At 53.6% G+C, this 461,373-nt stretch carries 385 protein-coding genes, 5 tRNA genes, 3 pseudogenes and 1 riboswitch (2 of these 394 only partly in view); of the genes and pseudogenes, 251 read left to right on the forward strand and 142 right to left on the reverse strand.

The genetic code is table 11. The features are described from left to right. From WJU22_RS05195 to WJU22_RS05225, 7 genes are all read left to right on the forward strand, one after another. Positions 1-1,152 carry the 3' portion of an arylsulfatase gene (locus tag WJU22_RS05195; protein ID WP_341842200.1) on the forward strand. It extends 264 nt beyond the left edge of the window, so only the last 1,152 of its 1,416 coding nucleotides appear in the window; its start codon lies off the left edge, out of view; its stop codon occupies positions 1,150-1,152. A gap of 178 nt (positions 1,153-1,330) precedes the next feature. Continuing rightward, the gene (locus WJU22_RS05200; protein ID WP_341842201.1) at positions 1,331-1,930 is read left to right on the forward strand and encodes an RNA polymerase sigma-70 factor; all 600 of its coding nucleotides are present in this window, start codon (positions 1,331-1,333) and stop codon (positions 1,928-1,930) included. A gap of 80 nt (positions 1,931-2,010) precedes the next feature. After that, positions 2,011-3,108 carry a FecR family protein gene (locus WJU22_RS05205; RefSeq protein ID WP_341842202.1) on the forward strand — a complete coding sequence of 366 codons (1,098 nt, stop codon included), beginning with the start codon at positions 2,011-2,013 and terminating at the stop codon, positions 3,106-3,108. Between the two features lie 360 nt (positions 3,109-3,468). Then, a complete protein-coding gene (locus WJU22_RS05210; RefSeq protein WP_341842203.1) occupies positions 3,469-6,888 on the forward strand; it encodes a TonB-dependent receptor in 3,420 nt (1,139 codons plus the stop codon). An 18-nt stretch (positions 6,889-6,906) separates the two neighbouring features. After that, positions 6,907-8,685 (forward strand): RagB/SusD family nutrient uptake outer membrane protein, encoded by a 1,779-nt coding sequence (locus WJU22_RS05215; RefSeq protein ID WP_341842204.1) that lies wholly within the window; start codon positions 6,907-6,909, stop codon positions 8,683-8,685. Positions 8,686-8,937: 252 nt separating this feature from the next. Continuing rightward, on the forward strand, positions 8,938-10,344 hold the full coding sequence (gene lpdA, locus WJU22_RS05220; RefSeq protein WP_341842205.1) for a dihydrolipoyl dehydrogenase: 1,407 nt from the start codon (positions 8,938-8,940) through the stop codon (positions 10,342-10,344). A gap of 23 nt (positions 10,345-10,367) precedes the next feature. Further along, positions 10,368-10,853, forward strand: coding sequence for a heme-binding domain-containing protein (locus tag WJU22_RS05225; protein ID WP_341842206.1), 486 nt, complete (start codon positions 10,368-10,370; stop codon positions 10,851-10,853). A 56-nt stretch (positions 10,854-10,909) separates the two neighbouring features. Here the strand turns inward: WJU22_RS05225 and WJU22_RS05230 are convergent, their stop codons facing one another. Beyond that, positions 10,910-11,977 carry a mechanosensitive ion channel family protein gene (locus WJU22_RS05230; protein ID WP_341842207.1) on the reverse strand — a complete coding sequence of 356 codons (1,068 nt, stop codon included), beginning with the start codon at positions 11,975-11,977 and terminating at the stop codon, positions 10,910-10,912. Between the two features lie 227 nt (positions 11,978-12,204). On the opposite strand from WJU22_RS05230, the gene WJU22_RS05235 reads away from it, so the two are divergent. The 4 genes from WJU22_RS05235 (at position 12,205) to WJU22_RS05250 (ending at position 14,218) form a co-directional block, all read left to right on the forward strand. Continuing rightward, positions 12,205-12,660, forward strand: coding sequence for a hypothetical protein (locus WJU22_RS05235; RefSeq protein WP_341842208.1), 456 nt, complete (start codon positions 12,205-12,207; stop codon positions 12,658-12,660). Positions 12,661-12,818: 158 nt separating this feature from the next. Next, a complete protein-coding gene (locus WJU22_RS05240; RefSeq protein WP_341842209.1) occupies positions 12,819-13,379 on the forward strand; it encodes a hypothetical protein in 561 nt (186 codons plus the stop codon). A 3-nt stretch (positions 13,380-13,382) separates the two neighbouring features. Further along, positions 13,383-13,589 (forward strand): hypothetical protein, encoded by a 207-nt coding sequence (locus tag WJU22_RS05245; protein WP_341842210.1) that lies wholly within the window; start codon positions 13,383-13,385, stop codon positions 13,587-13,589. Between the two features lie 8 nt (positions 13,590-13,597). Beyond that, positions 13,598-14,218, forward strand: coding sequence for a hypothetical protein (locus WJU22_RS05250; RefSeq protein ID WP_341842211.1), 621 nt, complete (start codon positions 13,598-13,600; stop codon positions 14,216-14,218). Positions 14,219-14,409: 191 nt separating this feature from the next. Here the strand turns inward: WJU22_RS05250 and WJU22_RS05255 are convergent, their stop codons facing one another. Further along, the gene (locus WJU22_RS05255) at positions 14,410-14,781 is read right to left on the reverse strand and encodes a hypothetical protein (RefSeq protein ID WP_341842212.1); all 372 of its coding nucleotides are present in this window, start codon (positions 14,779-14,781) and stop codon (positions 14,410-14,412) included. Between the two features lie 85 nt (positions 14,782-14,866). Continuing rightward, complete coding sequence (locus WJU22_RS05260) at positions 14,867-15,931, reverse strand: CHC2 zinc finger domain-containing protein (protein ID WP_341842213.1); 1,065 nt, start codon at positions 15,929-15,931, stop codon at positions 14,867-14,869. A 159-nt stretch (positions 15,932-16,090) separates the two neighbouring features. On the opposite strand from WJU22_RS05260, the gene WJU22_RS05265 reads away from it, so the two are divergent. Continuing rightward, a complete protein-coding gene (locus tag WJU22_RS05265; RefSeq protein ID WP_341842214.1) occupies positions 16,091-16,804 on the forward strand; it encodes a GNAT family protein in 714 nt (237 codons plus the stop codon). Positions 16,805-17,320: 516 nt separating this feature from the next. Here WJU22_RS05265 and WJU22_RS05270 read toward each other — a convergent pair. The 5 genes from WJU22_RS05270 to WJU22_RS05290 form a co-directional block, all read right to left on the reverse strand. Continuing rightward, positions 17,321-19,000, reverse strand: coding sequence for a KGGVGR-motif variant AAA ATPase (locus WJU22_RS05270; RefSeq protein ID WP_341842215.1), 1,680 nt, complete (start codon positions 18,998-19,000; stop codon positions 17,321-17,323). A 6-nt stretch (positions 19,001-19,006) separates the two neighbouring features. Then, positions 19,007-19,519, reverse strand: a complete 513-nt coding sequence (locus WJU22_RS05275) for a hypothetical protein (protein ID WP_341842216.1) — start codon at positions 19,517-19,519, stop codon at positions 19,007-19,009. A 6-nt stretch (positions 19,520-19,525) separates the two neighbouring features. Then, positions 19,526-19,882, reverse strand: a complete 357-nt coding sequence (locus tag WJU22_RS05280) for a type II toxin-antitoxin system HigB family toxin (RefSeq protein ID WP_341842217.1) — start codon at positions 19,880-19,882, stop codon at positions 19,526-19,528. Positions 19,883-20,069: 187 nt separating this feature from the next. Next, positions 20,070-21,299, reverse strand: a complete 1,230-nt coding sequence (locus WJU22_RS05285) for a site-specific integrase (RefSeq protein WP_341842218.1) — start codon at positions 21,297-21,299, stop codon at positions 20,070-20,072. Between the two features lie 265 nt (positions 21,300-21,564). Next, positions 21,565-21,638, reverse strand: a tRNA-Ile gene (locus WJU22_RS05290). A gap of 130 nt (positions 21,639-21,768) precedes the next feature. Between WJU22_RS05290 and WJU22_RS05295 the strand changes: the two genes are divergently transcribed. Next, positions 21,769-22,392 (forward strand): HAD family phosphatase, encoded by a 624-nt coding sequence (locus WJU22_RS05295; protein WP_341842219.1) that lies wholly within the window; start codon positions 21,769-21,771, stop codon positions 22,390-22,392. Positions 22,393-22,395: 3 nt separating this feature from the next. Here the strand turns inward: WJU22_RS05295 and WJU22_RS05300 are convergent, their stop codons facing one another. Genes WJU22_RS05300 through WJU22_RS05310 form a run of 3 tightly spaced genes read right to left on the reverse strand, consistent with a single transcriptional unit; the run spans position 22,396 to position 23,361 of the window. After that, on the reverse strand, positions 22,396-22,668 hold the full coding sequence (locus WJU22_RS05300) for a DUF4834 family protein (protein WP_341842220.1): 273 nt from the start codon (positions 22,666-22,668) through the stop codon (positions 22,396-22,398). A gap of 50 nt (positions 22,669-22,718) precedes the next feature. Beyond that, positions 22,719-23,084 carry a TM2 domain-containing protein gene (locus tag WJU22_RS05305; protein WP_126245992.1) on the reverse strand — a complete coding sequence of 122 codons (366 nt, stop codon included), beginning with the start codon at positions 23,082-23,084 and terminating at the stop codon, positions 22,719-22,721. Further along, positions 23,077-23,361, reverse strand: a complete 285-nt coding sequence (locus WJU22_RS05310) for a DUF2752 domain-containing protein (RefSeq protein ID WP_341842221.1) — start codon at positions 23,359-23,361, stop codon at positions 23,077-23,079. The genes WJU22_RS05305 and WJU22_RS05310 overlap by 8 nt, the downstream gene beginning before the upstream one ends. Before the next feature lie 175 nt (positions 23,362-23,536). Here WJU22_RS05310 and rimP point away from each other — a divergent pair, with 175 nt between their 5' ends. The 7 genes from rimP to WJU22_RS05345 all read left to right on the forward strand — a co-directional run bounded on the left by rimP (position 23,537) and on the right by WJU22_RS05345 (position 34,758). Beyond that, complete coding sequence (rimP, locus tag WJU22_RS05315) at positions 23,537-24,001, forward strand: ribosome maturation factor (protein ID WP_341842222.1); 465 nt, start codon at positions 23,537-23,539, stop codon at positions 23,999-24,001. 13 nt (positions 24,002-24,014) lie between these two features. After that, complete coding sequence (nusA, locus tag WJU22_RS05320) at positions 24,015-25,262, forward strand: transcription termination factor NusA (RefSeq protein ID WP_341842223.1); 1,248 nt, start codon at positions 24,015-24,017, stop codon at positions 25,260-25,262. A 128-nt stretch (positions 25,263-25,390) separates the two neighbouring features. Further along, positions 25,391-28,783: a translation initiation factor IF-2 gene (gene infB / locus WJU22_RS05325; RefSeq protein ID WP_341842224.1), complete on the forward strand. Its 3,393-nt coding sequence runs from the start codon at positions 25,391-25,393 to the stop codon at positions 28,781-28,783. A 118-nt stretch (positions 28,784-28,901) separates the two neighbouring features. Continuing rightward, a complete protein-coding gene (locus WJU22_RS05330; protein WP_341842225.1) occupies positions 28,902-30,296 on the forward strand; it encodes a peptidylprolyl isomerase in 1,395 nt (464 codons plus the stop codon). Positions 30,297-30,605: 309 nt separating this feature from the next. Continuing rightward, on the forward strand, positions 30,606-32,333 hold the full coding sequence (locus WJU22_RS05335; RefSeq protein WP_341842226.1) for an amidophosphoribosyltransferase: 1,728 nt from the start codon (positions 30,606-30,608) through the stop codon (positions 32,331-32,333). A gap of 188 nt (positions 32,334-32,521) precedes the next feature. Next, a complete protein-coding gene (locus WJU22_RS05340; protein ID WP_126245985.1) occupies positions 32,522-33,025 on the forward strand; it encodes a SixA phosphatase family protein in 504 nt (167 codons plus the stop codon). 212 nt (positions 33,026-33,237) lie between these two features. Further along, positions 33,238-34,758: a serine hydrolase gene (locus tag WJU22_RS05345; protein WP_341842227.1), complete on the forward strand. Its 1,521-nt coding sequence runs from the start codon at positions 33,238-33,240 to the stop codon at positions 34,756-34,758. Here WJU22_RS05345 and WJU22_RS05350 read toward each other — a convergent pair. Continuing rightward, the gene (locus tag WJU22_RS05350; protein ID WP_341842228.1) at positions 34,755-35,141 is read right to left on the reverse strand and encodes an acyl-CoA thioesterase; all 387 of its coding nucleotides are present in this window, start codon (positions 35,139-35,141) and stop codon (positions 34,755-34,757) included. The genes WJU22_RS05345 and WJU22_RS05350 overlap by 4 nt on opposite strands. After that, on the reverse strand, positions 35,138-36,040 hold the full coding sequence (locus tag WJU22_RS05355) for an S-adenosyl-l-methionine hydroxide adenosyltransferase family protein (protein ID WP_341842229.1): 903 nt from the start codon (positions 36,038-36,040) through the stop codon (positions 35,138-35,140). The genes WJU22_RS05350 and WJU22_RS05355 overlap by 4 nt, the downstream gene beginning before the upstream one ends. 634 nt (positions 36,041-36,674) lie before the next feature. On the opposite strand from WJU22_RS05355, the gene WJU22_RS05360 reads away from it, so the two are divergent. After that, positions 36,675-37,133 (forward strand): hypothetical protein, encoded by a 459-nt coding sequence (locus WJU22_RS05360; protein ID WP_341842230.1) that lies wholly within the window; start codon positions 36,675-36,677, stop codon positions 37,131-37,133. A gap of 3 nt (positions 37,134-37,136) precedes the next feature. On the opposite strand, the gene WJU22_RS05365 is transcribed toward WJU22_RS05360, so the two are convergent. Beyond that, positions 37,137-37,772, reverse strand: a complete 636-nt coding sequence (locus WJU22_RS05365) for a MarC family protein (RefSeq protein WP_341842231.1) — start codon at positions 37,770-37,772, stop codon at positions 37,137-37,139. Then, a complete protein-coding gene (locus tag WJU22_RS05370; protein WP_341842232.1) occupies positions 37,769-39,091 on the reverse strand; it encodes an APC family permease in 1,323 nt (440 codons plus the stop codon). The genes WJU22_RS05365 and WJU22_RS05370 overlap by 4 nt, the downstream gene beginning before the upstream one ends. A 127-nt stretch (positions 39,092-39,218) precedes the next feature. Here WJU22_RS05370 and aspA point away from each other — a divergent pair, with 127 nt between their 5' ends. The 5 genes from aspA to WJU22_RS05395 all read left to right on the forward strand — a co-directional run bounded on the left by aspA (position 39,219) and on the right by WJU22_RS05395 (position 44,886). Further along, positions 39,219-40,625 (forward strand): aspartate ammonia-lyase, encoded by a 1,407-nt coding sequence (gene aspA, locus WJU22_RS05375; RefSeq protein ID WP_341842233.1) that lies wholly within the window; start codon positions 39,219-39,221, stop codon positions 40,623-40,625. Between the two features lie 14 nt (positions 40,626-40,639). Beyond that, positions 40,640-41,701, forward strand: a complete 1,062-nt coding sequence (locus WJU22_RS05380) for a type II asparaginase (RefSeq protein WP_341842234.1) — start codon at positions 40,640-40,642, stop codon at positions 41,699-41,701. A 37-nt stretch (positions 41,702-41,738) separates the two neighbouring features. Then, positions 41,739-43,079, forward strand: a complete 1,341-nt coding sequence (locus WJU22_RS05385; protein ID WP_341842235.1) for an anaerobic C4-dicarboxylate transporter — start codon at positions 41,739-41,741, stop codon at positions 43,077-43,079. A 19-nt stretch (positions 43,080-43,098) separates the two neighbouring features. Continuing rightward, entirely contained in the window at positions 43,099-44,292 is a 1,194-nt protein-coding gene (locus WJU22_RS05390) for a porin (RefSeq protein ID WP_341842236.1), read from the forward strand. 105 nt (positions 44,293-44,397) lie between these two features. Further along, positions 44,398-44,886, forward strand: a complete 489-nt coding sequence (locus WJU22_RS05395) for a VOC family protein (RefSeq protein WP_341842237.1) — start codon at positions 44,398-44,400, stop codon at positions 44,884-44,886. On the opposite strand, the gene WJU22_RS05400 is transcribed toward WJU22_RS05395, so the two are convergent. Genes WJU22_RS05400 through WJU22_RS05410 form a run of 3 tightly spaced genes read right to left on the reverse strand, consistent with a single transcriptional unit; the run spans position 44,887 to position 47,233 of the window. Beyond that, positions 44,887-45,345, reverse strand: coding sequence for a low affinity iron permease family protein (locus WJU22_RS05400; protein ID WP_341842238.1), 459 nt, complete (start codon positions 45,343-45,345; stop codon positions 44,887-44,889). It abuts the gene before it with no gap. Between the two features lie 4 nt (positions 45,346-45,349). After that, positions 45,350-46,810, reverse strand: coding sequence for a sigma-54 dependent transcriptional regulator (locus WJU22_RS05405; RefSeq protein ID WP_341842239.1), 1,461 nt, complete (start codon positions 46,808-46,810; stop codon positions 45,350-45,352). Between the two features lie 39 nt (positions 46,811-46,849). Continuing rightward, positions 46,850-47,233 carry a response regulator gene (locus WJU22_RS05410; protein WP_341842240.1) on the reverse strand — a complete coding sequence of 128 codons (384 nt, stop codon included), beginning with the start codon at positions 47,231-47,233 and terminating at the stop codon, positions 46,850-46,852. A gap of 276 nt (positions 47,234-47,509) precedes the next feature. On the opposite strand from WJU22_RS05410, the gene WJU22_RS05415 reads away from it, so the two are divergent. After that, the gene (locus tag WJU22_RS05415; RefSeq protein ID WP_341842241.1) at positions 47,510-47,695 is read left to right on the forward strand and encodes a CsbD family protein; all 186 of its coding nucleotides are present in this window, start codon (positions 47,510-47,512) and stop codon (positions 47,693-47,695) included. Positions 47,696-47,982: 287 nt separating this feature from the next. On the opposite strand, the gene WJU22_RS05420 is transcribed toward WJU22_RS05415, so the two are convergent. Beyond that, positions 47,983-48,444: a PA2169 family four-helix-bundle protein gene (locus WJU22_RS05420; protein WP_341842242.1), complete on the reverse strand. Its 462-nt coding sequence runs from the start codon at positions 48,442-48,444 to the stop codon at positions 47,983-47,985. 236 nt (positions 48,445-48,680) lie between these two features. On the opposite strand from WJU22_RS05420, the gene WJU22_RS05425 reads away from it, so the two are divergent. The 3 genes from WJU22_RS05425 (at position 48,681) to WJU22_RS05435 (ending at position 49,831) form a co-directional block, all read left to right on the forward strand. Then, positions 48,681-48,833, forward strand: a complete 153-nt coding sequence (locus tag WJU22_RS05425; protein WP_109695608.1) for a lmo0937 family membrane protein — start codon at positions 48,681-48,683, stop codon at positions 48,831-48,833. Positions 48,834-48,917: 84 nt separating this feature from the next. Continuing rightward, positions 48,918-49,697, forward strand: coding sequence for a DUF6528 family protein (locus WJU22_RS05430; protein WP_341842243.1), 780 nt, complete (start codon positions 48,918-48,920; stop codon positions 49,695-49,697). Then, the gene (locus WJU22_RS05435) at positions 49,694-49,831 is read left to right on the forward strand and encodes a hypothetical protein (protein WP_341842244.1); all 138 of its coding nucleotides are present in this window, start codon (positions 49,694-49,696) and stop codon (positions 49,829-49,831) included. Before WJU22_RS05430 ends, WJU22_RS05435 begins: the two co-directional genes overlap by 4 nt. Before the next feature lie 4 nt (positions 49,832-49,835). Here the strand turns inward: WJU22_RS05435 and WJU22_RS05440 are convergent, their stop codons facing one another. The 3 genes from WJU22_RS05440 to WJU22_RS05450 are packed head-to-tail and all read right to left on the reverse strand — an operon-like array spanning position 49,836 to position 52,728. Further along, positions 49,836-50,321, reverse strand: coding sequence for a sensor histidine kinase (locus WJU22_RS05440; RefSeq protein WP_341842245.1), 486 nt, complete (start codon positions 50,319-50,321; stop codon positions 49,836-49,838). After that, on the reverse strand, positions 50,318-51,271 hold the full coding sequence (locus WJU22_RS05445) for a PAS domain S-box protein (RefSeq protein ID WP_341842246.1): 954 nt from the start codon (positions 51,269-51,271) through the stop codon (positions 50,318-50,320). Before WJU22_RS05445 ends, WJU22_RS05440 begins: the two co-directional genes overlap by 4 nt. A gap of 47 nt (positions 51,272-51,318) precedes the next feature. Next, positions 51,319-52,728: a sensor histidine kinase gene (locus WJU22_RS05450; RefSeq protein ID WP_341842247.1), complete on the reverse strand. Its 1,410-nt coding sequence runs from the start codon at positions 52,726-52,728 to the stop codon at positions 51,319-51,321. 288 nt (positions 52,729-53,016) lie between these two features. Here WJU22_RS05450 and WJU22_RS05455 point away from each other — a divergent pair, with 288 nt between their 5' ends. The 4 genes from WJU22_RS05455 (at position 53,017) to WJU22_RS05470 (ending at position 55,984) form a co-directional block, all read left to right on the forward strand. Beyond that, complete coding sequence (locus WJU22_RS05455) at positions 53,017-53,397, forward strand: hypothetical protein (RefSeq protein ID WP_341842248.1); 381 nt, start codon at positions 53,017-53,019, stop codon at positions 53,395-53,397. Positions 53,398-53,418: 21 nt separating this feature from the next. Further along, entirely contained in the window at positions 53,419-54,039 is a 621-nt protein-coding gene (locus WJU22_RS05460; protein WP_341842249.1) for a ferritin-like domain-containing protein, read from the forward strand. Between the two features lie 66 nt (positions 54,040-54,105). Continuing rightward, complete coding sequence (locus WJU22_RS05465; RefSeq protein WP_341842250.1) at positions 54,106-54,972, forward strand: SDR family oxidoreductase; 867 nt, start codon at positions 54,106-54,108, stop codon at positions 54,970-54,972. After that, positions 54,947-55,984, forward strand: a complete 1,038-nt coding sequence (locus tag WJU22_RS05470) for a DNA topoisomerase IB (RefSeq protein WP_341842251.1) — start codon at positions 54,947-54,949, stop codon at positions 55,982-55,984. Before WJU22_RS05465 ends, WJU22_RS05470 begins: the two co-directional genes overlap by 26 nt. 37 nt (positions 55,985-56,021) lie before the next feature. On the opposite strand, the gene WJU22_RS05475 is transcribed toward WJU22_RS05470, so the two are convergent. Continuing rightward, positions 56,022-56,390 (reverse strand): hypothetical protein, encoded by a 369-nt coding sequence (locus WJU22_RS05475; RefSeq protein ID WP_341842252.1) that lies wholly within the window; start codon positions 56,388-56,390, stop codon positions 56,022-56,024. Between the two features lie 228 nt (positions 56,391-56,618). On the opposite strand from WJU22_RS05475, the gene WJU22_RS05480 reads away from it, so the two are divergent. The 14 genes from WJU22_RS05480 (at position 56,619) to WJU22_RS05540 (ending at position 71,194) form a co-directional block, all read left to right on the forward strand. Then, a complete protein-coding gene (locus tag WJU22_RS05480) occupies positions 56,619-57,392 on the forward strand; it encodes a Ku protein (RefSeq protein WP_341842253.1) in 774 nt (257 codons plus the stop codon). Next, entirely contained in the window at positions 57,389-58,183 is a 795-nt protein-coding gene (locus tag WJU22_RS05485) for a DNA polymerase ligase N-terminal domain-containing protein (RefSeq protein ID WP_341842254.1), read from the forward strand. Before WJU22_RS05480 ends, WJU22_RS05485 begins: the two co-directional genes overlap by 4 nt. A 4-nt stretch (positions 58,184-58,187) precedes the next feature. Beyond that, positions 58,188-60,095 carry a DNA ligase D gene (gene ligD, locus WJU22_RS05490; protein ID WP_341842255.1) on the forward strand — a complete coding sequence of 636 codons (1,908 nt, stop codon included), beginning with the start codon at positions 58,188-58,190 and terminating at the stop codon, positions 60,093-60,095. A gap of 128 nt (positions 60,096-60,223) precedes the next feature. Next, positions 60,224-60,718, forward strand: coding sequence for a hypothetical protein (locus WJU22_RS05495; protein ID WP_341842256.1), 495 nt, complete (start codon positions 60,224-60,226; stop codon positions 60,716-60,718). A gap of 81 nt (positions 60,719-60,799) precedes the next feature. Beyond that, complete coding sequence (locus WJU22_RS05500; protein ID WP_341842257.1) at positions 60,800-62,137, forward strand: sigma-54 dependent transcriptional regulator; 1,338 nt, start codon at positions 60,800-60,802, stop codon at positions 62,135-62,137. Positions 62,138-62,291: 154 nt separating this feature from the next. Continuing rightward, positions 62,292-62,627: a DUF7674 family protein gene (locus WJU22_RS05505; protein WP_341842258.1), complete on the forward strand. Its 336-nt coding sequence runs from the start codon at positions 62,292-62,294 to the stop codon at positions 62,625-62,627. A 92-nt stretch (positions 62,628-62,719) separates the two neighbouring features. Further along, positions 62,720-62,797, forward strand: coding sequence for a potassium-transporting ATPase subunit F (locus WJU22_RS27245; RefSeq protein WP_425165453.1), 78 nt, complete (start codon positions 62,720-62,722; stop codon positions 62,795-62,797). 13 nt (positions 62,798-62,810) lie between these two features. Next, on the forward strand, positions 62,811-64,526 hold the full coding sequence (kdpA, locus tag WJU22_RS05510; protein WP_341842259.1) for a potassium-transporting ATPase subunit KdpA: 1,716 nt from the start codon (positions 62,811-62,813) through the stop codon (positions 64,524-64,526). Positions 64,527-64,547: 21 nt separating this feature from the next. Continuing rightward, complete coding sequence (kdpB, locus tag WJU22_RS05515; protein WP_341842260.1) at positions 64,548-66,596, forward strand: potassium-transporting ATPase subunit KdpB; 2,049 nt, start codon at positions 64,548-64,550, stop codon at positions 66,594-66,596. A gap of 12 nt (positions 66,597-66,608) precedes the next feature. After that, complete coding sequence (locus tag WJU22_RS05520) at positions 66,609-67,172, forward strand: K(+)-transporting ATPase subunit C (protein WP_341842261.1); 564 nt, start codon at positions 66,609-66,611, stop codon at positions 67,170-67,172. A 115-nt stretch (positions 67,173-67,287) separates the two neighbouring features. Then, on the forward strand, positions 67,288-68,364 hold the full coding sequence (locus WJU22_RS05525) for a porin (RefSeq protein ID WP_341842262.1): 1,077 nt from the start codon (positions 67,288-67,290) through the stop codon (positions 68,362-68,364). A 39-nt stretch (positions 68,365-68,403) separates the two neighbouring features. Next, a complete protein-coding gene (locus WJU22_RS05530; RefSeq protein ID WP_341842263.1) occupies positions 68,404-69,507 on the forward strand; it encodes a sensor protein KdpD in 1,104 nt (367 codons plus the stop codon). A gap of 35 nt (positions 69,508-69,542) precedes the next feature. Next, positions 69,543-69,755 carry a hypothetical protein gene (locus WJU22_RS05535; RefSeq protein ID WP_341842264.1) on the forward strand — a complete coding sequence of 71 codons (213 nt, stop codon included), beginning with the start codon at positions 69,543-69,545 and terminating at the stop codon, positions 69,753-69,755. Next, positions 69,752-71,194 (forward strand): sensor histidine kinase, encoded by a 1,443-nt coding sequence (locus tag WJU22_RS05540; RefSeq protein WP_341842265.1) that lies wholly within the window; start codon positions 69,752-69,754, stop codon positions 71,192-71,194. Before WJU22_RS05535 ends, WJU22_RS05540 begins: the two co-directional genes overlap by 4 nt. Here WJU22_RS05540 and WJU22_RS05545 read toward each other — a convergent pair. Then, positions 71,175-74,144 carry a PAS domain S-box protein gene (locus tag WJU22_RS05545; RefSeq protein ID WP_341842266.1) on the reverse strand — a complete coding sequence of 990 codons (2,970 nt, stop codon included), beginning with the start codon at positions 74,142-74,144 and terminating at the stop codon, positions 71,175-71,177. The two genes, WJU22_RS05540 and WJU22_RS05545, sit on opposite strands and share 20 nt — an antisense overlap. 247 nt (positions 74,145-74,391) lie before the next feature. On the opposite strand from WJU22_RS05545, the gene WJU22_RS05550 reads away from it, so the two are divergent. Further along, positions 74,392-75,084, forward strand: coding sequence for a porin family protein (locus WJU22_RS05550; RefSeq protein ID WP_341842267.1), 693 nt, complete (start codon positions 74,392-74,394; stop codon positions 75,082-75,084). Between the two features lie 238 nt (positions 75,085-75,322). On the opposite strand, the gene WJU22_RS05555 is transcribed toward WJU22_RS05550, so the two are convergent. Beyond that, a complete protein-coding gene (locus WJU22_RS05555) occupies positions 75,323-76,108 on the reverse strand; it encodes an enoyl-CoA hydratase-related protein (protein ID WP_341842268.1) in 786 nt (261 codons plus the stop codon). Between the two features lie 64 nt (positions 76,109-76,172). Continuing rightward, entirely contained in the window at positions 76,173-78,134 is a 1,962-nt protein-coding gene (locus WJU22_RS05560; protein ID WP_341842269.1) for a S9 family peptidase, read from the reverse strand. A gap of 149 nt (positions 78,135-78,283) precedes the next feature. Between WJU22_RS05560 and hflX the strand changes: the two genes are divergently transcribed. Further along, positions 78,284-79,474, forward strand: coding sequence for a GTPase HflX (gene hflX, locus WJU22_RS05565; RefSeq protein ID WP_341842270.1), 1,191 nt, complete (start codon positions 78,284-78,286; stop codon positions 79,472-79,474). After that, on the forward strand, positions 79,474-79,818 hold the full coding sequence (locus WJU22_RS05570; RefSeq protein WP_341842271.1) for a Rieske (2Fe-2S) protein: 345 nt from the start codon (positions 79,474-79,476) through the stop codon (positions 79,816-79,818). Before hflX ends, WJU22_RS05570 begins: the two co-directional genes overlap by 1 nt. Before the next feature lie 227 nt (positions 79,819-80,045). On the opposite strand, the gene WJU22_RS05575 is transcribed toward WJU22_RS05570, so the two are convergent. Then, positions 80,046-82,193: an alpha-L-fucosidase gene (locus WJU22_RS05575; RefSeq protein WP_341842272.1), complete on the reverse strand. Its 2,148-nt coding sequence runs from the start codon at positions 82,191-82,193 to the stop codon at positions 80,046-80,048. A gap of 47 nt (positions 82,194-82,240) precedes the next feature. On the opposite strand from WJU22_RS05575, the gene WJU22_RS05580 reads away from it, so the two are divergent. From WJU22_RS05580 to WJU22_RS05590, 3 genes are all read left to right on the forward strand, one after another. Then, positions 82,241-83,593, forward strand: a complete 1,353-nt coding sequence (locus WJU22_RS05580) for an SDR family NAD(P)-dependent oxidoreductase (protein WP_341842273.1) — start codon at positions 82,241-82,243, stop codon at positions 83,591-83,593. Between the two features lie 148 nt (positions 83,594-83,741). Continuing rightward, positions 83,742-84,167, forward strand: coding sequence for a DUF4265 domain-containing protein (locus WJU22_RS05585; RefSeq protein ID WP_341842274.1), 426 nt, complete (start codon positions 83,742-83,744; stop codon positions 84,165-84,167). Positions 84,168-84,337: 170 nt separating this feature from the next. Then, positions 84,338-85,783, forward strand: coding sequence for a capsule assembly Wzi family protein (locus WJU22_RS05590; RefSeq protein WP_341842275.1), 1,446 nt, complete (start codon positions 84,338-84,340; stop codon positions 85,781-85,783). Here the strand turns inward: WJU22_RS05590 and WJU22_RS05595 are convergent. Together WJU22_RS05595 and WJU22_RS05600 are read right to left on the reverse strand one after the other, a co-directional pair. Continuing rightward, positions 85,780-86,154: a response regulator gene (locus WJU22_RS05595; RefSeq protein WP_341842276.1), complete on the reverse strand. Its 375-nt coding sequence runs from the start codon at positions 86,152-86,154 to the stop codon at positions 85,780-85,782. The genes WJU22_RS05590 and WJU22_RS05595 overlap by 4 nt on opposite strands. Positions 86,155-86,188: 34 nt before the next feature. After that, positions 86,189-87,265, reverse strand: coding sequence for a HAMP domain-containing sensor histidine kinase (locus tag WJU22_RS05600; protein WP_341842277.1), 1,077 nt, complete (start codon positions 87,263-87,265; stop codon positions 86,189-86,191). A gap of 376 nt (positions 87,266-87,641) precedes the next feature. Here WJU22_RS05600 and WJU22_RS05605 point away from each other — a divergent pair, with 376 nt between their 5' ends. From WJU22_RS05605 to WJU22_RS05700, 20 genes and pseudogenes are all read left to right on the forward strand, one after another. Beyond that, positions 87,642-88,274 carry a response regulator transcription factor gene (locus tag WJU22_RS05605; protein ID WP_126245941.1) on the forward strand — a complete coding sequence of 211 codons (633 nt, stop codon included), beginning with the start codon at positions 87,642-87,644 and terminating at the stop codon, positions 88,272-88,274. 156 nt (positions 88,275-88,430) lie between these two features. Next, entirely contained in the window at positions 88,431-89,234 is an 804-nt protein-coding gene (locus WJU22_RS05610) for a polysaccharide biosynthesis/export family protein (protein ID WP_341842278.1), read from the forward strand. 81 nt (positions 89,235-89,315) lie between these two features. Further along, positions 89,316-91,667 carry a GumC family protein gene (locus WJU22_RS05615; RefSeq protein WP_341842279.1) on the forward strand — a complete coding sequence of 784 codons (2,352 nt, stop codon included), beginning with the start codon at positions 89,316-89,318 and terminating at the stop codon, positions 91,665-91,667. Positions 91,668-91,867: 200 nt separating this feature from the next. Continuing rightward, a complete protein-coding gene (locus tag WJU22_RS05620) occupies positions 91,868-92,341 on the forward strand; it encodes a transcription termination/antitermination NusG family protein (protein WP_341843756.1) in 474 nt (157 codons plus the stop codon). Beyond that, on the forward strand, positions 92,334-93,374 hold the full coding sequence (locus tag WJU22_RS05625; protein ID WP_341842280.1) for a mannose-1-phosphate guanylyltransferase: 1,041 nt from the start codon (positions 92,334-92,336) through the stop codon (positions 93,372-93,374). Before WJU22_RS05620 ends, WJU22_RS05625 begins: the two co-directional genes overlap by 8 nt. Before the next feature lie 13 nt (positions 93,375-93,387). Beyond that, positions 93,388-94,341: a GDP-L-fucose synthase gene (gene fcl / locus WJU22_RS05630; protein WP_341842281.1), complete on the forward strand. Its 954-nt coding sequence runs from the start codon at positions 93,388-93,390 to the stop codon at positions 94,339-94,341. Positions 94,342-94,353: 12 nt separating this feature from the next. Continuing rightward, positions 94,354-95,688: a UDP-glucose/GDP-mannose dehydrogenase family protein gene (locus WJU22_RS05635; protein ID WP_341842282.1), complete on the forward strand. Its 1,335-nt coding sequence runs from the start codon at positions 94,354-94,356 to the stop codon at positions 95,686-95,688. Next, positions 95,685-96,782 (forward strand): GDP-mannose 4,6-dehydratase, encoded by a 1,098-nt coding sequence (gene gmd, locus WJU22_RS05640; RefSeq protein ID WP_341842283.1) that lies wholly within the window; start codon positions 95,685-95,687, stop codon positions 96,780-96,782. The genes WJU22_RS05635 and gmd (WJU22_RS05640) overlap by 4 nt, the downstream gene beginning before the upstream one ends. A 1,567-nt stretch (positions 96,783-98,349) precedes the next feature. Then, on the forward strand, positions 98,350-99,489 hold the full coding sequence (locus WJU22_RS05645; RefSeq protein ID WP_341842284.1) for a glycosyltransferase family 4 protein: 1,140 nt from the start codon (positions 98,350-98,352) through the stop codon (positions 99,487-99,489). Continuing rightward, positions 99,479-100,708, forward strand: coding sequence for a hypothetical protein (locus WJU22_RS05650; RefSeq protein WP_341842285.1), 1,230 nt, complete (start codon positions 99,479-99,481; stop codon positions 100,706-100,708). Before WJU22_RS05645 ends, WJU22_RS05650 begins: the two co-directional genes overlap by 11 nt. A gap of 3 nt (positions 100,709-100,711) precedes the next feature. Continuing rightward, entirely contained in the window at positions 100,712-101,638 is a 927-nt protein-coding gene (locus tag WJU22_RS05655; protein WP_341842286.1) for a hypothetical protein, read from the forward strand. A gap of 436 nt (positions 101,639-102,074) precedes the next feature. Further along, positions 102,075-102,239 (forward strand): annotated as a pseudogene (locus WJU22_RS27250) (DapH/DapD/GlmU-related protein); the annotation flags it as partial. Next, complete coding sequence (locus tag WJU22_RS05665) at positions 102,239-103,024, forward strand: glycosyltransferase family 2 protein (protein WP_341842288.1); 786 nt, start codon at positions 102,239-102,241, stop codon at positions 103,022-103,024. The pseudogene WJU22_RS27250 and the gene WJU22_RS05665, both read left to right, overlap by 1 nt. A 7-nt stretch (positions 103,025-103,031) precedes the next feature. After that, a complete protein-coding gene (locus WJU22_RS05670; RefSeq protein WP_341842289.1) occupies positions 103,032-104,195 on the forward strand; it encodes an XrtY-associated glycosyltransferase XYAG1 in 1,164 nt (387 codons plus the stop codon). Beyond that, entirely contained in the window at positions 104,192-105,097 is a 906-nt protein-coding gene (locus WJU22_RS05675) for a glycosyltransferase family 2 protein (RefSeq protein WP_341842290.1), read from the forward strand. The genes WJU22_RS05670 and WJU22_RS05675 overlap by 4 nt, the downstream gene beginning before the upstream one ends. Continuing rightward, on the forward strand, positions 105,075-105,650 hold the full coding sequence (locus tag WJU22_RS05680; RefSeq protein ID WP_341842291.1) for a WcaF family extracellular polysaccharide biosynthesis acetyltransferase: 576 nt from the start codon (positions 105,075-105,077) through the stop codon (positions 105,648-105,650). Before WJU22_RS05675 ends, WJU22_RS05680 begins: the two co-directional genes overlap by 23 nt. A 6-nt stretch (positions 105,651-105,656) precedes the next feature. Further along, positions 105,657-106,892: a WcaI family glycosyltransferase gene (locus WJU22_RS05685; protein ID WP_341842292.1), complete on the forward strand. Its 1,236-nt coding sequence runs from the start codon at positions 105,657-105,659 to the stop codon at positions 106,890-106,892. Between the two features lie 2 nt (positions 106,893-106,894). Then, positions 106,895-108,280, forward strand: a complete 1,386-nt coding sequence (locus WJU22_RS05690; RefSeq protein WP_341842293.1) for an undecaprenyl-phosphate glucose phosphotransferase — start codon at positions 106,895-106,897, stop codon at positions 108,278-108,280. Further along, positions 108,270-108,971: a tyrosine-protein phosphatase gene (locus WJU22_RS05695; protein ID WP_341842294.1), complete on the forward strand. Its 702-nt coding sequence runs from the start codon at positions 108,270-108,272 to the stop codon at positions 108,969-108,971. The genes WJU22_RS05690 and WJU22_RS05695 overlap by 11 nt, the downstream gene beginning before the upstream one ends. Before the next feature lie 129 nt (positions 108,972-109,100). Then, on the forward strand, positions 109,101-109,736 hold the full coding sequence (locus WJU22_RS05700; RefSeq protein ID WP_341842295.1) for a hypothetical protein: 636 nt from the start codon (positions 109,101-109,103) through the stop codon (positions 109,734-109,736). 90 nt (positions 109,737-109,826) lie between these two features. On the opposite strand, the gene WJU22_RS05705 is transcribed toward WJU22_RS05700, so the two are convergent. After that, complete coding sequence (locus tag WJU22_RS05705; protein ID WP_341842296.1) at positions 109,827-110,507, reverse strand: Crp/Fnr family transcriptional regulator; 681 nt, start codon at positions 110,505-110,507, stop codon at positions 109,827-109,829. 1 nt (position 110,508) lies between these two features. After that, positions 110,509-111,303, reverse strand: coding sequence for a uroporphyrinogen-III C-methyltransferase (gene cobA, locus WJU22_RS05710; protein WP_341842297.1), 795 nt, complete (start codon positions 111,301-111,303; stop codon positions 110,509-110,511). A gap of 200 nt (positions 111,304-111,503) precedes the next feature. Between cobA and nirB the strand changes: the two genes are divergently transcribed. From nirB to WJU22_RS05730, 4 genes are all read left to right on the forward strand, one after another. Beyond that, positions 111,504-113,996, forward strand: a complete 2,493-nt coding sequence (nirB, locus tag WJU22_RS05715) for a nitrite reductase large subunit NirB (protein WP_341842298.1) — start codon at positions 111,504-111,506, stop codon at positions 113,994-113,996. 24 nt (positions 113,997-114,020) lie between these two features. Further along, positions 114,021-114,404: a nitrite reductase small subunit NirD gene (gene nirD / locus WJU22_RS05720; RefSeq protein ID WP_341842299.1), complete on the forward strand. Its 384-nt coding sequence runs from the start codon at positions 114,021-114,023 to the stop codon at positions 114,402-114,404. Positions 114,405-114,480: 76 nt separating this feature from the next. Further along, on the forward strand, positions 114,481-115,824 hold the full coding sequence (locus WJU22_RS05725; protein ID WP_341842300.1) for an alginate export family protein: 1,344 nt from the start codon (positions 114,481-114,483) through the stop codon (positions 115,822-115,824). A 27-nt stretch (positions 115,825-115,851) separates the two neighbouring features. Next, complete coding sequence (locus tag WJU22_RS05730; protein WP_341842301.1) at positions 115,852-116,715, forward strand: formate/nitrite transporter family protein; 864 nt, start codon at positions 115,852-115,854, stop codon at positions 116,713-116,715. Here WJU22_RS05730 and WJU22_RS05735 read toward each other — a convergent pair whose 3' ends face one another. Beyond that, positions 116,716-118,860: a TonB-dependent receptor gene (locus WJU22_RS05735; protein ID WP_341842302.1), complete on the reverse strand. Its 2,145-nt coding sequence runs from the start codon at positions 118,858-118,860 to the stop codon at positions 116,716-116,718. Between the two features lie 228 nt (positions 118,861-119,088). Here WJU22_RS05735 and WJU22_RS05740 point away from each other — a divergent pair, with 228 nt between their 5' ends. Next, the gene (locus WJU22_RS05740; protein WP_341842303.1) at positions 119,089-120,066 is read left to right on the forward strand and encodes an AraC family transcriptional regulator; all 978 of its coding nucleotides are present in this window, start codon (positions 119,089-119,091) and stop codon (positions 120,064-120,066) included. An 82-nt stretch (positions 120,067-120,148) separates the two neighbouring features. Here the strand turns inward: WJU22_RS05740 and WJU22_RS05745 are convergent, their stop codons facing one another. Further along, positions 120,149-120,271, reverse strand: coding sequence for an alanyl-tRNA synthetase (locus WJU22_RS05745; protein WP_341838629.1), 123 nt, complete (start codon positions 120,269-120,271; stop codon positions 120,149-120,151). Between the two features lie 6 nt (positions 120,272-120,277). Then, positions 120,278-120,607, reverse strand: coding sequence for an antibiotic biosynthesis monooxygenase (locus WJU22_RS05750; RefSeq protein WP_341842304.1), 330 nt, complete (start codon positions 120,605-120,607; stop codon positions 120,278-120,280). A gap of 169 nt (positions 120,608-120,776) precedes the next feature. Here WJU22_RS05750 and WJU22_RS05755 point away from each other — a divergent pair, with 169 nt between their 5' ends. From WJU22_RS05755 to WJU22_RS05810, 12 genes are all read left to right on the forward strand, one after another. Beyond that, positions 120,777-121,466 (forward strand): HmuY family protein, encoded by a 690-nt coding sequence (locus WJU22_RS05755; RefSeq protein ID WP_341842305.1) that lies wholly within the window; start codon positions 120,777-120,779, stop codon positions 121,464-121,466. Between the two features lie 7 nt (positions 121,467-121,473). Next, positions 121,474-122,244 (forward strand): HmuY family protein, encoded by a 771-nt coding sequence (locus WJU22_RS05760; RefSeq protein ID WP_341842306.1) that lies wholly within the window; start codon positions 121,474-121,476, stop codon positions 122,242-122,244. After that, complete coding sequence (locus tag WJU22_RS05765) at positions 122,241-122,966, forward strand: hypothetical protein (protein ID WP_341842307.1); 726 nt, start codon at positions 122,241-122,243, stop codon at positions 122,964-122,966. The genes WJU22_RS05760 and WJU22_RS05765 overlap by 4 nt, the downstream gene beginning before the upstream one ends. A 2-nt stretch (positions 122,967-122,968) precedes the next feature. After that, positions 122,969-123,976 carry a hypothetical protein gene (locus WJU22_RS05770; protein ID WP_341842308.1) on the forward strand — a complete coding sequence of 336 codons (1,008 nt, stop codon included), beginning with the start codon at positions 122,969-122,971 and terminating at the stop codon, positions 123,974-123,976. Positions 123,977-124,028: 52 nt separating this feature from the next. Beyond that, positions 124,029-124,742 carry a hypothetical protein gene (locus WJU22_RS05775; protein WP_341842309.1) on the forward strand — a complete coding sequence of 238 codons (714 nt, stop codon included), beginning with the start codon at positions 124,029-124,031 and terminating at the stop codon, positions 124,740-124,742. A 204-nt stretch (positions 124,743-124,946) separates the two neighbouring features. Beyond that, a complete protein-coding gene (locus tag WJU22_RS05780; protein WP_341842310.1) occupies positions 124,947-125,381 on the forward strand; it encodes a DNA mismatch endonuclease Vsr in 435 nt (144 codons plus the stop codon). A 20-nt stretch (positions 125,382-125,401) separates the two neighbouring features. Continuing rightward, complete coding sequence (locus WJU22_RS05785) at positions 125,402-126,964, forward strand: DNA (cytosine-5-)-methyltransferase (RefSeq protein WP_341842311.1); 1,563 nt, start codon at positions 125,402-125,404, stop codon at positions 126,962-126,964. Further along, entirely contained in the window at positions 126,961-128,547 is a 1,587-nt protein-coding gene (locus WJU22_RS05790) for an ATP-binding protein (protein WP_341842312.1), read from the forward strand. The genes WJU22_RS05785 and WJU22_RS05790 overlap by 4 nt, the downstream gene beginning before the upstream one ends. A 30-nt stretch (positions 128,548-128,577) precedes the next feature. Then, positions 128,578-128,913: a hypothetical protein gene (locus WJU22_RS05795; protein ID WP_341842313.1), complete on the forward strand. Its 336-nt coding sequence runs from the start codon at positions 128,578-128,580 to the stop codon at positions 128,911-128,913. Then, complete coding sequence (locus tag WJU22_RS05800) at positions 128,910-131,201, forward strand: Z1 domain-containing protein (protein ID WP_341842314.1); 2,292 nt, start codon at positions 128,910-128,912, stop codon at positions 131,199-131,201. The genes WJU22_RS05795 and WJU22_RS05800 overlap by 4 nt, the downstream gene beginning before the upstream one ends. Further along, the gene (locus WJU22_RS05805; protein ID WP_341842315.1) at positions 131,201-132,205 is read left to right on the forward strand and encodes a PD-(D/E)XK motif protein; all 1,005 of its coding nucleotides are present in this window, start codon (positions 131,201-131,203) and stop codon (positions 132,203-132,205) included. Before WJU22_RS05800 ends, WJU22_RS05805 begins: the two co-directional genes overlap by 1 nt. 302 nt (positions 132,206-132,507) lie before the next feature. Continuing rightward, positions 132,508-133,314 carry an SGNH/GDSL hydrolase family protein gene (locus WJU22_RS05810; protein WP_341842316.1) on the forward strand — a complete coding sequence of 269 codons (807 nt, stop codon included), beginning with the start codon at positions 132,508-132,510 and terminating at the stop codon, positions 133,312-133,314. Positions 133,315-133,505: 191 nt separating this feature from the next. Here the strand turns inward: WJU22_RS05810 and WJU22_RS05815 are convergent, their stop codons facing one another. Both WJU22_RS05815 and WJU22_RS05820 read right to left on the reverse strand, forming a co-directional pair. Further along, positions 133,506-134,594: a glycosyltransferase family 1 protein gene (locus WJU22_RS05815; RefSeq protein ID WP_341842317.1), complete on the reverse strand. Its 1,089-nt coding sequence runs from the start codon at positions 134,592-134,594 to the stop codon at positions 133,506-133,508. A gap of 9 nt (positions 134,595-134,603) precedes the next feature. Continuing rightward, positions 134,604-135,356, reverse strand: coding sequence for a glycosyltransferase family 2 protein (locus WJU22_RS05820; protein ID WP_341842318.1), 753 nt, complete (start codon positions 135,354-135,356; stop codon positions 134,604-134,606). Between the two features lie 336 nt (positions 135,357-135,692). Between WJU22_RS05820 and WJU22_RS05825 the strand changes: the two genes are divergently transcribed. From WJU22_RS05825 to WJU22_RS05860, 8 genes are all read left to right on the forward strand, one after another. Next, complete coding sequence (locus tag WJU22_RS05825; RefSeq protein ID WP_341842319.1) at positions 135,693-136,439, forward strand: DeoR/GlpR family DNA-binding transcription regulator; 747 nt, start codon at positions 135,693-135,695, stop codon at positions 136,437-136,439. Positions 136,440-136,654: 215 nt separating this feature from the next. Next, positions 136,655-139,723, forward strand: coding sequence for a SusC/RagA family TonB-linked outer membrane protein (locus WJU22_RS05830; protein ID WP_341842320.1), 3,069 nt, complete (start codon positions 136,655-136,657; stop codon positions 139,721-139,723). Positions 139,724-139,741: 18 nt separating this feature from the next. Beyond that, positions 139,742-141,085 carry a RagB/SusD family nutrient uptake outer membrane protein gene (locus tag WJU22_RS05835; protein ID WP_341842321.1) on the forward strand — a complete coding sequence of 448 codons (1,344 nt, stop codon included), beginning with the start codon at positions 139,742-139,744 and terminating at the stop codon, positions 141,083-141,085. Positions 141,086-141,274: 189 nt separating this feature from the next. Further along, on the forward strand, positions 141,275-141,463 hold the full coding sequence (locus WJU22_RS05840) for a helix-turn-helix transcriptional regulator (protein WP_341842322.1): 189 nt from the start codon (positions 141,275-141,277) through the stop codon (positions 141,461-141,463). After that, the gene (locus WJU22_RS05845; protein ID WP_341842323.1) at positions 141,463-143,010 is read left to right on the forward strand and encodes a type I restriction-modification system subunit M; all 1,548 of its coding nucleotides are present in this window, start codon (positions 141,463-141,465) and stop codon (positions 143,008-143,010) included. Before WJU22_RS05840 ends, WJU22_RS05845 begins: the two co-directional genes overlap by 1 nt. Then, positions 143,007-144,188, forward strand: a complete 1,182-nt coding sequence (locus WJU22_RS05850) for a restriction endonuclease subunit S (RefSeq protein ID WP_341842324.1) — start codon at positions 143,007-143,009, stop codon at positions 144,186-144,188. Before WJU22_RS05845 ends, WJU22_RS05850 begins: the two co-directional genes overlap by 4 nt. Before the next feature lies 1 nt (position 144,189). After that, on the forward strand, positions 144,190-145,401 hold the full coding sequence (locus WJU22_RS05855) for an AAA family ATPase (RefSeq protein ID WP_341842325.1): 1,212 nt from the start codon (positions 144,190-144,192) through the stop codon (positions 145,399-145,401). After that, positions 145,388-148,495, forward strand: a complete 3,108-nt coding sequence (locus WJU22_RS05860) for a type I restriction endonuclease subunit R (RefSeq protein WP_341842326.1) — start codon at positions 145,388-145,390, stop codon at positions 148,493-148,495. Before WJU22_RS05855 ends, WJU22_RS05860 begins: the two co-directional genes overlap by 14 nt. Before the next feature lie 183 nt (positions 148,496-148,678). Here WJU22_RS05860 and WJU22_RS05865 read toward each other — a convergent pair. Next, positions 148,679-148,752 (reverse strand) — tRNA-Asn (locus WJU22_RS05865). Positions 148,753-148,868: 116 nt separating this feature from the next. Here WJU22_RS05865 and WJU22_RS05870 point away from each other — a divergent pair. The 4 genes from WJU22_RS05870 to WJU22_RS05885 all read left to right on the forward strand — a co-directional run bounded on the left by WJU22_RS05870 (position 148,869) and on the right by WJU22_RS05885 (position 157,748). Beyond that, positions 148,869-150,461 (forward strand): DUF6377 domain-containing protein, encoded by a 1,593-nt coding sequence (locus WJU22_RS05870; protein ID WP_341842327.1) that lies wholly within the window; start codon positions 148,869-148,871, stop codon positions 150,459-150,461. A 224-nt stretch (positions 150,462-150,685) separates the two neighbouring features. After that, positions 150,686-153,637, forward strand: a complete 2,952-nt coding sequence (locus WJU22_RS05875) for a SusC/RagA family TonB-linked outer membrane protein (RefSeq protein WP_341842328.1) — start codon at positions 150,686-150,688, stop codon at positions 153,635-153,637. A 30-nt stretch (positions 153,638-153,667) separates the two neighbouring features. Next, a complete protein-coding gene (locus tag WJU22_RS05880; RefSeq protein ID WP_341842329.1) occupies positions 153,668-155,218 on the forward strand; it encodes a RagB/SusD family nutrient uptake outer membrane protein in 1,551 nt (516 codons plus the stop codon). A gap of 88 nt (positions 155,219-155,306) precedes the next feature. Then, positions 155,307-157,748: a TIM-barrel domain-containing protein gene (locus WJU22_RS05885; protein WP_341842330.1), complete on the forward strand. Its 2,442-nt coding sequence runs from the start codon at positions 155,307-155,309 to the stop codon at positions 157,746-157,748. Positions 157,749-158,225: 477 nt separating this feature from the next. Here WJU22_RS05885 and WJU22_RS05890 read toward each other — a convergent pair. Together WJU22_RS05890 and WJU22_RS05895 are read right to left on the reverse strand one after the other, a co-directional pair. After that, positions 158,226-158,295, reverse strand: a tRNA-Gln gene (locus tag WJU22_RS05890). A 97-nt stretch (positions 158,296-158,392) separates the two neighbouring features. Continuing rightward, a tRNA-His gene (locus WJU22_RS05895) sits at positions 158,393-158,463 on the reverse strand. Positions 158,464-158,939: 476 nt separating this feature from the next. On the opposite strand from WJU22_RS05895, the gene WJU22_RS05900 reads away from it, so the two are divergent. After that, the gene (locus tag WJU22_RS05900) at positions 158,940-160,112 is read left to right on the forward strand and encodes a helix-turn-helix domain-containing protein (RefSeq protein WP_341842331.1); all 1,173 of its coding nucleotides are present in this window, start codon (positions 158,940-158,942) and stop codon (positions 160,110-160,112) included. A 19-nt stretch (positions 160,113-160,131) separates the two neighbouring features. Next, a complete protein-coding gene (locus WJU22_RS05905; RefSeq protein ID WP_341842332.1) occupies positions 160,132-161,538 on the forward strand; it encodes a S41 family peptidase in 1,407 nt (468 codons plus the stop codon). A gap of 67 nt (positions 161,539-161,605) precedes the next feature. On the opposite strand, the gene WJU22_RS05910 is transcribed toward WJU22_RS05905, so the two are convergent. Beyond that, a complete protein-coding gene (locus tag WJU22_RS05910) occupies positions 161,606-162,025 on the reverse strand; it encodes a LytTR family DNA-binding domain-containing protein (protein ID WP_341842333.1) in 420 nt (139 codons plus the stop codon). Between the two features lie 163 nt (positions 162,026-162,188). Between WJU22_RS05910 and WJU22_RS05915 the strand changes: the two genes are divergently transcribed. The 3 genes from WJU22_RS05915 to WJU22_RS05925 all read left to right on the forward strand — a co-directional run bounded on the left by WJU22_RS05915 (position 162,189) and on the right by WJU22_RS05925 (position 165,381). Continuing rightward, entirely contained in the window at positions 162,189-162,593 is a 405-nt protein-coding gene (locus WJU22_RS05915; protein ID WP_341842334.1) for a hypothetical protein, read from the forward strand. A gap of 251 nt (positions 162,594-162,844) precedes the next feature. Beyond that, positions 162,845-163,477: a murein L,D-transpeptidase catalytic domain family protein gene (locus WJU22_RS05920; RefSeq protein WP_341842335.1), complete on the forward strand. Its 633-nt coding sequence runs from the start codon at positions 162,845-162,847 to the stop codon at positions 163,475-163,477. Positions 163,478-163,527: 50 nt separating this feature from the next. Continuing rightward, positions 163,528-165,381: a glycoside hydrolase family 9 protein gene (locus WJU22_RS05925; protein WP_341842336.1), complete on the forward strand. Its 1,854-nt coding sequence runs from the start codon at positions 163,528-163,530 to the stop codon at positions 165,379-165,381. Here the strand turns inward: WJU22_RS05925 and WJU22_RS05930 are convergent. Further along, positions 165,344-165,895, reverse strand: a complete 552-nt coding sequence (locus WJU22_RS05930; RefSeq protein WP_341842337.1) for an RNA polymerase sigma-70 factor — start codon at positions 165,893-165,895, stop codon at positions 165,344-165,346. The genes WJU22_RS05925 and WJU22_RS05930 overlap by 38 nt on opposite strands. 183 nt (positions 165,896-166,078) lie before the next feature. Here WJU22_RS05930 and WJU22_RS05935 point away from each other — a divergent pair, with 183 nt between their 5' ends. The 5 genes from WJU22_RS05935 to nagA all read left to right on the forward strand — a co-directional run bounded on the left by WJU22_RS05935 (position 166,079) and on the right by nagA (position 173,770). Next, entirely contained in the window at positions 166,079-166,363 is a 285-nt protein-coding gene (locus WJU22_RS05935; protein ID WP_341842338.1) for a hypothetical protein, read from the forward strand. Then, a complete protein-coding gene (locus tag WJU22_RS05940; protein ID WP_341842339.1) occupies positions 166,360-167,082 on the forward strand; it encodes a FecR family protein in 723 nt (240 codons plus the stop codon). Before WJU22_RS05935 ends, WJU22_RS05940 begins: the two co-directional genes overlap by 4 nt. Before the next feature lie 274 nt (positions 167,083-167,356). After that, on the forward strand, positions 167,357-170,896 hold the full coding sequence (locus WJU22_RS05945) for a TonB-dependent receptor (protein WP_341842340.1): 3,540 nt from the start codon (positions 167,357-167,359) through the stop codon (positions 170,894-170,896). 20 nt (positions 170,897-170,916) lie between these two features. After that, on the forward strand, positions 170,917-172,656 hold the full coding sequence (locus WJU22_RS05950; RefSeq protein WP_341842341.1) for a RagB/SusD family nutrient uptake outer membrane protein: 1,740 nt from the start codon (positions 170,917-170,919) through the stop codon (positions 172,654-172,656). A gap of 13 nt (positions 172,657-172,669) precedes the next feature. Then, positions 172,670-173,770, forward strand: coding sequence for an N-acetylglucosamine-6-phosphate deacetylase (gene nagA / locus WJU22_RS05955; RefSeq protein ID WP_341842342.1), 1,101 nt, complete (start codon positions 172,670-172,672; stop codon positions 173,768-173,770). Positions 173,771-173,881: 111 nt separating this feature from the next. Here the strand turns inward: nagA and WJU22_RS05960 are convergent, their stop codons facing one another. Together WJU22_RS05960 and WJU22_RS05965 are read right to left on the reverse strand one after the other, a co-directional pair. Next, positions 173,882-174,436, reverse strand: coding sequence for a hypothetical protein (locus WJU22_RS05960; RefSeq protein WP_341842343.1), 555 nt, complete (start codon positions 174,434-174,436; stop codon positions 173,882-173,884). 58 nt (positions 174,437-174,494) lie between these two features. Then, a complete protein-coding gene (locus WJU22_RS05965; protein ID WP_341842344.1) occupies positions 174,495-175,166 on the reverse strand; it encodes a hypothetical protein in 672 nt (223 codons plus the stop codon). 597 nt (positions 175,167-175,763) lie between these two features. Between WJU22_RS05965 and WJU22_RS05970 the strand changes: the two genes are divergently transcribed. Next, positions 175,764-176,237, forward strand: a complete 474-nt coding sequence (locus tag WJU22_RS05970; protein ID WP_341842345.1) for a hypothetical protein — start codon at positions 175,764-175,766, stop codon at positions 176,235-176,237. A 22-nt stretch (positions 176,238-176,259) separates the two neighbouring features. Here the strand turns inward: WJU22_RS05970 and WJU22_RS05975 are convergent, their stop codons facing one another. Both WJU22_RS05975 and WJU22_RS05980 read right to left on the reverse strand, forming a co-directional pair. Next, a complete protein-coding gene (locus tag WJU22_RS05975; protein WP_341842346.1) occupies positions 176,260-176,847 on the reverse strand; it encodes a sigma-70 family RNA polymerase sigma factor in 588 nt (195 codons plus the stop codon). Positions 176,848-176,906: 59 nt separating this feature from the next. Further along, on the reverse strand, positions 176,907-177,695 hold the full coding sequence (locus WJU22_RS05980; RefSeq protein WP_341842347.1) for an RDD family protein: 789 nt from the start codon (positions 177,693-177,695) through the stop codon (positions 176,907-176,909). A gap of 57 nt (positions 177,696-177,752) precedes the next feature. Here WJU22_RS05980 and WJU22_RS05985 point away from each other — a divergent pair, with 57 nt between their 5' ends. Genes WJU22_RS05985 through WJU22_RS06005 form a run of 5 tightly spaced genes read left to right on the forward strand, consistent with a single transcriptional unit; the run spans position 177,753 to position 183,205 of the window. Next, positions 177,753-178,739, forward strand: a complete 987-nt coding sequence (locus WJU22_RS05985; RefSeq protein WP_341842348.1) for a stage II sporulation protein M — start codon at positions 177,753-177,755, stop codon at positions 178,737-178,739. Then, entirely contained in the window at positions 178,736-179,620 is an 885-nt protein-coding gene (locus WJU22_RS05990; protein ID WP_341842349.1) for a DUF4129 domain-containing protein, read from the forward strand. Before WJU22_RS05985 ends, WJU22_RS05990 begins: the two co-directional genes overlap by 4 nt. A gap of 5 nt (positions 179,621-179,625) precedes the next feature. After that, positions 179,626-180,876: a DUF4350 domain-containing protein gene (locus tag WJU22_RS05995; RefSeq protein ID WP_341842350.1), complete on the forward strand. Its 1,251-nt coding sequence runs from the start codon at positions 179,626-179,628 to the stop codon at positions 180,874-180,876. Continuing rightward, a complete protein-coding gene (locus WJU22_RS06000) occupies positions 180,876-181,856 on the forward strand; it encodes a MoxR family ATPase (RefSeq protein ID WP_341842351.1) in 981 nt (326 codons plus the stop codon). The genes WJU22_RS05995 and WJU22_RS06000 overlap by 1 nt, the downstream gene beginning before the upstream one ends. Before the next feature lie 8 nt (positions 181,857-181,864). Then, on the forward strand, positions 181,865-183,205 hold the full coding sequence (locus WJU22_RS06005; RefSeq protein WP_341842352.1) for a DUF58 domain-containing protein: 1,341 nt from the start codon (positions 181,865-181,867) through the stop codon (positions 183,203-183,205). Positions 183,206-183,272: 67 nt separating this feature from the next. On the opposite strand, the gene WJU22_RS06010 is transcribed toward WJU22_RS06005, so the two are convergent. Continuing rightward, complete coding sequence (locus tag WJU22_RS06010; RefSeq protein WP_341842353.1) at positions 183,273-185,975, reverse strand: outer membrane beta-barrel protein; 2,703 nt, start codon at positions 185,973-185,975, stop codon at positions 183,273-183,275. A gap of 276 nt (positions 185,976-186,251) precedes the next feature. Next, positions 186,252-187,007, reverse strand: a complete 756-nt coding sequence (locus tag WJU22_RS06015) for an SDR family NAD(P)-dependent oxidoreductase (protein WP_341842354.1) — start codon at positions 187,005-187,007, stop codon at positions 186,252-186,254. Between the two features lie 245 nt (positions 187,008-187,252). Here WJU22_RS06015 and WJU22_RS06020 point away from each other — a divergent pair, with 245 nt between their 5' ends. Further along, complete coding sequence (locus tag WJU22_RS06020; protein ID WP_341842355.1) at positions 187,253-188,713, forward strand: OmpA family protein; 1,461 nt, start codon at positions 187,253-187,255, stop codon at positions 188,711-188,713. A 78-nt stretch (positions 188,714-188,791) separates the two neighbouring features. Here WJU22_RS06020 and WJU22_RS06025 read toward each other — a convergent pair whose 3' ends face one another. From WJU22_RS06025 to WJU22_RS06035, 3 genes are read right to left on the reverse strand one after another with little or no spacing between them, the layout of a single operon-like run. Next, positions 188,792-189,265: a DNA starvation/stationary phase protection protein gene (locus tag WJU22_RS06025; RefSeq protein WP_341842356.1), complete on the reverse strand. Its 474-nt coding sequence runs from the start codon at positions 189,263-189,265 to the stop codon at positions 188,792-188,794. 32 nt (positions 189,266-189,297) lie between these two features. Continuing rightward, on the reverse strand, positions 189,298-190,206 hold the full coding sequence (locus tag WJU22_RS06030) for a transglutaminase domain-containing protein (protein ID WP_341842357.1): 909 nt from the start codon (positions 190,204-190,206) through the stop codon (positions 189,298-189,300). Between the two features lie 47 nt (positions 190,207-190,253). Continuing rightward, positions 190,254-192,824 carry a hypothetical protein gene (locus tag WJU22_RS06035; protein WP_341842358.1) on the reverse strand — a complete coding sequence of 857 codons (2,571 nt, stop codon included), beginning with the start codon at positions 192,822-192,824 and terminating at the stop codon, positions 190,254-190,256. A 710-nt stretch (positions 192,825-193,534) separates the two neighbouring features. On the opposite strand from WJU22_RS06035, the gene WJU22_RS06040 reads away from it, so the two are divergent. The 3 genes from WJU22_RS06040 (at position 193,535) to WJU22_RS06050 (ending at position 212,476) form a co-directional block, all read left to right on the forward strand. After that, on the forward strand, positions 193,535-209,332 hold the full coding sequence (locus WJU22_RS06040; protein ID WP_341842359.1) for a gliding motility-associated C-terminal domain-containing protein: 15,798 nt from the start codon (positions 193,535-193,537) through the stop codon (positions 209,330-209,332). Positions 209,333-209,428: 96 nt separating this feature from the next. Then, entirely contained in the window at positions 209,429-210,439 is a 1,011-nt protein-coding gene (locus tag WJU22_RS06045; RefSeq protein WP_341842360.1) for a PorP/SprF family type IX secretion system membrane protein, read from the forward strand. 66 nt (positions 210,440-210,505) lie between these two features. Continuing rightward, the gene (locus tag WJU22_RS06050) at positions 210,506-212,476 is read left to right on the forward strand and encodes an OmpA family protein (RefSeq protein ID WP_341842361.1); all 1,971 of its coding nucleotides are present in this window, start codon (positions 210,506-210,508) and stop codon (positions 212,474-212,476) included. A gap of 184 nt (positions 212,477-212,660) precedes the next feature. Here WJU22_RS06050 and WJU22_RS06055 read toward each other — a convergent pair whose 3' ends face one another. After that, entirely contained in the window at positions 212,661-213,161 is a 501-nt protein-coding gene (locus WJU22_RS06055; RefSeq protein WP_341842362.1) for a hypothetical protein, read from the reverse strand. A 222-nt stretch (positions 213,162-213,383) separates the two neighbouring features. Between WJU22_RS06055 and WJU22_RS06060 the strand changes: the two genes are divergently transcribed. Beyond that, positions 213,384-214,307, forward strand: coding sequence for a PfkB family carbohydrate kinase (locus WJU22_RS06060; RefSeq protein ID WP_126245852.1), 924 nt, complete (start codon positions 213,384-213,386; stop codon positions 214,305-214,307). A gap of 73 nt (positions 214,308-214,380) precedes the next feature. Here the strand turns inward: WJU22_RS06060 and WJU22_RS06065 are convergent, their stop codons facing one another. After that, the gene (locus WJU22_RS06065) at positions 214,381-215,178 is read right to left on the reverse strand and encodes a S1/P1 nuclease (protein WP_341842363.1); all 798 of its coding nucleotides are present in this window, start codon (positions 215,176-215,178) and stop codon (positions 214,381-214,383) included. 91 nt (positions 215,179-215,269) lie between these two features. On the opposite strand from WJU22_RS06065, the gene uvrB reads away from it, so the two are divergent. The 4 genes from uvrB to WJU22_RS06085 all read left to right on the forward strand — a co-directional run bounded on the left by uvrB (position 215,270) and on the right by WJU22_RS06085 (position 221,221). Continuing rightward, positions 215,270-217,318 (forward strand): excinuclease ABC subunit UvrB, encoded by a 2,049-nt coding sequence (gene uvrB / locus WJU22_RS06070; protein ID WP_341842364.1) that lies wholly within the window; start codon positions 215,270-215,272, stop codon positions 217,316-217,318. 415 nt (positions 217,319-217,733) lie between these two features. Then, a complete protein-coding gene (locus tag WJU22_RS06075) occupies positions 217,734-219,128 on the forward strand; it encodes an ammonium transporter (protein ID WP_341842365.1) in 1,395 nt (464 codons plus the stop codon). Between the two features lie 206 nt (positions 219,129-219,334). Then, complete coding sequence (locus tag WJU22_RS06080; RefSeq protein WP_341842366.1) at positions 219,335-220,384, forward strand: porin; 1,050 nt, start codon at positions 219,335-219,337, stop codon at positions 220,382-220,384. A gap of 174 nt (positions 220,385-220,558) precedes the next feature. Then, entirely contained in the window at positions 220,559-221,221 is a 663-nt protein-coding gene (locus WJU22_RS06085) for a DUF2461 domain-containing protein (RefSeq protein WP_341842367.1), read from the forward strand. Between the two features lie 94 nt (positions 221,222-221,315). Here the strand turns inward: WJU22_RS06085 and WJU22_RS06090 are convergent, their stop codons facing one another. Both WJU22_RS06090 and WJU22_RS06095 read right to left on the reverse strand, forming a co-directional pair. Beyond that, on the reverse strand, positions 221,316-221,567 hold the full coding sequence (locus WJU22_RS06090; RefSeq protein WP_341842368.1) for a hypothetical protein: 252 nt from the start codon (positions 221,565-221,567) through the stop codon (positions 221,316-221,318). A gap of 479 nt (positions 221,568-222,046) precedes the next feature. After that, positions 222,047-223,036: an aspartate-semialdehyde dehydrogenase gene (locus tag WJU22_RS06095; protein WP_341842369.1), complete on the reverse strand. Its 990-nt coding sequence runs from the start codon at positions 223,034-223,036 to the stop codon at positions 222,047-222,049. Between the two features lie 99 nt (positions 223,037-223,135). Between WJU22_RS06095 and WJU22_RS06100 the strand changes: the two genes are divergently transcribed. From WJU22_RS06100 to WJU22_RS06115, 4 genes and pseudogenes are all read left to right on the forward strand, one after another. Next, on the forward strand, positions 223,136-224,806 hold the full coding sequence (locus WJU22_RS06100; protein ID WP_341842370.1) for a lamin tail domain-containing protein: 1,671 nt from the start codon (positions 223,136-223,138) through the stop codon (positions 224,804-224,806). A gap of 91 nt (positions 224,807-224,897) precedes the next feature. Further along, positions 224,898-224,984, forward strand: a pseudogene (locus tag WJU22_RS06105) (hypothetical protein); the annotation flags it as partial. A 57-nt stretch (positions 224,985-225,041) separates the two neighbouring features. Then, positions 225,042-225,533, forward strand: coding sequence for a hypothetical protein (locus tag WJU22_RS06110; RefSeq protein ID WP_341843757.1), 492 nt, complete (start codon positions 225,042-225,044; stop codon positions 225,531-225,533). Between the two features lie 131 nt (positions 225,534-225,664). Next, the gene (locus WJU22_RS06115; RefSeq protein WP_341842371.1) at positions 225,665-227,389 is read left to right on the forward strand and encodes a M3 family oligoendopeptidase; all 1,725 of its coding nucleotides are present in this window, start codon (positions 225,665-225,667) and stop codon (positions 227,387-227,389) included. A gap of 65 nt (positions 227,390-227,454) precedes the next feature. On the opposite strand, the gene WJU22_RS06120 is transcribed toward WJU22_RS06115, so the two are convergent. From WJU22_RS06120 to WJU22_RS06140, 5 genes are all read right to left on the reverse strand, one after another. Continuing rightward, entirely contained in the window at positions 227,455-227,883 is a 429-nt protein-coding gene (locus WJU22_RS06120) for a Fur family transcriptional regulator (protein WP_126245841.1), read from the reverse strand. 11 nt (positions 227,884-227,894) lie between these two features. Next, positions 227,895-228,521, reverse strand: coding sequence for an SCO family protein (locus WJU22_RS06125; protein WP_341842372.1), 627 nt, complete (start codon positions 228,519-228,521; stop codon positions 227,895-227,897). Between the two features lie 68 nt (positions 228,522-228,589). After that, on the reverse strand, positions 228,590-229,159 hold the full coding sequence (locus WJU22_RS06130) for a hypothetical protein (protein ID WP_341842373.1): 570 nt from the start codon (positions 229,157-229,159) through the stop codon (positions 228,590-228,592). Beyond that, on the reverse strand, positions 229,152-230,564 hold the full coding sequence (locus WJU22_RS06135; RefSeq protein WP_341842374.1) for an ABC transporter permease: 1,413 nt from the start codon (positions 230,562-230,564) through the stop codon (positions 229,152-229,154). Before WJU22_RS06135 ends, WJU22_RS06130 begins: the two co-directional genes overlap by 8 nt. Then, entirely contained in the window at positions 230,561-231,202 is a 642-nt protein-coding gene (locus WJU22_RS06140; RefSeq protein ID WP_341842375.1) for an ABC transporter ATP-binding protein, read from the reverse strand. Before WJU22_RS06140 ends, WJU22_RS06135 begins: the two co-directional genes overlap by 4 nt. 168 nt (positions 231,203-231,370) lie before the next feature. On the opposite strand from WJU22_RS06140, the gene WJU22_RS06145 reads away from it, so the two are divergent. The 3 genes from WJU22_RS06145 (at position 231,371) to WJU22_RS06155 (ending at position 236,230) form a co-directional block, all read left to right on the forward strand. Next, entirely contained in the window at positions 231,371-231,766 is a 396-nt protein-coding gene (locus WJU22_RS06145; RefSeq protein ID WP_341842376.1) for a MerC domain-containing protein, read from the forward strand. Between the two features lie 803 nt (positions 231,767-232,569). Beyond that, positions 232,570-233,802: a GTP-binding protein gene (locus WJU22_RS06150; RefSeq protein ID WP_341842377.1), complete on the forward strand. Its 1,233-nt coding sequence runs from the start codon at positions 232,570-232,572 to the stop codon at positions 233,800-233,802. A gap of 178 nt (positions 233,803-233,980) precedes the next feature. Further along, complete coding sequence (locus tag WJU22_RS06155; protein WP_341842378.1) at positions 233,981-236,230, forward strand: TonB-dependent receptor; 2,250 nt, start codon at positions 233,981-233,983, stop codon at positions 236,228-236,230. On the opposite strand, the gene WJU22_RS06160 is transcribed toward WJU22_RS06155, so the two are convergent. Next, complete coding sequence (locus WJU22_RS06160) at positions 236,231-236,884, reverse strand: hypothetical protein (protein WP_341842379.1); 654 nt, start codon at positions 236,882-236,884, stop codon at positions 236,231-236,233. Positions 236,885-236,935: 51 nt separating this feature from the next. Then, positions 236,936-237,499 carry a phosphoribosylglycinamide formyltransferase gene (gene purN / locus WJU22_RS06165; RefSeq protein ID WP_341842380.1) on the reverse strand — a complete coding sequence of 188 codons (564 nt, stop codon included), beginning with the start codon at positions 237,497-237,499 and terminating at the stop codon, positions 236,936-236,938. 679 nt (positions 237,500-238,178) lie between these two features. Between purN and WJU22_RS06170 the strand changes: the two genes are divergently transcribed. From WJU22_RS06170 to WJU22_RS06240, 15 genes and pseudogenes are all read left to right on the forward strand, one after another. Further along, positions 238,179-239,306: a cytochrome C gene (locus WJU22_RS06170; protein WP_341842381.1), complete on the forward strand. Its 1,128-nt coding sequence runs from the start codon at positions 238,179-238,181 to the stop codon at positions 239,304-239,306. 64 nt (positions 239,307-239,370) lie between these two features. Next, complete coding sequence (locus WJU22_RS06175) at positions 239,371-242,478, forward strand: TAT-variant-translocated molybdopterin oxidoreductase (RefSeq protein ID WP_341842382.1); 3,108 nt, start codon at positions 239,371-239,373, stop codon at positions 242,476-242,478. Positions 242,479-242,599: 121 nt separating this feature from the next. Continuing rightward, positions 242,600-244,036 (forward strand): NrfD/PsrC family molybdoenzyme membrane anchor subunit, encoded by a 1,437-nt coding sequence (gene nrfD / locus WJU22_RS06180; protein WP_126245832.1) that lies wholly within the window; start codon positions 242,600-242,602, stop codon positions 244,034-244,036. A gap of 41 nt (positions 244,037-244,077) precedes the next feature. Next, positions 244,078-244,650, forward strand: coding sequence for a DUF3341 domain-containing protein (locus tag WJU22_RS06185; RefSeq protein ID WP_341842383.1), 573 nt, complete (start codon positions 244,078-244,080; stop codon positions 244,648-244,650). A gap of 107 nt (positions 244,651-244,757) precedes the next feature. After that, on the forward strand, positions 244,758-245,399 hold the full coding sequence (locus WJU22_RS06190; protein ID WP_341842384.1) for a cytochrome c: 642 nt from the start codon (positions 244,758-244,760) through the stop codon (positions 245,397-245,399). Between the two features lie 46 nt (positions 245,400-245,445). Then, a complete protein-coding gene (locus WJU22_RS06195) occupies positions 245,446-246,645 on the forward strand; it encodes a quinol:cytochrome C oxidoreductase (RefSeq protein ID WP_341842385.1) in 1,200 nt (399 codons plus the stop codon). A gap of 65 nt (positions 246,646-246,710) precedes the next feature. Then, the gene (locus WJU22_RS06200) at positions 246,711-247,751 is read left to right on the forward strand and encodes a cytochrome c oxidase subunit II (protein ID WP_341842386.1); all 1,041 of its coding nucleotides are present in this window, start codon (positions 246,711-246,713) and stop codon (positions 247,749-247,751) included. A 97-nt stretch (positions 247,752-247,848) separates the two neighbouring features. Then, a pseudogene (locus tag WJU22_RS06205) lies at positions 247,849-249,682 on the forward strand (cytochrome c oxidase subunit I). Positions 249,683-249,767: 85 nt separating this feature from the next. After that, the gene (cyoE, locus tag WJU22_RS06210; RefSeq protein WP_341842387.1) at positions 249,768-250,649 is read left to right on the forward strand and encodes a heme o synthase; all 882 of its coding nucleotides are present in this window, start codon (positions 249,768-249,770) and stop codon (positions 250,647-250,649) included. Positions 250,650-250,653: 4 nt separating this feature from the next. Then, on the forward strand, positions 250,654-251,217 hold the full coding sequence (locus WJU22_RS06215; protein WP_126245825.1) for a cytochrome c oxidase subunit 3: 564 nt from the start codon (positions 250,654-250,656) through the stop codon (positions 251,215-251,217). Positions 251,218-251,271: 54 nt separating this feature from the next. Next, on the forward strand, positions 251,272-251,949 hold the full coding sequence (locus tag WJU22_RS06220; protein WP_341842388.1) for a cytochrome c oxidase subunit 3: 678 nt from the start codon (positions 251,272-251,274) through the stop codon (positions 251,947-251,949). Between the two features lie 56 nt (positions 251,950-252,005). Next, positions 252,006-252,398 carry a cytochrome C oxidase subunit IV family protein gene (locus WJU22_RS06225; protein WP_341842389.1) on the forward strand — a complete coding sequence of 131 codons (393 nt, stop codon included), beginning with the start codon at positions 252,006-252,008 and terminating at the stop codon, positions 252,396-252,398. A gap of 169 nt (positions 252,399-252,567) precedes the next feature. After that, positions 252,568-253,215 (forward strand): SCO family protein, encoded by a 648-nt coding sequence (locus WJU22_RS06230; protein WP_341842390.1) that lies wholly within the window; start codon positions 252,568-252,570, stop codon positions 253,213-253,215. 15 nt (positions 253,216-253,230) lie between these two features. Then, the gene (locus WJU22_RS06235) at positions 253,231-253,797 is read left to right on the forward strand and encodes a DUF420 domain-containing protein (protein ID WP_341842391.1); all 567 of its coding nucleotides are present in this window, start codon (positions 253,231-253,233) and stop codon (positions 253,795-253,797) included. Positions 253,798-253,847: 50 nt separating this feature from the next. Continuing rightward, entirely contained in the window at positions 253,848-254,063 is a 216-nt protein-coding gene (locus WJU22_RS06240) for a hypothetical protein (protein ID WP_341842392.1), read from the forward strand. Positions 254,064-254,072: 9 nt separating this feature from the next. On the opposite strand, the gene WJU22_RS06245 is transcribed toward WJU22_RS06240, so the two are convergent. From WJU22_RS06245 to meaB, 3 genes are all read right to left on the reverse strand, one after another. Next, on the reverse strand, positions 254,073-254,684 hold the full coding sequence (locus WJU22_RS06245) for a MarR family winged helix-turn-helix transcriptional regulator (RefSeq protein ID WP_341842393.1): 612 nt from the start codon (positions 254,682-254,684) through the stop codon (positions 254,073-254,075). A gap of 423 nt (positions 254,685-255,107) precedes the next feature. After that, the gene (locus WJU22_RS06250) at positions 255,108-255,434 is read right to left on the reverse strand and encodes a DMT family transporter (protein WP_126245819.1); all 327 of its coding nucleotides are present in this window, start codon (positions 255,432-255,434) and stop codon (positions 255,108-255,110) included. 175 nt (positions 255,435-255,609) lie between these two features. Further along, positions 255,610-256,509, reverse strand: coding sequence for a methylmalonyl Co-A mutase-associated GTPase MeaB (meaB, locus tag WJU22_RS06255; protein ID WP_341842394.1), 900 nt, complete (start codon positions 256,507-256,509; stop codon positions 255,610-255,612). A 134-nt stretch (positions 256,510-256,643) separates the two neighbouring features. Here meaB and WJU22_RS06260 point away from each other — a divergent pair, with 134 nt between their 5' ends. From WJU22_RS06260 to WJU22_RS06285, 6 genes are all read left to right on the forward strand, one after another. Continuing rightward, positions 256,644-257,279: an LON peptidase substrate-binding domain-containing protein gene (locus WJU22_RS06260; protein WP_341842395.1), complete on the forward strand. Its 636-nt coding sequence runs from the start codon at positions 256,644-256,646 to the stop codon at positions 257,277-257,279. A gap of 9 nt (positions 257,280-257,288) precedes the next feature. Next, the gene (locus tag WJU22_RS06265; protein WP_341842396.1) at positions 257,289-257,978 is read left to right on the forward strand and encodes a type III pantothenate kinase; all 690 of its coding nucleotides are present in this window, start codon (positions 257,289-257,291) and stop codon (positions 257,976-257,978) included. Between the two features lie 186 nt (positions 257,979-258,164). Then, a complete protein-coding gene (locus WJU22_RS06270) occupies positions 258,165-259,322 on the forward strand; it encodes a hypothetical protein (RefSeq protein WP_341842397.1) in 1,158 nt (385 codons plus the stop codon). 4 nt (positions 259,323-259,326) lie between these two features. Next, the gene (lptC, locus tag WJU22_RS06275; RefSeq protein WP_341842398.1) at positions 259,327-259,881 is read left to right on the forward strand and encodes an LPS export ABC transporter periplasmic protein LptC; all 555 of its coding nucleotides are present in this window, start codon (positions 259,327-259,329) and stop codon (positions 259,879-259,881) included. Between the two features lie 200 nt (positions 259,882-260,081). After that, the gene (locus WJU22_RS06280) at positions 260,082-261,071 is read left to right on the forward strand and encodes an aldo/keto reductase (protein WP_341842399.1); all 990 of its coding nucleotides are present in this window, start codon (positions 260,082-260,084) and stop codon (positions 261,069-261,071) included. Positions 261,072-261,320: 249 nt separating this feature from the next. Then, positions 261,321-261,659 carry a tRNA-binding protein gene (locus WJU22_RS06285; protein WP_341842400.1) on the forward strand — a complete coding sequence of 113 codons (339 nt, stop codon included), beginning with the start codon at positions 261,321-261,323 and terminating at the stop codon, positions 261,657-261,659. 642 nt (positions 261,660-262,301) lie between these two features. Here WJU22_RS06285 and WJU22_RS06290 read toward each other — a convergent pair. From WJU22_RS06290 to lysS, 3 genes are all read right to left on the reverse strand, one after another. Continuing rightward, complete coding sequence (locus WJU22_RS06290) at positions 262,302-264,428, reverse strand: S9 family peptidase (RefSeq protein WP_341842401.1); 2,127 nt, start codon at positions 264,426-264,428, stop codon at positions 262,302-262,304. 230 nt (positions 264,429-264,658) lie between these two features. Continuing rightward, entirely contained in the window at positions 264,659-265,039 is a 381-nt protein-coding gene (locus WJU22_RS06295) for a hypothetical protein (protein WP_341842402.1), read from the reverse strand. 148 nt (positions 265,040-265,187) lie between these two features. Beyond that, positions 265,188-266,726 (reverse strand): lysine--tRNA ligase, encoded by a 1,539-nt coding sequence (lysS, locus tag WJU22_RS06300; RefSeq protein ID WP_341842403.1) that lies wholly within the window; start codon positions 266,724-266,726, stop codon positions 265,188-265,190. Between the two features lie 198 nt (positions 266,727-266,924). Between lysS and WJU22_RS06305 the strand changes: the two genes are divergently transcribed. Together WJU22_RS06305 and WJU22_RS06310 are read left to right on the forward strand one after the other, a co-directional pair. Next, complete coding sequence (locus WJU22_RS06305) at positions 266,925-267,752, forward strand: universal stress protein (RefSeq protein ID WP_341842404.1); 828 nt, start codon at positions 266,925-266,927, stop codon at positions 267,750-267,752. A gap of 24 nt (positions 267,753-267,776) precedes the next feature. After that, a complete protein-coding gene (locus tag WJU22_RS06310; RefSeq protein ID WP_341842405.1) occupies positions 267,777-268,514 on the forward strand; it encodes a DUF4197 domain-containing protein in 738 nt (245 codons plus the stop codon). Between the two features lie 73 nt (positions 268,515-268,587). On the opposite strand, the gene WJU22_RS06315 is transcribed toward WJU22_RS06310, so the two are convergent. Together WJU22_RS06315 and WJU22_RS06320 are read right to left on the reverse strand one after the other, a co-directional pair. Further along, positions 268,588-269,475, reverse strand: a complete 888-nt coding sequence (locus WJU22_RS06315; RefSeq protein WP_341842406.1) for a flavin reductase family protein — start codon at positions 269,473-269,475, stop codon at positions 268,588-268,590. Between the two features lie 9 nt (positions 269,476-269,484). Further along, positions 269,485-270,501 carry a fumarylacetoacetate hydrolase family protein gene (locus WJU22_RS06320; protein ID WP_341842407.1) on the reverse strand — a complete coding sequence of 339 codons (1,017 nt, stop codon included), beginning with the start codon at positions 270,499-270,501 and terminating at the stop codon, positions 269,485-269,487. 56 nt (positions 270,502-270,557) lie between these two features. Here WJU22_RS06320 and WJU22_RS06325 point away from each other — a divergent pair, with 56 nt between their 5' ends. The 3 genes from WJU22_RS06325 to WJU22_RS06335 all read left to right on the forward strand — a co-directional run bounded on the left by WJU22_RS06325 (position 270,558) and on the right by WJU22_RS06335 (position 273,220). Continuing rightward, the gene (locus WJU22_RS06325; protein WP_341842408.1) at positions 270,558-271,904 is read left to right on the forward strand and encodes a serine hydrolase; all 1,347 of its coding nucleotides are present in this window, start codon (positions 270,558-270,560) and stop codon (positions 271,902-271,904) included. Then, positions 271,850-272,491, forward strand: a complete 642-nt coding sequence (locus WJU22_RS06330; protein WP_341842409.1) for a polysaccharide deacetylase family protein — start codon at positions 271,850-271,852, stop codon at positions 272,489-272,491. Before WJU22_RS06325 ends, WJU22_RS06330 begins: the two co-directional genes overlap by 55 nt. A 66-nt stretch (positions 272,492-272,557) precedes the next feature. Next, on the forward strand, positions 272,558-273,220 hold the full coding sequence (locus WJU22_RS06335; RefSeq protein WP_341842410.1) for a sterol desaturase family protein: 663 nt from the start codon (positions 272,558-272,560) through the stop codon (positions 273,218-273,220). Between the two features lie 64 nt (positions 273,221-273,284). On the opposite strand, the gene WJU22_RS06340 is transcribed toward WJU22_RS06335, so the two are convergent. The 6 genes from WJU22_RS06340 to WJU22_RS06365 form a co-directional block, all read right to left on the reverse strand. After that, positions 273,285-273,620, reverse strand: coding sequence for a hypothetical protein (locus tag WJU22_RS06340; protein WP_341842411.1), 336 nt, complete (start codon positions 273,618-273,620; stop codon positions 273,285-273,287). Beyond that, positions 273,620-274,558 carry a DUF6263 family protein gene (locus WJU22_RS06345; protein WP_341842412.1) on the reverse strand — a complete coding sequence of 313 codons (939 nt, stop codon included), beginning with the start codon at positions 274,556-274,558 and terminating at the stop codon, positions 273,620-273,622. Before WJU22_RS06345 ends, WJU22_RS06340 begins: the two co-directional genes overlap by 1 nt. Positions 274,559-274,573: 15 nt before the next feature. After that, complete coding sequence (locus WJU22_RS06350; protein ID WP_341842413.1) at positions 274,574-275,353, reverse strand: TIGR02757 family protein; 780 nt, start codon at positions 275,351-275,353, stop codon at positions 274,574-274,576. A 92-nt stretch (positions 275,354-275,445) separates the two neighbouring features. After that, a complete protein-coding gene (locus WJU22_RS06355; protein ID WP_341842414.1) occupies positions 275,446-276,585 on the reverse strand; it encodes a cystathionine gamma-synthase in 1,140 nt (379 codons plus the stop codon). Between the two features lie 380 nt (positions 276,586-276,965). Then, positions 276,966-277,595: a DUF2911 domain-containing protein gene (locus WJU22_RS06360; protein WP_341842415.1), complete on the reverse strand. Its 630-nt coding sequence runs from the start codon at positions 277,593-277,595 to the stop codon at positions 276,966-276,968. Positions 277,596-277,649: 54 nt separating this feature from the next. Then, entirely contained in the window at positions 277,650-278,240 is a 591-nt protein-coding gene (locus tag WJU22_RS06365; RefSeq protein WP_341842416.1) for an ACP phosphodiesterase, read from the reverse strand. Positions 278,241-278,657: 417 nt separating this feature from the next. Here WJU22_RS06365 and WJU22_RS06370 point away from each other — a divergent pair, with 417 nt between their 5' ends. The 6 genes from WJU22_RS06370 (at position 278,658) to WJU22_RS06395 (ending at position 283,006) form a co-directional block, all read left to right on the forward strand. Next, entirely contained in the window at positions 278,658-279,101 is a 444-nt protein-coding gene (locus WJU22_RS06370) for a hypothetical protein (protein ID WP_341842417.1), read from the forward strand. A 174-nt stretch (positions 279,102-279,275) separates the two neighbouring features. Continuing rightward, positions 279,276-280,250, forward strand: a complete 975-nt coding sequence (locus WJU22_RS06375) for a deoxyhypusine synthase family protein (protein ID WP_341842418.1) — start codon at positions 279,276-279,278, stop codon at positions 280,248-280,250. 284 nt (positions 280,251-280,534) lie between these two features. Continuing rightward, on the forward strand, positions 280,535-281,143 hold the full coding sequence (locus WJU22_RS06380) for a TetR/AcrR family transcriptional regulator (RefSeq protein WP_341842419.1): 609 nt from the start codon (positions 280,535-280,537) through the stop codon (positions 281,141-281,143). A gap of 133 nt (positions 281,144-281,276) precedes the next feature. Further along, positions 281,277-281,891 carry an outer membrane beta-barrel protein gene (locus WJU22_RS06385; protein WP_341842420.1) on the forward strand — a complete coding sequence of 205 codons (615 nt, stop codon included), beginning with the start codon at positions 281,277-281,279 and terminating at the stop codon, positions 281,889-281,891. Between the two features lie 127 nt (positions 281,892-282,018). Beyond that, entirely contained in the window at positions 282,019-282,198 is a 180-nt protein-coding gene (locus WJU22_RS06390; RefSeq protein WP_341842421.1) for a hypothetical protein, read from the forward strand. Positions 282,199-282,556: 358 nt separating this feature from the next. Then, the gene (locus WJU22_RS06395) at positions 282,557-283,006 is read left to right on the forward strand and encodes a hypothetical protein (protein WP_341842422.1); all 450 of its coding nucleotides are present in this window, start codon (positions 282,557-282,559) and stop codon (positions 283,004-283,006) included. Positions 283,007-283,078: 72 nt separating this feature from the next. Here the strand turns inward: WJU22_RS06395 and rho are convergent, their stop codons facing one another. After that, positions 283,079-284,800, reverse strand: coding sequence for a transcription termination factor Rho (gene rho / locus WJU22_RS06400; protein WP_341842423.1), 1,722 nt, complete (start codon positions 284,798-284,800; stop codon positions 283,079-283,081). Between the two features lie 361 nt (positions 284,801-285,161). On the opposite strand from rho, the gene asnS reads away from it, so the two are divergent. The 4 genes from asnS (at position 285,162) to WJU22_RS06420 (ending at position 288,673) form a co-directional block, all read left to right on the forward strand. Next, a complete protein-coding gene (gene asnS / locus WJU22_RS06405) occupies positions 285,162-286,598 on the forward strand; it encodes an asparagine--tRNA ligase (RefSeq protein ID WP_341842424.1) in 1,437 nt (478 codons plus the stop codon). Between the two features lie 186 nt (positions 286,599-286,784). Beyond that, complete coding sequence (locus tag WJU22_RS06410) at positions 286,785-287,306, forward strand: biopolymer transporter ExbD (RefSeq protein ID WP_341842425.1); 522 nt, start codon at positions 286,785-286,787, stop codon at positions 287,304-287,306. A 54-nt stretch (positions 287,307-287,360) separates the two neighbouring features. Then, positions 287,361-288,317, forward strand: coding sequence for an isopenicillin N synthase family dioxygenase (locus tag WJU22_RS06415; RefSeq protein ID WP_341842426.1), 957 nt, complete (start codon positions 287,361-287,363; stop codon positions 288,315-288,317). A 161-nt stretch (positions 288,318-288,478) separates the two neighbouring features. Beyond that, positions 288,479-288,673, forward strand: coding sequence for a hypothetical protein (locus WJU22_RS06420; protein WP_341842427.1), 195 nt, complete (start codon positions 288,479-288,481; stop codon positions 288,671-288,673). Here the strand turns inward: WJU22_RS06420 and WJU22_RS06425 are convergent. Then, positions 288,670-289,716 carry an alpha/beta hydrolase gene (locus WJU22_RS06425; protein ID WP_341842428.1) on the reverse strand — a complete coding sequence of 349 codons (1,047 nt, stop codon included), beginning with the start codon at positions 289,714-289,716 and terminating at the stop codon, positions 288,670-288,672. The two genes, WJU22_RS06420 and WJU22_RS06425, sit on opposite strands and share 4 nt — an antisense overlap. 191 nt (positions 289,717-289,907) lie before the next feature. On the opposite strand from WJU22_RS06425, the gene chrA reads away from it, so the two are divergent. Then, the gene (chrA, locus tag WJU22_RS06430; RefSeq protein WP_341842429.1) at positions 289,908-291,077 is read left to right on the forward strand and encodes a chromate efflux transporter; all 1,170 of its coding nucleotides are present in this window, start codon (positions 289,908-289,910) and stop codon (positions 291,075-291,077) included. Here chrA and WJU22_RS06435 read toward each other — a convergent pair whose 3' ends face one another. Genes WJU22_RS06435 through trmB form a run of 7 tightly spaced genes read right to left on the reverse strand, consistent with a single transcriptional unit; the run spans position 291,078 to position 295,905 of the window. After that, positions 291,078-291,830, reverse strand: coding sequence for a LytR/AlgR family response regulator transcription factor (locus WJU22_RS06435; RefSeq protein WP_341842430.1), 753 nt, complete (start codon positions 291,828-291,830; stop codon positions 291,078-291,080). It abuts the gene before it with no gap. A gap of 24 nt (positions 291,831-291,854) precedes the next feature. Further along, positions 291,855-293,636, reverse strand: a complete 1,782-nt coding sequence (locus WJU22_RS06440) for a histidine kinase (RefSeq protein WP_341842431.1) — start codon at positions 293,634-293,636, stop codon at positions 291,855-291,857. Between the two features lie 29 nt (positions 293,637-293,665). After that, on the reverse strand, positions 293,666-293,893 hold the full coding sequence (locus WJU22_RS06445; RefSeq protein WP_341842432.1) for a hypothetical protein: 228 nt from the start codon (positions 293,891-293,893) through the stop codon (positions 293,666-293,668). Between the two features lie 36 nt (positions 293,894-293,929). Next, on the reverse strand, positions 293,930-294,169 hold the full coding sequence (locus WJU22_RS06450; RefSeq protein ID WP_341842433.1) for a 4a-hydroxytetrahydrobiopterin dehydratase: 240 nt from the start codon (positions 294,167-294,169) through the stop codon (positions 293,930-293,932). A 40-nt stretch (positions 294,170-294,209) separates the two neighbouring features. Next, positions 294,210-294,653 (reverse strand): IPExxxVDY family protein, encoded by a 444-nt coding sequence (locus WJU22_RS06455; protein WP_341842434.1) that lies wholly within the window; start codon positions 294,651-294,653, stop codon positions 294,210-294,212. A gap of 30 nt (positions 294,654-294,683) precedes the next feature. Further along, a complete protein-coding gene (locus tag WJU22_RS06460) occupies positions 294,684-295,226 on the reverse strand; it encodes an MGMT family protein (RefSeq protein ID WP_341842435.1) in 543 nt (180 codons plus the stop codon). Further along, a complete protein-coding gene (gene trmB / locus WJU22_RS06465; protein ID WP_341842436.1) occupies positions 295,198-295,905 on the reverse strand; it encodes a tRNA (guanosine(46)-N7)-methyltransferase TrmB in 708 nt (235 codons plus the stop codon). Before trmB ends, WJU22_RS06460 begins: the two co-directional genes overlap by 29 nt. A gap of 463 nt (positions 295,906-296,368) precedes the next feature. Between trmB and WJU22_RS06470 the strand changes: the two genes are divergently transcribed. From WJU22_RS06470 to WJU22_RS06480, 3 genes are all read left to right on the forward strand, one after another. Next, positions 296,369-296,836 (forward strand): Lrp/AsnC ligand binding domain-containing protein, encoded by a 468-nt coding sequence (locus tag WJU22_RS06470; protein ID WP_126245778.1) that lies wholly within the window; start codon positions 296,369-296,371, stop codon positions 296,834-296,836. Positions 296,837-297,011: 175 nt separating this feature from the next. Then, positions 297,012-297,539, forward strand: a complete 528-nt coding sequence (locus WJU22_RS06475) for a hypothetical protein (protein WP_341842437.1) — start codon at positions 297,012-297,014, stop codon at positions 297,537-297,539. After that, a complete protein-coding gene (locus WJU22_RS06480; RefSeq protein ID WP_341842438.1) occupies positions 297,493-298,329 on the forward strand; it encodes a Fic family protein in 837 nt (278 codons plus the stop codon). The genes WJU22_RS06475 and WJU22_RS06480 overlap by 47 nt, the downstream gene beginning before the upstream one ends. A gap of 31 nt (positions 298,330-298,360) precedes the next feature. On the opposite strand, the gene WJU22_RS06485 is transcribed toward WJU22_RS06480, so the two are convergent. Continuing rightward, positions 298,361-299,401: a tryptophan 2,3-dioxygenase gene (locus WJU22_RS06485; protein ID WP_126245777.1), complete on the reverse strand. Its 1,041-nt coding sequence runs from the start codon at positions 299,399-299,401 to the stop codon at positions 298,361-298,363. A 118-nt stretch (positions 299,402-299,519) separates the two neighbouring features. Further along, positions 299,520-300,305, reverse strand: a complete 786-nt coding sequence (locus WJU22_RS06490; protein ID WP_341842439.1) for an SDR family oxidoreductase — start codon at positions 300,303-300,305, stop codon at positions 299,520-299,522. 172 nt (positions 300,306-300,477) lie between these two features. On the opposite strand from WJU22_RS06490, the gene WJU22_RS06495 reads away from it, so the two are divergent. The 12 genes from WJU22_RS06495 to WJU22_RS06550 all read left to right on the forward strand — a co-directional run bounded on the left by WJU22_RS06495 (position 300,478) and on the right by WJU22_RS06550 (position 313,544). Then, positions 300,478-301,185, forward strand: coding sequence for a DUF4290 domain-containing protein (locus WJU22_RS06495; RefSeq protein ID WP_341842440.1), 708 nt, complete (start codon positions 300,478-300,480; stop codon positions 301,183-301,185). After that, complete coding sequence (gene murA, locus WJU22_RS06500; RefSeq protein ID WP_341842441.1) at positions 301,182-302,495, forward strand: UDP-N-acetylglucosamine 1-carboxyvinyltransferase; 1,314 nt, start codon at positions 301,182-301,184, stop codon at positions 302,493-302,495. Before WJU22_RS06495 ends, murA begins: the two co-directional genes overlap by 4 nt. A gap of 5 nt (positions 302,496-302,500) precedes the next feature. Beyond that, complete coding sequence (gene gmk / locus WJU22_RS06505; protein WP_341842442.1) at positions 302,501-303,070, forward strand: guanylate kinase; 570 nt, start codon at positions 302,501-302,503, stop codon at positions 303,068-303,070. A gap of 53 nt (positions 303,071-303,123) precedes the next feature. Beyond that, entirely contained in the window at positions 303,124-304,395 is a 1,272-nt protein-coding gene (locus WJU22_RS06510; RefSeq protein ID WP_341842443.1) for a hemolysin family protein, read from the forward strand. A gap of 617 nt (positions 304,396-305,012) precedes the next feature. Next, positions 305,013-305,858, forward strand: coding sequence for a twin-arginine translocase subunit TatC (gene tatC, locus WJU22_RS06515; protein WP_341842444.1), 846 nt, complete (start codon positions 305,013-305,015; stop codon positions 305,856-305,858). Positions 305,859-305,908: 50 nt separating this feature from the next. Next, the gene (gene rpiB, locus WJU22_RS06520) at positions 305,909-306,367 is read left to right on the forward strand and encodes a ribose 5-phosphate isomerase B (RefSeq protein ID WP_341842445.1); all 459 of its coding nucleotides are present in this window, start codon (positions 305,909-305,911) and stop codon (positions 306,365-306,367) included. 126 nt (positions 306,368-306,493) lie between these two features. Continuing rightward, the gene (locus WJU22_RS06525) at positions 306,494-307,417 is read left to right on the forward strand and encodes a hypothetical protein (protein WP_341842446.1); all 924 of its coding nucleotides are present in this window, start codon (positions 306,494-306,496) and stop codon (positions 307,415-307,417) included. Then, positions 307,368-308,006: a M28 family peptidase gene (locus WJU22_RS06530; RefSeq protein WP_341842447.1), complete on the forward strand. Its 639-nt coding sequence runs from the start codon at positions 307,368-307,370 to the stop codon at positions 308,004-308,006. Before WJU22_RS06525 ends, WJU22_RS06530 begins: the two co-directional genes overlap by 50 nt. Positions 308,007-308,121: 115 nt before the next feature. Continuing rightward, entirely contained in the window at positions 308,122-310,461 is a 2,340-nt protein-coding gene (locus WJU22_RS06535; RefSeq protein WP_341842448.1) for an ATP-dependent helicase, read from the forward strand. 59 nt (positions 310,462-310,520) lie between these two features. After that, positions 310,521-310,982 carry a regulatory protein RecX gene (locus WJU22_RS06540; RefSeq protein WP_341842449.1) on the forward strand — a complete coding sequence of 154 codons (462 nt, stop codon included), beginning with the start codon at positions 310,521-310,523 and terminating at the stop codon, positions 310,980-310,982. A gap of 73 nt (positions 310,983-311,055) precedes the next feature. Further along, entirely contained in the window at positions 311,056-311,847 is a 792-nt protein-coding gene (locus WJU22_RS06545) for an amidohydrolase (protein WP_341842450.1), read from the forward strand. Between the two features lie 35 nt (positions 311,848-311,882). Next, positions 311,883-313,544, forward strand: a complete 1,662-nt coding sequence (locus WJU22_RS06550) for an ArnT family glycosyltransferase (RefSeq protein ID WP_341842451.1) — start codon at positions 311,883-311,885, stop codon at positions 313,542-313,544. A 61-nt stretch (positions 313,545-313,605) separates the two neighbouring features. Here the strand turns inward: WJU22_RS06550 and thiL are convergent, their stop codons facing one another. Next, positions 313,606-314,634, reverse strand: a complete 1,029-nt coding sequence (gene thiL, locus WJU22_RS06555; RefSeq protein ID WP_126245765.1) for a thiamine-phosphate kinase — start codon at positions 314,632-314,634, stop codon at positions 313,606-313,608. Positions 314,635-314,637: 3 nt separating this feature from the next. Next, positions 314,638-315,411, reverse strand: coding sequence for an inositol monophosphatase family protein (locus WJU22_RS06560; RefSeq protein WP_341842452.1), 774 nt, complete (start codon positions 315,409-315,411; stop codon positions 314,638-314,640). Between the two features lie 195 nt (positions 315,412-315,606). On the opposite strand from WJU22_RS06560, the gene WJU22_RS06565 reads away from it, so the two are divergent. Both WJU22_RS06565 and WJU22_RS06570 read left to right on the forward strand, forming a co-directional pair. After that, a complete protein-coding gene (locus WJU22_RS06565) occupies positions 315,607-317,040 on the forward strand; it encodes a GH3 family domain-containing protein (RefSeq protein WP_341842453.1) in 1,434 nt (477 codons plus the stop codon). A 14-nt stretch (positions 317,041-317,054) separates the two neighbouring features. Next, positions 317,055-317,744: a LysE family translocator gene (locus tag WJU22_RS06570; protein ID WP_341842454.1), complete on the forward strand. Its 690-nt coding sequence runs from the start codon at positions 317,055-317,057 to the stop codon at positions 317,742-317,744. Between the two features lie 326 nt (positions 317,745-318,070). On the opposite strand, the gene WJU22_RS06575 is transcribed toward WJU22_RS06570, so the two are convergent. From WJU22_RS06575 to WJU22_RS06595, 5 genes are all read right to left on the reverse strand, one after another. Further along, positions 318,071-318,508 carry a DUF6934 family protein gene (locus tag WJU22_RS06575; protein WP_341842455.1) on the reverse strand — a complete coding sequence of 146 codons (438 nt, stop codon included), beginning with the start codon at positions 318,506-318,508 and terminating at the stop codon, positions 318,071-318,073. A gap of 213 nt (positions 318,509-318,721) precedes the next feature. Further along, positions 318,722-319,759 (reverse strand): 2-oxoacid:ferredoxin oxidoreductase subunit beta, encoded by a 1,038-nt coding sequence (locus tag WJU22_RS06580; RefSeq protein WP_341842456.1) that lies wholly within the window; start codon positions 319,757-319,759, stop codon positions 318,722-318,724. Between the two features lie 32 nt (positions 319,760-319,791). Next, positions 319,792-320,136 (reverse strand): carboxymuconolactone decarboxylase family protein, encoded by a 345-nt coding sequence (locus WJU22_RS06585; protein ID WP_341842457.1) that lies wholly within the window; start codon positions 320,134-320,136, stop codon positions 319,792-319,794. Positions 320,137-320,515: 379 nt separating this feature from the next. Beyond that, on the reverse strand, positions 320,516-322,102 hold the full coding sequence (locus WJU22_RS06590) for an N-acetylmuramoyl-L-alanine amidase (RefSeq protein ID WP_341842458.1): 1,587 nt from the start codon (positions 322,100-322,102) through the stop codon (positions 320,516-320,518). Between the two features lie 266 nt (positions 322,103-322,368). Beyond that, positions 322,369-324,162, reverse strand: a complete 1,794-nt coding sequence (locus tag WJU22_RS06595; protein ID WP_341842459.1) for an acyl-CoA dehydrogenase family protein — start codon at positions 324,160-324,162, stop codon at positions 322,369-322,371. A 106-nt stretch (positions 324,163-324,268) separates the two neighbouring features. On the opposite strand from WJU22_RS06595, the gene WJU22_RS06600 reads away from it, so the two are divergent. Together WJU22_RS06600 and WJU22_RS06605 are read left to right on the forward strand one after the other, a co-directional pair. Then, positions 324,269-325,075: an alpha/beta hydrolase gene (locus WJU22_RS06600; protein WP_341842460.1), complete on the forward strand. Its 807-nt coding sequence runs from the start codon at positions 324,269-324,271 to the stop codon at positions 325,073-325,075. A gap of 3 nt (positions 325,076-325,078) precedes the next feature. Next, positions 325,079-326,224 (forward strand): glycosyltransferase, encoded by a 1,146-nt coding sequence (locus tag WJU22_RS06605; RefSeq protein ID WP_341842461.1) that lies wholly within the window; start codon positions 325,079-325,081, stop codon positions 326,222-326,224. A 22-nt stretch (positions 326,225-326,246) separates the two neighbouring features. Here the strand turns inward: WJU22_RS06605 and WJU22_RS06610 are convergent, their stop codons facing one another. After that, a complete protein-coding gene (locus WJU22_RS06610) occupies positions 326,247-327,239 on the reverse strand; it encodes a terpene synthase family protein (protein ID WP_341842462.1) in 993 nt (330 codons plus the stop codon). 393 nt (positions 327,240-327,632) lie between these two features. On the opposite strand from WJU22_RS06610, the gene WJU22_RS06615 reads away from it, so the two are divergent. From WJU22_RS06615 to WJU22_RS06720, 22 genes are all read left to right on the forward strand, one after another. After that, positions 327,633-328,763: an ABC transporter permease gene (locus WJU22_RS06615; protein ID WP_341842463.1), complete on the forward strand. Its 1,131-nt coding sequence runs from the start codon at positions 327,633-327,635 to the stop codon at positions 328,761-328,763. A gap of 134 nt (positions 328,764-328,897) precedes the next feature. Beyond that, positions 328,898-329,242 carry a hypothetical protein gene (locus WJU22_RS06620; protein WP_341842464.1) on the forward strand — a complete coding sequence of 115 codons (345 nt, stop codon included), beginning with the start codon at positions 328,898-328,900 and terminating at the stop codon, positions 329,240-329,242. A gap of 87 nt (positions 329,243-329,329) precedes the next feature. Continuing rightward, positions 329,330-330,400, forward strand: a complete 1,071-nt coding sequence (locus WJU22_RS06625; protein WP_341842465.1) for a glycosyltransferase — start codon at positions 329,330-329,332, stop codon at positions 330,398-330,400. A gap of 49 nt (positions 330,401-330,449) precedes the next feature. Then, positions 330,450-330,797: a gliding motility protein GldC gene (gldC, locus tag WJU22_RS06630; protein WP_126245751.1), complete on the forward strand. Its 348-nt coding sequence runs from the start codon at positions 330,450-330,452 to the stop codon at positions 330,795-330,797. Between the two features lie 10 nt (positions 330,798-330,807). Further along, positions 330,808-331,260 (forward strand): GatB/YqeY domain-containing protein, encoded by a 453-nt coding sequence (locus tag WJU22_RS06635; protein WP_341842466.1) that lies wholly within the window; start codon positions 330,808-330,810, stop codon positions 331,258-331,260. Positions 331,261-331,266: 6 nt separating this feature from the next. Beyond that, a complete protein-coding gene (locus tag WJU22_RS06640) occupies positions 331,267-331,812 on the forward strand; it encodes a CvpA family protein (protein ID WP_341842467.1) in 546 nt (181 codons plus the stop codon). A 65-nt stretch (positions 331,813-331,877) separates the two neighbouring features. Then, a complete protein-coding gene (locus tag WJU22_RS06645) occupies positions 331,878-332,657 on the forward strand; it encodes an alpha/beta hydrolase (RefSeq protein WP_341842468.1) in 780 nt (259 codons plus the stop codon). Positions 332,658-332,771: 114 nt separating this feature from the next. Continuing rightward, positions 332,772-333,434 carry a CBS domain-containing protein gene (locus WJU22_RS06650; protein WP_341842469.1) on the forward strand — a complete coding sequence of 221 codons (663 nt, stop codon included), beginning with the start codon at positions 332,772-332,774 and terminating at the stop codon, positions 333,432-333,434. Positions 333,435-333,453: 19 nt separating this feature from the next. Beyond that, positions 333,454-334,893 carry a POTRA domain-containing protein gene (locus WJU22_RS06655; RefSeq protein WP_341842470.1) on the forward strand — a complete coding sequence of 480 codons (1,440 nt, stop codon included), beginning with the start codon at positions 333,454-333,456 and terminating at the stop codon, positions 334,891-334,893. A 1-nt stretch (position 334,894) separates the two neighbouring features. Continuing rightward, positions 334,895-335,785 carry an NAD kinase gene (locus tag WJU22_RS06660; protein WP_341842471.1) on the forward strand — a complete coding sequence of 297 codons (891 nt, stop codon included), beginning with the start codon at positions 334,895-334,897 and terminating at the stop codon, positions 335,783-335,785. Positions 335,786-335,918: 133 nt separating this feature from the next. Next, positions 335,919-336,707 carry a DUF6089 family protein gene (locus WJU22_RS06665; protein WP_341842472.1) on the forward strand — a complete coding sequence of 263 codons (789 nt, stop codon included), beginning with the start codon at positions 335,919-335,921 and terminating at the stop codon, positions 336,705-336,707. Positions 336,708-336,846: 139 nt separating this feature from the next. Beyond that, complete coding sequence (locus WJU22_RS06670) at positions 336,847-337,608, forward strand: isoprenyl transferase (protein WP_126245743.1); 762 nt, start codon at positions 336,847-336,849, stop codon at positions 337,606-337,608. A gap of 43 nt (positions 337,609-337,651) precedes the next feature. Continuing rightward, entirely contained in the window at positions 337,652-340,330 is a 2,679-nt protein-coding gene (locus WJU22_RS06675; protein WP_341842473.1) for a BamA/OMP85 family outer membrane protein, read from the forward strand. A 53-nt stretch (positions 340,331-340,383) separates the two neighbouring features. Further along, positions 340,384-340,899: an OmpH family outer membrane protein gene (locus WJU22_RS06680; RefSeq protein ID WP_341842474.1), complete on the forward strand. Its 516-nt coding sequence runs from the start codon at positions 340,384-340,386 to the stop codon at positions 340,897-340,899. A gap of 69 nt (positions 340,900-340,968) precedes the next feature. Next, positions 340,969-341,505, forward strand: coding sequence for an OmpH family outer membrane protein (locus tag WJU22_RS06685; RefSeq protein ID WP_341842475.1), 537 nt, complete (start codon positions 340,969-340,971; stop codon positions 341,503-341,505). A 312-nt stretch (positions 341,506-341,817) separates the two neighbouring features. Next, a complete protein-coding gene (gene rpmH / locus WJU22_RS06690; protein WP_012788729.1) occupies positions 341,818-341,973 on the forward strand; it encodes a 50S ribosomal protein L34 in 156 nt (51 codons plus the stop codon). Between the two features lie 71 nt (positions 341,974-342,044). Further along, complete coding sequence (locus WJU22_RS06695) at positions 342,045-342,398, forward strand: ribonuclease P protein component (RefSeq protein ID WP_126245739.1); 354 nt, start codon at positions 342,045-342,047, stop codon at positions 342,396-342,398. Continuing rightward, complete coding sequence (yidD, locus tag WJU22_RS06700) at positions 342,395-342,625, forward strand: membrane protein insertion efficiency factor YidD (RefSeq protein WP_126245738.1); 231 nt, start codon at positions 342,395-342,397, stop codon at positions 342,623-342,625. Before WJU22_RS06695 ends, yidD begins: the two co-directional genes overlap by 4 nt. Positions 342,626-342,673: 48 nt before the next feature. After that, positions 342,674-344,308 (forward strand): S41 family peptidase, encoded by a 1,635-nt coding sequence (locus WJU22_RS06705; protein WP_341842476.1) that lies wholly within the window; start codon positions 342,674-342,676, stop codon positions 344,306-344,308. Between the two features lie 106 nt (positions 344,309-344,414). After that, positions 344,415-345,224 (forward strand): endonuclease/exonuclease/phosphatase family protein, encoded by an 810-nt coding sequence (locus tag WJU22_RS06710; protein ID WP_341842477.1) that lies wholly within the window; start codon positions 344,415-344,417, stop codon positions 345,222-345,224. Positions 345,225-345,310: 86 nt separating this feature from the next. After that, complete coding sequence (locus WJU22_RS06715; RefSeq protein WP_341842478.1) at positions 345,311-346,699, forward strand: Gfo/Idh/MocA family oxidoreductase; 1,389 nt, start codon at positions 345,311-345,313, stop codon at positions 346,697-346,699. 12 nt (positions 346,700-346,711) lie between these two features. Next, positions 346,712-347,491, forward strand: a complete 780-nt coding sequence (locus WJU22_RS06720; RefSeq protein ID WP_341842479.1) for a DUF1080 domain-containing protein — start codon at positions 346,712-346,714, stop codon at positions 347,489-347,491. A gap of 68 nt (positions 347,492-347,559) precedes the next feature. Here WJU22_RS06720 and WJU22_RS06725 read toward each other — a convergent pair whose 3' ends face one another. Beyond that, on the reverse strand, positions 347,560-348,156 hold the full coding sequence (locus WJU22_RS06725) for a superoxide dismutase (RefSeq protein ID WP_341842480.1): 597 nt from the start codon (positions 348,154-348,156) through the stop codon (positions 347,560-347,562). Positions 348,157-348,425: 269 nt separating this feature from the next. Here WJU22_RS06725 and WJU22_RS06730 point away from each other — a divergent pair, with 269 nt between their 5' ends. The 3 genes from WJU22_RS06730 to WJU22_RS06740 all read left to right on the forward strand — a co-directional run bounded on the left by WJU22_RS06730 (position 348,426) and on the right by WJU22_RS06740 (position 350,672). Continuing rightward, positions 348,426-349,118 carry a LuxR C-terminal-related transcriptional regulator gene (locus WJU22_RS06730; RefSeq protein WP_341842481.1) on the forward strand — a complete coding sequence of 231 codons (693 nt, stop codon included), beginning with the start codon at positions 348,426-348,428 and terminating at the stop codon, positions 349,116-349,118. A 218-nt stretch (positions 349,119-349,336) separates the two neighbouring features. Further along, a complete protein-coding gene (locus WJU22_RS06735) occupies positions 349,337-349,546 on the forward strand; it encodes a hypothetical protein (protein WP_126245731.1) in 210 nt (69 codons plus the stop codon). A gap of 181 nt (positions 349,547-349,727) precedes the next feature. Then, complete coding sequence (locus WJU22_RS06740; RefSeq protein WP_341842482.1) at positions 349,728-350,672, forward strand: SPFH domain-containing protein; 945 nt, start codon at positions 349,728-349,730, stop codon at positions 350,670-350,672. Between the two features lie 277 nt (positions 350,673-350,949). On the opposite strand, the gene WJU22_RS06745 is transcribed toward WJU22_RS06740, so the two are convergent. Both WJU22_RS06745 and ligA read right to left on the reverse strand, forming a co-directional pair. Then, positions 350,950-351,390: a nucleoside deaminase gene (locus tag WJU22_RS06745; protein ID WP_126245729.1), complete on the reverse strand. Its 441-nt coding sequence runs from the start codon at positions 351,388-351,390 to the stop codon at positions 350,950-350,952. After that, on the reverse strand, positions 351,387-353,477 hold the full coding sequence (gene ligA / locus WJU22_RS06750; RefSeq protein WP_341842483.1) for an NAD-dependent DNA ligase LigA: 2,091 nt from the start codon (positions 353,475-353,477) through the stop codon (positions 351,387-351,389). Before ligA ends, WJU22_RS06745 begins: the two co-directional genes overlap by 4 nt. Positions 353,478-353,549: 72 nt before the next feature. Here ligA and WJU22_RS06755 point away from each other — a divergent pair, with 72 nt between their 5' ends. The 10 genes from WJU22_RS06755 (at position 353,550) to WJU22_RS06800 (ending at position 370,929) form a co-directional block, all read left to right on the forward strand. Further along, positions 353,550-355,184, forward strand: coding sequence for an amidohydrolase (locus WJU22_RS06755; RefSeq protein WP_341842484.1), 1,635 nt, complete (start codon positions 353,550-353,552; stop codon positions 355,182-355,184). 39 nt (positions 355,185-355,223) lie between these two features. Next, on the forward strand, positions 355,224-355,928 hold the full coding sequence (locus WJU22_RS06760) for an NUDIX hydrolase (protein WP_341842485.1): 705 nt from the start codon (positions 355,224-355,226) through the stop codon (positions 355,926-355,928). A 624-nt stretch (positions 355,929-356,552) separates the two neighbouring features. Continuing rightward, a complete protein-coding gene (locus tag WJU22_RS06765; RefSeq protein ID WP_341842486.1) occupies positions 356,553-359,897 on the forward strand; it encodes a methylmalonyl-CoA mutase family protein in 3,345 nt (1,114 codons plus the stop codon). A gap of 102 nt (positions 359,898-359,999) precedes the next feature. After that, entirely contained in the window at positions 360,000-361,781 is a 1,782-nt protein-coding gene (locus tag WJU22_RS06770; protein ID WP_341842487.1) for a MutS-related protein, read from the forward strand. Between the two features lie 51 nt (positions 361,782-361,832). Beyond that, positions 361,833-362,915: a PA0069 family radical SAM protein gene (locus WJU22_RS06775; protein WP_341842488.1), complete on the forward strand. Its 1,083-nt coding sequence runs from the start codon at positions 361,833-361,835 to the stop codon at positions 362,913-362,915. Between the two features lie 375 nt (positions 362,916-363,290). Continuing rightward, entirely contained in the window at positions 363,291-365,201 is a 1,911-nt protein-coding gene (locus WJU22_RS06780; protein ID WP_341842489.1) for a transglutaminase domain-containing protein, read from the forward strand. Between the two features lie 183 nt (positions 365,202-365,384). Next, positions 365,385-367,427: a hypothetical protein gene (locus WJU22_RS06785; RefSeq protein ID WP_341842490.1), complete on the forward strand. Its 2,043-nt coding sequence runs from the start codon at positions 365,385-365,387 to the stop codon at positions 367,425-367,427. A 524-nt stretch (positions 367,428-367,951) separates the two neighbouring features. After that, complete coding sequence (locus tag WJU22_RS06790; RefSeq protein ID WP_341842491.1) at positions 367,952-368,518, forward strand: DinB family protein; 567 nt, start codon at positions 367,952-367,954, stop codon at positions 368,516-368,518. 166 nt (positions 368,519-368,684) lie between these two features. After that, complete coding sequence (locus WJU22_RS06795; protein WP_341842492.1) at positions 368,685-369,428, forward strand: hypothetical protein; 744 nt, start codon at positions 368,685-368,687, stop codon at positions 369,426-369,428. A gap of 91 nt (positions 369,429-369,519) precedes the next feature. After that, entirely contained in the window at positions 369,520-370,929 is a 1,410-nt protein-coding gene (locus WJU22_RS06800) for an RtcB family protein (RefSeq protein WP_341842493.1), read from the forward strand. A 79-nt stretch (positions 370,930-371,008) separates the two neighbouring features. Here WJU22_RS06800 and fcl (WJU22_RS06805) read toward each other — a convergent pair whose 3' ends face one another. The 7 genes from fcl (WJU22_RS06805) to WJU22_RS06835 all read right to left on the reverse strand — a co-directional run bounded on the left by fcl (WJU22_RS06805) (position 371,009) and on the right by WJU22_RS06835 (position 378,591). Continuing rightward, a complete protein-coding gene (fcl, locus tag WJU22_RS06805) occupies positions 371,009-371,938 on the reverse strand; it encodes a GDP-L-fucose synthase (RefSeq protein WP_341842494.1) in 930 nt (309 codons plus the stop codon). A gap of 3 nt (positions 371,939-371,941) precedes the next feature. Further along, positions 371,942-373,054, reverse strand: coding sequence for a GDP-mannose 4,6-dehydratase (gmd, locus tag WJU22_RS06810; RefSeq protein WP_341842495.1), 1,113 nt, complete (start codon positions 373,052-373,054; stop codon positions 371,942-371,944). A 109-nt stretch (positions 373,055-373,163) separates the two neighbouring features. Next, positions 373,164-374,297 carry an acyltransferase family protein gene (locus WJU22_RS06815; RefSeq protein ID WP_341842496.1) on the reverse strand — a complete coding sequence of 378 codons (1,134 nt, stop codon included), beginning with the start codon at positions 374,295-374,297 and terminating at the stop codon, positions 373,164-373,166. A 66-nt stretch (positions 374,298-374,363) separates the two neighbouring features. Beyond that, a complete protein-coding gene (locus WJU22_RS06820) occupies positions 374,364-374,870 on the reverse strand; it encodes a hypothetical protein (RefSeq protein ID WP_341842497.1) in 507 nt (168 codons plus the stop codon). 61 nt (positions 374,871-374,931) lie between these two features. Further along, positions 374,932-376,260, reverse strand: coding sequence for an ABC-F family ATP-binding cassette domain-containing protein (locus tag WJU22_RS06825; protein ID WP_341842498.1), 1,329 nt, complete (start codon positions 376,258-376,260; stop codon positions 374,932-374,934). 652 nt (positions 376,261-376,912) lie between these two features. Next, on the reverse strand, positions 376,913-378,154 hold the full coding sequence (locus tag WJU22_RS06830) for a hypothetical protein (protein WP_341842499.1): 1,242 nt from the start codon (positions 378,152-378,154) through the stop codon (positions 376,913-376,915). Beyond that, positions 378,151-378,591: a hypothetical protein gene (locus WJU22_RS06835; RefSeq protein ID WP_341842500.1), complete on the reverse strand. Its 441-nt coding sequence runs from the start codon at positions 378,589-378,591 to the stop codon at positions 378,151-378,153. Before WJU22_RS06835 ends, WJU22_RS06830 begins: the two co-directional genes overlap by 4 nt. Before the next feature lie 123 nt (positions 378,592-378,714). On the opposite strand from WJU22_RS06835, the gene WJU22_RS06840 reads away from it, so the two are divergent. From WJU22_RS06840 to WJU22_RS06855, 4 genes are all read left to right on the forward strand, one after another. Then, entirely contained in the window at positions 378,715-379,032 is a 318-nt protein-coding gene (locus tag WJU22_RS06840) for an acyltransferase family protein (protein WP_341842501.1), read from the forward strand. A 41-nt stretch (positions 379,033-379,073) separates the two neighbouring features. Then, on the forward strand, positions 379,074-379,904 hold the full coding sequence (locus tag WJU22_RS06845; RefSeq protein WP_341842502.1) for an acyltransferase: 831 nt from the start codon (positions 379,074-379,076) through the stop codon (positions 379,902-379,904). Next, entirely contained in the window at positions 379,885-381,087 is a 1,203-nt protein-coding gene (locus tag WJU22_RS06850) for a glycosyltransferase (protein WP_341842503.1), read from the forward strand. The genes WJU22_RS06845 and WJU22_RS06850 overlap by 20 nt, the downstream gene beginning before the upstream one ends. An 81-nt stretch (positions 381,088-381,168) precedes the next feature. Beyond that, positions 381,169-382,221: a right-handed parallel beta-helix repeat-containing protein gene (locus tag WJU22_RS06855; protein ID WP_341842504.1), complete on the forward strand. Its 1,053-nt coding sequence runs from the start codon at positions 381,169-381,171 to the stop codon at positions 382,219-382,221. Positions 382,222-382,235: 14 nt separating this feature from the next. Here WJU22_RS06855 and asnB read toward each other — a convergent pair whose 3' ends face one another. From asnB to WJU22_RS06920, 13 genes are all read right to left on the reverse strand, one after another. Beyond that, entirely contained in the window at positions 382,236-384,104 is a 1,869-nt protein-coding gene (gene asnB / locus WJU22_RS06860; RefSeq protein ID WP_341842505.1) for an asparagine synthase (glutamine-hydrolyzing), read from the reverse strand. Between the two features lie 3 nt (positions 384,105-384,107). After that, on the reverse strand, positions 384,108-385,151 hold the full coding sequence (locus tag WJU22_RS06865) for a glycosyltransferase (protein WP_341842506.1): 1,044 nt from the start codon (positions 385,149-385,151) through the stop codon (positions 384,108-384,110). Continuing rightward, positions 385,148-386,260, reverse strand: a complete 1,113-nt coding sequence (locus tag WJU22_RS06870) for a glycosyltransferase family 4 protein (protein WP_341842507.1) — start codon at positions 386,258-386,260, stop codon at positions 385,148-385,150. The genes WJU22_RS06865 and WJU22_RS06870 overlap by 4 nt, the downstream gene beginning before the upstream one ends. Next, positions 386,241-387,506, reverse strand: coding sequence for a hypothetical protein (locus tag WJU22_RS06875; protein ID WP_341842508.1), 1,266 nt, complete (start codon positions 387,504-387,506; stop codon positions 386,241-386,243). The genes WJU22_RS06870 and WJU22_RS06875 overlap by 20 nt, the downstream gene beginning before the upstream one ends. Further along, positions 387,503-387,871 carry a hypothetical protein gene (locus WJU22_RS06880; RefSeq protein ID WP_341842509.1) on the reverse strand — a complete coding sequence of 123 codons (369 nt, stop codon included), beginning with the start codon at positions 387,869-387,871 and terminating at the stop codon, positions 387,503-387,505. The genes WJU22_RS06875 and WJU22_RS06880 overlap by 4 nt, the downstream gene beginning before the upstream one ends. A 2-nt stretch (positions 387,872-387,873) precedes the next feature. Continuing rightward, entirely contained in the window at positions 387,874-388,752 is an 879-nt protein-coding gene (locus WJU22_RS06885; protein ID WP_341842510.1) for an oligosaccharide flippase family protein, read from the reverse strand. Beyond that, on the reverse strand, positions 388,752-389,621 hold the full coding sequence (locus WJU22_RS06890) for a glycosyltransferase family A protein (protein ID WP_341842511.1): 870 nt from the start codon (positions 389,619-389,621) through the stop codon (positions 388,752-388,754). Before WJU22_RS06890 ends, WJU22_RS06885 begins: the two co-directional genes overlap by 1 nt. A gap of 48 nt (positions 389,622-389,669) precedes the next feature. Beyond that, the gene (locus WJU22_RS06895; RefSeq protein ID WP_341842512.1) at positions 389,670-390,323 is read right to left on the reverse strand and encodes a formyltransferase family protein; all 654 of its coding nucleotides are present in this window, start codon (positions 390,321-390,323) and stop codon (positions 389,670-389,672) included. A gap of 52 nt (positions 390,324-390,375) precedes the next feature. Next, complete coding sequence (locus WJU22_RS06900) at positions 390,376-391,464, reverse strand: DegT/DnrJ/EryC1/StrS family aminotransferase (RefSeq protein WP_341842513.1); 1,089 nt, start codon at positions 391,462-391,464, stop codon at positions 390,376-390,378. Between the two features lie 2 nt (positions 391,465-391,466). After that, a complete protein-coding gene (locus WJU22_RS06905; RefSeq protein WP_341842514.1) occupies positions 391,467-392,447 on the reverse strand; it encodes an SDR family oxidoreductase in 981 nt (326 codons plus the stop codon). Positions 392,448-392,470: 23 nt separating this feature from the next. Then, positions 392,471-393,742, reverse strand: a complete 1,272-nt coding sequence (tviB, locus tag WJU22_RS06910) for a Vi polysaccharide biosynthesis UDP-N-acetylglucosamine C-6 dehydrogenase TviB (RefSeq protein WP_341842515.1) — start codon at positions 393,740-393,742, stop codon at positions 392,471-392,473. 36 nt (positions 393,743-393,778) lie between these two features. Continuing rightward, positions 393,779-394,855, reverse strand: a complete 1,077-nt coding sequence (locus WJU22_RS06915; RefSeq protein WP_341842516.1) for a hypothetical protein — start codon at positions 394,853-394,855, stop codon at positions 393,779-393,781. A 77-nt stretch (positions 394,856-394,932) separates the two neighbouring features. Further along, complete coding sequence (locus WJU22_RS06920; RefSeq protein ID WP_341842517.1) at positions 394,933-397,350, reverse strand: SLBB domain-containing protein; 2,418 nt, start codon at positions 397,348-397,350, stop codon at positions 394,933-394,935. A gap of 453 nt (positions 397,351-397,803) precedes the next feature. On the opposite strand from WJU22_RS06920, the gene WJU22_RS06925 reads away from it, so the two are divergent. Beyond that, positions 397,804-398,304: an RNA polymerase sigma factor gene (locus WJU22_RS06925; RefSeq protein ID WP_126245698.1), complete on the forward strand. Its 501-nt coding sequence runs from the start codon at positions 397,804-397,806 to the stop codon at positions 398,302-398,304. Between the two features lie 336 nt (positions 398,305-398,640). Further along, positions 398,641-399,171, forward strand: a complete 531-nt coding sequence (gene idi / locus WJU22_RS06930; protein WP_341842518.1) for an isopentenyl-diphosphate Delta-isomerase — start codon at positions 398,641-398,643, stop codon at positions 399,169-399,171. Here idi and WJU22_RS06935 read toward each other — a convergent pair. The 6 genes from WJU22_RS06935 to WJU22_RS06960 all read right to left on the reverse strand — a co-directional run bounded on the left by WJU22_RS06935 (position 399,146) and on the right by WJU22_RS06960 (position 405,114). Then, positions 399,146-399,871 carry a carboxypeptidase-like regulatory domain-containing protein gene (locus WJU22_RS06935; protein ID WP_341842519.1) on the reverse strand — a complete coding sequence of 242 codons (726 nt, stop codon included), beginning with the start codon at positions 399,869-399,871 and terminating at the stop codon, positions 399,146-399,148. The genes idi and WJU22_RS06935 overlap by 26 nt on opposite strands. 51 nt (positions 399,872-399,922) lie before the next feature. Beyond that, the gene (locus WJU22_RS06940) at positions 399,923-400,435 is read right to left on the reverse strand and encodes a YdeI/OmpD-associated family protein (protein WP_341842520.1); all 513 of its coding nucleotides are present in this window, start codon (positions 400,433-400,435) and stop codon (positions 399,923-399,925) included. A gap of 24 nt (positions 400,436-400,459) precedes the next feature. Further along, entirely contained in the window at positions 400,460-400,891 is a 432-nt protein-coding gene (locus WJU22_RS06945) for a hypothetical protein (RefSeq protein ID WP_341842521.1), read from the reverse strand. 153 nt (positions 400,892-401,044) lie between these two features. After that, positions 401,045-402,805 carry a helix-turn-helix domain-containing protein gene (locus tag WJU22_RS06950; RefSeq protein WP_341842522.1) on the reverse strand — a complete coding sequence of 587 codons (1,761 nt, stop codon included), beginning with the start codon at positions 402,803-402,805 and terminating at the stop codon, positions 401,045-401,047. A gap of 162 nt (positions 402,806-402,967) precedes the next feature. Continuing rightward, on the reverse strand, positions 402,968-404,659 hold the full coding sequence (locus WJU22_RS06955) for a Na+/H+ antiporter (protein WP_341842523.1): 1,692 nt from the start codon (positions 404,657-404,659) through the stop codon (positions 402,968-402,970). Further along, entirely contained in the window at positions 404,554-405,114 is a 561-nt protein-coding gene (locus WJU22_RS06960) for a flavin reductase family protein (protein WP_341842524.1), read from the reverse strand. Before WJU22_RS06960 ends, WJU22_RS06955 begins: the two co-directional genes overlap by 106 nt. A gap of 777 nt (positions 405,115-405,891) precedes the next feature. Between WJU22_RS06960 and WJU22_RS06965 the strand changes: the two genes are divergently transcribed. The 3 genes from WJU22_RS06965 (at position 405,892) to WJU22_RS06975 (ending at position 411,489) form a co-directional block, all read left to right on the forward strand. Further along, the gene (locus WJU22_RS06965) at positions 405,892-409,143 is read left to right on the forward strand and encodes a TonB-dependent receptor (protein WP_341842525.1); all 3,252 of its coding nucleotides are present in this window, start codon (positions 405,892-405,894) and stop codon (positions 409,141-409,143) included. Between the two features lie 17 nt (positions 409,144-409,160). Beyond that, on the forward strand, positions 409,161-410,864 hold the full coding sequence (locus tag WJU22_RS06970; RefSeq protein WP_341842526.1) for a RagB/SusD family nutrient uptake outer membrane protein: 1,704 nt from the start codon (positions 409,161-409,163) through the stop codon (positions 410,862-410,864). A gap of 100 nt (positions 410,865-410,964) precedes the next feature. After that, on the forward strand, positions 410,965-411,489 hold the full coding sequence (locus tag WJU22_RS06975; protein WP_341842527.1) for a DUF3237 domain-containing protein: 525 nt from the start codon (positions 410,965-410,967) through the stop codon (positions 411,487-411,489). A gap of 174 nt (positions 411,490-411,663) precedes the next feature. On the opposite strand, the gene WJU22_RS06980 is transcribed toward WJU22_RS06975, so the two are convergent. The 3 genes from WJU22_RS06980 to WJU22_RS06990 form a co-directional block, all read right to left on the reverse strand. Continuing rightward, entirely contained in the window at positions 411,664-412,146 is a 483-nt protein-coding gene (locus WJU22_RS06980; protein ID WP_341842528.1) for an RDD family protein, read from the reverse strand. A gap of 135 nt (positions 412,147-412,281) precedes the next feature. After that, positions 412,282-412,356, reverse strand: a tRNA-Arg gene (locus tag WJU22_RS06985). A 54-nt stretch (positions 412,357-412,410) separates the two neighbouring features. Then, positions 412,411-412,980, reverse strand: a complete 570-nt coding sequence (locus tag WJU22_RS06990; protein ID WP_341842529.1) for a MarC family protein — start codon at positions 412,978-412,980, stop codon at positions 412,411-412,413. A gap of 108 nt (positions 412,981-413,088) precedes the next feature. Between WJU22_RS06990 and WJU22_RS06995 the strand changes: the two genes are divergently transcribed. The 3 genes from WJU22_RS06995 to phnY all read left to right on the forward strand — a co-directional run bounded on the left by WJU22_RS06995 (position 413,089) and on the right by phnY (position 416,467). Next, complete coding sequence (locus WJU22_RS06995) at positions 413,089-413,673, forward strand: helix-turn-helix domain-containing protein (protein ID WP_126245686.1); 585 nt, start codon at positions 413,089-413,091, stop codon at positions 413,671-413,673. 98 nt (positions 413,674-413,771) lie between these two features. Next, a complete protein-coding gene (phnA, locus tag WJU22_RS07000; RefSeq protein WP_341842530.1) occupies positions 413,772-415,016 on the forward strand; it encodes a phosphonoacetate hydrolase in 1,245 nt (414 codons plus the stop codon). A gap of 8 nt (positions 415,017-415,024) precedes the next feature. Then, positions 415,025-416,467 (forward strand): phosphonoacetaldehyde dehydrogenase, encoded by a 1,443-nt coding sequence (phnY, locus tag WJU22_RS07005; RefSeq protein WP_341842531.1) that lies wholly within the window; start codon positions 415,025-415,027, stop codon positions 416,465-416,467. A gap of 126 nt (positions 416,468-416,593) precedes the next feature. Here the strand turns inward: phnY and WJU22_RS07010 are convergent, their stop codons facing one another. Both WJU22_RS07010 and WJU22_RS07015 read right to left on the reverse strand, forming a co-directional pair. Next, positions 416,594-417,700: a 2-aminoethylphosphonate--pyruvate transaminase gene (locus tag WJU22_RS07010; RefSeq protein WP_341842532.1), complete on the reverse strand. Its 1,107-nt coding sequence runs from the start codon at positions 417,698-417,700 to the stop codon at positions 416,594-416,596. Next, positions 417,697-419,028 carry a DUF5690 family protein gene (locus tag WJU22_RS07015; RefSeq protein ID WP_341842533.1) on the reverse strand — a complete coding sequence of 444 codons (1,332 nt, stop codon included), beginning with the start codon at positions 419,026-419,028 and terminating at the stop codon, positions 417,697-417,699. Before WJU22_RS07015 ends, WJU22_RS07010 begins: the two co-directional genes overlap by 4 nt. 308 nt (positions 419,029-419,336) lie before the next feature. Between WJU22_RS07015 and WJU22_RS07020 the strand changes: the two genes are divergently transcribed. Both WJU22_RS07020 and WJU22_RS07025 read left to right on the forward strand, forming a co-directional pair. After that, entirely contained in the window at positions 419,337-422,465 is a 3,129-nt protein-coding gene (locus WJU22_RS07020) for a SusC/RagA family TonB-linked outer membrane protein (protein WP_341842534.1), read from the forward strand. An 18-nt stretch (positions 422,466-422,483) separates the two neighbouring features. Further along, a complete protein-coding gene (locus WJU22_RS07025; RefSeq protein WP_341842535.1) occupies positions 422,484-423,992 on the forward strand; it encodes a SusD/RagB family nutrient-binding outer membrane lipoprotein in 1,509 nt (502 codons plus the stop codon). A gap of 46 nt (positions 423,993-424,038) precedes the next feature. Here WJU22_RS07025 and WJU22_RS07030 read toward each other — a convergent pair whose 3' ends face one another. The 3 genes from WJU22_RS07030 to WJU22_RS07040 form a co-directional block, all read right to left on the reverse strand. After that, complete coding sequence (locus tag WJU22_RS07030; RefSeq protein ID WP_341842536.1) at positions 424,039-424,974, reverse strand: ABC transporter substrate-binding protein; 936 nt, start codon at positions 424,972-424,974, stop codon at positions 424,039-424,041. 63 nt (positions 424,975-425,037) lie between these two features. Further along, positions 425,038-425,634, reverse strand: a complete 597-nt coding sequence (locus WJU22_RS07035) for a DUF6580 family putative transport protein (RefSeq protein ID WP_341842537.1) — start codon at positions 425,632-425,634, stop codon at positions 425,038-425,040. Positions 425,635-425,649: 15 nt separating this feature from the next. Next, positions 425,650-427,542 carry a TonB-dependent receptor plug domain-containing protein gene (locus WJU22_RS07040; RefSeq protein WP_341842538.1) on the reverse strand — a complete coding sequence of 631 codons (1,893 nt, stop codon included), beginning with the start codon at positions 427,540-427,542 and terminating at the stop codon, positions 425,650-425,652. Between the two features lie 106 nt (positions 427,543-427,648). After that, positions 427,649-427,854, reverse strand: a riboswitch (cobalamin riboswitch). Positions 427,855-427,901: 47 nt separating this feature from the next. Here WJU22_RS07040 and WJU22_RS07045 point away from each other — a divergent pair. Further along, positions 427,902-429,227 carry an APC family permease gene (locus WJU22_RS07045; protein ID WP_341842539.1) on the forward strand — a complete coding sequence of 442 codons (1,326 nt, stop codon included), beginning with the start codon at positions 427,902-427,904 and terminating at the stop codon, positions 429,225-429,227. A 17-nt stretch (positions 429,228-429,244) separates the two neighbouring features. Further along, complete coding sequence (locus WJU22_RS07050) at positions 429,245-430,408, forward strand: PLP-dependent aspartate aminotransferase family protein (protein WP_341842540.1); 1,164 nt, start codon at positions 429,245-429,247, stop codon at positions 430,406-430,408. Between the two features lie 68 nt (positions 430,409-430,476). Here WJU22_RS07050 and WJU22_RS07055 read toward each other — a convergent pair whose 3' ends face one another. Genes WJU22_RS07055 through WJU22_RS07070 form a run of 4 tightly spaced genes read right to left on the reverse strand, consistent with a single transcriptional unit; the run spans position 430,477 to position 436,888 of the window. After that, positions 430,477-431,472, reverse strand: a complete 996-nt coding sequence (locus WJU22_RS07055) for a DUF5007 domain-containing protein (RefSeq protein WP_341842541.1) — start codon at positions 431,470-431,472, stop codon at positions 430,477-430,479. A gap of 9 nt (positions 431,473-431,481) precedes the next feature. After that, positions 431,482-432,159: a fasciclin domain-containing protein gene (locus WJU22_RS07060; protein WP_341842542.1), complete on the reverse strand. Its 678-nt coding sequence runs from the start codon at positions 432,157-432,159 to the stop codon at positions 431,482-431,484. Between the two features lie 23 nt (positions 432,160-432,182). Next, positions 432,183-433,709, reverse strand: a complete 1,527-nt coding sequence (locus WJU22_RS07065; RefSeq protein ID WP_341842543.1) for a RagB/SusD family nutrient uptake outer membrane protein — start codon at positions 433,707-433,709, stop codon at positions 432,183-432,185. Positions 433,710-433,732: 23 nt separating this feature from the next. Beyond that, positions 433,733-436,888 (reverse strand): SusC/RagA family TonB-linked outer membrane protein, encoded by a 3,156-nt coding sequence (locus WJU22_RS07070; RefSeq protein WP_341842544.1) that lies wholly within the window; start codon positions 436,886-436,888, stop codon positions 433,733-433,735. Between the two features lie 954 nt (positions 436,889-437,842). Here WJU22_RS07070 and WJU22_RS07075 point away from each other — a divergent pair. Together WJU22_RS07075 and WJU22_RS07080 are read left to right on the forward strand one after the other, a co-directional pair. After that, positions 437,843-441,787: a hypothetical protein gene (locus tag WJU22_RS07075; protein WP_341842545.1), complete on the forward strand. Its 3,945-nt coding sequence runs from the start codon at positions 437,843-437,845 to the stop codon at positions 441,785-441,787. Positions 441,788-441,842: 55 nt separating this feature from the next. Next, positions 441,843-446,177 (forward strand): DUF6443 domain-containing protein, encoded by a 4,335-nt coding sequence (locus tag WJU22_RS07080; protein ID WP_341842546.1) that lies wholly within the window; start codon positions 441,843-441,845, stop codon positions 446,175-446,177. A gap of 524 nt (positions 446,178-446,701) precedes the next feature. Here WJU22_RS07080 and WJU22_RS07085 read toward each other — a convergent pair. The 5 genes from WJU22_RS07085 to WJU22_RS07105 all read right to left on the reverse strand — a co-directional run bounded on the left by WJU22_RS07085 (position 446,702) and on the right by WJU22_RS07105 (position 450,512). Further along, on the reverse strand, positions 446,702-447,352 hold the full coding sequence (locus tag WJU22_RS07085) for a tetratricopeptide repeat protein (RefSeq protein ID WP_126245672.1): 651 nt from the start codon (positions 447,350-447,352) through the stop codon (positions 446,702-446,704). A gap of 100 nt (positions 447,353-447,452) precedes the next feature. Next, positions 447,453-447,956 (reverse strand): hypothetical protein, encoded by a 504-nt coding sequence (locus WJU22_RS07090; RefSeq protein WP_341842547.1) that lies wholly within the window; start codon positions 447,954-447,956, stop codon positions 447,453-447,455. 126 nt (positions 447,957-448,082) lie between these two features. Further along, complete coding sequence (locus tag WJU22_RS07095) at positions 448,083-448,874, reverse strand: hypothetical protein (protein WP_341842548.1); 792 nt, start codon at positions 448,872-448,874, stop codon at positions 448,083-448,085. A 129-nt stretch (positions 448,875-449,003) separates the two neighbouring features. Then, the gene (locus WJU22_RS07100; protein WP_341842549.1) at positions 449,004-449,636 is read right to left on the reverse strand and encodes a response regulator transcription factor; all 633 of its coding nucleotides are present in this window, start codon (positions 449,634-449,636) and stop codon (positions 449,004-449,006) included. A gap of 69 nt (positions 449,637-449,705) precedes the next feature. Beyond that, positions 449,706-450,512: a sensor histidine kinase gene (locus tag WJU22_RS07105; protein WP_341842550.1), complete on the reverse strand. Its 807-nt coding sequence runs from the start codon at positions 450,510-450,512 to the stop codon at positions 449,706-449,708. A gap of 418 nt (positions 450,513-450,930) precedes the next feature. Between WJU22_RS07105 and WJU22_RS07110 the strand changes: the two genes are divergently transcribed. Further along, the gene (locus WJU22_RS07110) at positions 450,931-452,142 is read left to right on the forward strand and encodes a PepSY-associated TM helix domain-containing protein (protein ID WP_341842551.1); all 1,212 of its coding nucleotides are present in this window, start codon (positions 450,931-450,933) and stop codon (positions 452,140-452,142) included. A gap of 61 nt (positions 452,143-452,203) precedes the next feature. Here the strand turns inward: WJU22_RS07110 and WJU22_RS07115 are convergent, their stop codons facing one another. Continuing rightward, positions 452,204-452,542, reverse strand: a complete 339-nt coding sequence (locus tag WJU22_RS07115; RefSeq protein WP_341842552.1) for a hypothetical protein — start codon at positions 452,540-452,542, stop codon at positions 452,204-452,206. Between the two features lie 88 nt (positions 452,543-452,630). Here WJU22_RS07115 and WJU22_RS07120 point away from each other — a divergent pair, with 88 nt between their 5' ends. The 4 genes from WJU22_RS07120 to WJU22_RS07135 all read left to right on the forward strand — a co-directional run bounded on the left by WJU22_RS07120 (position 452,631) and on the right by WJU22_RS07135 (position 459,349). After that, a complete protein-coding gene (locus tag WJU22_RS07120) occupies positions 452,631-453,218 on the forward strand; it encodes a sigma-70 family RNA polymerase sigma factor (RefSeq protein ID WP_341842553.1) in 588 nt (195 codons plus the stop codon). Positions 453,219-453,368: 150 nt separating this feature from the next. Then, the gene (locus tag WJU22_RS07125; RefSeq protein WP_341842554.1) at positions 453,369-454,166 is read left to right on the forward strand and encodes a FecR family protein; all 798 of its coding nucleotides are present in this window, start codon (positions 453,369-453,371) and stop codon (positions 454,164-454,166) included. A gap of 119 nt (positions 454,167-454,285) precedes the next feature. Then, positions 454,286-457,798 carry a TonB-dependent receptor gene (locus WJU22_RS07130; RefSeq protein ID WP_341842555.1) on the forward strand — a complete coding sequence of 1,171 codons (3,513 nt, stop codon included), beginning with the start codon at positions 454,286-454,288 and terminating at the stop codon, positions 457,796-457,798. An 18-nt stretch (positions 457,799-457,816) separates the two neighbouring features. Then, complete coding sequence (locus tag WJU22_RS07135; RefSeq protein WP_341842556.1) at positions 457,817-459,349, forward strand: RagB/SusD family nutrient uptake outer membrane protein; 1,533 nt, start codon at positions 457,817-457,819, stop codon at positions 459,347-459,349. Positions 459,350-459,998: 649 nt separating this feature from the next. Here WJU22_RS07135 and WJU22_RS07140 read toward each other — a convergent pair. Then, complete coding sequence (locus WJU22_RS07140) at positions 459,999-460,355, reverse strand: hypothetical protein (protein ID WP_341842557.1); 357 nt, start codon at positions 460,353-460,355, stop codon at positions 459,999-460,001. Positions 460,356-460,362: 7 nt separating this feature from the next. Here WJU22_RS07140 and WJU22_RS07145 point away from each other — a divergent pair, with 7 nt between their 5' ends. Continuing rightward, complete coding sequence (locus WJU22_RS07145; RefSeq protein ID WP_341842558.1) at positions 460,363-460,683, forward strand: hypothetical protein; 321 nt, start codon at positions 460,363-460,365, stop codon at positions 460,681-460,683. 254 nt (positions 460,684-460,937) lie between these two features. Further along, positions 460,938-461,373: the start of a DUF1553 domain-containing protein gene (locus WJU22_RS07150; RefSeq protein WP_341842559.1), read on the forward strand. It continues 2,264 nt past the right edge of the window; the window shows 436 of its 2,700 coding nt (coding positions 1-436); the start codon lies at positions 460,938-460,940; its stop codon lies beyond the right edge, outside the window.

A 461,373-nucleotide genomic window follows, 5' to 3' on the forward strand; every position in this document is an offset into this window, starting at 1 on the left:
TACGTTCGCGGCAACAAGGAAATCGAACCGGAAGGCCAGGAGCCCCTGGCAGATACGGTCCAGAGCATGGCCACGCTCCTGCAGCAGGCCGGCTATGTGACAGGCGCCTTCGGGAAATGGGGCCTCGGCATGGTAGGCACCACCGGCGCGCCAGACCGCAAAGGGTTCGATAAATTTTATGGTTACAATTGCCAGCGGCAGTCGCACCGATACTACCCCACCCACCTGTGGGACAACGATAAAAAAGTAGTGCTCGAAGGGAACGACCTCACGAAGAAAGTCCACTACGCACCGGAGCTGATCCAGCAGCAGGCGCTGGCTTTCATCGACGAAAATAAAAATAAACCATTCTTCCTGTTCATCCCGGTGGTATTGCCGCACGCGGAGCTGCAGGGGCCGGAAGACGAGTGGTTTAAAATGTACGACGGCAAATTCGAGGAAACACCGCACAAAGGGAACGGTTACGGGTCCGGTGCCACCATTGCCGGGTACGCATCGGTGGAAAAGCCCCACGCTACATACGCGGGCATGGTGTCGCGGATGGATGCTTATGTGGGACAGGTGATCGCGAAACTGACCGAGCTGCAACTCATCGACAACACCATTATTATTTTTACGAGCGATAACGGTGCGCATACCGAAGGCGGCGCCGATCCCGCATTTTTCAACAGCAACGGCGGCCTGCGCGGCACCAAGCGCGACCTGTACGAAGGCGGCATCAAAACGCCCTTCATCGTACAATGGAAAGGCACCGTGAAACCCGGCTCCACTTCCGCCCACATCGGCGCTTTCTGGGATGTGATGCCTACGTTCGTGGACATTACCGGCGCCCCGGCGCCGAGGTTCACAGACGGCATTTCGTTCCTGCCTGCGCTGAAAGGCAAAGGCCGCCAACCGAAGCACGATTACCTGTACTGGGAATTCCATGAAGGCGGAGGCCGCCAGGCCGTGCGCATGGGCAAATGGAAAGGAATAAAGCTCCAGGTGAAGAAAGATCCCAACGCGCCGATAGCGCTTTACGATCTCGAAAAAGACCCTGCGGAGAAAAACGATATCGCCGCGCAACACCCGGACATCGTCCGGAAAATCGGGGAGAAAATCAACGAAGCACATGTTGAATCACCCATTTTTCCGCTGCTGACGGGAAAATAACGAGATAAGCCCCGGCCGCCCGAAACCCGCTGTGGACAGGGCGCCCGGGGTTCTTATCTAGTAGTTTTGCTAAAATAGCAACATTATATGTGAAGATACGCGCAGTATGCAATCCGCTTAATTCTGTAATATTATGCCGCGTACGTAGTACTCATTTAACCAATCGAAATCGGTAGCAGTGGACAATAACATGTTATGGATCAACCAGGATCTGGAGCTGTTGCGCCAGGTAGCGGAGGGGGATGAACATGCATTCACGACCTTGTACCACCGTTACGAAGCACACATTTTACAGGTAGCCAATCTGTATGTAAAAGACCGCGACGCCGCGCGCGAAATCGTACAGGACGTTTTCCGCAAATTGTGGGAAAACCGCGACAAGCTCGCCGAAGTCCGCGACATGCGGAATTACCTTTTCATCATCGCCCGCAATCTTATTTTCAACCAGTTCAAAAAATCGGCGCAGGAAACCGCCGCACAAAAGGAATTGCTCTATAACGCCGATCTTTCCACCGGCGGCGCAGATTTCCGCGTCCTCAACCGCGATTGTGAGCGCATCCTCCATACCGCCATCAACAGTCTGCCTCCGCAACGCAAACGCATTTACCAGCTCGCCCGCGAAAAAGGGATGAGTTATGAAGAAATCGCGCACGAACTGCGGATTTCCAGATTCACGGTGAAGAACCACATGGCCCAGGCACTCCAGTCTATCCGCCTGTACCTCCTCCAGCACCTGCACACCCTCGCCGCCGCCATCGGCCTCTTGATGGGGTGGTAAAAAAATTTTTTTCGCGGAATAGTCCGACCCCTTCTTTCAACTGTCTTTATCCCAAAGGCGCAAAAGTCAAGTCCACGCAAATGACCGAACCCGAATTTTTGAAACTGCTTTCCCGGTATAAAAACGGCCGGCTTTCTCCCCGCGAGGAAGCTGAATTCGCCGAAGCCGCCGCTTCCGGCCAGTTCGACGAGCTGGTGCAGCACGATGTGCTCAGGGCTTTATCGCGCCCGCCCGCTTCCCGCAACGGGATCGTGCGGATGCTGGGTGCCTGGCGGTATAAAGCCGCCGCGGTAGCGGTCCTCATCGGCGGCATTTCGACTTTCTTCGCCATGAAACTGCTGAAAAGCGAAGGCGCCGGCCGGCCAAGCGCAACGACCGTGGCCGAAGTGTTGCCCGGCACCAATAAGGCCATGCTCACCCTGGCCGACGGCTCCGTCATAGAACTCGACAGCACGGGTGCCGTGACGATCCCCCGCCAGGGAAGCGCCAGTATCAGCGCGGCCGGCGGACAATTGAGTTACGATGCCAATTCCATCAAGGCGGCGCCGGCTTTCAATACCCTGCGCACACCGCGCGGCGGACAGTTCAAAGTGATCTTGTCAGACGGTACGAAAGTCTGGATGAACGCCGAATCCTCCCTCACCTATCCTACCACATTCAGCGACGATTTCCGCGAAGTGGAGCTGACCGGCGAGGCATTTTTCGAAGTGGAGAAAGACGCCATGCGCCCGTTCCGCGTGAAAGCCAGCGAGGCTATGGTAGATGTGTTGGGGACGAGCTTCAACGTCATGGCCTATCCCGAAGAAAAATCGGTAGACGCCACCCTGGTGCAGGGCGCGGTGATCGTGAAAGGCAATGGCGGGGCGAAACGGCTGCTGCCGGGAGAACAGGCCGTGGTGGCCGGCGGCGCAACGCCGGAAGTGAGCGAGGTAGATGTAGAAGAAGTGCTGGCCTGGAAGAACGGGCTTTTCATCTTCCAGGATGCAGACCTGAAATCGGTCATGCGCCAGCTGGCCCGGTGGTACGATGTGGAAATCGAATACCAGGGCCGCCCGTCAGACATGAAACTAAATGGAGCAGTATACAGGAATTACAGTTTGTCGCAAGTATTGACAGTACTGAAAGCCACAGGATTACAGTTTAAAATTGAGGCCAGGAAATTGATCATCATCACCTAAAGCACAGCAACATCCGGGATTAGCATGAGCCGCCGTGGGTAAACCATACCACGGAAAGGAAAAACTATTACTTACAAACAGGAACAACACCAGGCAACTGCGGGCAACGCCCGCGGAAGGGAGATTTATTTCATCAACAAAAACAAATCCACATGAAAACGTAATGTACACGTCCCTGCCCGAAACAAAAAAGCCGGAGGTGCTGGTAACACCCCCGACCCTGATTGCCGGGCATTACCTAAATCATCATTAGCTGCGATTCATTAAACAACACCCAAACACTGCAAAATTATGCATTTGTACTTGAATGGTCATGCGCCGGATGGTCCGGGGCGTGCCGCAACCAAAATCTGGAAGGTTATGAAGATGACCGCTTTTTTGCTCCTTATCGGATTCTTACACGTCAGCGGCGAGGCATTGCCGCAGAATATCACGCTGGTCATGAACAAGGCGCCGCTGCGAAAGGTGTTCAAGGAAATCCGCAAGCAGAGCGGGCACCTGTTCCTGTACGACGACAAGCTGATCAACGCCGGCCAGAAAGCAGACGTATGGCTGAACAACGTTCCCCTGAAACAGGCGCTGGAGCAGATTTTTGAAAATACCGACCTCGAATTCGAGATCGTGGAAAAGAATATCGTGCTGCGCCGCCAGCCGCTGCCCGTACTCCGCTACTTCCCCGCGGCAGACACTTCCGTGGTACCCGAAGTGACCGGCAAGGTGACCGATGAAAAGGGCGAGCCCCTCATCGGCACCACCGTGATCGTGAAAGGATCGAAACAGGGCGGCGTGGCAGACGTGAACGGCGTGTTCCGGCTGCGCAACGTGCAGAAAGACGCGGTGCTGGAGTTCCGGTTTACCGGGTACGCCAACCGCGAAGTGAGGCTGGACGGGCGAAGCGCCCTTTCCATTACCATGGACATCGACAACAGTAAGCTGGAAGAAGTGGTGGTAGTGGGATACGGCGCCCAGAAGAAAGCGAACCTCACCGGCGCGGTAGACCAGGTGAGCGGGAAAGACATGGAAGACCGGCCCGTTACCCGCATCTCCCAGGCGCTCCAGGGCATGGTGGGCAACCTCAACATCACGTCCACCTCCGCCGGCGGCGCTCCCAACGCCACGCAAAACATCAACATCCGCGGCTACACGGGCATGGGCACCACCGGCGCCCCGCTCATCGTGGTAGACGGGGTTCCCGGAGGCGATATCAACGCCATCAACCCCAGCGATATCGAAAGCATTTCCATCATCAAAGACGCGGCTTCCGCAGCGATCTACGGCTCCAGCGCCCCTTATGGCGCATTGCTGATCACCACCAAGCAGGGCCGGAAAGGCGCAGCACCGAGGATCTCGTATAACAACAACCTCAGCTGGGCCACGCCCATCAACCTGCCCCAAATGCTCAATTCCCTCGAATTCGCGGAGCTCTATAACGAAGCCTTCACCAACGCCAACCGCGCCAAAGCCTTCGACGATGCCACCATCCAGCGGATCAAGGATTACCAGAACGGCACGCTGAAAGACGAGACCATCAAATCGCCCACCGCCAACAACTGGCAATCCTGGGGCGGCGGCAATGCCAACAACGACTGGTTCAAAATATATTTCAAAGACGCGGCTTTCAGCCAGCAGCATAACGTCGGCGTAACCGGCGGCGGCAACAAATCCACCTACTACATCGGCCTGGGTTACAACGACCGTGCAGGGATGTACAATTTCGGCGACGACAAATTCAAACGCTACAACGTTCGCGCCAATATGAGCAGCGAGCTTACCGACTGGATGGCCATCAACCTCAGAAGCTCCTTCACCCGCGAAGCTTTCAACTCGCCCAACACCTACGGCAACCGTACGGGCGGCAACTACATGCACCAGATCGGCCGGAAATGGCCCACAGTGCCGCTGATGAACCCCGACGGACAATACTCCGAAACCAGCGACGTGCTCCTGCACCTCAACGGCGGCCGGCTCAACCGCGTGAAAGACGGGACTTTCCTGACCGGAGAGTTCGTGTTCAACCTTGCCAAAGGATGGACGCTGACAACGAACTACACGTTCGACGGTTTCCGCCAGGGCGAAACGAACCATACCAAAACCGTGGTCCAATTCCTGCCCGACGGCACCACCAGCAATATCGGCGGTACATTCCCGAACGGTTTCTCCCGGTCAGACATCAACAACGAACACCACGTCCTGAACGCATACTCGAGCTATGAGCGCGCCATCGGGAAACATAACTTCAAAGTGCTGGGCGGTTATATCCGCGAACTGACGTCTTACACGACCTTCGGCGCCAGCAACAGCCAGCTGTATTCCGACAACATTCCCGCGCTGAACCTCGCTTACGGCGTGAGCCCGTCGATTTCCGATTTTGTGCGGAAACTCGCGGTGGAAGGGTTTTTCGGAAGGGCGAACTATTCTTATGACGATAAATACCTGCTGGAAGTGAACGGGCGGTACGACGGCGCTTCCCGCTTCCTGAAAGGTTTCCGCTGGAAGTTCTATCCCGGTGTTTCCGCCGGCTGGAACCTGCATAAGGAAAACTTCTGGCAGCCGCTTGCCAAAACGGTGAACTCCTTCAAGATCAGGGGCTCTTACGGCCAGCTGGGCGACCAGGCGTTTATCGACGACGCGATCGGCGCGCCCAACTATTACCCCTTCTATCCCAGCCTGGGCACCACCCGGCCCACCAGCACCAACTGGCTCTTCGGCGGCGCCCAGCAGGCGATGGTGTCGCAACCCGGGCTCGTGAACAACGACCTCACCTGGGTAACCACCACTTCCCTCAACCTCGGGATAGACGCGGCGTTTTTAGAGAACAGGCTGACGGCGACCTTCGATTGGTACATCCGGAAAGCGAACAATTTCGCAGGCCCCTCGCAAATCCTGCCGCAAGTGCTCGGTACCGGCGTGCCTTCGGCGAATAATACCGACATCGAAACGCGCGGATGGGAACTGATGCTCAACTGGGCCGATAACATCGGCAACGTAAACTACCGTGTTCGCGGCGTGCTGAGCGATTACCGCGGTAAAGTGCTGCGCTACCCCAATCCCACGAACCTCATCACCAGCTGGTATGCCGGCGAAACGATGGGCAACATCTGGGGATACACCACCATGGGCTATTTCCAGGCTGACGACGAAGAATCCAAAAGCGCCGACCAAAGCAAGATTTCCGCGGCGAACTGGACTGCCGGCGACATCCGCTATGCCGACCTGAACAACGACGGCGTTATCGACTGGGGAAACAATACGCTGGGCAACACGGGCGACCGTCGCGTAATCGGCAACACCACGCCCCGGTACGCGTACAGCCTCATCGGAGAAGCGAACTGGAAAGGGTTCGATTTTTATGTGTTCATGCAGGGTGTCGGTAAGCGCGATGCCTGGGTAGGTTCCAACTACTTCTGGGGGATTAACGGAGACGAATGGCAAAGCTCGCCCTTTACCGTGCACCGCGATCGCTGGTCGGCCACCAACCCTAATGGCTACTTCCCGAAATTCTACATGAGCGGTGAAAATGGGAAAAACACGCAGCAGCAGACGAAGTACCTGCAAAACGCTTCGTACCTGCGGATCAAGAACGTGCAGCTCGGTTACACCCTGCCGGGGAACCTCATCCGCCGCATCAACGCGCAGAAAGTACGGATGTACGTGAGCCTGGAAAACCTCGCCACCTTCACCAGCCTGGTGAAAACGATGGACCCCGAACTGTCTATCGGCGATGCCAAGATCTACCCGCTGCAGCGGACGTATTCCCTGGGTTTGAATGTTAGTTTCTAAGCAAAAAAATTGAAGACAATGCAATTGAAAAATATCATCGGGATGATGGCCCTTTCGTTGGCGGCGCTGACGTCCTGCACGAAAGACTTCCTGGAGCGTGCGCCCGAAACGAGCATCAGCGAAGCGGAGTTCTGGAAAAGCACCAACGACATGAAGCTGTACGTCAACAACTTCTATAACAACACCTCGCTGCTGCCCCATTATGGTCTGGGCGCTTTCGGCACCATCGGCATTTATGGGCTGGACGCCGACCAGGGAAGCGATAACATGATCAGCATGGGCGTGAACGGCATGCTCAACGGCGAAAGGACCGTTCCCGCCACCAGCAGCGACTGGAACTGGGGTACCGTGCGCAACGCGAATTATTTCCTCGCTAACTACGGAAAGGTGCAAGACAGCTGGGACAACGTAAAACCCTACGTCGGCGAAGCCCTCTTCTTCCGCTCCATGATGTATTTCAACCTGATGAAAAATTACGGGGCGCTGCCCTGGATCGGTACGCCTTTGAAGCTGACCGATACCACCATGCTCTACGGCGCCCGCCTGCCGAGGAACCAGGTGGCGGATTCCATCCTCAGCGACCTGGACAAGGCGATCGCTTATCTGCCGTCTAAAACCAATGCGCAGGCATCCCGCGTGTACCGGGAAATGGCGATGGCTTTCCAGGCCAGGGTGGCGCTCTATGAAGGTTCCTGGGAGAAATACCACGCAGGAACGCCTTTCGGTGTCACCGGTTCCAACGGCGCAAAATATTTCCAGAAAGCCGCAGACGCCGCACAGGCGGTCATGAACAGCGGACTTTTCACGCTCGATAACGTGGGCGCCACAGACGGGTACTGGAGGCTTTTCAACCAGTCGGATTACGGCAGCAGCAAGGAAATCATGTTCTGGCGCAAATTCGACGTGGCGCTGGGGCTGCATCACAACTGGCACCGGTACACCACCAGCGGCGCCGGCCGCGGCCTGACGAAAAACCTGGTGGATGCATACCTCTGCACAGACGGTTCGCCGATCGCATTGAGCACCTTGTACAAGGGAGACGATTCCATCAACCGCGTTGTGACCAACCGCGATCCACGCCTGGCGCAAACGATGTACGTCCCCGACGGAAAGCATATCATTACGAGCAACCAGCCCGCCGGTGCGCCAAACGTGATCTTCGAGATCCCCTCGTTCAACCAGGCCAACGAAGGCAAGCCTTCCACCGGTTACCAGGTGTATAAAGGCCATAACACCGACTACAACCAGCAGAACGCCGGCAACCTCGGTATTACCGCCGTGATCTATTTCCGGTACGCGGAAGTGCTCCTCAACTTCGCGGAAGCCAAGGCCGAACTGGGGACCCTCAGCCAGGGAGACGTAGACAATACCATCAACAAGCTCCGCGACCGTGTGGGCATGCCCGGCCTGACCCTCAGCGCCATCGCTGCCGATCCCAACTGGGAATTCCCCGCCCTGGGGCCGGTCATCAACGAAGTTCGCCGCGAAAGAAGGGTGGAACTGGCCTGTGAAGGCTTCCGCCGCGACGATATCTTCCGCTGGGCGGCGGCCGACGAGCTGATCGTAGGTAAAAAGCCACAAGGCGCGAAAAAAGACCAGTGGACAACCCTCGTTCCGGCAAACCTGCTCAATTCCTATCCGGTAAACGATCAAGGATACATCGAGCTGTTCAAAAACATCGCGTCGATGGCCAATGGGTACAAGTTCCGGGTAGACCGAGATTACCTGTTGCCGTTGCCAACGAACGAACTGACGCTGAATCCCAAACTGGGCCAGAACCCGGGTTGGCCGCTGTAAGCCGTTAGCAGCTACTCTTCTTCATGCTCTATTTGTCCTGAAGGCGCCCTGGCAGCGGTTTTGCTGCCGGGGCGCCATACCTGGGAATGTTAACCCCTCCGCTTGTTCACTGCGGTTGCAAAGCGCCTTCGGGCGCTTTTCCTTTTTTTACCGTGATTTGTACCGTGAAGGCCCGGAGATGTCCATTGATGGAGGAACTTTAAAACAATACATTCGCTGGATTGTATTTATTGAACGCAAAACCGAACAACCATGGAGAATAATTTCGATGTCATCGTCATCGGTTCCGGGCCGGGAGGCTATACGGCCGCCATCCGCGCCGCCCAATTGGGCAGCAGCTGCGCTATCGTAGAGAAGTACCCCGTGCTGGGGGGCACCTGCACCAACGTGGGCTGCATCCCTTCCAAAGCTATGCTCGACAGCTCCGAAAATTTCGATATCATCCAGCATAAAGTAGCCAAACAAGGCATACATGTGAGCGGCGTGGATATTAATTTCGGGGAGATGACGGAACGGAACCGGCATGTGGTGAAGCAAAACAACGATGGGCTCGTCTACCTCATGAAGAAAAACAAAATCCAGGCCTTCTACGGAACCGGCTCCATCGGCAAAGGCAAAAAAGTAACGGTAAAGCAGGCCGACGGGAAAACGGTGGAACTGACCGGCAAGAACATCATCATCGCCACCGGCTCCAAACCCTCCACCCTGCCAGGTATCAAGATCGATAAGGAGCGCATCATCACGTCTACCGAAGCATTGTACCTCAAGGAAATGCCGAAAACGATGACCATCATCGGCGGCGGTGTGATCGGGGTGGAAATGGCGTCTATCTTCCATCGCATCGGCGTGAAAGTGACGGTCCTCGAATACGCAAAAAGCCTCATCCCCACCATGGACGGCGAGCTGGGAAAGGAATTGCAGAAAATCCTCGCGAAATCGGGCATTGATATCCAAACGGGATGCGCCGTGAAAGGGGCCGTCAATAACGGGAAAGACGTAACCACCACCTATACCGACCCCTCCGGTAAAGAGGCCACTATTACCTCCGGATACTGCCTGGTAGCCGTAGGTCGCCGCCCCTACACCGAAGGCCTCGGCCTCGAAAATACGGGCGTCAAAACCGACGAGCGCGGCCGCATCGAAACAGACGCGCAACTGCAAACCGCCGAAGCCGGCATCTACGCCATCGGCGACGTTGTGAAAGGCGCCATGCTGGCCCATAAAGCGGAAGACGAGGGCGTGATGGTAGCCGAAGCCATCCACGGCAAAAAACATCACATCAATTACAACTGCATCCCCTCTGTCGTATATACCTGGCCGGAAGTGGCGGGCGTTGGCTACACCGAAGAGCAGCTCAAGGAAAAGAATATCCCCTTCAATAAGGGCAAATTCCCCTTCATGGCGAGCGGCAGGGCACGCGCTTCCGACGACACCGAAGGCTTCTCCAAAGTGCTGACCGATCCGAAATACGGCGAAATCCTCGGCGTCCACATCATCGGCGCCCGCGCCGCAGACCTCATCGCACTGGGCGTTTCCGCTATGGAATTCGAGCTCACCGATATCGAACTGGGCAAGATCTCCTACGCGCACCCCACCTTCTCCGAAACGCTCAAGGACGCTTTCCTGGCCGCTTCCGGAAGAGGCGCGATCAATTTCTGACCCTTCGAACCAAAACCAACACTATGATATGGAAGCGCATTTTCATTGGATTGATCATCGTACTGGCCGTTATCCAGTTCTTCCGGCCCACCAGGAACCAGGCGGCCACCCCGTCTGACAACGACATCAACCGGAAATACACCGTGCCGGAAAACGTGTCCGCCATCCTGCAGCGAAGCTGTTACGACTGCCATTCCAACACCACCGTCTACCCGTGGTATGCCAACGTGCAACCGGTAGCATGGTGGCTCGACAGCCATATCCGCAACGGAAAAAAGAAACTGAATTTCTCCGAATTCCTCGGGTATCCGCTCAAGCGGCAGGACCATAAGCTGGAAGAGCTGATTGAAATGATCGACGAACGGGAAATGCCCCTGAAATCATATTTACTGATCCACCGCACCGCGAAACTCTCGGCCGACCAGGTGAAACTCCTGAAAGACTGGGCAAACGGGTTGCGGACAGACATCCAGGCTGAAATGCAACAGGAAATTCAGGCCGGGATTTGAAAAATTTGAAGGAAGGAAAAAGCCGGCCCGATCAGGCCGGCTTTTTTTATGCAGCGTCACGACAACGATGGCGCGGCCGTTTGCCGGAGATACAACGTTTGCGTGGGATGCGCGAACTGGATGCCCGCTTTGCGGAACGCGCCGTAGATATCGAGATTGATGGCTTGCTGCTTGTCCATAAACAAGACGTAATCCGGGCTGAGGATGTAATACACCAGCTCGAAATTGAGGCTCGATTCGCCGAACCCCGCGAAATGCGCCCTGTCGAACTGCACACTTTCCTGGCTTTCCACCGCTTCGCGGAGCATATCGGGGATGTGAGAGAGTTGTTCCTCCGAAGTTTGGTACGTAACCCGCAATTGCGCCACAACCCTTCTCCTTTCCATTCTTTTGTAATTGTGGATGCGCGAATTGGTGAGGTCGGTATTGGAGCACACCAGCTGTTCGCCGTTCAACGTGCGGATGCGGGTGGTTTTAATACCGATGTATTCGATCAGGCCGAGCTTATCGTCTACCAGGATGAAATCCCCGATCTCGAAAGGCCGGTCGAAAAAGATGACGAAATAGCTGAAAAGGTCGCCCAGTATGGTTTGCGCGGCCAGCGCAATGGCGATGCCGCCGATCCCCAGCCCCGCGATCAGCGTGGTAACGTTGTAGCCGAGGTTGCTGATGAAAGACAGGATGCCGAGCGTCCAGATGAAAAAGTTGACGATGAGAATGAGGCCGTTGGCCTGCTTTTCCTTGGTTTCGCCATTGTCTTGCCGTTTGATGTAACTGAACACGAACCGGCGGAACAGCGCGCTGATGCCGCGCAGCACGAAAAATGTCATCGAGGCGAGGAAAGCCACGCGGAATACGCCGCGCAGCTGATCTGGCAAAGTGAGGGATTGCAGTGCAAACCACACGGCGAGCACGTACAAAGCCGGCAGAATGGTGCGGCCGGCGAGGCGGATGATGAAATCGTCCCAGGTGCGCGCGGTGCCGGCGGTCCATTTCAGGAGTTTCTTCAGCACGATCGACCGCAAAATGCGGATAGCGAGAAAAGATACGAGGATAATAACAAAGGCGGTGATCCAGGATGCAACGGAATTGCCTCCCCATGTCTGGTGTAATACATTTTCCATGTCTTTCTTTTTGTGGTGGAAAACCGGTTAACGAATGGCCGCAATAGGAATATTACCGCATGGTCCGTGCAGGTGACATTGCTGAAAATATCAGTCCTGCTTTCATCTTGATCAATCTGTGCAGATTGAAGCGTATCGGGCAAATATAGGGAAATGGGTGGGAAGGGCAAGTTGAAACGTTTCCGAAGTATGATTATCTTAGGGTTGAAATTAAAATCCCTCGTACCATGAATGAGCCCGTATCCCACCTCGGCGAAGAATTTGACATCCCCGCCACCACCCGCCGGAAGTTGCTTCCGGTCTGGATAAAAATATTCTGCTGGATTTTTGTTTTCGTAGGCGGACTCGCAGTGCTGGTGCTGGTCGCGTCTGCCCTGGGCATGGAAGTAAGCCTTTCCATTTACGGGCTGAAGGACACCAGTGGATTTTCGCCTGCGGGGCTCACCATCGTTGCATCATTCCTGCTGAAAGGCTACGTGTCGTATGGACTGCTTAGTGGGCAGAAATGGGCGGTAGATCTGGCGATCGTAGATGCGCTTATCGGCATCATCATTTGCCTGACTACGACGATTATTACCATTTCCGGCGGAGAATTAACCCTTCGGCTGGAAATTGTACTGCTGGCATTATATCTCTGGAAAATGCTGAAAATCCGGAATGAATGGAAGATCAGTCCGCAGTAAAATGAATTCTATCTCATTTGAAACCCGCACATGTTTGCGGGTTTTTTGTTGAGCGAAATTTTCACAAATTAAAATTTTGTGAATCAATCCCGCATCCGTTACATTTGATAACTGGCTGATCATCAGCCGGAGAATGAACCCCAAAAAATATCCCGTCAATGAAAACCGAGATCCTCGTGGCGATCATTACCGGTACTGCTGCCATCGCAACCGCTATAGCCACGGTCATCATCAATACGCGCAATTCCCGCAGGATAGAAAAGCTCCGGTCTGCGCTGGAGCAGAAGAAGGAGCAGGATAATGAAGTCATGAAGTGGCTGCTGTCCCATCAAACAAGTATGTTTAACCAGCATCTGGTCAGCTTGCGGGAGTTTCTGTCCATCGTGCAGCATTCCAAAGATCAGCTAAGACACTTGCTGGATGCGGCAGACGGTATCTTGCCCGACGAGCGGAAAAGTCAGTTGCACACAATCCGCAAATCCATTATCGACAAATACGCCACCACCCGGTACTATTTCGACACTACCCCTTATGGCGATCAGGCGCATCTTATTAAAAGCAAACTGCTCGTCATATCAAATCTATTGTTGGGCGGAAAGCGGCAGTATCCGGAAGTGTGTTCGTTGATAAACGAAATCACGGTTTGCCAGAACGAATTGCATAAGGGAATGGAGAAGGAACTGCTGCAGCGATACCGATCTATTCAAAATAATGCGTAGCTAATGAAAGCACTTTTTCTGAAGGCGGATGAGCAACTCAGCGAGCAAGGGCAGTACCTTGCGTGGATGGCTTCAGATGGAGATGGACCGGATATGGTGGTGGATGACAGGAAGCTTGCAAAGAATTTGGTGGAAGTAAATACGTACGACCTGCTGTTCCTTGAATTCTCAACGTTCGGTTTTTTACCCGGAGGTTCGCTACGGCCTTAGCCCGCAGGGTGCGCAAGCGGAACCCGTGCTGCGTCATTGTCCTGTATGTATATGATTCGGTTGAATTGGCGGCGCCGATGAAATATTTGCCGGGAGGGTTGTTCGACATTTGTTTGTCGCCTGCCTACGACCCGGGATGGTTGTGCGTCCTGCTCGCCGGCTTGTCGGTCAGCCGGCGGTACATGGTGCAGACGCATCAGCCGGAACGCGCTGCCAGGGGCGTTATTTACGGCCCCTATTCCGATCAGAACAGACATTTGGGCCGGGCGCTGCAGAAGGCGGGATTTGAAATGGAGGTATCTGATGATGTGGGGCACATTGAAAAAGGGATCATCGAATACCGTCCGGATTTGTTCATTACCCATTGCCATACCGACGAAAATGATTTTTCGCGGATCAGGGACCTCTGCAAGCGGGTGCGGACGGCATTGCCGAATTGTATTATACTGGTGACCAGTTTTAGTTCAACGGTGGGGATGTATATCGAAGTCTACGGACTGGGAACATTCGAATACGACTTCTTAATAGAGCCCGATGTCGACCACTCCTATCTGTTAATGAAGATTTACAGGCAACTGATCATCAAATTGGGGCCGATCCTTAACAGGCGGCCGGAAAGTGTAACTTAAAATGAAAAACCCCACCGGGTTGACCAGCGGGGCTTTTAGGAGGTGGTCCCACCTGGGACGAAATTATATTTGCTGAGGCGCGTTGGTATTGAGTTTGAGCGGTGGTGAGGAGGTTTGTTAACCGCCTTGTTGACCGAGTTTCAATGGTCGCCTGATTTGTTAAGAACTGCGTTAAAGTTAGAGAAAATCCGCTAAATATCGTAAACCCAGTCAATCAATTCATTTCCTTCCAGTTTAAAATCGACGTTCCAAAAAACGGATAGTTTCTCAATAAACCTTAATAAATCCACATTTCGTTGAATTCTCCAGTCAGAAATTTGTTCGTTGGTACCCTCCTTCCCGTCTGAAGCGAAAAAAGGGACAACTTCTACATTAATAAGATCAATAAAAGTTTCGAATCTAATAAGTGACGTAGATTCCGGTATCTTGGGCGTGTTTATTTCCAGTCGATAACTTCTTAGGAAGTGACTTTTTGATGCACGGCCAGAAAAGGTATATCCTAAATTTTTTGCCCGAGCACGTCGCTCGACCAAATCGTCAAAATCAGGAAACTGCTTTTTCAAGTATTCCAGGAACAGATAGTAGTCCCGAGGGTATGCAAATGTAGATGGATCCATTCAATAAATAGTTGTATGTGCGATATTTATGTTAGTTTATTTTACCTGAAATGTCTTCAATTAAATGGTGGATGAAACCTAGCATACTTTCTTCTATGGACATGATATCGGCTTCCGCAAACTTGAGTTCTGAATTCAGTTCAATTTCTTTAAGTAATGTACGTTTTTTTGCAAAATTCACTTGACTAATAAACTTTTCATCTGCTATTGAAAGAGAATGAACTATGGCATGTCGTGAAGCCTGGGCTAGGATAATATCATGAACAAGTTTTTCGGGCGGACATGAGACGTCAAAATAATTCTGAAACTCCCTTAATGTACTTTGCATGTCTTGAAAACTTATTCCTTTTTTCTTCACTATTAATTCCCCAATTGAGTTAGACTTTCCAGACTTAACATTTATCAGTTCCTCTAATGTAAATTTTAGTTCTGTATCCGACTTAACAAGGTTTTTTTCGCGTAGAAAGCAGATATTTAATGATTGGCAAAATAGCTCTTTTAGACTAGAGGTAAAGTAAGATACGGCAAGTACAAGGCATTGATTAGTAATAGTTTCGTACGAAAATTTAAAAGACTGGTTTGATTTTATATTGCGTAAACTCGTTAAGGTTGTCGATGGTAGATAATACATGTTGGTTACCCTAAGTTCCTCATTACTTTTGATCCGTTCTTCTAATTCTTCAATCTGACCTATACAGTAATCCAAAATAACTTTGTCAAAACCCAATAAACTATTAACAGAGTTAAAACTGGCGTGAAGTGTGCTTTCGATTGAATTTAATTCGGATATGATTTGAGATGGTTCGGGGATGTGTAACGGTTCCAGCGGTTCAGGTTCAATTTCGATTTTACATTCTAATATTCTTAATGCATCATTCCGGCTTAAATGCTTTGCTTCCATAAGAAAATCTACCGCATTACCACTTTTCCCACATCCAAAGCATTTGTAAATTTTTCTGGTTGGAGAAACGACAAAGGGTGGAGTTTTTTCATTATGGAAAGGGCATAAACCCATGAAATTACTTCCTCGTTGTTTTAGTTCAACAACTTCACCGATTACTTCTATAATATTAATTTTATCAAGTAGGTCATTCATATCATTCGGGGATATATTTTTAAGGCGTTTGGGACAAAGGGTTAATACCTAGTAATTTAGTGAAATTCTAGCATTTGTTCTTGGTTTCGGCAATTGAATATTGAAATATTCAGTTAATTTATATTGTTTATCAATTACCCAGTTCAAATACAAACTCGTATGACAGATGCTAGCATTCAAAAGTATCTTAACGATTTAAATGCGGGCAAGAAAACAGGGCATATCATTAAAACTCCATTGTGCTCAAATGTTGATTTGGCTAAGATTTGGATTCGTCTACCTGCGATCTCGAATACCGTCGTCGCAGGAGAAAAGTCGTATAGCGCATATTTGATAAAAGATAGCCCTGGCAAATATATTGGAGCTGTAATCGACATGGTAGACGATCTTCACTGGTTTATAACGAAAACCGCCAGAAAGCAGGGGTATCTTTCCGAGGCTCTGAGAGAAATTGTACTTCCGCATATTTTCAAATTGCGAAACGAACAAAAAATTACTATCGACAAAGGAGACATTGGGTCGGAGAACTATGCTTCGTCTCTTGGTGTGGCTAAAAGATTGGGATTTAAGGTGGTATCAGACACGCAAGCGACAGAACTAATACTAAAGAAAAGTGATTTCAAAAACGGAGTTTTGGGGGACCGAGAATTACCGGGATTCTCAAGTGACAGATTGTTTGAATTAAAAGCCCATCTTCAATTTCTATCTAAAAGTTTATCCTATATACAGGATGAAGTGGAATTAAGTTTAGGGGAGACTAGATTTATTAAGAAGGCGGAAAAGCTATCAAAGGAAATATCAGAATTAAAGGAAACTCTTCATGATGAATGGGCGGAATGGTCAAACAGAATTAACCAACATAAGAGTAAGTAAAGCGTTCGGGGGAGGCGCTGTTGCCGCGCCTCCCCCAAGCCCCTCCCGGCAGGGGTTTCAAACAATGGAATTGTGGGTCTTGATCGCCCGGTTGGGGCGATAGCAAGATGTATTGTTGTCTACAACAACGCCAGGCAACGACCATTTATCATTTTTCGGAACAGTCTAATTTCGCGATGAACCCTATGATAACCGGCCCCATACCATCTGTAATTTTGAGTAAAGTGAATATTCTAGTAGGCAATATACATCAGCGGCCTAATACTTGTCAGGAACAATTTAGATATACATAATTAGGCACTATGGCCTAAGAAGGGAAAAACATGTAATAAAATTGTCAATATCAATCAGAAATCGAGAAAATGAAGAGATTTTAACGGAGCATAACAGTGTTAAATACCTACACTATAGTTAGTGGAAAATCAATCTAGTTAAGAAGCACAAAAAAGGTTAATCGTATTAAAATCTCAGTTTGGCTCAATTGGAAATATCTTTTACTCAAATTCAATCCAAGAATTAATTTTTAGTTTTTAGTATATCCCAATCAAGTTCAATTTGATACTTTTCAAGGATTGCTAAGAACTTTTTATCATTAAAAAATTCTTTATATAAGGAGTCTTCTTTAAGGATTCTTTGTAAGAATTCGCTTTTTAGACCAAATGAAAGTGCAAGGTCAAAATTTTTATAAAATTCTCTCTTATTTCCGGTAGCTGCATGCAATTCGGCGAGCGTACAGGTAGCAGTGCTAAATTGTGGGTTTAAGTCAAGGGCTTTGTATACTGCGTCGAAACCTTCCTCAAATCGGCCTAACATACGTAAAATGTGAGCAAGAAAGTTCCATACCTCTGGGTTCTCAGGATCTAAAGAGATAGCCTCCTTGTAATGGTTTATAGCAGTTGTATAATTTTTTAGTTTTGAATAAGTCGTACCCAACATCATGTGATTTAGAGCAGGCATATAGTCATTTCCAATATTTGCTTCCAGTAGAGAAATAATTTTATGTAATTGGCCTTGCTTCTCCAATATAGCAGCTCGGTAGAAGATTATTTGATTATCATATTGAGATGAAATTTTTGAAGCATTATCAAACGATTCCAAAGATTTTTCGTATTGATTTAGTTGATAGTATGCTAGGCCAAGAAAAAAGTATGCATGATGATAGTTGGGATATAGTTTGACTGCATCCGCCAATAATCTTATCTTATCTACAACTTCAACAGAATTTAATGCTCTCTCAAATAGGATAACGGCATTTCTAAAGTTTCCTAATTCACCAATTTCATCGGCACCAAACATACCAGTGGTTAGCTCTTCGAACAACTCCAGATAATCAGTAGTAATAGGAACATTCACTGTGCTAAAAGGATTATTACTTTTTGGATTTATCTTAAAGCTCTCTTGCATTTCCAGATCGGAATCTGAATGAATGACAAAAATTTTCTGCACCTTAAAATGATGAATTTCCTTTTTTAGCAGCAAATTATTCAAATTCCTTATCGCAGCGTTTTTAATATTTGTCTCCATAGGCTTTTCCTTTGGGTCGGCGAAAAAGGGAATTCTTGAAAGAACAATATTGATCTTAGGTATTGAATTGTTGATGGTGTTTTTGGGAATAACTAAAGAGGAGAGAACTTGTCCAATGCCGTCTAAATTTTCTTTGTTATTAGCCGCCATTAATACAATTTCGTCCGCTAAAATTGACATGGTAATACCGGCGATATCAGTTATGCCGGTACGTGAGTCGATCAACAGAAAATCAGGAGCTATCTGATGTGCAATTTGAGCTTTAAGATTGTAAAAAAAATCTACACCGAGACTATTCTTCTCATAAAATAATTTATTCCAATTTAATAATGCTAGTTTTTTCCAATAATCTTTCACAGAAGGATCTCCTGCGGAGATCAAAAAAATTTTCTTACTAGGATCTTGTTGTATTCCAATCTCTATTGTGAAATCAATAATGTTTTCTGGAACCTTATGATGATTTGAAAATTCATAGATATAGTCAACAATACCAGGCTTAATATCTTTAGAGCTGATGTAATCCCCAAATTTTATGTGTAAGCCTGGGGCTTCAAGATCGAAATCTAGCATACATACTTTCTTGCCAAATTCAGCAAGTTTAGTCGCAATGTTTGCTAAAGCGAGTGAGCGGCCTACTCCACCCTTATATGAGTAAAATGTTATTGTCTTCATTTTAAATTAGCATATGGGTATAAGCATACCACATTCTTTTACATGCTGCTTAAAACCATGAGTAATGGCAGTATCCACAAACCGGAATTGGGTTGATAACTGACGATATCTTAAAGCGATGGTTTTTCTCCCGATGTGTGCATCAGTAATCAATTCATACGGTGTATTGAGAACCTCTTGATCTATCTTAAGCAGCTCCGAAAATGCACGGATCATTCTCTTGGACATGCTTCTTTTTTTATTAAGCACCTCTGATACAACTCCACTGCTTCCGATTAATGGCACGAGATCCTTTTGTTTGAGGCCCATATACTCCATTTTCAATAAGATAATATCTATTGGATGGCCTTTTACAATAGGAGCATGTTCTTCTTCGTATAATTGGATCAATTTTGAAATAAGCTCGAACTGAGCGATCAAGTTTTCATTCTCCTCAAAATCTTCCTTGTCGCCAATGACTTCAAGTGCGTTAATTGCCTCATTGTATTCTTTCTCGGTTTTTATCAGTTTCGGGTTCATAGCCAATTATTTAAACATTTCAACTTCGTATTGTTTGTTCAAGTCGCACAGTTTATCATATTCTGCGTGTGTGCCAATCCATTTGATATAAATTCTAGCTTGCTTGAGCTTGACATGAAACTGATACTTAAGGATTACACGCAAGTGGTTTCCTTTTATATCAATTACAGCTCGATTACAAGCAGTATTTTTCCATGTCGGAAGTATGTCAACAGCCTTTGCTCCAAACGTTTCCACTATATCTTGCGGCTTTTCCCAACTCGCTGTGCGGACGATGTCGTGCCAAGCCCAGAGAGCGTTACCTGAATTCGGATTATTGCTTATATAATCATTTATTGATTTTGTTTTGATGATGTGCACCATAAATAATTGTTTCAATCCGAATGGCAAGGGATTATGCGCTCATATTTACAAAAGTAGCAAAAACTCTCAAATAGAGAGATTTTACTTTTAAGTTTAACAATTGCTATAAAATATTAATATTTGTTAACATTGATTCACCAATTAACAATATGGAAACTAACCACTTAGGATCGAAATTCTAGTCTGTTTAATATTGTTTTTCTAATTTAACTCTCAACGCCTGCATATTATTACTAATCTTCCGCTGGGTCACCTTTGCATAAATCTGCGTTGTCCTAATACTCCGATGCCCCAATAGTTGGCTCACCGTCTCAATCGGCACATCATGCTCCAAAGTCACCGTAGTCGCAAACGTATGCCGGGCCGTGTGGGTAGTCAAATGCTTGTCGATATTGCATAAGACCGCGATTTCCTTTAAGTAAGCATTATACCGTTGGTTACTGTTCACCGGGAGTAGCCGCCCCGTCTCCTGGCAATATGGATGGTTTTTATACCGGGAGATTATTTCCATCGGGATCGGGAGCAACGGCACCCGCTCAGGGTTATCCGTCTTGATACGGTTCTTAATTATCCACTTCTCCCCATCGATCCCCGTGGTCACATCGTTCTGCATGAGATTGTAAACGTCCTGATAGGCGTAGCCGGTGAAGCAACAAAAGATATACACGTCTCGGACTTCCCGCAGCCGGTCGATGTGCATTTCAGTGTTATAGATCCTCATCACCTCGTCCATTGTCAGCCGCTCTCGGTCTGGCTCTTCGTAGGGGCATTTAAACCCGGAGAAGGGTGAGCTGGCCAGCCACCCCTGTTCCACTGCGATCTTGACAACTTGCTTCAATAGCTTGAGGTATTTCGTCGCCGTGTTCCCCGTCATCTCCTGATGCGTCGTCAGGAAATGCTCGAAATCCCCCGCGAAAGCAAGCCTCAGCTCCGATAATGGCTTATCTGATACTTTGTACTGGTGCTTCATGAAAGCGATCACCTTATTCTTCCCGACGCTCAACCGTTTCAGGGAGCCGACGGATTTCTTCCCCACGGCCACCTTTTCCGAAAACCGCCGGATGTGGAAGTCGTAGGCTTCCAGCAACGTCTTGTCCTTCTCCCGGACGCCGAGGTAAGCATTTTTAAGACTTTCCGCCGTCACCCGCTGCCCCAGTGCCAACAAGTGACTGAAATGGCGGAGGAGATCGGCTTTCATGAGGGTCAATTGCTGGTTCAGCGCCTTCGCGTCGGGAGAAGTCCCCCGGACACACTGGCCCACCTGGTTCCACTGCGATTCCGCTACCTGCCGGTTGGTGGAAATCTCCGCCCGCTTCATGTCCAGGGTTAACCGTAAATAAATAGTGGGGCACCCGTCTTTCATACGGCTTCGGTTCAGCCAAAAAAGGATGGAGAAGGTTTGATGATCTTGTCGCATACATCACGGTTTTTTGTTTACCAATTTTGATATTACTTCACCGTTCTTGACAGTAGGGCGAAACTGGTAAAACTCAAGCCGGAACAGCGTTTGACCGCTGATCGGTTAACAAATGTACGTCGCGGATCTGCTAACCGATTTGCTCACCGAATGATTTGAACATCTTTGTGAAAATTTGTACAAATTATTTGTAAAAAACCCGCGCAAACACAAGGCTTACGCGGGTTTCAGCAAATTTGCCCAAGTAGTCTGGGCTTTTAGGAGGTGGTCCCACCAGGGCTTGAACCTGGGACCCCCTGATTATGAGTCAGATGCTCTAACCAACTGAGCTATAGGACCGGTCCTTGTTTCAGGACAAAAATGTATAACAAACTTTATTGGGTGCCCCGTTTTCAGGGGATGGCAAAAGTAAATATTTTTTCCGCATTCCGTCACAAATTTTTGACGTGTCGCGTACATTTGTCACGCCATGCAAGGAATCAGACACATCATTTTCGACCTCGGGGGCGTGATCCTCAACATCGATATCAGCCTCACCGCCCGCGCTTTCGAATCGCTCGGGCTCGACAATTTCGGGAAGCATTACTCCCAGGCGCACGTCAGCACCCTGTTCAACGATCTCGAGACCGGGCGCGTTTCCGAGCAGGAGTTCGTAGACAAAATGAAGAGCGTGCTGCCGGAAGGCACTACCGACCAGCAGGTGATCGACGCCTGGAACGCATTGTTGCTGGATTACCCCGTGGCGCGGCTGCAGTTGCTGCAGCAGTTGCGGAACCACTACGACCTTTTCCTGCTGAGCAATACCAACGCGATCCATATGAAAGCGTTCAACAAAATTCTGGAAAGGGAACGCGGTATTCCGTCGCTGGCCGCGTTTTTCGATAAAACGTATTATTCTCACCTCATGGGCTGCCGCAAGCCGGAGCCGGAAGCCTGGCAGATGGTGCTGGACGAAAACGGCCTTAAGCCCGAGCATACCCTGTTCATAGACGACACGCTGCCCAACGTGGAAGCCGCGCGGGCACTGGGTATCCAGTCGGTACACCTGCAATCGCCCGGCACCGTGCTGGATATCTTCAAGCCGAAAAAGTAAGGATTATTTGATTTCCTCGAAGTCGATGTAATCGCCATCGTCGCGCTTGCGCACGGGTTCCTGTGCCTGGGGAGGTACCTGCGGCCCGGCCTGCTGCTGTTGTTGTTGCTGGCGTTGCTGTTGCTCGAACTGCTGGCGCATGGCGTCCTGCATGTCGCGCATCTGGCGGCGCACCTGCTTGGTGCCACGGTAAACCGGAACGATGAATTCGAAAATCAGTTTATATAAGAACCATATCGCGAGGATATAGAAAAGTAATCTTAATAGCGATCCCATCCCGCAAAGATAGCAGATACCCCCTTTTTTTACCCGGTTTTAAGATTTTTTTAACGATCCGTCCAGGTCCTGCTGAGCATGGCCGCTACTTCCAGACTAACTTGTTTGTTATATTCCCAGGTGAGCTTGCGGTAATTCACGGCGTCGATGATGGTGCCGATGAGGCAGAACCCGAAAGTTACGACGAACAGGATGCCGAGGAGGATCTGGTCGAGCAGGAAACGGTGGATGCCGTTGGGGCCGATGAGCCCGACGAGGCAGGTCAAAAGGATGGTTTGCGGGTCTTTTCGGCGGGATTGATACAGGAACAGGAATTTTTTCCGCGTTTCGGGGTCGAATTTTTTGGTCAGCTCTTCGAGCCAGATCATTTCTTCCTGGTCGATGCCGGGAAGGGAAGCGTAATAAAAGTTATCCATGTCGGAAAGAATGAATTTGCGATTTGGTCAATTGTCCGATCCGCCAGAGCAGCACCGCCAGTACGGGGGCGCCGAGCTTGTGGGCATTCCAGCTTTCCTGCCAATGGGCGTGGAAAAGGTGGGAAATGGAATGGCCGAGTCCGCAACCGGGGCATTTCCCGAGCCCGATCCATCGCCAGACGCAGAGGCTGGGAAGGTCCGCATGCGGGTCCATGCACGCGAGTAAAACGAGGCCGGCCGTCCAGGCCACCAGTTCTGGCTGAATGCGGAGAATCATGCGGATGGGAAGTTACGGCAAATGAAGCGGACTACCAATTACAAACTTTAATCATATGTCTGGTATTGGGTTTGCGTGAAAGAAATAGTTTTTGAAATGAAAATAAATGCTAATTTTGTAACGGAATAAAGATTCAAATGAAGGGGACGATGGGAGTCCCCTTCTTCTATTTTGTATGGCAAACGAACAAGTTACGGCGCGGATACAGGAAATGCTGGACGCGCTGCTGGCCGACAGGCCGGAATATTTCGTGGTGGATATCAGGATCAAGCCTACCAATAATGTGAAGGTTTACGTGGATGCTGACAGCGGCGCGTCGATCGACAAGCTGGTGTCGCTGAACCGGCAATTGTACCCTCAGCTGGAAGCGGCCGGTCTTTTCCCCGACAATGATTTTTCGCTGGAAGTGTCTTCACCGGGGCTCGATGAGCCTTTGAAGACGCATCGGCAATTTGTGAAGAACGTGGGCCGGAAGGTGGAGGTGACTTTGCTGGACGGGACCGTTAAAGAAGGAAAGCTCACGGCGGCAACCGAAGAAGCGCTGACCCTCGAGGAAACGGTAGGGAAAAAGAAAGAAATCATAGTATCTAACATCAATTTAAACGAAATCAAGCACACAAAGGTGTGCATCGTGTTTTAAAATAATATATAACATGGCTAGTATTAACCTGATTGAGTCATTCACCGAGTTTAAGGAGGCCGAGAATATCGACCGGCCAACGCTGATGAAAGTGTTGGAGGACGTGTTTAAGACCCTGTTGCGCAAGAAGTATGGCTCAGATGAGAACTTTGACGTGATCGTAAATACTGAGAAAGGTGACCTGGAAATCCTCCGCCGCCGCACCATCGTGGAAGATGGTACCGTAGAAGACGAGAACGCGCAGGTTGCTTATTCCGAAGCCATTTTGATCGAGCCGGATTACCAGGTAGGTGAGGATTTGTATGAGGAAGTGGAAATACTGGACTTCGGGCGGCGCGCCATCCTGGCAGCGAAGCAAACGCTGACCGCCCGCATCGGCGACCTGAAAAAGAACATCCTTGTAAAGAAATATGGTGACCGTGTGGGTGAGATCGTGACCGGGGAAGTTTACCAGGTGTGGAAAAAAGAAGTTTTATTATTGGATGATGAAGGGAATGAACTAATATTGCCTAAATCCGAACAGATACCGACGGATTATTTCAAGAAAGGTGAGAACGTGAGAGCGGTCGTGAAGAAAGTGGAACTGAAGAATAACTCCCCGCTGATCATCCTTTCCAGAACGCATCCCTCCTTCCTGGCCAAACTCCTCGAAATTGAGGTTCCGGAAATTTTCGACGGCCTTATCGTGATCAAAAAGATCGTGCGCGAGCCCGGCGAAAGAGCCAAAGTTGCCGTGGAATCCTATGACGACCGTATCGACCCCGTAGGTGCCTGCGTGGGTATGAAAGGAAGCCGGATTCACGGCATCGTTCGTGAACTCCGCAACGAGAACATTGACATCATCAATTACACCGCCAATATCCAGCTCCTGATCCAGCGTGCCCTCACGCCCGCCCGCATCAGCCGGATGGAAGTGGATAATGAAAATAAGTACGCCTCCGTTTACCTTAAACCCGACCAGGTATCACTGGCCATCGGTAAAAAAGGCGTCAACATTAAACTGGCCTGCGAATTGACCGGATATGAAATCGACGTATTCCGCGACGAAGAACAGGAACAGACAGAATTTGACATCGACCTGGAAGAATTCTCCGACGAGATCGAACCCTGGATCATCGACGAGCTGAAACGCATCGGTTGCGACACCGCCCGCAGCGTGCTCGACCTGACCGCCGAAGAGCTGGTTCGCCGCTCAGACCTCGAGGAGGAAACCGTAACGGAAGTGAGAAGGATCCTCCAGGAAGAATTTGAAAAAGAATAAGCCTTCCGCTACACCCTTCCCATAGGGTTGGCTTTTTTGATTGCAGAGATATTTGAGTTATTGTTAAAATGTTAAAAGATTTGCTCCGCCGGTTGGTGGGGATTAAACGGGAAGGACGAGAAAACGATATGCCTGAAGTAACAAACAACACACCGAGATTGCTGGCCGCAGCCAAGGAATTCAACATTGGCAAGGAAACGCTGATCGATTTCCTAGCCGGTAAAGGCTATGATATGGATGGATTCGGTTCTCCCAACGCCCGTCTCACCGCCCAGATGTATCACGCGCTGCAGAATGAGTTCCAACAGGATAAGGCCAACAAGCGTAAAAGCGACCAGATCGCTTTGCCGAAAGGAACGGTGTTAGACGCAGCCAAGAAGAAGGAGAAGGAAGAGGCAGAACTGGCAGCGAAGAAAAAAGAGGAAGCAGACGCAGCCGCCAAAAAAGCGGAACCCGCGCCCGCCAAACCGGAACCCGCTCCCGCGCCCCAGCCTGAGCCCGCTCCCCAGGCGGCCCCCCAACCGGAGGCCCGCACAGAGCAGCCTGCGCCCAAGCCGGAACCGGCCCCCGCTCCCCAACCCAAACCCGTAGCCGAAGCCCAACCCGAGCCCAAACCCGAACCGGCCCCCGAGCCGAAGGAAAAGGCGCCCGAACCCAAAGCCGAGAAAACGGAAGAGGTCGTGAAACCGGAATCGCCCAAGATCAACGGTCCCCGCATCATGGGCACCATCGATCTCGAAGCCCTCAATCCCGCCAACCGCAAGAAAGCCGCCAAACCCGAACCGGAAGAAGAAAAACCGGCCCCGGCCCCCGCTCCCCAGGAGCCCAAACCTGCCGCTGAAGCCAAACCTGAGCCCAAGCCGCAGCCCGCTCCCGAGCCTAAAGCCGTAAAGGAAGAAGCTCCCGCCCAACCGGCCCCCGCACCGCAGCCCGAAAAGCCTGCCGCCGAAGCCAAACCGGAGCCCAAACCCGTAGCCGAAGCCAAACCCGAACCGAAGCCGGAACCCAAACCCGCCGCTAAAGAAGAAGCCGCACCCGCTCCCGCCCCCAAAGCGGAATCAGCACCCGCAGCAGCTCCCGAAGCTCCCGCCGCCCCCAGCACTCCTGACGCCGGCGGCAGCGAAGAAGCCGGTTCCGTGATCGAAAATATCCAGGCCACCCGCCTCTCCGGCCCCAAAGTGATCGGGAAGATCGAACTCCCCGTTTCGCAAGACCGTAGAGACAATAAAGGCGGCTTCAACAAAGACGAAAAACGTAAGCGCAAGCGCATCGTTATAGAAAAGAAACCCGAGCCCATTAAACCCGGCGAATTCGCCCGCGAAGGCGGACAGCCAGGCCAGCGCGGCCCCGGTCAACATGGTGGTGGCCAGCAAGGCGGCCAGCATGGTGGCAACCGCGGCCCCGGAGGCCCCGGCCAGCGCGGCCCCGGCCAACACGGCGGCCAGCAGGGCAATCGTGGTCCCGGCGGTCACCGGGGCAACCGTGGCCCCGGCGGTCATCAGGGTAATCGCGGCCCCGGCGGCGGCCATCAAGGCAACCGCGGCCCCGGCAACCGTAACCAACGGCCCGGTCAGGGTAACTTCGGTCAGGGCGCTCCCCGCGGACCGCAAGACCGTGAAATCGATAAGAACGAGATCCAGAACAAGATCAAGGAAACCATGGCCAAACTGGGTGGCAACACCCGCGGAGGCAAAAACTCCAAAGCCAGCCGCCGCCGCGATAAGCGTCACGAAATGGCAGAACGCGAGGCCATGAATTCCGCAGACGGCAACAAACTGCAGGTAACCGAGTTCCTCTCCGTGAGCGAACTGGCCACCCTGATGGACGTTTCCTTCGCAGAAGTGATCTCGAAATGTATGGGTCTCGGTATCATGGTATCCATCAACCAGCGTCTCGACGCCGAGGTGATCGAGCTCGTATCCGGAGAATTCGGGTATGAAGTGGAATTCATCGGGATCGACGATGCTACCGACGACGAAGAAGACGAAGTTGAAGACGCTCCGGAAGATCTGGAACCGCGCGCTCCCATCGTGACCATCATGGGCCACGTAGACCACGGTAAGACCTCCCTGCTCGACTATATCCGTAACGCGAACGTGGTAGCCGGTGAAGCCGGGGGCATTACCCAGCACATCGGTGCCTACCAGGTAACCACCTCCTCGGGCAAGAAAGTAACCTTCCTCGATACCCCGGGTCACGAAGCCTTTACGGCCATGCGTGCGCGTGGTGCCAAAGTGGCCGACATCGCCGTGATCGTGGTGGCGGCAGACGATGCCATCATGCCCCAGACGCGTGAGGCTATCTCCCACTCCCAGGCCGCCGGCCTGCCGATGGTATTCGCCATCAACAAAGTGGATAAAGACGGCGCCAACCCTGAGAAAATCAAGGAACAGCTTGCCGGTATGAACATCCTCGTAGAAGACTGGGGTGGTAAATACCAAAGCCAGGAAATCTCCGCTAAAAACGGTTTGAATATCGACGTCCTGCTGGAAAAAATCCTGCTGGAAGCCGAACTGCTCGACCTGAAAGCCAACCCGAACCGCGAAGCATCCGGTACGGTGATCGAAGCTACGCTCGACAAGGGCCGCGGCTACGTAACCACGGTGCTCGTGCAGAACGGTTCCCTCAGCCAGGGAGATACGATCCTGTCTGGTTCCCACTTCGGCAAGATCAAGGCCATGTTCAACGAACGCGGACAACGCGTCGAGAAAGTAGGCCCTTCCGCCCCTGTTCAGCTGCTCGGCCTCAACGGCGCGCCGCAGGCAGGTGAGAAGTTCAGGATGTACGAAGACGAATCCGAAGCGAAAGACCTCGCCAACCGCAGAGCCCAGATCGTCCGCGAACAAGGTATCCGTACGAAGAAACACATTACCCTCGACGAGATCGGCCGCCGTCTTGCCCTCGGCAACTTCAAGCAGCTGAACCTCATCATCAAGGGCGACGTGGACGGTTCCGTGGAAGCACTGTCCGACTCCCTGCAGAAACTGTCTACAGAAGAGATCGTAGTGAGCGTGGTATTGAAAGGCGTAGGTCAGATCACCGAATCCGACGTACTGCTGGCTACCGCATCCGACGCACTCGTGATCGGCTTCCAGGTGCGCCCCTCGCTCAATGCAGCACGCCTCGCCGAGAAAGAGAATATCGAAATCCGCACCTACTCCATCATCTACGACGCCATCGACGAGCTCAAATCCGCGATGGAAGGGATGCTGGAACCGAAAATCGAGAAAAAGGTTACCGCGAACGTCGAAATCCGTGAAACCTACAAATTCGACAAGGCTACCGTTGCGGGCTGTTTCGTGCTCGATGGCAAACTCTTCCGCAATTCGCGCATCAACCTCGTTCGCGATGGTATCGTAGTACACACCGGCGAACTGCAATCACTGAAACGTTACAAAGACGACGTGAAAGAAGTGGTTTCCGGCATGGAATGCGGTCTCTCCATCAAAAACTACAGCGACCTCAAAGTCGGCGACATCGTCGAAGGCTTCGAAGAAGTGGAAGTTAAACGTACCCTCTAAAATCCAGTTGCGGCGGGCATCACCGCCCGCCGCAATTCCGAAATTTTTGTTAAATACATTAGCCGTCTTTGTGCGGCTAATTTTTTATCAGTTACTTTGAGAAGACAGTAACAATTATATGAATAAAATCGTCATATCTTCCTTCGGCGCCATGCTCCTCTTCCAGGTAGCAATAGCCCAACAGCAGAAGATCGTGGCCGACAAGATCGTCGCCAAGGTGGGGGAAAAGATCATCCTTCAGTCCGATATCGAATCGGCGCTGGTGGATATGCAGCAGCAAGCCCTGGAAGGCCAGCCGCTTCCTCCCAACGCTAACTGTGCCGCCATCGAACAGATCATCGCACAGAAGATCCTGGTGCTCCAGGCCGAGCGGGACTCCCTCCCCATCTCCGAATCCGACGTGGAAGGCCGTATCGAATCCCAGATCCGCTGGGCCGAACAGCGCTACAACGGGCGTGAGAACATGACGAAAGTTACCGGCTACACCATTTACCAGCTCCGCGAACGCTTCCGCGACGCTATCCGCGAAAACATGCTCGCCAAAGCCATGCGCGACAAAATCGTGAACTCGGTAAAAGTGACGCCCACAGAAGTCAGGAACAATTTCGAGAAAATACCGAAAGACAGCCTTCCGTTCTATGAATCGGAGCTCGAAGTAGGCCAGCTCATCATCCTTCCCAAAGCCAGCCGCGAAATGGACAAATACGCTTACGACAAGCTGATGGACATCCGCGCACGCGTCGAAAAGAAGGAAGGTGAATTCGGCACCTTCGCCAACCTGTATTCAGAAGACCCGGCCGTTCGTGAGAACAGCGGTATCTATCCCCTCAACCGTTACGACAAAAACTGGGACCCCGAGTTCCTCTCCGCCAGCTTCCGCCTGCGGGAAGGGGAAATGTCGAACCCCGTGAAATCGCAATTCGGCTACCACCTGATCAAGATGCTGAAACGCGCGGGCGACAACGTGACCGTGCAGCACATCCTCATCAAGCCGAACGTAATGAACACCGAGATCGGTCATGCTATCCAGAAACTGGACACCGTTCGCGCGAACATCATTGCCGGTAAAATGACCTTCGGTGAAGCTGTTTCCAAATACAGCGACGACCCCATGGCCAAGTTCAGCGGCGGTATGCTCACCAACCCCATGACCAACAGCACTTTCATCACCATCGACCAGCTGAACGACCCTACCACAAAGGATATCGTAATGCTGCTCGATTCACTGAAACCCGGTGGCGTTACCAAACCCATCGAATATACCGACGAACAGGGCCGTAAAGGCGTTCGCCTCGTGTACCTGAAAACACGTACCGAGCCCCACCGCGAGAACCTGAGCGACGATTACTCCCGCATCCAGCAGCGCACGCTGCAGGAAAAACAGGCACTGGCCCTCAGCAAATGGCTGGTAGACAAAGTGCCGACGTTCTATGTGCATGTGGAAGAAGAGTACAAACAGTGCGAAAACGTGTCGAAATGGTCGGCCGCGAGCAATACGATGGCCAGCAACTAAGCGAAATCCAGCAATTTATGATACGATCCCGGCGTCTACAGCGCCGGGATTTTTTTTAACGTTTCCATGCCAGTCAAGCCCCCGGCCCGTTTGGTCCACGTTTCCCCTGCGATGCACTTGCAAAGGGCATTCCCGCGAATGCGGCCGTTTGATAATTAAAGCGTAACTTTGCGACTTCAATTTTACGGTATGAGTGATGCGATAAAGCATGAATGTGGACTTGCATTCATAAGATTAAGAAAACCATTCAGTTATTACCAACAGAAATACGGAACGGTTTTCTACGGCCTGAATAAGCTGTACCTTCTCATGGAAAAGCAGCATAACCGTGGACAAGACGGTGCAGGCCTTGCCACTGTAAAATTACACACCGAGCCCGGGGTGCCATTCATGCACCGGATCCGGAGCGCACAGCCGCAGCCCATCGGCGACGTTTTTGGTAAAGTGCGCGACGAAATCGCAGAAATAGAGAAATACCAACCCGAGATCACCCGCTACCCGGGCCTCATGAAAGGGCACGTCCGATTCCTGGGGGAACTGCTGCTGGGGCATCTCCGCTACGCCACCCAGGGCAAAAACGACGTCGACCTTTGCCATCCCTTCGTTAGATACAATACCATCCCCGCCCGCAACCTCACCATGGCCGGTAACTTCAACCTGGTGAATGTGGACGAGCTGTTCAGCTTTACGAAAGTTTCACCCGGCGAAAAGCATAAGAACAGTGATCTGGCGGCCATGCTCGAAGTGGTGCACCACTTCCTCTGCAAAGAGGACGAGGAGCGGCAGAACGGGCTGGACGTGAAGAACATCCTCAAACAGGCGTTCTCCATGTTCGACGGTGGTTACCATGTAGGAGGGCTCATCGGTTCCGGCGACTCTTTCGTTATCCGCGATCCGCACGGCATTCGTCCTTCGTATTATTATGTGAACGAAGACGTGATCGTGACCGCTTCCGAGCGCGCGGCCATCCGCACCACTTTCAACGTGGGCGAAAATGAAGTGATGGAACTGATGCCCGGAAACGCCCTCATCGTAAAGGAAAACGGCGAATACTCCATCGAAGAGATCATCCCGGCCCGCGAGCGCCGCGCCTGCTCCTTCGAACGGATCTACTTCTCCCGCGGCAACGACGAAAAAATCTACAAAGAGCGCCACGCACTGGGATATCACCTTTCCGAAACCGTGCTCAAAGCCATCGATAACGATCTTCGCAATACCATCTTCTCCTTCATCCCCAACACCGCCGAAGTAGCCTTCTACGGCCTCATCAAAGGGCTCGAAGATTATCTCAACCGCATTAAGGTGGAAAGGATCATGAGCTGGGGCAAGGATTTCGATGAAGAAAAACTCAACGAAATGGTGAACCGCCGCGTCCGGATCGACAAGATCGCCATCAAGGACGTGAAAATGCGGACCTTCATCACCGAAGATTCCAGCCGTAACGAAATGGTGCAGCACGTGTACGACATCACCTACGGAACCGTCCGGCCCGGCACAGACACGCTGGTAGTGATCGACGACTCCATCGTGCGTGGTACCACCCTCCGCGAAAGCATCATCAAAATGCTCGACCGCCTCGGCCCGAAACGCATCATCGTCATGTCGTCTGCCCCGCAAATCCGCTACCCGGACTGCTACGGCATCGATATGAGCAAAATGGGCGAGTTCGTCGCCTTCCAGGCCGCCATCGCACTGATCCGCGAGCAGGGCAAGGAATACATCCTGCAGGAAGCTTACGGCCTGGCGAAAGAACTGGAGCGCACCAACACACTGAACGCCCAAAACGTAGTGAAAAACGTCTACAAACCTTTCACGCCCGAGCAGATTTCCGCGAAAATCGCAGAGATCATCACCCCGCCCGGCATCGAAGCGAAAGTGGAAGTGATCTATCAAAACATCGAAAGCCTGCACGCCAGCTGCCCCAGCAACCTGGGCGACTGGTACTTTACCGGCGACTACCCCACTCCGGGCGGAAACCGCGTGGTGAACAAGGCTTTCATGAACTATATGGAAGGAAAGAACGAAAGGGGATACTGATCCCTGGACGGTTTACCGATATTTTCCAGACGGGCCGGAGCGCGAAAAGCGTTCCGGCCCGTTGATTTTCAGGGCGTTCGTGTGGGCTTTTCCGTGGTTTCGATTGTTAAATTTCCTTTAATTGGCGTGTTTTGTGCCAAAAACCCGTATTTTAGGATAGTGTTTGTTTTCAATTACTTACAATGTCTATGAAAACATTGTTATTGATCCGCCACGCAAAATCCAGTTGGAACGACCCGGACATGGACGATTTTGACCGGCCTCTCAACAAACGCGGTAAACAGAACGCCCCAGAAATGGCCATCCGGTTGCTGGGCCGCGGTTTACTGCCCGAGCTGGTCATTTCAAGTCCTGCGAAACGGGCGCGCACAACGGCGCGTATCATGGCCAAAGAATGGAATTATCCCCGCGAGGCCATCCTCCTCGAAGAGGAGCTCTATCTCTGCTACGCTTCCACTTTCCTGAAGCATATCACCCGCATCGACGATGATTTCAACATCGTCGCCATCTTCGCCCATAACCCCGGCATCACCGATTTCGCCAACTATCTCACGGAAGAAATCCGTATCGACAATGTTCCCACGGCAGGAGTTTTCGCCATCTCGGCCGACACGGAAAAGTGGGAAGACTTCGATCGCGCCCCCAAAAAATTCCTGTTTTTCGATTACCCCAAAAGCGAAGAAGCCGTTTAATCCTCCCGAAACATCCTGAAAATTTGACATATATTTATAGTGTGAGGCTGTATCTTTTGCGCGTCCCGGTCGTCTTGTAGCTACGAAACCCGCGGTTTTTAATTTGTGTATTTGCGCGAATAATTCGAAATCGCATGGTTTAAGGACATTTACATATAGAACTTGATTGGCTGCGTGTCAGAATTGCAGCATCCCGATAAAATCCGAAGCACATGAAACAACTCTTATCCCTGGTATTGGCGCTCACTTTCCTGCAGGCGAACGCCCAGCAGCGCACGCGCACTTTCCTGGCCGACAGCCTGGACAATTACATAATTAAAGCCATGGATGAAGGGCAGATCCCGGGTGTGGCGGTGGCCATCGTCAAAGACGGAAAGGTAGTTTTGATGAAAGGATACGGGGTGAAGGAAGTGGGGAAAACGGATAAAGTGGATAGCAACACCGTGTTCATGATCGGTTCCAATACCAAGGCGTTTACCGCCACGGCGCTCGCGCAGCTCCAGGCCGAAGGGAAGTTGCAGCTCAACGATCCCGTCCGCAAACACCTCCCCGACTTCCGGCTTCACGACCCCTGGGTGTCGGAACACGCCATCATCCGCGACCTGCTCAGCCACCGGCTCGGTTTTTATACCTTCCAGGGAGATTTCATGTTTTTCGATTCCGACCTCACGGTAGCGCAGGTCCGGGAAAGGTTGGCGAAACTGGAGCCGCCATTCGGCTTCCGTACCACCTGGGGCTATTGTAATGCCGCTTTCCTCACTGCGGGGGAGATCATTCCGAAAGTAACGGGCAAAACCTGGGCGCAATTCCTGAAAGAGAAATTCTTCGAGCCCCTGGGCATGCGCAACACCATCGCCACTTCGGCCGAAATCCCGACGGTGAAAAACATTGCTGCTGCGCACTCCGTTTTTCTCGGCGAACTGAAGAAAGTCCCCTACGGCAATCTGGATAACCTCGCGCCGGCGGGCAGTATCGGTTCTTCGGTAGCGGATATGTCGCACTGGGTGAAGGCGCTCCTGGCCGGCGGGCGATACGAAGGCCGCGAAGTGATTTCCGGTGACGCGATCATGGAAACCCGGCTGCTGCACTCGAGCCTCGGGGAAGGCGGGCACGCTTTCAACCGGAAGCAATTCAATTTATACGGCCTCGGATGGTTCACCAATTCCTACGAAGGCCGGCTGATCGTAGAACACACCGGCGGCGTCAACGGTTTTGTGACGGCCGTACGCCTGCTGCCCGAAGAAAACCTGGGCATCGTGGTGCTCACCAATACCGAATCCAACAACTTCTATAACGATCTTACAGATGAGCTCACCGACGCAATGCTCGATCTTCCCTTCCGCAATTACGCCCGCAAATCGCTGGACGAACAGCGGGAAGAACTCGCGGAAGTGAAAAAAACACTGCAACAGATCCGGGAGGAAATTGCGGCGAAACCGAAACTTTCCGTGCCTTTGACGGCGTTCGTTGGAAATTACGAACATCCTGTTTACGGCAAAATGAACATCCGTATGGAAAAAGACGGCCTGGCGATGCGGTTCGAGCATCACCCGAACCTGGTCGGCAAACTCTATCCCAAAAAGGAAGACGAATTCTGGTGCTTCTACAATCTTACCATGTACGGCATTAAGGAAACGCACTTCACAGTGGAGGCCGATAAAGTGAAAACCGTGACGATCCGCGTATCCGGTTTCGTGGAAAGCGCGCCCTACGAATTCCGTAAGCTGGACTAGGCTTCCAGCGGTACGGGGCGCTTGTACTCGTCGATCGCTACGAACGTGAACGTGCCGCTGATGGCGCGGTATCTTTCGTCGGAATACATTTCCTCTACGAAAATCTCCACCAGCACCTGCAGGCTCGTGTTGCCCGTGTGCGTCACGCGCCCGATCAATTCCACGATCGTGCCGGCGGGAATGGGTTTTTTGAAATCGATCTTGTCGGAAGATACGGTCACCATGCGTTTGCGCGCGTAGCGGGTGGCGGTGATGAAGGCCACTTCATCCATCAGCTGCATGGCCGTTCCGCCGAAAAGCGTGTCGTAATGATTGGTCGTATTGGGAAACACGGCTTTGAAAATCCGGGTTTCCGACTGTTGTATTCTTGATTCGTTCGTCATCTTGCTTTTTTAACTTTTTCCACCTCGATCCGCCAATCCGCGCCGCTGCCGATCTGGTATTTATACGCGAAACTGTCTTCGTTCACCGCGATGGACAATTGCAGTAAACTATTCGTATAGGCGAGCAAGTTACCCGGCGAAACGGCGGAGAACGTGGTCACGAAAGGCATGGTGGCCTGGTACCGGAAAGAGGTGCCTTTATATATGGAGATCTTCAGGATATCGCCGTAATGGACGTCGAGCAGGTTGAGCTCCTTTTCGCCGATGTTGGTCCAGACGTTGCCGTATTGGACATCGAGGATGGGAATGTTGCCGAGGATTTTGTTCCCGGAGACTTGCGCTTTCTGGTAGGGAATGGTGACTACGGAATCCGGGAGGCGCGGGCCAACGGAGTCGAACGGGATTTTGCCTGCGGCGAGGCGCGCGCCGGTGTACGCGTACACATCGCGGCCGTGGAAGGTGTAGGATTGACCGGAGCCGGGCAGCCGGTTGCGGGATTCGTCGATTTCGCGGATGGCATCCAGGCCGAGGTGTTCCGCTACGAGCGTGAGGGTGCCGTTGTCGGGCGTCACGAAGTAGTGGCCGGATTTGGTTTTCAGCACGACAGATTTGCGCGACGAGCCCACGCCGGGGTCGATCACGGAAACGAAGACGGTACCTGCGGGCCAGTAGGCCGCCGTCTGGTAGAGGCGGTAGGCGGCTTCCCAGATGTTGTACGGAGGGATTTCGTGGGTAAGATCGAATACGGGCAAAGCGGGAGACACACCGAACGCAACGCCTTTCATCGCCGCCACGGCGCCGTCTTTCAGCCCAAAATCGGTCTGCAGCACGAGGGCGCGCTGCGCGAAAGCGATCGCCGGCAGCAGGCATACCATCAACAGGAATAAGATCCGTTTCATGCAAACAAATTACGCATATTGGAGGAAACGACCGTTCGCGCTACCCGCAATTACCTCCGGAAATGGGACTTTTTCAGGTTCGCTCCAAGTCCCGGATTCGACCGATAACAGCCATAACACGGATGACACGATTTTAACCCGAGGTACGTAATGCGGCCAAAAAAATCAAGTCGATAAAATAAATACCTGCATGTCAACGTTTTGCTAACATATTTGCGGAATTTCCGTTCTTTTTGCGATCATATTTTAACCGAATATTTACTTTTGATTCAATTTCCGGTTAATTCATGTTTCACACGAAAATGGTAAAATGGCGCAGGTTGAACGACTTACAGCGATTTATCCTTATTTTCGTTTTTATTCGATTTTCGATGAAACCGCCTGAATCAGGCGGTGGATTAACTGGTAAGATGCAGTCGCCCTAAGTCGTTAAGTGGATTTTTAAATTAGAAGGTTTCCGTACAAACAAATTAGTCCCTGCCGTTGTTCTTTTGGGTAATCCCCAAAGGAAATTTCCGACCGATCGGACTATTATTGATGTATAGACAGACATGGGATGGTATCTCTCCAGTAATAAAAGCATGGAACTTTTTTTATTCCTTATATGAATATCAGGGAATACATAGATAATGGAATGGTTGAAAGTTACGTACTCGGACTTTCTGATCCCGACGAGCGCGAGGAGATGAGGAAGCTTGCCCGTGAGTATCCGGAACTTGAAACCGAATTCGACGAAGTGGAGCGCGTGATCCAGCAGCTCCTTTTCGAAGAAGCCGTATTGCCGCCTGCTACCCTTCGCCACCGCACGCTTCAGCCGCTCGACTGGGCAGATACCAATACGGAGAAGGAAGGGAAGAAACCGAATTATACTTTCATCAACATCGCGCCGAACCAGAACCAGTACATCACGGTACACCGCGTCTGGAAATGGATTTTCATTGCGGCGTTCCTGTTGTTCAAAGCTTGTCTTTTCCTCGCCATCTATTTTTACTTCAAATACCGCCAGGTGGAAGACCGCCAGGAAGAGCGCGAGAAAATCCGTAAGGAACAAATGCAACTGGCTCCGCAAACCCGCGCGGCGCAAGGCTTCTAGTTATCACTGGCTCCCCAGCCTGATCCCTTCATTCACACCTGCCAGTAACATCTGCACGCCCAGCACGGCTAAAATCAAGCCCATCATTTTGGTGATGACTGTCATGGTATTATTCCCCAGTAACCGCACGATGTGCCCGCCAGACAGGAACAGCAAATACGCGATATAGCACAGCACGCCGTAAACGACGATCACGATGACCGTATGCCATTTATCGGCAGACGCGGCATAGTTCATGGCGGTGGTGATAGTGCCCGGGCCGGCCATGAGGGGCATGGCGAGCGGGGTAACGGCTACCGAAATGCCGGGGTCGCCTTCTTTGGCGTCGATACGTTTTTCGGGATGGGGTTTGTCTTCGAGGATCATCCTGTAGCCCACAACAAACAGCAGGATGCCGCCTGTGATGCGCAATGCGGGAAGGGAAATGTTGAAGAGATGCAGGATGGAATTCCCCGCCACGCTGAATACCACGATGATGATAAACGCCACGATGACGGATTTCAGCGCAATTTGCCTGCGTTGGGCCGGCGTCATGTAATCGGTAAGGTCCAGGAAAACGGGGACGTTGGCGATGGGGTTGACGATGGAAAAGAAACCCATGAACACGGCCGTCGCGAACCCGATATAGCTGCCCGTCATGGTGCGTCTTTTTTCGGATGAACGATGTTGGGCTTTACTTTCCGCCCGGTAGACAGGCGTATCAGCCATTCGGCCAAAAACGAAAACACGAGGAAGATCCCGGTAACGAGTAAGTGCCGCGGTGCGCCGGTGGCGTCTACGATCACGACCAGTATCACCGTTCCGCAGCTGACGATCGCCGCCAGCCACGCGATCCACGGCGTGGCTTTCGTTTCTTTCAGCACCCGGAGATGGCCGATATTGACGGCGCTGTAGCAAAGCAGCATGGCCATACCGCCGAGGGATGCGATCACGGAAAGGTCGAATAGCATGATCAGCGCAATGATGCAGACGCCGGTGATGGCGAGCCCCTCCGTGCCGCGGCCCCACAGATGTTTCTCGAAAGCCTTCGGCAGCGTGCCGTACGCGGCCATGACGTACGAATTATTGCCCGTGGAAAAGAGATTGGCGTTGATGGCCGTGATGCTCGACACCAGCGCGGCTACAGACACGATCACGAACCCGGTGTTCCCCAGCATGGGGCGCGCAGCTTCGGCCAGGGCGGTTTCCTTTGCAGCTACCACCTGGTCTGCACTGAGGTTCCCGAACACGACGATCGCCAGCACGATGTACACGCCGGTCACCAGCAGAATGGTGGTCATAATGGCCCGGGGGAGCGTTTTGGCGGGATTGTCGATATGCTCCACGGCGCCGCTGATCACGTTGAAGCCGGTATAAGCGAAGAAAGTGACGGCCACGCTGCTGAGGAGACTGCTGGGGGCCAGGTGCGCTGGGAAGGCGAGGTTTTCCGGCTGGATGGTATAAAAACCGAGGATGGCGAAACCGAACAATACGGTCAGTTTCACAGCCACGAAAATTTTCTCCACCCGCGCGAACGCGGTGACGCTCACGAAGTTGAGGACCACCAGCGCCGCCACGATGCCCGCGGCGGTGAGGTTCTGCACCCAGTCTGCACCGCCGTGGCCCAGCAATACGGCCGCATAAGCGCCGAAGGATTTAGCGACTACGGCAGACAGTACGATCATGCTGACGTAATAAAATATCCCCATCCCGCCGGAGTAAATGTTCACCCCGTAAGCCTGTACCAGGTATTCGAGCACCCCGCCGTTAGACGGGTAGCGCGCGCCCAGGCGGGCAAAGGAATATCCGCAAAGGATGGTGATGCCTCCGGCGATGAGGAAAGACAGCCAGGTGGCCGAACCTACGATGGCGCCCGTTTGGCCCAACAGGGCAAAAATGCCCGCGCCGATCATGGCGCCGATCCCCATGGATATGGCGGCGGAAAGGGAAAGATTGCCCTTCTTGGTCTTTTTTACCATTTGAGGTGTATGTTCTTAAGTAATGCGGAACACTACAAATTGTTCATTCTCCGCTTGTAAACAAATTCCGCCGCCGCACTGTTTTAATGGAAACGAATTTTGCACAAACACTCTCAATCCCCCTATTATGGCACAACGCAGAGAACATGACTTTTTAGGCGAACGCGAAATCCCGGCCGACGTGTATTATGGAATCCAGACCCTCCGGGCCATCGAGAATTTCCACATCACCGGCATCCCGCTGAACACGGAACCCCTGTTTGTCCAGGCCCTCGCATATGTGAAGAAAGGCGCCGCCATGGCCAATGCAGAGCTCGGTGCGCTCGATAAGAACATCGCGGAGCATATCATAAAAGCCAGCGACCGGGTGATCAACGGCGAATTCGATTCCCAGTTCATCACCGACCTCATCCAGGGCGGCGCGGGCACCAGCGTGAATATGAACGCCAATGAAGTGATCGCCAACGTGGCACTCGAAATGATGGGCAAAAAGAAAGGTGAATACGATTTCTGCCATCCCAACAACCACGTCAATTGCTCGCAATCCACCAACGACGCCTACCCCACCGCGTTCCGCATCGCGCTGATCAATAAACTGTCGTCCTACAAACAAAGCCTCGCCGCGCTCGCAGAGTCGTTCGACAAGAAAGGCGACGAATTCAAACAGGTCCTCAAAATGGGGCGCACCCAATTGCAGGACGCGGTGCCCATGAGCATGGGCGACGAGTTCAAAGCCTTCGCCACCACCATCCGCGAAGAGCTGGCCCGTGTCGAGGAAAGCAAACGGCTGATCTCCGAGATCAACATGGGCGCTACGGCCATCGGTACCGGCGTGAACGCGCCCGACGGTTATGCCGAGCTCGTGACGAAACATCTCGCCAGGATCACGGGCCTGCCGCTGGTGTTGGCCAGCGACCTCATCGAGGCTACGGTAGACACGGGCGCGTACGTGCAGTTGTCGGGCGTGCTGAAACGCACGGCTGTGAAGGTTTCCAAGATATGTAACGATTTACGCCTGCTCTCCTCCGGCCCGCGTTGCGGCCTCAACGAAATCAATCTGCCACCCATGCAGCCGGGCTCGTCCATCATGCCGGGCAAAGTGAACCCCGTGATCCCCGAAGTCGTGAACCAGACGGCGTTTTACGTGATCGGGCAAGACCTTACACTGACCCTCGCCGCCGAAGCCGGCCAGTTACAGCTGAACGTGATGGAACCGGTGATCGGTTTCGCGCTGTTCACGTCCATCACCTATATGACGAACGCCTGCAACACCCTCCGCGAAAAATGTGTGGATGGGATCACAGCCAACGCGAAGCATACCCAGGAAATGGTCATGCAAAGCATCGGTATCGTAACGCAGCTCAACCCCATCATCGGTTACGAACAATCGGCCGCCATTGCGCGCGAAGCGCTGGAAACGGGCAAGTCGGTACACGATATCGCGGTGAAGGAAAAGAAACTGGTGACGCAGCAAAAGTGGGATGAGATATTCACGTTCGACAATATGATCCGCCCCAAATTCATTAACAGTTAATTGTTGTTGTGCTTATGAAAAACGTATTGTTGCTATTGCTGGCAAGCACCTGCTGGATGCTGCGCCCTGCCCGCGGACAGAACGCCAATTTACCCAATGTCGTGATCCTGGCAACGGGCGGCACGATAGCCGGGGCAGGGGAATCCAGCGTGGGAACGGCCTACACGGCCGGGAAACTCCCGATAGACGACCTGTTGAACGCCGTACCGGAAGCGCGGAAGATCGCCAATCTCCGGGGCGAACAAGTGGCCAGCGTCGGCAGCCAGGCCATGCACGACAGCGTGTGGCTGAAGCTCGCCCACCGCATCAACGAGCTCGCGCAGCGCAGCGATGTGGACGGGATCGTGATCACGCATGGTACAGACACGGAAGGCGAAACGGGATTCTTTCTCCAGCTGACCGTCAAAACCACCAAACCCGTGGTACTCGTGGGCGCGATGCGCTCCGCTACCGCACTGTCGGCCGACGGGCCGCTCAATCTCTACAATGGCATCGTGGTGGCGGCGAACAAAACTTCGGCAGACCGCGGTGTGCTTGTGGCCATGAACGATTACATCTATTCCGCGAGAGACGTCACCAAAACCAACACCACCAACGTTTCCACGTTCCAGGCGCCGAATACAGGCCCGCTGGGCGTGGTGATGGACGGGAAGGTGGAATTTTATCACCGCATCATCCGCAAGCATACGCACCAGACGGAATTCGACGTGAGCAAGGTGAATTCCTTGCCAAAAGTCGATATCTTGTACGGGTACGCCAATACGAATCCCGTGCTGGTAGACGCATTGGTGAAAGACGGCGTACAGGGCATCGTGATCGCGGGTGTGGGGAACGGCAACCTTTACCCTACCGTGGAAGAGCGCGTGAAGAAGATCACCCGCCAGGGCATCGCGGTAGTGCGCTCCAACCGCACCGGCAGCGGCCGCGTGCTGTTGAACGCAGAAACGGACGACACCGCATTGGGTACCATCGCGGCAGACGACCTCAATCCGCAGAAAGCCCGCATCCTCCTGCAGTTGGCATTACTGAAGACGAAAGACACGAAGAAGATCCAGGAAATGTTTTTTGAGTATTGACATCGCTTCCAACATAACAACCACGTAAAAAGAAAACATGATCTGGATCCAATTTGCCATTCTCCTGGTGGCTATCCTCATCGGCGCCCGCATGAAAGGTATCGGCCTGGGCGTGATGGGCATGGCGGCCCTTGCCCTTTACCTTTTCGTATTCCGCATGCGGCCGGCAGAGCCGCCTATAGACGTGATGCTCATCATCCTCGCCGTGGTTTCCACAGCGGCCACCATGCAGGCGGCCGGCGGGATGGATTACCTTGTTCGCATCGCGGAAAAGATACTGCGGAGCAAACCATCGATGATCACGCTGCTGGGCCCGCTGGTGACGTTCGCGTTCACCCTCTTCGCGGGAACGGCGCATATCACGTATTCACTGCTGCCTATCATTTCGGAAGTGGCTACCAAGAAGCGCATCCGGCCGGAAAGGCCCCTGAGCATATCGGTGATCGCCTCGCATCTGGGCATCACGGCCAGTCCCATTTCCGCGGCAACGGCGGCCATGATCACCATCCTGGCCGGTCAGATCGAACTGGTGCATATCCTGAAAGTATGCATCCCCGCCTGTATTGTCGGCATTCTCTGCGGCGTGGCGGTGGTGTGGAAGAAGGGGAAGGAACTGGAGAAAGACCCTGTGTTCCTGGAGAAAATGAAAGATCCGGAATTTGCGCGGGAGCTGGATGCGCACTCCGCGTCTGACAATACCCCGCTGAAGCCCGGCGCCAAGATATCCGTGATCATTTTTGCCGTGGCGGTACTGCTGATCGTACTGGTAGGGGCTTTCCCGTCGATGTTGCCATCGTTCGAGCCCGGTGCCGCGAACCTTTCCGTGAACGCGAACGGTACCATCAAAATGGCGGCGGTGATCGAACTGGTGATGCTGGGCGCCGCGGCGCTGATGCTCCTGTTCACCAAAACTTCCACCACCGACGTGGCCAAGGCCAGCCTGTTTACCGCAGGTGCGCAGGCCGTTGTGTCGATTTTCGGGGTGGTGTGGATGAGCGCCACTTTCATGGAAGCGAATTCCGCCGCCATCGAAGGTGCGTTGGGAGATATGGTGAAAGCCGCTCCGTGGACGTTCGCCATCGCCCTGTTCCTGTTGAGCATGCTGCTTTTCAGCCAGGCCGCCACTACCAAGGCACTCATGCCGCTGGGCGTGTTGCTGGGCATCGCCCCGATGAACCTCGTGGCCATGTTCCCCGCTACCAATGGCGATTTCGTGCTGCCGGGCTACCCCACGCTGCTGGCCGCTATCAACTTCGACCGCACGGGCAGCACCTATATCGGGAAATACCTCATCAATCATAGTTTCATGTTACCGGGGCTCGTGGCCGTGTCGGCGAGCGTGGCCTCGGGGTTCCTGTTTGCCCACCTATTCTGGTAGAACCCTAAAAAACCGATGTATGAAGAAAAGCCGTACCCTTCTCTGGCTGCTGCTCCTCCTGCCCGCTGCGCTCATGGCGCAGGTGCACGAACGGCAGACAGACGATACGTCGATCCACAGTGTCCCATTTATCCCGGTCAGCAAACAGTCGCTGTTGTCGAACGTGGACGTGATCGCTAACATGCAGATGTCTTTCCAGAACGAATTCAGCGAAGGCACCTACCAGCAGTCCCGCTTCGTCATGAACCAGTTCCGGCTGGAAATCCGCGGGAAGGTGCACGATAAGGTATATTTCCGGTTCCGCGACCGGTACACCCGTGGCGTGGTGCCGCAAACGATCGATAATATCAGCCGTAGCACGGATCTGGCTTTTCTTCGGTTCGACGCGAACGACAGCTGGAGCATTTACGCCGGTAAACTGTGCGCCGACTGGGGTGGGTTCGAGTTCGACGCCAATCCCATCGAGATTTACGAGTATTCCGACATCATCGAGTACGCCGACAATTTTCTGGTAGGCGCGGGCGTTTCGTATATGTTGCCCGACAAGCAGAACCAGTTCACCGTTCAGCTGCTGAACAGCCGTACGGCGAGTTTCACGGAATTGTACGATACTACCGCGCTGCCGGGCATCAAACCGGCGAAGTTCCCCTTCGCGGGGGTGCTCAACTGGCGCGGCAATTTCGGGAAATTCAGCACGTTGTGGTCGTACTCCGTGTTCCGCGAAGCCGAAAACGAATACATGAATTACCTGGCGCTGGGGAACCAGTTCCAGACCGGGAAGTTCCACATCCAGTACGATTTCAAATGGAGCCGCGAAGCGCTCGACCGGAAAGGCATCGTTTCAGGGATCACCGACAACATGGGCATCAAGCACGCGTATCGCGCCAGGTACATGAGCCACTGGGTGCGGCTCGACTGGCACCTGTCCTCCAAAGTCAACCTGTTTTTCGTGGGCATGATGGACGACGCTTACTGGAAACCTTCAGGGACCACGTTGCCGGCGAACACGTCTACCAACAAGTTGCGGACGGCGTGGGGATATATTCCCGGAGTGGAAGTGTATCCGTTCAAAAACCTGAACCTCAAAGTGTTCGGGACTTTCATCGGAAGAAAATACGTGTATACCGATTACGCGAAATCGAATTTCGGTATGGCCAACACGGATAACTACCGTGCGTCGATCGGAATTATCAGCCCATTGGTCATCTTATAACGTACGGAACGGATCCTGAGCGCCGGCGGTTTTATCAGCGGACAAACAACACATCGCAGGCAGGAGGGATCCGTTTATCTTTGTATCAAAAAGAACCAACTTTACATGAGCTATACCGTTCCTGCGGCCACTACCATCGGCCATGTGCACCTGAAGGTCTCCGACCTGCAGCGTTCCCTCGATTTTTATTGCGGATTACTGGGATTTGAACTGATGACGAAGTTCGGCGACCAGGCGGCTTTCATTTCCGCCGGCGGCTATCATCACCACATCGGCCTCAATACCTGGCATAGCAAGGGCATGCCGCCCGCGCCGGAGAATGCCGCAGGCCTTTATCATGTGGCCATCCTCTACCCTACCCGGAAAGACCTGGCGGAGATTTACAAAAGGCTCACCGGCGCCGGGGTGGCTTTCACCGGCTTCGCCGACCACGGCGTGTCGGAAGCGCTGTACCTCAACGATCCGGATTTGAACGGACTGGAACTGTATTGGGACCGCCCGCGCGAGCAGTGGCCGAAAGATGAAAACGGGAACCTGACCATGTACACCCATCGCCTCGATATCAGCGATCTGCTGCACGAACTGGAGCGATAATTACTGGATTTTCAGTTTGTCTTTGCTCTTTTCCATCGCCTCGTCGATGGAATGGGATTTCCGTATGTCGAGGTGATGCTTGGTGTCTTCCGCCAGCTTGGAATAGAAATTATGCAGGGTGTTCAGCTCTTCCTCGGAGATCGATTCCACGTCTATCAGGCGATTGCTGGCCGTTTTGGTGCAGGCAATCAACTCGTTGAGTTTCAGTTGGATGGATTTGGAATCCTTGTTCTGGGATTTCTGGATGATGAAAACCATGAGGAAGGTGACGATGGTAGTGCCGGTGTTGATGACCAGCTGCCAGGTGTCTGAAAACCCGAACAGCGGGCCGGTGACGGCCCAGGCGATGATCACGAAGAAGGCGATGATAAAAGCCCAGGGGCTGCCGGTGGCGGACACGGCTTTGCCTGCGAACCGCTCGAACAGCGGTACTTTCTTGTTTGCTTCTTGCTGCTGCATAATATTAGTAATTGATGTTCAGCAGGCGCAGCTTGTTGTAGAGGGTTTTCCGGTCTATATTCAATAACTGCGCGGCTTTCGTCTTGTTGTACTTCACTTCTTTCAGAACGTTGATGATCTTGTTGTATTCCGCTTTCAGGGCTACGGATTTGAGATCATTATCGTCCAGCATCGGGAAGTTGGGCTCGTCTGCCCCGTCCCCGGGAACGGGTTCGATGCCGGAAGAAGTGATGGGTCGCGTCATTTTACCGGCTTTCATTTCCAGCGGCAGCGCGGCCATGGAAATTTCTTTTCCGGCGGGCGTGAGCAGGCTCGCGCGGCGGATGACGTTTTTCAGTTCACGGATATTGCCCGGCCAGTCGTAGTTCCGGAAACATTCCCAGACTTCCTCGCTGAGCGTGGCTTCGGGCTTGTTCAGCTCCCTGCCGGCCTGCGCCAGGAAAGCGTCTACGAAAGAGCGGAGATCGTCGCCACGGTCGCGCAGCGGCGGAATATGGATGGTGAATTCGTTGAAACGGTGGAAAAGATCTTCCCGGAATTTGCCTTTCTGCACGGCTTCGAACAGGTTTTCGTTGGATGCTACGATCAATCTCACATCCACCGCGATTTCTTTCATGCTGCCTACGCGACGGATCTGTTTTTCCTGGATGACGCGGAGCAGGGCTACCTGAACGTCGTAGGGAAGGTTAGCGATTTCGTCGAGGAAGATGGTGCCACCGTGCGCCTGTTCGAACGCGCCGATCTTGGTGCCGATGGCGCCGGTGAATGATCCTTTTTCATGACCGAATAATTCGCTGGCGGCCAGCTCGCGCGAAAGCGCGCCACAGTCGATCGGGATGAACGGCTGGTTTTTGCGGCTGCTGTGGTCGTGGATGAGGTGGGCTACGGATTCCTTGCCGGTGCCGGTTTCCCCGAAAATGATCACGCTGTAATCTGTAGGGGCCACGAGGGTGAGCTCGCGGATGAGCTGGCGCGAAGGGTCACTTTCGCCGTACACGTATTGCTCGCCGGTCCCGGTGCCGCCGGAGGGTTGCAGGCGCTGGGCGTCCTGTTCCCGGACGGGCGCTGCGGGAGCCGCATGCACGGGTTGGGGCATGGCGGCGCCGGGGCTTTCCAGGGCCTTGTTGACCAGGGCCAGGATCTCATCGGGATATAATGGTTTAGAAATGTAATCGTATGCGCCGTTCTTCACCATGTCTACCGCGATGCGGACATCGGAATAGCCCGTGATGATAATAACGACGGTTTGCGGATTGAGGGTGCGGATATCATTGAGCAGCTGCGACCCGTCCGTGTCTTTGAGCCGGTAATCGCAGAGCACCAGGTCGAAGGGCGCTTCTTTGAGCAGCTTCAGGGCGCCGGCGCCCGTCATCGTACTTTCTGTCTTAAAGCCATGCTTGCCCAGGAATCGGCTGAGCAGGGTACAAATGTTTATTTCATCATCAACAATGAGGATTTTCTTCATATTCGATATATGTTGGACGGACATTAAATTTACAACTAATTATGCATATGCGGTTTTACCATCGTTCCGCTTCATTTCAAACAGGATGTCAGTTAACTCGTTCACATTGAACGGTTTCGGCAGGAAGTGCACTGCGCCGGAAGTCAGGGCCTTCTGTTTTTCCATACCATTGTCGTAAGCACTTATGGATATTACCGGTAAATCGGGATAATCTGCCTTTATTTTCGGCAATATATCGAGCCCCGACCCATCGGGCAGGTGAATGTCCAGGAACAGAATGTCGGGTTGCTGGTGTTGGAGAAACAACAGTCCGTCTTTCAGTGCATGCACATATTTCACTTTATATCCGTGTTTCGTCAGGCTTAACTGTAAAAGTTGACAAATATCCGGCTCGTCATCTATAATTAATATCAAATCTCCCATGGCTCGTCCATTTTATACCGGGAAACGGTTGCCACCGAGACCGTCAAACCGGATGTTACTGTCATTTATGCTTCTATATGCAAACTGTTTGCCGGAACCTTTTGTCTGTTCCAACAAGCAAATTTGTGGATAAACTTCCCCGGAAGTTACGCCGTATTTCCACAATATGTTCAGCCACCCCGCCCAAACACGGCCGTTTCCCCCGTATTGGCCTGGTGGTATAGTAATTGTTCGTTTTCATCCAGCGTCATTTACTTCATCAAAAAATGATAACGTATGAACAATCTGCAATTGAAAGGTGCCTGGAATGAAATCAAAGGCAAATTGAAGCAAAAGTACGCGGATCTGACAGACGATGATCTGACGTATGCAGAAGGTAAGGAAGACGAGCTGTTGGGCAAGCTCCAACAGAAACTCGGTAAGTCGAAGGAGGAAGTGAAAAAACTCATCGACGAACTGTAAACGCAGTGTACGATTATACTTTTATCATAGCTGTTGTTTTAGTTATTGGCAGCTTCGAGTGGTTTTAAAATGCAGTTAAAGCATCATTAAAACCGTAAAGCTTGCCAGCTGTCCTGCATCTTCCGGTGCGGGACAGCCTTTTGTCAAGCAAAAAAACGCATTGTCATAGATTGATCCATTGTAAGCGTTCATCCAGTTTGTGACCATTTGATCATCCTGCTCATAAAATGAAAGTTCCGGCAAAACCTGCCGGAACTTTCTGTTTTTATATATCGATACTACAGGACTCAGCCTTTGTTGGCGGTTTCGAGGTCGCGGAGGTACCGGATCTTATCGTGGGCGGAGCGCAGCTTGATGCGTTGATCGGAGATTATGGTGCGCACTTCGGGCGGGAGGAAGTCCTGGTCCAGCGCGGTGTTGTACGATTTCTGGGCGGCGTCTTCCCCGTATTCGCAGGTGGCGAGGATGGCGCGGCGGTCTCCTCCGCCGAAAGTGACTTTGACATCCATCCAGGTACGGTACAGCTTCCCGGCGAAAGTAGTGTCTCGCTCGCGTTCTTCGCCGAGGCTGCGGAGGTATTTATTTAGCTCGGTCGTGTTTTGTTTGCTGTCGGCGATCATCGTTTCGAACAATTCCTTCAGGTCCAGATCGTCTGTTTGCAGGCGGGCTTTGTTATATCCTTCTACCCGGTCGTTATTGATCTTCACCAGGTCTTCCACGACTGCGGCCGTTTTTTGCAGGTGTTCCATGATATGCTTTTTTATGGGTGATGTAATGATATGGTTCCATACCATACTGCCCAAAAAAGCTGCCATGCCGGTTTTGTGCGGGGATGGAGGTTGCTTTGGCGAAGCGGCGCCCCTGTTGGTGGAAGTGTGTCCACATCGGTTGGGGCGAATATTTCCGGTGGATGGGAAACCTACGGCTGAAGCGACCACTGGCATGAATTTTACATGATTTATCATGAACCAAAAACAATCCAGATATGAATTCCTTACTGTATCTCATTGCGGTGATCCTGATCATCGGCTGGTTGCTGGGATTCTTCGTGTATTCCGCCGGTGGCCTCATCCATGCTTTGCTTGTGTTGGCCATTATCGCCATCCTGATCAATATCATCCGGGGCAGGGCGGCATAGTTTTTCCGCGCCCCACCAGATAAAAAGCGGGTAGAATGGAGATAAGTATTTCCATTTGTCCCGCTTTTTGCATTAATTCAGGACATGAATCCCATCCTGTTATTCCTGACCATGGCTATTAAAGCTTATTCCATGCCGATGTTGGTAACCGACCAGGCGGAGCATCGCATCCTCCTCATGAATCTGCCTTCCGGCGAGCTGATCCGCGAATGGCGGGCGGCCGATATCCCGGAGCACCACCGCAAATGGTTCCGCAACCCCAGTGAAGTAAAAGCCTCGCGCGATCTGAGGTACATCCTCATGTGCGCCTCCGGCGGCGGCGCCGCCATCATCCGCCTGAAAGACGCCAAAACTTTGTGGTACGACTCCGTAGGCGGCAATCCCCATTCCATCGACATCGCCCCCTTCAATACCGTTGTAGTGGCCTCCAGCACCGGGGATCAATATACCGTTTTCCGGTACGATACCACTAAAGCCTACGCGCCCAGGCGGCCCCGCAAATCCATCATCGCTCCCGACGCACATTCCGTCAATTTTTACCAGGACAGCTTTTACATCGCCGGAAGGGACCAGATCTGGATCTGCCTGTTCCGGAAAGGAAAGCGGAATGGTGTGGCAGAAGTGCATATCGCCAACGCGGCAACCATCCCCGGAAAAGGCGCACACGACATGAGCTATGGCTCCCGCACCGGCGTTTTCTACGTAACAACGGTGGATACGCTGCTGGAATTCCACACCAAAGACAATTCCTTCCACCCGGTCGATAGCAAAATCACCCGCAACATCAAGAGCTTTTCGGAAGGGGAGAAGATTATCCGGCCATCGTCACCGTTCCGAAAGAGCAATGGTGGACAGACGAGGTGACCGACCTGCAAGGCAACACCATCCTGCGCATCCCCGGCGCGAAGATCTACAAGGCGCGTTGGATGCGGGGTTTCAGCAGCACTTATGCGGAAATCAACGCCAAAGGCGATACCACCTTCTTCAAAAAATGGTAAACACCTAATTGGCCGGCAACGTGATGATGAACGTAGTGCCTTCCCCGATAGTGCTTTCCACCTGGATGTGGCCTTTGTGATTGATGATGATGTTTTGGGTGGATGTGAGCCCCAGCCCCGTGCCTTTCGTTTTTGAGGTGAAGAACGGGTCGAACAGGCGCGATTTGTTCTCTTCCGGAATGCCTGTTCCATTATCCTGGATACGGATAATGGCGGATTTCCCTTCTGCGTACGTGTTCACAGTGAGCACGCCTTTTCCCGGCATCATGGCTTCGATGGCGTTGATGAGAATGTTCAGCAGTGCGATGCGGATCTTTTCGTCATCCACCGTCAGCATAATTTTCTCCTCCGCATAATATTCTTCCAGCCTGATGCCGTTGAGCTGCAGGCGGTCTGTAGCCAGGGCCAGCGAGCTGTGGATGAGATCGTTCAGGTCATGTTCCTGGAGATGAAGCTCCATCATGCGGGTAGATTGCAGCAGTTCGGTCACGAGTTGGTTGATGCGCGTGCAGTTGCGCTCGATGATGTCGAGGTAGAGCGTGGTGTCTTCGGGGTCGGTCGAATCTTCTCCCTGAATTGCCCAACCGCTAATATGATGTTAGTGAGCGGGTTACGTACTTCATGTGCGATCACCCGGGCAATTCGGCCCGAGATCACGAACTTTTCCTGTTGCCGTTTTTCCTGTTCTTCGCGTTTTTTGTCGGTGATGTCTTCCGCCACGCAAAGGAAAGTGCCCAGCTGCTCGTCGAGCTTGCTGGCGTTGACGAGCACGGCGATCTTTTTCCCGGATTTGTCGCGGAAGGTGAATTCTTTCTGCACGATGGCGTCGTCCGTACAGATTTCTTCGAAGAAGCGTTTGGCTTCGGTTTCGAGGAAGAAGAGCTTGTCCATGTTCATGGTCAGCAGTTCTTCGCGCGAGTAATTCGTTTTTTTACTGGCGTTGGGATTGGCATCGATGATATTCATGTTGCAATCGGCCAGGATGATGATGTCGTGGCTTTTTTCGAAGATGCCGAAATATTTGCGCTCGTTTTCCGCAATGGCGCGCAGGTGCTTGAATTCGGAGATGCCGTAACGGATGGCGCGTTCCAGGTCGGGGCCGGTGATATCGCCTTTCACGAGGTAGTCGGTTGCCCCGGCGATCATCGCTTCATTATCGATGGCGTAATCGCCTTTGCCGGTGAGCATGATCACGGGGGCTTCGTACCCGATAGACTGGAAATGGCGGAGGATATCGATCCCCGTGTGCATGCCCAGCCGGTAATCGACGAGGTACAGTTCATGTTCGCGCCGCCCGATGGCTTCAAGGGCTCTGTCATAGGTAGGGGCCCAGGTTAACTCGTACTGGTCGGGCGCCACATCCTGCAATACGGTGTTGACGAGGAAGAAATCGTCTTCATCGTCGTCGATCATCAGGATGCGTTTACGTTTATCTTTCATAGTGCTGAATGTGTATTCCTGTTTTCAAGCAAGAAACATGCTCAAAATCAGTCTTCCCGCAATTGCCGGAGCGGGAGGGTGATGATGAATGCGGCGCCTTTTCCGGGTTCGCCTTCGGCGGAAATAAAGCCCTGGTGGGCGTCGGTGATTTTTTTACAGATGGCGAGACCGATGCCGGTGCCTTTGTATTCGCTCACGCCGTGCAACCGCTGGAAAATGAGGAAGATGCGGTCTGCGTAAGCGGGGTCGAACCCGATGCCGTTGTCTTGCACGCGGATGCGGAGGTATTTTTCCTGCGCCCGTTTTTCGCTGGGAACGCGGGCTTCCGCGCCGGTGAGCGTTTCGCCGGTGATGCGGATTTCCAGCGGGCGGTCGGGCGAGGCGAATTTGATGCTGTTGGACAGGATATTCTGGAAAAGCTGGTGCAGCCCCGTGTCTGAGCCTTCCACCGCCGGAAGTTTGTCGGTGGAAACGGTGCCTTTCTTTTCCTGCAGGGGCGCTTCGAGATCGCCGAGCACGTCGCGCAGCAGTTCGTTGAGGTCTACGGCTGCGATCGTGTCTGGCGTGATGCGGCCGGCGCGGGAGAAGATGAGCAGATCGTTGATGAGCACGCGCATGCGGCCTACGGCAGATACCATACGGTCTACCAGCTGGCCGGCTTCGGGAGGAATATCTTCCCGGTATTTGAGGAGCAGCCGGTCGGAAAACGTGGAGATTTTGCGCAGGGGTTCCTGCAAATCATGCGACGCCACGTAGGCGAACTGTTCGAGCTCCTGGTTCGATTTATTGAGCAGGTTGATGTTTTCCTGGAGTTCCCGCTGGTAGCTCCGCATCCTGGATTCGATGTGGAGCTGGAGGCGGAATTCGCGGTTGAGGGTAACGTAGGAATATATACCGATTAAAATGGCGATGAGGGAAATGATGAACACGGCGGGGATCCAGAGGTTGGAGAAGAAGGTGAACAGCCGCGATTTCTCGGTAAGCTGGGCTTCTTCGATGGCGATCATGTCCTGCATTTTGCGGTCGATGCGGTCCATGGACAATTCCCCTTCCTTCACGGAGGCGATGCGGGGATCCCTGGCGCCGGCGAGCAGCTGGCCGTATTTAACGTCGAGGAGGACTTTGAGGGTGTCGAGGTTTTTTTGTTGGGGGGGATCGTCGATGATCCGGCGGAGTTTGCGGTATTCGCTTTCGATCTTGACGCTTCGTTCTTCCATGCTGGGGCGGAGGAATTCCTGCTGATGGGTGATGTTGTAGCCGCGGATCGCGGACTCTGCGTCTTTCAAATGGCGGGAAATGAGCTCCAGGCGCTTGGAGACTTCCACCGCGTGCTGCAGGCGGGAGGCGTTGTGCTGGAGGTTTTTCGCGATGAGGTAAGACACGACGCTGGCGCCGACGATGGCCGTAAAAGCGATGAAAAATCCCACCCTGATCTTCTTATGTATGCTGATGTGCATTTCCTTCAAACTGTTTATGGATGCCGGTTTTGGATGTGCAAGTTTTTCTACATACTGAAAACTCCCTTCTACAAGGCTTCCTCCGCAAAGTCGTCCGTTTACCCGCCATTCCTACCCCAAAGTACGAAAACCCCCGCATTCCATCCCCGTCTGCCCGCCACCGAAAGCGTTACAGTGGCGCATGATATTGTTGTTGCTTCCCTGTTCCGCAAATCATGTGCCTTCGTCTTGGAATGCCGTTTGGACGAGTATCATAAAGAACGTGTCAAACCTTAAAATCCTCCAGCCATGACAAACGAAACCGATAAAAACCCACGCCCGAACCCCGCATCGCCAGGCATTCAGCCGCCAGACGAAAACAGGGGCCAGGGGGGCGGTCAACCCAAACCCGGACAAGGGCAGGAACCCGCCAAGCAAAACCCGGACATCCCGAAGGAAATCCCCAAGCGGGAAATCGATCGCAAACCCAGCGATCCCCAATCCGAGCCCGAACAGGGACCCCGGCAGGATAAACCCGAGAAAGGAAGGGAAAACCCTACACCCGATATTCCGGAAAGTGAAGAAAATAACGATGTCCAGGAACAATCACCAGACATCGTCGGCGAACGCAAAATCGAAAACGATAGCATCATCGACAAGCGCGACCGCTTTCCGTTTCCTAACAAATAAACCTGAAAAAACGAACGCATTATGGCAACAAAGAACACCAAAACAACCGGTAAGAAGCCGGCTTCCGCAAGCGCCAACGGCCGGAGCAACGGCTCCATGAAAAAATCCACGCCGGCACGCAAACCCGCATCCCGCAACGGCGATATGGAAGCTTCGCCTTTCCATCAATTGTTTGTGGACGAATTGAAAGACATCTACTGGGCCGAGAAACACCTCGTAAAAGCATTGCCCAAAATGCAGAAAGCAGCATCCACAGCAGAATTGGTAGACGCATTCGCCGATCACCTCGAAGCTACCAAAGGCCACGTCAGCCGCCTCGAAGACATTTTTGAGATCCTGGGGATGAAACCCACGGCCAAAAAATGTGAAGCCATGGAAGGCCTGGTGGCCGAAGCGCAGGAACTGATCAGCGAAGAAGATGCAGGTTCCGTGCTCGACGCCGGGCTCATCATCGCCGCACAGAAAGTAGAACATTACGAGATCGCCACGTACGGCAGTTTGCGCACGCTGGCCACCCGCATGGGCCACACGGATGCCGCTAACTTACTGGAACGAACGCTGGACGAAGAAAAGGAAACGGATTCCCTCCTCACCCAGATCGCAGAATCGAAAGTGAACGAGGAAGCGATGGCGGAAGACTGATACGCCGTCGGGAACAAGGCTGCTGCATCCATTTGCAGCAGCTTTTTTTGACCCAACATCCCGGATATGCAGAAATCGAGCAAGAAAAAGCCCCTGCGCCCGCCCCAGCACCAACGCCGCCAGCCCGGCGCCGAACACAGGATGAAACCCCTGCCCCAGGCCCAACCGCGATCGCAACCGGCCGGCCGGCTCCAGGACAAGATCGCCCTCATCACGGGGGGCGACAGCGGCATCGGGCGCGCCGTGGCGCTGGCTTTCGCCGCACAGGGCGCACATGTGGCGATCGCCTACCTCGACGAAACCGAAGATGCCAATACCACCGCCCTTGGCGTGAAAGACCGCGGGCGGGAAGTTATGCTGATCCCCGGAGACCTGAGCCGCGAAAGGCATTGCGAAAAAGTGGTGCGGCAAACCGTGAAGAAATTCGGGCGCATCGATATCCTCGTCAACAACGCCGCCGTGCAATTCCCGCAGAAAAAATTCACGGACATCACGACGGATCAACTGTTGAGAACGTTCTCCGTCAATATATTCCCGCATTTTTATCTCACGCGCTTCGCATTGCCGCACATACCCCGCGGCGGATGCATCATCAACACCACGTCGGTAACGGCTTACCGCGGCAGCGCGCATTTGGTGGACTATGCCGCTACGAAAGGCGCGATCGTTTCGTTTACGCGGTCGTTATCGTCGATGCTGGCGGAAAAAGGCATCCGCGTGAACGGCGTGGCGCCCGGCCCCATCTGGACGCCGCTTATCCCCGCCACGTTCCCGGCAGACCATGTGGCCGATTTCGGGTCGGACGTGCCGCTGAAACGCGCCGGCGAACCGGCGGAAGTGGCGGGCTGTTACGTGTTCCTGGCTTCTGCGGAGGCCGATTATATGACCGGACAAATCTTGCACCCCAATGGAGGAGAAATTGTTAACGGCTGACGCGCCCGCCGTGGCGCAGGCCGCCCGGCTCCGCTACGTTCAGCCGGGAATGGCGGGCATTACGAGGCACCGCATGCGCGGTGGATTTTATTATACCGACGCCCAGGGCCGCCGCGTGGCGGACAAAGACGTGCTGGCCCGCATCCGTGGGCTGGTGTTGCCGCCGGCCTGGGAAAACGTGTGGATCTGCCCTTTCCCGAACGGCCACCTGCAGGCAACGGGCACCGATGCACTGGGGCGCCGGCAATACCGCTACCACACGCGATGGGCGGAAGTGCGCAATGAAACGAAGTTTTACCGCCTGCTGGCATTCGGGAAACAGCTCCCGAAGCTCAGGCGCCAGGTGACGAAGGATTTGCGGCGAAAAGCGCTCGACCTCCCACGTGTATGCGCCATCGCCATGCGCGTCATGGAAGAAACCCTCATGCGGGTGGGCAACGCGGAATACGAAAAGAAATACCAATCCTACGGCCTTACTACTTTGCGGAATAAGCATGTCCGGTTCAACGGCCATTCCGCACTATTCCGGTTCAAAGGGAAGAAAGGCGTGGAACAGCAGATAGAGCTTCGGCACGCGGCGCTGGCGCGGCTCCTGCGAAAAGTACGCGACATCCCCGGGCAGGAACTTTTCCAGTATTACGAAAACGGCGAAGTGAAAAGCCTCGATTCCGGCGCGCTCAACGATTACCTGAAAAGTGCCACCGGTGAGGATTTTACCTGTAAAGACTTCCGCACCTGGGCCGGCACCCTCGAAGCCCTGCACCTCCTGGCGGCATGTGAAACCGGACAGTCGGCCGCGGAATGCAAACGTACAATCGTGGAGGTGCTGGACCAGGTGGCCCGGAAACTGGGGAATACCCGCGCAGTGTGTAAGAAATACTACGTCCACCCCGCCCTCACCGACCTTTACGAAAGCGGCGGATTGGGGAAATACCAGGGGCAAAATGTGGACGAAAAACTACTGTTGAAAATCCTCAAAGATCATCATACACAAAAACGGCGACGCCCCTGAAAGGCGCCGCCGCTCTCGTTTACATGTAGTTCATGCATCACAGTCCGCCGAAGATCAGTTGTTCTTCCCGATCTTCAACCGGTATCTTCTGCAGGAATTCGTCGAATCCCGCCTCATCGTGCGAGGTATAAGCCCCGTAAGCGTCGAGCACGTACCCTTTTTTGCCGTTTTTATCTTCCATCAGGTACAATACCGAATTGTCGGACGGGTCGGATTCCCCCTCGAAACGGTAGGTTTTGATGATGAGAAGATCGTCTGGGTTGTAGATCTCGTCGCCTTCCGTGGGCTGCATCCGGCCATGGTCGCTCAGTTTGAACTCAATATCATAGCCTTTCGAGTGCAGTTTGGCCATTACTTGCGACAGGGTGTTCATTTCGCCGGGTTTATCTGTTCTCAGGTTTTCCATAAAAGTCATGTTTGATTACAGTTAGAAATCCAAATCACATGCCACGGGCCGCAAAAAATGGCCTGATTGTTGGCACACGATGCATGAAGCGATAAAATCACTTATAGCAAATTCCCCCGATAGTTATGCATATGAAGAAACAAGGCCGTTCCGCTCCCGGAACGGCTTTTCTTTGCAACTACCATGGTATAATGATTGTTGTACAGGAATACACTAAACCGTTTCCACATGAGAGCCATATGGACAGGCAGCATCGGCTTCGGCCTCGTTAACATCCCGGTAAAGCTTTACAGCGCCATCCAGGAAAGCCGGCTGGATCTGGATATGCTGGACAAAAAAGACCATTCCCGCATCCGTTTTCAACGCATCAACGAGAAAACAGGAAAGGAAGTGGCCTGGGAAAACATCGTCAAAGCATACAATTACAACGACAAATACATAGTACTTGACGAACATGACTACGAAGATGCGAGCCCGAAAAAGAGCAAAATCATCGAAATATCGTCATTTGCCGGAACGGATGAAATAGATGCCGTGTATTTCGAGACGGCCTACTTCATAGAGCCCGATAAAGGCGGCGGCAAAGCATACCAATTGTTGTTGAAAACCCTGGAAAAGACCCGTAAAGTAGGGGTAGCGCTGTTTGTGCTGCGGACGCAGGAGCACCTCGCCGTGGTGCGCGCCAACGGCGACTATCTCATGCTCCACCGGCTGCGGTTCGCGGAGGAAGTCCGGGAGCCGGACGAACTGAAGCTCCCCGATTCTACGACCATCCCGAAAAAAGAGCTGGACATGGCCGTGAAACTGGTAGAAAGCTATTCCGAAACCTTCGATATCAGCGCTTATAAAGACACTTACCGCGAAGAGCTCCTCCGCATCATCAAAGCGAAAGCAGCCGGTAAACGGGCGGTGGTGAAGAAAATGAAAGTGGCCACCACAAAAGGCACCGATCTTTTCGAACAGCTGAAAGCCAGCCTGGGCACTAAAAAACGCGTATCATGAGCCTGACGAAATATAACCAGAAACGGGATTTCAAAAAGACGAGCGAACCAAAGTCCGGCAAAGCCCCGGGAAAAGACCACATCTTCGTCATACAGCGGCATCACGCCACGCGCCTGCATTACGACTTCCGCCTCGAAATGGACGGCGTGCTGAAAAGCTGGGCGGTACCGAAAGGGCCGTCGCTGAACCCGGCAGACAAGCGCCTGGCTATGGAAGTGGAAGATCATCCGTTCGACTACAAGGATTTCCAGGGCGAAATCCCGCCCGGGAATTACGGTGCGGGATACGTGTACATCTGGGATAAGGGGACGTACGAGCTCCTCGAGCCCAACGGTCAACCGTTCGACAAAGAAGCACTGAAAGAATGGAAATCGGGCAGTTTGAAAGTGATCTTACATGGAAAGAAACTGAAAGGCGAATTTGCGCTGGTGAAGATGCGGGGCGGGCGCGAGGAGAACGCCTGGCTGCTCATCAAGCACAATGATAAATACGCCGTTCATGACGCGTACGACAGTGAAGAACACACGCCCAAAACGGTGATCGCGAAAATGAAGGGGCCGCATAACACGAAACCCGAAGCTAAAGCGAAGAAGGCCGCATCTCCGAAAAAGGCTTCCGCATCAAAACAAGCTTCGCCGAAGAAAGCGGCGGTAAAGAAATCTGCCGCTTTGAAAACGGCATCGGCAAAGAAAGCGGCTCCATCGAAAGCCGCTGCAAAGAAATCTGCGTCGCCGAAAAAGTCGGCGACAAAGGAAACTTCATCCACCGGTAAAAAAAGTCGCGGAAGGTGAGCCGATGAAGGAATTCTACAAACCCATGCTCGCCACACTCGTAGACGCGCCCTTCGACCGCCCCGGCTGGATTTTCGAGAACAAGTGGGACGGTTATCGCGCCATTGCCAATGTGAAGAACGGGAAAGCGGAATTGTATTCCCGCAACAAGTTGTCTTTCAATAAAGTATATGATCCGATCGTGAAAGCTGTGGAGCGGATTCCCCACAACGTAGTGCTCGATGGGGAGGTGATCATCCGCAGCACACGCGACAAATCGGATTTTCAGGCGTTGCAGCATTTCAAAACCACCCGCAAAGGGAACCTCACTTACGCCGTTTTCGACCTCCTTTACCTCGATGGCCATCCGCTGGAAGAACTAACCCTGTTGGAAAGGAAAGCGCTCCTTCGGCAAATCGTAGACCAGCTAAACGATCCCGCCGTGATATTCTCCGGGCACGTGGAAGGGAAAGGTATCCAGCATTTCGAAAAAGCGAAAAAAGCCGGTTGGGAAGGCGTGATCGCCAAAAACGGCGAAAGCACCTACGCAGCAGGCGCCCGCTCCCTCAACTGGCTCAAAGTGAAAGTGCTCAACCGCCAGGAAGCCATCATTTGCGGATTCACCGCGCCCCGCGGCAGCCGCAAAAACATCGGCGCGCTCATCCTTGGTGTGTACGACAACGGATCGCTCCAATACATCGGCCACTGCGGCGGCGGATTCAACGACGCCGGGCTCAAAGACATGCACGCCCGGCTCCAGCCCCTGGTGACCAGCACATCACCCTTCAAAGAAAAAATCAAAACGAATATGCCCGTCACCTGGCTGAAACCGCAGCTGGTCTGCGAAGTCAAGTTTTCGGAATGGACCAACGACGGGCATTTGCGTCAACCCATATTCATCGCCCTGCGCGACGATAAGCCCGCCAAATCCGTTGTCCGCGAAACCCCGCGGCACGCGCCGGCGTCAAAACCTGCCGATATGAAAGCAACCGCGAAGAAAGCCTCCACAGCGAAAACAGCTCCGGAAAACGACCGGGAAATCAAGCTGAACGGGAAAACCGTGTCGCTCACCAATCAGCAGAAAATTTACTGGCCGAAGGAAAAGATCACGAAAGGACAACTGGTGGATTATTATCTATCGGTGGCAGACGTGATCCTGCCGCATTTGAAAGACCGTCCGCTGAGCCTGAACCGCTTTCCCAACGGCATCGCCGGGCCGAGTTTTTACCAGAAAGACCTCGATCTGAAAACGGTGCCGTCGTGGTTGAAAACCGCGCAGATTTGGTCGGAGTCTTCGGACCGGGAGATCGATTATCTCGTTTGCAACAACGAAGCCACGCTGGCCTGGATGGTAAACCTGGGCTGCATCGAGATCAATCCCTGGCTGTCGAGATTGAAGAAACCCGACCATCCGGATTACATCGTCATCGACCTCGATCCCAACGATATCGGATTCGTGCATGTGGTGGAAACGGCGCTCGCGGTGCGGAAGCTGCTCGAATCACGCAACATCCATTCTTTCGTCAAAACCTCCGGTTCGCGCGGCATGCATATCTGTATCCCGACCGGTGCGAAGCACGATTTCGATACCTGCAAACTGTTCGCGGAATACCTGGCGCAGGAAGTGAACGCGATGTTGCCGGAAACCACGAGCGTGGAGCGCACCAAGTCAAAACGGATGAAGAAGGTGTACATCGATTTCCTGCAAAACCGCCGGGGACAAACCATCGCTTCGGCATATTCCGTGCGGCCGAAGCCGGGCGCTACCGTTTCTGCGCCGCTGGAGTGGAAGGAAGTGACAAAGAAATTGAAGATGGAAGATTTTCACATGGGCAACATCGGGAAAAGGCTGGACAAAAAGGGCGATCTGTGGGCGGGTATCCTCACTGCGAAAAACGACCTGAAAGCCATTCTGAAAGTAGCCGGAGAATAATGAAAAACAGCTGTGGATGAGGATTTTATGATATTCTCACGATCAATTCCCCTTGTAATGGCATGCCAATTGGATGAAAATGGTTGTAAATGCCGGAAACGGCCATTGTTCACCAAATCCGCAGTCCCATGGCAAGAGCCGAACATTCCATTCTCAGGCTGGTTTGGGTATACAGCTTCATCATCACGGCGGTCTGCATTGCGCTGGCCGGGATTTTTTACCTCACGCACTGGTTCACCGATCTGTGGACCGGTTACATCATCAACGGCGTAATTTTCATCGGCGTTATGCTGGCGGTCATTCACGCCAATAGTGCGCTGGGCGGCGGAGCGTCGCTGTACCAGCTGGCGGTATCGGGCATCATTACCACGGTGCTCGCTACGATCATGATCGCCACGGTGACGGTGCTTTTCCATCTCGTGACCGTGCCTACCGATCCGGCCACGCTGAACGTTTCCAACGAAGAGGCGCGCATCAATGAATACAGTGTGCAAACGCGGCAGGGGTTCTGGGTTTTCATGGTCGGAAATATCCTGTTCGCCAACGTTACATTGGGCGTTCTCGGCACCCTGATAGGGGCCATCGCCGTGAAAAGAGACCAGAAAACGGAGAACGCCGGATAAGGCGAAAAGTATAGCATCAACGGGAACGAACCGGGAACGGACATTTGTCTGTCCCGGTTTTTTTGCGCTACATTTGCTCCCATGACCCAAGGCACGATCCTCATCATCGACGATGAAGCGCAACTCCGGAAACTCCTCGCCCGCCTTCTCACGCTGGAAGGCTATACGGTTTTGGAAGCGCCAGACGCACGGTCGGCCCACAAACTGCTCGAAAAATCGGAGGTCCACGTCATCCTTTCCGACGTGAAACTCCCCGATGCCAATGGTGTTGAGCTGACCCGGCAATTGAAATCCTCCCATCCCGATACGGAAATCCTCGTGCTCACGGCCTATGGCAACATCGCCGACGGCGTGCAGGCGATCAAGAACGGGGCGTTCGATTATCTCACGAAAGGCGACGACAACAACCGCATTCTCCCGCTGGTGAGCAAAGCGATGGACAAGGCGCGCCTCCAGTTCCGTGTGCGCTCCCTGGAAGAAAAGCTGGGTGGCAAACATGATTTCAGCCAGGTGATCGGTCAATCGCCACGCATCCTCGAGGCGGTGAACCTCGCCCGCAAAGTGGCGGCTACCGATGCTACGGTGTTGCTGCTCGGGGAAACGGGCTCGGGGAAGGAAGTGTTCGCACAGGCCATCCACCGCGCCAGCGCCCGTTCCGGCCAGCCGTTCGTGGCGGTGAACTGCAGCGCCTTCGGGAAGGAAATCCTCGAAAGCGAACTGTTCGGCCATAAAGCCGGCGCGTTTACCGGTGCGGTGAAAGACAAGAAAGGCTTCCTCGAAGAAGCCAACAACGGCACCATTTTCCTCGACGAGATCGGTGAAATGGCGCTCGACCTGCAAGCCAAATTGCTCCGCGTGCTGGAAACGCGGGAATTCTATAAAGTGGGCGACTCAAAGCCCCTGAAAGTGAACATCCGCATCCTCGCCGCCACCAACCGCGACCTGGAAAAGGAAGCCGAAAAAGGCACTTTCCGCGCGGACCTTTATTATAGACTGTCTGCCTTCATGATACAACTGCCCGCATTGAACGAGCGCCGGCAGGATGTGCCATTGCTCGCCGATCATTTCCTCGCGCAGCTGGCCCCCAAAAACGCCAAGCGCATCACGGGTATGACGGCAGCCTTCCGCCAGGCGCTGGAAAACCACCACTGGCGCGGCAACATCCGGGAACTGAGGAACGTCATTGAAAGAGCGGTGATCCTGGCAGATGGGAACGAGCTGGACATCGACGTGCTGCCGCTGGAATTCACCCATCCGGAAAACGACGGTCCCGCCCCGCTGAGCCTGGCCGATATGGAAAAGAAACACATTACCCGGGTGCTGCAGGCGGTGAACGGGAACAAGACCCGCGCGGCCGAGATGCTCCAGATCGGGCTCACCACTTTGTACAATAAAATCAAGGAATACAACATCCGCTGACCTACCGTTTTTGCAAACAACCCTTCCGTTTTTGCATGGTGCCGGCACGTCTGAAAAGACATGCCGGTTTTTTATTTCATTGATAATGATGCGTTTATAGTGGATTTGAAAGGAATGGCATTCCGCTGGCTTTAGGATGGCAAAATCACCTATCATGTTACCGGATGCTAAAATCCATCTCCTGCTGGCGCAACAGATCCCCGGCCTCCGCACCGAAGCGGCCCCCGGCGGCGCACCAGCCAAAGTTATCCAGGCTTTTACGGCGTATACGCGGAAAATGATCCGCACAGGTGCATTGCCCGAAATCCGGAAATGCTTTTCCATGGCCGGCGTGCTGTACAAGAACGGCAGCCGCCAATTGCGCGACGCCATCGAGTCGGTATTCCTGTTCGGGCTTTCGCCGCTGCTGAACGCGCCGGTGAAAACCCTCCTGCCCGCGTCGCTGCAAAACGCGCGTCGCCAATTCATCTTAAATAATTCACAATGCTGATCCTGCTCCTTTTGCTCGCCGGGCTCGTATGCTTCTGGCTGTTTTTCGCATCGGTAGATTATTTCGACAAGATTTAAAAACGCGAACAAATGATGAACGCACTTTTCATTTTATCCCTGCTGGTTTTCTGCTACATGGTGTACGTGTTGCTGAAGCCGGAAAAATTCTGAAATCCATCCAGACATGAACACCGAATTATTGGGCATTATCGCCACTTATGCCATTACGCTCCTCATCGCCATTCCGCTGGGCCGTTACATCGCGAAGGTTTTCGGCGGACAGCGGACGCTGCTGGACTTTATGGCGCCGCTGGAACGGGGGATTTTCCGTTTCTGCGGTATCGATCCGAAGGAGGAAATGAACTGGAAACAGCACCTGAAGGCATTGTTGACCATCAACATGCTCTGGTTCGTTTACGCATTTTTCCTCCTGATCTTCCAGGACAAATTGCCCCTCAACCCAGATCATAACGCGGGCCAAACGTCCGACCTGGCGTTCAACACCGCCATCAGCTTCCTGGTGAACTGTAACCTGCAGCACTATTCCGGGGAATCGGGGCTGACGTATTTCACGCAGCTGTTCGTGATCACGTTCCTGCAGTTCGTGAGCGCGGCCACGGGCATTGCGGCGCTGATCGCCCTGTTCAAGGCGCTGCGCCAGAAAACGACCACGCAGTTGGGCAACTTCTGGGACCATCTCCTGAAAACCACTACCCGCCTGCTGCTCCCGATCTGCCTCGTGATCGCCGGCATCCTGGCGTTTCGCGGAACACCGGCCAGTTTTGCGGGTAAAGACACGATCGTAACGGTGCAGGGCGATACGGTACAGGTGTCCCGCGGGCCCGCGGCCGGCATGATCGCCATCAAGCACCTGGGCACCAACGGCGGCGGATATTTCGGCGCCAACAGCATCCACCCGCTCGAAAACCCGGATTACCTGACGAACATGACCGAGGCCATCGCGCAGGTGATCATCCCCATCGCAATGATCTTTGCGCTCGGGTTTTTCATCCAGCGGAAGAAATTCGCCTACGTCATCTTCGGCGTCATGACGGCCGGTATGCTGGCGCTCATGATCCCCACCATTATCTCTGAAGTGGGCGGCAACCCCGGCATCGCGAAAATGGGGATCGTTCAGGCCACGGGCGCCATGGAAGGGAAGGAAGTCCGGTTCGGGCCTACCGCCACGGCGTATTGGAGCACCATCACCACCATCATTTCCACCGGCTCGGTGAACGGTTTCCATGATAGTACCATGCCTGCCACGGGTATGATGCAGCTCATCGCCATGATGACCAACTGTTTCTACGGCGGTTGCGGTGTGGGGATTCTCAACTATTTCATCTTCATCATCATCGCCGTGTTCATCTCCGGCCTCATGGTGGGCCGCACGCCCGAATTCATGGGGCATAAAGTGGAAGCGCGGGAAGTGAAGATCGCCGCGCTGGTGGCGCTCCTCCATCCTTTCCTCATCCTCGCCGGCACGGCGCTTTCCTCCTTCGCCATCGCACACGGATGGGGCGCGGGATGGGCCACGCAGCCGGGCGCATGGCTGAACAACCCCGGGTACCATGGCTTCTCGGAAATGCTGTACGAATACACCTCTTCCGCGGCCAACAACGGCTCGGGATTCGAAGGGCTGACAGACAATAACATTTTCTGGAACGTGAGCACCGGCTTTGTGCTGATCCTCTCCAGGTTCCTGCCGATTATTGGGCCGGTAGCGATAGCGGGGCTCCTGGCTTCGAAGAAGCACGTCCCCGAATCGGCCGGTACGCTGCGGACAGACACCGCCACTTTCGGCATCATGACCTTCGCCGTGATCGTCATCATCGCCGCCCTGGCTTTCTTCCCCGCTCTGGCGCTCGGCCCCATCGCGGAATATTTCTCCCTGTACTAACGCACGCAAACGCTGAAAAAAATGAAAACGAAAGACAATACACTGTTCCCGGCAGCACTGGTGAAGGAAGCCCTGGCGCAATCGTTCGTGAAACTGAATCCGCGCCTCCTCATCCGCAACCCGGTGATGTTCACCGTGGAGCTCGGAACGATGGTCATGCTCGTGGTTACGTTGTATACCGCGTTCAGCCACGACAGCTCGCAGGGATCGTTCGGGTACAACCTGACCGTGTTCCTCGTGCTGCTGCTCACCGTGCTTTTCGGCAACTTCGCCGAAGCCATCGCCGAAGCACGCGGCAAGGCGCAGGCCGAAAGCCTGCGCAAGACCCGGGAAGACACCCCGGCCAAGAAAATCCTCGCCGTCGGCGAAATATTTACGGACGAAGTGAAAGTAGTGCCCAGCTCGCAACTCCATAAAGGCGACCTGTTCCTCTGCGAGCCCGGCGACGTGATCCCCGCAGACGGTGAGATCGTGAAAGGCCTGGCGAGTATCGACGAATCGGCTATCACCGGCGAAAGCGCCCCCGTGATCCGCGAAGCGGGCGGAGACAAAAGCTCCGTGGTGGGCGGCACCAAAGTGCTGAGCGACCGGATCGTGGTGCGGGTGAGCGCGGGCGCGGGGGAATCTTTCCTCGATAAAATGATCGCGCTGGTGGAAGGCGCCTCGCGGCAGAAAACGCCCAACGAGATCGCACTGACCATTCTGCTGGCGAGTTTCACGCTGGTGTTCGTCATCGTCTGCGTAACGCTGAAGCCTTTCGCGGATTATGCACAAACGCCCATTACCATCGCGGCCTTCATCTCATTGTTCGTTTGCCTAATACCCACTACCATCGGCGGATTGCTGTCGGCCATCGGCATCGCGGGGATGGACCGCGCACTTCGCGCCAACGTCATCACCAAATCCGGGAAAGCCGTGGAAACGGCCGGAGACGTAGACGTGCTGCTGCTCGACAAAACCGGTACCATCACCATCGGCAACCGCAAAGCCACGCAATTCCACCCTTCAAATGGGTACGACGCCGGTGAATTCATCCGGTACAGCGTGCTCGGCTCGCTGGCCGATGAAACGCCGGAAGGGAAATCGATCGTGGAACTGGCGGGGAAAGACGTATCGTCGCGGTTGAGCCTCAACGGTTCGCAAATGGTGCCGTTTACCGCGGAAACCCGCAGCAGCGGCATCAATATGAGCGACGGCACCCGCATCCGGAAAGGTGCGTTCGACGCCATCCGCAACCTCAGCACCAAAGCCGGGAACGATTTTCCGGCTGATACGGCCGAAATGGTAAGGAAGATTTCCGGGAACGGCGGAACACCGCTGGTAGTGGCCGTCAATGATAAAGTGACCGGCGTCATCGAACTGCAGGATATCATCAAACCCGGCATCAGCGAGCGTTTTGAAAGGCTTCGCCGGATGGGCGTGAAAACGGTGATGGTGACGGGCGACAACCCGCTCACGGCCAAATACATCGCCGATAAGGCAGGTGTAGACGATTTCATCGCCGAAGCCAAGCCCGAAGACAAGATGACCTACATCCGCAAAGAGCAGCAGGAAGGCCGGCTCGTGGCAATGATGGGAGACGGTACGAACGACGCGCCCGCCCTGGCGCAGGCCGATGTGGGCGTGGCCATGAACAGCGGCACGCAGGCGGCGAAGGAAGCCGGTAACATGGTAGACCTCGACAACGACCCCACGAAGCTCATCGAGATCGTGGAAATCGGGAAGCAGTTGCTCATGACGCGCGGAACGCTCACTACCTTTTCCATCGCCAACGACGTGGCCAAGTATTTCGCCATCGTGCCGGCGCTGTTCATCGTGTCGATCCCCGCGCTGCAAGGCATCAATATCATGCAGTTGCACAGTCCGGAAACGGCGATCCTCAGCGCGGTGATCTTCAACGCCATCATCATCCCCCTTCTCATTCCGCTCGCATTGCGCGGTGTGGCGTACAAACCCATCGGCGCCAGCGCCCTGTTGCGGAGGAACCTCCTCATTTACGGGCTCGGCGGCGTGGTGGTGCCTTTCATCGGCATCAAGCTGATCGATATGGTAGTTGCTTTATTCTTTTAAACTGAAACAATCATGAAACGATATTTTTTCCCGGCGCTGAAACTGACCATTGTACTGGTGCTCCTGACCGCCGGCATCTATCCCCTCTTCGTAGCCGGTATCGCTAAAATGGCGCCCGGAAAGGGTGACGGGGTGAAGGTGGAAAGGAACGGCCTGGTGGTAGGATACGCCAACGTGGGCCAGCAATTCACCGGCGACAACTATTTCCAGACACGGCCGAGCGCCGTGGGGTACAATGCCGCGGGATCGGGCGGGTCGAACAAAGGGCCGTCTAACCCCGATTACCTGAAAATCGTGGAAGACCGGATAGATACCTTCCTCGTCCACAACCCGGGCGTGAAGCGGTCTGAGATCCCGGCAGAACTGGTAACGGCCTCCGGCAGCGGCCTCGATCCCCACCTTTCCCCGGAAGGCGCGCTGGTACAGGTGCCCCGCATCGCCAAGCTGCGCAACATCCCCGAACAAAAACTCCGCGACCTCGTGAAAGCGAATACGAAAGGGCCGCTGGCTGGAATGTTCGGTCCGGCGACGGTGAATATTCTCAAATTAAATTTAGCTTTGGATGAAACACGATAATCCTCAGCCTATGCCTCTGAAAACCCTGCCGTCCCGTTGCGCGCCGCGTAGCCGTTCATGGCTGGCGGGCGCATGGGAAGGTCTTCCCGTCAACATTTTTTCCATCACACATCACATGAAGAAGATTTCAATGATCGCAGCTGCCGCAATGGCCTGCATGCAGGCGACTGCGCAACAGTTGCCTGAAAAGACAGAACCGAAACTCACGATTTCCGGCTATGCCGAAGCGTATTACGTTTTCGATTTCAACAAGCCGGAAGATCATTCACGGCCGGGTTTCCTGTATAACCATGCCCGGCATAATGAATTGAATATCAATCTCGCCATGCTGAAAGCTAACTATTCGGCAGATCGGGTACGCGGGAACGTGGCCATCATGGCCGGCACATACGCCCAATACAACATGGCGTCGGAACAGGAGCTGGTCCGCCACATTTACGAAGCCAATGCCGGTGTAAGGATCGGGAAAGGTTTGTGGGTGGATGCGGGCATCCTGCCGTCGCACATCGGGTTCGAAAGCGCCATCGGGAAAGACAATTTCACGCTGACGCGGAGCCTCATGGCAGAGAATTCCCCGTATTACGAAGCCGGCGCCAAAATCAGCTGGACGCCCAACGATAAATGGTACTTCGCCGCCATGTACCTCAACGGCTGGCAAAGGATCAAACGGCCGGACGCCAACCAGACACCCGGTTTCGGCTCGCAGATCACATATAAGCCCACCGGAAAGGTAACCCTCAACTGGAGCACGTTCATCGGGAACGACAAACCCGATTCCGTTCGCCAGATGCGCTATTTCAGCGACCTTTACGGAACATTCGCCCTCACCGGTAAACTGAGCCTCATAGCCGGGCTCGATATCGGCGCGGAGAAAAAAGGAAAAGATGTGGACGGGATGAACGCCTGGTTCGCGCCCATCCTCATCGCCAGGTACGCATTCACCGACAAGATCGCCATGGCCGGCCGTTATGAATATTACAACGATGCAGACGGCGTGATCATCGCCACGGGAACGCCCAACGGCTTCCGCACCAGCGGTTATTCGCTCAACCTCGACGTGAGCCCCGTGAGCCAGGTGATGTTCCGGCTGGAAGGGAAATTGTACAATAGCAAAGACGATATCTTCCTCAAAGGCGAACAGCCACGGAAAGAGAATTTTTCCATCGCCACTTCGCTGGCGTTTTCATTCTAAAATTCAGGCGGGGCCCCGCGGGGCTCCGCACTCCTTATCATGGCACGACAAATCCAGCACCCCGGCAACCCGGGACGAGGCAAATTCAAGATATACATCGGCATGAGCGCCGGTGTGGGGAAGTCGTACCGCATGTTGCAGGAAGCGCATGCCCTGTTGCGCAACGGCGTCAATGTCCAGATCGGCTATATCGAGACGCACGGCCGTAAGGAAACGGAGGCCCTCGTGGCCGGGCTGCCCGTCATCCCCCGGCGGCAGAATTTTTACAAGGGAAAGCTGATGGATGAAATGGACCTGGGCGCCATTTTGCTCCTTTCCCCCGAATGGGTGGTGGTGGACGAGCTCGCCCATTCCAACATCCCCGGCTCGCGCAACGAAAAGCGGTGGCAGGATGTGATGGAGATCCTCCGCGCGGGGATCAACGTCATTTCCGCCGTCAACATCCAGCACATGGAAAGCATCAACGCCCAGGTGAAAGCCATTACCGGCGTGGAAGTCCACGAGCGGGTGCCCGACAGCATGCTGCAACTGGCAGACGAAGTCGTCAACATCGATCTCACGGCCGACGAGCTCATCACCCGGCTGAAAGAAGGGAAAATTTACGATCCCGGGAAAGTGGATACGGCGCTGCGAAATTTCTTCCAGTCGGAAAAAATCCTCCAGCTCCGCGAGCTTGCGCTCAAAGAAGTAGCTTCGCAGGTAGAAAGGAAAGTGGTGGCCGAAGTGCCGAAAAACCGGCAGATGCGCCACGAACGGTTCCTGGCCTGCGTTTCCTCGAACGACGAAACCGCGCGCCGGGTCATCCGGAAAACCGCGCGGCTGGCGGCTTATTACCAGGGAGAATGGTACGCGCTCTATGTGCAAACGCCGAAAGAAAGCACGGGCCGCATCAACCTCGCCGCGCAACGGCACCTGATCAACAACCTCAAACTGGCGACGGAACTGGGTGCGGAAGTGCTGCAGGTACAGCACGCCAACGTGGCCGAGGCGATCATGGAAACGGCGGCGCAGAAAGAAATCACCACCGTTTGCATCGGAAAACCGCACATCACCCTTTTCGGGATATTGCTGAGAACCAATATCTTTAATCAACTGTTGAAAACATTATCCGCTCACGAAACCGACCTGGTGATCCTGTCATGACAAGGCTGAGGCTAAAAACGAAAATTTCCGCCGGCGTGCTTTTCCTGTTCGCCATGCTGCTGCTGGTCGGCGTGATGGGTTATTATTCCCTGAACAAAGTGAACCGCGCCGCCGCGGCGATCCTGGAAGACAACTACGAATCCGTGGAATATGCCGGCATCATGCTGCGGGTCGTGGAAAACTGGACGGGCAGCGATTCCGCCCGTTGGCAATTCGGCGATGCGCTCCTGCGGCAGGAAAAAACGTGACGGAACCGGGTGAAGCCCGCTATACGAACGCGCTCCGGCAGGATTATGAAGCTTTCCAGCGCGGGGATTCTGCACGGCTGCCCGCCATCAGGGCCAGTTTGACCGGGATCATGGACGTGAACATGAAAGCCATCGTGTCCAAACAGGAGAAAACCCGCAAAACGGCCGATAAAGCCCTGTTGTACATCGCCCTGGTGAGCGGATTGTGCTTTTTGGTAGGGATCGTGTTCGTTTATAATTTCCCGGGATACATCGCCAACCCCATCCGCGAGCTGACGGAAGGGATCCGGCAGATCGCCGACCGGAAATACGAACAGCGGCTGCATTTCAGCTCCGGCGACGAGTTCGGCGAACTGGCCGAAGCTTTCAACAGCATGGCCCGCAAACTGGATGAATACGAGCACAGCAACCTGGCGCGCATCCTGTTCGAAAAACAGCGGGCGGAAGCGGTGATCGGCAGCCTGAAAGACGCCGCCATCGGCCTCGACAATAAAAACATCATCCTCTTCGCTAACGCGGAAGCCCTCCAATTGCTCAACCTCCCCGAATCCGCGCTCGTCGGCAAAGACGCAAATGAAGCCGCCCGCCGGAACGATCTCCTCCGGTATCTCATCCACGAAAAAAATCCCGCCCCCATCAAGATCGTCACCGAAGGAAAAGAAAACTTCTTCCTGCGGGAATCCGCCGACATCGTCCATAACCGCGAAATCATCGGCCACATCATCACCCTGCGCAACATCACGGCGTTCAAGGAGCAGGACCTCGCCAAAACGCATTTCATCGCTACCATATCCCACGAACTGAAAACCCCGCTCGCGGCCACCGATCTCAGCCTCAAACTGCTCGACGACGAGCGTACCGGCCCGCTTTCCGGGGATCAGCGGGAGCTGGTAGACAGTATCCGGGAAGACAATCGCCGGATGATCCGTATGGTGAGTGAATTACTGGATTTTTCGAAGGTGGAAAGCGGGAACATCGCGCTGCAGGTACAAGCCGTTCCTCCGGCAGACATCCTTCGCTACGCCCTCGAAACCGTGGCCCGGCAGGCATCGGGAAAGGAAGTGGATATCCATACAGAAATCCCCGCCGCCGCGGCGCCCGTGCTGGCCGATGCGGAAAAAAGCGCCTGGGTGCTCGTCAATCTCCTGACCAACGCCATCCGCTATTCTCCGCCCCAAAGCGCGGTGGAGCTAACGGTAACGGATGAAGGAAAGATGTGGCTGTTCGGCGTCCGCGACCAGGGAAAAGGGATCGACGCCAGTTTCCGCGAAAAAATTTTCGAACGGTTTTTCCGCGTGCCCGAAGCCGACGGAGGGAAAGGCACGGGCCTGGGGCTCGCCATCGCCCGGGAATTCATCGAGGCGCAGGGCGGGCAGATCGGGGTGGAAAGCGAGCCCGGCAAAGGCAGCTACTTCTGGTTCAGGCTCCCGAAGGCCTGAGCTTCCGGATCTCCTCTTCCAGCAACACCAGCGATTGCTTGTAATGTTTAATGGCGAGGTGAATGTCTGACAGGATGGTGAGCGGCTCCGCATTGGCCTCCAGCTTTTGCCGGATCTGCACGATGTTATAGGAAAGCGGATGTATCCGCACGATCATCAGGCTGGCGTACAGCACTTTGGCCAACCTTGCCGCATGGACCCAATCCCCGCCCGACGTAGCCGCCAGCAACCGGTGAAACATGGGCCCGGTGTTCTGCATGAACGATTTCAGCACTTCCAGCAAATATTCCCGGTCATTTTCCGCAACGCTTTTCAGGTGCCGCAGATCGATCTTGATCTCGTCGGGCGCCTCTTCCCAGGCATCGGTCACGAAAGGCGCGGTGTCGGGGAACCGTTCGCCGATGGCTTCGAGCACCCGCTGGAAAAGCTCTTTGGGCACGAACGGTTTGGAGACGTATTCGTTCATCCCCGCCAGCAGGCAACGTTCGCGGTCGCCCTTGAGGGCGCAGGCCGTAAATGCGATGATGGGGATGGCGGAACCGGCTTCGCGGATGATGCGCGTGGCTTCCAATCCGTCCATTTCAGGCATTTGAATATCCATGAGGATGCAGTCGTAGGGTTTTTCGACATACATGCGCACCGCCTCTGCGCCGTTTTCGGCAAGGTCTACCGTGGCGCCGGCGCCGTTCAGGGTTTTGATGGCCAGTTTCTGATTCAGCAGGCTGTCTTCCGCCAGCAGGATGAGTTTTCCCGAAAGCGGCAGCAACACGGCGTCGGGCAAAGGCGTATCGGCGATGGTTTCCGGCACATCGAGCTGGTAGGGGATGGAAAATTCGATGCGGGTACCGCCGCCGGGATTGCCCTGCACATCGAGGGTGCCATTGTGCAACGCAATGAGCTCGCGGGTGAGCGCAAGCCCCAGGCCGATCCCGCCGTATTTGCGGACATCGCCTACGTCGAGTTGTGTAAATACCTGTCCTACCTTGCCGCGCATTTCTTCCGGGATGCCGATCCCCGTATCTGAAACGGAGAACCGGAGAGAAACCTTCCGGTTTTCGAGCGGGGCGGAGCTCACGGCGAGGGTTACGCCGCCCTGGTGGGTGAATTTGATGGCATTGTCGATCAGGTTGTGGAGGATTTGCTGGAGGCGGGTAGGGTCTCCCAGCAGCGGGGCCCTGAGATCGTCTTCCATTTCGCATTCCAGCCGCAGCCCTTTTTCGGTGGCGCGGTCGCCATAACGGTCGAGCGTTTGCCGGATAAGGCCCGCGGGGTCGAAAGCAGCTTTTTCCAGGTGCATTTTTCCGGCGCGGATACTGGAAAAATCCAGCAGCGAATTCACGAGCACCAGCAGGTTCCCCGCTGATCCTTTGATATCCTGCAGGTAATCCTGCTGTTCGTTGTTGAGCGTATGGTTTTCCAGCAGGTTGGTGAAACCGATGATCCCGTTCAGCGGCGTGCGCAGTTCGTGGCTCATGTTGGCCATGAAGTGCTCCATGCGGCTATGCGCCGTTTCCGCTTTCTTTCTCGAAGCCATCAGTTCATGTTCGCGGGCGATGCGCTGGGTGATGTCTGTAGCCACTCCGCAAAGTCCGTATACCCGCCCCTGCGGGTCGCGGATGGGGAATTTGGCGATGTGGAAATACCGGGTTTCCCCTTCGATGTCGAGCGTATCTTCCACTTCCATCATCTTTTCTTCCAGCAATACTCTCCTGTCTGTTTCGGCACTGGTTTCCGCGTTCAGCTTTTCGGGGAAATCGCGGTCTGTGCGGCCGATGACCTGCTCCGGCGTGAGGCCGAAAGTGGACTCGAAGCGTTTGTTGACGAGCACATACCGGCCCAGGGTGTCTTTAATGAAAATGATGTTCGGCGTGTTGAAGAGAACGGATTCGAACCTTTCATGGAGCGTTTCCATTTCTTTCTGCGCGCGGATGAGCTCAACTTCCTTCGTTTTTTCGGCGGTGATGTCTTTGACGATACATTGATATCCGCTGAACAGGCCGTTTTTCCGCAGCAACACTACGTGCTGCTCTACCCATCTCCGTTCCCCGTTTTTGCGGCGGATCTGGAAGCGGACGGTGGATTCGCGGTTGCCGTCGAACGCCTGTTGCTCGTAGAATTTGCGGAGGCGTTTGTGCTCTGAAGCGTCGAGCAGGTCGATGTATTGTTTTCCGACAAGCTCATGCGGCTCGTATCCGGTGAGCTCTTTGGCTTTGCTGTTGACGTAGGTGAAGAATCCGCCGCGGTTGGAGGTGAAGAGGGTAACGCCGGCGTCTTCGATGAGGAGGCGGTATCTTTCTTCGTTTTCGCGGAGCTTGTTTTCGGCGAGGCCGGCTTTGCGGACGTTGCGGATCACGCCCATGAGCCCTGCGCCGAGAACGATCACCGCGCCGATGCCGCCGCTGAGGGCAAGCACGAAAGGCAGGCGGTCGTACCAGGCGGGCCCGGTGAGGTCGTTGAACTGTTCGTATTGATCTACGAGCATGCGCCCTGTGAGCTGGGTGAGGGGATCAGGGCCAACGGGATGGCGCGTCTGGACCATGGCGCCGGCCATGACGGATGATTCGTGTGCGGTACGCACGAGGTATTGGGAGAATACGATGCGGTCGTACACGAGATTATGGAGCGTGTCTACCTGTGCTGCTTCGAGGGCATTATCGCCCGCGAGTACTGCGAGGCTTTGGATGGGGGCGCGAAGGCGGGCTTCAGACAGGTCTTCCCTGCCGAGAAACCCCGTGTCTCCGGTAATGACATAGCCGCGAACGGCGGCTTCGAGGGCGCGGGCCTGGTAAGCCACCTGCTCCAGCAGGCGAATTTTTTCGGTGGTCAGTCTCACCCGTGCGTTCATCCGCATCGAGGCCGCGTCAGACATCCAGGCGCTCCAGGTAAACCAGGCGACAGACACGATGGCGGCCGCAAATACGAAAATGACGGGGTTGCTGATACGTTTCATGTATGGCATCTCTTTACTTGCGCGTCGGCGAAAGGTTCTCAATCGGCTGATGTCAAATTGGGCGTATATGGGGCTACAAATCAGTCAACATATCAAGTGATATGTTGATCCATACAATTTACTGAATTTTGGCGTACGGCAAGCACGGCGGGAGCTATGTATTTTTTTGGAATATTTTAACCATTTGGTTTACTTGCATTCTATTAAATTTGCCAGATATTCTTTTTGCCAAGCATTTAAACATATTATGAAAAAATTACTTTTGTCGCTGGGTATTCTCGGCATATCCGCAACCACGTTTGCGCAGGATAAAGTGGCCGGTGCTGCCATGAGCAAGGTTCGGCAGAGCAGGGACTTCCTGGTGATCGGATTTTCGTATGACGGCTGGGCATCCGCGCCGGATAGTGTGAAAACGAAGGGATTGTCCCGCGGTTTCAGTATTGCTTTCATGTACGATATTCCCATCGCGAAGGAGCATTTCAGCGTTGCGGCCGGTCTTGGCATTTCTTCGAGCAGCGTGTTCCTGGACAAGCAGGTGATCGATATGAGCAACGGCAACTCCAATGCTGTGCGCTTCACCAGCTCCGACAAGTATAAAAAATACAAAGTAGCCACCAACTACCTGGAAGTTCCCCTGGAATTCCGCTATCGCCAGTATTCCGATAACGCCAACAAAGGCTTCAAAGCCTCTATCGGCGCGAAAGTGGGCATGCTGGTAAATGCGCATACGAAGGGCAAGAACACGCTCGGCGGCGACAAGAATATCATCAAGGAGCAAAACAAGCGGTTCTTCAACCCCTGGCGTTTCGCGGGCACGGCGCGTATCGGTTACGGTAACATCGCCCTGTTCGGCACCATGAACTTTAACCCGCTGTTCAAAGACAACACCAACCTGGACATCAGGCCGTATTCCATCGGTATCGCCCTCACCGGCCTCTGATCCGAAGGAACCATCATATTTGAAAAGGGCCCCTCAGCTGAGGGGCCCTTTTTTCGTCCGCAGACATTAGCATTATCTCAAAAACTTATCCTGTGGAACCTTCCGTGTTCCGGTTAAGTCATCGTTCAGGCGTTTATTTCCCCGTAAATACCGGTTTCCGTTTCTCCAGGAAAGCCGTCACCCCTTCTTTGTTATCTGTGGTGTTCCCTGCGATCTATCTAAGAAAGTATGCCTCGCTCTATTTCCCCGTAAAAACCGGTTTCCGTTTCTCCAGGAAAGCCGTGACACCTTCCTTGTTATCGGTGGTGTTCCCTGCGATCTCCTGGCAGTAGGCCTCGTATTCCAGCACTGCGTCCAGGTTTTCGGTCATGCCTTTGGTCAGCATTTTTTTCATGAGGCCGATGGCTTTCGTGGGCGCATTGGCGTAGAACTCGGCCTCCAGCGCCACGGCCCCGTCCAGGTCGGCGAGCGGTACCACTTTGTTGAGGAGGCCCATTTCCTTCGCTTCCGTCGCACTGAGCTTCGTGGCTTTGGTAGCCAGCTCAAACGCGCGATGGTACCCCACGGCCCGCGGTAAAAAGTATGAAGAGCCGGAATCCAGCACCAGCGCGATGTTGATGAAAATTTCTATCAGCGAGGCCTGGTCAGACGCGATGATCACGTCGCAAGCCAGCGCCAGCGAGCATCCCGCTCCGGCCGCCACGCCGTTCAGCCGGCAAATTACCGGCTTGGGCATGTTCCGGATAGCGCGGATGATGGGGTTGTACCGCTTATGCAGGGAATCCCCCAGGTTTCGGGGTTTCCCATCTACCCCCATGGCGGCTTTCAGGTCTTGTCCGCTGCAAAATGCCTTCCCGGCGCCCGTTAGCACCACGGCGCGCACGGCAGCGTCTTTGTCTGCCTGCTTCAGGGCGTCCTGTAATTCGTAACTGAGCTCGTCGTTGAAGGCATTGTAAACGTCCGGGCGATTGAGGGTAATGGTGGCGATGTTTTGGTGGACCTCGTACAGTAAGGAGTTGAACATGGAATGGTTTTTTGCGATAAAGAAGACAGCGGCCACGGGGGCCGCTGTCGAAGTATGAAAATCCCTATAAAGTTTCTTTCAGCCAGCTGAAGAATTCACGCTGCCAGGTGATGGCGTTCTGTGCGCCCAGCACCCAGTGGTTCTCTTCCGGGAAATAGACGAGCTTGCTCTTGATGCCATTGAGTTGCGCCGCCTGGAAGGCCTGCAGCCCCTGTTCGATGCCCACGCGGAAGTCGATGCCGCCCTGCACGATCATGATGGGCGTATCCCACTTGTTCACGAGGTTGCTGGGATTGAACTGCTCGTACGATTTGGCGTTGGCTTTGTCGAAATACGCGCCGATGTCCCAGTTGGCGAACCACAGCTCTTCGGTGGTACCGTACCAGCTGCGGAGGTCGAACAGCCCGTCGTGCGCGATGAAAGTTTTGAACCTTTTTTCATGAACGCCTGCCAGCATGAACACGGAATATCCGCCGTAGCTGGCCCCCACCGCGCCGAGGCGCGCCTTGTCCACATACGGCTCCTTGGCGAGGTCGTCGATGGCCGCCAGGTAATCGCGGATGGGCTGGCCGCCCCAGTCTTTGCTGATTTCAGCGTTCCATTTCACACCGTGCCCGGGCATCCCGCGGCGGTTCGGTGCGATGACGATGTAGCCCTGCGCCGCCATCAGCTGGAAGTTCCAGCGGAAGGAATAAAATTGGCTCAGCGCGCTTTGCGGGCCGCCCTGGCAGTACAGCAGCGTGGGATATTTTTTGTTCGGGTCGAAATCGGGCGGGTAAATCACCCAGGCGAGCATATCCTTGCCGTCGGTGGTTTTGATCCAGCGTTCAGACACCTTGCTCATCTTCAGATCACCGTAAATATCGTTGTTCACCTGGGTCAGCGGCGCCACGGCACCGTCTTTCAGGTTAACGGTGAACAGCTCGGCGGCATGGTTCATATCCGTTCTCGTCACTACCAGCGTTTGCCCGTGCTGGCCTACGAACCCGTTGATATCATATTGCCCTTTGGTGAGCTGTTTCACTTCGCCGCCCGTTACAGGAACGATGAAAAGCTGCTCCGTGCCTTTGGTGGCGGCCAGGAACTGAACGGTTTTCCCGTCTGCCGCAAACCGGGCCGAGGCAACGGTGCCGTCCCACCTGGCGGTAAGGTTATTTTTTTTGCCGGAAGCGATATCCAGCACGATCACGTCGTTTTTGTCGGCCTCAAACCCGTCGCTGGCCATGCTTTGCCAGAGGAGCTGCTTGCCGTTGGGGCTGAACTGCGGTGCCACGTCGTACCCGTTCATGCCTTCGGAAAGGTTTTCGGTTTTTTGGGTAGCCAGCGTATAGCGGTAGATGTCGGTATTGGTGCTTACGGCGTAGTCTTTACCGTGCTTTTTCTTGCAAACGTAGATGATCTGCGACCCGTCCGGGCTCCAGATAAAGTCTTCCGCGCCGCCGAAAGGCATCTGCGGACAGTCGAACGCTTCCCCCGCCATAATGTCTGTCGGTGTGCCAACTTCTCCTGAAGCGGCGTCGAAGGTGGCGAAGAAAACGTGGTTGAACTTGCCGTCTTCCCAGGTGTCCCAGTGGCGGTAGTTCAGGTTGGTGTAGATGTGGGCGTTGGCTTTGGGAAGATCGGCGTATTTGTCTTTCGCCAGTACTTTTTCCATTTCCACTTCTTTGGAGAAGAGGATATGCTTGCCGTCGGGCGAAATGCGGATGTTCTGCAGGCCGCCGTCTACCTTTGTTTTCTGGACGGGATTGGTGCCGTCTTTGTCCATTTCCCAGAGCTGGCCTTTGTAGCTATAGAGGATTTTGCCGCCGGGGAGCGATTTCACGAACGATTCGCCGCCGGGGGCGGTGGTCAGCTGTTTGGGAGCGCCGCCGGTGAGGGCGATGGAATACAGGTTGCGTTCGCTTTTATTGTCTTCCAGGCTGAACCGGGAAACGCCGAAAACGACGGTCCCGTCTTCCAGCACCGTTTCTCCGCCTACCCTTCCGAGTTTCCAGAGGAGCTCGGGGGTCATTGTTTGCTGTGCCATGCTGTGTTGAATGAATAAAATACCTGCTAACAGGAATGTTTTACGCATTGGATCAGATTTTGTTGTGGTGAGGCATAAATGTAGGAAAATTTGGCCTCATGCCGGACGCCGGGCTAATTCATTAACTTTGCACAAATTTCGTAAGCACATTGATTGAAAAAACACAGGCAGTAGCCGCGGACGAACGGGCCGTGCTGATTGGACTGATCCATAAGGAACAAACGGAGCCCCAGGTGCAGGAGTACCTGGACGAGCTGGCATTTCTGGCCGAAACGGCGGGCGCCACCGCGGTGAAGCGCTTCACCCAGCGGCTGCCGCATCCCGACAGGGCTACCTTCATTGGGAAGGGCAAGCTGGAGGAAGTACGGCAGTTCGTGGCCGGGAAAGACATCCAGCTGGTGATCTTCGACGACGAGCTGACCGGCTCCCAGATATCCAATATTCAAAAAGAACTGAAGGTGAAGGTGATCGACCGGAGCGACCTGATCCTCGACATATTTGCCCGTCGCGCCCGCACGGCCCAGGCCAAGGTGCAGGTGGAGCTGGCGCAATACCAGTACATCCTGCCCCGCCTCCGCGGTATGTGGACGCACCTGGAAAGGCAGAAAGGGGGTATCGGGATGAGGGGGCCCGGTGAAACGGAGATCGAAACGGACCGCCGTATCGTGAAAGACAAGATTTCCCTCCTCCGCAAGCGCCTCGCCGAAATCGACAAACAATCGCTGACCCAGCGGAAAGACCGGGGAGAATTCATCCGGGTGGCGCTGGTGGGGTACACGAACGTGGGGAAAAGCACGCTCATGAACCTGCTCAGCAAAAGTGAGGTGTTCGCAGAGAATAAATTGTTCGCCACGCTGGATACGACCACCCGCAAAGTGGTGTTCGAGCAGACGCCCTTTTTGCTCAGTGATACGGTGGGTTTCATCCGGAAGCTGCCGCACCATTTGGTGGAAAGCTTCAAATCCACGCTGGATGAGGTCCGCGAGAGCGATATCCTCCTGCATGTGGTGGATATCAGCCATGCGCAGTACGAAGACCAGATCGAAGTGGTGAACCGTACGCTGACCGAGCTGAAATCGCTCGACAAGCCGACCATTCTCATTTTCAACAAGATGGACCTGTACGAGAAGCAGACTTTCGACGAGTGGTTGACGGAAGACGTGAAAACCGACATCCTCAATCAGTTAAAGGAAAGCTGGCAGCATCGTACGAACGGGAACTGCGTGTTCGTTTCGGCGACGGAGCGGCGGAACATCGAGGAGCTGCGGACAACGATCATGGAGAAAGTGATGCAGTTGTACCGGGAGCGGTATCCTTACAAATCCGAATTTTTCTATTAATGGCGAAGCAATACAACTGGTACCGGCTGACGGGCGCAGATGATCCCGTGGCGGAGGAATCGCGTATTACAGTTCAGGAAGTGAACGGGAAGAAGATATGTGTGGCGCGGCAGGGTGGCGAGTTGTATGCTTTTGCGTATAAATGTCCGCATGCGGGGGGCCTGATGTCCGACGGTTTTCTGGACGACCGTGGGAATGTGGTGTGCCCCCTGCACCGTTACAAATTTGCGTTGCGGAACGGATATAATTCCAGTGGCGAGGGTTTTTACCTTCGCACTTACCCTATTGAGTGCCGCGCCGATGGTATCTACATCGGCATGGAAAAAAGCTGGCTGAGCTGGTGATATTTCCCTCCATTTTCCTGTTCATTTTGTTCATTTTAACCCGAACAGGTTTATAGACCTTCTTCCATACATGGCGCCCTGCCATGTAATTTTCGTGGCCTTTTTTCAGATACATTGCAGCCATGATCGTTCAAAAAATTCCTTCCGGTGAGGATGGACCGGCACACATAAAAAAAGGCCGGCGTCAATAGATACCGGCCTGATTATTCTAAAGCGATGTAAACGCACTATTCGAACGTCAGTTTCAGATTGGGCAATCCCATCTCATCGTGCGGTGTGGACGGGTTGTGCAATTGCCAGCTTACCGGGAAGTAAGTCCCCTTCTGCATGCGGATCTCCGGCAGTTCCAGGTGATATATGGCCTGGGGAACGTTGAAGTCGATGTTAAAGGGAACGGCGTTGAGGAAATAGTTGAACAGTTTAACTGTAAGCTGGTTTTTCCCGGCTTGCAATGGTAGTAGTACGTAATGGTCCAGTTTATCCTTGCGGAAGGGATTATTCTGGATGAGGAGCTGCCTGCCATTCAGGAATACTATAATGCCATCGCCGCTCGTGAGCTTTACGAGTACGTTTTGGGCGGCGGGGGCGGTTATTTCCTGGAGGAGATAGTGTGCGGTCATGGCGCCGGCGGGCCTTTTCGCATCGATGGCGTATTGGGTGCCGTTTTTCCATTCGGGATGGGCTACCCAGCTTTTCCCGTCTTGGCGGGGCCAGGGTTTGGAAAGGTCTACCTGCGCGAGGGAGCCATGTGTGCCGCCGGGGCCGGAATACAAGGGGCCCAGGATGTGGATGGGGCCGGTTTGCAGGCTGGCGATATCGTTATTCAGTTGTTCCGCTTTTCCGCCATCCAGGAGAACGGGAGTGGTTTTGGTGCCCAGTTCGAGATCGATGGTGCGGCCTTTTTCCTCTTCGGTGTAGGTCAAAGTGGGGCGGAAAGAGCCGCTGCGCTGGGGTTCCAGGGCCCAGGCGTTACGGATCGTGCTGGTGAAACTGGTGTTATAATCGATAGTGGCGTTGCTGAAATAGGGGAAGGCGTTGGAATTGTCAAGCGCCAGGCCGGCGGTCAACGGGCGGATATTGGCCGGGGGAACGGTGTAGCCGTTGGTGAAGGTGAGTTCCACCACCTGGAAAAGCCCGCTCATGTCGAGGGTTTCTGGCAGCTGGATGTGAAGACCGTCTTTTCCTTCGGACGTTTTCACTTTGGCAGGGCCGCCGATGACACGCGCTGCGCTTACCTTGCCTTTCAGGCCGGGCAGTACGATGGTGTTGTTGGCGGGGCGGTCCATGAGGTGGAGGTAAAGCTTGTTTTTACGGCTGGTGATGCTGCCCCAGTCGAAAGGAACATGGAAAGGGTCGGGCTGGGTGCCGTAGATCGCTTCGCTGTTTGTGTTGAGCCATTGGCCGATGGCGAGCAGGGCGTCCCGTTCGAAATCCACGACGGTGCCGTCGCCTTTGGGGCCGATGTTGAGGAGGAAGTTGCCTCCGCGGGAGGCCACGCGTACCAGGCTCGTCAGTTTTTCCCGGATCTTGGCGTTGATGTCGCCGCGTTCCTGCCAGGAACGGTATCCCCAGGTTTCGTGGAAGAAAGAGGCGGGGCTTTGCCAGGGCACGCCGATGATGTAATCGGGTTCCTGGTTGTCGCCCATGACGGTGAAATCGCCCTGGTTGTTCCCGATGCGGCTGCCGATCATGCAGTTGGGTTGGAGTTTATGCACCAATGCGCGCATTTCCTCGCTTTGGGGGCGGGTCATTTGTCCCATGTCGAACCAGAGCTCGGAAACGGGGCCGTATTTGGTCAGCAGTTCCGTGATCTGCTGCATGTTGTAAGTATGGTGTGCGGGCGGGATGGAGTCGGAGTTGCTGCCGGAAATGGGCATCGCCGGCGGGAAGTGCCAGTCGATCAGTGAGAAATACAGCCCGAAAGCGATTCCCTGGCGGCGACAGGCTTCGGAGAGTTCTTTCAGGATATCGTGCTTGTAGGGCGTGGCATCCATGATGTCGAACGTTGTGTAGGCGCAATCCCATAGTGCGAATCCGTCGTGGTGTTTGGATGTGATCACGACAGATTTCATGCCCGCGCGTTTTGCGAGGGTAGCGATGCTATCGGGGTTCCATTGTGCGGGATTGAATTCCTGCGCCACGTTTTCGTAGGTGTCGTTATACAATCCGGCGGCATGTGCGCGGATTTGTTCGCTGAGGCCGCGGCTGATCTGTTTGTTTTCCCAAACGCCACCCAGTTTGCTGTAAACGCCGAAGTGGATGAACATGGAATATTTACGATCGCGCCATTGCTGGAGGGCGGTTGGTTCTATTTGGGCTGTAGCGGAGTGGATCCAGCCGAGGCAGCCGGTTATGATACAAAAAAGTCGTTTCATGATAGCAAAGTAGGAAAACGTTCTTAAAAAAGTATACCTTTCGTCACATGGCCGGTTTGCGCGAAAAAAGGATCAGTTTTAGTGAAAAAGTCATCTGGATTACGGGCGCATCGTCCGGGATCGGTGAGGCTTTGGCGATCCGTTTGTCGGCATTGGGTGCCCGGTTGATCCTGACGTCACGGAATGTGGAGGCGTTGGCTGGAGTGAAGGCGCGTTGTGTGGGATCGGTGGTTGTTTTGCCGGCGGATCTTTCAACGGGAAAATTCACGGTTCCCGAGTCCGGGCGTGCCGGCTTTGCCGGCGGCGAGCAATCCAGCCAATCCGGCTATCAAGGCCCGGCTTCCGGATCGCTGGCTGTGACGAATGAATTAACCGGCGGAGAGCAATCCATCCCATCAAGTGATAACTCAGTCGATGAATCGCCAGTCGGGAGGAATGATTTAACCGGCGATGAGCAATCAAACCCTTCAGGCGATCAAAATTCAGCTGATGAATCGAGAGCCGTGAAGAATAAATTTACCGGCGATGAGCAACCCATTCCGTCAAGCGATCAAAACTCAGCTTATGGATCGCGGTTCGGGAAGAATGAATTGACTGGCGATGAGCAATCCTGCCAATCAAGCGATCAAAACTCAGCATATGAACCGCGGAATGTGAAAAATGAATTAACCGGCGGCGAGCAATCCATCCCATCAAGCGATCAAAACTCAGCTTATGAATCGCGGGTAGAGAAGGATGAATTTATCGGAAACGAACGATCAAACCCATCAAGGGATCAAAACCTGGCTTCCATATCGCCGGCAACTAAGAACAGCATATCCGGCCTGGCCCAACAAGCCATCAGTATTTATGGCAGGGTCGACATATTAATAAACAATGCAGGCATCGGCCAGCGCGCCTCCGCGGAAGAAACCTCCGAAGCCGTGCTTCGCCAGATCCTCGAGCTGGACTTCTTTGCGCCCGTCCTGCTCACACAGGCGCTCCTGCCACATTTCAGCGCAAACGGCGGGCAGGTTGTTGTAACAGGAAGCATGGCCGGACTGATGGGCGTTCCCCGCCGCACAGCTTATGCCGCCGCCAAACATGCGGTGATGGGCTATTTCGAGTCATTACAAGTGGAGCACACCATCCCGGGGTTTCACGTTACCATCATCAGCCCCGGCAGAGTCAGGACTTCCCTTTCGCTAAACGCCCTTCGTGGCAGCGGCGATCCCCACGGGAAAATGGATGCTGCGCAGGAGAAGGGCATTCCGGTCGAAGTATGCGCAAATAAGATGATCACCGCTATTTCCCGAAAGCGAAAACACGTCATCATCGCCCGCGAAGAAAGGATTTTGTGGTATCTCCGGAAATGGGCGCCACCGCTATATTATATGGTAGCCAGGAAGTTCGGGAGTTAATGCGGTTGTCGAAAACACCAGCGGAACGCGCATCCCGGTAGTTGCAGACAGGGAAAGCGCGGAACGATAGCATCCAACAATCGGTACAAATCAATTTACTGCATTTCAACATGCCACAAGAAAACGATCATGTAAAATCCTGTTCCATGTGAACTGCGACAACCCTGAAGACCTTGTCGTCGAAACCTTGTGGGCAATCATTATCGAAAAGGAAACAGGACTTTATCAAATCGACAATATTCCTTTTTACATCCCCTTGATTTCTTGCGGGGATATCGTTTTTGCCGAGTATGACGAAGCGGAAGAACGGCTGGTCTACCGCCAAACCGTAAAGGAATCCGGCAATTCGACCATCCAGATCGAGCTCTTGCACGACAATGACCGGGAATTGGAAATCCGGGAAATATTCCGGGAAATGGGCTGCGAAAGCGAAGGGACAGCCGGTGGGTATTTTGTTTTGGAAGTTCCATTCGATATGGATTACACGGCCATCAAACAAAAACTGGAAGCACTGCGGAACGATCAAATAATCGACTATGCGGAATCTTGCCTGTCGAATCTGCATAAATATTAAGATGTAGGTCATGATGCAGAGCCGCCACCACCGGGAATGACCAACACTTCCGACCCCCATTCCTCCCATAAGTACCCTTTTACCGCTGTTGACGTATGATTATACTGGTTTAAGTAACCCATTTCAACCCGGATCCATGCTAATTTGCCGGGTAAGTCATACGATATATTATGAAAACGGCAGGCATCGCAATTACCATATCTTTACTGCTGCCCTTTTCCGCCATCCACGCGCAGTTTGCCGACTCGCTCGAAGTGCGGACGGGCACACGCGCCACCATCGCCACGAAGGACTATCAGCCCCTCTGGCTCACGGCCAACAAGTTCGGGACCATCTCCGATCGCAAATCCGATCTTTCCACCTACATCCGCGCCACCAACGCGCATACTTTCGGCCCGGAACAAAACTGGCGCCTCCAATACGGATTCAGCCTGTATAACAATAACAACTTCCGACGGAACTTCTTCGAAGAAGCCTTCGTCAAATTCGCGTTCAAAAAGCTGGAATTACGGGTGGGCCGGTACGAAGAAATCATCGGCGAGGTAGATCCCGAGCTATCGTCTGGCTCCCTGGGCGTGAGCGGCAACGCGCTCCCCATTCCCAAAATAAGCATCGGATTGAAGGAATACGCCCCCGTCCCCTTCACCAACGGCTGGCTGCAGGTAAAAGGACAATTCAGTCACGGGTGGATGGGCCGCAACCAGTTCATCCCCTACGCCTTTCTCCACGAAAAGAATTTCTACCTGCGGATCGGCAAAAAGAAACTCAAAGCCTATGGCGGCATCCAGCATTACGCCGTCTGGGGAGGCAACCGGAAAGACCTTCCAAAGATCAAAAGCAGTTTCAAAGATTACATGGACGTAGTTTTGGTGAAGGAAGGAGATGACGGAACGGTGCTGACCGACCAGGTACGTCCCAACCGCCCGGGAGACCATCGCGGGGTACTGGAAGGCGGACTGGAATGGGAGAACGACAACTTCGCGCTGCGCGCCTACAATCAAACCCCGTTCGAAACGGGCCAGGGCGTCGATTTTAAAAATACCGATCACCTCATGGGCCTCAGTTTCCGCGATAAACGGGAAGGCGCCGTGCTGCTGCAGGCTACGTTGGAATGGATTTCCACCAAAAAAATGAACGACTGGCACCCGAAGCAGTACCGCGAAAGCTATTACAACAACGGCGTATACCTTACCGGCTGGGAATATGAGAACCGCATCATCGGTACGCCGCTCTTTACTAACCGCAGCCGCGGACAATATTACTTCGACAACATCCAGCCGTTCGATTACAGTGAGAAATGGAACGTGATCCGGAACAAAGGCTGGAACATCATCAATAACCGCGTCAGCGGCATCCACCTGGGGGCGCTGTACCGCGTCGGCAGCGTGTTGCAGGGAAAAACGATGTTGACGTATACGAAGAATTTCGGGACCTACGATCCCGGGCCCATCAAAGCGCCGCTCAGCCAATGGTACGCCCTGCAGCAGGTGCGCTACAGCGCGCCGGTGCCCGGCCTCACCCTCACGGGGGCCGTGGGGCTCGATGGCGGAGACATGAGCAAAACCGCAGGTTTCATGCTGGGCTTGGAATGGCTGTTCGCTCCCGGCCGCCGCTAGAGCTGCTTTTCAAAGATACCCTGGATAACGGCGTGTAAATTTTTAAACAGGAAAGGCTTGGTGACATAACCCGCAGCGCCCCGCTCCAGGGCCTGCTGGATGTCGTCGATCTCCGAACGCGCGGTGAGCATCACCACGGGAATGTCCTGCAATGCAGGGTCGTCACGGAAATTGTCGAGCAAATCGAGGCCGTTGAGCACGGGCATGTAAATGTCGCTGATCACCAGGTCGGGCCGCAGTTTGCGGGCGGCGCGGATCCCTTCTTCTCCGTTGGTTGCCGTAGCAACCGTGTACTGGTGCAATTCGAGCAGCGACTTCAGCGCGTCGGACAAGCTGGGCTTATCCTCAATGAGCAGGATGGTGTTGTTCATTACTGTTCAGCTTTGTACCGGGCACAAAATCGATTTAGATGGCGTCGGCGAACTCCTGGAACACCAGGGTAAAGGTGGTCCCTTCATTCACCCCGCTACTAACTGAAATCGTGCCGTGATTGGATTCCACAAAAGTTTTGACAATTGAAAGACCGAGCCCCGTGCCCTCGATCCCGTCCACATTGCTGCCGCGGAAAAACGAGGTGAACAGGTACGGAAGGTCGCTTTCCGGGATCCCGATACCGTGATCGCGGAAAGTGATGACCAGCTTTTTCTTCTTGTACTGCAGTTTTACAGATGGATTCTTTTGGGTGGAATATTTAAAGGCATTGCTGATGAGATTGGTGAAGACTTTGGCCAGCTGGTCCTTGTCAGCCAAAATGGGCCGTGGCTCGCCTTCTATGGAGATTAGCAGCGAGCGGTCGTCTTTCCGTTGCGAGAAGTATTGATAACGTAGTGTTTCTATGATCTGTTCCGGCGAAACCGGCTTGAAATCCGCCTCCCAGTTATTACCTGCGATCTTGCTGAGGGTCAGCACTTCGTCGAGCATGCCGTTCAGCTGGAAAATTTCATCCGCCATTTTCCGGAGTTGCAGGCGGTGGAAGGAAGACAGTTGTCCATCGAGCTGAAGGCGCGTCTCAAGGAGGTCCATCGCCGAAGAGATGGCCGTGAGAGGCGTTCTGAATTCGTGAGAAGTCATGGACATGAACTGAACTTTCATCTGCTGCAAGGATTTTTCCTGTTCGAGATGCTGCAATTTTTTTTGCAGTTCTTCCTCCTGTTCCACTTTCCGGCCGATGGCCAGCCAGTATTTTTTTCCTTCGATTTTTAACGGGCTGACGCGAAAATCGATCAGCGAGATTTCTCCGTTTTGTGAAACCGGCAGCATAAACGCCGACGGCAAAGGTTTCGGAAATGCATCCTGCCGCCCGCCGCCATAGGCGAGCTGAAGGGGAAGGCCCCTGAGCTGGGAGGCTTTGCCATTGGCTAATACTTCGATGGCCTTTCCGTTGGCATTGAGTACGACCTGCTTGTCTGTGCTGATGATCAATACAGGGTCTTCAATGCCGCGCAGCATATGGCTTACCCTGATGGATTGGTTAGGCTTCATGTCTTGAGTTCTGTCGATATGGTTCTTCGTCGATTCGGTTCTTCAATTTTCTTTTCCCGGAAATTACCGGTCGGGTTTCACACGAGAAAGATAGTCAATTTACATCGCATAATCCGCGCAAACTTTACACATTTCATGCTATGCGTTGCTGCAAAGCTTATATACGTTTTAGTTGCATATGATTATTGTTAATTTGTTACTTGAAATAATAGCACAACAATTCCCATTCCGTTTTGAATAGCTATCAATAAATTAATACATCCGCTGATAAATTTTTAAAAATTGGACTTATCTTTGATAGTATACTATCCTATTTAATTGTTCGAGGTGCGAACAGCATCTTTATTGCGAAAACCATATCAACGTTAACCGTAATATGATAACTATTGGTATCATTGAAGACAACCATTTTCAACTCAATAACTATAAAGAGTTCTTAGAAGATTTCCAGGAGTGTAAGGTTGTTTTCGCCTGCCGTTCGATGGAAGAGTTCAGGGCATTGCCTTACAAGGACCCTGACGTGAAAGCGATTTTGCTCGATATTTCCCTTCCGGGAGATTCGGGGATCGAGGGAATGGAAGAATTGAAACAGCATTACCCGGACGCGAAGATCATCGTGCTTTCCGGGCACGACGGCCAGCAGTACGTGATAGAGTCTATCATGCACGGCGCCAGCGGGTATATCATCAAGACCAGCCGGCTCATGGAAATCTATCATTCCATCCTCGACGCAGTTACGCAGGGCGGCACCCTTTCACCCAAAGCCGCTCATCTGCTCATCGCCCACATTTCCAAAGATCCGCTCGAAAGCATCCGCGACCGGCTCACCAAAAGGGAGTACGAATTGCTGGGCCTGCTTAAAGACGGGCACTCCTATAAAGAGATGGCGGAGCGGTTATACGTGACCGTTCACACGGTAAACCAACATCTTAAAAAAATATATTCCAAGCTGAACGTAGCTTCGAAATCGGAGCTGATTTCCAAAATCTGGTCGAATAATCTTTTTTGAAATATCTGTGCGGAAAGGCCGCTTACTTTTATGAGTAGTGCGCTTTCTGCTGATCCCCGGTTTTATACTCTATGTAGTAATATTTATGGCGCGCGGTATGCTCTAATATTGTAACTGTGCTTTAGCAGTGAACCCAGACCATATCAAATGTGCTATATGACCCGAAAGTTGAAGAACCGGAATGCTTTATTGAACACCTTGCTGGCAGCGGCTTGTGCGCTGTTTGCATCCTGCGCCAGCACCAAGAACGCAACGTATTTCAATAATGTGAACAGCGATACGGCGGTGCAGCGCATCGCCGGAAATTTTGAACCGGCGATACAGCAGAACGACATTCTGCAGATCACCGTCAGCAGCCTGAACCCGCAGGAAGCCATGCTTTACAATGTGCCCAACGCCTCCAACAGTGGCGCTACGGCCGCATCCGGCGCAGCGCCGGGAGCAGGGTTCCTGGTAGACGGCGCCGGCAATATCCATTACCCGGTGTTCGGCACCATTCACGCCGCAGGCATCACCACCACCGCATTGGCAGATACTATCCGCAACCGTTTCGTACAACGGCAGTTGCTGGTAGACCCCGTCGTGAGCGTGCGCTTCCTCAATTTCCGCGTAACCCTGCTCGGCGAAGTCGCCAAGCCCGCCGTGATCACCGTCACCAGCGAGAAGATCTCCATCATGGAAGCCCTCGGCATGGCGGGAGACATCACCGTCTACGGCAAACGCGAAAACGTTATGCTCATCCGCGACAAGGAAGGCAGTCGCACCGTAAAACGGCTCAACCTCAACGACGCCAACATCCTTTCATCGCCCTACTACTATTTGCAACCCAACGATATCGTTTACGTGGAACCGACGAAGTCGAAGATAGCCCAGGCCGACCGCTCCCGGCAGATACTGCCCGTGGTGCTCTCCAGCCTCAGCCTCCTCGTCATCATCCTCGACCGCCTCGTGATCAAGTAAACCATCCGTTCGTGAAAACCCATGCGGAATTACCGCAAAGCTGAAAGACCATAGTTGATAACCATATTGAATTGAAAAACCATGAAGCAGCAGACGAATGCCCATAAACGCGTGGAGCCGCAGCAAGAGTCTTCGGCAGACCTGCTGGCCATGCTCAGGTTCCGTTACCTGAGTTACTGGCCGCTGTTCGTGCTGGCCGCACTCATCGCGGCAGGAGGGGCATGGGCCTACCTGCGATACGCCACCCCGGTCTATAAAGTTTCCGCATCCCTCCTCGTGAAGGACGAAGCCAAAGACCTCAACGAATCGAACATCATGAGCTCGCTCGACCTGTTCGGCTCCAAAAAGAATATCGAGAACGAAATCCAGATACTCACTTCCCGCACCCTTATCCGCGACGTGATCCGGAAGCTCGACCTGTATGGGGAACTGTACGCGAAAGGCCGGCTGAAGAACGTTTCGGTATACGGGGAATCGTCGCCCGTGAACTTCCATTTCGTGGAGCCATGGGCTATTCAGGACGGTCCGTCGGAATTCGTGAGCGTGGGATACGACGATAAGAAGAAAATGGTATTGCTGAACAGCAAGCCCTATCCCATCAACGATACCGCCGGAACGCCCTGGGGCAGGATGGTGATCCGCATGCGCGACGTGGCAACGCCCATCGCCGAAGGCCAGTATTTCCTCAAACTTACCGGCGAGCGGGGCCTCACCCAGCAGATCCTCGGTAAAATGAAGATCACGCCGGTATCCAAAATGGCGACGGTCATCAACCTGGAATACCTCGACGTGCTGCCGTCCCGCGGCGAAGCCATCGTCAACGACCTCATCCGGGTATATAACGAAGCCGCCGTGAAGGACAAGAACCGGATGGCCGCCAGCACCATGTCTTTCGTGGAAGAGCGCCTCCGCATCGTAACGCGTGAGCTGAGTGAAGTGGAAAAGGAAGTGGCGCGCTTCAAAACGAACGAAGGCATCGTCGATATCAGCGAACAAAGCAAAATGTTCCTCGGCAGCGTGCAGGAAAACGACTCCAAGCTCAACGAAGCCAATATGCAGCTGTCCGTCCTCGAATCCATCGAAAAATATGTGTCGGGCAAAACGGAAGGCGTGAACATGGTGCCGGCCACCCTCGGCCTCAGCGACCCCGTGCTGCTGGAGCTCGTCAATAAATTATATGAAACGGAACTGGAAAAGGAAAAGCTGAAAAAGACCACCGGTGCGAACAGTCCCTCGCTGACGGCCCTCAACCGCCAGGCAGACATGCTCAAACCCGGTATCCTCGAAAACATCCACAGCCAGCGCGCCAACCTGGAAGCCGGCAAGGCGAAGCTCCTTTCCGCCAACGACCGTTTCTCCAGCATGCTGCGCAGCGTTCCCGGTAAGGAAAGGGCGTTGCTGGAAGTAAGCCGCCAGCAAGCCATTAAGAACAATATTTACACGTTCCTCCTCCAGAAACGTGAAGAAACGGCACTGGCCTATGCCGCCGCTATTTCCGACAGCCGGATCGTGGACGGGGCCGAAACTGCCGGAATACCGGTAAGTCCCCGCAAAATGATGGTCTATGCCATCGCAGTGCTGGGGGGCATTGCGGTGGTGGCCATCTGGATCACCCTGAAAGACATGCTGAAACGCGAGATCACTTCCCGCCTGGAAATAGAAAAAGAAACTTCGGCGCCCATCGTGGCCGAGCTGTTGCACGACGACAGCAAGGAACCGCTCGTGATCACCGACGGCCGCCGAAGCCTCGTGGCAGAGCAATTCCGCAACCTGCGGACGTCGCTCTCCTACATCGGCCTCAACGGCAATAACAAAACGCTGCTCGTAACGTCTTCTATTTCCGGAGAAGGTAAATCCTTCGTGTCGCTGAACCTGGCCTCCAGCCTGTCGCTCCTCCGCAAAAAGGTAGTGCTGATGGAATTCGACCTCCGCAAGCCCATGTTGAGCAACATGCTGGGCATCAGCCGCGAACCGGGCATCACTAATTACCTCGTGGGCAAAGCGCAGCTAGACGACCTGGTGCGCAAAATACCGGATAACGAGAATCTGTTCCTCATCCCTGCGGGCGTGATCCCGCCGAACCCGACGGAGCTGATCCTGAACGGCCGGCTGGAAGAACTGATCACTGAGCTGCGCGAACGGTTCGATTACATCATCATCGACTCCGCGCCCGTGGGCCTGGTGACCGACGCGCGGCTGCTCGCCCCACTGGCCGACGCCTGCCTGTACGTGATGCGCCACCAGGTAACGCCCCGCCAGTACCTGAAACAGATCGACGAACTGTACCGCACCGGTGAAATGGGGCGCCTCAGCCTGGTGTACAACGGCGTGAAACCGCGTGGTGTGGCTAACCACACGTACGGTTACGGCTATGGATATGTGGAAGATCAGAAGCATGGCGCCAGCAAGAAACTGAAGAATATGTTCAAATAGGAAACCATAGCGGCCCGGCCGCATACACGATAGCCTTTATTGGAAACCCGGCTCATCATGTGAATGAGGAGCGAAGCTTTGCTTCTTCCCGCCTTTATAAATTCCACACTATGAAAACCGATTGCGATTCGTTCACCGAAAAATGCTAGACTATGAAACAGGAATTGCATGCCTGGTATGCCGTGTATACCAAGGCAAAAATGGAAAAAAAGGTAGCTGATCTGTTGACCCGTAAGCGCCTTGAAACTTACTGCCCTATGAACGTTGTCGAGAAACAATGGAACGACCGGCGAAAGATGTCGGAAGAACCCTTGTTCCCGTCTTACGTGTTCGTCCGCATCCCCGAAAGCATGCAGGACATCGTCCGCGAAACCGAGGGGATCGTCAATTTCGTGTACTGGCTGGGAAAACCGGCGTTGATCCACGATGCCGACATCGAGATGATCCGCCGGTTCATGCGCGAGCATCAGTCGGCCGCGCTGGAAAAAATCCCCATGCGCAATGTGGAGGCGGAAACGTCCAAACCCTCCACCCTGCTGTACTTCCGCGGCAGAACGCCCGAATCGGGCAGGAACAAGGTAAGAGCGGTGCTCTCCAGCCTGGGGTACGCCCTGGTGGCGGCCGTGCCTGCTCATGATCTTAACGTACGCAAAGCCGATTACATCTATGCATAAATCAGACAATACGGGCATGCAGCATGTGATACTGTGTGGCGGCTCCGGAACGCGGCTCTGGCCGCTTTCGAACCGGCAGACCCCCAAGCAGCTGCTCCCCCTTTTCGACGACCGCAGCCTCCTGCAGCTGACCTACCTCCGCAACCGGCCCGCCTGCAAAGGCGTGCTGGCCATCGCCGGGGCGGCGCAGGCAGAGCTTATCGCCAATCAACTGCTCGACGAAGGCGCATCGCTCCGGTGCATCGCCGAGCCGGTGGGGCGCAATACCGCCGCAGCCATCGCCATCGCGGCGTTCGTTTCTGCACCCGGGGATGTTTTGCTCATCACCCCGTCTGACCACCTCATCGGCACGCCCGACCGGTACGAAGCGGCGCTGAACGAAGCGAAACGCCTGGCGGAGGAAGATCATATCGTCACATTCGGATTGAAGCCCACTTACCCGGAAACCGGTTTCGGGTATATACACCACAAGGGAAATGACGTGCTGCGTTTCGTGGAAAAGCCCGATGCCGCCACCGCCGTTTCCATGCTCGAAAGCGGGGATTTCCTCTGGAACAGCGGGATTTTCTGCGCCAGGGCTTCCGTCATGCTCGACGAACTGCAAAAGCATTCACCCGCCATTTACCACGCGGCATCGCGCGCGGCGGCGGAACTGGTGCGCACCGGCAGCATTTCCCGCGATGCCATGATCGACATTCCGTCCGACAGCATCGATTACGCCGTCATGGAAAAAAGCGACCGCGTGAAAGTGGTGCCCAGCGATATGGAATGGAGCGACGTAGGCAGCTACGAAGCCCTTGCCCAGGCGCTCACCGAGCAATTCCGCTATTCCAACGACCAGGCCGTTTTCATCGAAAGCGATCCGCAAAACAGTACCGTGATCGGGAAAAACAAGCTGGTGGCTTTGGTGGGCGTGGATAACATGGTGGTGGTAGACACCCCCGGGGCCCTGCTCATCATGCAAAAAGGAAAAGGACAAGTCATTAAACAATTGCACAACTGGGTGGCCGAAAACCGCCCGGAACTGCTGTAACCCGAAACCCTCCATGGAACTCAATTCTAAAATTTACATAGCCGGCCACCGTGGAATGGTGGGCGGCGCCATCAAAAGGAAACTCGAGAAAGACGGTTTCCGCAACATCATCACCCGTACTTCGGGCGAGCTGGATTTGCGCCGGCAAGACCAGGTGCAGGATTTTTTCGAGACCGAGAAACCCGATTACGTGTTCCTCGCCGCGGCCAAGGTAGGCGGCATCCACGCCAACAATACCTACCGCGCGGAATTTCTGTACGACAACCTGATGATCGCCGCCAACGTGATCCATTCGGCGTATGAAAACAGCGTATCGAAACTGATGTTCCTCGGCAGCTCGTGCATCTATCCGCGCCTGGCGCCCCAGCCCATCGCGGAAGACAGCCTGCTGACCGGTCCGCTGGAAGCCACCAACGAGCCTTACGCCATCGCCAAGATCACAGGGATCAAGCTGTGCGAGGCTTACCGCGATCAGTACGGTTGCAATTTCATCAGCGTGATGCCCACCAACCTCTACGGCATCGGCGATAATTACCATCCCGAGAATTCGCATGTGCTGCCGGCGCTCATCCGCAAGTTCCACGAAGCGAAACAGGCGGGCCGGCCCACGGTAACGGTTTGGGGAACGGGAACGCCGAAGCGCGAGTTCCTCTACGCCGACGACCTCGCCGAAGCCTGCGTGTTCCTCATGGAAAAATACGACGGCCGCGAACTGGTGAACATCGGCGCCGGCGAAGACCTCACCATCCGCGAACTGGCGGAAACCGTCCGCGATGTGGTTTGCTTCGAAGGCGATATCGTGTTCGACACTACCAAGCCAGACGGTACGCCCCGCAAATTGATGGACGTGTCGAAACTGCACGGCCTGGGATGGCGGCACAGCACAGACCTCCGGAGCGGCATCGCGCAGGCGTACGGCGATTTTCTCCGGAAACAGTTTCAGCATATGAATGCCATGCATCAATAAAAATAGCAAGACATGAAAGTAGTTGTAGTAGGAACGGGATATGTAGGATTGGTGACGGGCGCCTGCCTGGCCGAAGTGGGCACTGAAGTAGTGTGTGTGGACGTAGACGCGGCGAAGATCGGCCGGCTCGAACAGGGGATCCTGCCCATTTACGAACCCGGACTGGAAGAGATCGTTGTCCGCAACCATAGGAACGGCCGGCTGAAATTCAGCACCAGCCTCGAATTCAGTATTCCCGGCGCATCCGTGGCGTTTATTGCCGTGGGAACGCCTCCCGGGGAAGACGGCTCCGCAGACCTGCGCTACGTGCTCCAGGTCGCGAAAGAGATCGGCACCCACATGACCGGGCCCCTCGTGATCGTTACGAAGAGCACCGTGCCGGTGGGCACCGCCGTGAAAGTAAACCGCGCCGTGAAGGAAGCCCTGCAGGCCCGGGGAGCACAGCTGGATTACGATGTGGCATCCAACCCTGAATTCCTCAAGGAAGGCGCCGCCGTGGCCGATTTCATGAAGCCCGACCGCATCGTGGTGGGCGTCAACAACGAGCGCGCCGCCAAAGTGCTCGAATCGCTGTACGCGCCATTCCTGCTGAACGGCCACCCGATCCTGTTCATGGACGTGGCTTCCGCCGAAATGACCAAATACGCCGCCAACGCCATGCTGGCCACCAAGATTTCGTTCATGAACGACATCGCCGGGCTGTGCGAGCTGGTAGGCGCAGACGTGAATAAAGTCCGCAAAGGCATCGGCAGCGACCCGCGCATCGGTCACCGGTTTATTTATCCGGGCATCGGGTACGGAGGATCGTGCTTTCCGAAAGACGTGAAAGCCCTCATCCGGACAGGTCTCGAATACGACCGCAGGCTCCGCATCCTCGAAGCTGTGGAAGCCGTGAACGACGACCAGAAAAAAGTCATGTTCGACAAGATTTTCCGTCACTTCGACGGCCAGCTGAAAAACAAGACCATCGCCCTGTGGGGCCTTTCCTTCAAACCAAACACGGACGACATGCGCGAAGCCCCGTCGCTGGTGCTGGTGGATTCCCTCCTGGAAGCCGGCGCGAGCGTGCGGGTCTTCGACCCCGTGGCCATGGTGGAAGCCCGCAAAACCCTCGGCGACCACGTGATCTGGTGCTCCGACCTCTACCATGCCGCAGAAGGCGCTGATGCCGTGGCGCTGGTAACGGAATGGAACGAATTCCGCCTGCCCGACTGGCAACGGATTTCGGCGCGGGTGCTCTTCGACGGAAGAAATATTTACGACGACGTGCAGCTGCATAAAAACGGCATCACTTATTACGGCATCGGAACCATTCAACCCACCCTTCAAAAAATGATAACCATATGAAAGTCGCATTGATTACCGGCGTTAACGGCCAGGACGGCGCATACCTCGCCGAGCTTTTACTGGAAAAAGGATATATGGTGCACGGCATCAAGCGCCGCGCATCGCTGATCAATACAGAAAGGATCGATCACCTGTACCAGGACCCTCATGAAAAAAACGTTCGCTTCAAACTGCATTACGGCGATATGACGGATTCCACCAACCTGATCCGCATCATCCAGGAAACGCAGCCCGACGAAATTTATAACCTCGCGGCCATGAGCCACGTGCGCGTGAGCTTCGACACACCGGAATACACCGCCAATGCCGACGGCATCGGGACGCTCCGCATCCTGGAAGCCCTGCGCATCCTCAAACTGGAGCAGAAAACCCGCGTGTATCAGGCCTCCACTTCCGAACTGTACGGCCTCGTGCAGGAAGTGCCGCAACGCGAAACAACGCCTTTTTACCCACGTTCTCCATATGCCGTTGCAAAAATGTACGCCTACTGGATCACGGTCAATTACCGCGAAGCCTACGGGATGTTCGCCTGCAACGGCATTCTTTTCAACCACGAATCTCCCCTGCGCGGCGAAACCTTCGTTACCCGCAAGATCACCCGCGCCGCGGCTGCGATCGTGCTGGGGCTGCAGGACAAGCTCTTCCTCGGTAACCTCGACGCCAAGCGCGACTGGGGCCATGCCAAAGATTATGTGGAGGCGATGTGGCGCATCCTCCAGCAGGATACCCCGGAAGATTTCGTGATCGCCACCGGCATTACGACGACAGTCCGCGATTTCGTGCGCATGGCGTTCGACGAAGTGGGCATCGAACTGGCCTTCATCGGCACCGGCGTCAACGAAACGGCGGTGGTGACGGCTTGCCGCAACAAGGAATTCATTCTGCCGATCGGGAAGGAAGTAGTGGCGGTAGACCCGAAATATTTCCGGCCGACGGAAGTGGAGCTACTCATCGGCGACCCCACAAAGGCCAAGACCAAACTGGGCTGGGAGCCGCAATACGACCTGCCGGCCCTCGTGAAAGAAATGATGGCCGCCGACGTGGAGCTGTTCCGGAAGAAAGACGTAGCACATTTAGAACACCTGATCGGATAAAATAATACAGGCATGCAGGCAGCGAACAGGGTAGTGATGAACACGGGTTTGCTGTACGGGAAAATGCTGGTGACCATCTTCATCTCCCTGTACTCCACCCGGCTTGTGCTGAGCGCACTCGGCGCCCTCGATTACGGGATTTTCAATCTCATCGCGGGGGTGATCGCCATGTTGTCTTTTCTCAATATGGCCATGACGCTTTCCACCCAGCGGTATATGTCCTACAATTTGGGAGGCGGGGATATGGAAAAACTGAAGAAGGTGTTTAACGCCAGCATTCTCCTGCACCTGCTGCTGGGGCTCGGATTGGTGCTGTTGTTCGAAGTGGCGGGGTATTTCCTGTTCGGGCATGTGCTCAACATCCCGCCAGACCGTGTGCCGGCCGCCAGGATCATTTATCATTTCATGGTGGCCAGCGCGTTCGTCACCATTATTTCCGTGCCGTACGATGCCACCATCAACGCGCGGGAAAACATGTTGTTGGTGGCGCTTACGGGCATCGCGGAGGCATTGCTGAAACTGGCGGTGGCGCTCGCTTTGCAGCGCACATCTGCCGACCGGCTCATCCTTTTCTCCGGCCTGTCTGCGGCTTCGGCCATCGCGCTGCTGCTGTTCAAACGGGTGTACTGCTCGGTGAAATACCCGGAAAGCCGCATTAAGATCGGGCGGTATAAAGACAAAGCCCTGCTGAAGGAAATGTTTTCCTACGGCGGGTGGAACATGTTCGGTGCGGTGAGCGTGGTAACGCGGAACCAGGGCATCGCCATGATCCTGAACGTCTTTTTCGGGACGATCGTGAACGCGGCCTACGGGATCGCCAACCAGGTGAACGCCCAGCTGAGCTTCTTTTCCGTGACGCTCATGCAGGCCCTCAACCCGCAGATCATGAAAAGCGAAGGCCAGGGCAACCGGGAACGGATGTTGAAACTGGCCATGATCGCGAGCAAGTTTTCCTTCGCGTTGCTGGCGTTCTTCGCCATCCCGCTGCTGCTGGAAACGCCGTTCGTGCTGGGGCTGTGGCTGAAGGAAGTGCCGGCGTACACCATCGTTTTTTGCCGGCTGATCCTGTTGTGCACGATGGTCAATCAATTATCCGTCGGCATACAGGTCGGCGTGCAGAGCGTGGGCAAAATCCGGAAATACCAGGTGGCCGTGAGCGCCCTGCTGATGCTCAACCTCCCGGTAGCGTATGTGCTGCTGCGGATGGGATTGCCGGCATGGTCGGTACTGGCCTCCGCGTTGGGGATCGAGATCGTGACCTTCGCATACCGGGTGAAGGCGGCGGAAAAGCTCATCGGCCTGCCCGTGAAAACGTTCCTGGGCGGCGTGGTGCTGCGGGCCGTGGGCAGCGTGCTGCTGGCGTTCTGCATCGCTTTATTGCCGTACCGGATGATGGACGAAGGATGGGCGAGGCTGATCGCCACGGGTGCGGCAAGTACGGCCGGATTGGCTTGTACCCTGCATTGGCTGGGCCTGTCGGCCTATGAAACCGGCAAGATCCGGGATGTGATGACGAAGGCGCTGACGCGGATCCATCCGCGGCTCGCCGTGATTAAAAAGCTGCGTGATGAACATTATTTTCTTTACCAACATTTCAACTTTTCCGTACAACGGAGGCGAAAAGCTGCGGAGTTATTATCTCCTCAAGGCCCTCTCCGACCTCGGGCACACGGTCCATGCCGTGATCCGCAACGAGGAGGAGGCCGATCTGTCGAAATACGCACTTCCCAACGTCGCTTACCATATCCATCCGAAGAAGCCGCTCGCCGTAACGGAAAGGCTCACCGGCAGCCACTACTTCACGAAGTCGGCCGCCGTAATGGCTTTGTTCGATAAAATCTGCCGGGAGCATGACATTGACACGGCCGTGCTGGACTACGGTTACGTGGGCCATTACATCGGGTTTTTCCGCCGGCGCGGCATTCGGGTGGTGCTCGGCACACACAACGCACAGCCGGAAATCTCCCGCCAGCTGCCCGCCCGCAGCCTCTTCCAGAAATTCAGGAAAATGCAACTGGTAACGCTGGAACAGTGGCACGAACGCTCGTACTTCGCCAAAGCGGACGCGGTATTGGTGGTGAGCCATCACGACCTCGACTATCACCGCCGATTCATCGATCCGGACAAACTGTTCCTCGTCCCCAATTTCCTCGACGAAGCCGAATACGCCCTGAAAGCCCCCCGGCAACAGCGCCTCCTCGTCATGACGGCCAACTTTACCGTATACCAGAATTTCGAAGGGCTCCGCTGGTTCGTGCAGGAAGTCTGGAACCCCGCCCTGGCGAAGAAGTTCCGGCTGCAACTCGTGGGCCGCGGCTCGCAGGAGGCTTTGCAGAAGATCACCGGCAGCACGGACTGGGAAAATATCGTGGCCCTCGGCCGGGTAGACGATGTGAAGCAATACATCGCCAGCGCGGAAGGGGTCGTGATCCCGCTCCTGCACGGCAGCGGCACGCGGCTGAAATGCCTCGAGGCCATGGCGCTCCACACGCCCATCATCGCCACGTCGCGCGGGGTGGAAGGCGTGCTCAGCCATCATTTCATCGTAGCTGATTCCGCCGCCGATTTCCGGACGGCCTTGCTGCGGTTCGAAGGATCGCCGCAGCGCGGAGACGCCCTGCGGGCAGATTTTATGAAGGAATACAGCGCCGCCGTTAACCGGCAGCGCCTGGCCGAAGCCATTCATTTCGCACAACATGTACAATAAAATCAAAATAGCGCTCTACGCCCTGCTCAGCACGGTCAATGTCAACCTCGTGGGTTCCATGCGGTTGAGCGAGATCCTGCTCCTCGGCCTGGCGCCCACCGCCATCAAAAAGGACGATTTCTCGAAATACCCGTATCTCCGGAAGATCATCCTGTCGCTGGCGCTACTGCTTTTCTTCCAGGTCCTCACCGATATGGTGGTAGGCACCACTTCGCAGAACTATTTCCGCGGATGGGCTTCCATCATCATGTCTATGCTGTCTTTCCTCGTGCTGTTCAAATTGTTCAACAGTTATGAAGGCATCATGATCTACCTGTTCATGATCATGGTGAAGAATATCTTCTATACAGACGATATCGTGACGTCGGACATGAGTTATTTCAAATTCAAAATGGTGCCCATCCTGTCGTCTGCCGTGTACCTGCTCAGCGCGTATTTCTACCGCCGGGGGAACATAAAAGCGGTGATGGGCGTGCTGTTCGGGTATTCGATCACCTGCGTGTCTTTCGATTCGCGCTCTACGGCGGTGGTCTTTTTCCTGTCGGCCATCATCATTTACTTCTTCAATTCGGGGCTGAAGCTCACGAAAGCCAAGATCACGGCTTTCGCGATCATCGGGCTGATCATATTCCAGGTCACTTACATGTTTTACGTAGACGCGGTCAAAGCCGGCGAGCTCGGCGGCGACCATGCCCGCGCGCAGATCGAGCGGCTGGAGAATCCGTACAACCCGTTCGAGCTGCTGATGACCGGCCGTGGCGAAACCTTTGCCGCCGCTACCGCCATCGCCGATGCGCCGGTGTTCGGACATGGTTCCTGGGCCAAAGACCATACCCTCAAATATTACCAGATCCTCCTCATGTTTCACGACGAGGATTTCAATGTCGAAAAGGCCTATTCGAAAGAACAGCTCATTCCCAGCCACTCGATACTCATGGGCGCGTGGATCAACTGCGGGATCGGCGGGTTTTTATCGGTATTGCTCGTCTTTTTCTTTTTGATGAAGATGGGATTCTACCTGATCAAGAACGGGCAATCGCTGGCACTGTACCCGGTGATCGTACTGATGACGATCGGCCTGATCTGGACGTTCGCGTTTTCGCCGTTCCAGCACCTGCGATTCAGCGTACCGGCCACCGGGGCCATTATCATGAGCGCGTATTACGATTTCGTGTACGCGGAAGAACCGGATTTTTCTGAACTCCTTTATACCAGTTAGTTGATGGAATATATTTATTACAAAGACGCAAAGGGCAATTTCGGCGACGATCTCAACGCCTGGCTGTGGCCGCAGTTCTTCGGCCAGAACGACCCCTCGTCTGCCAACGCCTTCGTGGGCATCGGGTCTATCCTGGCCCACGATTCCCCGCTTTTCCGCCACCTTTCCGGGCGCCGCAAGATCGTGTTCGGGACGGGCGTGCGGCCGGGGTACCGGCCATTCGCTTTCGGTGCGGATTGGGACGTGCGGTTTTTGCGGGGGCCGCTGTCTGCCCATTACTTCGGCAACGAGCACCCGTTCATCGCCGATGCGGCTTATGCGCTGGGGCTTTCGGCCGATTTTGAGCGCATCGCGGCTACCCCTAAAAAATACAAAGTCAGCGTGATCCCTTATTTCCGGTCGCTGCCGTTCTTCGATTGGGAGAAGATATGCGCGGAGCTGGGGTATCATTTCATTTCCCCTTCCGCAGAAAACGGCATCGTTCACACCCTGGAAGAGATCGCCGCATCGGAAGTGGTGATCGCCGAAGCGATGCACGGCGCCATCATCGCCGATATCCTCCGCGTGCCCTGGAGCCGGTTCGTGCTCAGCACGCCGTTCACCGAAGGTAGCGGAGTGTCGGAATTCAAATGGATGGACTGGCTGTTTTCCATCGGGCAAACGGGAACGGAGACGGCCCACATCAAGCTGTACCGGAAGTCTTTCCTGCATGGCTGGCTGAAGAAGGCCTCCGGGAACGTCCTCAACACGGAATTCCTCGTGAAAAGCACCGTGCGCCAGGACCTGTTGAAACAACTGGCGGGCATCCGTCATTTCAACCTGTCGTCCGACGCCACCATCAACGACATCAACAACCGGTTTTTTGAAGAAATCGCCGCCCTCAAAGCGGAACTAAATACCGTTCACCATGGCGACAGAACCATTATTTGAAGAAAAGACCGACGCGGCCACCGGCAAGGTGAAGATGTACCGCGATAACCCGCTGTACTTCCTGCGCCGGTCCAACATTTCGCTGAAGAAAAGCATCCTGCTGTACCTCTATTACAGCGTGGCCGTGTGGCTGCCCGATCCGCCGCGGCCCATTGGCGGACTTTGCCTTTCATTCCGCACCTGGCTCGCTTCGCGGATTTTCCTGAAAGCGGGGAAAAATATCAAAGTGGGCAGGAACACCCGTTTCGGCAGCGGCGTCAATGTGCAGATCGGGGATTTTTCGGGATTGAATACGGGCGGATGGATCGGGAACGATACGGTCATCGGCAGCGACGTCATGTTCGGGCCGGAAGTGGTCATCCTTTCGGGGAGCCACAATTTCGAGCGGACAGACATCCCGATGCGCGAGCAGGGCGCCACGCACCGCAAGCCGGTAGTGATCGGCGACGATGTGTGGATCGGCACCCGCGTCATTATACTGCCCGGCATCACGATCGGGTCGCACAGCATCATCGGCGCAGGATCGGTAGTCACGAAAGATGTGCCCGAATACGCCATCGTGGCCGGGAACCCGGCCGTCATCAAAAAATTCAGAAAGTAATGGAAAAACTCATATCCGTCATCGTTCCCGTCTACAACGGCGAGAAATACATCACAGATACGCTCGATAGCCTGCTCCGCCAAACCTGGCGCGGGTTTGAGCTGATCGTGGTAGATGGCGCGTCTACCGACCGGACGCTGCAGCTCGTGGCGGAACATCCGCAAACGGTAGACGTCCTCATCTCCGAAAAAGACGAAGGCATGTACGACGCGCTCCGCAAAGGCATGGAAGCGGCTTCGGGAAAATATCTCTGTTATATCAATTCCGACGACCGCCTGCTGCCATACGCCCTCGAGAAAGTAGTCCGCAAATTCGAGCACGGGAACTTCGACCTCGTTTTCGGCGACCATAATTTCATTTCCGAAACCGGCGACATCGCCTACGCCTACAAAGGCATCAATCTCGGATGGAAAGCCATCAGCTACCTCCGCCGCGTACCGTTCGCGCAGCAAAGCGCATTCTGGACGAGAGACGCGTACCGGAAAGCAGGCGGGTTCGACAAATCCATGAAGTATTCCGCCGACTCCAAGTTCCTCCTCACCCTTTGCCTCGACCCTACCACCCGGAAAGGATACATTCCCGCGCCGCTCGGCGAATACCGCATGCATGGGGATTCTTTCTCCGTATCGGTGACAGACAAAATGATCGCGGAACACAAACGGATGGCCAGCGCCCTCCCCCTGAAACACGACAAACTGCGGAAATATTTCTATGAAATGATCACCAAAGTGGTGAACGCCCGCGGCATCTATAAAAAAATGACCTATAAAGGCACGAAATTCTAAAAACGACATGAACATACTGTTTATCGTTCCGAGTTACAAACCCGCTTATATCTATGGCGGTCCCATCGTATCCGTAGCGCGCCTGGCCGAAAGCCTCGTGCAGATCGGGCACACGGTGACCGTGTATACCACCACCGCCAACGGGCCCGACGAGCTGGATATGCCGCTCGACCGGCCGGTGATCATGGACGGGGTGCGCGTGCAATTCTTCCGCCGCATCACCAAAGACCATACGCATGTTTCGCCCGCGCTCTGGAAAGCGGTGTGGAACACCGTGAAGGAATACGATGCCGTGCACATCCATTCCTGGTGGAACTTCCTCATCATGGGGGTTTCCGCCATCTGCGCGATCAAAGGCATCAAGCCCGTGCTGAGCCCCCGTGGCATGCTGTGCGACTATGTTTTCCAAAGTAAAAACCAGTTCAAGAAGAAGCTGCTCCATCACGCCGTCGGCAAACACCTGCTTTCGCGCACGTATCTGCACGTAACGTCTGACGTGGAATGGAACGACTGTCTGAAAATCAATACCAACTGGCGTGGCGGCCTCATCCACAACATCGTGGACCTGCCGTTTATGACCGGGGCGGAAGCCCCGCAGCCGGAGAACCGGGAGTTTACCATCGGGTTCCTGTCGCGCGTGGACCCGAAAAAGGGCCTCGATATCCTCATCCGTGCGCTGGCCGGCGTGGAATTCCCGTTCCGGCTGAAGATCGCGGGGGCGGGAGATGCGGCTTATGAAGCGGAGCTGCGTTCGCTGATCGCGGAAGAGAAACTGGAGGATAAGGTGGAATGGGTTGGATGGAAGAAAGGCGACGCGAAGTTCGAATTTCTGGCGGACGTGGATTTGTTCGCCCTCACGTCCCACAACGAAAATTTCGCGGTGGTAGTGATCGAGTCGCTGTCGGTAGGAACGCCGGTGCTGGTGAGCGAACATGTGGGCCTGAGCCGTTATGTGAAAGAAAAGCACCTCGGCTGGGTGACCACCCTCGCCATCAACGATGTACGCGCCCGGCTCACGGAGGCGTACCGCGCCAGGAACGAGCGCCAGCGCATCCGCCGCGAAGCCATGCCCATCATCCGGACAGATTTCAATGAAGAAAAACTGGCCGCCGACTATGCGGAAATGTACCGCAACGTGGGCAGCCTTCCCTTAAAACGTGCAGCCGTATGAATCTCGCCGTCATCATATTGACCTATAACGAGTCGCTCCACCTGGCGCGCTGTCTTGAAAATATACGGCCGCTGGCATCGGAGATCCATATCGTGGATTCCTATTCTACAGACGATACCCTCGCCATCGCGGAACGCTTCGGCGCCAAAGTGGTACAGCGGAAATGGACGAACCACGCCGATCAATGCCAGTGGGGCATGGACAATTGCGGCATCAAAGCCGATTGGGTGATGCGCCTGGATGCGGACGAATACCTCGAGCCCGCGCTCGTCAGCGAAATCCGCGAGCGGCTGGATACCATGCCTCAAAATATCACCGGGCTCTACATTCGCCGGAAAGTCCTGTTCAAAGGCAAATGGATCCGGTTTGGCGGGTTTTATCCGCACATTCTGATGCGCCTCTGGCGAAACGGCCAGGCCAGCGTGGAGCAGCGGTGGATGGACGAACATATCGTGGTCAACAGCGGAGAAACGCTCATGCTGAAGGAACATATGGTCGACGATAACCTGAATTCCATTCACTGGTGGGTGAACAAGCATAATAATTACGCCATCAAGGAAATGATCGATCTCCTGAATATCAAATACGGATTCATGGAAATGGACCAGCGGCTGTTGGGGTCTACCAACGGACAGGCCCGCCGGAAGCGGTTTTTAAAGGAAAAGGTTTACACCGCCATTCCGCCGGGCGGCCGTGCGCTCATGTATTTCTGCTACCGCTATTTCGTGCGGCTCGGGTTCCTCGACGGGTATCGCGGGTTTATATTCCATTTCATGCAGGGATACTGGTACCGGTTGCTGGTAGATGTGAATGTGAAGGAATTCGAAGCCAAGCTGGAGGGAGACACCAGCGCGGCCAAACTGAAAGAAATCTTGAAAAATGATTACAACATCGCGATCTGAGGCCGTAAAGACAGACCTGTCGAAGTTCCGGACCGGCGATTATGTAGCCGGCCCGAAATGGAAAGTGCTGACCTGGTATTTCGTGAACTACTGGATCTTCTACAGCGCGCTCCCCTGGCCGTACGGCTTCAAGGCAAGGCTGCTGCGGATGTTTGGCGCAAAGGTGGGGCGTGGACTGGTGATCAAGACGAAAGTGCGGATCAAGAACCCCTGGCGGCTGGCCATCGGCGATCATGTCTGGATCGGTGAGGAAGTGTGGATCGATAACCTGGAAAACGTGACCATCGGCAGCAACGTCTGCATCTCGCAGGGCGCTTTGCTGCTGACGGGCAATCACGACTACACCGCGCACGACTTCCCGTACCGCCTCGGCCGTATCGACCTGGAAGACGGCGCCTGGGTGGGCGCCAGGTCGGTGGTTTGCCCGGGCGTGAGGCTCGGCAGTCATGCCATCCTTACCGTGAATTCCGTGGCATCCCGCAGCATAGCGCCCTGGGAGATCCATGCGGGAAACCCGGCGCAGTACGTCCGCGATCGAGTGATGAAAAAATAAAAAGACATGCCCAAAAGATTGTTGCTCATAGGAGGAAATTATGCGCCCGAGCCCACCGGCATCGGGAAGTTCAACGGCGAGATGATCGGCTGGCTGGTGAACAACGGGTATGAATGCACCGTGATCACCACCTATCCATATTATCCGCAATGGAAAGTGCAGGAACCCTACGCCCGGAAAGCCCGGTGGTTCCGCAGGGAAACCTCGCACAATGGAAAACTGACCGTGTACCGCTGTCCGCAGTACGTGCCGGCAGACCCCAGCGGCAAAAAGCGCATGATGATGGACGTCACCTTTGCCATGGCCGCCTTTGCGCAGCTGTTGCGCATCCTGCCCGCGAAAAAATACGATTACGTCATGAGCGTTGTGCCCTCGTTCCACCTGGGATTGCTGGCGCTGCTGTATAAAAAGTTCCGCGGCGCGGAAGCGTTGTACCATATCCAGGACCTCCAGATAGACGCCGCCCGCGATCTCAACATGATCCGCAGCGGCAAAATGATCAATGCCATGCTGAAACTCGAAAAGTTCATCCTCCGGAAATCGGATTACGTGTCCAGCATTTCCGACGGTATGATCCGGCAGATCAGCGGCAAGCTGGACCGGCGCATCGAGCTGTTCCCCAATTGGGCGGATGTAGACAAATTCCATCCTTTGCCCGGGCGGATGGCGCTGAAGGAAGCGTTCGGCTTTCAGCCAGATCATAAAGTGGTGCTGTATTCCGGCGCTATCGGCGAAAAGCAGGGCCTGGAATCCATTTTGCATGCCGCCGCTTCGCTGGAAGACCGGGAAGATGTGCAGTTCGTCATCTGCGGCTCCGGCCCGTACCGCGAAAAGCTGCACGAGAAAGCCATCGCCCTGGGCCTGAAGCGCGTTCACTTTTTACCGCTCCAGCCGTTCGAAGAGTTCAACCGTTTTCTCAATATGGCCGATCTGCACCTCGTGATCCAGAAATCCGGCGCCTCCGATCTCGTGATGCCCTCCAAACTTACGGCCATCCTGGCCGTGGGCGGGCTTTCACTGGTAACGGCCAATCCCGGATCGAGTCTGCACCATGTGGTACAGCATTACCAACTGGGCATCATTGTGCCGGCCGAAAACCAGGAAGCCCTCAACGCCGGGATCCGGAAAGCCGTGTCGGAAGACCATGCCGGCATGCGCGGCAACGCCAGGTCGTATGCCGTGGAGTATTTGTCCATCGATAAAGTAATGGGCCGATTTGAAGCCAATGTTTTAAAAAATTAGTCATGCTGAACCGGTATCTGAAAATATTCCTCATCCAGATTTTCGTCCTGGATTTCATCTGCCTCAACGGGCTCTTCTTCCTCGCGGGGATGGGCTTGCGGCAATACGATCTGCAAACGCACCAGGGGGCAGACGCTTTCCTGCTGGTATCGAACATCGCCTGGGTCATTGCGCTGTATACTTCGGGATTACATTCCATGAGCAGCACGCTGTCGTACGAGAAAATGGCGCGGAAGACGGCGAAATCCGTGTTGATGTATCTGCTCATCCTGCTGGGGTTCCTGTTCCTGTATCAACATCTTTACAGCCGGTTTTTCGTGTTGATGTACTGCTCGCTTTTCATCGCCACGGTGGTGCTGAACCGGTTGCTTTTTTACTGGATAACGAATCATATCCGCCGCAGGAAAGGGATCGAGCGGAAAATGGTGATCCTCGGGTACAACGAAATGTCGAAAAAACTGGCGAACAACCTGCTCGCCGAAAAAAGCAATCTCCGTTTCGAGGGATATTTCGAAGAATACAGCAAGGTGCAGGAACTGTCGTTCTTCCCCGTGATCGGGAACCTGCAGGATTGTGTGCCCTACGCGCGGGAAAACAACATCCGCGAAATATATTCCACGCTTTCCCCCGAACAGTTCCCGTATCTCTACACGCTGGCGTACGAAGCGGAACAGCATTTCATCCATTTCCGGTTCGTCCCGGATTTTAAAATGTTCGTGAACCGGCAGATCCATGTCGATTATTTCAACAATATCCCTATCATCAGCCTGCGTTCCGAACCGCTGGACGATATCGCCAACCGCATCCGCAAGCGCATCTTCGACCTGATCTTCAGTTCGCTGGTCTGCCTGTTCCTGCTCAGCTGGCTCATTCCCTTGCTGGCGCTGCTGATCAGGCTGGAATCGAAGGGGCCGGTATTTTTCGTGCAGCACCGTACCGGGCGCAATAACAAGACGTTCCGCTGCCTCAAGATGCGCAGTATGTACGTGAACAACGACGCGAACTCGAAGCAGGCTACGCGCAACGACAAGCGGTTTACCCGCATCGGCCGCATCCTCCGGAAAACGAACCTCGACGAAATGCCGCAGTTCTTCAACGTGCTGCTGGGCGATATGTCGGTAGTGGGGCCGCGCCCGCACATGCTGAAGCATACCGAAGAATATTCCTCGATCATCAAACAGTATATGGTCCGCCACTTCCTGAAGCCCGGCATCACCGGATGGGCGCAGGTGAACGGTTACCGGGGCGAGATCACGGAAGATGTGCACCTGCGCAAGCGGGTGGAGCATGATATTTGGTACATGGAAAACTGGTCTGTTTACCTGGACCTCCGCATTATATTTTTAACCGTGGCGAACACATTGAAAGGAGAAAAGAATGCATTTTGACGTATTGAAGCACGATATCCACTCCCATTTGCTGCCCGGGCTGGACGATGGCGTGCAAGACCTGGAAACCGCCCTGGCGTTCATCCGGCAGCTATCGGAACTGGGCTACACCCATCTTACGACCACGCCCCACATCATGTGCGGCGTGTACAATAACGGGGCAGACACGATCAACCCGAAGCTGGACGAAGTGCGCGAAGCGGTGCATCGGGCGGGCATTCCCGTGGAAATGGACGCCGGCGCGGAATACCTGATGGACGATTACTTCGAATCGCTCCTCGAAGACCGTGAGCCGCTGATGACGATCGGCGGGAACCACGTGCTGGTGGAGTTTTCGTGGGTGGGAATGCCTGCGGGGTTCCGGGAAACTTTCTTCAGAATGAAAATGGCGGGATACGAGCCCGTGCTGGCCCATCCGGAGCGGTACCATTACCTGCATAAAGATTTTGACGTGTACCGTGAGGTGCATGCTACAGGCGTGCGGCTGCAGGCCAACCTGCTGTCGTTTACCGGTTATTACGGCAGCCGCGTGCAGGCGGCGGCCCAGCAACTGGCAGAAGAAGGATTGCTCGATTTCGCAGGAACGGATTTGCATCATCAGCGCCATTTGCAGGCGCTCACGCAGTTCAATTTCCGGAAAGTACTAGAGAAAATGTTGGCTGTCAACAATTTAAGAAATGCTTTGTTATAATCTTTTAAGGCGCAGATATCGTTTTTCTTTTCAGGAAAAACAGTAATTTGTATCAAGTAGGGCTTAAAAACCGCTGCTGCGGCAGGTATCTTTATTTTGAAACTGACTACAAAAACCAAGGGGCTAACAATGAAATCTTCCACTGGAGTACGCGACCTCCCGGCCGACAAATGGTTAATCAACGATGTGTTTCATGAGCTGCGGAGTATGCTGTCGGCTATTTTGAGCAGTGTGGAGCTGATTGAAATGTATGCCGCCAAACCCGATTCCGGCGGCCGTATCAGCCGGCAGGCAGGTTCCATCAAGTTGCAGGTCATGGAGCTGGAATTTCAGCTGCAGAACGTGAAAGTGATACAGGACATGCTGAATGCGTCGCAGGTGATCCATCGCAGTCATTTTAATATTGTACATATGCTGGAGCAGTTGGTGGAAGATGAGCGGTATGCGCACATTTTCCCGGCACGCGTGGCGTTCGATATGAACGACGATCGGGAGATCGCGTTCGCAGACGAGCAGCTGCTTCGCCAAACGGTGCTGAACGTGGCCTGGTGCCTTAACCGCAACGCGGCCCCGGGTGCAACGCCGGAACTGAAATTTTCGGTGAACGGGGAATATTTCGAGTTGACGGGCGCATTGCCCGCGCCCGGCCGCCCGGCGCTGGACCAGCGGATGTGCCGGCTCATTGGGTACCTCGCCGATCTGCAGGGCGGCGCTTTCGAGCTGAATGAAGCCGAAGGCACGCTGGCGGTGAAAGTACCGGTTTAATCTGTCTGGTTAGTTTGAGTATAGCGAGAGGCGCTCCGGTCAGGAGTGCCTTTCCTTTTTCAGGAGTGGCCGGCCAGTGGCGCCGATATTTTATGCGGGACCGTCCCCTTCTTCCTGCAAAAGGATGTACGCCTGCATCGCTTCGTGGTCAAGCACGGCGTAGCGCTTGTCTTCCAGCGAAATCATCGCTTCTTTCGCCAGTTCCTGCAGCATGCGCCAGGCGGTTTCGTAAGTGGTGCCGGTATAGGAAGCGATGTCTTGCTTTGAAAGCGGAAAATCGATGTAGCCGTTTTCGGTGCCGAACTTTTTTTCGAGATGGAGCAGCGCCGATGCGATGCGCCCTTTCACGGGCATATGTGCGAGGTTGCGCATCCGTTTTTCGGATTCCTGCAGTTCATGCGCGTAAAACATCATCAGTTCATATAATAAAGCAGTGTTGACCTGCAGTGTGCTTTGGAAGAAATCCAGGTCGAAATAACAGACGGTGGAATTTTCCATCGCGGTGGCGGAAACGGGATAAATGAAATCGGAAGCGATGCCGCGGTGGCCCACGATATCGCCCGCGCCGGCGAAGCGGACGATCAGTTCTTTTTCGCGCCCCCAGTGTTTGTGGACTTTCATCTTTCCTTCATAAATAAAATAGATGCCTTTTACGGGATCGCCTTCTGAAAAGAGCATTTCACCTTTTTTGAGGGTGAAATTCTTTTTGTGCGTGGCGATGGCGGGCTTCCAGGCCGGCTGGCAAAGTTTGCACAGCAGGCAGGCATCCATGTTACAAGCTTGTTTGGCGGTTTTCATGCGGCGGCTCGTTGATCTGGAGCGTCAAATTAGCATATTCTCTCCATAAAGACGGGTGAAGGCGAACGGTTTCACCGATGATGATGACCGCCGGGCTCCCCATCCCCGCTTCCACGGCGGCATCGGTAATATCATGAACGGAGCCGGTGATGCATCGCTCGTCGGCGGTGGTGGCCGACTGGATGATGGCGACCGGGGTAGCGGATTTGCCGTTGGCGGAAAAGATGTCCATGATTTCGCGGAGGTGGCCCATGCCCATGAGCACCACGACGGTGGCGGTAGACCGTGCGGCCAGGGCGATGTCTGCGGAAATGTGCCCGCTGCGGGTGGTGCCGGTGATGATCCAGCAAGATTCGTGGAGGCCGCGCGCCGTGAGCGGGATGCCTTGCGAAGCCGGGGCGGCAATGGCGCTGGTGATGCCTGGTACGGTGGAGACGGGAATGCCCGCCTGGCGGGCGGCGCGTATTTCTTCTTCAGCGCGCCCGAAAAGGAAAGGGTCGCCGCCTTTGAGGCGGACCACATGGCCGTGCGATAGCGCGTAGTGGACAATAAGGCGGTTGATCTCTTCCTGGGGAACGGCGTGGCGGCCGGCGCGTTTGCCCACGGAAAGGCAAAGTGCGCCGGGGCGGGCGTAGCGGAGGAGTTCTTCGCTGGCGAGCGCATCATATAAAATGACGTCCGCGGCGCGGAGGGTTTTGATGGCTTTCAGGGTGATGAGGTCTGGGTCCCCCGGTCCGGCGCCCACAAGACTAAGCATAGGTTGTACCATGGCAAAATAAATTATAAAAATATTTATCTGATATAAATTCACTCAAACACTATAAAAATAATAGATCGAAGCGTAAATTCATGATATGAATCATCATTTAATTTGATTATTTCCATTGTTTTTATCCGAAAAATAGCTGACGGCCAGCGACAAAGTCTATATATAAATTATTGTAATGTAAATCTTTCAAACTTCCTCCCATGAAAATCGTCGTCATCGGAAATGGCATGGTCGGCTTCAAATTCTGCCGGAAACTCGTTGAAAGGAAAGTCCCCGGCCTGGAACTCATCGTCTTCGGCGAAGAGCGCCTCCCCGCCTACGACCGCGTCCACCTCAGCAGCTATTTCGACGGAAAGTCCACCGCCGACCTCCTCCTCGCTCCCAAAAACTGGTACGCCGACAACGGGGTCCGCCTCCATCTCGGAGATCCCGTCCACCACATCTCCCCCGGCCTCCAGACCGTCACCGCCAAATCCGGCATCACCGAATCGTACGATATCCTCGTATTCGCCACCGGCTCCTCCGCCTTCGTTCCGCCCATGCCCGGCACCGATCAGAAAGGCGTGTTCGTTTACCGTACGCTCGACGATCTCGACCACATGAAAACCGCCGCCCGGAAAGCCCGGCGCGCCGCAGTGATCGGCGGCGGCCTCCTCGGGCTGGAAGCCGCCAAATCCTGCATGGACCTCGGCATCGCAGACACTACCATCGTGGAATACGCCCCCAGGCTCATGCCCCGCCAGATCGACCAGAACGGATCGGCCATCCTCCAGAAACAACTCGAAACCCTCGGCCTGAAAATCCGCACCAACGCCTACACCACCTCCATCCTCGGAGACGGAACCGCCACCGGCATCGGCTTCGAAGACGGCTCAACGATCCCCGCAGATATGATCGTCATCTCCGCCGGCATCCGGCCGCGGGACGAGCTCGCCGCTTCCGCCGGCCTCGAAACCGGATCGCGCGGGGGCATCGTGGTGAACGACAGGATGCAGACCACGCACGCCAACATCTACGCCATCGGCGAATGCGCCCTGTACCAGCACATCATTTACGGCCTGGTGGCGCCCGGTTACGAAATGGCCGACATCGCCATAGACAATATCCTCGGTGGCAACCGCACCTTCGGCGGGTTCGACATGAGCACCAAACTGAAACTCGTGGGCGTAGACGTGGCCAGCTTCGGCGACCCGTTCCCGCCACCCGATTCCTGCCGCGTGATCGTGTTCGAAGACCAGGTGGCCGGCGTATACAAGCGCATCAATATGACCGACGACGGGCAATATCTCCTCGGCGGCATCCTCATCGGCGACGCGTCGGCGTACAACATGCTGCTCCAGAAAGTCAAGAATAAAATGAAGATCACCGGCAAGCCGGAAGACGAGCTGCTGGGCGCGCGCTCCACCGGCGAAGCCGCGGCAGGCGTGCTCGGCCTCCCGCCCGACGCCATGATCTGCTCCTGCGAAAGCGTGTCCAAAGCCGCGATTTGCCAGGCGGTGGAAGACGGGCACGAAACGTTCAACGCCGTGAAGAAATGTACCGGCGCTTCCACATCCTGCGGCGGCTGCGCGCCCATGGTGAAAGACCTCATCACGTACACGCTGAAATCGCAGGGCAAATATGTGCGCAATGTGTTGTGCGAGCATTTCGGGTATTCGCGGCAGGAGTTGTACGACCTGATCAAAATCCGCAGCCTGCATAGCTACGACGAAGTGTTGGACAATATCGGGCACGGCGATGGGTGCGAGGTTTGCAAGCCCGCGGTGTCTTCCATCCTGGCGAGTTTGTGGGGCGATATGATTCTGGCGAAAGGCAACGATACGGCGCAGGATTCCAACGACAGGTATCTGGCCAATATTCAGAAAGGAGGCACCTATTCCGTGGTGCCCCGCATCCCCGGAGGGGAGATCACTCCGCAGAAGCTCATGGCCATCGGCCGGATCGCGGAGAAATACAATCTATACACCAAAATTACCGGCGGCCAGCGCATCGACATGTTCGGCGCGCACGTCGGCGACCTGCCGCTGATCTGGGAAGAGCTGATCGCGGAAGGGTTCGAAAGCGGGCACGCGTACGGGAAGGCCCTGCGGACGGTCAAAAGTTGCGTGGGGTCTACCTGGTGCCGCTTCGGGCTGCACGACAGTGTGAGCTATGCCATCAGGGTGGAAGAAAGGTACCGTGGATTGCGGGCGCCGCACAAGATCAAATCCGCCGTTTCGGGATGCATCCGGGAGTGCGCGGAGGCGCAGTCGAAAGATTTCGGGATCATCGCCACGGAGAAAGGCTGGAATCTGTACGTCTGCGGGAACGGAGGCTCCAAGCCCCAGCACGCCCTGCTGCTGGCGGCCGATCTCGATAGCGAAACTTGCATCCGGTACATCGACCGGTTCCTCATGTTCTACATCAAAACCGCCGATCCACTCACCCGCACCGCCACCTGGCTCAATAAAATGGAAGGCGGCATCGATTACCTGCGGAATGTGGTGGTGAAAGATAGTTTGGGCATCGCCGGGGAACTGGAGCGCGAAATGCAGGCGCTGGTAGACAGCTACAAATGCGAATGGCGCGAAGTGGTGGAAACGCCCGCGTTGCGCAAGCGCTTCACGCATTTTGTGAACGCACCGGAAGAAAAAGATCCCAGCGTGCAATTCGAACAACTGCGCGAACAGAAGAAAGCCGTGGAGTGGAAATAAATCATCAACCGAAAAATACATACCATGTCTCCCATCACTAAAGAAAAAACGAACTGGTTCTTCGCCTGTAAGGTGGAAGACGTACCAGCCAACGGCGGGGTTTGCATCAAGTACAAAGACGAGCAGATCGCATTGTTCCACTTCGCGCGGCGCGGCGAATGGTTCGCATCGCAGAATTTATGTCCGCATCGCCGGCAAATGGCGCTCAGCCGCGGGATGATCGGTGCGCAGCAGGGCGAGCCCAAAGTGGCCTGCCCATTTCACAAGAAGACATTTTCGCTGGCAGACGGGCGATGCCTTTCCGACGAGCACGAATGCGCCATCAAAGTGTATCCCGTAAAACTGGAAGAAGACAGAATTTATATCGGAGTAGGCGGCGGAAAGGAAACTTCGGCCGTGCCTGCCTGAAAGAAAAAGTGAAACCCGGTGGCTTGGCGGCGAACCGGGTCTCGTGACTTCAATTGCTGGAATTAAAATCGTTCAAATGTACAATAAAATGCATTTCCGCTGCGGAGCGGCCGTGGCCCTTTTGTTGGGCGGCCTTCCGCTGGCCGGTAAAGCCCAGTTCTCGATCGCGGCGCAGCTCCGCACGCGCACCGAGTACCGCAACGGGCAGGGAGCGCCGCTACCGCGCTCCGCCAAACCGGCGTTCTTCACTTCGCAACGTACCCGTCTTTCGGCGGGGTTTACTTCGAACCGCCTCAAATTCGGATTGTCTGTGCAAGACGTCCGGGTTTGGGGCCAGGATGTTTCTACCATCAACAAAATCAGTACGGTCGATAATAATGGGCTAATGGTCCATGAGGCATGGGCGGAGGTACGGCTCACCGATACCGCGGCTGTCCACAACTTCAGCCTGAAAGTAGGCCGGCAGGAATTGAATTATGACGACGGGCGGCTGCTGGGGAATCTCGACTGGCTGCAACAGGCCCGCCGGCACGATGCGCTCCTGTTCCGCTACGCTTCCGGCGGCTGGACGGCCGATGCGGGTTTCGCATTTAACCAGAACCGCGAAGTCGCCGCTGGAACGCTTTACAACGGCACGCCTCCGGGCGCGTACGCCGCCAATACCAACGGAGGCGCCATGTACAAGGGATTACAATTCCTGCACGTTTCCCGGAAAAACGCGAACGGCCAGGTTTCCCTGCTCGCCATGGCAGACCAGTTCCCGCGGTACCACGTAGACACGGTGGAACTGAAGCCCGTCAAAACCTGGGACGCAGGTGTGCATGCGCGCTTCACGGCGGCGGTTTTCGCGCAACAGGTGTTTGGGAAAATTTCGTTGACCGGAAACGTCGCCTACCAGGGCGGTAAATATGCGGACGGCGGAAAAGTGGATGGATGGCTGCTGTCCGGGCAGGCGTTGTATGCCGTTACGCCGAAGCTCAAGGCTGGACTGGGCGCGGATTACACGACGGGTGGAAAATCGTCCGGCGCGTCGAAGGCTTTTGATCCCTTGTACGGTACGCCGCACAAATTCTGGGGGCACATGGATTATTACTACGCCGGCAGCACGTTCGGCGCCACCGGTTTGCAGGATTATTATCTCCGCTTTCTCTTCAAACCCGGCGCGAAATGGGCGCTCCAGGCCGACGGGCACCGTTTCCTGGCCGCCAGCGACTTTGCCGGGCCGGGCCGCGATTTCGGATGGGAGGCGGATGTAAACGCCAATTTTGCCCTCACGCCCACGATCGGTTTCGAAGCGGGTTACAGCTATTATCGCAGCACATCCGCGCTGGCCGCAGCGAAGCGGGTGGCGAACGCTGCGCGTAGCAACCAGTGGGCCTATCTCATGATCAATATCAAACCTTCCTTCCTCCTGAAATAAATTTTTCATCACCTTAAATCTTCTACAATGGACTATAAAAAACCTGCCGAAGTAGCCGGCGCCATGATCCAGGCCGGTATCGACAAAACCCGCATGAGCACGACCGACATGATCGTGAAAGGCATCCTTTCCGGTGCGATCCTCGGTTTCGGCACCACCTTCGCGCTCACGGCCACCGTGCAAACGAGCCTCCCGCTCATCGGCGCGGCCATCTTTCCCGCATGTTTCATCATCGTGGTATTGCTGGGGTATGAACTGGTGACGGGGAACTTTGCGGTGATGTCGCTTTCCTGGTTCGCCGGACAAATTTCCCTGAAGCAGCTCGGCAAAAACTGGGCGATCGTGTACCTCGCCAATCTCGCCGGTGGATTGCTGTACGCAGGGCTTTTCTGGGCGTCGCTCACGCAGTTCGGGAATGTGGACGGCGGTGCGCTGGGAAAAATGATTTCCAATATCGCCGTGGCCAAAACCACCGGCTACGGGCAATTCGGCGCTGCCGGGATGATGACGGTTTTTGTGAAAGGGATTTTGTGTAACTGGATGGTGACGCTGGGCGTGGTGATGGCCATGACGTCCAGTTCCACACTGGGTAAGATCCTGGCGGCCTGGTTGCCGATCTTTATCTTCTTTGCGCAGGGTTTCGAGCACGCGGTGGTGAACATGTTCGTGATCCCGGCGGGTATTTTCATGGGCGCGCCGGTTTCCGTGGGCCAATGGTGGTGGCTGAACCAGATTCCCGTAACGCTGGGCAACATTGCCGGCGGCGTAATTTTCACGGCATTGACGCTACACCTCATGCATGGCAAACGGCGGAAAGAAGTTCCTGCAGCAACGGCGGGGAGCAGCTCCCGTGCGGAGGTGGCAACGGAGAGCGCGCCCGCTTTGCAATGATCAGTTTTTGTCTTTTTTCCGGAAGAAATGCCACTCAGCGCCGGCCATGAACACACGGCCGGGCTGCGATGGCATCAGGTAATCCGTATAACCGGTGAGGTTATCGGCGCTCACATGGAGTGTAAGCCTTTTCTGCAGCAGCGTTTTCTGTACGCTGAAGTATAATAACGTATATCCTTTCACGAACACGTCGTATTGATCGATATATCCATTGTTGTCGACATCCAGGAAGCCGTATTTGCCTCTGTAAGTTCCACGAAATGAAGCGCCGAGCCCCCAGCGCGGATGTGCCCACGAAGCCTGCAGGCTGCCCATGTGGCGGCTGCGGTTGGGCAATCCGAAATAGTCTTTCGTAGTAGCAGCGCGGATGCCGTCTGGCGTGCGCACGGATTTGTAGCGTTGGGATTTCTGGCGGATGGAGTCGGTTACGGCCGGATTGCGTGCGTCCAGCAGCTGGTAGCCGGCGGATAATTGCAGGTTTGGCGTGATGGAGAATTTCCATCCCGCTTCCACGCCCCGCATCACCACCCGGTCGATGTTGATGTAGGAAAACAATTGCTGGCCGTTCCGCATGATGCCGACCTGTTCGGTATTGATGAGATTTTTTAACCGGTGATGGAAAGCGCCGGCCTGCCATTCCATCCTGCTTCCCGTGTTCACCGTAATGCCGGCGTTGACGGACGTGGAGGTTTCGGGCTCCAGGTGCCTGACCTCCGACGCGTTGTCCCAGATTTGCGCGATGGTGCCGGCGGCTTTCAGTTGCGCGGCTTTTTCCGCGAAATTATGCGCCCCGATCACCGTATAGCCTTGCTGGATGTTGGTAAACACCTGGTACATCTGCGCGTAGGTCGGCGGTTTGAAACCATTGCCCAGGGAAGCGCGCAGCGAAAGCCAGCTGGTAGGGCTGTATCGCGCGCCGGCGCTGAGGTTCAGCCGTCCACCGTAGTCGGAGTTGCCATCGTACCGGAGGCCTGCCGTGAGCCGGAATGTTTCGGTGGAAGCGAATTCGCCCTGCAGGTATGCGAAATATCCGCTCATGATATTCCGGATGTCCGATCCCGTATTGCGGTACGATTGCCTGTCGCCGCCCATGCCGCCGAGAAACGTGACCGGCAGCTTATCCGGCCGGGTTTCCGCCTGCACTTCCAGCCGGTGTATCTGCTGGAAGAAATCGTTTTCCTGGAGGATGCGCCCGTTTTCCTGGAGCGTCACGGTTTGGCGGGTATCGTAACCCGTGTAGTAATACCTGGCCAGCAGCGTGGTGCCGGGCGATGCCTGGTGGCGAAGGTTCAGGCCGGCGTTGAGGTCTTGCTCGCGGAGGTGGTCGTTGAATGGTTGCGCGCCGTACGACCGGAACATGTCCGACGTTCTGCCGGCCGCCCGCACGCGCGCCTGCAGCGAGGTGCGGTCGCTGAACCGCCACTGGCCGCGTGCCTGGCCGGAAAAGCTCGTGTATGGCGGAGAAGTTTTCCCTGCCTTGAGGTATTGGGAGTTGGCGTTGAAGCCGTCCGTTTTGTAAAAGTTACCCGAAAGGGAAACGAAGCCTTTATTGTGTTTGAAGGGAGCCTCCGCGCTGGCGTTCGCATCCGTGGTCCGGTATGTCCCGGACCGGAGGCCTGCCGTGGCTTGTGCTTTCCGGACCGCCTGGCGGGTGATGATGTTGATGACGCCGCCCAGTGCTTCCGAGCCGTATAAACTGCTCGCCGCTCCTTTGATCACTTCGATCCGTTCCACATCGCCCACACCGATGCGCGAAAGGTCGAAATTGCCCGCGAGTCGCCCCGTCATGGGTTGCCCGTCGATCAGGATGAGCACATATTCCGAACTGAACCCCTGCAACTGGATCCCCACGCTGCGGTTGCCGCTCCCGAGATCGGGGACGATGGCCATGCCGGTCTGTTCGCGCAGCACTTCATCGAGCCGGCGGCTGCCCGCCAGTTGAATGGATTGGCGGGAAATAACGAGCGTAGGCGCGGTTTGCCGGCCGATGGTGATGAGATCGTCCGATTTGCGGTGGGAGTTTTCCGTGACTTCGTGGGTACGCAGCGTGCGCACGGCCGGCGTGGAGTCGGCGCGCGGGCCCTGTGCGGCTGCGGCGGCGCATGCCAGGAGGAACGGGAGCAGGAGGGATCGCTGAATAGGCATATCGTGCGCAAAGGTCGGGCTGAAGATTGACCGGCGGCGGAGAAAGGGTTACCCGGGGCGGAGGTTTTTCGCTCATCCCCGGAAAAAGTTTTACCATATCCGGAAATTCAACATCGAAGAATGGCGCAACCACGCGGGTTTTCCCGATCCGATCATTGGCCGTTCCCGATTGCGGGCCATTTTCCTGGCAGGATGGTTTAATATTGCGGGATCCAGCCAATTCTCCATTTGCCTGCACAACCCGTACATATCATCCCATCCTGCCGGTTCGACATCCGCAACACCGGCCAGTTCCGTGAACGCCGCCGCGAGCTCGCGGAAGACGGCCACACCGGCTCCGTGTTCGAAATGCTGAGCCCGGACGGGATCAATTTCGGGTATTACAATCTCCGCTCGCGCAATGCCGGCGAGATCGTTATCCGCAACACCACGCCGTTTTTCCAGATGAGTTACACGGTCAGCGGCACCAAAAGCTATTCCGCTCACGGCGGAACGGGCAAGCTCGCATCGCTGGACCGCCATCAATACAACTACCTTTTCTTCCCCGAAGACGACATCCACATGCAATGGCCCGCCCATGAGCAGCTGGAGATCTTCGAACTGGGCGTGAGCCCCGACCTGGTGTTGCAGGCCATGCCGCAGGAACATCCGCTTTACCCGGTTTTTTCCGGCAGTATCGAACGGAACGAGGCCGCGGCCATCAGCGCCGTGAACCTTCCGCTGCAATCATCCATCAGCACGATCCTGTACGATATGCTGCATTGCCCGCTGGAAGGGCGTTACAAGCAACTGTTCCTGAAAGCGAAAACCATCGAGCTGCTGGCCATCCAATTGGCGCAATACGAGCAGATGGCCGGCGTTCGCCCCAGCGAAAACACGCGGTCGCTCCGGAAAGAAGATGTGGAAAGGATGCACCTGGCCCGGGAAATCATCGCGTCGAACATCCACAGCCCTTGTACGCTGATCGACCTCGCGCACCAGGTGGGCACGAACGACGCCTATCTGAAAAGTCATTTCAAACAGGTGTTCGGCACTACCGTGTACGGTTATCTGCAGGGTATCAAGATGGCGCATGCGCGGGAATTGCTGGGGCAGGGAAAGCAGGTCTCTGAAGTGGCGTACCTGTCGGGTTACAAGCATACCGCGCATTTCACGCGGGCGTTCAAAAAATATTTCGGCTACGCGCCGGGGCGGATCAAAGGCTGACCCGGAAATGGGAAAGCCGCGAAACGGAGGCAATGGGGATCCTCCGCCACGCGGCGTTCCGGCAGTTGCGGAAAGTACCGGCTCAGGTGGCCAGCCAGTAAAAGATGGCGAGCCAAACGAGACCCTTCACGAGGAAGAAAACGAATCCCCAGAAGCCCAGTCTTTTCAGCCATTTCAGGATGGCCTCCTTGTTGGGTGCTTTCATGTTCGCTTATTCGCTGATGATGCGGTAAATCTTGAAGTCGCTGGACATAGGAGCCGGGCGCCCCTCCGCTTTGGCTTTGGCCAGCTCGTCGAACCCGCGCTGGTGGCCTGCGGTGAATGCCGGGGATTTCATCCAGTCGCGGAAAGCCTGTTCCGTTTCCCAATAGCTGACGATCAGGTAGGCGTCTCCCGCTTTCTCCGGGCGCAGCACGTGCATGTTGACGAAACCGGGCATGGTATCTATCGCATGGGCGCGGCTGGCGAATAACTGCTCGAAACGATCCTTGAAATCGTCGTTGCAGGTGATGTAGTTGATGGCAACGTAGTGGTTTATCATGATTTGTCAGTTTAACGTCATAAAGATACGGGTGTCATCGGATTGTCACGCACCTCCCGCGGAATTTCGCTTACCCGAAACGGAACATTCCCGGAATTCCTGAATAGGTTGGTCTTTTTCCCGAAGTGGTCAGCAGCTGCCCTCAATTTTGCAGCCTAACCACAGACCAATGAAATTACGAATATTGATCATATTGGCGGGCGTTCTGCTTGCCGCCTGCGGTAAAGACGGCGACGACAAGCCCACTCCCAAGGGCCCGGCCAGCACCCTCATTTCCGACCTGCAGGCCGATACCGGCGCTTCCGTGGGGGAGCCGGAAGAGGGAAAGGAACAACGGCCTTTCCAGTCACTCATTTTCAGCTTTTCCACCAAACAATCGCGGCTCATCAAATCGAAAGCCGATTCCATCCAATATCTGAAGAATACGGATTGGGACATCGCGTTTACGCAGGAATACAATTCCTACGTGGTGGTGAACAACGGCACCTTTACCGGAACGCCCGGGTCGGGCGGGCCGGGCAAAGGCGCGATGGTCATCGTCGAGAAGCCGTACGACCAGGTTACCGAAGCGCCGTCTGACGAAACATTCGAGAATAACGGCGTTCACGGCGTGGGTTGGGATAGCGGGAACGGGTACGGCTGGTTCTTCTATTCTCTCAGCAATCACATTTGCGTGCCGGTCAAAAACCGCACGTTCGTATTGCGGACGGCCGACGGAAAGTACGCCAAACTGGCTTTGCTCAATATTTACAAAGGCAATCCTCCTGTGGTGACGGACCTTTTCTGGCCCGCGCCCTACCTCACTTTTAAATATTTCGTGCAGACCGACGGGAGCCGCCGGCTGAACACTTCCAACTAACGAAACCATGAAAACAAAACTGCTGAGCCTGCTGGCGATAGTGTTGCTGGCGGCCTGTTCCAAAGACGACGCGCCCCCGAAGCCCGAAGAGCCGGGCGGCAGCGGCGGCAACCCGGTGAAAACGGGTACCTACCGCGTTGTGAACCTCGTGGCAGATACCAACGCCACATCCGCCGGAGACGCGGTTTCCCTCTATTACAGCCTCGAAGAGAACAGGGTGATCCCCGCTTCGCAGCGGCAGACCGGGAATTGGGACATCGTGTTTTACGGTATTTACAATTCCAGCGTTTATCCCAATAACGGGAACGCCGTGGGCTCGCCGGGGTTCGGCGGACCGGGAAAGGCGGAGATCGCCGTGATCGTGGACCGCAAGTTCGACGTGGCGTATTATGATACCATTAATTTCAAACCGACGAAACTCCCCATTCCCGCTGCGTTGTGGAGCGAGGCGTATAATAAAGTGACCGCCGTGCCGACGGGCCTTCGGTTCGTTACGCGCGACATCGGGCTCGATCATTTCCTCGGCGGGTTCGATGGCTGGGGGTATTATGATTTCTACGGAAGCCTCTTCCCCGGTAATCCACAGAAGGCGCACGTCGTGTATACGATGCCGCGCGTGATGATCGTCAAAACCCACAAAGGGCGGTACGCCAAACTCATCATGGAAAGCATTTACAAAGACAGTCCGGCGAGCCCCGACCGCACCCACAAGCCCGGTTACATCACGTTCCGTTATTCTATCCAGATGGATGGTTCCACCAACTTAAACATCCCATGAAATACATCTATTCCCTTTTACTGACGGGCGGGCTTTTTGCCTGTACCAGGACGGAAACGATCGACGCCGCGCCCGAGCCGGCGAACCGCATCGAGTCGTTCCGGATCACCAACGTCCAGGGCGATCCAATCGAAGCGGCCATTTCCGACCGCGACGGTACCATCACCCTTTACCTGCCTTCCTATCGGCAGCTGACCATCCTGGAACCGGCGATCATGCTGCCTGTGGGCGCCACCATTTCTCCCGCTTCCGGCACATTGGTGGAAGATGTTTTCGGCGCCATCCGCACCAATCGCAATATCGCGTATACCGTGACGGCGAAAGACGGCAGCAAGCGCGAATACAAACTCCTCATCCGCACCCAGCAGCCCGATGTTACGCTGGAAGAACTGAGCACGGTGGACGATATCCGGGAGTATACCATCAACACGAAAGATCAATATTCCAATTTCGTCATTTACCTGAAAGGGACGGGTTTCCTCGAGAATAATGAATTGATGCGCGTGGCGCCGGTGGATGAATCGGGGAAAGAGCTGCCGGCATTCCTGTTGTCGACCACGCATTTGGGAAGCCTGTACCAGGTGAGCCCCTACCTCGACCTGTCTGGGCAGCTCAAACCCTTGCTGGACGTGCTCCCGGCCACAGGGTTGTATCGCCTGCGGGTGTATGTTTATGGCCGCGTGAAAACATTGCAATATCCCATCCGAATCAACAAACAGTAAAAATGAGAATCGCATATATCATGAGCATCGGCCTGTTGCTGGCCGGGTGCAGGAAGGAAACCGAGCAGGCGCCGTCGCCCCACGCCCGGATCGCAGGATTTACGGTGGAAGCGGGCGGCGAAATGATGTTGGCGGCCATGTCGGGAGACAGTATCGTGGTTTATTGGCCGTCTTACCTGCCGGCGCCGTCGTCTATTCAACCGGTAATTGCCGTGTCTGACGGGGCTGTCGTGCGCCCGGCGTCTGGTGCGGCTGTTCCTTTCCAAACGGGGACGGCGTATACCGTCAAAGCGCAAAGCGGGCTGGAGAAGAAATATTATTTGAAGGTGGTGATGAACCAGGCGCCCATCCAGATCGATGAAACCGGTTCCTATGTGGCGGTCCGCGGAGGGGAATGTGTGGTGGACATCGGATCGTCCATGCGGTATTTCGAGCCAGACGTTACGAAAACCAGCCTCTACATCATTGATACGCCCGGTACAGCCACGAAGCTCGATATTGAATTCTTCAAGCCGCACAACGGCGTTCCCAATATGCGGATCAAGGTACCCGTGGCAGGTGTGAAGCCCGGTGCCTACAAAGTGCGCATCGTCAGCGGCACGCAATCCCGCACCACGGAAAACTACGTGTTCGGCGTGCTGTATCCCGACAGCGAGAAGCCCAGGCCCGCGGGGCTGGATGCCGACGTGACGGTGAAGCGCGGCGAAACGATCACCTTCGCCGGGCAAAATTACTTCGACCTCAAAGAAGCCGTGGCTTATACTTACGATGAAAATTACAACGAGAAGCCGATTACCAACCTCACACTGGTGAGCAGCACGGCCACGTCTGCCACTTACCGTATTCCCGTTGATTTCCCGGCCGGGACGTATCAATTCGGCGACTGGGGTCCCGGCGCGCTGGGGATCCGGCTGCGGATCACCGATTTTTCCGGCTGGTGGAGCTGGAACGGCAACCGGAAGAACTATGTGGAAGTGACCGGTTTCGTGAAGTTCACCGTTACGCCCTGACGCACATTACACCCTTTTCAATATTGTTTCACCCACAAACCCAATCATCGCTATGATTACCATGAAGAAAACCCTTCGTCCTGCCGGCGGCCTGCTCGCCGCTGCATTGTTCCTTGCGTCCTGTTCGAAAAACAGTGACGTGGCGGCCCCTGAAACTTCCCGCATTCCGGCCGGGAGCCTCGGCGTGGCCGTGACCATTCCTGACGGTACGAGCCAGGCCATTACCGGGCCGGGTGTAACGTCGGGCACCATCGCGCGCAGCGGATCGCTGTATACGGTGACCAATTTCAAGCAAGCCTACAGCACTGGCCCGGGCCAGCCTGCGGACGGCAATTTTTACTGGCGTTTTTCCGTGAACGAAGCCGGCACCCCTTCCACGCTGGAAGTGAAGTTTACGGGCATCGCCACGGGGGATATTATCCCGAAAGATTCCATCAAGTTCATCGACAAATCGTTTGCCACCGTTGTGGCGGCGGATTGGGCATTGGGCACACTGCCTGGCCCTTCACCAGCAGGCAGCAACGTGATCGGCATGAACAACGTGACGGGCACGGGCGTACCTCCCGGTGTTTCGGCGTATGCGAACGGAAAAGGATGGTATACCTATGGCTGGAGCACCGGCCATACCGTTACCCCGGTTGCGGGCAGAACGCTGCTGATCAAGGTGGGCGCTACGCTCTGGAAGATGCAGGTGACGTCCATTTACCAGAACGGTATTACGGGCGGGGCGTTCCCGTACTATAATTTTGTGTACCAGGGGTTGTAGGATTTTGTTTTTTAGTCTTTAGGATTCGACCGGCCATGGGGGGAGCCCTGTGGCCGGGGTTTTTTGTTAGGTGCATGTTTATTTAACCTAAAATCATATTTTAGCTATTCGGGACTAATTTGGGCTTTATCATAGGTGATAAATTTTATTAATTTGATCCGAAATGCAAATCCCTTCAATAGCATTAAAACTTTCCGATGTTAGATGACTGATGTTCATAATGCTCAGATTAGGAGCTACAATATGAGTCGAATTGGCAGCAAGAACACGAAGCCGGAGCTGCTGGTGCGGAAATTCTTATTTTCAAAGGGGTTCAGATTCAAACTGCATGTCAGAAATTTGCCAGGCAAACCCGATCTGGTTCTTCCGAAGTATAAAACTGTAATTTTTGTACATGGTTGTTTTTGGCATGGTCACGAGCATTGTCGTTACTTTGTAATCCCAAAAACAAGAACGGAATGGTGGATGGAGAAAATCAACAGAAATAGAACGTTGGATATGATACATGAGGGAAGATTAAGAGAGGAAGGTTGGAATGTCATTGTTATCTATGAATGTGCACTTAAAAAGGAGCGCCAAGAGGAAACATTAGCCGAAATAGCAAGACGGCTGTTGCAAATAAAAATGGATTTAGATTAATTCGATTAATATTAGAAAAATTGCCAATACCAGTAATTGATATTTTTGCCGGACCCGGTGGGCTTGGAGAAGGATTTAGTGCGTTATTGAACAGAAATGGTGAAAGGGTTTTTGAGATAGCCCTTTCAGTTGAGAAAGAAGCTCAGGCGCATAAGACATTGACATTAAGAAGTTTTTTCAGACAGTTTTCTGTAGGGCAGGTGCCTGCAGAGTATTATCAGTTTGTCAGAGGAGAAATTAAGCTGTATGAACTGGAGGAAAAGTATCCAGTGGAGTTTGAGAATGCTAAAAAAGAGGCGTGGTGCGCCACATTAGGAGAAAGCAAAGGTGCCGTATCCAATAAAGAAGTTGATAAGAGGATCGGAGAGGCACTTGGGGGTGTTAGTGATTGGTTGCTGATAGGAGGTCCTCCATGTCAGGCATATTCTGTAGTTGGCCGTTCAAGAAGGCAGGAAAAAATTCTAAATGCACAAACAGATGAACGGGTAGGGTTGTATAAGCAGTATTTACGAATATTGGCAATTCATAATCCCTCCGTTTTTGTTATGGAAAATGTTAAGGGACTGCTTTCAGCTAAAACTGCGGAGAGTCCTGTATTGTCCAGAATATTGGCTGATTTATCTAATCCAGCAGAAGCATATAGGACCGATTTCGGTAACGACCGGGTAATAACTTGTCCGGGATATCGAGTGTATTCACTGACTGTAAAGCCATCTGGATTCGATTTAGAAAGAAATCCTATATTACAACAGAAGGATTTCCTTATTTATGCAGAAAAGTTTGGGGTTCCGCAAACCCGTCATAGGGTGATTTTACTTGGAGTGAGACGTGATATCGACATTATTCCGGAAATTCTTACTGCCCAAGCTGAAGTGCCAATTTCCCGCGTACTGGAAGGATTACCTAAGTTAAGAAGCGGCTTATCAAAGGAAGAAAATAGTGGAGAACATTGGAGAAACGTTATTAATGGAATAAAATCACGTGCATTGCTAACAGGAGTATCCGGGGATGTAAAAGCGGAAATTGCCAAACAGCTAGAGGGTATTGCATTGCCTCAAAAAGGAACAGGCGCTGAGTACATCCCGTACGATTCTCGGATTGATTATGAGCACGCTTGGTTTTCAGATGAAAATTTGGGTGGCGTTTGTAACCATGCCTCACGTGGCCATATGTCAAGTGACTTACATCGGTATTTCTTTGCATCCTGTTTTGCGAAAACTAAAAAAAGATCACCTAAACTGGTAGATTTTCCAGCTGCATTGTTGCCTGAACATGAAAATGTTGATGAGGGAATTGAAGAACAGAAGTTTGCCGATAGGTTTAGAGTTCAGCTTCATAATAAACCCGCAAAGACAATAACTAGCCATATCTCCAAGGACGGTCATTATTATATACATCCTGATCCGAAACAATGCAGGAGTTTTACAGTGCGCGAAGCCGCCCGGATCCAGACATTCCCGGACAATTATTTTTTCTGCGGACCCCGAACCTCACAATTTACACAAGTAGGTAATGCTGTTCCACCATTATTGGCAAATAAAATTTCAAAGATTGTTTCAAGAATATTTAATCCCGATGAATGAAAAATGTAACTAGTATTCCAAATGCCCCAAGAACGTTTGAAGCCTTGCGAAGCCTTGGGTATGACCTAAATTCTTCAGTCGCCGATGTTATTGATAACTCGATATCGGAAAAGACAGGTGGAAAGAACATTCAGGTGTTTTTTGATGTTAACGAAAACGCTAGGTTAACTTGCATTATTCAAGATGACGGTTGCGGAATGAACGAAGCCGAACTTGAGGAAGCAATGCGCTTGGGGGCAGAAGCAGAATATAATGAACAGGATTTGGGTAAGTTTGGAATGGGTATGAAAACAGCATCCCTAAGTCATTGTAACGTTTTAACCGTAATATCAAAGAAGAGGCGATCCCAGATTACTGCATTTCGATGGGATATCCGGCACATTAAAAATTCCGGATGGCAATTACTACAACTAAATCAGTCAGAAATTAATAAATTGTTACAATCCCGAGGATTGACAATTGGTAGTTGTGGTACTATCGTACTTTGGGAAGATCTTCAATGGATTGATCAGGAAATAGAGTCGTATAGTAGCGAGAAGCTGGCAAGAAACTATGTTTTCAAACTGAAAGAGCAGCTTAAACTTCACTTGCGAATGGTGTATCACCGATTTCTGGAGGGTAAAGCGAAGTATGGCAAAGTGCACATAGAATTAAATGGCGAAAATTTAGTTCCCTGGGATCCTTATTGCCGCAGCGAAAAGAATACATTGGAACTTAGTTTGACGCCAGATCATTCGAAAGTAAAGTTCACAGGTTTCCGAACCCCTGTGAAAATTTCCGCTTATATTTTACCAACAAAAGAGGGATTTTCTACAGAAGACGCCTGGAAGGAAGGGAAAGGACTATTGCCGTGGAACGATGGTCAGGGTTATTATATATATCGGGCTGACAGACTAATCAGATTTGGAGGTTGGCATGGAACCAAAGCAAAGGATGAACACGATAAGCTTGCGAGAATTTCAATAGACATTGACCCTGAGTTAGATAGCTTGTTCAGGATAACAGTCAATAAATCAAGGGTTCAATTACCAGAGCAACTGTTTCATCATTTAAAGGAAATAGTAAATCCCTATGTAGTCAAAAAGGCAAAAGCCAAATATAAAAAGTCTGAAGATGGGGTTGTTGTAAAGAATAATTTTCGAAATCGGGAGGATACAATTGCACGTGTGTCGATGGAAGTATTGACGTCTGTTGCAATGAGAGCCTCAATTCCGGATAGTAAGAATGGTAATGTCGCAACAGTAACAAAACAAGCAGGTAAAGGCAACACTTATTTGCAGGCTTCCACAAACATGCATGATTTTCTAAGTCATGGATCAATTAAGGATTTTGAAATTGAATCAGCACATTTTGAGAAGCATCAGTTGTGGAAAATAGTAAGTAAACATGGAAATAGTTTCAAAGTATCAATAAATGCCTCACATCCTTTTTATTCAATTGTTTACAATAATGGAGGTGGAAAAAAATTACTGAGGTATTTGATGCACTGTTTTGCGCGTTTGCATTTGCGGAATTTTATAATAAGAATCAGGAAAATGAACATCTTTTTGAAGAATTTAAACGTATTAGTTCATTACTGCTAGAAAATCTTATAAAAGAAAAAATCGTCTGAAATGGAAGATCCCCATATATCACATCTGGTAACAGTTTTGACTGACAGATTTAAACATTTTGGTGAAAATGTATTCGATTTGGATGCAGAGCTTTTGGAATTAAAGCATCCTGTGACAAAATTGGCGCTGGAAGTAGAGGTGGTGAAGGATATAGAAAGACAATTTTTGGAGAATGTAGGATATAGGAAAGCGCATGATGGCGCTATTTTGATTCCTGTTTCGGTAGTTGGATCCCGAGATCATGAGGAATGGTATGAAGAATGGCTTCAGTCAAATGCAAGCGTTGGAGGGGGTACTACTGGAAAAGACTGGATAAATTTTTATCTGTCGAATTGACGAGGAAGTACGGTCCTGAAAAGGCAGGGGTGACGGTGAAAGCTATAGACGAAGCCACTAAAAGTATAATGCAAAGACTTGCAAATCCACGTAGGTCGGAAATTAATTATAAGGGCTTGGTAGTTGGGTATGTGCAGAGCGGCAAAACCGCAAACTTCACCGCATTGATAGCGAAGGCCGTTGATGCGGGGTATAGGTTTATCATTGTACTCGCGGGTATACACAACGTTTTGCGCCGGCAAACTCAAATTAGATTGGATCGCGAGCTTACAGGTGTACGTGATATGATCAGTCCTGAAAAATACATTGATGCACCAGGAGCCGCCCGGGAATGGAACCGGCTAACAACTGCACATAATGATTTTAGTATCACAAACTTAGGATTGTTCTCGACTTTTTGTGAAAGAGATACCCCCACACTGGCCGTTGTCAAAAAACAAACAACGGTATTAAATAACCTGATAAGCTATGTTTCGAAAGCGCCCGTTGAACTCCGTCAGAGGATGCCCGTCCTGATTATTGACGATGAAGCTGACCAGGCATCTATCGATGCGAATGCCGGGGATCCCGGGGAGGATAAAACGATTATCAACCGGCATATTTGCAGACTGTTGGATTGTTTTAACAAAAAGGCTTATATAGGATATACAGCAACGCCATTTGCAAATGTGCTGATTGATATGAACGCTGAGGCGATTAAAGGACAGGAGGATTTATATCCCAGAAATTTTGTTGTTTCGCTACCGGAGCCGATCGGATATTTTGGAGCATCAAGAATATTTAAAGGAGAATTGGCTCGGTCGTTTGTTGTTGAAGTTCCTGATGAAGCAAACGAGCTTACCCGACGAAGCCGTGTAACAGATAAATTATCGATTGCAATTGATCAGTTTCTACTCGCTTGTGCCGTTAGAAATTTGAGGGGAGATAAAATGAAGCCCATGAGTATGTTGGTGCATGCATTTCATCAAATCTCGAGAATAATGGCCGTTAAGAAAATCGTAACAGAATATGTTGAGCAGATTGCAGGTCGTTACTCGGATAGTAATGAAGCCATGTTATTAAAGCAAAGCATGCAGATGGTCTGGAGGGACTACAGTACGAATTCTGAGAAATTGAAGGCTGGACTAGGAACAAATAATTTTATTCCGGAGTTCGATGCTGTGTGGTTTGAACTTGCAAATGTGTTGAAGTCGGTAAAAGTTGTGGAGCTTCATAGTAACTCCGACGACAGCCTGGACTATATGTCCGGAAATGAAGTTAAGGTCATTGCAGTAGGGGGTAATCAACTTTCCCGAGGGTTAACGCTTGAAGGGTTAATGATTAGCTATTACTTACGTGCAAGCCGACAATACGATACTTTGTTACAAATGGGACGCTGGTTTGGTTACCGTCATGGCTACGAAGATTTGACAAGGGTACATACTACGGCAACAATTTGGGGATTTTTCGAACATCTTGCTTTGGTAGAAGAAGAGATTCGCCAGGAAATTTACAGATATGAAGAGGAAAATAAGACCCCGTTAGAAATGGCGATTGCAATTAAAGGGCACCGAAATCTAATGGTAACGTCTCCTAATAAAATGGGAGCTGCAACAGAACGTCAAATTAGCTACAGCGATTCTTTAAATCAAACGACATGGTTCGCCTTGGAGAAGCCGGAATTGCTGAGAGGAAATCTAAACCTTGCAAATTCTTTTCTTAATAATATCAATGAACAATATGGGTTTGAGTATCGTACGGATAGCCATGCATATGTAGCTGAAAGTGTAGATGGGGATGCAGTTTTGAATGATTTTTTAAATAGATATTCCTTTACTGAAGCTAGCGATACGGGTGGTCCTGGCCTGGATTCTATCAAATTGTTAGAATACATATCCCGCCGCCAAAGTGGAGGATTGCATCCTCCGGAACTGGGAAAGTGGAATATAGGGATAGTCTCTAATGTAAAACCGGTTGAGGGGCTAGAGCCCGTTTGGCTTGGGGGAGTAGAAGTAAATATGATGCAGCGAAGTCGCGTTGTCACAAATAAAGGATATAATATTGGAGTGATGACATCTCCCAATAATCTCCGAATAAGTTATGATGAGAACGGAAAGAGAGCAATTCCTACATTACTGATTTATTTGATTTGGAAAGGTAGTAAAGCCGTCGCCAGAACCCTTAAGGAACAGAAGAAAGTACGTGTGGATCTATATCACGGTGTTAAAGAAGAGCCTATTGATCTGTTAGGGGTTGCTATCATCTTGCCGGAAAGTCGTTATGAACCAAATGACTATATTGGCCAATAATGAAGTACACGGATTTAACGTCAGAAACATGGAAAGACCTTGATAGATTCGGTGGCCATGCCATCGGTTATAAAAGTGTATGGCTTGCACTGGAGGAGGTAAAAGAATCCCTTCTGCACATTTTCGTGGACGAAATTGGATATTATCATTTGGCTGTGGAGGACATTGGAATGACTAATGTTGTCGATCCCGGTGTAACAGGTCTTGCTGTTACCAGAAAGAATTATATGATGGACGGAACAGTCAAGTCAGTGATTGATATTCAGTGTAATTTGCCTAACCTCATAAATGAGTTCACCGGAATAGTCAAGGATATTTGTTGCGAAATTCTAGTGTGTAAAGTACAGGCGTCAGAAGCAATTTCCAGGGTTATTAGGAACTGGCAGTCTTTTTGGGCGGAAATTCCGGCAGCAAGAATGACAGATAATCAAATTGGTGGGCTATTTTGTGAATTATTCATTTTGCGGGAGTTATGTCGGTTAGATCCTGCCAGAGCTTTGAATAACTGGAGAGGTCCTGTAAAAGGAAAACATGATTTTGTTTTTTCTGACTGGAGTATTGAAGTCAAAGGCACTTTTTCCGATCGTCATATTCATATAATTAATGGTATTGATCAGCTAGCGCCATTGGAAAACAAGAAATTAGCATTAATATCTTTCCAATTGTTTAGAACGGAAAACCCGTATGCAGATAGTCTGTTGAAACTAGTTGAAGATATTTATAGCTATGTTGGGAAAAGTCGGCTAGATCTTATTCCTCAATTTCAGAAGTCATTATTTCTGGCGGGTTATAATCCAGTATTTAAGGATTACTATTCTGATTTTAAGATCGAAATATTGGGCGCTGCACTGTTCGTTGTAGATGAAAGTTTTCCTGCGCTTACCCGCCACATCCTTCTTGGAGAACTAAATAGTAGAATTAATAACATTAGTTACTCCATTAATTTGGAAGGTTTGCACATGATTCTTTTACCAGAAGTTAAATGGGGCGACTACTTTTACTAGGAATCTACTTATCCCTATATAGCCCCAAATGACCTATCAGAATATAACTCCCTGGATAGCTCCTCCCGTTACACGAACCCCTTCTCTCTCAATTTCCCGGAGCGCGTTGCGAAAGGGCTATTTGATTGTTTGTTAGTGCGGTCTTGGGCTATTGATACGATTTTCCTTTCAGGTGATTGTTGATTTGAACCATGGGAATGGACGCACTGTGGAATAAATGATAAAAGAATATCAAATATAATGACAAACCATTGTATTTTGTTGTGAATGGTACTTCTAACTGTAAATATTCACCTGTCGTTATGAAATATCTTATTTCCGCGATCTTAATTCTGCTCATCACCTCCTTCACCCCGCGCCCCCTCACCTGGATCGCGATCGGTGACTCCATCACCTACCTCAACGAACACCCCAACGAAACAGACCATCGCATCACCAAAGGATACATGACCATGGTGACCGAAAAACTCCCCCACATCCAGTATCAAAATCAAGGTCACAACGGCTGGACGTCTGGCGGGATCGCGGAGCAATTCGATAAACTGGGCATCGGGAAAGCCGATATCTATTCTGTTTTCCTGGGAACGAACGATTGGTGGCAAGGGCGTCCCCTCGGCACCATGTCCGACTATTCCTCCAACAGCGGCAACGGCACAGTGTGCGGCTCCTTCCGGATCATTATCGACAAAATCCGCGCCCTCAATCCCAACGCGCATATCATACTCATGGCGCCCCTCCAACGGGGGGATTTCGTCTACCTCCATAACAACCACAACAATGCGTGGGGCACCTACAAACCCAATAAAAACGGACAATCCCTCGAATCGTTCGTGTCAGCTTTGGATTCCATCGCGCAGAAAGAGAAAATAACGTTCGTGGATTTGTACCACAATAGCGGCATCACGCTGAAGAATATGGTCAAATTCAAACTGGTGAAAGATCAACGGCTCCAATGGCCCGCCTGGAAAGACGTTCCCTGGAACCCCGAAACCGACGCCTATCCTTACCCGCCCGAAGCCATCAATATGACATACGACGGCCTGCATCCTTCAGATAGAGGCTACGCCGCCATCGCTAAGATGCTTGTATCAATTATGAAACGATATTAGGATGAAACACCTCATTCACTAATCTCCGGAAAAGTTGCAGAAAATAATCACCGCCATCAAGCGAACGACTTTGATGCAGGTACTGTGATGATTGATATATGGGTAGATGACCATTCAGATTTATGGATACATAACAGGACGCAGTGAGGTAACGGATGATACCGGAGTCTTTAACATCATCTCTTTTCGCGTTACACCACCCCCCGATAAACCTCCAGCGTCTTATCCATACAAACCTGCATCGGAAACTTATCCAGCTGCACCAACCCCTTCGCCCGCAACTCCCCGGACCGATCGCGGCTATTGATGACCGAATCGATGGCTTGCGTCATATCTTCCACCTGGTACGGATCGAAATACGCGACGGCATCGCCGCCCACTTCGTGGAAACAGCTCGTGTTACTGGAAACAATAGGGCAATTATTCCGGAAAGCCTCCAGGATCGGGAGCCCGAAACCTTCATACAGCGAGGGGTAAACAAACGCCAGCGCCCCCTGGTACAAAGCGTTCAGCTGCGCTTCGGTAGCGGAAATCTGCTTCGCGCGATGCTCGATGCCCGCCCGGATGAGGAGCTCTTTTTCCGCTACGCCGAAATCCCCGCCGCCGGCGCAGATCAGGTTGATGTCGTACCGGTCCAGCAAAGGCTGAACGGCCTGCACGAACCGGGCGAAATTCTTGTATCCTGCACGGTCGCCCACGAAAAGGAGGTATTCCGGGAACGGAGGTTTGAAAGCCGGATCTGCCGGAACATGCGCTTCCTGGTAACCATGGTACACCACGCTGATCTTGTGGTCGGGGATGTTGAAAACCCGCTGCAGATCGTTTTTGGTGGATTCGGAAATGGCGATGATATGATCGGCCTTGGTGATGGTGGCGCGCTTGAAGGGAATATTATGATCGTGCGGTGAAAAGAACTCGGGAAACAGCTCATGGATCATGTCGTGCACGGTGATGACGAACGGCTTCTTCAACCGTGTGAGGAAATAAGGATCGTAATACGTGGGATGCAGGATGTCGAAATCGTTTTTCCCGATGAGGTACTTCGAATACTTTCTGTTCCACTTTTCCAGCTTGCGCTGCTTTCTCAGCAAACGCTCGCCCAGCATGGGGGAAAGCGGGAATTTCTGGTCCTGTATATAATGATTCCGGCTGTACAGCAGCGTGATCTTGCAATCGGTATATCCACGATCATGCAGGGAATTGTAAATATTGGCAAAGTACCTGGAAATCCCGCCGTAACGTTGCCATGAGAAAACCTGGTGATCGAAATAGACTTTCATAGAGTGCGCTTAGTATTCGACAAAGTTAATACGCTTATACTTATAACGCTTGAGTATGTAGCGCAACTTCACGAAGAAACCAAGATATTTGCCCACCAGGTGGACCCTGTCTTTCCGGAAAGCTTCGTCGATCACCTGCCCGGAAAACCCGCCGGCAGCGTACCGCGATATCAGCAGGCGAACATATTCGAACCGGTAACGCTTATCGGCCCACAACTGCATGTTCATGACATAATCCGCCCGCACCTTATATTTCAGCAAAAATTTATAGCTGTCGAATATGCTCCGCGGATAAAAAATACTCTGGTGCGTGATGTTCTCCTTCGCCAGCATGTATCCGCTGTACTGACAACCGAACACGAGGTTCTTCCAGAGACTGCATCCATAATATATATGATCGGGCCGCTTGAGATGACGCTCCGCCATTTCGGAAAAGCCGTCGAACAGCTCATCGTCCGCCCCGAGGAAAAGCACCCACTTGCCCTGTGCATATTGCACGGCTTTGTTCATGGCATCGTACACGCCGCCATCTGCCTCGCTTTTCCAGTAAGCGATCTGATCATTGTACTTTTTGAGGATTTCGATAGTGCCGTCCGTACTGGCGCCATCCAGGATAATGTGCTCCACATCGGGGAACGATTGGGATAATACGCTTTGAATAGCCGTTTCCAGGCATTCAGCTGCATTCCTGGTCACGGTAATAACTGAAACGATCGGGTTTCCGGATTTTTGCCTTTGCGTTCTGTTTCCGCCTTCCAACATATCTAATAAAAATTATAACAATTACTTATGACGTTGCAACGTCGGGATTAGTTACAAATCAATTCGTAAAAAGTTGAAGTAGATAATTATACAAGATGTCCAATTTCCGTACCGGGATCGATTTTTTGACGGGATGGAATGTTAGGGATGGCGCGATATCCGACTGTTTCCGGTCCGTTCGACCGGCGGATCAAGATAATCTTCCGCCATGGGAAATCCCAGCCAAAACCGGCAGATTCATGCGCCAAACTGCGTATTTTAAGAAAGTGGATGCATTTTTTTGCGGGTTTCAGGACTTTTTCGGTAACTTGCCGTATTCAACCAAGTTCGCCGCTTATGCTCAAGGAAGAACGTCAGAACGTAATCCTGCACGAAGTGAACCTCCACAACAGGGTGCTCACGACCTACCTCGTGGAACGGCTGGGTGTGTCGGAAGACACCATCCGCCGCGACCTCAACGAGCTGGCAGACCTCGGTCGCATCATCAAGGTACACGGCGGCGCGCTATCCAAATCATTCCATAACGCATTCAGTCCAACAGACGTTTACGCCCGTTCGGAAAAAAAGATCATCGCGCAAAAAGCCGCACAGCTGATCGAAAACGGCATGTTCGTGCTCACCACCGGCGGCACCACCATCCTGGAGCTGGCCCGCGCCCTCCCGCAACAACTGCACGCCACCTTCTTCACCGGCAGCCTGCCCGTAGCTTTCGAATATTCGCAACACCCGCATATCGAAGTGATCGTTATCGGCGACAGGCTCCTCAAAAATTCTAAAATAACCGTCGGCGGCGCCGCCATCGAACAGATCCGGCAAGTGAAAGCCGACCTCTGTTTCCTCGGCACCAACGCCATCGACCTCCGCGACGGGCTCACAGACAATGATCTCGACGTGGTGCAAATCAAAAAAGCGATGATCGAATCATCCTCCAAAGTCGTGTCGCTGGCGATTTCGGAGAAAATCAACACCTCACAGCGATTGAAAGTCTGCAATATCAATAGTATCGATACAATCATAACAGAACTGGAACCTGATCACGAACTGCTGCGCCCTTATGCGGCGGCAGGGCTGGAAATCAGGTAAACGTAGAATCAATCCCGAAAGGCGCAAACGAAAAGAAAGGAATTACACCCCGAAGAAAATTAACGACGAAGAAAGGCTTTACCCCCGATAGCAAACCACCGTAGTGAACAATGAACGGCAGGAACGGCTATGTCTTACCATGACGTGCATGAGCGTCCATCAACCAAAATCCTTTATCCCCATTCACAATTTTTACAGCCAAAACCAGATTCGTCATGACAAATCCACTTAGTTATCAGAAAAGAAGATGGAAGACGTTTTCACTTTTCCTCTTCTTCCAGTTGACGGCCTGCGTACTGATGGCGCAGATCCGCTTCAGCGGCAAGGTGACGGCACCAGACGGTTCTACCGTGCCGGGCATCACCGTTCAATTGCGCAACACCGCCACCGGCGCCACTACGGATGCCAACGGCCAGTACAGCTTTACCGCCAACGTCCAGGGCCAGACACAGGTGCTCGAGTTTTCGGGCATCGGCTTCAAAACCATCAACAAAACCGTGACCGTCAGCGGTGGCGCCGCGTCGGCCGATGTGGTGATGGAGGAAGACGTGTTGAAGATGGATGAAGTGGTAGTGATCGGCTCATCGCTCCGGCAATCGCGTAAGCAGCTCGGTAATACGGTGAATTCGGTGGATGCGAAACAGCTCCAAAACACCGGCTCCGGCAACCTCAGCGCGTCTTTACAGGGTAAGGTCCCCGGCGCGCAGATTTCCCAGACTTCGGGAGACCCCGCAGGCGGCATTTCCATCCGCATGCGCGGTACCAGCACCATCATGGGATCGGCTGAACCGCTGTACGTGGTAGACGGGGTGGTGATCAGCAATGCCACTACCAACGTAACCAACCTCAACGTGCTCGGGAACCCCCGCGCGGAATTCGGGACCAACCGCCTCGCGGACATCAACCCCAACGATATCGAAAAGATCGACGTGATCCCCGGTGCATCCGCCTCCGCGATCTACGGCGCGCGCGCCAGCAACGGCGTGGTGCTGATCACCACCAAATCCGGCAAGGCCGGGCAGCTCAAGGTGGACGTGGGCACCAGCATCATCGTGAACGAACTGCGCAAGAAAGTATACATTTCCAAATACGGCAAACAATTCGGTACCGCCGCCCTCCGCCTCGGCAATATCAGCGACGCACCCGCAGGCCAGGCGTTCACCACTTACGTGCGACCCGACGGACAAACGCGTAAACTCGCTACCGACCTGGTAGACGTGACACGCTACGATTACCAGGACGAGATCTTCCAGCGGGGGATCGGCACGGATAATTATGTGTCGATGAGCGGGGGATCGGAAAAAACGAAGTACTATTTCTCCGGCGGTTACTATAAAAATGAAGGGATCGTCCGGAACACGGATTTCCGGCGGTTCAACGTAAAAGCCCGCGTAGACCAGGAAATCACCAAATGGCTGTCGGTTTCCGGCGGGGTGGCGTATACCAACAGCTTTTCCAACGAAAAGCCCAATGGTAACGTGTTCTGGAGCCCCATCAACTCCATCAACATCACCAACAACATTTTCAATATCAACGAAAGGGACAGCTACGGCAACCTCAAAGCCGTGGAGCCTACCCGCGTAAACCCGCTCAGCGTGATCGAGGATATGTCGCTCACACAATCCGTCAGCCGCACGATCAGCGACCTCCAGGTGAAGATCCGCCCGGTGAAAGGTTTGAGCATCGATTACATTCTCGGTGTAGACAACTTCGGTCAGGAAGGCCAGAATTTCATTGAGCGCTATCCGTACATCTCCGCGCAGGAAGGCACGGGTTATGCGTCTGCGGCCAATGTGAACACGTTCCTGATCAATAACGATTTCAACGTTGGCTACCAGGGCAAGTTCGGTGACTTTTCTTCGCAGACGACGGTAGGGTTCAATCACCAGTATCAGAAAATTACCGGCCAGTATAACCAGGGGCGCGATATGCTGCCGGGCATCACCACCATCATGGGGGCCGCCACCAAACTCGATCCGCGGTATACCTACGACCAGCGGCAGGTGTACGGCGCGTTCCTGCAGGAAACTTTCGGGTATAAAAATATCGCCTTCCTGACGCTGGCCGCCCGCATCGACGGTTCCACCAGCTTCCCGGAAGACACGCGCAACTACTGGTATCCCAAGGCGAGTTTGGCCTGGAACCTCAACGAGATGGACTTCTGGCAAAACATGGGGTCCTGGTTCTCTTCTGCCAGACTGAGGGGATCGTGGGGGCTGGCCGGCAACCTGTCTGGCATCGGCAGCTACGACCGGTTTACCTCTTACCTGTCGGCTTCCCTCAACGGTACGGCTACTTTCAACCTCAATCCCGCGCTGGGCAACCCGAACGTAGAGCCGGAGCGCGCGAGCGAAATGGAAGGCGGTGTGGATCTGTCGTTCCTGAGAAACAGGCTGGGCGTGGTGTTCACGGTGTATAACAAAAAGATCGTCGGCAGTTCGTTGCTGGTGGAAAGGACGTTGGCGCCATCGAGCGGAGGTACCAGCCGTGTGGAAAACGTCGGCAACCTGACCAACAAAGGATGGGAACTGGGCATTACCGCAACGCCGGTCATGAATAAAAACTTCACCTGGAACCTCACGGCTTCGGTGAACCGCAATAAGAACCTGGTAACATCTTCGAGCCAGGTAACGCCCATTACGCTGGTGAACGCTGCGGGATCGCCTTCGGTTATTCTGGCGGGTGAGCCTATCGGGGTGTTTTACGGCAACTATTTCGAGCGCGACGAAAATGGAAAATGGAAGGTAGACGACCAGGGCCGCCCCATCGCCGCCATCAACAATTCCACGCAAAAAGTGCTGCTGCGCAAAGTGATCGGCAATCCGAATCCCGACTGGATCGTGAGCTTCGGGAACGCGTTGCAATACAAGAAGCTGTCGTTCAACTTCCTGTTCGACGGCGCGCTGGGTCAGGACGTGTTCAACGCCGACCGCCGCACCCGCCAGGGCGTGGGCATCGGGGATATTTCCGAGAAAGAGATCAGGGGCGAACTGCCGAGGGGCTACATCTTCTCGGTGTATAATACGGAAGAATACCGCGTGGAAGACGGTTCCTACATCAAGCTGCGCGAAGTATCGCTTAGCTATGAGCTGCCGTCGCTGGCGCGTTTCATCCGCAGCATGACGGTGTCTCTCACGGGCCGCAACCTGGTGAGCTTCGACAGTTATGACGGATACGATCCGGAAACGAACGCGGGCGGCAACAGTGCTGTGCTCCGCGGGATCGATTTCGGCAACGTGCCCATCCCCAGAACGTATCAATTATCGCTCCGCGCCAGTTTCTAATCTCTAAAGTCAAGTAACATGAAAATGCATCATATAAAACGAATCGTGGCCGTCTTCCTGTTGGGATGCACGCTGCTTCCCGGTACTTCGTGCAACAAGGAGTACATCAACCCGAGCGAGGGCTCGGTGCCCAGCGTGGAAACCAGTCCGGATGCGCTGATGACACTTTGTGCCGGTTTGCAGCGCCGTTATTCGATCGGGCGGCAAAGCCCCTTGTACTGTTACGCCGTGGGTGGTGGATACAGCGTGTATGCTTTATATACCATCAACATCGGGAACACCAGTGAAAAAGAAGTGGAAACGGGAAAGGGCGCCATCACGCTCAGCAATTCCTTCATCACGCAGATGTGGACGCAATGCCTGCTGTTGCGGACCGAATCGGAAACCGTGCTCAACAATCTCGCCATCGCCACCGATCCGGCAGACCGCACGGGCCTGAAGGCATATGCCAGCATCTTCTACGCGCTCAGCATGGGGATGCTCGTGCAGTATTATGAACAGATCCCACTGGCGAACGCCAATCATGCCACTTTCAGTCCGAGGGCGGAAGCGTTGAAAAAGGTGATCCAGGTGTTGGAAAGCGCCGATGCGGAACTGGCCACCACGGCCATCAGCGCCAAATTCCTCGGTAAAGTGCCGAAAGGGATCGATGCGAAAAATACCATCAAAGCATTGCTGGCCCGGTTTTACAACATTCAAAGCATGATTACCGGTACCTACAACACGGCAGACGGTACTAAAGCCATCACCTATGCACAAGCGGTGGATGCCACCAAGAAATCGGAGTTCCTTTTTTCTACCGTAACGCCGAACCCTGTCGGGGAGCTGGCGTTCACGCAGAACGTTTTCGGCGCTATAGATTCCACGCTGGGCCTGCGCAACGGGCTGGCGCCGGTGCCGGCCGCCACAGACCCGCGGGTAGGGTATTACATTAGTTTCAAAAGCGGGACTACTTATCCGCTGAAGGCTTTCGCGGAAACCAATATTTCGTCGTACCCCGTGTATCTGCCCGGTGAGATGCAGTTGATCATTGCCGAAAATTACGCGCGGCAGTCGCAATTCCCGAATGCGATCGTTGCGTTGAACGCCGTGCGCACGAAAAAGGCGGTAGACGATATTTATGGTATTGGTGCGAACCAGTCGCCCTATGCCGGCGCGGTAACGCAGGCGGCGATCATGACCGATATCTACAAGCAGCGCCGGTTGGAGATGTTTATCAGCGGTCAGGAGCTGGAAGATAGCCGGCGGTTTGGCCGTCCAGGCCCGAACCAGCCTGGTGAGGAGCGGAACCGGAATTTTTATCCTTACCCGTTGAACGAGCGGGATAATAATCCGAATACGCCGGCGGACCCTGCGATTTAGGGGATTTGATTGGATTGAAGAAGCCGGCTGCGTTTGTATGCAGCCGGCTTTTTGTTTTTCGGATGGATGACGTCAACGGGAAGAAATGTCTGTCTAATCACGGGCTGTTGATAATTTAAACACTTTTTATACTGTAAAACAAGATAGTTTGAGAAATTAAGCTATCTTTCGGAGACATTTCAAAAAGACATGAACAGAATTAAAGAAGTGTTGGAGAAAAAAGGCGTAAAACAAACCTGGTTGGCTGAGCAGTTGGGTAAAAGCTACAACGTAGTTAATGGCTATGTGCAAAACAGACAGCAGCCAAGACTCGAAGTACTTTTTGAAATTGCAAGGATATTAGGAGTTAAACCACAAGATTTAATAAAGGATAAATAATGACAAGCACCGCACAAAGGCAAGAGCTGCAAAATAAAATTTGGAAAATCGCCAACGAAGTTCGTGGCTCGGTAGATGGATGGGACTTTAAGCAGTTTGTATTAGGAACGCTGTTCTATCGCTTCATTAGTGAGAACTTCATCAATTATATTGAAGGTGGCGATGAAAGTATTGACTATAAAAAATTATCGGACGATGTGATCACACCGGAAATAAAAGACGATGCGATTAAAACAAAAGGTTACTTTATCTATCCCAGTCAACTATTTGTAAATGTTGCCAAAACAGCCAATACCAATCCAAATCTAAACACAGAATTAAAGGCCATTTTCGATTCGATTGAGAGTTCTGCAAATGGTTATCCATCTGAACCAGATATAAAAGGTTTGTTTGCTGATTTTGATACCACCAGTACACGCCTCGGTAATACCGTTGAACATAAGAATAGCCGTTTAGCGGCTGTATTGAAAGGTGTGGGAGAATTGAATTTTGGGAGTTTTGAAGAAAATAAAATAGACCTTTTTGGCGACGCCTATGAATTTCTTATTTCCAATTATGCAGCCAACGCAGGAAAATCAGGTGGGGAGTTCTTTACGCCGCAAAATGTTTCCAAGTTAATTGCACAACTGGCGATGCACAAGCAGGACAAAGTAAACAAGATATATGACCCTGCAGCTGGTTCAGGATCTTTGCTGCTGCAAGCCAAAAAACATTTCGACAATCATATCATTGAAGAAGGCTTCTTCGGGCAGGAAGTGAACCATACGACATACAACCTTGCGCGTATGAATATGTTTTTGCACAACATCAATTACGACAAGTTTAACATTGCGCTGGGCGATACCCTGCGCGATCCTCATTTTGGCGATGAAAAACCCTTCGATGCCATTGTTTCCAATCCTCCCTATTCTATCAACTGGATAGGCAGCGACGATCCCACGCTCATTAACGACGACCGTTTTGCGCCAGCGGGCGTATTGGCTCCTAAATCTAAAGCCGACTTTGCCTTTGTGCTGCATGCGCTCAGCTATCTTTCCGGTAAAGGAAGAGCAGCTATTGTTTGCTTCCCCGGTATCTTTTACCGTGGTGGTGCAGAACAGAAGATCAGGAAGTACCTGGTTGATAATAACTTTGTAGAGACCATTATCTTCTTAGCGCCCAACTTATTTTATGGTACTTCGATAGCTGTAAATATCCTGGTGCTTTCAAAGCATAAGAAAGAAAATAAGACTCAGTTTATTGATGTCAGTGGCGAAGACTTCTTCAAGAAAGTAACCAACAACAATATATTGGAAGACAGGCATATTGAAAAGATCATGGGACTGTTTGATAGCAAAGCGGATGTAGCCCACGTAGCTGTTTCTGTTGACAACGAAAAAATTGCAGAAAATGATTATAACCTTTCTGTTAGTTCTTATGTGGAAGCGAGAGATACTCGGGAGAAGTTTGATATAGTGGAACTCAATAGTAAGATTTCAGAAGCAGTGGTGAAGATAGATAGTTTGCGTGCTGATATTGATAAAATTATAAAGGAGATTGAAGGATGAGTTATTTAGAGAAATTATTGGTTGGTGTTGAGGTGGAATGGAAGATGTTGGAAGAGGTAGCTGTTATAGGCACTGGTAGTCATGATACCCAAGACGCAGTTAATGACGGAAATTATACGTTTTATGCAAGAGGTTTAACTCCATTGAAACTTAGTTCTTACGATTTTGATGAAACTGCAATTATTACAGCTGGTGATGGCGTAGGCGTAGGCAAAGTTTTTCATTGGGCTGTGGGGAAATATGCTCTTCACCAAAGAGCATACAGGATTGTACCTAATGCTGATGTAGACCCAAGATATATTTATCACTATATCGTAGCAAACTTTTATAGTTACATAAAGACAACGTCAGTCCACTCATCTGTTACATCTTTGAGAAGGCCGATGTTTCTAAAATTCGCAGTCCCCATTCCACCCCTCTCCGTTCAAAAGGAAATCGTTTGTATTCTAGATAGATTTTCAGCGCATGCAACAGAGCTTACAACAGAGCTTACAACAGAGCTTGCAGCACGTAAAAAGCAGTATAACTACTACCGGGAGCAGTTGTTTAGTTTTGAAGAAGCGGAAGTTGGGAAAGAAGGATTAGGCATAGTTGGAGAATTTCAAAGGGGAAAACGATTTGTAAAAGACGATATTATGTCAAATGGGGTTCCTTGTATACACTATGGAGAGATGTATACTTATTATGGTACATGGGCAAAGGAAAGTAAATCATTTCTTAGCAAAGAATTGGTTGAAAACAAGAATCTCAGAGTTGCCGAGAAGGGTGATGTAGTTATCGTAGGTGCCGGAGAAACTATCGAAGATATTGGAATGGGAACAGCTTGGCTGGGTAATGAAAGTGTTGTTATACACGATGCTTGCTTTTCATACAGAAGCTTATTAAACCCTAAATATGTTGCATATTTTACACGTACTAAACAATTCCACGACCAAATTAAAAAGTATATTTCTTCGGGTAAAATTTCTGCAATTAATGCAAGAGGTTTAGAAAAGGTCTTAATTCCTATCCCTTCGCCGGAAGAACAAGAGCGTATTGTTAATATCCTAGATAAATTCGACATACTCACTACCTCCATCATCGAAGGTCTCCCGAAAGAGATTGAGCTAAGGAAAAAACAGTATGAATATTACCGTGATTTATTACTAACATTCCCCAAGAACAACATAGCATCGTAAAATGGGAGAGTCATTAAGAAAAATAGCTCAAGACCTTCACGATACGGATAAAAAAGTGCAGTTAATCTATGCTTTTAATGGCACTGGAAAAACACGGTTGTCAGGTGAATTCAAAGAATTAATAGCGCCCAAAAATCCAGAAATTGAAGTAGAGGAGGAGGAAATTAGAATAATGTACTACAATGCATTTACGGAGGATTTGTTTTATTGGGATAACGATCTGGATAAGGATACGGATAGGAAGTTGAAAATCCAACCAAATGACTATACCCATTGGGTGCTGGTCGAACAAGGACAAGAGCCTAACATTGCCAGGCATTTTCAACGATATACAAACGATAAATTAACACCTCGTTTTAATGCAGAATATGCCATTAAGGATAAGGACAATAACGATATATTAATACCTGCTTATTCAGAAGTGCGTTTTTCATTTGAACGTGGAAATAATGAGCCGTCTGAATTTGTGAAAATTTCCAAAGGCGAAGAAAGTTGTTTTATCTGGAGTGTTTTTTACAGCTTGCTGGAACAAACAATAAATGTACTAAATGTGGCAGAGGAAGCGGATCGTGATACGGATCAATTTAATAACTTGCAATATGTATTTATCGATGATCCCGTAAGTTCATTAGATGATACACATTTAATTGAGTTGGCTGTAAATATTGCAGAATTAGTAAAGTCTAGTCAATCCGGCCTTAAATTTATTATCACAACGCACAATCCATTATTTTATAATGTATTGTTCAATGAATTCAATAACGCTGATGCAAGCACCGGTTACAGAGTGAAGCACTGCGCAAAAAAGCGTTTTGAGAAATTGGAAGACGGTACTTTTTTAATGAATGATCAACCCAGCGATTCGCCTTTCTCATATCATCTGTTTTTATTAGCTGAATTGGAAAAGGCGATGCAGCCGCCAGGCAATATTCAAAAGTATCATTTTAATTTTCTTCGAAACATTTTAGAAAAGGCGTCTACATTTTTGGGCTATAATAAGTGGAGAGACCTTTTACCGCAGGAGTCACGTGAGGCATATTATAACCGTATTATCAACCTATCTAGTCATTCAAAACATCATGGTGAAGAAGTGTCCATCATTGATGAAAATGATAAGAGAGTGTTGGGATTTTTGGTAAGTGAGTTAAAAAGAATGTACGGCTTCAAGTCAATTGTTAATAATAGCGAAACAGAACAGGATGTCAACATATAATACCATAGCAGAATTAAATAAATTCATCGTACTTGATGCATTTACGAGGAGTTTGGAATTAAATGAGCCATCTGCTGTGTATCAAACGGAGTCGGCCCTGGAGTATGAATTAATCCAGGACCTGATCGATCAAGGTTATGAATATCCGTCAAACCTCAATACATCCGAAGCCCTGTTGGCAAATGTAAGGGTGCAACTGCAATCGCTCAACAACATGGCGTTTTCGGATGCTGAGTGGACTCGTTTTGTGGAAGAATATCTGGACAAGCCAAGTGACAACCTTGTCGAAAAAACGAGGAAATTACATGACAATTATATTTACGATTTCGTTTTTGACGATGGGCACATCCAAAACATTTATTTAGTTGACAAAAAGAATGTTGTACGGAATAAGGTACAGGTAATCAAGCAATTTGAACAAAAGGGAACACACACCAATCGTTACGATGTCACCATACTGGTAAATGGATTGCCTTTGGTGCAGGTAGAACTAAAAAAGCGTGGTGTTGCCATTCGCGAGGCCTTTAATCAAGTACATCGCTATACCAAAGAGAGCTTTAATAGTCAGAATTCGCTCTTTAAGTACATACAGATCTTTGTTATCTCAAATGGAACAGACACCCGATATTTCGCAAACACGGTTGAGCGGAGTAAGAACAGCTTTGATTTCACCATGAACTGGGCTAAGGCTGATAATTCTTTGATTAAGGACCTAAAAGATTTTACAGCTACCTTTTTTCAGAAGCGGACGCTGTTAAAAGTATTACTTACTTATTCTGTTTTTGATACAAGTGATACGCTGCTTATCATGAGGCCCTATCAAATTGCAGCAACTGAACGCATGTTGTGGAAGATCGAAAGTTCGTTTTTATCGAAAAAATGGTCTACAGTAGAGGGAGGCGGTTATATTTGGCACACCACGGGTTCAGGTAAAACCTTGACCAGCTTTAAAGCGGCAAAACTGGCAACCCAACTCGATTACATTGATAAGGTGTTTTTTGTAGTGGATCGCAAAGATTTGGACTATCAGACGATGAAAGAGTATCAAAGATTCTCGCCCGATAGTGTAAACGGCTCGGAAAGTACGGCAGGATTAAAGCGAAATATTGAAAAAGATGATAATAAGATTATAGTAACAACTATTCAGAAGTTAAATAATCTCATGAAAAATGAGAATGACTTGTCCATTTATCAAAAGCAAGTAGTTTTTATTTTTGATGAAGCGCATCGTTCGCAGTTTGGTGAAGCCCAGAAGAATCTGAATAAGAAGTTCAAAAGGTTTTATCAATTCGGTTTTACAGGTACTCCCATCTTTCCACAAAATGCATTGGGTGCAGACACTACTGCAAGTGTATTCGGTCGTGAATTACACTCCTACGTGATTACAGATGCCATCAGAGATGAAAAAGTACTGAAATTTAAGGTGGACTACAATGATGTCCGGCCACAGTTTAAAAGTATAGAAACCGAGCTGGATGAGAAGAAGTTAAGTGCAGCCGAAAACAGGAAAGCGCTGCTTCATCCTGAACGCATAAAAGAAGTTTCACAATACATTTTACAGAACTTCAGGATAAAAACCCATAGAAATCAAGGGAGTAACAAGGGCTTTAACGGCATGTTTGCCGTAAGCAGTGTTGATGCCGCTAAATATTACTATGAAGCGTTAAACAAGTTGCAGAAAGATAGCGACAAGCCGCTAAAAATTGCAACCATCTTTTCCTTCGCCGCCAATGAAGAGCAGAATGCGATAGGCGAAATAGTTGATGAAACGTTTGAACCTTCTGCAATGGATAGCAGTGCCAAAGAATTTTTGACGAAGGCGATCAATGACTACAATGCCATGTTTGCAACGAATTACGGCGTTGACAGTAACGAATTTCAAAATTATTACCGTGATCTTGCTAAACGCGTAAAGAATAAAGAGGTAGACCTGGTAATTGTAGTCGGGATGTTCCTTACCGGGTTTGATGCTCCTACGCTCAATACGTTGTTTGTTGACAAGAATTTGCGTTATCACGGCTTGATACAAGCCTTTTCACGCACCAATCGCATCTACGATGCTACTAAGACTTTTGGCAATATTGTCACGTTCAGGGATCTGGAAAAAGCAACGATTGACGCCATTACACTTTTCGGAGATAGTAATACAAAAAATGTAGTGCTTGAAAAAGGCTATAATGAATATCTGGAGGGCTTTGCGGACCTTGTTACAGGTGAAGCCCGAAGAGGTTATGTTGAAGTCGTAGGAGAGCTAAATGAAAAATTTCCTGACCCTGGTGCAATTGTAACAGAAAGGGAGAAGAAGGAATTCTCTAAACTTTTTGGAGAATATCTGCGTGTAGAAAATATACTCCAGAACTACGATGAATTTAATAATCTCAAAGCATTTCAGACAATTGACATAAATAATGCGGAAGCTGTAAAGGAATTTAAAGAAGCTCATTTCGTAACAGATGAGGATATTGCCTCAATGCAAAAAATTGAATTGCTAAAAGAACGAACTGTTCAGGATTACAGATCTACATATAATGATATACGTGACTGGATCAGACGTGAAAAATTCGGGAAAGCAGCTGAGGAATCAAAAATTGATTGGGACGATGTAGTGTTCGAGGTAGATTTGCTAAAATCGCAGGAAATAAACCTTGATTATATTCTTGAATTGATTTTTGAGCACAACAAAAAGACAAAAGACAAAGCTTCATTAATTACAGAAATTCGAAGAGTTATTCGTGCAAGTATAGGAAACAGGGCAAAGGAGAGTTTGGTAGTTGATTTTATTAATGAAACTGACCTTGATACCCTTAAGGACAAAGCGAATGTGATTGATTCTTTCTTTGCTTTTGCTCAAGGCAGGCAGAAGGAGGAAGCAAGTGAATTAATTGCAGAAGAAAGCTTGAATGAAGAAGAAGCAAAGCGGTATATAAAAACTTCTTTAAAACGCGAGTACGCGAGTGAAAATGGTACGGAGCTCAATGCCCTTTTGCCAAAAATGAGCCCTTTAAATCCGTTGTACTTGACTAAAAAGCGTACTGTTTTCCAAAAGCTCTCCCAGTTTGTAGAGAAATTTAAAGGTGTTGGGGGGCAACTTTAAGTTATTAAGGAGTATCGGTAATTAAGAAGGAATATACAGTAGCGTAGCGCTGTAATAATGAAAAGGAGAATAATTGTGAATTGAGTTAGCAGGGCTTAACGATAAGCGCTGCTAACGCCTCACTGGCAAATGGTTACCAAAAATAAAAAAGGACCGCATTACGCGATCCTTTTCTTTCTTCCGCTCCCCCTGTTGGACTTGAACCAACGACCCTCTGATTAACAGTCAGATGCTCTAACCAACTGAGCTAAGGAGGAGTGTTTCCCTCGATTGGGATTGCAAAAATAGACAAAATTTCATTTCTGCAAAATCTATTTTCATTTTTTTCTCAAATCTTGATTTCTGATATCTTTATAGCTGCCAGAATTATTTTATGAAGTGGATCCTGTTCAGCATTATTATCCTCTGGAGTACCGCAACCACGGCACAATCCGGGAAAGACAGCATGTTACGCCAACTGGACGAAACCATCCGCCTCACACGCGATTTCGATAACTCGAAATATGCCCTCCTCCAGTCGCTGAAACAACAACTCGCCGCCGCAACGTCTCCCGCTTCGCAGTACGACGCCTGCATCCGCCTGTATAATGAATACAAGTCGTTCAACTACGACACCGCTTTTTCTTACGCCCTCCAACTCAAAAAAATCGCCGGCGCCATGAACGACCCTCACCGGTCTGCATACGCCGATATCAAACTCGGGTTCATCCTCCTCTCGTCCGGCATGTTCCGCGAAACCGCCGCCGTTTTCGACTCCCTCCAACCCCAGGCCCTTCCAGACACCATGCGCGCCGAATATTACGTGCTCATCCGCAGATATTATTATGACCTCGCCGATTATGTGAACGACTGGTACTATTCCCCACGATACCTCCGCCTCGCAGGCCTTTACACCGACTCCGCCGCCGCCAGCTACCCCGACGATCATTTCGAGCGGCTCTCCTGCCTGGGATACAAATTCTTCAAGGAAAACCGGCTCGACTCCGCCCTCCATTACCTCCGCCGCACCATGGCCCTGCCCAACCTCTCCTGGCACCAGCAAGCCATGATCAAGGCAAACATCGGCTCCATATATGTATTCCGGAAACAATACGACTCCGCCATCGCCATGCTCGCCCAATCCGCCATGGCCGACACCCGCGGCTCCGTCAAGGAAACAACCGCCGCCTTCAACCTCGCCTCCCTGCTGTTCCAGACCGGCGACATCAAGAACGCGTCCCGGTACATCGAACGGGCGGTGGAAGACGCCACCTTCTACGGCGCCCGCCAGCGAAAAGTCCAGGTAAGCGCCATCCTCCCCATGATCGAAGGGGAACGGTACTCCGCCGTGGAAAGCGAGAAAAACCGCCTGGTGGTCTACTCCGCCATCGCCACCTTCCTCGTGCTCGCCCTCATCCTCCTCACTTTCATCATCTTCAAACAAATCCGCCGGCTCAAAGCCGCCAAGGAAATCATCACCGACGCCCACCACCGCCAGCAGGAAATCAACGACAAACTCCTCGAATCCAACCGGATCAAAGAAGAATACATCGGCTATTGCTTCCATATCGCCTCGGCCTACATCGAGAAAATCGAAAAACTGAAAAACCAGGTCGAAACGAAACTCGCAGATCACAAACATGGCGATATCCGCTATATCGTCAATAATATAAATATCAAGCAGGAACGGGAAGAGCTGTTCCATAACTTCGACCGCATCTTCCTCCGCATTTTCCCCAACTTCGTGGCCGAATTCAACTCCTTCTTCCGGGAAGAAGACCAGATACGCCTCAAGGAAAACGAGCTCCTCAATACCGACCTCCGCATCTACGCCCTCATCCGGATCGGCATCTCCGAAAACGAAAAAATCGCCCGCATCCTCGAATACTCCGTCAACACCATTTACGCCTATAAAACCAAAATCCGGAACAAATCCACCCTCCCCAACGACGAGTTCGAAGACCGGATCATGCAAATCAAGATATAAAAACGTTTATATTAAGGATATTTATATGTATTGTTAACCGATTGTAAATCATTGAATTGATTTGCAGTGACGGGCGTTTTGGGCCTTTAATTTCTATACTCGGGCGATAATAGTTTGCCGCCAGTCGTGAACCCGTTTACTTTGAACCGTTCAACCAAAATTGGATTTCACGTTTAGTTCCACTCCGCAAAAAACTATCTCAGTAATTCTTTAAACACTACGTTATGATCAAAATGCGACTGCTTAGCGCGCTGCTGATTTGCCTGACCCTGTTTCTATCCCAGGTAGCCCTCGCCCAGACAAAACCCGTTTCCGGCAAGATTACCGACGAAACAGGAAGCGCCATCCCCGGGGCCAGCGTTCAGGCGAAAGGCACCACCATCGGGACGGTTTCCGACCCTACCGGCGCCTTCAAGCTCAATGTGCCCACCCAAACCCAAACGCTCGTGGTCTCCTTCATCGGCTACGCCCCGCAGGAAGTGAACATCGCCAACCAGTCTGAAATCTCCGTGATCCTCAAACTGGAAAGCTCCACCCTCACCGACGTGGTAGTGGTTGGTTACGGCACCACCCGCAAAAAAGACCTCACCGGCGCCGTTACCTCGCTGAAAGCCAAAGACTTCAATAAAGGGATCGTAGCCTCGCCCGACCAGCTCATCCAGGGCAAAGTGGCCGGCCTCATGATCGTTAACAACTCCGGCGCCCCCGGCGCCGCTGCCACCGTGAGGATCCGCGGCGTATCGTCTGTCCGCTCCGGCAACCAGCCGCTCTACGTGATCGACGGCGTTCCGCTCGACGGCCGCGTGGCCCGCCCGGAAATCAACGCCAACGGCATCGGTCAAACCCCCGCCGCCAACCCGCTCAACTTCGTGAACTCTTTCGATATCGCTTCCATGGACGTGCTGAAAGACGCATCCGCTACCGCCATTTACGGCTCCCGCGGCTCCAACGGCGTCATCATCATCACCACCAAAAAAGGACAGGAAGGCCCCGCGAAACTGGACTTCAACTACTCCATCGGCGCCAGCTCCGCCATGAAAAAACTGGAAGTGCTCAATGCCGACCAATTCCGTCAAACCCTGAAAAACTACAATTTCGCAGGGGGAGATGAAGGTGGCTCCGCAGAAGGACTGAATTCCATCCTCCGTACCGGCCTCACCCATAATTTTAACGTGGCTGTAAGCGGCGGATCGGAAAATGCCCGCTATCGCGCCGCTTTCGGGTTGATGGACCAGGAAGGCATCGTCCTCAAATCCGGCCTGAAAAAATATACCGGCAACCTCACCGGCCAGTTCAAATTCCTGGAAAGCCGCCGCCTGGGCCTCGATTTCTCCCTCATGGCCGCGCAAACCGTGGAAACCATGGCGCCCATTTCCAACAACGCCGGCTTTACCGGGTCGCTCATCGGCCAGGCGCTCCAATGGAACCCCACGCTCAACCTCCGCAAACCCGACGGCAGCCTCACCATCCTCGGCAGCAACGGCGCGGTAAACCCGCTCGGCATGTCGGAAGCCTGGGACGATAAGGCCGATATCAGCTACCTGCTGGGCAATATCTCCCCGTATTTCAAGATCACCAACGACCTGGAGTACCGCTTCCTCTTCTCGATCAACCGCCAGGCCGGTATCCGCCGCACGGAAATACAGTCGTGGATCAATATCAACGGCGTAAAAGACCTCGGCCAGGCCTACCAGGGCAATGCCGAACTGCTCACCAAACTGTTTACCCACACCCTCAACTTTAACAAGCAGATCACCGACGCCTTCCATCTCGGTGCCGTGGTAGGGTATGAATACCAGGATTTCCAATACCGCACCACCGACCTCGGCGCCCTGGGATTCAGTACAGACGCGCTGCCGTACACGAGCATCCTCCAGGATCCGCACCAGAGCAACACGTTCATGTCGACCATGGTGCAGCCCAAATCGGAACTGCAGTCGATCTTCGGCCGCGTAACCGCCAACCTGTACGATAAATACCTGTTGACGGCCACCATGCGGGCAGATGGGTCCAACAAATTCGGGAAGAACAACCGTTACGGATATTTCCCCTCGTTCGCAGCGAAATGGAACCTCAGCCAGGAAGATTTCCTCAAAGGCAACTCGTTCGTCCAGCAACTGGCGATCCGCGCGGGCTGGGGGATCACGGGCAACCAGGAATTCCCCGCCGGCGCTGCGCAGGAACAATTCATGCTCACCGGCGGCGGCGGATCGCGACAGATCAACGCGGCCAACCCCGACCTGAAATGGGAAAAATCGGCACAGCTGAACGCGGGGATCGATTTCTCCATCCTCCAAAACCGCATCTCCGGTAACGTGGACTATTTCCATAAAAAGACCTCCGACCTCCTGTTCAACTTCATCGCTACCGGCCCCGGCCCCGCCGCCAACGTGTGGCGCAACATGCCGGGCGAAATCCTGAACCGCGGTGTGGAACTGGCTTTACGCGGGGAAGTGGTACGCGGGAAAGAACTGTCCTGGAACCTGGGCGTGAACGCCGCTTTCATGAAAAACGAACTGCGGAATTATGAAGGGCCCGATGTACTGACCGGCGCAATCAGCGGACAGGGCGTATCCGGCGCTACCATCCAGCGTTTCGCCAACGGCTATCCCCTCAACGTGTTCTACCTGCGGAAATGGACCGGGCTGAACAAAGACGGCATCAGCGAATACGAAGGCGGCGCCGATAAGAGTTTCTACAGCGGCGACCCCAACCCTCGCACGCTCCTCGGCATCACCACAGACCTCAGCGTGAAGAAATGGTACTTCTCCGTGAACTTCAACGGCGCTTTCGGCCATAAACTGTACAACAACACGGCGAACACGGTACTGGCGATCAACAATCTTTCGTCCCGCAACATCGGGAAAGACCTGCTGAACAACGGGGAAAGCACTTCGAACCCCATCGCCACGTCTACCCGCTACCTCGAAAGCGGCAACTTCCTGAAGCTCACCAACGCCACCATCAGCTATTCCTTCGGCGATGTCGGCAAGAATTTCAAGAACCTGAACCTCGCCCTCACCGGTCAGAATCTCTTCGTGATCACCAAATATTCCGGGTTCGACCCGGAAGTGAACACAGACAAAAGCGTGAACGGCGTGAATTCGTTCGGTATCGAGTACATCCCGTACCCCACCGCCCGGAATATCATGTTCAGCGTAGGCGTTTCCTTCTAATTCCGTTTCCCTTTATTAAACCAGATAATCATGCATCTACATAAAAAACTTTCCATCTTCGCCCTGTCTGCCCTCGCATTCGGCGCCTGCACGAAGCTCGACGAAAAACTCGGTTCCACGCTGGTGCGCTCCGAAGCCGAAAAAGTGATCAAGGTGAATTCGCTGCTCATCAACGCTTACAATGATATGCAGCTGCCTTTCCAGGACCAGTCTAACTTCTGGGCCCTGCAGGAAATGCCTTCGGACGAAGCGGTAGCGCCCACCCGTGGCGGCGACTGGGACGATAACGGCGCATGGCGCTCCCTCAAGCTCCACACCTGGACGCCCGAGCATGGCACCATCCAGAACACGTTCACGAACCTCCTGCTGCTGCAATTCTCCGCTACCAACGTGCTCAACTTCAATCCGTCCAAACAACAGGCCGCCGAAGCCCGGTTCATCCGCGCGCTGAGCATGTTCGCTACGCTCGACGGCTGGGGACAGGTGCCCTACCGCGAACCGAACGAGAACCTGCTCATGCCGCCCAAAGTAAAGCCTGCGGCGGAAGCCATCGCATTTATCATCACCGAGCTGACCGCCATCATCCCCGACCTGCCCGAACGCTCGGGCTCGGTAAAAGCCTGGACGGCCAGCAAAGACGCTGCCCGCGCCCTGCTGATGAAATGCTACCTCAATAAAGGTGCTTTCCTCAACCGCTCGAACCCGGCGTTCGACGCGGCCGATATGCAACAGGTGATCACCCTGGCCGACCAGGTGATCGGTTCAGGCAGATATTCGCTCGCCAATAATTATTTCGACAACCTCGCGTACAACAACGACGTGATCGGTACCGAGAATATTTTTACCCAGCAGAACGGGCCAGGTTTGAGCACGATCCGCGGCGGCAACGCGGCTTTCTGCCACTGGGCGCCTACTTTGCACTATCACCAGATGCCCAGCGGATGGAACGGTTTCGCTACCACGGCCACTTTTTATGACCTGTTCGAAGCAACGGACATCCGCCGCGGTGTTGCGTATGATGGTGTGACAGACGTGACCGGCACGCGCGTCGGCTTCCTCATCGGCCAGCAGTTCGACAAGAACGGAACGGCGTTGAAAGACCGTAAAGGCAACAATCTCGCCTTTACCCGCGACCTGAAACTTTCCGAATCCGGGAACGACCTCGAGATCAAAGGCATCCGCGTCGTGAAATATCCGCCCGATATGGTGACCGACGGCGGCCATAACAGTAACAACGCGAGCAACGACTGGGTGTTTTTCCGCCTGGCAGACGTGATGCTCATGAAAGCCGAAGCCCAATTGCGTACCAACAACGCCGCCGGCGGATTGCTGGTGGTGAACCAGCTCCGCGTGAAGCGCGGTGCCACGCCCTTTGCCACCCTCACACTCGCCAACCTGCTCGACGAGCGCGGCCGCGAAATGTATTGGGAAGGATGGCGCCGGCAAGACCTGATCCGCTTCGGGAAATTCCTGCAGCCCTGGGACCTCAAGCCCACAGACGATCCGCGGAATCTCCTGTTTCCCATACCCGTAAACGATCTGGCTGTTAACCCCAACCTGAAACAGAATCCGGGATATTAATTCGTAAAGACTGAACAGGAAAATATCCAGGCAGAGGGCGGCATCGCCACTCTCTGCTGGATTCTTTTTGCAAAAAAATCAGCAATATATGATCGGTAGAATGTTGAGCCTGTGCCTTCTCATCACCGCCACCACAGCGGCACAGCAGGTAGTGACGCCCGGGAATGTGACCGGCGTGAACATCAACGGCCAAACCATCCGCATCACCACCGCACATGCCAAAGCGGAAATTACCGCCTGGTCGCACAACGTGGTGCGCGTGCGGATGGACCGGCAGGAACTGGGGAAGGATTTTTCCTACGCGGTGGTGGCCACACCGGAAAAATTCGCGCCAGTCATCACCCAGAATGAAAACGAGATCAGGCTGGAAACGGATTCGCTTGTGGCGCGCATCGGCAAAAAGCCTTTCTCCGTCAGCTTTCTCACGAAGAGCGGCGAAGTGCTGCAGGCCGATGAACCGGGGCTCGGCACCTCCTGGATCGGCGAAGAAGTGACGGCCTATAAAACCATGCAGGACGGCGAGCGGTTCCTGGGGCTGGGAGAAAAAACCGGCAACCTCGACCGCCGTGGTAGCTCCTACACCAACTGGAACACCGATGCGTTCGGGTACACCGTCAACCAGGACCCCATCTACGCCACGATCCCGTTTTATATCGGCGTCCATCACGGCAAAAGCTACGGCCTGTTTTTCGATAACAGCTTCCGGACGAATTTCAACTTCGGCGCCAGCAACAACCGTTTCGCGTCGTTTTCCGCGAACAGCGGGGAAATGAATTACTATTTCATCCATCACCCCGAAGTGGCGGGCATTATTGCGGCTTACACCTGGCTAACCGGCCGCATGCCGATGCCGCCGATGTGGAGCCTCGGGTATCAGCAGAACAGATACAGTTATTATCCGGAAGCCGAAGTGATGCGGATCGCACAAACGCTGCGGGAAAAACAGATACCGGCAGACGGCATCACGCTCGACATCCACTACATGGACGCCTACAAGCTCTTCACCTGGAACAAACAGCGCTTCCCCGACCCCGCAGGCATGAACGCCCGCCTGCGGAAAATGGGATTCCGCACCACGGTGATCGTTGACCCCGGTATCAAAACCGAAGCCAATTATCACGCTTACGAAAGCGGGAAAAAGGCGGACATTTTCATCAAATATTCCGATGGACAGTATTACACCGGCCAGGTGTGGCCCGGCTGGTGCCACTTCCCCGATTTCACAGGGGCCAAAGGCCGCAGCTGGTGGAAAGATCAGGTGAAAGGATATGTGGATGCGGGCGTGGATGGGCTTTGGAACGATATGAACGAGATCGCCACATGGGGGCAGAACATGCCCGACAATGTGCTGTTCGATTTCGAGGGAAGAACGGCCACCCATCGCGAAGCGCATAATGTATACGGATCGGCCATGGTGCGTGCGAGCTATGAAGGCGCACGCGCTGCCATGCAGGGACGCCGGCCTTTCATCCTGACCCGCGCCGGTTACGCCGGCTTGCAACGCTACACCGCCATCTGGACGGGCGACAATCGCGCGGAGGACGATCACATGCTGCTGGGCGTGCGGCTGATGAACAGTCTGGGCCTGAGCGGCGTGGCGTTTTCCGGGATGGACATCGGTGGGTTCACGGGGAACGGATCTCCCGCCCTGTACGCCCGCTGGATCCAGCTGGGCGCATTTTTACCGTATTGCCGCAGTCACACTGGCATCAACACCAAATCCGCCGAGCCCTGGGCATTCGGGGAGGAAGTCCTGGAAATCGCGCGGAACTACATCAACCTGCGCTACCGCCTCCTGCCGTACCTTTATTCCGGCTTCCACGAAGCCAGCGCCACCGGCATGCCGATCATGCGCACCCTCGCCATCGGCTACACGCACGACCCCCTCGTCTACGATCCCCGCTTCCAGAACCAGTTCCTCCTCGGCGATGGTATCCTGGTAGCACCGTTCGACAGCAAGCAAACCTACGCGCCGGTATACCTTCCCGGCGGCGCCTGGTACAATTTATACAACGACGCGAAGGAAACGCCCGGCGAAAAAATGTTGACACTGGGCATGCACACCCTGCCCGTGTACATCCGCGAAAGCAGCATCATTCCGATGCAGTCGCTCGTGCAGTCGACGGCTGAAAAGCCTACGGACACGCTGTTCCTGCATGTTTACAAAGGTGCGCGCAGCCATCGTTTCGAGTATTACGAAGACGATGGTGAAACGTTCGCGTATGAAAAAGGTGCGAGCTTCCGGCGGGTGATAAGATATGAGCCGGCTGAAGGGAACTTGGTGCTGGAGCAGCCGCAAAACGGTGTCCCGTCTCACTTCCGGCAGATACAGCTCGTGTTGCATGGGTTCGGGAACAGCACGGCGAAAGTGAATGGCACGGAGCGGAATTTAGTCGCGGGAGAATGGGTGGCGGTACAGCCGGTGTCGCGCTTCGATCCGCAGGGTGTTGCCAACCCGGTGGTGAAATGCGCGGTGAAAACGCTGACGCTACCGAACAACGATCAGTCCATAACTGTAAACGTGGAATAAGCGATTCCTCAAGTAAGGAAAGCAAACGGCCTGGTATTTTATGCCGGGCCGGTTTGTTTACGGCCGTCTGAAAACACAGCGGCCCCGTGTGCGCAGGCGCACCGGGTACCAGCTGAGGTACAGGGCTAACAGGGCGCCAGTGCCGGGGGAGCGTTTGGGCTTCCGCGAACGGCGTTTCGCGCATTGGGTTAACCGGATGAAAGCCGGTGTACACCGGTGCATCCACAGGTACAGGGTTAACACTGCGACCGGGTTAACAGGGCGCTCGCGCCGGGAAGGGCTGATCTTCCACAGGCAGCTCGCGCATTGGGTTAACCGGATGAAGGCCGGTTTCCGGCAGCCTTTCACAGGTACCGGTCTAACGGGGGCACTTACGCCAGGGAAGCATTCTGGCTTCCGCGAACGGCGCTTTGCGAATTGGGTTAACCGGATGAAAACCGATTTGCATCGGGTGCTTCACAGGTACGGGCTAACATGATCGCCAGGGGGATTTGAACCCTCGCTTTCCGGACCAAAACCGGACGTCCTGCCGCTAGACGACTGGTGAATCTAAAAAATGGGTCAACCGGATGAAGGCCGCTTTCGGGCGAAAAAATTCGGGGTTAACCGGATGAATGCCCATTCACAAGGCATAGGGATAAATCGGGTGCCAGGGGGATAGAACCCTCGTTTTCCGGACCACAACCGGACGTTTTGCCACTAAACTACAGGCACCATAAAAAAAGCCCGGCCGCGCATGCTGCACGACCGGGCCGGAGGGTTTGGCAACCGCCGTTTCACGGCTGCCAAACTACGTTTGTCGTGCGGACGAAGAATCGTCCCCAATTGGTAGTAACTGTATATGTCTAATCCTTATGTATAGCATTGGTCGTAAAATTGAAAAAGCCCCGCAATTGCTTGCGGGGCCTTAGTTATATTGGACTCGTATTATCGTGTTATCCAAGCATTACCTGCTCCGCAATAGGTTCCCCCGCCGCCGCGCGGTGCGCTGACGCCTGAAGAACGATATGTTGAAAATTGCGGTACATGATATGCGTTTTTTAATTTGCTGATGCAAAGATGTAAAGAATTCCGCGATTTTAATAATCCTGCATCGTTTTGTTCTCAAAATTCCCCGTACTGCATGCAACTTCCCGCATCCATGCGCGTCTTTAGGACGAATTCATTTGATCATTTTTACCGAATTACCCCATGCAAACCGTAGATACTTCCCTGCTTTTCCGGTACTTCGTAGTCGCTGGATTGATCAATACCGCCGTAGCCGTGGTGCTCCTGCTCGTTCGCCGGCGGCGCTCCGCGCCTTTCCTGCTGCTGCTGGCACTGATGATGCTGGTGTCTTTCCAGGCGCTCCTCAATGCGTTCGACCATCGCGCTTTCTTCCTCGCCTTCCCGCACCTGAGCCGGGTTTCGTGGTTGAACCTCAGTCTTTTCGGTCCGCTGGTGTACCTGCTCACCCGCAAAATGACCGGCGACGGGCCGCGGTTTTACCTCCGGGATGCATGGCATGGTATTCCTTTCCTGGTGGCATTGGGTGTGCTCAGTCCCTGGTTTTTTCAATCTGCGGATGCGAAGCGGCAACAATTGATGGATTTTGAGGGATTGTCGAAGCTGGATTTTGGGTGGATGAACCAGGTGAATTTATGCATGATCTCCGTGTACCTGTTGGCGGCGGTTTACCGGATGATAAGCTGGAAGCGCACGTTGCCGGCAGATGCTCCGCCCCAGCAAGCCCTGCGGCTCCGCTGGCTGCAATTGTTCCTGACGAGCCTGCTGGTAATATTGGGGATCTCCGCGCTGGGGTTCTTCGGCCGGAAGTGGGACCTGCCCGGCATCACGCATTTCTACCATTATAATTACGCCGCCATCGTGGTGCTGGTGTACTGGCTCACCTGGAAATGCCAGCACATGCCTGAACTGTTTACGGAAGAAGAAAAATCGGAAGCGAAGAAATACCGCAAATCCGGCCTCGCCGAACCCGTTTTGCTGTTCGAAAACCTTCGCCGGTTTATGCAGGAAAACCGTCCCTACCTCGATCCGGAGTTGACGCATACGGCGCTGGCGGATCTGCTCGGCGTGAAGCGCCACCATCTTTCACAGGTCATCAATGCACATTCCGGCGGCAGCTATTTCGATTTCGTGAACGGTTACCGGGTGGAGGCGGTGAAGCGCATGCTGGCCGATCCGCGAAATCACCACCTCAGCATCCTGGGCATCGCCATGGAATGCGGGTTCCAGAACAAGGCCACTTTCAATGCCGCTTTCCGCAAGATGACGGGGACCACACCTTCCGCGTGGCAAAAAGATTGGATGGAAATGAGGTATGAGCCGATGGGCGCGGTCGACGGAACGCGCCGTGGTAGCTAGTTTTGCTCAAAAAAAGAAAATGCGTAGAATTTGGATGCTCGCCGCCGGCCTCATGGCGGCCACCGTTGCCAGGGCGCTTCCCGCAACGCAGGACAGCCTCAAAAACGTTACCCCCGCGCCCGTGTTCACCCCCGTTCAACTGGCGGAAGATTACCAGGTTTTCAGTAGCGCCCTCCGCGAAGCCCACGCCGGCCTTTATCGCTACACCTCCCGCACCGAAATGGACGCACTCCTCGGCAAAGGCGCCGCCGGTATTCGAAAAGGCATGACGGAACTGGAGTTTTTCAGGTTTTTATTCCCGATCCTGGCCAATATCAAAGACGGACATACGAAACTCCATCGCCAAAACCGGCCCGACGACTGGTACGCATTCCATCAAACGGGGCTATTCCCCCTCCGGTTATACATCCGCGATGGCCGCGCGTTCGTGACGGGCGGCGGGATCGAAGCCGGTGCGGAAGTCCTGAAAATCAACGGGCAGCCGCTGTCTTCCATCATCAAGAAATTATCAGACATCGTGCTGTCCGACGCCGGCGGCCAAAGCGCGAAATTCCGGGAGCTGGAAAAGTTCTTCGCCGGGTATTATGCCACTTTCTTCGGTCCGCGTAGCGAATTCGAAATACAATACAAGGAAGTGATGGGCAAACGCGTGACCCGCAAACTGGAAGGGATCACCGTTGCGCAACTACCGCCGCTCCCCGTGCCCGACACGCCCGCGTTCCGGCTCAGCTGGCCCGAGGAGAAGACGGCTTTTCTCCGTATCAGCGGTTTCCATGAAATGCCGGGCATCGTACCGGCCGCGTTCGCAGAAATCAAATCCAAAGGCGCAGACCGGCTCATCATCGATGTGCGCGATAATGAAGGCGGCGCCGACCGGATGGGCGTGCAATTACTGTCGTACCTCGCCAAGCAGCCGTTCCATTATTATCAAAAGCTGACGGTGGCCGGCATCGGGCCGTATTCCTTTGCGCAATACGCCACTTTCCCCCCGGGGATGGAGGACCTGAAACAGTTCATTCAAAAAGTGGGCGACGAATATCATTTTACCGCCAGCGAAGGCCTGGGCGAAAAGCAGCCTGCGGCGGAAAACGTTTTTAGCGGAAAGGTGTGCATCCTGCAGAATGGCGGCAGCTTCTCCGTGACCGGGGAATTTGCGGCCGCGGCCCGCGCGATGGGTATAAAAACCGTCGGCGACGAAAGCGGTGGCGGCCGCACCGGCAATACCAGCGGAGGTTTCGCGATCGTGACGCTGCCGCATTCCAAACTCACGCTGGCCGTGCCACTGATGGGATATTACATGCACGGGGCGGAAGCGGGGCCCGGCGGCGTGCCGGCCGATGTAACCGTGCTGCCCACGGTACGAGATGTGCTGGAAGGGCGCGATGTCGTTTTCCAGGAAGCCCTGAAAATGCTGCATGCCCAATAGGCGATGCGCGGCAAATGTATGTTGGGATGGTGGTTTCCGGATCGCCATCCCATGTTTTTTCCGGGCGCTACTCGCCGAGCCAGGCCTTGAAACCGGCTACTTTCTCGCGGCTGATGATGATCTCCGTAGTGGGGTGCTCCGGCCGGATATCCAGCTTCAGCTTGCCGTTCCACCATACATTGATCCGCGAAATAGCCGGGTAGCTGACGATGAGCTGGCGCGTGGCGCGGAAAAACATGTCGGGCGATACGCACTTTTCGATCTCGCCCAACGACATCGACAGATAATATTCCTTCCCGTCGTGCGTTTTTATATAACTGATCTTGTCGCGGGAAAAGAAATACGCGATGTCCTGCACCGGTACGGAAATGATGGTTTGACCACGTTTGATGGCGAAGCGTTCTTTGTAGGCCTGTTTTTTCAACAGTTGTTCGAGCATTTGCGCGATGTCCCGGATGTCGGGGACTGGGGTTTGTAAAGTAAGCATGGGAGTCGCATTATTCTTATCAGCAAAGTAAAGCGATCTGAAAACGCCGCGTATCCGGTTAACTACTTATTTTTCGTAATTACTTACATACATTTTCCGATGAAACGACATTAATGGCAACCCGGAGGGGGCATTTTACGTACTCAATCGAAAACCGGTTTTTATGCGAAAAATTTGCTTACTGCTACTGTGGGTCAGTGTATTACACGGCTGTTCGTCTAACGACAATAATGATAACTCCCCCGGCGCGGTGACTTCCGGCAGCTGGCGGGTGAGCACGTTCTCGGAACGGGGCTCGGATGAAACGGGGGATTTTGCCGGCTATACCTTCACTTTTTCCGCCAACGGACAGGCACTGGCCGTAAAAGGCGGCGTGAGCAAGGCCGGGAGCTGGTCTATGAGCGGCAGTTCCAGGTTCAACGTGGATTTCGGCGCCAAGTCAGACGCCAATAAGCCACTGGGCGAGCTTACGGACGACTGGAAAATCATCTCCGTTTCCGGTACGCAAATCAAGCTGACAGACGATAATCCGTCCAGTGCGGAATTTTTGACATTCACAAAGAATTGATTTTCAATACGTGATTTTTGACCATTTTTCAACAATTCAATGATCTTAACAACAATACGGATGATGAATATTTCGTATCTTTGTCACTATTCGACTTTGAAAAACCATTTTTGACAAAACATTTGTGAAAGACATTAATTATGAGGCGGATGAAAAAACGTTTAAGCAAAAAGATATTCATACTTCCATTTGTAGTCCTTACTTCCCTACTGACTTTGAATGTTTCTTCCATCGGAAAAAAGAACGCAGGGGTGTTGAAGCCGGTCAAATTACATGCTGCGGCCAGCGCCGCCATGATGTACGATTCATTGGGACTTGAAACCGCGGGATTGTCGCGCCAGGCGTTCGAGCGGGCGATGACGGGGTATCACAAACTCGTTTCGGAAGGGAAAATCCAGAAAGACAATATCATTTCCATCATCGATTTCAGTTTACCGTCTACCAGCAAGCGATTGTTCGTGATCGACCTGGAGGAGGGGAAAGTGTTGTTCAATACGCTCGTGTCTCACGGCCGGAATTCCGGTAAAGCCATGGCTACTTCATTTTCCAACCGTCCGGAGAGCTTCAAGAGCAGCCTCGGTTTCTATGTAACGGGCGACACGTACCAGGGCCAGCACGGGTATTCGCTGCGCCTGGAAGGGACGGAGCTCGGCATCAACGATAAGGCGATGGAACGTGGGATCGTGATGCACGCGGCCGATTATGTGAACGACAAACTGGGAAAAGCGCAGGGTTACATCGGCAGAAGCCTCGGTTGCCCCGCGGTGCCGGTGAATGTGCATAAAAAGATCATCGGCAGCATCCGGAACGGTACCTGTCTGTTCATTTACAGTCCAGACCGCAAATACCTGGCTTCCAGCCGCGTATTGCAGCCTGCGGCGTAACGGCGGAAGCCGGCAGGATTGTCTATATTTAGACAAATACCGCCGGTGTTATGAAGCAGATTCTCCTTTCACTTTTAATTATTCCACAAGTATTTATAGCGAGCGGATCGCGCAGCGGAGACATCCCGGCGCCATCCGCTTTTTCTATGCACGCCGTGCCGCCCGTGGTGCGGATCAACCAGGTGGGATATTTGCCCGGCGGGGTGAAAGTGGCCGTGTGGGGCGGGCCTGCGGGGATGACGGTTGATGCTTTCCGGTTGATAGACTCCTCCAGCGGGAAAGCCGTTTTTACCGCCACGGCCGGTAAGGCGTTCGGTGCGTACGGCCCCTTCGGCCAATCGTACCGCCTGAACTTCTCCGCCTTCCGCACTCCCGGAACGTATTACATCGAAACCCCTTCCGCCAGGTCCCCCAACTTCCGCATCGGGCCCGATGTCTACAAAGGCGCGGCCGATTTTTGCCTGCGCTACCTCCGCCAGCAACGCTGCGGGTTCAACCCATTTCTCAAAGATTCCTGCCATACCGAAGACGGCTACACGCTATACGGCCCCATGCCCGACAGTACGCGGATCAATGCCATCGGCGGCTGGCACGATGCCAGCGATTACCTCCAGTATTCCACTACTTCCGCCAATACGGTTTATCATCTGCTGGCCGCCTGGCGCGACTTCCCCAGGGTTTTCGGGGACGACCACGCCGCCACGGGGCTGCCCGGTGCCAACGGCGCGCCCGATGTGCTCGACGAAGCGCGCTGGGGGCTCGATTGGTTGCTGAAAATGCATCCGCAGCGCGATTGGCTTTTCAACCAGATCGCCGACGACCGCGATCACCGCGGGATGCGGCTGCCGAAGCTGGATTCCTTTTACGGGCGTGGTTTCGAGCGGCCGGTGTACTTCTGTTCCGGCGAGCCGCAGGTGCAGGGCGTGAAATACAAAAAGATGAACCATAGTACCGGCGTGGCGTCTACCGCGGGCAAATTCGCGAGCGCCTTTGCACTGGGGCATTCACTGCTGCAAAGGAAAGACGCGGCGTACGCGGAGCGCCTCCTGGAAAGGGCGCACAGCGCCTACAAGCTGGGCCTGGAGAAGCCCGGTGTGCAGCAGACGGCTTCGGTGATGTCTCCCTACATCTACGCGGAAGACAACTGGACGGATGATATGGAACTGGCCGCCGCGGAATTGTATGGCGTTACCCGCGACGCGAAGTATTTCCGGGAAGGAAGGGCGTATGCGGCGCAGGAGCCCGTGACGCCCTGGCTTGGAAAGGACACGGCGAGCCATTATCAATGGTACCCTTTCATCAACCCCGGCCATTACGAACTGGCCAAACGCAGCTCCGGCGCGGCCCGGCGCGAACTGACGGGGTATTATGCTGACGGGATCGAAAAGGTTTGGGCGAAGGCGAAAGACAACGCGTTTTACCGCGGCGTGCCTTTCATCTGGTGCAGCAACAACCTTACCGCCGCCTTCGCCATCCAGTGTTACTGGTACGGCAATCTCACGGCAGACAAGCGTTTCGCGGAACTGGCGCAGGCGAATGTAGACTGGTTGCTGGGTTGTAACCCATGGGGAACGAGTATGGTGTACGGGTTGCCCGCGCATGGGGATACGCCCGTGGATCCGCATTCCGCGTTCACACACATCGGGAATTACCCGATAGACGGCGGTTTGGTGGATGGGCCGGTATACGGATCGATCTACGGAAGCCTCATCGGGATACGGCTCGCGGAAGCAGACGAGTATGCGGCTTTCCAGAGCCCGCTGGTGGTGTATCACGACGACTACGGCGATTACAGTACCAACGAACCTACGATGGATGGTACGGCAGTGCTGATTTACTTGTTGGCGCTAAAAGAAAACGAAGGGCTTACCACTGAAAAAGCAACACCCCGACCAGCAAAATAGTACGCTGGAGACCGCTCCTCAGCATGCGCAAAGCCTTGCGCATGTGTTGTTCCACTGTATTGACGGAGATGCCCGAGCGTTCGGCGATCTCCTTGTTACTGAGCTCTTCTCCCCGGCTGAGGAGGAAAACCTGCCTGCATTTTTCCGGCAGTTGCTGGATGGCGTCCGACAGCTGGAGGGTCAGTTCTTTGTGGGAAAGATAGGATTCCACGTCGTTGGAAGGCGGTGCCGGCCGCGTTTCCTGGAAGATCTCGTATTTGTGGTGGATGGATTGGCGGTGGATGAAATTCAGGACGCGGTTGCGAAGCGCGGTGAAAATATACGCTTTGAAAGAAGTGTGGATTTCTAGCCGGTCTTTCCTTTCCAGCAGTTCGAGGAACACTTCCTGCACAAATTCCCGCGCGGTTTCGCGGTCGCCCGTTTTTTCATATGCTTTTTTCAGCAACATGACGGCATACCTTTCATACAGCGCCTCAAACGCAGACTGGTCGCCGTTCTTCCAGCGGTCCAGCAATATGGAGTCGGTATGTTGAAGAGAGTGTGGAATAGATTCTGGCTGTTTTATCGCAAGTTAAATGTAAGTAAAAATAAGCGGCAAATACAAAGTGAAACCCCGGAAAAATATTTTTTTAAAGCACGTAACGGTTGATGTTTTATTGATTGTCCTATACGGTAACCGACGCATCAAATCACAAATATGAGCGTGACAGACATCAGGCAATTACTGGAAAAATACGAGGCCGGCACTTGTTCGCCGGAGGAGCTGAAGGCATTGGAGGCATGGTACGAAAGTTTTCGTCATCCGGACGCGACAGACGCGGGCTGGGAGGCAGACGAAGTGCTGACGCGCGAATTGATGCAGGATTTTCGTGACATGCAGCGGCGCCGGGAGCGGCTTTTAGGCGGCAATGGCTGGCGCAGCTGGTGGAAAGTGGCGGCAGTGGTGATCCCGCTGGCCGGGATCGGTGCTTTTTGTGGATGAGCCGTCCATCGGCAGGCACATCCGTTCCGGGCCCCATGCTGGCGGAAGCGCCGGCGAAGCCCGACAGCAAACGTTTCATCCAGCTGCCCGACAGCAGTACCGTGGTATTGCGGGAGGGCAGCACCCTCTTATATCCTGTGGCGTTCAACGGCAACGAGCGGGAAGTGACGCTTACCGGCGAAGGGTATTTTGACGTCCGCGAACAGCCCGGGAAGCCTTTCCGCATCCGGTCTGGCAAACTGGTGACTACCGTATTGGGGACCGCATTCACTATCAAGGCCTATCCCGGCCAGGAGCATGTGACGGTGACGGTCAACAGCGGGAAGGTGAAGATCGAAGAACACGACAGCAACAAGCTGCTGGGCATTTTGCAGCAAGACCAGCAGATCATATATGAAAACTCGGCCGCCGTGGCGGAAACGCGCCGCGTGAAAGCGGAAGAAAGCGTGACCTGGCTGAAGAAGGGGATGGATTTCAATTCCGTGCCTTTCGGCGACATCGCGGAGCAGATTGCCGGGCAATACCAGGTAAAAATCGAGTTCGCCAGCGAATCGTTGCGCAACTGCAGGATCAGGGCCACCTTCGAGGGCACGGAAACGCTCGACCAGGTGCTGTTCGTTTTATGCACGGTCGGCAACACCACCTATACCCATTCCGAGAAAGGGATCGTCATCAGCGGAGAAGGCTGTATGGAAACAAACAGCAGTATCGTCCGTTAACAGAAAAGACAGAAAGCTAAAAATAGATCGGTAACCAAAATCACACACATGAATCGGATCATGACGAGGCAGCCGTGCCTGCGCCATTAACGAAAAACCCCTCCGTACTGTGGCAGGTCGGGAGGGGAAGGTCTAAAACGTAAACAGCCTGTTGGGGCTGATTCTTCATCATTTTAAACTATTGCAAGTTATGCAAAAATCAGCGGTTTTTGCTAATGGTCGGCTATTGCCATTACTGTACAAAGCGGTTTATTCCACGCAAATGCGTTTTGTTATGAGATTTAGTCTCTCTCTCCTGCTCTTCATGATCGTGGGGCTCCAGCTGATGGTAGCTTCCCCGCTCAAAGGCCAGGCGCTGGATGAAAAGAAAATTACGATGGAAGCACCCAACATCACGCTGGAAAAGGCGCTGGTGCAGCTGGAGAAACTCTCCGGTTTCAGGGTGGCTTTTGCTACCGAGAAAGTGCAGCGGCACCACCGGGTTTTCATGCCCATGGGCACGCGCAGCGTGAGCGCGGCGCTGGAATCCTTACTGCAAAACACGGGAATGGTGTACCGCTACGCGGAAAACACCATCCTGATCGTATCGCAGCCCAGGGAAACCCCCGTTCCCCACGCGGCTCCGGCAGCAGCGGCAGACTCCACTTTCCCCCTGCGTGGAAAAGTCCTGGATGAAACGGGATTGCAGTTGCCCGGGGTTTCTATCCGGGTGAAAGGCACCACCCGCGGCGTCTATTCCGACGGCAGCGGACAGTTCGTCCTGGAAGTGTCCCGCGGGGAAGTGGTCCTCTTCTCTTCCGTAGGCTCCATCCAGCAGGAACATATCGTATCCGGCTCCGCGCCCCTGTCTATCGTTATGGTGGCCGACCACCGTAAACTGGAAGACGTGGTGATCGTGGGATATGGCACCCAGCGCAAAGCAAGCCTCACCGGCGCCGTGAGCACCGTAGACGTGAAGCGCACCCTCGAATCCAGGCCCATCACCGACATCGGCCGCGGCCTCCAGGGCGCCGTTCCGGGCCTCACTATCACCACCGCCAGCGGCGACCTCGGCAGAAACGCCAACATCCGCCTCCGTGGTATGACCGGGTCGCTCAACAATAACGGCAACGGCACCCAGCCGCTGATCCTCGTCGACAACGTGGAAGTGCCCAGCCTCCAAATGGTAAACCCACAGGATATCGCAGATATCACTGTTCTCAAAGACGCGGCGTCTACCGCCATCTACGGTTCCCGCGCGGCCTGGGGTGTTGTCCTCATCACCACGAAAAGCGGGAAAAAAGGCGCGCCATCGTCCATCAGCTACAGCAACAACTTCTCCTGGTCCAAGCCCCTCAACCTCCCGGAAGTGGCGAAATCCTCCGAATGGGCAGTTGCCGCGCTGGAATCCAACCGGCGCTCCAGCAATAACCCCGACAAGATCTCGTTCGGCGTGCTGGGCATGACCTATGACACGCAAAGCATCCGCAAGATCCGCGAATGGGAACAGCAGTATGGCGGACAAGACCTCGGCGACGAAATGAAGCCCGGCCGGGATTTTGAAGTGCGCGGCGGGGCGTTTTACCCCATCCGTTCGTGGGACGCGGCAGGCAAATGGATGAAGAAAACATCGCTGCAGCAGAAACACGATCTCGCATTCTCCGGCGGCGGCGACAAGACGGTGTATCACCTTAGTCTGGGGTACCTCAACCAGACCGGTATCCTCAAGGTGAAAAACGACCGTTTCGACCGGTATAATGCCACTCTTAATATCAACTCGTCGGTAAACGAATGGATGGACGTTAGGGGGAAAATGATGTTCTCCCAATCGAACCTCACCACGCCGTTCCTCTATTCCGCCGCCACTTACGGCCCCTGGTATTACCTCTACCGCTGGCCGCTGACCTACCCTTACGGAACGCTGAACGGCCAGCCCATGCGGAGCATCATCATGGAAATGGAGCAAAGTCAGATGGACCGCGCCCGGTCCAACTTCAACCGCGTGCAGGTCGGCACCTCGATCCGCCCCATGGAAGGGCTGACCATCGACGTCGACTATACGTATTCCACCACCAATACCCGTATACACCAGGTGGGCGGCAAGCTCCGCGGCATCAACTTCTGGTCGGGCTCGCTCGATTACTCGGAAGATTTCCAGGGTGCCAGCTTCGATATGGTGCGTGACCGATCTGCCTATAACACCATGCACAGCGGCCGCGCCTTCGCGACCTATACAAAGAAGCTGAACGACGACCATACTTTCAAAGTACTCGTGGGTACGGACATCGATCAATATACCAGCGGCTACAACAGCTCGGAAAGAAGGAAGCTGATCGATCCCAATTTCGGGGAAATCAGCCTCGCCCTCGGCGATCAGTTCGTGGGTGGCGACGCCAGCCATTGGGCCACCAACGGTTACTTCGCGAGAGTGAACTACGACTATAAGAACAAATACCTGCTGGAACTGAATGGCCGGTATAACGGCTCGTCCTGGTTCCCGGAACACGACCAGTGGGCATTCTTCCCGTCGGTTTCGGCGGGTTATGTGGTAACGGAAGAGAAGTTCATGAAGCAGCTGCAACCCACGCTTTCGTTCCTGAAGCTCCGCGGCTCCTGGGGGCAGGTGGGCAACCAGTACCTGGGCGGCTACCGCTTCCTGTCGGTAATGAACTCGGCCAACAGCGGATGGATCATCGGCGGCAACAACATGCTTACATTTTCATCGCCCGGCCTCGTTTCCAGCTCGCTGACATGGGAAACCGTTACTACACTCGATTTCGGGGCGGATGCGCGGTTCTTCGACAATAAATTCGGGGTTACTTTCGATTGGTATAGCAGGGTAACGTCTGACATGATCACCGGAACTGTGGGCGTTCCGTCTACCCTGGGTACTCCCGCGCCAGTGCTTAACTATGGCGAGCTGACTACCAAAGGCTGGGAGCTGGCCCTGGACTGGAACCACCGGCTCGACAATGGCCTCGGCATCAACGTGACGGCGGCTGTGACGGACTTCACCGAAAAACTGACCAAATTCGTAAGCGCCACTAAGAATATCTACGGCAACTATGAAGGCCGCAATCTCGGCGAGATTTGGGGATATGAAACCGACCGGATCTTCCAGGAAGGCGATTTCTCCAACCAGGGCGGCGTTTGGGTGCCGAAAGACGGCATCCCCGACCAGACGGCCCTCACGCGCGGCAGCGGCTGGTTCCGCTACGGCCCCGGCGATATCAAGTATAAAGACATCAACGGCGACGGGAAGGTGACCTTTGGCAACGAAACGCTCGACGACCATGGCGACCTGAGAATCATCGGGAACTCCACGCCCCGCTACCAGTACAGCTTCCGCGTGGGCGCAGACTGGAAGGGCATCGACCTGAGCGTGTTCATGCAGGGCGTTGCCAGGCGCGACCTCTGGGCGTCCGGGCCGGTCGTGATCCCCGGGTACAGGGAAACCGAAGCCTGGTATGCGCACCAGATGGACTACTGGACGCCTTCCAACCCCAACGCTTTCTATCCCCGCCCCACCAACCACGAACAGCTGGAAAGCACCAAAAACTTCTACCGCCAAACGAAATATCTGCTGAATATGTCTTACCTGCGCCTGAAAAACCTGACGCTCGGGTACACGCTGCCCACGCACCTCGTTAATCGCGCGAAATTCAAGTCCGCCAGGATCTTCGTTGCCGGGGAAAACCTGCTGACGTTCGATAAGCTGGACATTCCCATCGATCCGGAAATTGACTATCTCCCCGAACAATCCGACCGGAACTCCTTTGGCCGCGTATACCCGTACCGCGCCGAATATTCCGTAGGCCTGCAAATCACTTTCTAATCGATCAAATCTGACAGGATATGAAAATCAAAATATTCGCACTCTTGATAGCGGCCTCCATGGCCGGAGGATGCGGCAAAGACTTCCTCCGGAGAATGCCGCTCGATCAGCTTACCGATCAAACTTATTGGACAACCGAAGAAAATGTCCGTGCTTTCGCCTACCGTTTTTACCCTGTGTATTTCTCTGGTTTCAATTCCGGTTTTGCATGGTCTAACTATACGTACCTGGGGCAGGGCCTGAACGACGATTTTGCGCCGGAAACGCCGAATCCATTCACCAAACAGATTCCCACAACGTCTACCAACTGGGGCTTCACCCGCGTCCGCGACGCCAACCTCATGCTGGCCCGCGTGCAAGGCATGGCCAATTTGCAGCCGGCCACCCGCGAGCACTGGATGGGTGTAGCCCGGTTATTCCGCGCCATGGCGTATTACCAGCTGGTCAACGATTACGGGGATGTGCAGTGGTACGACCGGCCCCTCGATATCATCGAGGAAAAAGAGCTCTTCAAACCCCGCGACACCCGCACCATCGTCATGGACCACCTGCAGGAAGACCTGGAATTCGCCGCCGCCAAAATCCGTGAATCGGACGGCGCCAAAGGCCTCAACGTCACCAAATGGGTTGCGCTCGCGTATATGTCGAGGATCATGCTGTTCGAAGGAACCTGGCAGAAGTACCACGCCAACAACGCCGAGAAATCCAAAAAATACCTCGAAGCGGCCAAATGGGCGGCCAATGAAGTGATCACCAAAGGGGGATTCGAATTTTCCCACGGCTACCGCGAATCGTTCAACTCCCTGGACCTCGCATCCAACAAGGAAATGATCATGTACCGCAGTTACGTGACCGGTGTGCTCACCCATTCCATGATGAGCTACGTAAACACCGATGCGCAGGTAGGACCGTCTAAAAACCTGGTGGAATCATACTTATGCAAAGACGGGCTTCCCATCGGCTTGTCGCCCCAGTACAAAGGCGATAAAACGATGGCCGACGTGCTGACCGATCGCGATCCCCGGCTCGGCCATACCGTTGCCCCGGCACTGCGGCCCACGGGCTCGAAAGGGCGCTTCAACAATTATGCGACGTCTACCTCCGGGTATGCACACCATAAATTCCTGAACGAGGCCATCGCCGGGCTGCCCAACGGCACCAGTAACCAGAACGATACCGATGCGCCGGTGGTCAGGCTGGGCGAGGTGATGGTCAATTACGCGGAAGCTTGTGCGGAATTGGGTACCCTCACGCAGGCAGACCTCGATAAATCCATCAACAAACTGCGCGCGCGGCCGGTTAACAACGCCAACCCCCTTCCGCCGCTACAGGTATTAGGCGGGCAACCCGCCGTGAACGGAGTGGCGTACGACGATCCCGCGCGCGACCCGGCAGTGCCGGCCCTGATCTGGGAAATCCGTCGCGAGCGCCGGGTGGAGCTCAGTATGGAAGGGTTCCGGCTCGATGATCTGCGCCGCTGGAAGAAAATGGGCTATGCAGATACCCGCGCCAATTCGGACATCAACCGCGGCGCCTGGATCAAGCGGTCGGAATGGGAGAAAGCCGGCGGCGGATCCTGGCTCGTGAATATTACGCTGACCGGTACAGACGAAGGTTACATCGTTCCATCCGTTTCCGCGAACGCAGACAGGATTTTTGACAACGAGCGCGTATATTTGACCCCGATCCCTGCCGATCAGATCAAAATATTCTCCGATAAGGGATATGAACTGAAGCAGAATCCTCTTTGGTCAAATTAAAACTCCTTGATTTATGCTGCTGGCACTGACGCAATCGCGGATTTTTACCGGAAAAGAAACAAGAACAGGCGAGGCCCTGCTACTGGAAAACGGAAGAATTTTAGGACTGGTCAGTGAAAACAGCATCCCTTCAGATTATTACATCATCCATCATCCCGGGATGACGATCGTTCCGGGACTGCTGGATTTGCAGATATACGGAGGAGGCGGCGTACTTTTTTCGGACGCTCCCTCCTCCGCTGCTTTGTACGATATGGCCGCGGGGCTCGTGAAGACCGGGACGTCGGGTTTCCTCATCACCCTGGCCACCAACCGGCTGGAAGTGTTTGAAGCGGCGATGGACGTGGTCAGGGAAAATCCACATCCCGCCGTGCTGGGCCTTCATCTCGAGGGGCCGTACATCAATCCCGTAAAGCGCGGCGCCCACATCCCGGATTGTATCCGCAAACCGGAGCGCAGGGAAGTGGAAGCGCTCCTCAAGCGCGCCGCTGGCACCGTCAAAATGATGACCATCGCCCCGGAATTGATGGATGCAGACATCATTCGGCTCCTGCTCGACCATGGCGTGGTATTATCCGCCGGCCATAGCAATGCCACTTTTGAAGAAGGAAAGGCCGGTTTCGACGCCGGTATCCAGACGGCCACGCACCTTTTCAACGCCATGAGCCCGTTCCATCACCGCGATGTAGGGCTGCCCGGCGCGGTGTACCAGTCCAACGCGCATGCCAGCATCATCCCCGACGGGATCCATGTGAGTTACGAAGCTTTGTCGATCAGTAAGAAAGTCATGGGCGAGCGATTGTTCCTCATTACCGACGCGGTGGAGAAAAGCGAAGGCGCTTATCCGCACATCCGGCAAAAGGATCGCTTTACGTTACCGGACGGCACGCTTTCCGGCTCGGCGATCACGCTGGCGGAAGGCATCCGGAACTGTGTGCAACATGTGGGCATCCCGTTCGAAGAAGCGGTGCGGATGGCTACGGCGTACCCTGCGAAACTGATGGGGTATACAGACATCGGCGCCATTCGCGCAGGATTCCGCGCCAACCTCACTTTGCTCGATGCAGCCGGCAATCCCGGAGGCGTGTACCTCGACGGGCAATTCCATCAATAATATTTCCGGAGAAGAAACAGGGAGGCCGGGCGCATAAAGTGCCCGGCCTTTTTATGAATGAAGCTTTGTAGTGAAAAGCTTTGTGATGTAAATGCCTGCCATGAAATAGCGTTAGCTTTTGCGGACGAACTTCGGATACAAAAGGATGGAGGAATCGTGTTGCCAGTTAAAGCGGTAGCCGGAATCCGTAACACGGATCCGCCCGGCATAATTCACGTTTTTGAAATTGATCCGGAACGGATAGATACCATTGGCTTTGGTGTTGAAGGGAATGAAGAACTGACCGTGAACGTACTGGGTCGTTAACGGGGTGTAACCGATGGGTTGCTTCACGCCGAAGGTCAATGCGCCGGTGTTGACCAGGTTGAAATAACCCAGTATGACGTTGTAATAATTGTACAATTCCTGCGTCTTGACGGATATCCATAGGAAAGAATCAACCACTCCCGGTTCTACGAGCAGCCGGTTGGAGATGAGGGGAATGCTGTCGTGGATCGTGTCGGTGGGAATGGTGTCGATCGTGTCAATAGGAATGGAATCCGCCAGGCTGGATAAGGAGGATTTCGCCAGTTGCTGGTCGGACAGCACCTTGTTTTCCTTGGTACAGGAATACATACCGTACAACGCGGCGAAAGCAAGGGCAAGATAGAGCATGGGTTTTTTCATTGCATGAAGTTTTATACTGTTACAGACAGCATACACATCCGCGAAGGTTGGGTGCCGCTTATTTTTTTCTGAAATAATATCGGAGATGAAGCGAGATGAGTTGTTTTCCGGGGGATGGGTGGGCCGGTTGCAGCGTGAACCGGGTAGACGAAGCACTTTCCGCGAAACGAAGCTGATATTGCGCGCCGATGCGCCAATGGGTCGACAGCCGGTAGTCGGCTCCCGCTTGCCAGGAAATCCCGAAACTCCCTGGTACGCCGCTCCTCCGGAAATCGGGTGTTTCCTTTTGCGGATCGAAGTTGGAGCCCGAGGGTTCGTAGACATTTTGCGAGGTGCCGCTTTGTCCGGCCCGGAAACTGGCGGAGATGCCGGTAGATAATTCCCAATTACGGAGGGTGATGGCGACAGGCAAACCGACAACGGCGTAGGAAGTGTTTCGGAGGATGTAGCGGGTATGGCCGCTGTCTGCCGGGAAGCGCACCGCGGAATCCTGGCGGGTGGGTTTGTAGTACGGAAGTTGATATTCCTGTTCCTTGCCCGAGAAATATTGCACGCCGGCGTAAGGGCGCAGTACGGTCCTGTTTCCCAGGCGGACGGAATATTCCACGAAGAGCCCTGCGCCGAAGGCGCTTCCTGTGCTAAAGGATGTTGCCAGGCGAAGGCTCAGGCCGCCGGATGAGTAGGGGGCCCGGGATGGAGGTGCCTGTCCGGCAGCGAGTTCTTTAGGCACAATCCTTAACCCGGAAGCGATTACCGGCCATTCCGTGCGGATGGGCGACAGGTCGAAGCGGGATATGGCGGATGGGGGATTATCGTTTTTGTTTGCGATGTCGGCGGTGGAATTTGGTTGGGGTTTTGGGGAGTTGGGGTTTTGGTGGGATGTAGCAGGATTTTCTGGGTTTGTGTTTGATGGGAAATCATTGATTTTGCTTTTGTTATGGAGGTGCGCGTCGGGATTTGATTGGGGTTGTGGTGTGTTGGGGTTTTTGCGGGATATATCAGGATTGTCTGGGTGTGTGTTTGATGGGAAATCATTGGTTTTGCTTGTGCTATGAAGACTCGCGTCGGGATTTGATAGGGGGTGCGGTGTATTGGGTTTTTTGCGGGATGTATTTTTTGTGGGTGGAGCGATGGACGTATTATTTTGCAGGGATCTGCTCGCAGTGCCAGCCGAATTTTTGGTTACGTCAGGTTGTTTTTCCAGGATTTCCTTACGGCGTGCGTAAGAAATTCCCCGGGGCCCATGATATTCATTTTCCCCTGAAACGCTTCTGCCGGAAGCGGGCATTCTTTTATTTTGAAATGCAGGCTCATCGCTGTTCTGTGTATGACGGAAGGGAACGCTACGATCCTCCTTCCCATCCTTCAAATCCCCGCTACTTCCATACCCCACGCCACCACGGTCCTCCGTCCCAACACCTATCCCCCCGTGCTTTTCATTTTCCGATGGTGTAATACCATTCAGCCAAATCCCTGCGCTATCCATCCCACGCTTCCCCAATTCCCATCCCGCGGTATCAGTTACCCCGGCATCCCGCGTTTCTCCCATCAACGCCACGTCTTTTCCATTCCACCACATCGCGCTATCAGCAGCCCCGGTATCCCGCGTTTCCTCCCACCGCACCGCGCCCTGCATCCACGCGAAGCATGCCGCAAACCCCAGCAGCACCACCACTTCCACCCAGAAAGTTCCCCCGCCACCGGAAGCCGGAGGCTCGCGGTGTGCATCGAGCAGGTCGCGCATGAGCGCCCACGAGGCTTCCTTTTCCGAAGCGGATGCCACCGGAGGCGCCTGGTTTAGTGCTGCCGTTCTAAGCAATTCTTCAATATCTGGCTGTGGGTGGCGCATTGCGTTTGTTCAAAAATTCCTTTAATAGCCGCTTTCCTTCGGAAACATGCCATTTCGACGTTCCGGTGCTGATCCCCAGCATCGCGGCGATCTCCTTATGGGAATAACCTTCAATGATGAACAGGTTCACCGCCATCCGCGTTGCGGGCGGTAAAAAATGCAATAACTGTAATAACTCCCGGTATGCCGCCGGCTCACTCCCGTCGCGCACCTCCACCTCCGGCGGCAACGCCGTTTCCGACTGCAGCCGCAACTGGTTGGCCCGGTAATAATCCGCCGCCGCATGATGCACGATCCGCCGCAGCCAGCCCTCAAAACTCCCCGTGCCGCTGTATTGCGATATCCGCGTAAATGCTCTCAGAAATCCATTGTTGAGAATGGTAACCGCCGCGTCAGGATCAGGGAACGTCCGCTTGATAACCGCCATCATGCGGTCGTAATAGTGCTTGTACAGCCGCTCCTGGCATAAACGATCCTGCCGCCGGCAGCCTTCCAGCCAGGCGGTGAGTTCCCCCGGCCCAGGACCTGCCTGGCCGGCGATATGTGCGTCATGATTTCCCAAGGATGCTATGTAGACATAGACATCCATCGAGGGATCGTAGGTTGGGTACGTACGAAAATTTATTTACGGGTTACCAGGTAATTATAGTCGTTTAATAGGGTTTCGAGGAATTCCAGCGCGGGCATGTCGCTTTCAATATGTAATACTTCCTTGATTTTGAATGAAATACGTTCCGCCATCACGAAATCCTGGCTCCGGTGGGTACTGTCGATCACCGATTTTATCTTGCTCAGGTCGCGGTCAGACAGCCGGAGAATTTGCGGGAACCGGGGCTCATAATTCTCCTGCACGATCTCCCGGAAAATGGTATCCTCCAGGCGGTGCCGCTGGCGGGTGCGCACCAGGATCGTTCCCGCCGCCATATCGCCCAGCCGCTGGTTCAGGGGCGACCGTAGTACCATCACCACGGGCAACATCCCGATCAGCAACACCATCAGCGCCGTAAACGGCGAAGTTTCGGTCAGAATGGCGCCAATGAAGAACATCGTCAGCAACGGCGACTCGATCAGCCGGAACATCCAGCGCAAGGCCACCTGGCTCAAACTGGGCACATTGCCCATAAGGCTCACCACCTTCACGTCCATCACCCGCTTCCCCAGGCTCTGGCCCCGCATCAACAGCTCAGACACCAGGTAATACAGTGAAACCGGCAGCAACACCACCACAGAATAGATCACGCTCCTGTCCGTCGAGCTCAAATCGGCCTTTTCAATGAAATACATCGCCACCAACACGTATGCCACCCGGATGATGAGATCGAGCAGGTACGCCACGAGGCGCCGGCCCAGATCAGCGGCTTCAAACTCCAGGTCAATATTGAAAACGGTAGGGATTTTAATATTAGGCATATTCAAATTTAAAATTTATTATATTTTCACTTCGTTATTTTTTATCTCCGGTACCGCATGAGAGAATCTTCATTCATTAAACGTAACCTGGCCAGGTGGAACAAGATCCGCGAGGAACCAACCGAGGACCCGGATGTGATGGCCGAAAGGTTCACATCCCTCGTCGACGATCTCGCCTACGCCAAAACATTCTACGCGCACAGTAAAGTAACCGGATACATCAACGGAATGGCCGCCGCCATCTTCCAGCGTATTTACCGGGACCATCAGGGCGACAAGCACCGTTTCCGCAATTTCTTCAAATACCAGTTGCCGCTGCTGATCCGCAAACATCACCGCGTTTTCCTGTTCACTTTCTGCTATTTCCTCCTGTTCTGCATCCTGGGGGCTTTCTCTGCGGCGCACGACGACACGTTCGTCCGCGGCGTGCTGGGGGACGATTATGTGAACATGACGGAAGAAAACATCGCCAAAGGCGACCCTTTCAACGTCTACAAAGACGAAAACCCCTGGATGATGTGGCTGCGGATCGGGTATAACAACATTCGCGTGTCGATGTACTGCTTCGTGAGCGGGATCGCTTTTTCGGCGGGAACGCTGTGGGTGCTGTTCAAGAACGGCATCATGCTCGGATCGTTCCAATATATGTTCTTCGCCAAAGGCCTGGGCCTGAAATCCGTGCTGGTGATCTGGATCCACGGAACGCTGGAGATCTCTTCCATCGTCATCGCCGGCAGCGCAGGCGTTATCCTGGGCAACAGCCTCCTGTTTCCCGGAACGTTTTCCCGCAAGGAATCCCTCAAGCGCGGCGCCCTCGAAGGCGTGAAGATCATCGTGGCCCTCATCCCCATTTTCATCGTGGCCGCTTTCCTCGAAAGCTTCGTGACCCGGCACACCGAAATGCCCATGTTCCTCAGCGTGTCCATCCTCGCCGTATCCGCCGCGTTCATGATCTGGTATTTCGTCTGGTACCCGATCCGCGTGCAGAAAATGGGCTACCGCCTCGATATAGACAGCAAACTGATTAAACCCGCCGCCGCATGAACCAGTTGAAAACCGTGCTGTTGATCCTTTTGCTGACGGCCGGCGGGAACGCGCTGGCCCAACGGGCCGATACGCTCGAATACCGCATGCTCGATTCTACCGATAGCGATAATATCCCTTCCGTGGCAGAAGCGTCGCAGGATGTGGATATCGATACCACCGGGCTGATGGATGAAGAAGTGTCGGAATCGGATATGAATACCGAGGAAAAGATGCGCCACGGGATGATCGACCATTCGCTGTACGACCGCCAGCCGATAGACGGGTTCGACGAAGGTTCGCAGATGCGCCTCACGCCCCGGGTGCCCCCGGCCGACGCACTGCAAAAACTCCGCGACGACGAATCCCTGAAATACCCGCCCTACACCCCCCGGAAAGACTGGCGCCCGCAATGGATGAAAGACCTGGGGCAATGGGCTGCCAGCAACATCCGGCTCCTTCGCAATCTGATGCTGGGCGCCCTGGGGCTGCTGATCATCGTCATGATCGTCCTTTTCATGGGCAAAAACGATATTCCCGTTTTCAGGTGGAGATCGCGGCGGAAGGCGGCCGAAAGCGAAGTGGCGGAAGAAATCGGTCAAACCGACCTGGAAGCCCTGGCTCTCGCCGCCCGCAACGCCGGACAGCTGCGCGAAGCGGTCCGCTTCCGTTACCTGCACGCGCTTCACCTGCTGGAAAACGCGCGGCTGATCACCCGGACGAAAGACAAAACCAATATGGATTACCTCCGCGAACTGGGCCGTACCAGCTATTACCAGCCCTTCGCCGCCATCACGCTGCAATACGAATATGTGTGGTACGGAAAGATGTCGCTCAGCGAAGCGCAGTATTGGCGGGTGAACGAGGCATTCGAAGATTTTAAAAACTCCTTGACCAAATAACCGCAGTGAGTAAACGCATTATCATCATTGTTCTTGCCGCCGCCGTGGTTGTGCTGTTCCTGCTGTTGCTGCTGGGCATCCGGCATATGGCTTCGCCCGTGTTCGATGCCGCGCAGGACCCGCGATACCAGCGCCAGGAGATACATTACGGTAACAAGAACACCCGGCCCTACGGCGGGAAAGTGGCTTTTTCGCTGCTGGACGGATATTTTAACGGCCGCGCCCCCCGCCGGGTAACACGCCCCTTCTCCTACACCTATCGCAATTCCGATAACCTGAAAGGCAACAACGCCGTGTACATCGCGGTGGCCACCCAGCTTTTCCTCACGGATAAGGATGTGGAAGATATGTCGGCCTTCGTATCGGCCGGCAACCAGTTGTTCCTGGTAGTAGAAGGCACCGACTCCCTCCTCCAGAAAACCTTCGGTTTCAGGACGACCGAACCGTTATATGAATCCGAGCCCTCCTCCGCCGTGCAACGCTTCGTCAACCCGGCCTTTTCGCCAGACACGGTATTCTCCGGGAAAGGGATCCCCATGAACAGCCACCTGGTACTGGCCGAAAGCGATACGTCTATCATTACCATCCTCGGCAACAACGCCCGGCATCAGCCCAACTTCTTCCGCGTGCAACACGGCGAAGGCCAGCTTTTCGTGTTGCTCAACCCCATGAGCTGGACCAACTCCTGGCTCCTGGAAAACAACAACGTGCAGGCGCTCACCTGGCAAATGGCGTATCTGCGGATGCATGCAGACCATGTATATTGGGACGAATTCTATAAATACCAGCTCATGCCCCGCACGTCAGACAACTTCTCCGACATGCAGGTGATGCTGAAACATCCGCCGCTGAAATGGGCGCTCTGGCTCGCATTGCTCCTGGTGGCCCTGTACATTTTCAGCGAAAGCAAGCGCCGCCAGCGCATCATCCCCGACAGGCCCGTGCTCCGCAACAATTCCATCGATTTTGCGGAAACCCTCGGCCGGCTGTACTACCTTCATCACAACAACGCAAACCTGGCCCAGAAAATGGTCCAGCACCTGCTCGAATACATCCGCCAGCATTATTTCCTCAACACCGCGCAGATCGACGCCGGATTCATCACCGGCCTCGCCCGCAAGTCGGGATTCCCGCGGGAATATGTGGAAGGAATGATGCAGATGGTAATGGAAGTGCGGACAGGAGCGCATGTAGACGACGAGTATCTGCATAATTTGTATAACAGCATCTATCAATTCTATCAAAATCCGAAATAATGGACATTAACACCTTTGTGCCGCGTACCGACCTGGCCGATCTTCACAGTGCCGTGAATGCGATCCGGAACGAGATCGGGAAAGTAATTGTAGGGCAGCACCAGATGGTAGACCTGCTGATCACCGGTTTGCTGGCCAACGGGCATGTGCTCGTGGAAGGCGTTCCCGGTGTGGCCAAAACACTGGCGGCCAAACTGCTCGCCGGTACCATCGACGCGAAGTTTTCCCGTATCCAGTTCACGCCAGACCTTATGCCGGCCGATGTGTTGGGGACTTCCATCTTCAACCCGCAAAGCAAGGAATTCGAATACAAGAAAGGCCCGGTTTTCGGGAATATCATCCTGATAGACGAGATCAACCGCGCCCCGGCCAAAACGCAGGCCGCGTTGTTCGAAGTGATGGAGGAACGGCAGATCACCAACGACGGCGTTACCCACATCCTCGATTCGCCTTTTATGGTGGTGGCCACGCAAAACCCCATCGAACAGGAAGGTACTTACCGGCTGCCGGAAGCGCAGCTCGACCGTTTCCTTTTTAAAGTGGATGTGAAATATCCCGCCTTGCAAGACGAAATCGCCATCCTTCAGGCCGCCAACACCCGCGGGGGCGACCATTCCGCCGTGGAACAGGTGGAAACCGTGGTGACGGCCGCCACCGTGATCCGGCTCCAGCAGCAGGTGCGGGGCATCCTCATGGAAGAGAAACTCCTGCAATACGTAGCCACGCTGGTGAACGAAACGCGCAACAACCCGGGCATTTACCTCGGCGCGTCGCCACGCGCGTCCGTAGCCGTGATGAACTGCGCCAAAGCCGTAGCCGTGATGAACGGGCGCGATTTCGTGACGCCGGACGATGTGGTGTACATCCTTCCCCATGTGCTCCGTCACCGTATCATCCTCACGCCCGAACGCGAAATGGAAGGCATCTCGCCCGACGAAGTGATCGCAGAAATCCTCAAAGCCGTAGAAGTACCCAGATAATCCACAACATGCCCATCACCCGATTTTATCAATCGCTGTTCTTCCGCAACCGGCTGTATCTCTCGCTGGGCGTGCTGGTGCTGGTCTGCATCACGGGCTTTTTCATTCCGGCCGCGTTTACGGCCGCTTTGATCGGCTTTGCCGTGTGGGTAGGACTGATCCTGCTCGATCTGCTGATGCTGTACCTGCCGGGAAAGGCCATCGAAGCGGAAAGGACCCTGGCGGAAAGGTTCAGTAACGGCGACGAAAACCCCGTCCACTACACGGTCCGCAGCAAATACGGATTCCCCGTGCGCGGCGAGGTGATGGACGAATTGCCGTTCCAGTTCCAGCGGCGCGATTTCACCATTCCCCTGAAACTGGAAGCCGGCGGCGAAACCCACGTCCATTTCACCTTACGGCCCGTGGAAAGAGGCGAGTACGCTTTCGGGAAACTGCACGTCTACACCTGGAGCCCCTTCGGCCTGGTGTGCCGCCGCTTTTCGCTGGACGCCGCCCAGACCGTGAAAGTCTATCCATCCTTCATCCAACTGCGCAATTACGAACTGTTTTCCGTCAAACATAAACTCAACGAGCTCGGCGTGCACCGCCGCCGTGTGATCGGCCACAGCATGGAGTTCGATCATATCAAGGAATATATCCGCGGAGACGATGTGCGCACCCTCAACTGGAAAGCCACCGCCCGCAGGGGCAACCTGATGGTCAATAGTTATACGGAAGAACGCTCGCAGCTCGTGTATTGCGTGATAGACAAAGGCCGCAACATGAAAATGCCTTTCGGCGGCCTCACCCTGCTCGATTACGCCATCAACGCCACGCTCGTTTTCAGCAACGTAGCCATGCAAAAGGGCGACAAATCCGGCCTCATCACCTTCACCGGTAAACAGACGGAAGTGCTGCCCGCAAGCAACAAGAAAGTCCAGCTCAACAAAATCCTCGATCAGCTCTACGCCCAATCCACCGACTGGATGGAGACCGATTTCGAGCGGCTGGGCGTGCATCTGCGGGCTTCGCTGTCGCAACGTTCTTTCCTCATGCTGTTCACCAACTTCGAATCGCTGTCGGGCATGCAGCGGCAGTTGCCGTACCTGAGGCAGCTCGCCAAATATCATATGCTGCTGGTGGTGTTTTTCGAGAACACGGAACTGAAAGCCCTGAACGAAAAGCGGATGGCCGAAACGGAAGATATTTACATGCAGGTGATCGCCCAGAAATTCGCGCATGAGAAAAAGCAGATCGTCCGCGAACTGGCGCAGGCCGGCATTATGAGCCTCCTCACGCCGCCGGAACACCTCACAGTCAACGTTGTCAATAAATACCTGGAGCTCAAATCCAGGATGGTATTGTAATTCGGATTGCCCGAAATGAAAAAGCGCCGGCCTCCACGAGAGACCGGCGCTTTTTTGTGCAAAATATTTATCGGCGGCGTGGCGGCCCGCTGTCTTCTTCTTCCGTTCCCAGCTCGAATTCTTTCGGTCCTTTTTTACCCAGCTTGTTGAACTTGCGGATATTGTACGTCAGGTTCAGGCTGAGGTACCGCACGTTGCGGCGGTTGTTGGAATATTGTTCGTAGTCTTTCGTCAGCTCGTAGAAATTCCGGACGCTCGATCCGAAGATGTTTTCCACGGAGAAAGCCAGGTTCAGCTTCCGCTGGAAGAGGTTCACCTGTCCTTTCAGCCCGCTGCCGAAACGCGCTTCCTGCTTGCCCTGGGCGTAGTAACGGGGGCCGTTGTACCGGAAGTTCGCCGATACGGAAAACACGCGGATGCGATAGCTGGTCCAGACGTTGAGGTGGCTCGTCCACCCGGAAACATGCGCGAATTTCTCGCTCACTGCGCCCTGCCCGTCTTCACCGCCGTCGGTCTTGGTATCGTAGTACCGCAAGCCGCCGTTGATATTCAGTTGCAGCGCGCCCTTGTTGTTATTGGTGGCTTTGAAGAAATGGGAATTCAGGGTGATGTACGCGTTGTTGTCGCGGCGCGACGCCAGGTTCACGAAAGTGCTCGTGTTGATGATCGTGGTATCGTTGATATGCTCCACGCGGGTGTAGCGCGAAATGATATCGTCTGCGTCCTGCTTTTCCAGGCCCACTTTCAGGGAGTGCGATTTCACCTGGAGGCTGTACTCGGCGCGGTAATCTTTCGTGAACGAAGGGCGCAGGTTGGGATTGCCCGTGCGGATGTTGAAACTGTCTGTCGTATTCACGAACGGGTTCAGTTGCTCGGGCGACGGGCGGTCCATGTTCCTCGAATAGTTGAACGAAAGCTGCTGTTGCTTGTAATCGTAACTGAAATTCACGCCCGGCGCGAAGTTGGTGTACTTGAACGGAACGCTGCTCCGCAACGAATCCAGCAGCGCCATCTGGTTGAAGAACTGCACGCCCGGGTTGAAGCGCAGGTTGGCGCGATGGTCTTTCCAGGGACTGTAATTAATGCCCGCGGAAGTGCGGATTTCGTAGGTTTCGTTGTTGAACTCGTTGCCGGCGAAGGTTTCGCGGGATTGGGAGCCGTTGTACACCAGCCTTCCGGTAACGCTGTAACCCAGTTTGGGATTGTTTTTCCCGGTAGTGGCGTTAACGGCGTAGTTCTGGTTGAAAGACGTGTAATCGGAACTGAGGCGCGGTGCGTCGAGGAGCTCTTTGTCGTTCACGTTCTTCCGCTTCGCGATGTTCTCGTTATCGTTTGCGCTGATATTGGCCGAAGCGCTGAGGTCGTAGAACTTCCCTTTGCCCAGGGGCTGCCGGAAGTGGATGTTCGTCCGCATGCTGTAGCTGCCGTTGTGCTGGGTGTTGCGCTGCAGCGAAGTGTCGTCTGTGAGCGGGTACAGGTAGTCGTTGTAGCCCCTGCCGCTGGTGCCGGCCTTGGTGAAGTTGAACCCGGCTTCCAGGCGTTTGTCTTTCTCTTCATACTCTTTGAAATAATTCCAGTCCGTCACCGCGCGATAGCCGCCACGGCGGTTTTCGCTGTCCTGGTCTTTGAGCATGGTGGGTTTGTGGTCTTTATTGCTGTTGATGGAATTGTTTTGTCCGTTAGACCCGTCGCCTGTCCAGCCGAGGGTTACCGCGCCGCGGAGGAATTCCTTGTCAGTGAATTTGCGTTCGTACCGGGTGTTGAGGTTGTGGTTGAAGTTGTACGAGGTGCGGAAGTTCTTTTGGGAAAGGAAGGAACTGTCGCCCCCGGGCGTTTTCGGGAAATAGGTACGTTGCAGGTAGCTGGAGTCCGCGTTGTATTGTGCGTTGTTGAAATAGGTGATCTGGAAGGGCGCCATGTTCATGTTGAAACGCATCTTGGCGTTGAGGTTGCGCCGGCTGTCGACCCCGGCCGTTACTGCGGCGGAATACCCGCGGAACTGTACTTTCCGGGTGATGATGTTGATGTACCGGATGTTGGTGCGGCCTTCCACGAGCGCCTGTTCGGCATCCACGGCGTCTGGCGGCTGTTTCAGCACTTCGATCCGTTCGATCATGAAAGAGGGCAGGTTGTTGAGATAACTGTTGGCGTCCATGCCGGTGTGGGCGATGGGTTTGTTATCGACATAAAACCGCACCTGGTCTTTCCCTTCCATGGTGATATTGTTATTGGCGTCGATGGTGACGCCGGGCACGTATTCGAGCAATTCCATGCCGGTGCCGCCGGGGAGGAAGTTTTCGTCGGGCGTGAAGATGATGGAATCCTTGTTCATGGTGAACATTTTCTTTTGTCCAACCACTTCCACTTCCTTAAGGGCGCGCGCGCCGGTTTCGAGGATCACGGTGCCGAGGTCCCACTGCGGGCGCTCGTTGCTGAGCCTGACTTTGGCAAAGTAAGGCGTAAAGCCCATGGTGGCCACTTTCACGAGGTAGCTTCCGTAGGGTACGGGCTTGAGGACGAACGTCCCCTTTTCATCTGCGGCAACGCCGTTGATGACGGTGGAATCGTCTTCGTTCAACAGGGCTACGGTGGCGAAAGGGATCGGTTCCTTATTGCCCGTTTGCTGCACTTTACCGCTGATGGCACCGGTTTCCGAATCTTTGTTTGACGGGGGCTGCTGTGCGTAGGCTTCCTGTTGGGTGAACATGCATCCGAGCCAGCACAGGCACGCCGCAATGGCGCCCATACCGGTTTTAGGCGTGAATCTCATCTAAGGTATAATTCTATAGGTTGATGCCGAAAAATACGCATCCATCGGCCGCCAGACGGGTGTTTTACACCTGTGCATGATTTACGGGATAAATGGTAACGCCATTTTCCGGCAAGGAAAACGTGGTTCGTTCATGATGATAGACGTCATTACGGGGCAAAACGTTTAAGCAGCATGCGTGATAATGGAGGAGCGGGGAATGGGGACGATGGGCGGTAGGAAAAAAGAAGGACAGCCGCGGTCCGCAGCTGTCCTGTACTGTCCTGAAATGTTTGTTTACACGGCCAGGTAAGCCCCGTCTACCGGGTAATACGACCCGGTCACGAACGAAGCTTTATCAGAACTGAGCCAGATCACGAGCTCCGCCACTTCTTCCGCCTTTCCGAGCCGGCCGATGGGATGTTTGGAAATGAGCATGTCTATGGTAGCCTTATCCATTTGCGACAACAGCGGCGTATCGATGAAACCCGGGCCCACGGCGTTTACACGAACGCCCTGCACGGAATATTCCGCGGCGGCATTTTGCGTAAGCCCCACCACGCCATGTTTGGCGGCCACATACCCCGCAGCATGCGCGAAACCCACCTGCGCGAGGATAGACGCCATGTTCACGATGGCGCCGCCGCCGTTTTTCAGCATCGCGGGCAGCTGGTATTTCATACAGTAAAATACGCTGGAAAGATTGATGGCGATGACCCTGTCGAACCCTTCCACGCTCATATCCGCCACGGCCGCGGATTCTCCGCCGATGCCCGCGTTGTTGCAGGCGTAATCGAGCCGGCCGTAATGTTGCAGCGTTTCGTTCACCAGTTTTTCGCATTGATCGGGCTGGCTCACGTCGCACGCAACGAATTGTGCGTCTCCACCAGCATTGCGGATTTTTTCCACCACCGCATTTCCATGCTCCCCGTTAATGTCCGATACGATCACTTTTGCGCCATGCCGTGCGTACAGGAGTGCCGTGGCCTCCCCGATGCCGGAGCCCGCGCCGGTTACCAATGCCACTTTTCCGGAAAAAAACTGTTCCATCATGTAAAATTTAAAAGATGAATAATCGATAGGGTTACCGTGTAAGTGCAGTAGGTTTAACGTAAAATGGCCGGGGAATGTTTGTAGGCCACAAAGGTACAGACCCGCCGTGTTAGGGAAATCCTAAGATTTTGCACCCATAACATATTTGTGTCATATCTTTCCGGGGGAGATAATAATTATCGTGATTTTCAGTTAAAAGGGTGCCCATGTACGCGAAAATGCGACCGCCGACACTGTTCCGCCTTATGATTGCCGCCCTGCTGCTGCCTGCAGCAACCAGGGCCCAGAACCTGTTGGCCAACCCCAGTTTCGAAATCATCAATATCTGTACGGAATACCGCGCCCCCTGCGCCCCGGTAGCCTGGGAAAGCGTTTCGCCCGCCAGTAAGCTCTTATTCAACTATCATACTTACCGTAACAAAGCGGGTCATCAATACATTGTGTTATTGGCCGGCGATACGCGGGAAGAACGGAACTATGCCCAAACGCGCTTGCTGTGCCCGCTCCGGAAAGGCCAGCGCTATCGCCTGTCCGGCATCGTGGGCGCCACGGGAAAGCTCCAGCCGGAACTGGATTTTTATCTGTCGAAAGATTACGTTTTCCGCGAACAGGGCCGCGCGCTCACCGATCTGAAGCCCACCGTTACTTTCCGGAAAGAACAGGTGGTGAAGGAGCTGGAGAAAAATTTCTACAGGATGGAGATGGAATTCGAGGCTGCGGACGATTATACGCATCTGCTCATGGGCCGGATGGAACTGCTGCCTTCCCGGCGGCTCGAAGGGCCTGAATCCGTTTTCATCGATTGGCTGGAACTGGTTCCGGTGGATGGGAGCCCCCTGTGCCCGGAAGCCTCCGCGGTAGAAGATTCCCTGGGCCGGCGGTTCCACCGCCACACGCTCCCCGGCCAGGCCATCTCATCCATAAACCCCGTGGTCCCCCTCATCAGGCCCGGCTGCGTAGACATCGACATCCCCGGGCCGGAGATCTTCACCGCCACCGGGCGGGAACGCTATCCCCGGTCGGCCGCCCGCGTTGATTCCATGATCCTGCGGTACGAGCCCCACGGGGGCCGGCGTGTGTTCATCACCGGGGTGCATTTCGACTTCGCTACCAAAAAATTCGATAAACAAACATCCGCGCAGCAGGCGGAAACCGTTCGCCAGGTGCTCGTGAAAGATTTCGGGTTCAGTAGCGACGATATCAAGCTCATCGTCCTCGACTCGGCCATCCCCCGGTTCGATTTCAACTCGCCCACCGGCCGCGCGCGGAACAATTACGTGGCGATCGAGTTTTGTGTGGCCGATCCTTCCGCCCAACCCCCGCCGCCACCGGTCATCGAAACGGTGAAGATCGCCCCGCCGCCGGATACGCTTGTCATCCCCGACATTCTTTTCAAATTCGACCGCCACGAGCTGAACCCCGCGCTCTTCCGCACCCTGGATTCCCTGGTGGCCAAAATCCCCCGGAGCCCGGGCGTCACGCTGCAACTGGTGGGCCATACAGACAACGCAGGGGCCGACGATTACAACCTGCTCCTTTCCCAACGGCGGGCAGCATCGCTGGCGGATTACCTGCGCGGGAAAGGCCTGGGCGATTTCATCCTCGCCGTCAGCGGCGAAGGCGAGCACCGGCCCGCATTCCCCAACGATACGCCGGAAGGGCGGCGGCGCAACCGGCGGGTAGAGATCATCATTTACAGGCAATAACCCAGGCAAGCAAGCATAAAAAAGAAAGCCGGCAACACAGGTTGACCGGCTTTTCTGCTCAATATGACGATTGATGCGCTACTTGGTGATGTAAGAACGGAGCATCCATGCCATTTTTTCATGCTGGCGCAACAGGCCGGTCACGAAATCGCTGGTGCCGAGGTCTTTCTGCTTGTCGGCGAACTCGGTGATCATTTCGCGGAGGCCGCGGATGATGGTCTCGTGATCGTCCAGCAGATTTTTGATCTGTTCGGATTGAACGTTGGTGTATTCCGGTTCCAGGAGGTTGGTCAGTTTCAGGAAATCTACGAGGCGGCCGGTGCTGTAATGGCCGATCATGCGGATGCGTTCCGCCACTTCGTCGATGATTTCAGCCAGCTCGTTGTACTGGTTTTCGTAGAAACCGTGCATTTCCATGAAGTTATCGCCGACTACGTTCCAATGGTAATTGCGGGTTTTCGTATAAAGTACCTGCTCGTCTGCCAGTAAAACCTGTAATCTTTCTGCCACTGCCTTCAGGTGGTTTTCTCCGATGCCGATGTTTGCTTTCATGATTAATAATATTTTTTAATATGAAATAATGGTTACAACTCTATGAGGGCGTACACTTTGTTGTTGAGGTAGCGCCCGCCGGGGTTTCGTGCGGTATAGTCCATATTGATCCAGTACTCGCCGTTCATTTCATGATAATATAACTCTTTAACGGGCGGATTGTTGAAAAGCAGGATAATTGCCTGTTTCATCGTTTCGAAATCGTCTTTGTTACCACAATACAGCTCCGGATAGGCATGCCCCCGGATGAGCACGATGCGCATCCGCGCGCCGATAGATTCCATGCAAGACATCATGAGGATGCTGTGGTCATCACAATCGCCACCCATCCCGTTCTGGATCGTTTCCCTGGCCGTGGCGAAGTATTCGTCGCGCTGGGAATCGTTCACATACTTGAAATTCTCCCGGATATATCTGTAAAGAGAAAGATATCTGACGATACGGCCATACTTGGGGAAGTATTCGTCATAATAATCCACGGAATGTTTAACGGAAAAGTTGCGGACGAGGGAGTCGTTGTAATTGACTTTCTCCCGGATGCCGCGAACGGTCTTATCGACGTAGGTTTCCACTTTCCGGGGGTAGAAGCTGAGGATGTCCAGCTGCTTACTGTCTTTGGTGCCCCAGTTCCCCTGAACCATGCCCTGGTAATCGTTCACCACATTTTGGAAAGTATATTTCCCCGTAAACTGGTTAACGATCAGGGCACCGGCCACCAGCACGAAGGCGGGGATGATGAGCGGGCGGAAGATCCACAACAGCAGCCGGGTAAAGAGGAACGCGATCAGTATGGACACGAACAGGTCGATGTGCCACGCGCCCACCTGGATCACCGGCATGAACCGGTTGAGATAGGGGGCCAGGGGCAGGACGGTCAACAGGCTCAGCAGGTTCAGCAAAAAATGCTGAAATGTCGTGTATTTGCTCTGATCGATGGGCATTGCCGATTATACACCGCAAAATTATGCCAATTCCACCGGTAAACCGCTTAATGTTCCACGAGCCCGGGCAGGGTCTGGATAAAAGTGGTGCTCTGGCGGATGACGATCATTTTTTGCTGTGCGTCCTTTTTCTGTTTGTCCATCTGGAGTTGATGGTAAATCCGGTCGAGGATGCTGTAATTCAGCAGTGCGAAGATCTTGAAATCGAGTTTCTGGGCCGTATCCATGGCGGATTCCGCTGCGCGGATGGCTTTGTTGAACTCCTGGTCGTGCAGGTGGATTTGCGCGGCGATGATTTTCTGCAGCGTTTCGATATGCTTGCCGTTGTAAAATTCGGCAGGATAATGTTTCAGGACACTGTCTACATGGCAGCTCAGCCTTCTCGCCGAATCCACGTCGCCGGTATGGATGTGCGCCTGGGCTTTCCAGCAGAGCATCATGAGGCGGAATGGGTCTGTCCGGTTGAAAAGGATACTGGGGTGCTGTTCGAACAGCCGGCTGGTGAACAGCAGCAGCTGATGGTAGTCGCCCAGGAGGAGGAAAATGAAACAGAGCGCCCGGTATACCGCTTCTTCGCCGGTGGAAAGGGGTTTCTGTTTGCCGAAGTTCCAGCACGACGCGTAATGATAGATTTTGTCTTTCATCTCTTCGTCGATCTGCCCGAATTTCAGGTATTCGTAGATGAAAAGGAACGCGGCGTAAGGGGTGATCCACATTTCTGCCGCGGGCTCGCCCGCACAAAGCTTGCGGATGTTGGTCAGCTCGATTTCGCATTGCTCCGCATCCAGCTGCATCAGCGCCATCACGAACAGGTTGCACCGGATCTTCAGCCTGTCGTCTGCCGATTCGGCCATGCTCAGCAGCGTATTGAGCACCTTCCTTTTCTTGAAATGCATGAAATCGTCGGAAATGAACTGCCCGAACGGGTTTTTCCGGAAATATCCCGGCGGGAAAATGTTGGACAGTTGCTCCTGGTGCGTGCCTTCCTGCTGGTAATGCAAAACGACGTACTCCAGCAGGTGCGCTTTTTCGGAAGTGGCCAGCGGCAGGCGGAAGAAATCCCGGATGCCGTCTGCCTGCCCACGGGTGATCGCGTAGCGCAACAGCCATTTGAATACGGCAATGCGGAACGGGCTCTGCGGGAAATCGGCCAGGACAACTTCAAGTAAAGGTGCGGAAACGTTCTGGCCGTGCAGGTTCACGTAATGCATGGCCGTGAAGTACTCCAGCAGGAAGTTATGCGCGAAACGGACTTTCACGTTGAACATGATCTCCTGGCTGAGGTTTTCCTCCACTAATATATTGTCTGCCAACAGCTCCTTGTACGCCGGGAAGTAATCGGCGTTCTGGTTGAGGAGACCGCTTTTGTCGGTATACAAACCGGCCCTTCCCATATCGAGCAGCTTCAGCAGTTTTTCGATGAGCTGCATTTTGAAAGTGTTGGCCGGTGAATTGAAGACGCGGTTCTGGATGAACCGGGATATGATTTCGAACAGGCTGAGGTTTTCGTCGACGAATGAATGGTCGGGCGTGTTGCTCAGCTGGCAGAAAAGCTGGAGATAGTAAGGATGGCGGAGCTTCTGGAGAAAGCTGTCGGAAAAGAGGCGGACGGTGGCCGGGTCGAAATCGAAGTTATATAATACGGATTTGAGCTCCGTGTCTGTCAGCGGCGGGATATTGGTGTTGGTTTCTTCGTCCATTTCCGTGCCGAGGTACCAGTATTTGCGGAAGGCGGGGTACTGGTGCGACTGGTGGAAGACCTCGCCCCAGGTGCTGGAGCGGATAGAGAGGATCACTTTTACCCAGGGGTGGAGCTCGTTGGAATAAACGAAATCTTCCAGTTTATTATAAAGGAGTTTGAGTTTGTCTGCGCTCATGGCGATCTCGTCGAACCCGTCGATGATGAGGACGAGCCGGCCAGACCTTTCATCCGCGTGCTTGGTGAAGTATTCGCGGAAGTTGTCGCCGTGGCCGAGGTTCAGTTGGTTATCGAGCCAGGAGGAAAGGGAGAATCCTTTGAGGAGGAGGCTGCCTGCGGCGTGGGCGTTGATGAACCAGCAGATGTCTTGCGGGCAGGCGGGTGCTCTGCCGAACCAGTAATGTTCCGCGGCGTGCACGAGGGATGTGGATTTTCCCCAGCCGGCGGGCGCGATGAGTACGGTGGCGGCGTATTTGGATTCGAGGAATTTCTCGATATGCTGGAGGCAATAGCCGCGGGAGATGGTGTTATCGAACGGGAGGCCGCAGCGGTTGCGGAGGGTGAGGATCGTGTAGTGGGAAACGGCGGATGCTTTGCGGCGAACGTCGTCCCATTTCGATGCATCCTGACCTGCGGGGTGATCGAATTGCTTTTTGTAGAAATGGTTTTGAAAATCTTCCCAATCACGGAAGCGGCAATATTGCGCGAGCGTGTTGAGGGTGTAGCGGGAAAAACTGTGTTGTGTGACGGCGAAACCGAATACCCTTTTGAGGGTAGTTTCACTAACCAGTTTTCCTGTGTGGTTCATAATAGCCTGCGTGAGATGCTTGCATTGATTGGGTTGCAGATTCTCGACGCCGAATTGCCGCAATACTTCCGACTGTAAGGTAATAATGAAGTCGTAGGACAGATCGATCATAAGGGCGTACAATTAATGGATTAGGATTATGGTATGCCGGGATCCTGATTGAAATGAATAAATACGTAAAGGAATGAACGTTTGGATTTCGGTTTTTAACAAATGAACAAAATGAACAGATGTATGCATAGAGATAAGTTGTTTATAATTATCTGATAATCATGTCAATATAATATACTAACCCCTGCGGAAATTTTTTTAATAATCTGTGTTCCTAACTATTTTATTAACAGAGAGCATAAAATGAACAGAAAGGATGAACGGTTGATCTATAAATATTTCGATTTGACCTCGAGGTGACAAGTTCCATGAATAACCCGCGATACAAAGTATGAACTGCTTTTGTTCAGAATAATAAAAAATGAACAAAATGAACAGGATTTCTAATAATGAACGGAACGGTTGTTATGCATTGGAATGAATAAGAATGGCCTATCGATTTCGCATCTCCGCCAGTTAATTTAGCATCGTTAAATCGCTTCGAGAATCCATGATATTAAACCGAAGAATGCATCCTATCAAAAACTGTATAGCGCGGCTTTGTAATCCTGAACCTTTTTGATGCAGACAGTCATTCTCCTTTTTCATCATTGCCTCTGCAGCCAGAGTCGTTTGACCGGGAAACCCTGCTTCCAACCAAAAACAGTAGTTCCTTCCCGACGTGTTCGAAAGATCAACACAAGCATAATATAAACCCAAACCATTGTCGTATGAGTTGTAATGTTACTCCGAATTGCTTATGGCGCTTCTTCCTCGTGCTGTCCGCAGCCCTGGTGCTCGGATGGAACGGAAACGCGCGCGCTGCATCCCCTGCAGCATATAAACAATATTGGTGGTACCCGGAGAAAGCCCCGTCGCCCCTACCCGAAAACTGGTACGGGAGATCCCCGATGTTGCATGACGATGCCAGGCTGTCCTGGCTAAATGTGATGTCTATACGTAGTTTCTTCGCCGCCGGGCCCATCTACTCCCGCGGTACTACGGCGTCCAACATCCTCAACCCGCTACTCTGTATCGGTTGCTCGATCTCTGACCCCAACTTCGCGATCGATAACGATCCCAACACCGCCGCATTATATAATATGGAGGTAGGGCTCATCGCAGAAATGGGCCAGCGGATCGTGTTCCCCGGCACCTATGAAGCGGGCGACAGCCTCGTGGTCGACTTCGCGCTGACCACCACCGGTTTGGTAGACGCTTCGGTGCTGAACAACGTTCGCGTACGCACGTTCCTCGGCAGCGGCAACACCGCCAAACAGGACGTCCGCCTCGGCTCCGCCCTCAACGTACAACTGCTCGGCGTTGGATCCACCGGTAAAAGAAGGGCCGTGATCCCCATCACCAGCCAGTTCGACCAGGTGGCCATCACCTTCGGCGGGCTCATCAGCCTTTCGTACGACATGCAACTCTTCCAGGCCGCCGCCGTGGTGCCTGTAACGATAGCCCCCGCGGCTGATCCGATCATCAGTCCCGCAGGCCAGGCCGCTACCATGACGGCCTCCCACCGCCTCGGCGCCGCTACCTTCCGTTGGTACGACGCGCCCACCGGCGGCACCCTGCTGAATACCGGCGCTACCTACGCACCGGTCCTCACCCGCGGCGTCCATGATTACTATGTAGAAGCCACCACCACCGCCGATGGCCTCACCAGCATACTTCGTACCGGCGTCACCGTAGACGTCGGCGGCGGGCCCGGACTGCTCTGGAGCTACGGCGACCAGCAGGAAAGCCCCAAGCTCGGCGGCATCTGCGCGCTTTGCTCGGTCACCAATCCCGGTAACGCGATCGACGCAGACCCCGCTACCTTCAGCACCATCTCCTCGCCCGTAGGCGTGGCCAGCACGGTTGGCCAGCTGATCAAATTCCCGGGGATTTACCAGTCGGGAGATAGTATCATCCTCGACCTGGAGCTGCCCGGCGTTCTTTACACGAAATCCATCCTCACCAATATTTCCCTCCAGCCCTACCTCGGCGCCGCCGCCGCAGGGCCTTCCATCAGCCTCGGCACAGATCTGATCCATGTTCAGGCACTGGGCGTCGGGCTGGGAGGTACCCCCAAATTCCGCGTGAGCGTTCCTGCATCCGCCTCCTTCGATGGTGTGCAGGTAAACCTCAACGCAGTACTGGCAGAACTTGCCACCCTCCGCGTATATGAAGCAGTAGCCATGATCCCTGTGGCCGTGAGCCCCGCGGCCCCCGTCGTTCCCTACGGAACTTCGGCCAGCCTCGCCGCCACGGTCCGCCCCGCCGGCGCCACGTTCAACTGGTACACCACGCCCACCGGCGGCTCCCCAGTGAGCACCAGCGCCACTTTCAACACCCCGAACCTCACCCGCAGCACCACCTACTATGTGGAAGCGGTTGCCAACGGCATCACCAGCTACACCCGCACCGCAGTGCCCGTAAGGGTCGGCGGCACCGACGGCCCACTCTGGACGTACGGGGATACGGAAACGAGCCCCGTCCTCAGCGGCGTTTGCGTGGGTTGCTCCGTTACCAATCCGCAACTGGCGGTTGACCAGGACACTACGACCGCGTCTACCATCAACATCGCCGCAGGCGTACTTTCCAATGCAGGCCAGCTGATCCGTTTCCCGGGTAATTACCATGCGGGAGACAGCATCATCCTCGACCTGGGCATCCCCGCCGGGCAGTTGCTTTCGCTGCAACTGCTGAGCGGCATCAGGGTAGAAACATTCAACGGCAGCACCGCCAATAACGATGCGGCAGCTTTCAATACCAGCCTTGCGAACGCATTCGCGCTCGGTATCGGGGTGGGCCCCACCGGCAAGTTCCGGGTCAGCCTGCCGGTGAATACCGATTTCGATGCGGTTCAGATTTCGCTGGCCCCGCTCATCGGCGGCCTGGCGAACCTGCAGGTGTATGAAGCTACGGCTACCATTCCCGTGGCGGTGAACCCGGCCATTCAGACCGTTCCCTACGGAACATCCGCCACCATCACTGCCGCGAACCGCCTGGCTACCGCCACTTTCAACTGGTACACCACGCCCACCGGCGGTTCTCCGGTGTTTACGGGCGCCACTTTCAACACGCCTAACCTCACGGCAAAAGCGCGTTATTATGTGGAAGCCGCTACGCCAGACGGCAAGAAGAGCTTTACCCGTACCCTCGCCACGGTGAACCTCGGCGGCGGCGCGGGCCCGCTGTGGTCGTACGGTTTTGAAGAAGAAAGCCCGAAACTTGGCGGCGTTTGCCTGCTCTGCTCCGTATCCGACCCCGGTAACGCGGTAGACGGCAATCCCACCACTTTCAGCACGCTGTCTTCGCCGGTAGGCGTTGCCAGCACCGTGGGCCAACTCATCAAATTCCCCGGTATCTACCAGTCGGGAGACAGCATCATTCTCGACCTGGAGCTGCCCGGCGTACTCTACACCAAATCGATCCTCACCAATATCACCCTGCAACCTTACCTGGGCGCAGCTACGGCAGGGCCGGCCATGAATCTCGGAACAGACCTCATTCATGTGCAGGCACTGGGAATCGGGCTGGGCGGAACGCCGAAGTTCCGTGTCAGCATGCCGGTAACTACTTCGTTCGACGCGGTACAGGTAAACCTGAACGCGGTACTCGCCGAACTGGCTACCCTCCGCATATATGAAGCCGTGGCCATGATACCCGTGTCCGTAACCCCGAACCCGGCCGTGGTGCCGTATGGAACGAGTGCGAGCCTCAGTGCAACGGTTCGTCCTGCAGGGGCTACGTTCAACTGGTACACCGCACCTACGGGCGGCTCGCCGGTGGGAACGGGCGCTACGTTCAACTCGCCGAACCTGACCCGCAGCACCACTTATTATGTAGAAGCAACTGCAGGCGGCGTTACCAGCTATGTGCGGACGGCCGTTCCTGTGAGGGTTGGCGGCGCCGACGGGCCGCTCTGGTCTTATGGCGATAATGAAACCAGTCCTGTATTGAGCGGTATCTGCCTCGGCTGCGCCGTCAATAATCCCGGGCTGGCGGTAGACGAAGACACGACCACCGCTTCCACGATCACGATCCCGCTGGGCGTGCTTTCCAATGCCGGTCAGTTGATCCGCTTCCCCGGGAATTATCATCCGGGCGACAGCATCATCCTCGACCTTGGGATTCCTGCCGGTCAGCTGCTTTCCCTGAACCTGCTGAACAGCATCCGGATAGAAACTTTCAACGGACCCACTTCCAACAACGACGCGGCGGCGTTTAGCACAGCGCTGGCCAATGCGCAGGTACTGGGCATTCCTGTAGGGCCTACTGGCAAGTTCAGGGTGACATTGCCTGCAGGAGCAGACTTCGATGCCGTACAGATTTCGCTGGCCCCGGTAGTAGGCGGCCTCAGCAATCTGCAGGTCTTCGAAGCCACGGCCATGGTGCCGCTGACGGTTGCACCTTCTGTACAAACCGTTCCGCTGAATACTTCTGCTACTATTGGCGCTACCATTCGCCTGGGCAACGCCACGGTGAACTGGTACACCACACCCACCGGCGGCTCGCCGGTAGGAACGGGCGCCAGCTTCAATACACCTAATCTTACCCGCCAGACGTTCTACTGGGCGGAAGCCAGTACACCGGATGGCAAGAAGAGCTTCGTGCGCACAATGGCTACGGTGAACGTGGGCGGTGGCCCCGGTCCGCTGTGGACGTACGGCGACCAGCAGGCAGGGCCTGTGATCGGCGGTGTGTGCGTAGGTTGCAGCATTACCGATCCCGCGAAAGCGGTGGACGAAGACACGACCACGTCTTCCCTCCTCAGCATGCCCCTGGGCGCGCTTGGCAGCATTTCGCAGGTGATCCACTTCCCCGGCGTTTACCAGGCTGGCGATAGCATCGCGCTGTTCCTGGAGCTGCCCGATCAGCTGTTTAGTCTTTCTGCGTTAGGTGGCCTCACCGCGCAGACCTATCTGAATAATGTTCCGAACGGAGACGTGATTGCGCTGGACAACAGTCTTGTAAGATTGGAGCCCCTGGGCCTCGGTGTAGGCAGCACGGGGAAATTCCGCGTGACGTTCCCGGTAGGAGCGAACTTCGATGGTGTGAGCATCGGAACAACCGCCGTACTGGCCGGCCTGAACGGGCTGCGCGTATACGAAGCGGTTGCCTTCATGCCGCTGACCATCACGCCGCCGGCACCGGTAATCGCATCCGGCGCCACCGCAACGATGACCGCCAGCGTTCGCGCACCAGGCGCTACCTATTCCTGGTTCACGGAACCGAAAGGCGGCACGGCGGTTGGCAATGCCGCGGCATTTACTACTCCGACCCTTACGAGAACGAAACAATATTTCGCGGAAGCCTTCACGCCGGCAGACGGCAAGCGGAGCTTCTCGCGCACGGCTGCCACGGTGACCGTGAACGGCGGCCCCGGCCCGTTGTGGACGTACGGCGACCTGCAGCAGAGCCCGCTGATCGGCGGTATTTGCCTGGGTTGCGGCGTTTCGAACCCCAACCGTGCGGTAGACCAGGATACGACCACGGCATCGCAGATCACGATGACGGTGGGCGCACTCGGTAGTGTAGGTCAATTGATCAAATTCCCGGGTACTTACCAGGCGGGCGACAGCATCGCGTTGTTCCTGGGCGTGCCCAACCAGTTGGTGAATGCTCAGTTGCTTTCCGGCATCAGGGTGGAAACCTATAGCGGCAACACGCCGAACGGTAATCCCATTACGCTCGATGCGGATGTCGCAGACCTCCAATTGCTGGGGCTGGACGTAACCGGCGATGTGGCCAAATTCAAAGTGGTGATTCCGGCTACCACGGGCTTCGATGGCGTTCGGGTAGACCTGAACGGTGTGGTGGCCGCGCTCGGCAGCCTGAACGTATATGAAGCGGCGGCGTTCGTTCCCGTAACGGTTGCTCCGCCGAAGGCTACGGTTCCATTCGGTAATACCCAAACTTTCAATGCTTCGATCCGGTTCCCGGGCGCAACGTTCAGTTGGTACGAAACCCCGACCGGCGGCGTTCCCGTGGCAACAACGGCTACCTTCACCACGCCCACGCTGCTGAAGGATAAAACCTATTATGTTCAGGCGGCTACGCCGGATGGCCTCACCAGTTTCATCCGTACCAGCGTTCCCGTCACGGTAACGGTTGGCCCGGCCAGTCCTGACCTGTCTTGCGGCCGTGGCGCTACTTCCACTGCTACCGGCACCGTAGGCCTTTGCCTGTTGTGCGGTGTAGATGATGCGGCACTGGCGGTGGATGCGAACCCTGAAACGGCTTCGTCGCTGCACTTGCCGGTAGGCTTGCTGGGCGGTTCCGTTTACCAGCGGATCTCCTTCCCGACCGTTAGCACGCCCGGCGACTCGTTGCGTGTAGTGGTGGGCTCCACCACGGGCCTGCTCGATCTGAACCTGCTTGCGGGTACAACTGTCCGTCCGCGGATCGGTACCACTGAAAACGCGGCAGATGTGAAAACCCTGAACAGTGGCCTGCTGAACCTGCAGCTGCTGAACGGTGGCACGCGCAGTGTGATATCTTTCGTTCCCACAGCTGCATTCGACAACGTGGAAATCAGGCTTACGGGTGTGGTTTCCGCGCTGAATGAAATCAATGTATTCTACGTTCAACAAATAACCGCCCGTCCGACGATCGCCGCCGATACGGTGAACGTCTGCACCGGTCAGACCGCAACCCTGAACGCCACTGTGCCCGCGGGCAATACCGTGCGCTGGTACAGCACGGCTACAGGCGGAACGCCGCTGGCAACGGGCGCATCGTTCGTTACCCCGGCCATCAGCGCCAATACGGTATACTACGCCGAAGCGGTATCCGGCACTACCAATTGCCCGAGCGAAACGAGGGTGCCGGTAGTTGTACAGGTAGGCCTGGCGGAAGTAACGGTGACCGCCAATTCCGTGACCATCCCGCAGGGCAGCACGGCTACCTTCACGGTGAACAGCCCGAACCCGGCGCTGACTTACAAATGGTACGACGTACCCGTTGGCGGTACGGCAGTATTTACGGGCCCCAGCTTCACAACGCCCGCGCTGCAATCAACCACCACTTATTATGTGGAAGCAACGAACGCAACGGGTTGCGCGAGCGCCCAGCGTGTAGCGGTCGTAGCCAACGTGACCATCACGAACCCGGATGTACCCTGCGATGTAGCTACTACACAGGTGAGCAGCGTGAACGGCATCTGTATCGGATGCTTCGTAGATAACCAGGGTGCGGCGGTAGACGCCAGTACGACCTCCGCTTCGTCGCTGCATGTTGTTGCAGGATTGCTTGGTGCTTACGCACAACAGACGCTCATCTTCCCGTCGTCCAGCGACGCGGGCGACAGCGTTCGCATCCTCATATCCTTCCCGTCATCGCTGGCGGATGTGGCACTGTTGGGTGGAACGCAGGTGGCTACCTATAACGGTACTACTTTCAACAACGATCGCGTGGCGATCAACAACAGCCTGGTTAACCTGCGGCTCCTCGCCGGCAATACCCAGGCAATTATCGCCTTCAAGCCCAACGCGGTGTTCGACCGTGTGGAAGTTCGCCTCAATTCCGGCGTGGCCACACTGATCTCCGCGCTGAACATACATTATGCGCAACGCCTCATCGCGGTGCCGGATGTAACACCTGATACGGTGACAACCTGCGCCGGCGGTACGGCTACGTTCAACGTGGCGCCGAAACCGAATACCCTGTTCCGCTGGTATACGACACCTGCGGGCGGTACGCCGATCGCAACGGGCACTTCGTTTACGACCGGGCCTGTTTCGGTGGATTCGGTGTTCTATGTGGAAGCGGTGAAAACCTCCACCAATTGCGCGAACCCCGTTAGAACGAAAGCATTCGTGAAGATGGGTGCAGCACCGGCCGCGCCGACCGTGGAAAGCACGACGGTGACTACCTGCGAGGGAACTACGGCAACGCTTCGCGCTACCGCTCCTGCAGGCGCTACCTTCAACTGGTATACAACGGCCACGGGCGGTACATCGGTATTCACCGGTGCCAACTTCACCACGCCGGTGCTCGACAGCTCGGTGATCTATTATGTGGAAGGTGTTTCTGCCGGTGGATGCGCCAGCGCAGCGAGAACGGCCGTTCAGGTGAACGTGACCGAGCGCCCGGCAGTACCCGATGTTACGCCGGCGAGTGCCGCGGTTTGCGTGGGTGGCAATGCAACCCTCACCGCCACATCTACAACGGCGGGTGTCGACTTCAAATGGTATAGCGACGCGGGCCTTACCAACCTGGTATTCACCGGGCCGGTATTCAATACCCCTGCGATCACATCCAATACAACCTATTACGTAGTGGCCGCCAGCGGTCAATGTGTGAGCACCACCGCCCGTACGGTGAACGTACTGGTGGGAGCTCCGCCGGCTGCGCCGATCGTTTCCATCAACCCGGCTTCCGGTATGGTGGAATACGGTCAAACCGCAACGCTGACCATCTCCACACCTCAGGCAGGCGCCACTTATAACTGGTACCTGCAACCCACCGGCGGAAGCCCTGTCCATACAGGCAATTCCTTCACCACGCCGCAACTCACGAACGCTACCACGTTCTATGCAGAAACGGTGTCTGCCGGCGGATGCGCCAGCAGCACGCGCACGGCGGTGACGGTGAACGTGAACCGCGACTTCAACCCGGGTTGCGACTTCGCCAACCAGGCTACTTCCAGCATCAACGGCGTTTGCCTGTTGTGCGCTGTGAATAATCCTGACAACGCGGTAGACAACGATACGACCAACTTCGCCAATATCTCCATCCCTGTAGGTGTGGCCGGCGATGTAACGTATAACCTCAACTTCCCGTCGCTCGCAGCAGCCGGCGATACTGTGAAACTGCGTTTCGCAACCCCCAGCGGTCTGCTGGACGCTACCGCGCTTGGCCGCATCGAAATCACTTCGTTCAACGGCAACACATCCAACAACGACACCAGGGCGCTGAACAGTGCGCTGCTGCGTGTAGAACTGTTGGGCGGTGCCAACCAGCAGGTAGTGCTCTTCAGGCCGACCGGTGCGTACAACCGCATCCAGCTGAGGGTTCGCAGCCTGGTAGGCGCGCTGATGAACGTAAATGTTTATTATGCGAACAGGGTACTGGCTGCGCCGACCATCACGGCCAGCGACAGCACCATCTGCGCGGGCAGCACAACGGTGCTGACGGCAGTTGCGTCCGACAGTGCAACGGTACGCTGGTATACCCAGGCAACGGGTGGCACGCCGGTGTTCACCGGCAAGGTGTTCACCACACCGGCGCTCAACGCTACGACCACTTACTATGCTGAAAGCTTCCGCGCATCTACGAATTGCCCGAACCCGGCACGTACGGCGTTTACGGTGAACGTACTGCAGATCCCGCCGTCTCCTGCCATCATCGCAGGCGATACCACGATCTGCGCGGGCAACAACGCGATCCTGAAAGCTCGTCCGTCTGACCCGTCGCTCACCATTCGCTGGTTCGCTGCGGCATCCGGCGGTGCGCCGCTGAGCCTGGACAGTGTGTTCACCACACCTGCCCTTTCGGCCAATACTACTTATTATGTAGAAGCATACAACGGTACCTGCGGCTCCGCGACCCGCACGTCTGTAACAGTGACGGTAAGCACGGCTCCGCCGGCGCCTGTCCTGGAAGCAGACAGCGTGGGTATCTGCGCCGGCGCCAACGCAACGCTGCGTGTAACCGCACCGGCAGCTGGCGTCGTGTATCGCTGGTATACGACACTCACGGGCGGTACGCCGGTGTTTGAGGGTGCTACCTTCATCACGCCTGCACTGAACGGCACCACGATTTATTATGTGGAAGCCATCCGCTCAACAGGTGGTTGTCCGAACGCGGGCGGCAGGGTATCTGCTACCGTAACGGTGGGCACCACGCCTGCAGCGCCGACCGTGGAAAATGCAACGGTTGCGACCTGTGCGGGCACTTCGGCCACGCTGAGGGCAACTGCGCCTGCAGGGGCTACCTTCAGATGGTATACCCAGCAAAGCGGCGGTACGCCGGTGTTTACGGGAGCCACTTACATCACGGCCGCGCTCGACAGTTCCGTATCTTACTATGTGGAAGCGGTATCTGCCGGCGGTTGCGCCAGCGCAACGAGAACGGCCGTTCAGGTGAACGTGAGCGAACGCCCGGCTGTGCCAGACGTTACTCCGGGCAATGCTTCTGTCTGCGTAGGTTCACCTGCAGTGCTGACCGCTACCAGCACCACACCTGGTGTTGACTTCAAATGGTACAGTGATGCCGGCCTCACGAACCTCGTGTTCACAGGTGCCGTATTCACGACCCCGGCGCTCGGCGCGAACACTACTTATTATGTGGTAGCCGTGAGCGGCCAGTGCACCAGCGCAACGCCGCGTACGGTAACCGTAACGGCCGAAGCATTGCCTGCATCGCCGGCGGTGACCATCGTTCCGGCAGGCGGCATGATCAACTACGGTCAAACCGCGATCCTGAGCATCACCACCCCGAACCCTGCGCATACCTATCGCTGGTATACACAGGCATCCGGCGGTACGGCGTTCTTTACGGGTACATCCTTCACCACACCGCAACTTGCGAATACGACGGTTTACTATGTGGAAGCCGTAACGGCTGGCGGTTGCGCGAGCGCGAACAGAACGGCGGTTACGATCAACGTGAACCGCGACTTCAACCCGGGCTGCGACTTCGCCAATGCGGCAACGTCCACCATCAACGGGGTTTGCCTGCTCTGCGCGGTGAACAACCCTGATAACGCGGTAGACAACGATACGACCAACTTCGCCAATATCTCCATACCGGTAGGTGTGGCTGGCGATGTTACCTATAACCTGAACTTCCCGGGCCTCGCCGCCGCAGGCGATACGGTGAAACTGCGTTTCGCCACCCCGGGCGGCTTGCTCGATGCCACGGCGCTGGGCAGGATCGAGATCACTTCGTTTAACGGTGCAACGTCGAACGGCGACACCAAAGCGCTGAACAGCGCGCTGCTGCGTGTTGAAGTACTGGGCGGAGCCAACCAGCAGGTGGTGCTCTTCAGCCCGGGTGCTCCGTACACCAGTGTGCAAATCCGGGTCCGCAGCCTGGTGGGCGCGCTGATGAATGTGAACGTGTACTATGCGAACAGGGTGCTCGCTTCACCGACCATCGCCACCAACAACGTGACGATCTGCGCCGGTACCAGCACTACACTGACCGCTACTGCATCCGACAGTGCGACCGTTCGCTGGTACACCCAGGCAACGGGCGGTACGCCGGTATTCGTGGGTAAAGTGTTCAACACACCTGTGCTGAATACGACCACTACCTACTATGCGGAAGCCTATCGCGCATCTACGGCTTGCGCCAACCCGATCCGCACACAGGCCACGGTGAATGTATTGCCTGTTCCGCCGGCTCCGGCCATCATCGCCGGAGACACGACCATCTGCATCGGCAATAACGCCGTGCTGAAGGCCCGTCCGGCTAACCCGGCCCATACGATCCGCTGGTTCGCTGCAGCATCCGGCGGCACGGCGCTCAGCCTCGACAGTGTGTTCACTACGCCGAACCTCACTGCGAATACGACTTATTATGCGGAAGCATACAACGGTACCTGCGGAACTGCTACCCGAGTACCCGTAACCGTAACGGTGGCCACGCTGCCGCCGGCCCCGGTACTGGTAGCCGACAGCATCTCCATCTGCACCGGCGCAACGGGTACGCTCAGCGTACAGAACCCTGTAGCTGGTGTGGTGTACCGCTGGTACAATGTAATATCCGGCGGCACGCCGATCTTCACGGGCAACAGCTTCGTGACACCGGCGCTGACCAACACGACCATTTACTATGTGGAAGCAGTCCGCTCCGCAGGCGGTTGCCCGAACGCGGGCGGTCGTGTAGCGGCCACTGTGAATGTGAACCAGGCTCCGGCGACACCGGTTGTGACCAACGCTACTACCGCGGTATGTCTTGGTAAGACAGCCACGGTAAGCGTTCGCAACCCGCAGGCCGGCATCACATACAGGTGGTATGCGGCTCCGTCGGGTGGTGCGCCGATCTTCACCGGCCCCGTATTCAATACCCCGGCGATCACCGATACGATTTCCTACTTCGTGGATGCCGTTGGCATCGGCGGATGCACCAGTTCTGCAAGGGCCAAAGCGCATGTGACGGTTAACGCACTGCCGACGGCCCCGACGGTACAGGCTACCAGCTTGTCTGTTTGTTTGGGTGGAAGGGATACGCTCCGCGTATTGAACCCCACCGCAGGCATTACCTATAACTGGTACGATCAACCGGGCGGCACGCTCCTGTCTACAGGCGCCAACTTCCCGATCGGTCCGGTGAATGCAGCCGATTCCTTCTACGTGCAGGCGGTGAACGCTTCCGGATGCGGTAGCGCTGCCCTCACAAGGGTTACCATCGCCGTTGCCGCCAACCCGGTTGCGCCGGTAGTGGCAGGCAGCACGTCGATCTGCCCGGGCGATACGATCCGTCTTTCGATCCAGAACCCGGCTGCGGGTGTGACCTACAGGTGGTTCAACGCCCCCGCGGGCGGTAACCTCCTGGGAACAGGCAGCACCTTCACCGCCACAGGTGTTACATCCAACGTAACCTATTACGCGGAAGCCCTCAATACAGGCGGCTGCGTAAGCACCAGCAGAACCGCGGTGCTGGTAACCGTGAACCCTGCTCCGCCGGTAGTAACGGTAGATGCAGCTTCCAAATCCATCTGCGTAGGCACCTCCGCCACCCTGAAAGTGATGAACCCGCAGGCCAACCTGACCTACAGGTGGTACGACGCCGCAACCGGCGGAAACCTGGTAGGAACGGGCGCATCCTTCATCACGCCGGTGCTCAATGCAAATAGAAACTTCTATGTACAGGCTGTGAACAGCAGTAATTGCGTAAGCGCCAGCCGCACGCAGGTAAGCGTTACCGTGACACCGCGTCCCGGAACGCCGACCGTCACCAACGGTGAAGTAACGGTGTGCGCAGGCAACAGGCCTACGGCGAGCGTCAGCAACCCTGTGGCAGGTATTACCTACCGCTGGTACGATGCACCGATCGGTGGTACCCTGCTGTTTACCGGCAACAGTTATACAACGGCCGCTCCGCTCACGATGCGCGATACCATCTATGTGGAAGCAGTGAACGCAGGCGATTGCGCCAGCGGTAACCGCGCCCAGGTGATCCTCATCGCCACGGCGGCACCTGCCCAACCGGTTGTGGTTGGCGGGACCACGGTATGCGCCGGCGATACGGTTCGCCTCAGCATCCAGACGCCGCAGGCCGGTATCACGTACAGCTGGTACAGCACCGCAAACGGCGGCACGCCGCTGGCTACGGGCACCAGCTTCACGGTGAACGCCATCAGCGCATCCACATCCTTCTATGTGGAAGCGAACAACGGTACCTGCGCCAGCACGAGCAGAACGGTGGTAGCCATCACGGTGAACCCCGTACCGGGCTCGGTAACGGTAGACGCAACGGCGAAAACCGCATGCGCAGGCAGCACGGCCGTGCTCAATGTAACGAACCCGCAGGCCAACCTGACCTACAGGTGGTTCAGCGCCGCCAACGGCGGAACCCTCCTGGGATCCGGCACCTCCTTCACTACCCCGGTGCTGACCGGTAACACCAGCTTCTATGTGGAAGCCGTGAACACCAGCAATTGCGCCAGCAACAACCGCACGCAGGTGACGGTAACGGTATCTCCCGCTCCGGCTACCCCGACGGTAACCGCCGGCACGGTAACGGTTTGCGCAGGCAACCGTCCGAACGCGAGCGTGAGCAATCCTGTTGCGGGTATTACCTATCGCTGGTACGATGCTCCGAGCGGCGGCACCCTGCTGTTCACCGGCGCAAACTATACGTCTGCAACCCCGCTCACGATGCGCGATACCATTTATGTGGAAGCAGTGAACACCAGCAGCTGCGCGAGCACCAACCGCGCCCAGGTGATCCTGATCGCATCCGCAGGGCCTGCAGTACCGGTGATCGTGGGTAATACGAATGTATGTGCAGGCGCTCCGATCAGCCTGAGCGTACAATCTCCGCAGGCAGGTATTACCTACAGGTGGTACGATGCCGCCAACGGCGGATCGCTCCTGTTCACCGGCAGCACGTATGCACCAACGGGCATCACGGCCACCACTTCTTTCTATGTAGAATCCGATAACGGCACCTGCGCCAGCGCAACGAGAGCCGCCGTAACCGTAACCATCTCACCGGCTCCGCCAGTGGTAACGGTAGACGCTGCAGCGAAAACAGTTTGCGCAGGCAGCACCGCCATACTGAACGTAACGAACCCGCAGGCCGCACTGACCTACAGGTGGTACGATGCCGCAACCGGCGGAACCCTCCTGGGAACGGGTACATCCTTCACCACACCGGCACTGACCGCAAACGCTATCTTCTATGTGGAAGCGGTGAACGCAGGCAATTGCGCCAGCAGCTCCCGCACGAGCGTGACGATCACGGTATCTCCGGCCCCGGGCACCCCGACGGTGACCGCCGGCACGGTAACGGTTTGCGCAGGCAACCGTCCGAACGCAAGCGTGAGCAATCCGCAGGCGGGCCTGACCTACAAATGGTATGATGCACCGAGCGGCGGCACCCTGCTGTTCACCGGCGCAACCTACGCAGCGGCCACCCCGCTCACCGTACGCGATACCATCTATGTAGAAGCAGTGAACGCCAGCAGCTGCGCGAGCGGCAACCGCGCCCAGGTGATCCTGATCGCAGCCGCAGGGCCTGCAGTACCGGTGATCGTGGGTAACACGAATGTGTGCGCAGGCGCTCCGATCAGTCTGAGCGTACAATCTCCGCAGGCAGGTATTACCTACAGGTGGTACGATGCAGCTAACGGCGGATCGCTCCTGTTCACCGGCAGCACGTATGCGCCGACGGGCATCACAGCCACTACATCGTTCTACGTAGAATCCGATAACGGCACCTGCGCCAGCGCAACGAGAGCAGCCGTAACCGTAACCATCTCACCGGCTCCGCCAGTGGTAACGGTAGACGCTACTGCGAAAACGGTTTGCGTAGGCAATACGACCATCATCAATGTAACGAACCCACAGGCCTCACTGACCTACAGGTGGTACGACGCCGCAACCGGCGGCACCCTCCTGGGAACGGGCACATCCTTCACCACACCGGCACTGACCGCAAACGACATCTTCTATGTAGAAGCGGTGAACGCAGGCAATTGCGCCAGCAGCATGCGCACCAGCGTGAACGTAACAGTGACCGCCGGTCCTGATGTACCGCTGGCTGTGGAAGGTGAAGTAATAGTATGCCGTGGCGACAGGGCAACCGGAAGGGTAAGGAACGCCCGCACCGACTACCAGTATCGCTGGTACGATGCACCGAGCGGCGGCAACCTCCTCTTCACAGGGGCCAGCTACACCACGCCTGCAGGCCTGACGGCAAAAGATACGGTATACGTTGAAGCGAGCCTGTTGGGCGGCAGCTGCGCCAGCAATGGCCGCGCCCAGGTGATCTTCATCCCGGCAGACGCACCGTCTGTACCGGTACTGGCAAACGGCGGCACGGTGAACATCTGTTCCGGTGCAACCGCGACCTTCACGATCCAGAACCCTGTGGCCAACGTGACCTACAGGTGGTACGACGCCGCAACCGGCGGAACCCTCCTGCAATCGGGCACCATGGCCAGCTATACCACGGGCGCGCTCACCAGCAGCCTCACGGTGTATGTTGAAGCGGTAGTCGGCGGTTCCTGCACCAGTGCAGGCAGAGCCACTGCAAGGGCTGAAGTGGGCGGCATACCGGTGGTACCGGTGGTAACGGCAGACGCCAATACCATCTGCCCCGACAGCACGGTCGACATCAGGGCTACCTCAACACAGGCAGGCACTACCTTCACCTGGTTCACTTCCGCAACAGGCGGCACACCGATCTTCACCGGAGCGGTGTTCACGACCCCGGCGCTCACAGCAGCTACCACTTACTATGTAGCGGCCAGCAACGCCAGCGGATGTGTAAGCGCAACCCGCACGCCGGTTACCATCAACGTATACGCAGTGCTTCCGGCACCGACGGTTTCCATCTCCAACAAAACGGCTACTTCGGTAACCTTCAGCTGGAATGCGATCGCAGGGGCACTGGGTTACAGAGTATCGACCGATGGTGGCGCCACCTTCACGCAGCCGAGCTCCGGCCTCCTGGGCACCACGCATACCGTGACAGGCCTGCAACCGAACCAGACCGTTACCCTCCAGGTAATGTCGGTAGGGGCCAGCGAATGTCAGAACAGCGCATGGTTCCAGGGCGGTGGCAGCACCGATAACCCGGCCGGTAACCTCGTATTCGTTCCGAACGCGTTTACGCCGAACAACGATGGCACCAACGATATCCTCTACGTGTATGGCACCACCATCCGCCAGATGGAATTCAGGGTGTACAACCAGTGGGGACAACTAGTGTTCGAGTCGAAAGACCGCGGACGCGGATGGGACGGCACCATGAGCGGCAGGAAACAGCCGGTAGGCGTATACAACTACGTGCTCCGCGCAGTGCTGCAAGACGGTACGGTCGTGAATAAACGTGGAACCATCACTATCGTGAGATAGTATTTCCAAAAAACATAGGCAAAGCAAAAAACATCAAACTGCCGGAACGAAGTCGAAAGCTTCGTTCCGGCTATCAAAAACGAAAAACACGTTCCTATGAAGAATAAAATTTTTGTGGCATTGCTCGCTGTATGCGGATGTTTGCAGCAAACAGCCAAAGCGCAGGTAGACCCTCACTTTTCCCAGTATTACGCGTATCCGCTGTTCCTCAACCCGGCCATGGCGGGCGTGATCGATGGCGATTGGCGGCTGACCGGGAACTATCGCAACCAGTGGTCGAACTTCGGGGACCCGTTCTCCACCGGCGGTGTTTCATTCGACGCGCCCACCGGCAAGAACCTCGGCCTGGGCATCACCGCCCTCAACATGAAAGCCGGCTCCGCGGGATTTAATTACTTCAACGCCATGGCTACCGTTTCGTACAGCGGTGTAAAAATGGGCCGGAACCAAACCACGCAACTCGTGGCGGGCGTTCAGGCGGGTGTGATCAGCCGGCGGATCGATCAGTCCAAATTCCAGATGGGCAGCCAGTACAACCCGGTGAGCGGCTTCGATCCGAACATCCCCACCGGCGAATCGCTGCGGGCCACTTCGTCTACAGTGTTCGACGCAAACGTGGGCCTGTTGCTGTTCGACGGCAATCCCAACCACAAATTCAATCCCTTCATAGGCATTGCCGGTGCACACCTTACCCAGCCGCAAGACCCCTTCGTGGCGGAAAACGACGAAACGAAATCGTTGCCCATCCGCTACACCGTGCATGGCGGCTCCCGCATCAAAGTGTCTGAAATGATCGGCCTCACGCCCCACGCGCTGTACATGCGCCAGGGCAACGCGGAAGAAACCGTTGTGGGTGTATATTCCCAGGTCCGCGTTAACCTCGATTTCGACCTGCTCATCGGGGCTAACTATCGCTTGAAAGATGCGGTGATCCCTTTCGCAGGGTTCCATTACAAAAACTTCACGCTCGGCCTCAGCTACGATGCCAACGCGTCTAACCTCCGCAAGCTCGCCAGCGGCAGCAACGCATTCGAAGTATCGCTGTCGTTCATCGGCCGGAAACGCCGCATCCTTCAACCGGAATATTTCATCTGCCCCAGGTTATAATACCCGGTCGGTCAATCACCACAAATGAGCATTATGAAAAGATTTACACTCATATGTATTTTGGCTTTGACAGGATTACTCCCTAACCTGCAGGCACAGTACATTACGGATTTCAAACGGACGGCGGACCAATATTTCGAACAGAAAGACTATTACTCCGCCGCGCAATACTACAGCAAGGCGCTGGGTACCTTCAGCATCAAGCCCGGGCAATACAAGCCGTACCAGGTAGATAAAGGAGGCAAGAAAAAAGAACAGAAACTGAAAGATTACGAACAGGTAGTGTATAAACTGGCGGAATCTTACCGGATGTACAACGACTTCGGGAACGCGGAAAAATATTACGCGGAAGCCGTTACGTTCGACTCCACGCTGTTCCCGCAGGCGCGCTACTGGTATGGTTTGACCATCCGCGCCAACGCCAAGAAAGGAGAAGATTACGAGCGCGCCTGGGAGCAACTGTCTGCATACCGCCGCGGTCAAAAGGAATACAACGAATTTTCGAAGAAAGCGGATGCGGAGATCAAGAATTGCGAATTCGCGATCGAAGAAATGAAGTATCCGCCGAGGTATGAAGTGGTGAAGGTTTCCGGGAATATCAACCAGGGAGGCGCCAACTACGCGATCGTACCCGTTTCCAACAATACGGTCTACTTTACTTCGTCGCGGCCGGATTCCCTGCTGCTGTCGAAAAAATCGAACCCGTTCGTGAACACGCTGTATGTGGCTACGGGCGATAATGCGAGCTATGAAAGCCGGGAGAAAGTCCAGATCCCTACAGATAAAGGTATCGAACAAGGCGCCGCGGCCATCACGCCCGACGGCAACACGCTCTTCGTTACCCGCTGGACGAATAAAGACGGCAACAAAAAATCCAGCATCTACCGTGGTACGCGTACCGGCAACGGCTGGACGGAGCCCCAGCCCCTGGACGCTTCCATCAACGTTCCGGGATATAGCGCCAAAGAACCCTCCGTTTCATCAGACGGTAAATACTTCCTCTTCGTTTCCGACCGCTCCGGCGGCAAAGGCGGATTCGATATCTGGTACTCGTCTATCGGCAGCGGCGGCACCCTCAGCGCACCCCAGCACATCGGCGCCACGCTCAATACCGACGGCGATGAAAGTTCACCCTTCTACGACCCCATCAAGCAAACCCTCGTCTTCAGCACCAACGGCCGCGTAGGCTTCGGTGGCCAGGACTTCTTCATGTCCAAATCCGCCGGCAACTTCGGCGGCTGGAGCGCCCCCGAAAACATGGGATACCCCATCAACTCCGCCAAAGACGATCAATATTACACCGGCCTTTCTCCGGATAAAGCCCTTAACAAAGGCTTTATCAGCTCCGACAGGGAGTCTGTTTGCTGCCTCGAAATCTTCGCCGTGAAAAGAAGGGCCAAAATGGCCGGCGGCATGGTGCTTGACTGCGAAACCAATAAACCCCTCGCAGGCGCTAAAATCACGTTGTTGGACAGTACCCAGCGCAACGTCCTCGAAACACAAACCACCGGCATGGGGGGCAATTACATGTTCGAGATCGAAATGAACAGGAAGTATAAAGTCCTCATCGAAAAGGAAAACTACTTCTCCAAAAACTTCAATTTCAACTCCGAACAGCTCACCATGGTAGATTCCATGATGAACCCCACCGTTTGTCTGAAACGCTTCGAGATCAACAAGCCCATCGTACTGAACGATATCTTCTACGATTACAACAAAGCCACCTTGCGGCCGGAATCCAAACTGATCCTGGATTCGCTGTACTACCTGCTGCTGGATAACCCGAAAATGGAGATCGAACTGGGCGCGCATACCGACAGTAAAGGCACCGACGCCTACAACCTTAAACTGTCGAACGCACGCGCCAAGTCTTGCGTGGATTACCTCATCAGCAAAGGCATCGAGACCAAACGCATCGTCAGCAAGGGTTACGGCGAATCGCGCCCCGTGGCGCCCAACACGCTGCCCAACGGGGCCGACAATCCCGATGGCCGCCAGCTGAACAGGCGAACGGAATTCAAGGTGCTGCGAAATTGACAACCATACGGTATAAATCGTTCTGCATGGGAATTCTTTCCCGCCTGGAACCATATCCTATTCATATACGACCTGGAAGCCGGCCTTTTAGCCGGCTTCGTTTTTGGGGATTATTGCAATGAAAAAAAGCTGCCCCGCAGACGCGGAACAGCTTACATCCATCTATCAACTAAAAATTGTACGATTATTTGTTCTTCCCGATGTTGCCCAGCGCGATGGCTGAGTCCTGGCCCTGGGAGCCGATCATGGAAATCCGGGCAAATCCGTTTACGGCGATAATGCTGTCGTAATTGAATTTGCGGATGGTGGACTCGTCTACCTTGATGGTCTTGACATCGAGCTGGCGGCCCATCACGGCGGCGCCGGTGGTCTGGCTTTCGATGGAGGCCACTTTGATCAGGGTATCGGTGGGAGCGGAAGTGATGTTGCCGCGGAACAGGTTGAAATTGTACCGTTTGCCCATTTCCGATTTATTGATCTGCATTAAAATATGGAAAGTGGAATCGGTCGCTTCTGCCAGGGTAATATAACCATTTATGACATTATTCTTGTCGAGCAGGTTGATGGTCTGGTAGCGTAATACCTTTTTGGGAGCATCGTCTTTTTTGCAGGCGATCAGCGAAGTGCCGATGATCGCGGCTGCAGCCAGTCCTTTCCAGATATGTTTTTCGAACATGAGTTGCATGATTTCCGTCAAAGATATAATAAGTTTGGTGTCTTTCGTGGGTGAAACGGCCGCCATCCGCCAAATGTTACACCCCCGCGGGAAATGAAGCGGGATAGGCCCGGGCGGGCGTCAGTGCGCCTGAAATGGCAGTTTACGGCGGTTTCGGGAAGAAAATCGGGGATTAATATGGGTGAAAGAAGTACATTTGACCCGTTTTTAAACCTCTAATTCAAGCATCACATGTCTCTTACCGTAGTAGGTACCATGGCGTTCGACGATATTGAAACGCCGTTCGGTAAATCGGATAAAATCGTCGGCGGTTCCGCTTCCTATATTGCCTGGGCCGCATCCAACTTCGTTCAGCCTGTCAACCAGGTGTCGGTGATCGGCGGGGATTTCCCGCAGGAAGAACTGGACGCCCTTACCGCCCGTGGCGTTGCGCTCGATGGCGTGCAGGTGAAGAAAGACGAGAAGTCCTTTTACTGGGCGGGCCGTTATCACCTCGATATGAACTCCCGCGATACCCTCGTAACAGACCTGAACGTGCTGGCCGATTTCCAGCCCGTGATCCCGCCGAGCTACCAGGGCAGCGAATTCCTCATCCTCGGTAACCTCACCCCGCAGGTGCAGATGAGCGTGATCAACCAAATGAGCCCCCGCCCCAAGCTCATCGTCATGGACACGATGAACTTCTGGATGGACGTGGCGCTGGAAGACCTCCTCAAAACCATCAAGATGGTAGACGTGCTCCTGATCAACGACAGCGAAGCCCGCCAGCTCACCGGCGAATATTCCCTCGTGAAAGCCGCCCGGAAAGTGCTCACCATGGGCCCGAAATACCTCATCATCAAGAAAGGGGAACACGGCGCTATGCTCTTCAACGAAAACCATGTATTCTTCGCGCCGGCACTCCCGCTCGAAGATGTGTACGACCCCACCGGCGCCGGAGACACCTTTGCCGGAGGGTTTATGGGCCACCTCGCCAAAACGAAGGACATCTCCTTCGAAAACATGAAAACCGCCATCATCGTGGGTTCTGCCATGGCCTCGTTCTGCGTGGAGAAATTCGGCGCCGCCAGGCTCCGCGAAATCTCCCGCGAAGACATCCACACCCGCCTCGAACAATTCGTGCAGCTGGTGAACTTCGACATCGATCTCGTATAGACGAAATTTGATATAATTAGAAAGCGGTCCTGGCATTGCCGGGACCGCTTTTCCTTTGCACGGTATTAATATATTATGCGAAAACTTCGTTCAGGACCTTCGCCAGGCGAACGCCGCCTTTGAGCAGCTGGCCGTTCAGGTCTTCCACGAAAAGGAAATTGTAACGGTAGCTCAGTTTGTCGCCGGAGGAGGTGCGGTCGTAGATTTTGTCGCTGAGGACGTGCGATTCCCACATCCAGTCTGCAATGCCGCCTTTGCGGATTTCCGCGGCGCGGGCAGCGGAAGTGACGCGGTGGAGGTTATGGGCGTATTCGGTATAGCTGTATTGCTGGAAATCGATCAGGTGCTCGTCCCACACGCGGTGGAGGTTGGTGGGGCGGTCGAACCAGGACACCTGGATCTTGTTGCCGCCCATATCTTCGTCGCGCCCCACGTGCAGCGGCATATGCATATCGCCGATCATATGTACGAGGAAAGTGAGCGCGAACCGTTTCTGGGCTTTGGTGGATTTGGGGTTTTTCAGCTGGGCGATCATGGCTACGGTTTGACTGTAGAGGTTTTCGCCTTTGGCTTCGGCCATGATACGGTCGAATTCCGCGCGGGTGCAATGGCCGGGGAAATCGAGGTAATGCCAGGGAGACGTGTGCTTGTAGGCGTCCGTCGTATCTGATTTGATGAAATCGGGCCAGTTGGCGATCATGGCCAGGCTTTCGTTGCCGATGATCTGCTGGATGGCGAGGCGGGCTTTGCCGGTGAGCCGGAAACTCGCGATCTCCGCTACCACGCGGTGGCCCGTGGGCCCCCAGGCCTGGGCGGGCTGCAGGGAGAGGAGCGCACCCAGGAGCAGCAATATGGATAAAACCTTTTTCATTGCAATCGAATTTATCGAATTTTGGGACCGAAGTTCGTCATTCCCCCATAAATACCGAAATTCGTTGACCCACAGTTAAACCGGAAAATGTATGCCTTTCAAATTACAAGCACCATATCAGCCCTCGGGCGATCAACCCACCGCCATCGCCCAGCTCACCGAAGGTTTGCAGGACGGCGAAAGAGCGCAGACGCTGCTGGGGGTAACCGGTTCCGGGAAAACCTTTACCGTGGCCAACGTGATCCAGAACGTGCAAAAGCCCACACTGGTGCTGACCCACAATAAAACCCTCGTAGCCCAGCTCTACGGGGAATTCAAACAGTTCTTCCCCGAAAACGCGGTAGAATACTTCGTGAGCTATTACGATTATTACCAGCCCGAAGCATATATGCCCGTGAGCGACACCTATATCGAAAAAGACCTCGCCATCAACGAAGAGCTCGACAAACTGCGGCTCCGCGCCACGTCGAACCTGCTTTCCGGCAGAAGAGACATTATCGTGGTGGCGTCTGTGTCATGTATATATGGTATGGGTAACCCGACCGATTTCGAGAACGGGATCATCCGGATCTTCAAAGGGCAAAAGCTGGGGCGGAACACCATGCTGCACGGGCTCGTGAATGCCCTGTACTCCCGCACCACCGGCGATTTCAACCGCGGGAACTTCCGGGTGCAGGGCGATACGGTGGATATCAACCTCCCGTATGTGGATTACGGTTACCGTATCACTTTCTTCGGAGACGAGATCGAGGAAATCGAAAGCTTCGACGTGCAGAACGGTAAGCGCATCGGTACCATGGATACCGCCGCCATCTTCCCCGCCAACCTTTACATCGCGCCGAAAGACGCCATGATACAGATCCTCCACGAAATCCAGGACGAATTGAACGCCCAGGTGGAATATTTCAAGCGGGAAGGGAAACTCATCGAAGCGCAGCGCCTGGCCGAACGCGTGAATTACGACGTGGAAATGATCCGCGAACTGGGATATTGCGCGGGGATCGAGAACTACTCGCGATTCCTTGACCGGCGTACGCCGGGAACACGCCCCTTCTGCCTGCTGGACTACTTCCCGAAAGATTTCCTGCTGGTGATAGACGAAAGCCACGTAACCATCCCGCAGATCAGCGGCATGTACGGCGGCGACCGGTCGAGAAAGCTGACGCTGGTGGATTTCGGGTTCCGGCTGCCTTCGGCGCTGGACAACCGGCCGCTGAACTTCAACGAATTCGAGCAGTTATTGAACCAGACGATCTTCGTAAGCGCCACGCCCGGAGATTATGAGCTGCGGCAAACGGAAGGCGTGGTGGTGGAACAGATCGTTCGGCCCACCGGCCTGCTGGACCCGCCGATCGAGATCCGGCCGAGCAAGAACCAGGTAGACGACCTGCTGGACGAGATCGACAAAACCGTACAGAAGGGCGACCGCGTGCTGGTGACCACGCTGACCAAGCGGATGGCCGAGGAGATGGACAAGTATCTGCATCGTATTAATATTAAGAGCCGTTATATCCACAGTGAAGTGGATACGCTGGAGCGCGTGGAGATCCTCCGGGATTTGCGCCTGGGGAATATTGATGTGCTGGTGGGGGTGAACCTGTTGAGGGAAGGGCTCGATTTGCCGGAAGTGTCGCTCGTTGCGATCCTGGACGCCGACAAGGAAGGTTTCCTCCGCGACGAGCGTTCCCTGACGCAGACGTCTGGCCGCGCGGCGCGGAACGTGGACGGGAAGGTGATTTTCTACGCCGACAAGATTACCGAAAGCATGCAGCGAACTATCGACGAAACCGACCGCCGGCGCGAGAAGCAGCGGAAGCACAACGAGGAGAACGGGATTACGCCGCGGACGGTCCGCAAGTCGAAGGAGCAGATCATGGGGCAGACGTCTGTACTGGCGATCCGGCATTTCGACGAATCGTCGCCGTATGCGGTGCACGACGAGATGGCTGTGGTGGCGGATGAAGGTAAAGCGTTCAATGCCAATACGGTGCAAAGCATTCCGCAGATGGAGAAGAGTATTACCAAGGTGAAGAAGGATATGGAGAAGGCGGCGAAGGATTTGGACTTTATGGAGGCGGCCCGGCTCCGCGACCAGATGTTTGCCATGCAGCAGGAGTTGGAGAATATGAAGCGGAATTAGTTGCTAAAACAAATATATCAACATAGAATTAATTGTAATATGAATATGCGGATTGTACGGTTTTCCAACAAACAGTACAATCCGTTTTTATATTTAAAAATTTGACTGGTAAAGGATTACAGCGTTTTTTGCATTTTTGTAGTAGCACATTCATACCGGTTTGTTAGAATTTCGTAATCCCACGCTAAAAACTGCGATAAGTTTATTTAAATCAATTAGTTAACTCGTATTTAAGACCCCGCTTCTTCCTTCAAATTATCGCAAAAACAAATATTATATTGTAATGTATTTTAATATGATTGCGTTGTTGGCCGCATAAACCCTGCATTTTTCAATGTTTTCCATTTTTAGGGCGTTCTATTTGATGTTTTAAATCGCCATCCTACTTTTATTGAGAATTTTAAAATGATACGCTATGAAGAAAACATCTTTTCAGGACTATCTGCCCTTTATCGTTTTGGCCGGGCTTGCCGTAATTGGCATTTTTTTACCGACCCCGACCACTTTTGCTGATGCCAGCAAGTATAATTTTGCAGATGTTGCCTGGATTCTGGTAGCCACTTCGCTGGTATTCCTGATGACGCCTGGTTTGTCCTTTTTCTACGGAGGGATGGTGAACCGGAAGAACGTCATCTCCACTATGATGCAAAGCTTCATCGCCACCGGGCTGATCAGCGTGATCTGGGTGGTGGTAGGTTTCAGCCTCGCTTTCGGGAACTCCGTGGGCGGCAAGGGCATCATCGGCGATCCGACTACCTACTTTTTCTTTAACGGCGTGCCCGACGGGCCGGCCTGGGGCACTATTCCCCTGATGCTGTTTGCCCTGTTCCAGCTGAAATTCGCGGTAATTACCCCGGCGCTGGTGGTAGGTGCGGTAGCGGAACGTATCCGTTTTACTTCTTATGTACTTTTCATGGTGCTGTTCTCCCTCCTGGTGTATGCGCCTATCGCACACTGGACCTGGCATGCAGACGGTATTCTCTATAAACTCGGCGTGCTCGACTTTGCCGGTGGTACCGTGGTACATATTTCCGCGGGTTGCGCCGCCCTCGCCGGTGCTTTGGTGCTCCGCCGCCGGAAAGACCACATCGCCAAAAAAGAGCTCACCCCTGCCAACGTGCCTTTCGTACTGCTGGGTACCGGTTTGCTCTGGTTCGGCTGGTTCGGTTTTAATGCGGGCTCTTCCCTCGGTGCCAACTCGCTCGCCGTTACCGCTTTCGCCGCTACCAACACCGCAACCGCCGCTGCCGGTCTTTCCTGGATCTTCTTCGACGTGATCCGCGGCCGTAAACCTTCGGTACTTGGTTTCTGTATCGGTGCAGTGGTTGGTCTTGTAGCAATTACTCCTGCCGCCGGTTATGTTGGCGTTCCGCAATCGCTGTTCATCGGTTTCGTTGCGGCCATCGTTTCCAACCTGGTGGTGCACTTCAAGAACAAATCTTCTATCGACGATACGCTGGACGTATTCCCCTGCCATGGCGTAGGCGGTATGGTAGGTATGCTGCTGACGGGCGTTTTCGCTTCGCAGGCAGTGAACCCGCTCATCTCCGAAAGCGGTTGGGCATACGGCAACTTCAGCCTCTTCTACAAACAATTGCTCGGCCTGTTACTGGTTGTGAGCTACAGCTTCGCGGTATCCTGGGCGATCTTCAAGTTCATCAACTTCATCCACCCGCTCCGCGTGTCTGACGAAGAAGAAGAACTGGGCCTCGATGTTACCCAGCACAACGAAATGTATCATCCCAATCTCATGACCGTGAGCAGCAACGGCACGCTCACCGAAGAAGAAACCGGCATCCAGCACGGTTAATACACCGATCCGATCCAATCGCTATAGTTTTTAATTCTCTCTTGACCGAAAAACCGGATGTTGTTCGTCGCCCTGGCAAAAATGCCACGGCGACGGGCGATCCGGGAGTGGTTTGCCCCAAAACGGCACAGAACATCAGCATCAGCACCCAAACAAAGCAGCGGAACCCTTTATCATTTTATTAACCAAATTTTAAAATTCCAATGATGAGAAAAAGTTTATTCGCGCTCCTGGCTGTCTTTTCGATCGTATCTGCCCACGCGCAGGATTCTACCCGCCTCCTGCCTGTCGGCTTCAAGCTGTCTGGTTCCGCCGATGTATATTATAAATACAACTTCAACAAGAACACTTCCGATAATAAGACAAGCTTCACCAATTCCCACAATTCCTTTGAGCTGAACATGCTCTCCCTGAAACTCGAAAGCTCCTTCAAAAACGTTGGCATGGTAGCCGATATCGGTTTCGGCAAGCGGGCGGAGGATTTTTCGTACAACGACGAAAAAACGAGACTCGCGATCAAGCAGCTGTATATCTCATATGCGCCTACCGAGTGGCTGAAATTCTCCATGGGCTCGTATAGCACCCACGTGGGTTACGAGCTGGTAGACGCTTATGCGAACCGTAACTATAGCATGTCATATATGTTTTCCTATGGCCCTTTCTTCCACACCGGGGTGAAAGCGGATTTAACGTTCGGATCGCACAGCTTTATGGTAGGTGTGTTCAATCCGACCGACTTTAAATCTGCTACCTGGGGTGGGATCAAGTTCATCGGTGCGCAATATGGTTTTGCGCCGGCGGACGTTCCTGTCAAATTCTACCTGAACTACATCGGTGGCCGCGACACGTTCCAGACCCGCAACGATCAGCTGGACGCGGTGATCACCTATCAGCTGACCCCCAAATTCGGGCTGGGCTACAACGGTACGTACAGCATGTATAAAAACGGTGTGAATACGAACTGGTACGGCTCTGCGCTTTACCTCAACTTCGACCCTTCCGAAAAGATCGGGCTTACGCTGCGCGGGGAATATTTCTCCGACAAAGACAACCTGAAAGTGTACGGCGACAAATCGGAGTACCCCGAAGGCGGCAGCATCATGGCCGTTACGCTTTCCGGGCAGTACAAGATCGGCGGGTTGACGCTGGTGCCTGAGTTCCGGCTGGACCATGGCTCGCACGACGTCTTTTCCAAGGGAGACGTGCCCAAGGCCAATTCCGCGAACCTGTTGCTGGCGGCTATTTACAAGTTTTAAGGAATCCTAATCACAGGCTCATATAAATTAGGTTTTACCGAACCGTTATGCTTAGGGGCCGGCTGTTTCTCAGCCGGCCTTTGCTATTTCCGCCCTGGTGGACGGCTGCAGAAAATTTACTTCCGCTTAACCCGGCTTTTTGTATCTTTTCCCTTCCAATTAAGAGCCTCAATTATGCTGCAACGTTCCACATTAAAGTTCCTGAAAGACCTGAAACTGAACAATAACAAAGCCTGGTTCGATGAAAACAGGCCCGCTTACCTCCAGGCGAAAGAAGATTTCGAAAGCCTTGTCCAGCAATTGATAGACGGGCTGGCGAAGCTGGACCCCGGGATGGAGGGACTGGTGGTGAAGGAGTGCGTGTTCCGTATATTTAAAGACGTACGGTTCTCGAAAGACAAGACACCCTACAAAGTGAACATGGGCGCATCTTTCACGAAAGGGGGAAAGAAGAGCCCGTTGGCGGGGTTTTACTTCCACCTGGAGCCTGGCGGGCATAGCATGGCCGGCGGCGGACTGTGGATGCCCGAGCCTCCCGTGCTCAAAAAAGTGCGCCAGGAAATAGATTATAACTTCGCTGAATTTCAGCGGATCGTTGGGGCGAAAGATTTTATCCGCCTGTTTGGAAAAGTGAACGGCGACTCGTTGAAGAACGCGCCGCAGGGGTATCATGAAGACAATCCCGCAATTGCTTATCTCAAATTAAAAAGTCTGGTGGTTACAACTCATGTCTCCGACGAGGCGGCTACCCAACCTACGCTCGTCCGTGAAATTCTTCGTGTGTTCTCGACAATGCTCCCTTTCATAGGGTTCCTGAATACCGCTCAGGAAGATTAATCCAAATACCCTCCCCGCCCTGCTAGTTACCGGAGAAGTCTTGCTTAGACATCCGGCAACTAGACTGCTGTAGCAAAATAATAAAGACAGTAAATCAATTCTTGTGTATCAAAAACTCAAACGGACGCGATTTACGGTTCTTTAATAAATTTTCCTTGTCGATCCTCGTCTGCGCGAAACGCTGGTTATATACATTCGCCACTTCGATGATAGGCATAATGCCATCCATCGTATCCTTCTGATCAACGATGTTCATGATGCGGGAAACCTGCGAGGAAAAGTTAGTGCTCCATTCTTCGGTGAACTTGTGCATTAACAAAAGTTCACGGTTTGCGTTGGTTTTCATAGGACAAAGAGGGTGTTTAATTTGATAGTTTAGTTTTCATGGATAATACAGATAAAGAATTTATTAGCATAGGATTGTAATGTCAAAGGTGAATTATATCCCTCACAAATCTATACTACTTCCGTGTAGTTTTTAGTCCAGATTGCATTAACAAAAAATGATGAAAGCAGGTACAGTCAACGCATTGCGCGTTTTTGTCAATAGAGTCGCTAGTATTCGTATATGCCTCGTCGTATGTGTGACGGGGAAGTGAATTTAAATTAAAAAAACGCAAATTCCAAATGTTCAATGCCGCAAAACATTGAGAATAAATGACACATGGCGGCGTTATGCGTATAGTTGAATGATAATGAATGAAAATCGGTAAAATATATTTTTTCGTTAATGACTTGAACTGCAAGATGATAGCAGTATTAACACAAAAAATAACGGCGCGGGACCTTCCGCGCCGTTGTGGATAACTATTTTACAAGGAATGCTTACAGCCAGTTTTTACCGTTGAGGTATTCCGCGATTTGTACAGCGTTTGTTGCCGCTCCCTTGCGAAGATTGTCTGCAACGATCCAGAGGTTCAGTGTATTCGCCTGCGTTTCATCCCTGCGGATACGCCCTACGAAAACTTCATCTTTATCGTGCGCATCTTTCGGCATCGGGTATTGTGCTTTCGAAGGATCGTCTACCACAACCACACCCGGCGTTTGCGCGAGGATGTTGCGCACTTCCGCGAGATCGAAGTCTTTGTCGAACTCGATGTTCACGCTTTCGCTGTGGCCGCCCATTACAGGGATGCGCACGGTGGTAGCGGTCACCTTCACTTTTTCGTCGCCCATGATCTTCACCGTTTCTTTCACCATCTTCATTTCCTCTTTGGTATAACCATTGTCGAGGAACACGTCGATCTGGGGGATCACGTTCAGGTCGATTTCGTGTGCATATGCTTTTTCACCTGCAATGCCCTGGCGCTCGTTCATGAGCTGCGTTACCGCTTTCACGCCGGTGCCGGTCACCGATTGATATGTAGACACCACCACGCGGTTGATGCCATATTTAACATGGAGCGGTTTGAGAACGATCACCATTTGGATGGTGGAGCAGTTAGGATTCGCAATGATCTTGTCTTCCGGCGTGAGCACGTCCGCGTTCACTTCGGGTACCACGAGTTTCTTCGTGGGGTCCATACGCCAGGCGGAGGAATTGTCGATCACGGTGATGCCCGCTTCCGCGAATTTGGGCGCCCATTCGGTGGAGGTGCTGCCGCCGGCGGAGAAGATGGCTACGTTCGGTTTCATTCCAATAGCCGTATCAGCGGTTACTACCTTGTACGGCTTACCCTTGAACATCACTTCCTTACCAACAGATTTTTCGGAAGCGACAGGGATCAGTTCCGTCACAGGGAAATTCCTTTCCGCGAGTACTTGCAACATTTTGGTGCCTACCAATCCGGTGGCGCCTACTACGGCTACTTTCATGATTTTGATTATGAATTAAAATGAGACCCCAAAATTAATATATCAAACGACAATTTTGATATATTCGGCCAGATTGTTGACCCATTAAAAATGTAAGTTATGCATGTCATTGTTTGTGCCTGCGCGCTGATGTGCGCGCCATGCGGCGATTCGTTGCTCCCACTGCCGCACGACGTCATTATCCACGAGATCATGGCAGACCCCTCGCCCCCGGTTTCCCTGCCGGAATATGAGTTCATCGAACTGAGGAACCTGTCTCCCCGCACCATCAACCTCGCCGGATGGAAAGTGAGTGGAAACGGTGGCTCGGCCACGCTCCCCGCTTTTTCACTGTCGCCCGGCGGCTATGTAGTGGTGGCCCCGCGGAAGGGAACATCGCTTTTTCACCCGGTCGTTGATGCCGGGAGTTTTTTCGCGTTACATAATGAAGAAGACCTCCTTTCCCTGGAATCCCCGTCAGGAAGCGTGATCCATGCCGTGACGGTCGACATGCGGCCGTTTTCCGGGAGCTTCAAATCTTCCGGCGGATGGAGCCTCGAAATGAAAGACCCCGCATTCCCCTGCGCAGGTGCCGTGAATTGGGCGTTTTCGAACGACCCTTCCGGTGGAACGCCCGGCAGGGCCAATTCCGTGGCGGCGCAGATCCCGGAACCTCCGTTGCCGGCGCTGCTCCGCGCTTCTTCGGCAGACAGCCTCCACGTCCGCCTGCATTTTTCCGCGCCGGTCGACAGTACCTCCGCTTCCGCGATCGCCGCGTATGCTTCGGAGCGCAGCATCGCCGCTGCCGTCCCCGAACCGCCGGCTTTCCAAACCGTTTTGCTGAAACTGGCGGAACCCATGCCCCGGGGGACCATGTTCCAGCTCCGCGCATCCGGGCTGAAAGATTGTACCGGGCGCGCCATGCCCGGCAGCGGTCCGGTCCCTTGCGGCCGGCCTTCCATCCCCGAAAACATCGTCATCACCGAAATTCTCCCCGATCCGCAGGCGGGAACGGAAGATTTCCTGGAAGTCTATAATAAAGGTCGGTATCCTGTTGAGCTGGCTGAATTGCGCTGGGCGGTGCGGGCAGACGACGGCTGGAAGGCGCCTTCGCCCGTGGTGCGGCGGCCCTGGCTGCTGTACCCGGGAGAATACCTGGCGCTGAGCGCCGCCCCGGAAGCCCTTTGCCGGCAATATGCCTGCCTGGGCCGGGTGGAAGCCGCTACGGTGCCGGCTTTGTCGGCAGAATCCGGTGGCATCGGCCTCTTTTCGGTGGACGGCCGGCTGATCGACGAGGCGATGTGGGACCGGAAGCTGCACGATCCCGGTCTGGCCATTACAAAAGGCGTGGCTTTCGAGCGGCTGGATTTCAATATGCCGGGGATTGCGCCGGCGAACTGGCATTCCGCCGCATCCACAGCGGGTTTTGGTACGCCGGGGTATGCAAATTCCCACCGGGCGGGCGATGGATCGGGAGGGAACTGGTGCAGCCTGGCGACGGGGGCTTTCAGTCCGGACAACGACGGGCTGGACGATCTCGCCTGGATCAATTGGGAATTTCCTGCGCCGGGGTTTCGGCTGGATGTCCGGATATTTGATGCGGCGGGCCGGCCCGTCCGCCACCTGGCGAATAATATTTCCGCCGCCGATAAGGGCAAATTGAGTTGGAACGGCCTGGCAGACAATGGGTTACCCCTTCCGAAAGGCAGTTATGCCGTCAAAATCGCCGCCTGGAACGGCAATGGGCGCCAATTATCCCGGAAACTCGCCGTGGTATTGCTTCGCGACTGATTGGCCGGGTGGCCGGGAAAGGGGGTGAAAATTTGTCAGGGCGATTTCATCTGTTAATTTTTTATATTTGCCGCTCTTTAAAAATGAATTCATGCAGTACAGAGAAATTGTTGCAGTAACCGGATTAGGCGGTTTATTCCAATTGCTTGCCAGCAAACAGGATGGCGCTATTGTAAGATCGCTGGACGATAAAAGCACCCGCTTTGTATCTTCCCGGGTACATAATTTTACCCCATTGGAAAGCATCGAAGTTTTCACTACGGGCGATAATGTAAACCTGTCGGCTGTATTCAAGGCTATGCAGGAAAATGCGGCATCGTTTCCCCTGGTGGACGCGAAAGCCGATAACAATACGATCAAAGGTTATTTCAAAAGCGTATTCCCCGAGTTCGATGAGGACCGCGTTTACGTGAGCGATATGAAGAAGATGGTGAAATGGTTCTCCATCCTCGAGAAAAACGACCTCCTGAAATTCGACGAAGTAGCGGAAGAAACCGCTGAAGTTGCCGAAGCGCCTGCCGCTGAAGCCGCTCCCGCCGAAGAAGCCAAGCCGAAAAAGAAAGCGCCCGCCAAGAAAGCGGCTGCTGAAACCGAAGGCGCGGAAGGTGAAGAAAAACCGGCCCCGAAGAAGAAAGCCGCGCCTAAAAAGGCCGCTGCCGACGCTGAAGGCGCCGAGGGCGAAGAGAAAAAGCCCAAAACCACCCGTAAAAAGAAAACCGAAGAATAACCGGTTTCCCAAATATCTGGCAGCAAACCAGGCCCTCCCCGCAGGAGGCCTGGTTTCTTTTTTGCCCATATGTCAGGTAAAACCCGCTTAGCCCGTTTTTTGCTATTTTACCGCAAATTAAAATTCAACACATGCCCAATGCCCATATCACAGCGCCGCCCAGGCAATTCCTTCCGGCAGATTTTGCCGTAACCACCTGGGACGCACTGCAGCCATATTTCGAAACCCTCCAGCAAAGGCCCATCAACAGCAGCGAAGAACTTTCCCGCTGGCTGGCCGATATCAGCGAGCTCGAAGCCGTGATCAGTGAAGACGCCTGCTGGCGCCAGATCCGCATGACGAGAGACACCGCCAGCAAGGAATACGAAGAAGCGTTCACCTACTTCTGCATGGAAATCCAGCCCAAACTGCAACCCTATGCAGACGCGCTCAACCGTAAGCTGCTCGACAGCCCCTTCACCGCAGACCTCGATCCCGCCCAATATTTCCCCTACTTGCGCAATGTGCGCAAGCAGGTGAAACTGTTCAACGAAAAGAATATTCCCATCCAGGCAGAACTGAGCGTCATGGCGCAACAATACGGCGTCATCTCCGGTGCAATGACCATCGAAGTGAATGGACAGGAATACACCCTGCAACAGGCCGCCAAGTTCCTCGAAAACCCCGACCGCAAACTGCGCGAGGAAGTTTTCACCAAAACCGGCGAACGCCGCCTGCAGGACCGCGAAAAGCTCGACGCGCTTTATTCCTCCCTCGTCAGCAAACGCCACGAAGTAGCGCAGAACGCAGGTTTCGCCAATTACCGCGATTATAAATTCGAAGAACTGGGCCGTTTCGAATACACGAAAGAAGATTGCTTCCAGTTCCACCAGGCCATCCGCGAGCACATCCTCCCGCTGGTTGGCGGCGCGCTCGAACGGCAGCGCCAGAAACTGGGCCTCGATACGCTCCGCCCCTGGGACGGCGACGCCGAGCCCGAAGGCACCAAACCCCTGGAGCCTTTCAAAGACGGTAACGAGCTCATCTCCAAATCCATCGCGTGCTTTAAGGAATTGCGGCCCTTCTTCGGCGAATGCCTCGAAGTGATGCAGGATATGCAGCGCCTCGATCTCGACAGCCGCAAGAATAAAGCCCCCGGCGGATATAACTGTCCCCTGGCGGAAACCGGCGTGCCCTTCATTTTCATGAATGCCGCCGGCCAGATGAAAGACCTCACCACGATGGTACATGAGGGCGGTCATGCCGTTCACTCCTTCCTCAGCCACAACCTCCCGCTCAGCGCCTTCAAGGAATACCCGATGGAGATCGCCGAAGTGGCGAGCATGAGCATGGAACTGTTCACCATGGACCATTGGCACCTGTTCTTCGATAATCCCGAAGAACTGCGCCGCGCCAAGCTCCAGCAGCTCGAACGCGCCATCGTCATCTTCCCCTGGATCGCTACGATCGACAAGTTCCAGCACTGGATCTACGAAAATCCCGCGCATACGCCCGAAGAGCGTACCGCTGCATGGACGCGCATCCTCGATGAATTCACGCCCGGGAACATCGATTGGACGGGCTTCGAGCACTTCCGTGCCAGCAACTGGCAACGGCAGCTGCATCTTTTCGAAGTGCCTTTCTATTATATCGAGTACGGCATCGCGCAGCTGGGCGCCATCGCCATGTGGAAACAATACCGCGAAAAGCCGGAACAGGCGCTGGACAACTACATGAAAGCCCTGGGCCTGGGATACACCAAAACCCTGCCCGAGCTCTACGAAGCGGCCGGCATCCGGTTCGATTTCTCGCCGGCTTATGTGAAAGAACTGGCGGATTTCGTGCAGGCGGAAATCGATCTGCTCACCAAAAAATAAGCTCAACTGAAAATAAAAAAGGAGCGACCGGTAAAGTCGCTCCTTTTTTTATGTGTTCGAAAATCTTATTGGCAGGATTTGCAAACGCCGCTCACCACTACTTCCACATTGTGCATGGCGTAACCCTGCGGAAGGGTGATCGCCGGCACGTCGGTTTCGTCGAGGCACTGGGTGCTGCCGCATTCTTCGCAGCGGAAGTGTACGTGATGGTCGTGATGCTCGTGCTCCCGGCACTCCGATTTGCAGATGGCATAGCGCACGCTGGTGTCGGTGGTGGGGATTTTATGTACGATCCCTTTGTCGAGGAAGGTTTGCAGGGTGCGGTAAATCGTTACCCGGTCGAAGCTCTTGCCGGTGAGCTTTTCGAAATCGGCATGTTCGAGGGCGCCGTTGCTTTTCAAAAAGAGCTCCAAAATCTTCACACGGGTATCGGTTACGCTCAGATTGCTGGAACGTAACAACTCCACGATGATTTCTTTGTGTTTTGCAGGCATTGTTCAAAAATTTACTCTTGCATCAGCCGGTCGATGTCGGCTATCAGCTTGTCAACGTCTTTTACTTTCGTGCCTTCATACAGTCCGCGGATGCGGCCGTCGCCGTCTACCAGCGCAAACCACTGCGTGTGGATGAAGTCGTCTTCCCCGGTGAAGGTACCATCGTCTACCAGGTAACTTTCGCGGGCCAGTTTGTAAAGCTGGCGCTTGTCGCCCGTGAGGAAGTGCCAGTTCTTCGGGTCCGCGCCATGCTGTTCGGCATAGGCTTTCAGCACGCGAACGGAATCGTAGTCCGGGTCGGAAGTGTGGGACAGGATGAGGAAATTCGGCTTGTCCTTATATTTCGCATAGACTTTTTCCATGTTTTTGTTCATCACCGGGCAGATGTTGGTGCAGGTGGTGAAAAAATATTCGGCTACATAGATCTTTCCTTTCACGTTGTCTTGCGTCACCTGGTTGCTGTCCTGGTCCGTAAAGCTGAAGCCCTGCACGGTGTGGCCGGGAGCGCCCAGTACCGGGAGCTTTTCCTTTCCGATCCAGCTGCCCCTGCTTTCCTTGATCATAAAGGCGTAGTAGGCCATGAAGCTGCCGCTCAGCAGCACGAAAAATGTGGTATAAATTATTAACTTCTTGGACATGTCGAATTTTATCTCCTGGTCTGATCAGCAAAGTTAGCACAGTTTCCCCAGATGGGCCCTGAGCCAGGTCATTTGCCGGTGATTTCGGCGTTGTCGAGATTATAGTACATTTCGTAAATATTTTTCTCGTTGAGCCTCAATACTCCTTTTACTTTGATATAATCGTCGGTTTCGAATTCCGGTTTTTTCGACTTGAAGTTCAGGGCCATGACGGATTCCGGTCCCGAGCCGCCGCAGAAGAAGCAGGAGCTGTTGGGATTGGCGCTGAGCACATACATGGAGCCCTTCGGGTCTATCGGAACCATGTACCCGCTGATCTCCACCGTTTTCCCGTTCAGGGCCTTGATGGCGCGGGAGAACGAAGGGTAGAGCATGGGCATTTGCATCTTTTCGTCGTATTTGCGGGTAAAGATGACGTCTGACAGTTGTTTCCAGGTCACTTTGAGGGGCGCTTCGTCGCGGGGGGCCACGTCGATGGTAGACATGGGCAGGTTGCCGGAGGAAGCGGCGTTGGCAGACAGGATCCGTTGCATCCAGGGGGCGGCGGAAAGGCCGTGGCGGCAAACCCGTGAAATGTCTGAACAGGAAACGAGGGCGAAGGCGGCGAGGCCCAGTACGATTTTCTCCACTTTAAGCATTGGCAAGCGTTTTAGCGATATTCAGCCGGAAAGCGCGCACTGCAGGCAGCAAAGCGGCCAGCAGGCAGGCCCCGACGATGGCTGCGGCCGTAATGGCATCGGCAGCGGTTAACGGCATGGCGCCGGAAAAATTCAAATGATAGCCGGCAAACAGTTCCTGTTGCAACAGCAGCAAAGCCACGCGGCTCAGCGCGATCCCCGTTACCACGCCCGCCAGTCCCAACAGGAAAGCTTCGGCGAAAACGAGGGTGAGCAATTTGCCGCGGGAGCCGCCCATGGTCCGGATAAGGGCCAGTTCGTAGCGGCGCTCGTGCGTGCCCTGCACCAGCGTTACAAAGATACTGCATGCGGCGAGCCCGGCCAACAGCCAGCCCAACGCGCGCAAAACCTTCGCGCCGGTACCCAGCAGCGATTGCAGCCGGTTGATCTCGATAGCGGGCACCGCGGCCTGCATGTTCGTGTATTCGTTGATCATCCGCGGAAACTGCAATTGCCCCATCGGACTGCGGAACTTGATCAGCACCGCCGTTACCTGCTTGCGCGGGTCGGGCGTTTGCATCATGGCGCTTTCCTGGCTGCCGGCATCTGCGTGATTTTTTGCGGCACCTTCAAGATCGTGCGCTTCGTTTTCATGATGATCGTGATCTTCCGGCGCGCCCGGTTTCGTTGCGTGTGCATCGTGATCATGGTTTCCTTCCGCATGATCATGTGCGTCTGCATCGCCGGGTTTCATTGGGTCTGCATCGTGATCATGATCGCCTTCCGCATGATCGTGCGCGTCTGCGTCATGATGCGGCGCGTGAATGTCCCACACGCTTTCCAGCGGCGTCAGCAGCAGTTGATCAACCGCCAGGCCGGTGGCGGGAAGGATGCCGCTGACGAGATATTCTTCCCCTTCATGCACATGGCCCGTTTTCCCCAGACCGTGCGTCCCCGCGAAGCGGCTGCCCACTTTCAAGCCAGCCTTTCGCGCGGCCTCGGCGCCGGCCACCACTTCCATCGACTTCCCGAAAACCTTTCCCTGTGCGGGTTTTACGTTGTATTTGTCGAGATATGCCTGCGTGGTGCCGATGATGCGAAAACCGTGGTACGAATCCCCCAGCGAAATCGGTACTGCCGATTCCACCAGCGGGTGATGCATGAAACGATCGGCTTCGGTAAGTGAAATATTGCCGGTGGGATTGTCGAGATGATAGACACTGCTGAGGATCAGCTGAAGCGGACTACCCTTTGCACCCAGCACGAGGTCGATGCCGTCGATCTGCTGTTCGAGTTGTTGGCGCGCCTGCCGGTTGAGGGCCCACAGCACAAGGAGCACGGTGGTGCTGCAGGAAAGCAGCAGCCAGCAAAGCGCGGTGTAAAGCGGTTTGTGAAGCAGGTTGCGTATGGCGATGCGGAAAATCATGTCAGTTGGATGTGTTGAGGGAAAAGGGATGTAAGCCGGTTGTCGTGCGTAACGATGAGCAGCGCCGCATTGTGGCGGGCGGCCTGTTCGGAAAGCAGGCGGGCCACGGCTTCGCAGTTACGGTCGTCGAGACTGGCGGTGGGCTCATCGGCCAGGATCACGTTGGGCGAGGGCAATACGGCCCGTGCGATGGAAGCGCGTTGCTGTTCGCCCTGGCTGAGGCGCGCGGGAAGCTGGTGCAGGAGATGATCGATCCGGAGATCGGTGGCTACGGCTTCGAGGCGTTTGTGATCTGTGGCCGCGCCGGTGAGGCGGAGCGGGAGCAGGAGATTGTCTGCCACGGAAAGCGATCCGATAAAATGCGACCGCTGGAAAATGATCCCGATATGCTGGCCGCGGAAGGCGTCCATTTTCGGGGTGCTGAGCGAGCCGATGGGCGTGCCGGCAACGTTGACGGTGCCGCCCGCAGGCTGGATGAGCCCTGCGAGGAGGTGCAGCAGGGTGGTTTTTCCGGCGCCGGAAGGCCCGGTGATCAGGAGGGTTTCTCCTTTGCGGCAAGCCAGGTCGGGGAACCGGATCTGGCGCCCGCCCGGATAGGTATATGCCAGTTCGCTGGTCTGGATCATCATATCTGTCATCACTACTTGTTTTGGCAACAACGTTGCAAATGGAACGTCGAATTCGGCTAAGATAGCGTTCGCTGCATACAAATTTCATTAATTTTTGGATTAAATGCAACTATGTTGCAAAATAACCCTTAGCTTTGTTGCCCACAAAACCAACTAACCATGCCCAATAATCGACTGATGAACAGAATGAACCTGGACGCGCTAGGCATCGGGGCCTCGCTGGCCTGTGCGGTGCATTGCGTAGCGTTGCCGCTGGTGGCGGCGTTTCTTCCGCTGGCCGGCGCGGCGCTTCATTACGAGCCGCTGGAGTACCTGTTGCTGGGTGCCACGCCTGTAGTTGGATTGTTGGCGTTATACCGGGGGTATAAATACCAGCATCGCCGGGTGCGGCCGTCGGTATTGTTCGTAGTGGGATTTGCGTTGTTGATGGCGGGGCATTTCTGGTTCCCGGAGGCCTGGGAGCTGAGCGCGATCGCGCTGGGCGCGGGTTTGCTCATCGCGGCGCATGTAGATAACATCCGTTTTTGCCGGAAATGCAGGGGGAAGGAATCGGCCCCGGTAGCAGCTGAATAAGTCGGAATTTCCCGGAAACGTTTAGTTGCAGCTGTAATCGCCCATCCAACAATTTGCAAATGCGTTCAATTATTTGATGATTGAGTGGAGTGGATGATAATTGGCGAAACGGTTTTTGTAAGAAACGCTGGCCTGTATATTAAATCGTTCATCCATCAAATCCAAAAGTGATCATTTATTTGACAATTGAGTTGTGCGGATGACAATTGGCGAAACGGTTTTGTAAGAAACGCTGGCCTGTATTAAATCGTTCATCCATCAAATCCAAAAGTGATCATTTATTTGACAATTGAGTGGAGCGGATGACAATTGGCGAAACGGTTTTTTAAGAAACGCTGGCCTGTATTAAATCGTTCTTCCAGCAAATCCAAAAGTGATCATTTGTTTGACAATTGAGAGGAGCGGATGACAAAAGATGTCTGACAAATGCCGCTATCGCCAAAAAGGTAAACTGAAGAAAAAATTGTCCTTCCAGCAAATCCAAAGGTGATCATTTGTTTGACAATTGAGTTGTGCGGATGAAAATTGGCGAAACGGTTTTGTAAGAAACGCTGGCCGGTATTAAATCGTTCATCCATCAAATCCAAAAGTGATCATTTGTTTGACAATTGAGTGGAGCGGATGACAATTTGCGATATGTTTTTATAAGAAACGCTGAACTGAAGATAAAATCGCTCTTCCATCAAATCACAAATGGGATGATTTGCTGGGTAGATGAATTTAGTTGATGACAATCAATTGTACGGTGGGATGCAACATTCCCGCTTTCGAAAGTTTTTTTCGTCACCATTTAACCTGACCATATGCCCGCAGCATCCACTTTTGCCTTGACGGGAGACCACTTCCGCAAGGCGCCCTCCCAACTGCCCGTCACCGTACTCAGCGGATTCCTCGGCGCAGGGAAAACATCGCTCCTCCAACACATCCTTCACAACCGCGAAGGCCTGCGCGTAGCCGTTATCGTGAACGATATGGCCGAAGTCAACATCGATGCGCGCCTCGTCCGCAACGCCGCTTCCCTCCATCAAACGGAAGAAAAACTGGTGGAAATGTCGAACGGATGCATCTGCTGCACCCTCCGCGAAGACCTCCTCGCCGAAGTGCAACGCCTCGCGGCGGAACAACGGTTCGATTACCTGCTCATCGAATCCAGCGGCATCTCCGAACCGCTGCCGGTAGCGCAAACCTTCACCTGGCAAGACGATCAGCAAGGCATCGACCTCAGCGCCGTGTCCCGGCTCGATACGCTCGTTACCGTCGTGGATGCTTACAATTTCCATCACGACTATGCCAGCCGGGAACTGCTCAATGAAAAAGGCTTGACGGAAGCGGCCGACGAACGCACCATCGTGAACCTGCTGACCGACCAGATAGAATTCGCCAACGTCATCGTTCTTAACAAATGCGACCTCGTGACCGGCGAACAGAAAGGCGCCCTGAAATCCCTCCTGCGCAAACTCAACGCCAAAGCCAGGATCGTGGAAGCGGTCAAAGGGGAAGTGCCGCTCCGCGAAGTGCTCCATACCCGGCTGTTCGACTTCGAAGAAACTTCCCAATCCGCCGGCTGGATCGCCGAGCTGGAAAAAGAACATGTTCCGGAAACGGAAGAGTACGGGATCCGGTCGTTCGTATACCGCAGCCGCGCACCGTTCCATCCGGAAAGGTTTTGGGAAATGGTGCAGCATAGCTGGCCGCAAGGTGTTATTCGCTCGAAGGGTTTGCTGTGGCTGGCTTCCCGGCCAGACGTGGCTGTAAACTGGAGCCAGGCGGGCCGCTCGCTCATGGCCGACCGCGCCGGCGTGTGGTGGTGCTCTATCCCGGAAAAGCACTGGGAACTCGATCCCGCATCCGAACAGATCATCCGCGAACGATGGCATCCGCTGTTCGCCGACCGTTACAACGAAATCGTCATCATCGGCCAGGACATCGACCCGCACGCCATTTCCGTGCTGCTCGACGGTTGCCTGTGCAACAACGAAGAAACAATGGGCTGGAAACTCGGCCGGCCATTCAACGATCCCTTTCCCGCTTTCTGATAATGTTTAGGTAATTAGTTCCTGCGAAACCCCAACGCCGCCGCCCCTCTGTGTCCTCGATAAATTTCACGGGCGGCGGCTTCTTTCCAAAATCCTATTATTTAGGTCGGTCTAAAAATTAATTTAGACAAATATGGATTCTGTTTTTAAATTTGTCTCACAAACAACCTACAACCTCATGGCAGCAATGCTACGTACCATTTCAACCTTACTATTTGCTGCGGTAACACTCGCCGCTCACGGCCAGGGCCGCCTGAAAGGGACCATTTCCGCAGGCGAAAAACCCGTCCCCTTCGCTACCGTCGGATTTAAAGATCTCAAAACCGGCGTCGTGACCGATGAAACCGGTCAATTCATCATTCCCAACGTTCCCGCGGGCAAACATGAGCTCCAGGTGAGCGCGGTAGGGTACCTCACTTCCAAACAAACCGTCACCATCAAGTCCACAGGCACCACCAGCGTGCTGATCAGGCTGGAACCCTCTGCCAGCAATCTCGGCGAAGTTGTGGTCAGCGGCACCCTCCGGCCGGTAACCAAAATGGAAAGCCCGGTGCCCGTGGAAGTCTATTCCCCCGTCTTCTTCCGGAAAAATCCCACCCCCAGCATCTTCGACGCGCTCCAGAATGTAAACGGTGTACGCCCGCAGCTAAACTGCAACGTCTGCAACACGGGCGATATCCATATCAACGGGCTCGAAGGGCCCTACACCATGGTCATGATCGACGGGATGCCCATCGTCAGCGCCCTGTCTACCGTCTACGGCCTGTCCGGCATCCCGAACAGCCTCGTGGAGCGGGTGGAAGTGGTAAAAGGCCCGGCCTCGACGCTGTATGGTTCCGAAGCGGTGGCAGGATTGATCAACATCATCACCAAATCGCCCGCCACGGCGCCGGTACTTTCGGCCGACGTGATGGCCACTTCCTGGCAGGAATACAACGTGGACATGGGATGGCGGTTTAAAGCCGGATCACGGGCACAGTCGCTCCTGGGGCTGAATTACTTCAATTACCAGGATCCCGCAGACCATAACGGCGACGGCTTCACCGACGTTACCCAGCAACACCGGATCAGCGTTTTCAACAAATGGAGCTTCACGCGGAAAAACGACCGGGTAGCTTCGCTGGCGGCCAGATATTTTTACGAAGACCGCTGGGGCGGGCAAACCCAGTGGGAAAAACGCTGGCGCGGAACAGACAGCGTTTACGGTGAAAGTATATATACCAGTCGCGTCGAAGTGCTGGGGCAATACCAGCTGCCGACCCGGCCGCGCCTCATGCTGCAGGGCTCGTTCAACTATCATAACCAGAATTCCGTGTATGGCGCCACCTGGTTCCTCGCGAAGCAGACCATCGCGTTCGCGCAGCTGACCTGGGACAAGGAAATAGGGAAACACACACTGCTGGCGGGTTTGCCGTTCCGGTACACGTTTTATGACGACAATACGGTGGCTACTACGGAAAAAGACGTCAACAAACCCCAGCGGACCTTCCTGCCCGGCGTGTTCGTGCAGGACGAGATCAAGCTGGCTACGGCGCACAACCTGCTGCTGGGCATGCGGTACGATTACAATTCCCTTCACGGCAATATCGTTACGCCCCGCATCGCCTATAAATGGACGCCCAACTACCGGAACGTGTTCCGCCTGAACGCGGGAACGGGTTACAGGGTGGTGTCTGTGTTCACGGAAGACCATGCCGCGCTGAGCGGCGCCCGTGAAGTGGTGATCCAGTCGGAGCTGAAGCCAGAGCGGAGCTGGAACGTCAATTTGAACTACACGAAGAAAATACCGTTGGGAAGCGCCTTTTTGGGGCTGGATGCGACAGCTTTCTACACACACTTCTCGAACCGCATCATGCCCGACTATTCCCGGCCCGACTCCATATTATATGACAATTTGAACGGGTATGCGGTGTCTGAGGGATTCAGCCTCAATGCCGACCTGGCGTTCGCGTTCCCACTGAAGATCATGGCGGGGGCTACGGTGATGGACGTTTATGAGAAGGACCGCGGGGTGAAAACCAGGCCCATGCTCACCGAACGGTTTACCGGGACGTGGACGGTAAGTTATGCGTTCAAAAAGGCGGGTTTGACGGTGGATTATACCGGTAATATATATGGGCCGATGTTGCTGCCGGTGCAACCGAAGGACCCGCGGCCGGCCAAGTCGCCGGTCTGGAGCATTCAGAACGTACAGTTGACGAAGAAGTTGGGGAAGGAGTGGGAGATTTATGGAGGGGTGAAGAATCTGCTGAATTTCCTGCCGCCGAAGAACAGCATCGCGCATGCGCATGACCCTTTCGACAAGCGGCCGGGTTATAATGCCGACGGGAGCGTTGATCCTTATAACCTGACATTCGACCCCGCATACGTATTTGCACCGAACCAGGGGATCCGTGGATTCCTGGGGGTGCGGTTCACGCGGCAATGATCAGAGGGCGAGGCCGACTTTGATACCGAGGTGGAGGCTGGGGAGGAATTTCTTGGCTTCATCTGTCTGAGGGACCACCGCTCCCCCTTCGAAACGGTGGGTGGAGGCTGTGTAGACTTTCCCGCGAACGCCTACGCCGAGGTAGGGATCGAGGATGAATTTGCCGCGGTGCATCTGGCGTCCGAGCAGGAGTTGGAGGCCGTAGACGTTTTTGTCCGCAGTATTTTCATAGGTCGCGCTGTTCAGCGTGACCTTTTCATTTGCATAGAATACCTTTTTAAAGAGGAGAACGGGCTCGAAGTAGGTGCCGGCCATGCGGATGGCGGTGTTCCGGCGGACGAGGTACCATTTGAGGCCGGCCCTGAAGCCGCCGCCGCGGCCTTCCACGAACTGTTCGGTGGAGATGCCGGGATTTTCTTTCCCGATATTGATCCGTTTGAAGAAGACGTAGTCCGGGTAATCGGTGTAAATACCGGAAACGCCGAGCTCGAGGCTCAGGGTTTCGGAGAGGTCCTGTTCGAGGTAGAGGTCCAGCTCATTAATGATGGTGGTGGGGTTTACCTTGATGTAGGTCCGTTTGCGGAAAGGTTCTTCCTGCGCCAGGGCGGTTTGTGCTGCTGTTGCGAGGAGGATAATGGTAAGGATCCTTTTCATATGGCTGCCGGGTTGTAGGGGGAGGCGGGTGGTGACGCCCGCCTTTGGGAATCAGGTCAATAATCGTTCCACAATAACGGGGAACCATTTATGTTCGAGCGCCTGTACTTTTTGGGCGAGGCTTTCGGGTGTATCGGCTGGTGTGATGGTGCATTTTTCCTGGAGGATGGTGGCGCCATCGTCATATTTTTCGTTGACGAAGTGGATGGTGATGCCGGATTCGGGTTCGCCCGCGGCGATGACGGCTTCGTGGACGAAGTGGCCGTACATGCCTTTGCCGCCGTATTTGGGGAGGAGTGCGGGGTGGATGTTAATGATTTTGTCGGGGAATGCCTGGACGAGGTTGGCGGGCACTTTCCAGAGGAAGCCGGCGAGAACGATGAGGTCGATGTGCAGCTCCTGCATCAATTTAACATAATAATCTCCCCGGAGGAATGCTTCCTTATCTATTATATATGAAGGGATGTTTTCGGCTTCGGCGATCAGGAGGACCCCGGCGTCCGGTTTGTTGGAAACGATGGCGGCCACGCGGATGGCTGGGTTGCCTTTGAGGTGATCGATGATCTTTTGGGCGTTTGAGCCGGCGCCGGAGGCGAAAATGGCGATGTTTTTCAAGTTTGTATATAAATTAAGGCACAAAAATAGGCAGATAACCATTTCCGGTAACGGTAAATTTCCATAATTTTAGGAGAAGCCCGGGCCATGGGGGGCGGAGGCTGATGTAAATCAGGTGACGGGAATGCGCAAAATCATGGCAATGCAACCAACTATATACGTATCTTGTTGTAGGTTGAAGTATCACATATCCGGTCCGGAACAACTTCCCGTGAGGCACTATCCGACAGTCTGGTTGAAAACTCCAAGCAAAAAAAGTATCACTGCGATCGGCAGAATCTCCGTAGATGGTAAATATGATTTTTATCAGGTATTGCGGTCGGCGTGTATGCGCCGGGGGTGAAGGGAGAGTCGAAATCAGCCACAGTAGATAATTTCAGCGGAATCATCTTTCGCGGATGTTATATAAAAACAGCTTGCAAAACAAGGACAATTTTTTTTCGTTTGTTGGTAAATTGTCAACATTCTGTCTTATTTTTGCTGGCACTTTTAAGAAACCTTAGGTCAAATCTAAACTAAATAGGCTGTGTATCGTCGTGTTTCCATTCGTTTGCGTAAGCAATTTGTGAGTGTTCTTATCCTATGCGCGGGGCTGGTTAGTTCCTTCTCCATCGCGCGGGCAGCAGATCCTGGTGCAGGTAAGACGCTATTTCAGCAGAATTGTGCTTCCTGTCACAATGTGCACAAAAAACTGACAGGCCCTGCGCTCGCAGGTGTTGAGAGCAGGTGGGCCGATAAGGCGCTGCTTCACAAGTGGATCCGCAATTCCGCTTCTGTAATTGCGTCCGGCGACAAGTATGCCGTTGATCTCTTCAACTCTTATAACAAGCTTCCGATGACGGCCTTCCCGGCCCTCACCGATGGTGATATCGACAATATCCTCGCTTTCGTGGCGCAGGAAGAGTCGAAACCTGTAGGTGGCGATAAAGGAGCTGGTGGCGCTGGTACAGCCGCTGCAGGAGGAGAGAAGGATTCCGGTAACAACAGCCTGCTGTTCGGCATCATCACCCTGATCCTCGCGATCGTAGCGGTGATCCTCATGCAGATCAACAGCAACCTGAACAAGCTGGCTTCCGAAAAAGAAGGCCACGCTACCGCGGAACCTGTCCCCTTCTACAAAAACAAAGTTTACATCGCCCTTTGCATCGTATTGCTCTTCATCGTTGGCGGTTACTATACCATCCAGGGCGCTATCGGCCTGGGTCGCCAGGACGGCTACATGCCGGAGCAACCCATCTTCTACTCCCACAAGGTGCACGCGGGTATTAATCAGATCAACTGTCTTTACTGCCACTCTTCCGCTGAAAAGAGCAAGCATGCCATGATCCCTTCGGAGAACGTGTGTATGAACTGCCACAAGGCCATTACCGAATACACCGGTGACGACCTCTACACAGCTGAAGGCAAGAAAGTGAACGGTACGGCTGAAATCCAGAAACTGTTCGATCACGTTGGATGGGACAAAGACGCCGGCCGCTATACCAAACCGGGCCAGCCCATCGAATGGAAGAAAATCCACAGCCTGCCCGACCACGTTTACTTCAACCACTCCCAGCACGTGAACGCAGGCAAGGTACAGTGCCAGACCTGCCACGGCGATATCCAGGAGATGGACGAAGTGAAGCAGTTCGCCGACCTGTCTATGGGCTGGTGCGTAAACTGCCACCGTACCACTAAAGTGCAATTTGCCGAAAACAACTACTACAGCATCTTCGAAAAGCTGCACAATGATGTGAAAGAAGGCAAGGTTGACAGTGTGACCGTAGAAATGCTGGGCGGTACCGAGTGCCAGAAGTGCCACTACTAATCAATAGATCAGAGAAATCAGACCAGACAAATTTTTCAAATCGTAACGCGATATAAATAATCACATGGAGCAAAAAAAGTATTGGAAAGGCTTGGAGGAGTTGCACAATACCACTTCGCATCAGGAGACTGTGAAAAACGAATTCAGGGAAGACCTGCCGTTTGAAGAGAGCGATAGTTTCCTGGGTGGAACCACCCCTCGCCGGGACTTCCTGAAATACCTCGGGTTTACCACTGCCGCAGCAACCATCGCTGCCAGCTGCGATATCCCGGTTAAGAAGGCGATCCCCTACGTAAACAAACCGGAAGATATCACCCCCGGTGTTCCCAACTATTATGCTTCCGCTTATACTGTAGACGGTGAGTACGTTCCCCTGGTGGTGAAAACCCGTGAGGGCCGCCCCATCAAGATCGAAGGCAACGATATGTCGGCGATCACGAAAGGTTCCACCACCGCCCGTGTACAGGCTTCCGTTCTTTCTTTATATGATGTGGCCCGCCTCCGCTTCCCCGGTATCAATCAAATGAACGGCGACGCAGACCTGGCAACCCGCATCAAGGAAATGCAATATTCCGAGCTGGACAAGCAGATCGCCGCCGCCATTTCCGGCAAATCCGTGGCACTGCTCACCTCCTCTATCGTAAGCCCCTCCACCAAGAAGCTCATCGGTGAATTCCTGGCGAAATATCCCGGAAGCCGCCATGTAACATATGATGCCGTTTCCTATTCCGGTATGCTCCTCGCCAACGAGGCTTCCTACGGTAAACGTGCCATCCCCTCCTACCACTTCGAAAACGCGAAAGTAGTAGTGAGCCTGGGCGCCGACTTCCTCGGCACCTGGCTGAACCCTGCAGAATTCTCCGTTCAATACGGTGAAGGCCGCAAGATCAACCAGAAAAGCCCCGAAATGAGCAAGCACTTCCATTTCGAGAGCATGATGAGCCTCACCGGCGCCAACGCCGACGAGCGCTTCACCCACCGCCCCTCCGAAGCAGGCGTAGTAGCCCAGGCGCTGCTGGCTGCCCTCGGTGGTGCCGTTTCCGCTCCCGCTATCGCCAACACCCGCCTGAAAGAAGGCATCGCCAAAGCCGCCAAAGCCATCCAGGCCAACCCCGGCAAATCGATCGTAGTGTCTGGCTCCAACGATGTGAACGTTCAGATCCTGGTAAACGCCATCAACAACATGGCCGGCTCCAACGGAACTACCATCGACTGGGCTTCCCCCGTTAATTACAAGCAAGGTATCGACAGCGATATGCAGCAGCTGGTTGCCGACCTGAACGCAGGTTCCATCGGCGCCCTGATCGTGTACGGCGTGAACCCCGCTTACGATTACTTCGACGCAGCCAAATTCAAGGACGGTGTGAAGAAAACCGCTGTAACGATCTCGTTCAACGACCGTTACGACGAAACCACCGAGCTTTGCAAATACATCATGCCCGACCATCACTACCTCGAAAGCTGGGGTGATGCCGAGCCGAAAAGCGGTTACTATGGTTTCATCCAACCGACCATCGCCCCGCTGTTCAAAACCCGTGCTTTCCAGGACAGCCTGCTGACCTGGACCGGCAACGCCACCGCATGGGTAGATTACCTGAAAAATGAATGGATCACCCGCCTGGGCTCCCAGGCTGCATGGGACAAAACCCTGCAAGACGGTCTCATCGAGCCCGCAACGGCCCCTGCGCTGGGTGGTGCTTCTTTCGTTGCCGACGTTGCCGCCGCCGCCGCCAAAATCGGTGCGCCGAAAACCTCCGGCCTCGAACTGGTGATGTACGAAAAAGTGGCTATCGGTAACGGTAAAGAAGCCAACAACCCCTGGCTCCAGGAAATGCCCGACCCGATCACGCGCTCCACGTGGGACAACTACGCCTGCGTATCCAACAAGCTCGCGAAAACTTTCAATATGGAACTGGGCGACGATTACGAAATCAACGCCGAAAAGAAAGTTCTGAAAATCACCGCCAAAGGCAAAACCGTTGAACTGCCCCTGCTGATCGTGCCTGGTATCCAGGAAGATACGATCGCCATCGCAGTAGGTTACGGCCGCGGCAAGAAAGAATTCATCGGTAAGGCTGCCGGCGAAATCGGTAAGAACGCTTACCAGTTCGTATCCTTCAACGGCCAGACTTTCGATTACTTCTCCAACGAAGCCAAAGCAGAAGCAACCGGCGCCAAATACGCGGTAGGTCTTACCCAGACCCACAACAGCTACGAAGGCCGCCCGATCATCAAGGAAACCACGCTCGAGGAGTTCATCAAGAACCCGAAAGAAGTGAACCACGATCGCCAGCATCTGTTCGAAACATATGGTGAAGATTTCCGTAACGATGGTACCCTGTACACCGGCGGCACCAAGTTCGAATATCCCGGTATCAAGTGGGGCATGTCCATCGACCTGAACTCCTGCTTCGGTTGCGGCGCCTGCGTAGTAGCTTGTACTGCCGAGAATAACGTATCCGTAGTAGGTAAGGAACAGGTGATCCTGGCGCACGAAATGCACTGGCTGCGTATCGACCGCTACTTCGCCGGCGACGAAAACAACCCCGAGGTTGTGTTCCAGCCCATGCTTTGCCAGCACTGCGATAACGCACCCTGCGAGAACGTTTGCCCGGTAGCCGCTACCAACCACTCTTCCGAAGGTATCAACCAGATGGCTTATAACCGTTGCATCGGTACCCGTTACTGCGCGAACAACTGTCCGTACAAAGTTCGCCGCTTCAACTGGAGAGACTGGAACGGTGCAGACAGCTTCGAAGGCAACCTGCACGACACTGCCGATATGAACGACGCCCTCACCCGCATGGTACTGAACCCCGACGTGGTGGTTCGTTCCCGCGGTACGATGGAAAAATGCTCCTTCTGCGTTCAGCGTCTGCAAGACGCGAAACTGGCCGCGAAGAAAGCAGGCCGCCCGATGAAAGACGGCGAAGCCAAAACTGCCTGCCAGCAGGCTTGCTCCAGCGGCGCTATCGTATTCGGCAACGTAAACGACAAGGAAAGCCGTATCTACAAAGTTCGTAACGAAGAGCAGACCGACCGTATGTACTACGTACTGGAAGAAACGCACGTACTGCCCTCCATCAACTACCTGGCGAAAATCCGTAACAAGGATGCCGCTCCGGTAGCCGCCGGGCACGATGCGAAAGCTGAAGAGAAAGCTCATCACTAATGATAGCGTTCCATCCCGAAAGGGGAAGGAACAAGAACGATAGAACTAGTTAAGAATCTGTTTTAAGTTTTGAAACAACATAGCCCCGGAGCGATCCGGGGCGAGCAAAGCTCGAAATACTATGCATTTGAAGTACGAATCCACACTGAGAGAACCTTTAGTAGATGGGGTTAAGGATTATCACCAGGTAACGGAGGACATTATCAGTCCTATTGAAGCCAAGCCTGGTAAACTGTGGTATATAGGTTTATTCATCTCCATTCTCCTGCTGCTGTTCGGTGTATTCTCCGTATTCTGGGAGGTTTACTTCGGTACAGGTGTGTGGAACCTGAACAAGACCATCGGTTGGGGTTGGGACATCACCAACTTCGTATGGTGGGTAGGTATCGGCCACGCCGGTACGCTGATCTCCGCCATCCTCCTGCTGTTCCGCCAGGGCTGGCGTACAGGGGTGAACCGCGCGGCGGAAGCGATGACCATCTTTGCGGTAATGTGCGCGGGCCAGTTCCCGATCTGGCACATGGGCCGTGTATGGATGGCCTTCTTCGTACTTCCTTACCCCAACACCCGCGGCCCGCTGTGGGTAAACTTCAACTCGCCCCTGCTGTGGGACGTGTTCGCGATCTCTACTTACTTCACCGTTTCCCTCCTGTTCTGGTACTCCGGTCTGCTGCCCGACTTCGCGACAGTGCGCGACCGCGCCAAAACCAAACTGCGGAAACTGCTGTATGGTGTTGCTTCCTTCGGCTGGACTGGTTCCACCAAGCACTGGCAGCGTCACGAATCGCTCTCGCTGGTACTCGCCGGTCTGAGCACCCCGCTGGTACTTTCCGTACACACCATCGTATCTTTTGACTTTGCTACCTCCGTGATCCCCGGCTGGCACACCACGATCTTCCCGCCCTACTTCGTTGCGGGTGCGATCTTCTCCGGCTTCGCGATGGTACAGACCCTGCTGATCATCACCCGTAAAATACTCGGACTGGAAGATTACATCACCCTTGGCCACATCGAAGCGATGAACAAGGTGATCGTACTGACCGGCTCCATCGTAGGTGTTGCTTACCTGACCGAGCTGTTCATGGCATGGTACTCCGGTGTTCAATATGAATTCGACACCTTCTACAAGTTCCGCGCTGCCGGTCCGCTGGGTTGGTCTTACTGGATCATGATGACCTGTAACGTAATTTCCCCGCAGGTGTTCTGGTTCCGCAAGATGAGAAGGAACATCATGGTTACCTTCATCATGTCCATCATCGTGAACATCGGTATGTGGTTCGAGCGTTTCGTGATCATCTGTACTTCGCTGTACCGCGATTACCTGCCCTCTTCCTGGAGCTACTACCGCCCGTCCTGGCCGGAAGTTGGTTTCTACCTGGGTACGTTCGGCCTGTTCTTCACCTGCTATTTCCTGTTCGCCAAGTACTTCCCGGTTATCGCCGTTGCGGAGATCAAGTCGATCCTGAAAACATCCGGCCAGAACTTCAAGGAGAAAATGGACGTATACGAAGAGCAGAGCGTTGAGAAATTTGCGCACGATCACACAGCGCACCACTAAGAATTGAATTAAGATTAACGGAATACAGAATAATTATCCATATGGCTGTTAAGAAATTTGTTGTAGGCAGTTTTGATGATGAGGCGGTGTTGTTTCCGGCGGTAAAGAAAGTACGCCAGGCTGGTTACAAGATACATGATGTGTACACCCCGTTCCCGATCCATGGCCTGGACCATGCGATGGGCCTGAGAGAGACGAGCCTGCACACGGCCGGCTTCATTTACGCGCTTTGCGGTACAACGACGGCGCTGTCTTTCATGAGCTGGGTATTTACGACCGACTGGCCGATGAACATCGGTGGCAAGCCGCACTTCCCCTTACCGGCGTTCATTCCCATCACTTTCGAGTTGACGGTACTGTTTTCGGCGGTGGGTATGGTGATGACATTCATGTACCTGTGCCAGATGGCCCCCTTCGTGAAGAAGCATATTTTCCACCCCCGTCAAACGGACGATCTGTTCGTAATGGCGATCGAGCTGTCTGACAAGACGAGCGCCGAAGAGGTGAAAGGCTTCCTCAGCAGCGTGGGCGCGAAGGAGATCAACGAGCAGACGGCAGAAGCCGGCTGGTGGCTGGGTCGCTTCGACAGGGAAGACAAGGTATTTGCCAAATAATCGTTTGGGCGGATACGAATCGAATAGAAAGATCAGTTATTGACATTATAAAGGAGGACGGAGCCGGAAGGTATCTGTCCAGCAACTGAAAAGACAATAAATATCGGATGAAAAGGACTTCCAACATACTGATTGTAGCAGCCTTAGCAGGGGGCGCCTTCCTGGCATCCTGCGGGAACAAGGGGCCGCACCATAGAAATCCCGGCAAGATTTATGTGCCCGATATGTACGAATCCCGTGCATACGAGTTCTACAGCGCCCGCCTTGCGAGCATGAAGCCGGTGGAAGGAACGGTGAAACGTGGCGCCATGCTGCCTTATCACCTGAAAGCGGAAGATACTGCGCAGGCGAACCTGGTGAGAAACCCCCTGGTGCTGGACAAAGCGGGTCTGGATGAAGGGAAGCGCCTGTATGATATTTACTGCGGTGTTTGCCACGGCCAGAAGCTGGACGGCAACGGACCGCTGTACAAAGGTGGCGACGGGCCGTACCCCCTGGCCCCGGCGGCTATGCTGACCGGCAAGGTGATGGGTTACTCCGAAGGCCGTATCTTCCACGTGATCACGTACGGTTTCAACGCCATGGGCAGCTACGCCAGCCAGCTCGATATCGAGCAACGCTGGAAAGTGGTAGGCTATATCAAGAACATGCAGAACGGCGGCAAAGCGCCCGCAGCGGCAGCTCCGGAAGCGGCACCCGCAGCCGATTCGGCAACAGCGGCGGCACCGGCGGTAGCAGCAGCTCATTAATAAGATTAAATCGCATTTCAACTTCGTATTTTAATATACAACAGTAATGAAGGACCAATTTGTAGTACCAGCAAGATTAAAAACGACCAGCTTCGTGCTTTTGGGCATTGGCTTGCTGACTTTGTTGATCGGAATATTTGCACTCAACGGCGAGCACGGGCCCACCCGGTTCTGGGCTGGCCTGTTGCAGAACAGCACCTTCTTCCTGATGGTGGCCCTGGCCAGCACCTTTTTCATCTGTGTGACCACACTCGCACACGGTGGCTGGCAAATGGCGTTCCGCCGCGTACCCGAAGCCATCTCCATGGCCGTGCCTGTGCTGAGCGTGATCGTGCTGGTAGTACTGGGCTTCCTCATCTTCGGTAACAAAGGCCACATTTACCACTGGCTGCATCCGCATGGCGACAAAGTACTGGAGTTCAAATCTCCTTTCCTCAACGCCGGTTTCGTAACGACCATGACGGTGATCACCCTGGCCCTCTGGAGCCTGCTCACGGTGAAACTGCGCCGCATGTCGCTCGCGGAAGACAAGATGCTGCTGGACCAGGACAGCCGTAAGGCATTGATCTGGAAAGGTACCGTATGGTGCGGCCTGTTCGCCGTAGTATACGCCCTGAGCATGGGTTCCACCACACCGTGGATCTGGCTCATGAGCATCGACGCACACTGGTTCTCCACCATGTACAGCTGGTACACTTTCGCCAGCACCTGGGTTTCCGGCCTGTCGCTCATCGCACTGTTCGTAGTGTACCTGAAGAGCAAAGGGTACCTGGAAATGGTGAACGAAGAGCACCTGCACGATCTTGGCAAGTTCATGTTCGCGTTCAGCGTATTCTGGACATACCTCTGGTTCTCCCAGTACATGCTCATCTGGTATGCGAACATGCCCGAGGAAACCATTTATTTCAAGCCGCGCGTGTGGGGTGAGTTCAGGCCCGTATTCTTCCTGAACCTCATCATCAACTTCATCTGCCCGCTGCTGATCCTGATGAAACGGAATTCCAAACGTAATTATACACTGGTGGCTTTCATGGGTGGACTGATCATCTTCGGTCACTGGCTCGACTTCTTCCAGATGGTAATGCCGGCAACCGTGAAGCACCTGTACTTCCCCTGGTACGAACTGGGCCTGGGCCTGGGCTTCGTTGGGCTGATCATTTACCTGACGGCAGAGCAGCTGGCCAAAGCGCCGCTGACGGCGAAGAACCATCCGTACCTGAAAGAAAGTATCGTGCACCACACCTGATGCGTGGCGTAATGGTAATACAAACAACGTTTAGCATTAGATAACTTAATTATTATTCAATAGCAATGTCAGGATATTTAGCAGTTATAGTAGTTGTTCTCATATTCGTCGTGATCTTCCAGATCGCGAAAGCAAGCGAATATGTGTCCATTCTGAAAGGTGAAAAGAAAGCGCGCGAACAGTCTAACCGTATCAACGGTTTCCTGATGATCGTTTTCCTGGTGCTGGGCCTGATCGGCGTATGGTGGTGCCATGATTTGCTGGAAGGCCGCATGCTGGCCGAACCGGCTTCCGATCATGGTGCGGGAGTGGACAGCCTGATCAAGGTAACTTTCATCATCACGATGATCGTGTTTGTACTGACGCAGATCGCCCTGTTCGTTTTCGCCTGGAAATACCAGGAGAAAGACGGCCGTAAAGCACTGTTCTTTCCGCATAACAACAAACTGGAAGTGATCTGGACGGTAATCCCGGCCATCGTGCTCACGGTGCTGGTTGCCTTCGGTATCCGCCACTGGCTGAAAATGACTTCCGATGCGCCCAAAGGCTCTATGGTTGTGGAAGTGACCGGCAAGCAGTTTAACTGGATCATCCGTTACCCCGGTAAAGATGGACAGCTCGGCCGCCGCAACTTCAAACTCACGAACGAATCCAACAATCCTGTAGGTCAGGATTGGGCTGATAAACTGAACACAGACGATATCATCGCGCCGGAACTGCACGTTGTGGTAGGTAAACCGGTGAAGCTGATCATTGGTTCCCGCGATGTGGTGCACGACGTGGGTCTGCCTCACTTCCGTCTGAAAATGGACGCCGTTCCGGGTATCCCGACCACCCTGTGGTTTACCCCCACGATCACCACGGCAGAGTACCGCAAGCGTACCGGCAACCCGGATTTCGTGTACGAACTGGCCTGCGATCAGATGTGCGGCAGCGGCCACTATTCCATGAAAGCCAACATCGTTGTGGAAACACAGGAAGAATATGACGCATGGTTAGCTAAACAGGTAACGCAGTATTCGGTAGCGCATCCCGCCCCCGAAACGCCCGCAGCACCTGCAGCGCCCGCCGATTCTACGAAAGCCGTAGCGGCGCTTGGTAAATAATCAATCGCAGAGAAAGAGATACTAGAAGCGTAAAAAATTTAAGGAAATAGCCGGCGAGCCCGCCCCGTTTACCGGCTGATCATAAACAGAACTTATTATGAGTAACGAAGCAACATTGCACAGTCAGGATTTACATCATCACGGCCACGCAGCGGACCATGGGCATGGTAATGGCCATGACGGGCATGATCACCACCATGAAGAGACCTTCATCTCGAAGTACGTTTTCAGCATGGACCACAAGATGATCGCGAAGCAATTCCTGATCACGGGTATCATCTGGGCCATCATTGGTGCGTTCTTTTCCGTATTGTTCCGTCTGCAGCTGGGTTACCCGGACGCTACGTTCCCCTGGCTGGAAAGCATTCTCGGCCATTGGGCCGAGGGCGGCCGTATCACTGCCGAGGCGTACTACGCCCTGGTAACGATGCACGGTACCATCCTCGTGTTCTTCGTATTGACCGCCGGTCTTTCCGGTACCTTCTCCAACCTGCTCATTCCCCTGCAGGTAGGTGCACGCGACATGGCTTCCCCTTTCATGAACATGCTGAGCTACTGGTTCTTCTTCCTGGCGAGCGTAATCATGATGTCGTCCCTGTTCGTGCAAACAGGCCCCGCTTCCGGTGGCTGGACTTCCTACCCTCCGTTGAGCGCCCTGGGCGACGCATCGATCGGTTCCAAGATCGGTATGGACCTCTGGCTGGTGTCTATGGCAATATTCGTAGTGTCTTCCCTGCTGGGTAGCCTGAACTATATCTCGACCATCCTGAACATGCGTACCAAAGGTATGAGCATGACCAAGATGCCGCTGACGATCTGGGGCTTCTTCTTCACCGCCATCCTGGGCGTGCTGTCGTTCCCCGTACTGCTCTCCGGTTTCGTACTGTTGCTGTTCGATCGCCACGGCGGTACCAGCTTCTACCTTTCCGAGCTGTTCGTTGCGGGTAAAGTACTGCCGAACGAAGGTGGTTCTGCGATCCTCTACCAGCACTTGTTCTGGTTCCTGGGTCACCCTGAAGTATACATCATTATCCTCCCTGCGATGGGTATGGTATCTGAGATCCTGGCGGTGAATTCCCGCAAGCCGATCTTCGGTTACCTGGCGATGGTGGGTTCCATGTTCGCGATCACGATCCTGGCGTTCCTCGTATGGGCGCACCATATGTTCGTGACCGGTCTGAACCCCTTCCTCGGCGCGTTCTTCGTACTGTTGACGCTGCTGATCGCGGTGCCCTCCGCTATTAAAGTATTTAACTGGATCACTGACCATCTGGCGCGGTAACATCCGCTTCACGCCTGCGTCGCTGTTCTCCATCGGTTTCGTGAGCACCTTCATCTCCGGTGGTTTGACGGGTATCTGGCTGGGTAACTCCGCTATCGACATCCACCTGCACGATACTTACTTCGTAATCGCGCACTTCCACATCGTAATGGGTGTATCCGCATTCTTCGGTATGTTCGCCGGTATTTACCACTGGTTCCCGAAAATGTACGGCCGCTATATGAACCAAACCCTCGGTTTCATCCACTTCTGGATTACCCTGGTTGGTGCTTACCTGATCTTCTGGCCCATGCACTACGAAGGTATGGCAGGCATGCCCCGCCGTTACTTCGACTATAGCAACTGGGCTTCCTTCAACAGTTTCAACGGGCTGAACATGTTCATCTCCTTCGTGGTGATCATCGTGTTCGCTACGCAACTGCTCTTCGTATTCAACTTCTTCTACAGCATCTTCAAGGGCCGCAAGCTGACCACGCCTAACCCGTGGAACGCAACCACCCTGGAATGGACCACCCCGATCAACCCCGGCCACGGCAACTGGCCCGGCGAGATCCCGGAAGTTCACCGCTGGGCATACGATTACAGCAAGGACGGAAAAGATTTCATCCCGCAAACGGTACCGGTATCTCCCGACGAGTCCGGACACTAAGATGCCGGCAGGGGCATCCCTGCCGCAGCAGGATGGTGGAACAGAAACAGTGTAGTTTATTATGTTGCAAGAAAATTCCATAAAGTTGTCTTTATCATACGCCATTGCAAGCAGGGTGAAGGATTACTTCATGATGATGAAGTTTACGCTAACCTTCATGGTAGTTTTCGCCTGCGTGGTCGCCTATTTGCTGGTGCCTGGCGTGGAATTCAGTTTGATTAAAGTTCTTTTGTTATTTGCCGGCGGCATCCTGGTATCAGGCTCCGCCAATATCATCAACCAGATCCTGGAACGGGAGACGGACAAACTGATGGCGCGCACGGCTGTAAGGCCGCTGCCCGGCGGCAGGGTGACCGTTACCGAGGCCTGGCTGCTTTGCGTGCTCACGGGCGTTGCAGGCGTTGCCATCCTGGGTTTTTCGTTCAACTGGCTGGCCGCTGGATTGAGTTTCTTTTCCCTGCTGTTGTACGGTTTCGTATACACACCCTGGAAGAAATGGAACTCGCTGGCGGTACTGGTAGGCGCTGTGCCCGGGGCTTTGCCGATGCTGATCGGCTGGGCGGCGGGAGACAATGCCCTGTCTATCGGCGGTTGGTCGCTCTTCGCGATCCAGTTCCTCTGGCAGTTTCCGCACTTCTGGGCGATCGCCTGGGTAGCGCACAAGGATTACTCGCGTGCAGGTTTCCGCCTGATGCCCCGTGAAGACGGGCCGGGAAAAATGATCGCCCTGCAGGCCGCGATGTGGACCCTGCTGCTGATTCCCGCTGGCATTGCACCGTACCTGCTGGGGCTCACGGGCTACATCTCCGCGATCGTAGCCATCCTCATCGGCGGCTGGTACCTGTGGAAGGCCATCCAGCTGTACCGTAAGGCAGACGTACCTTCGGCACGGAAACTGATGTTCGGTTCGTATATTTACCTGGCAGTGATATTGCTGGCATTGTTGTTCGATAAAGTAAAACTGTGAGGAGATGATTACAATGAACGCACCTAAAAACAAGATACACCCGCATAAGTATTCTATGTGGATCGCGATGGCCAGCATCACCATGATGTTCATCGGGTTCACGAGCGCTTACGTGGTAAAACGCTCGCAGGCCAACTGGCTCAGTTTCAACCTGCCCGCGATCTTTTACGTGTCTACCGTACTGATCCTGCTGAGCAGCGGCACCATTTACCTGGCCGGCCGCCAGTTCAAAGCGCGCAACATGGGCGCTTACAAACAGCTCATCACGCTCACGGCACTGCTCGGCGTAGCATTCGCAGTTTGCCAGTTCATCGGCTTCGCAGACATGAAGAATCACGGCCTGGCGCTCGACAGCACCGTTTCGGCCTCCTTCATCTACGTGATCGTTGGCACACACGTGTTGCACGTGCTCGGCGGTGTAGCGGTACTCCTGGTGATGTTCTTCCGGGCCTTCAGGACCCGGGTGCGCACCTACAGCACCGTGCCCATCGAAGTAGCATCCACCTACTGGCATTTCGTGGACGCCCTCTGGATTTACCTGCTGGTATTTTTCAGCCTGGCCAGATAAAAAGAATAGAAAAAAAGATACTGTTTAGAACCAATAAAATTCACAATTCGTACAATGGATAACGCAGTAACAGCGAAGAAAAAATGGTGGAGCGGAGGGTCTTCTCCCTTCAACGTGAGCTATGGCAAACTGATGATGTGGTATTTCCTCATTTCCGATGCCTTCACGTTTGGCGCATTGCTGATCGCTTACGGCACGCAACGTTTCATGGCTGAAGCCTGGCCTGATCCCAACGTCGTGTTCCACTCATTCCCCTTCATGGGCCATGCGGACATGCCGCTGGTATTCGTGAGCTTGATGACCTTCATCCTGATCATGTCGTCCGTTACCATGGTACTGGCTGTGAATGCGGGCCATTATATGGACAGGAAAGCCGTGGTGAAATGGCTCTCCCTCACCATCATCGGCGGTATCATGTTCCTTAGCTGCCAGGCCTGGGAATGGATGCACCTGCACGAAGTTGGCGCCTGGTGGGGCAGCAACCCCTTCCCGAACGCAGACGGAACGGCCGCTATTTCCACCAACTTCACCGACTTCTTCTTCACCATCACCGGCTTCCACGGCCTCCACGTAACTTCGGGCGTTGTCCTCAACATCATCGTCCTGATCAACGTACTGAAAGGTACCTACGAGCACCGCGGCCATTACGAAATGGTAGAGAAAGTAGGCCTGTACTGGCACTTTGTAGATCTGGTTTGGGTATTCGTATTCACCTGCTTCTACCTGCTGTAAGCAGCCCAAAGTTTATTGACTGATCGTATTTTTGTAAAGAGAAAAGAATTTTAGATATGGCGCATACGCATAACGCAGCCGAGAGGCAAGCTTCCATCAAGAAAATCTGGAAAACATTCTGGATCCTCCTGATCATCACCATGGTGGAAGTAGGATTTGCATTCCTGCATCTTGAAACCGGCTTCCCCGACAGAATCTGGCTGAACGCCCTCTTCATCATCCTGACCGTGTTCAAGGCGTATTATATCGTTTCCGAGTTCATGCACCTTGGTCATGAAATCAAGAACCTGGTATGGACCGTTCTCATGCCGTTGACATTGTTCATATGGTTCATCATCGCCTTCCTCGCGGACGGCGACAGCTGGAAACACATGCGCAGAAACGCCCCCAGCGCACCGCTCCCCGCTGAAAAAGTGGCCCCGGCGCACGGTGGTGGCAACCATCACTAATTACGAGTCGTAATTCGATACTCCCGGAAAATGTAAAAGTGATGCCGTAATACAGCAACGCTTTTACATTTTTCGCTTTTATAAACACCTAAATCTTACGGTTATCAACAGGAAAGCAATACTCGGCGTAGCACTGGCCATACTCGTACCCCTCACGGGTTACCTGATCGTGGACCACTACGGCAAGAATGTAGTGGAAGTGCCGCCGTTTCTCATCGCAGAAAGGGTAGACACCATCGTGAAAGACGGACAAACATCCTACGATACCGTCTTCCACCAGGTCAAAAATTTCACCCTCACCAATCAGCTCGGCGAAAACGTAAACCTGGACCAGCTCAAAGGGAAAGTGCTCGTCGTGAGCTTCTTCTTCACCAGCTGCCCCACCGTTTGCCCCACCCTCATGAAGAACCTCAAGCGGGTGCAGGACTCCTACGCCAAAAACGATACGCTGCTGCAGATCATCTCCCTTTCGGTAGACCCCGTGCGCGACTCGGTGCCCACGCTCAAGCATTATGCAGACAGCCGCAACATCGACCCCCGCAATTGGTGGCTCCTCACCGGCGATAAAAAAGAGATCTACGACCTCGCCCGCCACGAATTCTTCGTGAATGCCGTTCAGGGCGATGGCGGACCGGATGATTTCATCCACGCCGAAAAATTCGTGCTGATCGATAAAGACCGGTTCATCCGCGGGTATTACAATGGGATGGACACCGTTTCCGTCCGCAAAATGGTGAACGATATCGCCGTATTGCATATCGCCAAAGACAAGAAAAGGCCCGGCCTCCTCAAGCGCCTGTTCTCTTCCGGCAACTAAAACTTCTCAGTGAACATGAAGAACAAGAATCTCAATATCATCATCACCATCGTTTCCATCGTCATCCCCGTGGCGGTGGCCATTTTGTTCGTGCTCCCGCAGCCGAACGTGCAGGTAGGGTTCGACGTAAAGGTGATGCCCTTCTTCCACGCCGTCCTCAATTCCGCCACGGCGGTGTTGCTGCTGGCGAGCCTCTTTTTTATCAAGAACGGCCGGAAAACGGCCCACAAATGGGCGAACCTCAGCGCCGTGGGCCTGTCTGTAATATTCCTCCTTTCCTACGTCACCTATCACTTCCTCACGGAATCCACGAAGTTCGGCGATATGGACCACAATGGGGTGGTAGACGCGGCGGAGATCGCGGCGGTTGGCGGCGTGCGGTATGCGTACTATTTCCTGCTGCTCACGCACATCGTGCTGGCAGTAGTGATCGTTCCGCTGGTACTGTTCACCTTGCTGAGAGGGTTCCAGTCCGACTGGCCGAAACACCGTCGCATAGCGCGGATCACCTGGCCGATCTGGTTTTACGTGGCCATTACCGGCGTGGTAGTGTACATGATGATTTCGCCGTATTACGCCTGAGCCTGACATAAATCAGGCCCTGGCGCATTAAAAATGCCTAATTTCGGAGCGTGAAAAAGATATTCTACCTGTTGATGACGGTAGCCATGCTGCTGCCAGCCAGTCAATTGATGGCGCAATGTTCCCTCTGCACGAAAACCGCGCAGCAGTTGGGTGAAGGGCCTGCCAAAGGCCTGAACAACGGTATCTTGATGCTGGCCGCCGCGCCGCTGGCGCTGGGCTTGTTCCTGGGCATCCGCTGGTGGAGGAGCCAGCGGGCGCAATAATGCGCGCCCCTAAATAGCTGGTTTCCTGAATTCCGGGCAATCTACCCGCAAATCCGCCGCCTTCAGAATGGCATTCACGAGGTGGCAATAATGTAATTTCCCTTTCTTTTCGTAAAATCTGCAGTTGTAGCACATCCGCTGCGGCGTGATGATGAGGTTACGGTTGAGGTCCTGGATAAGGCCCAGCAACTGTTCCAGCATGCCCGCCTGCTTTTCGGCCGACATATCTTCCACAGAATCCTGCATCGGTTCCGCAAACCGCTCTACCCGGCGGGCAACCGTTTTACCTTCGCGGGTCAGATGCAGGGTATGGCTGCGGCTGTCTTCTTTATCTTCTTTCCTTCTGACAAAGCCTTTGGATTCGATCGTCTTGATCGCATCGCTGATCGTTGCCTTCGTCATATTGAAATGCGCGGCGAGATGGGTGACGGTCTTCAGCTTTTCCGGGTAATGAAGGAGATAGGTCAGGATTTGGACCTGAATTGGACTGATCCCGTACTGTTTCGCTTCCTGCCAAAGCAATACACGGAAAGCTTCTGAAAGTCTTTCCAGTGCGGCAACCACTTTACTGGCGGTATTGGTGGCCTGATGCTCCGGGTTGAAGGTGGATTCCTTTCGCATGGTGTTGTTTGTAACGCAGTAGTTTTGCTTGTTCCTAATTGTTTCTTCTAACGGGTTTGCACGGGGGGCGTAATGTACGAAAGATTTACACCGTGAATATCACACTTTCATGGTGATTCACAGGCTTTTTGATAAACGGAGTGAGGCAAACAAAATTGTGTAATACGCCCGGAGATGGGGTATTTCGTGCCGCACCCGCCGCGATCTCCCCTCAGCAAAATTGCATCTGCTTAATTTGATATATCTATCTGGTTGAAAAAAACTTACCCGAAGCCGTGGTGGCTAATTCTACAACATAGTTCCCTGGGAATTTTTCTGACCTCCTGCACGATGGCCGTTGTAACATGTGTGTGATGCATCGCTAATTTACAACCTATTCACCAGCAATTCCGGACAAAAAAAGAGGCCCGGAGGCCTCTTCAATTAATGTGCGTCGGATACGAATTTCAACCCGATGATGGAGCCGATCAGCATGACGAGGAACACCAGCCGCATCGCGGTGGCAGGCTCCTTGAAGAACAGCATCCCCGCAATAGCGGTCCCTGCGGCGCCGATGCCCGTCCACACCGCGTATGCGGTACCGATCGGCAAGCCGCCGTTGATCGCTTTGTTGAGCAGGAAAAAGCTCAGCGAAATACAAACCACGAAAGAAACCGAAGGCCAGAGCTTCGAAAAATTCTCTGAATACTTCAGCGAAATGGTAAAGCCGATCTCGAACAGACCGCCCAGCAAAAGGAATAACCAAGCCATAACAAAAGCTTTTGTTTTAGATGATCAGAAATATGTCGAAAATGTTGATGAGAAAGGGCTGCGCGCAAGATCAGCCGCCGTAGTTGAACACGGCGTAAGTGAAGAAAAGACGGAAAACTCGAGTTTGGGTAAACATCTTTGCGCTTACGTTGATTGCCGCAAAGATAGGATTTTTTCAGCTATAGCGGCGAACGATGCGGTAGAGGTTGAACCCCGGCCCGTCCATCTGCGCGCGGATCTCCGCCAGCAAAGCCTGCCTGTCTACCTCCCGCATTCTTTTATACTGGATAAGTTGCCATGCCTTTTCAGCCAGCAGCAACGATTTGCGGTCGGCATTGTCATGGATGTGATCGCGATGGGCATCGAGTGCCTGCATGAGGGCCTCGACCCCTTCGTCCCGCAACGCCACCGTTTTGATCACGGGCGTTTCCCAGCCGGCCGTTGCGCGCGAATGCGCCAGCAGCCGCAGGTTGCGGACGAACTCGTCGGCCTTCGGACGGTCTGCCTTGTTCACCGCGAATATCGCCGCAATCTCCATAAGCCCGGCTTTCATGGTCTGGATCTCGTCTCCCGCTTCGGGCACCACAACCACCACCGTCGTATCCGCGATTCCGGCGATCTCCACTTCGCTCTGCCCCACGCCCACCGTTTCGATGAATAGGTAATCGTACCCCGCGGCCTTGATGATGTCTGCCACTTCGAGGATTTTCGGGCTGAGGCCGCCCAAAGCACCACGGCTCGCCATCGACCGGATGTATACGTCTGGGTCGGAAAAGTGATTGGCCATGCGGATGCGATCGCCGAGCAATGCGCCGAAATTGAAGGGCGACGATGGGTCTACCGCGATAACGGCTACACGCTGCCCGCGGCGGAGGATGGCGGAGATGAGGGCGTTTACCAGCGTGCTTTTGCCGGCGCCGGGAGGCCCCGTGATGCCGACCACGCGGGTGCCTGCGCGCGCCGGGAGCGACTCCAGCAGCTGTTCGTATCCCGGGGCTTCGTTCTCCACCAGGGAGATGCTCCGGGCCAGGGCCCGCACGTCCCCCGAAAGGAGCCGGTCAAGTAACACAGACATGCAACAAATGTATCGATGATTTTTCATTTCGGGAAGATGACGCCCCTTCTTTCCTTCCATCCGCCGAAGGCAGACCGCCATTATTTTTCGTTCAAAATTCGTAACTTAAAACAACGAAGAACCTACGCCCGAACATGACGAACTTCATACCCATATTTCCCCTCGGCATCGTCGTTTATCCCGGCGAGATGCTCAACCTGCATGTTTTTGAACCGCGGTATAAACAGCTGGCGGAAGAATGCATCCGCGAAGGCAAGCCCTTCGGCATCCCCGCGGTGATCGACCAGAAAGTGAACGAATACGGTACGCTCGTGGAAATTTCGCGGGTGGAAAAAACGTATGACAACGGCGAGATGGACGTGCGGACCCGCGGCATCAAAGTGTTCCGCATCCTCGAGATCATCCGCGAAGTGCCCGAAAAACTGTATGCCGGCGCCATCGTCAATTACCCGGTCAATCACGACCGTACGAGCGATACGCTCCGCGAACAGGTGCTGGCGGCGGTGCGCGAGCTGCACCACATCCTGCAGGTCTCGAAGCAGTTCCCGGTAGAAGACCACCGGTTGCGGGCATACGATATCGCGCATCATGCGGGGCTTTCGCTGGCGGAAGAATACGAAATGCTCCATCTTTTCCAGGAACTGCAGCGCCTGGAGTACCTCAAACGCCATCTCAGCAAGGTAATTCCCCTCATGACGGAGATGGAGCGGCTCAAAGACCGGGTGAAACTGAACGGCCACTTCCGGGATTTATCCGTAGATAATTTTTAACTTGGCGCCATGATCGGCCCGATTTTTTGTTTCGACCTGGGCAATACCCGGTTGAAATGTGGCATTATGCAAGGCGGAGAACTGCAGGAAGAGCGGTTTTTCAGCGAAGAAACGTTGTTGCCCGAAGTGGAGGAACTGCTGAAGGAACGGCGCCCCCGCGCGGCGGTGCTGTCGTCGGTAATAGAACATCCGCCGGCGCTGGAATCGCTGCTGCAAAGTGAAACGCGCTTCATCCGCCTGCGCTGCGATACGCCGATGCCCGTTCGGATCGTGTACGAAAAGCCCGAAACCCTGGGCGTAGACCGGATCGCGCTGGCCGCAGGCGCCTGGGAAATGTTTCCCGGCCAGCATAATCTCGTGATCGGTACCGGATCGGCCATCACTTACAATTTCATCAACAAACGGGGCGAATTCCTGGGAGGGGGCATCAGCCCGGGGATCGACATGCGGTTCCGCGCCCTGCACGCTTTTACGGATAAATTGCCGCTCGTTCCCGCCGAAGCGCATTATAGTTTTATTGGATATAATACCCGTCAAAGTATCCTCAGCGGCGTGCTGGAAGGCGCGCTGGCGGAGGTAGACGGCATGATTTCGCTGTATGCCGCCAGGTACGGGAACTTTAACGCGCTTTTAACAGGGGGAATTTGGAATTTTTTGCTTCCCGCCTTAAAAATAAGATATTTGCAAGCCCGTATTTAATGTATAAAGGTTTAAATTCAATCGCTGAACTCAATGTATTGGACAAAAGCTAGCTTCTTTTGCCTGTTAGGCGTAGCAGTGCTATCGGCAAAAAATGCTGACGCCCAGGATAATTCACCGTACTCCCGATTCGGCCTTGGCGAGATTTCGCGTTCCGAGAACGCAGTCAACCTCGGCATGGGAGGCGTGGCACAGGCATATGGCGATGCCCAGTCCATCAACTTCGTCAATCCCGCCAGTTACTCCCGTCTGCAGCTCGTAACGTTCGACGTGGGCGTTCACGGCGGCGCCCGCCGGCTCACTTCGAGAGACGCGGCGTCCAGCGCCGGGTATGGAACATTGAGCTACCTCCAGCTGGGCATGCCGCTCGGCCCGAAGTGGGGCCTCAACCTCGGGATCCGCCCCCTCACCAAAGTCGCCTACAACATCGGCGTTCCGGAAGACAGAACTTTTTTCGACACACTGAAAGTAGCTTCCGTTAACCAGTTCGAAGGCAGCGGCGGCATTTACCAGGCTTATGTAGGCTCCGGTATCGGTTTCGGCGGATTCAGCGTAGGGGTGAACGTAGGTTACATCTTCGGCAACGTCACCAACAGCACCAAAGTCCTCTTCCCCTCCAACGTAGACGATCCGCAAAGCTCCATCGTTCCGTCGAGAGACATGAAGCGCACCAGCTATGGTTCCTTCTTCTACACCCTGGGCCTCCAGCAAAGCATCAAGCTCGGGAAAGACCTGAACCTCCAGCTCGGCGTCAGCGGCAACCTCGAACAGAAACTTTCCGCCAAACGCGAACGCCTCCAGGAGACCCTCCTGTACGACGCTTCGTCCCAGGAATACGATACCCGCGACACCGTGAAGTACACCAGCGGCGACCGTGGCGATATCATCTACCCCCAGTCCATCGGCGGTGGCATCATGCTGTCCAAAACCGATAAATTCTCCTTCGGTATCGATTACACGACTTCGAAATGGAGCAATTTCAGGAACTACGGCGCGATCGATTCCACGCAAGACAGCTGGCGCATGGCCTTCGGCGGTCAATTCGTCCCCAACGCACAATCTTTCTCCGGATACTGGAACAAAGTAACGTACCGCCTCGGTGGTTACTTCGGTAAAGACAACGTGAAACTGGCAGGAATGGACATGAACACCCTCGGGTTCTCCATCGGCGCAGGTTTCCCGGTGAGAAGGATCATGCCCGCCATGAACCAGTTCACGATGATCAACGCCGCTTTCGAAGTGGGCTCCCGCGGAAACGTGGACCAGCTCCGCGAAACGTCGTACCGCCTGACCATCGGCTTCACCCTCAGCGACCGCTGGTTCCTCAAAGCCAAATACGACTAACCGCTTGAAACGTTTACTCGCATACGGAGCCCTCGCGATCATGGCCTTCAGCGGCTGCGAAAACGATATCAACGCCGTTGCCGCCTTCGATACCAGGAAACTCGGCGTAGAGCAGGCGTTCGACGTAGAAACCATCCTCAGCCAGTCGGCCACCGTAAAAGGCGTGCTCACCAGCAAATACATGGAACGCTACGTGACGCACCCGCCACACACCGATTTCCCCAAAGGATTGCAGGTAATATTCTACGATAGCGTGGGCAGGAAAGAAAGCATCCTGACGGCCAATTTCGGCCGGCTGGACGAAGGGACGAACGACATCTATCTCCGCGATTCCGTCGTGTTCATCAGTCTCACCACCGCCCAGCGGCTCGATTGCAAAGACCTCCGCTTCGATTCCAAAACGGCGATGTTCATGACAGACCGCTTCTGCCGCATCTCCACCATCACCGATACGATCTATGCAAGCGGCATCCGCGCTACGCAAGACCTGTCGCGGACGGAGTTCCTGAAAGCGAACGGGACGTTCGTTCCGCAAGACAGCTCCTTCATCCTCGAATAAACGAAGTTTCGAAAGATACCATAACAAAAGAACCCGGTCATGCGACCGGGTTCTTTTGCTTTAACCTAATTGTTTGTTTGTGTACGATCTGGAAAGATCAAACGCTATTTTTAACCTAAAATTTCCTGCGCCTATTGATCCAACAACCATGCCAAAGTATTATTTTAACCCCCTCAAGAAAACCGCTAAAATCTTTCAATATGGAATACAGAAGACTAGGCAAATCCGGCCTCCAGATCAGCGCATTGTCTTTCGGCAGCTGGGTTACCTTCCATGGCCAGGTAGACGATTCCGCCGGCGACCGCCTCATGGGGCTGGCGTATGATAACGGCATCAACTTCTTCGACAACGCGGAGGTATATGCCCTCGGCGAATCCGAAAAGATGATGGGCCGTGTATTGAAGAACAAGAACTGGGACCGGACGTCGATCATCGTGTCGAGCAAGGCGTTTTTCGGCTGGCGCGGGGCCAATAACAAGCCCAACCAGACCGGCCTGAGCCGCAAGCACCTCATGGAAGCCTGCCACGAAGCCCTGCAACGCATGCAGCTCGATTACCTCGATCTGTACTACTGCCACCGGCCAGACCGGAACGTGCCCATCGAGGAAGTGGTGTGGACGATGACCAACCTCATCCAGCAGGGGAAAATCCTGTATTGGGGCACTTCCGAGTGGACGGCCGCCGAGATCATGGAAGCGCACATGGTGGCGCGCCAGTATAACCTGATCGCGCCGGTGGTGGAGCAACCGGAATACAACCTGTTCCGCCGCGAAAAACTCGAGCTGGAATATTTGCCTGTTTTCAGCAGTGTGGGGCTGGGGACAACGATCTTTAGTCCATTGGCGTCGGGGATCCTGACCGGGAAGTACAACAACGGGGTGCCCGAGGGCTCCCGGCTCAGCCTGGAGGGCTACGAGTGGCTGCGGAACCGCAACCTGCTGGAAGCGAACATCGCCAAGGTGGTGAAGCTCGAAAAGGTGGCGAAAGAGCTGGGGACCAGCCTGGCAACGTTCGCCGTGGCCTGGACGATCCGCAACCCGAACGTGTCGAGCACCATCCTGGGAGCCACGAAAGAGACGCAATTGACCGAAACCCTCAAGGCGATCGATGTATATCAGCAACTTACGCCCGAAATCATGAAGGAAATCGACGCCATCATGGAAAACGCGCCGATGGCCATCAGGCATTAAAGGGTGATCGGAAGTGCGTTAAATTGATGTTAATAGACATTATTTCTATACGTTCACGAGGCAAAATCTTGCGTTTACGAAATGCCGTATCCTGCAATGAGGGACTCCAGTATATTTGTATTGGTTTTTCATAGGATATGGTTAAAAATATTGTGGGCGGTATTCTTACCGCCCAATTTTTTTGATTTCGCCCCAAAGCCGTTAACTTCCCTTTTTTAGTCATTCAACCCATTCTTCAAATTTCAAATCATGGAAACCATTACCTGGAATGATTTCGAAAAGGTGCATATACATGTGGGCACCGTCCTCTCCGCAAAAGTTTTCGAGAAAGCACGAAATCCCGCTTACCAGCTCGAAGTCGACTTTGGCCCTGCCATCGGGGTCCGCAAATCCTCCGCTCAAATCACCGTGCTCTACCAGCCAGATGAACTTATCGGGAAACAAGTGGTAGCCGTCGTCAATTTCCCCGTGAAACAAATCGCCAATTTCTTCTCGGAATGCCTCGTACTGGGCGTTGTAGGCGATGAGAAGGAAATAGTGCTGCTGCAGCCAGACCGCCCTGTCAAGAATGGCCACAGGATTGCATAGTAACGAAAATATTAATATGAGAAAATTATTAATATGATAAGAAAAAGACGGTTTTTCGCGCTTCACGAACAAAAACCATGCGTTCACGGAAATGAACTTGCGATGGTAAAGAACCGCCTTATCTTTGACTTAGGTTTTTCATAGGATATGGTTAAAATTATTACAAGGGCGGTATTCTTACCGCCTTTTTTCTTTTCCCCACGCGCCATTCCGGGCAAATTCGCCGTTATAACATCATATATAAATAATCACTGATTGATATTCGCGTAGCATACGCTGGTTGTACGATGCCAGGGTTTTTCGCTCACTGCTCTCATCGTTCAGGGGGATTTTCTATACGTTTACTGGAAAAAATATAGCGTTCGCTAGTTTGCAGATTGGAGTTGTTTCTAAATTATGGAAATTTGTAACAGGTTTTTCAATAAAGATATGGTTAAAATTTTTCGGGGCTGTATTCTTGCAGCCCTGTTTTTTTGCCCCTACCTCAACGAAACCTTCTCCCCAGCTTCACTTTCCCACTATTGATATTTAGAACGCCAGCTTACGGATAAACAGCCGTGGTTGTCCCGTTTCATTGCCTATAAAGAAAAATGGCCGTCCCGGTAAAGGACGGCCATTTTTCATGCGTTTATCGCCCGCGCTTCAATTCGTGCCCTTGAAAAAATCAGGCAGCGGCTTTTGCAGCAGGTTCTGGTAATAGAAACGGTAGTTCTCGTTGCGGGAATGCGTCGATTTCGGCCCGCCCCAGCCATGTCGCTCGCCAGGGTACACCATAAACTCGAAATGCTTCCCGAGGTCTTCGAACTTATCCACCAGCTGGACCGAGTTCTGCAAATGCACGTTATCGTCCATCGTACCATGCACCACGCGCAGCAAGCCCTTGTACTTCTCGGCATGGGTCATAACGGAAGTTATCTTGTAGCCTTCTTTATTGTCTTTCGGAAGGTCCATATACCGCTCGGTATAGTGGCTGTCGTACAGTTGCCAGTCGGTAACGCTGAAATTCGCGATACCGTGGGTGAACACGTCTGCCCCATAGGTCAGCGCCATACACGTCATATATCCGCCGAAGCTGCCGCCGGTAATGCCCATGCGGGAAGCGTCCACACCGGGCTGGGTGGCCAGCCAGCGGGCGGCGTCCATATAATCTTCGATTTCGTATTTGCCGAGCTGGCGGTGGATGTAGTTCATGCCCACTTTGCCGAGGTGCCCCGCCGCGCGGTTGTCTATCACCACCTGGATGAGCCCTTCCTGCGCAAACCATTGCCCCGGCATATTGGGCCGGTAGGTATCATAGATCGTTCCGGCGTCCGGACCGCCGTAAATGGAGATCAGCACGGGATATTTTTTACCGGGCTCCATGTTGAAGGGCCAGATAATGGTGATAGGCAGTTCCAGGCCGTCGCGGGTTTTGTAGGTTTTCAGCTCGGTAGGCGCGAGCTTGTAGCTATCGTACGTTGCGCCGCGGGCGTTCCCCAGTTCGCGGGCTACCTTGCCTTTGTCAGACACGAGGGCCATCCGCGGAGGGGTGTTCAGGTTGCTGTAGGTAGTCACGAACCAGTCGCCCTCGGGCGCCAGCTTCACATCGTGGCTGAACTCGCCGAAAGTGAGGCGCTGGGGCGCTCCGCCTTTCAGATCGGCTTTGTAAAGGTCGTACCGGGTAGTAGCTTCCTTCCGGGCCGTAAAGTAAATGGCGCCTTTCTTTTCGTTGATCTGCAACAGATCTTTCACCCGCCAGTTACCGGAGGTCAGCTGTTTGTTCAGGCTGCCGTCCATGTTATGCAGGTAAAGGTGGTCCCAGCCGGAGCGGTCGCTTTTCACGATGAACCCTTTGCTGTTAGCCAGGAAATAGATATCGGTAAACCAGTCGATCCAGGTTTTCTGCTGTTCCTGGTACACTACTTTCTTGGCCCCGGTCTGGGAGTCAATGGCGTAGAGGAAAAGCTGGTTCTGTTCGCGGGGCATCCACTGGGCCCAGAGGGTGCTGCCGTCGGGCGTCCAGAAGGGCTGGCCGAAATACTGGTCGTCTTTCTCATTGAAATCGGCCCAGGTGATGTTGCCGCCGGTTACGGGAACGATGGCGAGGCGAACTTCCGGGTTGGGATCGCCGGCTTTGGGATAGCGCGTGTTCTCGAGGTAGCCGTGCTGGCCTTTTTCGCTGTAGATGGGGAACACGGGCACGCGGGAATCGTCGAACCGCATGAACGCGATCTTCCGGCTGTCCGGGCTCCACCAGAAAGCGCGGTAGCGCGACGGGCGGCCGAGGATTTCTTCATAATACACCCAGGAAGCCCAGCCGTTGTAGATAACGTCTGACCCGTCGGTAGTATACTGGATTTCTTTCTGGGTGGCTACTTCGATGGCGAACAGGTTGTTGTTGCGCGTGAAGGCCACGTATTTTTCGTCGGGCGAAAGGGTGGGGTTCTTTTCTTCCGCTTCGGTGGTGGTGAGGCGGATGGGCGCGCTGCCGTCTGGCCGCTGGAGGTAAATGTCGTTTTCCTTCACGCTCACGGTGCTGCCGGTGGCGGGCGGCGGTGTGTAAGGCGTAGCGGTGCCGGATTTCACGTCAACAGCTACCTGCTTGCCGCTGCGCATTTCGATGTAATGCCCTTTATCGGCCCAGCCTCTAACGCCGGGCAGCGGTTCGGTGATGGAAACGGGTTTGGTGAAGATCTGGTCGAAACTTAACGTTTTTTTCTCCTGGGCGAAAGTTGGCAAAGCGGCCATGATGCACAGGCCGGCTGTCCATGCCGGAATGGACTTATGCATATTTCTCATAATTTTTGACAGGTTCAAATCCGGAATTCCCGGAGTGGAGCGAAAATAAAGATCAATTATCAATTATGACAATCAATTATACCGGCGGTTTACAGAAAACGACCGGTCATGCGGCAGAACCGCGCGTCCGTGAAATGGAGCTGCAGTGGCGTGGGCCTGGCGCGTACCTTACCGTATGGTTTTTCATAGGATATGGTCGTCAGGCAACGGGCCGGTTATGTCTACAGCTGGCCCAGTTGCCTGATATGGTTCCGGATGTTGCCGATGATGATGGATGCGGCAATGAAGCCGAGGTCTTTGAGGATGTTGACGGGCGCGGCAAACTCACCGCGAACGAGTGAAGGGAGGTGGATGACGAGGATGAAAATGAAAAGCATGAGTGCCAGGAAGTAACAGGCGGTTTTCGCCCATTTGTTGAGGATGATGGCGAAACCGGCGAGGATCATGGCTGCCCCGGTGAAATAGATCCAGAAAACGCCCCCGGGAATGCGGGCTACCAGTGGACTAAGGGCTTTTGCATTGACGAGATGGGCGATGCCGAAGAAGATCCAGACAAGGGCGAATACGACTACGGCTACGAACGTGGGTATGTGGATACGCATGAGCAAAGGGTTTACAACTTAACGATGCCGCCCGGCTTTTGTTCAACGAACGCACCTGCTGACATCCCTTTCCCTTTTTGGGGGGATTTCCACAATAAAAAAGAGCCCGGCACCACAGGTGCCGGGCTCGCTATTGAAAATCATTCCGTTATTCGGCGGTTTGTACCTTTTCCGGCCGCATCTGCGGGAAGAACAGCACGTCCTGGATGGAAGGCTGGTTGGTCATGAGCATCGTCAAACGGTCGATGCCGATACCGATCCCGGAGGTGGGGGGCATGCCGTATTCGAGGGCGCGGAGGAAGTCGTAGTCGATGTACATGGCTTCATCGTCTCCACGTTCCATGAGGGCAACCTGGTCTTCGAAACGCTGCCGCTGATCGATGGGGTCGTTGAGCTCGGAGTAGGCGTTGGCGATTTCCTTGCCGTTGCAGATCAGTTCGAAACGCTCTACCACGCCTGCTTTGCTGCGGTGGCGCTTGGTAAGCGGGCTCATTTCGACGGGGTAATCGGTGATGAAAGTGGGCTGCACGTAATGGTGCTCGCATTTCTCGCCGAAGATTTCGTCGATCAGTTTGCCTTTGCCATGGTTGGGATCGGCGTGGATGCCGAGTTGTTTGCAAACCTCGCGGATGCCGGCCTCGTCCATTTCAGAAACATCGAATCCGGTGTGCTGGCGGATGGCTTCGTAGATGGGAACGCGGGGATAGGGGGCTTTGAAGTCGATGTCCCGCTCGCCCACGGTTACTTTCGTAGTGCCGTTCACGTTCGTGGCTACTTTTTCGAGCAGTTGCTCGGTGGTGTCCATCATCCAGTTATAGTCCTTGTACGCGGCGTACATTTCCATTACGGTGAATTCGGGGTTGTGGGTACGGTCCATCCCTTCGTTCCGGAAATCTTTCGCGAATTCGTACACGCCTTCGAAGCCGCCTACGATGAGCCTTTTCAGGTACAGTTCGTTGGCGATGCGGAGGTACAGCGGCATATCGAGCGCATTGTGGTGCGTGATAAAGGGGCGCGCGGCGGCGCCGCCGGGGATGGCTTGCAGGATGGGCGTTTCCACCTCCAGGTACCCCATGGCATTGTAGAATTCCCGGATCGTCTGCATCAGGCGGGTACGCTTGATGAAAACTTCCTTCACGTCAGGATTGATCACCAGGTCGGCGTAACGCTGACGATACTTGAACTCGGGATCGGTCACCTCGTCGAACGCTTCCCCGTCTTTCACTTTCACCACCGGCAGCGGGCGGAGCGCCTTCGCCAAAATGGTCAGCTCTTTCACATGCACGGAGGTTTCGCCGGTTTTGGTCACGAAAGCGTAGCCTTTCACGCCGATGAAATCGCCGATATCGGTCAGTTTCTTCCAAACGGTGTCGTAAAGGGTTTTATCTTCTCCGGGACAAATATCGTCCCGCTTTATATACAATTGGATCCTACCCTTGCTGTCTTGCAGTACGGCGAAATTCGCCTTGCCCATGTCGCGGGTGCTCATAATACGGCCAGCCAGGCAAACTTCCTGGTATTGGTCTTTCGTTTCTTCCGAATAACCGGCCTTGATATCTGTGGAATACGCGTTCACCGGGTATTCCGCGGCGGGATACGGGTCGATCCCCAGATTTTGCAGCTCTTTCAGCTTGTCGCGGCGGATAATTTCCTGTTCCGAAAGCTGTTGTTGGGTAGTTACGCTCATTGTCGTGATTAGTACTGTTTTGTGGGGGACAACGATCCCCCGGCATTACGAGACCGCAAAAATAATCGATTTCGGCCGCATTTGCCGCATCCCTTCCCAACGGCCCCGCATGGTGTGTTTTTATAATTTATTTATGATTTCATGTCAGCGATTGGTGCGGTTATTGCGTACCTTTAAACCAGACAAAATTGACCCGGCATGAAAACCATCATCGTACCAACGGATTTTTCGGAAACGGCTTACAATGCGGCCAGATACGCCATCGGCCTCGCCGGCCAGACGGGCGCCACCCGCATCGTGCTCTACCACGCCTACGAACTGATCGTCCCCATTCCGGACCTCCCCACCGCCGTGCCCATCGTCAATATGGACGACCTCCGGGAATCCAGCATGGAAGGGCTCCGCAACATGCAGACCCAGCTCAAACCGATGGTCCCGGCCAATATCACCCTCGATATCCGCGCAGATAATCACCTCCTCGCCGCCAATATCGACCAGGTTTGCCGCGAAGAACTGGCAGACGTTGTCGTAATGGGCATCACCGGCGGCAGCCAGCTGGAAGAAATCCTCGTCGGCTCCAACACCGTCGACGTCGTGAAAACCTCCGCCTACCCCGTGATCGTGGTACCCACAGGCTCTGCCTTCAAGCCCGTTAAAAAAGTCGTGTTCGCCTGCGATCTCCGCAAAGTGGCCAAAACCACCCGCCGCGAGCCGCTCCTCCGCTTCCTCGATATCTTCAAGCCGGAACTGCATGTCGTAAACATCCAGAAAGAAGGCCGCGAGCACATCCGCCCGGAAGAAAACCAGGAACTGGACAACATGCTGCACGACTATAACCCGCAATATCATTTCATCGACCGGCCCAACGTGCCGGAAGCCGTTACGGATTTCGCGCAGGGGCTGCAGGCCGACCTGCTGCTCATCATCCCGAAAAAACACGGCCTGTTCGACAGCATATTCAAACGCAGCAATACTTCGCGGATCGCGTTCCAGACGCATGTTCCGCTTTTGTCTATCCATGAATAGCACCCTGTACAAAACAACCGCAACATGTTAAAACGTACCATCCTTATCGCGGCGGGCGCCCTCGTCCTCCACACCACGGCCAATGCCCAGATCCTCAAGAAAGTGGGCAACGTCCTCAATTCCGGCAGCACATCTTCCACCGGCAGCAATGTAACTGAAAACGAAGCCGCCGGCGGCATCAAGGAAGCGCTGGAAAAAGGCGTCCTCAAAGGCATCGGCCTCCTCAACAAACAAGACGGTTTCTTCGGGAACCAGCTCTACAAAGTGCTCCTCCCGCCCGACGCGCTGAAAGCCGAAAAAACACTCCGCAGCATCGGAATGGGCAGCCTGGTCGACAAAGCGATCCTCCAGATCAACCGCTCGGCCGAAAACGCCGTAGGCTTCGCCGCCCCGATCTTCGTGAACGCCATCAAGCAAATGACCATCACCGACGCGCTGAAACTCGTTACCGGTGGACAAAACTCCGCTACCAACTTCTTCAAGGAGAAAACGACCGCCAGCCTCGTAGCTGCATTTTCGCCCGTGATCGATTCGGCGCTGAACCAGACCATGGCCACCAAATATTATGGCGATATCGTCACCAAATACAACAGCCTCCCCACTTCCTTCACCAAACTCGATCCCGATCTGAAAGGATACGTGACCAACAAGGCGGTTAGCGCCCTGTTCGACCAGATCGGCAAGGAAGAGGCCGCGATCCGCAACAATCCTGCAGCGCGCACTTCCGAGCTGCTGAAAAAAGTGTTCGGCGGTAAATCTTAAATCACGGAATTTTTAATAAAGAAAAGCGGTCCCGGTAATGCCGGGACCGCTTTTTATTTGTGGAGATCCTTTGTCAGTGAAGGTTTCCCGCGAGCAGCACCTGCCAGGCTTCGGTTACCTTGCGGGAATCGAGGAGCTGTTTGGCGTAGCGGTGCAGTTCTTTTTCCATTTCTTCGGGATTGATGGAAAAATACTGGATGATGTTGGTGAGGTGCTCGTCGGCAAAGGCGGGGTCTACCGGCGGGAGGGTTTCCACGTTGCCCAGTTGCCCGAGATTATTGCCGGTGAGGATGTGGCTGTTGCGGATGGCGGGCGGCAGCGCATCTACCCCGATACCCAGTTGGGTATTGGGTTTGGCTACTTCGAACACCGCCGTGCCGGAGGCGCGGCAATAATAATCGGCCCCCATGCGCGCCACGAGATCGATCTTCTGCGGATCGATTTTTCCGGTGGTGTCGAGAATGTTTTCGTTGACGTGGAGGAGAACGGGCTCGCAGATAACGAGATTGCCCGCGCCGCCACCGGTGCCGGTCTCGATGATATCTCTCACCTTACATTCCATCTGGACGGGGCTTTCCGCTACGCGGAAAGGTTTCACTTTTTCAGAAGGCAGTGGTGTGAAGCCGGCTTTCACGAACTCGTCCGTTCCGCGGGGATATTCGCAGCTGGACAGCGAGGTTTGCTGGACCATGGCATAGCTCACGACGTTGATCACCACTTCGCGGGTGGCGTAAATGTTTTCCAGGGTGTGCTTGACGGTGTTGTCGCGCACGCGGCGGGAAGGTGAGAACACGAGCGTGGGCGGGTTGGAGCCGAATACGTTGAAGAAGCTGAAGGGGCTTAAGTTCGGCTGCCCGTCTGCATCCACCGTGCTGGCGAAGCAAATCGGGCGCGGCGCCACCGCACCCAGGAGGTACGCGTGCAATGCGGAGGTTTTGACTTCCGAGGGATCTACTCTCATTCCGTGCGGTTAAATATTTTTCTTTAAAGACAGGATGGAAAATTCAGTTTCCTCCGCCACGATGGTGTTCGTCAAAATACCCAATCCATCGATTTCCATTTCTACCACGTCGCCGGGTTGCAGCCATTGTTCGGGGTAATTGGGATCGTTGAGCTTGCCGGTGCCGTTGAGCTCCAGGAAGCAACCTGTGCCTACGGTGCCGCTGCCGATCACGTCTCCGGGAAGGATGTCTGCCCCATACGCGCAACGCTCGATGATCTCGGCGAACGTCCAGTCCATATCGCCCATATTGCCGTCGCTTACCTGCACGCCGTTTACGCGGCAGCGCATGCGGAGGTTGAAGTTGTTGCCGGTATGGCCGTTTTTGGCGGGGATGAGATAGGGGGCCAGCTCATCGGGCGTAACGAGCATGGGGCCGATGACGGTGCTGAAATCCTTGCCCTTGGCGGGCCCGAGGTTGAGCTTCATTTCTTCCATCTGCAGGGTGCGGGCGCTCATGTCGTTCATGATCATGTATCCACCGATGTAATCGTCGGCCTCCGCGGCGGTGATGTTACGGCCGCGCTTACAGATCACGACAGCGGCTTCCAGCTCGAAATCGAGTTTGTCGAAATGGTCTGGCATGCAGAAAATATCGCCGGGACCCTGGATGGCGTTGTGATTGGTGAAATAGAAGATGGGATATTGATCGAACTCGGGGATCATGTCTACCTTCCGGTTCCTCCTCGCCGCGGCCACATGCTGGCGGAACGCGTACCCGTCGCGGCAACTGGTCGGGAAAGGCACCGGCGCCAGGAGCTGCACGCCGGCAAACGGCACGCCGTGAACGTTGGAGCGCGGAGAATGACCTTCCTTCAGCCGGGCGTCTATCGCCGTGGCCAGGTCGATCACCTCTTCCCACATCTGCAAAAACATATGCATCGTGGAAGGCAATTCGGGATGGAGGTCCTGCATATTGTACAGGGTGCCGTTAACGAGCATGGCCAGCTGGTCAACGTCTTCCCGTACATAGGTAACGAGTTTCATGAAATACGTTTTGGTGTTCTGCCGCCAAATATATCGGATTTTTATAGCTTTAAGATATGCCAAGATCGTTCCTTTTCTGCCTTTTGCTGTGCTATTGCAGCAGTGCGGCCGCGCAAGGCCGGACAGACGCGCCTTTGCGCGATCTCCTGTTCCAACGCGCTTCCCCGCAATTGCGGCATGTGCTCGGTAATCCGGACTCGTTCCACGTTCAGCTGATCTTCACCACCATCACCCGCAACGCTTCCGGCAAGCCGCAGTTCCGCGACTGGCATTTCCAGACCGACCGCGATCGGTATTTCAATCCCGCGTCTACCGTCAAAATGCCGCTGGCCTTCCTCGCGCTGGAAAAATTGCGGAAACTGGGCATCTGGAAATGGACGCCCATGCTCACAGACAGCGCCTGGAGCGGGCAAACCCGGGTGCTGACGGACACATCCGCCGCCAACGGCCTCCCTTCCATCGCCCAATACATCAAGAAAATATTCCTCGTCTCCGATAACGACGCCTACAACCGGCTGTACGAATTCCTCGGCCAGCAATACCTCCACGATCAGCTGCGGGCAAAGGGTTACAAGGATGTGCGCATCGTACGGCGCTTCGTTCCCATGAGCGAAGAAGAGAACCGCCACACCAATCCCGTGCGCTTCACGCAAAACGGCGAAACGATCTACAACCAGCCGGCAGCCTACAATCCGTCGCCTTTCGATTACAGTAAACAGGTAATGGAAGGCCATTCGCATTGGGACAAAAACGACAGCCTCATCCATGCTCCCATGGATTTTACGAAACATAATTATTTCCCGCTGGAAGACCTGCACCGCCTCCTCCGGTCCGTGATCTTCCCCGAAAGCGCCGGCAAAGGGAAATTCGATCTCCAGGAAGAAGATTACCGGTTTTTATACCGCTGGATGGCAGCATTGCCCTCCGAAAGCGATCATCCACGATACGATACCGCCGAATTTTTCGACAGCTACACCAAGTTTTTCCGCTTCAAAGACGGCCGCCGGAAAATTCCCGACCACATCCGCGTATTCAATAAAACGGGCTGGAGTTACGGCTACCTGACCGATGTGGCGTACTTCGCAGACTTTAAAAACGATGTCGAATTCATGGTTTCCGGGAACATTTACGTGAACCGCGACGGCGTGCTGAACGATGGCAAATACGAATACGAGGAAGTGGGATACCCATTCTTCCGCGAAGTGGGGGATATCCTGTACAACTACACGCTGGAACATCACCCCTTCACCGGCCCGACCTCTCGAAATTCCGGGAGTCCGTGGCCGGATTGGGCGAAAAACCAAAAGCCATCACGCGGGGCGATACAACGAAAATGCGGCTGGCGCTCGTGTTTACCGCACATGAGTTTGCAGATGGCGGGATACATATCGCGGAAACGCTGAAAAGCCTGGGGGTGAAGGGCTCGTTCTTTTTTACGGGCGAATTTTATGAAAATCCCGCCTTCGCGCCGCTGGTCGCCCGCCTGCAGGCCGACGGGAATTACCTGGGCCCCCATTCCGGGCGGCACCTGCTGTACTGCGACTGGAAGAAGCGCGACAGTCTCCTCGTTACCCGGCCCCAATTCGAATCCGATCTCGACATGAACCTCCGCGCCATGGCGCGCCTGGGGATTCCGGAACCGCATTTCTTCCTGCCGCCGTATGAATGGTACAACGATACCATTGTGCAGTGGACGAACGATCTGGGGATGCAACTCGTCAATTTTACCCCGGGAACGCGCTCCAATGCCGATTATACCTACCCCGAGATGGGTAAATCCTACGTTTCCAGCGACCGGATTTATGCATCCATCGTGGAATATGAAGCCGGCCATCCGGGTGGTTTGGACGGGTTTTTGCTCCTTTTGCACGCAGGAACGGACACCCGGCGGCCCGATAAATTTTATTTTCAATTGCGTAAATTGATCCGATATTTGCAGCTGAAAGATTACGAATTGGTGGTTGTGCCCCGGTTGTTGCCCAGACAATGACCAAAACATTTAGTTCCCTACTCCTGTTACTGATTAACTAAATGGTTTAATTAAAATTTGGGAGTCATGAAGTTTGAGAAGATCAAGAATAAAGGACAGGCAAGACTTTTTGAAAGCCGGTATCTGGAAATGCTGACCAAAACCCACCCCCTCGTGATCTGGGGGATGTACCTTCCGCTGATCGGATATTCGCTGTTTTACAGTTACGATACGTTGGGCTTCAGCATTGGCCGCATCGCGCTGATATTTTTCGGAGCTATGTTCTTCTGGTCGTTTTTCGAGTATATCATGCACCGGTTCATTTTTCATATGATATCGGACAGTCCGCGGATGACGCGGTTCATTTATGTGCTGCATGGTAACCATCACGAGTACCCGCGCGACAAGCAGCGGCTCTTCATGCCGCCGGTGCCCAGCTTGATATTGGCCTCACTGATCTTCGGGGCGCAGTATATCTTCCTGCGGCAATACACGTTCATGTTTTTCCCCGGTTTCCTGCTTGGCTACCTGATGTACGGCAGCATGCATTACGCCATCCACGCCTGGAACCCGCCGTTCCGGTTCATGAAGCCGCTCTGGCGCAATCATCACCTGCATCATTACAAAAGCGAGGAAAAAGGGTTCGGGGTGAGCTCCGCTTTCTGGGACCGCGTTTTCGGGACTTTCTTCGACCTGGAAAAGGAGAAGGAAGATAAAGACAAAGTGAAATCGCTCATGTTCGAAAAGTGACACGATACAACTGAAATAGCGAACGGCTCCGGGGATTCCGGAGCCGTTCGCGTGTATATTCGTTTTACCATTTTTCTTCTTCGCTGGCATGCGGATCGGGTGGCTGGCGGTACGTTTCGCGGGAAATGATCTTTTCTGTTTGCCGGTCGATGATCAGCCGGGCGATAGACCGGTACACGTCCGGGTAATTTTGAGAAGCGAGGATGTCTTTCACCTTTCTTTCCGACACGTCTACCTGGTAGAGCAGAAGAACGAATTGCTGGAAATCCCTTTCCACCAGCATCTCGATCTGCGCCGCGAGGGCCTGTTCGAGGTCTTCGAGGGAAAATGCGGAAGGCAGCTGGATGCCGGCGTTTTCCTGCAGCCAGGACCCTGTGGCTTCCAGGTACTTCTGTTCCATTATTTTACCTGCTTGATCTTGTAGGATGCGTTCGTCACGATTCTTACCGGCACCGTCAGGTCTTTTTTCAATTGCTTTTTGCGATTGGCGAGATAGACGTATTTACCGTTCATTTCCGTGTTTTGCACGGCGATGCTGGGGAAACCGCTTTCGCGGAGGATGAGGTAATTGGTGACGAGCTTCCCTTCGATGGCGGCGGTGGCCTGGATACCGTCTTCAATGGTGAAGGTTTCTACCCGGTCGGTTTTGATATTGCCTTCGGAATTGACCTTGGCCGTTTGCCCGTCCCAATGCTGAAGGTTCCAGTAGAGGTCTACCCGGCCTTTGAGCCCCCCGCGCAGCGGAACGCTTTCTTCCCACTGGGTACCGTTCTTGATACCGTGAACGGGGTAAATGACGAGCAGTTGCTCCAGCCATCCGCGGAATGCATCTGTGCCGAACTGGTCTTTCAGGAGTTTTTTATACGCGTCGCGCTCGTCCGATTTCAGCTTGGCGAAAGCTTCCGCGGCTTTTTCCATGAGCTGGTCGAGCCCTTCTACCTTGTTGATGGTGCCATTGCCCTGGATCTCAACGGTAAAGGGTTGATTGAGCATGAGCTTGAGGGCGCCTTGCAGGGGCTCGTCGGGATGGTCGGTTTTGGCGTCTACGTAAATATTCTGGTTTTTGGCGTTGAAGTTGAATTTGATATCGGTGTAAGACCAATGCATGGTGAACCGTCCGGGCGCGGCGTCCGTGACTTTGATGGACATTTTATTATTGTAATCGCGGGTTGTCCGTTGCACCACTTCCTGTACCGTCATGTAAGTTTCACTGCGGCTTTCCTGGTTGAGCGTAAATTCGCTACCCGTCTTCAAGTTGTAGTTCAGCTCCACATAATCCTGCGCGGAGAGGGATAAAGCGAGGCAGCACATCGCTACCAGTCCGGTGAGTTTCTTCATTATCTCGTACTTTGATCAAACGTATTTTTCGATGACCCCGAGGCCGAACAGCGCGAAATCGTATTTCACGGGGTCTGCGGGATCCATGAGCCGCAGCTGGCTGGTGAGCTCCAGGGCCGTTTTCCAGTTCGCGTCTGCGCTCTGGATGAGGCCGAGCCTTGCTGCCACGCGGCTCACGTGAATATCTACCGGGCACACGAGTTGCGACGGCGAAATTTGCTTCCATAGTCCAAAATCCACGCCATTTTTGTCTTGCCTGACCATCCACCGCAGGTACATGTTCAGCCTTTTGCAGGCGCTGTTGCGCGCGGGGGTGGAAACGTGCTTGCGGGTGCGGTCGGGGTGCTCCATGGCGAAAAACATCTTCTGGAAGCCGGTGAGGGCGTTCTCGATGTTGGTGTCTTCCGGCTGGAGGTAGCCGCTGAAGGCGAATTCCAGGGAAGTGACGTTGGAATAGTAGTGCTGGAGGAACTCTGTGAAATAGAGCAAATCCAGCCCGTTGAACGTGCGGTGCCGGAAATGCATGAGCTTCATCCGGTCCCGTGGTTCGTGGTTTACGATGTAATCGTACGGAGCATTGTCAAACAGCCCCATCAACTCGGTGCACTTGTTGATGATGGTGGTACGGTTCCCCCAGGCCAGAATGGCCGCGAAAAGTCCCGCGATCTCAATGTCCTGGAGCTTGGTGAACCGGTGTGGGATGCTCACCGGGTCGCCGGCGATAAATCCCGGCTGGTCGTAATGCTCCGCTTTGGCATCCAAAAATTCTTTCAGTTGCTGGAACTTCATGGTCATAGCATATGGAAAAATGCCCCCGGCCCTTTGCAAGAACGGGAGGCATGTAGGTGTAATGCGCTAAAAGTAAGCAGATTGACGCAACAATCCAATCAGCCGATCGCTTTTTTCAAATCGGCCACCAGGTCTTCCACATCTTCGATACCTACGCTCAACCGGATCAGCGAGTCCGTCAAACCGTTCTTCAGCCGCTCCTCGCGCGGGATAGACGCATGCGTCATCGACGCCGGATGCCCGATGAGGCTCTCCACGCCGCCCAGCGATTCGGCCAGCGAAAAAAGGTGGGTACCGCTCAAAACCCTGAGGGCCGCGTCCATACTATCGTCTTTCAACGTAAAAGAGATCATGCCGCCGAAACCGCGCATCTGCTTTTTGGCGATGCCGTGGTTGGGATGATCTTCGAACCCGCACCAGTACACCTTGTCCACTTTCGGATGCGCCCGCAGGAAGCGGGCCACGGCCTCGCCGTTCTCGCAATGGCGCTGCATGCGGACATGAAGCGTCTTGATGCCGCGGAGCACCAGGAAGCAATCCTGCGGCCCCGGCACGGCGCCGCAACTGTTCTGGATGAAGGCCAGCTGCTGGGCGAGCGCGTCGTCTTTCACGATCACCGCACCATGCACCACGTCGCTATGCCCGCCGAGGTATTTGGTGGCGGAATGCACCACGATATCGGCCCCCAGGTCCAGCGGGTTCTGGAGGTACGGCGATGCGAAGGTATTGTCGACCGCCAGCAGCACGCCCTTTTCCTTCGCGATGGCGGAACAGGCGGCGATGTCGATGATATTGAGCATGGGATTGGTGGGCGTCTCGATCCACACGAGCTTCGTGGCGGCATTCAGGTGCTGTTTCAATTGGGCAGCGTCCTGCAAATCCACGAAATGGAACCTGATCCCGTATTTGGCGAAAACTTTGGTGAAAATCCGGAAGGTGCCGCCGTACAAGTCGCTGGAAGCCACCACTTCATCGCCCGGGGCGAGGAGTTTCATGATGGCATCCGTGGCCGCGAGGCCGCTGCCGAAACAGATCCCGTGGTTGCCGTTCTCAATGGCTGCCAATGCTTTCTGGAGGGCGTCGCGGGTGGGGTTCTGCGTACGGGCGTACTCGTAGCCCTTATGATCGCCCGGCGCCGCCTGCACATAGGTGGACGTCTGGAAGATCGGCGTCATAATGGCCCCGGTAGACGGGTCCGGCTCAACGCCCGCATGGATCAGCTTTGTACCTAACTTCATGTTTTGCTGTATTTTATGGGAATACCAAAGTTAACGAATTTAACCGCCCCAACATTCCGGCCCGATATTACACGTACGTGCTATCCCGTTTCCGCTGAAATCGTGCCGCAGTGCGGATTTGGGGGATTTTTGAACACTTATCCGAACTACGCCCGCCCATTTCCATCGCTTACGAGATAAAAGCACGCGTTCACTAGAATGCGGTGGGATGTATGAAGATTTCCGATAATTTTAACTCAGGTTTTTCATAGGATATGGTTAAAATTTTCTGAAGGCGGTATTCTTACCGCTTTTTTCTTTAGACCCCATGTTTCAAACTGTAGTCATAAAAAAAGGCAGCGTACCCGCTGCCTTTTTGCATATCGTTGATTTCCGGAGATTTATTTACGGCCGGGCTTGCCGGTTTTCGGTTTGTCTGCCGAAGCCACCACCCTGGAATCCGACCAGCGGATGGGCAGGGAAACCTGGGTTTTGTCCCACCCCATGAGCAGATTGGCGCCATAAGCCGCCTTTTCGAACACCATGCTGAACGCTTCGATCTCTTCGGGGGAAGCGATCACCGGCACCTCCGTGCGCACTACATCCATTTGAGGCTCATATTTATAGGCGCCCCAGATGTCGGTCTGTTTATTCAGGATGACCGTCCATTTGGTTTCGCTGGGGATGGCGTAAATGGTATACCGGCCTTTGGGAACGGATTTGCCGCCGATGTTCACCGGGCGGAAAAACTCCACTTCCGTGGCTTCGTTGGCCCCGAGGCGCCAAACTTTACCGTATTCCACGAGGTTCCCGAAGATGGGGCGGCCTTTTTTCTGCGGACGGCTGAAAATGGCCCTGGCCACCAGTGCTCCGGGCTCGCCTTTCACCTTGCACACGTAGGGGTACATGACAGGGTAATAGGCCATGTCCATGGGACTGGGGTCTACCGGCGGCATTTTACGGTCCTGAGCGCCGGCGATGCTGCAAACGGCGAGGCCGGCTATAACGAGCAGAGATTTGAGCGTATTCATATACTTTGAATGATAGGTTGAATTCGGCCCCAAACCTACGTGTTTTTCCGAAAATCAGGAAAGTTCAGATGTGAGAGATTTCATAAAGTTTTCGGCGTCGGGGATGAAGGCGTTGTAGCAGTCGCGGAGGGCTGCGTAATGGTCGTTGAACACGCCGTAGGGCACGTCTGCCGGGTGCGGGTAATATTTGGAGCGGCGCACGATGCCGCCGAAGCTGCGGAAGATGGAGATGCGCTCATGGTAATGATATAACCAGTTCTGCGACTGCATGAACGAGAACATCTGGCGGAACGCGGGGGGCAGCTGCGGGAGGCGTTCGCTCACCGCGGCATAGGTGTCTTCCGCGAACCGGGCGAGCGTGGGGAGGGAGAACCGCTGCGGGTCGTTGGCCAGGAAATGGTCGTACACCACGTCGAGGAACACGCCGCCGTAAAGGCCGGAACTGGGGCGGAAGAGCTCCCGGGCCGTTTTGGAGGCGGGGTGATGATCGGTGTAATCGTCGAGCGCACGGTGGAGCACGATCCCTTTGCGAAGGGGCGCCGGGTAATCTTCCGTCTTTTTCCCCTTCACGAAGTCGGCGATCAACTGTCCGGCCGTAATATCCGGATCATGAAAAGATAAATATGCGTGTGCGAGATAATTCATACGATACAAGCGGCATTTCACACAGATAAACGGCAAAAGCACGACAATCAAGCGTTTCCGCTCCTCCGAAGATAGGTATTATTCCCCGCACCGTCCGCTTCCGCGACACGCTGTCCGATTTCGGAAAAGCTTTTCCAGCCACTGCCGGTCGTCACCGCCCGATCACTTTAACAAAGTCTTAACCCCGGCGCGTGCAACATTTCCTCTTTCCGCTCAACCCCGCTGCCGCAGCGGGTTTCGCACTGCGGTAACCAGGCGTTTTACGTATGCGTTGTAACGGACATAACATAGGCTTCACATGGGCGTGCCAATCATAACTATTCCCTTGTCAACCGCTAAGGCCCGCACTAATTTTACAGCATCAAATCACACACCGCATTCTAAAACATTTTAAATCCTGATTAAAATTTTTCCGCCATGAAAAAGATTATCGCCATTCTGACCCTGGTAACCGTGTTCGCGACGGGCGCTTTTGCCTTCGACGAAACCATTGACAACAAAAAAGTGCTGGAATCCTTCAAGAAGGAGTTCGCTACCGCCGAAAGCGTGTCCTGGTACACGACCGCCGACAAGTATGTGGCCAAGTTCACCTTGCACGCCCGGAAAGTGACCGCACATTACGACCGCGAAGGCAACCTGCTGGCCACAAGCCGTTATATCGACGATGCAGACCTGCCGCTGAACGTGATCACCCGCCTCATGAAAAAGTATCCCGACCAGAAGATCAACAACATCGTGGAATATGAAGCAGACGGCTTCACCACTTATGTTGTGACCCTGGAAAGCGACACGCATTGGACGGTGCTGAAATCCGATTCCGACGGTAACCTCACCCGCCTGAAGAAATTGCAGAAAGCATAACCGAGTTTTAGTTTTAGTTTCAGTCAGTATGACCGTCCCGGGTAACGCCAGGACGGTTTTTTTGTGCCTGGCCCCCAATGGATCGGGGCGGTGGTTTTATGATCTTTTTGACATTTTGTGCCCTTGAAAAGTGTACCTTTGCGGCTTGTATACACAAGTAAAACACGTACTGTAATGACTAAAGGACCTGTTTCACAATTTATCCAGCATCATTACCGCCACTTCAATGCGGCGGCACTGGTAGATGCAGCAAAAGGATATGAGACGCATTTGCTGGAGGGCGGCAAGATGATGGTAACCCTGGCGGGCGCGATGAGCACCGCTGAACTGGGGATTTCATTCGCGGAAATGATCCGTGCCGGAAAGGTCGATATCATTTCCTGTACAGGCGCCAACCTCGAGGAAGATATCATGAACCTCGTGGCCCATACGCACTACAAGCGCGTGCCTAATTACCGCGACCTGAGCCCGCAGGAAGAGTGGGACCTCCTGGAGCAGGGCTTCAACCGGGTAACCGATACCTGCATCCCTGAAGAAGAAGCATTCCGCCGCATCCAGCAGCACATCCATAAAATCTGGAAAGATGCGGAAGCCGCCGGCGAGCGTTATTTCCCGCACGAATACATGTATAAACTGCTGCTGAGCGGTGTGATGAAGGAAAACTACGAGATCGACCCGAAAAACAGCTGGATGCTGGCCGCCGCTGAAAAGAACATTCCCATCATCGTTCCTGGTTGGGAAGACAGCACCATGGGCAACATCTTCGCTTCCTACGTGATCAAAGGCGAGCTGAAAGCTTCCACCATGAAGAGCGGCATCGAATATATGGTTTGGTTGAGCGACTGGTACCGCAATAACTCCGCTGGCAAGGGCGTAGGCTTCTTCCAGATCGGTGGCGGCATCGCGGGCGATTTCCCCATTTGCGTGGTGCCCATGATGTACCAGGACCTTGAGTGGACAGACGTTCCGTTCTGGAGCTATTTCTGCCAGATTTCCGATTCCACCACTTCCTACGGTTCCTATTCCGGCGCTGTTCCCAATGAGAAGATCACCTGGGGCAAGCTGGATATCAATACGCCGAAGTTCATCGTTGAGTCGGATGCTACGATCGTGGCGCCGCTCATCTTCGCCTACCTGCTCGGCTGGTAAGCAAATATTTTTCCGTGGAGGCCGCCTGATGCGGCCTCCTTTTTTCCCCGAATACCCGACCCCGAAGCCCCGAAACTCCCTACGCTGCCGTTTTAACAAAATCTTTCAAGATACATATGCGAAATATTAAATATTTCTTTATGTTTGCGGAGCAATTGTGTTACATATTCACAATTTTTGTAGTTCTTTAAAATCAGGCAGAATTTTTTTTTGCAGGTTCCAAAAACTTCCTACATTTGACCCGCAAAGTCAAAAAGTCAAACGCGGTTTTGCAAAGTCCAACAATGGCCGAACAGGATCAAAAGAGGGAAGCGATACTGGAGGCGGCGCTGAAGCGGTTCAAACGCTTTGGCCTGGCCAAAACGACTATGGACGAAATCGCGAAGGATTTGGAGATCAGCAAAGGATCTTTGTATTATTATTTTTCCGACAAGGAGCGCATTTATGTGGCGGTTGTGGAACGGATCGTGAGCGGGAGCTTCAAGGATATCAGCAGCTTCCTCGAAACGGCGGTTTCCGTGAGTGAGGTGCTGGACCGCTACCTGTCGGTAAAAGAAAGGATTTTACTGGAATATCATTTCCTGTTCGGCATTCACATGTGGGTGAGCGACAAACCGAGCAGCCTTATGCGGCAGATCGGGGAAATGGTCCACCAGTCGGAAATCTGCTTCATCTCCAGCTGGATCCGGAAAGGGATCGAACTGGGTGAAGTTTCGGAAAAACATGATCCTGCCTATACGGCCGATTTACTTGTACAGGTGTTGTTCGGATTCTGGATCAACTGGTGCAAGTGGCAGGCCGCGGATTTCGACCTTCAAAACGCAGACAATATAAAAGAATTCATGAACCGCGAAAGAAGTGTGTTAACCATTTTCTTCAACGGTTTGCGATAACCCGGAAAACTATATCCGAAAACCATTTTATTCGACCGAAACCTGCTTTCCTCCCCGATTGCTAGACATGTATGTAGAAACATGAATTAAGCGATTCAATCATTGACATATTAAACTCAAAATTGTACGACAGATGAAAAAGATGATCGTTATGGCCGCACTGGCCCTGTTCGGAACCCAATTCGCCAAAGCTCAGGTGCAGAAAGGTAACTTCCTGGTAGGTGGTACCCTCGGTTTCAAATCCAACACCGTGAAAGTTGACGGTGCTGACAACAAAACTACTGTTTCCGACATTACGCTGAGCCCTAAAGCTGGTTACGCACTTAGCGACAAATGGATGGTAGGTGTATTCGTAGACGGTACCTTCGGTTCTACTAAAAAAGAAGTAGGTTCCCTGGAAACCAAAGACAAAGACAACTTCATTGCTCCTGGCGTATTCGTACGTAACTATTGCCAGATTGCTGATTCCAAAGTATACTTCACAAGCGAAGCGAATGTTTCTTATGGTTTCGGTAGCACAGAAGTAAACGACGTAAAGACCTTCAAAACCACTGGTATTAAAGCTAACCTCATGCCTGGTATCTCTTACCTGGTAGGTAAGCACCTGATGCTGGAAGGTAACCTCGGCGGTATTTCCTACGAAAACCTGACTGACAAAGCTGAAGTTGGTGGAGTAAAAACAAAGAGAAGCGAGTTCGATTTCAACTTTATCAGGAACTTTACAGTTGGTGCTTCCTTCCTGTTCTAATACTTGATATTAGCGTTTTTTATAAAGGCGTTGTCTCTCAGAGACAACGCCTTTTCTCATTTTTTACGCTTGTTGAGAATTTTGGCTTGCTACTTGCATTACAAGCATAGATTAATTTTAACCAGCTATGAAATTTAACCGAGTACACCTGCTTTTTGCATTGGCCGGCACATTGATGTTCGGCAGTTGTGTGGTAGAACGCCACAGTCACCCGCACGGCATGCCTCCCGGCCAGGCGAAGAAAGTTTACGGCACCAAATCCGCCAAACCCTTCGCGCCGGGCCAGCAAAAAAAGCACAAGCACTAATGAGCAATTAAAAATGTAGGGATATGAAAAGGAATTGGAAAACCGGAGGAGTCATTGCACTGGCAACCATCATGTTTGCCGCATCGTGCGCGGTGCCCCGGCCGCCAACCCCGCCGAAACCGCCGCGTCATCATCATGGCAAACCGCCCACACCACCGGCACCGCCGCGCCCTCCGCACGGCCCGATGGAAGAAGCGACGCACACCGACATTACCATAGCATACCCGCATCGATAAACGGAAATCAGTGTAAAAAGGGAAAAGAGACTGCATGTTGCAGTCTCTTTTTTTATTTTCGGAAACCATAACCCTTGCGCGTACAGAAACACTCAATTCATCATCCAATAAACAGCGATTCTATGAAATCAATTTCCCTGGTATTTTTCAGCTTCATGTTGTTGCTCACATCCTTCCGGTTGCCCAATGCGGCTTCTACAACTACCGCAGCCCGTTGTGGCGGATATCTTCGCATACTAAACCCTTCGCACGGCGTGAACGAGCCGTTTATTAAAAAAGTCACCATAACGGATTTGGATAACGTCTACCCTGTGGAGATCTACAACATCCCGTCAGGCACCACGTCGGTGTTGCTCCCAGCCATCCTGCACACCGGAACCCATTACAGGATAGACTTTCAGCTCATGCCGGCGAGCGCTACCACGAATTATGGTCTGCTGACCATGAAGGAATGGGACGGAACAATTTTCCAAAGCGCGGAATACCTGGAAGGCCCCGGCGGCATCCCTACGGTGAGTATTACAACGTACGTCGATTGTTTTACTTACGATGTTAGTTGCCAAAACTATTGATCAGGCTAAAGTTAAAAAGGGCCGATACCTCGTGGTACCGGCCCTTTTTCGTTATCCTTTAAACCTGTTCTCCTATCTGTTCATAGTGATCAGGAATTCTTCGTTGTTACGTGTTCCGCGCATGTGCTGGAGCATGAAGTTCATGGATTCTTCTGTGTTCATGTCTGCCAGGTGATTGCGGAGGATGTATACTTTCTGGAGCACGTCTTTTTCCAGCAGGAGATCGTCGCGGCGGGTAGACGATGCCGTAACGTCGATGGCCGGGAATACGCGGCGGTTGGCCAGGCGGCGGTCCAGCGCGAGCTCCATGTTACCGGTACCTTTGAATTCCTCGAAGATCACCTCGTCCATTTTGGAGCCGGTGTCGATCAGCGCGGTAGCCAGGATGGTGAGGGAACCGCCGTTTTCGATTTTACGGGCGGCGCCGAAGAACTGTTTGGGTTTCTGCATTGCGTTCGCTTCCACACCACCGGAGAGCACCTTGCCGGAAGCGGGGGCCACGGTATTGTGGGCACGGGCGAGACGGGTGAGCGAATCGAGCAGGATCACTACATCGTGCCCGCATTCCACGAGGCGTTTCGCTTTCTGCAGGGCGATAGCGGAAACTTTCACGTGTTTTTCGGCGGGCTCGTCGAACGTAGAGGCGATCACTTCCGCTTTCACGGAGCGTTCCATATCGGTCACCTCCTCGGGGCGTTCATCGATGAGCACTACCATGAGATAGATCTCGGGGTGGTTGGTGGCGATGGCGTTGGCAACTTCTTTCAGCAGCATGGTTTTACCTACTTTCGGCTGCGCCACGATAAGACCGCGCTGGCCTTTACCGATGGGCGTGAAGAGGTCCATGATACGGGTGGAGTAGTTGTTGGACGTAGTGGTGAGATGCAGTTTCTCGAAGGGGAACAGCGGCGTCAGGTAGTCGAAAGGCACGCGGTCGCGCACTTCTTCGGGTGTTTTGCCGTTGATGGTTTCCACTTTCAGCAGGGCGAAGTATTTCTCGCCTTCTTTCGGCGGACGAACGGAGCCGCGAACGGTGTCGCCCGTTTTGAGGCCGAAAAGCTTGATCTGGCTGGGAGAAACGTAAATATCGTCGGGGGAACTGAGGTAGTTGTAATCGGAAGAGCGTAGGAAGCCGTAACCGTCGGGCATCATTTCCAGGACGCCTTCGGAGAGGATCACGCCGTCGAACTCGATATTGAATACCGGTTCTTTTTTCGGGTATTTATGTTGTTGCTGTTGCGGATTGTTGGCCACGGGTTGCGGCTTGATGGGCGCAACGGGTTCCGCTACGGTCACGAAGTCGTCTTCCGCTTCTTCTTCCGGAATGATGGCCGGTTCTTCTTCCTCTTCGGTAAGCGCGGGCAGCACGATGTCGTCGTCGTCATCGAACGTCAAAGACGGAATGTCGAGGTCGATATCGATCTTGCGTTTAGCCGGAGGGGCTTTGATCTCTTCTTCGTCTTCTGATTTGGAAACTTTTGCGGTGGCGGCTTTTCGGCTTTTCTTGGCGGCGGGTTTTTCGTCTTCTTCTTCGGGGTGGGGAGCGGATTTCTGAGGAGCGGGGGCCGGGGCGGGTTCGTCTTTTTTCGTTCCTACCGGTTTCCTCTTCCTCACTTTCTTTTCATCTCCGTTACCTGGCTTATCTTCTGAGGCTATCACGGCTTGTTTATCGAGTATTTTATAAATGAGTGTTTGCTTGTCCAGTTTCTTTGCGTTGGGAATTTCCAGCTTCTCGGCGATGTCAAGTAGTTCAGGAACGAGCATGTCGTTCAGTTGTAAGATGTCGTACATCATCTGTTTTTGTAAAATTTAGAAGTGTCGTAAGGCGGGTACCACTGCATACCAACATACACCAATTAACAAATAATTGTTTTGTGTCAATAATAAAGTCTTGATCATTAATTTGATGGGATCACCTGTGGTTAGGTGACTGCTGATGAAGATGGCAAAAAAGGAACTTAATCAGACAGATTGAGGACACAAGTTTAGCACTAATTTTGCGATTCTCCAAAAAAATGTTGAACCCTCCGCCCTAACGCATAACGATTTACGATCATGCACCAGCCCGCCTGTAATCCCCGCCCCTCTTCAAAAAGCCGATTTTCGTCATCCGAATTTGTCTATTTTTGCAACTCAATTCAAAACACATATTGATATGAGCCAAAGAGTAAAAATCAGGCAGGTCCTCCAGGACGAAAGGACAAACTATGAAGTAACGGTTAAAGGATGGGTGCGCACCTTCCGCAATAACCAGTTTATAGCACTGAACGATGGCTCAACCAATAATAACCTCCAGGTAGTGGTAAACGAGGCCGACATGGACCCCGCCACCTTCCGGCGCATCACCCGCGGCGCCGCCATCAGCGTCACCGGCCAGATCATCCCCTCCCTCGGCAAAGGCCAGCGCGTGGAACTGAAAACCGCCAGCCTGGAGATCCTGGGCGACTGCGATGCCGAAGCCTATCCCATCCAGCCCCAGAAGCAAAGCCTGGAATTCATGCGCGAAATCGCCCACCTGCGCTTCCGCACCAACACCTTTGGCGCCGTGTTCCGGATCCGCCACTCCCTGGCGTTCGCCGTTCACCAGTTCTTCCACCTCAAGGGTTTCGTGTACCTCCATACGCCCATCATCACCGCGTCTGACGCAGAAGGTGCCGGCGAAATGTTCCGCGTCACCACCCTCGACATGAAGAACCCGCCCCGCAACGAAGCCGGCGAAATCGATTATAAGGAAGACTTCTTCGGCCGCTCCACCAACCTCACCGTTTCCGGTCAGCTGGAAGGCGAGCTCGGTGCCATGGCTTTCGGCGATATCTACACCTTCGGCCCCACTTTCCGGGCAGAAAACTCCAACACCGCCCGCCACCTGGCGGAATTCTGGATGATCGAACCGGAAATGGCTTTCTATGAACTGAAAGACAATATGGACCTCGCCGAAGAGTTCATCAAATACGTCATCAAATTCGCGCTGGACAATAACCGGGAAGACCTCGAATTCCTCACCCAGCGCCTCGCGGACGAAGAAAAACAGAAACCGCAGGCCGAGCGCAGCGAAATGGGGCTGATCGAAAAACTCGAATTCGTGCTCAACAACGAGTTTGAGCGGATCACCTACACCGAGGCCATCGACATCCTCCGCAACAGCAAGCCCAACAAAAACAAGAAGTTCACCTACCCGATCGATGCCTGGGGCGCCGATCTGCAGAGCGAGCACGAACGCTTCCTCGTAGAGAAACACTTCAAGAAACCCGTGATCCTGACCGATTATCCCGCCGCCATCAAATCGTTCTACATGAAACAGAACGACGACGGGAAAACGGTCCGCGCGATGGACATCCTGTTCCCCGGTATCGGCGAAATCGTGGGCGGATCGCAGCGGGAAGAGAACTACGACAAGCTCGTGGCCCGCATGAACGAACTGAACATCCCCGTGGAAGAGCTGTACTGGTACCTGGACACGCGCCGCTTCGGCACCGCGCCCCACGCCGGTTTCGGCCTCGGCTTCGAGCGCCTGGTGCTGTTCGTGACCGGTATGACCAACATCCGCGACGTGATCCCCTTCCCCCGCACGCCCAAAAGCGCGGAATTCTAGTCTTACACAATAATCTATATAAGAAAGCAGGCGCATCCCGCCTGCTTTTTTTATGCATGCATGTTTGTGGAAAAGCCCGGCGGCTGCATCCTAGAGGTAATTGAGCAAAACAATACAGTGTGTGTAATCACGGCGGCGGGTTTCGCTCCTGCCGCCGGAATTTCTTCACCTTTCAAACCGTTACCTATGGCAGAAATGATCACCTCCCCGAAAAAAGGCAAAGGCCGCCGCAGCCCGAAACGCTCTACCCGTGTAGATATGACGCCCATGGTAGACCTCGGTTTCCTCCTCATTACGTTTTTCATGCTGACCACCACGCTCGCCGAACCGAAGGCCTTACCGCTGATCATGCCGGCAGACGGAGCTTCCACACCGGTGGCCGAAAGCAAATCCATCACCCTGCTCGTTCGCAGCGACCGCACCATTTCGTGGTACGAAGGCACGGGCGACGATCCCGAAAAGCCGCCACAGCTGCGGCATAGCACGTTTTCCGCGCAGCACGGTATCGGCGAAGTGATCCGCTCGCGGCAGCGCGCCGTGGCCGCGAAATGGGGCGATCCGGAAGAACTGATCGTGTTGATAAAAGCGGAGAACGGCGCCAGTTACGGCAATGTGGTGGATGCGCTCGACGAGATGAAGATCAACCGCGTGGCGCGGTATTCACTGGCCGACATAACACCCCAGGAGGAGAAATTGTTGCAGCGTTAGGGCGCGCGGGGGAGGGTTTTTCCCTTACCTTTAGTGCTCCAAAACACTATCGATATGGCAACCGTTCATTCCATCCCCTCCGTTGACCTGGCGGAATTCCGCTCGGGCGATGCCACCCGGAAAGCAGCGTTCGTGGCAGCCCTGGGCAAGGCGTATGAAGAAGTCGGGTTCGTAGCCGTGAAAAACCATGGTATCTCCGACGAGCTCATCAAGCAGCTGTACGACAATGTCCGCGCTTTCTTCCAGCTGCCGGCCAGCACCAAAAGCAAGTACGAAATCCCGGAACTGGCAGGCCAGCGCGGATATACATCCTTCGGGAAGGAACACGCAAAGGGGTTTGAGGCGCCCGATCTGAAGGAGTTTTTCCAGTTCGGACAGTCGGTGGAAGACGATGACCCCGTGAAGGAAAGCTATCCCAATAACGTGATGGTAAAAGAAGTGCCGGAATTCACGCCCACGTTGTATAAGGCGTACCGCGGGTTCGAAACCTCGGGCAATTCGCTCCTCCAGGCCATTGCGCTGTACCTCGGGCTCGACGAGCATTTCTTCGATAAAAAGATCCACAACGGCAACTCCATCCTCCGCGCCATCCATTACCCGCCCATCACCCAGGAACCTTCCTCGGCCATCCGGGCGGAGCAGCATGAGGATATTAATTTGATCACTTTGCTCGTTGGCGCATCTGCAGACGGATTGCAGATTTTGGACAAGGCGGGGGAATGGGTGCCAGTCACTTCTCTGCCCGACCAGATCGTCGTGAACGTGGGAGACATGCTCCAGCGCCTCACCAACAATCGTTTGAAATCGACCACCCACCGCGTCGTAAACCCGCCGCGCGAGCTGTGGAATACCTCGCGGTTTTCCATCCCGTTTTTCCTGCATCCCAAGTCAGACATGGATCTTACGTGCCTGGCGCAATGTGTGGACGGCAGTCACCCGGAAGCATATGAGCCCATTACGGCCGGCGAGTACCTGGACGAGCGGCTGCGCGAGATCGGCCTGAAAAAATAAATAGCTTTGACTTGCCCGGAGCCCGCGCTCCGGGTATTTTGTGCCTGGTCCTGAACAACAACGAAAGCCCGTTCAGAGAATGAACAGGAATGAACGAAAACCGAAAGGGGCGGAACATCGTTATTTGCGGCATGCATACCCATCAATTTATCCCCCTGTCGATGGATGACATGAGAATCATCACCGGCGGCACTCCCGTAGATGAAGCAACGGGCGATCTGCCCACATTGCCACCCGTCAGGAACCGGGACCCGAAAGACCCAACTACCGGATTACGCACCGAATCAACAGACACGACCGTCCCGCGCATCGAACCGCCGGGCCTCAACGTGGCTGCGATGATGGGTGGCCGCTAGTTGCTGGCCGTGGCCGCGGGGGCGCTCGCCTGAAGGGCCGTTAGCTCTCCCGCGGTTACTCCCTTGCCATTGAACAGCCGGTTGAAATAAGCGACCATCGCGGCATTGAGCCGGTAATCGTTGTAGGGGAAATTCATGAAATAACTATGCTGCCAACGCGCCAGTTCCAGGAAGTTGACGTATTGTGCATTGGAAGCCCGCTGGCGTTGGGGCACCTTTTCGCCCAGCTGCCGCTTCAGGGTGAGCAGGTGAGCGCCTTTCAGCTGCATGTCGCGCTTATTGTAATGCACGAAAACGTTCTTCGCGAAGTGGATCTTTTCCACCCAGCGCGCATGCCGCCGCATGGGCACGCAGGCTGCGTTGATGATGAGATTGTCTACGAACGGGGTGGTGTTTGCCGCCAGCACGCCCGTGTCTTGCCCCTTCATCATTTGCTCGAGGATGATATTTCCCATACTGTGGTAGAACGTGGAAATGGAGACGCCCTCGGTCCAGGGTTCCCCGCTTTCCCGGGCGGCCCGTATGGTACGCAGCAATTGCAGGTATTGCGGCGCGGAAAGCCGCGCGTTCTGCCGCGCGAACCGGAAGTTTTTCGATGGTTTATATGTGGTATTGATACTGGCGTAGTCGAACATGACCACGTTCACGCCGTATTGCCCGCTCATCAGCTGCGCCCGTTCCACATTGGATGTGAAGATCTTGCCCATCCCTTCGGCATATACGACGATGTCGCGGTGGCGCGGGAGGTGGTCCATGGCTTCGGCGAGCGTGGGCTCGGGGTACACTTTCCACGTTCCCTGCTGCTTTTCCAGGAAAAAGTACTTCAGGGCCGAAGTGTCGATGAATTCGTCCACGAAACGCAGACTGTCGGGATGTATGAACCGGTTGGTGACAAAAACCAGCGAAGTATCGCTGCCGGCGGGCTGCTGCTGGTGGGATTGCAGCGTGAACCGAGACCAGTATGCCTGGCTGTTGTAGTTGGAAAGCTGTCCATGGGCGGCGCACGCCAGCGCAAGGAAAAAGCCTGTCAGAAGACGTTTCATGGGAATGCTGTTATTTCTTTAACGCCTAAACGAAACCAAATGTTTCGCCGGTTTGTACGTACAAGATTTATGCCTTGCTAACCCACGGATTATCAGGCACATTTAGGGACGGGATTTGAATATTTCATTATTTTACTGGAAATTGAGGGGCGAACTGATATCCCAACGTGTTTTTACGTCACATCTCATTTTTGAAAGCAGTCTTGTTGCACAGCTTCACGGCATTCGGGGGCCCGCAGGGGCACCTGGCCATGATGATGAAAACCTTTGTGCAACAGCGCCGGGATGTTACGGAGAAGGAACTGATGGAATACAATGCGTTCTGCCAGTTGCTGCCGGGCGCTTCCAGTTCCCAGACCCTCACCCTCATCGGGTACAAACGCGGCGGCGTTCCCCTCGCGGTAGCCACCCTCGCCATCTGGATCACACCGGCCTGCCTGCTCATGGGCTCCCTCAGCTTTTTGCTGCAATTCATGGACAAACGGGCCCTCAGCGTCGATATCTTCAAATATGTGCAGCCCATGGCCGTGGGCTTTCTCGCCTTCGGCGGCATCCGCGCCTACCAGATCAGTATCCGCAACACCGCAACTTTCGTCATCATGGTGGTGGCTTTGGCGGCGGCGTTCTTTTTCAAATCCCCGTGGACGTTCCCCGCGCTCATCATCCTCGGCGGCACCATTTCCAACTTCAGCGACAAGCGCATCCCCGATATCAACGAACCGAGAAAGAAGATCCAGTGGGGCAACATCTGGCTGTTTGCGCTCATCTTCGTAGCGGCGGGCGTCATGTCGGAAATGGCGCGTACCAATAACTGGATCACCCGGAGGCCGTTCAACCTGTTCGAGAACTTTTACCGTTTCGGGAGCCTCGTTTTCGGCGGGGGCGACATTCTCATCGCCATGATGCTGGAACAGTACGTGTTCCGCTCCAAAAGCCAGTTCATGTCGGCCGAAGAGCTGCTGACCGGCGCGGGGATCATGCGCGCGATGCCGGGCCCCACTTTTTCGGTGTCTGCCTATGTGGGCGGCATGGTCATGCGCAGTTTGGGGCCGGGGTACCAGTTCATCGGCTGCATCATCGCACCGGTGGCTATTTTCCTGCCGAGCATGCTGCTGGTATTGTTTTTCTTTCCCATCTGGAACAACCTGAAAAAACATGTGGTGATTTACCGCGCCCTCGAAGGAATCAATGCGGTGGTGGTGGGCGTGATGTGGGCGGCTACCATTTTCCTCTTCATATCCATCCCCGTAACCTGGTACAACGTGCTGCTGATGGTGACCACGCTGTGCCTGCTTTGTTTTACGAAGCTTCCTTCTCCCGTGATCGTTATCGCCTGCATCCTGGCGGGCGCGTTCCTGTAATCAGGCTTGTTGCCGCCAAACGCTGGCCAGTTCCCGCTTCCGGCGTTCCGTAATGTCCAGCACCGACTGGTTATGCAGATGCAATTGCAGCCGCTCGTGGTCGATGTGGTGGATGTGGGGCAATTGCACCATCTGGTGGTTGTTGACCTGGTAAAAGCGCATCCCGGCGAAAAGCTCCGTGTAATAGCGGAAGGGGCGGCGCGACTGGAGGAGATCGCCGTTGGAAAGGCTGAAGAGGGTTTTATCGGTGCCGCCTTCGACGTACGCGATATTTTCCACGGAGGCAACGAATTCGCCGCCGCCGGAAAGGGGGATTACGATCTGGTGAACGTCGCGGGTGGTTTTGCCGAAGTTGTGGAGGAGCACTTCGTACCGCTCCTGGCGCCCGGGCGATCCGAGGCGTTGGCGGATGGCCTGCACGGCCTGCTGGAGGCTTTCGCGGTCGATGGGTTTGAGGATCAGCTCCACTTCGCTGAAGCGGATGGTATGGAGATAGCGTTTCTCGAACGCGGTTACGAAAATGGTTTCGAAAGTGGAGTCGTATGCGCCGGTGAGCACGTCGAACCCCGTGCCGTCGGGCATTTCGAGATCGAGGAATACGAGTTGCGGGCGTTGCTCGCGGATTTGAGCGATCCCTTCACGGCAATTCCCCGCCTGTGCCACCGCTTCGATGTCGGGGCAATAGCGTTGCAGCATGAGGGAAATAATATCCCGGCTGTTCCGCTCGTCGTCAATGATTACTGCACGGATCATGGGTCTTCCAATTTGGTCCCGTTTTTACAACTGGGGGATCAGCACTCTCACGATGGTGCCGCTGTCCTGTGTCTCGCGGGTGGATTTGTCTATGATTTCGATCTGGATGCCGGTATTGTACATTTTGTTCAATAATTCCGCCCTGTTGAAGCTGATTTCCATGCCGGACGACTGGTGATGGCCGGGGAGCGTCCGCAATTGGCGGCTGCGCTCGATGCCGATGCCGTTATCTTCTACCAGGCATTCGAGCATATCGTGGGCGATCATGGTAAAGCGAATGGTCAATTGTCCTGTTGTGTGCTCTTCGTTGTTCATCCCATGCTTGACGGCGTTCTCCACATAAGGCTGTAACAGCATCGCAGGCACTTCCAGCTCTGCCGTGTTCAGCGTGGGGTCCATCAAAATCTCGTAACTCATCTTCTGTTCAAACCGCATCTTTTCAAGACCAAGATAAGTATTTAAATAAGTTATTTCGTCGGCCAGGGAAATAAAATTGCGGCGGGAGAAGTCCAGCGTCTTGCGGATCAGGTACGAGAAATCGGACAGGTATTTCTGTGCGTGCTCGTAGTCGCGCTGCATGACGAACAGCTGGATCGAGTTGAGGCAGTTGAAGATGAAATGGGGATTGATCTGCGCGCGGATGGCTTTCAGCTCTATTTCCGCGAATTTCTTGCTGTATTCGGCCTCCATCTGGAGTTTGCGCTGTTCTTCCAGCTCCGTTTTCCGCCGAACGATCTCGGTGGTCTGCTCCCGCACCAGTTCTTCCAGCTGTTCGTTTAGCTTTCGCTGGAGTTCCTTGTTTTTGTTCAGTTGCTTGATGAGCAGCTCCTGCGTCCGGGTCTTTTCCTGGTGCACGAGCTTGTTCCGGTAACTGAGGCCTGCGGCATATGACAGGGATTGCAGCAGCACGCCCACCACCAGCAGCAGGTACGGGCTCACCAGCTCGGGCAGCGGAGTGAATGGGACGGGCTCGGTATTGCGGAGGAACGACCAGATAGACAGGATGTACAAACTGAGCGATCCGTAAAGGAAAAACCGGATGAGGGGATGATGGCGCATCCGCCGCCCCAGGGCTATGAACGAAATGCCGAAAGGTATCAGCGACGCAAAGGTGGCCCAGGTGAAGATCTCGCCAGGGAGCACGAAGTTCCCCATGGCCATCGACACAAAGCAGGCAAGGATGCACCCGGCATAGAAAATATTGCTGTAAAAATAGTACCGCGACATGAGGGGGAACCTTTCCCTGAGGTTCAGGAAGGCGCTGCCGAAGAGCATGGACATGAAATAGAAACAGCCGATGAGGGCCGGAACGTCCCAGTAATATTTCAGCAGCGGAATGCCGTGGAAGAAAGACAGCTGATAGGGCTTCGTTTCCAGCCGGAGGCAGAAAAACAGGATCAGCCCCAGCAGATACACCGAAAAATACATGCTCGGCTTATCTGGCAGCTGGATGTAGTTGATGATCGTGATGCTGAGCAAAACCAGCAGCATACCGATCACGATCTGGATCACCAGCACTTCGGCTTTATACAGGTCTGCCTCGTGGTGCCGGAACTGCGCGTAATGGATGGCGTCGTACAGCACGGGCATGAGCTCGTTTTCGCGGTAGTAGGGGTTGGTGATGTGAAGGAAGAAGGTGCGCACCTGGCCGGCGGGCACATGAACGGGAAAGGCATACCGGTCCCAGCGGTCCCCGTCCGGCTCGTACATCATCATGCCTGCGCTGGAAAGGAGCTGGAGCTCGCCAGACGCGTTTTGCGCATAGAACCGGAGCTGTTCCTGCCAGCCTGCGAAGAAGTAGAGCATGGAATCGACCGGCCCGGTATTGCGGATGGTCAGCCGCAGCCAGCAATCGTTCTGCCGGTGGAGGAGTTTTTCCTGGGGTGGAAGATGGACGTGTCTTTCCCGAAGGGAAGCGCCGCGGCGGTGGCGGGCGTGGCTTCGCCCGTAAAAACGGACAGTTGGTGCCGGAGGTCGAGCCTGTCGACCGGCCGGGAAAAGTCGAGTTGCAGCGTATCCTGGGCGCCGGCGCGCTCCGTCCACAGGAGAACGGAACAAATCATCAGGCATATCAGGGATAGGCGCTTCACTTTTATGGCTTATGAATTGGGGATGAATTGATCGATGACGCGGGCGAGGGCACGGTCTTTTTCCGTGACGGTGTTGCCGGCGCTATGGGTGCTCAGCCAGATTTCCACCTTGTTCCAGGTGTTGGTCCAGGTGGGATGATGGTCCATTTTCTCCGCGGCCAAAGCTACTTTGGTCATGAAAGCAAAGGCTTCGCGGAAGTCGGGAAAGGTGAAGGCGCGGTACAGGTGCCGCTCGGTTTCCTGCCACATGGTGCGTTGTTTTTGCGGTGGACGGTTGGGGAATAAAGTATCAGAATATCAGGTTAATACGGTTCTTGATGTCGCGCATATCCAGCAGCGACGCCATTTGTACCAGTTCGGCCTTCCTGCATTGTTCGATGAGCGCTTTCACGTCTGCCTGCTGGTAATAATTGCCCTTGATGAGCCAGAGGAAATCCACGTGCTTCAGTTCGGGGAGCAGGAATTCCGCCTTGCAATGATTGTTGTAGAAGTAATGCCCGGCGCCCTTGGTGATCTCCTGGTGCTCGTACACGGTGAAGAAGAAGGAGCGGCGGTTTTTGGCGAGATTGATCTCCAGGGTGTTATTCACCCGGAAATCGAACCCCAGTTGTTTATTGAGTTGCCAGATAAGCTGATAGTCTTTGGCCTGGGAAATGATCCCTGCCAGCCAGGTGTCTTCGAAAAAATCTTCCACCAGTGCGTCCTGGTCCAGCTTCAATTTAAGTACAGACATGCGGTAAAGTTATCGAAAAAGGTCTGGCACCTATTTTTTCTTTTTGGGCAACGCTGTGTTCTTTTTGGTCAACGGCGGGTTCCAGAACTTATCCGTAAAGCCGACTACCTGGTTATTGCGTACTTCGACCCCTTCCTGTTCCAATAATTCCTGCATTAAAGTGGGGGTGGCGAAGTGGACGGCGCCGGTCAGGAGGCCTTTACTGTTGACCACGCGATGGGCCGGAACGGGCGGATGGGCTTTCCCGGCCTGGTGCATGGCCCAGCCCACCATGCGGGCGGTGAGGCGGATGCCGGCCCTTTCGGCGATGGCGCCGTAGCTGGTAACCCGCCCTCGGGGGATTTTCCGGGCGATGCTGAATACCCGCTCGATGAAATCAGGCTCCGTCTTTTGGGCGGCGGGCTTCGAGGAGGCGCTTTCTTTTTCTTCGGGGACGTTTTCATAATCAAACGGGCAATGCAGGCAGCCGTTGCCGCAGCAATACCCCCGTTCCCGGTGGAAATGCTCGGTCAGCACAACATATCCCTGCTCGTTGTAATAAAAATCAATATTTTCCTGCAGCTGCTTCTTCATCCGTTGCGAGGTTCGCGGCTTTCCAGTCGATCGGCGCAGCCGGTAATGCAAATTTAAGGAACCGGATGGTTCTGCCGTCTGCCAGATGCATACCTTCATAATAGGTCTGGATCTGGAGGAGTTCCGGAACGGGGGAAAGGGCGTATACGTCGGGAACGTCGGTGATGAGTCGGCATCCCATCCGGGCGATCACCATTTTGGTGAAGGTGTATAGCTCGGTGGAGTCGGTTTTCAGGTTCACAGTGCCGCCGTCTCCCAGGAGTTGCTGGTAGAGCGCGAGGAACCGGGGATGGGTGAGGCGTTTTTTGGATTTGGACTGGCGGAGGAAAGGATCGGGGAATGTGATCCAGATATCTTTCACTTCGCCGGGCGCGAAATAATCGGTGATTTGCTCGATCTGGGTGCGCAGGAAGGCTACGTTGGCGATATTTTGATCGATGGCGGTTTTTGCGCCTTTCCAGATGCGGTTGCCTTTCAGGTCTACCCCCATAAAGTTCTCTTCGGGGTATTTTCGAGCCAGGCCGAGGGTGTAATCGCCCTTGCCGCAGGCCAGTTCGAGGGTGAGCGGGTGGCTGTTCCCGAAATGGCTGTTCCATTTCCCCGGCATGTCTTTCGGATAGATGAGCACGTTGGGAAAAGTCTCAATTTCCGCGAATCGCTGTAATTTCTTGTGTCCCATGAGGGCGCAAAAGTACGAAAAGGGATCAAAACCCCTATCTTGCGGACGCCGGGTGAGCCGGAAAGGGCGGAATTTCGTGTGCGGAACGGTTGGGAATGGAGGGTGTGATGGCGGGAAAAACAAAACGCACCGGCGTAAACCGGTGCGCTGAGATGCTGTAGGGGTAGGAGTCGAACCTACACGAGGCAGTTAGCCATAGCACAAATAAGATTAGTGGTCAACCCATTACGCTACGTTTATCCCGTGATCCTCACCCCCGAGACGAGAGGGCATGTCTGCCAATTTCATCACCCCACAAAGTTGATAATTCCCTTGGCTGGGTAAGCGTTGTTTTCAACGATTATGATGCAAATCTAAAGAGAAGGGGTATTTTTTGCAAATTTTTTAAGAGAAATTTTGGAAATTTCGAGATTTTTTAAATATTTGCATGTAAGTTTAAAACATTCAAAAACACTTTGTCAAAATGAGCCACAATTTGAATATTGACAAACTGGACCTGCAGATCATCAGCGAGATGATGTCTAACGCTGAAATCTCCTATGCTGACCTGGGGAAGAAGCTGTTCGTATCAGGCGGTACGATCCATGTAAGGATGAAGAAACTGCAAGAACTGGGTATCGTTAAAGGTACGCGATTACATGTAGATTTAAAAATGATCGGGTACGACGTCATCGCTTTCATCGGCATTTTCCTCGAAAAAAGCTCCATGTACGACACTGTGGCGAAGGAATTGCGCAAGCTTCCCGAGATCGTCCGCCTTAATTACACCACCGGCGGCTGGAGCATGTTCGCAGAAATCATTTGTAAAGATATCTCCAACCTCCGCCGCGTGCTGCACGATGAGCTCCAGAAAATCAAAGGGATCGAGCGCACCGAAACGTTCATTTCCCTCGAAGAAAGTTTCACGCGCACCATCAACGTAGTAGAGTAAGGTCGCAGGTTTCACGTTATGAGCGAAAGGCAAAAAGGGAGACGGTCACCGTCGCCCTTTTTGTCGTTTTGGGAGAGCGGATGGCTTGATGATAGAATTATGCGCAACATTTGTCAACATTTGTTGCAACAACGGGATTTTCCACGAAATTTGATGAATACCCGTAAAAATGGCCATGGAAACACTGGAATCGCTTATTCAGGAGCTGAAATCACTGCCCCCTATGTCGGAGGAAAACCGCCGCCGACTGGATCAGAAGATCAGGCTGGAGTTTAATTACAATTCCAACCACCTGGAAGGGAACACCCTGACCTATGGGGAAACCCAGTTGCTGTTACTCTTCGATAAAACGACTGGCAACCATGATCTCCGGGAGTACGAGGAAATGAAGGCACATGACGTAGCTTTTGAAATGATCAAGCAGTGGGCTTCAGAGCCGGACAGGCCGCTAACCGAAGCCGGCCTGCGGGAATTGCATCGCATTCTTTTGGTACGTCCTTTCTGGAAAGAAGCACTTACGCCAGATGGACAGCCAACGCGCCGGGAAATCCAGATTGGCGCTTATAAATCATACCCTAACTCTGTTCGCTTGCAGAATGGCGAGATTTTTCACTACGCTACTCCGGAAGAAACGCCCATCAAAATGGGGGAATTAATTGCATGGTATAGAGAAGAAGAAGAAAAAAGAGCTCACTCCGGTTGAGTTGGCGGCCTTGTTGCACTACCGGTTTGTCAGGATTCATCCGTTTGATGATGGGAACGGCCGAATGGCGAGATTGTTGATGAATTTTGTTCTGTTGAAAAATCAATTGGCGCCAATAATTATTAAGTCAACAGATAAGAAGAATTATTTATTTGCATTAAATCAAGCTGATGCGGGCGAAATTGGCGCGTTTGTCGATTATATAGTTCAGCAATTGTGTTGGAGTTTGAATCTTTACATACGTGCTGCCAACGGCGAAGAAATCGATGAAAATGATGATTTGCAAAAAGAGATTTCCGTATGGAAAAAAGGGTTGAAAGGGGATGAGAAAGAGTCTTCGCACCGTACAACTGAGTTGGTTCTCGAGTTGTTTCTAAAGGGAGGACTTTTGGATTTATTTAAGGAGTTTGAAAGTCAAATCGGACAATTCAGGGATTTATTTTACGATAGTTCCCTAGAGTACATGCTTAATGGTGGCCATACTCAAAGCAATTTTCACAATTTTAAAGAAATGGTGGTCTCATTCCCCGGGCGGGACTCGATTTTCAATCTTTCAGCCAGGGCAGTGCTAAGGGACTTTAAACCATTACCCAATCCATCAATTGCATTTTTTCCGCATGTGGCTATCAATTTTGAATTTAATCGTTACAATGTTCGAAGTGAGAATGGAATTTTGATGATAAAGCCGTATACGGTAAATCTATCAAGTAAAGATAGGTCTGATATTCTCGATCCTATCATTCGCCAGTTATTTACTGACGTAAAAACTGCTGCCAGGATCAAGGGATAAAAAAAGAGGCCGACTTAACGGCCTCATTTAATTATCTAAACCCCAATCTCCTCCCCATCGCCGGGCTCAGCTCCGGCAACTTCCTTCTTTCAATAAGGAAACTCGTCAACCGGGCTATGTCTGCAAAGATGTAATGCTTGTCCAGCGCGCCTTTCAGATAATCTCTCCCGGTACTTCCGCCCGTTCCGATCCGCGTGCCGATCACCCGCTGTACCATGCTCATGTGCCGGTAGCGCCAGGTGCTCAGTTGTTCATCGATCTCCAGCAACGCGTTCAGCAGCTGGAAAGGCAGTTGCAGCAAGGGATAGCCGCGGTACAACATGATGAACAGCGCCGCGCGGCTGGCTCTTGGTGAAAGGTGGCCCGCCCCTTCGCCGTCCCCGAAAACTTTGTCGAAATACGCGCGGTTGGCCTGTTCCGCGTCTGCCAGGCCGGCCATGTAGATGTTACGGTAATCGTTGAACCACAGCGAATCGCCGGCGGCGGAGGCGTTGGTGGCGGGCTGATAATCGGCCCAGTTGCCGGGCTCTTCGAAGAAGGGCATGCGCTCCAGCCAGTCGTTGAGGAGCTTCAGCACGGAAGGTTCCCGCTCGGCCCGGCGGATAATTTCGATCTTGTCGGGCGTGAGCTGGGAGATGTAATATTCCTGTCCGAAACGGTTTTCGTATTGCAGGCCCAGCCTGGCTTCGAGGGTTTTGAACTGCCAGCTCTGGAAGCCGGACGCCGGGCGGAGCATGTCGCGGAAATCGAGGAAATCCATGGGCGTCATCGTTTCCATGATATCGATCTGCTGCACGAGCAGCTTGAGGATAGTGACGCTGCGGTTCAGGCGGTGCACGACCGTCTGCAATTCGGGGGAATTGTCGTTCACGGCGGGTTTACTCATGATATCGGCTACGGATTCCACTTCGAAAAGCAGTTGTTTGAACCACAGTTCATAAGCCTGGTGGATGACGATGAAAAGCATTTCGTCGTGCGCGGGGAGCCCCAGTTTGTCGGATTCCGGGTGTTGCGCATTCAATATGGCGTCCAGTTGCAGGTACGGGCCGTACTGCACATTCGTTTGTTGCATGTGTTAGATAGATAAATTGAGGAAAGGGCCGAACTGGCGGCCGTTCAGAAGAATAACGGTCGGGAGCGGATCAGGTTGGGCTTTTGATGATGTTTTTCCAGATATTCATGGCGTCGGTTTAAAGCGAGGGTGTTTTGCCGCCATCCACGGGCAGGTTGATACCGGTGATGTAAGCGGCGGCGGGCGAAGCCAGGAAAGCGACGGCGGCGCCGAATTCGGCGGGATCGCCGAAGCGCTGCATGGGGATTTCCTGCCGCCATTCTTCGGCCACGGTGGCTTCGGTAACGCCACGGCTTTCGGCGTTGGCGCGGAAGAGGCTGCGGAGGCGGTCGGTGCTCATAGACCCGGGGAGCACATTATTAACGGTGATCCCAAAAGGCGCCAGTTCGCCGGCGAGGGTTTTGGCCCAGTTGGCGACGGCGGCGCGGATGGTGTTGGAAACGCCGAGGTTGCGCAGCGGGGTTTTGACGGAAGTGGAAATGATCTGGATGATGCGCCCGTAGCCGGCTGCCTTCATTCCCGGGACAACGGCCTGGGCCAGCAGCTGGTTGCAGACCAGGTGGGCCTGGAACGCGGATACGAAAGCGCCGCCTTCGGCAGCGAGGATCGGGCCGCCCGAGGGGCCGCCGGTATTGTTGACGAGGATGTGAACGATGCGGTCGTTGGTAATGGCGCGGATAACGGATTGCACCTTTTCGGGCTGGTTGAAATCGGCTGTGAACCAGGCGTGCTGCTGGCCCTGGGACGCGTCGAGCGAAGCCACGGCGGCCTGCAACGGCCCTTCGCTGCGCGCGATGAGGATGCAGCTGGCCCCCAGCAGGGCGATTTCCCGGGCGGATGCGAGCCCCAGGCCCTGGGAGCCCCCGCAGATAACGGCGGTTTTACCTGTCAGCGCGATGTTCATGCGGTAAAAGTAAGGAATCGGCCCCGATCCCCGCACCGCGTATGATTTTTTTTCATTAGGTTTGCAATACATAAAACTGCACCCAAGCCGTTCAGGAAATAGGTATATTTTTTGTTACTTCGCGATAGAACGGCTGAAATACAAGACATTTACAGCATTACAAATTAGATTAATGGAATATAACACCGCACGCAATCACCTCATCATGCGGGAGTACGGCCGGAACGTACAGCGGATGATCGAATACATATTGACGCTGAAAGACCGTGAGCACCGGCAGCAACAGGTTTCCGCCGTCATCGAACTGATGGGCATCCTGCAGCCGCACCTCCGCAACGTGGAAGATTTCCGGCATAAACTGTGGGACCACCTCTTCCTGGTGTCCGACTTCAGGCTGGACGTGGATTCCCCATACCCCATCCCCACCCGGGAAACGCTGCGCTCCAAACCCGAGCGCCTGCCCTATCCCAAAAAACATCCCCGCCACCGCCACTTCGGGAAAAACCTCGAACGTGTGATCGATAAAGCCCTTTCCACCGAAAACCCCGAAATGAAAGACGGGTTCGTTCAGGTGATCGGCAATTACATGAAACTGGCCTATGGCAACTGGCATAAAGAAAACGTGCACGACGACGCCATCCGCGCCGAACTGTCGTCTATCACCCACGGCGAACTGCAATACTATCCCACATCCGGCAACGCCAACCCGGCGCCCGTGATCAGCATGGAAACCCAGTTCCGCGCTCCCGGCAACACCACCGCGCCTGCTCCGAACAGCAACAACAATAACAACAAACGTAAGCAGTTCCAGCAGAACAACTACAAGCAGAACAAGAGCAACAAGAACAAACACAAATACAACAAAAACAGGAACAAGTGATCAACGCGTTCGAAGTTAGAGGCGGCAACCGTCTGAAAGGAGAAATTATACCGCAGGGAGCCAAAAACGAAGCATTACAGATTATCAGCGCGGTACTGTTGACACCCGGAAAAGTGACCATCAGCAACATCCCCGACATCGTGGACGTTAACCTGCTGATCGAACTGCTGGCAGACGCCGGCGTGAAAGTGAACCGCGTTTCCCGCTCCGTTTGCGAATTCCAGGCCGATGCCGTAAATATGGATTACCTGGAAAGCCCCGAGTTCAAAAAGAAATCAGGCCGCCTGCGCGGCTCCGTGATGATGGCCGGCCCCCTGCTGGCCCGTTTCGGTAAAGCCTATATCCCCAAACCCGGGGGCGACAAAATCGGCCGCCGCCGGCTCGATACACACGTGATCGGGTTCGAGCGCCTGGGCGCTTCCTTCGTTTACGATACGGACGATAACTATTTCCGCCTGGAGTCGCCCAAAAGCGGCCTCAACGGCACTTATATGCTGCTCGACGAGCCCAGCGTAACCGGCACCGCCAACATCGTGATGGCCGCCGCGCTGGCCAACGGCACCACCACCATTTACAACGCCGCCTGCGAACCTTACCTGCAGCAGCTTTGTAAAATGCTCAACAGCATGGGCGCTAAAATCAAGGGCGTAGGTTCCAACCTCCTCGAGATCGAAGGCGTTTCCAGCCTGAACGGCTGCGAACACGCCATGCTGCCCGATATGATCGAGATCGGGTCTTTCATCGGCCTGGCCGCCATGACCCAATCCGAGATCACCATCAAGAACGCAGGCATCAAAAACCTCGGCATCATCCCCGAAAAATTCGGGCTGCTGGGCATCAAAATGGAATACCGGGGCGATGATATCTTCATCCCCGAACAGGAAAGCTACGAGATCCAGAACTTCCTCGACGGCTCCATCCTCACCATTTCCGACCACCCCTGGCCCGGCTTTACGCCAGACCTGCTGAGCATCGTGCTCGTAGTGGCCACCCAGGCGAAAGGCAGCGTGATGATCCACCAGAAAATGTTCGAAAGCAGGTTGTTCTTCGTAGACAAGCTGATCGACATGGGCGCCCAGATCATCCTTTGCGATCCGCACCGCGCCGCTGTGATCGGCCTCGGCCGTCAGCACCAGCTGCGGGGCATCACCATGAGCAGCCCCGACATCCGTGCCGGCGTTTCGCTCCTGATCGCCGCGCTCAGCGCACAGGGGAAAAGCACCATCCATAACATCGACCAGATCGACCGCGGCTACCAGTATATCGACGAGCGCCTGCGGAACCTGGGAGCAGATATCAAGCGCGTCTAAACCAAATGGCATCCAACAAGATCATTATTATTACCGCTCCCTCGGGCGCAGGTAAAACCACCATCGTACGCAAACTGTTGGCAGACATGCCGCAGCTCGCCTTTTCCATCTCCGCCGCCACCCGCTCGCCCCGCGAAACGGAAACGCACGGGAAGGATTATTACTTCATGTCGCCCGAAACATTCCAGGAGCATATCGAACAGAACGATTTCGCCGAATATGAAATGGTATACGCCGGGAAGTATTACGGAACGCTGAAGAGCGAACTGCAACGGATCTGGGACAACGGGCAAACGCCCATGGTGGACATCGACGTGAAAGGCGCGCTGAGCATCAAGGAAAAATACCACGGAACGGCGCTGACCATCTTCATCCAGCCTCCTTCGCTCGACGCGCTGCGGGTACGCCTCAGCGAGCGGGGAACGGAAACCCAGGCGAGCCTGGACGAAAGGCTGGGGAAAGCACGGTACGAGCTATCGTTTGCCAGGGAATTTGATTATATTGTTGTAAATGAGGTGCTGGAAACGGCTTATGCCGAAGTGAGGAAATTGATCGAAACCTTTTTGGCCCGTTAACCGTTATTGATGGGCGCGATTGCCGTAGCCCTTAAACACATATCTTTGAACGGATGGATATTTACACGATCGTTTTACTGGTTTTAGTGATATTGCTGGCGGGTTTCTTCGCCGGCATGGAAACGGCGTTCGCCAATATCAACCGGCTGAGCATCGAGCTAAAGAAGAAACAGGGCCGCGTAGCCGGCAGGATCCTGGCCGGCTTCAGCGATCACCCCGCCAAAATCCTCGCCACCAGCCTCATCGGCCTCACCATCAGCATCGTTATATATAGTATGCTGGTTGCGGGATGGCTGGACCAACTGTGGCTCTCCATCTGGAAATCGGAAGAGCAGGTGGCGAAGTTCGTGGCATTGACGCTTTTCATCGAGATTTGCGCGGCTACGCTGCTGGTGCTGTTTTTCGGGTTTTTCATCCCGCGAAGCATCTTCCGCTCCCGCCCCGAAGCCCTGCTGAGCTTTTTCGCATGGCCCATTTCGGTACTGTCGAAACCTTTTTACGTGATCGGCGCCATGCTGGAGTCGATCTCGGAGTGGATACTGAAATACCTGTTCAATGTGCGCATCATCGAGAACAAAAGTTCCTTCGGGCGGGTAGACGTGGAATATTTCATTCGCCAGAGCCAGCAGCACATGGGCGAAAGCCAGGAACTGAACACCGAGCTGTTCGAAAACGCCCTCAGCCTGGTGCACGTCAAGATCCGCGGATGCCTCATCCCGCGGAAAGAGATCGAAGCGCTGGACATTTCCGCCACGATAGAAGACTGCCGGAAGAAGTTCATCGATACGAAATTGTCTAAAGTCATCATCTACGAACAAAATATTGACAATATTCTCGGATATGTGCACCAGCTGGACATGTTCAAGAACCCGAAAGACATTCGGGCCGTCATCCACCCCATCCTCGCCGTGCCCGAAACCATGAGCGCGATCGACCTGTTGGGGAAATTCAACAAGGAGCGGAGAAGCATTGCCTGGGTGGTGGACGAGTTCGGCGGAACGGCCGGTATCGTGACGATCGAAGACGTGCTGGAGGAGATTTTCGGGGATATCAAGGATGAGCACGATGTGGAAGAGTTCGTGGAGAAGCAGATCGCAGAGAAGGAATACATTTTTTCGGGCCGCCTGGAGCTGGATTACCTGAACGAGCGGTACGGGTTCGATTTCCCTGAAGACGAAAGCGAGACCCTTTCCGGCTATATCATTTCCCACTACGAAACGATCCCGCGGTTGAAGGAGCGTATTATCATCGATAATTACGAGTTTGACGTGCTGAACGTGACGGATACGCGGATCGAGATGGTGAAAATGAAGATCCTGGATTAGGCAATCCGGCCTGATTGTTGCTGTAGTTGAGATGAATGGCTGTATTTTCAAGCTGTTCCGGAAAAAGGAAAAAGTCCTGTATTTCCATCAAAATCAAAGTGTATCGGTTGATTGGCAGTAGTTTAGAAAACGATTTCAGTTATATTTATTTTTTAATATAATATTATCGCTGCAAAATCGTTTTTTACAAGAGTGGTAGGAAATTAACACGAGCGGAAAGCCTTTAGGTGCTGATACGTAACACAATAATTTGATTTTTGTTAAAAGGTTGTAAAAAACTTTGTTGTAACATTGATAATACGATATTTCTTTCTATTTTTGTTTTAGAAAATTGAATGCTTTAGTCACGATTGCGACTTACATCTGAATAGCTTGCCATTAAAGGGTGCAAGTTTCAATCTAACAGAAGCGAAAAAGACATTCTCGAATTCAACTTTTTTGGGGTTAACAAACAATGGATGAAAGGCCGGCTCTTGATTCTTCTCGGGCTGGCTCTTTTTTTTGCCCTATATCAATCTCCTCTTACTTTCTCGTAATTTTCTTATTACCTTAGCCACCGTTTTTCACATTCAACTCTTCGGGGCATGTTATATTTGTGCTCCTGATTCTGATAGCGCATGTTAAAGAAGTTATTCTCGAGTAACGAAGAAAAAGCAGAGATGTCGTTTTTCGACCACCTGGAAGAGCTCCGGTGGCACCTGGTTCGCTCTGCAGCTGCGATCGTGATCGTGAGCATCCTGGGATTCGTGTTCACAGACTGGATCCTGACCAAAGTGATCTTCGGCCCCACACAGGCCGACTTCCCCACCTACAGATGGATTTGCTCCGCCAGCCATTATTTCGGACTGGGCGATAAGATGTGCATCACACCGCCGCCCATCGTTTTCCAGAACACCAAAATGGCCGGCCAGATCATGCTCCAGTTCAAACTGGCCATGATCATCGGCGTGATCGGCGCTTTCCCGTACGTGTGCTGGGAACTGTGGCGGTTTATTCGTCCTGCCCTGAAAGACAATGAGGCCAAGGGTTCCAAAGGCGTTATCTTTTGGGTGACCCTCCAGTTCCTCATGGGCATCGCGTTCAGCTATTTCCTCATCGCCCCGTTCATGATCAACTTCCTCGCCAGCTATACCGTGTCTGAAGTGATCAAGAACGACTTCTTCATCGACGATTATTTCGGGCTGATGTCGCAGATCATCCTCGGGATGGGCGCACTGTTCGAAATGCCGATCCTCGTATACTTCCTCACGAAGCTGGGCATTCTTACGCCTACTTTCATGCGGAACTACCGTAGGCATGCGATCGTCGTTATCCTCGTACTGGCGGCCATCATCACTCCGCCCGACGTACTTGACCAATTGCTCGTTTTCGTACCTTTATACCTGCTGTATGAAGTGAGTATCCTGATCTCGGCCAGAACGTACGCGAAGAAAGAGAAAGCGGAAATCGAAGAGTGGTCCTGATAACACAGCAGATTCAACTACCATCAACACCAAATAAAAATCCATTGGGTATGGAACAAACGACATTCGATCTTTCCCTGCCGATCGCCATCGGGTCTGACCACGCTGGGTTCGATTATAAGGAAGAAGTGATTTCCTGGCTGGAAGGGAAAGGGGTACAGGTAAAGGATTTCGGCACTTATTCTGTCGACTCCGTGGATTACCCCGATTTCGCGCACCCGGTAGCCAGCGCCGTGGAAGACGGAACACATGCCTTCGGCATCCTCATCTGCGGCAGTGCGAACGGTGTGGCCATCACGGCCAACAAGCACCAGGGCATCCGCGCGGCCATCTGCTGGGGCGACGAGCTTGCCCGCCTGGCCCGGAGCCACAACAACGCCAATGTGCTCTGCATCCCGGCGCGCTTTGTAAGCGTGCCTACGGCAACCGAAATGGTAGACGTGTTCTTGTCTACCCCTTTCGAAGGCGGCCGTCACGAAAACCGCGTGAAGAAGATCGCCTGCATGTAGACCGCGCAGGGCCGGGTCTTTCGGCAAATATTTCTCGAAGAGGCTGTGCAAACAGCCTCTTTTTATTTGAATGGTAGCGGTGGCAACCCCCGTAAACCTTAATTTTAGCGCATTAAAAACCTGCGAATGAAGAAACAATCGATGCTGGCCTGCCTCCTTGCCATTGGGACCGCCGCCTGCGCACAAAAGGCCGCCACGCCCCTGAAGCGCACCGCCGCCACGCCCTATGCGGAGACCATCACGGCCGCCAAGCTCAAAAAACACCTGTTTATCGTAGCCGGCGACGAAATGGAAGGCCGCGAAACCGGCACCCCCGGCCAGTATAAAGCCGCCAAATATATCATCGAACAGTTCAGGGCCGCAGGGCTCGAGCCCGGTGCAGGCAACGGCGAATGGGAACAGCCTTTCTCGCTCATGCAAGACACCCTGGCACAAAGCTCCATCCAGGCCGGCGGCAAAACCTTCTCATTCGGACAGGAATATTACGCCTCCGTGAAAGATGCCGTTAGCCAGCAACTCGGCGCCACACCCGCCGTATTCGCCGGTTACGGCGTTGCCACCGAAACTTCCGACCCCTGGAAAGGTATGGACGGCAGCGAAAAGATCGTGGTATTGGCAGAAGAAGACGGCGCCAAAAAAGGCGCGATCACCGATAAGCTCCGCAACGCCGCCGGGCACGGCGCCGTAGCGGTATTCATGGTCAGCGAGCGATACAACCTCGGCGGCCGCGGCGGCTCCCGCATGCGCCGCACCGGCCTCTACTGGCCCATGATGCAAACCATGGAATACATTCCCAACACCTACTTCGTGTCTCCCGAAGTGGCCAGCGCCATCTTCGGAAAACAATGGCCGGAACTGGTGGCCGCCGCCAAAACCGGCACAACACCCATCACCGGACAGGTTACCGCTCTCGAATTCAAAAAGGGAACGGAAGAAATAAAATCCAGCAACGTGCTCGGCATCCTGCACTGGTACCGATCTGAAAGACGAATACGTGTTCGTGACGGCGCACTACGACCACGTAGGCGTTATCAACGGACAGATCCATAACGGCGCGGACGACGACGGTTCCGGAACGGTATCCGTTATCGCCATGGCAGACGCTTTCATGAAAGCGAAGAAAGCCGGCAAAGGCCCGCGCAGAAGCATCGTGTTCATGACCGTTTCCGGTGAAGAGAAAGGACTGCTGGGATCGCAATATTATACCGATCATCCCATCTATCCCCTCGCCCAAACCGTTACCGACCTGAACATCGACATGATCGGGCGGATAGACGACGATCATAAGACGGACACGAACTACGTGTACATCATCGGCGACGACAAGCTCAGCTCAGACCTTCGCCCCATCAGCGAAGCCGCCAACAAACACACGGGGCTGAACCTGGATTACAAGTACAACGATCCAAACGATCCCAACCGTTTCTACTATCGTTCGGACCACTATATGTTCGCGCAGCATAAAATTCCCATCATCTTCTATTTTAACGGGGTGCACGAGGATTACCATCGCCCGGGCGACAAACCGGAAAAAATCCACTACAACCTCCTGGCGAAACGCGCCAAACTGGTGTTCTACACCGCCTGGGAGGTCGCCAACCGGAAAGACCGGCTGAAGGTGGACAGGAACGAGAAATAATTGAAAAGCGGCCTCCGGGCCGTTTTTTTTATGTCCTTACGGCACGTTGTTTATCCACTTATTTCGTGATCCGGCCGTCAAATCGTACTTTTACCACTCGCAAATTTTTTCAGTGATGAGTGCAAACTATTTAGACGGACTGAACGACCGGCAAAGAGAAGCGGTATTGACCCTGCAGGGGCCGCTGATGATCATTGCCGGCGCCGGATCGGGCAAAACCAAGGTATTGACGACGAGGATCGCCCACCTGATGCGTAACGGGGTGGACGCTTTCAACATACTTTCCCTGACGTTTACCAACAAGGCCGCCAAGGAAATGAAGGAACGTGTGGAGAAGATCCTCGGCAGCAACGAGGCCCGCAATCTCTATATCGGCACCTTCCACTCCGTGTTTGCCCGCCTGCTGCGCGCAGATGCGCCGAAGATGGGCTACCCCAGCGATTTCACCATTTACGACGCAGACGATGCCAAGAGCGTGGTGAAAACCATCATCAACGAGCTGAACCTCGACGATAAACACTACAAACCGAACCTCGTATACAACCGCATTTCCGCGGCCAAGAACAGCCTCATCGGGCCGGAAGCGTACCAGGTGGATTATTACCTCCAGCAGGAAGATCAGCGCGCCAGCCGCCCGCTGACCGGGAAAATCTACGACATGTACGTGAAACGCTGCTACAAGAACGGCGCCATGGACTTCGACGACCTGCTGTTCAAAATGTACCAGCTGCTGAAGGGATTCCCCGACGTGCTCGCCAAGTACCAGCACAAGTTCAAGTACATCATGATCGATGAGTACCAGGATACCAACCCCGCGCAGTACGAAATCGTGAAACTGCTCGGTGCCGTCCATGAAAATATTTGCGTGGTGGGAGACGATGCACAGTCGATTTACTCCTTCCGCGGCGCCACCATCCAGAACATCCTCCAGTTCGAGAAAGACTACGACGATGTGAAAGTGGTAAAGCTGGAACAGAACTACCGCTCCACCAAATCCATCCTCCACGTCGCCAACGAAGTGATCTCGAAAAACAAGGGACAGATCGAAAAGAATCTGTGGACAGACAATGTGGAGGGCGACAAAATCAAGCTGGTACGCACCAATACCGATAACGAAGAAGGTAAAATGGTGGCCGATAGCATCGCCGAGCTGAAGCTGCGCAATCACTTCGCCAACCGCGATTTCTGCATCCTCTACCGTACCAACGCGCAAAGCAGGTCGTTCGAGGAAAGCCTTCGCCGGCAGGCCATTCCCTACCGCATCTTCGGCGGGCTTTCGTTCTACCAGCGCAAAGAGATCAAGGATTTCATCGCGTACCTGCGGATCATAGCCAATTCCCGCGACGAAGAAGCCCTCAAGCGCATCATCAACTACCCCGTTCGCGGCATCGGTAAAACCACGATCGAAAAGGTGTCGATCTTCGCCAACGACCAGAACATCACTTTCTGGGAAGTGCTGGAAAGAGCGAACGAATTCGGTTTCAAAGGCGGTACGCTCGAAGCCATCGCGAATTTCGTGATCATGATCCAGAGCTTCCGTGTGATGCTCGACAAACATAACGCCTACGAAGTGGCCGTTCAGGTGGGTAAAAGCACCGGCATCGTGAAGGAGCTCTTCAACGACAAAACCACCGAAGGCCTCGCACGTTACGAAAACGTGCAGGAATTGCTGAACTCCATCAAGGAATTCACGGAAACACCGACAGAAGACGGCGAACTGCTCGACGATAAATCTCTCGGCATCTACCTCCAGCAGATCACCCTGCTCACCGACGCAGACAATACCAACGACGAGAACAGCGACGTGGTGAAACTCATGACCATCCACGCTTCCAAAGGCCTCGAATTCCCGGTGGTATTTAACGTGGGGCTGGAAGAAGGGCTTTTCCCGAGCGGATTGTCCATCAACTCCCGCGAGGAGCTGGAAGAGGAGCGCCGGCTTTTCTATGTGGCCGTGACGCGCGCCAAGAGCCGCCTGTTCATCACCTACGCCAATAGCCGTTACCGTTTCGGACAGTTGCAGCAGAACGAGCCGAGCCGCTTCCTGGAAGAAATTCCCGAAAAGTACCTCGATCGCAGCTACGCCGGCGGCGGCCTCCGCAACAGCGCAAGCATGGGTGGCGGCGGTGGCGCCTCCTGGGGCACGATGTTCGACAAGCGCAAGGCGCCGGGCGCACCGGCAGGGCCTTCCCGCCCCGCACAGCAGGAGCCGCGGCCCCGCGTGATCTCTTCCCCCGCTGCCACGAACCATACGCCGTCGGCCAACTTCACGGCAGACGATCCGGCGAATATGGAAGTGGGCATGGACGTGGAGCACCAGAAATTCGGGTTCGGAAAGATCACCAGCATGGAAGGCGCGCCCAACAACCGTATCGCCACGGTGATGTTCCCCAAGGCGGGCGGCGAAAAGAAGATCATGCTCAATTACGCCAAACTCATGATCGTTCGGCAGTAATTTTTCATAACATTACTCACCCGGGCCGGCCGATCAACGGCCGGTCTTTTTTTGAAAATATGAGCAGCAGCGATTTGGAAAAGCTGCGCCACTATTGCGCTTACCAGGAAAGGTGCCATTCCGAAGTGAAAGAGAAATGCCGGGAACTGGGGCTTTACGGAGACGCGGCCGACGAAGCCATTGCGCAACTGGTGCAGGATAATTTCGTGAACGAGGAACGCTACGCCCGCGCCTACGCTGGCGGAAAGTTCCGCATGCGGCAATGGGGGCGGAAGAAGATCAGCCTCATGCTGAAGCAGAAACAGGTGTCTGATTACTGCATCCGGAAAGGATTGTCGGAAATCGACCCGGATGATTACTACCGGGTGCTGAAGCAGCTCGCGGAACGGAAATTCGCCAGCCTGAAAGGTGAACAGCCGATGAAGCGGACGTGGAAAACCATGCAGTACCTCTTGCAAAGGGGCTTCGAATCCGACCTTTCCCGCGAAGCGATTGAAGAAATTTCAAAAAAGCCGGAATAATCCTGCATGATTTCAAAACTTTCTAAGTTATTGCTGCGTAAATTTGAGGTCGTTTCGCTAGAATCATAATTGTATGTCAGATTTAACCGTTTCGCTCGTTCAGGCGAATTTGCATTGGGAAGATATTGCGGCCAACCTGGCCATGTTCGATGAAAAAATCGACGCCATCAAGGAAAGGACGGAAGTGATCGTGCTGCCCGAGATGTTTTCCACCGGCTTCAGCATGGCGCCGGAAAAGCTGGCCCAAACGATGGACGGGTCTGCTGTACAATGGATGAAGCAGAAAGCGAAGCAGAAGAACGCCATCATCACCGGGAGCCTCATCATCGAGGAAAACGGCCAATATTACAATCGCCTCCTCTGGATGCTGCCCAACGGGCAGTTCGGCACCTATAATAAGCGTCACCGCTTCGGCTTTGCCGGGGAAGATGACCATTACGAAGCGGGCGACAAACGCCTCATCGCTTCCGTAAAAGGCTGGAAAATCAACCTGACGGTGTGCTACGACCTGCGTTTCCCCGTTTGGAGCCGCAACACCATCAAAGACGACGGGCAGCCGGAATACGACGTGCTCATCAACGTCGCCAACTGGCCCGAGCGCCGCAACACGCCCTGGAAAGCCCTCCTGCAGGCGCGCGCCATCGAAAACCAGTGCTACATGATCGGCGTGAACCGCGTCGGCAACGACGGCAATAACATCTACCACAGCGGAGATACCAGTCTCATCGACCCCGTCGGCGAGATCATTTACCGCAAGGAGCACGACGAAGATGTGTTTACCTACACCCTCAGCCGTCAGCACCTCGACGAACTGCGCGCGAAATTCCCTTTTATGAAAGACGCCGACCGTTTCATGATCCTCTAAAAAATCGGGTGGGATTTGGCTAACTTCGCCCCACTATGATCCGCTTTTTCACAAAGGACCAGTACAAAAATACCGTACTGGCACTATGGGCCCTCCTGGCGATCGTTCAGGCTTGTTTTACCGAGCTGATGGACGACGAGGCGTACTATTGGGTGTATTCCCGGCACCTCGACTGGGGCTATTTCGACCATCCGCCCATGATCGCCCTGCTGATCAAGGCGGGATACGCGCTTTTCCATAACGAACTGGGCGTGCGCCTGGGCATGGTGGTCCTGAATGTGGGCACGCTCGTGCTTACCGACAAGCTGATTTCCGAGAAGAACAACACCGTTTTCTACCTCATTTTAGCGGGAATGGGCGCCATGCAGCTCGGCGGGATTTTGGCCGTTCCGGATATTCCGCTGATATTTTTCGCCGCGTTGTATTTCTATCTCTATCGCAACTTCCTCACCGCGCAAAACTGGAAAAACACGCTGCTGCTGGGTTTGGGAATGGCGCTCATGTTTTACAGCAAATACCACGGCGTGCTGCTGGTATTTTTTACCGTGATCTCCAATCCGCACCTGCTGAAGCTGCCCCGGTTCTGGGCGGCGGTTTTGGTGACGACGGCCCTCTTCTTCCCGCACCTCTACTGGCAATACACCCATGACTTCCCGTCTGTTCAATACCATCTTTTCGAAAGGAACGCCAAGGCTTACCATTACAGCTATACGCTCGATTACCTCGCGGGGCAGCTCCTGCTGTTCGGGCCGCTGGTGGGATGGCTGCTGCTGTATTACGCCTTCCGCGTGCCGGTGAAAGACAGTTTTGAGCGGGCGATGAAGTTCTCGCTGATCGGGGTGCTGGCGTTTTTCGCGCTGAGCACGATCAAAGGGCGCGTGGAAGCCAACTGGACGGTGATGGTATTTGCACCGTTATTGGTGTTGGCGCACCAGGGGATCGTTCGGCAGGGGTATTCGGTGAAGGTGCTGAAGGCGCTCTGGATACCGTCGCTGGTGCTGGTGGCGGTGGTACGGGTGTATATGATGTGGGATTTTCTGCCTGGCGTGCGCATCCGCCCGGAAATACACCACAACCGTGAATGGACGGCCGTAGTGAAAGAACAGTCGGCTGGCCGGCCGGTAGTGTTCCTCAACAGTTACCAGCAGCCATCTAAATATATGTTCTACCAGGGCGAATTTGCCTATAGTCTTAATACCATCCGCAGTCGCCGCAGCCAGTACAATTTCTGGCCGATGGAGGAAAAATTATGGGGGAAGGAAATCTGGCTGGCATCCTCCGACCAAAATTATTTCCCGGAGATGGAAGGCAGAAAAACGGCGCAGGGCACATTCTTCGGCAAGCCGGTCGAGGATTTCCATTCCTACAGCCTTTTGCAATTTATACCGGCTCAGAAAGAATTCCAGCGTTCGCCGGACGGGAAGTACCGTTTCGCTGTGAAGAACAATTACGGCAGGGAGATTCCGATCGTTGGAAAAGGGCCGAGGCTGATGCACCTGATTTCGGCCGAGGGCATGGAGCCATTGGTTTGGGAAACGGATATGTTTTTGAAGGATTTGGTGGGTAAGGATTCGGTCGATATTCATATTCCCGGTTCGAAAATGCCGGGCCAATACAAGATAAAACTGGGATTTGAGGTGCTCGGTGGATTGGATCCCACGCACAACAGTCCCTACTTCAAAATAGTAGATTTCTAAACTAAAAACGCCCGGTTCGATCATTGAACCGGGCGTTTTTTCTATTTATAGCAATTTTACACTATTTGAAAGCATTCCATCCCTGGGCGGTGATTTCATGCCTGTTTCCCCCGCGGGTGATGATATGCGCGCCTTCTTCCGGCCCTGTGATGTACCCGATCACCGCGATTTCCTCATTTAGTACGATTTTATCATAATCTTCCTGTTTCATGGTGAACAGCAGCTCGTAATCTTCGCCGCCGCTGAGCGCGCAGGCGGTGGGATCGAGGCCGAATTGCATGGCCATCTGGCGGGCTTCGTCGTGAACGGGGAGCTTGTCTTCGTAGAGGACGCATCCGACTTCGCTTTGTTTGCAGATGTGGAGGATTTCGGAGCTGAGGCCATCGCTCACGTCCATCATGGAAGTGGGGATGATTTCCTTTTCGGCCAGGAATTCGATGATGTCTTTCCGGGCTTCGGGTTTCAGCTGCCGGCCGATGATATATGTTTGATTTTCAAGGTCTGGCTGGATCTTGGGGTTTTCCAGGAAGATCTTTTTCTCGCGTTCCAGGAGGGTGAGCCCGAGGTACGCGGCACCGAGGTCGCCCGAAACGCAGAGGAGGTCGCCTTTCTGGGCGGTGGAGCGCTTTACGAACTGGCCCGGCGTCACTTCGCCGATGGCGGTTACACTGATAATGAACCCTTTCTGGGAAGAAGTGGTGTCTCCGCCGATGAGGTCTACGTTATAGCGTTCGCAGGCGGCGTATACGCCTTCGTAGAATTCGTCGAGCGCTTCGAGAGAAAAACGGTTGGAAAACGCGATGCTCATCGTGATCTGGGTAGGCACGGCGTTCATGGCGTATATATCGGACAGATTGACAATCACCGACTTATATCCCAAATGTTTCAGCGGGGTGTACATCAGGTCGAAGTGGATCCCTTCCACGAGCATATCGGTCGAAACGACGGTTTGTTTGCCGAAATGGTCGATCACGGCGCCATCGTCGCCCACGCCGAGCACGGTGCCGGCGTTCTGGATTTCGAAGTTGCGCGTGAGGCGGTCGATGAGGCCAAACTCTCCGAGGTCGTTTATTTCAGTTCTTTCTTCCATGATTTATTGAATATTGTTGATCGCTTCCAGCATGCCGTCGTGAATGAGGCCGTTGGTGGCGAGGATGTGCGGTTGGTAGGGGGAATAAGCGTTCCCTTTGAAATCGGTCACTTTTCCGCCGGCTTCCTGAACGATGAGGAACCCTGCGGCGGAGTCCCAGGCGTTGAGGTGGTGTTCCCAGAAGCCGTCGAACCGTCCGGCCGCAACCCAGCAGAGGTCGATGGCGGCAGAGCCGAGCCGGCGAACGGGGAGGCCTTGCTGCACAAAAGATTGGAGGGTGGCGAGGGGATTATGGGTAGAATTTTCGAATTTGTAGGGAAAGCCGGTGACGAGGCAGGCGTTGGCGAGGTGGGGCTTGGCGGAAACGGAGATTTTCCGGTCGTTCAAAGTGGCCCCAAACCCTTTCTGGGCGAAGAAAAACTCGTTCATGATGGGGTTGTACACGGCGCCGAGGATCATTTCACCGTCTTGTTCCACGCCGATGCTCACGCAGCAGAGGGGGATGCCGTGGGCGAAATTCACGGTGCCGTCTATGGGATCGATGATCCATTTGACGGAAGACGCGGTTTCGAGGGCTCCGGCTTCTTCGCTGAGGATGAAATGGTCGGGATAATCGGCCCGGATAACGTCTATGATGGCGGCTTCGGCTTTTTTATCGGCTTCGGTCACCAGGTCGTTGACCGTACTTTTATGGGAAATCGTGAAAGTACCGTTAAAATATTCCTGCAGAACTTTTGCCCCGGCTTCTGTAGCTTTGAGTAACGTTGTTTTCAACATGGCGCAAATGTACGAAGCTTCGCCAACTTCCCCCTTTATTACCACGAATTAACTATTTTTGCTTTTTAAACTAAGAATCCGCGATTAATGGCCATTATTGGTAACCTGATATCCAGATCCCTACGAATAAGGAAACAGTTCACATTCAAGCTGGGGACGCCTCGCCAATACCAGATGCAGGTATTGCGCAGGTTGATGGAAAAAGCGAAGCATACGCAGTTCGGCGAACACTATCAATTTGAGGACATTTTACATGCCCCCAATTGGGTAGCCCGTTTCCGGCAGAGCGTTCCCGTGCATAACTATAACAAGATGCACGCGGAGTGGTGGCATAAGTGCCTGGAAGGAGAGGCGAACGTGAGCTGGCCGGAGAAGATCAAGTACTTCGCGCTCAGCTCGGGAACGTCGGAATCCGCCAGCAAACATATCCCCGTCACGCGCGACATGTTGCGTACCGTGAAAAAGGTGGGTGTGAAGCAGCTGTATTCCATGGCCAACTTCAATGTGCCGCCGAAGTCGTTCACCAAAGGGATCCTCATGCTGGGGGGCACCACTTCCCTCTTCGAAAAAGGGGATTACTATGAGGGCGACATGAGCGGCATCCAGGCCAAGAACATCCCCAAATGGTTCCGCCGGTTTTACAAGCCGGGCAGCCAGATTTCCCGCAAGCCCAACTGGGAGCAGCGTATCAAACTGATCGTGCGCAAGGCGCCGCAGTGGGATGTGGGCACCGTTTGTGGCGTACCCGCCTGGGTACAGATCGTGCTGGAGGAAATCATCAAGTACCATAACGTCAAGCACATCCACGAAATCTGGCCCAACCTGGCCATTTATATTCACGGCGGCGTAAGCTTCGAGCCTTACCGCGAGAGTTTCCAGCGCCTGCTGGGCAAGCCCATCACCTTTATCGAGACCTACATGGCTTCGGAAGGGTCTTTCGGCTTCCAGGCGCGGCCGGGCGTGAAAGGCATCAAACTGGTGCTGAACACGGGGATTTTCTATGAATTCATCCCCTTCAACGAAGAAAATTTCGACGCGGACGGCGAAGTGAAGCCGAATCCCAAATCATACATGATCCACGAAGTGGTGGAAGACCAGGAATATGCCGTGATGCTGTCTACCTGCTCCGGTGCCTGGCGCTACCTGATCGGCGACGTGGTGAAGTTCACCTCCGTAAAAGAGCATGAAATCGTGATCGTGGGCCGTACCAAGCAATTCCTGAGCCTGGCCGGCGAGCACATGAGCATCGATAACATGAACAAGGCGATCGATACCGTGCAGCGGAAGCTGGGGATCACGATCCGTGAGTTTACGGTGGCGGGTTTCCAGTACGAGAACCTGTTCGCGCACAGGTGGTACATCGGGACGGATGCTACCAATGTGGACGCGGCCAAGGTCCGGGAGATCATTGACCAGACGCTGAGCGATGTGAACGATGACTATGCGGTGGAGCGAACGTCGGCGCTGAAGGAGATCTTCGTGGAGATCATGCCGAACCAGGTTTTCCTCGATTACTTGCGTTGCAAGGGTAAGGAAGGGGCCATGAACAAGTTTCCGCGTGTATTGAAGGGCGAAAAGCTCAAAGACTGGGAACAATTCCTCATCACCAAAGCAGGCGTGAAAGCCTAAGTGTTTTATCGGGAATGACTGCCGCCATTATCGCAGGATTGGGATTGGGCGTGTTTTTATCGGTTTCTGTGGGGCCGGTGATTTTCGCCATTATCAAGTATAGCATCAGCAACGGCTGGCGTGCGGGGATTAGTTTTGCCCTGGGCGTCTCCGTGAGTGATATCATGTTTGTGTTGCTCGGGAACCTGGCATCGTCGTTCGTCGGCAGCCTGGGTTCTCATACCCGGTTGATCGGGATTTCGGGCGGCATTCTGCTGATTGGCATGGGCGTTTACGGCCTGTTGTTCAAAAAAGTGCGTATTACCACGGGAGACGAGCGCCCGGAAATGTTCCGGACGCGCGACTACGCGAAGATCTGGCTGGGTGGGTTCCTGATGAATACCCTTAACCCCGGGGTGATCATTTTCTGGCTGGGCGTTTGCGTGGCGAATGCGCCGTTGGATGTGAGTTATCGCATCACGATGTATTCGGTGTGTTTGCTGTTCGTATTGTCTGCCGATATCCTCAAGGTTTTCGTTTCCGATAAAATCCGTCACAAGCTGACATTGACCAACGTGCTCTGGTTGAACCGGGTGGCGGGTGTTTGTATGATCATCTTCGGGCTGGCCCTGTTGTACCAGGTGCTCCTGGGCGGGGGGATTTTTCGCATTGAGTTATTTTACCAACATGTGCATCCCTTCACCGTACGACCCATCCACCCATAAATTATAAATTAATCACAGGAAGGATATTTTATTAAATCCGAATTAGTGCTGGATATAGTAACGCACATCCAGCAAAGAACAGTCCCTATTCGACGAATCTTCGAGTCAATCGTAATTATCTGATTTGCGGTTTGGGTATCGGATGTTTGGCAAGAAAAGCCCTGGCTTCCCCCAATTTCATGTTAAAGAATGCCCTTTTCTTAAGGCCCCGAAAGTAACGCTTTGGCATAATTCGGTAACGGAAATTCAGTTTCGTGTTGTATAACCATTTCCCCATGGGGCGCCTGAGTGTTTTAATAATCCTGCTGCATTTATTCATGGTAATTTCATTTTTTCGTTAGTGAAAACGACGAATAGTTATTGTTTGGTTGAAATGTTTCCCATTCATTTTCGTGGAAACCTTCCAATAGAAAATCTTTGTTTATTTCATGGAGGTACGACAATAGCCGCATCTGATATAGCCTGGTCCTTGCTTGCGTACTTCCCCGAACAAAAATCCGGGACATGGGATAACGTAGCATAAACGCCTGAACGGTATTAGCCACCGTGCTCAACACTTTTTCCCGGTCAAGATTGTTGCTTCTGTTTTTGTCATTGATAGATTTTCGCTCATCCACCCAGTCTCCAAAAGCAAGGTTGAAACAATTTCTACCGATAGTCTGAAACGAAATATGTTTCTCTATTTTCCCTTTGGGTCCTTCACTCACAAAAGTGTGCGTTAACAAATCATCAGATGAAATCACCGGATAAGAATCCAGATTCATGAATCAAGAGTTTACTTTTTTTATGATTCAAATGTCGTTGAAGGTGATGAACGCACCTAAAAATGCATCTCCGCATTTCGGAGATGGAAATCAGTTTTGAGGAGTTGAAGTAAGCGGAAAGTTAACGTGGAATCGAGTTTGGTGAAGACCGGAAATCCTGATATAAAAAAAGGCCGCAATGTATGCGGCCTTCGTATGCTGTTGGGTTTGTTGCTATGCGATCGTCCAGGTTTCGTTGCCGGCCAGGAGCTTGTCCAGGCTGCCGGGACCACGTTTTGCCTTCGCTTCTTCCAGCTGGGCGCCCATGATCTCTTCGTAAGTAGGACGGAAAATCTGGTAGAACACGCCGAACGGACGGGGCAGGTGCCCTTCGATCCGGGCGTCGTCGAACATGCGGGTGAGGATCTGCGCCTTGCCGAAATCCTGCTCGTCGTGGATCCACAGGTCGGAAGCGCTGAACTGACCATCATTCAGGTCTACCACCACCGGCTTATGCCCGTCCAGCCGTACACCCAGGTTCTTCTGCGCGCCAAACACCAGCGGCTGGCCCTGTTCCACGAAGATCGTATTGTCGGCCTTGCTCGATTTTTCGGTGAATACTTCAAACGCGCCATCGTTGAAGATGTTGCAGTTCTGGTAAATCTCCAGGAACGAAGCGCCCTTGTGCGCATGGCTGCGCTTCAGCATCTCCTGGAGGTGCTTGGGATCGCGGTCCATGCTGCGCGCTACGAACGTCGCATCCGCGCCCATGGCCAGCGCCATCGGGTTGAACGGATGGTCGATACTGCCGTAGGGCGTGCTCTTCGTCACTTTATTGGTTTCCGAAGTCGGGGAATATTGTCCTTTCGTCAAACCATAAATCTGGTTGTTGAACAACATGATATTCACGTCGAAATTACGGCGCAGCAAGTGGATGGTATGGTTGCCGCCGATGGAAAGCCCGTCGCCGTCGCCCGTTACGATCCATACGCTCAGCTCGGGGCGCGTAGCCTTCAACCCGGAAGCGATGGCCGTGGCGCGCCCGTGGATCGAGTGCATGCCGTACGTGTTCATGTAATAAGGAAAACGCGAAGAACATCCGATACCGGATACGATCACGATGTTTTCACGGGGAATGCCAAGTCCGGGCATAATGGTTTGCACCTGTTTCAATATGGAGTAGTCTCCGCAACCCGGGCACCAGCGGACTTCCTGGTCGGTTGCAAAATCTTTGGCCGTTAAAGGCTGCGGAGAAGCGGTAGTTGTTGACATTGATGTATATATATAAAGTTTGAAATGTAAAGTTACGGATTGATCAGTTCTTCCCAATATTCGGCTGCCCGACGGGTGTGGGGGATCACGATGGTGCCGCCCACGATATTGGCCACTGCAAAAACTTCATACAGTTCGGCCGTGGTAACTCCCTGCTCATGACATTTCCCGAGGTGATATTTGATGCAATCGTCACAACGCAGCACCATGGAGGCCACGAGCCCCAGCAATTCCTTCGTTTTCACGGACAGCGCCCCTTCGGCGTATGTATTCGTATCGAGGTTGAACAGCCGGTTGAGCACCAGGTTCTGTTTTCCCAGGATCACTTCGTTCATTTTGCTCCGGTAAGCGTCGAACTCTTCTACCAGTTGGCCCATAAGATTGTATTTATCAACGGATAACGTTAAAGATACGAAATATCCCCTTGTCAGCCGTCCGACAAAGATAATCATTAATCTACTAAGATGGTAGGGTATTGAGAACTTTAAAAATACTCACTTGTGGGTATTTGCTGCCAACTGTCAAATGGGCAACTTTGCACTGTGGCGCCGGTTCAGTCCGGGCCTGGTTTTCGGCCCCAATTTCCCGGTTTCACCGTTAACGAAGACATGAGATATTAACCGCCTTACGGCGAGGATGCATACGTGTTGACTTTCACCGTGCTACCCGCGCTAAAGAATCGTTCTGGATATGGAAATACCTTCACCGGTATTACATGGCTCCCTCTGCGGGAGCCATTTCTGTTCCATCCCCGCCTTATTGGGCTTTGGCGTAGCCTTCCGCCACAAATTCCTTGATCCCCGCCACGATCTTTCCGGCCATTTCCCGCCGGAACCCCGGGTCCAGCACCCGCATTTCATCTTCCGGATTGCTCAGGAACAGCGTTTCCACCAGCACATTGGGATATTCGGTAGGCCCGTTCAACGCGAAGTTGAAACTCCCCACGTTCCCGAATTCCTTCAAACCCAGCTCCAGCAGCCGTTTATAGATATGCTGGCTCAGTGGCCGGAACCCGATATGCTTATAGTAGGTGCTTGTGCCCTGGATCCGGATAGGGTCAGACGATGAATTGAGGTGAATGCTCACGAGGAGATCGGGGTCTTTGTCGCGGTAAGAAACCACGCGGTAGCCGTTGTCGACATAAGAATCGTTGACGCGGGTCATGATGACGCGGGCCCCTTCGCGCTGGAGCGCCTGTTGCAGGGCCACGGCCACCGCCAGCGCCATTTCCTTTTCGTAGACGCCCGTGGGGCCCTGCGCACCGAGATTCCTGCCGCCATGACCGGCATCCACAGCGATGGTAAGATCGCCCAGGCCGGGCTTCGCGGGAGGACGTTTCACCTTTACCGTCAAAATACTGCCGTTATAATATACCTGGTGCCCCCAGTGCTGGGTGTGCTTCAATTCGATGATGACCCGGAGCATATCGTCTTCCGGCTGTTCATAATAAACGTTCTTGATTTCCTTCGTATTCTCCAGCTGCGTGATCCAGTTGGTGTTGGACGTAGCGCCGAAAATATCGATCACGATGCGGGAAGGATCGGTTTGCTGGATGGTACGGTACGGCAGTTTGGTGTTCAGGGCAACCGACACGTAATCGAACTTCTCATCGCCCCAAACCCGCCACGAGCCGGTGAGCGACGATGGCGGAAACGTTCCCTGCGGCTGCAGTTTCACGAATTCCTGCGGGATCCAGGCGCTGAGGGTTTTGGACAATTGAACGCGGTAATCGCCATCGGCCTTTCCGGTGATGTTGAGCACCACGCCGGTATCCAGGCTGCCCATGCGCGCGCCGCCGAGGCGGTCGGCGCCGAGACCGTATTTGAGAATGGGATCGTCACCGGTAGTTTTGCCGATGAGGGGCTGCGCCTGCGGATCGCGGAGCGTGAAGATATTCGGTGTAGACCGGCGTACCTGCTGCCCTTCATATTCGAGCGTAACCGGCAACTGGCGGCCCTGGATGAGGGGATCGGCGCATTGCACGGTATACGTTCCCTGGTAAATGCCCCGCATTTGCTGGGAGCCGCCAACAGGCAATTCCCGCAGCGTGAGCGCGTCGCCGACTTTTACGGTGCCGCCCGTGATGGCTTTCACGCGGATCTGGATGATATCGCCCGGGGCCACGGTGAGGTTGCCTTCGGGGAAAGTTTGTATGGATGCGATGTTGACGGTGGTAACCGGCTGCGGCGCCTGTGGCATGTTGTAGGTAAACCAGATGGAACGCGAGGAGCTGTCGCCCGAGGGGCCTTTCGATTTCACCACGAATTCGTTACCGCCTTCTGTCAGTGTCACTTCTATGGCGAAAGCGCCGGTGGGATATACTTTCTGGGGCGCATCGTTCACTGAACACCTGGCAAGATTTGCAGGTGGAGCCTACGAGAAACTGCCGTGCGGTGGATACGCTGTTGTTCAGTTTGCCTGGTTGGGTAAGGCGCAAAAAACTTTTCTCCTGGGCCAGAGATGGGGTGGCGATGCAGGCCGCCATCAACAGGCTCCCGATTTTCCATTTCGACATAGCGCGCTGGTTATTGTCCAAAAAAACAAGGAACAGGTATTGTGCCTGTTCCTTGTAAAGTTATCTATTTCAAGTGTTAATGACCTGCCGCTCTTCAAAAAGTGTATCTGCCGTCACTAATAAGTTTGTCGGCAATACGGCGGCGGGCGTCCTTGGTATTGAACGGTTCGGTTTTGGTGAAGCGTTTCAGGCCGAGGAGCATCATCCGTTGTTCATCACCTTCGGCGAAGCCGTTGATGGCGTCCCTTCCGGATTTATGCACACGGTCTGCCGCGTCTGTGATATAGGTTTTTACCATATCGGCCTGCAGTGCAACGGCGGCTTCGCCTTTTTGTTCGGTGAGTTTGATGAGGCGGAGCAGCGCACTTTCGCAGGCGAATGTTTCGATGGCCATGTCTGCGATGTTCATGAGGATTTCCTGTTCGGATTCCAGTTTCATCATGAGTTTCTGTGCGGCGGCGCCGGCGGCGAGGAGGATGGCCTTTTTCAGGTTGGCGATCACTTTCTTTTCCGCGGCGTACGTGCTTTCATCGTCGTTCCCGAAATCGGGGATGCTCATCAGTTCCTTCTGCACGTTCATGGCGGGCGTCATGAGGTCGATCTTGCCTTTCATGGCGCGCTTGAGCGTCATGTCGAGCGTGAGGAGGCGGTTGATCTCGTTGGTGCCTTCGAAAATGCGGTTGATGCGCGAATCGCGGTAGGCTTTGGAGATGACGTATTCGTCGCTGAAGCCGTTCCCGCCGTGGATCTGCACGCCTTCGTCCACCACGAAATCGAGCACTTCGGAGCCGAGTACTTTCAGGATGGCGCATTCGACGGCGTATTCTTCTGCGGCGCCGAGGAGGGCTTCGCTGAACGATTTGCTGGCGGCGAGCAGCTCATGTTCCTGCTGGTTGATGAGGTCTGCCGTGCGGTAAAGGGCCGAATCGCAGGTCCAGATGCGGATGGCCATTTCGGCGAGTTTATGTTTGATGGCGCCGAAGTTGGCGATGGGTTGTTTGAATTGTTCGCGGGTTTTGGCGTACTGGATGGCGATGTTGATGCTGCCTTTGGCGCCTCCCTGGGTGGCGGCGCAGAGTTTGAGGCGGCCGATGTTGAGGATGTTGAAGGCGATGAGGTGGCCTTTGCCGATTTGCCCCAGCACGTTTTCTGCGGGGATTTTGGCGTCCTGGAAATAAATCTGCCGGGTGGAGGAGCCTTTGATGCCCATTTTATGTTCTTCCGGCCCGAGCGTGAAGCCTGGTGTGCCTTTTTCCACGATGAAGGCGGTGAATTGTTCGCCGTCGACTTTCGCGAAAACGGTGAATACGTCAGCGAACCCGGAGTTGGTGATCCAGATTTTCTGGCCGTTCAGGATATAATGCTTCCCGTCGTCCGTCAGTTTGGCGGTGGTTTTGGCGCTCAGCGCGTCCGATCCGGAGTTGGGCTCGGTGAGGGCGTATGCGCCTTTCATTTCGCCGGTGGCGAGTTTGGGGATGTATTTCTGTTTTTGTGCTTCTGTGCCGAAATAAAGGATGGGCAACGAGCCGATCCCGGTGTGGGCGGCCATGGCTACGGAGAAGGAGTGCCCTGCGCCGAGGGCTTCGTTGATAAGGGTTGCGGTAATGAAATCTTTGCCGAGGCCTCCCAGCTCTTCCGGGAAAGCCGCTCCCAGCAAGCCCTGCTCGCCGGCTTTGTCCAGCAGCGAAGGCATAAGGCCTTCCTCCATCTTGTCCAGCCTGTCCAGCACCGGCGTAACCTCCCTGGCAATGAAGGTTTCGGCCATTTCCTTGATCATCAGCTGCTCTTCCGAAAAATCTTCAGGGATGAAAACGTCTGCGGGGGATGCGTCTTTCACCAGGAACTCCGCCCCTTTCAGGGCTGCTTTGCTATTAACCGCGGTATCCATTTTGCATGATTTTTTAGTCTACTCGTAATTTACCGAGTTTATGGCAATTGACAAATTATGATTACGTAGCATAATGTTATAAATTCGCAATCCCGGAAAACGCCCCATGGAGTTCAATCTTACATATCTCGACAGTACTTTCACCGGTATAAAAACCGGCGACGGGCCGGATCTGCTGATCTGTTTCCATGGTTTCGGGGAGAGCGCCTCGCACTTTCGTTGTATGGAAGCGGGTTTAGGCAATATCTTCACTATCGTTGCGTTAGATATGCCCTTTCACGGGAATACGGTCTGGAAAGAAGGCCGGCCTATGGAAAAACGGGACCTTGTGGCATTGACGGAAAAAATATTGGAACGCACCGGCAAACAAACCTTCTCCCTCCTGGGTTATAGTATGGGCGGAAGATTGGCCCTTTGCATCGTAGAGCGAATGGCGGACCGGATCAGGCACCTGGTGCTGGCGGCGCCCGACGGGTTGAAGAACAATCCATGGCATATGTTTGCCACCAGGACCATATTGGGAAACCGGATCTTTTCGTACAATACCCGCAATCCTGCGCTATTCTTCCGGCTGCTGAAACTCTGGCGGCGATTCGGCCTTTTGAACGAAAGCGTCTACAAATTTGCCCTCCACCGGATGGACCGGCTTGATAAGCGGCAGCTGGTCTATAATGTATGGACCATCATGCGGCGGATGCTGCCCCGCAAGCAAATGTGCAAGCGCCTCATGGCGCAATCCGGGATAGACACCCTGTTGATTTTCGGCAGGTACGACCGCGTTATCCCCCCCGTCATCGGCGAAAAGTTCGACGACGGCTCCTTTCCGTGCAAGCTGCTGGTCATCGACAAAGGTCATCAGCTCATCACGGAATCTTTGGGTTTTATCATCAGAAATAACATTTCGACAAAGTAGGAAATGACTGCCTTATTGATCATCACGCTCGGACTTGCTTTACTGTACGGTATTTTAATGCTGTCGTATCTTTATGGTTGGGCCCGGTTGAAAAGTTTCGACCCTGCCGCCCACGCCTACACTTTCGACACGAAGGTATCTGTCATCATACCCGCACGGAACGAGGAAAGTAACATCCCCCAGCTCCTGGAAGCCCTCCAGCAGCAAAGCTACCCCGCCAACCTGTTCGAAGTGATCGTGGTAGACGATTTCTCGACCGATGGAACGGCGGATGCCGTCCGCTATTTCCCCGCCACCAACGTCCGCCTCCTCCGCATGGCCGACATTCTCAGCCCGGAAGAGCGCCTCAATTCCTACAAGAAAAAAGCGATCGAAACGGCCATCGCCACGGCCACCGGCCACCTCATCGTGACCACCGACGCCGATTGCGTCATGGGCCCCAAGTGGCTGGAAGCCATCGTGAAATGCTACGAAACCCACAAGCCCAGGTTCATCGCCGCTCCCGTATCGTACCATAAGGATAATTCCTTCTTCAAGAAACTCCAGTCGCTCGATTTCATGACCATGCAAGGCATCACCGGTGCCGTGGCCTACCTGCAATCGGGCACCATGTGCAACGGCGCCAACCTCGCCTACGAAAAACAGGCCTTCGAAGAAGTGGGCGGCTTCACGGGTATCGACATGATCGCTTCGGGAGACGATATGCTGCTCATGTACAAAATTTACCACGCCTATCCCGGCAGCATCCACTATCTCAAATCGCGCGAGGCCATCGTGCGCACGTTGCCGGTAGATACCGTGAAAGGCTTCATGAACCAACGCATCCGCTGGTCGTCCAAAGCCGATAAATACGAAGACAAGCGCATTACCCGCGTGCTGGTGATCGTTTACCTCTGGAACGTCATGCTGCTGCTCATGGCCATCGTGGCCATTTTTACGCCGGCGCTGCGCATGTGGCTGCTGTGGCTCATGGTGTACAAGATCGTGCTGGAGCTGCTGTTCCTCCTTCCGGTGGCGTCGTTTTTCGGCAAACGCTCCCTGCTCCCGTGGTTCATTCCCGGGCAACCGTTCCATATTATTTATGTAGTGCTCGCCGGATGGCTGGGCAAATTCGGATCTTACGAATGGAAAGGGCGGCAGGTACAATAGCCGCCCTTTCTTTTTCGTGTTGTCATATCCGTGAGATGAGCCAGTTCCCGCTGGCGGTTTCGCGGATGTGCATGCGGTAGCGGGCCGTGTCGCCGAAGCTCCAGTCGAGATTGGCGCGCATCCAGGCTTTGAGGACGCCCACGTAGCGCAGCAACTCTTCGTTCACCTCTTCCCCGAAATTCGGAATGGACTCGCTTAATGTGATGAACCGGCGCACTTCCTCGTCGTGCATGCGCGCAGCCTCCGCCACGGCGGATTCCAGCGAAAGGGAACGCTCTTCCTTCAGTACCACCACCAGGTTATGGACATCGCCCTGGCGGCGCTCCTTGTCGAACGAAAAAAGATCGTTGGCCCAGCACACCACGTTATTACAGGCGAGGGAAAGTTGCTGCACGATGTCGTGGTTGCGCACTTCGTCGGGCAGGTAGATGTTTTCCAGGATCTCGATGAGCTCGATGTCTGCATACAGCGCGCCGGTGTAAGGGCGTTTTTCGATGTAATCGGCGACGGACGGGGCTTTGTGGGCGATCCTGTTTTCCACTTCCCAGAGGCATGCATCCAGGTAATCGGTCATGCTTTTCACGAAGCGCTGCTGCCATGCGGGGCTGCCGAGGCGGCGCATGCGCTTCCAGAGATCGGCGAATCCGCCGGCCAGGGCCATCCCTTCTTCCGGCGCCACCACGGTGCTGTTGCGCAGGATCTGGCTCACGAACGAATGCACCATCTGGAGGTAGTCGACCTTGCCGAACATGGACTCGTCGTTCTTGTCGTCCAGCAAAAACAGCCAGGTGTTGAATTCCGCGGCGATGCACAATTCGAAGCGGCCAGCTGTGGGGAACGCCCGGGAGGAAAGCATGGCGAAACGCGCGCGGTTAAAGCGTTCGCGGGCTTTTTCGGATTTCACCAGCTCGTACCGCGCGGCCCATTCGGCGGTGTGTTTTTCGGCTTCCTTGGCGAAGGGGTTGAGCATAGAAGGGAACGGGCAGAAAATCTGCGGCAATTGGAGTGTTTGCATAAACTGTGTCGTTTAATGATGAATGATAAATCGGTTACTGACGGGATTTTTAGCTAAATCGATCTCGTATCAGGGTATAGTTCCTTGATGGGCGTTGAATTTTGGGTGGATATATATTATTTTCTGTGTCTCGTCTTAAGCCATAAAAATCACTGTTTGTCTGTAAGCTATGATTACGTTGGCATGCATGTTAACGTTGGCATCTCAACAAAGAAATTACGCAATTTGCATCCCCTGCTATTGTACGGACTGAAGCCCGCAGGTTGATTTTCGTGTGATCTCAAAAGAGGTCGTGACGCCGATGGGATTATATATGGACGATCGCGATAAATGAAAAAAACGCACACGCAATTTCTACCGAAATGTCTTGTATTTGCGCTATTTTGGGAACGCATGGACGCATTTACCCAACAGGCATGGAAGCGCCTGCGCCGGAACAAGGGCGCTGTGGCCGGATTGGCCGTCATTTCGATGGCGCTGGTCATTGCCGTGTTCGCGTACGTTCTCGCGCCCGACGGTACATCGTTCGCCAACCGCATGGTGCTGGAGATCGGCGGGCAAAGACCGGGTTTCTCCGTGCATATGCTTTCTTTGCAACAATCGCACGCGCCGGAAAAAGAAGGTTTCTTCCATCGCCTTATTTATGGTGAAACGGCGGCCGACGTCATGGTACCCGTGAAAAGCTGGCGTTTTTCCAACGATTCCATTATCGTCGATAAATATGTGGACGAAGCCACCACGGCCCCGGAGCGTTATTCGCTGGCCGAAGTGCTGTACGGAAGGGATTCCACGATCGCCGACCCCCGCGCCGCAAAGGCCCTGGTGGAAAAAGAGCACCTCCGCCGGAAAACTTTCCGGCTCGGTACCGATAAATTTGGGCGGGATATTTTAAGCCGCCTGATGGTGGGCACCCGCGTGAGCCTCAGCGTAGGCTGCATCGCGGTGCTGATCTCGCTGACGATCGGGATCCTGCTCGGCGCCATCGCCGGGTATTTCCGCGGCGCGGCCGATGAAGCCGTGATGTGGCTCATCAACGTGATCTGGAGCATGCCTACCCTGCTGCTCGTTTTCGCCATCACGCTGGCGCTGGGGAAAGGTTTCTGGCAGGTTTTCATCGCTGTGGGGCTTACGATGTGGGTGAGCGTGGCGCGCATCATCCGCGGGCAGGTCATGGGATTGCGGGAGCTGCAGTTCGTGGAAGCCACGCGGGCGCTGGGGTACGGGCATACCCGCACCATCGTCAGGCACATCCTGCCCAATATCCTCGGGCCCGTGATGGTGGTGGCGGCCGGTAATTTCGCCACGGCCATCGTGGTAGAGGCGGGACTGAGTTTCCTGGGCGTGGGGGTTCAGCCGCCGCAGCCGTCGTGGGGCCTCATGATCAAAGAGAACTACAATTTCATCATCACCCACAACCCCTTGCTGGCGCTCGCCCCCGGCCTCGCCATCATGCTGCTGGTACTGGCGTTCAACCTCCTGGGCAACGGCCTCCGCGACGCGCTCGACGTTCGCGGAAAAATTTGACGGGCATTAGATTTATTTTTAATTTTAAGATATTTAATAAGATCACCGATGCATCTGAAGAAAACCCTGCTCCTGCTGCTCTGCGCCTTCGCCCTGGTAGCTCCGGGCTGTAAAAAGAAAAAAGCGGCGACCCCGTGCCCAAGCCCGGGGAAGAAGCGGAATTGCAGGTAGATATCCCCGGCATTCACCTCAATCGCGACGATAACCCCGCACAGGGCGCCACGCTGGAATTTACTATCAAGCTGATTTCCAATCCTTTGCCGCCGGATGGCGTGTCCATCACCGTCACCGCCACCAACCCCGCCGGAGAAGTGATCCCGCAAAATGCGAAAGTGACGACGAAAGAAGGTACTATTCAATTGACGATCATAGGTTTACCGAAACGCCAGGTGGCAGATATCGTGGTGACCGTTACCTCTAACAACAAGCCGGGCAACACGAAAACCTATCGCTTTGGCGTCATGAACAAAACCGTTTAAAATCCGCTGCCATAAAGTAAAAGGGCGATTCCCGGCCGGGAACACCCTTTTTTTATTTAGGTTTGTACACTGATTCAATAGATTTTCATGCGAATAGCCGTGAATGCGCTTCCCCTTATCGAGGATTCTCCAGCCGATACCGGGAATGTGTCTACAGAAATGCTGGTCCGCCTGGCCAGGCTGCACCCCGACGTGGAATTTGTGCTCATCGCCAACCAGGCCTGGCTGCCCGCCGACCCCTTGCCGCTGAATGTGCAGGTAGCGGTATTAAAACCTTTCATCAAAGGGAAAACCGGCCGGTTTATCTGGCGCCGGTACCAATGGCCGAAAATGGTGAAAAAGTTGAAAGCCGATAAAGTATTGTATTTCAACGATATATTGCCGATCCCCTTCGATGTGGAGTCTTATCTCGTCATGTCGCGGACGGGTATTTTGCCTTTTGGCGCTACGACAGACGAGAACATCCGCCGGTTCAAAAAGGTGTTCGTGTTCTCCGATTTCGTGAAAGAGCAGCTGACCAACCGCTTCCCGCGGCTGGCAGACCGGATCGAGTTCCTCACACCGGGTGGGAGCGAGGCTTATATACCGCTCAATTGGGAAGAAAGGGAAGAAGTGAAGCGGGAATACGCCGACGGGATGGAATATTACCTCGCCGTGGGCAGTATCGACCCTGCCAATAACATTATTCCCCTCCTGAAGGCTTTTTCCATGCTGAAGAAGCGCCTCCGGTCGAGCATCAAGCTGGTACTGGCGGGGCGGGCGACGCCGGAAGGGGAAGACATCGTGCAGGCATTGCAGACATACAAATTCCGGCAAGACGTGATCTGGGTGCAGGATGCAGACCAGGCCACGCTGGCCCGGCTGACGGGCGGGGCCTATGCGATCGTGCATACCGCGGGGGCCGACGGGCTGGCGGTACCGATCCTGGCGGGACAGAAATGCCAGGTGCCGGCCGTGGCGCTGTATGCCGGCGCGTCTCCCGAAGCGGGGCGCGACGCTGCGCTGAATTCCGTGCCGGACGACGTGACCGACCTGTCTGAAAAGATGAGCGCCCTGTACAAGGATGAAATGCTGCGCAGCAGGCTCCTCAACCATATGGCCCGCGTTCCCAGCTGGGACGATGCGGCCGAAACCCTCGGGCAGATCGTCACTTCCTGACTTTGCCGGGTAATTGCTTATTTTTGCGACTCAAACACCAAAAAGATACATGACGAAAAAATCTACCATCCAGATACAGGTGGCGCTCGATGAGCAGAAAGTGCCGGAATCGATCGAATGGACGGCCACCGACAGCACGGCCGACCGCATGAACAAAGCCAAGGCCATGATGGTGGCATTTTGGGACGGCACGGACCGTACAGCGCTCCGCATCGACCTGTGGACAAAGGAAATGATGGTGGACGAGATGGCAGATTTCTTCTACCAGACCCTCATGACCATGGCCGATACTTACCAGCGCGCTACGCCCTGGGCTGATCAGGCGAACGATATGCGTGCCTTTGCCGCCGATTTCTACAAGAAATTCGAAGAAAAACTCAAAAATCAAAACCAGTAACACTCCCCATATGTCTTTAGAGCAAACGATCAATACCGCCATGAAAACCGCCATGCTGGCCAAAGCTGAAGCTGAGCTCCGTGCCCTGCGCGCCATCAAGGCCGCCGTGCTGGTGGCTAAAACCGCGGAAGGCGCCACTGGTGAGCTGACCGAGGCCGACGAGCAGAAGATGTTACAGAAACTGGCCAAGCAACGGAAAGACTCCATCGAGATCTTCCGGCAGCAAAACCGGGTAGACCTGGCCGTGAAAGAAGAAGAAGAACTGGCCGTGATCGAGCGTTACCTGCCCAAACAGCTGTCTGAAGCTGAACTACGCGCCGAGGTTTCGGCGATCATCGCATCCGTTGGCGCTTCCGGGCCTGCCGATATGGGCAAGGTGATGGGTGCCGCTACGAAGCAACTGGCCGGTAAGGCGGACGGGAAGGCGATTTCCGCACTGGTGAAGGAATTACTGACCAAATAATCCAAATTGGCGATAGATGTCGTTTTCGCCATCCTCATGGCGTTCGCGCTGTACCGGGGATTCGTGCGGGGATGCATCGCCGCGGTTTTCTCGCTGATAGCCTGTGTGATAGGGCTGGCGGCCGCTTTGAAGCTGTCTGCCGTACTGGCCGCATGGCTGGGGAAATCGGGGATGGACGGCCGCTGGTGGCCTGTTGTCTGCTTCATCGTCATATTCCTGGCCGTGGTGGTGCTGATACGCCTGGGCGCGGCGGCACTTGAAAAGGTGGTGGAATGGTCGATGCTGGGATGGGCCAACAAACTGGCAGGCATCCTGCTGTATGCCGCCATCTTCACCATCGTCTACAGCGTGCTCCTATGGCTCGCCAATCAACTATATCTGCTGAATCCGGAGACGAAGCTCCAATCCGTTGTGTATCCCTATATTGAGCCCGTGGGACCGTGGGTGATGGACCGCCTCGGGAAGATAATCCCCCTTTTCAGGGACGTTTTTGCGGAACTGGAAGCCTTTTTTGAACAGGCCGCCGGCAAAATACCCGCACAAAACCCCTGATAACGGAGGTTATTTGAATTAAGAAAAAGAATTATTTTAGCGCAAAATTGACTCAAGCAACGGTAATGAATTACGAAATCAAAACACAGGGCAAATTCAAGTTCATCGAAGAAGGGGAAGGAGAACCGGTAATACTTTTGCACGGACTGTTCGGTGCCCTGAGTAATTTCAGTGGAACGATCGAGTATTTCAAGCAGTTCAATAAAGTGGTGATCCCCATGCTGCCCTTGTTTGACCTGAATATCCTGGAAACCTCCGTAGGCGGCCTGGCCAAATACGTACACAAATTCATCGAAGCCCTCGACTATAAAAATTTCCACCTCATGGGCAACTCCCTGGGTGGTCATGTGGCCCTCGTTTATATCCTCAAACACCCCGAAAGGGTCAAATCCCTCATTCTTACCGGCAGCTCCGGGCTGTTCGAGAACGGAATGGGCGAAACTTATCCCAAACGCGGCGATTACGAATATATCCGCAACAAAACTGCGCTTACCTTCTATGATCCCGCCATGGCAACGAAGGAACTGGTAGACGAAGTATTCGAAATTACCAGCAATCGCCTGAAAGTCATCAAGATCATCACCCTCGCCAAATCCGCCATCCGCCACAATCTCGGCGAAGAGCTCACCACCATCAAAACCCCGACGCTCCTCATCTGGGGCCTCAACGATACGGTGACGCCACCCATGGTAGGCGAGGAGTTCCATAAGCTGATCCCCAATTCCGAGCTGCATTTCATCGACAAATGCGGCCATGCGCCGATGATGGAAGTGCCCGACGAATTCAACCGGATCATGCACGACTATCTCCAGCGCCTCAACAACAAAACCGTAGCCGGAGCCTAGCAACCGCCCGTCATCGCTGCTGCGCCATTGCTCCGCGATTCCGTAATTTTTAATAGCGCATCCGCTGGCTATTGGAATATTCTTTGCTATTATTGTAAAAGAAACACGATCTCTATGTTGGTGCAGGAACTTATATCGACCGTTGTACCGGTGCTGCTGCCGCAGGATACCGGTGCCAAGGCGCTGCGGCTCATGAATGAATTTCATCTGACGCATTTGCCGTTGGTGGTGGATAACAAGTACACCTACCTCGTGGAAGAAGACCAGGTGCTGGACTGGGAAGACCCCGACCAGCTGCTGGAAACCGCTCCGCCCGGCCCCCTCAAGCCCGCAGTGCCCGAAGGCGCACACTTTTATGAAGCACTGAAAGTGTTTTACGATTTCAAACTGTCTGCCCTCCCCGTTATTTCGCGGGAAGGCGAATATCTCGGCGTCATCACCCGCGAAAACCTCCTCGCCGCCCTCGCCATGTACAACGGCGTCAAAGAGCCCGGAGGCGTGGTTGTGCTCGAAATGGAGCCCCGCGACTATAGCCTCAGCGAAATCGCACGGATCGCCGAAAGCAACGAAGTCACCCTCCTGAGCGTAAATACCCTCACCAATCCCGCCACCGCCAAACTGGAAGTGGTGCTCAAAACGAACCGCCAGGAAATGCAGGGGCTCATCGCCACCTTCGAAAGATTTAATTACACCATCAAATACATGTTCAGTGAAGAGCAGGAAGAAGATCTCCTCAAAAAGAACTATGATCTGCTCATGAACTACATCAGCATGTAGTTTTCGAAAATGCAACTGTTTGCGCACTGTTTTTAACATATCCGGCCTGTGGCTCTGCCTCCTCGCCGCACTGCCCGCCCGCGCACAGGTCGTTGACTCCGCCGCCAGTCCCGCGCCGCAGCAATTGGCCATTTTGCAGGACACGTCGTACATTGTTGTACGGGATATCGTTGTGGCCGGCAACAAACGCACCCGCCGCTCCATCATCCTCCGCGAAATCGGCATCAAACCCGGAGACACCATCCGCCTCCGTAATCTCAACACCATCCTCGAAGCCAACCGGAAACAATTGCTCAACACTTCGCTGTTCCTCAATGTCTTATACAATGTCAAAGACTGGCAGGGAAATGAAGCCAATATCGTGTTCGACGTCTGGGAACGATGGTACCTCCTCGCGTTCCCCGTTTTCAAACTGGCAGACCGGAACTTCAACCAGTGGTGGGTGGAACAGAAAAAAAGCCTCCGCCGCGTGAACGTTGGCGTGAAAGCCTGGCAGGATAACCTGACCGGGCGCAACGACGAGCTGTATACCGATATTTCTTTCGGGTACACGCAGAAGTTCGTGCTGGGGTACACCCTTCCCTACATCGACCGCAAATTGCGCCATGGCATTGGGTTTTCGGCCTCTTTCAGCCGGAACCGCGAGATCAATTATATTTCTGAAAACAACAAGCAGCAATTTTTCCGGCAAGACGATTTCCTTCGCCGGCAAATGGCTTTCGGCGTAAGTTATACCTATCGCAAAGCGATTTCCACCCGCCACCAGGCTTTTCTGACCTATTTCAGCGAGCAGGTGGCCGATTCCGTGGCCGTCCTCAACCCGGATTATCTCGGCAAGGGGCGGAATGGCGTGCATTACGCAGAACTTTTGTACCGGCTGGATTATATCCAGGCAGACAGCTGGCAATATCCGCTGGTGGGGCAGTCGTTCCGCGGCGAGATTTCCAAAGCCGGTTTTGGGCCGGTGAACGACATTCATTACGTGAAGATCCGGTTGAAGGGGGCCAAATACTGGCAATATGCCCCGAAAACATACGGCGCCGTAAGCCTGCTGGGCCAGGCGAAATTCACGGACGAGCTGCCATACGCGGCTTCCCGGGCCATGGGGTACCAGGAAGATTACCTCCGCGGGCTTGAATATTATGTGGTGGACGGAACGGCGTTCTTCATCCTGAAAAATACCCTGCGGCGGGAATTGCTTAACTTCAAGATGAAGCTTCCCATCGTTCCGAAAAAATTCAGCAACCTGCCCATCCGCGTACTGGCGAAGGCTTATGGCGATATGGGATATGGGTACTCGAAGCACGGCCTCAACGGGCAGCTGAGCAACCGGATGCTGTACACCGCCGGCGTGGGGATCGACGTGGTATCTTTTTACGACACCTGTGTCCGCTTCGAATACAGTATCAACCAAATGGGAGAAAAAGGACTATTTTTACACGCTAAACTGGATATGTAAAATGCATGTAGCCCTTTACAGCCGCGGCTTTGTCAAGGAAGACCTGGAAGATATTCAACTGTTGCTGAACGAACTGGCAAGGCAGGAAATAGTGCCCGTCGTGTATGAGCCCCTCTACAAGGAGCTCTGCGCGCACATCCAGTTTTTCCCTCAAACCGATACGTTCTCCTGCGCCGAAGACCTCGACGGCCGCATCGAATTCCTCGTGAGCCTCGGGGGAGACGGTACCCTGCTCGACACGGTGAGCTTCATCCGCGATAAAAACATCCCCGTCATGGGCGTGAACTTCGGCCGCCTGGGGTTCCTCGCCGGCATCGGCCGCAACGCCGTGCATGAACTGGTGGACTCCCTCGTGAGCCGGAGCTACGTGGTCGATAAGCGGACACTCCTCCATCTCGACGCCAGCACGCCTCTTTTCGGCGATGTGCCCTACGCCCTCAACGAATTCACGATCCACAAGAAAGATACCTCCGCCATGGTGAAAATCCACACCTACCTGAACGGCGAGTTTCTCAATACTTATTGGGCAGACGGGCTCATCGTGGCCACGCCCACCGGTTCTACCGGCTATTCCCTCAGCTGCGGCGGGCCGATCGTGTTCCCCGAAGCCGCGAACTTCGTCATCACGCCCGTGGCGCCACACAACCTGAACGTAAGGCCCATCGTGGTGCCCGACGATAACGTGATCTCGTTCGAAGTGGAAGGCCGGTCAGACCAGTTCATCTGTACGCTCGACTCGCGGATGGAGGTGATCGACAACCGGGTGCAGCTGGCCGTAAAGAAGGAGGATTTTACCATTCAACTCTTGCGCCTGAACGAAAGTAATTTCCTGCATACGTTGAGAGACAAGCTGTTGTGGGGGATCGACACGCGGAATGCGCGGGGGAAATAACCGCGGCGCGCTTTTTTTGTCATACGAAAATGCCCTAAATTACGTTTTAGTCATATTTATGCTGATTACGCGAATTTTATGCAAGACAGCCGGGATAGCGGCGCTTTTATGTGCCGGGTGGCTCCAACCCGCCATGGCGCAGAACGAGCTGAGCTATGTGGGGGAACTGGGCTTTACGGCCGGGGCAGCCCATTATTTCGGCGATCTCAATACGCACGGCGGGCTGAAGGCGCCCAAGCCGGCGGTCGGCATTTTCTACCGGAAGTATTTCAACGATTATATCGGCGCCCGGGCGCATTTCCGGTTCATGAACGTGGGATATTCGGACGTTTACAGCTCCAACGACTTCCAGCGCCGCCGGAACCTCAGCTTCAATTCAAACATCTTTGAGTTGGCGGTGCAGGGAGATTTTAACTTTTTCCGGTTTGAGCCGGGGAGCCAGGATTACCGTTTTTCCCCGTATTTGACGGTGGGGGCTTCGGCGTTCCATTTTAACCCGTACGCGTATTACCAGGACCGTAAGTATTACCTGCAGCCTTTGGGGACGGAGGGGCAGCATTCTGGTCTTTTTCCCGACAGAAAGCCATATTCTCTCTATAATTTCGCGTTTTTGATCGGCGGAGGGCTGAAATACAGCCTGAACCGGCGTTTGAACCTGGGGTTGGAGGTGTTGTACCGTTTCGCGCAGACAGACTATCTGGATGACGTAAGTACCACCTTCGCGGGGCTTTCCGCCTTCCCCAACAAGCCGGACGGCAGCAGTACCATTGCCGCTGTTTTGCAGGACCGGTCTACCGTTACCTCCAATCCGCCCATCGGCGAAGTGGGCCGCCAGCGGGGCAATAGCCGCGACAAAGACCAGTTTGCCACGATCGAGATCACTTTGGGTATCCTTTTCACTTCCTACCGCTGTAAATTTTAACCCGCTAAGCCGCTGCGGACGGCCATTCCCGTTAAAACTACGTTAAAACGGCCCGCCCCCTTTGCAGGAAAGGCCATAAAGTTATTTTTGTATCTTTGCACACTTTTAGTAAATCTGTATTAATACGCCTGAACTAGTCATGAGTTTGAAGGATCAATTAGACCTGCAACGACTGCCCCGACACATCGCCATCATCATGGACGGTAATGGCCGATGGGCCAAGGAGCGGGGTCAGGACCGGCTGTACGGGCATCATCAGGGAGTGGAAAGTGTGCGGGATATAGTGGAGGGTTGCGCCGAACTGGGCGTCGAATACCTGACGCTGTACGCCTTTTCTACCGAAAACTGGGACCGCCCGGTTTATGAAGTCAACGGCATTATGGAGCTGCTGGTGACTACCATCCGCAAGGAAGTAGACACCCTCAACCGAAATAATATCCGGCTGCATGTGATTGGAGACATGAACATGTTGCCCCCCCATTGCCAGCGCGAACTGGAGGAAGCACGGGAAATCACCTCCCATAACGGAGGCCTGAACCTCGTGATGGCCCTCAGCTACAGCTCCCGCTGGGAAATACTCGAAGCCGTGCGCGCCATCGCACGGGACGCGAAAGAAGGAAAAATCAATCCGGAAGATATCAACCACGAAAGCTGGTCAAAATATCTCAGTACTTCCCAACTGCCCGATCCCGAGCTGATGATCAGGACCTCAGGGGAACACCGCATCAGCAATTTCCTTTTATACCAAATCGCCTACGCGGAACTGTATTTCACCAATACCCGCTGGCCCGACTTCCGCAAGGAAAACCTTTACGAAGCCATCCTCAATTATCAAAACAGAGAACGTAGATTCGGCAAAACAAGCGAACAAATACAGCAGAATGAAGAAATTGTTTCCTAAAAGCCTACTGGCCGTAGTTTTATGTTGCAGCGCGGGATTATCTGTGCGTGCCCAACAAAGGGATACGGTACCCCTGCCAAATCCTCCGGCAGGCATCAGCCCCTGGTCCCTGGGCAACCCACAACAGTACGAGATAGCCGATATCGCCGTTTCTGGCACCGAGTTCCTCGACAAATCCCTCCTCCTGTCCCTCTCCGGCCTTAACGTGGGCGATAAAGTAGTGCTGCCCGGCGACCACTTCGCCAAGGCCATCCAGGCACTCTGGGGACAACGACTTTTTTCAAACATCGCCATCTATATCACCAAAATCGAAGGAGAAAAAATCTGGCTGGAAATTTCCCTCGTGGAAAAACCCCGTATGTCCAACTTCTTCTGGAAAGGGATCAAAAAGTCGGATGGCGACGAGCTGACCACCAAGGCCGGCATCCGCAAGGGTAGCGTGGTAACCGAAGCCATGCAGCAAAATACTTACAACGTTATCCGTAAATACTACGCCGATAAAGGTTTCCGCAACGTGTCCATGAGAATGGACATCCGCAAAGACCCTCCCCCGGCCGTGAATTCTGCTACCGTGTATTTCTTCGTGGATAAGGGCCACAAAGTGAAAGTGAACGATATCAACGTGATCGGCAACTATAACGTCGCCGAAAACACGATCAAAAAGAAAATGAAGGGCACCAAGGAATTGAGCCACTTCACCCTGTACCCCGACATGGCCAACGCCTGGATCGACAGTATGGCCACCACCGATACCTACTGGCAGGATATGGGATGGCTCTCGCCGACCCGCACCCTCCAGCAGTTGGATCCTTACTTCCGCTTCAAGCTCTTCGCCAACGCGAAATTCAACGACGCCAAGTACGAGGAAGACAAGGAAAAAATCGTCGCCTACTACAACTCCAAAGGCCACCGCGATTTCCAGATCGTGGACGATACGCTGTATAACAACGCCAAAGGAAACCTGAACATCGAAATGAAGGTGGACGAAGGCAAGAAATATTATTTCGGGAATATCACCTGGAGAGGGAACACCGTTTATAGCGACACCATCCTTTCCCGCGCCATGGGCATCCAGAAAGGAGATGTGTATAACCTCGAACTGCTGAACAAACGACTCGGAACGCCTCCCGGCCCCGAAGGCGGAGACATCAGCTCGCTGTATATGGACGACGGTTACCTCTTCTTCCAGATCGACCCCGTGGAGATCGGCATCCGGGGAGACACCATCGATTTCGAGATCCGCATGCAGGAAGGGCCCCAGGCTACCATCAAAGACATCCGCATCGCTGGTAACGAAAAAACCAACGAACACGTGATCCGCCGCGAACTGAGGACCATGCCCGGCGATAAATTCAGCCGCCAGAACCTCATCCGCTCCCAGCGCGAAATTTCCCAGCTCGGCTTCTTCAACCCCGAAACCATCGGCATCAACCCCGTTCCCAACGTACAGGAAGGGACCGTGGACATCGACTATAAAGTGGAAGAAAGAGCGAACGACCAGCTGGAACTGTCTGCCGGCTGGGGCGGGTACATCGGTCTCACCGGTACCCTCGGCGTAACGTTCAACAACTTCTCGCTGCGCAACATCTTCAAAAAGGAAACCTGGGACCCGTTACCTTCCGGCGACGGTCAGAAACTCAGCGTTCGTATATCCTCCAACGGTAAAGCCTACCGTTCCTACAACTTCTCCTTCACCGAGCCCTGGCTCGGCGGAAAGAAAAGGAACCCCTTCTCCGTCAACTTCTACAGCACTTACCAGAACCCGAACGCCTTCGCGGAATATTATAATATGCCCGTTGCCAACAAAGGCGCATACTTCCGGGTACTCGGCGGTTCCGTTTCCATCGGTAAACAGCTGAAATGGCCGGACGACTTCTTCTCCATTATGTACGCGGTGAACTATCAGCGTTATAAACTGAAAGATTTCAACTACTTCGGGCTCGCCGGCTTCGATAACGGTACGGCCAATAACCTGTCGCTCCGTATCACCCTCGCGCGTTCTTCGGTAGACCAGCAGATCTTCCCGCGCAGTGGTTCCAGCTTCATGCTGTTCGGCCAGTTCACGCCGCCGTATTCCGTTTTCAATCCCGAAAAGGATTACAAATCCGAGCCGATCGCAGACCAGTTCAAATTCATCGAGTACCAGAAATACCGTATGAACGCCGAATGGTACGTGCCGCTGTCGCGCCCGCGCGGTACCGACAACAAGTCGCTGGTACTGAAAGTGGCTGCCAAGTTCGGTTACGTAGCTGCCTACAACGGCCGCACCACGCTTTCGCCTTTCGGCCGCTTCGAGCTGGGTGGCGACGGTCTGAGCAACTTCGCGGTGTATGACCGTGACATCATTTCGCAGCGTGGTTATCCTGTATATTATACGTCTAACCCGAAGCTCAACCCCGAAAGCGGTTCGCCGCCGAATGGGTACTCCGGCTTCACGATGTTTAATAAATATGTCGTGGAACTGCGCTATCCCTTCAGCCTGAACCCGAGCTCCACGATCTTCGGCCTCATGTTCCTGGAAGCAGCGAACGGTTACCGTGATATCAAGGAATACGATCCGTTCCGCCTGCGCCGCTCCGTTGGTCTGGGTGCGCGGTTCTATCTCCCCATGTTCGGTCTGCTCGGTTTCGACTATGGCATAGGTTTGGATAGGTTAACGCCCGGAGGCGGGCTCAAAAATGCAGGTAAATTCACCTTCATGCTGGGCTTTGAGCCGGAATAAGAAAATTATTATATATTGCGAAGCCTGATTTTCGCATAAAAAAATTACGACCGATGAAAAGAATCTTAATTACCATGATTTTGGTGCTCGGTGCCTTCGGAGGCGCTTTCGCACAGCGGTATTGTGTAATTGATACGAAATATATCCTGGAAAGCGTTCCCGACTACAAAGACGCGCAAAAGAAGCTCGACGCCGTAGCGGAACAGTGGCAGAAGGAAATCGACGCCAAATTCCAGGAGGTAGACAAAATGTACAAATCCTACCAGGCCGAATCGGTGATGTTGACAGATGATCTGAAAAGAAAGCGGGAAGATGAGATCATCGCCCGTGAGAAAGAAGCGAAAGACCTGCAGAAGAAAAGATTCGGTTATGAGGGCGACCTGTTCAAGAAACGCGAAGAACTGGTAAAACCCATCCAGGACAAGATCTACAACGCCGTTCAGAAGTTGGCCGCCAGCAGGATGTACGACTTCGTGCTGGATAAATCCGGCGGCATCACGGTGATCTTCGCAGATCCGAAACTGGACAAAAGCGAAGAGATCCTGAAAGCACTGGGCGTGAAACAATGATCCCTTGAGACATCAGACCTATAAAAATTAAACATTCTACATTCTTTTAATCAACAAGACAACATCATCATGAAGAAGTTAGTAATCATCGCTATTGTCGCGTTCACCGGGTTTTGCAGCGTGAAGGCCAATGCACAGACCAAAATCGCGCACATCAACACCCAGGCTTTGATCGAAGCGATGCCCGATTATAAAAAAGCACAAACTGAAATCGAGACCTACGCAGGTAGCCTCGAGAAAGAAAGCCAGGCCCTGATCGCCGAGTACAACAACAAAGTTGCTGCCCTCGAAAAAGCGCCCAAAGAGCAGAGCGAAGTGATGAAAGCCGCTCAAATCAAAGATATCCAGGACATCCAGAAAAGAATCCAGGATTACGAGCAAATCGCCCGCGAAAGGATCCAGACCAAACAGAACGAACTGCTGAAGCCCGTTTACGATAAAGCCCGCAAAGCGATCGAAGACGTTGCCAAGGAGAAAGGTTATGCGTATGTGATCGACAACTCCGGCGGATCCCTCCTGGTTTCCCCCGCTGCTGACGACATCCTCGCCCCGGTGAAAACCAAACTGGGCGTACCCGCTACCGCAGCTCCCGCAGCCGCTAAATAAGCGTTAAGCTATTACGAAAAGGCCCGGTATCTTGCCGGGCCTTTTTTAATGCATTGAATATCAGATGAAAAAATGAACGTTAAGGACAATTACCGCAGATTTTTCCAAGTTTTTCAGGATTATACTTCACTGAAAATCAATGGATTAATCAATCAGGCTTACAGTGCTTAGATTTTTCTATCCTTTCCATTTCATTTTTAGATAAAAAAACCTACCTTTGCCTTCCGTTTTAAACGGGGCTGATCACAGTCTGCCCGCCCGAAAAACGGATGGGTAAACAGTTTTAAGTACAAGTAGAAAATATTAAAAACGATGAAACGTACTTTTCAACCGCACAACAGACGCAGAAAGAGCGTACACGGTTTCAGAAAGAGAATGGAAACTGCCAACGGCCGTAAAGTATTGGCATCCCGCAGAGCTAAAGGTCGCAAAAAGCTGACCGTATCTGACGAGCGCAAGCTGAAATAATTCCGTCATTAACTCATATTGCCATAAAAACTTATTCTTTTAACAGAGAAGAGAAGTTAAAGAGCAGGAAAATGATTGAAACGCTTTTTCGTGAAGGAAAAGCGTTTTCTATTTTCCCCTGGCGCGTGATCTACATGCCGGCCAGCCTCACAACGGACAAATTCCCCGTTCAGGCCGGCTTCAGCGTGTCGGCACGCAAATTCCCCCATGCGGTAGACCGCAACCGCATCAAACGCCTCGGCCGCGAAACGTACCGCCTCCAAAAACAGGTTTTGTACGACGCACTCCTCGCCAACTCCCGCCAGATGGCCGTTTTTTTTATCTACGTCGACAAAAAAATCCCCGATTTCGCTTCCCTGCAGCCCAAATTTTCGGTAATTTTAGAGAAACTCGCCAGGGAAGCCGGTAGAAAAGAACAGCCATGAAGCGATTGATGCAAATTTTGAGTATCCCGTTCATTTTGTTGATCAAGATCTATCAGTGGTGCATCAGCCCGCTGCTGGGCGCAAAGTGCAGGTACACCCCCACTTGCTCGCAGTACGGCCTCGAAGCACTGAAGAAACACGGCCTTTTCAAAGGAGGATGGCTCGCCGCCAAAAGAATCCTCAGTTGCAACCCCTGGGGCGGTCACGGTTACGACCCCGTGCCCTGATTCAATCATCCCGAAACACTGACTCGCATGCGGAAATCCAGGAAAATCATGTTGTTCGCGCTCATAGGCATCGCCGGTCTGGCCCTCGCCTTCCGCAGCAGCGACAAATACTTCCTCATCGCCAAAAACCTAGACATCTTCGCCGCGTTCTACCGCGAGCTCAATACCTATTACGTAGAAGACCTCCCGCCCGATAAACTCATGCAAACCGGCATCGAAGCCATGCTCGAAGAAACGGACCCCTACACCGACTTCGTCCCCGAAGAAGAGCTCGATGAGCTCCGGTTCATGGCCACCGGCAAATACGGCGGCGTTGGCGCTTCCATTTACACCGAAGGAGAATGGACCTCCATCACCGACGTGTACGAAGGCAGCCCCATGGACAAAGCCGGCGTGAAAGCCGGAGATGTCATCGTTTCGCTCGACGGCAAAAGCGCCAAAAACATGGAGCAGGACATCGTTAGCCGCTACCTCAAGGGAACGGCCGGCACCCCGCTCAACATCGTGCTCCGCCATCCCCTCAACAACACCGAAAAAACATACCGCATCATCCGCGAAGACATCAACGTGAAACCCGTGAGCTTCAGCGGCGTGATCCGTAAAAATATCGGGTACATCAAAATGACCCAGTTCACCGAAGGCAGCGCCGAACAAGTGCAACAAGCCTTCGAATCGCTCAGGAAACAACATCCCGGCCTCGCCGGCGTGGTGCTCGACCTGCGCGGCAACCCCGGCGGCCTCCTCGAAGAAGCCGTTTCCCTTTCCAACATCTTTATCGACAAAGGCAAACTCATCGTTTCCACCCGCGGGAAAGTGAAGAGCTGGGACCGGGAATACAAAACCAGCCTGTCGCCCATCGATAACCATATTCCCCTCGTGGTGCTCACCAGCCGCTCTTCCGCCTCCGCATCGGAGATCGTGGCGGGCGCGGTGCAGGACCTGGACCGGGGGCTTGTGGTAGGACAGCGTTCCTATGGCAAGGGGCTCGTGCAAACTACCCGTCCGCTTCCCTACAACGCCAAGCTGAAAGTGACGACCGCGCGCTATTACACGCCCAGCGGCCGTTGCATCCAGGCGATCGATTATGCGCATAGGAATGAAGAAGGCGAAGCGGATTATGTGCCGGATTCCCTCCGCAAATCGTTCACCACCGCGGCCGGAAGGCCCGTGAAAGACGGTGGCGGCATCGAACCGGATGCGCGCGTGGAAAGCACGGTGCTCAGCCAGATCGCCATTACCCTCCTGCGCAAACAATTCATCTTCGACTACGCCACCCGGTATTATTACGCACATCCCCAGACGCCCGCCACCAGCGCGGATTTCGTAACCGACGGCATTTTCGATGAATTCCTGAAGTTCCTGGACGGTAAGGATTACAGCTACAAAACCCGCAGCGAAGAAGCGTTGGACAATTTCAGGTCAACCGCTTCCCGCGAGAAATATTATGACGGCCTCACCAAAGAATTCGAGGTACTCCAGGCAAAAATGAAGCACGACAAAAAGCAAGACCTGCTCCGCAATAAAGACGAAATCCGCCAGCTGCTTGAAGAGGAAATCGCCAACAGGTACTTCCCCCAGGCCGGGCGCATCGAGCGGTCGCTGGTGTGGGACAAGGACGTCGACGAAGCCGTGACCCTGTTGCAAAGCCCGCAGAAATACCAACAGCTGCTGACCCGTAAGTAACAGTCCACCAGCCGTTTATCATAAAAATAGTTTAGCCATGCACGATTTGTTGCATGGCTAAATTGTTTTTCGTTCTTTTATAGCGACGCAATTGCACCCTCCACATATGAGTAACCATCTGTATTCCGCAGCATTGATCGCATTATTTTCGCTCGCGGCCTGTACGGCCGGAAAGCAGGCCCGCACTGCAACAGCAACGCCGGTCAGTGTACTGAGCTACAACATCCATCACGCCAATCCGCCTTCGGTAGCAGATAAGATCGACATCGACGCCATTGCCCGGGTGATCGCCGATGCGAAGCCCGACCTGGTGGCTCTGCAAGAGGTGGACGTTCATACAACGCGCTCCGGCAGCGGATTGCACCAGGCGGAAGAACTGGCGAAGCGGGCGGGGATGAAGGCGTTCTTCGCGAAGGGGATCGATTATGCGGGTGGAGAATACGGCATCGCCGTGTTGTCGAAATACCCGGTGATCGATACCAAACGTTATGCATTGACGACACTGGCGGGAACGGGCGGTGAGCCCCGTGCACTGGCGACCGTGCTGGTGGAATTGCCCGGCGGGAAAAGGGTGTTGATGGCCTGCACGCATCTCGATGCACAGCGGAACGACAGTAACCGTATCGTTCAGATGCGCGAAGTGACCGAGATTTTGTCGAAACAACCTTACCCGGTAATTGTGGCAGGAGATATGAACGCTTCGGCCGGAGGGCCCGTCATCCAGCAGCTGGACGCGCATTTCAGCCGTACCTGCAACGATTGCGCCCCTACGATCCCCGTGGAGAAACCGCGCCGCTGTATCGATTTCATCGCCTATTCGAAAGGGAAATTTTCGGTGATCAGCCATGAAGTGATCAAAGAGACCTACGCTTCCGACCATCTTCCCGTCAAATCCATCCTGCAACCTGCATTCTAGTTGCAATTGTATTTGCTAAAATAATTAACTAAATTGACCAATCGAGCAACCATACGTACACGTAAAATCTATAAAAGTATCAACTCATGACCGACAACAACAAAAACAATTCCCGCCGTGGCTTTATCAACAAGCTGGCGAAAGGGGTTGTGGGAGCTTCGCTGATCCCGAATATCATCACTGCTGCCGACCGTCAGAAAAGCCTCCAGCAGCTGGCGCGCCAGAAAGATCATTACAGCGCCAACGACAATATCCAGATCGCCCTCATCGGTGCCGGCGGCATGGGTACCGAAGACGCGAACACAGCCATCAAAGTGCCCGGTGTGAAACTGATAGCCGCCTGCGATTTGTACGACGGTCGCCTGGCAGACGCGAAGAAGAAATGGGGCAGCGACATTTATACTACCCGTGATTATAAGGAAATCCTGCAAAGGAAAGATATCGATGCCGTGATCATCGCCACGCCTGATTCCTGGCACAAAGACATCTCCGTTGCCGCCATGAACGCCGGCAAGAGCGTGTATTGCGAAAAACCCATGGTACACGACGTGAGCGAAGGTTCCGCCGTAGTGGACGCGCAAAACCGCAACAAAGGCGTGGTTTACCAGGTAGGCAGCCAGGGCGTTAGCTCGCTCGGCAACGAAAAAGCCCGCCAGCTGCTGAAAGACGGCGCCATCGGCGAGCTCAACTACGCAGAAGGCTTCTGGGCACGTATGTCTGCCTTCGGTGCATGGCAATACCCCATCCCGGCAGACGCTTCCCCCGCTACCGTGGGTTGGGACGCGTTCCTCTCCAACAACAAAAAACGCGACTTCGATCCGCTGCGCTTCTTCCGCTGGAGGAATTACCGCGACTATGGTACCGGCGTTTCCGGAGACCTGTTCGTGCACCTGTTCAGCAGCCTTCACCTGGTGACCGGCTCCATCGGGCCCGAGAAAATCATGGCTACCGGTGGTCTCCGTTACTGGAAAGACGGCCGCGAAGTGCCCGACGTGATGCTCGGCATGTTCGACTATCCGCAAACCGAGATCCATCCCGCATTCAACCTGTCGCTCCGCGTAAACTTCGTAGATGGAACAGGTGGCACCAACTACCTCCGCATGGTAGGTAGCGAAGGCTCCATGACCGTTGAGTGGGACCGCGTGACCGTATACCGCAACAAAAACGCATCCGATGCTTCCGACCCGCTGTCTGCCGGTAAAAACGCCCGCGACAACGGCAAGCAGTTCGTATACGAAAGAAAGCACATGATGGACCCCGACAAGCTGATCTACGAAGCAGAAGAAGGCTACAAAGGCGCGCATTTCGACCACTTCTACAACCTGTTCAATGCCATGCGCACCAAAGGTAAAGTGGCGGAAGATGCCATGTTCGGCTTCCGTGCCGCGGCGCCCGCGCTGCTGTGCAACGACAGCTACTTCCAGAACAAGATCATGCATTGGGACCCGAAGGCGCTCAAAGTAGTTAACAAATAAAATCGTACCGGTATGCTGAAGAGAGGGATCGTACCTGTGTTTGCGGTGGCCGCGCTGAGCTTTGCTTCCTGCGGCAGCGGCGCTGCTGAAGGGGAAAAGAAAGAACCGGTAACGGCAGGCAACGAAAATGTGGCCGCGGCTCCCGTTGCGGCGAATGCATTGTCTGACGACGAAAAATCTGCCGGCTGGAAGCTCCTGTTCAACGGTAAGGACCTCGACGGATGGCGCGTTTATAAAGGAAAGGACGGCAAAACGTGGAGCGCCCTCGACGGTACGCTCCATTGTACCGGCAGCACTACCGACAAAAGCGATATGCGCGGAGACCTCATCTCCACCGACCAGTACGAAAATTTCGAGCTGGAGGCAGACTGGAAGCTGGCGCCCCAGGGCAACAGCGGTATCCTCTACCTGGTGACCGAGGAGTTCGACGCACCGTACATGAGCGGCCCGGAATTCCAGATCATCGACGACAACAACTTTCCCGAAAAGCTCGAAGACTGGCAGAAATCCGGCGCCAACTACGCCATGAACCCACCCTCGAAACTGGCGGCAAAGCCCATCGGCGAATGGAACCACACCCGGATCGTAGTGAACAAAGGCCATGTGGAACACTGGCTGAACGGCGAAAAGGTGGTGGATACGCAGATGTGGACGCCGGAATGGGAAAAGGAGAAAGCTACCGGCAAGTGGAAAGACTACAAGGGGTATGGCACTGCGAAAAAGGGCCATATCTGCCTGCAGGACCACGGCAGCGAAATCTGGTTCAGGAACGTGAAGATCAAGCCGCTGTAAGGATGGCTAACGAAATAAAAAAGCCGGTTGTCTGTCGACGACCGGCTTTTTTTATGCGGAGGGCTCGCTTATTTGAAGCGTTTGCTCACTGCGTCCCAGTTTACCACGTTCCAGAAAGCGGCGAGGTACTCGGCGCGACGATTCTGGTATTTGAGGTAGTAAGCGTGTTCCCACACGTCTACGCCCAGGATGGGAGTGCCTTTCACTTCTGCCACGTCCATCAGGGGATTGTCCTGGTTGGGGGTGGAAGAGATTTCGAGTTTTCCGTCTTTGAGGAGCAGCCAGGCCCAGCCGGAGCCGAAGCGGGAAACGCCTGCGGCGTTGAATTTCTCCTTGAAAGCGTCGAAAGAGCCGAAAGTGCTGTTGATCGCGTCTGCCAGGGCGCCGCTGGGCGTGCCGCCGGCGTTGGGGGCGAGGGATTCCCAGAAGAAGGAGTGGTTCCAGTGGCCGCCGCCGTTGTTGCGTACTGCGGGGCTGATGCTGCCGGCTTTGGCAACCAGCTCTTCGAGGGATTTATTTTCGTTCTCGGTGCCAGCGATAGCCTTGTTCAGATTGTCTACATAAGCCTGGTGGTGCTTACCGTGATGGATTTCCATTGTCATTTTATCGAAGTGCGGTTCCAGCGCATCGGAAGCATACGGTAATGCAGGAAGGGTAAAAGCCATAATCCAATTTTTATGGGTGAAGAAATTGAGTTGTAATAGAGCACCAAATTTACGGCCGGATTCCGGAATTGTCAAACCCTTTATCGCTCTTGTTGTTATACCCATTGTTAAGCCCTGGGAGACCATGTGGAGGTGCGTTTGGATATATGGCTTTTTATTTTATATTTACATAAAGGTGTTATAACATTTGCAGTGCGAATTTTTATATTCGTATAGTATTCATCGTTAGTTTTCACTATTGTTTGTTTAAAACATTCATAATGCAGGACATGGGCACAGAAAGTCGCGATTCTCATGATGCACTGTTATCGGAGAATGCGCAATTGAGGAGCCGGCTGGAGCATCTGGAAGCCATTATAGACAAGGTTCCGGCGATGCTGTACACGTCCAACAACTCCAAAAAGGCAGTGAACTGGTGCAACGTTCAACTGACAGACACGCTGGGGTACAGTCGTGACGAAATTTTAACGCTGGGCACAGATTTCTTCCGGCAGGTAACCCACCCGGACGATATGAGCATCCTGGCCATTTCGCAGCAGAAGTTTTCGGAAAAGAAAACGATGTTCGGCGGGGTGATGCGCGTGCGCCGGAAGCACGACCCGGACTGGTTCTGGGTGGTGGGGCTGGGATTGCCGTTCACGTTCGACGCGCATGGGAATGTGGTGGACGTGATTTGCGTATTCCTCGATTTTTCGAACGCTTTGGACACGGGGAACCAGATTTCGGAGGCGCTCCGTGTAGTCCTGCGCCGCCGGAACGAAGACGTATTGAACAAGCTGACCGCCCGGGAAAAGGACATTTTCATGCTGGCCGCGCGCGGCTTCAATAACAAGGAAATCGCAGAACGGCTCAACCTGAGCCGGTATACCGTTGAAACCCACCGGAAAAATATCCGGTTAAAATTAAAAGTCAGGAATACCCCCGAGCTCGTGGCCCTCGCCAGGCAAATCGGCGTACAATAACCCCCTGACCCATACATGATTATCAACTTACATAAGTTCAATTTGTAATTTATAAAATCGCTACAACGCAAGTGCGGACGGGGCTTCGGCGGATAAAAATACCCAAGCTTGGGTATTTTCCGGCGTTGCAAACTCCACTAATTTAGTAGCCTGAAAAGAGAGATTCAGAGATACCGGAGTTCATTTGGATAGTTTTTTGAGAGGTAATACTTATCGCTATGATAACCGAAGAGAAGGCGTATGATATCCTGGCCCTGGACAATTCCGCCACACCCGAGGAGATAATTGCCAGATATCAGACATTAAAGGACCAGTACAGGAAAATCAAAGAAGAGACGGCCGACCTGAAAACCCAGTTGGCATACCAGCTTAAGCAGATAGAACTGGATGACGTATTCATATTTTTCCGGAACGTTCAAAAAATATAATCAAGATATATATTCCTGCATCGCCGAAAGATCGGCGTTGTGGGCGCATTCATTGTTTGTTAGCTTACAAAAGCCCTGACACCCGGTCTTGCATCCTCCTGTTTGGAAACCCACTTATGCAGCATCATGATGTTCCGGTAAAGGAATTTGATTACCTTCAGGTCCTCAATTTCTTTATACTATGGATAACATTATTTTGTATGTGCTCATTGCCCTGGCGGTCATCGTCGTGCTGTCATCGTTCGTAACGGTGCAGCAGGGAACGGTGGGCGTTACCACCATTTTCGGCAAGTACAACCGCCTCCTCACCCCAGGCCTTAATTTCAAGATCCCCATCATCGAAAAGGTCTTCAAACGCATCTCCATCCAGAACCGCTCCGTGGAACTGGAATTCCAGGCCATTACCGTAGACCAGGCCAATGTGTACTTCAAGGCCATGCTCCTGTATTCCGTGTATAACCAGGAAGAAGAGACCATCAAGAACGTAGCGTTCAAATTCATGGACGAACGCTCTTTCATGCAGGCACTGGTACGCACCATCGAAGGCTCCATCCGCGGGTTCGTAGCCACCAAGCGCCAGTCTGAAGTACTCGGCCTCCGCCGGGACATTACCGAGCACGTGAAAGAACAGATCGATCAAACCCTGGAACAATGGGGTTACCACCTGCAAGACCTCCAGATGAACGATATCACGTTCGACGAAGCGATCATGCGCTCCATGGCGCAGGTAGTAGCGTCCAACAACCTGAAGGCCGCCGCCGAAAACGAAGGTCAGGCCCTCCTCATCACCAAAACCAAAGCCGCCGAAGCCGATGGTAACGCTATCAAGATCGCCGCGGAAGCCGAGCGCCAGGCCGCACAACTCCGCGGTAAAGGCGTGGCCCTCTTCCGGGAAGAAGTGGCCAAGGGTATGAGCCTCGCCGCCCGCGAAATGCAACAGGCCAACATGGACACCTCCGTGATCCTGTTCTCCATGTGGGTAGAAGGCATCAAGAACTTCGCCGAAAACGGCAAAGGCAACGTCATCTTCCTCGACGGCTCCTCCGAAGGCATGGAAAAAACCATGAAGCAGCTTATGGGCCTCAACCAGATGATGGGCCCCGAAAACATGCAGTTCAAGAAATAACGACACATTTTTTATAGCGCGAAAGCGGCCCCCGACGGGCCGCTTTCGCTTTTTCACTACATCCCGCCGCTCCGCCATTCCGGCTTCCCGTTCCTGTATTTCACCGGTTTTCCGTTGAATTCCCGCCTTTACAGGCATAATTTCCATCCCGGAATTACAACCGGGACCCATAAACGAAAAACGCGGAAGGCAAGTTCCGCGCCAGGAAAGTGCGCAGGCGATGGTCCGGCGCGCCTTTGATGATGAAAAAACGGCGGCCCGCAAAGGCCGCCGTTACTTATTTTCTGCGTTTCTGGAAGAAATCCTTCACCATTCGTAAACTCTCTTCCCCCAGCAAACCCGTTTCCACTTTCGTTTTCGGATGAAAGGGCGATTTGCCGTCCGTCACCCGGCGATAGCCGTTCTTTTCATCCGGCGCCGCGTACACGATGCGCCCGATCTTGCTCCAATACAGGGCGCCGGCGCACATTACGCAAGGTTCCAACGTCACGTAGAGCGTGGCTTCCATGAGGTATTTGGCGCCGAGATAATTGAAGGCCGACGTCAGCGCGATCATTTCCGCATGCGCCGTACAATCGGTCAGCATCTCCACCTGGTTATGCCCCCGGCCGATCACCTGCCCGTTCATCACCACCACCGCGCCAATCGGCACTTCTCCCTTCTCTTCGGCCAGGCGCGCTTCTTTCAGGGCCTGGCGCATGAAATGCTCGTCCGTCATTGTACCATATTTATGAATTCATCTTCCGTCAGGATTTTGACGGTATTGATCTTTTTCGCTTTTTCCAGTTTGCTGCCGGCGTCATCGCCCACGATGAGGTAATTGAGCTTGCTGCTCACGCCGCTGAGGATCTTCCCGCCCTGGGCTTCCACCATGGCTTCCGCATCGCTGCGCTTCAGTTTGTGCAGCGTGCCGGTAAAGAGGAAGGTTTGTCCGCTGAGGGTGCCTTCCTCAGAGCGCGAACCCTTACTGCTGGCGAGGTTCAGGCCGAGCGACCCGAGTTTCTCCAGCATATGGATATTATCCTCGTTGAGGAAAAACTGTCGAACGCTGCCGGCCACTTTCGGCCCGATATCTTCCAGCGCCAGGAGCTGCTCTTCGGTATACGATGCGAGGTCGAGCAGGTGAGACACCGCGTTGGCGAGGGTTTTGGCCGTGGTTTCGCCGACGTACCGGATCCCCAGCCCGAAGATCAGGCGGTGCAGCGGCTGCGCCCGCGAGGCTTCGATGGCCGTTTGCAGGTTGGAGATAGACTTCGGCCCGAAGCCCTCCAGCTTGCCGATGGCGTCGAAATCGAGGGCGTAAATGCCGGGCACGTCTTTGAGCAGGCCAAGGCCATAAAACTTGCGCACGTTGCTTTCGCCGAGGCTGCGGATGTCCATCGCGTCTTTACTCACGAAATGGATCATCCGTTCCACCACCTGCGCTTCGCAATTGATGTTCACGCAGCGCCACACGCTTTCGCCTTCCGGCTTGAACAGCGGATCGTGGCACACCGGGCATTCCTTGGGGAACACGATATCGGTTTCGGTGCCGTCGCGCAGGTCGGCTACGGATTTCACGATGTACGGGATCACGTCGCCGGCTCTTTCCACCAGCACGCGGTCACCGATCTTAAGGTCTTTTTCGCGGATGACGTCTTCGTTGAAAAGGCTCACGGAAGCCACGGTTACGCCACCGATAGGCACGGGGTCGATCTTGGCCACGGGCGTGATGGAGCCGGTTCTGCCCACCTGGAACTCCACGTCCCGCAGGATGCTCGTTGCCTGCCGCGCCTTGAATTTATACGCCATGGCCCAGCGTGGATGGTGCGTGGTCATGCCCAGTTTGTCCTGCAACTGGTAATCATTCACCTTGATCACCATCCCGTCGATCTCGTAAGGCAAATCATCGCGGTGCGCTTCGAATTCGGCGCAATACGCGATCACGGCATCTATCCCTTTCACGGTTTTCATTTCCTTCGCCGGGCTGCGGAAGCCCAGCTGCCAGAGCATATCGAGGGTATTGCTGTGGGTCTGGATGGCGGGCGGTTCTTCTATCCCGTCCTGCATCGTATGGAAGCTCATGTGATAGAGGAACGCTTCCAGCCCGCGTTTCGCCACTTCATTGGGGTCCACGATGCGCAGGGAGCCGGATGCGGCGTTGCGCGGGTTGGCCAGCGGCGGGAGGTTGTCTGCGGCACGTTGTTCGTTCAGCCGCGTGAATGTCTTTTTATTGATGAGCACTTCGCCCCGCAGTTCTATCTGCTGGATGCCGAATCGCGAAAAGTTGGCGGAAAGCGGGATGGAACGGATCTGGCGGATGTTGACCGTAATTTCGTCGCCCTGCACGCCATCGCCCCGCGTGGCGCCGCGTGCCAGCAGATCGTTTTCATAAATGAGGGAAATGCTGGCGCCGTCGAACTTCGGTTCCACGCAATATTCGATCTCCTGCAGCCCGGAAGCTTCGCGGTTCTTGCGGTCCCAGTCCAGCAGGTCGTCTGCATTGTAAGAATTCTCCAAACTGAGCATGGGCACGAGGTGCTGCACCGTGGGGAAGTTCTTCGTAAGCCCCTGCGCCACGCGCTGCGTGGGGGAATCCGGGGTTTGCAGTTCCGGGTTTTCACTTTCCAGCTTTTTCAGCATGGAAAACAGGCGGTCGTATTCTTCGTCGCTCAACACGGGATCGTCCTGCACATAATATCGCCAGTCGCTATGGCGGATCACTTGCCGCAGCGCGTCGGCCAGTTCTCCGGGAGTGCCCGTTTTGCCGGACAGCAGTGCCTTCGCTTCCGAGGCGAGGGCTATTTCAATGTCTTTCGCGTACATGATGTATCTGGATAAATCAAAAGTCTGCCGTAAATTTAAACTTTAGTTACCACGCGCGAATAAATTCTTGCCATGAAACACAGCAGTCTAGTAGCACTGGCCTTTATCCTTTTTGCCTGTAAAAGTAAGGAACCGGCGGACCTTCTCGTCCACAACGCCGTTATCTACACGGTGGATACCGGTTTCCGCGTGATGCAGGCCATGGCCGTTACCAATGGCAAGATCGTGGCCACAGGGCCGGAAAAGGAATTGATGGCAAGATTTTCCGCGAAAGAAGAGCTGGATGCCAAAGGCGGCACCATCGTTCCCGGGTTCAACGACGCGCACGCACATTTCCTCGGGTACGCATCTGCGCTGCGGACGGTAGACCTGACCGGCGCCAAAAGCTGGGACGAAGCCCTGGCACGGGTGCGCGACTTCGCCGCCAAAAATCCCAAAGGCTGGATCATCGGCCGGGGATGGGACCAGAACGACTGGCCCGTGAAAGTTTATCCCGATAAATCGGCCCTCGACCGCATGTTCCCCGACCGCCCGGTGTTCCTGGAGCGGGTAGACGGGCACGCCGTGCTGGTGAACCAGGCCGCCATCAAGCTCGCCGGCATCACGCCCGCTTCTACCGACGGCGGTGGTTCCGTGGAAGTGAAGAACGGCGCCATGACGGGCATCCTCATCGACAATGCCATTTTCGGTGTGTCGAAAGTGATCCCCGAAGCCGATACCGCGGCCGTGATCGCATCGATCCTGGCGGCGGAACGGAATTGCCTGGCCGCGGGGATCACCAGCATAACCGACTGCGGACTGTCGCTCCCGGAAATGCGCCTCCTCGAAAAACTCATCACCACCAATCGCCTGAGCCTCAAACTGAACGTGATGCTGAGCGATTCCGAAGAAAATATCGACTGGATATTGAAGTATGGCCCTTATGAAAAGGGAAACCTCCTCGTGCGCAGCGTGAAATTTTATGGCGACGGTGCGCTCGGCTCGCGGGGCGCCTGCCTGAAACACGATTATGCCGATAAGCCGGGTTGGAAGGGGTTTTTACGGAAAGATTCCGCGTATTTCGCCGCCATGGCCGGACTGCTGGCCGGGTCGGATATCCAGATGTGTACACACGCGATCGGGGATTCCGCGAACAAAGTGATTCTGCAGGTGTATGCGAACGTGCTGAAAGGCCGGAACGACAAGCGTTGGCGCATCGAGCACGCGCAGGTGGTGGATTCCATCGACCGGCGGTATTTCGGGGATTACAGCATTATTCCGTCGGTGCAGCCGACCCATGCCACGTCAGACATGTATTGGGCGGAGGCGAGGTTGGGCGCTACGCGGGTGAAAACGGCCTACGCGTTCAAGGACTTGCTGAACCAGGTGACCTGGATGCCGCTGGGGACGGACTTTCCCGTAGAAAAGATCGATCCGTTGCGGACGTTCTATGCGGCGGTGGCGCGGAAAGATACGGCGGGTTATCCGGCCGGAGGGTTCCAGATGGAGAACGCGCTCAGCCGGCAGGAAGCCCTGAAAGGCATGACGCTCTGGGCGGCGCAGGGCTCGTTCGAAGAAGGGACGAAAGGGAGCCTGACCCCGGGAAAAGTGGCGGATTTCGTCATCCTCAGCCAGGATATTATAAAAGCAAAAGAAGACCAGATACTCACCACGAGGATTTTAGCTACATTTATCAATGGTAAGCCACGTTACAAGACGCCGCAGTGATGGCGCCGCGATTATTGACCATTCCACGATTATGTAAGTATGCACACCAAAAACATCAACACCCATCGCATCGAGATCCGGGATTATTTCATGGCGGCCATTTCGGTGGATTGCGTGATTTTCGGGTTCGACGAAAACGAGTTAAAAGTATTGCTCATCAAATCCGACTTGAAGGAATACAAAGGCAAACCGTCTTTGCTGGGCGACATTGTGCATCCCGACGAAGACCTTGAAACCGCCGCGTACCGCGTATTGCGCGACCGAACCGGGCTGGAGAACGTGTATATGGAGCAGGTGCAGGCTTTTGGCGGGATCAACCGCCATCCTGCGGGGCGTGTGGTTACCATTGCGTTTTACTCGCTCGTCAATATCCAGCATTCGGAACTGAAGACGCAGGAAAACGAGCTGCACTGGCATTCCATGAAAGACATAACAGACATGGCTTTCGATCATAAAGACATCCTCGATACCTGTTATCAGCGCCTCCAGGCCAAGGTGATCGATCAGCCGGTAGGCTTCAACCTGTTACCCAAAAAATTCTCCCTGCGCGATCTGCAGAACCTGTACGAAGCCATCCTCGACGTGAAGCTCGACCGCCGGAATTTCCGGAAAAAGTTCTTCGCGATGGATTACCTGGTGGATTTGAACGAGGAGGAAAAGGATGTGCGCCATCGCCCGGCGAGGCTTTACAAGTTCAACCACGACAAATACAACCTGCACCACAAAAAGAATCTCGGTTTTTGATAGGATTTTAACCTTCGAGGTAAGAAATTTAGCTGGCTTCAAATCCTTTATGGTAAAGGGTTTGATATAGGGAATCCCATGCCCTTGGGATACTCTTAAATGTGTATATTTTTCAGAATTCCGGCGAAAAAATTGTTTTTTAACAAAGTTTTAATTAAGATTGTGTACGATATACACACTATAACGGAGAGGGGTGTTATCGAAGCCAATAGCGACCAATTTCTGAATCCAGATATTTAATCAACAGACGATATTTCAGGAGAACCCGAGCGAAAGCCATCAAGCCATTCAGCGCCTTCATGGGGCGTTTGTCATCTGATTATATTGCATTTTATCAAATTCCACGTTGTGATGCAGGACAAATATGTCTTTCATTAAACAGGCTGTTCCATCCCGGACAGCCTGTTTTCATTTTACCCACTCGTTTGTGTGTTGCTGGTCGGCCGTTAAACGCTGTGAAAAATTCAGTTGCAAGGGGTTGCAGTTGAAAATTTTTTAATGAAAGGTGGATATGCCTTTCAATGTTCCAAATTCCTTCTCCGCCGCAGCCTCAGCCGCTATTTTCGTAACTTGCATGTTTCCCCCGGGCGCAAGCCGCGCCAGGCACAAGAAGATTTGTCAAACATGACTTATACACCGAACAACAAAATCAGGATTGTAACCGCAGCGGCCCTGTTCGACGGGCACGATGCGGCCATCAACATTATGCGCCGCATCATGCAGGGCACCGGCGCCGAAGTGATCCACCTGGGGCATAACCGCTCCGCCGCCGAAATCGTGGACTGCGCCATCCAGGAAGATGCGCAGGGCATCGCGGTAACGTCGTACCAGGGCGGGCACATCGAGTTCTTCAAGTACATGTATGACCTGCTCAAGGAAAAAGGCTGCGGCCACATCCGGATCTTCGGCGGCGGCGGCGGCACCATCCTCCCCTCCGAAATCGATGAGCTGCACGCCTATGGCATCGCCAGGATTTATAGTCCGGACGATGGCCGGAAGTTCGGGCTCGCCGGCATGATCGAAGACGTCATCCGTCAGTGCGATTTCGAAACGGTGGAAAAAGGTAAATGGAAGCTGGACGCCGCGAAACTCCGGCATTTCGACTCCCCCGAAATCGCGAAAGCCATCACTTACGCAGAAAATTTCGCGCTGAACGGCCAGCAGGAAGACCTGAAGATCATGGCCAACCGCACCGTGCCCGTGCTCGGCATCACCGGAACGGGCGGCGCCGGGAAATCCAGTGTAACGGATGAACTGGTGCGCCGCTTCCTGCGGACCTACACCGATAAAACCATCGCCGTTATTTCCGTAGACCCGTCCAAAAAGAAAACGGGCGGCGCACTGCTGGGAGACCGGATCCGGATGAACTCCATCCATCACCCCCGCGCCTACATGCGATCGCTCGCCACGCGCGAAAGCGATAAAGCCATCAGCCTCCACATCCAGGAAGCCATCGATATCTGCAAAGCCGCCGCATTCGATTTTATCATCCTCGAAACCTCCGGCATCGGCCAGAGCGATACCGCCATCGTCGATTACTGCGACGTAGCGTTATATGTGATGACCCCCGAATACGGCGCCGCTTCCCAGCTGGAGAAAATCAACATGCTGGATTACGCCGATCTCATCTGCATCAACAAATTCGATAAAGCCGGCGCGCTCGATGCCCTGCACGACGTGCGCAAACAATATAAGCGCAACAATGGTTTGTGGGACGCCAAAGACGAAGACCTCCCGGTAGTAGGTACCATCGCTTCGCAGTTCAACGACCCCGGCGTGAACCAGCTCTTCGGCCGGCTCATGCACCGGATCGTGGAAAAAACCGGGACGCACTTCGGGGAAGATAAACCCGATAAACCCGTGACCGCCACATCCACCAAATCCCTCATCATCCCGCCCGCCCGCGTCCGCTACCTGTCCGAAATCGCGACGGCGAATGGGGAATATAACGAATGGGTGACCGAACAATGCGCCCTCGCCACGCAGTGGTACCAACTCGCCGGCGTTCTCAAAACACCCGGCCTCAAACATGCCGCCGAACTGGAAGAAATCAGCCAGCACGTGCAGCAGAGGATCGCACCGGAATGCAAAGCCCTCATCGATGGCTGGCCCGCGCTGGTAGCGAAGTTCAAAGCCGATTACTATGAGTTCCAGGTGCGGGACAAAGTCATCAAACTGCCGCTTTTCAGTGAAAGCCTCAGCCATACCCGCATCCCGAAAGTGTCGCTGCCGAATTACAACGACTGGGGAGATATCCTCCGCTGGCAGCTCACCGAAAACCTCCCCGGAGAATTCCCTTACGCAGCGGGCGTGTTCCCGCTGAAGCGCGAAGGCGAAGACCCCACGCGGATGTTCGCCGGCGAAGGCGGGCCCGAGCGCACCAATAAAAGGTTTCACTACGTTTCGGTAGACCAGCCGGCCAAACGCCTGTCTACCGCATTCGACAGCGTTACGCTCTACGGCGAAGACCCCGCCTATCGCCCGGATATTTACGGGAAGATCGGGAACAGCGGCGTGAGCATCGCTTCGGTAGACGATGCCAAGAAACTCTACTCCGGCTTCGACCTCTGCGATCCCAAGACCTCCGTGTCTATGACGATCAACGGTCCTGCCCCGATTTTGCTCGCGTTTTTCATGAACGCCGCCATCGACCAGGAGTGTGAGAAATACATCGTGAAAGAAGGGCTCCAGGAAAAAGTGGAGGCCATCATCAAAAAGAAATTCAAAGATCACCCGCTTCCCAGATACAATGGCGAGCTGCCCCACGGCAACGATGGGCTGGGCCTGCGTTTGCTGGGGATTTCCGGCAGCGATGTGCTGGAGCCGGAAGTATATGCAAAGATCAGGGCGTATGCGCTCAGTACCGTCCGCGGTACGGTGCAGGCCGATATTCTGAAGGAAGACCAGGCGCAGAATACCTGCATTTTCTCCACGGAATTTGCCCTGAAGCTGATGGGCGACGTGCAGGAGTATTTCATCCGCGAGAAAGTCCGCAACTTCTATTCGGTGAGCATTTCGGGGTATCATATCGCGGAAGCCGGCGCCAATCCTATTACGCAGCTCGCGTTCACGCTGGCCAACGGTTTCACGTACGTGGAATATTACCTGAGCCGCGGCATGAACATCGACGATTTCGCGCCCAACCTGTCTTTCTTCTTCAGCAACGGCATGGACCCCGAATACGCCGTGATAGGCCGTGTGGCCCGGCGCATCTGGGCAAAGGCCATCAAGTATAAATACAAGGGGAACGATCGCTCGCAGAAACTGAAATATCATATCCAGACGTCGGGCCGCAGTTTGCACGCGCAGGAGATCGACTTCAACGATATCCGTACTACGCTGCAGGCGCTCTACGCCATTTACGACAACTGTAATTCCCTCCACACCAACGCGTACGACGAAGCCATTACCACGCCCACCGAAGAAAGCGTGCGCCGAGCCATGGCCATTCAGCTCATCATCAACCGCGAACTGGGAACGGCGAAGAACGAAAACCCCAACCAGGGAAGCTTCTTCGTGGAAGAGCTGACAGATCTCGTGGAAGAGGCCGTGCTGGCGGAATTCAACCGCATCACCGAGCGCGGCGGCGTACTGGGCGCCATGGAAAGGATGTACCAGCGCAACAAAATCCAGGAAGAAAGCCTGTATTACGAATCGCTGAAACATTCCGGCGAGTTTCCCATCATCGGTGTAAATACCTTCCTCAATAAAAACGGCTCGCCCACGATCATTCCGGCGGAAGTGATCCGTTCCACCACGGAGGAGAAGGAATACCAGATCAATGCGCTGAACGCTTTCCAGGAAAGGCATTCGGCCGATGGTGAAGCGCAGCTGAAGAAACTCCAGGAAGTGGCGGTACAGAACGGCAACCTGTTCGCGCAGCTCATGGAAACCGTGAAATACTGTACCCTCGGGCAGATCACCCACGCGCTGTACGAAGTGGGCGGGCAGTATCGCAGGAATATGTAGATAGCATCTTCAAATCATCATAAAAAAGCACGACCGGTTTGGCCGTGCTTTTTTATTGGGGCCGTTTTGATATTTGATTCGCTTCTATCGTATCTTGCCGGCATGCAAACGGCCATCACATACCAGCAAAGGATAGACGAAATCACCCTCCGATTCCGGCAAACGGACGCCCAGTTGAAGCAGCTCAGCTTCATCAGGCTGCTGGCGTTCGCGGGTATCCTTTACACGGGTATCCAGTACTTCCGGCAGGGCTTTTATTGGCCCTGGCTGCTGGGCGCCTTCGTGCTCGTTTGCGGGTTCATCTGGAGCCTGGCGCGGTATCAGAAAGGGAAAGACCATCGGGCTTATCTGAAAGAGCTGCTTTCCCTCAATGAAAAAGAACTGAAACTGGTGACCGGCGGCGGTGCGGATTTTGAAGATGGCGAAGCGTTTATCGACGATCAGCATGATTTTTCCGGCGACCTGGATGTGTTCGGGCCCTCGTCGCTGTACCAGCATATCAACCGCACCGGTACGCTGTCGGGCAAAACGCGATTGGCCAACTGGCTGAGATCTCCCCTGCAATCCGCCGAAGCGATCCGCGAAGTGCAGGCCGCAGTGCAGGAGCTGAGCCCCAGGATCGGGTTCCGGCAGGATTTTGCGGCGCATGCCCGGCTGGCGAACGAGTCTCCGCGCGACATGGAGGAGATCCGCCTGTGGAAATCCGCGCCCATGGAGTTCGTGCACCGGAAAGGATTGCGGATCGCGGCATACGTGATGCCGGCGCTCGTTTTGGGCGGTATTGTATATTATGGGATCACCGGTGTATATATCTGGATGTTGCTCGCGCTGTTCGTGAACTGGGGGATTTTGCTCATGAACGTCAAGAAAGTGAATGCCCAGCACATCCTGGTGTCCAATAAAGAAAAGGTGTTGGCGAAATTCGCAGTGCTGCTGCGGATGATCGGAGCGGAAAACTGGAATGGCGTACCCTGGCTGGAAGCGCGCAAGCGTACCGCTACGGATGCCGACCGTTCGCTCCATGCCCTCGCGCGCGTGAGCAACGCGCTCGACCAGCGGATGAACCTGCTGGTGGGGATCGTGCTGAATTCGGTCATGCTGTACGACATTCACTGCATGTTCCGCCTGGAACGCTGGAAGGAAAGGCATCGCGGTGATATGGACGAATGGCTGGACGCGATCGCGCTTATGGAAACGGCCAATAGTCTTGCCACATTTACTTTCAACCATCCCGATTATATTTTCCCGGAAGTGGGTGGCGGGATGAGTGGTACCGGTGGAGAAGGGATCGGTCATCCGCTGATCCCCGAAAGTGAATGCGTGAAAAACGACTGGAGCATCGCGGGGAAAGAACAATGCCACATCGTGACGGGGTCGAACATGAGCGGAAAAAGCACTTTCCTGCGGAGCGTGGGTGTGAACTGGCTGCTGGCGATGACCGGTGCGCCGGTGTGTGCGGTGAAATTCCGGTGTCACCCGTTGCGGATCATGACGTCTATGCGGATCAAGGATTCCATCGCGCGGCATACTTCGTATTTCCAGGCGGAGCTGCAGCGGCTGCAACGCATTATCGATGTATTGAAAAGCGGGGAGGAAGTGTTCATCATCCTCGACGAAATCCTCAAAGGCACGAATTCCGAAGATAAACTGACGGGCTCCCGCGAGCTGGTGAAGCATTTCCTGCAGTTCCGCTGCGCGGGGATGATCGCCACGCACGACCTGGAGCTGGGGGCGCTGGAAGCGGAGTGCCCCGGGCAGGTGCGCAACTACTGTTTCGAAAGTAGTCTCGATAATGGAAAACTGCATTTCGATTACACGATGCGGCCCGGCATCGCGCGGAATAAAAACGCGACTTTCCTCATGCGGCAGATGGGCATTATATAAATTTTTGTTGTACTAATAAAATTAGTATTTTTACTAAAATTATTAGTGTATATGACGCTCCCGTTCAGCGATACACCCGCTTCATTCCCATACTATAAAGGCCGCGGCGCCCAGGTGAACCCTAAGAACAAATACCTGGCGGAAGAGTACGCGCAGGAACATCCGGAAGGCATCGACGAATGGTGGCAGGCGGACGTTCCCACGCAGATCTTCGAAGAAAACGCGAAAACGCTCGTGAATAAGGTAGACAGTCCGGATGTGGGCATGTGGTACTCAATGAACCCTTACCAGGGCTGCGAGCACGGCTGCATTTACTGTTATGCCCGGAACTCGCACCAGTTCTGGGGTTTCAGTGCCGGGCTGGATTTCGAGCGGAAGATCGTCGCCAAAACGAATGCGCCGGAGTTGCTCCGCAAGTTCCTCAATAATAAGAACTGGGTCCCGAGGCCGGTATCCCTTTCCGGGAATACGGACTGTTACCAGCCGCTGGAGCGCAAAATGTGGCTGACGCGGCAGTGCCTCGAAGTGGCCTGGGAGTATCGCCAGCCGGTGGGGATCATCACGAAAAATGCGCTGGTGCTGCGGGACAAGTACATCCTGCAGAAAATGGCGGAGCATCAGCTCATTTGTGTGTATGTGAGCCTGACGACGTTGCAGGAAGACCTTCGCCAGAAGATGGAACCGCGGACGGCCACGGCCGTGCAGCGCCTGAAGGTGATCCGGGAGTTGTCGGAACTGGGGGTTCCGGTGGGCGTGATGACGGCGCCCATCATTCCGGGGCTGAACGATCACGAAATCCCCCGGTTGCTGGAACAGGCGGCGGAAAATGGCGCGAAGTACGCGGGGTACACGGTGGTTCGCCTGAACGATGCCGTGAAGATCATTTTCAAGGATTGGCTGCAGAAGAATTTCCCAGACCGGTCAGACAAGGTGTGGCACATGATCGAAGGGCTTCACGGCGGCGAAGTGAATGATAGCCAGTTTGGCCGCAGGATGCGCGGCGACGGGAACCTGGCAGACATCATCCGCCAGCAGTTCAGGGTGCAAACGAAGCGCCTGGGCATGAACCAGGAGAAATTCGAGTTCAATACGAGCCTGTTCGCCCGGCCTACGAACCAGTTGAAACTGTTTTGAGGGGAGGTGCCGTTGGCTTATGCTTCTTGGCCAGTTATCCTTGCAAATCGAAAGTTGAATGTTCGATTTACAAGGATAAATGGGCTTTTTGCCTAACAAGATTGTGCTAGCGACGATTTATTATCAATCAGTTTGACATAAGAACCAGCATGTCCATTTTATCCAGCCAAAATTAATTTCGATGTCTGGATGACCACCAAGGTCCAAAGAAGAATCAGCAAAATTCTCAATGGCGGAACAATGCCAGAGCGTATGGATCCTTCAAGACGGAATGATACGCAATTCATAAAGAAATAACCCGCTGGGAAGTGCGGATGAGGGTCTAATATATAGTTATTTTTACTATCTTTAATCCCCTCATACCTGTAAAATAACATGCGAACCGCACTTACTTCCCTGTGCCTCAGTGCTTTATTGTGCTGCTGGATGCCCCCTTCCGCGCATGCCCGCACCCACCCATCCGTGCTATCGGCGCCGGCGGAAGAAAGCACCAACTTCGTGATCCGGGAAAAGAAAGAACGCTATGAATTCACCCGCGGCGATAAATCGAACCCCGTCTGGGTAAAAGAAACCTCCGGCACCATATTCCGCTGCAACGAATTCCGCGAAGCCATCCCCATCGTCACTTTCTACAACGACTACAGCCGCGTGGAAGAAATAAAAGCATGGGTAGACGGCGACCGCTTCAAAGTAAAGCCCGAACACCGCTACCACGCCATCGAAGATATTTTCTACGCAGACGCCAGGATCTGCGGTTTCATGCTCCCATTCAAAAAGAAAGGAACGGAAAGCCGCACCGAAATCGAAAAAATCACCATCGATCCCCGGTATTTCAACACCGTATATTTCCAGGAAGACTATCTCGTCGAATCCAAAGAAGTCACCATCGTCATCCCCCGCTGGATGAAAACCGAAATAAAGGAAATGAACTTCGAAGGCCACGGCATCCAACTCGTCAAATCTTACGATAAAAAACTCGACGCCGACGTTTTCACCTACACCGCCGCGCGAATCCTGCCCGGCAAAAGCGAGCCCGGAGCCCCGGGCCCCAGCTACCTCTATCCGCACCTGCTGATCTTCAGCCACAGTGCAGATTCCCCCGCAGGCACCGCCACTTATTTCGGCAATCTGCAAAACCTCTACGCATGGTACCACAGCCTCGTGGCCGCCGTCGATAACGACCGCGATGCCGTCAAATCCACCGCAGCCGCCATCGTGAAAAACAAATCCACCGACCTCGATAAAATCAAAGCCATCTACACCTGGATGCAGGAAAACATCCGGTACATCGCTTTCGAAAACGGTATCGCCGGCTTCAAACCCGCCACAGCACAGGATGTACTGGCCAAAAAGTACGGCGACTGCAAAGGCATGGCCAACCTCACCCGCGAAATGCTCGCCTCCCTCGGTTTCGACGCAAGGCTCTGCTGGATCGGGACGCGCCACATCGCCTACGACTATTCCCTGCCCACCCTCGCCGTAGATAACCATATGATCTGCGCCGTTTTGCTGGACGGCAAAACCTGGTTCCTCGACGCCACCGAAACCTACATCGGCTTCGACCAATATGCTGAACGTATCCAGGGCCGCCAGGTGCTCATCGGCAACGGCGACAAATTCGAGCTGGCCCGCATACCCGAGCGCACCTTCGAACAGAACCGCCAGACCGAAAAAAGGGCCCTCCGCATCGAGGGGACGAAACTCACCGGCACCGCGGCTCACCGGCTTTCCGGCGAATGCACCGAAAACATCCTGTCCAGCATCCATCAAATCCGCAGCACGAAACTCGACGAAGCCCTGCAGGAATACCTGTCCAAACAGAACAACCAATACCGCATCGCCAATATGCGCACGTCTGACCTCCACAACTGGAATACCGACCTCGTCATCGATTACGACATCACGCATAACGACGCCGTGAGCGCCTTCGGCGACGAGCTCTTCGTGGAACTGGACTTCCGCAAGGAAATGGATGACGCCGCCATCGATACCGCCCGTCGCCGCCACGACTACTGGTTGCCCTACAAGCGGCAACTGGTGCAGGAAACGGTGCTGGCTCTGCCGGATGGCTACAAGGTGAAATCCCTCCCGCCCGCGCTCGATGTAAACCAGCCCAACTACACTTTCAAAGCCACATACGAACAGAAAAACGGACAGGTCATTTACCGGAAAGAAATCATCATCCGCAATACACGCCTGCAACGCAAAGACTTCGCAGCCTGGAACGCCGACATCAGAAAACTACGCCAAGCCTATCTCGAACAAATCTCCCTTACCAAAAAATAATTCACCGATGAGGACCACCATTGCCATCATTATCTGCCTGTTGCTGTTCATCACCGGCATGGTAGCCCAGGAGCGGAAGCCCGAATCCTGGGACGTGCAGGCGGAAAAAAATATATAAAACGGCAGGAGGAAGTAAAGGAGGAAGTCTGGAACATCAAACAGGCAGGGTTCCGCAACCGGACGGTGCCTCCGGAATATGCGAAAGAATCCGCCGTCATCCTGGCCCGGTATGTAGACCTCATGACGCCGCAGAAAGCCGTGAAACTCCATCGCACGGAGCGCAACCTCGTGGCTATCAATGATAAAGCAGCCCTGGAACGGTACTCCGATTTCGAGTTTAAACAATACGAAAATTACGACGACAGCTACCAGCTGGAGCCGTTCGATAAGATCACGAAAGTCGTGTACCTCGGTGTCCGGATTTATAAAAAAGACGGCTCCACGAAGGAAATCTATGGAGATGAAGCCGTGGTGACCGACCTGGTGCGCAACCGCTACAAATCCCGCAAACTCGCCATTCCCGACCTGCAGGTGGGCGACCTCGTGGATTATTATTTCCGGGAAGAATCTTTCGTGATCGGCGCCAACAACTTCTCGCGCGAGCTTTTCGTGTTCGGGGAGGAAGAGCCGGTTTTGGAATATGCGATCCACATCGGCGCATTCAATGAGTGGTTTTCGATGGAATACCGGTCGATGAACGGCGCCCCCAATTTCAAGGAGCGCTACGACGATCACCTCATTCATCTGGACATGCTCGTGCGCAACATCCCGCCCCAACCCGTCAACCTCTGGATGAACCCTTTCCGGCAATTGCCCATGGTGCGTGTACATCTGCGTCCCGGCGCCCGTAACGAAAAAGCCGGCCGCAGGAAGGAGGGGATGATCTACGCCAATCCCAATGCCACTAAAATCCGTGACGAAGCCGTCATGAACATCGCGCCGCTCCGTAACATGAAAGCCGTGACCACCCTGCCCTCGTACGATGAAGTGAACGACCGGGTGAAACGTTTCAAAAAGGAAAACCCCAACGCCTCGCAAGCCCAGCTGGCGGAATTCATTTACCATGTAGTGCGGTATGTGGTCGTTTACCACATCTGGCCCAACGATCCCATCGTGGTAGACCGCCGCCGCAATTTCAAAGCGCTGCGCGAAGAGAATTTCTTGCTCTATGTGAATTATGTGCTCGATAAATACGATGTCCCCGCAGAATTCGTCTTCACAACGGTGAAAGACGGCCCGGCATTGACGGACGTATTCGATTCGGACGATTTCCGGATGATGCTGCGCACCACGGGCAGCAAGCCCATCTATATGAGCGTGGACGGTCTTTTCGCCACCACAGACCACATTCCGGCCGATTTCGAAGGGCAGAAAGGGGCGCTGCTGCCGCGAAACAGTCCACATATAGACGGGCAGTGGGACATCCCCGAAAGCTCCGCGGGCCAGAACCGGCAGTCCAATTTGATGAGGATCGGCTTTGCGAAAGACAACCTCCAGCAGCTGGAGATCGACCGCGAAACGACGGTTACCGGCCATTTCAGGAAGCGTACCCAGCAGCAGCTTTTGTTATTCGAAGATTATTACGCGGAGGAAAGGAAGCTCCTGGGGATAGAAACGTCGTTCATGGACGATTTCAAAAAGAGCCGGAATACCCGCGCCCTGCACGATGAATACCTGAATGCCTTCGACAAGGCCCGCCGCGCAGTGAAGGATTACTTCCGGGAAGAAGTGCAGCAGCAGTTCGAAGACGCCACCCCCACACTCGATACTTTCGGGATCAAAGCGATGGGCCTGCGCACCGAAAACCCCGACCTGGTGTACAATACCCGCTTTTCGCTGGATGGCCTGGTCAAAAAAGCCGGTGCCGACTACATCCTGGACGCCGGCCGGCTCATTGGCGGGCAAATCGCCGTGAAGCCCTCCCAGCGCAAGCGCACCGCGGATATCTATATGTCTTTCGCCCGGTCGTTCGCATACGATATCGAATTCGACATCCCTGAAGGATATGTGGCCGAGGGGATAGAAAAACTCCCCAGGCAGGTGGATAACGAATGCGGAAGCTTCATCGTGAAAGCGGAACAGAAAGACGGAAAGCTCCGCCTGCAGATCACGAAAACCTACAAATTGGCCCACGCCGCAGCCGCAAAATGGCCGCAGCTGCTGGAAATGATCGATGCGGCAGAAGCTTTCAAAGACCAGAAGATACTCTTCAGAAAAGCAGGGTAACAAAAAGAAAATCCAGTGGAAACAATTTTTTAATAAAAAATATTGCGAAAGAAAAAAATAATTTTCTATCTTTGTTGACGTAAACAAACGCTAAATAACAATGTCACGCAATTGTACATATAAGATGAAGGTCGCAAAACGCATGCAGAAGCAGGCGGGTGGCCATATGCGGGCAGGTTATAGCAGGTAACAAAGCAAGAAGTTATCCGAAAGATATAACAGAAGGGTCCCGCAGAAAATGCGGGACCTTTTTTTAGTGCTGATGGACATACAACTGAACAAAACAATCGCGCAAGTGCGACGCCGGGCAATGGCGTACGGGAAGTGCCTTTCATGGTACCCGCCTGGTGGGACCGTTATGTATTGATGTGAACGTAATTATTACGAACGTTATTCATAGCCCGGTCCGCCGCCCATAGCCGACCGGGCTTTTTATTTTAAGCCCCCGAAACGGAAACGAACATATAATATAACATGGTAAGTGCTTTTTAGAGAAAAAGTGATTTGCCCCAAAACGAGACCCAATGAGAAACGTTGTACAATTTGTAAGAGAGGCCCTGATCAACAATTTCCGGGAATTGGACCAATGGTTCCAGGAAGATTCGGTATTACTGCATTTTAAACCGGAACGCGACACCTGGAATGCGCGGGAGGTGATTGAACATATATGCCTTACCAACTATTTTCTGCTCCTGACCATCAATAAAAGCACCCGCCGCGCGTTGGAACGCAAGGTTGAAGGGTTGCACATCATGCCGGGATCGGATTATGAAGATAAATTCCGGCAGATCGAAGTCGTGAGCAGCAAATCCTTCGGATGGGTAAACCCCGCTCACCTGGAACCCTCCGGCACCAGGGACCTCGATGAAATCCGCATCCTCCTCAAACAACAATTTGCGCAGTGCATGTATAATCTCAGCCTGCTCAAAAACGGGGAAGGAAAACTCGTCAAAACGATGATGACCGTCAATAACCTGGGGAAACTGGATATCTATCAATATATCTTCTTCCTCACCAAACACATCGAACGCCACATCGCCCAGTTACACGAACTGCGCGACCAGTTCGAAGAAAGCGCGGTAATGATCTGAACTATTTATTCAAAGCAAAAGAAAAGAGTCAACCCCGGCTCCCGCTTTTGCGGGAGCTTTTTTTAACATTTAAAAATGCCAACAATGAGAAAGAATCATAAATCCACATACCAAAACCTCAAACCGGACCGCGTAGCGATCCTATCCACAAACTATAACATCAGGTATGATGGACTATACGACGACGGCGGAGGAAAGCTGCTCCTTGCACTCCTTCCGCATACGGTGCCCGCGCTCCCGAAAGCGCGCCGTGCGGGCCGACCGGGAAAAACGATTGATTAAACTGGAAAATGAAAGAACGAAATTATGGTACATCAAACACCATGAAGTCGTTTATGTGCCGCTCGATCCACCCATTCAACGCGGCTTTAAACGCAGTTTCGTGCTTGGTGAAGAGGTGGCCTGCTCAGCCGGTGCCGCATTTTACCAGGGAATTCTGGACAAGATCAACACCACGCTATTCCAGCCCGATCGTTTTTTCCTTAAAAAAGTAAGAAAGAACGGTAAGAAGAAAATACCCATACCGCAATACTTGCTGGAACCGGATACCCAACGGTTCCTCAAGCAGGCTTTCACGGAAAAGGAAGCCAGTCTTTTTTACCTCAGTATTCCCTCCAACCCCCGGCGCAGATGTGGCCAGGAAGTCTGGAAGTTCAAAGAGCCCTGGCGATTCCGGCTGAAAATCCGCCCCAATTTCATTACGGAACAGCGGGTGGAAGACACAGCCGTGGAACAACGCCTCCAGGAAATCCGTCAGATACAGGCCGATCCAAAAATTTTCGGCCGGATGGAGAACCTGAAAGGGCGAAAGGTGAGAATTTGGGGATCACGAAAGTGGCCCCGGCCTTACCGCTCCCGGACAACAACCCGGCAATGGCTCATGGAGCTGGAGAAAGAACTATTATTTTAACAAATCTTATCCCTACCCGGTACCGTGGCATAAAAGATGCTGCGGTATCGTTAACTTGTCTGTCAGCAGACAGACGTTTTAATTCATCTATATGTCAAAACTCAAACTTCGCGGCAAAGACCTCCGGGCTATCGGTTACCCCGAATCCCCGGTGATCAGCGTCGCGATCGGTGTCATGGAGAAGCATTATAAGCATCACTCGCAAGACGCCGCGCTGGCCCTGCTTTCACAGGTGCTGCAAGACCCCGCCGCTTTCGCGGCAGACGAGCATCTTGGTAAAATCGCCGAAAAGCTCATCGTGGAAGAACCCACGGAAATCCCGCTGCTGGAAGCAGCACTTCCTTACCGGATTTTCGGTGAAGAATTTATTGACGATTCGGCCCTCCGGCAAATGAATTACGCCATGCGCCTGCCGGTTACCGCCGCCGGCGCGTTGATGCCCGATGCGCACCATGGCTACGGCCTGCCCATCGGCGGCGTGCTCGGCGTCCGCAATGCCGTGATCCCTTACGCCGTCGGCGTAGACATCGGCTGCCGGATGTGCCTGTCCATCCTCGATATTCCCGTTGCAGACCTTGAGAAAAACGCATCGCAGTTCAAACGGGAACTGATCGCGCAAACGGCTTTCGGCGCAGGAACTCCGTGGAAAAAGCGGGAAGACGACCCCGTGCTGGAAAATCCCGCTTTCGAAGAAATCGGACTGCTGAAGCACCTGCACGATAAAGCCGCTGCACAGCTGAGCACATCCGGGTCCGGTAACCACTTCGTGGAATGGGGCGAAGTAACCATCACCGACCCCGCGAACGAATGGGGCCTGGAACCGGGAACGTACCTGGGTTTGCTGTCGCACTCCGGTTCCCGTGGCCTGGGCGCCCAGATCGCCGGGCATTACACCAAAGTGGCACGTGAGGTTTGCCAGCTTCCGCGGGAAGTGCAGCACCTCGCCTGGCTGGATATGGATTCCGATAACGGACGGGAATACTGGATGGCGATGAACCTCGCCGGAGATTATGCTTCCGCGAACCACCACCACATCCATCGCCGGCTGATCAAGGCCATGGGCGCTACTTTGCTGGCAAGGGTGGAAAATCACCACAACTTCGCCTGGAAAGAAAACCATGGTGGGGAAGACCTCATCGTTCACCGGAAAGGCGCCACACCGGCGGGTAAAGGGGCGCTCGGCGTAATCCCCGGCTCCATGACCGAACCGGGATTCATCGTGCGCGGACGGGGTTTCGAAGCTTCGCTGGATTCGGCTTCGCATGGTGCGGGCCGGCAGATGAGCCGTTCCAAAGCCACGCAAACCTTCACGATGCACGAAATGGGCCGCCTGCTCCGCGATAAAGGCGTGACGCTCGTTGGCGGCGGGCTTGACGAAGCGCCGGGTGCCTACAAAGACATCCGCGCCGTGATGGCCGCACAAAAGCCGCTGGTAGACGTGGTAGGTTCTTTCCTTCCGAAGATCGTCCGTATGGCGGACGGCGGACCGGGAGAAGATTGATGATCCATCCACCGGAAATAAAAAACGGGGGAAACAGTACGCTGTTTCCCCCGTCGTATTTTCAGCAAAGGCCGTTCTGTTAAGCCTTTTGCAGGAATTTTTCTTCATACACCTGCCTGATCCCCTGTTCCAGCGGGATTTGCGCTTTCCAACCGAGGCTATGAAGGCGGGAAACGTCCATCAGTTTGCGGGGCGTACCGTCGGGTTTGGTGGTGTCGAACACGAGTTTTCCTTCGTAGCCGACGATCTTTTGTACCATGCGGGCGAGGTCGGCGATGCTGAGATCTTCCCCTACACCGATATTGATCGGGCCGGGCTCGTTGTAGCCCTGCATGAGGAAGAAGCAGGCATCGGCCATATCGTCTGCATGGAGGAATTCGCGGAGGGGCGAGCCCGTACCCCAGATCACCACTTCGCTTTGGGCGTTGGCTTTGGCGTCGTGGAATTTGCGGAGGAGGGCGGGCAGCACGTGCGAGTTCTGCAGGTCGTAGTTATCGTTGGGGCCGTAGAGGTTGGTCGGCATAACGGAAATGAACTGCGAACCGTACTGGCTGCGGTAGGCGTCGCACAGTTTGATGCCGGCGATCTTGGCGATGGCGTACGGCTCGTTGGTCGGTTCCAGGGTGCCGGTGAGGAGGTATTCTTCCTTCAGTGGCTGCGGCGCCAGTTTGGGATAGATGCAGGACGATCCGAGGAACATGAGTTTTTTCACGCCGTTGAGATGGGCATGATGGATCACGTTGTTCTGGATCATGAGATTATCGTACAGGAATTCCGCGCGATAGGTGTTGTTGGCCACGATGCCGCCCACTTTGGCGGCGGCGAGGAACACGTAATCGGGTTTTTCTTCCTGGAAGAAAGCCGCTACGGCGGCCTGGTCCCGCAGGTCGAGGGTGTCTGAAGTGCGGGTCACGAAGTTGTGAAAGCCCGCTTTCTGCAGTCTCCGCGTGATGGCGGAGCCCACCATGCCACGGTGCCCTGCGATGTATATTTTGCTGTTCGGTTGCATGCGTTATTCGAATTGGTTCAGGACTTTGTACCCTGCGTCTTTCAGGAGCTTTTCGCGGCGGAAAAGCTCGATATCGGCCTGCATCATGTCTTTCACGAGGCTATACAGGTCGTGTTCCGGTTTCCAGCCCAGTTGGGTTTTGGATTTGGTAGGATCTCCGATGAGGAGGTCTACTTCGGTGGGGCGGAAATACCGCGGGTCCACGGCTACCACTTCCGTTCCGGGTTTGAGGGGGAAATCGGGATGGGTGGCGGATTTGACGATACCTTTTTCTTCCGCGCCTTCGCCGGAGAATTCCAGTTCCACGCCGATCTCGGCGAAGCTGAGGCGGATGAAATCGCGGACGGTGTTGGTTTCGCCGGTGGCGATCACGTAATCTTCGGGTTTATCCTGCTGGAGGATGAGCCACATCGCTTTCACGTAATCTTTGGCATGGCCCCAGTCGCGCTTGGCGTCGAGGTTGCCCATAAAGAGTTTATCCTGCATGCCGAGGCCGATCTTGGCGACGCCGCGGGTGATTTTGCGGGTCACGAAGGTTTCGCCGCGGAGGGGAGATTCGTGGTTGAAGAGGATACCGTTGCAGGCGTACATATTGTAGGCTTCGCGGTAGTTGACGGTGATCCAGTATGCGTACATTTTAGCGACGGCGTAGGGAGACCGGGGGTAGAACGGGGTTTTTTCGGACTGGGGGATTTCCTGCACCAGGCCGTACAATTCAGACGTAGAAGCCTGGTAAATGCGGGTTTTTTCCGTCAAGCCCAACAGGCGCACGGCTTCCAGGATGCGGAGGGTGCCCACGCCATCCACGTCGGCGGTGTATTCCGGCGTTTCGAAACTTACCTGCACGTGGCTCATGGCGCCGAGGTTGTAAATTTCGTCTGGCTGTACTTCCTGGATGATGCGGATGATATTGGTGGAGTCCGTAAGGTCGCCGTAATGCAGTTTCAGGTGGACGTTAGGTTCATGAGGATCCTGGTACAGGTGATCGATCCGGTCTGTGTTGAACAGCGAGGTGCGGCGCTTGATGCCGTGCACTTCGTACCCTTTCTTCAGGAGCAGTTCCGTCAAATAGGCGCCGTCCTGCCCGGTGATCCCTGTAATTAAAGCTTTTTTCATCTGTTTGGGCGGATTTTATCCCGGCAAAAATAGCATTATCCCGGGTATCGGCGGGGGAAAAATGAAACCGCCCGGACAAATCTGCCGGGCGGTCTGCATCTATCCGTCGTTACACACGTATATAAATTTTCTTTCTATCCATCCACCATCCCACGAGCCACAGCAGCAGCACATGGAACAGTGCGAAGGCCAGGGAGCCCGGGTAATCGCCCAGGGCGGGCTGGAAAATATGATGGTACATCCAGCTGTAAAGCCCTTCATGGTCAGGGCCGAGCCGGAAATAGGTGTAAGTGTCTACCAGCATGCCCGACAGCACGTAAATGAACAGCGGGTTTTTCCCGAACACTTCGAAGAAGTAGGTCCCTTTGCCCTGCCAGCCTTTCATTTCGATGAGGTAAATGAGGACGGAAAGCACGAGGGTGGCCAGGCCTACGGTGTAAAGCACATAGGAGCTGGTCCAGATTTTCTTGTTGATGGGGAAAACGGAGCTCCACAGCAGTGCGATGGCGATGAGGGCCGATCCGGCGATCACCAGTTTGAGGAGCATGCCGCGGGCATGACGGTTTTTCTGAACATACGCGCCTACCAGGAAGCCGAACACCACGTTCCCGACGGCGGGCAGGGTGCTGAGGAGCCCTTCCGGCTCGAAAGCCACGCCTTCGCCATGGTACATGTGCGATTCGCCGAGGATGGCGAGGTCGATGGCCTGGCCTGCGTGGCCGGTCATGCTGTAAGGGTCTCCGGGCGCGCCGAAGAAATACATCACGGCCCAATAGCCCAGCAAAATGAGGACGGTGGCGATGGCGGCGCCTTTTGGTTTCAGGTAGTGGATGAGCAATGCCCCGATGCAATAGCACAGCGCGATGCGTTGCAGCACGCCGAGAATGCGGAGGTTATTGAAGTCCATGAAATTGAAATGCCCTTCCGCGTCGTAGCGCCCGAACGGATACATGTTCAGGAACAGGCCGATGAAGAAAATGAGGGCCGTCCGCTTGAAGATCTTGCCCAGCACCTGCGCATTGTTCAGGGTGTTGAACTTCTTCATGGCAAAGCTCATGGCGTTGCCCACGGCAAAAAGGAAGAACGGGAACACCAGGTCGGTAGGCGTACAGCCGTTCCATTTGGCGTGGTTGAGCGGCGCATACACGTACTGCCAGCTGCCCGGTGTGTTCACGAGGATCATACAGGCAACCGTCAATCCGCGAAATACATCTAAGGATAGAAAGCGTTGATTTTGGTTCATTGGCACGGGTTTATCCGTTAAATCTAAACCAAAATCCCGAAAAATGCTAGTCCGTTAACGTTACCGTTAGCCCGCCATTTCGCTGAGCTCCAGCCATCGCATCCCTTTTTCGTCCAGCAGCTCCATCACTTCTCCCACGCGTTTTGCGGCCTGCTGGAGCTGGTCGTACGACAGCGACCCGGTGGCCATCTGATCGTCGATCGATTTTTTCTCCTGTTCCAGCGCGGCGATTTCTTTTTCGAGGAGCTCCAGTTCCCTTTTCTCCTTGAAAGACATTTTTTTCCCTTTCTGTTCCACGGGTTGAACGGGTGCAGGCGCGGCGACTTCAGCGGGTTTGGGGGGAGCGGTTTTGATTTTTTCCTGGTCTTTTTCCCATTCGCGGTACTGGGTGTAGTTGCCGGGGAAGTCCCTCACTACGCCGTCTCCCTCGAAAACGAAGAGGTGATCTACCAGTTTGTCCATGAAATAGCGGTCGTGGCTCACGATGATGATGCAGCCCTGGTAATTGAGGAGGAAATCTTCCAGGATGCTCAGCGTGGGCAGGTCGAGGTCGTTGGTGGGCTCGTCGAGCACGAGGAAGTTGGGGTTGCGGAAGAGGATGGAAAGGAGGTGGAGCCTTCTTTTTCCCCGCCGCTCAGTTTGGATACGTAGGTGTATTGTTTTTCGGGCGGGAAGAGGAAGAGTTGCAGGAATTGTGCGGCTGAAACTTTTGTTCCGTCTGCCAGGGGAAGTTTTCGGCGATATTTTTCACGAATTCGATGACGCGCATGTCTTCCTTGATCACGAGCCCTTGCTGGGAGTAATTCCCGAAAACCACGGTGTCTCCCACGTTGATTTTGCCGGAGTCTGGCTGTTCGGAGCCGAGGAGCATGTGGAGGAAGGTGGATTTGCCGACGCCGTTTTTGCCGACTACGCCAACCCTTTCGCCTTTTTTGAAGGTGTAATCGAAGCCGCGGAGGATCTGGAGATCGCCGTAGGCTTTATATACTTTCTTGAGTTCCAATATCTTACCACCGAGCCGGGTCATTTTGACGTTGAGCTCGAGTTGTTGTTGTTCGAGGCGTTTGGCGGCTTTTTCCTTTACGTCGTAGAAGGCGTCTTGCCGGGATTTGGATTTGGTGGTGCGGGCTTTGGGTTGTTTGCGCATCCATTCCAGCTCTTTGCGGTAAAGGTTGCGGGCTTTTTCGGTGCTGGACCGGTCAGATTCTTCGCGGGCGGCCTTTTTCTCGAGGTAGTTTTCGTAATTCCCTTTATAGATGTAGAGCTCGTTGTTGTCGATTTCCATGATCTCGTTGCAGACGGAGTCGAGGAAATAACGGTCGTGGGTAACGAGGAGGAGGGTTACGTTTTCCTGGTCGAGGTAATGTTCCAGCCATTCGATCATGGAAACGTCGAGGTGGTTGGTGGGCTCGTCGAGGATGAGGAGGGTGTGTTTATGTTCGAATCCGATGTCGATGAGTACTTTGGCGAGGGCCACGCGTTTCTGCTGGCCGCCGGAGAGTTTGTCGACCGGTTGATCGAGGTGGTGGATATTGAGTTTGCCGAGGATTTGTTTGACTTTGGCGTCGAAATGCCAGGCGTTGAGGGCGTCCATTTTCTCGATGGCGGCGGAGAGGGCGAGCGCGTCGGGCTCGGGGCCGTCTTCATCGGTGAGGGCTTCGTAGTCCTTGATGGCGTTGAGGATGGGATGGTCGTGGTCGAAGATGTTTTCGAGGACGGTTTCGCCGGGTTGGTGGCGGCTCGACTGTTCGAGCATAACAACCGTAACGTCTTTATGGATCCATACTTTGCCTTCGTCGCCGTGTTCGGTGCCGGTGAGGATCTTGAGGAGGGTCGATTTTCCTGTGCCGTTGAGGGCTACGAGGGCGATTTTATCGCCTTCTTCGATATGGAATGAGATGTTTTCAAAAAGGGGCTTCTCGCCGAATGATTTGGAGAGTCCCTCCACCGTTACGTAATGCATGGCGCGAAGTTAAACCCTTTTCAGAAAATTGGTTTTTTCAATATTTTTTTCGTATATTCATAAAGGGAATAACAGATGGGATTTTTTTCAATGGGAACCTTATTTATAGCCTTCCAGCATTACTATAAGAATCAACTAATTTAATGGCATCCCGTAATTGCTTCGGGTGAAAATGATATAACAGGGGAGCTCCGGCAGAAGCAGGCTCATCCATCGCTTGCCCCAGACACGGCCTTTTTCCATTTTTTTGTGGTATCTTTTGTTTGTCTCCCCTGGTTGAAGGAGAATAAAAAATCCTGCCTGTATGGGCGGGATTTTTTCGTTGATGGGGTGATGGGAATGGAAAAGCCTCCCCTGGAGAGGGAGGCTTTAAATCGATTTTGCTACAGAAAATGATGTTTTAGGTTAGGTAGGGATTATTGGGCTTTTTCGACCTTCTTCATGATCCATGCGAAGGAGAAGAGGCCTACGAATACGATCCCTCCGGAGAGAAAATTCAGGAACAGGCTAGTCATGACAATTAGATTAAAGTACTGTTCCTAAGTTATGGAATAAAGTGATATAAGTGTTGCAACATTTTCGTGTGATTTTTTGAAACAAAACGAAAGCCCCTCTGTGCGGAGGGGCTTTCGTATATAAATAAATTAAATTCTTAGAAATCGTAATAGAATTGACGGAAGGTGCTGCGGAGGCCGAAGTTGAAGATGAACTCGCGGTTGGTGCGCAGGTCGTTTTTCTCGTTACGGAGTGCTGCGGAGGCTTCCAGCCGGAGGTTGTATTTCGGGTTGAGGACGAAGGCGATGGTGCCCTGGCCGTAGAAGAGGTTCGTTTTGAGGCCCTGGCCGATTTTGTTGTTGTAATCTTTTTCCCGGCTGGTGTAGGGTTTGAAAATGTCTCCGCCCCAGTTTTCGTCGGGGTTGGCATCCTGTCCGTGCTGGCTGTAATTGAGCTGCCCCCTGAAATACCAGCGTTTAAATGTGTAGGACGCGATGCCCAGCATTTCGTTGAAATTCGCGCCCAGCGGGTGTGCCAGCGATTGGCCGTAATGGGTATAGCTCGCCAGGTTATTCCTGAATGAATAAGTGTATGGTCGTACAACGTTATATTCTGCCTGTACATCCAGCTTATTGACTTTGAACAGGTCGAAAGCCTTGACGCCAAATTGGGCAGCCCATTTATTGGCCCACCATCCATTACCGCCGGTGAATTCCTTCAGTTTGAACTCATCCAGAACAAACTGGCCGTAGAGCGTGGTTTTGGGGAATAGCTTGTACTTGGCGTTCATGCCGAGAACGGAGTTATCTGAAGAGCCGACGGAGTATTCGGACGGGCGGAGGAAAATGATCGGATTCAGGTAGCTCCAGTCGAACCCGCGTTTACGACCTGCGGTATCCACATCGCCCCAAATGATGGCATCGAACAGGCCGACCGTGAGTTTTTTGGAAGCATTCCAGTCGAGGAAATGGTACACGCCCCATTTTTTTGGATAGCCTACGCCTTCATAAGCTTCGCCAACCGTTTTGGATCCGATATCCATGAATTGGGTCCACATGGAAGTATATTGAAACTGGCCCAGGGTGCCTGTGATCCGCAAATAAGGGTAGCTAAACCCTATGTCTGACAGGATCATGGAGCGATAGCCGTCTCCGAAGGAGTTGGTCCCATACCCGAGTGTGAAATTCACATATTTGCTGGGTGTGTAGGAAATCAAAGCGTTGACGTAAGAGAAATCATACGTTTTACCAATCTTGTCATTGTATTTGATCATGCCCTGTCCGGGTAAGACGCGGTGCCGGTTTACGAAGCTGTCGAGATACCGGGGGAAAACGCCCTGGTTTTCGTAAAAGGAGCTTTCGAAATAAAAATTCCTGCCGATGTTGCCCTGCACTTTCACGCCCCGGGTATTGAGCCAGGGGTGCGGTTCTGATTGCTTTTCCCGATTTGCCAATCAGGGAGGAAGTCGACGAATACGTTGAAATCGGGCTCCCTGAATTCGAACAGGTGTTCCTTGAATAATTTGCGGTGAAACCAGGAGCGGCGCGTACTGTCGGCCGGGTCGTACAATGCGGAATTGTCCTCATGAAGGATCGGTTGCAACGCAGAGTGCCGGTTTACGGAATCCAGGTAAATTTCACGGATATTTTGGTAATGGTAGGGGCTGATAACCGGCGCTTTTTCCTGTGCGTTCGCAGCTTGGGCAGTTAATAGCAATGGAATGGCTACGCGGAAGAAATTCTTCATTTCGTTTGATTTGAGTTCACGGATGGCAAAAACCATGCCTTGGAGTGGCAAAGATAAACGATCCGGGCCGAACATAAGAAAACGTCCCATAATCTCTTAAAATGCATATTTTTGCGTCGCCTGATGCAATGCCCCTCAAGCCCCGGGATCTACATTCTGGAGCGTAAGGTAAAAATTGGCCCGGTTATCAAAATCAACTGTTAATTTATTATCATGAAGAGATTTGAAGCGCTTGATGGACTCCGGGGAATTTGTGCAATGTTTGTTGTGCTCTTCCATATACATGTTCTGTTGAGTTTTGCTGAATTTCCGTTCTTCAGGAACGGTCGGTATTTCGTTGAGTTTTTCTTTATCCTGAGCGGGTTCGTCATGTATTTCACGTACGGCAAACGATCGTTCGCGGAAGGGCAGTTCAAGGATTTTCTGATCAGCAGAACGTTTCGCATTTTCCCGATGCATGTCTGCATGCTCCTCTTTTTCATTGCCTTCGAGGCGATCAAGCTTTTTGCCTCCGGTACGGTGTCAGCCTGAACAATGCGCCCTTCAGCGGGGCTACCGCACCATCGGAAATATTGCCGAATCTTTTCCTGCTGCAGGCCTGGATCCCTGCTGCCGATACCGAATCTTTCAATTCCGTGGCCTGGAGTATCAGTGTCGAGTTTTACATATATATCATCTTTGCCTTTATCCTGACGGTTTTCGGCAAAGTCAGGAACCCGGTATTTGCAGGTATTGCCATCTTTGCGCTGGCCGCGTTGCATTGGGAATGGTACGTCCTCAAACCCGCAGTGCTGAGTGGCCTTTCCTGTTTTTTCCTGGGTAGCCTTGCATATGAGATCTATGAGCGCCTTCAGGCACGGATAAACGCAAAAGCTGCCGGTTTTTTTATTTTTGCGGAATGCATACTGGTGCTCGCAATTTATCTTCTCCTCCCGTCCGATGTGCCCGCAAAGCGATTGTTAATAACCCTTCTGTTTTCCGTTACCGTTATCGTTTTTGCATTTGAAATGGGCCCGGTGTCTCGTTTGCTGAAGAAATCAGTCATTAATTACCTCGGTAAACTCAGTTATTCGATCTATATAACGCATTTTGGAATACTGACCGTTTTACTCGGGTTAGCAATGGTGGCCGGGAAAATCCTCAAGTTCAATTTTACCCCGATGGTCGGGGATGTCAGATATATCACTACGGGAAACCTGCTCTTCGATAACCTTTTGGTACTTGCCATCCTTACGCTTATCGTATTTATTTCAAGCCTCACCTACCGGTTCATCGAACTGAAAGGGATCGGGGCCGGCAAGCGGTTGAAGTCTTTGGGAAAACCGGCTGCCAGAACGCTGCAGGAAGAGATAGCTCCCGTTCCGGATAAATTCATCAATCAACATGGAAAACAGACAAATTAAAGTCATTCGAATACTGAATAGAAGTAGTATTGGAGGCCCCGTTCTTAATGCGTTGTACCTGACCAAGTACATGGCGCCGGATTTCGAAACCAAGCTGATTTGCGGCCCCAACCGGGAAGACGAAGAATCCGCTGATTTCCTTTTCAATCAGCACGAAGTCCGGTACGAATCTATTACTGATTTGAAAAGGGAGGTGAATTTATGGGGCGACGTTAGTTCTTTCTGGCGATTGGTGAAAGTGATCAAGGCCTATAAGCCCGATATCGTCCATACCCATGCCGCCAAGGCCGGTGCCCTCGGCAGGCTGGCTGCCTTTTACTGCCGAGTGCCCGTAGTGGTACATACCTTTCACGGGCATGTGTTTCATAGCTATTTCGGTAAATGGAAAACGCAGGCTTACATCTGGATTGAGCGGTTCCTTGCGCGGTTAAGTACGAGGATTATTGCCATCAGCGATATCCAGCGTTCCGAACTGTCGGAAACCTTCAATATATGTAAGCCCGAACGTATCACCGTGGTGCCCAATGGTATCGACCTGGATAAGTTTCAGGCAGGGATGGAGGAACGGAGGACCGAATGGAGGGCGAAATACGGACTGAAGCCCGAAGAGATTGCGGTTGGGATCGTGGGCCGGCTGGCACCTGTGAAAGACCATATTTTCTTTACCAGGATAATTGCTGCGATGAAATCCCGCGGAGGCGTGAAAAATGTGCGCTTTTTTATCATTGGCGATGGAGAATGTAAGGAAGAGATCATGGCAGCACTGGATGCGGCAGGGATATCCTACAGCTATTCACCTGCTTCTCCGGATAATAAGGAAGTGATTTTTACGTCGTGGGAGAAAAACATGGTGAATGCGTATGCAGGCATGGATATTGCAGTATTGACATCCCTGAACGAAGGTACGCCCATGACGCTGATCGAGGCGCATGCCGCAGGATTACCGGTCGTTTCTACCAATGTGGGCGGGGTTGCCAATGTTGTTTTGGACAACAAGTCCGGATACCTGGTGAAGCATGGTGATGTTGATGATTTTGCCGAAAAATTACGGCGATTGACAGGGGACGCCGAGTTGCGGCGGCAATTCTCCACAGAAGGGAAACGTTACGTCTTGTCGATTTATAGTTATCAGCGCCTCGTCAGGGATATGAAGTCCCTTTATGCCGACCTGGTGAACAAATAAAGGGGAAGAATTGTAAAGAGGAATAATACATTCATCATGACCATACGTACTGTAAGAATAATATTAATATTAATATCCTGCATGCTGTGCATGGTAATAAAGGTCCATGCCCAGGGTGGCCGTAAGTCCGTTCAACTCGCGCAGGTGCTTCCGGCGGGTTACGACAAATCCGGCAGCAAGGACTACACGAAATTGATCCAGGAGGCGATGGACAAGTATGATACGGTATATTTTCCCGCCATTCCCCTGCGTGTGTCGAGGCAAGGCCTGAATGTGAGGAGCAATCAGACGCTTATATTTAAAAAGGGAAGTAAATTGATGCTGGAGCCTACGAACCTTCCCCAATACGAAATACTTCGGGTAAAGGACGTGCGTAATGTTCGGTTGATAGGCCCCAATATCGTGGGAGATCGTAAGCAACATATCGGCAATGGTGGAGAATGGGGAATGGGTATCTCCATACTCGGCAGCAGTAATGTGTATATCTCCGGAGCCGTGATCAGGGATTGTTGGGGTGATGGGATTTATGTAAGTGAAACGCTTGACAAAAATTATTCGGAAAACGTAACGATCCTTTCGACGCTTTGCGACAATAACAGGAGAAATGGTATCAGTGTAATTTCAGTAAAGAACCTGCTGATCAGGAATTCCAGTTTCAACAATACGAACGGGGCCAGGCCAATGTGCGGGATAGACATTGAGCCGAACCACTCGGGCAACATCGTGGAAAATGTCAGACTGGAGAACATTAAAACAGACAACAATGGACTATGGGGAATTGCCATTTGCCTGGATAAGACAGAGTTGATTAACAAGCATTTCAAGGTGCACAATCAGACTACGCCCGTTTCTGTTACGATCTTGAATCATGTTGATACGAGATCTGAAAGCAGCTTGTTTCTCATGACCAATGCCGGCGGGAACGCGAAGGCCAGCCGCAATGCTAATTTCAGAAAGGGAGATATCAAGATCATAAATCCTGATTGGCAGCCTAAGAAAACACCTATTAACGCAGAGAATTATGCGGCGGGAGGAGCGGCTGTAAACATCAGCTTTGGTAAAAGTAAAAGTAAATTGCGCAGCGCCGCCAAAGGCGATATCCCGGCAGTCTTATCCAACGTTTCCATCCGATAAACAAAAAACTGTCGTTATCTGACCAGGGAGCGGTTCCGCCAAACATACCATACGAATATGTTCCAGAGCAGATTGGAATGATCTTCCTTTCCGGCCCTATGATCTTGCAGTAACCGGCAGACAACATTGTATTGGAGGAATTCGTCTTTAGGCCCTGCGGCATTGAATACTTCATCAATAAAAGTATACTCCGGATTCCTGAACCACTCTTTAAGGGGTACGCTGAACCCTTTTTTAGGCCTTTCATACAATTCGGCAGGCATATACCGGCTCAGCAATTGACGGGTGATGTGCTTTAGTGAGTTGCCATTGACCTTTTCTGAAAGTGGTAAACGGGCAGAAAATGCCAGTATTCTCTTATCCAGGAAAGGCGCCCTGGTTTCCAGGCTGTTGGCCATGGCAGACCGGTCCACTTTGACCAGGATATCATCTGGCAGATAGGTCTTGAAATCGAAATACATGAACTGGTCGAGCAATGTTGCACCCGGTACGCCATGCTTGGCAAGTTGTGACCCATCCTCTGCCCGGATATTCAATAAACCCGCCGGGATCGGGTTACAGGAAAGTTTCCCGTAGAGCCCTTCCGGGGACTTTAACCCCGATAACTGCCCGTATTTTTTCCTGCCCGCAGGAGTCAATGATGCAACCAGCTCTATGGACTTCAGCATTGCTGTGGGAACATTTCCAATGCGCTGGTGGATTTCCCGCGCACGGAGATACTTTTTATATCCGCCGAAAACTTCGTCCCCACCGTCGCCCGAAAGGCTTACCGTTACATGTTTGCGCACGAACCGGGATAAAAGGAAGGTAGGGATTTGGGAGGAATCACCGAAAGGTTCATCGAATTGGGCCGGGACGCTTACGGCTAGTTCATCCAGTTCCCTGGTGGAAAACAGATATTCGTGATGATCGGTCCCGATGTGCCTGGCTACATTTTTTGCGAACGGAGCTTCATTGAAATCCGGATTATCGAAGCCGATCGTATAAGTATTGATTTTGCGGGACGCATTTTTCTGCATGATGGCAACGATCAGGGAGGAATCGATACCACCGGAGAGGAATGCCCCCAGGGGAACGTCTGAAATCATTTGTTGCTGAACGACTTTTTCCAGCGTTTCATTGAAAACGGGAAGAACGTCCTGTTTGTCGATCAGCGGCTCCTGTGCCTCTTGTAAGTGGTTCCAGTAGGGATGGACAGGGATTTCGGAAAGAGGGAATTTATCCGCGATAGCGGCATTATACGTAAGATAATGGCCGGGTAAGAGTTTGAATGTGTCTTTATAGATCGAGCCGGGGGCGGGAACGTATGAGTACCGGAAGAACCCGTATACGGACCGGGGATCGATCGTGCTGCTTAATTCGGGTATATTGTCCAGGGCGTTCAGTTCCGAAGCAAAAAAGAACATGCCGTTGCGGATGCCGTAATAGAGTGGTTTTTCGCCTGCATAATCCCGGATAAGGGTGAGTTCCTGTGCAGATTCGTCCCATACGGCAATGGCGAACATGCCCATAAGTCGTTGAACGGTGGGGGTGATACCCCAGGTCTCGATACCTTTCAGGATCACTTCCGTATCCGATTGCGTCGTAAATCGGGCACCGGCGGCAAGCAGTTCCTTTTTCAGCTCGAGATAATTATAGATTTCGCCATTGAATACAATGGTGTAGCGCCCTGCCGGCGATTCCATTGGTTGTGCCGCGGCTTCGCTGAGATCGATGATGGAGAGCCTTCTGTGCCCAAGCAACGCCTTGCCTCCAGGGTTTTTCCAATAACCGGCACCATCTGGTCCCCGATGCTGTATATTGGTGCACATCCTGCGAAGGATTTCTTCTGACCGGACGTTTACATTTCCGTTGATTTGTATAAGGCCTGCAATTCCGCACATATGCTATAGTTGATATATTTGAAGGTACTTTTCCATGGTCTGATTTACACTGAAATCCTGCGCACGAAGGTAACAAGCATCTGCCACTTTCCGGTATAACCCATTGTTATCGTAAAGCTCCCGGATATGGCCGGCGAGTATCTTTTCATCGTCTTTCGGGAACAGAATGCCGTGACCGTTTACAATTACCGACAGCGCCGGTATGTCGCTTGCAACCGTAGGAACGCCCGCAGCCATGGATTCGATGCAAGCCAGTCCAAATCCTTCGGAATGACTTGCGAAAATGTGTATATCGATGTCTTTGTAAAACGAAGGGATGTCATTCGAGATGCCGATGAAATCCACGCGGTGCGCTACCCCGAGATCGGCTGCGAGCTTGCTTAACTCATTTAACCTGTCTCCGGCGCCGGCGAACACGGCTTTGATCTGTTCTGGCAATAATGGCAGGGCCCGAATGATCACGTCCTGATTTTTGGGATGCTTCAAACGCCCGGCCATGCCGATCCTGTGAAGCGGCCGGCGGTCCGCCACCGGTTTAAAAGCTAACAAGTCGGTACCGTTGCTGATTACGGAAACTTTCTTTTTCGCGACCCCTTTTTTAATAAGTGAATGCCGCACATCGTCTGATATGGCAATAACGTGATCGTAGAAACGGTACATGATCCGGTCGGTCATCCGGAAAATGAATTTGCCGGCCCTCTTGTTGGTCGTGGAGTGTTCGGTAGTGATCAGTTTGAACTTTGCCCCCAATAGTTTTATCAATGCGGCGTAATAAAAAGTGGGGAACAAATGTGCATGAACGATATCGGCATTTTGCAATTCCGTTTTCAGCAACCGGAATGCGGAAAGGGAATACAGGGGTTTACCCAATATTTTAACGGGCACTCCTGCATGTCTGAGCACCTGGATGTTGTGTGTGCTCGCATCGTCGTTGATCAACAATACTTCAACATTGTGCTGATGTTCCCGCATAGCGGGTATGAGATCGGTAAGCAGTTTTTCCGCGCCACCGGTGGCGAGGTTATTTATTACATGAATAACTTTCATACCAGGCTTTTAAACAATGCGTCATATTTTTTTGCCATCGCTTCTCCCGACAGTTCATTTACGGCGTAATCCCTTGATATCTTGCGCATCTTTTCCCGCAATGCATCATCCGCTGCCAGCATTCCCAGCAATCCGGTGAGCTTTTCCGTGTCGCCCAATTCGAAGAGGAATCCGTTTTCCCCGTCCCGGATCACGTTGTTGATGCCGAAAACGTTGGTGGCTACAATGGGCAATCCACATGCCTGCGCCTGCATAATTGCATTACTCATCGTTTCGCCATGGGAGGAGTGTACGTATATGTCTAGTGAATTGAGGAATTCTACCATTTGACGGGAATCGAGCATGCCGGTCAGCTTCACCTTATCGGTGAGTGCAAGGTTGCTGACCATATCGGAGAGTTCCTGAAAGGTTTCTCCGTCGCCGGCAATGAATAGCTCCAGCCGGCGTTCGGGATGCCTGGCAACCAGCTGTTGGAAAGCAAGGATGAGCGTCTTATGATCTTTTATCCTTACGAGCCTGCTTTGCATTCCGATCCTAATTGGCCTGTCGCCCGTTTCCGGTCCCATCTCAACCGGCTTAAAATGTTGGAGGTCCAGGCCATTGTTGATGATATGCATTTTGGGCGCCAGCCAGCTGACTTTGCTCCATCGCAAGGAATCGCGGTATACCTGAGACAAATAAACGATCCGGTTGCTGAAGAGCGTGACGCAGAATGAGTTGATCTTGTTTTTGAGATTTTTCAGGGTAAGTGCCTGGGTTTCCCTTGCAACGATTTTTGATTTGCCGAGGAGGCGGCAAAAGATGAAAATTGGGATTATCGCATGCGATCCATGCAGGAAAATAATATCCGGGCCCGATTTTCTGATCTGCAATGCCAGTCTTATGACATGCAACAAGTCCCACTTTCCCTTCTTCTTGTCGAAACTGTACGTGACATTATTTTGCAGGAATTTTGTCTGGGTTTCATTCAGCACATCTTCAATGCCATACAGGCAGACGCTGACCTTGTAGTCGGGGGCGGCATGCTTCTCCAGTTCCCAAAAAACAGCAGTATGGCCACCAAGGCCTGAATAAAAGGCGTGCGTTATTTTAATGGGAGATTTGGACATCGAATTTTTTATTAAAAAATAAAGTAAAGTATATTAAAAAGATAATGTTTGGGATGCCGATGGTCTGCAGGTACGGCTCTTTCACTTCAACGATGAAAAATATGCCATAGAGATAAGTGATCAGTATCAGTTCCGGCATTCCATACCGCTGCTTTACCATCCAGAGGGTATGCCCCATCAGGAAAAGGTACGAACCATAAAAAACGATCGCGCCTAACAGACCTGTGGAAAAGATCGTCTTGAGATAGCCGGAATCCGAACGCTCATAACCTGCTACCGCCGTTTCATAGAAACCAATACCGAATATAAGGTCTGTCTTATCGTCTGGCAGATATAGCATGGACTGCAGGTCCTGCGTGCTGGATGTCGACATTTCCCCGTCGCCTTGCATAAAGATCTCAAGTGCCCAGTTCAGTGTGTCCTGCGAAACGAAATCGTCTATGTTGGGTGTAAAACGGTATATAAGAATAGCCCCCAGCAAAATAATTCCGTAAAACCTGTAGAACGTTTTTTTGCCTCCGGGTTGAAAGATCCAGATCAGCGGATAGGTTGCCAGCGCCAACAACGACAGCATCAAGCCGGTCCGGCCGGTAACGAATGTGCCGGCGACACACACCAGGATTTTCAGCAGTCCCAGCAGGATGCCGCGCCAGGACTGTATGCCGGACATTCTGTATAAATGAATAATGACGCCGAGGCATATGATGGAGGAAAGCCAGGCTCCCCCGAGGTTTGTAAACCCTTTTACCCGAAGGCCCATTTCTACGTCCAGGTTGCCCAGGTTAGGCAGCAAGGCGTTGAACAATGCATTGACCGGAGGCAGCAGGTATGCTGCCACTGCGAGCAGCGCATGTAACGTCAGGGCATTAGCGATCGCGATCAACAGGTCGATAAGGGTAATGTTCCAATACCTGGTAATGAAATAGGAAATGATAAATCCCGTCCACACCGGTTCATATATGAGATATACAATTTTATTGAGGAACGCAAAATCGTTAACCCCGTTAAGCACGGTCACCATCGCAGCATAAACGCCCAACCCGATCCAAACCAGTATCAGCGCAAAGATGTGTTTCGGAATGGTAAAGTTTTTTGACGTGCGGGCCAGGTCGATGAAAAAAGCGGCGGTCAATCCAAGTAGCAGGAGTTTGGAAAGCCCAATCGGCATGAAGGAAAGCTTCACACCGGTTAATTCAATGAAAAAGAGAATAGAACAAATTATGCTATATATAGTGCTCTTTTTCATTGAGATGGTGCATTTTCTGGCAAACGTTTGTTTAACTTCAGGAAGAAAGCAAAGTTAAAGATAAACATAACGAAGAAAATGATGTTATTGGCCCATACGGCGGCCATTGCCCCCCACCATCGGATCGTAACCAACAGGAAAATGAACCCTGCAAGACCAGACATCAGCGTAAGTACTGAAAGGAACCGGAATTTACCCCGTACCAGCCATTGGGGAGACATCAAAATGCAAAAAGCATTCATCAGTAATGAAATGCACAGGTATTGATACAACGGCACGGACGGGCCAAAGTTCAGCTTAAACATATCGAGCAGCACCGGCAAACAAAAGCTTCCGATCGCTGCACATCCGAATACTACGGCCATTGTTAATAGCAATACCTTTTTTGGAACGGCCAGATAGCATCCGCTCCCTTACGGACGATTTCCGTATTAATGAACTGTGAAGTGATCCTGGGAACAACGATGAGGATGCTGATAAGCTGTGCTGCAAAGTTGAACAAGCCTACATCCTTCAGTTCCATATAAATATTGAGCACCACAATCGTCATGGAAGAATACAGAATATACCCGATCGTGTCCAGATGGATGTTCAGGCTTTGCCGGGCAATACGGGATATCCGTTTCCAGTCTGGGCGAATGATAATATCAAACCGGACCGATTTACGGATATAATATTGGTCGAGCAACAGATTGAGCAGGTTAAACAGGGAAAATAGCGATAAAAAGCAGGTGAGCGTCAGCGCATTTGTCAGGTAAAGCGCGGCCAGCACTATCATGAAGAGGAACTTCGTGACTACGATTATCTTGTTCTGCAATGTGATTATACCGATAGTCGAAAAGAAGTAGCTGGAGTAGCTCGACCATACATAGTAGGGAAGGCTGATGGCCATGATCCCGATGTGAAGCGGGGCAACTTCGCCGAAAAAGCCGGGAAAGAAGCAGTAGATGACCATTAATGCCAGATAGCCTGCCAGGGTGGAAAGCAGGGAAAGGCTCAGATAGTGGGAAAGTTCTTTTTTGAGGTAAGCTTCAGGACTTTGACCGTCTGTCGCGATCTCGTTCATGATGATCCGGCCGGTACTGAGCCCTGTTATGGCCCCTACAAGCGTCATGGTGGCCACGAGTGAGGAGATGACCCCGCGCCCTTCCGGCCCGAACAGTTTTGCTGAAAACAAAAAGATAATGAATAGCAAAAACTGATTCAGGACATTCGTCAGTACCGTAAAGGATATCTTTTTTAACATTATTGAGATCGGAGATTTTTTAGCAGCCAACGCTTCATATGAGGAAGATAGAGTTTGATCCGAACGAGTTCGAACCGGAGTTTTTTGACTTTATTCTTCAGCGTGTCGCCAAATCTTTGGTCTGTAGCTTTGTCCAACGCCATAAACATTTGAATCTGGTTTTGGGTGACCAGTTTGATATTGCGATGGCGGCTGCTTTGGGTGATCCCTGCCGGATGAACACGATATACGCTCCACGGCTCATTAAAGTAGCGGATCAGGTTTTGTTCGTTAAAGAGGGTAAATATCGCCTGGTCCAGCGTCATGGAGGTGTTCACAAGGTCTGGCAGCGGTTTGCCGCAAAATACATTGCGGTAAACCAGGGAAGATGTGTGGCAAAGACAGTCGGAGGCCAGGTATTCTTCCATTCCGAATGCTTCCGGCATTGGCCCGTTTTTGTAGCGGGCAGCGGTAAACGAGGTGTATTGGCCCGTTTGCATATGGAGCACCCTCGTTTCGTTTGCCGCTCCGCTGTATTGCGGATGTGTTTCCAGAAAAGCGATCTGGGTCGCCAGTTTGTTGGTCCCTTCCCAATAGTCATCCCCTTCAATTATCGTAATATATTCGCCTGTGGCGCGTTCGATCGCGCTCCGCCAGTTCAGGTTCATTCCCATGTTCTGCTCATGGAAAAGGCGTACGATGCTTATTTGGGGAGGGATGTCGATCGATGCGAGGAGCGAATTTACCTGGTGTACGGAATCATCTTTGGACTTGTCGTCGGAGATAATCAATTCAACAGGGAAATCCGTCTGTTGCGCCAATATGCTTTCGAGACATTGCCGGATATATTTACCGTGATTGTAAATGATGACACAAATGCTCACCTTCATAGTTGTTCCGGTATTATTTCAAGTCTCACAAAAAATTTCCGGCCTTCTTCATCCAGATAAAAGGCGTTGTTGAAGGGGGTGCGTGAGCGCCCGCAGGTGATCTATCACCTGACGGTAGCTTACCTGTTTGTCCAAATCGAGTTGCTGAAGTGCTTTGAAATCCCTGAGCATGTGAAGCTGGGGAGTTTCATCCCCGACGAAGGTTTCATATTCACCCTGAAGGATCGGCCGAATATTGTCCCGGAAAATTTCGAGCTCTGCGGCTACTACCTTATCGTAGGCTGATTTGGAATTGTCCCAATGATGCAGCGGCACCAGTTTTCGGTCAATGATCGGGCCGGCGTCAAGCGTTTCCGACATTTCATGCAGGGTGGCGCCGAGGGGTAAGTCCTTGATGATGGCGAACACCTGCGGATACCAGCCTTTATTGATCGGGTTGTACCCGGGATGGAGATTGATGCACCTGATTTGTTCCACCAGCGCCTTCGGGAAAATCTGCTTGCAATGGATGGAAAAAACCAGGTCGTATTTCTCACGAAGCATGGGTACCACTTCGGGCGACTTTATATCGATGGCCTTCACCTGTTCTCCCAATATTTCCGAAAACCGGTCTGCATCAGAGAAAGGGGAGCAGTAGTAATCGATGGAAACGGCCCCTTGGGCTACCGAATCCAGGATGATTTTCCTGACATCGGCGCACATATGGACGTTATCCGTGAATATTCCAAGTCTCCTATTCTTAACGTTTAGCATATTAATTATTTAAAACCCTGAGTATAAGCCGGGAGATCATCATGATTTCTTCCTTGGGCATACCATAATATACCGGGAGGCTTAATACCCTGCTTGAAATACTGTTACCGATCGGCGTAGGTTGTGTTTCTTTCAGGTAAGACAGTTCGGATAAAGAAGGATAGAAATATCGTCTTGGGAAAACATAGTTTTTGTTCAATTCGTCGACCACTTTCAGCAGTTGCGTTTCCGATTCAAAAATTACGACATAATAAGCATAATTGAACTTTGAATTCGGTGTAATGATGGGTTTGCGCAGTAGTCGGGAATGCTGCAACAGGTTATCGTATTCATCTGCCACGGCTTTTCTGCTGGCCAGGATGGCATCTGCCTGTTTGATGTTCAGCAGGCCCATGGCGGCATGGAATTCCGAGTTTTTGCCATTTATACCGATCCCTGCGAAATTCTCTGGCCCGTTATGGCCGAAGTTGCGCATGTAGGCAGCTGTTTTGAGCAAATTTGCATCTGGTGTGAAGATAGCACCGCCTTCTATCGTATGGAAAAGCTTGGTGGAATGGAAACTGGTGGTAATCATGTCTCCATAGTGAAATACCGATTTGCCTTTATATTGCGTGCCGAAACAATGTGCCGCGTCGTAGATGACTTTCAGATTATGTTTATCGGCAATTTGCTGAATGGTATCGATATCACAGGGGTTGCCGAAAACGTGAGTCGCAAGAATGGCGACGGTGTCTTCGGTAATGGCGGCTTCGATTTTAGCAGGGTCGATGTTTAGTGTCAACTCATCGATATCCACAAAAACGGGTTTAAACCCTTCCCATAGGATGCTGGAAGTTGTGGCAACGTATGAAAACGGCGTCGTGATCACCTCTCCCTTGCCCAGTTCAAGGGCTTTCAGCGCGATCTGGATGGCGATCGTGCCATTATTTACGAACAATAGGTGATTTATGTCGAGATATTGTTTCAGTTCCAGTTCCAACTCGTTCACGAGTGGTCCGTTGTTCGTCAGCCAGTTCCTGTCCCAGATGCCTTTTACAAGTTTCATGTATTCGTCAAAGGAAGGGAGATATGGTTTGGTAACGTTGATCATAGCTATCTGTTTATGAATTCTTGATTATCCTTATACCAGTTATAGGTAATCTGCAACCCCTGGCGAAAGGTATATGCTGGCTGGTAATCCAACAAAGTACGGGCTTTGGTAATGTCTGCCAGGCTATCCATGATGTCGCCTTTGCGGGCTTCGCGATGGATGGCTTCAATGTTTTTGTTTTCCACGGAGCGGAGGATTTCGAACATCTGTTTCAGCGATGTTCGTTCTCCCACGGCAACATTGTAAACCTGGTTGAGCGCCGCCGGGTTCTCGGTCGTCAAGGCTTTAACATTCGCCTGGATCACGTTTTCGATGAAAGTAAAGTCTCTCGTTTGTTCTCCGTCTCCATTGAGATAGGGCGACTTATCCTGCAGGATGCTTTGGATAAAGAGCGGGATTACGGCAGCATAGGCCCCGTTGGGGTCCTGTTGCGGGCCGAAAACGTTGAAATAGCGCAGGCCGATGGTATTCAACCCGTAATTCAGATGAAAAACGTGCGCATACAATTCGTTTACGTATTTGGTAACTGCATAGGGCGATAAAGGCATGCCGATCTTGTCTTCCACTTTGGGCAGCGATTTGCTGTCGCCATATGTGGAAGATGATGCCGCATATACCACGCGGTTGATATTGCTTTCTTTTGCGGCTAGCAAAATGTTCAGAAATCCGGTGATATTGACTTCGTTGGAAGTAATGGGGTCAACGATGGACCGGGGGACGGAGCCCAGTGCAGCCTGATGGGAAATGACGTCGATATCCCTGCAGGCATCCAGGCAGGTGTCCAGATTCCGGATATCGCCTTCTATGAACTCAAAATTCGGTTCATTTCGCAGGGCTTCGATATTTTTAAGGTGCCCTGTTGCCAGGTTATCCAGTACGCGTACTTTCTTCGCTTTATTTTTTACCAGGAATGCGGCCAGGTTGGATCCTATAAAGCCCGCGCCCCCGGTTATCAGGAACGATAAATTCTTTAGATCGGTCATTTTTTCAAAGGAATTATGATTCATTACAATCTTGCGTCCACGGCTTCTTTGGGAAGGATGCCTTTCACGTCATAGATGACAGCGTCTTTCTTGCAGAGTCGCTTGAGATCGAATTTGATGAATTCGTTATGGGCAACTGCGAGAACGATGGCATCGTATTGTTCATTTTGAACCGTTTTTTCACTTACTACATCAATTCCGTATTCATGTTTCACTTCGGCAGGGTCGGCCAAGGGGTCGAATACATCGATGTTGATGTCATGGGACTGAAGGGAGGAGATGATATCACAAACGCGGCTGTTCCGGATATCCGGGCAATTCTCCTTGAAGGTAATCCCGAGCACCAGTACTTTGCTGCCTTTTACCTTGATTTCTTTTTTGATCATCAGCCTGATAACTTCACTGCCGATATACCGGCCCATTTCATCGTTGAGCCTTCTTCCGGAAAGAATGATTTCCGGGTGGTAGCCGATTTCCTGGGCTTTTTGGGCCAGGTAATAGGGATCTACGCCGATGCAATGTCCGCCAACCAGGCCGGGTTTGAACTTCAGGAAGTTCCATTTCGTGCCCGCGGCTTCGAGGACCTCCTGGGTATCGATATTCAGCTTGTTAAAGATTTTCGCCAGTTCGTTTACGAAAGCGATGTTAATGTCCCGCTGCGCATTCTCGATCACCTTGGCGGCTTCGGCCACGCGGATGGAGGATGCCAGGTGGGTGCCGGCAGTTATGATGGTGCCGTACAGTTCGTTGACCGTTTTGGCGGTTTCGGGTGTAGAGCCAGAGGTAATTTTGAGAATATTGGTTACGGTATGCTCTTTATCGCCGGGATTGATCCTTTCAGGCGAATATCCGCAGAAAAAGTCGACATTGAATTTGAGGCCGGAGGTCCGCTCCAGGGCAGGTACACAGTCTTCTTCCGTACTGCCCGGATAAACGGTTGACTCATACACTACAATATCGCCTTTCTTCAACACTTTACCGACCGTTTCGCTGGCTTTCAACAGCGGGGTCAGATCGGGGCGGTTATATTTGTCTACGGGAGTTGGTACGGTAACAATGAATACATTGCAGTCTCTCAGCGACGTGATATCCATCGAATACACCAACCCTTTTGATTCACGTAATTTTTCGGGCGTGGTTTCCTTTGTGCGGTCAAAACCGTTTTGCAGTTCGCTGATACGTTGTGCATTAATATCGAATCCGATTACATCGAAATGTTTTCCGAACTCAACTGCCAGGGGAAGACCGACATAGCCCAGACCTATAATGCCAATTCTTGGGGACGCTTGCTTCATTAATATTATAGTTTGTTTTCTATGAAAGTTGTGAATTTAGTTTTCTGTCATCATTTTTTTATAAGAACGGCGGAAGAAAAGGTACAGTAAGCAGAGGATACCACCGATCAATCCTCCGGCAACCAGCCCCTTTAATTTGCCAAGTTTCTTCTTCTCCAGCGGTAATATCGGCGTATCGACGATCTGGATGAGGGGAGATTCCTGGACCATCACCATCCTTGTGGTTTCCAGGGATTTAAGGACTTCGCCGTAAGCGGTTTGCAAAATCATTTTGTCGCGCCCCTGAATTTCCATGCCCACCAGTGCAAGGCTCCGTGCGGGGTTACGGTTAAGGTCCTGCTGGCGGGCCATATTGTAAGTACTCTTGTCAAGCAGCTGTTCAATGGAGTCCGCTTTCATCTGAAGCTTGTCTATGATAGCCTGCAACCTTTTCGTCTTCGCATTTACATAAAATGTTGTTGCCTCTTCCACCAGTCTTTCCGTAAATACTTTCGAAAAGCGTTCGCTTTCGGAGATGTACCTCACCTCGAAAAATCCCAGCTTCTTGTCTGGTTTGGAGATTTCAAGCTCGGTTTGCATGATTTGTTTATATACCACCCCGAGAATACTGTCTTGCTGGAGGGTAAGTTTCGTCATGGACATCCCTGCCGGGATGGTGAAGTTCGCCAGTTCGGGAACTTTTGCCCAACCCTTCCGGTATTCTTGAACATCGATATAGTGGTCTGCCAATGATACCTGTTTGCCATTGCTGTCGTTCATGCCGGAAAGCAATACTTTTTGCACCATCAACCGGGATTTGAGAAATTCCATAATGTTATCGCCACTGAAAATGCCGCTGCTGCTGGCACCCGAGAGATCGATGCCGAACTGGCTGGCCAATCCTGCGTAAGCGCCCAGCGAGTTGGATTTATTGTCTTCCAATACGAATGTCAGCCGGGAAACATAGGATGTTTTCTTGAAAAAGGCGAAAGTGAAACCTAGCCCTCCTCCGACGAGGCCACAGATTACGATGACAGGCCATTTTCGAAGGAAATACCGGAACCAGTCCCGCCCGAGCAGCACCACTTCTTTGATTGATATTTCATCCTTTTTAGGCGATTGGGTCGATTCCATGAAAGCGTTATATAATTTGAGCCGTATTTGGCGGCTATGTGATTACTTGTTGGAAAGATTCAAAATGGATACAACGATCAGCGCGATGGAGGCAAGCCCGGTCGTGATGCCGATGGCTTCCTGTGTGGTAAACGATTTTTTCTCTCCTTTTTTGGGAACGTAAATCTCCGAGCCGGGCCGGACCCTGGGATAGCTGTTGAAAAAAACAGTTTGCGGGCGCCTTTCACATCCCCGTTCGCATATACGATGTAGCTGCGACGTTTGAGGGCGTTGGTGGTAAATCCGCCGGCACCCCGGATATAATCCCTAAACCGGATATTTTTGTCGAAACGTACTTTTTTAGGGAAATACACTTCCCCGAAAAGCTGTACGGTTTGCAGCTGTTTGGGAATCTTTATAACGTCGCCCTCCTCCAGGTATAAGTCATATTTGGAACCGGGTGAGCGGATAATCTCATTCAATTTGATGCCGATGATCTGGTCCTTTTGGAAAATATCGGACCGTGTCTTGGAAACATCGGTCGAGTCCTTCAACTTGTTATTGTAAACTTCCAGTTTGTAACTGAGAAGTACGCTATCCGACTCATTGACGAAGGTTTTGCGCAACATCACCGCGCCTTCCGGATAGGCAGCGGATTTCAGGCCGCCCGCTCTGCGCAGCAAATCGGATATTCTTTCCTTGTTGGAATTAATAGAATAGGTGCCGGCGTACACCACTTCGCCGTTTATTTCCACGTTCGACTGTTCGTAGTAGGTAGGTGATTTCCTTACCGAGATCTCATCGAAAGGCTCCAGCAGGAAGTGGGCCACTTCGGGCGTGGACCGTAAGTCAGAACGAATTTCGAACTGTTGAACGATGGCGATGGCCGTATCGTTGGGGTCATATTCCTTGCCGCGCAACCTTCTGGAAATCTCCAGGCGTTTGAGGGACGCGGCTTCCTTCAACCCGCCGGCCATCAGTATCAGGTCTTCCAGCTTCATGCTGTCCGCATAGTCGAAATATCCCGGATTATTAACCAAACCGCTGATTTTGACATTGAATTTCTCGCGTAACTGCAATTTGGAGAATATTACCACGCTGTCTTCCCTGCGCAACAATATCTTTTCCTGGCCTGATATTACGTCTTTCACATTGAAGTTCAGGATGGATTGAGTATAGTCATCCTGGAGCCGGCGAATAATACCCCGGGAAAGGGACGCTACTTCCATGAGGCCGTCTGCCCTTTTGATCAGGTCTGCCAGCGACATGTCGGGTTCGAGGGCGTAGTCTCCCGGATGGAAAATGGCACCGGTAATGGAAACACGGTTGGAGAAACGGTCGAGTATGGCGTCTACGAAATACTGGTCGCCGGAACGCAGCTCAAAGCTGCCGGCAGATGCGCCTGGAACTGTGATGATCTGGCGTTCACGGGCAGCGATGCGGGTAGCCCTGATCTGGTCGCGGTAAGCTTTATCGGTAAAGCCTCCTGCATAATTGATAATTGTCTGGAGCGTTTCCCCCGGCTTTGCTTCGAATATCGCCGGGCGTTTCACCTGCCCTTCCAGTTCTACCCGGATTTTATAGGGATTTACCTTTACGATATCCTGGTCCTGCAGTATGATATTGTTGGTCAGATCGCCATTTGTAATAAAATCGTAAAGGTCGAACCGGGCAACCTGGCTGCCACCACGAAGTACCTGGATATCGCGGAAAGATCCGTTGCCATTGGGGCCGCCAGACACATAAAGCGCATTGGCGATAGATGCCAGGGACGGAAGGGTGTAGGTCCCGGGGCGTACCACCTCTCCGATCAACAGTACCTGTATGCTCCTGATGGAACCAAGGGAAACCTGAACGAAAGTGTTACCTGCATTGATGCCATTATAGATCGTTGCAAGTTGTTTCGTGATCCTGTTCTTTGCTTCCGACATGGTCAGACCGTTTACGTATACCGGTCCGATGTTGGGTATCCGGATATATCCCTCAGGGCTTACGGTGAGATTGTGCTGCACTTCCGAATAACCATAAACGTCTATAAGGATTTCGTCACTGGCGGCGAGGCGGTAGTTGGGAGGCGTCGGCATGCGGAGGTTAGGCTCGAAAGTCAGGTTGCGGTTGCTGAAGAGTTCTGCCCCGAAAATGTGTTTTTGACCGGTGGCGACCGATTTCTCCCGACCATCAGACTCATAGGTCATTTCTTCCATATTGATGCCGCGGCCGGTAGAGTGGCTTTCCGGAGGTTTGGTAAAAACGAGCTCTTTATCGAGATTTAAATCCTTGATCCGGGTTTTAAGCTTGTTGGCCTCTGTAGCTGAAATCCCTTTTTGTGATGCATATATGTTCACCTGGTCTAACGTCATCTTGTTCTTCCTCATCTCGTCAACGATCTGCCTGACCTGATCGTCAGTCAGGTCGTCTACCTTGACTTGCTGCGCCTGCGTGGGTACCGAAACCTGCGCCTGTGCGACCATGGAGCATAAACACAGGAAAATATGAACGAATAAGATCTTCTTCATGTAATAATCTGTAAAGCTTTCTCGAATTTCTGGGCATTTTCTGCAAACTCCCTGCCAATAAAGGGGTTACAAAAAATGATCGGCAAATTTATTAAAAATAACATATAAATGTTACCCGGCTGAAAATCAACAGCCGGTCCGGGGCCAATTTTTTTTGCGAAATTACAAACCATCCGCCATACTTATGCGTATATACTTGAGTCGCACGTGGTCTTTTTGTGTTATATTCCTATAATTATATATTTGTTTTAAACCTGAGCCTTCTTTGATTAAACAGTTTTCCCCCCGTTGACCAGTAAAGTATTGTGAATGTATACTCCCGTTTCGTTGCTACATGCTGATTATTAAATTGTTAATGTCGTGGTTTTTGTTGCCTCAACGAAAAAAAATCGCAGAAATTGTTTGGAGTAACGTCTTATTTTGTTTAAATTAGTCTAACAAAAATTAAACAATATGTCATCCGCTGAATTTAACACCCTATTGCTCAGCAACGCTGACTTCCTAAAGCCCTTCGCCATTACGTTGACCAAGGACGCCGAATCCGCCAAAGATCTTTATCAGGAAACCATGTTCAGAGCGCTTTCAAATCAGGAGAAATACCTGGCAGGCACGAACATCCGCGCGTGGCTCTACACCATCATGCGCAACATCTTCATTAATAATTACCGGCGGAAATCCAAACAACACGTTTGTTTCGACAATTCAACAAACGACTTCCTCCTCAACACGCAGCAAGTGATCATCGGGAACCAGGCCGAAAGCGGTCTCAGGATCAAAGACATTCAGACTTCCGTTCACAACCTGCCCGTCATTTTCAAGAAACCCTTCATTTTGTACCTCGACGGATTTAAGTATTTCGAGATCGCAGAAATTCTGGAAGAACCCTTAGGAACCATCAAGAGCCGTATCCATTTCGCCCGTAAAATGTTGAAAGCCCAGGTAGCCCGCTATTAATTGCTGTTTTGTTCGAGTTTCCCATTTCTACCACGATATCCGACTGAGCCCCGGATATTATCCATCTGAACCACAATCCCTTTTATACCTCTGATTATTCCTCGCCCGCTAAAACGGTCCCGGAAAAGCTATGCCCCGGCGTGAATCCACACACACGCCCATCCACGCTTTCCCGTCCAGACCGCCGCCCAGGCGCAGGAACCCCGTTCCCGTATTCGTTCCCCCGCTGCCGGTAGACCGCAGCGGGGAGTAGCCAAACCCGCCATTCAACAAGAATGCTGTCAAAATGCAAGGAACTTGCCCTAACTTGAGGGCCGAACCATTCCCGGCATCAGCATGTCTTTACCTCCCGTCATCCTCGTCAACGAAAAAGACGAGCCCGTTGGCACCATGGAAAAACTGGAAGCTCACCAGAAAGGCCTCCTCCATCGTGCATTCTCCGTGTTCGTCATCAACGACAGCGGGAAAATGCTCCTGCAACAACGCGCGGCGGATAAATACCACTCCGGCGGCCTGTGGACCAACACCTGCTGCAGCCACCAGCTTCCCGGAGAAGACACCCCCACGGCCGCACACCGCCGCCTCGCCGAAGAAATGGGGTTCGATTGCCCCCTCGAAGAAATTTTCAGCTTCTCCTATCGCGCAGAATTCGATAACGGCCTCACCGAAAACGAGTTCGACCACGTACTGCTCGGCACCTACAACGGCCCCGTTCAACCAGACGCCGCCGAAGTACAGGCGCACAAATTCCTTTCGCTGAACGAAATCCGCGAAGAGCTCATCGCCCACCCCGGCAATTACACCCACTGGTTCCATATCGCCTTCCCGAAAATCGCGGCCTTCATCGAGGCACGGGGTAACGATTGAGGCCCAGCCTGAAACTGTCTGCCGCCTGGCGGATGTAACGGATGAAATCGTAATCGGAAGCTTCCAATGCAAATTTGTAAGACGGTGGGTAACGGTTGATGAAGGAAATAAGGCTGTCGCCCCGGAACCCCGTATACCGCGCCACCAGCGAATCGCTGAAACGCTCGCCGGTAAACTGCGCCTGCTCGTACTCGATCAGCCTTCGCCGGAACGTGGCTTTCGACCGGTTATTGGAGAAGGATAACGCTTTGTATAATTTATGGATGTTGACGCCGATACCCGTAGGCGTAATCAAGACCACTTCCCGGAACTTCGGCCGCCGGAAGTTGAAGCCCGCCCGGAAATTCTCCCGGTCTTCCAGCGAATCTACCCGGCGCTTCCGCTGCCGGATCTCCACCCCTGCCAACTGCTCGATCTTCGGGTACAGGTAGATGCGCAGCGCGCCCGTGCGCACGGGCACCGACGAGGGCAAATGCCCCAGCGCCTGTATCAGCAGCGTATCTCCGGGCAGCGCGGCAATAACGAAGCGGCCCGCCGGGTCGGTAAGTATCGTGACATGATTGCGGATATTGGTGATGGCCGAGCCCGGCAGCGGCAGCGAATCGTGCGCATACACCGTGCCCTGCGCCTGCTGCGCGGAGGCCAGGCCGGCGGGGAGCAGCAGTATCCCGGTACACAAAAGAAGATAGAAGGGCTTCATTACCGTAAGATATTCCACCCGATTCTAAGGAAAAGTTAAAAACATAACGGGTTAAGCCCCGCGGTCGGGCTTCAGCGAACGGATCATTTCCCCGTAGTTCATCCGGCGCTCCAAAGCGTTGAGCGACGCGGCGATGCGCTTCGCTTTGGTCTCCTCCGTTTTGGCATCGTCTATCCATTTCGAGAAGTAACGGCGATGGCTCGGCGCCAGCGATCCGAAGAATTCCTGCGCGGCAGGCAGGTCTGCCAGGCAGTCGGCGAAATCGGCGTTCATCGCGTACACCTGCGTGTCTTCTTCGAGGCTCAGCTGCACGGAAGCGCCCTGCTTCTTCCCGATCGCTTTGCGCATGCCGGCGTTCACGGGCAGGATGAAAGAACCGTCGCCGGCGGGCAAAATTGCCGTTTGTGCGATGGCGTGTTGATCGATGAGCCCTTTCACCCGGAAAGTTTGCTTCATGCCCGGTTTCAGTTTCGCGGCAATTTCAGCCGGGATCTCCAGGTACGTCCAGCCGGTTTTGTCTCCGGCGTTGGCAAATTTTTTCAGGATGGCGGTGAATCGGGTCATGCCCCCAAAATTACATCAATTCGATCAGTAACCATATCGTTGCCGGCGGTATTGGCCTGCCGTGTCTGGCTGGTGGCGGACCTGGATATGGCCACCCTTCACCCGTTTGTCGAACTTCCGGTATTCTACGATGCTGGAATCTTTTTTCGTGAAGATGATCTGGCCGGTAAGGTCTACGCCCACGGTGGTTTCGCGGTTCACCGGCGCAACGTATACCGGGTAATGCGCAAAATCGATGACCATGGAATCGAGGTATTGGTAGGAAATGTAGAGATAGTTGAAGCCGGCTTCCCGCATCGACTGCATGCCGGTCCGCGTGTAATCGCTATAGTATTCGAATTCTTTCAGATCGAATGGGAAATGACCTTTTTCTTTCGTGTACCGCTTCACGGCGCTGGAAAAAGCGTAAGTGGGATAGATTTTCCGTTTCTTTTTCTTCTTTCCGACCGGCAGCACGGACGCGGGTTTCGAAGCGTCGAACGTATGCGGGGAGGAAGTGCAGGCCGAAAAAGAAAGCAGCCCATAGCCAGGTATAGCGCGTATTGTTTCATCAGTCGGGATTAATGCCACAATATTAACATATGAACTGTTAACTAAAATCCAAAATGGCTATTGCATGTGGGCGAGATGGTATGGATCGCTGCCGAAGTGCCGGATATAGGCGCTGCGCAGTGCCGCCGGCGTTTCGAAACCGCAGCGGATGGCGGTGATGAGCATCGATTTGCCGTTGCGGTGAAGGAGGTGGAAGGCGTGGTACATGATCAGCATGTGATGGTAGTCGTTCGGCGAGATGCCGAATTCCTGCAGGAAGCCATTCTGGTATTTATACCGGCTGAGGTGAAACTGTTCGGTGAGCATCTGCACATCGGTCAACAAACCCACGTCTTGCCGGGCCTGCGTGAAAATATCGTGCAGGGCCACTTTATCGGCCGGGGTAAGGCGTACATGCCGTTTGATGGCGGCCATCCTGTTTTGCATGGCGGCGGCCAGCAGCAGATCGATGCAGATGCGGCGGAGAAAGCATTGCGCCACGTCGCCGATGTAGCTGCAATGCAGCACCTGGGTCAGCAGCATGTTCACCAGTTCGTTGGCGCGCAGGTTCACCGCGGGCTGTGCGCCATGGAGCCAGGCGGCGGCTTTGCCGGCCAGGGTGGCCAGTTGCGGCCAGGTGGCGGAAAGGCGGACGAGGTCTTCCGGCCGGATGTCTGCCCGGAAAGCGCAGTAATACACATCGGCGGAAAGACGGTGGAATTTTTCGCCGGGGTCTTCATCCTGGTACATCCCGCATCCGAAGAAAGCCGTTTTTTCAGCTTGCTCGCAAGGCATTACCCTTTGCAGTACCTGGATGGAGCAGCAGGGCTCCCTGGGCTCTTCGGGGCTCAGCTGCAGCGGTTCGTGGGTGATGACGTCGTGTATCCGGATGGTGAACGGCGCCACGCGGATCACCTGGCTGATGCGGTCGTGGGCGCTGTCGCGGAAAAAGTGCTTCAGTGCGCAGGGGATTTGCAGCGGCCAGTAGTCTTGCGGAATGTGGCGAAGGTCTTCCGTTGCCACGGCGGCCGACAATACCGGCAGCGGAATGACGCCTGGCGGTGGTGGTGCTGGGATTACCGTTTTGCGGTGGGGCCGCGTTTCGTGGAGGAAGTAACGGTATATATTCCGCATGTTGAGCCGGAAGTGGGGCGCCCGGTAGTGGCGCGCTTCCAGGAGGTACATCATGCTGTAGCGTTCGTGACGGAAGAAAAGGTCTTTGAGCCGGAGGTATTCGGTGAGGGAATACCGCGGGGCGGGGCGGATATCGCGGGCAGCCTGCCAGGTTTTGAGGAACGAGGGCACTTTTCCTGCGTCGGTGAAGCCGGGAGGGAACACGGCGGGCAGGGGGTGGAACAGGAGGTCGTGCAGCAGGATGGCGATGTATTGTTTGACGGGTTTGTGCTTGCGGCGGTCTTTCCGCGAGCGGGGCCGGCGGATCCAGCTCCAGAATTTCAGGCACTGGAGGGTGTTGAGCCAGGCGGCGTGGTAATGTTCCCGGTATTGCAGGGCCATGGCTTCCAGCCAGCGCTGTTCCATGTCGGGCAATGTGCCTGGAGGGATGAAGTTGCGGAAGCTCCCTGCGCCCAGGCCCAAAGTGGTGAGGAGCGCGCTCCCTTCCGGGGTGATGCGCATCCATCCGCCCGTTTCCTGCAAAAGATAATGCCTTTCCAGTTGTGTGAGGGCCGCCAGCGCGGGCTCCGGCTGAAGGGCACTCCCCGCCAGGGCTTCTTCGCGCGTGCACATGCCGCTCCGTTCCATCCACGACAGCATCCGGACGTGATCCTTCGACAGCACGCCGGCATAACGGCCCGCCAGTGAGCTACCGGAGGCTTTCATAACGCTGGGTTTGCGGGTGGAGGAACAGGCACATACTTCTCGATTGAAGGGGTCAGCAGGTGAAAAATTTCGGTTGATACATATAATAGATGCACCCCGGGCACGATGGGGGTAAGGTGACCGGGGCTTTTTTACTGACACAATTTGCACATATCAGTTTGCCTACTCCGCGGTCTCCTCCGCCGATTTCAACCGCAACTTTTCCTCTTCCAGGTCCAGCAACCCCAGGTACTTCCGGATCACCCCGTCGTCTGTACTATACGACGCCGCATTGATCTCCAGCAAATAATTCCGCTGCACCTCCAGCAGCTCGAACGCCACTTTGCGGTACACCTCATGATCGCCGTCGGCCACATTCCCCCGCGCCAATTCTTCCGCCACGTACCGCGCCCGCAAATGCTGCAGCGGGATGTTGTTCGCCAACTCGTTTGCGTAATGTTCGTCGAGATACCGGATGCCGAGTGCCGCCAGTTTTTCGCGGACGATATGGTCTTGCTCTTCCACCGGTTTGGGATGGTCCGCATCTTCCATATCCAGTTTCTTCACGAGCCAGGGGAGCGACAGCCCCTGCACCACGAGCGTGAGCAGGATAACGGTGAACGTGATGAACAGGATGAGGTTGCGCTGCGGGAAGGAGAACGGCAACGAAAGCGCCGCCGCCAGCGATACCACGCCGCGCATGCCCGCCCATCCGAAGATCAGCGGGCCTTTCCAGCCGGGGCTGGGATCGGCCGTGGTGATGAACCGGCTGATGAACACGGTGAACACGGAGGCGAAATACGTACAGGCCAGCCGGGTGACGATGAGCACCAACGTGACTAGCACGCCGTAACCGATGGCGCTGCCCAGCGAAACGGGGCCCAGGTCGCGGATGACGACGGGCATCTCCAGCCCGATGAGCAAAAACACGAGCCCGTTGAGCACGAAGGCGACCGCGCTCCAGACCGTTGTGCCCCGCAACCGGCTGCCGGCCGACAGGAATTTGTGGCTGCGGTAAGAAAGGAACAATCCCCCGCTCACCACGGCCAGTACGCCGGAGAAATGGAACATTTCCGCGGTGAGGTACATCACGTACGGCGCGGTGAGCGTGAGCACGATGTCCATATTCGCGGAAGTGGGGAGTTTGCGGTGCAGGAAATAATAAACGATGGCCACGGCGATCCCGATGGCGATGCCCATGAAGATCACGGTGACGAAACTAATGGCGGCTTCCTGGAAAATGAAACGGCCGGAGTCTACCGCCACGAGCGCGAAGCGGAAGACGATGAGGCTGGATGCGTCATTCAGCAGGCTTTCCCCTTCGATGATGGCCGAAAGCCGTTTGGGGACTTTCACGTATTTGAGCACCGAAGTGGCGCTGACGGCGTCTGGCGGCGATACGATCCCTCCCAGCAGGAAACCCAGTGCCATGGTGAATCCCGGGATGAAGGAACTGCTCACCCAGGCTACGATGAACGAGGTAACGATCACCATGATGAAGGCGAACGAACCGATGACGCGGCGCCAGCGCCAGAGGTCTTTCCACGAAGTGTACCACGCCGCTTCATATAATAACGGGGGAGGAAAATGACGAAGATGTACTGCGGATTGATGGCCACGGCCGGGATGCCGGGAATGGCGCAGAGCGAAAGGCCGCCCAGCAGCAGGATGATGGGATAGGCGACGCGGATCTTCTGCGACAGCATAACGAGCAGCTGGATGAAAATTACCAGCAGGATGAAGAGGAAAAACTGATGCTCCATATCGTATTATAGGTTTTGCGGCCTGAATTTTTCGGGCCGGGCGATGTTGCGGCCGGATTCCATGAACACGCCGTTGCCGCGATAGTGCACGGTGCGGGGGTACCTGGGCCAAACGGCCGCCGTTGCTCTCTTGACTTCCAAAATAAAGAAATTATACTTCTCCAGCATTTTCCGGTCGGCCACGCGGCACTCGAAATGTGCGTAGCATTCTTCGATAACGGGGGCAGATACGGTGGCGGCTTCGCCGGGCGTGAGGTGGAATTTTTTGAATTTGTCGACGCTCCGGCCCGAGGTGTTGCCGATGCCGATGATAGTGTCGAGCATATCGGCGGTGGGAATGTTGATGACGCATTCCCCGCTTTGGCGGACCATATCGAAACTGTGATTGGTGGCGGTGATCATGCAGCCGATGAGGGAAGGCGAGAATTCCATGACGCAGTGCCAGCCCATCGTCATGATGTTGTTCCGGTTTTGCCACCGGGAGCTGACGAGCACGATGGGCCCGGGTTCCAGGAGCCGCCGGATTTGTTCGACGGGCATATCTGTTTTTCGGTAGGAGCGTTTCATGCGGAGGGTTTTATTATTGAAACAGAGGAGTCGCAAGCAAGTTTGAGGGGATGGGAATTTTTTTGAAACGGGATGGTACCAAACAGGAAGTGGCACGTCTCCACATCAGGTGAGCCACATCCGGGCCCGGAATAGCGTAGCGCAGGCAGCAATGTTGGTGCGGCTTCCGGAAGAATCGTCTGCCGATCGTCAATTAAAAGCTATGTTTATAAAATCGGGCAGAAGATTTTATCGCAGTGCTTGGATTTGTATAAAAGATCATGTACTTTTAGTAAATACTAATATTATTTGAACGAGAAAAATTCCACCGTTACTGGAAACGCATGAAACTCATGCATTAACCCTCCGCCATTCTATAATCCAGCAACGTCCCTGGGATGTCCATTTTTTATCAGGTTAGATCGAATATGTCCATTCACTAAAAAACATTTTATGGGAACCGGCTCAAGAGAGAAAGCCAAAAATCAAAATCGATATACTTGAACCACGTCAGTTCAAACCAGTCTTAATAGTCCATTCTTAAAACCGACGGCAGGCCCGTATCTGCAGACGTATGCCTGTTTGTGACCGGTGTAGACGGTTGTGCCGTGTACGCGGCATTTTATTCACTTTTAAAATCCCATGTTATGACAGATAAATAGGCTTACACATAAAACCGGCAATATGGGAGTATTGCCGGCAGGCAAAGCCGGGAGAAGCTTTGCCGAGATACAGTTCAAAAATCTTCGCTGAACTATAACGCATCAAAAATATGAAAAAAAGAGGAATATTGCTTTTTTGACAAAAGCGATAAGCGGAACCTTTTTCCTTACCGCCGCACTATCCGGTCCCCTTTCCGTTCACGCTTCCATAGCCTCCGGCCTGTATTTTCAACAGGTACAAACCGTTAAAGGCAAAGTGATCAGTGAACAAGACAAGCAGCCTGTTCCCGGCGCCGCCGTGCAAATCAAGGGCACGAGCAAAGGCACCGTCACGAACGAAAATGGTGAATTCACCATTCAGGCCAACACCGGAGACATTCTCATGATTTCCAGCATCGGCTTCACTGCCCAGGAGATAGCCGTTGCGGCGGGCAAATCCTACGACGTTACACTTGCATTTTCCAATACTTCGCTCGATGAAGTAGTGGTAACAGGTTATTCCGCGCAGCGCGTGAAAGACCTTACGGGTGCAGTAGCCGTAGTAAACGTAAACCAGATGAAACAGCAGCCAGTGGCCAGCCCCGTGGAATCACTCCAGGGTAAGGCCACCGGTGTTCAGATCATCAGCGATGGCGCCCCCGGTGCCACGCCCCAGATCCGTATCCGCGGTTTCAGTACCATCAACAACAATGATCCCCTGTTCGTAATCGACGGTGTGCCGTATGAAGGCAAACTTTCGTGGCTCGATCAGAACGACATCGAAACCATGCAGGTACTGAAAGATGCATCTTCTGCATCCATCTACGGTGCCCGCGCCAACAACGGCGTTGTGATCATCACCACCCGCCAGGGCGTGAAAGGGCCGCCGAAGATCAATCTCAGCTCTTATTTCGGTACGCAGGTGCCCAACAAGAACGCCTTCCCCAAAATGATGAACCCGCAACAATACGCGGAATACGTCTACGAAGCATTCAGGAACTCGGGCCAAACCCCGGGCCAGGAAGGCACCACCGGCAACAACTACGGTACCGGCGCCACGCCGACGCTTCCCGAGTATCTCGTGGCCGGAAAAGTGACGGGACAGAAAGTAACCGCTGCCGATGCAGACCCTTCCCGCTATAACTACAGCCGCGCGAGCGAAACCTTTTACCAGATCACCAAAGCGAACAAGCAAGGTACCAACTGGTTCGACGAAATCTCGCAAACCGCGCCCATCCGTAACGTTCAGCTGGGCGTAAACGGCGGCGGCGATAACGCTACCTACGCCATCGGCGCGGGTTACCTCGGCCAGAAAGGCACCATCCGCCACACCGGCTATAACCGCTACAACGGTCGCGCCAACACCCGGTTCTCCGCGTTCAACAACCATTTCCGCTTCGGCGAAAATATGCAGTACAGCTACGAAGAATTTGTGGGCGTAGGTGTGAACCCCAACGTTTCCGGCGACTACCAGGGCGAAGGCAGTGCCCTCGGCTTTGCATACCGCATCCCCGTGATCATCCCTGTATATGATATTATGGGCAACTTCGCCGGCAGCCGCGGCGATAAGCTCGGCAACGCCCAGAACCCCCTGGCGCTGCTTTATCGTGCTAAAGACAATGTCCAAAAAAGAAACTTCTTCTTCGGGAACGTATTCGGTGAAGTGGACCTCGTGAAAGGGCTCGTGGCCAAAACCTCTTTCGGGTTGCGCTACGAAAACTACAGCGGCATTTCGCTCACTTACCCGAACCTCGAATTCTCCGAAGGCAGCGCCGCCAACGGCATGTCGGAAAACCAGGGCTTCAACACCGAATGGACCTGGACCAATACCCTGACCTACAAATGGGAAGTAGCCAACGTTCATTCACTGACGGTGCTCGCCGGTACGGAAGCGTTCCGCTCCCGCAACCGCTTCCTGTCTGCCGGTCGTAACGATTACTTCCTGCTCGGGCAGACGGATTATTATTACCTCCCCGCCGGTGCGTCCAACATCAACAACACGTCCAGCGGCGGTGTGGGCTCGCTGTTCTCCATCTTCGGCCGTGCGGATTATTCCTTCCGCGACCGTTACCTCGTTAGCCTTACGGTACGCCGCGACGGATCTTCCAACTTCAGCAAAAACAGCCGGTATGGTACCTTCCCTGCAGGAAGCATTGCGTGGCGCCTGTCTGAAGAGGATTTCCTCAAAGGCAACAAGTTCATCACCGATCTGAAACTGCGCGCAGGTTATGGTATTACCGGTAACCAGCGTATCCCTGCGTTCCAGTACATCGACCGTTACGAAAGCCTTATCGCCAACGCCTTCTATCCCTTCAACGGGAAGTCGGTTACCGGAGGCGTTTGGCAGAAAGCATATAAAAACGAGAATGTGAAATGGGAGGAGCTCAAATCCTTCAACATCGGCCTCGACTTTACATTGCTGGATGGCGAATTCGACGGTGCCATCGACTGGTATAGCCGTAAAACTACCGACATGCTGTACCCGGTTCCCATGCCGGCGGCATCCATCGGTATGGGCGGGGCGCCTTTCGTGAATATCGGCGACATGAAAAATACCGGTATCGAACTGGGACTGGGTTATCATTACGGTCAGCGTGAAAACAAACCCTTCAAGCTCGACGTGAACGTGAACATTTCCCGTAACGTGAACCAGGTAGTATCGCTGGCGCCTTCCGTGAAAGAACAGGTGTACGGTACTTTCCGTAGCCTTCAAACCACGATCCTCCGTCCGGGCGAGCCCTTCGGTTCCTTCTACGGTTACAAATGGGATGGTGTTTATACCAGCGCAGACGATCTCGCGAAAAGCCCGAAATACAGCGGTGCGCGCGTAGGCGGCCCCAAATACATCGATGTTACCGGAGACGGACAGATCACCCCGGCCGACCGTACCATCATCGGCAACCCGCACCCCGACTTCCTGTACAGCTTCGGCATCAACGCCAAGTACAAAAGCTGGGACCTGGCTATGTTCTTCAACGGTTCGCAGGGCAACGACCTGTATGAAGCTACCCGTTACTTTACGGACTTCAGCACGTTCGACGGTACTGCCAGCGTGCGTATGCTCGACCGCTGGTCTCCCTCCAACCCGAACTCCAGGACCCATACGCCGAACCGCAAAGCGTCTGACTACGAGCTGGCGTCTTCCGGATATTATGTACAGGACGGTAGCTACTTCCGCATGAAGAACCTCCAGATCGGCTACAACTTTAAAGTTGACAACTGGTTCAAGGGCAACATGCGCACACTGCGTGCTTATGTAGGCGCATCCAACCTGTTTACGCTCACGAAGTACACTGGTCTTGATCCTGAAGTGAGCCAGACCAACTCCACTTTCTCGGCTTTGGGCGTGGACTTCGGCGTGTACCCCGTGTCTCGCCAGTTTTTAATCGGTTTCAGTGCAGGTTTCTAATTTAAAAGTATTTGAACATGAAAAGGATTCATAGCATCATATTAGTGGCATGCGCTACAGTACTGGGCTCCTGCGGCGCAGACTTCCTGGAAAGGAACCCCCAGGGAGAATTGAGCCAGGATCAGATCAAATCCGCCCGGGGTGTGGAAGGTATGCTGACGGGCGCATACGGCCTGGTAAACGGCAACGTTTCCGGTACCTGGGGCAACTATTCCTCCGCACCCAGCCAGTGGCTGTTCGGGGAAGTAGGTGCCGATAACGCCCACAAAGGCAGTAATAACGGCGACCAGCCCAACATGAACCAGGTAGAGCTGCACGATGTGTCGCCCACCAACGATAATACCGAGATCATGTGGAACCGGTATTACGAAGGCATCGCACGTTGTAACAACACGCTGCGGTTGCTGAAACTGGTACAGGCCGGTGCTACCGACAAACTCTCCGACGCAAGGGCCAAGGAAGTTGAGGCCGAAGCCCGCTTCCTCCGCGCGCACTATTACTTCTTCCTCCGCAGGACTTTCTCCAAACTTCCCTATGTGGATGAAACGATGGCGCCTGAAGACGCATTGAAAGTGACCAACGAAGGCGAAGTGTATCCGAAGATCGAGGCCGACTTCAAATTCGCGATGGACAATCTCCCGGTTACCATGGCGGACCCCGGCCGTGCCAACAAGACCGCTGCGCAGGCGTACCTGGGCAAGGTGTACCTCTACCAGAAAAAGTACGACGATGCATTGCCGTTGTTCACGACCGTTATCGGCGCAAGGCCCGACATTACGACGCTGCCCTTCGACGATAACTTCAATGTAGTGAAGGAAAACGGCCCTGAAAGCATCTTCGCCGCACAACACGCCATCAACCCCGACGGTAGCGGCGATAACGCCAACGTTGGCGATATGCTCGGCGGGTTCTATGGTACCGCACCGGTTTCCTGCTGCGGATTTTTCCAGCCTACTTTCGACCTGGTGAATTCCTTCCGCGTAACCGCCGCTGGTCTTCCCATGCTCGACGGCAGCTATCGTACCAACCCGTACCTGTCCGATTTCGGGCTGACGGGTGCAGCCAAGGATAACTACCAGGTGAATAAATCCCTCGCATTCGATCCCCGCCTCGATTATACCGTTGGCCGCCGCGGCGTTCCTTACCGCGACTGGGGCATCATGCCGGGCGACGCCTGGATCCGCGACCCGGCGTATGCTGGTCCGTTCGTTGCCGTGAAACACATGGTAGACGCATCGGCCCGCGGCACCGAAACGGTTGCCGGCGCCAACTACGTGACGAGCCTGAACGTGAATATCATCCGTTTGGCAGACGTGTATCTGATGGCAGCGGAAATCTATGTCGAGAAAAACAACCTGGCAGCGGCGCTCGCGCTCGTAAATAAAGTGCGCGCCCGGGCCGCCAACCTGCCCGGAAGAACGGTGGGCGGTACGCCGGCAGCGGCCTACAACGTGAAGCCATACCTGGCGTTTACGTCGCAAGACATGGCGCGCAACGCGGTCCGCTTCGAGCGTAGACTGGAGCTGGCCCTGGAAGGCCATCGCTTCTACGATCTCGTGCGCTGGGGCATCGCCAAGCAAACGATCGAAAGTTACTCGGGCTTCGAAGGAGATATCCTGTCTGCCTTCGAAAACATTACTTTCGATACCAAAGACGAAACGTTCCCCATTCCGCAACAGCAGATCGACCGGAGCCAGGGAGCGCTCAAACAGACGCATTAACGCCTATATTCCTTTGTCATAACCCTCACGGCGCCTGTTGCAGACGGGCGCCGTTTTTTTATGGGCATAATTTATCTTTATAAGCATAAACCTAACATATATGCAGAAATTCATTATCACGCTTTTCATCCTTTCCACTTGCATTCAGCAGCAGCTATTTTCGCAGGAACTGAAATCTGAATTTATTTTCGACTTTGAGCTCGAATTGTCGGCGCCACAAATGGTGGGCAAGGTATTGCCCGGCACCCGCGTCATCTATCCCGTCAACGGCGGTACTGTGAAAGGTAAGGTCAACGGGAAAGTGCTGCCTGGCGGCGGGGAATGGGGGATCGTTGCTGATTCCCTCACTTTTAAAATGGACGTTCGCGCCACGATCCAGACAGACGACGGGGCGCTGATCTACATTGCGTACAAGGGATACCTGTTCGCCGACGCGAAAACCAATGCCGTTATCGGCGCTGGAAAAGGGCATACGCTTTCACCGTCGGATTATTATTTCCGGTCGACCCCCGTTTTCGAGACCAGTTCCCCGAAATACGCCTGGCTGAACCGTACCGTTGCTATCGGGGTGGGGCGGTTGAGCGGCGTGGGGAAAGTTGCGTATAGGATTTATGCGATTAAATAGCGGGGGAACGGATTGGAAAACATTTCGAAAAAAAAGCTGACCGGTTTAGATCGGTCAGCTTTTTTAATTGTGAAGCGTCGGTGTGTTGTGCCGAGCGTCCGGTATTTTCAAATAGTCGGTGTCAGAAGGTTTCCGGATTCACTTTTCGGTGAAAATGGAATCTCTGCGATAGGATCAGTTGCCGGATTCGTTGGGGACGGTGCTTTGTTTTTCGTCGATCACCAGGGTGTTCGTCCATTTGTCGTGCCAGGGGTAGCAAGGGCTGCCGAAGGCGCTTAATCCGTTGAAGGGGACCATGCGCACCAGGCCGCGCTTAAATCCATGTGCGAAATCAACGGGACTGCCGTCTGCATTCACGGCGCGGGTTTTGGTGATCAGTTTACCGAGGGTTTTTCCTTTACAGAGCCCTTCGACAAGGCCGAGGAAGATGCCGTAAAGGATCAGCGTGATCACCCTGTCGAGCAGTGAATTGGCGGAAGTTTCTTCATAATCGAATAATTCCGGGCCGAAAATCACGGTAGCGACGAGGGCGATGAGGAAAATGGTGGCATAGAAAACTGCCAGGTCGATCAGGAAATTGGCGAATCGTTTACCGGTGGAGGCTTCGGTCAACACGATTTCTTCGCCGAGTACGTTTTCTTCAGTTTGGGTATACATGGGTATAGGAATTTGGGTTTAAATGTAATGATTCCGGATGTAACGTGCCTGGAACTTTCGGGTCATATGTGGTTGGTGATCGGGTGGCTGGCGCTTATGAAAAGAAAAACCCGCAAACAGCGTTTGCGGGTTTTTTGGTAGCCTCGACAGGAATCGAACCTGTATCTGGAGCTTCGGAAACTCTTATACTATCCATTGTACTACGAGGCCGGGCCTTTTGAAGGAATGCAAATGTAATGGAAAAATGAATATTTAGGAAGAATTTTATAAAGTGCCGATGTTGCTTTTGAAAATACGTACCGCAATGGCCAGCAATATCACCCCGAAAAACTTGCGGAGCACCATCAGGCCTGCTTTTCCGAGGATGCGCTCGATGTAGCTCAGGGACCGGAGCACGATGTAGATGATCAGCAGGTTCAGGACGATGCCCGCCAGGATGTTGTAATCCCCGAAATCGGCTTTGAGCGACATGATGGTGGTGAGGGTGCCCGAGCCGGCGATGAGGGGGAAGGCGATGGGAACGAGGCTCCCGGTCTTGGTGTCCTGGTCGCTTTTGAAGAACTCGATCCCCAGGATCATTTCCAGGCCGATGATGAAGATCACGATGGAACCCGCCACGGCGAACGATTGCAGGTCTACGCTCATCAGGTTCAGGAACGCCTTTCCGCCCAATAAAAACGCCACCATCAATACGCCGGAAGCCAGGGTGGCCTTCACGGCATTGATTTCCCCGATCTTTTCCTTTAGCGACAGCAAAACCGGGATAGACCCCAGGATATCGATCACGGCAAACAGGGTAAAACTAACGGTAACGATCTGGTCGATACTGAACATATGATGAAATTTTGGCAAAAGTAAGGTTTTCTATCAGGCGAATATGCCTTAAAATAGCTAATTTGGCGGGAATATCGGCGAATTTCATCCAGGTAAAACGAACATACGATGCAGGAAGACATCATCATTCAGATCAGCAATAAAATCAAGGAAAAACGGAAGGCGAAAGGCATTACGGTGCAGGAACTGGCCAATAAAGCAGACGTGAGCAAAGGCCTCATTTCCCAGATCGAGAACAACCGCACCGTTCCCTCCCTGCTCGTGCTCGTCAATATCATCCGGGCCCTCAACCTGGACATGAACGAGTTTTTCAACGACATCAACCAGCAAAAACAAGCGGCCAAGGTCCTCATCATCAAAAAAGACCAATACCAGCACTTCGAAAAGGAAAACGCGAAAGGATTCCTCTATAAAAGGGTCCTCACCCGTAACATCAAAGGCGGCCCCACAGACGTAGTGCTCCTCGAACTGAAACCCGGCGCCCGCCGCAACCAGATCGTGAAAACGGACGCCTACGAATACAAATACGTGATCTCAGGCACCGTGGAATACCTCATCAACAACGAAAAATACATCCTCGAAGCCGGCGATTCCATCTTCTTCGACGGCCGCCTCGGCCATAAACCCTCCAATGTGGGCGACGATACCGCCCTGCTCCTCGTAATTTATTTCTTCCAGGAAGGGGAAAAATAATTTCCACAGCGGAAATCATTCATAAAAAATTAACAGCCGACTTGTGTAAAAATGTTTACTTTTACTATTCAAAAGTTAGCATTTATAAACTCAGTCATATGTCAATTTCCACCCGATCCTTCACCGTAAACGGCAAAACCTACACACCTCCGGCGCAACCGGTAGTCGTAATCTGCCTCGACGGCTCCGCCGATGAATACCTCGATATCACCCTGGCACACGACCGTATGCCCAACCTGAAAAAAATGACCCTTTCGGGCTACCGGGGCATGGTCCGCGGCGCATTGCCGTCGTTCACCAACGTCAACAACTCCTCCATCGTAACGGGCGTAACGCCGGCTGTGCACGGCATTTGCGGGAATTTCTTCTATGACACCGACCGTAAAGAGGAAGTGATGATGAACTCCGCGGAATACCTCCGCTCCGAAACCATCCTCGCCGCCGCCGCCAACGCCGGCCGCAAGGTAGCGGTGGTTACCGCCAAGGAAAAACTCCGCGACATCCTCAGCCATAAAATGACCGGCATCGCGTTTTCCGCCGAAAAAGCCAACCAAGCACAGGAAGCTACCCATGGCATTGGCAACGTCGAAACCGTGCTCGGCCTCCCCACCCCCGCGATCTATAGCGCAGACGCCAGCCTCTTCGTGCTCCGCGCCGGCGTTGCCCTCATCGAAAAAGGCCTCGCCGATTTTCTCTACCTCTCGCTGACCGACTACATGCAACATACCTTCGCGCCGGAGGATGGTCCCTCGCTGGCGTTCTACGAAGCCATCGACCATGAGCTGGGAAGGCTCCTGGCCGCAGGGGCCGTTATCGGCGCCACGGCAGACCATGGCATGAACGCCAAACAGAAGGCAGACGGCACGCCCAACGTGCTGTACGTAGAAACCATGCTCACCGAGAAATTCGGCCCCGGCTTCCGCGTGATCTGCCCCATCACCGACCCTTACGTGAAACACCATGGCGCCCTCGGTTCCTACGTGGCCGTTCACCTGCCCGAAGGTGTGAGCGAAACGGAAGTGGCCGGCTGGCTGCAGGCGCAACCCGGTATCACCGAAGTGCATAATAAAGACATGGCCGTTCACCTGCTGGAGCAACCCGCAGACCGCATCGCCGACCTGGTGGTGCTTTCCGCCCGCGACGTTGTGGTAGGCCGCACCCCCGCGCATCACGACCTCTCCGCGCTCGACTCCGGCCTGCGCTCGCATGGCGGCCGTTATGAGGAAATGGTGCCCCTGCTCATTTCGCACCCGCTCAAAGCCGCCTACCGCAGCAAAGCCGGCGGCGACCCCCGCAACTTCGACGTTTTCGATTTTACCGTAAACGGTACAACGCTCAATTAATACCTGTTATGTCAAACACCATTGCACCAGACGCAACTTTGTCGCTCACAGGATACATCGCCGGCGAACCCGTCATTTCCGCGCAGAAACTGGAAGTGCGCAGCCCGTACAACGGCCGCCTGGCCGGAACGGTATCGCTGGCTACCCGGAAAGACACCGAAGCTGCCATCGTAGCCGGACTTTCCGCCAACGTAAAACAAACGCGCTACGAACGCTTCGCGGTGCTCGATAAGGCACGGCAGCTGCTCGAGGAACGTAAAGAGGAATTTGCCCGGCTGATCACTTCCGAAGCGGGGCTCGCCCTCCGCGAGGCACGCTATGAAGTGGGCCGCGCGCGGGATGTGCTGCACTTCGCGGCATTGGAATCGCTCAAAGACGACGGACAGATCTTCTCCTGCGACATTTCCCCGCAGGGCAAGGCCCGCAAAATATTCACTACGCGTGAGCCGTTGTCGCTCGCGGTGGCCATCACGCCCTTCAACCACCCGCTGAACCAGGTGGCGCACAAGATCGCGCCGGCCATTGCCACGGGAACGCCCGTCATCCTGAAGCCTTCCGAAAAAACGCCGCTTACGGCCGTTCGTTTCGTGGAGCTGCTGTACGAAGCAGGATTGCCGCCGGCCATGCTGAGCGTATTGCTCGGGCCTACGGCGGAAGTGGCGGAAGTGCTGGTGACAGACCCGCGCGTGGAGCTCGTGTCCTTCACCGGCAGCGTGGCGGTGGGAAAGATCATCGCGAAGCAGGCAGGATATAAGAAAGTGATCCTCGAACTGGGCGGCAACGATCCGCTGATCATCCTCGAAGACGCGGATATGGAGCTTGCTGTAACCCTCGCTGCCGAAGGCGCGTACCGCAACTCCGGTCAGCGTTGTACCGCGGTGAAGCGCATCCTCGTGCAGGAAAGCATTCACGATGCGTTCGTGGAAAAACTGATCGAAAAAACGAAGGAATACCTGGCCGGCGATCCCGAATTGCCCGAAACGCGCGTTGGTACGGTGATCGACGAGCCCGCGGCAAAATATCTCGAAGACGTGGTGAACAAAGCCGTGGCCCAGGGCGCGAAAGTGCGCATCGGCGGCCGCAGGACCGGCGCGCTCCTCGAACCTACCGTTATCACCGACGTTCCCCGCGACGCGCAAATGGTTGTACAGGAATCTTTCGGTCCGCTGGCGCCCGTCATGAAAGTCAAAAACCTTGAAGACGCCATCGAGCTGGCCAATGGTACGGCTTTCGGGCTTTCCTCCGGTATTGTTACAAAAGACATGGAAAAGGCGCTCCACGCGGTGAAAAATCTCCGCATGGGAACGGTCAACATCAACGAAGTGCCCGGTTACCGGATCGAAAGCTCGCCCTTCGGCGGCATCAAGGATTCCGGTTTGGGCATCAAGGAAGGAGTGATCGAAGCCATGAAATGCTTCACATACGTCAAAACATTTTCACTGCCCTGGTAGCAGGTGCTCTGTTATTGTTTGCATGATTACGGCCGCGGATTTCCGTGGCCGTTTTCTTTTTTTGCGGAAAAAGGTAAAGGCGCACCCGGTGATGGATGCGCCTTTTTTAGTTGCGTTGAAAAATGGTTATTTGGAAAGAGCAGCTTCTTTTTGCATGATCTCACCGATGGCCTGCACGAGCGCGGAAACGTCTTCCGGGAAGATCTGGCCGATGTTGCCGATGCGGAAAGCGTTGGTTTTGCTCAGTTTGCCGGGATAGATGACGAAGTTGCGATCGCTCAGTGCCTGGTAGAATGCTTCGAATTGGAAGGAGGGATCGTTGGGATAGAGGAACGACGTGATGATGTGCCCCTGGATTTCCGGGCGCAGGTACTGCACGAAGCCGAGGGCTTCCATCCCCTTGTCGAGCGTTTCCTTGTTTTTGCGGTAGCGCGCCTCGCGTGCGGGGATGCCGCCTTCTTCCTCCAGTTCGCGCATCGCCTGGCGGAAAGCCATGATGCTGAGCGTGGGCGGGGTGAAGCGGAATTGTCCGTTCGTTTCGAGGCCGTTCCATTGTTCATACAGATCGAGGCTGAGGCTGCGCGCCTGGCCTTTCGTTTTGAGGAGCGCAACTTTTTCCGCGATCACGAACGCGAACCCGGGAATGCCTTCGATGCATTTGTTGGATGAGGATACGAGGAACTGGATATGAGCCTTGCGGATGTCGATCTCCACGCCGCCGAAGCTGCTCATGGCATCTACGATGAACGTTTTGCCGAGCTCCGCGCAAATGGCGCCGATGGCTTCGATGGGATTGAAAAGCCCGGTAGTGGTTTCGCTGTGGATGCAGGCCACATGCGTGATGTGGGGCGCCTGTTCCAGCTGGCGGCGCACGGCGGCGGGGTCTGTTATTTCGTCTTCTTCGAAGCGGAGCACGGTGTGCGGCAGTTTGTGGATGGCGCACATTTTTACGATGCGCTCGCCGTAAGCGCCGTTGCTCAAAACCAGGAGGTGATCGTTTTCGCCGATGGTGCTGCTGATGACGCTTTCCACGCCGAAGGTGCCGGAGCCCTGCATCAGCACGGTTTCATACCCTTCTTCTTTCGACACATGGCCCAGTACCGGCAATGCTTCGCGGATCTCTTTCACGGTGGTCACGAACGCGGCGTCGCGCGAGCCCATATCTTCCATGGCTGCGGCTTTTACGGAGTGCGAAGTGGTGAGCGGGCCGGGTGTGAATAACAGTTTCTTCATAAATGTATTGTAAAGTTGTGCAGGTTCGGCGTTACGGGCGCTTCCGTTTTGCGGAAGAGGTTGCGGATGCCGTGTTTGCGGTTGAAATATACGAAAGCGGTGATTAACAGGGCAAGACAGGCGAAGCAGAGCAGGTAGCTGAACTGCATGAGCACGCGGCTCCAGCGGAGGTCTTTCATGAAAAACTCACGGTAGAGCAAAAGTCCCACACTGCCGAGGTATCCGATGGCGTCGCAGCCGTACACGAAAAATCCGGCGTTGGCTTTCAGTTTGAACAGCGCGATCAGCCTTTCGAACAGTGCCACCTGGATGGGGATGTATGCGAGGAACAGTCCTGTGCCCAGCGTCAGCATCCAGCTGTAGGGGCCGATGGCCTGGCGGTGGTAGAGCAGTGTGCTGGCGCCTGTCATGAGGATGCCGATCGCGATAAGGCCCTTGGTGGCCCACAATCCACGGATATTATTACGGATGAGCGACAGGCAAGACACGCAGGCCACTACGATCACCGTGCTGATGAGCTCCGTTTGTGCGAGGATGCCGCGGCTCCAGTGGTTGCCGCCGATCTCGTTCCAGATTTCCACGCTGAAATTGTCGCGGAAATCGCGGAGGGTGGTGAGCAGGCAATAGATAAGGAGGATGCAGAGCAGCCCGGGCCAGAAGTTCCGTACGATGTCTGACTTATCGGCCGGGGTCATGGGTGCGCGCTCAGCGCGGAGGAGCTTATCCGTTTCGCTGGGGGCGGGGATGACGGAGAGCATCCAGATGAACAGGCAGGTGAGCGGGATAAACAGGAGGCCGATGACGAAGGGCATCCAGAATTCGGTGATCCACGGGAGCAGCGATTGTATCTCCAGGTAAATGGTTTTCAGGATGCCGGAGGCGGCGATGATGGAAATGCTGAGCCCCATGCCCAGGATCTCCGTGAAGCGGCGGCCTTCCAGGAAGCTGAAGATGACGCCCCAGACCATCCCCAGGGGGAGGCCGTTGAGGAAAAGGAAGAAGAAATTATAGGGATAGGGAACGAGCGCGAACCCCAGCAGCGCCAGCAATGCAAACCCGATCAGGCACGCCACCAGCCGGATGCGCTGCTCCGGGCGCAATTCTGAAATTATCTTGATGCCGGCGAACTTGGAGACCATATACCCCATTACCTGCGCGATGATCAGCACCGTTTTGTACCCCAGCCCGAACAGGGTCAGCCCCTCATAAAGCCCGGTATTAAAGGGCTTCCGGAATGCATACATACAGAAATACGTGCCGAAGGAGGCAAGGAGGCACCAGGCGATGAAAAATATGCCCGACGGTTGTTGAAGCCTTTTGTGGATCATAGTAACGTGTGTTTAGTATATCCAACCTGTCACCCTCTTCGAGTTTAATATTTGTAAATTATGAAAATTCTTTAAATTCGGGAAAGGTTTCCACGTAGAATTTTTAAAACTAGATCAAAATCTACTGTAATAGGCTGTCAGATTGCTATTGAACGAAGTTCGCGCGTTTGGTTTTTTCCACGGAGTTTAGCGTGTTAAGGAATTATTATTTTAATATTTCTATACTATTAAATTTAGTAATACTTAACATTTGGTTTATACATCGTCCCCATTTTTGTATTCGCAAACCGTTTAATCCTTTCCTTTTTATGCATTACATTTTACAACCACTTCTCAGGGTAGCCCTCCTGGCGCTCATCCTCGCGCTGCCATGCATCCCCGCATGGGCGCAAACACTGGTTTCGGGCAAGGTCGTGTCCGAAGACAGTCAGCCGGTCCCCGGCGTCACCGTTAAAGTCAAAGGCGGAAACACCGGCACCGTCACCGACGCCGACGGCAAATTCTCCATCAGCTGCGCGTCCGACGCCGTGCTCGTTTTCTCTTCGCTCGGGTTCCTCCGGCAGGAAGTACCCGTGGCAGGACAATCCTCCCTTTCCGTAACCCTCGCCACCGACAAAAAATCGCTCGATGAAGTTGTGGTAACGGCCCTCGGCATCAAGAAAGAAAAGAAAGCCGTCGGTTTTTCCGTGCAGGAAGTAAAAGGGGCCGACCTCGTGAAAGCCCGTGAGCCCAATGCCGTCAACTCCCTCTCGGGCAAAGTGTCTGGCCTGCTCATCGCTTCCAATCCCAACCTCTTCGGCAACCCAGACATCCGCCTCCGCGGCGTGAAACCGCTTATCGTCGTAGACGGGGTGCCCATCAGCTCCGATTCCTGGAACCTCAGTCCGGACGACATCGAGTCGTATTCCGTGCTCAAAGGCCCCACAGCCTCCGCGCTCTACGGCTCCCGCGGTGTGAACGGCGCCATCCAGATCACCACCAAGCGCGGCACCTCCGGCACCCGCGTCGATTTCAACACCAGCCAGCAATTGCAGGCCGGGTACAACGCCATCCCCGAAACCCAGAACGATTACGGCCCCGGCGATTACGGCGAATATGCCTTCGGCGACGGTAAAGGCGGCGGCATCAACGACGTGGACTACAACCAGTGGGGCCCGAAATTCAACGTGAAAGACCCTTCCACCGCCAGCGGATGGAAAGAGCTCCCCCAATTCGACAGTCCCATCGATCCCGCCACCGGCAAACCCATTCCCACGCCCTGGCTGCAGCGCGGGCCCAACAACCTCCGCAACTTCCTCCGCAACGGTTTCCTGTCTACCGCCAACGTAGCCGTATCGTCGAGGAACGAAAAAACGGACATCCGACTTTCAGCTTCACATACCTACCAGCGCGGCCAGGTGCCCAACACCCACGTCAACATCACCAACGTGAACCTGGCGGGCGGCGTGAATTTCACGGACCGGTTGCGGGTAGACGTGAACATCAATTACAACAAACAATACACGCCCAACTTTCCCAACCTGGCGTATGGCCCCAACAGCTTCATTTACTATCTGACCATCTGGGGTGGCGCCGATTTCGACGTGCGCGACCTGAAGAACTACTGGCAGAAAGGGAAAGAGGGCATCCAGCAGTACAACTTCGAGTATTTCCGCTACAACAACCCCTGGTTCATCGCCAACGAATGGTTGCGCGGATATTATAAAGACGATGTGTACGGCTACATTTCCGCGAACTACAAGATCGCGAAGAACTTCAATGCCATGCTGCGCACGCATATCAATACCAGCAACCTCTACGAAAGCAACAAGCTCCCCTATTCCGCCGGCGCCTACGAAGCCAACCTGAAAGGGAAGTACCGCGAATGGTGGACGTACAACTTTGAGAACAATACCGATTTCCTGTTGACGTACGACAAGGACTTCGGCCGTCACTTCGAGCTGTCGGCCCACGCCGGCGCCAACCTCCGGACGCTGAACACCCGGAACATCTACGGGGAAACGGCTGACCTGCTCATCCCGATGTGGTACAACTTCGAGAACACCAGCGAGCAGCGCAAGCCCACCAACTATACCGCCACGCAGCAAGTGGGAAGCGCCTATGCTTCGGTAGACCTTTCGTACCGGAACTATCTCTTCCTCGGCCTTACCGGCAGGATGGACCACTCTTCCACCTTGCCCCTCAGCAACAACACGTATTTCTACCCCTCCGTATCGCTGAGCGGCATCGTGTCCGAAATGGTGAAACTGCCTGAAGTGATCAACTACTGGAAAGTGCGCGGATCCTGGGCGCGCGTGGGCGCAGACCTTTCCATCTATTCCAACATCGCCAACTACACCCTCGGCACCCGCTGGGCCAACATGCCTTCCGCTTATTATGCCGACAAAATCTTCAACGACCAGATCAAGCCGTATTTCAGTACCTCTTTCGAAGTGGGAACGGACATGCGCCTGCTGAAAAACAGGCTCGGGTTGGATGTGGCGTATTACCGCGCGGTGGATGGCCCGCAGGTGTTCGATAATCCCGTTTCCGAGACTTCCGGCTACCTGTCGAAAAAACTGAACGGCCTGAAGTATATGCGCCGCGGCGTGGAAGTGACGCTGAACGGAACACCCGTTTCCTCCGGGAAATTCAAGTGGGACGTGATGGTGAACTGGACAACCTACAAGCCTTATCTGCAGGAGATTTACGGCGACCAGCAGAAGCTGGGCTACATCAAGGTTGGCGAGCGCTCCGACGCTTATTACACCACCGATTTCTACCGCTCGCCCGACGGGAAGATCGTGTATGGCAGCAATGGTCTGCCGGTGAAAGATCCGCTGCCGAAGAAAGTAGGATATTTTACGCCCGACTGGTTCGGCGGCCTCAGCAATACCTTCACTTTGGGCGACTGGCGGTTCTCTTTCCTGCTCGACGGGCGCGTTGGCGGCAAAACGCTGAACTACGTGAACCAGAAACTCTGGCAGGGCGGCCGTCACCCAGACGCCGGGCCTGCCGAAAGGGAGAAAGACGCGCTCCGCGACCCCGTTACCGGGAAACCGATCCCGCACTGGACGGGCGATGGCGTGATCGTGACCAAAGGGGAACTGAAGCGCGACGGCGACGGCAACGTGATCTCCGATACCCGGGAATTTGCGACCAATACCAATAAGACCACGTTCCAGGACTGGGCTTACAACCTCATGGGGGCCGAGATTTCCAACGTCATCGATCAGACCTTCGTGAAGCTCCGCGATGTTACGCTCACCTACAACCTGCCGGCCAGCAAGCTGTCGCGGACGCCGTTCAAATCCGCCAACGTATCGTTCGTGGCGCGGAACCTCATGTATTTCACCAAGTACAAGAACATCGACCTCGACCAGTTCATCGAAGGCAACAACGGATTGCAGACGCCTTCCGTGAAAAGCTATGGCATCAACCTGAATTTTTCCTTCTGATCCCGCAAAAAACATCACATGAAACAACTTACCAACATCCTCATATGTGCCGCGCTGGCTTTGGGTGCCGCGTCGTGCAAAAAGTTCGAAGGGCTGCAAGACAACCCGAACAAGCCCACTGTTTCCCCGCCCACGCTTTTGCTCACCGGCGTGCTGATCGACCTCAAAGAAAACCCCTGGGACCAGGCGCAGCGCGAAAACCAGTTCTGGGTCTCCAACTTCGACTACTATGCCAGCCAGGGCTACAACTGGAGCTCCACGGGCATGCGGTACAACGTGTTGCGCAACATCCAGAAAATGGAAGAGGAAGCGAACCGCCTGGGTGGAGACGAAAACAAGCCTTACCTCATCATCGCGAAATTCCTGAAAGCCTGGTGCTATATCGATATGACGATGAAGTTCGGCGACATTCCCATGAGCGAAGCCATGCAGTCGGGCAACGAAAACTTTACGCCCAAATACGACGCGCAGAAGGAAGTGTTCCGCCAGAGCCTGGCCCTGCTGGAATCCGCCGCCGCTGAAATGAAAGCTTTCCTCGACGCCGCCAAACGGAACAAGATCAATGGCGATTTTATGTTCGACGGCGACCTCGACAAATGGCACAAGCTCATCAATTCCACACGCCTGCGCGTACTCATCAACCTCAGCAAACATGCAGACGATGCCGACCTCCAGGTGAAAGCCAAATTCGCCGCCATCCTCGCCGCTCCCGCGAATTTCCCGATCATGGAAGCGAATGCGGACAACTACCAGGTGGTGTTCAACGGCAACATCCAGGACAACCGATATCCGCTCGGGCCCTATAATCGCGGGTTCGATCGTGGCCGGAACAATATGGGCGCCACTTACCTCGACACGATGGTGGCCTATAAAGATCCCCGCACTTTCGAGATCGCCGAGCCGGTGGATACGGCCAAGCATCACAACATCCCTGGTTTCGCCACGCGGTTTTCTTCCTACAAAGGCGGCAGAACGGGCGATGTGCTGAGCGATCTCTCGTCGCAGAACGCCAACGGTTACCTTTCATACGGCAACGAGCGCCGCTATTGGCAGACGGGCAGCGGTGAGCCCTGCATCCAGCTGGGCTTCCCGGAAACCTGCTTCTCCATCGCCGAAGCCATTCAGCGCGGATGGGCGCCCGGCGACGCGGAAAGCTGGTACAAGAAAGGGATCAAGGCTTCGTTCGCGTTTTACGGACTGGGCGAAGACGTATTCAATAACTGGTACGCCGCCACGCCGAAAGCGCAATACAAAGGCAATAACGCCGATGGATTGAAGCAGATCCTCCTGCAGAAATACCTCGCGTTCTTCATGAACTCCGGGCGCCAGGCGTATTACCAGTACCGCCGCACCGGCATCCCGACGTTCGATGTAGGGCCGGCCAATGCCAACGGCGGAAAAATCCCCCGGCGCTGGCTCTATCCGCAGCGCGAGTACCAAACCAATAACGACCAGGTGAAAGCCGCGCTGCAACGGCAGTTCGGCGGCACAGACGATATCAACGGCGATATGTGGTTGATCAAGTAAACAGTGATTGAAAAGCAAAGGGCCTTCCGTCTGGAAGGCCCTTTTTTTATGCGGTCACCGCCCGGGGATCGATGGAGCGGAATTTATGTTGCAAGTGTTGCGGCGGGGGGAAGATGTGGGGATGGAAGAGGTGCGCGAGCACTTCCACGCCATCCGTGAGGGTACTGGCGCTGGGTTGGGTGAAAAGATCGTAATCCGCGAGATGGACTTCGTTGTTGCGGACGGCCTGGAGGTTTTCCCAGCCCGGTACTTTGGTGACGAGGTCCAGCTCGTCGAGCGAGCGGCCGGTAAGGAACCCGCAGGGTGCGATCACGAGCACTTCGGGATCGTAGCGGAAGATTTTTTCCCAGGGCGTAACGATGGAGTCGCCAGCGGGGTTAGACAGCATATCGACCCCGCCTGCGTAGGCCACCTGGTAAGGGATCCAGTGCCCGCAGTTGTAAACCGGCGCCATCCATTCCATGATCATCACGCGGCGGAGGGGCGAGCGGTGCTGGCGAAGGTGGTCCACCACGGCGTCGAGCCTTTGCTGGAGCGCGGTCACGTATGCGAAAGCAGCAGCTTCCTCGCCGAGGGCGCGGCCGATGGTAATGGCGCACTGGAAAACATCGTCGAGGTTATTGGGACTGAGGCTCACGAGCGCGGGCTGCTTGTCCAGTTTGTAGACGGCCTGCTGCGTGCAGTGCGTATCGATCTGGCAAACTTCACACACGTCCTGCGTGAAAATCACGTCGGGCGAGATGGAGGCCAGCAGCGGTTCGTCTACGTAATAGAGGCTTTTGCCCTGCGCTTTGGAAGCGGAGAATATCCGGTCGATTTCCTCGCTGCTGTAATGTTTGTCTTCGAGCACACAGCGGACCACTTTCTGCTTTTCGGCCAGTGCGGCGGTCGGGCATTCGAATGTGATGCCGTCGAGCAGGTGCTGGAGGCCCATGTCGTAGATCATTTGCGTAGCGGCGGGGAGGAAGGAACTGGCGGTCATATCAGGATCGGGTGGTTGGGTGGAAAGGGAAAAGGCCGGTTTGCGGCCGGCCTTTTCGTGATATTATCGGGCGGAAAGCGCCGGGACCCTGTTTTCCAGCCAGCTGAACAGGCCGAAAAAGATGCCGCTGTACACGACATTGGAGATCAGGGTGTTTTTGATGAAGGGGATGCCCAGGGCGTAGCACTTCATGAGGCCGGCGAAATCGCGGCTGAAGGGCAGGCCGGTGGTCATGTCGATGCTGGTAGGGCGCATCCAGGTGCCGAAGTCCACGATCAGCCAGTACACGATCGCTGCGAGGATGGAAGCGCCGAGAACGGGGAGCACCTTTACATTGCGGATCACCAGCTGGCCAATGAGCACCATCGCGGCGAAGCCGATATAATTCCAGTACCAGCCTTCGAACAGGAAACCGTCCGCATACGCCGCATACACCGTTTTCATCATGATCACATCGCTGAGGAAAAGCGCCAGCAAAGGGAACAGGTAGCTCTTCCATTTATCGGCGAACATCGCGCCGCCGAAAAGCGCCATGGCGCCCAGCGGGGAAAAGTTGGAGAAAGGAGTGAGCTGGCCTGCGGCAAGCACGCGCAGCACGCCGCCCGCTACGATGAAAAGCAGTAATACGATGAAACGCGGTTGGATTTGTTTGATGGACATGCGTCAGTTTTTAAATCAGAATGAAAAAGATACGCCGCTCTGCATGTTGAAGCCGAGGGTGGCGTAGCCGTAAATTTCCCAATATTTTTTGTTATTGGTGATATTATTTGCGTTGAAGAACACGCGTGCCTTGCCCAGGTTGTATTCCACATAAGCGTTCCACATGGTGTAAGGGTCCAGCGCCACGTATTCCGACTGGGGGAATTTGTAGAACAGGTCGTTACGGGTGCCGGTATGCTTTACGGTGGTGCTGACAAACAGCTTTTTGGTGGCCTGGAACCCGATCTCGATCTGGCCGGTATGGTTGGGCCGGCGGATGAGGTTGGAATAGGTCGTGTCTTTTCCGCTACCGCCAACGGTCGTCACTTCGCCGTCTACATACGCGTAAAACCCTTTCACGGTCAGGTTTTCGATGGGATGGGCGATCACTTCCACTTCCACGCCTTTGTCTTTCTGCTGGTTGTAGTTGATGTATTTGTAGTTGATGTAGGAGATCTGGTTCTTGATGTTCCTGCGGAAGCCTACCACGCGAAGGTCCAGCTTGTTATTGAACAGGAACGTCTGCGCACCGGCTTCATAGCTCACGGCATCTTCCGCTTTCAGGTCTTTGTTGCCGTAAATGCTGTAGAGTGAAGTGAGGGTAGGTGCTTTAAACCCGGAAGCCACGCTGGCGAACACTTTGAACTTGTCCGAAAACACGTAGCTGGGGTTGATGGTGTAGGTGAACTGGTTGCCGAACTGGCTGTGCAGGGTGTACCGCCCGCCGAGCTCCATGTTGAAACCATGCAGGTTTTTGAGGAACAGGGCCACATACGGACTGATGGAATGTTGCTCCCGGGTGCGGTATTTCACGTCCTTGAAATTGGCGGTGTCGGTGAGCTCGGATTTCCGGTATTCTGCGCCGGCCATCACCTGGAACCAGCTGGTAATGTCGTAATGACCGTACAGGTCGCCGTAATAGGCGCGCCCGTCCGTAAAGGTCTTGCCCCAATCAGTTTCATCGTCGCGGGTTACTTTCTGGTACGCGAAATTCCCGAAGATGGCGCCTTTCGAAAGGTCGTATTGCGCACGGATGCCGGAATGCAGCGCGTTGGATTTATTCTTGTTGAGCTTGCTGTCCACGAACGATCCGCCGTCGAAATTGCTTTTATAGTCGCTGAAGAACAGGAATGGCTGCAGGCGGAGGTTTTCGGTGGCCTGGATGCCGACGGTGGCGTTGAGGCCGTTGGATGAGTACCCGTCGCGGTCGAAATCGCCGGTGCCGGTCGTATCTGCCGCTTCGGAAATACCGTCGGTCGTGAAGTGGGTGAAGCTGATGTTGTAGTCTACATTGTCCTGTTTGCCGCGAAGGCCTGCGGAGCCTTTGAGGCTGCGGTTGGAGCCGTAAACCAGGTCGCCGTATACATTAACGGGTTTGATGCCGCCTTTTTTGGTGATGATGTTGATCACGCCGGCGATGGCATCCGAGCCGTACAGGGTGGTAGATGTTCCCCGGAGGATCTCGATACGTTCTACCTGGTCGATGGGCAGGAAGCGCAGGTCGATGGCGTTCCCTGTCAGCCCGGTAGCATCCGCCACGGGGATGCCGTCCATGAGGATGGTGGTGTACTGGGAGGTGGCGCCGCGGAAGTAGACTTCGCGGTTTTTGCCGGGGTTGGAGAAAGCCCCGCCGATCACGATGCCGGCCTGCTCGTTGAGCACATCTGCCACGGTGCGGCCCATGTTGTGCCCGATGGTCTGGGGCCCGATGATGGTGAGCACCTTACCGGTTTCGGATTGTTTTTTGTTGAACTTGGTAGCGGTTACCACAACCGTGTTGAGTTGGGAAACCTGTGTGGAGTCTTGCGACTGCGCGGTGTGCCCAGCGGCGAGGATGCCGGCGGTCAGGACCAGGTGTGTTTTTTTCATGTAGGCCATAGATTGTAAAAAAATCAGTGGCGCCGGGGAGAATTGAAAAGTACGTATGATGGCAGCAATGCCGCATATGCCCTCCGCTTTTCACCCGAAAGCGCGGATTAAAAAGTGGTATGCGGCAGGTCTTCTGGCTTCGCCCGCTTCCCGGGAGGCCTTCCCGTTCCGATGTGCCGGAACAGTGGCTGGGGTCCTGGAAAACGTTAATTGCGGGCTTACAGCTACGGGGATAGCTCCGGATTTTCACCGGATTCCCTATTAATGCCGGCCCCGGAAAGGGACCTGGCAACCGTGTACCGGCGGCAAACCTACGCATATTTTGGTAAATACAGCGTTAATCGGTTATCTTGTATATCATGAGCATCAAACCGAAACTCGGGCCGTTCGACCTTACCATGATCGTTGTCGGACTGGTCATCGGGATGGGAATATTTCGCACGCCGGTCAGCGTGGCCCGCGAAACGGGCACGCCGCAATTATTCTACATGGTTTGGGTGCTGGGAGGGCTCGTCACGCTCTGCGGCGCCCTCACCTATGCCGAGATCGGCTCCCGGTTCCCCGTGGCAGGCGGGTTTTATAAAGTGCTGTCGGTCGGCTTCCACCCCGCGTATTCTTTCATGATCAACTGGACCCTCGTCATTTCAAACGCCGCTTCCATCGCGGCGGTTTGCATCGTGGGCGCGGAATACATCGGCCCCGTGATCCTTCCCGGATCGATGCAGCATGAAGGCGGGCGTAAAACCATCGCCATCACGGCCGTGATCGTGCTGTATATCATTAATATGCTCGGCATCCGCATGAGCGCCAGCTGGCAGAACGTGCTTACGGTTTTCAAAATGACCCTCGTGCTGCTGCTCTGCCTGGCGGCCTTCAGCAGCCACGTGGCACCGCCGGCCGTGGCGGCCGTTTCGGTGGCGGAGCACAGCTGGGCGTACATCTTCGGGGCCGCGCTCGTGCCGGTTTTCTTCACCTATGGCGGTTATCAGCAAACGATCAACTTCGGGTCAGACGTCCGCGACCCGTCGAAAAACATGCCGCGCTCCATCCTGCTGGGGATCGGGATCATTTTGCTGCTGTACCTCACGGTCAATTACGCCTACGTGAAAGTGATCGGGTTCGAGCAGCTGAAAACCACCGAAGCCCTGGCCGCCCGGATGGCCGAAGCGTTTTTCGGGGAATATGGCTTCAAGGTAACTTCGGTACTGCTGTTTTTGTCGGTGCTGGGATACGCCAACGTCAACCTCATGTCTAACCCCCGGATGTATTACGCGATGGCCGAAGACGGCGTGCTGCCGGGTGTTTTCAGACGGGTCAATTCCAAGACCCAGGTACAGGAAGTGGCGCTCACCACCTTTGCGCTGCTCATCGTCGGCATGCTGTATTTCCTCAGCAACTTCGACAATATTATCCAATATGTCATGCTTTTTGACTCAATTGGCCTTGCTTCAGCTGCAGCCACGATATTTGTGCTCCGGAAGAAAACGGCGCACCTCGACGGAACGGGCATCTACAAAATGAAGTTCTACCCCGTCGTCCCCGCCATTTTCATCACCGTGTATTTATTCGTAACCGTCAATATTTTTATAAAAGATCTAAACCAGGCGCTCGGAGGGATGTTTTGGTTTGTAGCGGGACTACCCATTTATTTTTTCATGCGCTATGCCGTACGGCGGCGAAATTAGCGCTATCAGTTTGACATATGGACCTTTCATTTATAATAAACCAACTGGGAGAAGACCGGGAGCAGTATTTCAATGCCATTGCACCACCCATTATGCAAAGCAGCAACTTTGCGTTCAAATCTGTGGGCGAGATGCGGGATTTGTTGCGGGATGAATATAAAGGCTTCCTGTACACGAGGGGCAACAACCCAACGATCGATATCCTGCGGAAGAAACTGGCGGCGCTGGATGGCGCGGAAGACGCGCTGATCTTCGGCAGCGGCGCGGCTGCCATTTTCGCGGCGGTGCTGTCGCAGGTTCAGCAGGGCGATCATATCGTGTCTGTCCGCGATCCCTACAACTGGGCCGGCCAGCTGTTCACGAGCATCCTGCCCCGGTTCGGGGTTACAACTACGTTCGTGGACGGAACGGATACCGCGAATTTCCGCAACGCCCTCCAGCCCAATACCCGCCTCATCTATCTCGAATCCCCCAATTCGTTCACTTTCGAGTTGCAGGATATAGCCGCGGTTGCGGCGCTGGCGAAGGAAAAGGGGATCGTGACGATGATCGACAACAGTTACTGCACTCCTATTTTCCAGCGGCCGCACGAACTGGGCATCGATCTGTGCCTGCAGTCGGCCACGAAGTTCATCAGCGGCCATAGCGATACTATGGCCGGGGTGCTTACGGGGCGGGAGGAAATGATCCGGAAGATATTCATGTCGGAACTGCTCAATATCGGCAGCGGCATCGCGCCGTTCAACGCGTGGTTGCTGCTGCGGGGGCTCCGTACGCTGGAAATCCGGCTGGAGCGCAGCGCGGCGAGCACGAAAACGATCTGCGAATGGCTGAAGGAACAACCGGAGATCGAAAGGGTTATTTTCCCGATGGACCCCGGCTTCCCGCAATATGAACTGGCGAAAAAGCAGATGCACGGCGCCGCCGGGCTCATCACCATCCAGCTGAAAGTGGAAAGGCGGGAGCAGGTGGAGGCGTTCTGCAACGGGCTACAACGCTTTCTCATGGCGGTTTCCTGGGGCGGCCACGAGTCGCTGGCGTTCCCGGCCTGCGCCTCCCTGGCGGAAAACGAATTCGACCCCGCCATACCGAAACACAGGATGGTACGGTTGTACATCGGGCTGGAAGAGCCGGGCGTCCTCATCAGCGATCTCGCCCAGGCACTCGGCGCCATCAATTGACAAATAAGACCGCTTTCAACGAAAAAGGCCCGGAACGTTCCGGGCCTTTTTTATGTCGACAGATCAGCTCATGCTGTACGCGTACATTTTGGCAGCTTGAACGTTACTTCAAACGTGCCTTTCACGAGAATGCGGAACGTCCACCGCGGGTTTACGTTGTATTTCTGCTCGTCGGTCGGCGCTATTTCAGGGTCCAGCTTTACGAACTGGCTGGGGATACGGTAATACATGAGGTAACCGTAGCCGGGGTATTCCTTCAGGGGGAACGGCGTTACTTCGTAATTGCAGACCATGGTAGTATCGGTGTATTCTACAGGGTGGAACTTCGCGTAGGATTCGAACAGCGGGCGGTCGCCGCGCTTGATCAGTTCGCCGGCTTTGGGATTGAACGCCTTGCCGTTTTTGTCGGTGATCTTGATCCGCACCTGGTAGCCCTCGTCGGAAAGTTTCTTCACCGTCATGGTGGGAATGCCCATGTCGCCGAAGGTGGTAGTGCCGTCGATGAAGTAAGCGCATCCGGGCGTGCCTTGCTGCCGGTAAGCCTGGTCGAGCAGCTGGATGACAGAAATATTCCGGAACGTTTTGGTGCCGCTCTGGTTGGTGACAGACACGTCGAAGGCATAGTTGCCCGCGGGAAGTGTGCCGGTACCTTCATTGAACATCAGCTGTCCGGATTTTTCCATGAATTGGAGCGCCGGAATATCCATTATCTCCCGTTTCTTGTTCAGCATCGCCACCGTTGTATCGCTCGTAGGATCGAAAAGGGCCGTCCAGACATATACTTTGTTCTTTTTGAAGAACATATCCGTCGCCTTGCCAGTGGCTATGTCGCGAATCTCCAGGAGCTTCACGGTAATCGGGTAATTAGAGCCGTCCAGCTCGAAGGCTTTCGGGTCGGAGTTCCAGTTGGTGCCGCGCAATACGCGGAATGTATCGTTCACGTAGCGGATCTGCTCGCTGATGTAGCCTTCCGGGATCTTTTTACAGGAAGATACCATGCCCGTTGTTGCAACGGCGGCAATAGCGCATCCCATGATCGTATATTGAAGAAATTTTTTAGCCATGTGGAAAGATTAATTGAGTTCAACAAAAGTGAAGTTGTGATAATTCGCCAGTACATGCACGACGCCGTTGTTGGTAATGACGCCGGAAGTCTGGACTACCACGCGTTTGTCCCGCTCTTCGGTGGGCACGTCGTCATTGATCAGGGGGTCGAGCGTACCGATGACTTTCGTGAAGTAGATATACTGCGGAATGAGGGTGAGGCCGTCGTTGATATATGCCCCGCTGGGGTCGTCCCAGAGCGTGATGTGGCGTTTCTCACCGTCTTTGGACGTGTAATACTGGCCTTCTTTCGTCAGCGCCGCGCGCTCAATTCGCTGCGGGAAGAGGTAAGCGCGGAGGGAATCCTTGTATTTCGGAAAATCGAGCTCACCGAATTCGAATTTCAGGTTTTCGTCGTTCGCTTCGAGCTGTTTCCTTACCTGTACCACTTTTTTCACGTAATTCTGGATGGCATAGTCGGTGGGCGCGAAGAAAGTTCCCGCGGCGTTGACTTCATCTTTCAACCCGGTTTTATCGATCAGCAGCACGAGCGTATCGAACAGCGGGTTGGTTTTCAGGTATTCGTATGTGGTACCGTTGAATTTGGGATTGTGGGTGCTGCCGCCGATGAAGTAATCGGTTTTCTTGCAGGAAGCGAAAGTGGCTGCCAGCAACAACATCCATATCCATTTTATTTTTGATTGCATGATTGTCGTTTTTGGATTTGAGATTAAAGTCTGCCGTTCCAGTAAGGCGTCTGTTTCATCAGCATATTGTCTTTGAACAGCGCTCGGGGGATGGGCCAGTAGTTTTTGCCGTAAAATTCGGATCCCGGTTCCATGGCCTTTTCGAATTGCCCGTTGAAATCGTCGATGAACCCGGTACGGAGGAGGTCCCAGAACGCATGTCCTTCCGCGAACAGTTCGCGCTGGCGCTCGGTGACGATGAAATAATAAAGATCGTCCCCGGCCGTGGTGCCGTCGAGCGCCTCAAGGCGGGCGCGGGTGCGCACCTTGTTCACCAGGTCGCGCGCTTCGGTATCCTTTTTAATTTTGGACAATGCCTCTGCACGGAGCAGGATGATGTCGGAAAGGCGGAAGACGAGCAGGTTGTTGGACTGCCGGGGGTCTTTCCGTACGTCGCCGTCGCGGTAGGTGATGTTGACGTATTTCTTCATCATAATATTTTTCTCCATGGATGTACGGGTATCTTTTTCGAACCAGAGCATCTTGCGCAGGTCGCCGTCTTCCCAGTACACGTTATTGTAAGTTGTCAGGTGCGTCATCCAGGGCACCTGGTCTGGAGTGGAGGCATCGCGGGTGGCGAGGTAAGGAATGTACAGCGTTTTGGAGCCGATGCCCTGGAAGGAACCATAGATGTCGGGGCCTGATCCTTCGTTCTGTTCTTCGTTGATATTGATCTCGAAGATCGCTTCCATAGAGCGGCCGATGGGTATACGGCTGTATTCGGCGGAGTCGGTGATGAATTTCAGTCCGTATTTGCCGGGGCTGGCCACGAGGTCGCGGGTGGCTTCTTCGCATTTGGGAAAATCTTTCATCCAGGCGTAGATATGCGCTTTCAGGGCGAGGGCGGAAGCGCGGGAGGCGCGTACGCCGCGGTCGTTGGTCTGAATGGGCGTTTCGGGCAGCAGCTGGATGGCGGCATCAACGTCTTTGATACACTGAGCCAGCACTACGCTTTGTTTTTCGCGCCCGATGTTTTTGGCCTGGGAGAGGTCTTCAACGGGCTCCAGGATCAGGGGAACGTCGCCCCAAACGCGGGAGATGTAGAAGTAGAGGAATGCGCGGAGGAAATGGGCCTCCCCGGTATAATAAGCCTTGTTCGCACCAATGGCGAATGCATTATCCGGAATGGTGGGGATTTTCTGGACGAGGAGGTTCGCCTGGGCGATAGCCTTATAGTACAGCGTCCAGTTCTGGAGGTTCTCCAGGTAACCGTAATACACGCCGTCCAGTTCCCCGTTGGCGATCTGGTGGATGGAATAGTCGGAAGAATACGTGACGCGGAACGTGTTGGCGGTAATATCGCCATACACGAAGAAGCGGTTCTCGTCCGTGAGGGCTTCACGGATGAGGGCGTATCCTCCCATCAAACCGGCCAGCGCATCTTTATCGTTTTTCCAGAAAGTGAGGCTGGTAGGCCCCGTCTTGGGCTCCAGTTCCAGGATTCTCTTACAGCTGCCGAATACGATTGCACAGAGCAGTACGGCGGCGATTACATATCTTGATTGTTTCATAATGTCATTTTTAAAGTGGAAGCCTAGAATCCGACGTCAATGCCAAGGGTGAATTTCATCGGGATCGGATAACCGTCGCCGGTATAAACACCGTAAGCATTTACGGCTTCCGCATCGGGAATATTATTCCGCTGGAAAGTGTACATGTTGTCGATCACCCCGTACAGCCGCAGCCTGCTCAGCTTCAGCCGCTCGATAATGGGCTTCTGGAAATTGTAGCCGAACGTTACGGTTTTGATGCGGACATACGAGCCGTCTTCAATGTACATCGTGTTCTTATCCAGGAAGCGGTAGGGAGAACGCTGGTCTCTCACGAGCGAAAGGGTCGGGTATTCCGCAATGTCGCCGGAACGTTTCCAGTAATTGAGCTTGTCCACGTCGAAGATGGCCCTCCGCGAAAATGCGGTCTCTCCACCATCGCCGGAACCTTCGAACAGGTACTCCAGCCTGCGGTTCAGGTAACTGTTCATGATGGAGCGGCCGAAAGTATAGCTGAGGAATACGCCGAACGTAAAGCCCTTGTACTCAAAGTTGTTGTTCAAACCACCATAATACCGCGGGTTGGGATCGCCGCCGATGATCTGGTCCATCGGTTCCTTAATGTCGAAGTTACCGTCCTGGTCTACGAGGATCGGGTCGCCGGGATGGTATTCATACCCCACGAAGTTCGTCAGCAACCGGCCGGTCAACAGGTTGAAGGGAATGTCTTTCTCGGTGGAATAAATCCCTCTCGACTCGAACACATAATATTGGTTCGCCGGCCTGCCCACGGTCAGCAGATAGTCCAGCCCGTAAACACCGGTGTTATAGTTAAAAACGATGGAACGGCCGCCGTTGGGCAATGCCGTGATCGTGTTCTGGTTGTGGGAGAACACGAAGTCGGTATACCACTGCAGTTTGCTTTTCGGATTGAGGTTCCTGGTATTGATCGTCAGTTCCACGCCAGCATTGCGGAGGCCGATGGCGTTCGTCTGCGCTTCGGTGTAGCCGCTGGAGTTGGGGAGCAGGTAGCTGAAGAAACCTTTGGACGTGCTCCGGTTGTACAGGTCGGCGATAACGCGGATACGGTCTTTGAAGAACCCTGCTTCCAGGCCCACGTTGCCCTGGCGCGATTCTTCCCAGGAGAGGTCTTTCTGCGCGATCCCGTCGAAATAATTCGGGCGGATAACCGGTACCCCGTTGTAGGAAGTAGCGCCTATGCTGCCCTGGAAGGCGGCCTGGTTTACGACATAGGTATTGTAACCGAGGTAGTTCCGCTGCGGTTGGGTGCCCGTTACGCCATAACTGCCGCGCACTTTCAGGAAGCTCAGCCAGCTGAGGTCTTTCATGAAAGGCTCGTCGCTCACGATCCAGCCGGCGGAAACCGAGGGGAAGAAGCCCCAGCGACTGTCTTTACCGAATTTGGACGATGCGTCGAAATTGAACACGGCCGACAGCAGGTAGCGGTCGTTGAAGGAATAGTTGATACGGCTGAACAGGCTTTGCATGCCCTCTTCAGTGGTGAGGGAGCTCGTGGTGGAGTAGTTCTTGTTCGCTACGTTCACCACCCAGATATAGTCGTTCGGGATGAGGTCCGCGCTGGCAAAGGTATTCTGGTATTGGGTGTATTCCGCGTTTTGACCGATGATCCCGTTCAGGTCATGCTTGCCGATTTTCTTCGAATATTCGAGGGTGTTGTACATAATGATGCCTTCCGTTTTGCTGGAGAAGGCCGCCCCGAACCCGAATGTATTGTTGCGCACCAGGCCGGGCTGGTAAAAGTTGCGCGCCGAGCTTTCGTTGGAATAGGTCAGCGTGGTGTTGAACCGCAGGTTTTTCATGAGGCTGACATTGAACACGGTGCTGAGTTCCAGCTGGTTGTTGATGTTCTTGTTCTGCCCGCGGTCGTTCCCCAGCAGGTAGTCTTTCGACGCGTCCGTCAACCCAAAAAACGAGGAAGGCATGGAATACGTGTCGAAGGCGAAGAAGCTGCCGGTACGTTCGTTAGACGAGCGGGGCCGGTCTGTACGGTTGATCCGGACGCGGGTCTGGTTTTCCAGCCAGGGCGTAAACTTGGCGCCGAGGCGGGCCATCACGGTATAGCGCTTGAACCCGGTTTTTTTGATGATACCGTCTTCTTTGTAATGCCCGAGGCTTACGCGGTAGTTGAAGATATCGCTGGCGCCAGACATGCTGACGTCGTAGTTATCGATCTGCCCGTTCTGGTAAAACATGCCCTGCCAGTCGGTAGCGTTATTGAAAGCCGGGTTGAGGCTGTCTGTCAGCATCATCGGCAGGCTTTCGTTATCGATATACCCGTTATAGAGATTGAGGAGTTTCATTTTGAGGCGGCGTTCTTCCGCTCCGCCCACTACTTCGGCGAGTTGCGGCCTGCGGGTGAAGCCGTGGTAGGTGCTGAAATTGAACTGGGGCTTGCCGAGTTTGGGGATTTTCGTTTTGATGATGATGATGCCGTTGGAGCCGCGGGAGCCATAGATGGCGGCGGCGGAGGCGTCTTTTAGGATGTCGATGGACTCGATATCGTTCGGGTTGAGGCCGGCAATGGCGTTGGTGCCTGTGCCGTTGGATTCCAATTCACCCAGTTCAGAGGCGGAGGTCGGGATACCGTCGATCACGTATAGCGGACGGGAAAGGGCGCGGGCTTCGTCGTATCCGCGGAGCACCGAGGTGTTGCCGCGTACCACGAGGGTGTTGCGGACACCGGGCTCACCGGTGAAGTTCTGCACGTTCACGCCGCTGACACGGCCCTGCAGCATCATGTCTACGCTCACGGCGGGGAGGTTCTCGATCGTTTCGCCTTTCACGGTGGCGATGGAAGCGGTGTTTTTGCGGCGGGAAACTTCCTGGTAGCCGATCACCACGTAATCGCCGAGGGTTTTGGAGCCCACCTGCAGTACGATGTCTACGGCATCTTTTCCGGCGACGTTCACTTCCTGGGGATCGAAGCCGATGAGGCTGACGATGATCACGTTGCCGGTGCCCTTGAGCGTGAGCGCGAAAGAGCCGTCGGCCGAAGCTACGGTGCCGTTGGTGCGGTGGCTCTTTTCAATGATGGTGGCGCCGGGGAGTGGACTGCCGTCTTTTTCCCGGACCTTGCCGGTGATGCGGCGCTCCTGGGCGTATGCGCTCACGCATAGCAGCAACAGCAGGAACTTCAGTAAGAAGATACGCTTGAACATAAAAGTGATTTTGAGAGTAGTGCCTCGATCTGTCTTTGTACGGTAACTGCGGATGTTTTGGGGCATACCTTCCCCTGCCTCGCCTGGCCGGCATGGTGCGCGCTTGAGCGCGAAAGAAATGTCATGTCCTGTATTGGCAGGTTCTGATAGCCTGGCGGCGCGGATTAAGTGCTGCTGATGATAATTCCGTAGCGACTAAAATGCGTGTAAATTCCATTGGCTGGTGGCCAGATGGTAATAAGGCGAATGCTGCTGTCCTGATGAATAGGCTGCATCAGCTCCAAATGCCGCAGTTTGCTGTGTTTTGACAGAATTTAGCTGGTTATGAATTTTGGTTGAAAGTTGAGTGCTCTTTTAGAATGCGGTGACGTTGCTGCGGTATGGCTGTCTCTCTCGATTTTTTAGACAGCGATGCCGGAATGGATTTTTTTGATTAGCGATTTAGATATTTTTCCCGTTTCGTTACTATTTACATTTTCCCCTTACAAATTCGATTTAGCAGTGGGGAATTCACTTTTAACACGCTTTAAATTTAACAAAACTTTTGGTTTTGTCAAGGTCGTTTGTGTTATTTTTTTACGAGAAGCTGACATGTGGTAGAAATAGCCAGACCGCTTAAGTCTGGCGCCATTCATAAACTTATCGAGTGCATATGGGCGGTCGGTGAACCATGCGTCACTATTATGACCTTTTTCAAGAAAGCGCGCCCGATTTGTGACATGCAACAGGCATGTTCGGGATGAGGGAAACGCATTCGAAAAAAGAGAAGCAGAAAATTTTTTTATGAAATAAAATCATTTACTTCACATCGTTTACCTTACGTTGACCTGTAGATCATGCGAACCGAAATAAATCGAGACCCGTTTCCCAACGTAATTAGAAACTGCCGCAAACAGCCTAGACCTATTCTTAATATGCGGTGAAAAATCGACCCGCAGCAATTTCTGTTGACATATGAAGATTCGATCTATCCCATTCCTATTGGCATCCCTGTGCTTGTTCATGCCCCTGTTTACCCATGCGCAGGAGACCCTGGGGCAGCCCAAGTTCGATTACTCGCCCAAAACACCTGAGATAGCCGCCATGCAGCAGTTTCAGGATTTTCCGGTAAGCTACTTTACCGGGATACCGAACATCACTATTCCCCTGCTGAAAGTACCCTCCAAATCCGGTAGTGTAAACTTTAGCCTCACTTACCAGGGCGGTGGCGTAAAGGCCGACCAGCAGACCGGAGTCGTAGGGCTCGGTTGGTCCCTGAACGCCGGCGGTATGATCACCCGGACGGTTAAAGGCAATCCGGACGAGGGGATCCGGTTCAGGACCGTCAAGGATACTTCCATTGTATTTAACCCGGGCACCGGTAAATGGGATACTACCTACTTTTGGGGGGCAGCCAGTGAAAGATGGATGTTGAGCGGTTATCAGATTTATGGGGGAATGTATACCGACAATTCATCTAATCTTGATCTGACCGCGGTTTACAGCCGATTGGTGTCTAATAATAATTCAGTTAAATCCGGCTCCGCCCCTGATACCTGGGACCTGGAAAACTACTATGCCGGGATGAGCGATGGTGAGCCTGATATGTTTTACTTCAATTTTGAAGGATATTCAGGTAAGTTTTATTTCAAGAATAAACAGCCGGTGCTGATCCCTCAAAACCAGGAACTAAAAATCGTGACCACGTTCTATAAAGGAGTGGGGGAATATAGCATGACTGACAACTATTTCGATGCATTCTCCATCATAACACCTGACGGAAAGGAATATCGCTTTGGCGGAAGCACATCGGCCCGTGTGCTCGCGGAAATTAACAACAGCGGCTATTACAAGCCGAATGCCTGGTTATTGACCACTATCATTGACCGCAATTCGAAAGATACCATCCGGTTTGAGTATGAGCAACGCAGCTCCTCGTTGAAAAGACCGGTCAACGGACAGGAGTTCGTAAAGGCGACGGACTTCGATGCCTGCATTGATCTTTGGGGGTCGCTGCAAACCGAACGGTTTAAGGAGGCCCGACTTTTAAAAGTGACTACGCGTAAAGCGGAAGCCCGGCTTTATTATTCAGACGTCTCCGAGACTTATGTATCTACTTCCCGGCTGGATTCTATCCGGCTATATGATCGCGTAACCGGTTTGCCGGATAAAAAATCACAGCTGGATTACAGCAATTTCAAATCCGGGCGCCTCAAGCTGAATGCCTGTATTCTGACGGATGTTAACGCCAGGTTGGTGATGCCTTATCAATTCACATACTACGACACGGCATTCCAGAAAGACCCTGTGAACACCACAAAAGATTTTTACAGTCCATATTCCCAGGACTATTGGGGCTTTTATAACGACAAAGTAATAAACCACCAGAAGCAAAGCCTGTACATCCTCTGCGGCACTACCGGAAACAGGAAACCTGCATGGCCGCAAATGCAACGCGATGCCCTGATCGCAGTAAGTTATCCGACAGGTGGAAAAACGATGCTTGAGTATGAGCCGCATGATTTTTCCTCCGCCAGGAACCTGGACGGGACCTTTGCCGATGCAGATAATTTCCAATCGGCCATTATTCACGATTTCAACATCAGTAGCATGGTGGGAGGGCTCCGGCTCAAGCGGATGCTGCATTATGATCCGTTGCGCGGAGATACGCTCATCCGCAAATTAACTTACCGGAAATTTGATCTGCCAAACCAATCTTCTGGGCACCTGTACGTTTCACCTTCGCTTTTCGTCAGTCTTAATACCCCCTATTGCTCCCCTTCAGATCCTGCCCGTTATTTTGTTGCAACACATAATATCCAGGAGAATTCAAATGGAGAGGGACATATTGGCTATAACAACGTGGCGGTTACCGAAGAAAAGGCAGGTGTGTCGAACGGTAGAACGGAATATGAATATTTCAGCGATGTTAATACGGATTCAACATTCTATTTTAATGTTTGCGATAGCGCAGTCAACAATTGCTACATCGGCAATTACGATATTCTTGTACCATGGCTTCCGAAAAGAGTTTTACCAAACCTGCTCACAGGTATGGAAAAAGCAAAACGTGTTTACACGCAGGCGGGACAAATACTCCAGGAAAGCAGGACTAATTATCAGTCTATCCGATATAGCGGTATGCTTAGGGCCATTCTGCTGCGGAACGTTGAAAAAAATAAGCTTTGCGGCATTCCTCCTATCAATGGCGGCACCACGCCGTCGCCTAACGGCAGCAAACAGTTGTTATCACCTAACTTTAGTTTTCAGTTCCTGCAGTCCTATGTAATTGGACGGATGGCTATAATGCCGAAAGAAACCATCGAAGACCATTATACAACATCCGGGTTGAAGATGACGGATACGATCACCTTTACGTATGCAAGTCCTTATCATATATTGCCCACACGGAAAACGTCCCGTTCCAGCAATGGGTTACAGGTATATGAGGATATCCTGTATGCAGCGGATTTCACAGATGTGGCAGGCGATTCAACTTTTAAATACCTTAAAAAAGGATACTACAATTTTCCTATCGCCAGTTTCAAAAACGTGAACGGGAAGGTTGTTTCCGGTGGGTACCGGAAATACAAAATGTCTTTTGCAACAGATTCTACAAGTATCCTTCCCAAAGAGGAATATGCTTTGCTGACTGTAGAAGGAGAATTGCCCACGGCAATCAACCTCACCACCACATATCCAAAGCAGCTTAATTTTACCGCTTCCAAATTCCTGCGGGTGGCCGACTATGAATTTGATACCGATAATAATATATCGCAGGTAACTACGAAAGGTGGCGGATTGCGGGCGCTAACATGGGACTATAATAATTCGCAGCCCGTTTCGGCAACGCTCAATGCGGGCCGGCTGGAAATTGCCTATACAAGTTTCGAATCAGCGACCAACGGCCGCTGGACCGGCTCTTCCAGCCGCGTTGCAGGAGGAATAATGGGCAGTCGCGCATATAGTCTTTCTGCCGGAGCGTTAAGCGTGTCGGGACTGCCCTCCGGTAAAGAGTACATCGTTTCTTACTGGTCGAATGGCGCAGCTGCCGCCGTCAACGGCATCGCAGCTACACAGGGGCCGCTTAAGCAGGGATGGCGTTATTATCAACATATACTCCCGGCTACAACCACGAGTGTTTCAGTGAGCGGCACCGTTCAAATCGACGAATTGCGCCTTTATCCCCGACAAGCGTCAATGTCTACTTTTGCTTACAATCCGCTTTCTGGTGTTACGGAGATTGCCACCCCGAACGGAATTTCGCAATTCGAGTATGACGGGTTGGATCGTTTGCTGCTCATTCGTGATCTGGACGGGAACATCATCAAGCAGGCGGCGTATGTTTATGAAACTTTCAATCATACCGCTGCAACCTGGCTGAACACCGGAACTACACGTTGCAAACCCTGCGCCGCCAATTCCGCCTATAACGACGTCATCCTCCAACATGAACAAACGGATATAAATCCCCGAAGCGCAACCTTCAGTACCAAACGCTGGGTGGATGCAGGAACATCCACATCCTGCACTTCGAATGCCGTATGGCAGAATACCGCCACAGCTACCCGCTGCAAGAAGAACGGAAGTAACCAGAATACGGGAGAAATCGAGCAGGAACAAAAGGATATGAATCCCTGTAGCGCCACCTACAACACGCTCCGTTGGGTCGTAACAGGCACTAACCTCACCACTTGCCCCTTGCCGGTGGTTTGCAGCGGTAACGACAAAAAACTCATCAACGGCGTCTGTGAAACGGGCAATCGGGTAAATACAGCCTCAGCAGGTGTAATAGTGAATGGACAGAACCGTTACAAATGCACCTATCATTACGAATGGAGCGATTGTTCGAAGAGTATAAACTATGAAGAGATCATGGTGTCGCCCTGTACGCTGAACCTCAGTTGTGATGATTGGTGAGCCTATGCACCAGCAAGCCCTAAACAATTATTGATTTATCCCACAAACTGAAAATATGAAAAGCGACAGAACTTATCCCCGTTTCGCTTTGATCTCGTGGTTGATTGGATTTGTTATACCTACGGCACTTTTTGCGCAAAACGCTCCTAACACAAGCAGCCGCCCTGTTGCCACACCTGCCGCCGTACCAGCTAACTATCCCGGTACCGCAAACAACTATATTCGCGTCTGGGAGCCATCCATGCCGTCAAATGACCCGGCGATAATCAGCGCACCGGCCAGAACAGTGAAAGAAGTGAAGCAAACTACGCGATATTTTGACGGGCTTGGCCGCGAGATACAGTCGGTTGAGAAAGGAATCGGCGGTATTATTGACACAATTGCCACTGGCGGTAAAGATCGCGTGTCCATGAAAATATATGATGTTTTCGGAAGGGAGCAGCTGATTTATTTGCCTTATGTTCACCAGGCAACCAGCGATGGCCTTTTTAAAACCACGCCCTTTTCCTCCCAGGCCACATTTTTGCAGAGCGCCACACTCAGCCCTGCCACATCAGGAGAGACCATTTTTTACAGCCAGTCGGATTTCGAGGCCTCACCACTCAATCGGGTGCTTAAATCTTACGCGCCGGGTAACAGCTGGGCAAAATCAGGCGGCAACCGGCCGGTCGAGACGCAATATCTTCTCAATACTGTTTCCGATTCCGTGAGAATTTGGACCATCGCTCCCGGGGTAGCGATCCCGACCAGTGCCGCCGGTCAAACATACGCAGCCGGGCAATTGGAAAAACTCGTGACCAAAGACGAAGCCGGAAATGAAATCGTCGAGTACAAAGATAAATCGGGCCAGATCGTTTTGAAGAAATGGCAGCTGGCGACCACGCCCGGTACCGCCCATGTTGGCTGGCTATGTACTTATTACGTATACGATATCACCGGGAACCTCCGCTTTGTGATTCCGCCAAAAGCGGTGGAAGCCATCCTGGGAAGTTGGGTGATATCTGCGGCAATTACCCACGAGCTATGCTTCTATTACCAGTTCGATGAACGGAAACGACATATCGTCAAAAAAGTTCCGGGTGCAGGCCCTGTTCATTTGGTATACGATACCAGGGACCGTCTCGTGTTTTTACAGGATTCCGCACAACGCGCCAAAACGCCCACCCGTGAGTGGCAGGTAATGTTTTATGACGGGTTAGACCGGCCAACGATGTCCGCGCTATATGCCTCCAATGCTTCACGGCAGCAAATCCAGGATTCAACGAATAATTTGCCGGCAACAGGAAATCCCGTTCCCAATATCACAGGCTATACGCCGGTCTCATATACCTACTACGACGATTACTCCTGGACAGGTAAACATGCGGTGGAAACGGCAGATCTGACCAAGCCGCAGGCAGGGGGGAACGCCTATGCGGAATTCAATACGGCAGTAAGTACATTGACACAGGGCCTGGAAACAGGCAGCAAGTTGCGGGTATTGGGCGCTCCGACAGAAAAATGGCTGATTTCCACCGTGTATTATAACGACAAGGGACGCGCGATTCAATTGATTGCAGACAATGCGTCCGGTGGCAAAACTGTCTCAACGAGCTTATACGACTTTTCCGGAAAGCTGCTGAGCAGGTACGACCGCCATTCCAATCCTTCCAGCACCTCAGATCCTTCGAATACCCTGTTGACCATGAACCGTTACGATGCAACGGGCAAAATCAGGTCAGTGAAGAAACGGGTAAATGACAATTCGGCAACAGACAAGGTCATATCGGAATATAACTACGATGAATCAGGCAATCTTAGGGACAAACGATTGGGCGTTTCCGGCGCTGCCACGCAGATAGAAAAGTTGACGCACGAATATAACATCCGCGGGTGGCTCAAATCCATCAACAAGTCGTATGCGGTAACGGCGGGCAGTACCGCAAACTGGTTTGGGATGGAATTGAGTTATGATTATGGTTTCCAGACAAATCAATATAACGGGAATATTGCCGGCGTGCGCTGGAAAAGTATGGGAGATGGTGTCGCCAGGGCATACGGATACTTGTACGACAAGGCAAACCGGCTTCGTTCTGCGGATTTCAACCAGCTGAATACAACCGCCAGCACTTTATGGGAAAAGAACCTGGTGGATTTTTCTGTAAGCAATTTGGCCTATGATGTCGGCGGCAACATCTTGTCGATGAAGCAAATGGGGCTCAAAGCCGGAGTTCCGGCGGTTGTGGACCAGCTCAGGTATGAGTATTATGCCGGCAGCAACAAGCTCCGCTTTGTAAGGGACACCGCTAATGATGTGGCCAGCCTTTTGGGCGATTTCAAGGAGCCTGCTGCGAATAATTCCTCGAATGCCAGCGCGCCTGCCACCGATTTTGACTACACCTATAATCAAAACGGCAGCCTGATTTCCGATAAGAACAAAGATATCTCGGCGATCACGTATAATCATCTGCATCAGCCGCAATTGATTATAATTACGGGGAAGGGCACCATCGCTTTCGAATACGATGCGAACGGCATCAAGCTGAAAAAGACAGTTACTGACAATACGGTGACGCCCGCAAAGGTATCCAGCACCGTTTACCTGCCAGGTACAATATATGAAAATGACACGCTGGCATTCGTTGGCCATGAAGAAGGGCGTATCCGGGCAGTGCGTAAGACAGGGCAGCCCGTTGCATTTTCATACGACTACTTCCTGAAAGATCACCTGGGCAACGTACGCATGGTGCTGACCGATCAAACCGATTTCTCCATGTACCAGGCCAGCATGGAACCGGAAAATGCTGCGAAGGAAACCGCGCTGTTCAGTAACGTGGATGCCAGTCGTGTGGATAAACCGGTCGGCTATCCTGAAGACGAGCAAACGAAGAAAAATGCGGCCGTAGCGAAGCTCAACGGAGCGGACCCAGACCGTAGGATCGGGCCCAGCCTCGTCTTGAAAGTAATGGCCGGCGATACGATCCGGATCGGTGCGCGGGCATTTTATAAAACGGGCCCCGGCGGGCAGCCATCAAGAACCACAGCTCCATTGAACGATATGGCCGGCGCATTGCTGCGGGCCTTCGGGTCCGGTGGGCAGAAGGGGTTGGCTGATCACGGCGAGGCCACAAATTCGTCTGCCACACCGTTCAGTAACAACTTCGTCAACAATAGCTGGGAACGGCTTAAGCAGAAAGAAAATCGGGGTAATTCCAATCCTAACCGTCCACGCGCTTATCTCAATTTCGTGTTGTTCGATGAGCAACTCGGGATGGTGGAGGAAAATAGTGGGGTAAGACAGGTGGCAGCGAATCCAGACCAACTCCAAACGCTGGCCCAGGATAATATGGTAGTGCAAAAAAGCGGCTACCTGTACGTTTATACCAGCAATGAAACGCCCCAGGATGTTTACTTCGACAATCTGACCGTAATGGCGATATCCGGGCCATTGCTGGAGGAAACGCATTATTATCCTTATGGCCTCGCTATGGCGGGTATCAGCGCCAAAGCGATCTACAAGCCGGAAAATAAATACCAGTACAACGGGAAGGAACTGCAGAACAAGGAGTTTTCAGGAAATGGTGGCAGCGGCCTGGAATGGTATGACTACGGTGCGAGGATGTACGATCCGCAAATCGGCAGATGGCACCATATTGATCCGAAAACGGATCAAATGAGGAGATGGTCTCCTTATAATTATGCGTTCGATAACCCGCTCCGTTTTATCGATCCGGACGGCATGGCCCCGGATGATTGGGTCGCAACTAAAAATTCCAACGGAACATATACACCGAGGTATTACAGCTCGAAATCATTCGCGCAAAAGGCCGTCGAAGAAGGAGGCTATTATCTCGGAAAAGAGGCAACGATCAACGCAAACGACGGTAACACCTATAAACTGAACAGGGACGGTACTGCCGATGTAGTAAAACCTGAAGAGAAGAAAGACGAAAAAGAAGATAAAAAGGAAACTAAGGAAGCGAAAGCGAGTGTAACCAAGAGCGCAGGTGATTTAGAGCCGGTCGAGACCAAAACCGCGAGCGATCTCAACACCACGATCAATATCGATAAATCGCTCGAAATCATTGACAAAGTCAACGATGGTATTGGATTAGAAAATTCCGTAAAAGACGGGGGGATCGAACTTGCTAAGAAAATTAGCCCGTCAGGGCTTGAGAAAATCGGGAAGTTTGTAGCAACGGTCGGGATCGTTTCTGCTGCAGTAGATGCTTCAATTGCCGCTGCCCAGGCATTTGGAGATCCAACGGTGGGTAACGTCGCCAAAGCTGTTCTAAAAGTTGGGCTGTTAGCACTTGAAGTCGGAGGAAAGGTGAATCCCGCCGTTGGTATTGTGACAGGGATATTGGACATGACTGGCGCTACAGATGCATTGTTTAAATTGTTAGATTAATATATTTTTACCTTTATGCTATATAGATTCGCTGCCGGTTTTTACCAGTATTTCCTTCACATTAACAAAGGAATCCCTTATACCAGGACCATTGTGACTTTATCTTTTTTGCTTTTTATGCACGTGGTTCAAATTGGTATCATATTTAATATCTCCCCAGAACTACTGATCTTCTGGGAGCCAATCAAAAACAAGTTATTACAGCGAGTCATGGCAACCGTATATTTCCTGGGTATAATGGGTATGATATCAATCATCTTTAGAAAAAGCCGACTTGAAGAGGAGGAATTCACGGAAGAGCAATTGAAAAAGTGGCGCAGAATTGTTCCATGGTACTTCATCATCAATTTCGTTTTATTAACAGCATTACTAATTAAGTCTGGTATCGATAAGGGGTTAATAAAAACTTAATATGGTAGAATACATTACTATCTGCCGGTTACATCATTAGTTTACTGATACTTCCATGTACAAAAAAAGCCAGACCGTCCAGGTCTGGCTTTTTCCATAATAATATAAGCTGATCAACCAGGCATGCGGCTGATGTATTTATCCATTTCCTTGATCTGGCTCACGATCTGTTCGGTCGTGGGTTTTTGCGCTTTCGCACGGCGGAAGAAATCTTTCGCGGTTTTGAAATCGCGGCGGCTCATGGCGATTGAGCAGAGCATCAGCAGGGCGCCGGCCGTATTCTCTTTATCGGGGAGACCAAGGCGCACGGCTTTCTTCAGGTTCGCATCGGCTGATTTGATATCGTTTTTCTGATAGGCGATAGTGCCCAGCTGGAAGAACTGCATCCCTTCGTATTCCTTCATCGGGCTACCGGTTTTGATACTGGCCTTTACGGCAGCTTCGGCTTTGTCGAGGTCCTGGTTTTGCATGGCCAGGTTGCTCTGCATGAAGTAGTATACGGAACGGATGGGCTTGATGAGCAGTTTCGGGAATTTCACCATGTTCATATATCGCATGGCGCCGTCTACGTCCCCCATTTCCACAGCTTCCTGTACAAGCCGCATGGGGCCAAAGAGAAAATGGGTCACAATGCAAACCAGGGCCAGCACGAGCACGATCGTAGCTTCCCACCAGCCCACGCCAAGGCCGAGGGCAATACCGCCAACGAGAAGTACCAGTCCAAGCGGCAAGCGGTATTTAATAAATAAGTTAAATGCTTTCATATGAATTTGAAACGAAGGGCAAAGATACAATAACTAAAAACGAAAAAGCGGAGCAAATTTTGCCCCGCTTTTTCCGGTTATTCCTATCGCAGTCAGGCAATTACTGCCTGCTGAATGAATAAACTATATAAGCTGTTTTTCCGTCATGTGTTACCGGCGCCCGCCATACCATGCTGCTCCCGTCTGCCTGCGCAAGCTCCACCCGATAACCGTCAAGCACGTTTTTCGCCTTCTCGCCGGTCATTACTTCCTTGAACTGCAACATAATGGAACCACCCTGGTTGATGGTGCTCCAAACGATGTTCTGCGTGCCCGGCGCACAGCCGGTGGCGGAACTGTTTACGGTATATGAGCCCTTACTGTTGGAAGGCAACACCCACCTGCTGCCCTTCAGGCAATCGGGCGGGATATTGGAAAATACGGAGGAAATTTTCGCATCGGAAGGAAGGCCTTCATAGGTGATGCTGTTGAGGGACCAGCTGCCGGTGGCCGCCTTGCGCAAGCCGCCAGCGGTTACCGTTGTGCCTTTTTGCGACGCACAGGCGCTGAACAGCAGCGTGGCCGCTCCTAAAACCGTGAAAAGGCGGGTCAATTGCTTTGTCATTGTTGGGATGTTTTTGTTGCTATGCTAACAAATTTCCGGCCAAAAGTGTTGAAAGGTAAAAGGGCACACGGTACGTGTGCCCTTGGGGGAACAATGAATGTTTGAGGGGGGAATTCGTTCAGGCGTTCACCTGTTATAAGCGTATGTAATTGTTGTTCTGTTGATTACATGGCCGTCCGGGTTTTTGGACAGCACGGCTTTTTCCACCGGGTAACCCGCTTCGTTGAACCGGTAACTGTACTCCGTCGTCCATTCTTCGAAGCCTTGCCCATCGTACCAATGCTCTTTCGTACACAAACGGGGTGCTGTCTGCGTACCTGGCACCTGCCGCTTTACCGCCAGCTGTTCTACAGGGTCCGGATGATCGAGGTAACCGGTGTATTCCACATAATGGACTTTATGGAAAGTGCCGCTATGGTTATCGTCGGAAAAGAATTCCCTTTTCGCCAGGTTCCCCTGCGCATCGTACGTCAGCACGCGCCGGGCATTGGCCTTCCATCCCCCGTTCACCTTTTCGAATCCCGTTTCCTGTACCAGCCGGCCGCTTTCGTACTGGTACTCCCAGTAATACTGCATCCCGTCCGCCACCGTATGCACTTCCATCTTCGCCAGGCGGCCGTTGGCATAGAAATAACGCGTTTCTTCCCCGCCGACCGACATTTTTTCCGGCATCCCGTCTTTATAACTGAACGTCATGTATGCCGAATCGGCGGTGGTAAATCCGGCGAAATACACCTGCTTGCTGAGCTGGCCGTTCTGCGTATACTCGTACCGGTTTACTTTATTGGCACCTTCGGTGGTGCGCATGAGCAGGTGGGCAGGCGTGTGCTGCCCGCGTTGGGGCCGGTCTTTCCGGCACGCCGCTGCGGCGAAAATCATGGCTGCCGCAAGCACAGTGTATTTGAAATATGTTGTCATGATGGGGTTAAATGGCGCTGGTTAATTTCCGTTTTCAGCTTTCACGATGCAAAATTGAAAAACGATTCCCCTTCCCGCAACCACATAAGGATGTGATTCGGGCGTCATGACATGTTGGCGATATGTGGATTACACGAGTTTGTCGCGGAAAGCCTTGGCTACGGCCTCCGACTTGGAGTTTACATGCAGTTTTTCATAGATTTTCTTGATATGGGAACGCACGGTGTCGATCGAAATGAAAATTTCCGACGCGATCATTTTGTAACTGTACCCGTTTACGAGCAGCTGGAGCACTTCCTTTTCCCGCTCGGAAAGGTTGTACATCTCGTTGCGGTCGGAAGGCTGGCGGGCAAACAGGTGCAGCACCTGCCGCGCGATGCTCGACGTCATGGGCGCGCCGCCGTCGTACACGTCCTGGATATATTCGAGGAGCTTGTCTGGCGGGGTCTTTTTCAGGAGATACCCGTCTGCGCCTGCTTTGATGGCCTCGAATACGTGCTGGTTGTCGTCGAACACGGTAAGCATGAGGATGGGCATTTGGGGGAAACGGGAGCGGACGATGCGCAGGCCTTCGATGCCGTTGACGCCGGGCATGTCGATGTCCATTAACAGTACGTCAGGGAGCAGATCGTCCATCTGCTGCAGGATGTTGTCGCAATTACGGAATGCGCCGCATACTACAAAATTTTGTGCTCCGTCGATCAGTAATGTCAGGTTCTCTCGCAATTTGGTGTTATCCTCGTATAACACGATTCGGATCATATCCAGGGTTTGGGTAGTTGATAACTGAAGTAAAGGTAACGATCGGCGGGTTAAGCGCCAATCACATGCTTATGTGGTAGGGAACATGAGCGTCACCACGGTGCCTTTGCCCATCTGGCTTTGGATGCTGAACTGCCCGTTCATCCGGTAGGCGCGGCGCTGCATGTTCATGAGCCCGTCCCCGTCTCCGGCTTCCTTCACATCGAACCCCACGCCGTTATCCTGCACCCGCAGTACCAGCTGGCCTTTCCGGAGCTGGATGCGGACGTCGGCGAAGGTGCATTGCGCGTATTTGGCGATGTTGGTGATGGATTCCTTGTAGATCATGAAGAAGTCGTGCCGGTTTTCCAGCCGGAGCTTCCGGTTGTAAATCTTTTCGTCGATGTGGAAGGAAAACCCGATCCCCCGGGCTTCCAGCACGCCGGTGGTGAATTCCCGCATCCGGGCGATGACGCGCGGCGTGCTGTCGTTATGCGGATTGATGCTCCAGACGATGTCGTCCATGCTTTCCATCATGCGGGTGGTGCTGTCGCCGATCTTGGCGAGGAAGTCCCGCGTTTTCTCCAGTTCCCCACGGCCGGCGCTCTTCTGGGCCATGGCGCTCATGATGTTGATGGAGGTGAGGGTACTGCCCATATCGTCGTGCAGGTCACGGGCGATGCGGCTCCTCACTTTTTCGGTAGCCAGGATGTGATTGACGCGCAGGCGGTGGATGGCGTACACCACGGCCGCGAGCGCCAGTGCAAGGGCGGCGTAAAACCATCCGCCGGGCAAGGCGGCAGCAACGGGAGCAGGCTGGTGCGCATGCGCCGGCAACTGGAGCAAAATAGCCGGAACGGTGGCCGGCAGGAGGCGAATATGATGGGGCGTTCGCATAGTTTGGGGGAAAATCAAGCAAAAATAACCGCTTTATACTATGATTTGTACGTTCCGTCTGCCGAAACCGCCATTTCACATGTTTATGTGGCGGAGGTTATTGTTAAGCTGTTTACCTTTGCCATTACGAGAAACGATGCAATGCACAACCCCATGTACTGACTCCGGAACCTGAGAATCTTTCAGTTACATCGCGGATGCCCCTTTCCGACCGCAATATGTGGAAGGGATTGTTATGCAACTGCATTTACATTATAAAAACGCCTTATAGGAATATGCTGCTAATATAACGGGCGCAAGCTTCTGCTTGTGCCTTTTTTATTTCCCGAAAAATTCCCGATTTGAAAAACCTTTCCCGCTACGATTCCCGTCCTTTGCGGGAATCCGGCATGCCGGCACTGATAAAGAAGCACATTTTATGAAGATTTTTTTCCGGAATATCCACCTTTACCTCAGCCTGGCCGCGGGCCTCGTCATCATGGTCACCTGTTTTACCGGGGCCGTGCTCGTTTTCGAAGAAGAGCTCAATCATACTTTTTCAAAAGAAAGATATTACGTTGACCCTCAGGGCGAAAGACTACCACTGGCCCAGCTGGTCAGCAACCTGAACGAAAAGGTGCCTGGCGCGAAAGTGAGCGCATTCAGGATTTACAACGATCCTGCGCGGAGCGTGGAACTGACTTTCTCGCCGGCTGAAAAGAAAGGCGAAAAGAAAGAAGGCGCCGGCGAAAAGAAGAAAGACGCCAAACCAGCGGCCGGTCGGCCGGGTGGTGGCGGAGGCGGTGGAAAGAAAGCTTTCATGAACCCGTACACCGGCGAAGTGATCGAAGTATACGTGTACCAGGATACGTTTTTCTATACCATGTTCGCGCTGCACCGCTGGATGCTGGGCGGCGCCGTGGGCAAGATGATCGTGGGCGTTTGCACCCTGGTTTTCCTGTTCATTATTCTGACGGGGATCATCCTGTGGTGGCCCAAAACGCGGAATATTCTCAAGCAGCGGCTGAAAGTGAAGTGGGACGCGGGCTGGAAGCGCCTGAACCATGATCTGCACATCGTTCTGGGCTTCTACGCGGCCATCTTCCTGTTCATTTTTGCATTTACGGGGCTGGCCTGGTCGTTCGAATGGTTCAACGACGGGATCTATAAAGTGACGAACTCTTCACCCAAAGGCACGCCCCCGCCCGTATCGAACTATGTTGCGGAAGCGAAGCCCGTTGCCTTCGATGTGGTGTATCAAAAGGCCAAAACCACTGTGCCGGATGCGCATTTCTACAACATCGCCAAACCGAAAGACTCCGCCGCCGCGTACAGCGTCAGCATGATCACACCACGATCGGCGCACGAATCCGCATCGGATAACCTGTTCATCGACCAGTATTCAGGAGAGGTTTTGCAGTTGCAGGCTTTCGGGGACAGAAACCTGGGACAGCGGGTACGCAGCACCTTCAAACCGGTGCATATCGCTTCCATCTGGGGCACGCCGTCCAAAATCATCGGGCTCATCGTTTGCCTGTTGGGCGTCACCTTCCCCATCACCGGCATCATCATGTGGATCAATCGTTTGCGCAAACAAAAGAAAACAGGGAAATCGAAAGCCCGGTCGCCGCAGGAAGCGGCTGCCGCATAAGGCGAAATTCATGATAGGGGAAAGCAGTGCCACGGCGCTGCTTTTTCTTTTTCATCCAACCTCAATCGCCACCGCCGCCATCTCCTCCACCGTCGCCACCGCTATCTCCGCCGCTATCTCCGCCACTATCCCCCCAGTCGCCGCTGGCGCCGCCACCACCACCATCGCCACCGCCATAACCGCCGAAGGAATCGGATGCGGAATTGTTATCGCCCGTGGCGGAATCGGAATAGCTCCAGGGGGAGGATGACGTGTAATCGCTGTTGCCATTGCCTTTCAGCCGTTTCCGGAACAGGAAGAAGAGGAGCGTCGCCAGGCCGAAAGCCGCGAGTGGCCAGAAAAACAGGAGCGTTTCCAGGGAAACGAGCAGGACCGCGGGATAAATTTGCAAGCTGAACATCGGTATGTTAATTTAAAGGGCGTTTCGGACGGAAATGCTATTTTAGGGAAATTACCATTTAATTAACCGAAAGTATCCAATTTTGCGCATGTCGGATACCTATGACCACGACGAAGAACTGAACTCGCACTGGGACGCCGTTCTACTCGGCGACGCCGCGGCATATGCGCAGGTGCATGCCCGGCTCTATCCCCTGCTGTTCCGGTATGGACTGGCCATCCTCGGCGACGGGGACCTGGCCGAAGACGCCGTGCAGGAAGTTTTCATCCGCATCTGGGCCAAAAAGTCCACCATCGGCCCCACCCGCAATCTTCGCGCGTTTTTCTTCGCCTCCCTGCGCCGCCATTGCCTCAACCAGCTGCGCAGCCTCAAAACCCTGCAAGTCCTCACCGCTCCCGACCCCGACATCGAATTTTCTCCCGAAGACATTATTATATCCGAAGAATCTGCCGCCGCCCGGCGCAACACCATCGCGCAATACCTCAATCAGCTGCCCCGCCGCCAGAAGGAAGCCCTTTACCTGCGATTCTACGAATCCCTTTCGTACGACGAGATCGCGGCCATCATGAAGGTAAATTACCAATCGGTCGTGAACCTCGTCCACAAAGCCATTGCGCAACTCCGGAAATGGATGGGCCAATTGCCGCTGTGGTGGCTGGTTTGGCAGATTTTTTAAAAATATTTCCCAAAAAAGGAGTATCCCCGGCGCATTTTCGTGTCTTTCTATAAAACACGTTATGGAAGATCCTTCCTTACCGCAAGACCCAGATAAAGCCCCGTTCCGGTTCCGCCGGCGGGAGGTGCCCGCGTCGCAGGTCGGCCGCAGTTGGGAACGGATCGCTCCCGAACTGGAAAAAGACCGCATCACAAGCCCCGCCGCACGCTTCGCCTCCTGGCAGCCGCAGTGCTCGTGCCGGCCATCGCCTGGGGAGGATATATGCTCTATTGTAACCTGCTATTCGACAATATGCGCGAATATCACACCCAATACGGCGAAATGAAACAGGTGATGCTGCCCGACAGTTCCACCGTTTTCCTCAACGCCAATTCCACCCTCCGCATACCCGCCGAATGGAAAAGCGCCGAAAGCCGCAGCGTGTGGCTCGACGGGGAAGCGTATTTCGAGATCACCAAACATCCCGGCGCCGCCGATGCCCGGTTTATCGTCCACACCCCGGAGATCGACGTGGAAGTGCTCGGCACCAAGTTCAACGTAAATATGCTGGAAGCCCGCACCACCGTATCGCTCAAAGAAGGGAAGGTACAGCTCACCGCCAAATCCGACATCAGCGAAGGCCCCAAAGTGATCATGATGAAACCCGGAGACGAAGTGCAGGTCGACCACGAAAAATCCCGCCTCCGGGAAGCCGTGAATACCGACCAGATCGCAGACTGGCGCAACCACCGCTATCATTTCGAAAATACATCCATGCAGGAGATCGCCGCTATCATCCGCACCAAATATGGCTATGAAGTAACGCTCAGTCCCGCAGCGGCGAAGCGTACCATCAGCGGCGACCTGTATGCCCGGAATATCGAACAATTGTCTAATGCCCTGGCGCTCACCATGAATCTATCCATCGAGCACGCGAATCATAAGATCAGTATTTCAACCAAAGACTAGTTTTTTAAGATATCAGTAAACGTAACAGCTTCTGCAGAAGTAACGGTTTGCCATGCGCAGGCCGGATGGGAAATTACTGTCAACCAAAATTGTTTCACCCATTTTAAAATTCCAACGATATGCAAGCGAACAATTTGTTGCGGACCACTTTGCTGGCAGCTGCCTTCGCGGCCGGTTCCACCCTGGCGTTTGCCGGCGGGCAGGACCTGGCTGCGAACAGCGGCGCTCCGCATCATGTGCGGCCGGGAGGCAATGCTTCCAGGCAGCAGAAAACGCTCGAACAGCTGCTGAAGGAGATCCACAAAACATACAAAGTAGACCTGCTGTACGAATCCCGTAAACTGCCCAAAGTCAAAGTAAATTTCAAACCTTCCGATTTCGACGATGTGGAAGAAATGCTCCGGGCATTGTTGCATCCACATGGTTTGCAGGCGCAGTCTGTCCAGCCCAATACCTGGGCCATCGTGCCCCTGGGCGAGAAATCCCCCCGCCCGAAGATGGAAACGCCCATCCACCCGCAACCCGCCAATTCCGGGCCCGCCTCACAACCGATCATGCGGGTGAACGGCGCCAGTACGGCGGGTTTCGCGGGGACCGTGACCGACACCGTGCGCAGGGTACGCATCCAGGGTAAGATCAGCGACGGGGAAAACGGATCGCCGCTGCCCGGCGTATCCATCCAGGTGAAAGGCGAAACTCGCGGCGCCACTACCGACGGCGATGGGCGCTTTGCCCTGGATGTTACGCCCGGCAATGTGCTCCACGTCACCCTCCTCGGTTACGAAAGCAAGGAAATCACCGTCGGCAACAGCCGCAACTTCGACCTCACGCTCGACGTGAGCAACCGCGCCCTCAACGAGATCGTGGTGGTAGGTTATGGTTCGCAACGCAAAAGCCTTGTGACCGGCGCTATCTCTTCCATCAAAGCGGCAGACATCGCTACGGTGTCGGCTACACGGGTGGAACAGGCGCTGCAGGGGCGGACTTCGGGCGTTACCGTACTGCCCGTGTCCGGTTCTCCGGGTAGCGGGATGCGCGTCCGCATCCGCGGTACGGGCTCCAACGGTTCCTCCGAGCCGCTGTACATCATCGACGGGATGCGCGCCGGCGGCATGGAATACCTGGATCCCTCCGAGATCGCTTCCATCGAAGTGCTGAAAGATGCCGCTTCGGCCGCGATTTACGGTGCCGAAGGCGCCAACGGCGTGGTGATCATCACCACCAAAACCGGCAGGAAAGATATGCCGCCCCGTATCGATTTCAGTATGCAATACGGCCGGCAGTCGCTCAAGAACAACATGCCCATGATGAACGCCGAGCAGTACAGCCAATACCTCACAGACGCGGAAACGCCCGGCGATATTCCCAACCCGGCCGATTGGAAAGGCAAAAAAGGGACGGACTGGTTTGACGAGATCAGCCAGAACGCGCCCATGCAGCGGTACACGCTCAACTTCAGCGGCGGCAGCGAAAAATCGTCGTACCTCCTCGGCGGCACCATGTACCGGCAAGACGGCCCCATCGGCGGCGCCAAAGCCCGCTTCGACCGGTATACCGTCCGCCTCAACTCCGATCACCAGATCAAGCCCTGGCTGACGATCGGCAACCGGCTGTCTTACGCCTATCATAAAAGGAACGGGGTGACGGAAGATTCCGAATTCGGTTCCGTTATTAATAATTCCATTTTGCTCGACCCGCTGTTTCCCGTGGCGTACGACGGGCAAATTTCGCCGCGTGCCCAACAGGCGCTGGACGAAGGGTACACGCTTGTCAAAGACCCCCGCGGCCGCTACTACGGCGTGTCTGACTACGTGTTCGGCGAAGCCGGCAACCCGGTGGCGCTCATCGATGTTACCCATAACACCACCACGCAGCATAAAGTAGTGGGCAATATTTACGGGGAACTGGCACCGGTGAAAGGACTGAAAATTACTTCAAGGTTCGGGCTGGATGCGGCTTTCCAGCGCCAGCACGCCTGGACGCCCACTTTCTGGTGGAACGCCAACCGCCTCAATACCACGCCCGGTACCGTCGATAACAATCAGAACTGGTACAATTGGCAGTGGGAAAACTTCGCCACCTACAACCGCGCTTTCGGTAAGCACGACCTGACGATCATGGCCGGTATGAGCGCCCTCCGCCGGAATTACGACCGGTTGAACGGCACGGCTTCCGGTATGTTCCGCGAAGATCCGCTGTTCAGTTATCCCGATTATATCCCTGACGGGCAAGACCGTATCGCCGGTATCCAGACGAGCACATCGCTGGTGTCTTACTACGGCCGGCTGCAATACGATTACAAAAGCAAATATCTCTTCAACGCTACCATCCGCCGCGACGGATCTTCGCTGCTGCCGCCGGCCAATACCTGGGGCACGTTCCCGTCGGTTTCTGCGGGATGGGTGGCTTCCAACGAAGATTTCTTCCCGAAAAGTAATGTGCTCAATTACATGAAACTTCGCGCCAGCTGGGGCCAGAACGGTAGCATCGCCAACATCGGCATCGGCGACTGGAACGCGCTCATCACCACCCAGGGCATCGCCTATCCGGATGTGGACGGTGTATTCCATGTAGGCGCAGAGCCCGCAGGCCTGGAGAACCCGTTCCTCAAATGGGAAGCCAGCGAGCAGCTCGATTTCGGCGCCGACTTCGGTTTGCTGGACAGTCGCCTCAGCTTCGTGGTCGACTATTACCGCAAAGTGACGAAAGGGCTGCTCACGCCCGGCAAAGTCCCCAACTTCCTCGGCAACGTGCTCCACATTGTGAATGGCGGCGACGTCAGGAACCGTGGATGGGAATTCGAAGTCGCCTATCGCAACGACAATAAAAACGCGCTCAAATTCGAGATCGCCGCCAACCTGACCACGATCGACAATGAAGTGCTGCGCCTCAACGAATTTACCGACCGCATCCCCGGAACTACCGTGGGCACGGGCTGGACGGCTTCCTGGTTCGAAAAAGGCATGCCCATCTGGTACTTCCGCGGATACAAAACCGACGGCATTTTCCAGACCCAGCGCGAGATTGACGCCTGGAAAGCGCAATATGCTACCGACGAAGTGATCCGCCCCGGCGATCCGCGGCCGGTAGACGTGAACGGCGACAAATCGATTTCCGTGGGCGATTATGATTTCATTGGTAGTCCGCACCCCGATTTCGTGTACGGCGGCCGCGTGAGCCTCAATTATAAAGGCATCGATTTCCTGGTGCTCGTGCAGGGGCAATCCGGGAACGATGTGCTGATGGGTTTTAACCGTACCGACCGGCCTACCGGCAACCGCCCGCTTTTCCTGTGGGAAGACCGCTGGACGGCCCAGAACGCGAATGCCCGGTGGTTTGGCGCCAACACCGCCAGCACTTTTGCCTATAACAGCGATTATATGGTGATGGACGGTTCGTACATGCGCATCCGTCAGTTACAAGTGGGGTATACATTCCCGCAGTCGCTCCTGAAACGTGCCCACATCAGCAACGCAAGGATTTATTGCTCGCTCGACAACTATTTCACTTTCACGAAATACAAGGGGCTCGACCCCGAGGCGGGCAGTAACGACAACAACAGCCTGGGTATCGATCGCGGGGTGTATCCCATTCCGCGGGTAGCCATGTTCGGCCTTTCATTCTCCTTTTAACCTGCAAACAATCCAGTCATGAAACCAAATCAAAAACGAAATACGATCATTCTCGGCGCGGCGCTGTTGTTGGGAGCGGGTTGCGGGAAAGGGTTCCTCGAACAGGACATTCCCGGCCGGATGCCGCTGGAAGGATATTATAAAACCGACGCCGATGCCCGCACCGCCACGTTTGCAGCGTACGACATGCTGCAGGCGGAATACAACTGGGGATGGGGAAGCCCGCTGCTGTTGAAAACGCTGCCATCGGACGAAAGTAACGCCGGCGGGAACGGCCCGGGCGACCAGCCGCATTACCAGGCGTTGGACAATTTCACGCACGACGCGCAGGGTGAGAGCATTTTATGGGTGTGGCGGATGAATTACTTCGGCATTTACCGGGCCAACCAGGTGATCAACCGCGTGGCCGGCACATCGGATCTGCAAAAGCGGTATATCGCCGAAAGCAAGGTGTTGCGCGCATACTATTATTCGGAGTTGACGGCTTTGTGGGGCGATGTGCCACTGGTGCTCAAAGACCTCGAGCCTTCCGAATACACGCAAACGAAGCGGATTGCCCGGGCTGAAGTGTACGCCCAGATCGAAAAAGACCTGCAGGAAGCGATCCCTGTACTTTCCGTCAGAAGCGGATTGCCGGCGAGTGAAAGGTTCCGCGTGACGAAGGGGACGGCGCAGTCGCTGCTCGGGAAAGTGTATCTCTATCAGAAGAAATGGGCGCTGGCGGCGGAGCAGTTCAATAACGTGATCAATTCCGGCGAATATGACCTGGAGCCTTCCGTGGCGATGGCTTTCTCCCAAAAGGGCGAGTTCGGTATCGAAAGTGTTTTCGAAGTGCCGTTCACCGACCAGAAGCGGTATACCTGGGATAATTTTCCGTGGGACCGGTTCCGGGAGATCGAAAGCAATATCCACATCAAGCTCATGGGCCCCCGCGAAGAACATTATACCCGCATGACCGGTGATTCGCTCGACGGTGGATGGGGGTTCAATGTGGGCAAGAAGAAGTTGTACGACGCATTCGTGGCCGCGGGAGACGTGGTGCGGAGGAAGCAGACGATGTTTTCGGTGGCCGAGCTGACAGCCGGCGGCGGGAAATTCGCGGACCCGACGGTGTGGGATTTCGAAGGATACATCCAGCGGAAATACGGTTCCTTTTCGACCGTTACCACCAACCCCGACGACGGGACGCCGGATTTGAACTATGGTACCAATTCCAGGTTGATCCGGTATGCGGATGTGTTGCTCATGGCGGCGGAGGCGTATTACCGGGCGGGGAACGAGGGGCGTTCGCGGACGGAGTTGAACAAGGTGCGGAAGCGCGCCAAGCTGGCAGATGTAACTGCGGCGGGCAATGCGCTGTTCGACGCCATTGTTCGGGAGCGGCAGCTGGAACTGGCTTTCGAGGGGTTCCGGTACCTGGACCTGGTGCGCTGGGGCCGGGCGGAAGCGGAATTGGGGCCTTTGGGGTATAAACCCAATAAGCACGAGTTATTGCCGGTGCCGGATGAAGACGTGCGGATAGGGCACCTGGAGCAAAACAAGGGATATTAAGCGAACGTGATCGATTCAATGATATTTTTTTAGATGTAAACAATGGAAAAGGGCTGCCTGTCGAGGCAGCCCTTCTTAATATATAGGTGTTACAGGAATGGATGGGTGGAGGTTTGGATACTACTTGAATTAGTAATACGATTGATGGATTTAAACACAGCGGCGTTCAGTCGTGGTGGGGAAGGGTGGGTTGGGGTTTGATTGGATTTAACAAAGTGGGCGTCGAGCAGTGAAAGGAAATGATGGGTTGGGGTTTGACCCGGGTATTGATGGGTATTAACCAGCGGCGTTCAGCAGTGAAAGGGAATGATCGGTTGGGGGTTGTGGGTATTGATGGGTTATAACTTAGTGGCGTCGAGCAATGGCAGGAAAGGATGGGTTGGGGAGTTGATGTGGGTATTGATGGGTTTTAACATAGTGGCGTCCAGCAGTGACTGGAAAGTATGGGTTGGGGATTGATGTGGGTCTACTTAATTCAGTAATACGGTTGATGGGTTTTGACACAGCAGCTTTCAGCCCTGGGTTCGTAGCGGATTTCAACCGATTGGGTGTGAAGTGCGAAGTTTTTGGAATGACACCTTTTGAATTGAAAGGGCTGCTTTTGAGGGCAGCCCTTTCAATAGGGGTGTCACAGGGCGGAGATGGTTGGTTATATGTTGTGAGCGAGGCTCAGGCGATGTGTAATGTCTGGCTCTTCCATCCGGCTTTGGAGGAGGAGGGATTCGAGTGCTTCCGTCCGCAGGATGTTATCGGCATTGAAGGCGAACGTATTAGTGGTGAGGGGTTCCAGCATATTGCCTTCGCCTGTCAGTAACCAGCGGATGTTCAGGTCTGCGAAACGGTTGGCGATATCCGCGACGATGTCTACACTCGGTTTGGCACCTTCGGATCGAAACAGCCGCGCGATCTTCTCACAGCTTTTATATTCCAGGATCCGGGTAAACGCGGAGGTGCTCAGCTGCTTGTGCTGAATGAAATTTTTCAGTCTGCTTGCGATAGATTCCATAAGATGTATGAGTTACGAGAAGATAGACAGGGAAAACTGTCTAAAGGGTGAAATTTCAAAGCGAAATATTTTTTTCCACGCTTCACCCCTGACACCCCGATTTTCACTCTATTTAAATACAACTGCCGTGGTTGGTGGTCAGCACGCCGATTTTTCAGTGTTGCCTGGCCTCACCCCCGGTAAGCCGATTCGCCGGCCTTTCAACGTCCATGTCCCCAAGTGCCAAAGACGCGCATTGCGCGCCCCGGCTGCGGGTTACAGGAAACCGAAATACCCGGCCGAGGACAAACAGATGAACGGTCCCGTTGTCCGTATCGGCCTCAAATAAGTCTCATGTCTAATGTATGCATATACCGGAGGGTGAATTCTTTCACCCTTCTTTTTTTGCCGTTTGTCAAACCCGCTTGCTTCCCAATTTCCCTTTTTGTAGATTAGGGGTATTAAATACGCTTAATCTAAAGGATTTTAGCAAGGAGTTGTATGATATTAGCAGGCTTCCTGGTGCAGGAAGCAATTCAACGTTATAAATTGCAGCGTCTCGTTACAGTAATTCATCAATAAAATATTTCCACGGCCATTAACATGAAAATGACCATTCGTTCCAGTCGCTGGATTCCCGCCAGCCTGGCCCTCGTCCCCTTTACCGCCATGTGGCTCGGAGGATGTGGGTCCGGGAAGAAAGTGGATTACAGCACAGAAGTAAAGCCCATCCTAAACAAGCATTGCATCAGCTGCCACGGCGGCGTGAAGCAAAGCGGGGGATTCAGTGTGCTCTTCCGCGAAGAAGCCCTCGGCGTCACCAAAAGCGGCAAACCCGCCATCGTTCCCGGGGACGCCAGCGCCTCGGAATTCATCCGCCGCCTCCACACCAAAGACCCCAAAGAGCGCATGCCCCTCAAAGCCGCACCGCTCTCGAAGGACGAAATCGACATCCTCACCCGCTGGGTAGAACAGGGCGCCGAATGGGGCGAGCACTGGGCCTACGTTTCCCCCAAACCGCCCGCCGCCGGCGCCACCA

Origin of the sequence: Chitinophaga caseinilytica, from assembly GCF_038396765.1 — a bacterium.
Taxonomy (GTDB): Bacteria; Bacteroidota; Bacteroidia; order Chitinophagales; family Chitinophagaceae; genus Chitinophaga; species Chitinophaga caseinilytica.

Bases quoted from the DNA above. Each gene is read 5' to 3' on its own strand.
- WJU22_RS05560 (WP_341842269.1), bottom strand. From the start codon at position 78,134: ATGGCACAGCAAACAATGACCCCCGAGCTCCTCTGGAAACTCGGAAGG.
- WJU22_RS05980 (WP_341842347.1), bottom strand. From the start codon at position 177,695: ATGCCTAATATTAAAATCCCTACCGTTTTCAATATTGACCTGGAGTTT.
- WJU22_RS05360 (WP_341842230.1), top strand. From the start codon at position 36,675: ATGGTTGAAAGTTACGTACTCGGACTTTCTGATCCCGACGAGCGCGAG.
- WJU22_RS07115 (WP_341842552.1), bottom strand. From the start codon at position 452,542: ATGTTCAGCTTGCAAATTTATCCCGCGGTCCTGCTCGTTTCCCTGGAA.
- yidD (WP_126245738.1), top strand. From the start codon at position 342,395: ATGAAGCGATTGATGCAAATTTTGAGTATCCCGTTCATTTTGTTGATC.
- WJU22_RS06475 (WP_341842437.1), top strand. From the start codon at position 297,012: ATGGAAACACTGGAATCGCTTATTCAGGAGCTGAAATCACTGCCCCCT.
- WJU22_RS05215 (WP_341842204.1), top strand. From the start codon at position 6,907: ATGCAATTGAAAAATATCATCGGGATGATGGCCCTTTCGTTGGCGGCG.
- WJU22_RS06760 (WP_341842485.1), top strand. From the start codon at position 355,224: ATGCACACCAAAAACATCAACACCCATCGCATCGAGATCCGGGATTAT.
- phnA (WP_341842530.1), top strand. From the start codon at position 413,772: ATGTCAATTTCCACCCGATCCTTCACCGTAAACGGCAAAACCTACACA.
- WJU22_RS05970 (WP_341842345.1), top strand. From the start codon at position 175,764: ATGACGGAAGGGAACGCTACGATCCTCCTTCCCATCCTTCAAATCCCC.
- tatC (WP_341842444.1), top strand. From the start codon at position 305,013: ATGTTAAAGAAGTTATTCTCGAGTAACGAAGAAAAAGCAGAGATGTCG.
- WJU22_RS05745 (WP_341838629.1), bottom strand. From the start codon at position 120,271: ATGAAAGCACCCAACAAGGAGGCCATCCTGAAATGGCTGAAAAGACTG.
- WJU22_RS06010 (WP_341842353.1), bottom strand. From the start codon at position 185,975: ATGAGATTCACGCCTAAAACCGGTATGGGCGCCATTGCGGCGTGCCTG.
- WJU22_RS06525 (WP_341842446.1), top strand. From the start codon at position 306,494: ATGAAGAAACAATCGATGCTGGCCTGCCTCCTTGCCATTGGGACCGCC.
- WJU22_RS06960 (WP_341842524.1), bottom strand. From the start codon at position 405,114: ATGAAACGCTCCTACCGAAAAACAGATATGCCCGTCGAACAAATCCGG.
- WJU22_RS06290 (WP_341842401.1), bottom strand. From the start codon at position 264,428: ATGCATAAGTCCATTCCGGCATGGACAGCCGGCCTGTGCATCATGGCC.
- WJU22_RS27245 (WP_425165453.1), top strand. From the start codon at position 62,720: ATGAACGCACTTTTCATTTTATCCCTGCTGGTTTTCTGCTACATGGTG.
- WJU22_RS07055 (WP_341842541.1), bottom strand. From the start codon at position 431,472: ATGGCTAAAAAATTTCTTCAATATACGATCATGGGATGCGCTATTGCC.
- WJU22_RS05805 (WP_341842315.1), top strand. From the start codon at position 131,201: ATGAAGTACACGGATTTAACGTCAGAAACATGGAAAGACCTTGATAGA.
- asnB (WP_341842505.1), bottom strand. From the start codon at position 384,104: ATGTGCGGAATTGCAGGCCTTATACAAATCAACGGAAATGTAAACGTC.
- WJU22_RS05875 (WP_341842328.1), top strand. From the start codon at position 150,686: ATGATCAAAATGCGACTGCTTAGCGCGCTGCTGATTTGCCTGACCCTG.
- WJU22_RS05380 (WP_341842234.1), top strand. From the start codon at position 40,640: ATGAAAAACGTATTGTTGCTATTGCTGGCAAGCACCTGCTGGATGCTG.
- phnY (WP_341842531.1), top strand. From the start codon at position 415,025: ATGTCAAACACCATTGCACCAGACGCAACTTTGTCGCTCACAGGATAC.
- rpmH (WP_012788729.1), top strand. From the start codon at position 341,818: ATGAAACGTACTTTTCAACCGCACAACAGACGCAGAAAGAGCGTACAC.
- WJU22_RS06265 (WP_341842396.1), top strand. From the start codon at position 257,289: ATGATCGGCCCGATTTTTTGTTTCGACCTGGGCAATACCCGGTTGAAA.
- WJU22_RS06915 (WP_341842516.1), bottom strand. From the start codon at position 394,855: ATGGAATCGACCCAATCGCCTAAAAAGGATGAAATATCAATCAAAGAA.
- WJU22_RS06185 (WP_341842383.1), top strand. From the start codon at position 244,078: ATGGCTGTTAAGAAATTTGTTGTAGGCAGTTTTGATGATGAGGCGGTG.
- WJU22_RS05680 (WP_341842291.1), top strand. From the start codon at position 105,075: ATGATTACAACATCGCGATCTGAGGCCGTAAAGACAGACCTGTCGAAG.
- nirB (WP_341842298.1), top strand. From the start codon at position 111,504: ATGAAAATCGTCGTCATCGGAAATGGCATGGTCGGCTTCAAATTCTGC.
- WJU22_RS06580 (WP_341842456.1), bottom strand. From the start codon at position 319,759: ATGTCAACAACTACCGCTTCTCCGCAGCCTTTAACGGCCAAAGATTTT.
- WJU22_RS06415 (WP_341842426.1), top strand. From the start codon at position 287,361: ATGGCAACCGTTCATTCCATCCCCTCCGTTGACCTGGCGGAATTCCGC.
- nrfD (WP_126245832.1), top strand. From the start codon at position 242,600: ATGCATTTGAAGTACGAATCCACACTGAGAGAACCTTTAGTAGATGGG.
- WJU22_RS05625 (WP_341842280.1), top strand. From the start codon at position 92,334: ATGCATAAATCAGACAATACGGGCATGCAGCATGTGATACTGTGTGGC.
- WJU22_RS05610 (WP_341842278.1), top strand. From the start codon at position 88,431: ATGACCCGAAAGTTGAAGAACCGGAATGCTTTATTGAACACCTTGCTG.
- gldC (WP_126245751.1), top strand. From the start codon at position 330,450: ATGACGAAAAAATCTACCATCCAGATACAGGTGGCGCTCGATGAGCAG.
- WJU22_RS06980 (WP_341842528.1), bottom strand. From the start codon at position 412,146: ATGTATACCCAAACTGAAGAAAACGTACTCGGCGAAGAAATCGTGTTG.
- WJU22_RS07095 (WP_341842548.1), bottom strand. From the start codon at position 448,874: ATGACAACATATTTCAAATACACTGTGCTTGCGGCAGCCATGATTTTC.
- WJU22_RS07030 (WP_341842536.1), bottom strand. From the start codon at position 424,974: ATGACCGCCAGTTCCTTCCTCCCCGCCGCTACGCAAATGATCTACGAC.
- WJU22_RS05480 (WP_341842253.1), top strand. From the start codon at position 56,619: ATGAGAGCCATATGGACAGGCAGCATCGGCTTCGGCCTCGTTAACATC.
- ligA (WP_341842483.1), bottom strand. From the start codon at position 353,477: ATGTACGCGAAAGACATTGAAATAGCCCTCGCCTCGGAAGCGAAGGCA.
- WJU22_RS05735 (WP_341842302.1), bottom strand. From the start codon at position 118,860: ATGCCTATTCAGCGATCCCTCCTGCTCCCGTTCCTCCTGGCATGCGCC.
- WJU22_RS06740 (WP_341842482.1), top strand. From the start codon at position 349,728: ATGGATAACATTATTTTGTATGTGCTCATTGCCCTGGCGGTCATCGTC.
- WJU22_RS06355 (WP_341842414.1), bottom strand. From the start codon at position 276,585: ATGAAGTTAGGTACAAAGCTGATCCATGCGGGCGTTGAGCCGGACCCG.
- WJU22_RS06135 (WP_341842374.1), bottom strand. From the start codon at position 230,564: ATGATTTTCCGCATCGCCATACGCAACCTGCTTCACAAACCGCTTTAC.
- WJU22_RS05240 (WP_341842209.1), top strand. From the start codon at position 12,819: ATGAAAACCGAGATCCTCGTGGCGATCATTACCGGTACTGCTGCCATC.
- WJU22_RS05730 (WP_341842301.1), top strand. From the start codon at position 115,852: ATGGACTATAAAAAACCTGCCGAAGTAGCCGGCGCCATGATCCAGGCC.
- WJU22_RS06395 (WP_341842422.1), top strand. From the start codon at position 282,557: ATGAAATCAATTTCCCTGGTATTTTTCAGCTTCATGTTGTTGCTCACA.
- WJU22_RS06030 (WP_341842357.1), bottom strand. From the start codon at position 190,206: ATGCCCATCGATCAGAGCAAATACACGACATTTCAGCATTTTTTGCTG.
- WJU22_RS06250 (WP_126245819.1), bottom strand. From the start codon at position 255,434: ATGGCTTGGTTATTCCTTTTGCTGGGCGGTCTGTTCGAGATCGGCTTT.
- WJU22_RS05460 (WP_341842249.1), top strand. From the start codon at position 53,419: ATGGCAACAAAGAACACCAAAACAACCGGTAAGAAGCCGGCTTCCGCA.
- WJU22_RS06145 (WP_341842376.1), top strand. From the start codon at position 231,371: ATGAACAGAATGAACCTGGACGCGCTAGGCATCGGGGCCTCGCTGGCC.
- aspA (WP_341842233.1), top strand. From the start codon at position 39,219: ATGGCACAACGCAGAGAACATGACTTTTTAGGCGAACGCGAAATCCCG.
- WJU22_RS05555 (WP_341842268.1), bottom strand. From the start codon at position 76,108: ATGTTCAACTCCTTACTGTACGAGGTCCACCAAAACATCGCCACCATT.
- WJU22_RS05665 (WP_341842288.1), top strand. From the start codon at position 102,239: ATGGAAAAACTCATATCCGTCATCGTTCCCGTCTACAACGGCGAGAAA.
- WJU22_RS06660 (WP_341842471.1), top strand. From the start codon at position 334,895: ATGCATGTAGCCCTTTACAGCCGCGGCTTTGTCAAGGAAGACCTGGAA.
- WJU22_RS06075 (WP_341842365.1), top strand. From the start codon at position 217,734: ATGAAGAAAACATCTTTTCAGGACTATCTGCCCTTTATCGTTTTGGCC.
- WJU22_RS06200 (WP_341842386.1), top strand. From the start codon at position 246,711: ATGTCAGGATATTTAGCAGTTATAGTAGTTGTTCTCATATTCGTCGTG.
- WJU22_RS05405 (WP_341842239.1), bottom strand. From the start codon at position 46,810: ATGAAGAAAATCCTCATTGTTGATGATGAAATAAACATTTGTACCCTG.
- tviB (WP_341842515.1), bottom strand. From the start codon at position 393,742: ATGAAGCAAGCGTCCCCAAGAATTGGCATTATAGGTCTGGGCTATGTC.
- WJU22_RS07015 (WP_341842533.1), bottom strand. From the start codon at position 419,028: ATGATCCACAAAAGGCTTCAACAACCGTCGGGCATATTTTTCATCGCC.
- WJU22_RS05420 (WP_341842242.1), bottom strand. From the start codon at position 48,444: ATGGAACACCTGCAAAAAACGGCCGCAGTCGTGGAAGACCTGGTGAAG.
- WJU22_RS07075 (WP_341842545.1), top strand. From the start codon at position 437,843: ATGAAGATTCGATCTATCCCATTCCTATTGGCATCCCTGTGCTTGTTC.
- WJU22_RS05425 (WP_109695608.1), top strand. From the start codon at position 48,681: ATGAATTCCTTACTGTATCTCATTGCGGTGATCCTGATCATCGGCTGG.
- WJU22_RS05310 (WP_341842221.1), bottom strand. From the start codon at position 23,361: ATGATTCTCCGCATTCAGCCAGAACTGGTGGCCTGGACGGCCGGCCTC.
- WJU22_RS05365 (WP_341842231.1), bottom strand. From the start codon at position 37,772: ATGACGGGCAGCTATATCGGGTTCGCGACGGCCGTGTTCATGGGTTTC.
- WJU22_RS05600 (WP_341842277.1), bottom strand. From the start codon at position 87,265: ATGAAGCCTAACCAATCCATCAGGGTAAGCCATATGCTGCGCGGCATT.
- WJU22_RS06735 (WP_126245731.1), top strand. From the start codon at position 349,337: ATGATAACCGAAGAGAAGGCGTATGATATCCTGGCCCTGGACAATTCC.
- WJU22_RS06060 (WP_126245852.1), top strand. From the start codon at position 213,384: ATGTCTCTTACCGTAGTAGGTACCATGGCGTTCGACGATATTGAAACG.
- WJU22_RS05475 (WP_341842252.1), bottom strand. From the start codon at position 56,390: ATGGAAAACCTGAGAACAGATAAACCCGGCGAAATGAACACCCTGTCG.
- WJU22_RS05525 (WP_341842262.1), top strand. From the start codon at position 67,288: ATGAAGAAGATTTCAATGATCGCAGCTGCCGCAATGGCCTGCATGCAG.
- WJU22_RS07100 (WP_341842549.1), bottom strand. From the start codon at position 449,636: ATGATCCGAATCGTGTTATACGAGGATAACACCAAATTGCGAGAGAAC.
- WJU22_RS05550 (WP_341842267.1), top strand. From the start codon at position 74,392: ATGAAAAAATTACTTTTGTCGCTGGGTATTCTCGGCATATCCGCAACC.
- gmd (WP_341842283.1), top strand. From the start codon at position 95,685: ATGAAAGTCGCATTGATTACCGGCGTTAACGGCCAGGACGGCGCATAC.
- WJU22_RS05505 (WP_341842258.1), top strand. From the start codon at position 62,292: ATGTTACCGGATGCTAAAATCCATCTCCTGCTGGCGCAACAGATCCCC.
- WJU22_RS05580 (WP_341842273.1), top strand. From the start codon at position 82,241: ATGGCCGGTTTGCGCGAAAAAAGGATCAGTTTTAGTGAAAAAGTCATC.
- WJU22_RS06220 (WP_341842388.1), top strand. From the start codon at position 251,272: ATGGATAACGCAGTAACAGCGAAGAAAAAATGGTGGAGCGGAGGGTCT.
- WJU22_RS05300 (WP_341842220.1), bottom strand. From the start codon at position 22,668: ATGGGATCGCTATTAAGATTACTTTTCTATATCCTCGCGATATGGTTC.
- WJU22_RS05950 (WP_341842341.1), top strand. From the start codon at position 170,917: ATGAAAATCAAAATATTCGCACTCTTGATAGCGGCCTCCATGGCCGGA.
- WJU22_RS05590 (WP_341842275.1), top strand. From the start codon at position 84,338: ATGAAAACGGCAGGCATCGCAATTACCATATCTTTACTGCTGCCCTTT.
- WJU22_RS05280 (WP_341842217.1), bottom strand. From the start codon at position 19,882: ATGGTGCACATCATCAAAACAAAATCAATAAATGATTATATAAGCAAT.
- WJU22_RS06380 (WP_341842419.1), top strand. From the start codon at position 280,535: ATGGCCGAACAGGATCAAAAGAGGGAAGCGATACTGGAGGCGGCGCTG.
- thiL (WP_126245765.1), bottom strand. From the start codon at position 314,634: ATGGAAGAAAGAACTGAAATAAACGACCTCGGAGAGTTTGGCCTCATC.
- WJU22_RS05850 (WP_341842324.1), top strand. From the start codon at position 143,007: ATGAGTTATTTAGAGAAATTATTGGTTGGTGTTGAGGTGGAATGGAAG.
- WJU22_RS05545 (WP_341842266.1), bottom strand. From the start codon at position 74,144: ATGAAACGTATCAGCAACCCCGTCATTTTCGTATTTGCGGCCGCCATC.
- WJU22_RS06325 (WP_341842408.1), top strand. From the start codon at position 270,558: ATGCCAAGATCGTTCCTTTTCTGCCTTTTGCTGTGCTATTGCAGCAGT.
- WJU22_RS06725 (WP_341842480.1), bottom strand. From the start codon at position 348,156: ATGGCTTTTACCCTTCCTGCATTACCGTATGCTTCCGATGCGCTGGAA.
- rho (WP_341842423.1), bottom strand. From the start codon at position 284,800: ATGATGTACGACATCTTACAACTGAACGACATGCTCGTTCCTGAACTA.
- WJU22_RS06765 (WP_341842486.1), top strand. From the start codon at position 356,553: ATGACTTATACACCGAACAACAAAATCAGGATTGTAACCGCAGCGGCC.
- WJU22_RS05210 (WP_341842203.1), top strand. From the start codon at position 3,469: ATGAAGATGACCGCTTTTTTGCTCCTTATCGGATTCTTACACGTCAGC.
- WJU22_RS06825 (WP_341842498.1), bottom strand. From the start codon at position 376,260: ATGCATTACGTAACGGTGGAGGGACTCTCCAAATCATTCGGCGAGAAG.
- WJU22_RS06340 (WP_341842411.1), bottom strand. From the start codon at position 273,620: ATGGAACAGAAGTACCTGGAAGCCACAGGGTCCTGGCTGCAGGAAAAC.
- WJU22_RS05245 (WP_341842210.1), top strand. From the start codon at position 13,383: ATGAAAGCACTTTTTCTGAAGGCGGATGAGCAACTCAGCGAGCAAGGG.
- WJU22_RS05445 (WP_341842246.1), bottom strand. From the start codon at position 51,271: ATGAAAGATAAACGTAAACGCATCCTGATGATCGACGACGATGAAGAC.
- WJU22_RS06485 (WP_126245777.1), bottom strand. From the start codon at position 299,401: ATGCAACAAACGAATGTGCAGTACGGCCCGTACCTGCAACTGGACGCC.
- WJU22_RS06895 (WP_341842512.1), bottom strand. From the start codon at position 390,323: ATGTGCGCCGATGTCAGGAAAATCATCCTGGATTCGGTAGCCCAAGGG.
- WJU22_RS05575 (WP_341842272.1), bottom strand. From the start codon at position 82,193: ATGAAACGACTTTTTTGTATCATAACCGGCTGCCTCGGCTGGATCCAC.
- WJU22_RS06800 (WP_341842493.1), top strand. From the start codon at position 369,520: ATGTCAAAACTCAAACTTCGCGGCAAAGACCTCCGGGCTATCGGTTAC.
- WJU22_RS05470 (WP_341842251.1), top strand. From the start codon at position 54,947: ATGGAGGAGAAATTGTTAACGGCTGACGCGCCCGCCGTGGCGCAGGCC.
- WJU22_RS06095 (WP_341842369.1), bottom strand. From the start codon at position 223,036: ATGAAAGTAGCCGTAGTAGGCGCCACCGGATTGGTAGGCACCAAAATG.
- WJU22_RS06435 (WP_341842430.1), bottom strand. From the start codon at position 291,830: ATGATCCGTGCAGTAATCATTGACGACGAGCGGAACAGCCGGGATATT.
- WJU22_RS05340 (WP_126245985.1), top strand. From the start codon at position 32,522: ATGAAAACATTGTTATTGATCCGCCACGCAAAATCCAGTTGGAACGAC.
- WJU22_RS07090 (WP_341842547.1), bottom strand. From the start codon at position 447,956: ATGACAAAGCAATTGACCCGCCTTTTCACGGTTTTAGGAGCGGCCACG.
- WJU22_RS05790 (WP_341842312.1), top strand. From the start codon at position 126,961: ATGAAAAATGTAACTAGTATTCCAAATGCCCCAAGAACGTTTGAAGCC.
- WJU22_RS06315 (WP_341842406.1), bottom strand. From the start codon at position 269,475: ATGAGAGTAGATCCCTCGGAAGTCAAAACCTCCGCATTGCACGCGTAC.
- WJU22_RS06000 (WP_341842351.1), top strand. From the start codon at position 180,876: ATGGACATTAACACCTTTGTGCCGCGTACCGACCTGGCCGATCTTCAC.
- WJU22_RS06445 (WP_341842432.1), bottom strand. From the start codon at position 293,893: ATGATTTGTTCCGTTCTCCTGTGGACGGAGCGCGCCGGCGCCCAGGAT.
- WJU22_RS05820 (WP_341842318.1), bottom strand. From the start codon at position 135,356: ATGTTGGAAGGCGGAAACAGAACGCAAAGGCAAAAATCCGGAAACCCG.
- WJU22_RS06730 (WP_341842481.1), top strand. From the start codon at position 348,426: ATGGGCACAGAAAGTCGCGATTCTCATGATGCACTGTTATCGGAGAAT.
- WJU22_RS05465 (WP_341842250.1), top strand. From the start codon at position 54,106: ATGCAGAAATCGAGCAAGAAAAAGCCCCTGCGCCCGCCCCAGCACCAA.
- WJU22_RS05685 (WP_341842292.1), top strand. From the start codon at position 105,657: ATGCCCAAAAGATTGTTGCTCATAGGAGGAAATTATGCGCCCGAGCCC.
- WJU22_RS07050 (WP_341842540.1), top strand. From the start codon at position 429,245: ATGGACCTTTCATTTATAATAAACCAACTGGGAGAAGACCGGGAGCAG.
- WJU22_RS06215 (WP_126245825.1), top strand. From the start codon at position 250,654: ATGATTACAATGAACGCACCTAAAAACAAGATACACCCGCATAAGTAT.
- WJU22_RS06120 (WP_126245841.1), bottom strand. From the start codon at position 227,883: ATGCCTGCAAAACACAAAGAAATCATCGTGGAGTTGTTACGTTCCAGC.
- WJU22_RS06905 (WP_341842514.1), bottom strand. From the start codon at position 392,447: ATGACCGATCTAAAGAATTTATCGTTCCTGATAACCGGGGGCGCGGGC.
- WJU22_RS05410 (WP_341842240.1), bottom strand. From the start codon at position 47,233: ATGGGAGATTTGATATTAATTATAGATGACGAGCCGGATATTTGTCAA.
- WJU22_RS06055 (WP_341842362.1), bottom strand. From the start codon at position 213,161: ATGCAACTCATGTTCGAAAAACATATCTGGAAAGGACTGGCTGCAGCC.
- WJU22_RS06100 (WP_341842370.1), top strand. From the start codon at position 223,136: ATGCATGTCATTGTTTGTGCCTGCGCGCTGATGTGCGCGCCATGCGGC.
- WJU22_RS07040 (WP_341842538.1), bottom strand. From the start codon at position 427,542: ATGAAAAAAACACACCTGGTCCTGACCGCCGGCATCCTCGCCGCTGGG.
- WJU22_RS05765 (WP_341842307.1), top strand. From the start codon at position 122,241: ATGAAATACATCTATTCCCTTTTACTGACGGGCGGGCTTTTTGCCTGT.
- WJU22_RS06970 (WP_341842526.1), top strand. From the start codon at position 409,161: ATGAAAAGGATTCATAGCATCATATTAGTGGCATGCGCTACAGTACTG.
- WJU22_RS05500 (WP_341842257.1), top strand. From the start codon at position 60,800: ATGACCCAAGGCACGATCCTCATCATCGACGATGAAGCGCAACTCCGG.
- WJU22_RS06020 (WP_341842355.1), top strand. From the start codon at position 187,253: ATGATTGCCGCCCTGCTGCTGCCTGCAGCAACCAGGGCCCAGAACCTG.
- WJU22_RS06375 (WP_341842418.1), top strand. From the start codon at position 279,276: ATGACTAAAGGACCTGTTTCACAATTTATCCAGCATCATTACCGCCAC.
- WJU22_RS07060 (WP_341842542.1), bottom strand. From the start codon at position 432,159: ATGCAATCAAAAATAAAATGGATATGGATGTTGTTGCTGGCAGCCACT.
- WJU22_RS05350 (WP_341842228.1), bottom strand. From the start codon at position 35,141: ATGACGAACGAATCAAGAATACAACAGTCGGAAACCCGGATTTTCAAA.
- fcl (WP_341842281.1), top strand. From the start codon at position 93,388: ATGGAACTCAATTCTAAAATTTACATAGCCGGCCACCGTGGAATGGTG.
- WJU22_RS07120 (WP_341842553.1), top strand. From the start codon at position 452,631: ATGTCGGATACCTATGACCACGACGAAGAACTGAACTCGCACTGGGAC.
- WJU22_RS06440 (WP_341842431.1), bottom strand. From the start codon at position 293,636: ATGCTCTACTTCTTCGCAGGCTGGCAGGAACAGCTCCGGTTCTATGCG.
- WJU22_RS06245 (WP_341842393.1), bottom strand. From the start codon at position 254,684: ATGCGAAAGGAATCCACCTTCAACCCGGAGCATCAGGCCACCAATACC.
- WJU22_RS06045 (WP_341842360.1), top strand. From the start codon at position 209,429: ATGAAGAATAAAATTTTTGTGGCATTGCTCGCTGTATGCGGATGTTTG.
- WJU22_RS06600 (WP_341842460.1), top strand. From the start codon at position 324,269: ATGGAGTTCAATCTTACATATCTCGACAGTACTTTCACCGGTATAAAA.
- WJU22_RS06305 (WP_341842404.1), top strand. From the start codon at position 266,925: ATGAAAACCATCATCGTACCAACGGATTTTTCGGAAACGGCTTACAAT.
- WJU22_RS05330 (WP_341842225.1), top strand. From the start codon at position 28,902: ATGAATAAAATCGTCATATCTTCCTTCGGCGCCATGCTCCTCTTCCAG.
- WJU22_RS06295 (WP_341842402.1), bottom strand. From the start codon at position 265,039: ATGCGTATCCACATACCCACGTTCGTAGCCGTAGTCGTATTCGCCCTT.
- WJU22_RS05650 (WP_341842285.1), top strand. From the start codon at position 99,479: ATGTACAATAAAATCAAAATAGCGCTCTACGCCCTGCTCAGCACGGTC.
- WJU22_RS05520 (WP_341842261.1), top strand. From the start codon at position 66,609: ATGAAACGATATTTTTTCCCGGCGCTGAAACTGACCATTGTACTGGTG.
- WJU22_RS05495 (WP_341842256.1), top strand. From the start codon at position 60,224: ATGGCAAGAGCCGAACATTCCATTCTCAGGCTGGTTTGGGTATACAGC.
- WJU22_RS05530 (WP_341842263.1), top strand. From the start codon at position 68,404: ATGGCACGACAAATCCAGCACCCCGGCAACCCGGGACGAGGCAAATTC.
- WJU22_RS06320 (WP_341842407.1), bottom strand. From the start codon at position 270,501: ATGAAACTCGTTACCTATGTACGGGAAGACGTTGACCAGCTGGCCATG.
- WJU22_RS06490 (WP_341842439.1), bottom strand. From the start codon at position 300,305: ATGAACATCGCGCTGACAGGTAAAACCGCCGTTATCTGCGGGGGCTCC.
- WJU22_RS06280 (WP_341842399.1), top strand. From the start codon at position 260,082: ATGGAATACAGAAGACTAGGCAAATCCGGCCTCCAGATCAGCGCATTG.
- WJU22_RS06115 (WP_341842371.1), top strand. From the start codon at position 225,665: ATGCCCAATGCCCATATCACAGCGCCGCCCAGGCAATTCCTTCCGGCA.
- WJU22_RS05775 (WP_341842309.1), top strand. From the start codon at position 124,029: ATGATTACCATGAAGAAAACCCTTCGTCCTGCCGGCGGCCTGCTCGCC.
- WJU22_RS06285 (WP_341842400.1), top strand. From the start codon at position 261,321: ATGGAAACCATTACCTGGAATGATTTCGAAAAGGTGCATATACATGTG.
- WJU22_RS06350 (WP_341842413.1), bottom strand. From the start codon at position 275,353: ATGACCATGAAGTTCCAGCAACTGAAAGAATTTTTGGATGCCAAAGCG.
- WJU22_RS05915 (WP_341842334.1), top strand. From the start codon at position 162,189: ATGCGAAAAATTTGCTTACTGCTACTGTGGGTCAGTGTATTACACGGC.
- WJU22_RS06460 (WP_341842435.1), bottom strand. From the start codon at position 295,226: ATGAAGAAGCAGCTGCAGGAAAATATTGATTTTTATTACAACGAGCAG.
- WJU22_RS06755 (WP_341842484.1), top strand. From the start codon at position 353,550: ATGAAACACAGCAGTCTAGTAGCACTGGCCTTTATCCTTTTTGCCTGT.
- WJU22_RS06875 (WP_341842508.1), bottom strand. From the start codon at position 387,506: ATGAAAAAGAGCACTATATATAGCATAATTTGTTCTATTCTCTTTTTC.
- WJU22_RS05645 (WP_341842284.1), top strand. From the start codon at position 98,350: ATGAACATTATTTTCTTTACCAACATTTCAACTTTTCCGTACAACGGA.
- WJU22_RS05305 (WP_126245992.1), bottom strand. From the start codon at position 23,084: ATGGATAACTTTTATTACGCTTCCCTTCCCGGCATCGACCAGGAAGAA.
- WJU22_RS07025 (WP_341842535.1), top strand. From the start codon at position 422,484: ATGAAACAACTTACCAACATCCTCATATGTGCCGCGCTGGCTTTGGGT.
- WJU22_RS07070 (WP_341842544.1), bottom strand. From the start codon at position 436,888: ATGTTCAAGCGTATCTTCTTACTGAAGTTCCTGCTGTTGCTGCTATGC.
- WJU22_RS06425 (WP_341842428.1), bottom strand. From the start codon at position 289,716: ATGAAACGTCTTCTGACAGGCTTTTTCCTTGCGCTGGCGTGCGCCGCC.
- WJU22_RS05485 (WP_341842254.1), top strand. From the start codon at position 57,389: ATGAGCCTGACGAAATATAACCAGAAACGGGATTTCAAAAAGACGAGC.
- WJU22_RS06745 (WP_126245729.1), bottom strand. From the start codon at position 351,390: ATGACGGACGAGCATTTCATGCGCCAGGCCCTGAAAGAAGCGCGCCTG.
- WJU22_RS05670 (WP_341842289.1), top strand. From the start codon at position 103,032: ATGAACATACTGTTTATCGTTCCGAGTTACAAACCCGCTTATATCTAT.
- WJU22_RS05275 (WP_341842216.1), bottom strand. From the start codon at position 19,519: ATGAACCCGAAACTGATAAAAACCGAGAAAGAATACAATGAGGCAATT.
- WJU22_RS05795 (WP_341842313.1), top strand. From the start codon at position 128,578: ATGGAAGATCCCCATATATCACATCTGGTAACAGTTTTGACTGACAGA.
- WJU22_RS05910 (WP_341842333.1), bottom strand. From the start codon at position 162,025: ATGCTTACTTTACAAACCCCAGTCCCCGACATCCGGGACATCGCGCAA.
- WJU22_RS06385 (WP_341842420.1), top strand. From the start codon at position 281,277: ATGAAAAAGATGATCGTTATGGCCGCACTGGCCCTGTTCGGAACCCAA.
- WJU22_RS06815 (WP_341842496.1), bottom strand. From the start codon at position 374,297: ATGAACCAAAATCAACGCTTTCTATCCTTAGATGTATTTCGCGGATTG.
- gmk (WP_341842442.1), top strand. From the start codon at position 302,501: ATGGCATCCAACAAGATCATTATTATTACCGCTCCCTCGGGCGCAGGT.
- WJU22_RS05835 (WP_341842321.1), top strand. From the start codon at position 139,742: ATGAAAATGCATCATATAAAACGAATCGTGGCCGTCTTCCTGTTGGGA.
- WJU22_RS05960 (WP_341842343.1), bottom strand. From the start codon at position 174,436: ATGAAAAAACCCATGCTCTATCTTGCCCTTGCTTTCGCCGCGTTGTAC.
- WJU22_RS06855 (WP_341842504.1), top strand. From the start codon at position 381,169: ATGCTGTGCATGGTAATAAAGGTCCATGCCCAGGGTGGCCGTAAGTCC.
- WJU22_RS05620 (WP_341843756.1), top strand. From the start codon at position 91,868: ATGGAAAAAAAGGTAGCTGATCTGTTGACCCGTAAGCGCCTTGAAACT.
- WJU22_RS06645 (WP_341842468.1), top strand. From the start codon at position 331,878: ATGAATTACGAAATCAAAACACAGGGCAAATTCAAGTTCATCGAAGAA.
- WJU22_RS05885 (WP_341842330.1), top strand. From the start codon at position 155,307: ATGATCGGTAGAATGTTGAGCCTGTGCCTTCTCATCACCGCCACCACA.
- WJU22_RS06705 (WP_341842476.1), top strand. From the start codon at position 342,674: ATGTTGTTCGCGCTCATAGGCATCGCCGGTCTGGCCCTCGCCTTCCGC.
- WJU22_RS06025 (WP_341842356.1), bottom strand. From the start codon at position 189,265: ATGAAAGCAAACATCGGCATCGGAGAAAACCACCTGAAGGCAGTGGCA.
- WJU22_RS07140 (WP_341842557.1), bottom strand. From the start codon at position 460,355: ATGGAATCTATCGCAAGCAGACTGAAAAATTTCATTCAGCACAAGCAG.
- WJU22_RS05395 (WP_341842237.1), top strand. From the start codon at position 44,398: ATGAGCTATACCGTTCCTGCGGCCACTACCATCGGCCATGTGCACCTG.
- WJU22_RS06795 (WP_341842492.1), top strand. From the start codon at position 368,685: ATGATGGACTATACGACGACGGCGGAGGAAAGCTGCTCCTTGCACTCC.
- WJU22_RS05725 (WP_341842300.1), top strand. From the start codon at position 114,481: ATGTACAATAAAATGCATTTCCGCTGCGGAGCGGCCGTGGCCCTTTTG.
- WJU22_RS05705 (WP_341842296.1), bottom strand. From the start codon at position 110,507: ATGGATGCCTGCCTGCTGTGCAAACTTTGCCAGCCGGCCTGGAAGCCC.
- WJU22_RS06650 (WP_341842469.1), top strand. From the start codon at position 332,772: ATGTTGGTGCAGGAACTTATATCGACCGTTGTACCGGTGCTGCTGCCG.
- WJU22_RS06005 (WP_341842352.1), top strand. From the start codon at position 181,865: ATGCCCATCACCCGATTTTATCAATCGCTGTTCTTCCGCAACCGGCTG.
- trmB (WP_341842436.1), bottom strand. From the start codon at position 295,905: ATGGGACACAAGAAATTACAGCGATTCGCGGAAATTGAGACTTTTCCC.
- rimP (WP_341842222.1), top strand. From the start codon at position 23,537: ATGGCAAACGAACAAGTTACGGCGCGGATACAGGAAATGCTGGACGCG.
- WJU22_RS05400 (WP_341842238.1), bottom strand. From the start codon at position 45,345: ATGCAGCAGCAAGAAGCAAACAAGAAAGTACCGCTGTTCGAGCGGTTC.
- WJU22_RS06900 (WP_341842513.1), bottom strand. From the start codon at position 391,464: ATGATCAACGTTACCAAACCATATCTCCCTTCCTTTGACGAATACATG.
- WJU22_RS06770 (WP_341842487.1), top strand. From the start codon at position 360,000: ATGCAAACGGCCATCACATACCAGCAAAGGATAGACGAAATCACCCTC.
- WJU22_RS05830 (WP_341842320.1), top strand. From the start codon at position 136,655: ATGACAAATCCACTTAGTTATCAGAAAAGAAGATGGAAGACGTTTTCA.
- WJU22_RS05905 (WP_341842332.1), top strand. From the start codon at position 160,132: ATGCGTAGAATTTGGATGCTCGCCGCCGGCCTCATGGCGGCCACCGTT.
- WJU22_RS06835 (WP_341842500.1), bottom strand. From the start codon at position 378,591: ATGGGACGTTTTCTTATGTTCGGCCCGGATCGTTTATCTTTGCCACTC.
- WJU22_RS06975 (WP_341842527.1), top strand. From the start codon at position 410,965: ATGCAGAAATTCATTATCACGCTTTTCATCCTTTCCACTTGCATTCAG.
- WJU22_RS06310 (WP_341842405.1), top strand. From the start codon at position 267,777: ATGTTAAAACGTACCATCCTTATCGCGGCGGGCGCCCTCGTCCTCCAC.
- WJU22_RS06190 (WP_341842384.1), top strand. From the start codon at position 244,758: ATGAAAAGGACTTCCAACATACTGATTGTAGCAGCCTTAGCAGGGGGC.
- lysS (WP_341842403.1), bottom strand. From the start codon at position 266,726: ATGAGCGTAACTACCCAACAACAGCTTTCGGAACAGGAAATTATCCGC.
- WJU22_RS06680 (WP_341842474.1), top strand. From the start codon at position 340,384: ATGAAAAGAATCTTAATTACCATGATTTTGGTGCTCGGTGCCTTCGGA.
- WJU22_RS05770 (WP_341842308.1), top strand. From the start codon at position 122,969: ATGAGAATCGCATATATCATGAGCATCGGCCTGTTGCTGGCCGGGTGC.
- WJU22_RS05265 (WP_341842214.1), top strand. From the start codon at position 16,091: ATGACAGATGCTAGCATTCAAAAGTATCTTAACGATTTAAATGCGGGC.
- WJU22_RS06080 (WP_341842366.1), top strand. From the start codon at position 219,335: ATGAGAAAAAGTTTATTCGCGCTCCTGGCTGTCTTTTCGATCGTATCT.
- meaB (WP_341842394.1), bottom strand. From the start codon at position 256,509: ATGTCTGTGTTACTTGACCGGCTCCTTTCGGGGGACGTGCGGGCCCTG.
- WJU22_RS07085 (WP_126245672.1), bottom strand. From the start codon at position 447,352: ATGAAAGCATTTAACTTATTTATTAAATACCGCTTGCCGCTTGGACTG.
- WJU22_RS05925 (WP_341842336.1), top strand. From the start codon at position 163,528: ATGAAGCAGATTCTCCTTTCACTTTTAATTATTCCACAAGTATTTATA.
- asnS (WP_341842424.1), top strand. From the start codon at position 285,162: ATGAGCCAAAGAGTAAAAATCAGGCAGGTCCTCCAGGACGAAAGGACA.
- WJU22_RS06040 (WP_341842359.1), top strand. From the start codon at position 193,535: ATGAGTTGTAATGTTACTCCGAATTGCTTATGGCGCTTCTTCCTCGTG.
- WJU22_RS06140 (WP_341842375.1), bottom strand. From the start codon at position 231,202: ATGACAGATATGATGATCCAGACCAGCGAACTGGCATATACCTATCCG.
- WJU22_RS05755 (WP_341842305.1), top strand. From the start codon at position 120,777: ATGAAATTACGAATATTGATCATATTGGCGGGCGTTCTGCTTGCCGCC.
- WJU22_RS05870 (WP_341842327.1), top strand. From the start codon at position 148,869: ATGAAGTGGATCCTGTTCAGCATTATTATCCTCTGGAGTACCGCAACC.
- WJU22_RS05985 (WP_341842348.1), top strand. From the start codon at position 177,753: ATGAGAGAATCTTCATTCATTAAACGTAACCTGGCCAGGTGGAACAAG.
- WJU22_RS05385 (WP_341842235.1), top strand. From the start codon at position 41,739: ATGATCTGGATCCAATTTGCCATTCTCCTGGTGGCTATCCTCATCGGC.
- WJU22_RS06470 (WP_126245778.1), top strand. From the start codon at position 296,369: ATGAGCCACAATTTGAATATTGACAAACTGGACCTGCAGATCATCAGC.
- WJU22_RS06850 (WP_341842503.1), top strand. From the start codon at position 379,885: ATGGAAAACAGACAAATTAAAGTCATTCGAATACTGAATAGAAGTAGT.
- WJU22_RS06550 (WP_341842451.1), top strand. From the start codon at position 311,883: ATGATCCGCTTTTTCACAAAGGACCAGTACAAAAATACCGTACTGGCA.
- WJU22_RS05285 (WP_341842218.1), bottom strand. From the start codon at position 21,299: ATGCGACAAGATCATCAAACCTTCTCCATCCTTTTTTGGCTGAACCGA.
- WJU22_RS06940 (WP_341842520.1), bottom strand. From the start codon at position 400,435: ATGACCCGATTCACCGCCATCCTGAAAAAATTTGCCAACGCCGGAGAC.
- WJU22_RS05615 (WP_341842279.1), top strand. From the start codon at position 89,316: ATGAAGCAGCAGACGAATGCCCATAAACGCGTGGAGCCGCAGCAAGAG.
- WJU22_RS05655 (WP_341842286.1), top strand. From the start codon at position 100,712: ATGGAATATATTTATTACAAAGACGCAAAGGGCAATTTCGGCGACGAT.
- WJU22_RS06455 (WP_341842434.1), bottom strand. From the start codon at position 294,653: ATGTCTGTACTTAAATTGAAGCTGGACCAGGACGCACTGGTGGAAGAT.
- WJU22_RS07010 (WP_341842532.1), bottom strand. From the start codon at position 417,700: ATGAAGAAACTGTTATTCACACCCGGCCCGCTCACCACTTCGCACTCC.
- WJU22_RS05695 (WP_341842294.1), top strand. From the start codon at position 108,270: ATGCATTTTGACGTATTGAAGCACGATATCCACTCCCATTTGCTGCCC.
- WJU22_RS06365 (WP_341842416.1), bottom strand. From the start codon at position 278,240: ATGAATTATCTCGCACACGCATATTTATCTTTTCATGATCCGGATATT.
- WJU22_RS06790 (WP_341842491.1), top strand. From the start codon at position 367,952: ATGAGAAACGTTGTACAATTTGTAAGAGAGGCCCTGATCAACAATTTC.
- WJU22_RS06625 (WP_341842465.1), top strand. From the start codon at position 329,330: ATGCGAATAGCCGTGAATGCGCTTCCCCTTATCGAGGATTCTCCAGCC.
- WJU22_RS07035 (WP_341842537.1), bottom strand. From the start codon at position 425,634: ATGTCCATCAAACAAATCCAACCGCGTTTCATCGTATTACTGCTTTTC.
- WJU22_RS05295 (WP_341842219.1), top strand. From the start codon at position 21,769: ATGCAAGGAATCAGACACATCATTTTCGACCTCGGGGGCGTGATCCTC.
- WJU22_RS06575 (WP_341842455.1), bottom strand. From the start codon at position 318,508: ATGAATCTGGATTCTTATCCGGTGATTTCATCTGATGATTTGTTAACG.
- WJU22_RS06360 (WP_341842415.1), bottom strand. From the start codon at position 277,595: ATGAATACGCTCAAATCTCTGCTCGTTATAGCCGGCCTCGCCGTTTGC.
- WJU22_RS06195 (WP_341842385.1), top strand. From the start codon at position 245,446: ATGAAGGACCAATTTGTAGTACCAGCAAGATTAAAAACGACCAGCTTC.
- WJU22_RS05780 (WP_341842310.1), top strand. From the start codon at position 124,947: ATGACTGATGTTCATAATGCTCAGATTAGGAGCTACAATATGAGTCGA.
- WJU22_RS06155 (WP_341842378.1), top strand. From the start codon at position 233,981: ATGGCAGCAATGCTACGTACCATTTCAACCTTACTATTTGCTGCGGTA.
- WJU22_RS06560 (WP_341842452.1), bottom strand. From the start codon at position 315,411: ATGTTGAAAACAACGTTACTCAAAGCTACAGAAGCCGGGGCAAAAGTT.
- WJU22_RS06390 (WP_341842421.1), top strand. From the start codon at position 282,019: ATGAAATTTAACCGAGTACACCTGCTTTTTGCATTGGCCGGCACATTG.
- WJU22_RS05840 (WP_341842322.1), top strand. From the start codon at position 141,275: ATGAACAGAATTAAAGAAGTGTTGGAGAAAAAAGGCGTAAAACAAACC.
- WJU22_RS06710 (WP_341842477.1), top strand. From the start codon at position 344,415: ATGAGTAACCATCTGTATTCCGCAGCATTGATCGCATTATTTTCGCTC.
- WJU22_RS06885 (WP_341842510.1), bottom strand. From the start codon at position 388,752: ATGTTAAAAAAGATATCCTTTACGGTACTGACGAATGTCCTGAATCAG.
- WJU22_RS06605 (WP_341842461.1), top strand. From the start codon at position 325,079: ATGACTGCCTTATTGATCATCACGCTCGGACTTGCTTTACTGTACGGT.
- WJU22_RS07130 (WP_341842555.1), top strand. From the start codon at position 454,286: ATGCAAGCGAACAATTTGTTGCGGACCACTTTGCTGGCAGCTGCCTTC.
- WJU22_RS07145 (WP_341842558.1), top strand. From the start codon at position 460,363: ATGAGTTACGAGAAGATAGACAGGGAAAACTGTCTAAAGGGTGAAATT.
- WJU22_RS06260 (WP_341842395.1), top strand. From the start codon at position 256,644: ATGACGAACTTCATACCCATATTTCCCCTCGGCATCGTCGTTTATCCC.
- WJU22_RS05945 (WP_341842340.1), top strand. From the start codon at position 167,357: ATGAGATTTAGTCTCTCTCTCCTGCTCTTCATGATCGTGGGGCTCCAG.
- WJU22_RS05225 (WP_341842206.1), top strand. From the start codon at position 10,368: ATGATATGGAAGCGCATTTTCATTGGATTGATCATCGTACTGGCCGTT.
- fcl (WP_341842494.1), bottom strand. From the start codon at position 371,938: ATGCAACCGAACAGCAAAATATACATCGCAGGGCACCGTGGCATGGTG.
- WJU22_RS06085 (WP_341842367.1), top strand. From the start codon at position 220,559: ATGCTGCAACGTTCCACATTAAAGTTCCTGAAAGACCTGAAACTGAAC.
- uvrB (WP_341842364.1), top strand. From the start codon at position 215,270: ATGCCTTTCAAATTACAAGCACCATATCAGCCCTCGGGCGATCAACCC.
- kdpB (WP_341842260.1), top strand. From the start codon at position 64,548: ATGAAAACGAAAGACAATACACTGTTCCCGGCAGCACTGGTGAAGGAA.
- WJU22_RS05270 (WP_341842215.1), bottom strand. From the start codon at position 19,000: ATGAAGACAATAACATTTTACTCATATAAGGGTGGAGTAGGCCGCTCA.
- WJU22_RS05855 (WP_341842325.1), top strand. From the start codon at position 144,190: ATGGGAGAGTCATTAAGAAAAATAGCTCAAGACCTTCACGATACGGAT.
- WJU22_RS05690 (WP_341842293.1), top strand. From the start codon at position 106,895: ATGCTGAACCGGTATCTGAAAATATTCCTCATCCAGATTTTCGTCCTG.
- WJU22_RS06370 (WP_341842417.1), top strand. From the start codon at position 278,658: ATGAAAAAGATTATCGCCATTCTGACCCTGGTAACCGTGTTCGCGACG.
- WJU22_RS05845 (WP_341842323.1), top strand. From the start codon at position 141,463: ATGACAAGCACCGCACAAAGGCAAGAGCTGCAAAATAAAATTTGGAAA.
- WJU22_RS06160 (WP_341842379.1), bottom strand. From the start codon at position 236,884: ATGAAAAGGATCCTTACCATTATCCTCCTCGCAACAGCAGCACAAACC.
- WJU22_RS06870 (WP_341842507.1), bottom strand. From the start codon at position 386,260: ATGTCCAAATCTCCCATTAAAATAACGCACGCCTTTTATTCAGGCCTT.
- WJU22_RS05815 (WP_341842317.1), bottom strand. From the start codon at position 134,594: ATGAAAGTCTATTTCGATCACCAGGTTTTCTCATGGCAACGTTACGGC.
- WJU22_RS05900 (WP_341842331.1), top strand. From the start codon at position 158,940: ATGCAAACCGTAGATACTTCCCTGCTTTTCCGGTACTTCGTAGTCGCT.
- infB (WP_341842224.1), top strand. From the start codon at position 25,391: ATGCCTGAAGTAACAAACAACACACCGAGATTGCTGGCCGCAGCCAAG.
- WJU22_RS06065 (WP_341842363.1), bottom strand. From the start codon at position 215,178: ATGAAAAAGGTTTTATCCATATTGCTGCTCCTGGGTGCGCTCCTCTCC.
- WJU22_RS05430 (WP_341842243.1), top strand. From the start codon at position 48,918: ATGAATCCCATCCTGTTATTCCTGACCATGGCTATTAAAGCTTATTCC.
- WJU22_RS05235 (WP_341842208.1), top strand. From the start codon at position 12,205: ATGAATGAGCCCGTATCCCACCTCGGCGAAGAATTTGACATCCCCGCC.
- WJU22_RS06410 (WP_341842425.1), top strand. From the start codon at position 286,785: ATGGCAGAAATGATCACCTCCCCGAAAAAAGGCAAAGGCCGCCGCAGC.
- WJU22_RS05750 (WP_341842304.1), bottom strand. From the start codon at position 120,607: ATGATAAACCACTACGTTGCCATCAACTACATCACCTGCAACGACGAT.
- kdpA (WP_341842259.1), top strand. From the start codon at position 62,811: ATGAACACCGAATTATTGGGCATTATCGCCACTTATGCCATTACGCTC.
- WJU22_RS06090 (WP_341842368.1), bottom strand. From the start codon at position 221,567: ATGAAAACCAACGCAAACCGTGAACTTTTGTTAATGCACAAGTTCACC.
- nusA (WP_341842223.1), top strand. From the start codon at position 24,015: ATGGCTAGTATTAACCTGATTGAGTCATTCACCGAGTTTAAGGAGGCC.
- WJU22_RS06565 (WP_341842453.1), top strand. From the start codon at position 315,607: ATGGAAAAAGCGAAGCATACGCAGTTCGGCGAACACTATCAATTTGAG.
- WJU22_RS06880 (WP_341842509.1), bottom strand. From the start codon at position 387,871: ATGGCCGTAGTATTCGGATGTGCAGCGATCGGAAGCTTTTGTTTGCCG.
- WJU22_RS06535 (WP_341842448.1), top strand. From the start codon at position 308,122: ATGAGTGCAAACTATTTAGACGGACTGAACGACCGGCAAAGAGAAGCG.
- WJU22_RS05345 (WP_341842227.1), top strand. From the start codon at position 33,238: ATGAAACAACTCTTATCCCTGGTATTGGCGCTCACTTTCCTGCAGGCG.
- WJU22_RS05990 (WP_341842349.1), top strand. From the start codon at position 178,736: ATGAACCAGTTGAAAACCGTGCTGTTGATCCTTTTGCTGACGGCCGGC.
- lpdA (WP_341842205.1), top strand. From the start codon at position 8,938: ATGGAGAATAATTTCGATGTCATCGTCATCGGTTCCGGGCCGGGAGGC.
- WJU22_RS05205 (WP_341842202.1), top strand. From the start codon at position 2,011: ATGACCGAACCCGAATTTTTGAAACTGCTTTCCCGGTATAAAAACGGC.
- WJU22_RS06935 (WP_341842519.1), bottom strand. From the start codon at position 399,871: ATGAAGCCCTTCTATCTTCTTTTGTGTACCGGGATACTGCTGCTCCCC.
- gmd (WP_341842495.1), bottom strand. From the start codon at position 373,054: ATGAAAAAAGCTTTAATTACAGGGATCACCGGGCAGGACGGCGCCTAT.
- WJU22_RS06335 (WP_341842410.1), top strand. From the start codon at position 272,558: ATGAAGTTTGAGAAGATCAAGAATAAAGGACAGGCAAGACTTTTTGAA.
- WJU22_RS06670 (WP_126245743.1), top strand. From the start codon at position 336,847: ATGAGTTTGAAGGATCAATTAGACCTGCAACGACTGCCCCGACACATC.
- WJU22_RS06685 (WP_341842475.1), top strand. From the start codon at position 340,969: ATGAAGAAGTTAGTAATCATCGCTATTGTCGCGTTCACCGGGTTTTGC.
- WJU22_RS07020 (WP_341842534.1), top strand. From the start codon at position 419,337: ATGCATTACATTTTACAACCACTTCTCAGGGTAGCCCTCCTGGCGCTC.
- WJU22_RS05355 (WP_341842229.1), bottom strand. From the start codon at position 36,040: ATGAAACGGATCTTATTCCTGTTGATGGTATGCCTGCTGCCGGCGATC.
- WJU22_RS06890 (WP_341842511.1), bottom strand. From the start codon at position 389,621: ATGAAGGTGAGCATTTGTGTCATCATTTACAATCACGGTAAATATATC.
- WJU22_RS06495 (WP_341842440.1), top strand. From the start codon at position 300,478: ATGGAATATAACACCGCACGCAATCACCTCATCATGCGGGAGTACGGC.
- WJU22_RS06585 (WP_341842457.1), bottom strand. From the start codon at position 320,136: ATGGGCCAACTGGTAGAAGAGTTCGACGCTTACCGGAGCAAAATGAAC.
- cobA (WP_341842297.1), bottom strand. From the start codon at position 111,303: ATGGTACAACCTATGCTTAGTCTTGTGGGCGCCGGACCGGGGGACCCA.
- WJU22_RS06920 (WP_341842517.1), bottom strand. From the start codon at position 397,350: ATGAAGAAGATCTTATTCGTTCATATTTTCCTGTGTTTATGCTCCATG.
- WJU22_RS06150 (WP_341842377.1), top strand. From the start codon at position 232,570: ATGCCCGCAGCATCCACTTTTGCCTTGACGGGAGACCACTTCCGCAAG.
- WJU22_RS06225 (WP_341842389.1), top strand. From the start codon at position 252,006: ATGGCGCATACGCATAACGCAGCCGAGAGGCAAGCTTCCATCAAGAAA.
- WJU22_RS06450 (WP_341842433.1), bottom strand. From the start codon at position 294,169: ATGTGGCAGGAAACCGAGCGGCACCTGTACCGCGCCTTCACCTTTCCC.
- WJU22_RS05940 (WP_341842339.1), top strand. From the start codon at position 166,360: ATGAGCCGTCCATCGGCAGGCACATCCGTTCCGGGCCCCATGCTGGCG.
- WJU22_RS05700 (WP_341842295.1), top strand. From the start codon at position 109,101: ATGAAATCTTCCACTGGAGTACGCGACCTCCCGGCCGACAAATGGTTA.
- WJU22_RS05675 (WP_341842290.1), top strand. From the start codon at position 104,192: ATGAATCTCGCCGTCATCATATTGACCTATAACGAGTCGCTCCACCTG.
- WJU22_RS05635 (WP_341842282.1), top strand. From the start codon at position 94,354: ATGAAAGTAGTTGTAGTAGGAACGGGATATGTAGGATTGGTGACGGGC.
- rpiB (WP_341842445.1), top strand. From the start codon at position 305,909: ATGGAACAAACGACATTCGATCTTTCCCTGCCGATCGCCATCGGGTCT.
- WJU22_RS07080 (WP_341842546.1), top strand. From the start codon at position 441,843: ATGAAAAGCGACAGAACTTATCCCCGTTTCGCTTTGATCTCGTGGTTG.
- WJU22_RS05880 (WP_341842329.1), top strand. From the start codon at position 153,668: ATGCATCTACATAAAAAACTTTCCATCTTCGCCCTGTCTGCCCTCGCA.
- WJU22_RS07045 (WP_341842539.1), top strand. From the start codon at position 427,902: ATGAGCATCAAACCGAAACTCGGGCCGTTCGACCTTACCATGATCGTT.
- WJU22_RS06595 (WP_341842459.1), bottom strand. From the start codon at position 324,162: ATGGATACCGCGGTTAATAGCAAAGCAGCCCTGAAAGGGGCGGAGTTC.
- WJU22_RS06345 (WP_341842412.1), bottom strand. From the start codon at position 274,558: ATGAAGAAACTCACCGGACTGGTAGCGATGTGCTGCCTCGCTTTATCC.
- WJU22_RS07135 (WP_341842556.1), top strand. From the start codon at position 457,817: ATGAAACCAAATCAAAAACGAAATACGATCATTCTCGGCGCGGCGCTG.
- WJU22_RS05450 (WP_341842247.1), bottom strand. From the start codon at position 52,728: ATGCACATCAGCATACATAAGAAGATCAGGGTGGGATTTTTCATCGCT.
- WJU22_RS06695 (WP_126245739.1), top strand. From the start codon at position 342,045: ATGATTGAAACGCTTTTTCGTGAAGGAAAAGCGTTTTCTATTTTCCCC.
- WJU22_RS05335 (WP_341842226.1), top strand. From the start codon at position 30,606: ATGGAAAAGCAGCATAACCGTGGACAAGACGGTGCAGGCCTTGCCACT.
- WJU22_RS05370 (WP_341842232.1), bottom strand. From the start codon at position 39,091: ATGGTAAAAAAGACCAAGAAGGGCAATCTTTCCCTTTCCGCCGCCATA.
- WJU22_RS05935 (WP_341842338.1), top strand. From the start codon at position 166,079: ATGAGCGTGACAGACATCAGGCAATTACTGGAAAAATACGAGGCCGGC.
- WJU22_RS05825 (WP_341842319.1), top strand. From the start codon at position 135,693: ATGCTCAAGGAAGAACGTCAGAACGTAATCCTGCACGAAGTGAACCTC.
- nirD (WP_341842299.1), top strand. From the start codon at position 114,021: ATGTCTCCCATCACTAAAGAAAAAACGAACTGGTTCTTCGCCTGTAAG.
- WJU22_RS06540 (WP_341842449.1), top strand. From the start codon at position 310,521: ATGAGCAGCAGCGATTTGGAAAAGCTGCGCCACTATTGCGCTTACCAG.
- WJU22_RS05810 (WP_341842316.1), top strand. From the start codon at position 132,508: ATGAAATATCTTATTTCCGCGATCTTAATTCTGCTCATCACCTCCTTC.
- WJU22_RS06570 (WP_341842454.1), top strand. From the start codon at position 317,055: ATGACTGCCGCCATTATCGCAGGATTGGGATTGGGCGTGTTTTTATCG.
- WJU22_RS07110 (WP_341842551.1), top strand. From the start codon at position 450,931: ATGAAGATTTTTTTCCGGAATATCCACCTTTACCTCAGCCTGGCCGCG.
- WJU22_RS06865 (WP_341842506.1), bottom strand. From the start codon at position 385,151: ATGAAAGTTATTCATGTAATAAATAACCTCGCCACCGGTGGCGCGGAA.
- WJU22_RS05390 (WP_341842236.1), top strand. From the start codon at position 43,099: ATGAAGAAAAGCCGTACCCTTCTCTGGCTGCTGCTCCTCCTGCCCGCT.
- WJU22_RS05860 (WP_341842326.1), top strand. From the start codon at position 145,388: ATGTCAACATATAATACCATAGCAGAATTAAATAAATTCATCGTACTT.
- WJU22_RS05455 (WP_341842248.1), top strand. From the start codon at position 53,017: ATGACAAACGAAACCGATAAAAACCCACGCCCGAACCCCGCATCGCCA.
- WJU22_RS06720 (WP_341842479.1), top strand. From the start codon at position 346,712: ATGCTGAAGAGAGGGATCGTACCTGTGTTTGCGGTGGCCGCGCTGAGC.
- WJU22_RS05415 (WP_341842241.1), top strand. From the start codon at position 47,510: ATGAACAATCTGCAATTGAAAGGTGCCTGGAATGAAATCAAAGGCAAA.
- WJU22_RS06990 (WP_341842529.1), bottom strand. From the start codon at position 412,980: ATGTTCAGTATCGACCAGATCGTTACCGTTAGTTTTACCCTGTTTGCC.
- WJU22_RS06510 (WP_341842443.1), top strand. From the start codon at position 303,124: ATGGATATTTACACGATCGTTTTACTGGTTTTAGTGATATTGCTGGCG.
- WJU22_RS06995 (WP_126245686.1), top strand. From the start codon at position 413,089: ATGCAGGAAGACATCATCATTCAGATCAGCAATAAAATCAAGGAAAAA.
- WJU22_RS06780 (WP_341842489.1), top strand. From the start codon at position 363,291: ATGCGAACCGCACTTACTTCCCTGTGCCTCAGTGCTTTATTGTGCTGC.
- WJU22_RS06545 (WP_341842450.1), top strand. From the start codon at position 311,056: ATGTCAGATTTAACCGTTTCGCTCGTTCAGGCGAATTTGCATTGGGAA.
- WJU22_RS06615 (WP_341842463.1), top strand. From the start codon at position 327,633: ATGGACGCATTTACCCAACAGGCATGGAAGCGCCTGCGCCGGAACAAG.
- WJU22_RS06715 (WP_341842478.1), top strand. From the start codon at position 345,311: ATGACCGACAACAACAAAAACAATTCCCGCCGTGGCTTTATCAACAAG.
- WJU22_RS06035 (WP_341842358.1), bottom strand. From the start codon at position 192,824: ATGATCGATCTGTCCTACGACTTCATTATTACCTTACAGTCGGAAGTA.
- WJU22_RS05230 (WP_341842207.1), bottom strand. From the start codon at position 11,977: ATGGAAAATGTATTACACCAGACATGGGGAGGCAATTCCGTTGCATCC.
- nagA (WP_341842342.1), top strand. From the start codon at position 172,670: ATGCTGCTGGCACTGACGCAATCGCGGATTTTTACCGGAAAAGAAACA.
- WJU22_RS06925 (WP_126245698.1), top strand. From the start codon at position 397,804: ATGTCATCCGCTGAATTTAACACCCTATTGCTCAGCAACGCTGACTTC.
- WJU22_RS06635 (WP_341842466.1), top strand. From the start codon at position 330,808: ATGTCTTTAGAGCAAACGATCAATACCGCCATGAAAACCGCCATGCTG.
- WJU22_RS06420 (WP_341842427.1), top strand. From the start codon at position 288,479: ATGGATGACATGAGAATCATCACCGGCGGCACTCCCGTAGATGAAGCA.
- idi (WP_341842518.1), top strand. From the start codon at position 398,641: ATGTCTTTACCTCCCGTCATCCTCGTCAACGAAAAAGACGAGCCCGTT.
- WJU22_RS05605 (WP_126245941.1), top strand. From the start codon at position 87,642: ATGATAACTATTGGTATCATTGAAGACAACCATTTTCAACTCAATAAC.
- WJU22_RS05595 (WP_341842276.1), bottom strand. From the start codon at position 86,154: ATGAACAACACCATCCTGCTCATTGAGGATAAGCCCAGCTTGTCCGAC.
- ligD (WP_341842255.1), top strand. From the start codon at position 58,188: ATGAAGGAATTCTACAAACCCATGCTCGCCACACTCGTAGACGCGCCC.
- WJU22_RS07065 (WP_341842543.1), bottom strand. From the start codon at position 433,709: ATGAAACAATCAAGATATGTAATCGCCGCCGTACTGCTCTGTGCAATC.
- WJU22_RS05570 (WP_341842271.1), top strand. From the start codon at position 79,474: ATGGCGAAGCAATACAACTGGTACCGGCTGACGGGCGCAGATGATCCC.
- WJU22_RS06130 (WP_341842373.1), bottom strand. From the start codon at position 229,159: ATGCTTAAAGTGGAGAAAATCGTACTGGGCCTCGCCGCCTTCGCCCTC.
- WJU22_RS06125 (WP_341842372.1), bottom strand. From the start codon at position 228,521: ATGTCCAAGAAGTTAATAATTTATACCACATTTTTCGTGCTGCTGAGC.
- WJU22_RS06235 (WP_341842391.1), top strand. From the start codon at position 253,231: ATGAAGAACAAGAATCTCAATATCATCATCACCATCGTTTCCATCGTC.
- WJU22_RS07105 (WP_341842550.1), bottom strand. From the start codon at position 450,512: ATGCGAACGCCCCATCATATTCGCCTCCTGCCGGCCACCGTTCCGGCT.
- WJU22_RS06775 (WP_341842488.1), top strand. From the start codon at position 361,833: ATGACGCTCCCGTTCAGCGATACACCCGCTTCATTCCCATACTATAAA.
- WJU22_RS06840 (WP_341842501.1), top strand. From the start codon at position 378,715: ATGAAGAGATTTGAAGCGCTTGATGGACTCCGGGGAATTTGTGCAATG.
- WJU22_RS06950 (WP_341842522.1), bottom strand. From the start codon at position 402,805: ATGAAAGCCTCCGGTAGCTCACTGGCGGGCCGTTATGCCGGCGTGCTG.
- WJU22_RS05260 (WP_341842213.1), bottom strand. From the start codon at position 15,931: ATGAATGACCTACTTGATAAAATTAATATTATAGAAGTAATCGGTGAA.
- WJU22_RS06175 (WP_341842382.1), top strand. From the start codon at position 239,371: ATGGAGCAAAAAAAGTATTGGAAAGGCTTGGAGGAGTTGCACAATACC.
- WJU22_RS06610 (WP_341842462.1), bottom strand. From the start codon at position 327,239: ATGCAAACACTCCAATTGCCGCAGATTTTCTGCCCGTTCCCTTCTATG.
- WJU22_RS05760 (WP_341842306.1), top strand. From the start codon at position 121,474: ATGAAAACAAAACTGCTGAGCCTGCTGGCGATAGTGTTGCTGGCGGCC.
- WJU22_RS06665 (WP_341842472.1), top strand. From the start codon at position 335,919: ATGGCGCAGAACGAGCTGAGCTATGTGGGGGAACTGGGCTTTACGGCC.
- WJU22_RS06015 (WP_341842354.1), bottom strand. From the start codon at position 187,007: ATGATGGAACAGTTTTTTTCCGGAAAAGTGGCATTGGTAACCGGCGCG.